Annotated in this window: 402 protein-coding genes, 5 tRNA genes and 3 pseudogenes (1 of these 410 only partly in view); 235 read left to right on the top strand and 175 right to left on the bottom strand. The window is 62.7% G+C overall.

What is annotated here, in order from left to right; translation table 11 throughout:
• The 7 genes from FJW05_RS02190 to FJW05_RS02220 all read left to right on the top strand — a co-directional run.
• A protein-coding gene (locus FJW05_RS02190) for a cytochrome c biogenesis CcdA family protein (protein WP_140627420.1) crosses the window boundary here: on the top strand, positions 1 to 401 show its 3' portion. 346 nt of this gene lie to the left of the window's left edge; the window shows 401 of its 747 coding nt (coding positions 347–747); its start codon lies off the left edge, out of view; the stop codon is at positions 399 to 401.
• A gap of 77 nt (positions 402 to 478) precedes the next feature.
• Positions 479 to 916 carry a nuclear transport factor 2 family protein gene (locus FJW05_RS02195; RefSeq protein ID WP_140627422.1) on the top strand — a complete coding sequence of 146 codons (438 nt, stop codon included), beginning with the start codon at positions 479 to 481 and terminating at the stop codon, positions 914 to 916.
• A 148-nt stretch (positions 917 to 1,064) separates the two neighbouring features.
• A complete protein-coding gene (gene glmU / locus FJW05_RS02200; RefSeq protein ID WP_140627424.1) occupies positions 1,065 to 2,435 on the top strand; it encodes a bifunctional UDP-N-acetylglucosamine diphosphorylase/glucosamine-1-phosphate N-acetyltransferase GlmU in 1,371 nt (456 codons plus the stop codon).
• A 357-nt stretch (positions 2,436 to 2,792) separates the two neighbouring features.
• A complete protein-coding gene (gene glmS / locus FJW05_RS02205) occupies positions 2,793 to 4,616 on the top strand; it encodes a glutamine--fructose-6-phosphate transaminase (isomerizing) (protein ID WP_140627426.1) in 1,824 nt (607 codons plus the stop codon).
• Positions 4,617 to 4,710: 94 nt separating this feature from the next.
• Positions 4,711 to 4,992: a type II toxin-antitoxin system RelE/ParE family toxin gene (locus FJW05_RS02210; RefSeq protein WP_140627428.1), complete on the top strand. Its 282-nt coding sequence runs from the start codon at positions 4,711 to 4,713 to the stop codon at positions 4,990 to 4,992.
• 36 nt (positions 4,993 to 5,028) lie between these two features.
• Entirely contained in the window at positions 5,029 to 5,328 is a 300-nt protein-coding gene (locus FJW05_RS02215; protein WP_140627430.1) for a HigA family addiction module antitoxin, read from the top strand.
• Positions 5,329 to 5,412: 84 nt separating this feature from the next.
• Positions 5,413 to 6,168 (top strand): DUF502 domain-containing protein, encoded by a 756-nt coding sequence (locus FJW05_RS02220; protein WP_140542227.1) that lies wholly within the window; start codon positions 5,413 to 5,415, stop codon positions 6,166 to 6,168.
• Here the strand turns inward: FJW05_RS02220 and recG are convergent.
• On the bottom strand, positions 6,120 to 8,228 hold the full coding sequence (recG, locus tag FJW05_RS02225) for an ATP-dependent DNA helicase RecG (protein ID WP_140627432.1): 2,109 nt from the start codon (positions 8,226 to 8,228) through the stop codon (positions 6,120 to 6,122). The genes FJW05_RS02220 and recG overlap by 49 nt on opposite strands.
• Positions 8,229 to 8,321: 93 nt before the next feature.
• On the opposite strand from recG, the gene FJW05_RS02230 reads away from it, so the two are divergent.
• Both FJW05_RS02230 and mfd read left to right on the top strand, forming a co-directional pair.
• Complete coding sequence (locus FJW05_RS02230) at positions 8,322 to 8,609, top strand: succinate dehydrogenase assembly factor 2 (protein WP_140627434.1); 288 nt, start codon at positions 8,322 to 8,324, stop codon at positions 8,607 to 8,609.
• A gap of 13 nt (positions 8,610 to 8,622) precedes the next feature.
• Positions 8,623 to 12,120: a transcription-repair coupling factor gene (gene mfd / locus FJW05_RS02235; RefSeq protein ID WP_140627436.1), complete on the top strand. Its 3,498-nt coding sequence runs from the start codon at positions 8,623 to 8,625 to the stop codon at positions 12,118 to 12,120.
• 322 nt (positions 12,121 to 12,442) lie between these two features.
• On the opposite strand, the gene FJW05_RS02245 is transcribed toward mfd, so the two are convergent.
• Both FJW05_RS02245 and FJW05_RS02250 read right to left on the bottom strand, forming a co-directional pair.
• A complete protein-coding gene (locus FJW05_RS02245; RefSeq protein WP_246673175.1) occupies positions 12,443 to 12,973 on the bottom strand; it encodes a hypothetical protein in 531 nt (176 codons plus the stop codon).
• Positions 12,960 to 13,280, bottom strand: a complete 321-nt coding sequence (locus FJW05_RS02250) for a nucleotidyltransferase domain-containing protein (protein WP_140627440.1) — start codon at positions 13,278 to 13,280, stop codon at positions 12,960 to 12,962. The genes FJW05_RS02245 and FJW05_RS02250 overlap by 14 nt, the downstream gene beginning before the upstream one ends.
• A 99-nt stretch (positions 13,281 to 13,379) precedes the next feature.
• On the opposite strand from FJW05_RS02250, the gene FJW05_RS02255 reads away from it, so the two are divergent.
• A complete protein-coding gene (locus FJW05_RS02255; protein WP_181164826.1) occupies positions 13,380 to 13,565 on the top strand; it encodes a DUF3995 domain-containing protein in 186 nt (61 codons plus the stop codon).
• Between the two features lie 191 nt (positions 13,566 to 13,756).
• Entirely contained in the window at positions 13,757 to 15,130 is a 1,374-nt protein-coding gene (locus FJW05_RS02260) for a 3-deoxy-7-phosphoheptulonate synthase class II (protein ID WP_140542234.1), read from the top strand.
• A 90-nt stretch (positions 15,131 to 15,220) separates the two neighbouring features.
• On the opposite strand, the gene FJW05_RS02265 is transcribed toward FJW05_RS02260, so the two are convergent.
• The gene (locus tag FJW05_RS02265) at positions 15,221 to 16,654 is read right to left on the bottom strand and encodes a glycosyltransferase family 39 protein (protein WP_246673177.1); all 1,434 of its coding nucleotides are present in this window, start codon (positions 16,652 to 16,654) and stop codon (positions 15,221 to 15,223) included.
• 339 nt (positions 16,655 to 16,993) lie between these two features.
• Between FJW05_RS02265 and FJW05_RS02270 the strand changes: the two genes are divergently transcribed.
• Positions 16,994 to 17,698 (top strand): hypothetical protein, encoded by a 705-nt coding sequence (locus FJW05_RS02270; protein ID WP_140542236.1) that lies wholly within the window; start codon positions 16,994 to 16,996, stop codon positions 17,696 to 17,698.
• Between the two features lie 87 nt (positions 17,699 to 17,785).
• On the opposite strand, the gene FJW05_RS02275 is transcribed toward FJW05_RS02270, so the two are convergent.
• The 3 genes from FJW05_RS02275 to FJW05_RS02285 form a co-directional block, all read right to left on the bottom strand.
• The gene (locus FJW05_RS02275) at positions 17,786 to 18,553 is read right to left on the bottom strand and encodes an RES family NAD+ phosphorylase (RefSeq protein WP_140627446.1); all 768 of its coding nucleotides are present in this window, start codon (positions 18,551 to 18,553) and stop codon (positions 17,786 to 17,788) included.
• Positions 18,513 to 18,890, bottom strand: coding sequence for an antitoxin Xre/MbcA/ParS toxin-binding domain-containing protein (locus FJW05_RS02280; RefSeq protein ID WP_027166494.1), 378 nt, complete (start codon positions 18,888 to 18,890; stop codon positions 18,513 to 18,515). Before FJW05_RS02280 ends, FJW05_RS02275 begins: the two co-directional genes overlap by 41 nt.
• Positions 18,891 to 18,953: 63 nt before the next feature.
• Positions 18,954 to 20,024, bottom strand: coding sequence for a diguanylate cyclase (locus FJW05_RS02285; RefSeq protein WP_140627448.1), 1,071 nt, complete (start codon positions 20,022 to 20,024; stop codon positions 18,954 to 18,956).
• Positions 20,025 to 20,344: 320 nt separating this feature from the next.
• On the opposite strand from FJW05_RS02285, the gene FJW05_RS02290 reads away from it, so the two are divergent.
• Both FJW05_RS02290 and FJW05_RS02295 read left to right on the top strand, forming a co-directional pair.
• Entirely contained in the window at positions 20,345 to 20,764 is a 420-nt protein-coding gene (locus FJW05_RS02290; RefSeq protein ID WP_140628183.1) for a GFA family protein, read from the top strand.
• Between the two features lie 78 nt (positions 20,765 to 20,842).
• Complete coding sequence (locus tag FJW05_RS02295) at positions 20,843 to 21,202, top strand: diacylglycerol kinase (protein WP_140627450.1); 360 nt, start codon at positions 20,843 to 20,845, stop codon at positions 21,200 to 21,202.
• Positions 21,203 to 21,216: 14 nt separating this feature from the next.
• On the opposite strand, the gene FJW05_RS02300 is transcribed toward FJW05_RS02295, so the two are convergent.
• Positions 21,217 to 21,816 carry a DedA family protein gene (locus FJW05_RS02300; RefSeq protein WP_140627452.1) on the bottom strand — a complete coding sequence of 200 codons (600 nt, stop codon included), beginning with the start codon at positions 21,814 to 21,816 and terminating at the stop codon, positions 21,217 to 21,219.
• Positions 21,813 to 22,376, bottom strand: a complete 564-nt coding sequence (locus FJW05_RS02305; protein WP_140627454.1) for a DUF1003 domain-containing protein — start codon at positions 22,374 to 22,376, stop codon at positions 21,813 to 21,815. The genes FJW05_RS02300 and FJW05_RS02305 overlap by 4 nt, the downstream gene beginning before the upstream one ends.
• 91 nt (positions 22,377 to 22,467) lie before the next feature.
• Between FJW05_RS02305 and FJW05_RS02310 the strand changes: the two genes are divergently transcribed.
• The 5 genes from FJW05_RS02310 to FJW05_RS02330 all read left to right on the top strand — a co-directional run bounded on the left by FJW05_RS02310 (position 22,468) and on the right by FJW05_RS02330 (position 29,531).
• Complete coding sequence (locus tag FJW05_RS02310) at positions 22,468 to 23,181, top strand: DNA-3-methyladenine glycosylase I (protein ID WP_140628186.1); 714 nt, start codon at positions 22,468 to 22,470, stop codon at positions 23,179 to 23,181.
• Between the two features lie 578 nt (positions 23,182 to 23,759).
• On the top strand, positions 23,760 to 25,439 hold the full coding sequence (locus FJW05_RS02315) for an NAD+ synthase (RefSeq protein ID WP_140627456.1): 1,680 nt from the start codon (positions 23,760 to 23,762) through the stop codon (positions 25,437 to 25,439).
• Positions 25,440 to 25,458: 19 nt separating this feature from the next.
• Positions 25,459 to 25,872: a GNAT family N-acetyltransferase gene (locus FJW05_RS02320; protein ID WP_140627457.1), complete on the top strand. Its 414-nt coding sequence runs from the start codon at positions 25,459 to 25,461 to the stop codon at positions 25,870 to 25,872.
• 377 nt (positions 25,873 to 26,249) lie between these two features.
• Positions 26,250 to 28,055: an ABC transporter ATP-binding protein gene (locus FJW05_RS02325; protein WP_140627459.1), complete on the top strand. Its 1,806-nt coding sequence runs from the start codon at positions 26,250 to 26,252 to the stop codon at positions 28,053 to 28,055.
• 312 nt (positions 28,056 to 28,367) lie between these two features.
• On the top strand, positions 28,368 to 29,531 hold the full coding sequence (locus tag FJW05_RS02330; protein WP_140627461.1) for a hypothetical protein: 1,164 nt from the start codon (positions 28,368 to 28,370) through the stop codon (positions 29,529 to 29,531).
• A gap of 5 nt (positions 29,532 to 29,536) precedes the next feature.
• Here the strand turns inward: FJW05_RS02330 and FJW05_RS02335 are convergent, their stop codons facing one another.
• The 4 genes from FJW05_RS02335 to FJW05_RS02350 form a co-directional block, all read right to left on the bottom strand.
• Positions 29,537 to 30,025, bottom strand: coding sequence for an NUDIX hydrolase (locus FJW05_RS02335; protein WP_140627463.1), 489 nt, complete (start codon positions 30,023 to 30,025; stop codon positions 29,537 to 29,539).
• A 199-nt stretch (positions 30,026 to 30,224) separates the two neighbouring features.
• The gene (gene gpt, locus FJW05_RS02340; protein WP_095765134.1) at positions 30,225 to 30,725 is read right to left on the bottom strand and encodes a xanthine phosphoribosyltransferase; all 501 of its coding nucleotides are present in this window, start codon (positions 30,723 to 30,725) and stop codon (positions 30,225 to 30,227) included.
• 134 nt (positions 30,726 to 30,859) lie between these two features.
• Positions 30,860 to 31,693 (bottom strand): universal stress protein, encoded by an 834-nt coding sequence (locus tag FJW05_RS02345; RefSeq protein WP_140546235.1) that lies wholly within the window; start codon positions 31,691 to 31,693, stop codon positions 30,860 to 30,862.
• Between the two features lie 80 nt (positions 31,694 to 31,773).
• Complete coding sequence (locus FJW05_RS02350; RefSeq protein ID WP_140627465.1) at positions 31,774 to 32,514, bottom strand: competence/damage-inducible protein A; 741 nt, start codon at positions 32,512 to 32,514, stop codon at positions 31,774 to 31,776.
• A gap of 130 nt (positions 32,515 to 32,644) precedes the next feature.
• Between FJW05_RS02350 and FJW05_RS02355 the strand changes: the two genes are divergently transcribed.
• Entirely contained in the window at positions 32,645 to 33,613 is a 969-nt protein-coding gene (locus FJW05_RS02355; protein ID WP_140627468.1) for an alpha/beta fold hydrolase, read from the top strand.
• 176 nt (positions 33,614 to 33,789) lie between these two features.
• Positions 33,790 to 34,062: a hypothetical protein gene (locus tag FJW05_RS02360; protein WP_140546237.1), complete on the top strand. Its 273-nt coding sequence runs from the start codon at positions 33,790 to 33,792 to the stop codon at positions 34,060 to 34,062.
• 70 nt (positions 34,063 to 34,132) lie between these two features.
• Here FJW05_RS02360 and FJW05_RS02365 read toward each other — a convergent pair whose 3' ends face one another.
• The 3 genes from FJW05_RS02365 to FJW05_RS02375 form a co-directional block, all read right to left on the bottom strand.
• Positions 34,133 to 34,372, bottom strand: coding sequence for a DUF2188 domain-containing protein (locus FJW05_RS02365; protein ID WP_095765137.1), 240 nt, complete (start codon positions 34,370 to 34,372; stop codon positions 34,133 to 34,135).
• Positions 34,373 to 34,397: 25 nt separating this feature from the next.
• Positions 34,398 to 34,676, bottom strand: coding sequence for a DUF982 domain-containing protein (locus FJW05_RS02370; RefSeq protein ID WP_095765138.1), 279 nt, complete (start codon positions 34,674 to 34,676; stop codon positions 34,398 to 34,400).
• A 159-nt stretch (positions 34,677 to 34,835) separates the two neighbouring features.
• Positions 34,836 to 35,939 (bottom strand): NADH:flavin oxidoreductase/NADH oxidase, encoded by a 1,104-nt coding sequence (locus FJW05_RS02375; RefSeq protein ID WP_140627470.1) that lies wholly within the window; start codon positions 35,937 to 35,939, stop codon positions 34,836 to 34,838.
• Positions 35,940 to 36,127: 188 nt separating this feature from the next.
• Between FJW05_RS02375 and FJW05_RS02380 the strand changes: the two genes are divergently transcribed.
• Together FJW05_RS02380 and FJW05_RS27875 are read left to right on the top strand one after the other, a co-directional pair.
• On the top strand, positions 36,128 to 36,706 hold the full coding sequence (locus tag FJW05_RS02380) for an NUDIX domain-containing protein (RefSeq protein WP_140627472.1): 579 nt from the start codon (positions 36,128 to 36,130) through the stop codon (positions 36,704 to 36,706).
• On the top strand, positions 36,707 to 36,829 hold the full coding sequence (locus FJW05_RS27875) for a hypothetical protein (protein ID WP_281405762.1): 123 nt from the start codon (positions 36,707 to 36,709) through the stop codon (positions 36,827 to 36,829).
• 187 nt (positions 36,830 to 37,016) lie between these two features.
• On the opposite strand, the gene FJW05_RS02385 is transcribed toward FJW05_RS27875, so the two are convergent.
• The 4 genes from FJW05_RS02385 to FJW05_RS02400 all read right to left on the bottom strand — a co-directional run bounded on the left by FJW05_RS02385 (position 37,017) and on the right by FJW05_RS02400 (position 39,739).
• Positions 37,017 to 37,985 carry a hypothetical protein gene (locus FJW05_RS02385; protein ID WP_140627474.1) on the bottom strand — a complete coding sequence of 323 codons (969 nt, stop codon included), beginning with the start codon at positions 37,983 to 37,985 and terminating at the stop codon, positions 37,017 to 37,019.
• A gap of 657 nt (positions 37,986 to 38,642) precedes the next feature.
• The gene (locus FJW05_RS02390) at positions 38,643 to 39,059 is read right to left on the bottom strand and encodes a hypothetical protein (protein WP_140627475.1); all 417 of its coding nucleotides are present in this window, start codon (positions 39,057 to 39,059) and stop codon (positions 38,643 to 38,645) included.
• A gap of 136 nt (positions 39,060 to 39,195) precedes the next feature.
• The gene (locus tag FJW05_RS02395) at positions 39,196 to 39,543 is read right to left on the bottom strand and encodes a hypothetical protein (protein ID WP_140627477.1); all 348 of its coding nucleotides are present in this window, start codon (positions 39,541 to 39,543) and stop codon (positions 39,196 to 39,198) included.
• 110 nt (positions 39,544 to 39,653) lie between these two features.
• Positions 39,654 to 39,739: transfer RNA gene (locus FJW05_RS02400), tRNA-Leu, on the bottom strand.
• Between the two features lie 164 nt (positions 39,740 to 39,903).
• Here FJW05_RS02400 and FJW05_RS02405 point away from each other — a divergent pair.
• Positions 39,904 to 40,155 carry a hypothetical protein gene (locus FJW05_RS02405; RefSeq protein WP_246673181.1) on the top strand — a complete coding sequence of 84 codons (252 nt, stop codon included), beginning with the start codon at positions 39,904 to 39,906 and terminating at the stop codon, positions 40,153 to 40,155.
• Positions 40,156 to 40,385: 230 nt separating this feature from the next.
• On the opposite strand, the gene FJW05_RS02410 is transcribed toward FJW05_RS02405, so the two are convergent.
• Positions 40,386 to 41,051: an outer membrane protein gene (locus FJW05_RS02410; RefSeq protein ID WP_140627479.1), complete on the bottom strand. Its 666-nt coding sequence runs from the start codon at positions 41,049 to 41,051 to the stop codon at positions 40,386 to 40,388.
• Positions 41,052 to 41,212: 161 nt separating this feature from the next.
• On the opposite strand from FJW05_RS02410, the gene ade reads away from it, so the two are divergent.
• Positions 41,213 to 43,030 carry an adenine deaminase gene (gene ade, locus FJW05_RS02415; RefSeq protein WP_140627481.1) on the top strand — a complete coding sequence of 606 codons (1,818 nt, stop codon included), beginning with the start codon at positions 41,213 to 41,215 and terminating at the stop codon, positions 43,028 to 43,030.
• 7 nt (positions 43,031 to 43,037) lie between these two features.
• Here the strand turns inward: ade and FJW05_RS02420 are convergent, their stop codons facing one another.
• Together FJW05_RS02420 and FJW05_RS02425 are read right to left on the bottom strand one after the other, a co-directional pair.
• On the bottom strand, positions 43,038 to 44,201 hold the full coding sequence (locus tag FJW05_RS02420; RefSeq protein ID WP_140627483.1) for an alpha/beta hydrolase: 1,164 nt from the start codon (positions 44,199 to 44,201) through the stop codon (positions 43,038 to 43,040).
• A 104-nt stretch (positions 44,202 to 44,305) separates the two neighbouring features.
• On the bottom strand, positions 44,306 to 45,382 hold the full coding sequence (locus FJW05_RS02425) for an alpha/beta hydrolase (protein WP_140627485.1): 1,077 nt from the start codon (positions 45,380 to 45,382) through the stop codon (positions 44,306 to 44,308).
• 233 nt (positions 45,383 to 45,615) lie between these two features.
• Here FJW05_RS02425 and ilvA point away from each other — a divergent pair, with 233 nt between their 5' ends.
• A complete protein-coding gene (gene ilvA, locus FJW05_RS02430) occupies positions 45,616 to 46,872 on the top strand; it encodes a threonine ammonia-lyase IlvA (protein WP_140627487.1) in 1,257 nt (418 codons plus the stop codon).
• Positions 46,869 to 47,420 (top strand): DUF1697 domain-containing protein, encoded by a 552-nt coding sequence (locus tag FJW05_RS02435; protein ID WP_140627489.1) that lies wholly within the window; start codon positions 46,869 to 46,871, stop codon positions 47,418 to 47,420. The genes ilvA and FJW05_RS02435 overlap by 4 nt, the downstream gene beginning before the upstream one ends.
• Positions 47,421 to 47,454: 34 nt before the next feature.
• Here the strand turns inward: FJW05_RS02435 and FJW05_RS02440 are convergent, their stop codons facing one another.
• Both FJW05_RS02440 and gloA read right to left on the bottom strand, forming a co-directional pair.
• On the bottom strand, positions 47,455 to 47,742 hold the full coding sequence (locus FJW05_RS02440) for a DUF2218 domain-containing protein (protein ID WP_140546663.1): 288 nt from the start codon (positions 47,740 to 47,742) through the stop codon (positions 47,455 to 47,457).
• Between the two features lie 224 nt (positions 47,743 to 47,966).
• Positions 47,967 to 48,407 (bottom strand): lactoylglutathione lyase, encoded by a 441-nt coding sequence (gloA, locus tag FJW05_RS02445; protein WP_140627491.1) that lies wholly within the window; start codon positions 48,405 to 48,407, stop codon positions 47,967 to 47,969.
• Positions 48,408 to 48,667: 260 nt separating this feature from the next.
• Here gloA and FJW05_RS02450 point away from each other — a divergent pair, with 260 nt between their 5' ends.
• The 4 genes from FJW05_RS02450 (at position 48,668) to FJW05_RS02465 (ending at position 51,177) form a co-directional block, all read left to right on the top strand.
• A complete protein-coding gene (locus tag FJW05_RS02450) occupies positions 48,668 to 49,261 on the top strand; it encodes a cold-shock protein (RefSeq protein WP_095765583.1) in 594 nt (197 codons plus the stop codon).
• Between the two features lie 113 nt (positions 49,262 to 49,374).
• A complete protein-coding gene (locus FJW05_RS02455; protein ID WP_140546665.1) occupies positions 49,375 to 49,869 on the top strand; it encodes a DUF192 domain-containing protein in 495 nt (164 codons plus the stop codon).
• A gap of 15 nt (positions 49,870 to 49,884) precedes the next feature.
• On the top strand, positions 49,885 to 50,652 hold the full coding sequence (locus FJW05_RS02460; RefSeq protein WP_140627493.1) for an alpha/beta hydrolase: 768 nt from the start codon (positions 49,885 to 49,887) through the stop codon (positions 50,650 to 50,652).
• 24 nt (positions 50,653 to 50,676) lie between these two features.
• Positions 50,677 to 51,177, top strand: a complete 501-nt coding sequence (locus FJW05_RS02465) for a GNAT family N-acetyltransferase (RefSeq protein WP_140546667.1) — start codon at positions 50,677 to 50,679, stop codon at positions 51,175 to 51,177.
• A 5-nt stretch (positions 51,178 to 51,182) separates the two neighbouring features.
• On the opposite strand, the gene FJW05_RS02470 is transcribed toward FJW05_RS02465, so the two are convergent.
• Entirely contained in the window at positions 51,183 to 51,782 is a 600-nt protein-coding gene (locus tag FJW05_RS02470; protein WP_140627495.1) for a hypothetical protein, read from the bottom strand.
• Positions 51,783 to 51,903: 121 nt separating this feature from the next.
• Between FJW05_RS02470 and cysE the strand changes: the two genes are divergently transcribed.
• Together cysE and FJW05_RS02480 are read left to right on the top strand one after the other, a co-directional pair.
• Positions 51,904 to 52,752 (top strand): serine O-acetyltransferase, encoded by an 849-nt coding sequence (gene cysE, locus FJW05_RS02475; RefSeq protein WP_140546669.1) that lies wholly within the window; start codon positions 51,904 to 51,906, stop codon positions 52,750 to 52,752.
• A 150-nt stretch (positions 52,753 to 52,902) separates the two neighbouring features.
• Positions 52,903 to 53,106 carry a DUF3126 family protein gene (locus FJW05_RS02480; RefSeq protein ID WP_027166457.1) on the top strand — a complete coding sequence of 68 codons (204 nt, stop codon included), beginning with the start codon at positions 52,903 to 52,905 and terminating at the stop codon, positions 53,104 to 53,106.
• Positions 53,107 to 53,181: 75 nt separating this feature from the next.
• Here FJW05_RS02480 and FJW05_RS02485 read toward each other — a convergent pair whose 3' ends face one another.
• The gene (locus tag FJW05_RS02485; protein ID WP_140627497.1) at positions 53,182 to 53,769 is read right to left on the bottom strand and encodes a hypothetical protein; all 588 of its coding nucleotides are present in this window, start codon (positions 53,767 to 53,769) and stop codon (positions 53,182 to 53,184) included.
• 343 nt (positions 53,770 to 54,112) lie between these two features.
• On the opposite strand from FJW05_RS02485, the gene FJW05_RS02490 reads away from it, so the two are divergent.
• The 4 genes from FJW05_RS02490 to hupB all read left to right on the top strand — a co-directional run bounded on the left by FJW05_RS02490 (position 54,113) and on the right by hupB (position 59,468).
• A complete protein-coding gene (locus FJW05_RS02490) occupies positions 54,113 to 54,748 on the top strand; it encodes an ATP-dependent Clp protease proteolytic subunit (protein ID WP_095765152.1) in 636 nt (211 codons plus the stop codon).
• Between the two features lie 291 nt (positions 54,749 to 55,039).
• Positions 55,040 to 56,314 carry an ATP-dependent Clp protease ATP-binding subunit ClpX gene (gene clpX, locus FJW05_RS02495; protein WP_040981372.1) on the top strand — a complete coding sequence of 425 codons (1,275 nt, stop codon included), beginning with the start codon at positions 55,040 to 55,042 and terminating at the stop codon, positions 56,312 to 56,314.
• Between the two features lie 274 nt (positions 56,315 to 56,588).
• Positions 56,589 to 59,000: an endopeptidase La gene (gene lon / locus FJW05_RS02500; protein ID WP_140542609.1), complete on the top strand. Its 2,412-nt coding sequence runs from the start codon at positions 56,589 to 56,591 to the stop codon at positions 58,998 to 59,000.
• Positions 59,001 to 59,195: 195 nt separating this feature from the next.
• On the top strand, positions 59,196 to 59,468 hold the full coding sequence (gene hupB / locus FJW05_RS02505; protein WP_140532907.1) for a DNA-binding protein HupB: 273 nt from the start codon (positions 59,196 to 59,198) through the stop codon (positions 59,466 to 59,468).
• A 71-nt stretch (positions 59,469 to 59,539) separates the two neighbouring features.
• Here the strand turns inward: hupB and FJW05_RS02510 are convergent, their stop codons facing one another.
• Positions 59,540 to 60,562 (bottom strand): aldo/keto reductase, encoded by a 1,023-nt coding sequence (locus FJW05_RS02510; RefSeq protein ID WP_140627499.1) that lies wholly within the window; start codon positions 60,560 to 60,562, stop codon positions 59,540 to 59,542.
• A 185-nt stretch (positions 60,563 to 60,747) separates the two neighbouring features.
• Between FJW05_RS02510 and hxlB the strand changes: the two genes are divergently transcribed.
• Together hxlB and FJW05_RS02520 are read left to right on the top strand one after the other, a co-directional pair.
• A complete protein-coding gene (gene hxlB, locus FJW05_RS02515; RefSeq protein WP_140627501.1) occupies positions 60,748 to 61,314 on the top strand; it encodes a 6-phospho-3-hexuloisomerase in 567 nt (188 codons plus the stop codon).
• Positions 61,315 to 61,317: 3 nt separating this feature from the next.
• Positions 61,318 to 62,061, top strand: coding sequence for a creatininase family protein (locus tag FJW05_RS02520; RefSeq protein ID WP_140627502.1), 744 nt, complete (start codon positions 61,318 to 61,320; stop codon positions 62,059 to 62,061).
• A gap of 162 nt (positions 62,062 to 62,223) precedes the next feature.
• On the opposite strand, the gene FJW05_RS02525 is transcribed toward FJW05_RS02520, so the two are convergent.
• From FJW05_RS02525 to FJW05_RS02535, 3 genes are all read right to left on the bottom strand, one after another.
• Positions 62,224 to 63,141, bottom strand: coding sequence for a carbohydrate ABC transporter permease (locus FJW05_RS02525; protein WP_140627504.1), 918 nt, complete (start codon positions 63,139 to 63,141; stop codon positions 62,224 to 62,226).
• 8 nt (positions 63,142 to 63,149) lie between these two features.
• The gene (locus tag FJW05_RS02530; RefSeq protein WP_140627506.1) at positions 63,150 to 64,265 is read right to left on the bottom strand and encodes a sugar ABC transporter permease; all 1,116 of its coding nucleotides are present in this window, start codon (positions 64,263 to 64,265) and stop codon (positions 63,150 to 63,152) included.
• A 195-nt stretch (positions 64,266 to 64,460) separates the two neighbouring features.
• Positions 64,461 to 66,137, bottom strand: a complete 1,677-nt coding sequence (locus FJW05_RS02535; protein WP_140627507.1) for a sugar ABC transporter substrate-binding protein — start codon at positions 66,135 to 66,137, stop codon at positions 64,461 to 64,463.
• 280 nt (positions 66,138 to 66,417) lie between these two features.
• Between FJW05_RS02535 and ugpC the strand changes: the two genes are divergently transcribed.
• From ugpC to FJW05_RS27590, 4 genes are all read left to right on the top strand, one after another.
• The gene (gene ugpC, locus FJW05_RS02540) at positions 66,418 to 67,476 is read left to right on the top strand and encodes a sn-glycerol-3-phosphate ABC transporter ATP-binding protein UgpC (RefSeq protein WP_140627509.1); all 1,059 of its coding nucleotides are present in this window, start codon (positions 66,418 to 66,420) and stop codon (positions 67,474 to 67,476) included.
• 27 nt (positions 67,477 to 67,503) lie between these two features.
• Positions 67,504 to 67,956, top strand: a complete 453-nt coding sequence (locus FJW05_RS02545; RefSeq protein WP_140627511.1) for an RbsD/FucU family protein — start codon at positions 67,504 to 67,506, stop codon at positions 67,954 to 67,956.
• Positions 67,957 to 67,960: 4 nt separating this feature from the next.
• Positions 67,961 to 68,905, top strand: coding sequence for a ribokinase (rbsK, locus tag FJW05_RS02550; RefSeq protein ID WP_181164827.1), 945 nt, complete (start codon positions 67,961 to 67,963; stop codon positions 68,903 to 68,905).
• A gap of 109 nt (positions 68,906 to 69,014) precedes the next feature.
• On the top strand, positions 69,015 to 69,113 hold the full coding sequence (locus FJW05_RS27590) for a putative RiPP precursor (RefSeq protein WP_208648418.1): 99 nt from the start codon (positions 69,015 to 69,017) through the stop codon (positions 69,111 to 69,113).
• 16 nt (positions 69,114 to 69,129) lie between these two features.
• On the opposite strand, the gene FJW05_RS02555 is transcribed toward FJW05_RS27590, so the two are convergent.
• Both FJW05_RS02555 and FJW05_RS02560 read right to left on the bottom strand, forming a co-directional pair.
• Positions 69,130 to 69,333, bottom strand: coding sequence for a hypothetical protein (locus FJW05_RS02555; RefSeq protein ID WP_140542619.1), 204 nt, complete (start codon positions 69,331 to 69,333; stop codon positions 69,130 to 69,132).
• Positions 69,334 to 69,646: 313 nt separating this feature from the next.
• A tRNA-Asp gene (locus tag FJW05_RS02560) sits at positions 69,647 to 69,723 on the bottom strand.
• A gap of 218 nt (positions 69,724 to 69,941) precedes the next feature.
• Here FJW05_RS02560 and FJW05_RS02565 point away from each other — a divergent pair.
• A tRNA-Val gene (locus FJW05_RS02565) sits at positions 69,942 to 70,017 on the top strand.
• Between the two features lie 80 nt (positions 70,018 to 70,097).
• Here FJW05_RS02565 and FJW05_RS02570 read toward each other — a convergent pair.
• Complete coding sequence (locus FJW05_RS02570) at positions 70,098 to 70,637, bottom strand: hypothetical protein (protein WP_246673184.1); 540 nt, start codon at positions 70,635 to 70,637, stop codon at positions 70,098 to 70,100.
• Between the two features lie 277 nt (positions 70,638 to 70,914).
• On the opposite strand from FJW05_RS02570, the gene FJW05_RS02575 reads away from it, so the two are divergent.
• Positions 70,915 to 72,093: a M24 family metallopeptidase gene (locus FJW05_RS02575; protein ID WP_140627513.1), complete on the top strand. Its 1,179-nt coding sequence runs from the start codon at positions 70,915 to 70,917 to the stop codon at positions 72,091 to 72,093.
• 93 nt (positions 72,094 to 72,186) lie between these two features.
• Here the strand turns inward: FJW05_RS02575 and FJW05_RS02580 are convergent, their stop codons facing one another.
• On the bottom strand, positions 72,187 to 73,467 hold the full coding sequence (locus FJW05_RS02580) for a M23 family metallopeptidase (protein WP_140627515.1): 1,281 nt from the start codon (positions 73,465 to 73,467) through the stop codon (positions 72,187 to 72,189).
• 313 nt (positions 73,468 to 73,780) lie between these two features.
• Positions 73,781 to 74,248, bottom strand: coding sequence for a peroxiredoxin (locus FJW05_RS02585; RefSeq protein ID WP_140627517.1), 468 nt, complete (start codon positions 74,246 to 74,248; stop codon positions 73,781 to 73,783).
• 95 nt (positions 74,249 to 74,343) lie between these two features.
• Here FJW05_RS02585 and FJW05_RS02590 point away from each other — a divergent pair, with 95 nt between their 5' ends.
• On the top strand, positions 74,344 to 77,769 hold the full coding sequence (locus FJW05_RS02590; RefSeq protein ID WP_140627519.1) for a DUF3971 domain-containing protein: 3,426 nt from the start codon (positions 74,344 to 74,346) through the stop codon (positions 77,767 to 77,769).
• 12 nt (positions 77,770 to 77,781) lie between these two features.
• Here the strand turns inward: FJW05_RS02590 and tyrS are convergent, their stop codons facing one another.
• The gene (gene tyrS / locus FJW05_RS02595) at positions 77,782 to 79,035 is read right to left on the bottom strand and encodes a tyrosine--tRNA ligase (RefSeq protein ID WP_140627521.1); all 1,254 of its coding nucleotides are present in this window, start codon (positions 79,033 to 79,035) and stop codon (positions 77,782 to 77,784) included.
• Between the two features lie 347 nt (positions 79,036 to 79,382).
• Here tyrS and FJW05_RS02600 point away from each other — a divergent pair, with 347 nt between their 5' ends.
• Together FJW05_RS02600 and FJW05_RS02605 are read left to right on the top strand one after the other, a co-directional pair.
• Positions 79,383 to 81,026: a glycosyltransferase family 39 protein gene (locus FJW05_RS02600; protein WP_140627523.1), complete on the top strand. Its 1,644-nt coding sequence runs from the start codon at positions 79,383 to 79,385 to the stop codon at positions 81,024 to 81,026.
• Between the two features lie 42 nt (positions 81,027 to 81,068).
• The gene (locus FJW05_RS02605) at positions 81,069 to 81,932 is read left to right on the top strand and encodes a phosphatase PAP2 family protein (protein ID WP_181164829.1); all 864 of its coding nucleotides are present in this window, start codon (positions 81,069 to 81,071) and stop codon (positions 81,930 to 81,932) included.
• A 25-nt stretch (positions 81,933 to 81,957) separates the two neighbouring features.
• Here FJW05_RS02605 and FJW05_RS02610 read toward each other — a convergent pair whose 3' ends face one another.
• Positions 81,958 to 82,632: an alpha/beta hydrolase gene (locus tag FJW05_RS02610; protein ID WP_095765174.1), complete on the bottom strand. Its 675-nt coding sequence runs from the start codon at positions 82,630 to 82,632 to the stop codon at positions 81,958 to 81,960.
• 267 nt (positions 82,633 to 82,899) lie between these two features.
• Here FJW05_RS02610 and FJW05_RS02615 point away from each other — a divergent pair, with 267 nt between their 5' ends.
• The 7 genes from FJW05_RS02615 (at position 82,900) to sufA (ending at position 90,107) form a co-directional block, all read left to right on the top strand.
• Complete coding sequence (locus FJW05_RS02615; RefSeq protein ID WP_140627525.1) at positions 82,900 to 84,060, top strand: cysteine desulfurase family protein; 1,161 nt, start codon at positions 82,900 to 82,902, stop codon at positions 84,058 to 84,060.
• 237 nt (positions 84,061 to 84,297) lie between these two features.
• Positions 84,298 to 85,815, top strand: a complete 1,518-nt coding sequence (gene sufB / locus FJW05_RS02620; protein WP_140542626.1) for a Fe-S cluster assembly protein SufB — start codon at positions 84,298 to 84,300, stop codon at positions 85,813 to 85,815.
• 26 nt (positions 85,816 to 85,841) lie between these two features.
• Positions 85,842 to 86,597: a Fe-S cluster assembly ATPase SufC gene (gene sufC / locus FJW05_RS02625; protein ID WP_140627527.1), complete on the top strand. Its 756-nt coding sequence runs from the start codon at positions 85,842 to 85,844 to the stop codon at positions 86,595 to 86,597.
• Between the two features lie 25 nt (positions 86,598 to 86,622).
• The gene (gene sufD / locus FJW05_RS02630; RefSeq protein WP_140627528.1) at positions 86,623 to 87,894 is read left to right on the top strand and encodes a Fe-S cluster assembly protein SufD; all 1,272 of its coding nucleotides are present in this window, start codon (positions 86,623 to 86,625) and stop codon (positions 87,892 to 87,894) included.
• A gap of 60 nt (positions 87,895 to 87,954) precedes the next feature.
• Positions 87,955 to 89,235, top strand: coding sequence for a cysteine desulfurase (locus FJW05_RS02635; protein WP_246673187.1), 1,281 nt, complete (start codon positions 87,955 to 87,957; stop codon positions 89,233 to 89,235).
• Positions 89,236 to 89,240: 5 nt separating this feature from the next.
• Positions 89,241 to 89,633 (top strand): SUF system Fe-S cluster assembly protein, encoded by a 393-nt coding sequence (locus FJW05_RS02640; RefSeq protein WP_095765178.1) that lies wholly within the window; start codon positions 89,241 to 89,243, stop codon positions 89,631 to 89,633.
• A gap of 93 nt (positions 89,634 to 89,726) precedes the next feature.
• Complete coding sequence (gene sufA, locus FJW05_RS02645) at positions 89,727 to 90,107, top strand: Fe-S cluster assembly scaffold SufA (RefSeq protein ID WP_140627530.1); 381 nt, start codon at positions 89,727 to 89,729, stop codon at positions 90,105 to 90,107.
• A gap of 22 nt (positions 90,108 to 90,129) precedes the next feature.
• Here sufA and FJW05_RS02650 read toward each other — a convergent pair whose 3' ends face one another.
• Positions 90,130 to 90,588: a RidA family protein gene (locus FJW05_RS02650; RefSeq protein WP_140627532.1), complete on the bottom strand. Its 459-nt coding sequence runs from the start codon at positions 90,586 to 90,588 to the stop codon at positions 90,130 to 90,132.
• A 79-nt stretch (positions 90,589 to 90,667) separates the two neighbouring features.
• Positions 90,668 to 91,165 (bottom strand): GFA family protein, encoded by a 498-nt coding sequence (locus FJW05_RS02655; protein ID WP_140627534.1) that lies wholly within the window; start codon positions 91,163 to 91,165, stop codon positions 90,668 to 90,670.
• 89 nt (positions 91,166 to 91,254) lie between these two features.
• Here FJW05_RS02655 and FJW05_RS02660 point away from each other — a divergent pair, with 89 nt between their 5' ends.
• Both FJW05_RS02660 and FJW05_RS02665 read left to right on the top strand, forming a co-directional pair.
• On the top strand, positions 91,255 to 91,578 hold the full coding sequence (locus tag FJW05_RS02660; RefSeq protein ID WP_140627536.1) for a TfoX/Sxy family protein: 324 nt from the start codon (positions 91,255 to 91,257) through the stop codon (positions 91,576 to 91,578).
• Positions 91,579 to 91,743: 165 nt separating this feature from the next.
• Positions 91,744 to 92,244, top strand: a complete 501-nt coding sequence (locus tag FJW05_RS02665; protein ID WP_140627538.1) for an N-acetyltransferase — start codon at positions 91,744 to 91,746, stop codon at positions 92,242 to 92,244.
• Positions 92,245 to 92,277: 33 nt separating this feature from the next.
• On the opposite strand, the gene FJW05_RS02670 is transcribed toward FJW05_RS02665, so the two are convergent.
• Both FJW05_RS02670 and FJW05_RS02675 read right to left on the bottom strand, forming a co-directional pair.
• Positions 92,278 to 93,195: a pseudouridine-5'-phosphate glycosidase gene (locus FJW05_RS02670; RefSeq protein WP_140627539.1), complete on the bottom strand. Its 918-nt coding sequence runs from the start codon at positions 93,193 to 93,195 to the stop codon at positions 92,278 to 92,280.
• Between the two features lie 41 nt (positions 93,196 to 93,236).
• The gene (locus FJW05_RS02675; RefSeq protein ID WP_140627541.1) at positions 93,237 to 94,175 is read right to left on the bottom strand and encodes a carbohydrate kinase family protein; all 939 of its coding nucleotides are present in this window, start codon (positions 94,173 to 94,175) and stop codon (positions 93,237 to 93,239) included.
• Between the two features lie 373 nt (positions 94,176 to 94,548).
• Here FJW05_RS02675 and recA point away from each other — a divergent pair, with 373 nt between their 5' ends.
• The 4 genes from recA to FJW05_RS02695 all read left to right on the top strand — a co-directional run bounded on the left by recA (position 94,549) and on the right by FJW05_RS02695 (position 100,821).
• Positions 94,549 to 95,646: a recombinase RecA gene (recA, locus tag FJW05_RS02680; RefSeq protein WP_095765184.1), complete on the top strand. Its 1,098-nt coding sequence runs from the start codon at positions 94,549 to 94,551 to the stop codon at positions 95,644 to 95,646.
• Positions 95,647 to 96,084: 438 nt separating this feature from the next.
• The gene (alaS, locus tag FJW05_RS02685) at positions 96,085 to 98,754 is read left to right on the top strand and encodes an alanine--tRNA ligase (RefSeq protein ID WP_140627543.1); all 2,670 of its coding nucleotides are present in this window, start codon (positions 96,085 to 96,087) and stop codon (positions 98,752 to 98,754) included.
• Between the two features lie 238 nt (positions 98,755 to 98,992).
• Complete coding sequence (locus tag FJW05_RS02690) at positions 98,993 to 99,886, top strand: macro domain-containing protein (RefSeq protein WP_140627545.1); 894 nt, start codon at positions 98,993 to 98,995, stop codon at positions 99,884 to 99,886.
• A complete protein-coding gene (locus tag FJW05_RS02695) occupies positions 99,871 to 100,821 on the top strand; it encodes a DarT ssDNA thymidine ADP-ribosyltransferase family protein (protein WP_140627547.1) in 951 nt (316 codons plus the stop codon). The genes FJW05_RS02690 and FJW05_RS02695 overlap by 16 nt, the downstream gene beginning before the upstream one ends.
• Before the next feature lie 34 nt (positions 100,822 to 100,855).
• Here the strand turns inward: FJW05_RS02695 and FJW05_RS02700 are convergent, their stop codons facing one another.
• The gene (locus FJW05_RS02700; protein ID WP_140627549.1) at positions 100,856 to 101,482 is read right to left on the bottom strand and encodes a glutathione S-transferase family protein; all 627 of its coding nucleotides are present in this window, start codon (positions 101,480 to 101,482) and stop codon (positions 100,856 to 100,858) included.
• Positions 101,483 to 101,560: 78 nt separating this feature from the next.
• Entirely contained in the window at positions 101,561 to 102,772 is a 1,212-nt protein-coding gene (locus tag FJW05_RS02705) for an NADP-dependent isocitrate dehydrogenase (protein WP_140542637.1), read from the bottom strand.
• 208 nt (positions 102,773 to 102,980) lie between these two features.
• Here FJW05_RS02705 and FJW05_RS02710 point away from each other — a divergent pair, with 208 nt between their 5' ends.
• From FJW05_RS02710 to murI, 3 genes are all read left to right on the top strand, one after another.
• Positions 102,981 to 103,829, top strand: a complete 849-nt coding sequence (locus tag FJW05_RS02710; RefSeq protein ID WP_140627551.1) for an RNA methyltransferase — start codon at positions 102,981 to 102,983, stop codon at positions 103,827 to 103,829.
• A gap of 81 nt (positions 103,830 to 103,910) precedes the next feature.
• Positions 103,911 to 104,519: a hypothetical protein gene (locus tag FJW05_RS02715; protein ID WP_140627553.1), complete on the top strand. Its 609-nt coding sequence runs from the start codon at positions 103,911 to 103,913 to the stop codon at positions 104,517 to 104,519.
• 118 nt (positions 104,520 to 104,637) lie between these two features.
• Positions 104,638 to 105,438: a glutamate racemase gene (gene murI / locus FJW05_RS02720; RefSeq protein ID WP_140627556.1), complete on the top strand. Its 801-nt coding sequence runs from the start codon at positions 104,638 to 104,640 to the stop codon at positions 105,436 to 105,438.
• A gap of 3 nt (positions 105,439 to 105,441) precedes the next feature.
• On the opposite strand, the gene FJW05_RS02725 is transcribed toward murI, so the two are convergent.
• A complete protein-coding gene (locus FJW05_RS02725; protein WP_140627558.1) occupies positions 105,442 to 106,833 on the bottom strand; it encodes an RNB domain-containing ribonuclease in 1,392 nt (463 codons plus the stop codon).
• Between the two features lie 163 nt (positions 106,834 to 106,996).
• Here FJW05_RS02725 and FJW05_RS02730 point away from each other — a divergent pair, with 163 nt between their 5' ends.
• Positions 106,997 to 107,179 (top strand): DUF3008 family protein, encoded by a 183-nt coding sequence (locus tag FJW05_RS02730; RefSeq protein WP_095765193.1) that lies wholly within the window; start codon positions 106,997 to 106,999, stop codon positions 107,177 to 107,179.
• Positions 107,180 to 107,243: 64 nt separating this feature from the next.
• On the opposite strand, the gene FJW05_RS02735 is transcribed toward FJW05_RS02730, so the two are convergent.
• Positions 107,244 to 107,447 carry a hypothetical protein gene (locus FJW05_RS02735; protein WP_140542642.1) on the bottom strand — a complete coding sequence of 68 codons (204 nt, stop codon included), beginning with the start codon at positions 107,445 to 107,447 and terminating at the stop codon, positions 107,244 to 107,246.
• 364 nt (positions 107,448 to 107,811) lie between these two features.
• Here FJW05_RS02735 and rpsD point away from each other — a divergent pair, with 364 nt between their 5' ends.
• From rpsD to FJW05_RS02750, 3 genes are all read left to right on the top strand, one after another.
• Positions 107,812 to 108,429 carry a 30S ribosomal protein S4 gene (rpsD, locus tag FJW05_RS02740; protein WP_140627561.1) on the top strand — a complete coding sequence of 206 codons (618 nt, stop codon included), beginning with the start codon at positions 107,812 to 107,814 and terminating at the stop codon, positions 108,427 to 108,429.
• Between the two features lie 166 nt (positions 108,430 to 108,595).
• Positions 108,596 to 109,480: a tRNA 2-thiocytidine(32) synthetase TtcA gene (gene ttcA / locus FJW05_RS02745; protein ID WP_181164845.1), complete on the top strand. Its 885-nt coding sequence runs from the start codon at positions 108,596 to 108,598 to the stop codon at positions 109,478 to 109,480.
• Entirely contained in the window at positions 109,470 to 110,297 is an 828-nt protein-coding gene (locus tag FJW05_RS02750; RefSeq protein ID WP_140627565.1) for an inositol monophosphatase family protein, read from the top strand. The genes ttcA and FJW05_RS02750 overlap by 11 nt, the downstream gene beginning before the upstream one ends.
• Before the next feature lie 45 nt (positions 110,298 to 110,342).
• Here the strand turns inward: FJW05_RS02750 and FJW05_RS02755 are convergent, their stop codons facing one another.
• The 6 genes from FJW05_RS02755 to FJW05_RS02780 form a co-directional block, all read right to left on the bottom strand.
• Entirely contained in the window at positions 110,343 to 111,611 is a 1,269-nt protein-coding gene (locus FJW05_RS02755; protein ID WP_140627566.1) for a multidrug effflux MFS transporter, read from the bottom strand.
• A 142-nt stretch (positions 111,612 to 111,753) separates the two neighbouring features.
• The gene (grxD, locus tag FJW05_RS02760) at positions 111,754 to 112,089 is read right to left on the bottom strand and encodes a Grx4 family monothiol glutaredoxin (RefSeq protein ID WP_059185116.1); all 336 of its coding nucleotides are present in this window, start codon (positions 112,087 to 112,089) and stop codon (positions 111,754 to 111,756) included.
• Positions 112,090 to 112,264: 175 nt separating this feature from the next.
• Positions 112,265 to 112,498 carry a BolA family transcriptional regulator gene (locus FJW05_RS02765; RefSeq protein ID WP_140542647.1) on the bottom strand — a complete coding sequence of 78 codons (234 nt, stop codon included), beginning with the start codon at positions 112,496 to 112,498 and terminating at the stop codon, positions 112,265 to 112,267.
• 101 nt (positions 112,499 to 112,599) lie between these two features.
• Positions 112,600 to 113,127 carry a hypothetical protein gene (locus FJW05_RS02770; RefSeq protein WP_140627568.1) on the bottom strand — a complete coding sequence of 176 codons (528 nt, stop codon included), beginning with the start codon at positions 113,125 to 113,127 and terminating at the stop codon, positions 112,600 to 112,602.
• A gap of 93 nt (positions 113,128 to 113,220) precedes the next feature.
• On the bottom strand, positions 113,221 to 115,452 hold the full coding sequence (gene purL, locus FJW05_RS02775) for a phosphoribosylformylglycinamidine synthase subunit PurL (RefSeq protein ID WP_140627570.1): 2,232 nt from the start codon (positions 115,450 to 115,452) through the stop codon (positions 113,221 to 113,223).
• 149 nt (positions 115,453 to 115,601) lie between these two features.
• Positions 115,602 to 117,011, bottom strand: a complete 1,410-nt coding sequence (locus FJW05_RS02780; protein WP_140627573.1) for a PLP-dependent aminotransferase family protein — start codon at positions 117,009 to 117,011, stop codon at positions 115,602 to 115,604.
• Positions 117,012 to 117,102: 91 nt separating this feature from the next.
• Here FJW05_RS02780 and FJW05_RS02785 point away from each other — a divergent pair, with 91 nt between their 5' ends.
• Positions 117,103 to 117,351 carry a DUF1127 domain-containing protein gene (locus FJW05_RS02785; RefSeq protein WP_140628201.1) on the top strand — a complete coding sequence of 83 codons (249 nt, stop codon included), beginning with the start codon at positions 117,103 to 117,105 and terminating at the stop codon, positions 117,349 to 117,351.
• Positions 117,352 to 117,354: 3 nt separating this feature from the next.
• Here the strand turns inward: FJW05_RS02785 and FJW05_RS02790 are convergent, their stop codons facing one another.
• The 5 genes from FJW05_RS02790 to purC form a co-directional block, all read right to left on the bottom strand.
• Positions 117,355 to 118,020, bottom strand: coding sequence for a Pr6Pr family membrane protein (locus FJW05_RS02790; protein ID WP_140627575.1), 666 nt, complete (start codon positions 118,018 to 118,020; stop codon positions 117,355 to 117,357).
• Positions 118,021 to 118,027: 7 nt separating this feature from the next.
• Positions 118,028 to 118,438: a hypothetical protein gene (locus FJW05_RS02795; RefSeq protein WP_140627577.1), complete on the bottom strand. Its 411-nt coding sequence runs from the start codon at positions 118,436 to 118,438 to the stop codon at positions 118,028 to 118,030.
• A gap of 37 nt (positions 118,439 to 118,475) precedes the next feature.
• Positions 118,476 to 119,144, bottom strand: coding sequence for a phosphoribosylformylglycinamidine synthase subunit PurQ (gene purQ, locus FJW05_RS02800; RefSeq protein WP_140627579.1), 669 nt, complete (start codon positions 119,142 to 119,144; stop codon positions 118,476 to 118,478).
• Positions 119,145 to 119,146: 2 nt separating this feature from the next.
• Positions 119,147 to 119,386 (bottom strand): phosphoribosylformylglycinamidine synthase subunit PurS, encoded by a 240-nt coding sequence (gene purS, locus FJW05_RS02805; RefSeq protein ID WP_140627581.1) that lies wholly within the window; start codon positions 119,384 to 119,386, stop codon positions 119,147 to 119,149.
• A gap of 64 nt (positions 119,387 to 119,450) precedes the next feature.
• On the bottom strand, positions 119,451 to 120,245 hold the full coding sequence (gene purC, locus FJW05_RS02810) for a phosphoribosylaminoimidazolesuccinocarboxamide synthase (protein WP_040995384.1): 795 nt from the start codon (positions 120,243 to 120,245) through the stop codon (positions 119,451 to 119,453).
• A 274-nt stretch (positions 120,246 to 120,519) separates the two neighbouring features.
• Between purC and FJW05_RS02815 the strand changes: the two genes are divergently transcribed.
• Together FJW05_RS02815 and FJW05_RS02820 are read left to right on the top strand one after the other, a co-directional pair.
• Positions 120,520 to 120,840: a DUF1476 domain-containing protein gene (locus FJW05_RS02815; RefSeq protein ID WP_095765208.1), complete on the top strand. Its 321-nt coding sequence runs from the start codon at positions 120,520 to 120,522 to the stop codon at positions 120,838 to 120,840.
• A 207-nt stretch (positions 120,841 to 121,047) separates the two neighbouring features.
• Positions 121,048 to 121,821 (top strand): HpcH/HpaI aldolase/citrate lyase family protein, encoded by a 774-nt coding sequence (locus FJW05_RS02820; RefSeq protein ID WP_095765209.1) that lies wholly within the window; start codon positions 121,048 to 121,050, stop codon positions 121,819 to 121,821.
• 7 nt (positions 121,822 to 121,828) lie between these two features.
• Here FJW05_RS02820 and FJW05_RS02825 read toward each other — a convergent pair whose 3' ends face one another.
• Entirely contained in the window at positions 121,829 to 122,386 is a 558-nt protein-coding gene (locus tag FJW05_RS02825; RefSeq protein ID WP_140542656.1) for an alpha/beta hydrolase, read from the bottom strand.
• A 199-nt stretch (positions 122,387 to 122,585) separates the two neighbouring features.
• Here FJW05_RS02825 and FJW05_RS02830 point away from each other — a divergent pair, with 199 nt between their 5' ends.
• Complete coding sequence (locus FJW05_RS02830) at positions 122,586 to 123,398, top strand: VOC family protein (protein ID WP_140627583.1); 813 nt, start codon at positions 122,586 to 122,588, stop codon at positions 123,396 to 123,398.
• 245 nt (positions 123,399 to 123,643) lie between these two features.
• Here the strand turns inward: FJW05_RS02830 and purB are convergent, their stop codons facing one another.
• The gene (gene purB / locus FJW05_RS02835; protein WP_140627585.1) at positions 123,644 to 124,951 is read right to left on the bottom strand and encodes an adenylosuccinate lyase; all 1,308 of its coding nucleotides are present in this window, start codon (positions 124,949 to 124,951) and stop codon (positions 123,644 to 123,646) included.
• 275 nt (positions 124,952 to 125,226) lie between these two features.
• Here purB and FJW05_RS02840 point away from each other — a divergent pair, with 275 nt between their 5' ends.
• Positions 125,227 to 125,484, top strand: a complete 258-nt coding sequence (locus FJW05_RS02840; RefSeq protein WP_140546895.1) for a DUF2171 domain-containing protein — start codon at positions 125,227 to 125,229, stop codon at positions 125,482 to 125,484.
• A gap of 7 nt (positions 125,485 to 125,491) precedes the next feature.
• Here FJW05_RS02840 and FJW05_RS02845 read toward each other — a convergent pair whose 3' ends face one another.
• Together FJW05_RS02845 and FJW05_RS02850 are read right to left on the bottom strand one after the other, a co-directional pair.
• Positions 125,492 to 126,508, bottom strand: coding sequence for a P1 family peptidase (locus FJW05_RS02845; protein ID WP_140627587.1), 1,017 nt, complete (start codon positions 126,506 to 126,508; stop codon positions 125,492 to 125,494).
• Positions 126,508 to 127,578: a branched-chain amino acid ABC transporter substrate-binding protein gene (locus FJW05_RS02850; RefSeq protein ID WP_140627589.1), complete on the bottom strand. Its 1,071-nt coding sequence runs from the start codon at positions 127,576 to 127,578 to the stop codon at positions 126,508 to 126,510. Before FJW05_RS02850 ends, FJW05_RS02845 begins: the two co-directional genes overlap by 1 nt.
• A gap of 191 nt (positions 127,579 to 127,769) precedes the next feature.
• Here FJW05_RS02850 and FJW05_RS02855 point away from each other — a divergent pair, with 191 nt between their 5' ends.
• The 7 genes from FJW05_RS02855 (at position 127,770) to FJW05_RS02885 (ending at position 134,142) form a co-directional block, all read left to right on the top strand.
• Complete coding sequence (locus tag FJW05_RS02855; RefSeq protein ID WP_140546892.1) at positions 127,770 to 128,264, top strand: flavin reductase; 495 nt, start codon at positions 127,770 to 127,772, stop codon at positions 128,262 to 128,264.
• 28 nt (positions 128,265 to 128,292) lie between these two features.
• Entirely contained in the window at positions 128,293 to 129,216 is a 924-nt protein-coding gene (locus FJW05_RS02860) for a MoxR family ATPase (RefSeq protein ID WP_140627591.1), read from the top strand.
• A gap of 5 nt (positions 129,217 to 129,221) precedes the next feature.
• Positions 129,222 to 130,472, top strand: coding sequence for a VWA domain-containing protein (locus FJW05_RS02865; RefSeq protein WP_181164830.1), 1,251 nt, complete (start codon positions 129,222 to 129,224; stop codon positions 130,470 to 130,472).
• Between the two features lie 86 nt (positions 130,473 to 130,558).
• Complete coding sequence (locus FJW05_RS02870) at positions 130,559 to 130,897, top strand: XdhC family protein (RefSeq protein ID WP_140627593.1); 339 nt, start codon at positions 130,559 to 130,561, stop codon at positions 130,895 to 130,897.
• 6 nt (positions 130,898 to 130,903) lie between these two features.
• Positions 130,904 to 131,608 (top strand): XdhC family protein, encoded by a 705-nt coding sequence (locus FJW05_RS02875; RefSeq protein WP_140627595.1) that lies wholly within the window; start codon positions 130,904 to 130,906, stop codon positions 131,606 to 131,608.
• A complete protein-coding gene (locus FJW05_RS02880) occupies positions 131,605 to 133,221 on the top strand; it encodes a molybdopterin-binding/glycosyltransferase family 2 protein (RefSeq protein ID WP_140627596.1) in 1,617 nt (538 codons plus the stop codon). The genes FJW05_RS02875 and FJW05_RS02880 overlap by 4 nt, the downstream gene beginning before the upstream one ends.
• 33 nt (positions 133,222 to 133,254) lie before the next feature.
• Positions 133,255 to 134,142, top strand: coding sequence for an alpha/beta fold hydrolase (locus FJW05_RS02885; protein ID WP_140628207.1), 888 nt, complete (start codon positions 133,255 to 133,257; stop codon positions 134,140 to 134,142).
• Positions 134,143 to 134,158: 16 nt separating this feature from the next.
• Here the strand turns inward: FJW05_RS02885 and FJW05_RS02890 are convergent, their stop codons facing one another.
• Positions 134,159 to 135,208, bottom strand: coding sequence for a DUF1176 domain-containing protein (locus FJW05_RS02890; RefSeq protein ID WP_140627598.1), 1,050 nt, complete (start codon positions 135,206 to 135,208; stop codon positions 134,159 to 134,161).
• Between the two features lie 139 nt (positions 135,209 to 135,347).
• On the opposite strand from FJW05_RS02890, the gene FJW05_RS02895 reads away from it, so the two are divergent.
• Positions 135,348 to 135,854, top strand: coding sequence for a DUF1993 family protein (locus FJW05_RS02895; RefSeq protein ID WP_140627600.1), 507 nt, complete (start codon positions 135,348 to 135,350; stop codon positions 135,852 to 135,854).
• A 53-nt stretch (positions 135,855 to 135,907) separates the two neighbouring features.
• Here FJW05_RS02895 and FJW05_RS02900 read toward each other — a convergent pair whose 3' ends face one another.
• Together FJW05_RS02900 and FJW05_RS02905 are read right to left on the bottom strand one after the other, a co-directional pair.
• Positions 135,908 to 136,072 carry a DUF1127 domain-containing protein gene (locus FJW05_RS02900; protein WP_140546832.1) on the bottom strand — a complete coding sequence of 55 codons (165 nt, stop codon included), beginning with the start codon at positions 136,070 to 136,072 and terminating at the stop codon, positions 135,908 to 135,910.
• A 51-nt stretch (positions 136,073 to 136,123) separates the two neighbouring features.
• On the bottom strand, positions 136,124 to 136,357 hold the full coding sequence (locus FJW05_RS02905; RefSeq protein WP_140627602.1) for a hypothetical protein: 234 nt from the start codon (positions 136,355 to 136,357) through the stop codon (positions 136,124 to 136,126).
• Between the two features lie 109 nt (positions 136,358 to 136,466).
• On the opposite strand from FJW05_RS02905, the gene FJW05_RS02910 reads away from it, so the two are divergent.
• The 3 genes from FJW05_RS02910 to FJW05_RS02920 all read left to right on the top strand — a co-directional run bounded on the left by FJW05_RS02910 (position 136,467) and on the right by FJW05_RS02920 (position 139,674).
• Complete coding sequence (locus tag FJW05_RS02910) at positions 136,467 to 136,925, top strand: hypothetical protein (protein WP_140627604.1); 459 nt, start codon at positions 136,467 to 136,469, stop codon at positions 136,923 to 136,925.
• Positions 136,926 to 137,302: 377 nt separating this feature from the next.
• Positions 137,303 to 138,370: an aldo/keto reductase gene (locus FJW05_RS02915; RefSeq protein ID WP_140627606.1), complete on the top strand. Its 1,068-nt coding sequence runs from the start codon at positions 137,303 to 137,305 to the stop codon at positions 138,368 to 138,370.
• A gap of 35 nt (positions 138,371 to 138,405) precedes the next feature.
• Positions 138,406 to 139,674 carry a cysteine desulfurase-like protein gene (locus FJW05_RS02920; RefSeq protein WP_140627607.1) on the top strand — a complete coding sequence of 423 codons (1,269 nt, stop codon included), beginning with the start codon at positions 138,406 to 138,408 and terminating at the stop codon, positions 139,672 to 139,674.
• 59 nt (positions 139,675 to 139,733) lie between these two features.
• Here the strand turns inward: FJW05_RS02920 and FJW05_RS02925 are convergent, their stop codons facing one another.
• The 4 genes from FJW05_RS02925 to FJW05_RS02945 form a co-directional block, all read right to left on the bottom strand.
• Entirely contained in the window at positions 139,734 to 140,762 is a 1,029-nt protein-coding gene (locus FJW05_RS02925) for a histone deacetylase family protein (protein WP_140627610.1), read from the bottom strand.
• A 2-nt stretch (positions 140,763 to 140,764) separates the two neighbouring features.
• Positions 140,765 to 141,268 (bottom strand): GNAT family N-acetyltransferase, encoded by a 504-nt coding sequence (locus FJW05_RS02930; RefSeq protein WP_140627612.1) that lies wholly within the window; start codon positions 141,266 to 141,268, stop codon positions 140,765 to 140,767.
• A gap of 222 nt (positions 141,269 to 141,490) precedes the next feature.
• Positions 141,491 to 142,873, bottom strand: coding sequence for an aspartate aminotransferase family protein (locus FJW05_RS02940; RefSeq protein ID WP_140627615.1), 1,383 nt, complete (start codon positions 142,871 to 142,873; stop codon positions 141,491 to 141,493).
• 1 nt (position 142,874) lies between these two features.
• Entirely contained in the window at positions 142,875 to 144,515 is a 1,641-nt protein-coding gene (locus tag FJW05_RS02945) for a N,N-dimethylformamidase beta subunit family domain-containing protein (RefSeq protein WP_140627617.1), read from the bottom strand.
• 141 nt (positions 144,516 to 144,656) lie between these two features.
• On the opposite strand from FJW05_RS02945, the gene FJW05_RS02950 reads away from it, so the two are divergent.
• The 3 genes from FJW05_RS02950 (at position 144,657) to FJW05_RS02965 (ending at position 145,903) form a co-directional block, all read left to right on the top strand.
• Complete coding sequence (locus FJW05_RS02950; RefSeq protein ID WP_140627619.1) at positions 144,657 to 144,905, top strand: ParB N-terminal domain-containing protein; 249 nt, start codon at positions 144,657 to 144,659, stop codon at positions 144,903 to 144,905.
• 119 nt (positions 144,906 to 145,024) lie between these two features.
• On the top strand, positions 145,025 to 145,420 hold the full coding sequence (locus tag FJW05_RS02955) for a GFA family protein (protein WP_140627621.1): 396 nt from the start codon (positions 145,025 to 145,027) through the stop codon (positions 145,418 to 145,420).
• Positions 145,421 to 145,690: 270 nt separating this feature from the next.
• Positions 145,691 to 145,903 (top strand): hypothetical protein, encoded by a 213-nt coding sequence (locus tag FJW05_RS02965; protein WP_140542814.1) that lies wholly within the window; start codon positions 145,691 to 145,693, stop codon positions 145,901 to 145,903.
• A gap of 20 nt (positions 145,904 to 145,923) precedes the next feature.
• On the opposite strand, the gene FJW05_RS02970 is transcribed toward FJW05_RS02965, so the two are convergent.
• Entirely contained in the window at positions 145,924 to 146,853 is a 930-nt protein-coding gene (locus tag FJW05_RS02970; RefSeq protein ID WP_140627625.1) for a hypothetical protein, read from the bottom strand.
• 205 nt (positions 146,854 to 147,058) lie between these two features.
• On the opposite strand from FJW05_RS02970, the gene FJW05_RS02975 reads away from it, so the two are divergent.
• The 3 genes from FJW05_RS02975 (at position 147,059) to FJW05_RS02985 (ending at position 150,036) form a co-directional block, all read left to right on the top strand.
• Positions 147,059 to 147,931: an undecaprenyl-diphosphate phosphatase gene (locus tag FJW05_RS02975; RefSeq protein ID WP_140627627.1), complete on the top strand. Its 873-nt coding sequence runs from the start codon at positions 147,059 to 147,061 to the stop codon at positions 147,929 to 147,931.
• 48 nt (positions 147,932 to 147,979) lie between these two features.
• Positions 147,980 to 148,765 (top strand): phosphodiester glycosidase family protein, encoded by a 786-nt coding sequence (locus FJW05_RS02980; RefSeq protein ID WP_140627629.1) that lies wholly within the window; start codon positions 147,980 to 147,982, stop codon positions 148,763 to 148,765.
• Between the two features lie 152 nt (positions 148,766 to 148,917).
• The gene (locus FJW05_RS02985) at positions 148,918 to 150,036 is read left to right on the top strand and encodes a GH25 family lysozyme (RefSeq protein ID WP_140627631.1); all 1,119 of its coding nucleotides are present in this window, start codon (positions 148,918 to 148,920) and stop codon (positions 150,034 to 150,036) included.
• 404 nt (positions 150,037 to 150,440) lie between these two features.
• On the opposite strand, the pseudogene FJW05_RS02990 reads toward FJW05_RS02985, so the two are convergent.
• Both FJW05_RS02990 and FJW05_RS02995 read right to left on the bottom strand, forming a co-directional pair.
• Positions 150,441 to 150,803: pseudogene (locus FJW05_RS02990) on the bottom strand (VOC family protein); the annotation flags it as partial.
• A 62-nt stretch (positions 150,804 to 150,865) separates the two neighbouring features.
• Entirely contained in the window at positions 150,866 to 151,072 is a 207-nt protein-coding gene (locus FJW05_RS02995; protein WP_140542809.1) for a type II toxin-antitoxin system HicB family antitoxin, read from the bottom strand.
• A gap of 112 nt (positions 151,073 to 151,184) precedes the next feature.
• On the opposite strand from FJW05_RS02995, the gene FJW05_RS03000 reads away from it, so the two are divergent.
• Positions 151,185 to 152,300 (top strand): Ldh family oxidoreductase, encoded by a 1,116-nt coding sequence (locus FJW05_RS03000; RefSeq protein ID WP_140627641.1) that lies wholly within the window; start codon positions 151,185 to 151,187, stop codon positions 152,298 to 152,300.
• A 278-nt stretch (positions 152,301 to 152,578) separates the two neighbouring features.
• Here FJW05_RS03000 and FJW05_RS03005 read toward each other — a convergent pair whose 3' ends face one another.
• Entirely contained in the window at positions 152,579 to 156,355 is a 3,777-nt protein-coding gene (locus FJW05_RS03005) for a vitamin B12-dependent ribonucleotide reductase (RefSeq protein WP_140627643.1), read from the bottom strand.
• A gap of 711 nt (positions 156,356 to 157,066) precedes the next feature.
• Between FJW05_RS03005 and FJW05_RS03010 the strand changes: the two genes are divergently transcribed.
• Positions 157,067 to 158,440 (top strand): glutamate--tRNA ligase, encoded by a 1,374-nt coding sequence (locus tag FJW05_RS03010; protein WP_140627645.1) that lies wholly within the window; start codon positions 157,067 to 157,069, stop codon positions 158,438 to 158,440.
• Here the strand turns inward: FJW05_RS03010 and FJW05_RS03015 are convergent.
• From FJW05_RS03015 to FJW05_RS03025, 3 genes are all read right to left on the bottom strand, one after another.
• The gene (locus tag FJW05_RS03015) at positions 158,358 to 159,563 is read right to left on the bottom strand and encodes a DUF2865 domain-containing protein (RefSeq protein ID WP_246673199.1); all 1,206 of its coding nucleotides are present in this window, start codon (positions 159,561 to 159,563) and stop codon (positions 158,358 to 158,360) included. The two genes, FJW05_RS03010 and FJW05_RS03015, sit on opposite strands and share 83 nt — an antisense overlap.
• 119 nt (positions 159,564 to 159,682) lie before the next feature.
• On the bottom strand, positions 159,683 to 162,007 hold the full coding sequence (locus tag FJW05_RS03020) for an NADP-dependent malic enzyme (protein ID WP_140627651.1): 2,325 nt from the start codon (positions 162,005 to 162,007) through the stop codon (positions 159,683 to 159,685).
• A 162-nt stretch (positions 162,008 to 162,169) separates the two neighbouring features.
• A complete protein-coding gene (locus FJW05_RS03025; RefSeq protein ID WP_140627653.1) occupies positions 162,170 to 162,949 on the bottom strand; it encodes an SDR family oxidoreductase in 780 nt (259 codons plus the stop codon).
• Positions 162,950 to 163,070: 121 nt separating this feature from the next.
• Between FJW05_RS03025 and FJW05_RS03030 the strand changes: the two genes are divergently transcribed.
• Both FJW05_RS03030 and FJW05_RS03035 read left to right on the top strand, forming a co-directional pair.
• Positions 163,071 to 163,901: a UDP-2,3-diacylglucosamine diphosphatase gene (locus tag FJW05_RS03030; protein ID WP_140627656.1), complete on the top strand. Its 831-nt coding sequence runs from the start codon at positions 163,071 to 163,073 to the stop codon at positions 163,899 to 163,901.
• Positions 163,902 to 164,091: 190 nt separating this feature from the next.
• On the top strand, positions 164,092 to 165,306 hold the full coding sequence (locus FJW05_RS03035) for an MFS transporter (protein WP_140627659.1): 1,215 nt from the start codon (positions 164,092 to 164,094) through the stop codon (positions 165,304 to 165,306).
• Here the strand turns inward: FJW05_RS03035 and dgcA are convergent.
• The gene (gene dgcA, locus FJW05_RS03040) at positions 165,277 to 166,260 is read right to left on the bottom strand and encodes an N-acetyl-D-Glu racemase DgcA (protein ID WP_140627661.1); all 984 of its coding nucleotides are present in this window, start codon (positions 166,258 to 166,260) and stop codon (positions 165,277 to 165,279) included. The genes FJW05_RS03035 and dgcA overlap by 30 nt on opposite strands.
• A 77-nt stretch (positions 166,261 to 166,337) precedes the next feature.
• Between dgcA and FJW05_RS03045 the strand changes: the two genes are divergently transcribed.
• The 5 genes from FJW05_RS03045 to FJW05_RS03065 are packed head-to-tail and all read left to right on the top strand — an operon-like array spanning position 166,338 to position 170,737.
• Positions 166,338 to 167,522 carry an ABC transporter permease gene (locus FJW05_RS03045; RefSeq protein ID WP_140542799.1) on the top strand — a complete coding sequence of 395 codons (1,185 nt, stop codon included), beginning with the start codon at positions 166,338 to 166,340 and terminating at the stop codon, positions 167,520 to 167,522.
• A 1-nt stretch (position 167,523) separates the two neighbouring features.
• On the top strand, positions 167,524 to 168,336 hold the full coding sequence (locus tag FJW05_RS03050; protein ID WP_140627664.1) for an ABC transporter ATP-binding protein: 813 nt from the start codon (positions 167,524 to 167,526) through the stop codon (positions 168,334 to 168,336).
• A gap of 14 nt (positions 168,337 to 168,350) precedes the next feature.
• On the top strand, positions 168,351 to 169,724 hold the full coding sequence (locus tag FJW05_RS03055) for an MlaD family protein (protein WP_140542797.1): 1,374 nt from the start codon (positions 168,351 to 168,353) through the stop codon (positions 169,722 to 169,724).
• A gap of 36 nt (positions 169,725 to 169,760) precedes the next feature.
• Positions 169,761 to 170,414, top strand: a complete 654-nt coding sequence (locus FJW05_RS03060) for an ABC-type transport auxiliary lipoprotein family protein (protein WP_140627666.1) — start codon at positions 169,761 to 169,763, stop codon at positions 170,412 to 170,414.
• A gap of 5 nt (positions 170,415 to 170,419) precedes the next feature.
• Positions 170,420 to 170,737: a hypothetical protein gene (locus FJW05_RS03065; protein ID WP_140627668.1), complete on the top strand. Its 318-nt coding sequence runs from the start codon at positions 170,420 to 170,422 to the stop codon at positions 170,735 to 170,737.
• A 68-nt stretch (positions 170,738 to 170,805) separates the two neighbouring features.
• Here FJW05_RS03065 and FJW05_RS03070 read toward each other — a convergent pair whose 3' ends face one another.
• Positions 170,806 to 176,919 (bottom strand): kinesin, encoded by a 6,114-nt coding sequence (locus FJW05_RS03070; protein WP_140627670.1) that lies wholly within the window; start codon positions 176,917 to 176,919, stop codon positions 170,806 to 170,808.
• A 301-nt stretch (positions 176,920 to 177,220) separates the two neighbouring features.
• Here FJW05_RS03070 and FJW05_RS03075 point away from each other — a divergent pair, with 301 nt between their 5' ends.
• The 3 genes from FJW05_RS03075 to FJW05_RS03085 all read left to right on the top strand — a co-directional run bounded on the left by FJW05_RS03075 (position 177,221) and on the right by FJW05_RS03085 (position 179,134).
• Entirely contained in the window at positions 177,221 to 177,589 is a 369-nt protein-coding gene (locus FJW05_RS03075; RefSeq protein ID WP_140542794.1) for an Hpt domain-containing protein, read from the top strand.
• 101 nt (positions 177,590 to 177,690) lie between these two features.
• Positions 177,691 to 178,011: a 2Fe-2S iron-sulfur cluster-binding protein gene (locus FJW05_RS03080; RefSeq protein WP_095765250.1), complete on the top strand. Its 321-nt coding sequence runs from the start codon at positions 177,691 to 177,693 to the stop codon at positions 178,009 to 178,011.
• 91 nt (positions 178,012 to 178,102) lie between these two features.
• Positions 178,103 to 179,134 (top strand): NAD(P)/FAD-dependent oxidoreductase, encoded by a 1,032-nt coding sequence (locus FJW05_RS03085; RefSeq protein ID WP_140542793.1) that lies wholly within the window; start codon positions 178,103 to 178,105, stop codon positions 179,132 to 179,134.
• Positions 179,135 to 179,320: 186 nt separating this feature from the next.
• Here the strand turns inward: FJW05_RS03085 and FJW05_RS03090 are convergent, their stop codons facing one another.
• A complete protein-coding gene (locus FJW05_RS03090) occupies positions 179,321 to 180,805 on the bottom strand; it encodes an MDR family MFS transporter (RefSeq protein ID WP_140627672.1) in 1,485 nt (494 codons plus the stop codon).
• Between the two features lie 210 nt (positions 180,806 to 181,015).
• On the bottom strand, positions 181,016 to 181,636 hold the full coding sequence (locus FJW05_RS03095) for a DUF922 domain-containing protein (protein ID WP_140627674.1): 621 nt from the start codon (positions 181,634 to 181,636) through the stop codon (positions 181,016 to 181,018).
• Between the two features lie 84 nt (positions 181,637 to 181,720).
• Between FJW05_RS03095 and folP the strand changes: the two genes are divergently transcribed.
• From folP to folK, 3 genes are read left to right on the top strand one after another with little or no spacing between them, the layout of a single operon-like run.
• Positions 181,721 to 182,575: a dihydropteroate synthase gene (gene folP / locus FJW05_RS03100; protein WP_140627677.1), complete on the top strand. Its 855-nt coding sequence runs from the start codon at positions 181,721 to 181,723 to the stop codon at positions 182,573 to 182,575.
• Positions 182,576 to 182,577: 2 nt separating this feature from the next.
• Positions 182,578 to 182,937 carry a dihydroneopterin aldolase gene (folB, locus tag FJW05_RS03105; RefSeq protein ID WP_095765255.1) on the top strand — a complete coding sequence of 120 codons (360 nt, stop codon included), beginning with the start codon at positions 182,578 to 182,580 and terminating at the stop codon, positions 182,935 to 182,937.
• Positions 182,921 to 183,433 (top strand): 2-amino-4-hydroxy-6-hydroxymethyldihydropteridine diphosphokinase, encoded by a 513-nt coding sequence (gene folK / locus FJW05_RS03110; protein ID WP_140627679.1) that lies wholly within the window; start codon positions 182,921 to 182,923, stop codon positions 183,431 to 183,433. Before folB ends, folK begins: the two co-directional genes overlap by 17 nt.
• A gap of 70 nt (positions 183,434 to 183,503) precedes the next feature.
• Here the strand turns inward: folK and FJW05_RS03115 are convergent, their stop codons facing one another.
• The gene (locus tag FJW05_RS03115) at positions 183,504 to 184,052 is read right to left on the bottom strand and encodes a DUF924 family protein (RefSeq protein WP_140627681.1); all 549 of its coding nucleotides are present in this window, start codon (positions 184,050 to 184,052) and stop codon (positions 183,504 to 183,506) included.
• A gap of 9 nt (positions 184,053 to 184,061) precedes the next feature.
• Positions 184,062 to 185,897 (bottom strand): monovalent cation:proton antiporter-2 (CPA2) family protein, encoded by a 1,836-nt coding sequence (locus FJW05_RS03120; RefSeq protein ID WP_140627683.1) that lies wholly within the window; start codon positions 185,895 to 185,897, stop codon positions 184,062 to 184,064.
• 126 nt (positions 185,898 to 186,023) lie between these two features.
• Between FJW05_RS03120 and FJW05_RS03125 the strand changes: the two genes are divergently transcribed.
• Both FJW05_RS03125 and FJW05_RS03130 read left to right on the top strand, forming a co-directional pair.
• Positions 186,024 to 187,007, top strand: a complete 984-nt coding sequence (locus FJW05_RS03125; RefSeq protein WP_140627685.1) for an AraC family transcriptional regulator — start codon at positions 186,024 to 186,026, stop codon at positions 187,005 to 187,007.
• A gap of 60 nt (positions 187,008 to 187,067) precedes the next feature.
• The gene (locus FJW05_RS03130; RefSeq protein ID WP_140627687.1) at positions 187,068 to 188,279 is read left to right on the top strand and encodes an MFS transporter; all 1,212 of its coding nucleotides are present in this window, start codon (positions 187,068 to 187,070) and stop codon (positions 188,277 to 188,279) included.
• A gap of 84 nt (positions 188,280 to 188,363) precedes the next feature.
• On the opposite strand, the gene FJW05_RS03135 is transcribed toward FJW05_RS03130, so the two are convergent.
• Positions 188,364 to 189,260, bottom strand: a complete 897-nt coding sequence (locus FJW05_RS03135; RefSeq protein WP_140627688.1) for a LysR substrate-binding domain-containing protein — start codon at positions 189,258 to 189,260, stop codon at positions 188,364 to 188,366.
• A gap of 257 nt (positions 189,261 to 189,517) precedes the next feature.
• Here FJW05_RS03135 and FJW05_RS03140 point away from each other — a divergent pair, with 257 nt between their 5' ends.
• Genes FJW05_RS03140 through FJW05_RS03170 form a run of 7 tightly spaced genes read left to right on the top strand, consistent with a single transcriptional unit; the run spans position 189,518 to position 197,635 of the window.
• Positions 189,518 to 191,032, top strand: coding sequence for a leucyl aminopeptidase (locus FJW05_RS03140; RefSeq protein WP_140627690.1), 1,515 nt, complete (start codon positions 189,518 to 189,520; stop codon positions 191,030 to 191,032).
• Positions 191,033 to 191,070: 38 nt separating this feature from the next.
• Positions 191,071 to 191,988, top strand: a complete 918-nt coding sequence (locus tag FJW05_RS03145) for a proline iminopeptidase-family hydrolase (protein WP_140628209.1) — start codon at positions 191,071 to 191,073, stop codon at positions 191,986 to 191,988.
• 4 nt (positions 191,989 to 191,992) lie between these two features.
• A complete protein-coding gene (locus FJW05_RS03150) occupies positions 191,993 to 193,654 on the top strand; it encodes an ABC transporter substrate-binding protein (protein WP_140627692.1) in 1,662 nt (553 codons plus the stop codon).
• A gap of 39 nt (positions 193,655 to 193,693) precedes the next feature.
• A complete protein-coding gene (locus tag FJW05_RS03155) occupies positions 193,694 to 194,710 on the top strand; it encodes an ABC transporter permease (RefSeq protein ID WP_095765265.1) in 1,017 nt (338 codons plus the stop codon).
• The gene (locus FJW05_RS03160) at positions 194,710 to 195,681 is read left to right on the top strand and encodes an ABC transporter permease (protein WP_140627694.1); all 972 of its coding nucleotides are present in this window, start codon (positions 194,710 to 194,712) and stop codon (positions 195,679 to 195,681) included. The genes FJW05_RS03155 and FJW05_RS03160 overlap by 1 nt, the downstream gene beginning before the upstream one ends.
• On the top strand, positions 195,678 to 196,637 hold the full coding sequence (locus FJW05_RS03165; RefSeq protein WP_140627695.1) for an ABC transporter ATP-binding protein: 960 nt from the start codon (positions 195,678 to 195,680) through the stop codon (positions 196,635 to 196,637). The genes FJW05_RS03160 and FJW05_RS03165 overlap by 4 nt, the downstream gene beginning before the upstream one ends.
• An 8-nt stretch (positions 196,638 to 196,645) precedes the next feature.
• Positions 196,646 to 197,635: a dipeptide ABC transporter ATP-binding protein gene (locus FJW05_RS03170; RefSeq protein ID WP_140627697.1), complete on the top strand. Its 990-nt coding sequence runs from the start codon at positions 196,646 to 196,648 to the stop codon at positions 197,633 to 197,635.
• A 47-nt stretch (positions 197,636 to 197,682) separates the two neighbouring features.
• Here the strand turns inward: FJW05_RS03170 and FJW05_RS03175 are convergent, their stop codons facing one another.
• From FJW05_RS03175 to FJW05_RS03190, 4 genes are all read right to left on the bottom strand, one after another.
• Positions 197,683 to 198,237 (bottom strand): hypothetical protein, encoded by a 555-nt coding sequence (locus FJW05_RS03175; protein WP_181164831.1) that lies wholly within the window; start codon positions 198,235 to 198,237, stop codon positions 197,683 to 197,685.
• 99 nt (positions 198,238 to 198,336) lie between these two features.
• On the bottom strand, positions 198,337 to 199,419 hold the full coding sequence (locus tag FJW05_RS03180; protein WP_140627701.1) for a TIGR01620 family protein: 1,083 nt from the start codon (positions 199,417 to 199,419) through the stop codon (positions 198,337 to 198,339).
• Positions 199,416 to 200,888, bottom strand: a complete 1,473-nt coding sequence (locus FJW05_RS03185; protein WP_140627703.1) for a YcjX family protein — start codon at positions 200,886 to 200,888, stop codon at positions 199,416 to 199,418. Before FJW05_RS03185 ends, FJW05_RS03180 begins: the two co-directional genes overlap by 4 nt.
• A 63-nt stretch (positions 200,889 to 200,951) precedes the next feature.
• Positions 200,952 to 201,455 carry a histidine phosphatase family protein gene (locus FJW05_RS03190; RefSeq protein WP_140542774.1) on the bottom strand — a complete coding sequence of 168 codons (504 nt, stop codon included), beginning with the start codon at positions 201,453 to 201,455 and terminating at the stop codon, positions 200,952 to 200,954.
• A 246-nt stretch (positions 201,456 to 201,701) separates the two neighbouring features.
• Between FJW05_RS03190 and dksA the strand changes: the two genes are divergently transcribed.
• Positions 201,702 to 202,118 (top strand): RNA polymerase-binding protein DksA, encoded by a 417-nt coding sequence (gene dksA, locus FJW05_RS03195; RefSeq protein ID WP_095765270.1) that lies wholly within the window; start codon positions 201,702 to 201,704, stop codon positions 202,116 to 202,118.
• A gap of 614 nt (positions 202,119 to 202,732) precedes the next feature.
• Here dksA and FJW05_RS03200 read toward each other — a convergent pair.
• Complete coding sequence (locus FJW05_RS03200; RefSeq protein ID WP_140627705.1) at positions 202,733 to 203,374, bottom strand: flagellar biosynthetic protein FliO; 642 nt, start codon at positions 203,372 to 203,374, stop codon at positions 202,733 to 202,735.
• A 211-nt stretch (positions 203,375 to 203,585) separates the two neighbouring features.
• On the opposite strand from FJW05_RS03200, the gene FJW05_RS03205 reads away from it, so the two are divergent.
• Entirely contained in the window at positions 203,586 to 206,171 is a 2,586-nt protein-coding gene (locus FJW05_RS03205; RefSeq protein ID WP_140627707.1) for an ATP-binding protein, read from the top strand.
• Positions 206,172 to 206,275: 104 nt separating this feature from the next.
• Positions 206,276 to 206,983 (top strand): DeoD-type purine-nucleoside phosphorylase, encoded by a 708-nt coding sequence (locus tag FJW05_RS03210; protein WP_140627709.1) that lies wholly within the window; start codon positions 206,276 to 206,278, stop codon positions 206,981 to 206,983.
• A 9-nt stretch (positions 206,984 to 206,992) separates the two neighbouring features.
• On the opposite strand, the gene FJW05_RS03215 is transcribed toward FJW05_RS03210, so the two are convergent.
• Positions 206,993 to 207,382, bottom strand: a complete 390-nt coding sequence (locus FJW05_RS03215; protein ID WP_140547026.1) for a hypothetical protein — start codon at positions 207,380 to 207,382, stop codon at positions 206,993 to 206,995.
• 305 nt (positions 207,383 to 207,687) lie between these two features.
• On the opposite strand from FJW05_RS03215, the gene urtA reads away from it, so the two are divergent.
• From urtA to FJW05_RS03245, 6 genes are all read left to right on the top strand, one after another.
• On the top strand, positions 207,688 to 208,998 hold the full coding sequence (urtA, locus tag FJW05_RS03220) for an urea ABC transporter substrate-binding protein (protein ID WP_140627711.1): 1,311 nt from the start codon (positions 207,688 to 207,690) through the stop codon (positions 208,996 to 208,998).
• 182 nt (positions 208,999 to 209,180) lie between these two features.
• Positions 209,181 to 210,797 carry an urea ABC transporter permease subunit UrtB gene (gene urtB, locus FJW05_RS03225; RefSeq protein WP_140627713.1) on the top strand — a complete coding sequence of 539 codons (1,617 nt, stop codon included), beginning with the start codon at positions 209,181 to 209,183 and terminating at the stop codon, positions 210,795 to 210,797.
• Positions 210,794 to 212,017 (top strand): urea ABC transporter permease subunit UrtC, encoded by a 1,224-nt coding sequence (gene urtC, locus FJW05_RS03230; protein ID WP_140627715.1) that lies wholly within the window; start codon positions 210,794 to 210,796, stop codon positions 212,015 to 212,017. Before urtB ends, urtC begins: the two co-directional genes overlap by 4 nt.
• A gap of 6 nt (positions 212,018 to 212,023) precedes the next feature.
• Complete coding sequence (gene urtD, locus FJW05_RS03235; RefSeq protein WP_140627717.1) at positions 212,024 to 212,770, top strand: urea ABC transporter ATP-binding protein UrtD; 747 nt, start codon at positions 212,024 to 212,026, stop codon at positions 212,768 to 212,770.
• A 70-nt stretch (positions 212,771 to 212,840) separates the two neighbouring features.
• The gene (gene urtE / locus FJW05_RS03240) at positions 212,841 to 213,536 is read left to right on the top strand and encodes an urea ABC transporter ATP-binding subunit UrtE (RefSeq protein WP_140546957.1); all 696 of its coding nucleotides are present in this window, start codon (positions 212,841 to 212,843) and stop codon (positions 213,534 to 213,536) included.
• Positions 213,537 to 213,801: 265 nt separating this feature from the next.
• On the top strand, positions 213,802 to 213,978 hold the full coding sequence (locus tag FJW05_RS03245) for a hypothetical protein (RefSeq protein ID WP_095765283.1): 177 nt from the start codon (positions 213,802 to 213,804) through the stop codon (positions 213,976 to 213,978).
• Between the two features lie 23 nt (positions 213,979 to 214,001).
• On the opposite strand, the gene FJW05_RS03250 is transcribed toward FJW05_RS03245, so the two are convergent.
• The 10 genes and pseudogenes from FJW05_RS03250 to FJW05_RS03295 form a co-directional block, all read right to left on the bottom strand.
• Positions 214,002 to 215,147 (bottom strand): GGDEF domain-containing protein, encoded by a 1,146-nt coding sequence (locus FJW05_RS03250; protein ID WP_140627719.1) that lies wholly within the window; start codon positions 215,145 to 215,147, stop codon positions 214,002 to 214,004.
• A gap of 112 nt (positions 215,148 to 215,259) precedes the next feature.
• A complete protein-coding gene (locus FJW05_RS03255; RefSeq protein ID WP_140546959.1) occupies positions 215,260 to 215,517 on the bottom strand; it encodes a hypothetical protein in 258 nt (85 codons plus the stop codon).
• A 142-nt stretch (positions 215,518 to 215,659) separates the two neighbouring features.
• The gene (locus FJW05_RS03260) at positions 215,660 to 216,466 is read right to left on the bottom strand and encodes a DUF72 domain-containing protein (protein WP_140627721.1); all 807 of its coding nucleotides are present in this window, start codon (positions 216,464 to 216,466) and stop codon (positions 215,660 to 215,662) included.
• 26 nt (positions 216,467 to 216,492) lie between these two features.
• On the bottom strand, positions 216,493 to 216,951 hold the full coding sequence (locus FJW05_RS03265) for a GNAT family N-acetyltransferase (RefSeq protein ID WP_140627724.1): 459 nt from the start codon (positions 216,949 to 216,951) through the stop codon (positions 216,493 to 216,495).
• Positions 216,948 to 217,358, bottom strand: a complete 411-nt coding sequence (locus tag FJW05_RS03270) for a DUF302 domain-containing protein (RefSeq protein WP_181164832.1) — start codon at positions 217,356 to 217,358, stop codon at positions 216,948 to 216,950. Before FJW05_RS03270 ends, FJW05_RS03265 begins: the two co-directional genes overlap by 4 nt.
• Entirely contained in the window at positions 217,358 to 220,279 is a 2,922-nt protein-coding gene (gene uvrA / locus FJW05_RS03275; RefSeq protein ID WP_140627729.1) for an excinuclease ABC subunit UvrA, read from the bottom strand. The genes FJW05_RS03270 and uvrA overlap by 1 nt, the downstream gene beginning before the upstream one ends.
• Before the next feature lie 794 nt (positions 220,280 to 221,073).
• On the bottom strand, positions 221,074 to 221,355 hold the full coding sequence (locus FJW05_RS03280) for a hypothetical protein (RefSeq protein ID WP_140627739.1): 282 nt from the start codon (positions 221,353 to 221,355) through the stop codon (positions 221,074 to 221,076).
• Positions 221,356 to 221,430: 75 nt separating this feature from the next.
• Positions 221,431 to 222,039, bottom strand: a pseudogene (locus tag FJW05_RS03285) (ATP-dependent Clp protease proteolytic subunit); the annotation flags it as partial.
• Positions 222,040 to 222,061: 22 nt separating this feature from the next.
• On the bottom strand, positions 222,062 to 222,538 hold the full coding sequence (locus tag FJW05_RS03290) for an SRPBCC domain-containing protein (protein WP_140627743.1): 477 nt from the start codon (positions 222,536 to 222,538) through the stop codon (positions 222,062 to 222,064).
• Positions 222,535 to 222,849: a metalloregulator ArsR/SmtB family transcription factor gene (locus FJW05_RS03295; RefSeq protein ID WP_042642786.1), complete on the bottom strand. Its 315-nt coding sequence runs from the start codon at positions 222,847 to 222,849 to the stop codon at positions 222,535 to 222,537. The genes FJW05_RS03290 and FJW05_RS03295 overlap by 4 nt, the downstream gene beginning before the upstream one ends.
• A gap of 236 nt (positions 222,850 to 223,085) precedes the next feature.
• On the opposite strand from FJW05_RS03295, the gene FJW05_RS03300 reads away from it, so the two are divergent.
• From FJW05_RS03300 to FJW05_RS03310, 3 genes are read left to right on the top strand one after another with little or no spacing between them, the layout of a single operon-like run.
• Positions 223,086 to 223,610 (top strand): single-stranded DNA-binding protein, encoded by a 525-nt coding sequence (locus tag FJW05_RS03300; RefSeq protein WP_140546761.1) that lies wholly within the window; start codon positions 223,086 to 223,088, stop codon positions 223,608 to 223,610.
• A gap of 34 nt (positions 223,611 to 223,644) precedes the next feature.
• Positions 223,645 to 224,043: a DUF2306 domain-containing protein gene (locus FJW05_RS03305; RefSeq protein ID WP_140627745.1), complete on the top strand. Its 399-nt coding sequence runs from the start codon at positions 223,645 to 223,647 to the stop codon at positions 224,041 to 224,043.
• 30 nt (positions 224,044 to 224,073) lie between these two features.
• Positions 224,074 to 224,499: an OsmC family protein gene (locus tag FJW05_RS03310; protein WP_140627747.1), complete on the top strand. Its 426-nt coding sequence runs from the start codon at positions 224,074 to 224,076 to the stop codon at positions 224,497 to 224,499.
• Between the two features lie 72 nt (positions 224,500 to 224,571).
• Here the strand turns inward: FJW05_RS03310 and FJW05_RS03315 are convergent, their stop codons facing one another.
• Positions 224,572 to 225,201 carry a MarC family protein gene (locus tag FJW05_RS03315; protein WP_140546758.1) on the bottom strand — a complete coding sequence of 210 codons (630 nt, stop codon included), beginning with the start codon at positions 225,199 to 225,201 and terminating at the stop codon, positions 224,572 to 224,574.
• Between the two features lie 166 nt (positions 225,202 to 225,367).
• A pseudogene (locus FJW05_RS03320) lies at positions 225,368 to 225,883 on the bottom strand (hypothetical protein); the annotation flags it as partial.
• Positions 225,884 to 225,968: 85 nt separating this feature from the next.
• Between FJW05_RS03320 and FJW05_RS03325 the strand changes: the two are divergent.
• A complete protein-coding gene (locus tag FJW05_RS03325; protein ID WP_140627749.1) occupies positions 225,969 to 226,799 on the top strand; it encodes an AraC family transcriptional regulator in 831 nt (276 codons plus the stop codon).
• 163 nt (positions 226,800 to 226,962) lie between these two features.
• Positions 226,963 to 229,749, top strand: a complete 2,787-nt coding sequence (gene gyrA / locus FJW05_RS03330; protein WP_140627751.1) for a DNA gyrase subunit A — start codon at positions 226,963 to 226,965, stop codon at positions 229,747 to 229,749.
• A 40-nt stretch (positions 229,750 to 229,789) separates the two neighbouring features.
• On the opposite strand, the gene FJW05_RS03335 is transcribed toward gyrA, so the two are convergent.
• Positions 229,790 to 229,942 (bottom strand): hypothetical protein, encoded by a 153-nt coding sequence (locus tag FJW05_RS03335; RefSeq protein WP_095765297.1) that lies wholly within the window; start codon positions 229,940 to 229,942, stop codon positions 229,790 to 229,792.
• A 292-nt stretch (positions 229,943 to 230,234) separates the two neighbouring features.
• Here FJW05_RS03335 and coaD point away from each other — a divergent pair, with 292 nt between their 5' ends.
• The 4 genes from coaD (at position 230,235) to FJW05_RS03355 (ending at position 232,346) form a co-directional block, all read left to right on the top strand.
• Positions 230,235 to 230,735: a pantetheine-phosphate adenylyltransferase gene (gene coaD / locus FJW05_RS03340; protein ID WP_140627753.1), complete on the top strand. Its 501-nt coding sequence runs from the start codon at positions 230,235 to 230,237 to the stop codon at positions 230,733 to 230,735.
• A 111-nt stretch (positions 230,736 to 230,846) separates the two neighbouring features.
• Positions 230,847 to 231,344, top strand: a complete 498-nt coding sequence (locus tag FJW05_RS03345) for a peptidylprolyl isomerase (protein WP_245340386.1) — start codon at positions 230,847 to 230,849, stop codon at positions 231,342 to 231,344.
• A gap of 29 nt (positions 231,345 to 231,373) precedes the next feature.
• Entirely contained in the window at positions 231,374 to 231,886 is a 513-nt protein-coding gene (locus tag FJW05_RS03350; RefSeq protein ID WP_140627757.1) for a peptidylprolyl isomerase, read from the top strand.
• 13 nt (positions 231,887 to 231,899) lie between these two features.
• Positions 231,900 to 232,346 (top strand): DMT family transporter, encoded by a 447-nt coding sequence (locus FJW05_RS03355; protein ID WP_140627758.1) that lies wholly within the window; start codon positions 231,900 to 231,902, stop codon positions 232,344 to 232,346.
• 21 nt (positions 232,347 to 232,367) lie between these two features.
• On the opposite strand, the gene FJW05_RS03360 is transcribed toward FJW05_RS03355, so the two are convergent.
• A complete protein-coding gene (locus FJW05_RS03360) occupies positions 232,368 to 233,012 on the bottom strand; it encodes a dihydrofolate reductase family protein (RefSeq protein WP_140628214.1) in 645 nt (214 codons plus the stop codon).
• 174 nt (positions 233,013 to 233,186) lie between these two features.
• Here FJW05_RS03360 and queA point away from each other — a divergent pair, with 174 nt between their 5' ends.
• The 4 genes from queA to FJW05_RS03380 all read left to right on the top strand — a co-directional run bounded on the left by queA (position 233,187) and on the right by FJW05_RS03380 (position 237,203).
• The gene (gene queA / locus FJW05_RS03365; protein WP_140627760.1) at positions 233,187 to 234,275 is read left to right on the top strand and encodes a tRNA preQ1(34) S-adenosylmethionine ribosyltransferase-isomerase QueA; all 1,089 of its coding nucleotides are present in this window, start codon (positions 233,187 to 233,189) and stop codon (positions 234,273 to 234,275) included.
• Complete coding sequence (locus FJW05_RS03370) at positions 234,265 to 234,534, top strand: hypothetical protein (protein WP_140627762.1); 270 nt, start codon at positions 234,265 to 234,267, stop codon at positions 234,532 to 234,534. The genes queA and FJW05_RS03370 overlap by 11 nt, the downstream gene beginning before the upstream one ends.
• Positions 234,527 to 235,657, top strand: a complete 1,131-nt coding sequence (tgt, locus tag FJW05_RS03375) for a tRNA guanosine(34) transglycosylase Tgt (RefSeq protein ID WP_140627764.1) — start codon at positions 234,527 to 234,529, stop codon at positions 235,655 to 235,657. Before FJW05_RS03370 ends, tgt begins: the two co-directional genes overlap by 8 nt.
• An 88-nt stretch (positions 235,658 to 235,745) precedes the next feature.
• Positions 235,746 to 237,203: a hypothetical protein gene (locus FJW05_RS03380; protein WP_140627765.1), complete on the top strand. Its 1,458-nt coding sequence runs from the start codon at positions 235,746 to 235,748 to the stop codon at positions 237,201 to 237,203.
• A gap of 20 nt (positions 237,204 to 237,223) precedes the next feature.
• On the opposite strand, the gene FJW05_RS03385 is transcribed toward FJW05_RS03380, so the two are convergent.
• The gene (locus FJW05_RS03385; RefSeq protein ID WP_140627767.1) at positions 237,224 to 237,643 is read right to left on the bottom strand and encodes a DUF4864 domain-containing protein; all 420 of its coding nucleotides are present in this window, start codon (positions 237,641 to 237,643) and stop codon (positions 237,224 to 237,226) included.
• Between the two features lie 211 nt (positions 237,644 to 237,854).
• On the opposite strand from FJW05_RS03385, the gene FJW05_RS03390 reads away from it, so the two are divergent.
• From FJW05_RS03390 to glpK, 17 genes are all read left to right on the top strand, one after another.
• On the top strand, positions 237,855 to 238,091 hold the full coding sequence (locus tag FJW05_RS03390; RefSeq protein ID WP_027166286.1) for an Lrp/AsnC family transcriptional regulator: 237 nt from the start codon (positions 237,855 to 237,857) through the stop codon (positions 238,089 to 238,091).
• Between the two features lie 169 nt (positions 238,092 to 238,260).
• Positions 238,261 to 239,673, top strand: coding sequence for a circularly permuted type 2 ATP-grasp protein (locus FJW05_RS03395; RefSeq protein WP_181164833.1), 1,413 nt, complete (start codon positions 238,261 to 238,263; stop codon positions 239,671 to 239,673).
• Positions 239,674 to 239,728: 55 nt separating this feature from the next.
• Positions 239,729 to 240,088, top strand: a complete 360-nt coding sequence (locus FJW05_RS03400) for a four helix bundle protein (RefSeq protein WP_140545852.1) — start codon at positions 239,729 to 239,731, stop codon at positions 240,086 to 240,088.
• Positions 240,089 to 240,151: 63 nt separating this feature from the next.
• The gene (locus FJW05_RS03405) at positions 240,152 to 241,093 is read left to right on the top strand and encodes an alpha-E domain-containing protein (RefSeq protein WP_095765309.1); all 942 of its coding nucleotides are present in this window, start codon (positions 240,152 to 240,154) and stop codon (positions 241,091 to 241,093) included.
• Between the two features lie 20 nt (positions 241,094 to 241,113).
• Positions 241,114 to 241,908: a transglutaminase family protein gene (locus tag FJW05_RS03410; protein ID WP_140627771.1), complete on the top strand. Its 795-nt coding sequence runs from the start codon at positions 241,114 to 241,116 to the stop codon at positions 241,906 to 241,908.
• Positions 241,909 to 241,940: 32 nt separating this feature from the next.
• Positions 241,941 to 242,672 (top strand): peptidase, encoded by a 732-nt coding sequence (locus FJW05_RS03415; protein ID WP_140627773.1) that lies wholly within the window; start codon positions 241,941 to 241,943, stop codon positions 242,670 to 242,672.
• A gap of 57 nt (positions 242,673 to 242,729) precedes the next feature.
• Positions 242,730 to 242,852 (top strand): hypothetical protein, encoded by a 123-nt coding sequence (locus FJW05_RS27880; protein ID WP_281405763.1) that lies wholly within the window; start codon positions 242,730 to 242,732, stop codon positions 242,850 to 242,852.
• A gap of 125 nt (positions 242,853 to 242,977) precedes the next feature.
• Positions 242,978 to 243,745: a DeoR/GlpR family DNA-binding transcription regulator gene (locus FJW05_RS03420; RefSeq protein WP_140545843.1), complete on the top strand. Its 768-nt coding sequence runs from the start codon at positions 242,978 to 242,980 to the stop codon at positions 243,743 to 243,745.
• 127 nt (positions 243,746 to 243,872) lie between these two features.
• Positions 243,873 to 245,399, top strand: a complete 1,527-nt coding sequence (gene glpD, locus FJW05_RS03425) for a glycerol-3-phosphate dehydrogenase (RefSeq protein WP_140627775.1) — start codon at positions 243,873 to 243,875, stop codon at positions 245,397 to 245,399.
• A gap of 39 nt (positions 245,400 to 245,438) precedes the next feature.
• The gene (locus tag FJW05_RS03430) at positions 245,439 to 246,518 is read left to right on the top strand and encodes an ABC transporter ATP-binding protein (RefSeq protein WP_140627777.1); all 1,080 of its coding nucleotides are present in this window, start codon (positions 245,439 to 245,441) and stop codon (positions 246,516 to 246,518) included.
• Between the two features lie 10 nt (positions 246,519 to 246,528).
• Positions 246,529 to 247,596, top strand: a complete 1,068-nt coding sequence (locus FJW05_RS03435) for an ABC transporter ATP-binding protein (protein ID WP_140627778.1) — start codon at positions 246,529 to 246,531, stop codon at positions 247,594 to 247,596.
• Positions 247,597 to 248,463 (top strand): sugar ABC transporter permease, encoded by an 867-nt coding sequence (locus FJW05_RS03440; protein ID WP_140627780.1) that lies wholly within the window; start codon positions 247,597 to 247,599, stop codon positions 248,461 to 248,463.
• Between the two features lies 1 nt (position 248,464).
• Positions 248,465 to 249,373 carry a carbohydrate ABC transporter permease gene (locus FJW05_RS03445; protein ID WP_140627782.1) on the top strand — a complete coding sequence of 303 codons (909 nt, stop codon included), beginning with the start codon at positions 248,465 to 248,467 and terminating at the stop codon, positions 249,371 to 249,373.
• Between the two features lie 3 nt (positions 249,374 to 249,376).
• A complete protein-coding gene (locus FJW05_RS03450) occupies positions 249,377 to 249,664 on the top strand; it encodes a DUF2160 domain-containing protein (protein ID WP_140545837.1) in 288 nt (95 codons plus the stop codon).
• Positions 249,665 to 249,740: 76 nt separating this feature from the next.
• Entirely contained in the window at positions 249,741 to 251,465 is a 1,725-nt protein-coding gene (locus tag FJW05_RS03455) for an ABC transporter substrate-binding protein (protein ID WP_140627784.1), read from the top strand.
• Positions 251,466 to 251,530: 65 nt separating this feature from the next.
• Positions 251,531 to 251,935 (top strand): hypothetical protein, encoded by a 405-nt coding sequence (locus FJW05_RS03460; RefSeq protein ID WP_140627786.1) that lies wholly within the window; start codon positions 251,531 to 251,533, stop codon positions 251,933 to 251,935.
• Between the two features lie 7 nt (positions 251,936 to 251,942).
• Positions 251,943 to 253,436, top strand: a complete 1,494-nt coding sequence (gene glpK / locus FJW05_RS03465; protein WP_140627788.1) for a glycerol kinase GlpK — start codon at positions 251,943 to 251,945, stop codon at positions 253,434 to 253,436.
• 73 nt (positions 253,437 to 253,509) lie between these two features.
• On the opposite strand, the gene FJW05_RS03470 is transcribed toward glpK, so the two are convergent.
• Positions 253,510 to 253,965 (bottom strand): BA14K family protein, encoded by a 456-nt coding sequence (locus FJW05_RS03470; RefSeq protein WP_140627790.1) that lies wholly within the window; start codon positions 253,963 to 253,965, stop codon positions 253,510 to 253,512.
• 291 nt (positions 253,966 to 254,256) lie between these two features.
• Between FJW05_RS03470 and FJW05_RS03475 the strand changes: the two genes are divergently transcribed.
• From FJW05_RS03475 to FJW05_RS03485, 3 genes are all read left to right on the top strand, one after another.
• A tRNA-Lys gene (locus FJW05_RS03475) sits at positions 254,257 to 254,332 on the top strand.
• A gap of 162 nt (positions 254,333 to 254,494) precedes the next feature.
• Positions 254,495 to 254,701, top strand: coding sequence for a hypothetical protein (locus FJW05_RS03480; protein WP_140627792.1), 207 nt, complete (start codon positions 254,495 to 254,497; stop codon positions 254,699 to 254,701).
• A gap of 99 nt (positions 254,702 to 254,800) precedes the next feature.
• Positions 254,801 to 255,946: a hypothetical protein gene (locus tag FJW05_RS03485; protein WP_140627794.1), complete on the top strand. Its 1,146-nt coding sequence runs from the start codon at positions 254,801 to 254,803 to the stop codon at positions 255,944 to 255,946.
• Between the two features lie 31 nt (positions 255,947 to 255,977).
• Here the strand turns inward: FJW05_RS03485 and dprA are convergent, their stop codons facing one another.
• The 4 genes from dprA to FJW05_RS03505 all read right to left on the bottom strand — a co-directional run bounded on the left by dprA (position 255,978) and on the right by FJW05_RS03505 (position 260,117).
• Entirely contained in the window at positions 255,978 to 257,105 is a 1,128-nt protein-coding gene (dprA, locus tag FJW05_RS03490; RefSeq protein ID WP_140627796.1) for a DNA-processing protein DprA, read from the bottom strand.
• Positions 257,102 to 257,683, bottom strand: a complete 582-nt coding sequence (plsY, locus tag FJW05_RS03495) for a glycerol-3-phosphate 1-O-acyltransferase PlsY (protein WP_140627798.1) — start codon at positions 257,681 to 257,683, stop codon at positions 257,102 to 257,104. Before plsY ends, dprA begins: the two co-directional genes overlap by 4 nt.
• Before the next feature lie 185 nt (positions 257,684 to 257,868).
• Positions 257,869 to 259,155 (bottom strand): dihydroorotase, encoded by a 1,287-nt coding sequence (locus tag FJW05_RS03500; RefSeq protein WP_140627799.1) that lies wholly within the window; start codon positions 259,153 to 259,155, stop codon positions 257,869 to 257,871.
• On the bottom strand, positions 259,152 to 260,117 hold the full coding sequence (locus FJW05_RS03505) for an aspartate carbamoyltransferase catalytic subunit (protein ID WP_140627801.1): 966 nt from the start codon (positions 260,115 to 260,117) through the stop codon (positions 259,152 to 259,154). Before FJW05_RS03505 ends, FJW05_RS03500 begins: the two co-directional genes overlap by 4 nt.
• A 201-nt stretch (positions 260,118 to 260,318) precedes the next feature.
• On the opposite strand from FJW05_RS03505, the gene FJW05_RS03510 reads away from it, so the two are divergent.
• From FJW05_RS03510 to FJW05_RS03520, 3 genes are all read left to right on the top strand, one after another.
• Positions 260,319 to 261,947 (top strand): DNA alkylation response protein, encoded by a 1,629-nt coding sequence (locus FJW05_RS03510; RefSeq protein WP_140627803.1) that lies wholly within the window; start codon positions 260,319 to 260,321, stop codon positions 261,945 to 261,947.
• Positions 261,948 to 262,163: 216 nt separating this feature from the next.
• Entirely contained in the window at positions 262,164 to 262,721 is a 558-nt protein-coding gene (locus FJW05_RS03515) for a hypothetical protein (RefSeq protein ID WP_140628217.1), read from the top strand.
• The gene (locus tag FJW05_RS03520; RefSeq protein ID WP_140627805.1) at positions 262,721 to 263,062 is read left to right on the top strand and encodes a DUF6105 family protein; all 342 of its coding nucleotides are present in this window, start codon (positions 262,721 to 262,723) and stop codon (positions 263,060 to 263,062) included. The genes FJW05_RS03515 and FJW05_RS03520 overlap by 1 nt, the downstream gene beginning before the upstream one ends.
• Here FJW05_RS03520 and ruvX read toward each other — a convergent pair.
• On the bottom strand, positions 263,004 to 263,486 hold the full coding sequence (gene ruvX / locus FJW05_RS03525; protein WP_140627807.1) for a Holliday junction resolvase RuvX: 483 nt from the start codon (positions 263,484 to 263,486) through the stop codon (positions 263,004 to 263,006). The two genes, FJW05_RS03520 and ruvX, sit on opposite strands and share 59 nt — an antisense overlap.
• Positions 263,487 to 263,602: 116 nt before the next feature.
• Between ruvX and FJW05_RS03530 the strand changes: the two genes are divergently transcribed.
• From FJW05_RS03530 to FJW05_RS03555, 6 genes are all read left to right on the top strand, one after another.
• Complete coding sequence (locus tag FJW05_RS03530) at positions 263,603 to 264,310, top strand: metal-dependent hydrolase (protein WP_140627809.1); 708 nt, start codon at positions 263,603 to 263,605, stop codon at positions 264,308 to 264,310.
• A 216-nt stretch (positions 264,311 to 264,526) separates the two neighbouring features.
• The gene (gatC, locus tag FJW05_RS03535; RefSeq protein WP_140627811.1) at positions 264,527 to 264,814 is read left to right on the top strand and encodes an Asp-tRNA(Asn)/Glu-tRNA(Gln) amidotransferase subunit GatC; all 288 of its coding nucleotides are present in this window, start codon (positions 264,527 to 264,529) and stop codon (positions 264,812 to 264,814) included.
• 3 nt (positions 264,815 to 264,817) lie between these two features.
• Positions 264,818 to 265,276 carry a GNAT family N-acetyltransferase gene (locus FJW05_RS03540; protein WP_140627813.1) on the top strand — a complete coding sequence of 153 codons (459 nt, stop codon included), beginning with the start codon at positions 264,818 to 264,820 and terminating at the stop codon, positions 265,274 to 265,276.
• Complete coding sequence (locus FJW05_RS03545; protein ID WP_140627815.1) at positions 265,276 to 266,841, top strand: amidase family protein; 1,566 nt, start codon at positions 265,276 to 265,278, stop codon at positions 266,839 to 266,841. Before FJW05_RS03540 ends, FJW05_RS03545 begins: the two co-directional genes overlap by 1 nt.
• Before the next feature lies 1 nt (position 266,842).
• Positions 266,843 to 267,376: a hypothetical protein gene (locus FJW05_RS03550; RefSeq protein ID WP_140627817.1), complete on the top strand. Its 534-nt coding sequence runs from the start codon at positions 266,843 to 266,845 to the stop codon at positions 267,374 to 267,376.
• Positions 267,377 to 267,385: 9 nt separating this feature from the next.
• A complete protein-coding gene (locus FJW05_RS03555; RefSeq protein ID WP_140627819.1) occupies positions 267,386 to 268,183 on the top strand; it encodes a YdcF family protein in 798 nt (265 codons plus the stop codon).
• Here FJW05_RS03555 and FJW05_RS03560 read toward each other — a convergent pair.
• A complete protein-coding gene (locus tag FJW05_RS03560) occupies positions 268,156 to 268,875 on the bottom strand; it encodes a DUF599 domain-containing protein (protein WP_140627821.1) in 720 nt (239 codons plus the stop codon). The two genes, FJW05_RS03555 and FJW05_RS03560, sit on opposite strands and share 28 nt — an antisense overlap.
• 168 nt (positions 268,876 to 269,043) lie before the next feature.
• On the opposite strand from FJW05_RS03560, the gene FJW05_RS03565 reads away from it, so the two are divergent.
• From FJW05_RS03565 to FJW05_RS03580, 4 genes are all read left to right on the top strand, one after another.
• A complete protein-coding gene (locus tag FJW05_RS03565) occupies positions 269,044 to 270,447 on the top strand; it encodes an L-serine ammonia-lyase (protein WP_140627823.1) in 1,404 nt (467 codons plus the stop codon).
• A 246-nt stretch (positions 270,448 to 270,693) separates the two neighbouring features.
• Positions 270,694 to 270,909 carry a type II toxin-antitoxin system HicB family antitoxin gene (locus FJW05_RS27630; RefSeq protein WP_140545758.1) on the top strand — a complete coding sequence of 72 codons (216 nt, stop codon included), beginning with the start codon at positions 270,694 to 270,696 and terminating at the stop codon, positions 270,907 to 270,909.
• Between the two features lie 75 nt (positions 270,910 to 270,984).
• Positions 270,985 to 271,419, top strand: coding sequence for a DUF1489 family protein (locus FJW05_RS03575; protein WP_140545757.1), 435 nt, complete (start codon positions 270,985 to 270,987; stop codon positions 271,417 to 271,419).
• A gap of 123 nt (positions 271,420 to 271,542) precedes the next feature.
• Complete coding sequence (locus tag FJW05_RS03580; RefSeq protein WP_095765344.1) at positions 271,543 to 272,241, top strand: molecular chaperone DnaJ; 699 nt, start codon at positions 271,543 to 271,545, stop codon at positions 272,239 to 272,241.
• Between the two features lie 43 nt (positions 272,242 to 272,284).
• Here the strand turns inward: FJW05_RS03580 and FJW05_RS03585 are convergent, their stop codons facing one another.
• Positions 272,285 to 273,709: a D-alanyl-D-alanine carboxypeptidase gene (locus tag FJW05_RS03585; protein WP_140627825.1), complete on the bottom strand. Its 1,425-nt coding sequence runs from the start codon at positions 273,707 to 273,709 to the stop codon at positions 272,285 to 272,287.
• A 288-nt stretch (positions 273,710 to 273,997) separates the two neighbouring features.
• Here FJW05_RS03585 and FJW05_RS03590 point away from each other — a divergent pair, with 288 nt between their 5' ends.
• The 3 genes from FJW05_RS03590 to clpA all read left to right on the top strand — a co-directional run bounded on the left by FJW05_RS03590 (position 273,998) and on the right by clpA (position 277,403).
• The gene (locus tag FJW05_RS03590; RefSeq protein ID WP_140627827.1) at positions 273,998 to 274,327 is read left to right on the top strand and encodes a phasin family protein; all 330 of its coding nucleotides are present in this window, start codon (positions 273,998 to 274,000) and stop codon (positions 274,325 to 274,327) included.
• 277 nt (positions 274,328 to 274,604) lie between these two features.
• On the top strand, positions 274,605 to 274,931 hold the full coding sequence (gene clpS, locus FJW05_RS03595) for an ATP-dependent Clp protease adapter ClpS (protein ID WP_036258315.1): 327 nt from the start codon (positions 274,605 to 274,607) through the stop codon (positions 274,929 to 274,931).
• 6 nt (positions 274,932 to 274,937) lie between these two features.
• Positions 274,938 to 277,403: an ATP-dependent Clp protease ATP-binding subunit ClpA gene (gene clpA / locus FJW05_RS03600; RefSeq protein ID WP_095765347.1), complete on the top strand. Its 2,466-nt coding sequence runs from the start codon at positions 274,938 to 274,940 to the stop codon at positions 277,401 to 277,403.
• 90 nt (positions 277,404 to 277,493) lie between these two features.
• Here the strand turns inward: clpA and FJW05_RS03605 are convergent, their stop codons facing one another.
• The 4 genes from FJW05_RS03605 to FJW05_RS03620 all read right to left on the bottom strand — a co-directional run bounded on the left by FJW05_RS03605 (position 277,494) and on the right by FJW05_RS03620 (position 280,652).
• Positions 277,494 to 277,922, bottom strand: a complete 429-nt coding sequence (locus FJW05_RS03605; protein WP_140627829.1) for an HIT domain-containing protein — start codon at positions 277,920 to 277,922, stop codon at positions 277,494 to 277,496.
• Positions 277,923 to 278,180: 258 nt separating this feature from the next.
• Complete coding sequence (locus FJW05_RS03610) at positions 278,181 to 279,395, bottom strand: GNAT family N-acetyltransferase (protein ID WP_140627831.1); 1,215 nt, start codon at positions 279,393 to 279,395, stop codon at positions 278,181 to 278,183.
• Positions 279,396 to 279,450: 55 nt separating this feature from the next.
• Positions 279,451 to 280,179 (bottom strand): glycerophosphodiester phosphodiesterase, encoded by a 729-nt coding sequence (locus FJW05_RS03615; protein WP_140627832.1) that lies wholly within the window; start codon positions 280,177 to 280,179, stop codon positions 279,451 to 279,453.
• A gap of 8 nt (positions 280,180 to 280,187) precedes the next feature.
• Positions 280,188 to 280,652, bottom strand: coding sequence for a RidA family protein (locus FJW05_RS03620; RefSeq protein ID WP_140627834.1), 465 nt, complete (start codon positions 280,650 to 280,652; stop codon positions 280,188 to 280,190).
• Positions 280,653 to 280,791: 139 nt separating this feature from the next.
• On the opposite strand from FJW05_RS03620, the gene FJW05_RS03625 reads away from it, so the two are divergent.
• From FJW05_RS03625 to tsf, 4 genes are all read left to right on the top strand, one after another.
• Complete coding sequence (locus tag FJW05_RS03625) at positions 280,792 to 281,622, top strand: cell envelope integrity EipB family protein (protein WP_140627836.1); 831 nt, start codon at positions 280,792 to 280,794, stop codon at positions 281,620 to 281,622.
• A gap of 82 nt (positions 281,623 to 281,704) precedes the next feature.
• Complete coding sequence (locus FJW05_RS03630) at positions 281,705 to 281,983, top strand: DUF4031 domain-containing protein (protein ID WP_140627838.1); 279 nt, start codon at positions 281,705 to 281,707, stop codon at positions 281,981 to 281,983.
• Between the two features lie 201 nt (positions 281,984 to 282,184).
• Positions 282,185 to 282,964, top strand: coding sequence for a 30S ribosomal protein S2 (rpsB, locus tag FJW05_RS03635; protein WP_140545916.1), 780 nt, complete (start codon positions 282,185 to 282,187; stop codon positions 282,962 to 282,964).
• Between the two features lie 121 nt (positions 282,965 to 283,085).
• Positions 283,086 to 284,006, top strand: coding sequence for a translation elongation factor Ts (tsf, locus tag FJW05_RS03640; protein WP_140627840.1), 921 nt, complete (start codon positions 283,086 to 283,088; stop codon positions 284,004 to 284,006).
• A gap of 54 nt (positions 284,007 to 284,060) precedes the next feature.
• Here tsf and FJW05_RS03645 read toward each other — a convergent pair whose 3' ends face one another.
• On the bottom strand, positions 284,061 to 284,987 hold the full coding sequence (locus FJW05_RS03645) for a LysR family transcriptional regulator (RefSeq protein WP_140627842.1): 927 nt from the start codon (positions 284,985 to 284,987) through the stop codon (positions 284,061 to 284,063).
• Between the two features lie 114 nt (positions 284,988 to 285,101).
• On the opposite strand from FJW05_RS03645, the gene FJW05_RS03650 reads away from it, so the two are divergent.
• The 13 genes from FJW05_RS03650 (at position 285,102) to lpxB (ending at position 298,232) form a co-directional block, all read left to right on the top strand.
• Entirely contained in the window at positions 285,102 to 285,629 is a 528-nt protein-coding gene (locus FJW05_RS03650) for a nuclear transport factor 2 family protein (protein ID WP_140627843.1), read from the top strand.
• 35 nt (positions 285,630 to 285,664) lie between these two features.
• Complete coding sequence (locus FJW05_RS03655) at positions 285,665 to 286,774, top strand: aldo/keto reductase (protein ID WP_140627845.1); 1,110 nt, start codon at positions 285,665 to 285,667, stop codon at positions 286,772 to 286,774.
• Between the two features lie 168 nt (positions 286,775 to 286,942).
• Positions 286,943 to 287,665, top strand: a complete 723-nt coding sequence (pyrH, locus tag FJW05_RS03660) for a UMP kinase (protein ID WP_095765617.1) — start codon at positions 286,943 to 286,945, stop codon at positions 287,663 to 287,665.
• A gap of 84 nt (positions 287,666 to 287,749) precedes the next feature.
• Positions 287,750 to 288,304 (top strand): ribosome recycling factor, encoded by a 555-nt coding sequence (gene frr / locus FJW05_RS03665; RefSeq protein WP_140545921.1) that lies wholly within the window; start codon positions 287,750 to 287,752, stop codon positions 288,302 to 288,304.
• 31 nt (positions 288,305 to 288,335) lie between these two features.
• Positions 288,336 to 289,055 carry an isoprenyl transferase gene (locus FJW05_RS03670; RefSeq protein ID WP_140627848.1) on the top strand — a complete coding sequence of 240 codons (720 nt, stop codon included), beginning with the start codon at positions 288,336 to 288,338 and terminating at the stop codon, positions 289,053 to 289,055.
• A gap of 11 nt (positions 289,056 to 289,066) precedes the next feature.
• Positions 289,067 to 289,882 (top strand): phosphatidate cytidylyltransferase, encoded by an 816-nt coding sequence (locus tag FJW05_RS03675; RefSeq protein ID WP_140627849.1) that lies wholly within the window; start codon positions 289,067 to 289,069, stop codon positions 289,880 to 289,882.
• Between the two features lie 104 nt (positions 289,883 to 289,986).
• Positions 289,987 to 291,129 (top strand): RIP metalloprotease RseP, encoded by a 1,143-nt coding sequence (rseP, locus tag FJW05_RS03680; protein WP_140627851.1) that lies wholly within the window; start codon positions 289,987 to 289,989, stop codon positions 291,127 to 291,129.
• Between the two features lie 218 nt (positions 291,130 to 291,347).
• Positions 291,348 to 293,717, top strand: a complete 2,370-nt coding sequence (gene bamA, locus FJW05_RS03685; protein WP_140627853.1) for an outer membrane protein assembly factor BamA — start codon at positions 291,348 to 291,350, stop codon at positions 293,715 to 293,717.
• Positions 293,718 to 293,795: 78 nt separating this feature from the next.
• Entirely contained in the window at positions 293,796 to 294,851 is a 1,056-nt protein-coding gene (lpxD, locus tag FJW05_RS03690) for a UDP-3-O-(3-hydroxymyristoyl)glucosamine N-acyltransferase (RefSeq protein WP_140545926.1), read from the top strand.
• On the top strand, positions 294,844 to 295,305 hold the full coding sequence (gene fabZ / locus FJW05_RS03695) for a 3-hydroxyacyl-ACP dehydratase FabZ (RefSeq protein WP_140627854.1): 462 nt from the start codon (positions 294,844 to 294,846) through the stop codon (positions 295,303 to 295,305). Before lpxD ends, fabZ begins: the two co-directional genes overlap by 8 nt.
• 15 nt (positions 295,306 to 295,320) lie before the next feature.
• Positions 295,321 to 296,157, top strand: a complete 837-nt coding sequence (gene lpxA, locus FJW05_RS03700) for an acyl-ACP--UDP-N-acetylglucosamine O-acyltransferase (RefSeq protein ID WP_140627856.1) — start codon at positions 295,321 to 295,323, stop codon at positions 296,155 to 296,157.
• A complete protein-coding gene (gene lpxI / locus FJW05_RS03705; protein ID WP_140627858.1) occupies positions 296,144 to 297,061 on the top strand; it encodes a UDP-2,3-diacylglucosamine diphosphatase LpxI in 918 nt (305 codons plus the stop codon). The genes lpxA and lpxI overlap by 14 nt, the downstream gene beginning before the upstream one ends.
• Positions 297,051 to 298,232 carry a lipid-A-disaccharide synthase gene (gene lpxB / locus FJW05_RS03710; protein ID WP_140627859.1) on the top strand — a complete coding sequence of 394 codons (1,182 nt, stop codon included), beginning with the start codon at positions 297,051 to 297,053 and terminating at the stop codon, positions 298,230 to 298,232. Before lpxI ends, lpxB begins: the two co-directional genes overlap by 11 nt.
• Before the next feature lie 66 nt (positions 298,233 to 298,298).
• Here the strand turns inward: lpxB and gltA are convergent, their stop codons facing one another.
• Complete coding sequence (gene gltA, locus FJW05_RS03715; RefSeq protein ID WP_140546402.1) at positions 298,299 to 299,627, bottom strand: citrate synthase; 1,329 nt, start codon at positions 299,625 to 299,627, stop codon at positions 298,299 to 298,301.
• Positions 299,628 to 299,805: 178 nt separating this feature from the next.
• Positions 299,806 to 301,230 carry a glutamate--tRNA ligase gene (gltX, locus tag FJW05_RS03720; protein ID WP_140627862.1) on the bottom strand — a complete coding sequence of 475 codons (1,425 nt, stop codon included), beginning with the start codon at positions 301,228 to 301,230 and terminating at the stop codon, positions 299,806 to 299,808.
• A 102-nt stretch (positions 301,231 to 301,332) separates the two neighbouring features.
• Here gltX and FJW05_RS03725 point away from each other — a divergent pair, with 102 nt between their 5' ends.
• Positions 301,333 to 303,798 carry a ComEC/Rec2 family competence protein gene (locus FJW05_RS03725; protein ID WP_140627865.1) on the top strand — a complete coding sequence of 822 codons (2,466 nt, stop codon included), beginning with the start codon at positions 301,333 to 301,335 and terminating at the stop codon, positions 303,796 to 303,798.
• 35 nt (positions 303,799 to 303,833) lie between these two features.
• On the opposite strand, the gene lexA is transcribed toward FJW05_RS03725, so the two are convergent.
• A complete protein-coding gene (gene lexA, locus FJW05_RS03730) occupies positions 303,834 to 304,568 on the bottom strand; it encodes a transcriptional repressor LexA (RefSeq protein WP_140546405.1) in 735 nt (244 codons plus the stop codon).
• Positions 304,569 to 305,001: 433 nt separating this feature from the next.
• On the opposite strand from lexA, the gene kynU reads away from it, so the two are divergent.
• Positions 305,002 to 306,249: a kynureninase gene (gene kynU, locus FJW05_RS03735; protein WP_140627868.1), complete on the top strand. Its 1,248-nt coding sequence runs from the start codon at positions 305,002 to 305,004 to the stop codon at positions 306,247 to 306,249.
• 47 nt (positions 306,250 to 306,296) lie between these two features.
• Entirely contained in the window at positions 306,297 to 307,127 is an 831-nt protein-coding gene (locus tag FJW05_RS03740) for an alpha/beta hydrolase (protein WP_140628220.1), read from the top strand.
• A gap of 48 nt (positions 307,128 to 307,175) precedes the next feature.
• Here FJW05_RS03740 and glp read toward each other — a convergent pair whose 3' ends face one another.
• The 5 genes from glp to FJW05_RS03765 are packed head-to-tail and all read right to left on the bottom strand — an operon-like array spanning position 307,176 to position 312,583.
• Positions 307,176 to 308,381, bottom strand: coding sequence for a gephyrin-like molybdotransferase Glp (gene glp, locus FJW05_RS03745; RefSeq protein ID WP_140627871.1), 1,206 nt, complete (start codon positions 308,379 to 308,381; stop codon positions 307,176 to 307,178).
• The gene (gene moaC / locus FJW05_RS03750) at positions 308,381 to 308,860 is read right to left on the bottom strand and encodes a cyclic pyranopterin monophosphate synthase MoaC (RefSeq protein ID WP_140627874.1); all 480 of its coding nucleotides are present in this window, start codon (positions 308,858 to 308,860) and stop codon (positions 308,381 to 308,383) included. The genes glp and moaC overlap by 1 nt, the downstream gene beginning before the upstream one ends.
• A 2-nt stretch (positions 308,861 to 308,862) precedes the next feature.
• Entirely contained in the window at positions 308,863 to 309,675 is an 813-nt protein-coding gene (trpC, locus tag FJW05_RS03755; protein ID WP_140627877.1) for an indole-3-glycerol phosphate synthase TrpC, read from the bottom strand.
• 5 nt (positions 309,676 to 309,680) lie between these two features.
• Positions 309,681 to 310,691 (bottom strand): anthranilate phosphoribosyltransferase, encoded by a 1,011-nt coding sequence (trpD, locus tag FJW05_RS03760; protein ID WP_140627880.1) that lies wholly within the window; start codon positions 310,689 to 310,691, stop codon positions 309,681 to 309,683.
• Entirely contained in the window at positions 310,688 to 312,583 is a 1,896-nt protein-coding gene (locus FJW05_RS03765) for a peptidylprolyl isomerase (RefSeq protein ID WP_140627883.1), read from the bottom strand. Before FJW05_RS03765 ends, trpD begins: the two co-directional genes overlap by 4 nt.
• A 143-nt stretch (positions 312,584 to 312,726) precedes the next feature.
• Between FJW05_RS03765 and tpiA the strand changes: the two genes are divergently transcribed.
• From tpiA to FJW05_RS03790, 5 genes are all read left to right on the top strand, one after another.
• Positions 312,727 to 313,494, top strand: a complete 768-nt coding sequence (tpiA, locus tag FJW05_RS03770) for a triose-phosphate isomerase (RefSeq protein WP_140627886.1) — start codon at positions 312,727 to 312,729, stop codon at positions 313,492 to 313,494.
• Positions 313,495 to 313,830: 336 nt separating this feature from the next.
• Positions 313,831 to 314,331 carry a preprotein translocase subunit SecG gene (gene secG / locus FJW05_RS03775; RefSeq protein ID WP_140627890.1) on the top strand — a complete coding sequence of 167 codons (501 nt, stop codon included), beginning with the start codon at positions 313,831 to 313,833 and terminating at the stop codon, positions 314,329 to 314,331.
• A 210-nt stretch (positions 314,332 to 314,541) separates the two neighbouring features.
• Complete coding sequence (locus FJW05_RS03780; RefSeq protein WP_140542387.1) at positions 314,542 to 315,669, top strand: L,D-transpeptidase; 1,128 nt, start codon at positions 314,542 to 314,544, stop codon at positions 315,667 to 315,669.
• Between the two features lie 148 nt (positions 315,670 to 315,817).
• A complete protein-coding gene (locus tag FJW05_RS03785; protein WP_140542386.1) occupies positions 315,818 to 317,455 on the top strand; it encodes a CTP synthase in 1,638 nt (545 codons plus the stop codon).
• A gap of 18 nt (positions 317,456 to 317,473) precedes the next feature.
• Positions 317,474 to 318,019, top strand: coding sequence for a DUF1697 domain-containing protein (locus tag FJW05_RS03790; RefSeq protein ID WP_140627893.1), 546 nt, complete (start codon positions 317,474 to 317,476; stop codon positions 318,017 to 318,019).
• A 147-nt stretch (positions 318,020 to 318,166) separates the two neighbouring features.
• On the opposite strand, the gene FJW05_RS27635 is transcribed toward FJW05_RS03790, so the two are convergent.
• The 10 genes from FJW05_RS27635 to FJW05_RS03840 all read right to left on the bottom strand — a co-directional run bounded on the left by FJW05_RS27635 (position 318,167) and on the right by FJW05_RS03840 (position 324,729).
• Positions 318,167 to 318,394 (bottom strand): GDCCVxC domain-containing (seleno)protein, encoded by a 228-nt coding sequence (locus FJW05_RS27635; protein WP_140627896.1) that lies wholly within the window; start codon positions 318,392 to 318,394, stop codon positions 318,167 to 318,169.
• A complete protein-coding gene (locus FJW05_RS03800; RefSeq protein ID WP_140627899.1) occupies positions 318,391 to 318,672 on the bottom strand; it encodes a cation transporter in 282 nt (93 codons plus the stop codon). Before FJW05_RS03800 ends, FJW05_RS27635 begins: the two co-directional genes overlap by 4 nt.
• A gap of 11 nt (positions 318,673 to 318,683) precedes the next feature.
• Positions 318,684 to 319,061, bottom strand: a complete 378-nt coding sequence (locus FJW05_RS03805; protein ID WP_140627902.1) for a mercuric transporter MerT family protein — start codon at positions 319,059 to 319,061, stop codon at positions 318,684 to 318,686.
• Positions 319,058 to 319,711, bottom strand: coding sequence for an NrsF family protein (locus tag FJW05_RS03810; protein WP_140627906.1), 654 nt, complete (start codon positions 319,709 to 319,711; stop codon positions 319,058 to 319,060). The genes FJW05_RS03805 and FJW05_RS03810 overlap by 4 nt, the downstream gene beginning before the upstream one ends.
• Positions 319,708 to 320,313 (bottom strand): sigma-70 family RNA polymerase sigma factor, encoded by a 606-nt coding sequence (locus tag FJW05_RS03815; RefSeq protein ID WP_140627909.1) that lies wholly within the window; start codon positions 320,311 to 320,313, stop codon positions 319,708 to 319,710. Before FJW05_RS03815 ends, FJW05_RS03810 begins: the two co-directional genes overlap by 4 nt.
• Positions 320,310 to 320,792, bottom strand: a complete 483-nt coding sequence (locus FJW05_RS03820; protein ID WP_140627912.1) for a DoxX family protein — start codon at positions 320,790 to 320,792, stop codon at positions 320,310 to 320,312. The genes FJW05_RS03815 and FJW05_RS03820 overlap by 4 nt, the downstream gene beginning before the upstream one ends.
• Positions 320,789 to 321,583: a DNA-binding domain-containing protein gene (locus FJW05_RS03825; RefSeq protein WP_140627915.1), complete on the bottom strand. Its 795-nt coding sequence runs from the start codon at positions 321,581 to 321,583 to the stop codon at positions 320,789 to 320,791. Before FJW05_RS03825 ends, FJW05_RS03820 begins: the two co-directional genes overlap by 4 nt.
• Entirely contained in the window at positions 321,567 to 322,430 is an 864-nt protein-coding gene (locus FJW05_RS03830) for a DUF692 domain-containing protein (protein WP_140627918.1), read from the bottom strand. Before FJW05_RS03830 ends, FJW05_RS03825 begins: the two co-directional genes overlap by 17 nt.
• A 66-nt stretch (positions 322,431 to 322,496) precedes the next feature.
• Positions 322,497 to 322,829: a DUF2282 domain-containing protein gene (locus FJW05_RS03835; RefSeq protein WP_140542394.1), complete on the bottom strand. Its 333-nt coding sequence runs from the start codon at positions 322,827 to 322,829 to the stop codon at positions 322,497 to 322,499.
• 442 nt (positions 322,830 to 323,271) lie between these two features.
• The gene (locus tag FJW05_RS03840; RefSeq protein ID WP_140627922.1) at positions 323,272 to 324,729 is read right to left on the bottom strand and encodes an NCS1 family nucleobase:cation symporter-1; all 1,458 of its coding nucleotides are present in this window, start codon (positions 324,727 to 324,729) and stop codon (positions 323,272 to 323,274) included.
• 303 nt (positions 324,730 to 325,032) lie between these two features.
• Here FJW05_RS03840 and FJW05_RS03845 point away from each other — a divergent pair, with 303 nt between their 5' ends.
• Positions 325,033 to 325,335 carry a DUF982 domain-containing protein gene (locus tag FJW05_RS03845; protein ID WP_095765383.1) on the top strand — a complete coding sequence of 101 codons (303 nt, stop codon included), beginning with the start codon at positions 325,033 to 325,035 and terminating at the stop codon, positions 325,333 to 325,335.
• An 83-nt stretch (positions 325,336 to 325,418) separates the two neighbouring features.
• On the opposite strand, the gene FJW05_RS03850 is transcribed toward FJW05_RS03845, so the two are convergent.
• From FJW05_RS03850 to FJW05_RS03870, 5 genes are all read right to left on the bottom strand, one after another.
• Positions 325,419 to 325,721 carry an HlyD family secretion protein gene (locus tag FJW05_RS03850; protein ID WP_140627926.1) on the bottom strand — a complete coding sequence of 101 codons (303 nt, stop codon included), beginning with the start codon at positions 325,719 to 325,721 and terminating at the stop codon, positions 325,419 to 325,421.
• 661 nt (positions 325,722 to 326,382) lie between these two features.
• Positions 326,383 to 327,420: a hypothetical protein gene (locus tag FJW05_RS03855; protein WP_140627929.1), complete on the bottom strand. Its 1,038-nt coding sequence runs from the start codon at positions 327,418 to 327,420 to the stop codon at positions 326,383 to 326,385.
• Positions 327,421 to 327,705: 285 nt separating this feature from the next.
• The gene (locus tag FJW05_RS03860; RefSeq protein WP_140627932.1) at positions 327,706 to 328,365 is read right to left on the bottom strand and encodes a PIG-L deacetylase family protein; all 660 of its coding nucleotides are present in this window, start codon (positions 328,363 to 328,365) and stop codon (positions 327,706 to 327,708) included.
• Complete coding sequence (locus tag FJW05_RS03865) at positions 328,362 to 329,177, bottom strand: sugar phosphate nucleotidyltransferase (RefSeq protein WP_140627935.1); 816 nt, start codon at positions 329,175 to 329,177, stop codon at positions 328,362 to 328,364. The genes FJW05_RS03860 and FJW05_RS03865 overlap by 4 nt, the downstream gene beginning before the upstream one ends.
• Complete coding sequence (locus FJW05_RS03870) at positions 329,174 to 330,469, bottom strand: class I SAM-dependent methyltransferase (RefSeq protein WP_140542371.1); 1,296 nt, start codon at positions 330,467 to 330,469, stop codon at positions 329,174 to 329,176. The genes FJW05_RS03865 and FJW05_RS03870 overlap by 4 nt, the downstream gene beginning before the upstream one ends.
• Positions 330,470 to 330,723: 254 nt before the next feature.
• Between FJW05_RS03870 and rfbC the strand changes: the two genes are divergently transcribed.
• On the top strand, positions 330,724 to 331,281 hold the full coding sequence (gene rfbC, locus FJW05_RS03875; RefSeq protein WP_140627938.1) for a dTDP-4-dehydrorhamnose 3,5-epimerase: 558 nt from the start codon (positions 330,724 to 330,726) through the stop codon (positions 331,279 to 331,281).
• On the opposite strand, the gene FJW05_RS03880 is transcribed toward rfbC, so the two are convergent.
• Together FJW05_RS03880 and FJW05_RS03885 are read right to left on the bottom strand one after the other, a co-directional pair.
• On the bottom strand, positions 331,270 to 332,583 hold the full coding sequence (locus FJW05_RS03880; protein ID WP_140627941.1) for a DUF4910 domain-containing protein: 1,314 nt from the start codon (positions 332,581 to 332,583) through the stop codon (positions 331,270 to 331,272). The two genes, rfbC and FJW05_RS03880, sit on opposite strands and share 12 nt — an antisense overlap.
• Positions 332,584 to 332,593: 10 nt before the next feature.
• Entirely contained in the window at positions 332,594 to 333,661 is a 1,068-nt protein-coding gene (locus FJW05_RS03885; RefSeq protein WP_140627944.1) for an SDR family oxidoreductase, read from the bottom strand.
• A gap of 485 nt (positions 333,662 to 334,146) precedes the next feature.
• Here FJW05_RS03885 and FJW05_RS03890 point away from each other — a divergent pair, with 485 nt between their 5' ends.
• From FJW05_RS03890 to FJW05_RS03905, 4 genes are all read left to right on the top strand, one after another.
• The gene (locus FJW05_RS03890) at positions 334,147 to 335,616 is read left to right on the top strand and encodes a lipopolysaccharide biosynthesis protein (protein WP_246673201.1); all 1,470 of its coding nucleotides are present in this window, start codon (positions 334,147 to 334,149) and stop codon (positions 335,614 to 335,616) included.
• Positions 335,613 to 336,557, top strand: coding sequence for a glycosyltransferase family A protein (locus FJW05_RS03895; RefSeq protein WP_140627950.1), 945 nt, complete (start codon positions 335,613 to 335,615; stop codon positions 336,555 to 336,557). Before FJW05_RS03890 ends, FJW05_RS03895 begins: the two co-directional genes overlap by 4 nt.
• Positions 336,558 to 336,600: 43 nt before the next feature.
• Complete coding sequence (locus FJW05_RS03900) at positions 336,601 to 337,566, top strand: NAD-dependent epimerase/dehydratase family protein (RefSeq protein WP_140542365.1); 966 nt, start codon at positions 336,601 to 336,603, stop codon at positions 337,564 to 337,566.
• A gap of 121 nt (positions 337,567 to 337,687) precedes the next feature.
• Entirely contained in the window at positions 337,688 to 339,121 is a 1,434-nt protein-coding gene (locus FJW05_RS03905; protein WP_140627953.1) for an exopolysaccharide biosynthesis polyprenyl glycosylphosphotransferase, read from the top strand.
• A gap of 25 nt (positions 339,122 to 339,146) precedes the next feature.
• Here the strand turns inward: FJW05_RS03905 and FJW05_RS03910 are convergent, their stop codons facing one another.
• A complete protein-coding gene (locus FJW05_RS03910; protein WP_140542363.1) occupies positions 339,147 to 339,824 on the bottom strand; it encodes a polysaccharide deacetylase family protein in 678 nt (225 codons plus the stop codon).
• Positions 339,825 to 340,211: 387 nt separating this feature from the next.
• On the opposite strand from FJW05_RS03910, the gene FJW05_RS03915 reads away from it, so the two are divergent.
• Both FJW05_RS03915 and FJW05_RS03920 read left to right on the top strand, forming a co-directional pair.
• On the top strand, positions 340,212 to 341,576 hold the full coding sequence (locus tag FJW05_RS03915; protein ID WP_140627956.1) for a nucleotide sugar dehydrogenase: 1,365 nt from the start codon (positions 340,212 to 340,214) through the stop codon (positions 341,574 to 341,576).
• 9 nt (positions 341,577 to 341,585) lie between these two features.
• A complete protein-coding gene (locus FJW05_RS03920) occupies positions 341,586 to 342,836 on the top strand; it encodes a glycosyltransferase family 4 protein (RefSeq protein ID WP_246673188.1) in 1,251 nt (416 codons plus the stop codon).
• A gap of 18 nt (positions 342,837 to 342,854) precedes the next feature.
• On the opposite strand, the gene FJW05_RS03925 is transcribed toward FJW05_RS03920, so the two are convergent.
• Entirely contained in the window at positions 342,855 to 343,757 is a 903-nt protein-coding gene (locus tag FJW05_RS03925; protein WP_140627959.1) for a glycosyltransferase family A protein, read from the bottom strand.
• A gap of 379 nt (positions 343,758 to 344,136) precedes the next feature.
• On the opposite strand from FJW05_RS03925, the gene FJW05_RS03930 reads away from it, so the two are divergent.
• Positions 344,137 to 345,297: a GNAT family N-acetyltransferase gene (locus FJW05_RS03930; protein ID WP_140627962.1), complete on the top strand. Its 1,161-nt coding sequence runs from the start codon at positions 344,137 to 344,139 to the stop codon at positions 345,295 to 345,297.
• 211 nt (positions 345,298 to 345,508) lie between these two features.
• Here the strand turns inward: FJW05_RS03930 and FJW05_RS03935 are convergent, their stop codons facing one another.
• Positions 345,509 to 346,162, bottom strand: a complete 654-nt coding sequence (locus tag FJW05_RS03935) for a class I SAM-dependent methyltransferase (protein WP_210239085.1) — start codon at positions 346,160 to 346,162, stop codon at positions 345,509 to 345,511.
• 574 nt (positions 346,163 to 346,736) lie between these two features.
• On the opposite strand from FJW05_RS03935, the gene FJW05_RS03940 reads away from it, so the two are divergent.
• The 4 genes from FJW05_RS03940 to FJW05_RS03955 all read left to right on the top strand — a co-directional run bounded on the left by FJW05_RS03940 (position 346,737) and on the right by FJW05_RS03955 (position 351,614).
• Positions 346,737 to 347,753 (top strand): hypothetical protein, encoded by a 1,017-nt coding sequence (locus FJW05_RS03940; RefSeq protein ID WP_140627965.1) that lies wholly within the window; start codon positions 346,737 to 346,739, stop codon positions 347,751 to 347,753.
• Positions 347,754 to 348,025: 272 nt separating this feature from the next.
• Positions 348,026 to 349,171, top strand: coding sequence for an acyltransferase (locus FJW05_RS03945; protein WP_140627968.1), 1,146 nt, complete (start codon positions 348,026 to 348,028; stop codon positions 349,169 to 349,171).
• 11 nt (positions 349,172 to 349,182) lie between these two features.
• Entirely contained in the window at positions 349,183 to 350,679 is a 1,497-nt protein-coding gene (locus FJW05_RS03950; protein ID WP_140627971.1) for a hypothetical protein, read from the top strand.
• Complete coding sequence (locus FJW05_RS03955; RefSeq protein ID WP_348639801.1) at positions 350,676 to 351,614, top strand: glycosyltransferase family 2 protein; 939 nt, start codon at positions 350,676 to 350,678, stop codon at positions 351,612 to 351,614. The genes FJW05_RS03950 and FJW05_RS03955 overlap by 4 nt, the downstream gene beginning before the upstream one ends.
• 29 nt (positions 351,615 to 351,643) lie before the next feature.
• Here the strand turns inward: FJW05_RS03955 and FJW05_RS03960 are convergent, their stop codons facing one another.
• Positions 351,644 to 352,957 (bottom strand): polysaccharide biosynthesis/export family protein, encoded by a 1,314-nt coding sequence (locus tag FJW05_RS03960; protein ID WP_181164835.1) that lies wholly within the window; start codon positions 352,955 to 352,957, stop codon positions 351,644 to 351,646.
• A gap of 289 nt (positions 352,958 to 353,246) precedes the next feature.
• Here FJW05_RS03960 and FJW05_RS03965 point away from each other — a divergent pair, with 289 nt between their 5' ends.
• The 4 genes from FJW05_RS03965 to FJW05_RS03980 all read left to right on the top strand — a co-directional run bounded on the left by FJW05_RS03965 (position 353,247) and on the right by FJW05_RS03980 (position 357,316).
• Positions 353,247 to 354,770 (top strand): hypothetical protein, encoded by a 1,524-nt coding sequence (locus tag FJW05_RS03965; RefSeq protein WP_140627979.1) that lies wholly within the window; start codon positions 353,247 to 353,249, stop codon positions 354,768 to 354,770.
• Positions 354,771 to 354,819: 49 nt separating this feature from the next.
• Positions 354,820 to 355,599 carry a CpsD/CapB family tyrosine-protein kinase gene (locus FJW05_RS03970; protein WP_140627982.1) on the top strand — a complete coding sequence of 260 codons (780 nt, stop codon included), beginning with the start codon at positions 354,820 to 354,822 and terminating at the stop codon, positions 355,597 to 355,599.
• Between the two features lie 453 nt (positions 355,600 to 356,052).
• Positions 356,053 to 356,856, top strand: coding sequence for a hypothetical protein (locus tag FJW05_RS03975; protein ID WP_140627985.1), 804 nt, complete (start codon positions 356,053 to 356,055; stop codon positions 356,854 to 356,856).
• Positions 356,837 to 357,316 (top strand): hypothetical protein, encoded by a 480-nt coding sequence (locus tag FJW05_RS03980; protein WP_140627988.1) that lies wholly within the window; start codon positions 356,837 to 356,839, stop codon positions 357,314 to 357,316. Before FJW05_RS03975 ends, FJW05_RS03980 begins: the two co-directional genes overlap by 20 nt.
• A gap of 533 nt (positions 357,317 to 357,849) precedes the next feature.
• On the opposite strand, the gene FJW05_RS03985 is transcribed toward FJW05_RS03980, so the two are convergent.
• From FJW05_RS03985 to FJW05_RS04000, 4 genes are all read right to left on the bottom strand, one after another.
• Positions 357,850 to 358,599 (bottom strand): response regulator transcription factor, encoded by a 750-nt coding sequence (locus FJW05_RS03985; RefSeq protein WP_140542350.1) that lies wholly within the window; start codon positions 358,597 to 358,599, stop codon positions 357,850 to 357,852.
• 784 nt (positions 358,600 to 359,383) lie between these two features.
• A complete protein-coding gene (locus tag FJW05_RS03990) occupies positions 359,384 to 360,319 on the bottom strand; it encodes a division plane positioning ATPase MipZ (protein WP_140542349.1) in 936 nt (311 codons plus the stop codon).
• Between the two features lie 108 nt (positions 360,320 to 360,427).
• On the bottom strand, positions 360,428 to 362,722 hold the full coding sequence (locus FJW05_RS03995; protein ID WP_140627991.1) for an AGE family epimerase/isomerase: 2,295 nt from the start codon (positions 362,720 to 362,722) through the stop codon (positions 360,428 to 360,430).
• 554 nt (positions 362,723 to 363,276) lie between these two features.
• Complete coding sequence (locus tag FJW05_RS04000; protein ID WP_181164836.1) at positions 363,277 to 363,954, bottom strand: right-handed parallel beta-helix repeat-containing protein; 678 nt, start codon at positions 363,952 to 363,954, stop codon at positions 363,277 to 363,279.
• A gap of 565 nt (positions 363,955 to 364,519) precedes the next feature.
• Between FJW05_RS04000 and FJW05_RS27335 the strand changes: the two genes are divergently transcribed.
• From FJW05_RS27335 to dusA, 6 genes are all read left to right on the top strand, one after another.
• Complete coding sequence (locus FJW05_RS27335; protein WP_181164837.1) at positions 364,520 to 364,861, top strand: hypothetical protein; 342 nt, start codon at positions 364,520 to 364,522, stop codon at positions 364,859 to 364,861.
• A gap of 1,160 nt (positions 364,862 to 366,021) precedes the next feature.
• Positions 366,022 to 366,288, top strand: coding sequence for a helix-turn-helix domain-containing protein (locus FJW05_RS04010; RefSeq protein ID WP_140627999.1), 267 nt, complete (start codon positions 366,022 to 366,024; stop codon positions 366,286 to 366,288).
• Between the two features lie 372 nt (positions 366,289 to 366,660).
• Entirely contained in the window at positions 366,661 to 367,461 is an 801-nt protein-coding gene (locus tag FJW05_RS04015; protein WP_140628001.1) for a DUF4145 domain-containing protein, read from the top strand.
• Between the two features lie 619 nt (positions 367,462 to 368,080).
• Entirely contained in the window at positions 368,081 to 368,881 is an 801-nt protein-coding gene (locus FJW05_RS04020; protein WP_181164838.1) for an ATP-binding protein, read from the top strand.
• Positions 368,881 to 371,136: a S8 family peptidase gene (locus FJW05_RS04025; RefSeq protein ID WP_140628007.1), complete on the top strand. Its 2,256-nt coding sequence runs from the start codon at positions 368,881 to 368,883 to the stop codon at positions 371,134 to 371,136. Before FJW05_RS04020 ends, FJW05_RS04025 begins: the two co-directional genes overlap by 1 nt.
• 792 nt (positions 371,137 to 371,928) lie before the next feature.
• Positions 371,929 to 372,924, top strand: a complete 996-nt coding sequence (gene dusA, locus FJW05_RS04030) for a tRNA dihydrouridine(20/20a) synthase DusA (RefSeq protein ID WP_140628010.1) — start codon at positions 371,929 to 371,931, stop codon at positions 372,922 to 372,924.
• 46 nt (positions 372,925 to 372,970) lie between these two features.
• Here the strand turns inward: dusA and FJW05_RS04035 are convergent, their stop codons facing one another.
• Both FJW05_RS04035 and FJW05_RS04040 read right to left on the bottom strand, forming a co-directional pair.
• Positions 372,971 to 373,675: a TIGR02281 family clan AA aspartic protease gene (locus FJW05_RS04035; RefSeq protein ID WP_140628013.1), complete on the bottom strand. Its 705-nt coding sequence runs from the start codon at positions 373,673 to 373,675 to the stop codon at positions 372,971 to 372,973.
• A 10-nt stretch (positions 373,676 to 373,685) separates the two neighbouring features.
• Positions 373,686 to 373,919 carry a DUF1289 domain-containing protein gene (locus FJW05_RS04040; protein WP_140628016.1) on the bottom strand — a complete coding sequence of 78 codons (234 nt, stop codon included), beginning with the start codon at positions 373,917 to 373,919 and terminating at the stop codon, positions 373,686 to 373,688.
• A 162-nt stretch (positions 373,920 to 374,081) separates the two neighbouring features.
• On the opposite strand from FJW05_RS04040, the gene FJW05_RS04045 reads away from it, so the two are divergent.
• Complete coding sequence (locus FJW05_RS04045) at positions 374,082 to 375,080, top strand: nicotinate-nucleotide--dimethylbenzimidazole phosphoribosyltransferase (RefSeq protein ID WP_140628229.1); 999 nt, start codon at positions 374,082 to 374,084, stop codon at positions 375,078 to 375,080.
• Positions 375,081 to 375,091: 11 nt separating this feature from the next.
• On the opposite strand, the gene FJW05_RS04050 is transcribed toward FJW05_RS04045, so the two are convergent.
• On the bottom strand, positions 375,092 to 376,615 hold the full coding sequence (locus FJW05_RS04050) for a HAMP domain-containing sensor histidine kinase (protein WP_140542429.1): 1,524 nt from the start codon (positions 376,613 to 376,615) through the stop codon (positions 375,092 to 375,094).
• Between the two features lie 76 nt (positions 376,616 to 376,691).
• Between FJW05_RS04050 and FJW05_RS04055 the strand changes: the two genes are divergently transcribed.
• The 4 genes from FJW05_RS04055 (at position 376,692) to FJW05_RS04070 (ending at position 379,219) form a co-directional block, all read left to right on the top strand.
• Complete coding sequence (locus tag FJW05_RS04055; RefSeq protein WP_140628019.1) at positions 376,692 to 377,315, top strand: thermonuclease family protein; 624 nt, start codon at positions 376,692 to 376,694, stop codon at positions 377,313 to 377,315.
• Positions 377,316 to 377,362: 47 nt separating this feature from the next.
• On the top strand, positions 377,363 to 377,974 hold the full coding sequence (locus FJW05_RS04060) for a glutathione S-transferase (RefSeq protein ID WP_140628022.1): 612 nt from the start codon (positions 377,363 to 377,365) through the stop codon (positions 377,972 to 377,974).
• A gap of 10 nt (positions 377,975 to 377,984) precedes the next feature.
• Complete coding sequence (locus FJW05_RS04065; protein WP_246673190.1) at positions 377,985 to 378,620, top strand: uracil-DNA glycosylase family protein; 636 nt, start codon at positions 377,985 to 377,987, stop codon at positions 378,618 to 378,620.
• 107 nt (positions 378,621 to 378,727) lie between these two features.
• Positions 378,728 to 379,219: an Lrp/AsnC family transcriptional regulator gene (locus FJW05_RS04070; protein WP_006205209.1), complete on the top strand. Its 492-nt coding sequence runs from the start codon at positions 378,728 to 378,730 to the stop codon at positions 379,217 to 379,219.
• A 21-nt stretch (positions 379,220 to 379,240) separates the two neighbouring features.
• On the opposite strand, the gene FJW05_RS04075 is transcribed toward FJW05_RS04070, so the two are convergent.
• The 13 genes from FJW05_RS04075 to moaA all read right to left on the bottom strand — a co-directional run bounded on the left by FJW05_RS04075 (position 379,241) and on the right by moaA (position 388,940).
• Positions 379,241 to 379,813 carry a DUF3299 domain-containing protein gene (locus FJW05_RS04075; RefSeq protein WP_140628030.1) on the bottom strand — a complete coding sequence of 191 codons (573 nt, stop codon included), beginning with the start codon at positions 379,811 to 379,813 and terminating at the stop codon, positions 379,241 to 379,243.
• 65 nt (positions 379,814 to 379,878) lie between these two features.
• Positions 379,879 to 380,457, bottom strand: a complete 579-nt coding sequence (locus tag FJW05_RS04080; RefSeq protein ID WP_140628034.1) for a GNAT family N-acetyltransferase — start codon at positions 380,455 to 380,457, stop codon at positions 379,879 to 379,881.
• Positions 380,417 to 381,121: a DNA alkylation repair protein gene (locus FJW05_RS04085; RefSeq protein WP_140628232.1), complete on the bottom strand. Its 705-nt coding sequence runs from the start codon at positions 381,119 to 381,121 to the stop codon at positions 380,417 to 380,419. The genes FJW05_RS04080 and FJW05_RS04085 overlap by 41 nt, the downstream gene beginning before the upstream one ends.
• A gap of 6 nt (positions 381,122 to 381,127) precedes the next feature.
• Positions 381,128 to 381,997: an NAD(P)-dependent oxidoreductase gene (locus FJW05_RS04090; protein WP_140628037.1), complete on the bottom strand. Its 870-nt coding sequence runs from the start codon at positions 381,995 to 381,997 to the stop codon at positions 381,128 to 381,130.
• Between the two features lie 178 nt (positions 381,998 to 382,175).
• Complete coding sequence (locus tag FJW05_RS04095) at positions 382,176 to 383,000, bottom strand: ABC transporter permease (RefSeq protein WP_140628041.1); 825 nt, start codon at positions 382,998 to 383,000, stop codon at positions 382,176 to 382,178.
• Positions 382,997 to 383,713 (bottom strand): ABC transporter permease, encoded by a 717-nt coding sequence (locus FJW05_RS04100; RefSeq protein ID WP_140628043.1) that lies wholly within the window; start codon positions 383,711 to 383,713, stop codon positions 382,997 to 382,999. The genes FJW05_RS04095 and FJW05_RS04100 overlap by 4 nt, the downstream gene beginning before the upstream one ends.
• A gap of 78 nt (positions 383,714 to 383,791) precedes the next feature.
• On the bottom strand, positions 383,792 to 384,577 hold the full coding sequence (locus FJW05_RS04105) for an ABC transporter substrate-binding protein (protein WP_140542438.1): 786 nt from the start codon (positions 384,575 to 384,577) through the stop codon (positions 383,792 to 383,794).
• A gap of 151 nt (positions 384,578 to 384,728) precedes the next feature.
• Positions 384,729 to 385,244, bottom strand: a complete 516-nt coding sequence (gene mobB / locus FJW05_RS04110; protein ID WP_140628047.1) for a molybdopterin-guanine dinucleotide biosynthesis protein B — start codon at positions 385,242 to 385,244, stop codon at positions 384,729 to 384,731.
• A complete protein-coding gene (gene mobA / locus FJW05_RS04115) occupies positions 385,241 to 385,873 on the bottom strand; it encodes a molybdenum cofactor guanylyltransferase MobA (protein WP_140628050.1) in 633 nt (210 codons plus the stop codon). The genes mobB and mobA overlap by 4 nt, the downstream gene beginning before the upstream one ends.
• Positions 385,874 to 385,878: 5 nt before the next feature.
• A complete protein-coding gene (locus FJW05_RS04120; RefSeq protein WP_140628059.1) occupies positions 385,879 to 386,799 on the bottom strand; it encodes a DMT family transporter in 921 nt (306 codons plus the stop codon).
• Between the two features lie 125 nt (positions 386,800 to 386,924).
• Entirely contained in the window at positions 386,925 to 387,281 is a 357-nt protein-coding gene (locus FJW05_RS04125; RefSeq protein ID WP_140628062.1) for a hypothetical protein, read from the bottom strand.
• Positions 387,282 to 387,394: 113 nt separating this feature from the next.
• Complete coding sequence (locus FJW05_RS04130) at positions 387,395 to 387,889, bottom strand: hypothetical protein (protein WP_140628065.1); 495 nt, start codon at positions 387,887 to 387,889, stop codon at positions 387,395 to 387,397.
• Positions 387,890 to 387,944: 55 nt separating this feature from the next.
• Positions 387,945 to 388,940 (bottom strand): GTP 3',8-cyclase MoaA, encoded by a 996-nt coding sequence (gene moaA, locus FJW05_RS04135; protein ID WP_140628068.1) that lies wholly within the window; start codon positions 388,938 to 388,940, stop codon positions 387,945 to 387,947.
• Positions 388,941 to 389,138: 198 nt separating this feature from the next.
• Here moaA and FJW05_RS04140 point away from each other — a divergent pair, with 198 nt between their 5' ends.
• Entirely contained in the window at positions 389,139 to 389,492 is a 354-nt protein-coding gene (locus FJW05_RS04140) for a DUF971 domain-containing protein (protein ID WP_140628071.1), read from the top strand.
• Here the strand turns inward: FJW05_RS04140 and FJW05_RS04145 are convergent.
• Positions 389,489 to 389,944, bottom strand: coding sequence for a nuclear transport factor 2 family protein (locus tag FJW05_RS04145; protein WP_140542445.1), 456 nt, complete (start codon positions 389,942 to 389,944; stop codon positions 389,489 to 389,491). The two genes, FJW05_RS04140 and FJW05_RS04145, sit on opposite strands and share 4 nt — an antisense overlap.
• A gap of 147 nt (positions 389,945 to 390,091) precedes the next feature.
• Here FJW05_RS04145 and FJW05_RS04150 point away from each other — a divergent pair, with 147 nt between their 5' ends.
• Entirely contained in the window at positions 390,092 to 390,703 is a 612-nt protein-coding gene (locus FJW05_RS04150; RefSeq protein WP_140628074.1) for a pyridoxamine 5'-phosphate oxidase family protein, read from the top strand.
• A gap of 233 nt (positions 390,704 to 390,936) precedes the next feature.
• Here FJW05_RS04150 and FJW05_RS04155 read toward each other — a convergent pair whose 3' ends face one another.
• A complete protein-coding gene (locus FJW05_RS04155; protein WP_140628079.1) occupies positions 390,937 to 391,389 on the bottom strand; it encodes a MarR family transcriptional regulator in 453 nt (150 codons plus the stop codon).
• A 47-nt stretch (positions 391,390 to 391,436) separates the two neighbouring features.
• On the opposite strand from FJW05_RS04155, the gene FJW05_RS04160 reads away from it, so the two are divergent.
• On the top strand, positions 391,437 to 392,345 hold the full coding sequence (locus tag FJW05_RS04160; RefSeq protein WP_140628082.1) for an alpha/beta hydrolase: 909 nt from the start codon (positions 391,437 to 391,439) through the stop codon (positions 392,343 to 392,345).
• Between the two features lie 8 nt (positions 392,346 to 392,353).
• On the opposite strand, the gene FJW05_RS04165 is transcribed toward FJW05_RS04160, so the two are convergent.
• Both FJW05_RS04165 and FJW05_RS04170 read right to left on the bottom strand, forming a co-directional pair.
• Positions 392,354 to 392,755, bottom strand: a complete 402-nt coding sequence (locus FJW05_RS04165) for a rhodanese-like domain-containing protein (RefSeq protein ID WP_095765408.1) — start codon at positions 392,753 to 392,755, stop codon at positions 392,354 to 392,356.
• Between the two features lie 174 nt (positions 392,756 to 392,929).
• A complete protein-coding gene (locus FJW05_RS04170) occupies positions 392,930 to 393,541 on the bottom strand; it encodes a TetR/AcrR family transcriptional regulator (RefSeq protein ID WP_140628085.1) in 612 nt (203 codons plus the stop codon).
• A gap of 99 nt (positions 393,542 to 393,640) precedes the next feature.
• On the opposite strand from FJW05_RS04170, the gene FJW05_RS04175 reads away from it, so the two are divergent.
• Positions 393,641 to 394,387, top strand: coding sequence for a 3-oxoacyl-ACP reductase family protein (locus FJW05_RS04175; RefSeq protein ID WP_140628088.1), 747 nt, complete (start codon positions 393,641 to 393,643; stop codon positions 394,385 to 394,387).
• Between the two features lie 223 nt (positions 394,388 to 394,610).
• The gene (locus FJW05_RS04180; protein WP_140628093.1) at positions 394,611 to 396,491 is read left to right on the top strand and encodes a murein L,D-transpeptidase; all 1,881 of its coding nucleotides are present in this window, start codon (positions 394,611 to 394,613) and stop codon (positions 396,489 to 396,491) included.
• 63 nt (positions 396,492 to 396,554) lie between these two features.
• Here the strand turns inward: FJW05_RS04180 and FJW05_RS04185 are convergent, their stop codons facing one another.
• The 3 genes from FJW05_RS04185 to FJW05_RS04195 form a co-directional block, all read right to left on the bottom strand.
• Positions 396,555 to 397,040: a hypothetical protein gene (locus FJW05_RS04185; RefSeq protein WP_140628096.1), complete on the bottom strand. Its 486-nt coding sequence runs from the start codon at positions 397,038 to 397,040 to the stop codon at positions 396,555 to 396,557.
• A 98-nt stretch (positions 397,041 to 397,138) separates the two neighbouring features.
• On the bottom strand, positions 397,139 to 397,867 hold the full coding sequence (locus tag FJW05_RS04190) for a lysozyme inhibitor LprI family protein (protein WP_246673192.1): 729 nt from the start codon (positions 397,865 to 397,867) through the stop codon (positions 397,139 to 397,141).
• Between the two features lie 84 nt (positions 397,868 to 397,951).
• The gene (locus FJW05_RS04195; protein WP_140628100.1) at positions 397,952 to 398,209 is read right to left on the bottom strand and encodes a PepSY domain-containing protein; all 258 of its coding nucleotides are present in this window, start codon (positions 398,207 to 398,209) and stop codon (positions 397,952 to 397,954) included.
• Positions 398,210 to 398,623: 414 nt separating this feature from the next.
• On the opposite strand from FJW05_RS04195, the gene FJW05_RS04200 reads away from it, so the two are divergent.
• Both FJW05_RS04200 and FJW05_RS04205 read left to right on the top strand, forming a co-directional pair.
• Positions 398,624 to 400,405: an adenylate/guanylate cyclase domain-containing protein gene (locus FJW05_RS04200; RefSeq protein ID WP_140542454.1), complete on the top strand. Its 1,782-nt coding sequence runs from the start codon at positions 398,624 to 398,626 to the stop codon at positions 400,403 to 400,405.
• Between the two features lie 116 nt (positions 400,406 to 400,521).
• Positions 400,522 to 404,748, top strand: coding sequence for a cytochrome P450 (locus FJW05_RS04205; RefSeq protein WP_140628103.1), 4,227 nt, complete (start codon positions 400,522 to 400,524; stop codon positions 404,746 to 404,748).
• Between the two features lie 102 nt (positions 404,749 to 404,850).
• Here FJW05_RS04205 and FJW05_RS04210 read toward each other — a convergent pair whose 3' ends face one another.
• Positions 404,851 to 405,534 (bottom strand): Crp/Fnr family transcriptional regulator, encoded by a 684-nt coding sequence (locus FJW05_RS04210; protein WP_140628245.1) that lies wholly within the window; start codon positions 405,532 to 405,534, stop codon positions 404,851 to 404,853.
• A 572-nt stretch (positions 405,535 to 406,106) separates the two neighbouring features.
• Between FJW05_RS04210 and FJW05_RS04215 the strand changes: the two genes are divergently transcribed.
• The 3 genes from FJW05_RS04215 to FJW05_RS27340 all read left to right on the top strand — a co-directional run bounded on the left by FJW05_RS04215 (position 406,107) and on the right by FJW05_RS27340 (position 411,601).
• A complete protein-coding gene (locus tag FJW05_RS04215; protein ID WP_140628106.1) occupies positions 406,107 to 409,781 on the top strand; it encodes a S8 family serine peptidase in 3,675 nt (1,224 codons plus the stop codon).
• Positions 409,774 to 411,297, top strand: a complete 1,524-nt coding sequence (locus FJW05_RS04220) for an MBL fold metallo-hydrolase (RefSeq protein WP_181164839.1) — start codon at positions 409,774 to 409,776, stop codon at positions 411,295 to 411,297. Before FJW05_RS04215 ends, FJW05_RS04220 begins: the two co-directional genes overlap by 8 nt.
• Before the next feature lie 133 nt (positions 411,298 to 411,430).
• A complete protein-coding gene (locus FJW05_RS27340) occupies positions 411,431 to 411,601 on the top strand; it encodes a hypothetical protein (RefSeq protein ID WP_181164840.1) in 171 nt (56 codons plus the stop codon).
• 85 nt (positions 411,602 to 411,686) lie between these two features.
• On the opposite strand, the gene FJW05_RS04225 is transcribed toward FJW05_RS27340, so the two are convergent.
• Positions 411,687 to 411,761 (bottom strand) — tRNA-Val (locus FJW05_RS04225).
• Between the two features lie 127 nt (positions 411,762 to 411,888).
• Positions 411,889 to 412,545 (bottom strand): phosphoglycolate phosphatase (locus tag FJW05_RS04230; RefSeq protein ID WP_140628112.1); only part of this gene is annotated, 657 nt, incomplete at its 5' end.

Below are 412,545 nucleotides of genomic sequence, written 5' to 3' on the forward strand. Positions count from 1 at the left end.
CGCTTTTGTCACGCGAGGCGCGCTTCCAGTCGCAGGGCAAGCCGGCCAGCATGATCGCGGCCTATGTCATGGGGCTGGCCTTCGCCTTCGGCTGGACACCTTGCATCGGCCCGGTGCTGGGGCCGATCCTGACTTTGGCCGGCGGGCGCGAGACCGTGGGCGAGGGCGCGCTGCTGCTTGCCGCCTATTCCCTCGGCCTCGGCATCCCGTTCCTGATCGCGGCGCTGTTTTCCGGCGCCTTCATGCGCTTTCTCGGCAAATTCCGCGTCCATCTCGGCCGCGTCGAGAAGACGATCGGCGCGCTGCTGGTCGTCGCCGGCGTGTTTTTCCTCACTGGCGGCGTGCAGAGCGCGTCCTACTGGCTCTTGGAGAATTTCCCGGTTCTGGGAAGGCTGGGATAGGCGCCACCGCCGACCCGGAACGATGGCTGAGAGCCGATGTTACAAGCTTGTACGCAAGCAGTTGCAACGAGGCGGGAATGATAGCCAAGGCGGATGTGCAGACGTTCTTCAAGAGCTATGAGAAGTTCTACAACGATGCGATCGCCGGCAATGTCGATAGGGGCGATGTCGGCGCACTGTATTCGACCGGCTTCGTCTCGGTGACGCCGGCCGGTGTCATGGCGGGCGAGAACGGCCAGCAGCTGAAAGACACGATGAAGAAGGGTTTTGAGGCCTATCGCGCGCTGGGCAGCAAGAGGATGACCTGCAAGGATGTCTCGGTGACCCCAATCGATCAGGACCATTGCGTGGCCAAGGTGCAATGGTCGGGCGAATATGAGCGCAAGGACAAAAGTTCGGTCACCATCGATTTCGAAGTCGACTATCTCGTCGAACGGCGCGATGGCAGCTTAAAGGTGTTCGGCTGGATTTCGGGCGATGAACAGGCGGAGCTCAAGAGGCACGGGCTGCTGTAGCGGCGATTGCGGGATTTTTCCTTGGTAGAGCTACTGATTGAAAGTCAGTTGCTGAACCTATCTCACCGGAATTTAACCGCATTGGTGCAGCATGGCCTGCGCTGCTAGCATGCATTGATTCAAACCTTTTTCATACGGTTGCCCATCCATGAGCCAGAGAACCTGCCTGTCCGTTATCCTCGCCGCCGGCGAAGGCACGCGCATGAAAAGCGCGATGCCCAAGGTGCTGCATGCCATTGCCGGCCTGCCGATGGTGGCGCACGTCGTGAAAGCCGCTGAGGCTGCCGGCGCGACCGGTGTGGCGCTGGTGATCGGCCACGGCACAGACGAGATGCGCAAGGCGGTGCAGAAATTCGCGCCAAAGGCGGAGACCTTCGTGCAGGAGAAGCGGCTCGGCACCGGGCATGCGGTCCTTGCCGCGCGTGAAGCGATATCAAAGGGTTATGACGACATTCTCGTGATGTTCGGCGACACGCCGCTAATCGATGCGCAGGCGCTGGCCGCAGCGCGGCAGAAGCTGGCGGAGGGTGCCGCCGTCGCGGTCATCGGCTTCCGTCCGCCAAGCCCGACCGGCTACGGCCGGTTGATCGAAAAGGGCGGCCGTCTCATCGCCATCCGCGAGGAGAAAGACTGCTCGGAGGAAGAGAAAAAGATCGGCTTCTGCAATGCCGGCATGATGGCGGTTGCGGCCAAGCATGCGCTGCGGCTGCTCGACAAGGTCGGCAACAAGAACGCGAAGGGCGAATTCTACCTCACCGACATCGTTGAGATCGCCGGCGCGGAAGGGCTCGACGTGGTAGCGACGGAAGCGAGTTTCGAAAGCGCGCTCGGCATCAACAACCGGGCCGAGCTCGCCGAGGCGGAAGCCATCTGGCAGACGCGCCGGCGGCGCGAGGCGATGCTGTCTGGGGTCACGCTGATCGCGCCCGAAACCGTCTATTTCTCGCACGATACCGAGATCGGCACCGATACGATCGTCGAGCCGAATGTCTGGTTCGGGCCGGGCGTCAAGATCGCATCGGGCGCCAAGATCCATGCTTTCAGCCATATCGAGGGCGCAACGATCGCCTCAAACTGTGATGTCGGGCCGTTCGCGCGGCTGCGGCCCGGCGCGGACCTTCGAAACAAGGCAAAGGTCGGCAATTTCTGCGAGGTCAAGCAGGCGACGATCGAGGAGGGCGCCAAGGTCAACCACCTGACCTATATCGGCGATGCGCGCGTGGGTGCGGCAGCCAATATCGGCGCCGGCGCCATCACCTGCAATTATGACGGCTACTCGAAATTCTTCACCGACATCGGCGAGGGGGCCTTTGTCGGTTCGAATTCCTCGCTGGTGGCGCCGGTTTCGATCGGCAAAGGCGGCTATATCGCTTCCGGCAGCGTGATCACCGAGAGTGTGCCCGATGATGCGCTCGCCTTCGGCCGCGCCCGCCAGAAGACGATTCCCGGCAAGGGCAAGGAGTTGCGCGAGCGCTTCGCCTCGGCCGCCGCGGCGAAGAAGAAGGCTGCGGCGGAATAGCGAGCAGGGATTGGGGATCAGGAAGAACAGCGGCAGCGCGAGCCGCGTCTCAAAGCCGGCTTGCGCGATCCAGCGTGGATCGTCATTTGGAGGATGACGCACCGCCGCGGCAAATGATACTCGACACCCCAGCAGCACCTCACAGCGGAGACGAACGGCAATGCGTGTGCACGCTTCGGCGCTGAAGCGGCTGAAAAACCGAGCAATTGCGGTAACTGGATCGCAATGGCCCTCTGCCATGGTGGTCTTCAAACAGGGTTCCGGTTGACACGGAACGAAACGCAAAGTGACTTTTACGGCAGCCCGGCAATCCATAGATAGCGCTGGGTTTTCTGCTGGGAATCGGGGGCAATCGCCATGTGCGGTATCGTTGGAATCGTTGGCCGAAGCCAAGTCGCGCCGCTCATCGTCGATGCGCTGAAGCGGCTTGAATATCGCGGCTACGACTCGGCTGGCGTCGCCACCATCGAAAAGGGCGAGCTCGGCCGCCGCCGCGCCGAGGGCAAGCTGGTCAATCTCGAACGCCGGCTGAAGGACGAGCCGCTCGACGGCACGATCGGCATCGGCCACACCCGCTGGGCGACGCATGGCGTGCCCAACGAGACCAATGCGCATCCGCATTTTTCCGAGGGCGTCGCCATCGTCCACAACGGCATCATCGAGAATTTCGCCGAGCTGCGCGACGAGCTCACCCGCGACGGCTACTCATTCTCTTCGCAGACCGACACCGAGGTCGTCGCGCATCTGGTGGCGCGCGAGCTCGCCAAGGGGCTGAAGCCGGTGGAAGCCGCGCATGCGGCGCTGAAGCGGCTTTCCGGCGCCTTTGCCCTGGCGATCATGTTCAAGGGCGACGAGGACCTGATCGTCGGCGCCCGCAACGGCCCGCCTCTGGCCGTCGGCCATGGCGAGGGCGAGATGTTTTTGGGCTCGGACGCCATCGCGCTGGCGCCTTTCACCAATGCGGTCACATATCTGGAAGACGGCGACTGGGCGGTCGTGCGTCGCGAAAGCGTGACCATCTACGACATCGACGGTAGACAAGTCGACCGCAAGCGCCAGCAGTCACTGTCGACCAGCTTCATGGTCGACAAGGGAAACCGCCGCCATTTCATGGAAAAGGAAATCCATGAGCAGCCCGAGGTGATCTCGCACACGCTGGCGCATTACGTGGATTTCGCATCGGGGGTGTCGAAGCCGCTCGACCTGCCGTTCGACTTCGCCAAGATCGGCCGCCTTGCGCTTTCGGCCTGCGGCACCGCCTATCTCGCCGGGCTTATCTCGAAATACTGGTTCGAGCGCTATGCGCGGCTGCCGATCGACATCGATGTCGCCTCCGAGTTCCGCTATCGCGAGATGCCGCTTTCGGCCAATGATGCGGCGTTCTTCATCTCGCAGTCGGGCGAGACCGCCGACACGCTTGCTTCGCTGCGCTATTGCCGCAAGGCCGGCATGAAAATCGGTGCTGTCGTCAATGTGCGGGAATCGACCATGGCGCGCGAATCAGACGTCGTGCTGCCGACGCTTGCCGGGCCGGAGATCGGCGTCGCCTCGACCAAGGCTTTCACCTGTCAGCTATCCGTCTTGGCTGCGCTCGCGGTCCGCGCGGGCGTGGCGCGCGGCACGATCTCGCCCGATCAGGAAAAGCAGCTGGTGCGCGAGCTTTCCGAGGCGCCGCGCTACGCCACCCAGGTGCTGAAGCTCGACGAGCAGATCGAGCGCATCTCGCGCGAGCTGTCGCGCTACAAGGACGTGCTCTATCTCGGCCGCGACACCAATTTCCCGCTGGCCATGGAAGGCGCGCTGAAGCTCAAGGAAATCTCCTATATCCACGCCGAAGGCTATGCCGGCGGCGAGCTGAAGCATGGTCCGATCGCGCTGATCGACGAGAACATGCCGGTGATCGTGATCGCGCCGCATGACCGTATCTTCGAAAAGACCGTGTCGAACATGCAGGAAGTGGCGGCGCGCGGCGGCAAGATCATCCTGATCACCGACAAAAAGGGCGCCGCGCAGGCCGGCATCAAGACGATGGAGACGATTATCCTGCCCGAAGTGCCGGAGATCATCTCGCCGATCATCTACGCGCTGCCGATCCAGATGCTGGCCTATTTCACCGCCGTCTTCATGGGCACCGACGTCGACCAGCCGCGCAATCTGGCGAAATCGGTGACGGTGGAGTAGGTTTCGTTTCCACGATTGATCTGTATCAATTAATGATACATGATCTTGCTGCCGGCTACGTATCAGAGTATGATACGGCACGTGGGGATGGCTGTTGATCGTTTCATTCAAAGGCAAGACGGTCGAAGAGGTAGCGGCTGGCAGGGCACCTAAGGGATTTCCGCCGGATCTGGTCGCCCGGGCTGAAAGGCGGCTCCGGGCGATTGATAATGCCGTCCAACTGAATGACCTTCGGTCGCCACCTGGAAACCATCTGGAGGCTCTGAAGCGGGATCGTGTCGGGCAACATTCCATACGCATCAACGGCCAATGGCGCATCTGTTTCAGATGGACAGCCGCCGGAGCCGAAGATGTGGAAATTGTCGACTACCATTGAACGGCACTCGCCCTAACCCTTTGAGGATACGGAGTTATGCTCAAGTTCGCACGCCCCATCCACCCGGGAGAATTCCTGCGCGAGGAGTATCTGGTGCCGCTCGGCATGAGTGCCGGCGTGCTTGCAAAGAAGCTTAATCTTCCGCGCACCCGGATCGAGCGCATCGTCAAGGAGGAAGTCGGTCTTACTCCGGATACGGCGCTTCGCCTCGCCAGGTTCTTCAACACCACGCCCGAGTTCTGGATGAACTTCCAGAAGGCCTACGAGTTGGAGATCGAAGCGAGCAAAATAGCGTCGGAACTCGAGAAGATCGTGCCGCTGGATACAGCGGCCTGACAATCGCTCTTTAAAAACTTCGCAGTTCCAAACCGGCTCGCGGTTCACTAATCTCAGCGTTGCAACCTGCGCCGCGGTGAACTCATGTCCGACGCCCTGAAGACCTCTGGCATGACCCGGCTAAGGAACTATTTCCTGACCGGCTTCATCGTCTGCGCGCCGCTGGCAATCACGGTCTATATCGCCTGGTCGCTGATCGGCTGGGTCGATTCCTGGGTAAAACCCTATATTCCAGCCCGCTACAATCCCGATACCTATCTGCCGTTCCCGGTTCCGGGCTTCGGGCTGATCGTGGCGCTGGTGCTGATCACGCTGATCGGCTTCCTGACGGCGAACATCGTCGGCCGCGCCATCGTCAATTTCGGCGAGCGGCTGCTTGGCCGCATGCCGCTGGTGCGCGGCATCTATGGCTCGCTGAAGCAGATTTTTGAGACGGTGCTATCGAACAAGGGTGACATGTTCCGCCAGGTGGGGCTGGTGGAATATCCGCGCAAAGGCGTCTGGTCGCTGGTCTTCGTCGCCAACGACAAGGAAACGGAGATCAACCAGAAGCTTGATCAGGAAGGCGATCCGCTGATTGCGGTGTTCATGCCCTGCACGCCCAATCCGACCACCGGTTTCCTGATGTATGTGCACAAATCCGAGATCGTGCCGCTCGACATGTCGATCGAGGACGGCGCCAAGCTGATCGTTTCGGCCGGCATGGTGGCGCCGGAGGTCAAGGCCAAGCTGGTGACGTTGAACGGCGAGCCCGTCGAAGGCGGCCTCGCCAACCCGGCGATTGGCGCCGCTCAACCGGCGCGCAGCAACCGCACCGCCTCGTCGCGGCCGAACAGGTAAAGCAACAGCCGCAGCGCCTCACCGCGTTCGGATTGCAATTCCGGGTCGCGCGACAGGATCAGGCGCGCGTCGTCACGCGCGGCTTCGAGCAGATCGGCATGGAACTCGAGGCGCGCCACCTGGAAGCCGGGCGTGCCTGATTGGCGGGTGCCCAGCAACTCGCCTTCGCCGCGCAGTTTCAGGTCCTCCTCGGCGATCTTGAAGCCGTCCTCGGTCTCGCGCATCACCGAGAGCCGGCGTTTGGCCGTCTCGCCGAGCGGCTCCTTGTAGAGCAGGACGCAGGAGGAGGGCTTGTCGCCGCGCCCGACCCGGCCGCGCAACTGGTGCAACTGGGCAAGGCCGAAGCGTTCGGCATGCTCGATCACCATGATCGTGGCGTCGGGCACGTCGACGCCGACCTCGATCACGGTGGTGGCGATGAGGATGCGCGTTTCGCCCTGCTTGAAGGCGCGCATCGCCTCGTCTTTCTCCGCACCCTTCATGCGACCGTGCACCAGGCCGATCCGGTCGCCGAAGAGCGGTTTCAGCGAGGCGAAACGATCTTCCGCCGACATCAGCTTGATCTCTTCGGATTCCTCGACCAGCGGGCAGATCCAGTAGATCTTTTGGCCATCGGCGACGGCGTCAAGCATGCGGCCGACCAGCTCATCCAGCCGTTCCATCGGCAAGGTGACGGTGCGGATCGGCTGCCGGCCGGCCGGTTTTTCGGTGAGCTTCGAGACATCCATGTCGCCGAAGGCGGTCAGCACCAGCGTGCGCGGGATGGGGGTCGCCGTCATCACCAGCATGTCCGGCGCGTCACCCTTGGCGGTGATGGCGAGGCGCTGGTGGACGCCGAAGCGATGCTGCTCGTCGACGACGGCCAGCACCAGGTCGTGAAACGCCACGCTTTCCTGGAACAGCGCATGGGTGCCGACGACGATGTCGATTTCGCCGCCGGCAAGACCTGCAAGCGTCTCGGCACGCTCGCGGCCCTTCTCGCGCCCGGTCAGGATAGCGAGGCGCAGGCCGGCTTTTTCCGCCAGCGGCGCGATCGTCGCCAGATGCTGGCGCGCCAGGATCTCGGTCGGCGCCATCAGCGCCGCCTGGCCGCCGGCCTCGACCGCGCGCGCCATGGCGAGCAGCGCCACCACCGTCTTGCCGGAGCCGACATCGCCCTGCAGCAGGCGCAGCATGCGTTCGGGATCGGCGAGGTCGGCGTTGATCTCGCCGAGCGCGAATTCCTGGCTGGCAGTGAGCTTGTAGGGCAGGGCGGCGCGCAGCTTCTCGACGATGCTGCCGTCGCCGGTAAGCGGCCGGCCCGAGAGACGGCGGATTCTGGAACGGACCAGCGCCAGCGAAACCTGCCCGGCCAGCAATTCGTCATAGGCGAGGCGTCGCCAGGCAGAGCCTTCGACGGCAACGTCGATCGGGTCCTTCGGATAATGGATGCGCGCAAGCGCATCGCCGAAGGACGGGAAGGTGTGGCGGCGCATGAAGGCGTCGTCCTGCCACTCAGGCAGCTCCGGCAGGCGTCCAAGTGCCTGGCCGATGGCGCGGCGCAGCACCTTGGACGACAGGCCGGCGGTGAGCGGATAGACCGGTTCGACCAACGGTAGGCCCTCGGCCTCGTCGATCGGTGCGATATGGTCGGGATGGACCATCGTCGGGCGGCCGTTGAACCATTCCATGCGACCCGAGATCACCACACGCTCGCCTTCGGGAAGCATCTTCTGCAGATAGGCGGCATGGGCATGGAAGAAGGTCAGCGCGACCTCGCCGGTGTCGTCATGGGCGTAAATCCTGTACGGCACCGACCTGTTGCCGCGCGGCGGCGGCTGATGGCGGTCGACGCGCACCTCGAGCGTGACGATCTGGCCCTCGGCCGACAGCGCGATGCCGGGCCGGTTGCGGCGGTCGATGACGGTGTTGGGCAGCACGAACAGAAGGTCGGCCGCGCGCGCGGCGCGATCGCCGAGGTCGGCCGGCACGACACGCTCGATCAGCAACCCGACCTTCGGGCCGACGCCGGCAAGCGAAGTGATCGGAACGAACAAGGGATCGAGGACGGTGGGACGCATCGTGTCAGCTTATGTCGCGACGAGGGCAGCGCAAAGGCTGACACCGCTCTCTATCCACGCTATATGCGCCGCTTTGGACAGGGATGCGGCGCCATGACCGGAACACAGCGATCAAGCGAGGGGTTGGACGCGCGCCGCCGCAAGCTCCTGTTCCGCTCCTGGCATCGCGGCATGCGCGAGATGGACCTGATCCTCGGTTCCTTCGCCGACGCCGAGATCGGCGCCTTGACCGGCGATGAAATCGACCAATATGAGAGACTTCTCGAAATTCCCGACACTGAATTTTTCCCGATGGTCACCGGCGAGCGCCCGGTTTCGCCCGATATCGATTGCGCGGTGCTGCAAAAGATCCTGGCATCGCGCCGGACCACGACATTTTGAAAAACGCATATCCATGACCCTCATTCCTTCCATCGGCCTGCCCATGGGCCGCGCCGGCCAGTTCATCGTCGACGGCGTCGCCGACGGCTACGAAGCCTTCGCCCTGGTGCGGACGGCGCAGGAGATCGCGCCCGACAAGCCGGTGCTGTTCGTCGCGCGCGACGGCCAGCGGCTGCCGGCGATCATCGAAGCGCTCGCCTTTGCCGCGCCCGGCCTGCCGGTGCTGGAGCTGCCGGCCTGGGACTGCCTGCCTTACGACCGCGTCTCGCCCGGCGCCGATGCGGCGGCGCGGCGGCTCGACGCGCTTTCGGCCATGATCGCGCTGGCGAAGAAACCGCATCGCGCGGTGATCCTCACCACCGCCAATGCGTTGCTGCAGCGCATTCCGCCGGCCGAATTGATCGAAGCGCAGACGTTTCATGCCAGGCCCGGCAACCAGATCGATATGAACGCGCTGATCGCGCGGCTGGAGGTCTCCGGCTTCGAGCGCGTACCGACCGTGCGCGGCCTCGGCGAATTCGCGGTGCGCGGCGGCATTCTCGACCTCTTCGCCCCCGGCTGGAGCGAGGCGCTCAGGCTCGACTTCTTCGGAGACACGCTGGAATCGATCCGCGTCTTCGACGTCGCGACGCAGCGCACCACCGGGCAGCGCAAGTCCATGTCGCTGCAAGCGATGAGCGAGGTGGCGCTGATACCGGAAACGATCAGCCGCTTTCGCCGCTCCTATATCGAGGCCTTCGGCGCGCCGTCGCGCGACGACGCGCTCTACGCGGCGGTCAGCGAAGGCCGCCGCTTCGCCGGCATGGAGCACTGGCTGCCGTTCTTCTATGAGCGGCTGGCGACCGTGTTCGACTATCTGCCGGACGCACCTGTCGTGTTCGACCATCTGGCACATGAGGCGTTGGCCGAGCGCCACACGCTGATCCTCGACCACTACGAGGCGCGCCGCAAGCAGGCCGACAGCGCGCTCAAGGATGCCGTCCCTTACAAGCCGGTGGCGCCGGATCTGCTGTATCTCTCGCCCGAAAACCTCAAGGCGTCGCTCGGACCGCGCGAGGACATAGACTTCACCGTCTTCGACGCCCCTGATGTCGGCGGCAAAAAGGTCTTCCATGGCGGCTCGCGGCAAGGCCGCAGCTTTGCCGAGGAGCGCGCCGATCCCAACATCAACGTCTTCGACGTGGTCGTGAAGCATATTGCCGACGAGCGCGCCGCGCGCCGCCGCGTCGTCGTCGCCGGCTGGACTGAAGGCTCGCTCGACCGGCTCGGGCAAATTCTCGCGGAGCACCACCTCGGTAATCTGAAACCTGTCGCGACGCTGGCCGAGGTCGAAAAGCTCGAGTCGGGGCAGGCGGGCCTTGCCGTGCTGCCGCTCGAATCCGGCTTTGAGACCGACGATCTGGTCGTCGTCGCCGAGCAGGACATCCTCGGCGACAGGCTCATTCGGCGTTCCAAGCGCAAGAAGAAGGCCTCCGATTTCATAGCCGAAGCCTCGTCGCTGTCGGCAGGCGACATCGTCGTCCATGCCGACCATGGCATCGGCCGCTTCATCGGCTTGCGCACCATCGAAGCGCTCGGCGCGCCGCATGACTGTCTCGAAATCCACTATGCCGGCGACGATCGCCTGTTCCTGCCGGTGGAAAACATCGAGCTTCTGTCGCGCTATGGCTCGGATTCGGCCGAAGCGACGCTCGACAAGCTGGGCGGTGGCGCCTGGCAGGCGCGCAAGGCACGGCTGAAGCGGCGCCTGCTCGATATGGCCGGGCAATTGATCCGCATCGCCGCCGAGCGGCAGATGCGTGCAGCGCCCTCCATGATCCCGGCGGAAGGGCTTTATGGCGAGTTCGCCGCACGTTTCCCCTATGAGGAGACCGACGACCAGCAGACGGCGATCGATTCCGTCCTGGATGATCTCGGCGCCGGCAAACCGATGGACCGGCTGATCTGCGGCGACGTCGGCTTCGGCAAGACGGAAGTTGCGTTGCGCGCCGCCTTCATCGCGGCCATGGAAGGGTTCCAGGTCGCGGTCGTGGTGCCGACGACATTGTTGTCGCGGCAGCACTTCAAAACCTTCTCGCAGCGCTTTTCGGGCCTTCCGATCCGCATTGCGCAGGCGTCGCGCCTGGTTGGTTCAAAAGAATTGGCAGAGACCAAGAAGGGCATCGCCGAAGGCACGGTCGACATCGTCGTCGGCACGCACGCGCTGCTCGGCAGCTCGATCTCGTTCAAGCGCCTCGGCCTTCTGATCATCGACGAGGAGCAACATTTCGGCGTCAAGCACAAGGAGCGGCTGAAGGATCTCAAGTCCGACGTGCATGTGCTGACGCTGTCGGCGACGCCAATCCCGCGCACGCTGCAACTGGCGCTGACCGGCGTTCGCGAGCTCTCGCTGATCGCCACGCCGCCGGTCGACCGCATGGCGGTGCGCACTTTCATCTCACCGTTCGATCCGCTGGTCATCCGCGAGACGCTGCTGCGCGAGCGCTATCGCGGCGGCCATTCCTTCTATGTCGTGCCGCGTATCAGCGACCTGGCCGAAATCCATGATTTCCTGAGGGAATCCGTGCCGGAGCTGAAAGTGGCGGTGGCGCATGGCCAGATGCCGCCGGGCGAGCTCGACGACATCATGAACGCTTTCTACGACGGTCAGTACGACGTGCTCCTGTCGACGACCATCGTCGAATCCGGGCTCGATATCCCGACCGCAAACACGCTGATCATCCACCGCGCCGACATGTTCGGCCTGGCGCAGCTTTATCAGTTGCGCGGCCGCGTCGGCCGTTCGAAGGTGCGCGCCTATGCGCTGTTCACGCTGCCGGCGAACCGCAAGCTCACCGATACGGCCGAGCGCAGGCTGAAGGTGCTGCAGTCGCTCGACACGCTCGGCGCCGGGTTCCAGCTCGCCAGCCACGACCTCGACATCCGTGGCGCCGGCAATCTTCTGGGCGAAGAGCAGTCCGGCCATATCAAGGAGGTCGGCTTCGAGCTCTACCAGCAGATGCTGGAAGAGGCGGTGGCCGAGGTGAAGGATACCGGCGAGGCGCAGGACGGCGGCTGGTCGCCGCAGATCGCAGTCGGCACCGCGGTTATGATCCCGGAAAGCTATGTGCCCGACCTGCAGCTCCGCATGGCGCTCTACCGACGCCTGGGCGATCTCGAGACCACCGAGGAGATCGACGGCTTCGGCGCCGAGCTGATCGACCGCTTCGGGCCTTTGCCGGAAGAGGTGACGCACCTGTTGAAGATCGTCTTCATCAAGGCGCTCTGCCGCAGGGCCAATGTCGAGAAGCTCGATGCCGGGCCCAAGGGCGTCGTCATTCATTTCCGCAAGCGCGAGTTCCCCAATCCGGTCGGGCTGGTCAAGTTCATCGGCGAGCAGGGATCGCTGGCCAAGATCAGGGCCGACCATAGCGTCGTTTTCACCCGCGACTGGCCGAACGCGGAGAAGCGGCTCGCCGGATCGGCCGTGGTGATGACGCAACTGGCGCGGCTCGTCGACAAGGCCGCGTAGGCCTGGGATGATGAGGGGACCGCCAAACGCGACGACCAGTCGACTAATTCAATGTCAGGCGTTTTGGAGATCGACGAGTTCAATAGTTACCCGCTGCACGGCCAGTTCTGGCCTCTTGGGTCGAGAACCCGTCATTGAGATAATCCCGGCTCGCTCAAGAATCGCCAATGAGCGTGAAACGTTCGGTTGCGGCCGCGCTGCCAAATTGCACAATTCCGTGACGCTTTGCGGCCGATGCCGATGGATCAGCGCCACCAGCCGACAGTTCTCAGGTGTCAGCGCTCGCAAGATCTGTTCCGGCGTACGTGACGGGGTCATCTACTCAACGGCCGCCGGAGGCCCCGTCTCCCGAGCCGTCACCATTATCGTCCGTGTTTTCCTCGGTGAGGGCTCTCTCCAGGGAAACAATGGCTTCCACGAAAGCCGGGAATGCCTTTCTTGCTCGGTCGAGATTTTCTTGAGCCTTGTCCGTTTTCAGGTCAAAGCCGTACCGATGCCTAACCAGATGACGAAATCCTTTCAACTCACCGAAAGCCTCGTAAAGCGCAGGGTCGAGGACAGCAGGGCGGATGCCAGCAATTTGCACTGACATTTGATCGAGCACGTCCTGGTGCATCGAAGGCCCTTTGGGGACGAGATCGTCCACATCGTTGGCCAGACTGAGCAGAATATCTTCGATGCCATTGTAGATATTGTGGATTCCAAGCGAAACAGCTGCAACCGCTCCCCATTCGCCAAGTGCCATCTCGCTGCCGTGCTCTGACAAATACTCATCAATCTGCTGCAGCTCCTTTGCCGCGCGGTCGATTTTTGGCGACAGCTTTGCGAATGCCGGATGCTTAAACGCAGTCATTGAGCAATTCCTGAACCCGTTCGGGCGAAATATCTGACGCAAAAATGAGATCGTAAGGAATATCCATTCCCCGGAGATGGTCGGCGACCAGATGTTCGACCATAGCCCGCCGCGCGGGATCGGTTCTCCCGTGAACCAGCAAGTCGATATCCGAATGAACACGGAAACGACCTTTCGCGAGGGAACCGACAACGGAGATGTCGATCCCGCGGCCTTTTGCGCTCTGAAGAATGCGCGACACGCAAGCCTGCGCGGCCCTCCTGCGTTCATCGGCTCGTCGATGGATCAAAGTCTGGATCTTGTTCATCTTTCACCGTCGCTTTGACCAACAATGCCCTTTGGGCTCGACAACCACAACAGCAGCCCCACCTGCAACGGAACCGCTGCAGGACATATATATCATAAAATGATATTTATCATCCTGTGGGCGGCGATATTCACACTGCGGGCGTTGAGCTGGTCGCGATATTTCGGTCTGTTCAAGCGGGTCAGGACCACGCGTTTCGCCAGATATGACAGCCTGCTTTACAGCCCATCTTGTCTGTTGTTGAGGCTGGGCTTGTTCCTGCTCTCGCTGGCGGACGCGGCATAGCGAGCGGCGGACCATTCGCCACCGCTGAAAAACCCGGCTAGAATAGATAATCGGCTTCGTGTAAGGAGCCGCGACCTCGTATCGAGGCTGGAATGGCGGGCAAGCGCGCTCGCCGGTTTGTTTGACGCAATTCCGGACGGAAAGCCGTTTCACTTTCCTGGAGTTGCTCTGGAAGGGCGTTGGGTGCAGCGATGACGAAATGGTCGCCGAATTCGTGGAGAGCAAAGCCGATCAAGCAGGTCCCGGCCTACCCGGACCTTGGGGCTTTGCAAGCCACGGAAGCGCGGCTTGCGACCTATCCGCCGCTGGTCTTTGCCGGCGAGGCGCGCAAGCTGAAGAAGCAGCTGGCGGCCGTAGCCGCCGGCGAAGCCTTCCTGCTCCAGGGCGGTGACTGCGCCGAGAGCTTTGCCGAGCATGGCGCCGACAACATCCGCGACTTCTTCCGCGTCTTCCTGCAGATGTCGGTGGTGCTTACCTTCGCCGGCGCGCAGCCGGTGGTGAAGGTCGGCCGCGTCGCCGGCCAGTTCGCCAAGCCGCGCTCGTCCGACAACGAGACCAAGGCCGGCGTGACCCTGCCGAGCTACCGCGGCGACATCATCAACGGCATCGAATTTGACGCCTCCTCGCGCATTCCGGATCCGGCGCGCCAGGAGATGGCGTATCGCCAGTCCGCTGCGACGCTCAACCTTCTGCGCGCCTTCGCGCAGGGTGGCTATGCCAGCCTTGAGAACGTGCATCGCTGGATGCTGGGCTTCGTCGCCGACAGCCCGCAGGGAGAAAAATACGAATCGCTCGCCAACCGCATCACCGAGACGATGGATTTCATGCGCGCGGTGGGCATCACGTCCGAAACCAATTTCGCGCTGCGCGAGACCGATTTCTATACGAGCCACGAGGCGCTGCTGCTCGGCTATGAGGAAGCGCTGACGCGCGTTGATTCGACTTCCGGCGACTGGTACGCGACCTCCGGCCACATGATCTGGATTGGCGATCGCACCCGCCAGCCCGATCACGCGCATATCGAATATTGCCGCGGCATCAAGAATCCGCTCGGCCTGAAATGCGGGCCGTCGCTGACGCCGGACGGCCTGATGGAATTGATCGACCTGCTCAATCCCGAAAACGAGCCGGGCCGTCTGACGCTGATCGCGCGCTTCGGCTCCGACAAGGTCGCCGAGCATCTGCCGAAGCTGGTGCGGGCAGTTAAGAAGGAAGGCCGCAACGTTGTCTGGTCGTCGGATCCGATGCATGGCAACACGATCGAGGCGGCCGGCTACAAGACGCGGCCGTTCGACCGCATCCTCAAGGAAGTGCAGACCTTTTTCGAAGTTCATCGCGCGGAAGGCACGCATCCGGGCGGCATCCATGTGGAAATGACCGGCAAGAACGTCACCGAATGCACGGGCGGCGCCCGCGCCATCACGGCGGAAGACTTGCAGGACCGCTATCACACCCATTGCGACCCGCGCCTCAATGCCGACCAGGCGATCGAGCTCGCCTTCCTGGTCTCGGACCTGCTCAAGAAGAGCCATCCGGTCCAGCACAAGCAGGCCGCCAACGCCTGAACAGAGGCTTGACTCCTAACGTCGGGAGGCGCTGGCGGCGACGCTGGCGCCTTTTGACGTCGGCTGATGAACTTCAAGTCGGATCGCGGGTCATTCCGGATCGGGCGGTCCGGGCGGATCGCCCGGGAAACTGGTTCTGCCGGGCGGAATGATGGCAAAGCTGATCTCCAGCGGCGGTGCCTTAAGCGACCAGTCGAATGGCACGGTCTTGACCGGCAGGCCGGCGATCCAGGCCTGCTGTTGCGGGGAGAGCCTCCAACCGGTCGGCCACACCAGCAGCATGCCCTGATCCCGCAGGCGCTGGTCCGTGATCCAGGGGGCAAGCCGCCTGTCGAGTGTCGTGAAAATCGACGGCTGGTCCGCCGCTTCCAGCCCGGCAAGCTGAGCCACGCCGTCCTCCCCGCCGACGATGCCCAGTGGTCCTGGTACCGTCTCATGCCAGATTGCTTCGGCCGTCTGCGAGATCGATCGTGCCGGCCAGCACATCGGCTGCAGGCGACCGAGGACGTTGCAACTGGTCCAGCGTGTAATCGCATAGGCGCTCGATACGCCGACCACGCAGAGCAGTGCCAGCAGCGTCAGCCGGCGCAACTCGGCCGCCCCCACGCGCTGGCCCAAGAGCGCAACCGCGAGGGTGCCGACCAAATTGTACATCGTCGCGCCCCAGGACTCGCCGGTGCCGGTAAACAGCGAGGCGGCCATGATCAGGAGCGCCGGCCCCAGGCCCATCCATGCCAGGTAGACAATCGCGCGCCGCTCGGGGGCAGGGCGGGCCGGTAAGGGATCTCGTGCCGGGTCGGCCCGCCGTCGCAGCAGGCCTGAAATAGCAAGAACGGCGGGAAGAGCGGCAAGCCCTGCAAGCTGAACGCCGATATAGTAAAGCCGTGCGCGGTTGGCGAGCACCCAGGCGTTGCGATGCTCGGCATAGGTCAGCGGCAGGAAATCGAGGCGGAAAAGCGCAATTGCCAGCGGCGCCGCGAGGCCCAGAAAAACCGCAAGACCGAGCCATGGCCATGGCGTGGCAAGCCGGCTTCGAGCGCGGGCGTCGTACAAAATCCAGATACCACCGAAGACCAGTAGCAGAGCTGTCGAGAACTTGGCGTAGACCCCGATGCCGGAGACGAGGCCGAGGGCGAGCCACCAGCCTGGACGGCCGTCGCGCGCCGAGCGCCACAGCAACCATGAGATTGCGGCCCAGAACGGCATCTGCGCATAGTCATGGTTGAATTGCGGGGTCGGCCAGCCGAAGAAATAGATCGACGGCATCAAGAGCACGGCGGCGATCGCCCGGGTCGGGCCCATGATGTCGCGCGCTAGAAAGTAGACCAGGACGAAAGTCGTCGAGATCATCAACTGCGACAGCATGTATTGCGGCCAGCGGAATGAGCCGGTGATCAGGTGGCTGATCTCGAGCAGCCAGCAGGGGAGTTGCGGGTGCTTGTAGGTCAGCAGCACCCATTCGCGGCCCCACATGAAGCCCTCGACGACGTCGCGCGGCGGCCCAACGTTGACGAGCGCGGGCATGACCGTCCAGCAGGCGACCTGGATCGTGCACAAAAGCGCCAGCAACCGCCATGGATGCCGGACCAGACCGTTCCAGATGGAAGACAGATCGTCTTCCGCCGCAGCCGCGGCGGGCCAGACATGCACGGTTTCACTGGTTCTCGACATACGGGCCTAAAATCATACCGATGGATTGCTGAACAGTCCGATAGCAAAAGCTTACGAAAAAGTATTCTTCCGCAACATTGTAAAACCAAGATTGCGATGGAACCCGTCGCCGGCGCTTCGGTCAGGACCGGCCGGCTGATCGTTGCCGGAGCCCGTCCGTGGCACCGCGGTTTTAGCAATACAGGTTCCTCCATGCGCCATCAGCATGCCGTCATCCATCACCGTGGGCTCGATTTCTGGTCGGCGCGCGCCGCGGTTCTCGTCGTCATCTGCCTGCAGCTTCTGGTCATCAACAACCTGTCCTTCGGTCCGCGCTGGCTGGCCCCTACGGTGGAGGCGGCACTGCTCGTGCCCCTGTCGATTGCGACGGCCTGGACGCAAATGGCGACGCGCAACGCCGTCGACCATGAACATTGGTACGCGATCGGCCAACTTCGCCTTTACATCCGCCGCGCGGCACTGGTGATGACGGGGGTCATCAGCATCATGAATTGCGGATCGCTGGTCTTCCTGGTGCGGGCATTGCTGGAAGGGCATGCCGGGGCCGGCACGACGCTGCTCGTCGACGCGCTCAACATCTGGGTCACCAACGTGATTGTCTTTGCGCTGTGGTTCTGGAGCACCGATCGGGGCGGTCCGCCGACCTGCGGGCTGGTCAAGCGGGCGCAGGCGGACTTCCTGTTTCCGCAAATGACGCTGCCCGATCGCGAGATACAGGGCTGGCTGCCGGGTTTCGTCGACTATGTCTTCCTCGCCTTCACCAATGCCACGGCGTTCTCGCCGACCGACACCTTGCCGCTCACGCAGCGCGCGAAGCTCCTGATGATGGCCGAAGCAATGATCTCGCTCCTGACGATCGCGCTAGTGGCGGCGCGGGCCGTCAACATCCTGGCCTAAACTGTATCGACCTTCAGGTGGGGCCGCCTGCGAATGACGGTTTTCTGCCCGGCCTGACCTGAATCTCAACGCAGCTCATCGCCGATATCAGGTGGCCCGCTCCCAGCGCATGCCGGCCAATCGCGGATCGGCAAAGGCAGTGCGTGAGAATTCCAGCCGCTTGTCCGGGAATTCGCAGATCGCCTGAAGGCCGAAAGAGCCGATCCGGATGCGCCAGGTCTGCGGCTCCAGCGGTTTTGCCTTGGCAAAGCCCTTGCACGTCAACAGCGCGATATTGACGCCCTTGGGATCGCGCACCGAGCGATAGCGGATCGCCTGCAGCTCGGCCTCACGCGCGACATCGGCGATCGCCTGGCAGGCGGTGTAGTCGGTGGCGTGCGTCCAGGCTTTCTCGTCGCGATCGAGCGGCGGCCGTGTCAGATCGATTGCGCGGTCGCATTTTATCGCGGCGGCGAAGGCGGTGTATTCCGCCGCGTCGCTCGGCCATTGCGTCGCCGGCGATTCCGCAAAAAACAGCAAGCGGTAGAAGGCCATCTCCGCCACCGCAGTCAGCACCGTCTCGGCGGCGTAATAGACGCCTTTGGTCTTGCCGGCGCGGCGGAAGCGGGAGCCGTATGGATAGACGGAGCCATAGCGAAAAGGCGTCGCCAACAGGTAGTGGAGATGGCGGCACTCAAGCGGGATCCGCGGCTTGGTGTCCTCGATGAGGTCCTCAAGCACCGCCTGCTCATCGAGCGTGTCGATGAGCTTAAGGGTCGAGACGCGGTGCTGCGCCTCGACCATCCGCCAATACTTGCCTTCGAGCCGGACGGCCTCAGACGAGAGCGCGCCGGGAGTCCAGGTAGGCAATGACATCGACAAGTCCGGCAATCGTCAGGATTTTTTCGAGCGGCGTGCCGTCGAGCGTGGTGTTGGGATTCTTCAGCCACGCCCGGGCGACGGTCTCGTCGCCGCCGACGATGGCGTCGAGCGAGCGGAACAGGCGCACGAACAGCACGGCCAACTCGAACGGCTTGGTGCCGCGTTCAAGCAGGAATTCCTGCCGGCGCATGCGCGAGACCGTTGCTTCCGACACGCCGATGACCAAAGCAAGCGTCCTGGCGGTGATGTCGAGCAGGTCGGCCGCACGCAGCGTGGCCTTGGTGATGACGGCATTTTCGGCCGCCGTCGCGGCCGCGACTGGACGTTGCATAAGCGCACCCTTTCATTTCTGTGGAAAATATAGTCCACAAAAATTCGTCTGGAAAGGGGTGTGTCAGTCTTTCTTGTAAAGCAGCCAGCCTTTGCCGGCCCGGCTGACCATGGCCGAATGCTTTGTCACACGGTTGCGGCCGCCGACCTTAGAGCGGTAAAGCGCCTGGTCGGCCTTGGTATAGAGATCCTCGGGGTTTTCCGCCTCCGAGGCCATGCAGATGCCCAGCGACACGGTAACGGTGCCGTAGTTCATACCGGTCTGGCTGCCGGTGAACGGGGTCTGCTCGACGAGCGCGCGGATGCGCTCGGCGATTTCGTATGTGGCTTCCTCGCTGGCGCCTTCGACGATAAGCGCGAACTCCTCGCCGCCGGTGCGCGCGACAAATATGTCGGCACGCACGCTGGACTGGAAGATCTCGGCGATGATCTGCAGGATCCTATCGCCGACCGGGTGGCCATAGCGATCGTTTATGTCCTTGAAATGATCGATATCGGCAAGGATCAAGGCGTTGAACAGGATGCCGCGGTTGCTGTTGTAGATCCGGGTGATCTCCTTGTCGAAGGCGCGGCGGTTCCACAGCTGCGTAAGCGGGTCGGTGTCGGCGAGCCGCTTGTATTCCTCGAGCTTCGACTTGACGCTTTCAAGCTCGGCTGTCTTCTCGCTGAGCGTGCTGGCAATCTGACGGCCGTGGTCGATCGTCGAGCTGGTGGCGGCCGACATCGCGCCTGCGATCTTCTGCAGGAGTTCTTGCGAAAGCAGGCTGCGATTGCTCAGGCCGCTCGATGTCTCGTCGAGGATGCGGCCATACTTCTCGATATGCGAGCGCTCGCTGCGCAACAGCGCGGCGATGTCCTCGAGCTCCTTGGCCACCACCTCACGGGCGTGCTCGACAATGGCGGGGCCGTGGTGCTGCGGGAAGAAGTTCCGTCCGATGCGGTCGAGATCTTCCTGGGTCGGACGGTTGCTCAACGAGACGACGGCAAGGCTGAGCTCGCGATTGCTGCTGCTGAGCGCCTCGTAGAAGATTTCATAGTTACGCGGTAGGCCAAGCACGCCGAGCTGTCGCATCGTCGCAACGACGGTGCTGGCGATGTCGGTGTTCCTATCGGTCGGAATGGCTGCCGGCTTCATGTTCTGTTCACTGCCCCTTCAGTGCGACCGGAGACATGCCACCGCCGGGAGTCGCTCACGCGGGGATTTGAATCAGAATTGTGGTGCGACGGCGCGTCCCCAACACGACCATCGCTTGTGGGAACCATAGATGCAGTTTCGCTAAAGTTTCCTTAATAGCCTGGATTTCCTCATTGTCCCTGCTACCACAGGGTGCAAAGCGGTGCAGGCGCAGGTTTTGAAGCACGTCCTTGCGATGTCGCTTTTGCCGATGCCAGACGTCGATGAAACTGGAATCCTGTGCGCTGATTGGATTGAGGCGGAAGCAACAGGAGGGTGAAATGGACGACAACCATAGCGGATCGTGCCTGTGTGGGGCGGTGCGTTTCAGAACGAAGGGCCCACTACGCGGCGTGATTTATTGCCATTGTTCACAATGCCGCAAGCAGAGCGGCCATTTCTACGCCGCAACCAACGTTGCGGACGCCGACATCGTTATCGAAGGCATGGAAAATCTCACCTGGTATGAGGCATCCGACTTCGCCAAGCGTGGCTTCTGCAAGACATGCGGCTCGGTGCTGTTCTGGAAGCCGAAAGGCGATGCCTATGTTTCGGTTATGGCGGGTTCATTCGAGGAACCGAGCGGGCTCCAGGGCGAATGCCACATCTTCGTCGGCGACAAGGGCGATTACTATTCGATCGAGGACGAGTTGCCGCAGTTCGAGAAATCGGCGCCCTCGATAAAGGTCGCGGGCGGATGAATTTTGCGGCGGCTGCCTTATTCCCTTGATCCCACCATTGCGATATCCCCTGCCGGTGACTCGCAACGGGGCAGAGGCATGCAGCGGCTGATCGATGCTTTTATCAATTCAGTGCGGGCTTTCCGCAAGTTGGCCGCCCACGAAAAGGCGTTCCAGCAGGAATTGCTGTTGCTGGCGCTCGCCTTGCCGGCCGGCTGGTTCATCTCGGTTTCATGGCGCGGCTATGCCCTGCTGATCGGCGCTGTGCTGCTCCTGATCATGGTCGAAGTGCTCAACACCGGCATCGAAGCGGCCTGCGACGCGATCTCGCGCGAATTCCACATCGACATCCAACTTGCCAAGGACTGCGGTTCGCTGGCCGTGCTGATTTCGATCGTGATCGCCGGCGGCGTATGGGGCGTCGCCCTCATCGAACGCCTTGTCGGCGCGCCGATTTGATCCTCGCGGATTGATCAAGATCCTGCCTGGTCTTCCTTGGCGCGTTCGCGCTTCGCGAAGTGATGGCCTACCAACCAAGCGACCACGGCGATAACGATGCCGACGCCGAGGGCGATGAGCAGGCGCTCATGGCGAGCAAACGCCTGGCCCACGATTTCCTCCGCGCCCAGGCCGAAGACATAGCCGATGCCGCTGAACAGGGCCGACCAGACCGCGGACGAGATGGCGTTCAAGATGACGAAACGCGGCATGGACACGGTCGACAGGCCGGCGGCGACGCCGCCGACCAGGCGCATGCCGTAGATATAGCGGTTGGTCAGCACGAAAATGTTGGGATGGGTGTTGAGCAGGCGATAGGCGCGGCTGAAGCCCGGACGCCTGCGCAACAGTCTCACATAGCGATGTTCGGCGAAGCTGCGCCCCATGGTGAAGAAGAAGGTGTCGCCGGCGAAGGCGCCGAGGAAGGCGGCAAAGAAAGTCTGCCACAGCACGAAAACATGCTGATGAGCGAAGAAGCCGCCCAGGATCGCCGCGCTTTCGCCTTCGGCCACGCAACCCAGGAAGACCGCGATCAGCCCATATTGCTCGATGAGGCGGTGGATGGTGTCGCTCATTCCGTTGCGGGCCGCGCGGACAGTTTTTCGTCGATGCGCCTGATCTGCTCGGCCATGCGCTGGATTTCGTCACGCATGCCGATGATCTCGCTATGGCGAAGCTCGTCGAGCTTTTCATGCAGGGCCATGATCTCGATCTCGGCCTTCAGATTGACCTCATAGTCATGGGCGGCGTCGATGCGGTCGCGCTCGGTCTGGCGGTTCTGCGACATCATGATCACCGGCGCCTGGATCGCCGCCAGCATCGACAGAACAAGGTTTAGGAAGATGAAAGGGTAGGGGTCGAAGGCGTCGCGGGTGAGCAGCCAGGCGTTGCCGGCAGTCCAGACAACAAGAAAGGCCAGGAAGCTCAGGATGAAAGACCAGGAGCCGCCGATCCTGGCAATGGTGTCGGCAACACGGTCTCCATAGGTCTCGTGGAAGGCGACGGCCTTGTTGGTGTCGCGCGCGATGGTGGTGCGCTCGAGCGTCGACTGGAGCACGCGGCTCTCGAGCGGACCGAAACCGTCCGGCTTTCGCTTGAGCAAACGGTTGGCCATGTCTTCGACGATCTTGTTCATTTGTCCCCTCCTTCGGCCGGGCGTCGATAGAGGTAGAGGCTGCCGGGCCGGACGTGAAGTGATAGATTGCGGCGAACAAGCGAGGACAATGATGCTCGATTTCCAGAAAATCCACGCGCGGGCGGCAAAGCGCAAGGGCGGGGAGGCCGTGCTGGCACCACTGCTTGGTCCCGCGCCCGACAACAAGGCGGTGGCAAAGATCCCCGACGACCGCATCCTCTCCACCATGGCCGAACGCATTTTCGCCGCCGGCTTCGTGTGGCGGGTGATCGAGCAGAAATGGCCGGGTTTCGAGGAAGCGTTCCTAGGCTTCGAGCCGAAGCGGCTTCTGTTCCAGCCGGACGACTTCTGGCACGAGCTTGCATCCGACAGCCGCATCGTGCGCAATCCGCAGAAGATCAAGTCGGTGCGCGACAATGCCGCCTTCGTCGATCGCGTCTCGAAGGAACATGGCAGCTTCGGCAAATTCATCGCCTCCTGGCCCGCGGACGATCAGGTCGGCCTGACCGCTTATCTCGCCAAGCATGGCAGCCGGCTCGGCGGCAACACCGGCCAGTATCTCCTGCGCTGGCTCGAATGGGACACGTTTGTCGTCTCCACTGACATGGCGGCGGCATTGCGCGATGCCGGCCTCGATATCGCCGAAAACCCGACCTCGAAGCGGGACCTCGACAAGATCCAGGCGCAGATCAACCAATGGTCGGCCGAGACCGGCCTGCCGCGCCGCCACATCTCGCGCATCCTGGCGATGTCGATCGGCGAGAACCGCTCGGCAGAGGCATTGCGCGAGTATATGGGCGACTAGTTCCCACCGATACAGGGATTTTGAAAGGCTGCCATATGTCTTGGTGCAAGATTTTCCGTTCATTTGCGTGAAATCAGCGCAAACGCCGGAGATTGGTTGAAGCCACCCCAACCTCGTCATTCTATGGCGGAGCAAGGAGCGAAGCGACGCGGCGCAGACCATAGAATACCGTGACTTGGAAGCGCCGCCACGGTGCAGAATTCTGCTCCGATGCACGCCTTGGCGAAGGTAACGGCATGGATTCCAGGGTCTTCGCGACGGAGCTTCGCTCCTGCTCCGCCCTGGAATGACGATCGCGATGGGCGTTTCGGCCAATCTCCAACGCATGCCACCTGCCAACGCAAACAGAGCCGACCGGTCAAAATCCCTGTGCAGTGCCGTCAGGCGAGCCGGATACGATCGACATCGGTCGATCGATCAGGGACATAATCGGCTCCGCCGATTAATCAGGATACGATCTTCGATCGATGAGGACATAATCGGCTCCGCCGATTAGTCTGGATACGATCTTCGATCGATCCTAAGTGGCACAACCAAACGTCATTGCGGGGCGATTTCAGTCACGCTAAATCCGTTCCATGACCAAGACCGCTCCCGATATCCTGCGCATCGCCGTCGCCCAGCTCAACCCGACCGTCGGCGACGTCGCCGGCAATCTGGCAAAAGCGCGCGAGGCGAGGGCGGACGCGGCGCGCCAGGGCGCCGATCTGGTGCTCTACACCGAGCTCTTCCTCGCCGGCTATCCGCCGGAAGACCTGGTGCTGAAGCCTTCCTTCCTGAAGGCTTGCGAGAAGGCGGCGCAGGACCTCGCCGAGGACACCGCCGATGGCGGGCCGGGCGTCATCGTCGGCACGCCGCTGAAGCGCCGGACCGGCACGCATAACTCGATCGTCTTCGCCGACGGCGGCAAGATCATCGCCGAGCGCTACAAGCTCGACCTGCCGAATTATGGCGAGTTCGACGAGAAGCGCGTCTTCCAGGCCGGACCGGAGCTGCAGGGTCCGGTCAACTTCCGCGGCGTGCGCATCGGCATTCCGATTTGCGAGGACATCTGGGGCGACATCGCCGTGTGCGAGACGCTGGCCGAAAGCGGCGCCGAGATCCTGCTGGTGCCGAACGGCTCTCCCTACTATCGCGCCAAGATCGACGTTCGCCACCAGGTCGTCATCCGCCAGGTCATCGAGACCGGCCTGCCGATGATCTATGCCAATCAGCTCGGCGGCCAGGACGAGCTGATCTTCGACGGCGCTTCGTTCGCCATCGGGGCCGACAAGACGCTGGCCTTCCAGATGAGCCAGTTCGAGGAGGCGGTCGCCGTCACCACCTGGAAACGGAAAGGCGATCATTGGGTCTGCTCGGAAGGCCCGATGTCGAAGATCCCCGAGCGTGAAGAGGCCGACTACCGTGCCTGCATGCTGGGTCTGCGCGACTACGTCAACAAGAACGGTTTCAAGAACGTCGTGCTCGGCCTCTCCGGCGGCATCGACTCGGCGATCTGCGCGGCTTTGGCCGTCGATGCGCTGGGCGAAGAGCGGCTGCGCACCGTCATGATGCCTTACCGCTACACGTCGAAGGATTCGCTGAAGGACGCCGAGGACTGCGCGCGCGCGCTTGGCTGCCGCTATGACATCGTGCCGATCTCCGAGCCGGTCGAAGGCTTCAGGCACGCGCTGACGCAGCTCTTCGAAGGCACCCAGGAAGGCATCACCGAGGAAAACCTGCAGAGCCGCGCCCGCGGCACGATCCTGATGGCGATCTCCAACAAGTTCGGCTCGATGGTGGTCACCACCGGCAACAAGAGCGAGATGTCGGTCGGCTACGCCACGCTCTACGGCGACATGAATGGCGGCTTCAACCCGATCAAGGATCTCTACAAGATGCAGGTCTACGCGCTGTCGCGCTGGCGCAACAACCATGTGCCGCCGGGTGCGCTCGGACCGTCGGGCGAAGTGATCCCCAACAACATCATCGACAAGGCGCCGTCGGCGGAGCTGCGCGAGAACCAGACCGACCAGGATTCGCTGCCGCCCTATCCGGTGCTGGACGACATTCTGGAATGCCTGGTGGAGAACGAGATGGGCGTCGACGAAATCGTCGCGCGCGGCCACGACCGGGCGACGGTGACGCGCGTCGAGCACCTGCTCTACATCGCCGAATACAAGCGCCGCCAGGCGGCGCCCGGCGTCAAGATCACACGGAAGAATTTCGGCCGCGACCGCCGTTATCCGATCACCAACCGGTTCCGGGACCGCGGCTAGTCCGCGAGATTGCGCGCGCATGCAGGATGTTGAAATCAGTTTCGACCTGTCGCGGATCGATTTCCGGGCAACCTCCGACCAGCTCATGCAAAGCTATTGGGGCGCATCCAGAACCGACGAGGCCCACCGTCGCGCCTTCGACAACTCGCTTTGCGTCGGCGCCTATCTTGACGGCAGGCAAGTCGGCTTTGCCCGCGCGATCACCGACTACACGGTCTTTGCCTATGTTGCCGACGTCATCATCTGGCCGGAACATCGCGGACGGGGGATCGGCAAGCGGCTCGTCCAGGCGCTGATCGATCACCCGGAGGTCGGGATGGTGACGCATTGGAGCCTTTCGACCAACGACGCCCAGAGCCTCTACGAGAAGTTTGGCTTCAAGGCGTCGACCGACGGGCGCTACATGCGGTTGGATCGCAAGCCGACAGCCTGACTGTCTAATGGCTGCACAACCCGCCGTTGTTGCAAATTCGTCGCACTGCTTGGACCAGATGTCGTTTGGCGACGGGCCGACTTGGCGATCGGCTGATGCCTGCCTATAACAACCCTTCCGCGATTCCCTTCCGGGAGGACCGTATGGCAGGATTTGACATCGTTATGCGAGGCCGCGAGGCCTAGGTCGGCGCCGGCGCTCCGAGGGTTTCTCGGAGAGCCGGACGCGGAACAGGCATTTGCCGCTGCCGGTCGCCGCCACAGGGCAGGCGACCTACCATACTGAACCTCCCGCTTTCAGGGTCGCCGCAAGGCGCGGACGCGGGTTTTCCAATTCGATTTTTCCGGGACCGGGCTCGTTTGCGCCCGTATGACATCATGGCTCGTTTCAAGATCGACCTGCGCGCAAGCGCCTTTCGCAGCGTGCTTGGCTTTACGTTCAGCCACTGGCGCCACCAGCCTTGGCGGCTTTCGCTCATCATGGGCGCCTTCCTGCTCTCGACGCTCGCCGACGTGCTGACACCCTTCTATTCCGGCCGCCTGGTCGATGCCGTCGCCAGCGGCGCCGGAACCGAGGCAGTCGCCTGGAATTCGGCGATGACGGCGCTCTCGACCCTGATGGCGCTGGCGCTGGCCGGCGTCGTGCTGCGCAATGTCGCGTTCCTGTGTATCGTCGAGTTGACGCTGAAGATGATGTCGGACATCGCCGCCGATGCCTTCCATCGGGTGCAGCGCTTCTCGACGGATTGGCACGCCAACAGCTTTGCCGGATCGACGGTGCGCAAGATAACGCGCGGCATGTGGGCGCTGGACCTGCTCAACGACACGATCCTGATCGCGCTGCTGCCGTCGGTCGTCATGCTCGTCGGTTCGACACTGCTGCTTGGCTGGTTCTGGCCGTTGATGGGGGCCGTGGTGGCCGCCGGTTCGGTGCTGTTCATCACCGTCACGGCGACGCTGTCGCTCGGCTATGTCGCGCCTGCCGCACGGCTCGCCAACAGCTGGGACACGCGGCTGGGCGGCTCGCTGGCGGACGCGGTGAGCTGCAACGCCGTCGTCAAGGGATTCGGCGCGGAGGCTCGCGAGGAAGCGCGGCTGGCGCGCGTCGTCGCCAAATGGCGCCTGCGCACCGGCCGCACCTGGATGCGCGGCACCGCCAACGGCACCACGCAAGGAGCGCTGCTGCTGCTGATGCGGGCGGCGGTGATCGGTCTTGCCCTCATGTTGTGGGCCTGGGGCCAGGCGAGCGCCGGCGACGTCGCCTTCGTGCTGACCTCGTTCTTCGTGCTGCAGGGCTATCTGCGCGACATCGGCACGCATATCCGCAACCTGCAGCGCTCGATCAACGACATGGAGGAACTGGTCGACTTCCAGTCCGAGCCGCTCGGCATCGAGGACCGGCCCGGCGCCCGGCCGATCCGGATCAGCGACGGGCACATCGCCTTCGACAAGGTGACGTTCCACTACGGCACCCACCTTCTGCCGCTTTACCGCGATTTCTCGGTCGACATCGCGGCCGGCGAGCGCATCGGACTGGTCGGGCATTCGGGCTCGGGCAAGACGACCTTCGTCAAGCTGATCCAGCGGCTCTATGATGTGAATGCCGGGCGGATCCTGATCGACGGGCAGGACATCTCGCAGGTCGAGCAGGCTTCATTGCGCAGCCAGATCGCCATCGTCCAGCAGGAGCCGATCCTGTTCCACCGGTCGCTTGCCGAGAACATCGCCTATGCCAGGCCCGGCGCCAGCCAGGCCGAGATCGAGCATGCGGCCAAACTCGCGAGCGCGCATGATTTCATCACTAGCCTGCCCAAGGGTTATGGAACCCTGGTCGGTGAGCGTGGCGTGAAACTGTCGGGCGGCGAGCGTCAACGTGTGGCGATCGCCCGCGCCTTCCTGGCCGACGCGCGCATCCTGATCCTGGACGAGGCGACATCGAGCCTCGATTCGGAATCGGAAGTGCTGATCCAGAAGGCGATGGAGCGGTTGATGGTCGGGCGCACGACCCTGGTGATCGCGCACCGGCTCTCGACAGTGCGCGCGCTCGACCGGCTGCTGGTCTTCGATCGCGGGCGTATCGCCGAGGAAGGTTCGCACGACGACCTGATCCGGCTGAGCGGCGGCATCTATCGGCGGCTGTTCGAGCGTCAGGCGCTCGAGCTGACCAAGGGCCTCGTCGCCTGAGGAAAGGGATGGCGCCCGGCCTCCGCCGGGCGCCATCAGCCGCAACACGGTTGCAACCGCCCTCCCGTCATGCGGTTAGAGCGGCTCAATATGTTTTTCAAATTACTTTATATATATTGAAGTTTTAGAAGGTTCTATTTTAGTTTTTAGCTATTAACTCGCTTTGAAACGGTGATTTTTAATGTATTTACAGAAAAGAAAATCAGATATGGCAGAAGAAGTCCTCTTGGAGATTTTTTGCAGGAAGCCGACCGGATGGAGATTTCCTTTGGGAAGCACGGCCGCCTTTAGCGCTTTCGTATAGGCAATCAAATGAATCTTGTCTCCGCAAAAGCGGGTCCGGGACAGGTGGTTGCGCCACTGGAATCCCAGCATGGTTCGGTTCGGCCCTTAGCCGCCGAGGATCTCGAGCAGGTCGCCGCGCTGTTCCTGATGAAGTTTCGTCATCGTCGCGGTCAGCGCGATCGCGCGATTGCGCAGACGGCGGACTATATGAGGGGGCTTTACCTGGACGGGGATGAGAGCAAGGCTCTTGTCCAGATCAATCCGCAGGGCCGCTTGGGTGGCTTCATGGGCGTTCTGAAAGCCCGCTATGAGCTCAATGGAAGGGCACTGAGCGCGGCCATCATCGGTCCCTTCATGACCGACTCCCGCACCGATCACGGTTGGGCCGGGCCGCAATTGCTGCGTGCCCTGCATCAGAGCGAATTCGACATGTACCTGACCGATTCCGCCAACCGGACATCCTTGGCGTTCGCGCGCCCGATGAAGTATCAGCTGCTGCCGGTGCATTGCCTGGAGTGGACCTGTATTTTCCGGCCGGGCGCCATGGCCGCAGCCGTGCTGCGCCGTAAATGGCCCGGGCTGCCTCGCCTGGCGCTCGATCCTTGCGCGAGAGCGTTCGACGCTCTTGCAAGAAGAAGGTTCGAGCCATCGGCCCAGCATTCGTCATCCCAACGGATCCACCGGAAGCCGATCGATGCTGCCCAATTTGCGGAGCAACTGCCTGCCCTCATGACCGATTACTCCCTTCGACCGAGTTGGACGGACGGGGAGTTGCCGCGGCTGCTCGCGCTGGCGGCCGAGAAACGAGCCGACGGGCCACTTCATTTCGGCGGGACCTACGACGAAACGGGCAGGATGCTGGGCTGCTACGCCTTCTACGGCCAGGCCGGCGGCATCGCGAACCTGTTGCAAATCCAGGCGTCCGGATCCCATTGGGGCGTGACGCTGGACGGCCTCATCGCGGCTGCGCGGGAGATGGGTTGCGTCGGCATCACCGGGCAGACGCAGAGCCGGTTCATGCCGCAACTCTTCGGCCACAAGGACGTCTTCTTCCGCTATGCCGGCGGCACGATGGTCCGCTCGCGCATCGCCGAGGTCACCGAAGCGGTCCGCTCCGGCGACATTTTCATCGGCGGGTTGATGGGCGATCGCTGGACCCGGCTCAGTTCCGACGATTTTGGCCGTGCCTGAGCGGGTCAGGCGAACTTGCGCGGCGCGGCGCAGAAGCCGGCAATGATCTGGCAAAGGTCGGGTTCGTTGACCATCTGGACGGCTTCGTTCGGGCCAACCCATTTGCGCGTTCGCGCGCGCTTCTCTTTCCAGCGATCCGCGACGCGGTCGACATGCAGCGGAAAGACCAGTACCTCGCAAGGCACTTCCTCGCCGGAAGCAAGGACCTTGGCGTAGAAATAGCGGCCGGCTTCAACGTGCGATATGGAGCCGCGCAGTCCGGCTTCCTCGCCTGCTTCGCGAGCGGCGGCTTCGCAAAGCGGTTCCCTGGCTTCGGGCCAACCCTTGGGCAGCACCCAACGACCGGTGTCGCGGCTGGTGATCAGCATGATCTCGACGCCGTTCTCGCTCTCGCGCCAAGGCAAGGCGGCAACCTGAAGGCGACAAGGCGCAACGCCGAAGAGCCGCCGGACTCTTTCGGCCATCTGGTTGTGCGTCGTCGGCCTCGTCAACATGGTAAGAAGCTGCCCCAGCCTCCAGAATCGTTTTGCCACCTTACGAATCTTACGGCGAATTGTGGGCTTTAAAAGTAAAAAACTTCACTCTGCCGGAAAACTCCACCAGAAAAAGTCAATCCTGCAAAGTAGTCGTGCTCGTTGGCACGACTACACGACCCAGGTTTAAGGCAGATTCTCTGGAGAATAAGATGGCCGTTCAGCCGGCGTGATCGTCCGCGATCGGCTTCTGGTAAGTGAAGCCCATGTCCCACGGGAAGTAGATCCAGGTGTCCTGACTGACTTCAGTGACGAACGTGTCGACCAGCGGACGGCCCTTCGGCTTGGCATAGACCGTCGCGAAATGCGCCTTCGGCATCATCGCGCGCACTATGCCGGCCGTCTTGCCGGTATCGGTCAGGTCGTCGATGATCAGCACGCCGGCCCCGTCATCGGCGAGCAGCGGAGGCGAAATCTCCTTCAGGACCTGCAATTGACCCTGGCTGGTGTAGTCATGATAGGAGGCGACGCACACCGTCTCGATGACGCGGATGCCGAGCTCGCGCGCGATGATGGCGGCGGGCACCAGGCCGCCGCGCGTGATGCAGACGATCGCCTTCCATTGTCCCTTGTTGGCACCGGACAGCCGCCAGGAAAGCGCGCGGGCGTCGCGGTGGAACTGGTCCCAGGAGACGGGAAAGGCTTTTTCGGGAAGGGACATGTTCGCGCACTCCGCAAGCGCGCGCATCAGCGCGCAGAAACAATCGAATGCAGGCGGAATTAGCTGGAAAGCCTTGCTCTTGGCAAGGGACAGCGGATGGACGCCCCCGGATGATTCCCGAAATTGCTCCGGCGTCACCGAGACAGGAAAGCGGCTACATTCGTGCTGCGCAGTACCGTGCGGGTAACGCCGCCGAACAGGAGCTGGCGCAGCCAGGAGTGGCTGTAGGCGCCGAGCACGAGCAGGTCGGTGCCGGATTCGGCCATCCTCGACTGGATGATGTCGTCGATTGCCGAGCCATCCGACTTCTGCACCGAGACGCTGACATTGGCGCCGTGGCGCGACAGGGCGGCAGCGATCTCGGCTCCGGCCGCCTCGGGGGATTCGTCCAGGCTCTCGGGCGGATCGATGACGAGAATGTCGGTCTTGTCGGCCTCGGCAATGAAGGGCAGGGCGTCGAAGGCCGCGCGGGCCGCTTCCTTGCTGCCGTTCCAGGCCAGCAACACACGCCTGAAGGTTGTCACCAGCGGGCCGTCATGCGGCACGACCAGCACCGGCCGGCCGGCATCATAGACCAGCGTGTCGACATCGGCGCTCGGATCGCCGCCCGTGTCACGCTGAGCGGCGATGATCAGATCGGCGGCGCGCACGCTCGATATGCCGGTCAGCGCGCTGTCGCCGGAAAAGCTCTCCAGGCTTCGCCATTCGAAGGACAGGCCGGATTCCTCGATCCGCTTCAGGAAATAGGCATGTAACTTGTCGGCGCGCTCCTTGTTCATCTCGGCCGAGACCTGCAGGAATTCGGTATCGGGAAAGCCCGTGGCCGATGTGTAGGGCACGGGAAGCGCCTCGGCATGGATGCCGACGAGATGGCTCTCGAATCTTTCGGCAAGCGGAAGGGCGCAATCGAGAACGCGCTCGGCGTCCTGTTCGTTCTGCAAAATGGCCACGATCGTCTTGAAGCGCATGTGTGGTCCCTCGATTGTTTGCCCCGCGCATCCGCGCGGCAAGGGAACGCCTCAGCGCATTGACTGGTTCCAGCCGCGGATCAGCCTGCCTTGGCCAAGCCCGCCACCATCGCCTCGACGTCCTTGCGCGCGGCCTCGAGCGCTTCCTCGCTGCGGGCGCGGACAACGAGCTCGGTCCAGAACTTGCCGTCGCCATATTTGGGATAGGAGCCGATGATGGTGCCTGGATGCGCCTTCTGGATCTCGGCCAGCGGCCCGCCGATCAGGCCCTCGCCGAAGGGGCAGTGCACCGTGGCCGACAGCATTTTGGTGCCGGCCTTCAGCGTCGGCACCACATTGTCGAGCATGGCCTGGAAGATCGACGGCACGCCGGCCATGACATGGACATTGCCGACGCGGAAGCCCGGCGCGACCGAGACGGGATTGTCGATATGGTCGGCGCCGCGCGGCATGCGAGCCATGCGCTTGCGCGCGTCGGTGAACTCGATGCCGCGCGCGGCATAGCTTGCTTCGAGCAGCGCATAGGCCTTGGCGTCGTATTCGCAAGGCACGCCGAAGGCCTTGGCGATGGAGTCGGCGGTGATGTCGTCATGCGTCGGGCCGATGCCGCCGGTGGTAAAGACGTAGGTATAGCGGGCACGCACGGCATTCACCGCCGCAACGATCTCGTCCTCCTCGTCGGGGACGATGCGCACTTCCTTCAGGTCGATGCCGATCGCCGTCATGATATCGGCGAGGTGGCCGATGTTCTTGTCCTTGGTGCGGCCGGAGAGGATTTCGTCGCCGATGACGAGCATGGCGGCGGTGACGATTTCAGGCATGGCGGGCTCCGGCAGCAAAGGTCGCCTGAGATAACGCGGCCCGCGGCCGGCCGCAATGCGAAAGCCGGATCCGTGCTTGTAGCGGTGGCCGTTGCGGATATGGTGCGGTCGGTCGGCTTGGGGTGAAAACATGCTGATGTCGTTTGTCCTGTGGTTGCTCGCCGGCTTGCTTGTCGCGGCGGCGCTTGCCGTGCTCGCCGTGACGGTTGCGACCTGGCGGATCGCGGCAAAGGCCGAAAGACTGGTGCCGGCTTGCGGCAAATTCGTCGAGATCGACGGCAACCGCATCCACTATGTGGAAGAGGGCGACGGCAGGCCGATCGTCTTTGTGCACGGGCTGGGCGCTCAACTCCACCACTTCCGCCAGACGCTGTTCGGCCGCTTCGGTCCTGGCTACCGGCTGATCGCCCTCGACCGGCCGGGCTCGGGCTATTCAGTTCGGGCAAGCGGGGCCACCGGCCGGCTGCCCGAGCAGGCTGACATCGTGCGGCGCTTCATCGACGAATTGCGCCTGGAACGGCCTTTGGTCGTCGGCCATTCGCTCGGCGGGGCCATCGCGCTTGCGCTGGCGATCGGGCATCCGACAGCGATTTCCGGCGTTGCGCTGCTCTCGCCGCTGACGCATCAGGAAGCGAGGGGGCGTCAGGGATTTGACCTGCTCTATGTTCCGTCACGGCTGCTGCGCCGCGTCCTGGCCCACACGGTGGCGATACCGCTCAGCCTCCGTTACGCGCAGCCGACGCTGCGGTTCATTTTCGCGCCGCAAGCGGTTCCGGCCGACTACATGATCGGCGGCGGCGGATGGCTTGGGCTGCGTCCGTCCCACTATTTCGCCACGTCCACCGATGTCGTGGCCGTGGAACGGGATCTTGGCGAAATCGAACGGTCTTACCGCGAAATAGCGATGCCGGCAGGCATTCTGTTCGGCACCGGCGACCGAGTGATCGCCGAGGCCGTGCACGGCGAACCGATGCTGGACAAGATCGAGGGCCTCGACTTTGAGCGGATCGAAGGCCTGGGCCACATGCCGCAATTTTCGGATCCTGAACGGGTCGTCGCCTTCGTCCAGCGTATCGCCGCGCGCGCTTTCGCGCATTGACCGCAATTGACCTTGGCGGGGGCTCGCGGCTCTTCACGCGGCGTCACGCAAATGTGTCGGACATTCTGTCCCACCCGGAATTTCCAGCGGAACCTTCGCACCCAACCCAGGGTTTCGATGGTGTCGCCAGGGCCTTGGTGCCCGATTTTCTGGCGATCAAGAGAATGGAGAATCCAATGATTACAAGACTCATTGCAGCTTCGGCGCTGGTGCTGGCCATGGGTGGCGCAGCCATGGCGCAGTCGTCCGATGACTGGTGGTGGTGGCACCGCGACCATCGTCCCGACACGAGCCAGCAGGTAGATCCCTATACCACAGGCAGCATCAATGGCGGCTCCGGGCTGACCACCTATGGCCATACCGGTGGCATGGGGCCGTGCGCCCACAACACACCCGGTCCGGATGCCAACTCGCAACAGAACGTCAACGATCATTACTGCGGTAAGTAGCGCCGCATAGCCACCGTCGGCCGGTGTGAGGCCTTCCGGCTTCGCCGGTCGCGGGGCGGTTGCAACTCGCTTAGTCGGAGACTTCGGTTTGCGGGCGGTCGCGGCCGTCGGCGAGTTCGTCGTGCCACGTGCCTTCGGCGTCCTCATATTGGATGCCGTCGGTGGTGCCGGCAACCTGCTGCTCGGACGAGGCGATCTCGGCGGCGCGCAGCGCTTCCTGGTGCGTGCGGAAAGTCTCGGAAAATGTCGAGCCGACCTTGTAGGCCCAGCCGCCATCATGCTCGACGATCTTGTAAGTCAGCTTCGCCATGGAATCCTCCGGTTAAGAAGCATGCTCAGTGCAGCTTTCCGTCGGGCAGCCTGTCTTCGGGAACCAGAACTTCCGATTCCCTGGCCGCCTCGACAAGGGCGCGACGCGCGTCCGCTGTCGAACGATAACCTTCCAGCGCTTTGAGGCAAGTGTCGAGAGCATAACGATGGCGATCGCCGCGATTGAGCGGCCAAACGGTCATCAGGCACTCGGCAGCCTCGCGGGTGCTGCTTATCTGGCGGTATTTGCCGACATGACCGAGCTCGACCACCACCGGCTTTTCAAAGGGTTTGTTGTCCATCATGGCCGCCAACGTAAAGCGGCCAAATTGGTTGCAGTTGTGGCGATGATCCTGCGCCCAAACGTCTCAGGACTGTGCCGATTTCCGGTTTCGTTTTGACGCAATTGCGGGCCACGGCGAAGCCGCCGAGCCTGACCGTGTCACACTTTTCTTGGAATTGCCCTAGCCGGCGGCCTTCATCCAATGCCGCATCGTCGTCACCGAACGTGCCAGCTGCGGCGCCGGATGGATTTCCTCGCCGAAGGCGGCGGCCGCGCGCCAGCCCCAGCGTGGGTCGGCGAGGAATGCGCGCGCCAAAGCCACCATGTCGGCACGGCCGTCGGCGACGATAGCCTCGGCCTGGCTCGGATCGTCGATCAGCCCCACGGCGCGCGTCGGAATGCCGGCGCCGTTGCGCACGGCTTCGGCCAGATGCACCTGGTAGCCGGGGCCGGGCGGCACCTGCTGCAGGGGCGAATTGCCGCCGCTGGAGCAGCAGATATAGGCGATGCCCTCGGCCTTCAGCGCCTTGGCCACCTCGATTGCGTCCTCGACGTCGAAACCGCCTTCGACCCATTCCTTCACCGAAAGGCGCGCGCCCAGCATCATGGACGGGGCGGCCTTTCTCACCGCCCTGGCGATTTCGAGAGCGAAGCGCATGCGGTTTTCCAGCGACCCGCCCCAACGGTCGGTACGCTGGTTGGAGAGAGGCGAGAGGAACTGGAAGATCAGATAGCCATGCGCGGCGTGCAGTTCGGCAAAGTCGAAGCCGGCGCGTTCGGCGCGCACGGCCGCCTGCGCAAAACGTGCAATGAGCTCCAGGATTTCGTCCTCCTCCAACGCATGCGGCACGTTCCAGCCGGTGTCGTAAGCGATGGCCGAGGCCGAAACCGTCTGCCAAGGATCTTCGCCCGGCTGCAGCGGACCGCCGCCTTCCCAGGGTTTGCGGTTGGAGGCCTTGCGGCCGGCATGGGCAAGCTGGACACCGAACTTCGTGCCGGGCGCGGCGACGCGCCTGGCGGCGTCGAGCGTGCGCTTGGCGGCTGCCTCGTTGTCGTCCGAATAGAGGCCGAGGCAGCCATGCGAGATGCGCCCGCGCCGCTCGACATCGGTCATCTCGACGGTCACCATGCCGGCGCCCGACATTGCCAGGTTCATCCAGTGATGGAGATGCCAGTCGCTGGCCGAGCCGTCCTCGGCCGAATACTGGCACATGGGGGCAACCGCGATGCGGTTGGGGAAGATGAGGCCGCCGAGGGTGATCGGCTGGAAAAGCGACGACGTCATGTGAAACGGGCTCCTGGAGAGATACCGCTATCTAGGCAGTCGCGGCGCGGCGCGCCAGACACGAGCCGGTGAGACTCCTCGCTGGACCAATCGGTTTCGAGGCCAGTCGGAGTCCAGGCCAGTCGGTTTCCTGGATTGCCTGCGACACCTTTCATCGCTACGCCTTTGCGACCAATACGGAGGTCGTCATGGAAGATCGCATTCGCATCCGTTCGCAGGAGGTCCTTTCGGACGACTGGGCGGTGCTGAAGAAGACGGTGCTCGACTATCGCCGCCGCGATGGGCGATGGGAGACGCAGACCCGCCAGACCTACGACCGCGGCGACGGCGCGGTGATCCTGCCCTTCGATCCGCAGCGCTCGACCGTCCTCTTGGTGCGTCAATTCCGCTTCCCGGCTTACGCCGTAGGCCACCACGAGCCGCTGATCGAGGCTTGCGCCGGCTTGCTCGACGAGAACGATCCCGAAACCGCCATTCGCAAGGAAGCGGAAGAGGAACTGGGTTATCACCTGAAGGATGTCGAGCGGCTGTTTTCGCCGTTCATGAGCCCGGGCAGCGTGACGGAACGGCTCTGGTTCTTCACCGCGCGCTATTCGCCGGCCGACCGCATTTCCGACGGCGGCGGCGCGCCGGAGGAGGGCGAGGACATCGAGGTTCTGGAAATGCCCTTGGACGAGGCGCTGGCCGGCATCGCCGACGGCCGCATCGTCGACGCCAAGACGATCATCCTGATCCAGCATCTGAAGCTCAATCCGATGAGGGGTTGAGTGACCGGCATCACTGCCGGCCGCGACGATCGGAACCTGCAGTTCACAAACTACGCGGTGACGCCGGAGACGTCTTGCCCGTGGAGCGGCCCGACAGTCGCCTTGGGGTTTGCGCTGGGTTGAACCGCCGAGCCTAACCGACTCGGTAGGAGAGAGTCAGCTAAAGCCGGGACTAAATTAGCGTCTCAGCATTGATATAGATTTCTATGCCTTTTCCACTGGTTTCGTTAGCGCCGGCCACGCGGCCCTTGCAGACCGCGCTGGCGAGCAGCGCAAGGCCGATCGCGGCGCATGTAGAGCGGGACGAGGTTCATTTCCGTAGGTCGGGTGAGCGCTGCTTAATGAACCCCCTTCGCTCCAAATCACTTTGATCTTCGATGGAGGATCGATAAGCCTCCCTTCTAATTTCCACGGCATGCTTTGGATTCAACTGCTCTGCAATTTGCATCTGATGCAAGAGCGAATAGTCGGTAAAGGTTGTCGGAAGCCTCGTCAAAAACATGAATAGAAAAGAGAAAATACCGCAGATGGCGACATAAATTACGATAAGCTTGCTGTAAACACCGATCCACGACTGTTGCCATATGCTGAAGATCAAGGCTGCGTTAAATCCGATAATTATGATCGCCACGCCAAAGGCAACGACAATCATAAAGTAGGCGAGAAAATTCCCGAGGCGCCTATGGAAATCGGTAAATAAGAGATGAGGCATATTCAGTGGAAAATATTTCCTAATTGTAGCCTCGGTTAAGAGAGCGGCCCGCATAACGTTGGACATCCCAACTGGGAACACCTTTTCAATTAAGTGGCTAATTGCACCTTCAAGTATGGACACGTTGCCTTGTAGCGACGATATGTACAAGGCCATCGTGGCGTTTGTTGCAAGGAGGAATTCAGGCACTCCGGGGGAATCCTTGATTGATATTCCGAGCACGCTCACATCTGCGCCAACCTTGAAATACGTAGCCAGGAGGAAAACCGATAGGGAAAGGTTGACGACAGAAACCCTGCTGCTGTTGGCCTTTATCTGGTCTCTTCTAGCAACCAAAAGGTCCAGCAGGCCGCGATCCATCTTCGGTTGATCGTCATCGTCGATCAAACCGAGATCAAGACTGACGATCTGTTGCGGACTTAACCACCGCCTCGGATAACGCAGTCGATTGCGCTTACGCTCGCGCAGATAGAATGCAGCCCGAACGAATGGGAAAGCGAACCAGAATTTTATTCGGTCTGTGGCGTTGTCGAGGAGGGGCAGCGTGCTTCGTAGCCAATGGTTCAATCTTGGTGTCTCTAATCGGCGCTCAAATATGACTTACAAAACCGCTTTCCCGGTGTCTTTGTCCATCCCCGGCGGTGTGGTGCTACTTGATTTCCCACAGTCCTGTGTCTTCAAAATGTCCTCCATAACTCGAACCCGATCTTCATCCGTCGGGAGCCGCTTAATAATGGCGTTGACGGCGTTCAATCCCCCGAAGTGGTAAGCCTGCACGTAGACATCGTCCGACATTGGCTTGTCCAGATAGCAGAGGCGCTTTCCAGTAACGCCTCCGAAGGCCGAATGCTGTTCGACTGCCAAGAGGCGCCGGGCTCATCAGACTTGCGCGCTGCGCAGTGTTCCACATGACATCGCTGAAGTTGGTAATGACGGAATCTACGCCAATGGGAACTTTGGTGCCGACGCCCTCAGCGCGTACTTCCACGCTCTCGATCCCGTAGCCGATTTTCAAGTAACCCAGCTCGCTGCAATTCCTCGTCGTTCGCTAATGCCAAAGTCGGCACAAGACACGCGGCAAAGCCCAACGCTGTTCCGGACAACATCCCGATCCCTCCGGATCAACTGGCGAGAACGTATCATCCTTTAGCCGGGGCTGAAAAGCGGGCTTGCACAAGAATAGTTACCAGGAAAGGGGAGCATTCTTAGGTGGCCGAGCTTCTTTCATTGAGCAGCACGGTGAAAACCTGCCAGCGCCCATCCAATTGCGGCGCCTAGCGCTAGAAGTAGCAGCGGGGGCAACATGCCACGATATAGGAAGCCTCTTCGATATTCTGAGACGATGCGATCTCGCTCTACTTCAAGAAAGGAAGCGGCCTTTTGCATCCTCCTAGCGCGCGCGGATTCGTCAAAGTAGACCCATTCGTAGTAGCTGGCGTTCGGATACTTATCGCTCATCGGAATCCGCTGCATAAGCGTAGATTTGCGGGCGATTCTATCAAGGGATTTGCCCTGTTCCGATCCAGGCATCACGCCTTCCAGTTGTTCATCGTGCCCGACCACTTCTACGTAAACCTCCGGAAAGTTTGGCCGGCCGGTGACATTTTCGAAGACTGCCGCACTGACCCAGATCACGGCCACGAGCAGCCATAGCCTGAAAAACCCTCGTCCCCACCGCATCATCGCCTCCCCTCTTTGCGACACGAGATAGTTACAGGAAAGAGTTGGCCCTGCAATTGGCACCGGATACGGGTGCGTGTGTGTCGCTAGGAGTAAGTCATTCGAGATTCCGTATTCTCTCTACCAATTGGAACTTCAGACCCTCCTCCGGGCTGTATGTGACATCATCTACCGCATAGACCGCGATGTAGCCCTTACGTTCGAAGCCAATCAGGTTGCCAGCAGCATCAAATAGCGGCTTGTCATCGGTCAGGATCACGCGCTGTCCGTTTCGAACTGCTTGGACCAATTCCAAAATCTGCAAAGAGTTGGCATATCCATGCCGCTGAAAGCGGTCGTGGTGGAGGAGGCCCTTGACCCAATACTTGTGGACGCACGGGAGATCTTCGCCGTCGACGGTGGCGAACCACGATCCTCGATGGCCCTTAGCTTTGGCAGTTTGCATGCAAATATCTCCTATTCCACCATTCCGGTTACCCTTGCGGCTACCCACGGCAGGCTTTGTCAAGGTAGCCTGCCGCTGCGGTATGAGGCGAATAAGCTAGCAATTCAAAGTGGTGCGGACGACGGGAATCGAACCCGTATGATCAGAGATCGAGGGATTTTAAGTCCCTTGCGTCTACCAATTCCGCCACGTCCGCAGGCGTGCCCTTTTCAGATGCCTGATATGAGCCGTCAAGCCATGTTTCGGATCGGCTGGACTTTGTGCCGCCGTCCTGCCCGTTCTCAGGCGCAGATTTAATATTAGTGATATTTAAATGCCAGTTTCTCCGAACTGATCCCATTAGCGTTTGTGTGCGAGTCTATGGCCGGCTTTGATGGTGGAACCATGCGTGGGCCAGGCTGGATCAGGGGACTGCGGGAGGAGGAGGCGCGGCAGCTGCGCCGCGAGATCGGTCGGCTCGAACGAGGGCTGATCGAGGCCGCCAATTCGAAGGCTAAATGGAACCTGCACGAGGTCGCTCACACGTTGCGCTGGCAAAAGGCCCGGCTGCGGCGGCTGGAGGAGTGCCTCGAGGCCATGCCTGAAGGCAAGAGGGCTTCGGACCGGTCCTGACTGTTCAGCCAAGCATGTCCGCTAGGCGGGGCAGGGCGGTGGGAAAGTGGCGCGATCACGCTATTACGGCCTGCCCTGGGAGCGCTAATGTTTGCGCCGCGGCGGATCGATCCGCCGAGGCCGGCGTCCATCAGGCCCCTACCCATTCCCCCGCCCCCTGCGGGCGCCGGCCACCTGAATTTTCAAGGCATGCCAGAGGGGTGTTGCGCGTCGTCGCGGTGCCGCAAACCCTAGAATTTATAGCTGAAATTCACGCCCAGCGTCTGCAGCTTCACGTCCTGGTCGCGGTCGGCGAAGGTGTCCGGCGCATCGAAATGCTCCTTGCCGAAATCGTAGTAGCGGTATTGCGCGCCGACGACGACATTGTTGGTCAAGGCATAGTCGACGCCGGCGCCGAGCGTCCAGCCGGTGTTGGTGCGGGTTTGGGCAAAGGCCGTGCCTGCCGCCTGTGAGGTCTCAATGCCGGCGAAAGCGACGCCGCCGATGCCGTAGATCAGCACGCGATCCATGGCGTAGCCGGCCTTGGCATCGATCGATCCGAACCATTTGATGTCGGTGCCGAATGTGTTTGCCGGGCCGGCCTCGGCGGTGCCGTCGATCGAGGCGTAGTTCAGATAGGCCTCGGCGCCGATCACAGCCTGGTCGAATTGCCAGAGCCCCGCGACATGGCCGCCGACGAAACCGCCGTCGATGTCGGGCTTGACCGAAAACGGACCGCCACCGTCGCCGCTGATGTCGGAGCGGCCCCAGCCATAGCCGGCCTGCAGGCCGGCGTAATAGCCGGTCCAGTCGAAGCCGGCCGCGGTCATCGGCAGATCGGCACCCAGATCCGCCGCCCGGGCGGATCCGGACAGCAGGACAAGAAAGCCGGCACTGGCAAGCGTCAGTCGACGCATCGATCGCTCCGAAATGGCGGTTTCGAACGACTCCTCGAAACAGACTAGCCCCATTCGCCGCGAAACGGAATTGCATCTCTGCAACAGTGGTTTACGACCTGACGCTCTGGCTCCGGACGCCGAGATTTGCCAAAGTGACCTACGCAGAGGACTCAAAGCTCATGACGAACGCCAAGCCGACCAGCACCGCAAAGCCAAAGCCGTGGACGGAAGTGGCGACACATCTGGTCGACGTCGCGGTGGGCCGGAAGCCGGCCGATCTGGTCATCCGCAACGGTCGCTGGGTGAACGTCCATTCGGGCGAGATCATCCCCGGCACCGATATCGCGATCGCAGCCGGCCGCTTCGCCTATTGCGGGCCGAACGCCGGCCATGCCATCGGGCAGGGGACGAAGGTGGTCGATGCCGGCGGGCGCTATTTGGTCCCCGGCCTTTGCGACGCGCATATGCATGTCGAGAGCGGCATGGTGACGGTGACGGAGTTCTGCCGCGCCGTCATCCCGCACGGCACGACCTCTATGTTCATCGATCCGCACGAGATCGCCAATGTGCTTGGACTGCCGGGTGTGCGCCTGATGCATGACGAGGCGGTCGCGATGCCGATCAACGTGCATGTGCAGATGCCGTCCTGCGTGCCCTCGGCGCCGGGGCTGGAGCATGCCGGCGCCGAATTGACGGTCGCCGACGTGGCCGAGGCCATGACCTGGGAAAACATCATCGGGCTTGGCGAGGTGATGAATTTCCCCGGCGTTGTTGCCAACGATCCGGTGATGTCGGGCGAGATCGCCGAGACGGTCAAGGCCGGCAAGACGGTCGGCGGGCATTATGCGTCGCCCGATCTCGGCCTGCCGTTCCACGGCTATGTCGCCGGCGGGGCGGAGGACGACCATGAAGGCACGCGCGCCGAGGATGCGGTCGCGCGCGTGCGCCAGGGCATGAAGGCAATGCTGAGGCTGGGCTCGGCCTGGTACGACGTCGCTTCGCAGATCAAGGCGGTGACCGAAGGTGGCATCGACCCGCGCAACTTCATCCTGTGCACCGATGACAGCCATTCCGGCACGCTTGTGCATGAAGGCCATATGGACCGGGTGGTGCGGCATGCCATTAGCCAGGGGCTGAAGCCGGTGACGGCGATCCAGATGGCGACGCTCAACACCGCGCAGCATTTCAGGCTGGAGCGCGAGATCGGCTCCATCGCGCCCGGACGGCTCGCCGATCTGCTGATCGTTTCGGACCTTGCCCGGATGACCATCGACGAGGTCTATGCCCGCGGCGTCCGGCTGGCGAAGGGCGGCAAGCTGGAGATCGACATTGCGGCCTACGACTATCCGCAATCCGCGAAGAACACGGTCAAGCTCGGCAAGAAGCTCGCGGCGAAGGATTTTGACATTTCCGCGCCGCAGGGCGCCAACGAGGTGCGGGCGCGGGTGATCGGCGTGATCGAGAACCAGGCGCCGACGCGGGCTTTGGAAGCCGACCTGCCGGTCGAGGACGGGCTGGTCGCCATGGATCGCCGCAACGACATCTGCCAGATCGCCCTGGTCGAGCGGCATCGCGGCACGGGCGGCGTCACCAACGCCTTCGTCTCCGGCTTCGGCTATGTAAAAGACTGCGCAATGGCGTCCAGCGTGGCGCATGACGCGCACCACATCATCGTCGTCGGCACCAACAAGGAGGATATGGCTTTGGCCGTCAACCGGCTGAGCGAGGTGGGCGGCGGCGTCGTGCTTTATTCCGAGGGCAAGGAACTGGCGCTGGTCGAGATGCCGATCGCCGGCCTGATGTCCGACGAACGCGCCGAGATCGTCGCGGCCAAGGCCGATCAACTGACCGAGGCGATGCGCAAGGTCGGCTGCTCGCTCAACAACGCCTATATGCAGCACTCGCTGCTGGCGCTGGTGGTCATTCCGGAACTCAGGATCTCGGACGTCGGCCTGGTCGACGTGACGACGTTCCAGAAGGTCGATCTTTTTATCTGAGCGTCAGCTATCCGCCGGTAGCGATGGTCAACACCCTGAACGGCGTGGTGATGACGACCTCGGCGACCGAGCCGACCGCCTTGCCGAGACCCTGGCCGATATTGTTGAGCTGCGTCGGGTCGGGCTCGTCCGAAGCAAGGCCGGCCGGTGTGCGCAGCCGGTTGCCCAGCAATTGCACCAGGATCGGATTGTCTGCGAATTTGGCATGGTTCAGGCCGCCGTCGCCACCCTTGGCGTGGGTCAGGTCGACCACCGTCACGCCGTAATCAGCGAGGTCGGCCGCGTTGCCGTAGTCGCCGACGCGCGGCTTGTCGCCGGAAATGAAGCTCGACAGCTTCAGCGCCCGGTCGTCGCCGGAAAGCAGGATGGCGAATGGTTTGTCCGGCTTGCCGTAGCGGATCATCTGCTTCTTGAAGACATCGACGTCGATGTCGGGCGAGGCGAGGATGACGTAACCGAGCTTGCCGCCGAGATCGCGGTCGCCAGTGATGGCGAGCTGGCGCAGCGCCTCCATCGTCAGCCAGGTGCCCATCGAATGGGCGATGATGTCGATGCTCTTGACGCGTGTCTTGGCAAGCATCCGCAGCGTCGCCTCGAGATCGTCGCGCGCGGCGGTCGAACTGTCCTTGTCGTAGATGTAGCCGGTCGCCTTGGCACTCGATGCCCATGAGAACAGCACCGGCGTTCCGGGATATTTGGTGTCATGCGCTATCTGGGTGATGCGGTAGACACCGTCGTCGAAACCGTTGTTGAAGCCGTGCACGAACACCAGGGCACGGTCGCCGCGCATGGAAATGTCGGCGCCGACCGCATTGGCGAATTGCCGCGCGTCGCCATAGTGGGCGACATCGGTGGCGGTGAACTGCTTGGCCGGATTGGAGTCTGCCGAACCCTTGGCGCGTTCGATCGCGCCGACCTGGTGGATCTTCGGCACGGTGACGTCGACGCGGGCATAGCTGGTGGTCAGCGAACGGTCGCCGTCGAAGACCTGGCGCGGATCCTTGGTCGCCTGCTGGCGGGTGGTGGCGACGAAGACCTCATGCGTGGCGGCAATGTCGGAGGCAGGCGCTGTAACCGTTTTGCGGTTGAGAAGATCATGCGTGGGACCGGCGCAGCCGGCGAGGGCGAGCGTGAAGGCAAGGCCGACAACGATCTTCACATGCACAGTCACCCGGGGTCCCCCAAGGCGGCAACGTCTCTTGCTACTGCGATAAAGCCAGAGAGCGGCCGGGTCCAGTTCAAAGTCCCTGCGGCGCGGAACCCGCACCGATACGGTTACTGCGCAGCCAGCTGACGGATGCGGTCCGTCACATCACGATCGCTGGCAAAGCCATCGTCCTCACGCAGCCGCTGTCCGATCATCTGCACCATCATCGGATTGTCGGCGAATTTGGTGTGGTTGAAACTGTCGACGCCCTTGATCTTGGAGAGGTCGACCACCGTGACGCCATAGGAGGCGAGATCTGCGGCATCACGATAGTCGCCGACGCGCGGCCGCGCGCCGGCGATCAGGCCGGAGAGCCGCAGCGCCCGGTCGTCGTCCGACAGGAGCAGGATGAAGGGCTTGTCCGGCTTGCCGTAGCGTCGCATCTGGCTCTTGAAGACATCGACATCGATGTCGGGCGAGGCGAGCACCACGTCGCCGAGCTTGCCGCCGAGATCGCGGTCGCCGGTGATGGCAAGCTGGCGCAGCGTTTCCATGGTCACCCAGGTTCCCATCGAATGGGCGACAATGTCGATGCGCCGGGCGCCGGTCTGCGCCAGCATCCGCAACGTTACCTCCAGCTGGTCGCGGGCGGCGGCGGCGCTTTCCTTGTCATAGACATAGTCGGTGGTCTTGGCGCCGGAGGCCCAGGAAAACAGCACCGGCGTGCCCGGATAGCCGGAATCATGGACGATCTGGGTCAGCCGGTAGACGGCGTCGTCGAAGCCGGTGTTGTAGCCGTGGACGAAAACCATGACGCGGCCGCCGCGGGCGTCGATGTCGGCGTTGAGGGCGCTGGCGAATTTCGGCTGCGTGTCGTAGCCGACGACTTCGGAGGCCATGAAATATTTCGTAGGGTCGTTCGACTTGCCGCGCGAACGGCGCTCGATCTGGCCGGTCTGGTGAATGGGGGGAACGGTAACGTTGACACGCGCATAGTTGAGCGTCGCCGAGCGTTCGCCGTCAAAAACCTTGTTCGGGTCGTCGGACCGCTTGCGGGTCGTGGCGATGAAGATCGAGTGGTTGCCGGCGATCTCGGTCGCCGTCGTCGGCACGACGACGCTGCCCAGGATTTCCTGCGTCTGGTGGCCCGCGCAGCCTGCTATCAGCAGGGCAAAGGCAATGATCAGAATTGTCTTCAACCGCACGTCGACACTTTCACTGGCAATTCCACTCCGGCCACGATTGGCCGTCCCACCTCCGCGGAAATCTCCCGGACAGCCGAAGTGCGGCTAAAGTAAGTCGTGTCCAGTGGAAATTGGCTCAGCGTCGGGCGACGGCCATTGCACTGTTGCGCGAAAGCCAAAACGGCGGCAGGAAGGTTGCCGGCACGGGATATGGCTGTCCTGGCGTACCGCCGAGACCAAATGAGGGACTTCTATTGAACAGCTTCTCTTCTCGCGTCGCCGCTGCCGCCGAGGCGATCCGCGAAATCTTTCCGGAAACGCCGCTGCAGGAGAACGATTACCTGTCCAAGAAGACAGGCGCGCGCATCCTTTTGAAGCGTGAGGACCTGACGCCGGTGCGCTCCTACAAGATCAGGGGCGCGTTCAACTTCTTCCGCAAGGCGCTCGCCGCCGGCAACAATGCCGAGCTGTTCGTCTGCGCCTCGGCAGGCAATCACGCCCAGGGCTTTGCCTTCGTCTGCCGCCATTTCGGCAAGAAGGGCGTCGTGTTCATGCCGGTGACGACGCCGCAGCAGAAGATCGACAAGACGCGGCTGTTCGGCGGCGATTTCGTCGAGATCAGGCTGGTCGGCGACTTCTTCGACGATTGCTACCGCGCCGCCTTCGAATTCACCGAGACCGCCGGCGCGCATATGGTGCCGCCCTTCGACCACAAGGACATTATCGAGGGCCAGGCGACGGTTGCCTACGAGATTGCGGCCCAGATGCCGGGCGGGCGCGTGCCCGACATCGTCATGCTGCCGGTGGGCGGCGGCGGTCTTGCCGCCGGTGTGACCCACTATTTCGCCGACCAGCATCGCGACCCGCGTTTCGTGTTCTGCGAGCCGGCGGGCGCGCCGAGCCTGCGCGAGAGCCTTGCCGGCGGCAAGCGGGTCAGGCTCGCCAAGGTCGATAATTTTGTCGACGGTGCCGCGGTGGCCGAGATCGGACGCGAGCCGTTGCGCCATCTCAAGGACTTCACCGCCGATTCCGTGCGGCTGGTTCCGGAGAACCGGCTCTGCGCCACCATGATCGAGATGCTCAATGTCGAGGGCGTCGTGCTGGAGCCGGCCGGCGCGCTGGCGATCGACGCGCTCAAGGATTTTTCGCGCAAGGAGATCAGGGGCAAGACCATCGTCGCCGTCGTCTCCGGCGGCAATTTCGACTTCGAGCGGCTGCCGGACGTGAAGGAGCGGGCGCTGCGCTTCGAGGGACTGAAGAAGTATTTCATCATCCGCTTCCCGCAACGGCCGGGCGCGCTGCGCGATTTCCTCGAGTTGCTCGGTCCCGACGACGACATCGCCCGGTTCGAGTATCTGAAAAAGTCGGCGCGCAACTTCGGCTCGGTGCTGATCGGCATCGAGACCAAGGACCGGCGCAATTTCGACCTGCTGAAAGCCAATTTCGACGCCGAAGGCGTGCAATATCAGGACATCACCGACAACGAGACGCTGGCGGGATTCATCATATGAAGGGCACGGTTTTCGTTGCGCTATTTTCCGGCATCAATGTCGGCGGCAACCGCATCGTCAAAATGGCGGAGCTCAAAGCCTTCTTCGAAAGTCTCGGCTTCAGCGATGTCGCGACCTATGTGCAGAGCGGCAATGTCGTGTTCCGGGCGAAGAAGGGGGACGCGGCGGCGCTGACCAGGGAGATCGAGGCTGCCTTCGAGAACAAGTGGGGTTTTCATTCGCGCATCATGGTGCGCGATGCCGGCTGGTTCGAGCGGCTGGTGAAGGACAACCCCTATCCCGAGGTCGCCGGCGAGCCGACCAAGCTGCACGCTTATGCGCTGGAACGAGAGCCGACCGCCGAGGAGACCAAGCGGCTCGCCGACAAGTGCACCGGCCCCGAGCGCTTCGAGGTCAAGGGCGACGTGCTTTACCTGCATGCGCCGAACGGTCTCGGCAAATCGGTCTTCGCCAATCTCATCCCGCGTACCTTGAAGGTGCCGGGCACGGCGCGCAACTGGCGCAGCGTGTTGGCGCTGCTCGACATGGCCGGCAAGGCCGGCGGCTGACTGTTCGAGGCACTTTTCCCGGAATTGCTCCGGCTCAGGCGGCCTTTTGCCAATCGAAGCTCAATTCCTCGCGAAAGGCGAAGCGCTTGATATGGTCGGCGACCACGCTCTCCAGCCGCTCCAGCGACGCTTCATCGTCGGCGGCCACAGCGATGTGCAGCGCCTGATCGTCGGCGTCCATCACGGTGCGGCCGATCGAGAGTTGGATAGCACCATGCCGCGGGTCGAACTCGACCGGGAATTTATGCGACCAGTGCTTGCAGAGCTGCTGCAGGTAGCGGCTGGCATGTTCGGTGGCGACATCGGCGCGGCTGGTCAGCATGAGATTCTCCTGGCGGATGAAGAAACGCCAGCCTGGACGAGGCTGGCGCCAATTGCGGATAGATAGGCAGCGCCGGGCGAAACGCCAGAGCATTTCACCGTTTCGCCGAAACGGCTAACCGCTCTATCTCTTCGTTTTGACGCAATTCCGAACGGAAAACCGCCCACACTTTTGCTGGAATTGCTCTGGCTGCGGCCGGCCAAATCGGCGTGGTATCGCCGGATTTACCAGGCCCCTGTGTTCGGCATCGAGACCCATGGTTCGGCCTTCGCCTTGGCCGGGCCTTTCTGCAGCAGCTCGATCGAGATGCCGTCCGGCGAGCGGACAAAAGCCATGTTGCCGTCGCGCGGCGGACGATTGATGGTCACGCCATTGTCCATCAGCTTCTGGCAGGTTGCGTAGATGTCGTCGACCTCATAGGCGAGGTGGCCGAAATTGCGGCCGCCCTTATAGTCCTCCGGATCCCAATTGTAGGTCAATTCGACCAGCGGCGCCTTTTCATGGATGCCGCTCTGCTCGTCTTCCGGCGCGGCGAGGAAGATGAGCGTGTAGCGGCCCTGCTCGCTCTCGTAGCGGCGCACCTCCTTGAGGCCGAGCTTGTTGCAGTAGAAATCGAGCGACTGGTCGATATCGGCGACGCGGACCATTGTGTGCAGATAGCGCATGGCGGCTTCCTCAAAGTGTTGGGGTTGCGGGCACCATAGGAGCCGTCCGGTGAAAGGGCAATCGTCCGACAATAGCGGCGGCGCGGTCGATTTCAGGCCTTGCGATTCCGGCTTCCGGAAGCGCCGGCAAAGGACATTTCAGCCTTTCCGGTGCTGAACGGTGAAAAAAGGCACGTCAGCCCTTGCACACCCCGGAAGCCGCAGTGTTAATCTCTTGGCAAGAATCAGTTGCGGTTCAGTTGAAAAAGGGGGGCATTCTTATGGGGGAAAAAGCCTCTTTCACGAGGCGGGACGGAAGCCTTGACGACGCCTTGCAGCGGGACAATGGCGGCGACTCCGCCGAGCTTGTCGAAATCGCCGGCGCTATCAAATGGTTCGACGTGGCTAAGGGCTACGGCTTCATTCTTCCGGACGACGGCGTCTCGGGTGATATTCTCCTCCATGTGACATGTCTTCGAAGGGACGGTTTCCAGACGGCGCTCGAGGGCGCCCGGGTCGTCTGCCTGGTGAAACAGGGCGAGCGCGGCTTGCAGGCTTTCCGCGTCCTTTCCATGGACGCCTCGACGGCCGTCCACCCTGCAGAGCAGGAACAGCGCACCCACGTCACGGTCAATCCGGAGAGCGGCCTCGAGCGAGCCTTGGTCAAGTGGTTCAACCGCACCAAGGGTTTCGGCTTCCTGACGCGGGGCGAGGGGACGGAAGACATCTTCGTCCACATGGAGACGCTGCGGCGCTACGGCATAACCGAGCTCCGGCCCGGCCAAGTCGTGCTAGTTCGCTTCGGACGCGGCGACAAAGGCCTTATGGCCGCCGAAATCCACCCCGATATGGGTACCTTGTCGGTCTCGCACTGAGGGCTTCTCGACGCAGTCGAAAAGTCCCTTTGCCGCGGCGCGACCATCTTGTCCGAAAACCGGTTCCACTTGTCCGAATCATGGTTTAGGACGAGCGTCTGGAAGAGGTACGCATGGTTCATCGCAATTGGCTGACTGCGGGCATATTCTGCGCCGCGATCGTTTTCGCCGCCTGTTTCATCGCTGCGAAGCCAAGTTCGGCGGATGCGATGCTGCTGCCGATCGACCGGACGCCGCTTGTGGTGTCGACCGGCTCCGGCGAGCGTTCCTTCTCGATCGAGATCGCCGATACCTCCGCCGAACGGGAGGCGGGATTGATGTTTCGCCGGACCATGGCAGACGATCACGGCATGTTGTTCGTCTTTGAAAGAACGGACGAGGTGGACTTCTGGATGAAGAACACGCCGATGGCGCTCGACCTCATCTTCATCGGTGAGGATGGCAGGATCAAAGCCATCAAGCGCGGCGAGCCCGAATCCGAAGCGATCATCTCGCCGGGACAGCCCGTGCGCTTCGTGCTTGAACTCAAGGCCGGCACAGCCGCCAGGGACGGCATCAAGGAAGGCGATCTGTTGCGCCACCCGGCTATCGCCTCCAGTTCCAACTGAGAAGCAGTTCCGCCGATGCAGTTCTTTTCCCATGACGGTTTCGAACTTGCCTATCTCGATCGCCAACCGGCCTCGGGGCAGGGCAACCCGGTGCTGATGATCCACGGCTTTGCCTCCAGCCACTACGTCAACTGGGTCTCGCCGGGCTGGTTCAAGACGCTGAACGACGCCGGCTACCGGGCGATTGCCTTCGACCATCGCGGCCATGGCTCGTCGTCGAAGAGCTATGACGAGGCCGATTACACGCCGGCCAAGATGGCGTCCGATGCGGCCGCGCTACTTGATAATCTCGGCATCGAGCGCGCGCATGTCATGGGTTATTCAATGGGCGCGCGCGTCTCGGCTTTCCTGGCGCTCTCCGATCCGCAAAAGGTGGCGACGCTGGTGTTCGGCGGCCTCGGCATCGGCATGGTCGACGGGGTCGGCGACTGGGACCCGATCGCTGCAGCCCTGCTGACGGAGGATCCCGCCGCCACCACGCATCCGCGCGGCCGCTCCTTTCGCGCTTTCGCAGATCAGACGCGCAGCGACCGTCGTGCGCTTGCGGCTTGCATCGCAAAGTCGCGCGAGTTGCTGAGCGAGGATGACATGGCCCGCATCGCCCAGCCGACGCTGATTGCCGTCGGCACGAAGGACGACATCGGCGGTTCGCCGGACGAGCTTGCGGCGCTGATGCCGAATGCCAGTGCCTTTCATATCGAGGGCCGCGACCACATGCTCGCCGTCGGCGACAAGAGCTTCAAGCAACGCGTGCTCGAGTTCTACGCCGAGAACCCGCTCTAAGCGCGCGGCGCTGCTGGGCTGACAATGGTCGATCTGCTGGTCACCTATATGGAGATGCTGGCGCCGCCTCAGGGCGTGCCGCTTGCGTCACCGTCGCCCGTCGCGGTCGTGGCGCGCGAAAGGCCCGATCTTTCGGGCTATCTCGATCTCTATCGTGCCGTCGGCGGACCGGTGCAATGGGACCAGCGACTGCGCATGTCAGAGGCGGACCTCGAAAAGCTGCTCGCCGATGACGCCACGCACATCCATGTGCTGCGTGTCGCCGGCGAGGCCGCCGGCTTCTGCGAGTTCAACAATGTCGGCGAAGAGGCTGTCGAGCTCGTTCACTTCGGACTGGTCCCGGCTTTTCAAGGAAAGCGGCTGGGGCCGTTCCTGCTCGACCAGGCGTTACGCGCGGCGTGGTCGCATCGGCCGCGAAGGCTTTGGCTCCACACCGACACTTATGACCATCCGGCCGCCCAGTCGGTCTATGGAGGCGCGGGATTCAAGCCTTATGCGCAACGGATGGAGACTTTTCCGGATTAGGCTTTTCAGCCCTCCAACGCTGCGAGCGAGCGCTGGAGGTTCGTCCTTGCCCGGGTCTCGAAACGCTGCCGGAATCCGGATGTGTAGAAAATATGCGGACGGGCGAGGAAACTCTTCAGGACCGCCGCGCGGCCGGCGCGCCACATCGGCTCCTCCACCCAGCCATATTCCAGCCGGACCGCCTTCTCATAAGCATCGAAGACCGCGGGTTCGGCGCCGAGGATCGCCAGATCCATGTCGAGCAAAAGCGCCGCATCGTTGAGCGCATTCTCGTCGCGTAAAGGCGGCAATTGATGGGTGGCGGTGGCGTTGATCATCGCCGCTATGCGGGCGAGGCGAGGCGGATCGACGCGCCCAGCGAGCTTTTTCTCGGCCAGGTCTGCGCTTTTTGCCTCATTGTCCTTGGCGCGGCTGTCATAGATCGCGTCATGAAACCAGATCGCCGCTTCGACAGCCTCGGGGTCATGCAGAAGCCGTCGGTATTCGGCCGCCAGCGCCAGCATAGCCTCGATGTGGGCCAAGCCATGGTAGTGGCGATCGGCAGCCCGGTAGAGCGCCGCAAGCTCGCTTTTCAGCGCGTCGTCGATCAAGGGTTCGTTTTCCATCGTCGCTTGAATTTGCGTGAACCAGGTCCATTTGACAAAGCACTAAGGAAAATTGAGTTCAACCGTGCTATGATCTGGCCTATATGTGCCGCCGGAGAATGAGCAAGGCCGGAGAGCGTCGATGAACAGCGTTACGATTGCCCGCCCCAGCAGGGTGCAGCCGGTCGATCCGATCTGGCGGTCGATCCGCGACGAAGCGATGGAGGCGGTGAACCGCGATCCATTGCTAGCTGCGTTCCTCTATTCGACGATCCTCAACCAGGAGAGCCTGGAAGAAGCGGTGATCCACCGGCTTGCCGAGCGCCTCGACCACCAGGATATCGGCTCCGATCTCATCCGCCAGACCTTCAAAGCCATGCTGGACGACGATCCCGACTGGAGCACGACGGTGCGGGTCGACATCCAGGCCTATTACGACCGAGACCCGGCCTGCGACCGTTTCATCATGCCGGTGCTCTATTTCAAGGGTTTTCACGCCATCCAGACGCATCGTCTGGCGCACTGGCTGTGGAACCATGGCCGCCGGGACTTCGCGCTCTACCTGCAGAGCAGGTCGTCATCGGTGTTCCAGACCGATATTAACCCGGCCGCTCGCATCGGCAAGGGTATCTTTATCGATCACGCCACCGGGCTGGTCGTCGGCGAGACGGCGGTCATCGAGGATGACGTGTCGATCTTGCACGGCGTGACGCTGGGCGGCACCGGCAAGGCCAATGGCGACCGTCATCCGAAGATCCGCCGTGGCGTGCTGATCGGCGCCGGCGCCAAGATTCTCGGCAATATCGAGGTCGGTCATTGCTCGAAGATTGCCGCCGGTTCGGTGGTGCTGTCGCCCGTGCCGCACAACAAGACGGTCGCCGGCGTGCCGGCGCGGGTCGTGGGGGAAACCGGCTGCGACCAGCCTTCGCGGCAGATGGACCAGCTCCTGCCGTCGCAGAGCATGGACCACGTGGTCAGCTTCGACATCTGAGACTATCAGCCCGCCTGGTGACCGGAATCCGGCCACGGTTTTCAGGTGCCGGTTGTCACGTGTTATCCTGTCAGCTTGCCTTTACATCGCCATCGTCGGCGTGTCAGAAGCGCGTTCCCATGAATTAAGCCGACATTTCGGAGAAGTCTTTTGAAGCCTGACGAAATCAGAAAGCTGGACGCCTATTTCAAGCGCGTCTTCCAAAATCCCAAGCTGCAGGTGAAGGCGCGTCCGCGCAAGGAAGACTCGGCCGAAGTCTATGTCGGCGACGAATTCCTCGGCATCGTCTTCAAGGACGAGGACGACGGCGACTACAATTTCTCGATGGCGATCCTCGACATCGACCTCGCCTAACTAAGCCGGCGACAGCTCCGGCCGGCCGGGCGACACCGTCGCCCGGCCGGCTGCAATCCTCAGGCGAAGTACCGCCTAATCCTGGCAGTGCCGCGGAATGTGCACGCGCCGCCAACTGGTCGAACCTTCCCGCACCGCCACTCTACGCGCTACCGTCCCGTAAGACGGCGGGATTTCCCGGATGCGGACCTGTTGCGGCCGCACCAGCACTTCATGGGCAACCGCTTCAAATTCCGCCGGCTGAACCACGCGCCGGACGCGCTCCGGCTGGACCACGACCGTTTCGGCGACACGGGCATAGCGAGCCTTGCGCCATACTTTGCACAGCACCTTGCGGCCATGGATGACGCGCCACTCCCAGGCATAGCCGGCATCGTCGACCTTGACCGTGTGGTAGACCGTGCGCGTCACCGCAGGCACCCTCTCATAGGTGACGCGCGACGGCGCGATCTGCTCCAGGCCCTGGTAGGTGCCGTAAATCGGCGCGTCGTAGTCGACCACCTGTCCGCCGGGGCTCAGCATCACGTCCTCGTAGACGGTATCGTAAAGCGCCGCCCTGTGGACCGGCTCGTAGCATTCGAGCGCGCGGCTGCCTGCGGCGGTTTCACAGACGCTGGCAAGCATCGCGACTGCCGCCAGCGATGCGGAGCTTTTGCGGATCATGACATTCCCCCGTTGAAAAGGACGCCTTCACAACGCAGGACTGTAACGGAAGCTCCTGGGGCGGACAGCGATTTCAAGGCTTTTCGTTAAGCGTCGCGGTTAAGGAATTGCTACCTTGCGAGCGGCTTACGGGGCCAGCCGAGACCGGGCCTGTCCCATTAGGCCAGGGCGCCCGTGCTCCGCGGGCTTGCCGCGCTTGATTCGACTTAACCAGGTGGCTAGGAGAGGCGGCCTTGCGCTAGGGTGAGCCGGCATCCTATTTAGGTCGTAACCAATCCAGAACGATTCCGCGCGATTGCTGATATACCAAGGTGCCGGAATCCATCTCCAACAAGGGTAGTCCATGAAGAACCCCGTTGAAACCTACATGAACCTCGTTCCGATGGTGGTCGAGCAGACCAACCGCGGCGAGCGTGCCTATGACATTTTCTCGCGCCTCTTGAAGGAACGCATCATCTTCATCACCGGTCCGGTCGAGGACGGGATGGCGACGCTGGTTTGTGCACAGCTTTTGTTCCTCGAGGCGGAGAACCCCAAGAAGGAAATCAACCTCTATATCAATTCGCCGGGCGGCGTCGTCACCTCGGGCATGGCGATCTACGACACGATGCAGTTCATCAAGCCGGCGGTGTCGACGCTCTGCATCGGCCAGGCTGCCTCGATGGGTTCGCTGCTTCTGACCGCCGGCCACAAGGACATGCGTTTTGCCACGCCGAACGCCCGCATCATGGTCCATCAGCCGTCCGGCGGCTTCCAGGGCCAGGCTTCGGACATCGAACGTCATGCGCAAGACATCATCAAGCTGAAGCGCCGCTTGAACGAGGTCTATGTCAAGCATACCGGCAAGAGCTATGACGAGATCGAGAAGACGCTCGACCGCGACCATTTCATGACCGCGGATGAGGCCAGGGACTTCGGTCTGATCGACAAGGTCATTTCCAGCCGCGAGGCGGTCGAGACAGCCACCGCTTCAGCCTGACCTCGACGGCAAATGGCAGCATAACGCGGTTTTGGCGCGTCTTGCGGCATTTCGGCCACATTTGGCTGTTCCCTCAGGCGTTGGGATTGCCTACGTTAAGGCTATGTTGATTTTCGACGGCTTAGCTTTGCGTGGGGTTGCTGCGAATCATTGCCGCGTTTTCTGATTTGTGTTTCGTACGGAATGCGCTGTGTGAGCCGGGACACTGGCGGTGGCGGATTCCCGCGATAGATTGGTGAAGACGTCACTCAAAGCCAGACGGTCGGCGGGCGTCGGTGAAAGGACAGAAAAATGAGCAAGGTCAGCAACGGCGGCGGTGATTCAAAGAACACCCTCTACTGCTCGTTTTGCGGCAAGAGCCAGCACGAGGTCCGCAAGCTGATCGCGGGGCCGACGGTCTTCATCTGCGACGAATGCGTCGAGCTGTGCATGGACATCATCCGCGAGGAGAACAAGACCTCGATGGTGAAGTCGCGCGAAGGCGTGCCGACACCGCAGGAGATCCTCAAGGTCCTCGACGACTATGTCATCGGCCAGCCCTATGCCAAGCGCGTGCTGTCGGTGGCGGTTCACAACCACTACAAGCGCCTGGCGCATGCCGGCAAGAACAACGACGTCGAGCTGGCCAAGTCGAACATCCTTCTGATCGGCCCGACCGGCTGCGGCAAGACGCTTCTTGCGCAGACGCTGGCCCGCATCATCGACGTGCCGTTCACCATGGCCGACGCCACGACGCTGACCGAGGCCGGCTACGTCGGCGAGGACGTCGAGAACATCATCCTGAAGCTGTTGCAGTCGGCCGACTACAATGTCGAGCGGGCGCAGCGCGGCATCGTCTATATCGACGAAATCGACAAGATCTCGCGCAAGTCGGACAATCCCTCGATCACCCGCGACGTGTCGGGCGAGGGCGTGCAGCAGGCGCTCCTGAAGATCATGGAAGGCACCGTCGCCTCCGTGCCGCCGCAGGGCGGCCGCAAGCATCCGCAGCAGGAATTCCTGCAGGTCGACACCGCCAACATCCTGTTCATCTGCGGCGGCGCCTTCGCGGGGTTGGACAAGATCATCTCGGATCGCGGCCGCAAGACCTCGATCGGCTTCGGCGCCACCGTGGCTTCGCCCGAGGATCGGCGCACGGGCGACCTGTTCCGCCAGGTCGAGCCGGAGGATCTCCTGAAATTCGGCCTGATCCCGGAATTCGTCGGCCGTCTGCCGGTCCTGGCGACGCTGGAAGACCTCGACGAGCCGGCGCTGATCCAGATCCTGACCGAACCGAAGAACGCGCTGGTCAAGCAATATCAGCGGCTGTTCGAGATGGAGAATGTCGACCTGACGTTCCACGAGAACGCGCTGTCGGCGATCGCCAAGCGCGCCATCGAGCGCAAGACAGGCGCGCGCGGCCTGCGCTCCATCATGGAAGCGATCCTGCTCGACACCATGTTCGAGCTGCCGGCGCTGGAAGGCGTGCGCGAGGTGGTGATTTCGGAAGAAGTGGTGTCCGGCAACGCCCGGCCGCTCTACATCTACTCCGAGCAGAAGGAAAAGAAGGGCAATGTCAGCGCCTGAAATGGCACTGCGCCCGACAATTTTCATGGAACGGCGCCCGCGTGGCGCCGTTTTGCTGTCAAGGGCGGGGAGGCGGGCAGTGGAAGGGCTCGAACGACCGTGTTAACCCTTGATCTTTGCCTCGGTTACATCCACCTAACAGCAGAAGGCCGAGGCGCCGAATTCTGTGCTGTAAAATTCCCGTCACAAACGGTGGTAGGCGGAACGACGCTCGGTCGTTAATATGAGATTCGCGGTTGGCTAAATAAGCGGCCGCGACATGAAAGGTTGGACAATGGCCAAGATATCCAAGGCTTCCGGCGACGGCGTTTTCGCAGTCCTCCCACTGCGCGATATCGTCGTGTTCCCGCATATGATCGTTCCGCTCTTCGTGGGCCGTGAAAAGTCGATCAAGGCGCTGGAAGAGGTGATGGGTCAGGAAAAACAGATCCTGCTTGCCACCCAGATGAATGCAGCCGACGACGATCCTGAGCCCGGTGCGATTTTCGACATCGGCACGCTCGCCAATGTGCTGCAGCTTTTGAAGCTTCCCGACGGCACCGTGAAGGTGCTGGTCGAGGGCGCCTCGCGCGCCAAGATCGTCTCGTTCACCGACCGTGCCGATTTCCATGAGGCCCGCGCCACGGCGCTCGCCGAGCCGGAAGAGGAAGAGGTCGAAATCGAGGCGCTTGCCCGCTCGGTCGTCACCGACTTCGAGAATTACGTCAAGCTGAACAAGAAGATCTCGCCCGAAGTGGTGGGTGCCGCCAGCCAGATCGACGACTATTCCAAGCTCGCCGATACGGTTGCATCGCATCTCGCCATCAAGATCCCCGAGAAGCAGGAGATGCTTGCGACGCTTTCCGTCAAGGAGCGTCTGGAGAAGGCGATGGGCTTCATGGAAGCCGAAATCTCCGTGCTCCAGGTGGAAAAGCGCATCCGTTCGCGCGTCAAGCGCCAGATGGAGAAGACGCAGCGCGAGTACTACCTCAACGAGCAGATGAAGGCGATCCAGAAGGAGCTCGGCGAGGGCGAGGACGGCCGCGACGAGGCCGCCGAGATCGAGGCGCGCATCAAGAAGACCAAGCTCTCCAAGGAGGCCCGCGAAAAGGCGGAGGCCGAGTTGAAGAAGCTGCGCTCGATGTCGCCGATGTCGGCTGAATCGACGGTCGTGCGCAACTATCTCGATTGGCTCTTGTCGATCCCGTGGGGCAAGAACTCCAAGGTCAAGCAGGACCTCGCCTTTGCGCAGGACGTGCTCGATGCCGATCACTTCGGCCTCGACAAGGTCAAGGAACGCATCGTCGAGTATCTCGCCGTGCAGAGCCGCCAGAAGAAGCTGAAAGGGCCGATCCTGTGCCTCGTCGGCCCGCCCGGCGTCGGCAAGACCTCGCTCGGCAAGTCGATCGCCAAGGCCACCGGCCGCGAGTTCATCCGCATGGCGCTCGGCGGCGTGCGCGACGAGGCCGAGATCCGTGGCCACAGGCGGACCTATATCGGCTCGATGCCCGGCAAGGTCATCCAGTCGATGAAGAAGGCCAAGAAGTCCAACCCGCTCTTCCTGCTCGACGAGATCGACAAGATGGGCCAGGACTTCCGCGGCGATCCGTCCTCGGCACTGCTCGAAGTGCTCGATCCGGAACAGAACTCGACGTTCATGGATCATTACCTCGAGGTCGAATACGACCTGTCGAGCGTGATGTTCGTGACGACGGCGAACACGCTGAACATCCCTGCGCCTCTGATGGACCGTATGGAGATCATCCGTATCGCCGGTTACACCGAGGACGAGAAGATCGAGATCGCCAAGCGTCACCTGATGCCCAAGGTGATCCGCGACCATGCCCTGCAGCCGAACGAATTCTCGGTCGGCGAGGACGCGATCCGCGGCATCATCCAGACCTACACGCGGGAAGCCGGCGTGCGCAGCCTGGAGCGCGAGCTGATGAAGCTCGGCCGTAAGGCGGTGACCGAGATCCTGCGGACCAAGAAGAAGACGGTGAAGATCACGGCGGACAACCTCGCCGATTATCTCGGCGTGCCGCGCTTCCGCTTCGGCCAGATTGAGGCTGACGATCAGGTCGGCGTGGTCACGGGTCTTGCCTGGACGGAAGTCGGCGGCGAGCTGCTGACGGTCGAAGGCGTCATGATGCCCGGCAAGGGTCGCATGACGGTGACCGGCAATTTGCGCGACGTGATGAAGGAATCGATCTCGGCGGCGGCGTCCTACGTTCGCTCGCGCGCCATCGATTTCGGCATCGAGCCGCCGCTGTTCGACAAGCGCGACATCCACGTGCATTTGCCGGAGGGTGCCACGCCGAAGGACGGCCCGTCCGCCGGTGCGGCCATGGCCACGGCCATCGTGTCGGTGCTGACGGGTATTCCGGTCCGCGCCGATGTGGCGATGACCGGCGAGATCACGCTGCGCGGCCGTATTCTGCCGATTGGCGGCCTGAAGGAGAAGCTGCTCGCGGCGTTGCGCGGCGGCATCAAGAAGGTCCTGATCCCGGAAGAAAACGTCAAGGATTTGGCGGAGATTCCGGACAATGTGAAGAACGGCATGGAGATCGTCCCGGTCTCGCGGGTCGGCGAGGTGCTCGCGCACGCGCTGACCAGGATGCCGGAGCCGATCGAGTGGGTCGAGCCGGTCAATGCGCCGGCTCCGGTCGACAGCGGCGACGAAGCCGGAAAGTCGCTTGCTCATTAGTTCTTGCTAATATTGCAGCGCACAAAGAGAGAGCCGGGCTTCAAGCCCGGCTTTTTCATGTGAAAAGCCACGAAAAAGTGGAAAAAAGCCCGGAATTCCGCGGTTTTCGGGCTTGGGTTCCGGAGCGCTTCTTTCTAAAGTCCGTTTCCTGCCGGATGAGTCGTGGTTCCGGTTTTCTCATGGAAGGGAATTTTTATGAACAAGAACGAACTGGTGTCCGCCGTCGCCGACTCCGCAAGCATTTCGAAGGCTGATGCGCAGTCCGCCGTCGACGCGGTGTTCTCCGTGATCACTGGCGAACTGAAGAAGGGCGGCGATGTCCGGCTTGTCGGCTTCGGAAATTTCACCGTGTCAAAACGCGCTGCTTCGACCGGCCGCAACCCGCAGACCGGCGCGGAAGTGCAGATTCCGGCGCGCACCGTGCCGAAGTTCTCGGCCGGCAAGGGCCTCAAGGACGCGGTCAACTAAGATCTTTTCTTTTAAGAGCAGAAAAGCCGGGCAAGCCCGGCTTTTCTTTTTTTGCGGCTGTTCGCGGCCGCTCAGGCCGTCGGCGCGTCGGCGCGCATCAGGCCTTCCTGTTTCAAATCCGCCCACAGCGCCGCAGGTATCTTGGTGTCGAGCAGGGCGCGGTTGCTTTCGACCTCGGCCGGCCGCTGGCCGCCAGGGATTACCGACACCACCGAAGGATGCTGCAGAGGGAATTGGAGCGCCGCCTCGATCAGGCGCACATTGTGGCGCTTGCAGACAGCTTCGATACGCGCAACGCGATCCAGGATCTCCTTCGGCGCCTCGCTGTAATTGTAGAAGGCTCCTGGCTTCGGGCCGGTCGCCAGCACGCCGGAATTGTAGGGGCCGCCCAGCACGATGCCGATGCCGCGCTTCTGGCAGAGCGGCAGGAACGACTGCAGCGCCTCCTGTTCGAGCAGCGTGTAGCGGCCGGCGAGCAGGAACAGGTCGAAATCGCCGCGTTCGGCGAGTGTCTGTGCCACCTGCCACTCGTTGATGCCGCCGCCAAAGGCCTTGATGACGCCCTGGTCGCGCAGCGAAAGCAGACCGTAATAACCGGACGACATGAACTCCTCGATGCGGGCATCGGAGGCTTCCTTGCTGCCATGGGTAAAGATGTCGACGTCGTGGACGAAGAGGATGTCGATGCGGTCGACACCTAGACGTTCAAGCGAGGCCTCGAAGGAGCGCATGACGCCGTCATAGGAGTAGTCGTAGACCTCCCGGCGCGACGGCGTCTCGAAGAACTTGCCGATGCCGGTGCGCTGGTCCGGCGGGGCGACGCGCATGATGCGCCCGACCTTGCTCGACAGCACGTAATCGTCGCGCTTCCTGCCGCGCAGGAACGGGTTGAGGCGGGTTTCCGACAGGCCGAGGCCGTAGAGCGGTGCCGTATCATAGTAGCGGCAGCCGGTCGCCCATGCCGCTTCCAGGGTGGCATTGGCGTCCTCGTCGGAGATGGCGCGATAGAGATTGCCGAGCGGCGCGGTGCCGAAGCCGAGCTCGGTGAAGGTGATGCCGCCATTGCCGATGCGGTCGAAGTGCCGTGTCTTCATGTCTGACGATGTCCCGGAGTGATTTGTCTGACATGACACTATCACGCTCGTGGCCCAGCAAAAGTGCCGAGGCTCGTTGGACAGTGATTTTCGCAGTGGTAGCATGAACAAAAACAAGCCTTTCGTGGTCGCGAGCCGCAATTCCATGGAGGCAAGCGACGCCCCGGCAGGCAAGGTGAGCCGTCATGACCAAAGCTGGATCAGGCATGTTCGCGACTGCGCTGGACGAGCTTGGCGCGGTGCTGGCGCGGACGGATGAAGCTCGCATCGACGCCGCCTGCGAAATGCTTGTCGATGCCGGCAGGATCGCTGCCTATGGCTGCGGCCGCGAGGCGCTGCAGGTCAAGGGCTTCGCCATGCGGCTCTACCATCTCGGCCTGCCGGTCTCGGTCGTCGGCGACATGACCACGCCGCCGCTGGGGCGAGGGGATGTGTTCCTGGCGAGCTCAGGTCCCGGCGAGACCGCCACGGTGCTGACCTTGATGCGGATTGCCCGCGAGGCCGGCGCGAAGGTGCTGCTCTTGACGGCAGAACCGGCAAGCAGCGCCGCCAAGCTCGCCGACTTCACGCTCGTCATCCCGGCGCAGACGATGGCCAGCGACCAGGGCGAGGCAAGAAGCTCGGTGCTGCCGATGGGCTCGCTGTTCGAAGGCGCGCTGTTTCTTTTGTTCGAGATCATGGTGCTGAAGCTCCAGGCGCTGACCAATGCCACGCCGGACGCGATGCGCGCCAGGCATACCAATATGGAGTAGGGGATGCGCTACGAGCTGATGCTGCCACACCAGATCCGCCAGGCGATCGAGGAGAACTGGCCGGTCGTGCTGCCGCTCGGCGTGCTCGAATATCACGGCGAGCACATGGCGGTCGGCATGGACACGCTGGCGGTGATCAAGACGGTGGAGCTGATCGAGAAGGAGAGGGACCTCGTCATCCTGCCGCCCTTCTATTACGGCGCGGCAAGCTATGCGGTGGCGGCGCCGGAAGGCAGCGGCTCGGTGCAGGTCGGCGGCCCGGCGCTTTCGCCTTTCGCGGAGGAGTTGTTCTACGGCCTGCTGCGCATCGGCTTCCGCAACATCCACGCCATCATCCATCATCAGACCGAGAATTTCGCGGCCGGCATGCCGACCGATCTCGCCTTCAAGACCGCCGGCCGGCAAGCGATCTTCCGCTTCCTCGAAAAGGAGCGCGGCGAAGGCTGGTGGGGCTCGAACGCGATGGCCGATTACTATGCCGGCCATGCGCAGGGTGAGAATGTCTTCAACTGGGTGCAGGTGCACCCGCTGATGCCGGCCGCGATGAACGGAAAATATCCGTTCGACCATGCCGGCATCGGCGAAACCTCGCTGATGTTGGCGCTTTGCCCCGAAGCCGTGGACGAGAAGCATTTCGCCGACAACACCGGCTGGTACACGAAAAGTGCCGCGGAAGCCTCGGCGGGCCTCGGCAAGATCGGGGTTGCGATGATCCTCGACCATTTGCGTTCGATCCTGGTGCGATAGGCGCGGTTCTTCCTTCTCCCCTTGTGGGAGAAGGTGGATCGGCGCGCAGCGCCGAGACGGATGAGGGGTGTTCCAGCGGAGCGAGACGCCGGCGTTCCCTGGAACACCCCTCATCCGTCGCCTTCGGCGACACCTTGCACAAGGGGAGAAGGGAAGCGCCGCCTACTTCACCGAGCCGGCCGTCATGCCCATGATCAGATAGCGCTCGAGCGCGATGCCGATGATCGCCAGCGGCGCGATCGCGGCGGTGGCCAAGGCCGCCATCGACCACCAGTTGATACCTTGCGAGCCGGTCTGGCTCGCCACCATGACGGGGATGGTCTTGGCATCGGTCGACGTCAGCAGGGCGGCGAAGAAATACTCGTTCCAGCACAGCACCATCGCCAGGATGAAGGCGGCGACCATGCCGGGCAGCGCGATCGGCATGACGATGCGGAAGAAGGCGCCCCAGATCGACAGCCCGTCGACAAGGGCTGCTTCCTCCAATTCAACGGGTATCGAATTGAACTGATCGCGCATGATCCAGATGACGATCGGCAGCACCATCAACGTATAGAGGAGCACGAGCCCGATGCGCGTGTCGAGGAGGGCCACTTCGCGGTAGAGCACCAGGAAAGGCAGCGCCAGCACGACCGGCGGCAGGATCAGCTGCGACAGGAAGAAGAAGGAGATGTCCTCGTTCTTGAACCAGGCGAATTTGTAACGATAGCGGACAAGGCCGTAGGCGGCGAGGCTGCCGATGATGATGGCGAGGCTCGATGCGCCGACAGAGGTGATGACCGAGTTCATGAAACGTTTGAGGAATTCGTCGCGCACGGTCGAGGTCTGGGAGATCGAATCCGGCGACAGGCCGAGCGAGCGCCAGCCCTTCCAGTCAGGCGTGAAGTCGACGAAGGGAATGAGATGACCTTGGGTGACGTCGACCGCCGATTTGAACGAGGTGGTGATCGTCCAATAGATCGGGAACAGGCAGACGAAAGCCCAGAAGATAAGCGCGCCATAGATGAAGACGCGGCTGGCGACGAAGGCCGCCGGCGAGCGGATTTCGGAGACGGTGTAGTCGGTGGTCTGGACGCTCATGATGCCGCTCAGTTGACGTTGCGCACGAAGCGACTGGCGAATTTCAGCAGCCAGGTCACGAACACGACGATGATGACCAGATAGGCCATGGCCAGCATGGTGCCGTAGCCGACATTCGAGCGGTCGCGGTATTCGCGGTAGATGAAGCTCGAAACGGAATCGGTGGCGCCGCCGGGGCCGCCGGAGGTCACCGTGATAATGATGTCGGCGAGCTTCAGCTTGAAGATAACGCGCAGGATTAACGCCGTCACCGACACCGGCAGCATCAGCGGAAAGGTAACCTGCCAGAAACTCTGCCACGCATTCGCGCCATCGACGCGCGCCGCCTCGATCACCTCCCGCGACATCGCCTGCAGTCCGGCGAGCAGCATGATCATCATGAACGGAATGAAGGTCCAGGCGTCGAGCACCATGATCGAGATGCGGGCAGTGATCGGATCGGAGAAGAAGGCGGGATTGTTCCAGCCGAGATGACGCGCCAGCGTCGCCGCCGGTCCGAACCGGTACTCCATCAGCGATTTGCCGATCATCCAGGAGACTGCGACCGGCGACAGCATCAGCGGCAGCAGGAAAACGACGCGGAAGAATTTGCGGGCGCGGATCTGCGCATTGAGCAGCAGCGCCAAGCCGAAGGCGATGACATATTCGACCAGCACCGCAAGCACATAGAGCACCATGTTGAACAGAGCGTTGCGGTAGTAAGGGTCGGCCAGCATCTGCCAGAAATTGTCGAGGCCGTTGAACCTGCGCCCGCTGAAGGAACTGAGGTTCCAGTCGGTGAGCGCGATGTAGAAGCCGAACAGCGTCGGGAAAATCACCATGGCGATGGTGAAAAGCAGGGCCGGCAACAGGAACAGCGCGCGCTGGCCGTCCTCGCCGCGCGTCAGCACCTGCCAGGCGCCGAGCGCCACACCCCACAGCACATAAGCGTAGACCACGGGGCGCCAGGTGTCGAAGCCGACCGTGGACATCTCGGTCTTGTAGAGGATCTGCACGACGATGATCGCCAGCAGGCCAAGGGTTGCAATGGCCAGCACGCCCCAGCCGAGGCGCTTGCGGCCCGCCGGGATCAGGTCGGCCGGATCTGCCGGCCACGCATTCACGGTCGAAGTCTGCTCAGCCACGCCTCTCGCCTTCTAGAGCGCTTCACCGTTTCACGGAAACGGCGAACCGCTCTATCTCTTTGTTTTTACGCAATTCCGGACGGAAAACCGCTCACACTTTTCCTGGAATTGCTCTAACGCATCAAACCGGCCGAGCCGGCAAAAATGCGGCCCGGTGACGATGCGCCACCGGGCCGCGACGTCTCATAAGCCAGCCTACATGCCGAGCGAGGCTTTGTAGAGCTTGATCTGGTTTTCGCGGCCGATCTGGTCGGTCAGCTTTTCCCAGGCGGCGGCGATGGCGTCGGCGCCTTCCTGCGCCTTCATCTTGCCGGCAAAGGTGTTGGCCAGGATGTCCTCGGCGGCAGAATAGTACTGGAAGATGCCGGGGATGCGCGGCTCGATCGCCGCGTTTGGATGGTTGTAGCTGTCGGCTTCAGACTTCAGATACGAACTGATGAAAGCCTCGTCATAGCCGGCTGCCACCCATTCCGGGATATTGAAATGGGAGTTGCGGTAGGGCTGGAAGCCCGACGGGTAGGCCGCGCACCACAGCGACAGGTCCTTGCCGCCGAGATGAGCCGCCGCCGACCATGCGGCCTTCTTCTTCTTTTCGTCGGAATCGACGCGGGCCATGACATAGACGCCCCAGCCGAGATAGGCGCAGTTCGGCGCGTAGTTCGGACCGCTGGCGAGCTTTTCCCACTTGCCGGTCTTGGAATTGTAGACGTCGTCAGAGCCCGGCAGGATCGAGAAGCCGGTGACGTCGCCGACGACCGAGGAGTCGTTGGTCTTCGCATTCGACCCAGCATCTCCCCACCAAGCCAGCATCGAACCAGTGCCGCCTAGGAATTGGGAAAAGCAGGTCTGGTTAGGGTCGGCGTTAATTTGATCTTGGGGTTCGAAAGGCAGCGCATCGATGACGTCCTGAATCGCCCGCACCCAAGCCGGGTTGTTGACGCGCGGTTTCATAGTATCCGGATCGAACAGCCATGCCTTGTCATCGGGGTGCTTGGCATAGGCGCTGGCGCGGCTGCCAAGGAAGTAGAAGCCGAAACCGCCCCAGGGCTTGGGCGCGTCGAGATAGCCATAGATGTCTTGGCCCTTCATCTGCTTACCCTTGAGGAATTTGGTCACGGCCTGCACCTGCTGCCAGGTCTTCGGCACGCCCCATTCCGTCAGGCCTGCCTTGTCGCCGCTGTCAGCTTTCCAAGCCGCCGCCAGGTCTGAGTCGGAGAACACGTCGGTGCGGTAGTTGAAGTTGTGCGTGTCGCCATCGACGGTCACCCGATACTGCTTCCCATTCCAGGTGCCGACCGGCGGCTTCAGATAGGCCACCAGATCGTCCATATCGACCTGCTTCTTCACCCAGTCAGGCATTTCGGAGGTAAGGCCCTTGCCGCAGACATCGCCTTCGAAAGGCGCGCCCATCTCGACGATATCAAAATCGACTGTGTTGGTGGCGATGGCCTGCTGTAGACGCGGGTTGTAGTCAGCCTGCGCCAGGTCGATCCAATTGATCTTGGCACCGGTATAAGTTTCCCATGGCTTCAGGAAGCCGCGGAACAGCACGTTGTGGAGGTTCTGGTTGTTGAGGCCCATGAAGGTGAGCTCGACACCGGCGAACTCGCCTTCCTTGACATTGGCCTTAGTCGCTTCGAGGCAGAGCTCGCCGACTTTCTGGAAGTCGGCATCCGTCGGCTGGCCTTTGCCGACGCCCGGGATCTGCAGGATTTTCGCGCGCAGACTGTCGTCGGCGGCCGCAGGCTTCGTCAGTGCTCCAAGCCCGGCGCCCGAGGCGGCGGCGATTGCGGCCATGCTGGCCGCACCCTTCAGCACATCGCGGCGGCTGGCGCCGGCGCGCATCAGTTTTTCATACAGATCGACTCTCATCTACAGGTTCCTCCCAGAACAACAACGCTTGAATTGAAGTGCCAATCTCTCAGACGTCGAAACGCCTCTCGGTTCTCCTCGATCATACCGGACGTGGGACCCCACCCTGCGTCGCCGGAGCTCCGATTTCAGGGTAACAGGCCTGCTCTCGGATTGGCACTCGCCACTATTCGCGTAATCGATTACCTTGTCAACAAGATTGGCTTTTTATCTATAAGATACCGACTTGCCGTTGCCGTTCGCAATGGCTAGCTTCACCGCAAACGATAAAGGGGAGACGATGGCTCAAGTCGCGATCAGCAGTGTGGCCAAGGCGTTCGGAACCGTCAAGGTCCTGCATGAAGTCAGCGTCGACATTGCGGACGGACAGTTCGTCGTGCTGGTCGGTCCGTCGGGATGCGGCAAGTCCACGCTCTTGAGGATGGTGGCCGGGCTGGAGACCGTTTCCGGTGGCACGATCTCGATCGGCGACCGCGTCGTCAACAACCTGCCGCCGGCGAAGCGCGACATTGCCATGGTGTTCCAGAACTATGCGCTCTATCCGCACAAGACGGTGGAGCAGAACATGGCTTTCGCGCTGAAGCTGCGCGGCACCGATCCGGCCGTCGTCGCCGAACGGGTCAAGCGCGCCGCCGATATTCTCGACCTTGCGCCTTATCTCAAGCGCTATCCGCGCCAGCTTTCGGGCGGCCAGCGCCAGCGCGTCGCCATGGGCCGCGCCATCGTGCGCAATCCGCAAGTGTTCCTGTTCGACGAGCCGCTTTCCAACCTCGACGCCAAGCTGCGCGTGCAGATGCGCACCGAAATCAAGGAGCTGCACCAGCGGCTGAAGACGACCACCATCTACGTCACCCACGACCAGATCGAGGCCATGACCATGGCCGACAAGATCGTCGTGATGCGCGACGGCCGCATCGAGCAGGTCGGTGCGCCGCTGGAGCTGTTCGACCGGCCGGCCAATCTGTTCGTCGCCGGCTTCATCGGCTCGCCGGCGATGAACCTGCTCAAGGGCACCGTGAAAAAGGGCGAGAAGCCCGTGGTCGACATTGCAAGCTCGGCGTTTCCAATGCCGACCAGTATCGCCGCGGCGGACGGCCAGGCCGTCGTCTATGGCATGCGCCCCGAGCACCTGGAAATCCATCCCGATGGCGTCGCATCGACGATTTCGGTGGTCGAACCGACAGGCTCGGAGACGTTGGTGTTCCTACGGTTCGGCGAGGGGGAGATGGTGGCGCTATTCCGGGAGCGTCACGACTTCAAGCCGGGCGACACGCTCAAGTTCAAGCCGCGTCTCGACCAGGTCCACCTCTTCGACGCCGCAACCGGCAAGCGTCTCTAACCGCACACAACCCTTCAAGAGGAAACCATGCTCAAAGGGATTAACCCGCTGCTCAATGCCGATGTGCTCCAGGCGCTGCGGGCGATGGGCCATGGCGACGACCTGATTATCGCCGACACCAATTTCCCGTCCGATTCCGTGGCCAGGCAGACAGTGCTCGGCAAGCTCCTGCGCATCGACGCGACGGCGGCGGAGGTGGTGAAGGCGGTGCTGTCGCTCTATCCGCTGGATACTTTCGTCGACGATGCGGCAGCGCGCATGGAGATCGTCGGCAAGCCGAACGAAATCCCGCCGGTGCAGAGGGAGGTGCAGAAGGAGATCGACGCCGCCGAGGGCAAGCCTTGGCCGATGATCTCGATCGAGCGCTACGCCTTCTACGAGCGCTCCAAGAAAGCCTATTGCGTGATCCAGACCGGCGAGCGCCGCTTCTATGGCTGCTTTGCCTTCCGCAAGGGCGTCGTGCCGCCGGATGCGGAGTAAGGACATGGCCAAAGGCGAGCCCGTCATCATGAAGCCTGTTGTGATCCTGGGCGTGTTCGTCGCCGACACCGCCTATCGCGCCGACCGCCAGCCGCGCCTGGGCGAAACGATCCTCGGCAATTCCTTCAAGCTCGGCCCGGGCGGCAAGGGCTCGAACCAGGCCGTGGCGGCAGGCAAGCTCGGCGCCGACATCACCTTCCTGACCAGGCTCGGCGTCGATGCCTTCGCCGACATGGCGAAGCAGACCTGGAAGGACGCAGGCGTGAAAAGCGCCGTCATCGACACGCCGGACAGCTATACGGGCGCGGCCTATATCTTTGTCGAAGAAGGCAGCGGCAACAACGCCATCATCGTCAGCCCGGGCGCGGCAATGCTGATCTCGCCCGAAGACATTGAGGCGCATGCCGACCTGATCCGGTCCGCCGGCGTCTTCGTCACCCAGCTCGAACAGCCGATCGACGCAGCATTGAAGGCGCTCGAGATCGCGCGCGGGGCAGGGGTGACGACCATCCTCAACCCCGCCCCCGCCGCCAGCCTGCCTGACCGCGTCTACGCGCTCTGCGACTATGTCACGCCAAACGAGACAGAGGCCGAAGGGCTGACCGGCATCAAGGTTTCGTCGATCGACGATCCCCGCCGCGCCGCCGACGCGCTGCTGGCCAAGGGTGTCGGCGCCGTCATCGTGACGCTCGGCGAGAAGGGCGCTTTGCTACACACCAAGACCCGTTCGGAGCATGTCGGCGCGGTCAATGCCGGCCCGGTGATCGAGACGACGGGAGCGGGCGATGCGTTCAACGGCGGTCTCGCAGCCGCCCTGGCAAAAGGCGTCGAGCCGCTGGAGGCCGTACGCTTTGCCTGCGCGGTCGCCGGCATCTCGGTGACCCGCCCCGGCACCGCGCCGTCGATGCCGACATCGCAGGAGGTCGAGGCGCTGCTCGCCGGGGCCTGAGACCTCCGCCTTCGATTTTTTGCGGCTTTTTTAGCGGTCCCTTATTGCGGAACGCAACCGAGGCGAGCGCGTTCATCGTGCTGTCGGCGCGCCGATTTGGAACGGTAGGATGAAAAAGCCTTACGAAAAGCCCACGCTGGTAAAGCGCCAGAAGCTCACCGAACGGACGGCCCAGATCGTCGCTTCCGGGGTTGTACTGGGCGAATGATTTTCAACAGGCAGCGCTAAAGAATCCTGCTGGTCAGCTCCAGCATCGTCGTTGCGCCTTGCTCGCTGCCGGGCATATGCACGACACGAAGCACACGAAGGTCCCTGCTCGACCCTTCGACCGGCATCGACACGCTTTCGCCGACCCGTGGCAATTCCTGGAAGGCGAGCTCGTCGACATCCCTCTCATCGTCGATGGAAATCCGACATCTCACAGCCATCTTATCTCTCCCGTCTTTTCGCCCGTTGGCTGAACGGGACAAGATTGGAATGGTTCCGGGATCAAGGCCGAGAGCCGGATGATTTCAGGTCGAGTCGACCTGAAATCCGAATCCGGCTCTAAATCAAAGAGATAGCATGATGTCGTCCGAAAACCGCTCCACACTTCTCGAGATCATGCTCCGGAGCCGACTTACGGTCTACTTGGCGCGGTAAGAGCCGCCGACGCTTGCGGCGCAAAGGCCGCAAATTGCGCGGCCAAGAACGCAAAGTTGAAATTTTCTTGGAGGGAAAGGGCCTAAGCCCTTGAAAAGATGGCGCGAGTGACGGGGCTCGAACCCGCGACCTCCGGCGTGACAGGCCGGCACTCTAACCGACTGAGCTACACCCGCGCACTTGACGAGCACGTGTCAGGCGTGTTCGTCGTTGGGCGGTGGATAAGGGGTTCGCCTGCGGGTGTCAAGCGCGGCATTCAAGCATTACAGCAATCAGGAGAAGGTTTTTTGACAGCGGCGCCGAGGCTGGGGAAATCCGCGCCCCGACGGGTGCGCGGTCCGTTCATTTAGCCTTGCGAACGCGGCCCTAACTGCTTAAAGGTCCGCGCTCAAGCGGGCGATTAGCTCAGTTGGTAGAGCGCTTCGTTTACACCGAAGATGTCGGCGGTTCGAGCCCGTCATCGCCCACCAGCCTGCCGGACAAGCCGAAGCAGAATGCGGCGACGGCCCTCGCGTGGGCCGCCACCTTATTGCGCCGGGTTCAGGCGCGGCTACTGCCTGACGTAGCAGCGCTTGTGAGCGCCAGGAGCGGGATCATCGCCAAAGGCGTCGTTGCCGCATCTGACACCGTTCCTGAAAACATCCTGCGTGTACTGGCCACGTGCGCCGTATCTGACCATCGCGCGGCCGCGGAAATCGCAGAACTCACCCTCCCTGGCGCAGGCGGCCCATCCGCCGCGGTCCGGGCGAGAACCGTAATCGTCGTCCCCGTAGTCGTTGTCGCCATAGTCGCTGCCGCCGCGCGCCACGAAATAACAGGCCTTTTCGCGGCCGGGGGCGGGGTCGCCAAACAGGCGATTCGAGCAGGGCACAGCCTGACGGTCGAAAAACCGTGCAGTGGTTCGGCCCCGGGCGCCGTAGATAACTTGGGTGGGGTAGGGCAAGCGGCATATGCCGCCCTCATTCGCGCATCGCCGCAGTTGCTGCGCCGAGGCGGTGGTGGGGAAAAGGGCGGACGCCATGGCGACCAGCCCGGCCAGACATATGAAGGCCAGCGTCGTTCGGATCGAGACGTGAAAAGTTTTTGACACGAATTGTCTCCCGGTTCGGTTGCACGCCGGCATCCTACCGCAGGCCGAATAAATGCGCGATGAATGCCTGGTTGTCTCGGGAGCCTGACATCCATTTCGAAGTGGGCGCAGCGCGCCGCGGTCCGACCGACTGGCTCAGCATTGATCCAGTTCAGTACAGGCCCTGCCTATGCGTCGGCCTGGCCGATTGCCGGCCGCCAAACGCATCGCGATGGTGGGCGGCAGGAGAAAGCCCGCGGCTCATCCCCGACCAGATCGATCCCGATGAGGAGAAAAGATGATTGAGCTGCCTTTTGCCCGCGAAGAGTACCAGCGGCGGCTCGCAAGAATCCGCGCCGAGATGGCAAAGCGCGGTATCGAGCTCCTGATCGTCAACGACGTCGCCAACCAGCACTACATCACCGGTTATGACGGCTGGTCGTTCTACACGCCCCAGCTGGTGCTTGTGCCGATCGAGGACGCCGAGCCGGTCTGGATCGGCCGCGCCATGGATGCGGCCGGCGGGTTGCTGACGGCCTGGATGAAGCCGGAAAACGTGGTCGGATTTCCGGAAGACCATGTTCAGCGCGCCGATCGGCATCCCATGGACTGGATCGCGGCGTGGATCGTCGCCAAAGGCTGGGGCAGCCGCCATATCGGCGTCGAGCTCGAAGCCTATTATTTTTCGCCGAAGGCACATGCGCGGCTCGTCGCCGGATTGCCCAATGCGAAATGGCACGACGCCGACCTGCTCGTGAACTGGATCCGCGCGGTGAAATCGGCGCCGGAAATCGCCTATCTGCGCAAGGCCTCGATGCTGGCCGAAGCAGCCGTCGCGCGCGCATTCGAAGTTATCGCGCCGGGCGTGCGCGAATGCGATGCGATCGCCGCCATCCAGGCCGCGCAGATTGCCGGCAGTCCGGATTTCGCCGGCGACATCACGGCGCTGCCGCCGACGATCCTCGGCGGCGAAAACGCTTCCGCGCCGCACATCATGTGGAGCGACAGGCGGTTCGGAAAGGACGAAACGATCGCGCTCGAACTGGCCGGCGTCTGCCGCCGCTACGCCGCCGGGCTCGCCAGGACCATGCAGCTCGGCAAGATGCCAACCCGCGTCGCGGACACGGCAAAGGCGGTGATCGAGGGAATGGATGCGGTTCTCGACACCGCACGGCCGGGAACGACCGCGGAGGCGGTCGAAGCTGCTTGGCGCAAGATCATAGAGCGCCACGGGCTGAAGAAGGAATCGCGCATCGGCTATTCCATCGGCGTCGCCTATCCGCCGGATTGGGGCGAGCATACGATCAGCCTGAGGCCCGGCGACAAGACGGTGCTCCAGCCCGGCAATGTCGTTCATTCCATCCTGGGCATGTGGATGGATGGCTGGGGCATCGAGATCAGCGAAACCATTCTGGTAACCGATACCGGCAACGAGACGCTGACGAAGTTCCCGCGGGATATCTATGTCAAAGCGTGACTGGCCGGCGCGAGCGGTTCCGCGGCGATATTGATGCCGGGATTCTTGATCGGATGATCGAGATCGGGCACGGCGCCGGTTTGGATCAGCCGGTCAAAGGTACTGCGCAACCTTCTTGCCGACGGTGAGGAAGCGCAGCGGGTCGACCGCCTCGCCATCGTGGCGCACTTCGTAGTGCAGGTGCGGACCCGTCGAGCGGCCGCTGCTGCCGGTCTTGCCGATGACGTCGCCGGCGGCGAGCTTCTGGCCGACACTCACATCGATCTCGCTCAGATGTCCGTAGCGTGTGGCAAAGCCGTTGCCGTGGTCGACCTCGACCATGCGGCCGTAGCCGCCGGCCCAGCCGGCTCTTGTGACGACGCCGGCGGCGGTGACCTTGGCCGGCATGCCGATCGGCGCCCTGAAATCCATTCCCGTATGCAGGGCGGCGCTGCCCAGGATCGGATCGGTGCGCACGCCGAAGGGGCTGGTCACCGTGTGACCCGGGGCGGGATTGGCGAGCGGCAGCTTGCGCGCCTCTTTCTTGACCTGATCGAGCGCATCGAGCGCCTCGTCCAACTCCTTGACCTTGCTGTCGAAACCCATGGAGGGATCAAGCGGAACCAGCGGGCCGCCGACATCGCTCTTGTTCAGTTCACCGTCGACCGGCAGGCCGGCCGCTTCCAGTGCCTGCGCTATGGCATCGGCATTCTTGTAGGCGTTGTCGGCAAGCGTGGCGATGCGCGAAAGCTGCTGGCCCTCGATGGCCTTCAGTGACGCACTGATCGAGACGAACAGCTTGTCGGCGCGATCGGCCGCCGTTTCGCTGTCCAGCGGATCGGACCGTGTCGACCAGAGCGAGAAGGGCCTTGTGTCGCCGGCGCTCAAGGATGCGACGGAATAGGTGGGCGCCTGCGAAAGGCTGCCTGTGACCTCGGCGTGCTCGTCGGGCTTGGGCGTCACCGCGTTCGTCGCGGGCGCGTCGCCGACCTCGTTCTCCGCGCGCTCGAGGATCGGCCCAAGCCGTCCGTGCCGTTCACTGAGCTGGGTCTGCCTGGCCAGCAGCTCGCTGACCTTGGTCTCCATCAGCTGCTGATCAAGAAGCTGGCGGCTGGTGATGCGGTCGACCTGGGCACGAAGTGCCGAGATACGGTCCTCATAGGCCTGCTGCATGCGCGCCTGCCGTGCCGTCGTGGCGCCGATCAGGTCGTCGCGCAGCACCAGATAGGATGTCGCGAGCAGATAGCCGATGGCGATCGCCGCCAGCGCCGAGCCGATGAGGGCGGCGAGCCAAGGGCGGATGGTGAAATGCCTTATCTCATTGCCCCTGGCGATGATGACCGTGTGCGGTTCCTTACGCCTGCCGAAGACAGCTGACTGACCGGTTGGTTTCACGGGGACCAAGCTTTCGTTACGGGACCAACGACAAGCCTGATTACACATTATTAGGGTTAACAAAGTTTTGCCGGCCGCAGCGTCTGAAACAACCATCTCGCGCATTGCGCGTGGGAGGTTGCAATGGCCGGGCTGACGGCCGACGATACCGCGAAAGCGTGCGCCTGCTTCTAAGGTATGTTGATATTCAGGTGATGCCGGCCTGCAAACGCCGGTTTACTGCGCTTCCGGTGCTCACGTACTTAAGTACGCTCCGCTCCGGTTCTCGAAAACCGCCGTTTTCGGCGCGGCCTGACCTGAATCTCAACACACCTTAGAGCGTGCGCACGGCCTCAAGCACCTCTTCGGCGTGGCCCTTGACGCGAACCTTGCGCCAGATACGGGCGATCCGCCCGTCCTTGCCGATCAGGAAGGTGGCGCGCTCGACACCCATATGTTTGCGCCCATACATCGTCTTTTCGACCCACAAATGGTAGGCGTCGATCACTTTGCGCTCCTCGTCAGCGATGAGATCGACGGTGAGATCGTGCTTCGCCTTGAATTTGTCGTGTTTCTTCACGCTATCAGGCGACAGCCCGATCACCACGGCACCGGCCTTCTCGAACTCCGGCTTCAACTGCGAGAAGCTGATGGCCTCGGCGGTGCAACTTGTGGTGTCGTCCTGCGGATAGAAGTAGAGTACAACTGGCTTGCCCAGGAACGCCGCGAGGCTGAGGGAGCCGCCGCCGTCACGCGGAAGATCGAATTGCGGCGCTGCGTCGCCCACGTCGAGGTCAGCCATATCGATGCCCTTGTTTGCGGTTACGCGCGGGAAATCATCGATATAACGTGAGGCGGGGATTCGTCCACGACGAGTTCGTCACAACGGAATATTGCTTGGATCAGGAAGCACCGCAGCACGAGAAGATCAGGTTCAGGCGTGACGAGATCACCGACCTGGCGAGGCTTCCGTCCGCGTGCAGCGTGCCGCCGCTCGGCCGGGCAGCCGTGCGGCGGCGTTTCCGGATCCTCGGCCGGGTGTTTGCCGGGTTTTGCGCGCTCATGCTTCTGGCGGCGGCAGGTGTCTATGTCCTCGGCGCCTCCGGCATCGGCACGGAGCGCCTGCGGACGGAGGCGGAGACAGCCATCGAGAAGCTGGCCGGCGTCGATGTCAATGTCGCCGTCGGTGCGGCTCGGCTGACGCTGGACGGGTCGAGCTTCGTCGCCCTGCAGGTGAACGATGTCAGCCTGAAGACGGCCGACGGCAAGCCGATGGCCGATATCGGACGCGTGCGTTTCGGCATGCGCCTGCTGCCGCTGCTTTCGGGCGACGTCCGGCTGACGAGCGCCAGATTTTCCGATGCCCATATCGTGGTGGCCGCCATGCCCTCCGGCGGCAGCGACTGGACGGCGGCGCTGCGCAACGCGGATGGCCTTGTCGACCCGGAGAAAGTGTCGGCGGCGGTGTTTTCAGGCGTCAACGATGCGCTTGATGCCGTGCGCGAGGATTCGATGCGACAGATCGATCTGCGCAATGTCGAGTTCAAGCTGCCGGACACCGGACTGGTCAAGCGCGTGACCGTCGCCTCGGCGACCGTCGCGCAGACAGGCGCGGGACGTATGCAGGTCTCCTACGATGCCGATGTCGATGGCCGGCACGCGACTTTGACCGCCTCGGCGACGCGCGATGCGACGGCAAGGCGCATTTCGTCGCTGGACGCCAATCTCAAGATAGAAGGCGCCCCCGGCGAGGGCAGTTCGACCGAGGTCGCCCGGGCGACCGATGGCGCCAAGCTGGGTTCGATCGCATTGAAGCTTTCCGGCTCGGAAGCGTCGGGCGACAACCCATCGCGCCTGGCGGCTTCGCTCTCGCTCAACGGTTCGGTGCTCGACCTGGACGAGCGCGGGCTGCTGCCTACCGATGTCGATGCCGATGCCACTCTGGTGGCCGGTTCGAACAAGATCTCGGTCGATCGGCTGCTGATCAGGAGCAGCCGCTCCAGCTTCGACTTTGCCGGATCGATCGGGCCGAAGCCGGCAGTGGCGGGGGAGGAGCCCGCCTACCGCTATGATCTCACCAGCGACGGCTCGACGCTGGCGCCTTCCGAATCGCCGGAACCGGCGCTTCAGTTCCTGGCCCGTATCGCCGGGGTCTACCAGCCGAAGAGCCGCAAGCTCGTTGCCGAGCAGATCGGCGTGCGCTCTGGCGGACCGGGCGAGGTGCTGGGCGCGGCCACCGTCGCCTTCGTCGACAACGGCCCGCCAGGGGTATCGCTGTCGCTCAACGTGCACGACATGCCGGTCTCGCATGTCAAGCAATTGTGGCCGTGGTTCTCGGCCCGCAACGCGCGGCTTTGGGTGCTGGGCAACCTGTTCGGCGGCACGGTGACCGACGCCAAGCTGCAGTTCCAGGTCGCGCCGGGGCGCCTCGGCAACGGCGTGCCGCTTACCGGCGACGAAGTGTTCGGCCGTTTCCAGATCGAAGGATCGCGCTTCGATACCGCCGGGCGCATCCCGCCGGTCCGCGACGCCGTCGGCGTGGTTGCGTTCCATGGCAATGATGTCGATATCGCGCTCTCCTCGGGCAGCGTCTATATGCCGAGCGGCCGCACCGTGGCGGCAAGCGGCGGCACGCTGACGGTCAAGAATGCAAACCGACCGATTGTGATCGGGGGGCTCGACATCGACGTGGCGGGCGAGGCGCCGGCGATCGCCGAGCTGGCCTCCTATGAGCCGATCAATGCCATGCGCCATGTCGGACTGGCACCGGAAGACCTGTCCGGCACCGTCACCGGCCATGTCAGGGCGGACATTCCGCTGACCAAGGGCATGGACACCTCGAAGCTCGATTGGCTGGTTTCGCTCAACTACCAGGACCTGTCGCTGGCGAAGCCTTTCGAGGACCAGACCGTGACCGAGGCCGATGGCTCGATCACCGTCGGGCCAAAGCAGGCGGTGATTTCCGCAGAGGCCAAGCTCAACGGCATTCCGGCCGAGCTCGACCTCGTCGAGCCGCTCGCCGATGACGGGCCGGCGCGAAGCCGCAAGGTTACGCTAGTCCTCGACGACAAGACGCGCAACGCCAGCATGCCTGGACTGTCGGCCCTGCTTTCGGGAACCATCAAGGTGGCGATCGACAAGAGCGGCGAGGGCGCCCAGCAGGTTTCGGCGGACCTGACCAATGCCAGGCTCGACATTCCCTGGGCAGGCTGGAGCAAGGGCGCCGGCATTCCCGCCAAGGTCGCTTTCGACATGGCGAAGTCCGGCAGCACCACCACATTGACCGATTTCGCTCTCGACGGAAAAAGCTTCTCGATCGACGGCAATGTGACACTGGTCAACGGCTCGCTGTCAGCGGCCCGCTTCAGCAAAGTCGCGTTGAACAGGGGCGACGACATTGCCGTTTCGGTCAAGCGTTCCGGCAAGAGCTACGCTGTCGATGTCAGCGGCGCGTCGCTCGACGCCCGCTCGCTGATCAAGCAGTTCACCTCGGACGTCGATACAGCCACGAAGGGCGCCGGCAGCGACGCGATCTCGGTGAGCGCCGATGTGGCATCGCTGACCGGTTTTCATGACGAGGTGCTTTCCAACCTCAAGCTCGAATACAGCGCCGCCGGATCGCGGGTGAATGGGCTAAACGTCACCGCCGCGGCAAGCTCGGGCGCCGCGATCGCGATCAACAACACCACCAGCGAAGGCGGCCGCGTGCTCAGCGTCAAGTCTGCCGACGCCGGCGCGATCCTGCGTTTCCTCAATGTCTACGAGCATATGGAAGGCGGCGCGATTACGCTCTCGCTCTCCGGCGCCGGCGACGGGCCGATGAAGGGTCAGGTGGATGCCCGCAATTTCTATGTGGTCAACGAGCCCAAGCTGGCCTCGATCGTGTCGACGACGCCGGCCGGCGACACGCGCAGCCTGAACGAGGCGGTCAAAAGCAAGATCGACACGTCCAGGGTGCAGTTCGAGCGCGGCTTCGCCGAGATCGACAAGGGCTCCGGCTATCTGAAACTGGCGAACGGCCTGCTGCGCGGCCCGCGCATCGGCACGACCTTCCAGGGAACGCTCTACGACCCGAACAACAACATGGACATGACCGGCACCTTCATGCCGGTCTATGGTCTCAACCGCATCTTCGGCGAGCTGCCTTTGTTCGGGCCGTTGCTGGGCAACGGGCGCGACCGCGGCCTGATCGGCGTCACCTACCGGCTGCGCGGCAACGCCAACAAGCCGACGCTCAACATCAATCCGCTATCTGTGGTGGCGCCGGGCATATTCCGCTCGATCTTCGAGTACCGGCAACAACCGTCCCAAACTGCGCAGTAAGGTTTCGGCCGATCAGCTCGCCCGCACCAGCACGTGCTTTTTCTTGCCGAGCGAAAGCTTCACGACACCTTCGACACCGACGTCCTGAAGCGTGACGACGCGGCGGTCGTCGGTCAGGGGCTGGTCGTTGATGCGCACGGCGCCGCCTTGGACATGCCGGCGCGCTTCGCCGTTCGAGCCGGCCAGACCGGCGCTTACGAACAGCGCCAGGATGCCGATGCCTGACTCAAGGTCCGATTTGGCTACCTCGACGCTGGGCAGCGTGTCGGCGAGCGCGCCTTCCTCGAAAGTCTTGCGCGCCGTCTCGCTTGCGGTCTCGGCCGCCTCGCGGCCGTGCAGCATGGCGGTGATCTCGGTGGCGAGGATCTTCTTTGCCTCGTTGATCTCCGAGCCGTCGAGCTTTTCAAGGCGCGCCACCTCGTCGAGCGGCAGGGTCGTGTAGAGCTTCAGGAAGCGCCCGACATCGGCGTCCTCGGTGTTGCGCCAGTACTGCCAGAATTCGTAAGGCGAGAGCATGTCGCCGTCGAGCCAGACCGCGCCGGAAGCCGACTTGCCCATCTTGGCGCCGGACGAGGTGGTGAGCAGCGGCGTGGTCATGGCGAAGAGCTGCACGCCCTCCATGCGGTGGCCGAGGTCGATGCCGTTGACGATGTTGCCCCACTGGTCGGAGCCGCCCATCTGCAGCCGGCAGCCGACGCGCTTGTAGAGCTCGACGAAGTCGTAGGCCTGCAGGATCATGTAATTGAATTCGAGGAAGGACAGCGACTGCTCGCGGTCGAGCCTCAACTTCACGCTATCGAAAGCCAGCATGCGGTTGACGGAGAAATGCCGGCCGACATCGCGCAGGAAGTTGACGTAGTTGATCTGCATCAGCCAGTCGGCATTGTTGACCACGACCGCGTCGCCCGGACCGCTGCCGAACTTCAGGTAAGGCGCGAAATTGCGGCGGATGCCGACGAGGTTGGCGTCGATGTCCTTGGGAGTGAGCAGCTTGCGCGCCTCGTCCTTGAAGGACGGGTCGCCGATCATCGAGGTGCCGCCGCCCATCAGCGCGATCGGCCGGTGACCGGTCTGCTGCAGCCAATGCAGCATCATGATCTGGATCAGCGACCCGGCGTGCAGGCTCTTGGCGGTGGCGTCGAAGCCGATATAGGCGCTCACCGTTTCCTTGGCGAAGAGCTGGTCGAGGGCGGATTCATCCGAAATCTGATGGATGAAGCCGCGCTCGCTCATGATGCGCAGGAAATCGGATTTGAAGGCGGACATTTTTTCTTCCTGGAGGTCGCCGGGCGCTTGGCCATGCTTGATATGAAGGCGCGCGTTTAGCATCCAAGCGCGATCAGCAAAAGTGGTTTCCGGTTTTGCGTCCGATCGCGCTTCAACCAACAAACACGCGATCAGCAAAAGTGGTTTCCGGTTTTGTGTCCGATCGCGCTTCAACCAACAAACACGCGATCAGCAAAAGTGGTTTCCGGTTTTGCGTCCGATCGCGTGCGGCGCGGCGCGTCCTTGCTTCGCCCTTTTTGCTGGCGTAATGAGGCGCCGCGCAAAGACATGGCGCCATGCACCGCGACGGGGCCATCCCGCAGTTTCAGATCGGAAAAGCTCCCGCGATGAACAGGAACACCCTCTTCCTCTTTCTGTTCAGCATCGTGATGACCGTCAGCGGGCTTGCCAGCCTGCCGCCGGTGGACCGCGATGAATCCCGCTTCGTCCAGTCGACCAAGCAGATGGTCGAGACCGGCGATTATGTGGATATCCGCCTGCAGGATGTCACGCGCTACAAGAAGCCGATCGGCATCTACTGGCTGCAGTCGGCTGCCGTGGCGTTGAGCGGCGAGGGGGCCGCGGCGCCGATCTGGGTCTACCGCCTGGTCTCGATGCTTGGCATCGCGCTCGCGGTCGTCGGCATCGGCTGGACCGGGACAAAACTCTTCGGCGCCAGTGCCGGGCTGGCCGCCGGACTGATGATGGCGGCGATCTTTGCCACCGCCTTCGAGGGGCGCGACGCCAAGACCGATGCCATGCTTCTCGCCTGCTGCGTGATTGCGCAAGGCGCGCTGGCGCAGGTCTATTGGGCTTCGAAGCGCAACGATCCGGTTCCCGGGCATCTGCCGTGGATCTTCTGGATCGCGCAAGGCTTCGGCATCCTCATCAAGGGCCCGGTTTCACCGCTTTTGTCGCTGCTGACCGCCGCTGCCCTCTTTGCCTTTGACCGCGATTGGCGCTGGCTCTTCAAGATGAAGCTGGTGCGCGGCGTCGGCATCGTGCTGGTCATTGTTCTGCCGTGGCTGATCCTCATCACCTGGAAGAGCGGCGGCGCCTTCTTCCAGGAAGCGGTCGGCAAGGACATGCTGAACAAGGTGGCGCAGGGCGAGGAATCGCACGGCCTGCCGCCCGGCTTCTATATGCTGACTTATTCGCTGTTCATGTGGCCCTTCGGGCTGATCGCGGTCGGCGCCGGGCTCCAGGCTATCAACCGGTTCTGGGACGATCCGCGGCTGCGCTTCTGCCTGGCCTGGTACATCCCGTTCTGGCTGGTGTTCGAGGCGATCCCGACCAAGCTGCCGCATTATGTCATGCCGGCCTATCCGGGCATGGCGCTTCTGGTCGGCTGGCTGCTCACCTTGCCGGCGGACAAGGCCAACGCGCCGCTGAAGCGCTGGCAGACATGGCTGTGGTGGGCGACGGCTTTCGGCCTTGCCGTGGTGGCGATCGGCCTTGCCGTGGTCTGCGTCGGCGCGCCGCTTTACCTCGCCAAGACCTTCTCCTGGTGGAGCATACCGGCAGCGATCGCCGCTCTGGTCACCGGCTATCTTGCCTTCCCCAGACAGCTTCAGGTGCCGCTGCCGCGCATCGCGGCGATCGCCGTCGGCGCCGGCATTACCTTCAGCCTGCTGTTTGGCGTCATTGCGCCGTCGCTGAAACCGATCTGGCTCAGCCCCGCCGTCAAGGCCGCCGTCGACGCCAACCGTCCTTGCGACACCACGGTGCTTGCCTCGGCGAAATTCCAGGAGCCGAGCCTCGTCTTCCTGGTCGGCACCAAGACCGTGCTGACCGACGTCGAGGGCGTGGGGCAACATCTGCTCGCCGATCCATCCTGCGCGCTTGGGCTGGCGCCGATCAAGGACGAGCAGAAGCTTACCGATGTGCTGACCGCTCAGGGCAAGTCGGCAAAGCGACTGACCGAGATCGACGGCATCAACTATTCGTCGGGAGACAAGCTGTCGCTCGGGCTTTACCGGGTGGCGCCGTGATGAATAGCGTCGGGCATCGAATGTCCCTATAAGCGCCAAGCCATGTCCGCCGCGCCGCCCCTTGCCCTCTATCGCCGCTCGCTCGGCAATTTCCGCGACACGATGTCGATCGTGAGGCGACGCTTTGCCGTGCGGCCGGCGCGCTATCCGAGAATTTTGTGGAACGTCTGGCTCATAGCCTGGGCGCTGCTCACCATGGCGATCTTCCTGCGCCTCGACGCCGGTGCGGGCGAGATGCGCGGCGAATGGTCCCCCGGCTTCGTGCGCTTCACCGATTTCTTCACGCAATTCGGCCTCGGCGGCTGGTACCTCATTCCGGCCGCGCTCTGCCTTGTTGCCGCCAATCTGATGGATTGGCGCGGCCTGTCCCGGCATGGCCGGGTGATCGTCTACAACTGGACGTGTTTCGCGTTCCTGGTGCTTTGCGCCGTCGGCCTGTCCGGTCTTGCGGTCAACGTGCTGAAATACGGAATCGGCCGCGCTCGGCCGCTTTATTTTGACAGTTTCGGCGTCCTGTCGCTGCACCCTTTCGCCATGGACGCGCGCTTTGCCGGTTTCCCGTCCGGCCATGCCACGACGATGGGCGCGGTCTTCGGCATCCTGCTGCTGTTGTTCCCGCGGCGCTGGACCATCGCGCTGGCGGTCACGGCCTGCATCGCCTCCACACGCATCTTCGTCGGCGCGCACTATCCAAGCGACACGGTCGCGGGCTTCGGGCTCGGCCTGGCGTTCGCGGTGCTATCGGGACTGGTGTTTGCCCGGCTCGGCTTTATCTTCAGCCAGACAGGCTCGAAGCTGCCGGTGCGCAAGCGGACATTCCGGTTGGTACCGTCCCGCGCGCCAAGAGGCAGGGCTTCGACGGCCAATTCGGTCGAGGCCGGCGTCGATCAAACCCAGATTCCTTAAGGCGCCTTGACTGGCGCCTCCGCGCTTAGCGCAGCCGCTTCGGCCTCGGATCGGCCAGCTCGCCGGCGAGGCGACGGTCGAGATAGTCGGCGCACTCCTGGATCAGCAGCTCGGAATCGTTGGCGAAGAAATGATTGGCGCCTGGGATCGTCTTCTGCGTGATGGTGATGCCCTTTTGCGTGTGCAGCTTGTCGACCAGGCCCTGCACATCCTTCGGCGGCGCCACCTTGTCGGCATCGCCATGGATGATGAGGCCGGACGACGGACAGGGCGCCAGGAACGAGAAGTCGTAGGTGTTGGGCTGCGGCGCGACCGAAATAAAACCCTCGATCTCGGGCCGGCGCATCAGGAGCTGCATGCCGATCCATGCGCCGAAGGAATAGCCGGCGACCCAGCAGCTCTTCGAATCCGGATGCAGCGACTGCACCCAGTCAAGCGCGGCGGCCGCGTCCGACAATTCGCCGGTGCCATGGTCGAACTCGCCCTGGCTGCGGCCGATGCCGCGGAAATTGAAACGCAGCGTGGTGAAATCGCGCTTCTGGAACATGTAGAAGAGGTCGTAAACGATCTTGTTGTTCATCGTGCCGCCGAACTGCGGGTGCGGATGCAGCACGATAGCGATCGGGGCGCTCTTTTCCTTCGAGGGCTGATAACGTCCCTCCAGGCGACCAGCCGGACCGGCGAAAATGACCTCAGGCATAAAATACTCCACATGGCATATGAATGCGCTAGCCCGGGACTTTCCTGATCCCGACTCACCCGCGGCCCCACATCTTCTGTGGCCTTGACGCCGGGCGAGCGTGTTCCTAGAAGCTAGTTTAGAATTGTTCAAAACTGGGAGGCCGAAACCCGATGGTCCGGCCACCCGCGCCGCAAGCCGGGTAAATAGGACGGCTTGCCTTGCAATTTCAAGGAAATAACGCGCTATCCTGGCGGGATAGTCGGCGGAAGGACGAACTGAGCGAAAATGGCCGCAACCCGCGCCTATCTCGACTACAACGCCAGCACGCCGCTCATTGCGGAAGCGCGGGCAACGATGGTCGCCGCGCTCGATGCCGCCAACCCGTCATCGGTCCACGCGGAAGGGCGCGCCTCGCGCCGGCTGGTCGAGAACGCGCGCCGCGACGTGGCGCGGCTGGTCAACGCCAGGCCTGAACATGTCGTCTTCACGTCCGGCGCCACCGAAGCCGCCTCGACGCTGCTCACGCCCGACTGGCAGATGGGGCGCGGGGCTATCCGCATGAGCCATCTCTATGTCTCAGCGGCCGACCATCCCTGCATCCTGAATGGCGGCCGGTTTGCCGCGGCGCAGGTGACGAAGATCGGCGTCGACCGGAACGGCATTGCAGATATCGAGGCGCTGGCCGCCGCGCTTGCCGCGCATGATAAGGCCGCTGGCCTGCCGCTGGTGGCGATCCACGCCGCCAACAACGAGACCGGCGTTATCCAGCCGATCGCGCGCATCGGCGAGGTCGTCAAGGCCGCCGGCGGGGTGCTGGTCGTCGACGCCGTGCAGGCTGCGGGGCGGATTCCGCTCGATATGTCAATTCCTTATGCCGATTATCTGATCCTGTCCTCGCACAAGATCGGCGGCCCGAAGGGCGTCGGCGCGATCGTGGGGGCATCCGACCTGATGATGCCGCGCCCGCTGATCAATGGCGGCGGCCAGGAGAAGAGCCACCGCGCCGGCACGGAAAACGTCGCCGGGATCGCCGGTTTCGGCGCCGCGGCGCGTGCCGCGCTTGCCGCTCTCGCCGACATGGACGCCATCGCGAGCCGGCGCGACGAGGTCGAGGCGATTGTGCGCGACCTCGCGCCGGACGCGGAAATCTTCGGAAATGACGCTGCCAGGCTTGCCAACACGACATTCTTCGCTATTCCCGGCGTCAAGGCCGAAACGGCGCAGATCGCTTTCGATCTTGCCGGCGTCGCGCTGTCTGCGGGTTCGGCCTGCTCGTCGGGAAAAGTCGGGCCAAGCCATGTGCTGAAGGCGATGGGGCATGGCGACAGCCTGGGCGCGCTGCGCGTCTCGATCGGCCGTGCGACCGGCGCCGAGGATATCGCGGCGTTCCGGGCGGCACTGGCCGGCATCGTCGCCCGCCGCGCGGGCAAGGAAGAAGCCGCCTGACGGCGGAGCATTGGAGCGGGAAACGCCTTGCGGTTCTCGGATTTCCGCTGCTCGAACAAGAATTCGGGCTTTAGGGCCTGGTAGAGCCGTGCGTTTTGTCCTGGCCGGGTGAATTTCCGGCGGACACGCACTATATGGAGCTTACTCCGCCGCGAGTCCCTCCCTGGGACGCGATTTCGGCGGTGCCATAGTTTGAAAACTGCCGGGCCTTGACCCCGGCGTGGATGGAGAACGCTTATGCCTGCAGTGCAGGAGACGATCGATCGGGTTCGAAAGATCGACGTCGACCAGTATAAATATGGATTCCAGACAGAGATCGAGATGGACAAGGCCCCCAAGGGCCTGAGCGAAGACATCATTCGCTTCATCTCGGCCAAGAAGGATGAGCCGGACTGGATGCTGGAATGGCGTCTGGGGGCCTATCGCCGCTGGCTGACGCTGGAAGAGCCGACCTGGGCGCGCGTCCACTATCCGAAGATCGATTTCCAGGACATCCACTACTACGCCGCGCCGAAGAGCACGCCGGGGCCGAAGTCGCTGAGCGAAGTCGACCCTGAACTGCTCAAGGTCTATGAAAAACTCGGCATTCCGCTCAAGGAGCAGGAAATCCTGGCCGGCGTGCAGAAGACCGATGCCTCGGAGCTCGAGGAAGCCAGCGACAACGTCTACAAATCGGGCCGCGTCGCGGTCGACGCGGTGTTCGATTCCGTTTCGGTGGTCACCACCTTCAAGAAGGAGCTGGCTCAGGCCGGCGTCATCTTCTGCTCGATCTCGGAAGCGATCCGCGAGCATCCGGAGCTGGTGAAGAAATATCTCGGCTCCGTCGTGCCGACCTCGGACAATTTCTACGCGACGCTGAATTCGGCGGTGTTCACCGACGGTTCGTTCGTCTTCGTGCCGAAGGGCGTTCGCTGCCCGATGGAGCTGTCGACCTATTTCCGCATCAACGAGAAGAACACCGGCCAGTTCGAGCGCACGCTGATCATCGCCGAGGAGGGGGCCTATGTCTCCTATCTCGAAGGCTGCACGGCGCCGCAGCGCGACGAGAACCAGCTGCATGCCGCGGTGGTCGAGCTGATCGCGCTCGACGATGCCGAGATCAAATATTCGACGGTGCAGAACTGGTACCCCGGCGACGCCGAGGGCAAGGGCGGCATCTACAATTTCGTCACCAAGCGCGGCGATTGCCGCGGCGATCGCTCGAAAATCTCGTGGACACAGGTCGAAACCGGTTCGGCCATCACCTGGAAATATCCGAGCTGCATCCTGCGCGGCGACGATTCCAGCGGTGAGTTCTATTCGATCGCGGTGTCGAACGGCTACCAGCAGGTCGACAGCGGCACCAAGATGATCCATCTCGGCAAGAACACGTCGAGCCGCATCATTTCCAAGGGCATCGCCGCCGGTTTCTCGCAGAACACCTATCGCGGCCAGGTCTCGGCGCATCGCAAGGCGACCAACGCGCGCAACTTCACCAATTGCGATTCGCTTCTGATCGGCGACCAGTGCGGCGCGCATACCGTGCCTTATATGGAAGCCAAGAATTCGACGGCGCAGTTCGAGCACGAGGCGACGACCTCGAAGATCTCCGAGGACCAGAAGTTCTACGTCATGCAGCGCGGCATCCCCGAGGAAGAGGCGATCGCGCTGATCGTCAACGGCTTCGTCAAGGACGTCATCCAGCAGCTGCCGATGGAGTTCGCCGTCGAGGCGCAGAAGCTGATCGGCATCAGCCTCGAGGGTTCGGTCGGCTGACCGCAAAAGACATTCAGGAAGAAATCATGCTTGAAATCAAGAACCTGCACGCCCGCATCATCGACGATGGCACCGAGATCATCCGTGGGCTGAATCTCTCGGTGAAAGCCGGCGAGGTCGCCGCCATCATGGGTCCGAACGGTTCGGGCAAGTCGACGCTGTCATATATCCTCGCCGGCCGCGAGGACTATGAGGTGACGGAGGGCGACATCCTCTATAACGGCCAGTCGATCCTCGAGATGGATCCGGCCGAGCGCGCCACCGCCGGCATCTTCCTCGCCTTCCAGTATCCGATGGAGATACCGGGCGTCGCGACCATGGAATTCCTGAAGGTCGCGATGAACGAGCAGCGCAAGGCGCGCGGCGAGGAGCCGCTGAAGATCCCGGAATTCCTGAAGCGCGTGAAGGAGGCGGCAGCCTCGCTCAGCATGGACATGAACATGCTGAAGCGGCCGCTCAATGTCGGCTTCTCGGGCGGCGAGAAGAAGCGCGCCGAGATCCTGCAGATGAAGCTCTTGGAGCCAAAACTCTGCGTGCTCGACGAGACCGATTCCGGCCTCGACATCGACGCGCTGAAGATCGTCTCGGACGGCGTCAATGCGTTGCGTTCGCCCGACCGCGCCATCGTCGTCATCACCCACTACCAGCGCCTGCTCGAGCACATCGTGCCTGATACGGTGCACGTGCTCTACAGGGGCCAGGTCATCAAGTCGGGCGACAAGTCGCTGGCGCTCGATCTCGAGGCCAATGGCTATGCCGGCGTGATCGGGCAAGCCGCGTGACATGGGAGCGGTCGAGGCGAAAGTCATGAACATGCATGCACAGCCCCAGCGGACCTTGGCCGAGACGGCGCTGATCGATGCCTTCGGCGAACGGCTGTCGCTGCTGCCCGGCGACGGCGCGGTGATGGTCAAGCGCGACGACGCGATCGAGGCGATCAAGCACGGCCTGCCGACACGCCGCGTCGAATCCTGGCATTATACGGACCTGCGCCGGCTGCTGACGTCGGTGCCGGCTTTCGAGGCCGGCGCCGTCGTCAAAGCGCTTGCGCCGGTTCTTGAAGGGTCGGCGGTCCTACCGGTGCTGAACGGCGTCTCGCAGACGAAGCTGCCGGAGATCGACGGCGTGACAGTGCAGCGCCTGTCGGAGAAGCTGACCGACGGCAGCGCCGCGCCCGGGCTCGATTCCTATGGCAGCGATGACGCGATCGGCGCGCTGAACACGGCTTTCGTCGCCGACGGCTATTTCGTCGACATCGCCGACGGCGCCGAGTTGGAAGAGCCGGTCGAATTGCAGAACCTGCAGGCCGGCGGCCAGTCGCATGTGCGGCTCTTGGCGCGTGTCGGGGCCGGCGCCAAGGCAGTCGTCGTCGAGCGCCAGACGGGCGAAGGCGACGAGGCGCTCGTCTCTTCGGTCAGCCAGCTCGTGATCGGCGACGGCGCCGAGGTGACCTGGCTGATCGTGCAGGAGCAGCCGGACACGGCCACGCATCTCGCACAGTTCAAGGCGCATATCGGCAAGGACGCCAAGCTGACGCTGTTCGTCATGAACGCCGGCGGCAGGCTCGTTCGCCAGGAGGTCGTCGTCAGGACGACAGGCGAGGGCGCCGACTTCAAATTGCGCGGCATCAATCTTCTCGCCGGCGACACCCACACCGACGTGACCATGGTGCTCGACCATGCCGTGCCGCACACGACGTCGACCGAAGTGATCCGCAACGTGGTGACCGGCAAGGCGCGCGGCGTCTTCCAGGGCCGCATCAACGTGCATCAATACGCGCAGAAGACCAACGCCAAGATGGCCTGCAACACGCTGCTTCTGTCTGACGACGGCGAGTTCTCGACCAAGCCGGAGCTGGAGATCTTCGCCGACGACGTCGTCTGCGGCCATGGCGCAACCGTCACCGAGATCGACCACGACCATCTGTTCTACCTGATGGCGCGCGGCATCGACGAGAAGTCGGCGCGGGGTCTTCTGGTCAAGGCGTTCGTCGCCGAAGTGATCGAGGAACTGGACGACGAGGCGCTGGTCGAAGCGTTGGAAGCCCGGCTCGACGGCTGGTTTTCGACGCACGGGTAATTGGTACTGACGTCATCCTCGGGCTTGTCCCGAGGATCTGCGGCGTTTCGGAGTAAAGTGATGGTCGATTCCGTCGATGAGAAGGCAATAGATCCTCGGGACAAGCCCGAGGATGACGGCCGCCCATACGACGTCGAGGCGATCCGCCGCGACTTCCCGATCCTGTCGCGCCAGGTCTATGGCAAGCCGCTGGTCTATCTCGACAACGGCGCCTCGGCGCAGAAGCCGCAGGTGGTGCTCGACACCATCCAGCACGCCTATTCCCAGGAATACGCCAACGTGCATCGCGGCCTGCATTTCCTGTCGAACGCCGCGACGGACGCCTATGAGAATGCGCGCAAGTCGGTGCAGCGGTTTCTCAATGCGCCGAGCACCGACAACATCGTCTTCACCTCCAACACCACATCGGCGATCAACACGGTCGCCTATGGCTGGGGCATGCCGCGGATCGGCGAGGGCGACGAGATCGTGCTGTCGATCATGGAGCATCACTCCAACATCGTGCCGTGGCATTTCATCCGCGAGCGGCAGGGCGCCAAGCTCGTCTGGGTGCCGGTCGACGATCTCGGCGCCTTCCACATCGAGGAATTCGAAAAACGCCTGACCGACCGCACCAAGCTGGTTGCCATCACCCAGATGTCCAATGCGCTGGGCACGGTGACGCCGATCAAGGAGATCGTGCGCATCGCGCATTCGCGCGGAATTCCCGTGCTCGTCGACGGCAGCCAGAGCGCCGTGCACATGCCGATCGACGTGCAGGATCTCGACTGCGATTTCTTCGTCTTCACTGGCCACAAGGTCTATGGCCCGTCGGGCATCGGCGTGCTCTACGGCAAAAAGGACAGGCTGGAACAGATGCGGCCCTTCATGGGTGGCGGCGAGATGATCGAGGAGGTGACGGAGGACATCGTCACCTACAACGAGCCGCCGCACCGCTTCGAGGCCGGCACGCCGCCGATCGTGCAGGCGATCGGCCTGGGCGCCGCGCTCGACTACATGGAGAAGGTCGGCCGCGAGCGCATCGCCGCGCATGAGGCGGACCTCAAGACTTACGCGCATGAGCGGCTGCGCGCCATCAACTCGCTGCGCATCTTCGGCGACGCGCCCGGCAAGGGCGCCATCATCTCGTTCGAATTGCAAGGTATCCATGCGCATGACGTGTCGATGGTGATCGATCGGCAAGGTATCGCGGTCCGGGCCGGAACGCATTGCGCCCAGCCGCTGTTGAAACGCTTCGGCGTCACCTCCACATGCAGGGCATCGTTCGGCATGTATAATACCAGGGCCGAAGTCGACGCTTTGGCCGAGGCGCTGGAAAAGGCGCGAAAGTTCTTCGGGTGACGATGATGGACGACGTGAGCACCACCGCGGAAAAAGCGCCGGAAACGGCCGCGAACGGCATCGTTTCGGCCTCGGCGATCCCCGCCGACGAGCTGGCGCGGCTGACCGACGACATCGTTTCGGCGCTGAAGACCGTCTACGACCCGGAAATCCCGGCCGACATCTACGAGCTCGGCCTCGTCTACAAGATCGACATCGAGGACGACCGCTCAGTCAAGATCGACATGACGCTGACCGCGCCGGGCTGCCCGGTGGCGGGCGAGATGCCGGGCTGGGTCGAGAACGCCGTCGGCGCCGTGGAAGGCGTGTCCGGTGTCGAGGTCGCTATGGTGTTCGATCCGCCATGGACGCCCGACCGGATGTCGGAAGAGGCGCAGGTCGCGGTCGGATGGTATTGAGGCCTGTACCTTGCGCCAGTTGTAAAACTTCACCATTTTAGGTGAGAATCATTCGGCAGGCGTTGAACCTGCATGGAATGGAGTAGGAAAGATATGGGACGCTTCGCCGTCATCACGATGACCGAAAAGGCCGCCGACCGGGTGCGCGAGATCGTCGCCACGCGGGAAGGTGCGCATGGCATCCGGCTCGGCATCAAGAAGGGCGGCTGCGCCGGCATGGAGTACACGGTTGACCTTGTGACCGAGCCGAATCCCAAGGACGACCATATCGAGCGCGACGGCGCGCATGTCTATGTCGCGCCGGAGGCGGCACTTTTCCTGTTCGGCACCGAGATGGATTTCGAGCAGACGACGCTGCGCACCGGCTTCACCTTCAAGAATCCGAACCAGAGCTCGGCCTGCGGCTGCGGCGAATCCGTCGAGCTGAAGCCGGCCGACCTCAAGGCGCTTGCCGAGGCACGCGCCTCGGCTTGACCAGGCCCGCCAGCGCTTCCACTCAGTCCGGCAGCGCGGCGATGACGACAAGCTCGACGACGAGGTCAGGTTGCGCCAGGGCGGCGACACCGATCACCTCCGATGGCGGCGGGTTGTTGTAGCTGCAATGCTTCGGGCAATGTTCGGCAAAGAATTCGTCCAGCACGTCCAGACGAAAGTTGGGTGAGCTGAGAACGCCGCCGGACGGAAAAGGCCCTTTGACGTAGAACGTCACCTTGACCAGGTGGTCGAGCGAGCTGCCGAGTTCCTCCAGATCCGACTTGACGTTGGCCAGGATTTCGCGCCACTGCGTTGCCGCGTCGCCGACAGCGCCGCCCTGGTGTTTCGACGGATCGTAGTCGTCGACGGTGGCGGTGTTGCCGGACAGAAAAACATATCCCTTGGCGTCCGAGACGACCGTGCCCTTGCCCCAAGGCATCAAACGATCGCCTTTGAATTTCTTGTGCGTCGTGAGGTTCATTTCTGCCTCCTGTCGCCAGACAGCTGGCTTGATATTATTCCCGGGCGGAAAACCGCTGCGCAGCTTTGCTGGAATTGCCCTAATCAACCCACATGCCGGTTCTCTTGTGCCAGTCGGCGATCGATTCCTCCGGATAGACGTCGAATACCTTGTCGTTCTTGCCGACGACCGGCTCGACCCAGTTCGCCTTGTATTTCAGCATCAGATGCACCTTTTCCGGCGGTTTCGGCAGGTCGGTGTCGATCGCCGAAGCGAAGGGGTGAACGAGGTCCGGCCACGTCGGGTCGTAGAGCCAGAGTGCTGCGCCGCATTTCCTGCAGAAATTGCGCTCGCCGGTCGAGACCTCGCAATGCGGATGCTCGTCATCCTCGATCTCGGCCCGGTAGACGCCGAGATTGCGCTTGCCCCTGGTATCAAGCGTCTCGTAGTCGGCGCCGAGATTGATGGCGAAACCGCCGCCGCCTTGCTGCTTGCGGCAGATCGAGCAGTAGCAGAGCATGAACGGCACGGGCGTGTGGCTTTCCACCTCGAAGCGGACGGCGCCGCAGCGGCAGGAGCCTTTGAGCAGGACGGGCATGACGGGAACTCCGTTTCCAGGTTTCAACCTGTCAGCATGCTTTTGGTTGCGGCGATGACAAGGCCGGTGACGGATGAGATGATCGCGGCATGGACAATGCGCGTCTTGAAGAACTGTTCGAAAGCCTGGGACCGATCGCCATCCGAAAACTGTTCGACGGCAAGGGCATCTATTGCGACGGCGTCATCGTCGCGGTCGTCGTGCGTGGCGAGTTGATGCTGAAGGCGGACGAGGAGAGCATCCCAGACTTCGAAGCCGCCGGCTGCCGCCAGTGGACCTATACCGGCTCGCGTCGCGGCAAGGAGGTGGCGATGCCATATTGGAGCGTTCCCGACGAGGCCTTCGACGATCCGGACGAGATGGCGGTGTGGGCGCAGCGGGCTTATGAAGCGGGACGAAGGGCGGGGAAGTAATAACCCCGGCGTTAAATTCAGCCAGCAGCTGGCACGCCAATGCCGGCGGAAGCGGTCATTGGCGACCTTGCTGAGAGAACGGTAGTTTGCAAGGCTGTATCGTCGCGGCGAGACTTTCCGCAGCGCTCAAGAACCTAAGTTAACCGTACTTGAAGCCCAATTTTCATGGCAGTAATCATTAGACCGGAGCAACTTGGCGACGTGCGGGTCATTCACGACCTGACTATTGCCGCTTTCGAACCCATGTCGTTTAGCGATGGTTCGGAGGCCCCGATCATTACCGCGTTGCGGAATGATGGCGACCTGACGGTTTCACTTGTTGCCGTCAGCGGCGGAGACATTGTGGGACACGTGGCCTTCTCACCAGTGACAATTGGAGCTGAAAGCCATGGATGGTACGGGCTTGGTCCGGTATCTGTATGGCCGGATAAGCAGCGGCAAGGCATCGGAAGTGCATTGATTTACGAAGGGCTTGCAATCCTCAGGGCGAACGGAGCAAAAGGCTGCGTGTTAATCGGTGATCCGGCCTATTACGGGCGCTTCGGCTTCAGAAGCGACGGCAACTTGAGCTATCAAGATCTGCCCGCGCAATATGTGCAATCACTGCCTTTCCAGAGCGAACCCGCCAACGGACAGCTGAAATTCAGCCCTGCATTCAACCGGTAGAACGGATTCAAAGCTGAGGGATTAGATTCTGCCCTATAAAGCTTTGGCGATCTCCGCCGCCAGCCGCGCATTGTTCTCGACCAGCGCGATGTTGGTCTTCAGGCTGCGGCCACCGGTCAGCTCCAGAATTTTCGACAGCAAAAACGGTGTCACCGCCTTGCCGGTGACGTTGAGCGCCTCGGCCGCCTTTTGCGCGGCCTGGATATAGCCGTCCATCTCGGCGGCCGGGATTTCGTCGCTCTGCGGCACCGGATTGGCGACGAGGATGCCGCCGCCCAAGCCCAGCGCCTGACGCGTGCGGTAAAAATGCGCGATGTCTTCCGGCGCATGAAGGGTCAGCGGCGCGCGGAAGGGCGACTGCCTCGACCAGAAGGCGGGCATCGTCTCGCAGCCACGGCCGATAACCGGCACGCCGCGCGTTTCCAGGACTTCCAGCGTCTTTTCGATGTCTAGGATCGCCTTGGCGCCGGCCGAGACGACGATGACCGGCGTGCGCGCCAGCTCGTCGAGGTCGGCCGAGATATCGAAGCTTTTCTCAGCGCCCTTGTGGACGCCGCCGATGCCGCCGGTGGCGAACACTTTTATGCCGGCCATATGCGCGGCGATCATGGTCGCCGCAACCGTGGTGCCGCCGGTACGCGTTTGAGCGACCGCGAAACCGAGATCGGCGCGCGACAGCTTCATGGCATCGCCCGTCATGGCAAGCGATTCGCGCTCGCCGTCGGAGAGGCCGATCTTGATGCGGCCCTCGACCACGGCGATCGTCGCCGGCACCGCGCCGCCATCGATGATGATCTGCTCGACCTTGGCGGCCATGGCGCCGTTGTCGGGGTAGGGCATGCCGTGGGTGATGATGGTGCTTTCCAGCGCCACCACGGGCCGGCCGGCGGCAAGCGCCTCCGCCACGGGCGGATGGATATCGACGAAGGGGCGGGCGGTGTCAGGCGTCATGGCTGTCTCCGATCCGAGGGATTGCTCCGGCAGTGGTGGCCCTATGCCACTTCCCGCGGCTCCGGCACAAGGGCAAGCGCCTGCGTGAAGGTGGTGATCGTGAAGGACGGCACGGCCTGCGGGCTCTCTATGGCGAGCATTGCCGCGGCAAGGCCTTCGCGTAGTGCTGCGCGCAGTGACAGGCCGCGCAGCAAGGCGGCGACGGTTGCGCCGGTCAAGGCGTCGCCGGCGCCGGTCACGTCGGCCACCTTGCGCGGCGCGGGCGGGTCGATCTCGAAGATGCCGGTGTCGTCGAAGCCTAGCACCGGAGCGCTGCCGGACGTGACCACGCCGGCATTCAGGCCAGCGCGCCTGAGCGCGTCGACAAGGGTCTTGCCGGATGGCTCGGCGCCGACCAGCGCGGCGGCCTCGCGACGGTTCATGAAGAGCAGCGACAGACGGTCGAGCAGCGGCGCCAGGCGGACGACCTTGGCCGGCGAGACGGCTATGGCGAAGACCGGCCGGCCGCAGGCAAGCGCCAGCAGGCGCTCCAGCGCCGCCGTCGGCAGGTTGGCGTCGCACATGATGGCGTCGGCGGCGGCGATCGCCTCGCGCACCTTGGCGCGCCTTATTTGCTTGGGGAAGGCAAGGTCGTAGAGCGCCATGTCGGCAAGCCCGACGATCAACTCGCCTTCGGCATCGATCAGCGCCGTGTAGCTCGGCGTCGTGCGGTCGAGGAACACCACCGAAAAGTCGGTTATCCCGGCGTTGTCGATCGCCGAGGCGACCGTGTCCGCCGCAGCGTCGCCGCCACGCACCGAGATCAGCGAGGCCGACACGCCGCGCTTCACCACGCTGCGCAGCGCGTTGAAAACCACGCCGCCGACGTCCTCGCGCATGATGCCGGGATTCGAAGCCGCGGGCACATAGATGCCCGAGACCTGGCCGCGCCGGTCGATATGGGCGCCGCCAAGCGCCAGGATTGTTGGGGATGTCGGCATTTCGGGTCGGTGACTTTCGTTGGTCGCGCGGCTGCGCACACTAGAGCGGTTCAGCGTTTCACGGAATCGCCGAACTGCCCTAAGTCTTTATCCCGGACGGAAAACCGCTACGCACTTTTCCTGCAATTGGTCTAGGTTTCCTCAGGTCGCCCTGCAATCGGGGTCGCGATTCGGACGGCCGGATATCGAAATCTCTTCTGGACCGGTGGCTGCACCCTGTACCAGCCTTGGTGAGACAAAAATAGAACAAATCCAGATATTGATTATTTTTCAGATATTTGTTGCCCCTTGCCAAATGAGAACAAAAAAGGTACAAAACAAGCAGGGATCACGGATTGTCCGGCCTTCATTGACGACCAAGGGGTGATGTATCATGGCTCAGAATTCTTTGCGGCTTGTAGAGGATAAGGCAGTGGACAAATCAAAGGCTCTGGACGCGGCGCTGTCGCAAATCGAGCGCGCGTTCGGCAAGGGCTCGATCATGCGGCTCGGCGCCAACGAGCAGGTGGTCGAGATCGAAACCGTGCCGACCGGCTCGCTCGGCCTCGACATCGCGCTCGGCGTCGGCGGCCTGCCGCGCGGCCGCATCATCGAGATTTACGGGCCGGAAAGCTCGGGCAAGACGACGCTGGCGCTGCACACGGTTGCGGAAGCCCAGAAGAAGGGCGGCATCTGCGCCTTCGTCGATGCCGAGCACGCGCTCGATCCGGTCTATGCCCGCAAGCTTGGCGTCGACCTCGAGAACCTTTTGATCTCGCAGCCCGACACCGGCGAGCAGGCGCTGGAGATCTGCGACACGCTGGTGCGTTCGGGCGCCATCGACGTGCTGGTCGTCGACTCGGTGGCGGCACTGACGCCGCGCGCTGAAATCGAAGGCGAGATGGGCGATTCGCTGCCCGGTCTTCAGGCTCGCCTGATGAGCCAGGCGCTGCGCAAGCTGACCGCCTCGATCTCGCGTTCCAACACCATGGTCATCTTCATCAACCAGATCCGCATGAAGATCGGCGTCATGTTCGGCTCGCCCGAGACGACCACCGGCGGCAACGCGCTGAAATTCTACGCCTCGGTGCGCCTCGACATCCGCCGCATCGGCTCGGTCAAGGACCGCGACGAGGTCGTCGGCAACCAGACCCGCGTCAAGGTGGTGAAGAACAAGCTGGCCCCGCCCTTCAAGGTGGTCGAGTTCGACATCATGTATGGCGAGGGCGTGTCGAAGACCGGCGAGCTGATCGATCTCGGCGTCAAGGCCGGCGTCATCGAGAAGTCGGGCGCCTGGTTCTCCTACAATTCCCAGCGCCTCGGCCAGGGTCGCGAGAACGCAAAACTGTTCCTGCGCGACAATCCCGACACGGCGCGTGAGGTCGAGCTTGCATTGCGCCAGAATGCCGGGCTGATCGCCGAGAAATTCCTCGAGAATGGCGGCTCGGAAGGCGGCGACGACGGTTTCGAGGACGAAGCCGGCGCCCTGTAAAGTGCGTTTACGCCTGGGATTTTGGGCTCTGCGCGACCCGAGGGCGGCCGAGGATAGTTGGTTGGCTTAGCCGGAGTTCGGCCACAATCCTGGTTTATCGTCTTATGCTTATGTAATCGAGTTCTTGTATTGCGTAACCCGAACCGCCGGCCTTCGTGCCGGCGGTTTTGCGTTTCGCGGGCAGCGCTGAGCCGCCGCTCGTCGGCCGATGGCCCAAAGCGCGTCGCGCTGCAATGAACTCACGCGGTGTGCCTTGATCTTTGTTTATGCATGTCGTTTTCCCAAAAACCGCTTGCGCAGTTTTGAGCGACACGCCTGTTTTCCGTGTTTCTGGACAGGCACAAGAGCTATCGCTAAAAGGCCAATCTATCTTCTGAAACACCAAAGCCCATTTGCCGCCGGCCGGGCCGGCGGTTCTTGCGAAAAAGGCAGTATGCAATGAGTGGCGTGAACGACATCCGGTCGACATTCCTCGACTACTTCCGCAAGGAGGGCCACGAGATCGTCGCCTCCAGCCCGCTGGTGCCGCGCAACGATCCGACGCTGATGTTCACCAACGCCGGCATGGTGCAGTTCAAGAACGTCTTCACCGGCCTGGAGAAGCGTCCCTATTCGCGGGCCTCTACCGCGCAAAAGAGCGTGCGCGCTGGCGGCAAGCACAACGACCTCGACAATGTCGGCTACACCGCGCGCCATCTGACCTTCTTCGAGATGCTCGGCAATTTCTCGTTCGGCGACTATTTCAAGGAGCGCGCGATCGAGCTTGCGTGGAACCTGATCACCAAGGGTTTCGGCCTCAAGAAGGACAAGCTGCTCGTCACCGTCTACCACACCGACGACGAGGCGGCGGCTTACTGGAAGAAGATCGCGGGCTTCTCGGATGATCGCATCATCCGGATTCCTACCTCGGACAATTTCTGGGCGATGGGCGACACCGGCCCCTGCGGCCCGTGCTCGGAAATCTTCATCGATCGCGGCGAGCATATCTGGGGCGGACCGCCCGGCAGCCCGGAAGAGGATGGCGACCGGTTCCTGGAATTCTGGAACCTGGTGTTCATGCAATACGAGCAGGTGACCAAGGATGAGCGCGTCGACCTGCCGCGTCCCTCGATCGACACCGGCATGGGCCTGGAGCGCATGGCCTCTATCCTGCAGGGAGTCGAAAGCGTCTTCGAGACCGACCTGTTCAAGCATCTGATCGACGCCGCGTCCTCGGCGCTCGGTCAGGGGCCAAGCCAGGAGAACGTCGGGTCGTACCGCGTCATCGCGGATCATCTGCGCTCAACCTCGTTCCTGGTGGCCGACGGCGTGCTGCCGTCGAATGAGGGGCGCGGCTATGTGCTGCGCCGCATCATGCGCCGTGCCATGCGCCACGCGCAGCTGCTGGGCGCCAAGGAGCCGCTGATGTGGCAGCTGGTGCCGTCGCTGGTGCGCGAGATGGGCCAGGCCTATCCCGAGCTCGTGCGCGGCGAGGCGCTGATCACCGAAACGCTGAAGCTTGAGGAAACACGCTTCCGCAAGACACTGGTGCGCGGCCTCGGCCTGCTTTCGGACGCGACCGAGACGCTCAAAGCCGGCGACATGCTGGACGGCGAGACGGCCTTCAAGCTCTACGACACCTATGGCTTCCCGCTCGATCTGACCCAGGATGCGCTGCGCCAGCGCAGCATCTCGGTCGATATCGCCGGCTTCACCGACGCGATGGAGCGGCAAAAGACCGAGGCGCGCGCGCATTGGGCGGGCTCGGGCGAAGCCGCGACCGAGACGGTATGGTTCTCGGTACGCGAAAAGACCGGCGCGACCGAATTCCTCGGCTATGAGACTGAAGCTGCGGAAGGCATCGTCCAGGCCCTGGTCAAGGACGGCAAGACCATCGACAGCGCGAGGCAGGGCGATGCGGTCGCCGTGGTGGTCAACCAGACGCCGTTCTACGGCGAATCCGGCGGCCAGATGGGCGACACCGGCGTGATTTCCGGCGAGGGTTTTTCAATCGAGATCTCGGACACGCAGAAGAAGGCCGATGGTTTGTTCGTGCATCTCGGCAAGGTGGCCAAAGGCACGGTCAAGACGGGTGATGCCGTCGAGCTGAAGGTCGATCATGCCCGCCGCTCGAGGCTGCGCGCCAACCACTCCGCGACGCATCTCATTCACGAGGCGCTACGCGAGGTGCTGGGCACCCATGTCGCGCAGAAGGGCTCGCTGGTTGCGCCCGAAAGGCTGCGCTTCGATATCTCGCACAACAAGCCGATCTCGGCCGACGAGCTCGAGGAAGTCGAGCGCATGGCCAACGAGATCGTCGTGCAGAACAGCCCGGTGACGACGCGGCTGATGTCGGTCGACGACGCGATCGCCGAGGGCGCCATGGCGCTGTTCGGCGAGAAATACGGCGACGAGGTGCGTGTCGTGTCGATGGGCACCGGCCTGCATGGCGCCAAGGCCAATCGGCCTTATTCCGTCGAGCTTTGCGGCGGCACGCATGTGAGATCGACCGGCGATATCGGCCTGGTGCGCATCCTGTCGGACAGCGCGGTGGCGGCCGGCGTGCGCCGCATCGAGGCGCTGACCGGCGAGGCAGCGCGCAAGCATCTGGACGAGCAGGACAGGCGGCTGAAGGCCGCGGCGGCGACCTTGAAGATCGCGCCGGCCGATGTGCCGGCTCGCGTCGAAACATTGCTTGAGGAACGCAAGAAGCTCGAAAAGGAGCTTACGGAAGCGCGCAAGAAACTGGCCCTTGGCGCCGGCCCAGCCGTATCCGATGCTCCGCCCACCAACGAGACCGTCGCAGGCGTCGGCTTCCTCGGCAAAGCAGTCAGCGGTGTCGCGCCGAAGGACCTGAAGCCGCTGGCGGACGCCGGGAAGAAGACGCTCGGCTCCGGCGTGGTCGTCTTTGTCGGCGCCGGCGAGGACAACAAGGCAAGCGTGGTCGTCGGCGTCACCGACGATTTGACCGGCCGCTTCAGCGCCGTCGATCTCGTACGCGTCGCGTCCGCCGCGCTTGGCGGTCAGGGCGGCGGCGGCCGGCCCGACATGGCGCAGGCCGGCGGCCCCGACGCGTCGAAGGCGAACGACGCGATCGCGGCGGTGAAGGCGGCGCTGGAGGCGGCGTGACAGTCTAACAACTCGTCTGGGTGGCTACGTGCCGATATTTCTTCGGAGCGCCACCTGCGGGCCTTGGTGCCGCCGAATTCACCAACCTAGTTTGGTTTGGCCAAACATGTTGTTTTGATCCGTATTCGCCGGCACAATCTTACGATAGCGCGGCGACACCAGCGCTGGAATCGTGCTACGAAGTGCGCTATGTTCTCTATATGTTCCCATTCTCGGGGTTGGAAATGGAACGCAAGCGATGATCACATATTTGGAGAGCAGCGTTTTTGAGTCCCCGGCCCAGACGCTCGTTAATACCGTTAACACTGTCGGGGTGATGGGAAAGGGTATCGCCAAGGAATTTAAGAGCCGGTATCCAGCAATGTTTGCTGAGTATCGGAAGCTCTGCGAGCAACGAGCGCTAGGCGTCGGCAAAATTCATCTGTGGCGTTCCGACACCCGGTGGGTCCTCAATTTTCCGACCAAGACCACATGGAAACTTCCATCTAAGCTGGAATACATTCACTCTGGTTTGGCCAAATTTGTAGAGTCATATAAGGCGCTCAGCATCAGTTCGGCATCGTTCCCGCCGCTCGGTTGCGGCAATGGGAATCTCAATTGGGCCGATGTCAAACCGGTGATGGAGGAGTATCTATCGAAGGTTGATATTCCAATCTACATACACGATATTCAAGTCGCAGCGGATTTTGTGCCAGAACACAAAGAACCTGCAACTGTGCCAAGGGATTTTGCTGAATTTTCTAGGGACATCGATCGACTCTCAAGGGGGCGCAAATTCTCCACGTCTAGAGATAGCTTCTTTAGTGCGGAAATGCAGCCGGACAACTCAGTCGTTGTCCAGCACGAGACCGGGAAAAGAGAGCGGATTGATCCCGATTTGATGGAAGCGGCTTGGATTAGGCTCCGTGAACGGCTGCTCTCCTTTGAGAATTTCTCCGACGAGAAATCCCGTAGGTTGAAGGGTTATCTCTTCCCAATCCTCGCGGAACTGCCCTATGTCCGGAGTGTCAAGATCAAGGCCGGTAACACTGGATCCACTCGGGCCGAAGCGCTCTTTATCGATCGCGATCAAAAGACGCCATACTCCAGTGTCTCGACTTCGAGGGATAGCCAAGAATGGCTATTTCAATAGCACGTGCTCAGCGGCATATCAGGGAATGGAACGAAAAGCTTGCGCGGTATCCATCTCGCAACGGATGGGTGAATTCTCTTTTCCACGCATGCCAGATCGAGACTGCCGCTGAGATAGTGCGTCAACGCAAAGTTGTCTGCAGGCAGCATGTGCCCATCGTTTTGTGCGATGTCGCGAACCAGGGCGCCCTTTGGAACAATCCCGCTGCGCATGAGTATGTGAGGCTCTACTTCCGACCGAAGAACAGCTTTCATTTCAAGACGGAAGGGATAAAGTCGAATTCTGATCCCTATCGGGTCAATCCACATATGGCTATACCGGTCATGTTGGTTTTTGACTTCACATCTGTAATAACTCTCGCAGACAGCTTTTTTGTCTCGGGAAACTTTGCATCCCAAGCATTGGCGCCGCTACAAGGTGATAAGAATTTTGATGGTCTAAATTTTAACTATATTTATCACGATTCAGCAGTTTCGCAGGACATGATGCAAACTATTCATGATGCTCGGATGGCCGAGGTTGTAGTCAGGAATGAGTTGCCCCTGGCCCACCACCTTAGAGTGGTCGTTTGCCGTACCATTCACGAAGAGAGGATGCTTAGATATCTGCTTCGCAACGTTGACGTCTCTGATGTGCGTTTTGCGGTCGAAAAAGGTGGCTCATTGTTTCTATGCCGCGGGAGTTACATCACTGAGCTATACACGCGGGGCGGCGAGCTTCATTTCGATTTCACTGCACCGTCAACCGCGAGGAAAGATAAGTACTCGGTCGCTGTGTCATGCGGGAATAGCCGGTTTGCTTTCTCGCTCGAGCCAAGCAGTTGGCGTGTACCTCAAATAGTTAACCCAGATCCGTCAGCAGAATGGAAGATCGAGATTGAAGGCTGTACCGCATATCTAGGACCTGTGCCAGCTACTGTACCAGTGGTGCGATAGCGGGATATTTGTCGCTTCTGTTTGTGTGCAGACTTCAGCCGACCCTCTCCGCACGTGCAAAACTCTGCCTTTCGGCAACGCGCGCATACCAATCCCGGATATCCGCAAAGCGCGCCAGCAGATCGCGCCCTTCCTCGACCTTGAGGAAATAGGCGATGATCGGCGCCGCGTGCAGGTCGGCCAGTGTCAGTTGCTCCCCTAGCAGCCACGGGCCCTTAGCCTTCAGCGAGGTCAGAACCTTGAGCACCGTCTCAGCCTGGCTCAGCCCGCTGGCAATCAGCGCCTCATCCGGCGGCACCTTCTCCAGCCGCTCGACCGCCACGTCCCAGACCATGGCACGATAACCATAGGCGTCGAGCATGCCGGTGATCTGGGCCATCCTGGCGCGGCCACGCGCGTCGGCCGGCTGCAAGGCCGGGCCGTCGAAGGCTTCGTCGACATAGCGCGTGATCGCACCGGTCTCGAACAGACGAAAACCGTCGTGCTCGAAGGCCGGTATGCGGCCGAACGGATGATGCTCCAGATACCAGGCGGGAATGCCCTCGGCGGCGAAGATGTCGAGGGGAACGAGCTCGTAGCCGACGCCTTTCTCCTCCAGCGCCATCCGCGCGATGCGCACATAAACGCTGTAGTCGGCGCCGTAGAGAGTTGGCTTGGCCATCGATCAGCTCTCCCTGCGCTCGTCGGAGTATCGAAAAAGAAGGCTCCTTTCGGAGCCTTCTGTATGCCGAATGTGGGTTTACCCCATCGCCTTCTGCAAATTCTCGTCGATCTTGTCGAGGAAGCCGGTGGTCGAGAGCCAGGGCTGGTCGGGACCGATCAGCAGCGACAGGTCCTTGGTCATGAAACCGCTCTCGACGGTCTGTATGCAGACCTTCTCCAGCGTCTCGGCGAAGCGCTTGAGCTCGGCATTGTCGTCGAGCTTGGCGCGGTGGGCGAGGCCGCGCGTCCAGGCGAAGATCGAGGCGATCGAATTGGTCGAGGTTTCCTCGCCCTTCTGGTGCTGGCGGTAGTGGCGCGTCACGGTGCCGTGTGCGGCTTCCGCCTCCACCGTCTTGCCGTCCGGCGTCATCAGCACCGAGGTCATCAGGCCGAGCGAACCGAAGCCTTGCGCCACGGTGTCGGACTGCACATCGCCGTCATAGTTCTTGCAGGCCCAGACATAACCGCCCGACCATTTCAGGCTGGAAGCGACCATGTCGTCGATCAGGCGGTGCTCGTACCAGAGTTTCCTTGCCTTGAACTCGGCCTCGAACTCCTTCTCGTAGACCTCCTGGAAGATGTCCTTGAAGCGACCGTCATAGGCTTTGAGGATGGTGTTCTTGGTGGACAGGTAGACCGGGAAGTTGCGCAACAGGCCGTAGTTCAGCGAGGCGCGGGCAAACTCGCGGATCGACTCGTCGAGATTGTACATGGCCATGGCCACGCCGGCGCCCGGCGCATCATAGACGTCGTGCTCGATCACCTGGCCGTCCTCGCCGACGAACTTGATCGTCAGCTTGCCCTTGCCGGGGAAGCGGAAGTCGGTGGCGCGGTACTGGTCGCCGAAGGCATGACGGCCGACGACGATCGGCTTGGTCCAGCCCGGCACCAGGCGCGGCACGTTCTTCATGATGATCGGCTCGCGGAAGATGGTGCCGCCGAGGATGTTGCGGATGGTGCCGTTGGGCGACTTCCACATCTTCTTCAGCTTGAATTCCTCGACGCGTGCCTCGTCGGGGGTGATCGTCGCGCATTTCACGCCGGCGCCCCATTTCTTGATGGCATTGGCCGAATCGATCGTCACCTGATCGTTGGTGGCGTCGCGGTGCTCGATGCCGAGGTCGTAATATTCCAGCTTCAGGTCGAGATAGGGGTGGATCAGCTTGTCCTTGATGAACTGCCAGATGATGCGGGTCATCTCGTCGCCGTCGAGCTCGACGACCGGGTTCGCCACCTTGATCTTCGCCATGGAAAGAATGCCTCGTTGCTGGGGGATCTGAACGGCCTTGCCCGCATGGCTTCGGCCGGGGATGCGGAGCGTATATCAAAGGCTTTTTCAGCGCGCAAACCGCGATCCGCGCCGGGGCAGACGGGTGCCGCTGTTGTGAATGCTTCATTTTCCGGTCCGGATGTGGCAGGGGACGCCGAAACGCCGCAAACCCCGGTTACCCAAAGCCATGCCAGCCTTCGAAGACACAACCAAGATCGCTTCCGCCGGACCGGCGATCATCCTGGTCGAGCCGCAGCTCGGCGAGAATATCGGCATGGTCGCGCGGGCCATGGCGAATTTCGGCTTGTCCGAGCTCAGGCTGGTCAACCCGCGCGACGGCTGGCCGAGCGAGAAGGCGCGCGCGGCCGCCAGCCGCGCCGACCACGTCATCGACGCTACCCGGGTCTTCGACGATCTGCCCTCGGCGGTCGCCGACCTGAACTTCGTCTTCGCCACGACAGCGCGCGAGCGCGACGGCTTCAAGCCGGTGCGCGGTCCGGTGGAAGCGGGCAGGGCGCTCAGGGCGCGCAGCGAGGCGGGGCTGCGCACCGGTATCCTGTTCGGCCGCGAGCGCTTCGGCCTCTATAATGACGAGGTCGGGCTCGCCGACGAGATCGTCACCTTTCCGGTCGATCCCGGCTTTTCCTCCCTCAACATCGCCCAGGCGGTGCTTTTGATGTCCTATGAATGGATGAAGTCCGGCCTCGCCGACGAGACCCAGACCAGCTTCTCCGGGCCGGAGCTGGCGCCCGCGCCCAAGGAGCAGCTGCACAGCCTGTTCGCCTACCTGGAAAACGCGCTGGAAGCGCGCGGCTATTTTCGCCCCGAAGAAAAGAAGCCGAAGATGGTCGACAATCTGCGCGCGGTGCTGACGCGCGCGGGCTTCGCCGAACCCGAGATCAAGGTTCTGCGCGGCATCATCTCCTCGCTCGACCGGTTCTCGCCGGCCATGCCGCGGGGCGATGGCTCGCCCGGGGACGATCCGAGACGGTTGCCGGCCGGCGCGCGCAGTCGCGCCAAAGACGAAGAAAGTTAAGATCGGTAAGCTGCGAGCATTTGAAGTAACCGAATTTTATTCGGTTGCGCCTCATCCTTGCTGCAATAGTGGGGGTGGCACATGTTTACGTCCAATATTGGTCGACTGCGCTTTTTCCTTTACTCTCTCGGTCTCGCCGTAGCCGAAACCGTGGTGATCGTCATCTGCATTGTCAGCACGATCGGCTTCGAAGGGCTGATCAATTCAGGACCCGGCCCGGCGCGCCAGGGCATGGCAGGCGCGGTGCTCATCGCCTCCCTCATCTTCGTCGCGCTTCGCGGCAACATCGCCTCGTGCCGCTCCCGCGACGCCAACGGACGCCGCTGGATCCTGTGGGCCTACATCGCCCTTTCGGCCGTCTATGCCCTTCTGCAGGCAGGCGTGCTGCTGGTCGTCAAATTCGACGATCCCGAGAGCATTCCCGGCGGGCTGAACCTGCTTGGGCTTTCGGTATTCGGCCTCTGGTGCACGATTTGGTGGGCGAAGCCCGTCGCGGGCAGCAATATCGATGAATTGACCGATGTCTTCGACTTCGATGGCCCGCTACCGACACCGGCGCGCGCCGGCCGCAGCGTGACGACCAGCGTGCCGGCCGCCCCACGTGCCGCCGCTTCCGCCGCGCGCGTCCCGCCGGCGCCGCAGCCTTTCGGCAGGCCGCGTCCAGCCGGCTTTGGCAAGCGTGGGATTTGAACAGTCTCGGCGACTGTGCAAAAGCTGCTCGCATTCGCCTCTTCAAGACCACGATCATTCGCGATAGAAGCGCCGACGGTTCAATCACGGATCGGATGCTTCTCACGGCCGGATGACAATGAGCGATCGATCAAGCCAGCGCCCGATCCTGATGTTCGATTCAGGCGTCGGCGGGCTGACCGTGCTGCGCGAGGCGCGCGTGCTGATGCCCGACCGCCGCTTCGTCTATGTCGCCGACGACGCGGCTTTTCCTTACGGCGCCTGGGATGAACCGGCGCTCAAGGAACACATCCTTGCACTGTTCGGCAAACTGCTCGACCGGCTTCAGCCGGCGATTTCGGTCATTGCCTGCAACACCGCCTCGACCCTGGTGATCGATGCGCTGCGCGACAAATTCCCCGGCCATCCCTTTGTCGGCACCGTTCCGGCGATTAAGCCGGCCGCCGAACGCACCCGCTCCGGCCTGGTGTCGGTGCTGGCGACGCCCGGCACGGTGAAGCGCCAATACACGCGCGACCTGATCAGCAAATGGGCGCAGAGATGCCATGTGCGCCTAGTCGGCAGCGACCGGCTGGCGGGGCTGGCCGAGATCTATATGCGCCAGGGTTTCGTCGACGAAGAAGCCGTGCGCGCCGAAATTGCGCCCTGCTTCATCGAGCGCGACGGCAACCGCACCGACATCGTCGTGCTTGCCTGCACGCATTACCCGTTTCTCGCCAACCGCATGCGCAAGACCGCGCCCTGGCCGGTCGACTGGATAGATCCCGCCGAAGCGATCGCGCGGCGCGCCATGTCGCTGCTTGAACCCGTTGGGGAGACATCCGGCGAAAGCGAGCCCGATCTTGCCGTTTTCACCTCGGGCGAGGTGGATTTCGCCACGAGGCGGCTCATCCAGGGCTTTGGACTGACCGCGCCTTAGTGCTTAAGCCGGGGTGGCGGGCTCGAAGACGATGCTGCGCTGATCCGGATCGGCCGAGACCAGCTTTAGCGTTAGGCTGTCTCCCTGCCGGAGCCCTGAGGCCCTTACATTGGCAACGACAGGCATATCGGCAAGCTGCACGCGCACGCCATGGTCGACGAAGTCGGTGACGACGGCCTTGAACGTCTCGCCCTCATGTCCCTTGAGCATTACGGCCTCGGCAAGGTCGATGGCAGCATGATTGATCTGCGAGGCGCGGGCATCCGCACGCCCCATCACCTTCGGCAATCTGGCGAAGGCGTCGGTGACGGCCTGCGGCATGGGCTGGCCGTTGGCGATCGCCAGCGCGCAGCGCACGACGTAGCGGTCGGCCAGCCGCCTGAGCGGCGCAGTGGCATGCGCGTAGGTCGCGGCCATCGCCTCATGCCAGGGGACGACGCCCTCCTGATAGGGTTGGTAGGACGCGCCATTGCCCGCGCGGCGGATTTCCAGCATTAGCGCCGCCTGTTTCGGGTCGGCCGGATCGAGTGTGCGTTGATAGTCGCGCAAGCTGGTGGAGGCTGGCCAGGACAGGCCGAGCGCCTGTGCCGCGTTGCGCAGCCTTTGCACGTTGGAGGCGTCCGGCCCCGACATCACCCGGAACAACCCGGTCTTGTGCGCCAGCATGGCGTCGGCAATCGCCATATTGGCGGCCAGCGAAAGTGCTGCATTGTCCTGCTCGGATTGCAGCAGCGGCCTGAACGAAAGCCGGAACGTGTCGTCGGCTTGTCTTTCCACCTCCTGCTCGGGTGGATCGACGCGCGAAGCGCCGCGGCGCTGTTCGTTTGCCGCCATGCGCCGCGCCAGTTCCGCGAAGCCGGCCGGAACGTCGGCGGCCTTGACGCTGTCATAGGCGAGCTTGGCGCGGCTTTGAATGATTGCCCGCTCCGCGCCGTCCAGCTTCACCGCACCGTCTCCAGCAACCCGAACCGTGAAGACGACCGCCGGACGCGGTCCATCGGGCAACAGGCTCGCCGCGGCCTCGGCAAGCAGTGGCGGGTAGAGCCCGGCCTTGCCGTCCGGCAGATAAAACGTCTCGCCCCGGCCCCAGGCTTCGCCATCAATCGTATCGCCGTCCTCGACGAACCAGGCCACGTCGGCAATGGCATAGTGCAAGAGAAGATCGCCGCCGCTGGCCTCTATCGAGAAGGCCTGGTCGAGATCGGTGGAACTCGCCGGATCGAGCGTGACGAAGGGCATTGCCGTCCGGTCGGCATGCTGCCCGGGCACACGCTTTGCCGCCGCCTCCGCCACGGCCATCACCGCAGGCGGAAATCCACCCGGCACATGGAATTCTGCGCGGATTTTCGCAAGGCCGGAGGAAAGCGCCTGTGAGGGATCGTTCAGGGATTTCATGCGACCGTCCTACACTGGCATTCCGGGCGCGGGAAGGCTTGCCAGGATACCGCCAAGGTCGGCCGCCTAATGGCCAACTCAAGCAGACCGGCGGGCCGAGCCGCTGCTGCTGGAACTGCCGGTTCAGCCCGGCGTTTCTTCTCACAGCAAAGGAGAAATCGCCATGCCCGCCAAATCGCAAGCCCAGCAAAAGGCTGCCGGCGCAGCGCTGTCCGCCAAGCGCGGCGAGACGAAGAAGAGCGAGCTCAAGGGCGCTTCGCGCGAAATGTATGAATCGATGAGCGAAAAGCAGCTCGAAGAGTTCGCCGAGACCAAGCGCAAAAGTCTGCCCAGCAAGAAGTCGTAGGTCGAATGAAAGGCCCGCGGCGTCGGCCGCGGGCCTCCGTCAACCCCTTTTGGCGCAAGATGAGCTAGCGGCGCCACCAGCAGCGTTTGGTCTTGTAGCGGATGACGTGGCGATGGCCGTGGCGCCAGACCACTCTTTTCGTCACCACGACGCGGCATATCTGCCTGTGGCCGCTCCAATGCCTGGCCATGGCAGGTTCCGGCGTCATGACCGCCATAGATCCCGCCAATACAGCGGCCCCGGTCAGGGTAAGGAAGAACTTCTTCATGGGAATTCGGACTCCTCTGCTCCAGTCCCTTCATTAATTGGCAGAGCAGTGCGGCTCCTTGAAAGCACAAGCCGCTCTGCTGCCGACGGCCTTCGCCACAACCGGCACCGCACGCCACGCGGGAAATGTATCGGGTTGCGACCCGCGCTGCCAGCCGTAAGCTTGACACCGGTTAAATCTCTGTTTAACAGGCCACCAACACCGGGTGGCGACGCCCGGTGGTTTCTTTTGACGTGTCCCGTGGGTTTTCCGTCGCTTTGCGTGGAAAACCCTGTCAGGTCTCGAAAACGGAGGCCAGAGGAGGGCGCGTTTCCTTCGCCCGGAGCCATGGGGTTCCGGGTATATTGTTTTGAAAGGGAATGCGATGAGCAAGCGCGAATCCGCGAAATACAAGATCGACCGCCGTCTCGGCGAAAATATCTGGGGTCGTCCGAAGTCCCCGGTCAACAAGCGTGAATACGGCCCCGGCCAGCACGGCCAGCGCCGCAAGGGCAAGCTTTCCGACTTCGGCCTGCAGCTGCGCGCCAAGCAGAAGCTGAAGGGTCATTATGGCGACGTTTCGGAAAAGCAGTTCCGCAAGGTTTATGAAGAGGCCAACCGCCGCAAGGGTGACACCTCCGAGAACCTGATCGGCCTGCTCGAGTCGCGTCTCGACGCTGTGGTCTACCGCGCCAAGTTCGTACCGACCATCTTCGCCGCCCGTCAGTTCGTCAACCACGGCCATGTCAACGTCAACGGCAAGCGCACGAACATCGGCTCGTATCGCTGCAAGCCGGGCGACGTTATCGAGGTGCGCGAGAAGTCGAAGCAGCTCGTCATTGTGCTGGAATCGGTCGGCCTCGCCGAGCGCGACGTGCCGGACTACATCGAAGCCGACCACAACAAGATGACCGCGACTTTCGCTCGCGTTCCCGGCCTTTCGGACGTTCCGTTCGCCGTGCAGATGGAACCGAACCTGGTCGTCGAATTCTACTCGCGCTGATCGGTATCAATCAGCCGCAGCATTCAAGGCCGCCTCTCGAGGCGGCCTTTTCTTTGGCGGTCAGGGCTATTCACTTCGGCCGCATTTATGCGACGCCATGTGATTTCACTCGGCTGCAAAATGCTCTAAAGCCGAGCGCTGACAACGCGGAGCCGGCGCCATGAATATGCTGCCAGATGTCAAAACGCTCGACCCGATCGGCGACGAGACCGACGGCGGTTTCCACCCGCTGTTTCGCGACGTGCCGTCCTCGGTCGAGTTCAACAAGCTGCGCAAGCGGCTCTTGAGGCTCACCCGCCAGGCGATCGAGGATTTCGCCATGGTGAAGCCGGGCGAACGCTGGCTGGTGGCGCTGTCGGGCGGCAAGGATTCCTACGGCCTGCTGGCGCTTTTGCTCGACCTCAAATGGCGCGGCCTGCTGCCGGTCGAACTGCTTGCCTGCAATCTCGACCAGGGCCAGCCGAATTTCCCGAAGCACATCCTGCCCGACTATCTCAACGGCAACGGCATCGCCCACCGCATCGAATACCAGGACACCTATTCGGTGGTGACCGAAAAGCTGCCGCAGGGCAGCACCTATTGCTCGCTCTGCTCGCGGCTGCGGCGCGGCCATCTCTACCGCATCGCGCGCGAGGAAGGGTGCTCGGCGCTGGTGCTTGGCCATCACCGCGAGGATATTCTCGAGACCTTCTTCATGAACCTGTTCCATGGCGGGCGTCTTGCCGCCATGCCGCCCAAGCTTCTCAATGACGAGGGCGACGTCATGGTGCTGCGGCCGCTCGCCTATAGCGCTGAGGCCGATCTCGAAAGATTCGCCATCGCGATGAAATTTCCGATCATCCCGTGCGATCTGTGCGGCAGCCAGGAAGGGCTGCAGCGCAACGCCATGAAGGCGATGCTCGACGACATCGAGAAGCGCATGCCGGGCCGCAAGGACACGATGATCCGCGCCATGGCCAATGTAAGGCCCTCGCATCTCCTGGACAGGAAGCTGTTCGACTTCGCGGGGCTCGACTCAAACCCAGGACAAGACATACCCGATGCGATTTGACGATAACGCGATCGACTGGCTGGCCGAGCTTCTCGCCGATGCCGCAAACGCCGAAATCATGCCGCGCTTCCGCCGGCTGGGCGAGGGTGACGTGCGCCAGAAGACATCCGCCGCCGACCTCGTCACCGAGGCGGACGTCAACGCCGAGAGGCTGATCACCGCCAGGCTGCGCGAGCGCTATCCCGACGCCATGGTGGTCGGCGAGGAAGCCTGCTCCGACAATCCGGCGCTGCTGTCGGGGCTTGGCGATGCCGCGCTTGCCTTCGTCATCGATCCGGTCGACGGCACCTTCAACTTCGCGTCCGGCGTGCCGCTGTTCGGCGTCATGGCCGGCGTGGTCGTCAACGGCGAGACCGTCGCCGGCATCATCCATGATCCGGTGGGCAAGGACTGGCTGATCGGGTCCAAGGGCGCCGGCAGCCATATCCGCCACGCGCATGGCGCGCTGGAGAAGGTTCGCGTCGCGGCACCGGTGCCGATGTCGCAGATGACCGGTTCCGTTTCCTGGCAGTTTCTCCAAGAGCCTGAACGCTCGCGGCTTGCCCGCAACCAGACCAAGACGCTGTCGCAATTCGCCTATCGCTGCGCGGCGCATGAATACCGGCTTCTGGCCAGCGGCCATGCCCATTTCGTGCTCTACAACAAGCTGATGCCCTGGGATCATCTGGCGGGCGCGCTGATCCATCAGGAAGCCGGCGGCCATGTCGCGCGCGTCGACGGCAGCGCCTACCTGCCCTCGCATGTCGATGGCGGCCTGCTGGTGGCACCGGACAAGCAAAGCTGGGACGAGTTGCGTCGCGAGCTCTGGGCGGAATAGGGCAATCCTGCTGCGCTAAGGCCGGCGCCGTCTGCCAGATAACAGCTAATGCAGATCGGTGACGTGCCCTGAAACGGGGGGATTTTGAGGCTGGAACATCTTGCCCCGCTCGGCAATCAGGATCATCAGCAGAGCCGCGACCGAGACACTGCAGAAGCCGGCGGCCAGAGGCGTCACCGTGCCGTTATAGGCCTGGCCGATCAGCGCGCCGATGATGGCTCCGAGGAAGGTCTGCATGAAGCCCAGGATGGACGCGGCGGTGCCGGCAAGTTCGCCGAGCGGCTCCATGGCCAAAGCGTTGAAATTCGCACCAAGTCCGCCGAACGGCAGCATCGCGCCGGCAAAAAACGCGATGAAGAGCCAGAGCGGCATCCGCATCTCCAGCGAGACGACGAGCCAGGCAAGGCTGATGCACAGGAAGACAAGCAGCGCGCCTTGCGACAGGCGGCGCATGCCGATCTGTCCGACCAGCCGCGAATTCAGATAGTTCGAGAAAGCCAGCACGCCGGCGACGCCGGCAAAGATCAGCGGGAATAATTCGCCGACATGGAAGACGTCGATATAGATCTGCTGTGCCGAGCTGATGAAGCCGAACATGGCCGCGAAGATGAAGGTGCTGGCAAAGGCGTAGCAAAGCGTGAGGCGGTTGGTGAGCACGATGCGGAAGCCGCCGGCGACGGAGCTTACCGTCAGCGGACGGCGATATTCCGGATGCAGCGTCTCGGGCAGGCGCAACAGAGCCCACGCCGACACGACCAGCGCGCCGACGGCCATGGTCACGAAAATCCAGTGCCAACTGGCAAACAGCATGACGAACTGGCCGATGCCGGGCGCGATCACCGGAATTGCCATGAACACCATGAAGATCAGCGACATCACCTCTGCCATGCGACGACCTTCGAACGTGTCGCGCACGATCGAAACGGCGATGACGCGGGTCGCCGCCGCGCCGAAGCCTTGTATCAGGCGGCAGGTGAGCAACAGGGCGAAACTCGGCGCGATGGCGGCGGCAGCCGCGGCGGCAACATAGACGACCAGGCCGAAGACCAACGGCGCACGGCGCCCGAAGCGATCCGAAATGGGTCCGAAGAAAAGCTGTCCGCCGCCGAAGCCAAGCATATAGGCGGTGATGACATATTGGCGGTGGTTCTCGCTCTCCACGCCGAGCGAGGCGCCGATCTGCTGAAGCGCCGGCAGCATGATGTCGATGGCCAGGGAATTGAGCGCCATGAGTGCCGCGCAGAGCGCGATGAATTCCCAGCGCGGAATGGGCAAGCTTGTTGCCGATTGCTGCGCTGCTGCCTGCTTGTCCACCGCGAAATCCGATTCTTCAAACGAACATGCGCCGGATTACCGGCGCATCCATTCGTCTCGTTCTCAAATCCGAGAACTACAATGCCGAGGTGGGGCGGCCCCGGAAGTTAGTGTCCGCCGGCCGATCGCCGACGCAGTCCGATCAGGCGGCGCCTTTGACGCTGACGCCCTTTTCGACCAGGAAATCCTGCAATTCACCGGCCTGGAACATCTCGCGCACGATGTCGCAACCGCCGACGAATTCGCCCTTCACATAGAGCTGCGGGATGGTCGGCCAGTTGGAATAATCCTTGATGCCCTGGCGCAGTTCGGCCGAGTCGAGCACGTTCACGCCTTTGTAGTCGGCCCCGATATAGTCGAGGATCTGCACCACCTGGCCGGAGAACCCGCATTGCGGGAAACCGGGCGTGCCCTTCATGAAGAGCACGACGTCGTTGCTCTTCACTTCATTGTCGATGTAGTCGTTGATGCCGGTCATGGACAATCCTTTCATGCCTGTGGGAGTCAGGCTCGAAGCATGTCCTTCAAATAAACCCATAGGTTGGCTGAAACAAGACGTTAGCCGTGACGCTGGCCCAATGGCGCAAGGGATAACGCGATTTTGGGCCAAGCCGCCACTTGCGGGCACGCCGGTAGCGGAAGCGAAGCAACCTTCAGTCCGGAACGCCGGTCTGCAGCGCCAGAGCATGCAGCACGCCGCCCATCTTGCCCTTCAGCGCGTCATAGACCATCTGGTGCTGCTGGACGCGGCTCTTGCCGCGGAAACTCTCGGCCACCACTTCGGCCGCGTAGTGGTCGCCGTCGCCGGCCAGATCGCGGATCGTCACCCTGGCGTCCGGAATGCCTTCCTTGATCAGTTTTTCGATGTCGTGGGCATCCATTGCCATGGCAAAATCCTGTTTCAAGCGGGCAGGCTGTGTGGTGTGACTCGGGGTGAGCCTAGAACCTTTCCAGCCCGGATTGAAGCCGTTCCGTCGCAGGAGGAAGCCTAAGAATTCTCCTGGCTCGGATGAACCACGCCGTCTTCGGTGATGTCATCGCGCGTCGAATACGCGCGGCCGAGGCTGAAGACCAGCACGTAGAGCGGGATGTTGATCAGCAGGCTGACGATCGGAAGATAGCTCGTCATCCGCCATGCGGCTGAGAAGAAAGCCTGACCGTAGCCGTCGCAGATCAAAGACGAGCCATAGTCCCAAACCGCCCCGACCACCGCGGCGACGGCAAAGAGTTTCATGCAGGTTGCGATGTGCCTTGCCCGCGCCGGCTCCGGAGAAAGCCTGTTCCACAGCACGAGGCAGGCGATTGGAACTGCGTAGACCAGAGTCTGCAAGATGAGCATCGGCAGCGTGCCGTTTGCCGCCGCCAGGAACTCGGCGCGGGTTTCCAGCCGCGGGCAGACCTCGCTCGAGGTCGTCGACAATAGGAACAGGACGAACGGGCCGAGAAACCAGAAGAAGAACAGGGACGGCCAGAAGACGACTGCAATCAGCGCCCTGGCGGTTAAATCATGTCGCATAAAAAAGGATTTATGCGACATGATTTAAGTCGCTTGTTGTAAGCATGTCTTTTTCCCGAAACCGCTGCACACTTTCGGGAGACATGCTTCTGGTCAACTGGCCTGGTCCATGAAGCGTGGGAACCAGCCCTCATGAGCGGCGGTCAATTCACTGACCGGGATCGGCCGCGCGTCACCCAGCTTCAATTCAAGTCCGCCGGTGGTGCCGATCCACGGCGCGAAGATGCCGAGCTTGCCCTGCGCATCGCGGATCCTGTCCCATTCGCCGCTTTGCGGATCGATCGAAAGCGTCAGCAGATAGCGGCCCTGGTCCTCGCCGAACCAGACCGGAATCGGGTCGGTGCCGGTGAGGCCGGGGATGGTGGCGCCGATGCCGGAGGCCATCGCCATTTCGGCGAGCGCGATCGCCAGGCCGCCGTCGGAGACATCGTGGGCCGATGTCACGACGCCGGAAGCGATCAGCGAGCGCACATGGTCGCCGACGCGCTTCTCATGCGCGAGGTCGACGGGCGGCGGCGGACCGTCGGCGCGGCCATGGATGTCACGCATATAGGCGGACTGGCCGAGATGGCTGCCCCATGTTGGCGGCGCGCCGACCAGCACGATCATCTGGCCCTCGGCGGCAAAGCCGATGCGCGCCATCTTCGACCAGTCGGCGATGAGGCCGACGCCGCCGATCGTCGGCGTCGGCAGGATGCCGCGGCCGTTCGTCTCGTTGTAGAGCGAGACATTGCCGGACACGATCGGGAAGCCGAGAGCGCGGCAGGCATCACCGATCCCTTTGATGGCGCCCACCAACTGGCCCATGATCTCGGGCCGCTCCGGATTGCCGAAATTGAGGTTGTCGGTGGCGGCAAGCGGCAAGGCGCCGGTCGCCGTCAGGTTGCGCCAGCATTCGGCCACGGCCTGCTTGCCGCCTTCGTAAGGGTCGGCCTCGCAGTAGCGCGGAGTGACGTCGGAGGAGAAGGCCAGCGCCTTGGTCGGGTGACCTTCGACGCGCACGACGCCGGCATCGCCGCCGGGCAGCTGTAGCGAATTGCCCTGGATCAGCGTGTCATACTGCTCCCACACCCAGCGGCGCGAGGAGAGATCCGGTCCCCCCAGCATCTTGAGCAACGCGTCGGCGACATCGGCCTTCGGCGCGTCGTTCGCGGCAAGCGGCGTTGGTTTCTTCGCCTCGACCCAGGGGCGGTCATATTCCGGCGCCTCGTCGCCCAGTTCCTTGATCGGCAGGTTGGCGACCTCGTCGCCCTGATGGATGACGCGGAAGCGCAGGTCATCGGTGGTCTTGCCGACAATGGCGAAGTCGAGACCCCATTTGCGGAAGATCGCCTCGGCTTCCTCTTCCTTCTCGGGGCGCAGCACCATCAGCATGCGCTCCTGGCTTTCCGACAGCATCATCTCATAGGCGCTCATGCGCTCCTCGCGCACCGGCACCTTGTCGAGGTCGAGCTCGATGCCGAGATCGCCCTTGGCGCCCATCTCGACGGCCGAGCAGGTGAGGCCGGCCGCACCCATGTCCTGGATGGCGATGACGGCGCCCGACGCCATCAGCTCGAGACAGGCCTCCAGCAGGCATTTTTCGGTGAAGGGATCGCCGACCTGCACGGTCGGGCGCTTCTCCTCGATCTTATCGTCGAATTCGGCCGAGGCCATGGTGGCGCCGCCGACACCGTCGCGCCCGGTCTTGGCGCCGAGATAGACGACCGGCAGGCCGACGCCCTTGGCCTGGGACAGGAAGATGGCGTTGGTCTTGGCAAGACCCGCCGCGAAGGCGTTGACCAGAATGTTGCCGTTGTAGCGGGCATCGAAATTGACCTCGCCGCCGACGGTCGGCACGCCGAAGGAATTGCCGTAGCCGCCGACGCCCGAAACCACGCCCGCGACAAGGTGCCGGGTCTTGGGGTGATCCGGCGCGCCGAAGCGCAGCGCGTTCATTGCCGCCACCGGCCGCGCGCCCATGGTGAAGACGTCGCGCAGGATGCCGCCGACGCCGGTCGCGGCACCCTGATAAGGTTCGATGTAGGAGGGGTGGTTATGGCTCTCCATCTTGAAGACGACGCAGTCGCCGTCGCCGATGTCGACCACGCCGGCATTTTCGCCCGGACCCTGGATGACCTGCGGGCCGCTGGTCGGCAGCGTGCGCAGCCATTTCTTGGAGGACTTGTAGGAGCAGTGCTCGTTCCACATCGCCGAGAAGATGCCGAGCTCGGTGAAGCTTGGCTCGCGGCCGACCAGATCGAGAATGCGCTGGTATTCGTCCGGCTTCAGCCCATGCGCGGCGACGAGCTCGGGAGTGATCGGCACGGAATTCGAAATGGTCATGAGCGGCGATTTTTGTCCGTGGGAGAGGGGAGTTGCTTTGAGTCTCCTCTTATCGCAAGCTTTCGCGCGATACACCCCACCGGATGACGAAAAAAGCCGGAAAACTGCCCCTGCCGGCGGAGGTCAGGGCCTAGAGCTCGCCAGCTTGATCAGGAAAAACTGTCGTAGCCGGCGCGGCCTTCGTCGAGCAGGCGGCGGATGACGGCGACGCCGCCGGCGACATCCTTGCTTTGCCGCGGCTGCGACACGCCAAAGCGCACGCCGTGAAAAACCTGCTCGGAGCGGCCGGCCTTGAACTCGTCCTCGTCGTCGATGAGCACGCCTTGCGCCAGGCAGGCGTTCTTGAAAGTGCCGGACAGCCACGGGTCCGGCAAGGTCAGCCAGACGAAGGGCACGTTGTCGCGCGCCTTGAAATCAAAACCCGCCAGCACTTCGCGCACGATGGCGAGGCGCGCCTGGATTTCGCCAATGCAGCGCTTGCGGATCTCGCCCGCCTGCCCCGACATCACCAGCCGCGTGCCGACCTCGGCCAGCAGGAAAGGCAGGCCGCCGGTCATCATCTTGTGGGCGACACGGATGCGGTGGCGGTAGGCCGGCGGGCAGGAAAGCCAGCCGCCGCGCACGCCCGCCGCGACCGACTTCGACAGGCCGCCGGCGACGATCGTGCGCTCGGGCGCGTATTCGGTCAGCAGCGGCGTCGGGTCGTCGGTGAGCTCGCCGTAAAGATCGTCCTCGATCAGCGCGACATTGTATTCGCGCGCGATCTTTGCGATCGCCTGCCGCCGCTCCGCCGACAGCGTCACCAGCGTCGGGTTCTTCGCGGTCGGCATCAGGAACATCAGCTTTGGATGTTTTTGCGCGCAGACACGCTCGAAATCGTCAGGGTCGATGCCATCGTCGTCGGTCGAAACCAACGCCGTGCGGCGGCCGATCAGCCCGGCGCTGCGCGCGATCTGCGAATAGGTGAGATGCTCGAAGACCACGTAGTCGCCGGGCATGGTCAGCGCCGCGATCGCCGCCATGACCGCGGCATGCGTGCCCAGCGTCGGCACGATCGAATCGAGCGAGGGGTGGAAGGCATTGCGCGTGAGCCAGCGGCTTCCGGCTTCGTACCAGCGTTCGGGAAAATCCCGCGTGTAGCTCGAAATGTCGTGCGGATGCTCCTGCGCCGTGCGTGCCAGCATGTCGGCAATCACCGCGCCCTGGCCGACATCGGGCGCGGCGGTGCTGTCGAAGCGCAGCTTGCCGCTCGGCGCATCGATGGGGCGCGTGCCCTGGATGGCAGGTTCCAAATCCGGCTTCGGGTCTGCGGCGCGCTGGCCGAGCACATAGGTGCCGCGGCCGACCTCGCCACTCACCAGACCGCGCTCGCGCAGCAGCTGATAGGCCCTGCCGATGGTGCCGACGGTCGTGCCGATGTCATAGGCGAGGTCGCGCTGCGGCGGCAGTTTTGCACCGGCATCGATGACGCCCTTGTCGATATCTGACTCAATGCTGTCAGCAAGGCGCTGATAGAGCGGACCGGAGCCGGAGGAAAGATCGGGGAGCCAATTTGTCATGGTGACAATTTTCTATATTGCACCGTGCGACGAGTCAATTCATATCAACCTCGCGATTGATAAGGTACAATCGAGACAAGGCAGAACGGCAATGGATACAATCGACACAATTCGACACGATAGCCCAGCTTTTCGCGCGCAGGTCGAGCTCTTGGCCCGTCGCGGTTTCGCCGGTCGTATGGCGGTTGTGCTCCGTTCCATCGTAAGGCAGATCGACCGCATGCTGGAGCGCAGGCGCGGCCGCCTCGCGCTCATGGAGATGACGGACGATCAGTTGAAGGATATCGGCATCTCGCGCTGCGATGCCCATCGCGAAGGCATCAGGGCGTTCTGGGAGTGATGCCTACCAGCGGCGGCTCGATTGGACGCGGGTTGCGGGCTTTCTCCGCAGCCGGCCGATGCCGTGATCGACATGCACGGCGAGCACGCTCAATGCGATGAACAGGGCCGTGACGCCGAGCGCCGAAACGGCAACGCTGGCCGCGCCGTTCTTGGCGACGTCGAGGAATGGGTAGGGTACTTCGCCAGTGAAGGATGCGCGTATCAGCGCGTAGGCGAGATAGGCGACCGGGTAGATCATCCACCAGGCGATGTCGCTCCACTGCCGCCTGCCATCGGCGCCCGCCACCAGCCACCACAGCACGAACAGCGCCGGCGTCACATAGTGCAAGAGGACGTCGCAGAGCAGGAACAAACCCTGCGGCTGCCAGAGCCTCGCCAGAACCGTGGTGTAGACGATGAAAACCAGAGTCATGGCCACGGCTACGCCAGTCCGCGTCCGCGGTCCGGCAAAGGCCGGGAACCACGCATAGCCGGCGGGTGACAGCAGCGAGGCGTGCACCATTACAGCGGCGATGTTGGTCAGGATGGTGAAGAAGCTGAAATAGAAGACGATCGAGCCGGGCAGGCTGCGTCCGGCCGCCATTGACGCCGGGATGGTAATGGCGAATTGCAGGACAAGCGCAATCAGCCCGATAACCAGTCCCGCGGCCTGCAGGAACCGGGCCATGGCAACCTCAGGCGGCAGCCGCGCAGGACGGGTTGCCGGCCTGCCAGCGGGCGAGATCGGAACCGATGCGCGCGCCGAGCGGCTCGTTCATCAGCGGCCCGAAGGCATCGACGCGGCTGGAATTGCCCTGCGCCTGCACGACCAGCAGCGGCTTGCCGCCATAATGCTTGGCGGGTACCAGCAGGAAGCGCGGCGTGCCGCTGTAGGAATTGAGCTCGTTGGCCATCTGGTAGGATTTGAAGGCCGGATCCTTGCTGGCGATCCAGCATTTGTGCGCAGCGATCGCGACCTGTTCCATGGCGAGCAGCGAGGCGCTCTTGCCTGAGGGAACCGGCGTCGTCTTGGGGCTGGACTGGCAGGAAGCCAAGGCGAACCCGGCGGCGGCCAGGAGAGCAAGGCGAGCAATCGTCAGTCTCATGGTCAGTCCGCCCCCGAGTTCTAGAAATTTTGAAGGATCAGGCAGCGATGCCGAGCGCGCTTTGGAAAAGCGCCCGTCCGTCCTCGCCGCCGTGCGCCGCCTCGATCAGGTTTTCCGGATGCGGCATCAGGCCGAGCACGTTGCCCTTGTCGTTGACGATGCCGGCAATGTCGTTGATCGAGCCGTTGGGATTGGTGTTTTCCGCATAGCGGAACACCACCTGGCCTTCGCCTTCTATCCGGGCAAGCGTCTCGGCATCGGCGAAATAGTTGCCGTCATGATGCGCCACCGGCGAGCGGATGATCTGTCCCGGCTGGTAGCGGCGGGTGAACATGGTGTTGGCGTTGGCGATCTCGAGCTTCACCTGCCGGCAGACGAATTTCAGCGAGGCGTTGCGCATCAGGGCGCCGGGCAGCAATCCCGCCTCGACCAGAATCTGGAAGCCGTTGCAGACGCCGATGACGGTCACGCCCTTGGCCGCCTTTTCAGCAACCGCCCGCATCACCGGCATGCGTGCCGCGATCGCGCCGCAGCGCAGATAGTCGCCGAAGGAGAAGCCGCCCGGGATAGCGATCAGATCGACATCGGGGATTTCAGTGTCGGTCTGCCAGACGGTCGCCGGCGCCTGGCCGGAAATCTTGGTCAGCGCCGCGATCATGTCGCGGTCGCGGTTGAGGCCTGGCAGGAGGACGACGGCTGATTTCATTGTCAGGCGATCTCCACCGCGTAGTTCTCGATCACCGTGTTCGCCAGAAGCTTGTCGCACATGGCCTTTAGGTCGGCTTCGGCCTTGGCCTTGTCGGTTCCGGTGAGCTCGACGTCGAACACCTTGCCCTGGCGCACCTGGCCGACGCCGTCGAAGCCAAGCCCGGAGAGCGCGTGCTCGATCGCCTTGCCCTGCGGGTCAAGGACGCCGTTCTTGAGGGTCACGGTGATACGGGCTTTCATCGATGCTCCTGGGCAGATCGTCGTTTAGGAAAGGCCTGCCATTGTCCGGCAGGCCCGTCAGTATTCAGTGCTTCAGGCCCTTGGGCGCCTCGGAAGAGGCGACGAGCACGGGGCCCGTCGGGCGCGGCGGCTCGTTTTCGTTGATGATGCCGAGACGGCGGGCAACTTCCTGATAGGCTTCGACCAGACCGCCCATGTCGCGGCGGAAACGGTCCTTGTCGAGCTTGTCCTGGGTGGCGACGTCCCACAGCCGGCAGGAATCCGGCGAGATCTCGTCGGCGACGACGATGCGCATCATGTCACCCTCGAACAGGCGGCCGCATTCGATCTTAAAGTCGACCAGCTGGATGCCGACGCCCAGAAACAGGCCGGACAGGAAGTCGTTGACGCGGATGGCCAAGGCCATGATGTCGTCGATTTCCTGGGGGCTTGCCCAGCCGAAGGCGGTGATGTGCTCTTCCGACACCATCGGGTCGTCGAGCGCGTCGGCCTTGTAGTAGAATTCGATGATCGAGCGCGGCAGCACCGTGCCTTCCTCGATGCCAAGGCGCTTGGACAGCGAGCCGGCGGCAACGTTGCGCACCACCACCTCGAGCGGGATGATCTCGACTTCCTTGATCAGCTGCTCGCGCATGTTGAGCCGGCGGATGAAATGGGTCGGGATGCCCATGCGGTTCAAATGGTTGAAGATGTGCTCGGAAATGCGGTTGTTGAGCACGCCCTTGCCATCGACCACTTCATGCTTCTTCTTGTTGAAAGCGGTGGCATCGTCCTTGAAAAACTGGATCAGCGTCCCCGGCTCAGGGCCCTCATAGAGGATCTTGGCCTTGCCTTCGTAAATGCGGCGGCGATTTTTCATCTGATTTTTTCTCTGGATCTGCGGGCAGGCGGCAATCGACCGATTCCTGCCCGTCTGCCTAAATTAGTATGGCGAAGGCGGCGTTCAATGCCGGTGTTATCGCAATCGCCTTGTTTGCTCAATCGGCAAATCCCGCGAATCAACTGCTTTCGGGACTGAAATGCCGCAGCGCAGCATGCGACGAAGCATATTGACCCGCTCGCGACCTTTTGGTTTGTGCTTGCCCATCACACATATTCACCGCCAAGCGAATCGGATTGATCGGAGGGACGTCATGAGCAGCATGAAAGACCGCGAAGAGGGCTTCGAGCGCAAATTCGCCTTCGACGAGGAGCTTCGCTTCAAGGCTGCGGCGCGCCGCAACAAGGCGCTTGGCCTGTGGGCCGCCGAGAAACTGGGCAAATCCGGCGCCGATGCCGAAGCCTATGCCAAGGAAGTGGTGGTCTCCGATATCGAGGAAGCGGGCGACCACGATGTTTTCCGCAAGATCCGCACGGATTTTGACGCGGCCGGTGTCGCCCAGTCCGACCATCAGATCCGCCGCACCATGGACGAGCTGATGGCGCAGGCGATCGAGGAGATCAAGAACAGCTGAGGCTGTGTCGTCCGAAAACCGCCTCGCGCTTTTCGGCGTCATGCGCCATCTCTTTGTTTTTACGCAATTCCGGACGGAAAACCGTTGCGCATTCTCCTGAAATTGCTCTGACTGGACCAATCGACCGCTCGGCCAAGCCGGGCGGTTTTTCTTTGCCTTCACATCATTTCCGGCCAAAACTGCGGATTGTTTACAAGGAAACTTCCGATGTCGCTCAAGTCCCGCCTGGCCGCCGACGAAACGCTGTTCACCGCCTGGTCGGGCGTGCCGGACGCGCTGACGGTCGAAATCATCGCCAAGCAGGGTTTTGACGCCGTCACACTCGACATGCAGCATGGCGGACATCATGAGGACAGCGTGCTGCGCGGCCTGGTGCCGGTGCTCGCCGCCAACAAGCCGGCGCTGGTGCGCATTCCGGTCGGACGCTTCGATATGGCGAGCCGCGCGCTCGATTTCGGCGCAGAGGCGGTGATCGCGCCGATGGTGAACTCCGTGGCCGATGCAAGGCAATTCGCCGCCGCGATGAAATATCCGCCGCTGGGCGAACGCTCCTGGGGCCCGACCTATGCTTTCCCGCGCCATGGCAAGGGCGACCATGCCGAATGGCTGCGCGACACGAACCAGCGCACCATGGCTTTCGCCATGGTCGAGACGCGGGCCGCCCTCGAGGCGCTGGACGGTATTTTGGATACGCCCGGCATCGACGGCATCTTCGTCGGTCCGTCGGATTTCTCGATCGCCTGGTCGAACGGCACCACCATCAACTCGACGCTGGAAAGCATGATGGAGACGGTCGCGTCGATCGCCGAGCGGACGCGCAAGGCCGGCAAGCATGCCGCGATCTATGTCATCGAACCGGCGATTGCCGGGCGCGTCGTGTCGATGGGCTTCCGGCTGCTCGCCATGGGCTCGGACCACACGCTGATCTCGCTCGGCGCGAAAACGCTGTTGAAGAGCATGCGGGATTCGATCGGCTCCTAGACGCCGATCAGGGTTCTTTCAGTTCCGTCAGGAATTTGGCGAAAGTCATCGAACCCTCGGGCCACGGGCCGAAGCCGGCGTCGTGGTTGAGATGGCCTGCCTCGCCGGCGTCGATGAAGAGCGATCCCCAGGCGGCGGCAATGTCCTCGGCGACCTCGAAGGCGCAGAACGGATCGTTGCGGCTGGCGATCACGATGGACGGAAAGGGCAGGGGATCGCGCGAATAGGGGCCGAAGGTCATCAGATGCCTTGGCCTGATTTCCGGATTGGAGACGTCGGGCGGCGCGACGAAGAAGGCGCCGGCGACCGGCTTCTTGAATTGCGGGATGGCCTGCACCGCCGCAGTCACGCCCAGCGAGTGCGCAACGAGCACTACCGGCCGCTCGGCCTCGTTGACGGCGTTCGCCACGCTCGCCGTCCAGTCCTCGCGCACAGGCTTCGTCCATTCCGCCTGCTCGACCCGGCGCGCCGTCGACAGTTTCGACTGCCAGCGGGTCTGCCAGTGCTCGGGGCCGGAATTGGTGTAGCCCGGCACGATCAGGATATCTGCGTCTTTGACTTTCATGGCGCCGATGTAGCGAGCGGCCTTCTTGGCTGCAACCCTGTCGGAAAATTCGGAGCGATCACAATTGTGAACAACTTGTTCGATTCTTGCTCTCTTGTGTGAACGAGCGCAATCGACGATTTGGAGGGGAACAAGGAACAATGGCTGGCGGCCACGACAATCCCATGCTGGGATAAGCGCTGCCCGAACGGAGAGTTTGATGAGCGAACTGCCTTTTGCCGCGACCACCCCGGTCAGCGTGTCGCGTGTCGGGCTAAAGGCGCGCGATGCCGAAAGCCTGGCGGCCTATTACCGCGCCGTCGTCGGCCTGCAGGAATTGAGCCGCACCGACGGCGCGATCACGCTCGGCGCAGCCAATCGGCCGCTGCTGGTGCTCGAACAGGCTTCGTCGGCCAAGCCCGACGATCCGCGAAGCGCCGGCCTTTTCCACACAGCTTTCCTTTTGCCGTCGCGCGCGGACCTTGGCCGCTGGATCAGCCACGCCGCCGCCAACCACATCGGGATCGAGGGCGCCTCCGACCATCTGGTCAGCGAGGCGCTCTATCTCACTGACCCAGAGGGCAACGGCATCGAGATCTATGCCGATCGCCGCCCGCAGGACTGGAAATGGAACGGCGACCGTATTGCTATGGCGACCGAGCGGCTGAATCTGCCGGCGGTGGTGGGTAGCGTGCCGGCGGGCGATGCCGGCTGGCAGGGCGCGCCGGATAACACCATTGTCGGCCATGTGCATCTGCGCGTCGGCCGGCCGGAGGACGCCGAGGCTTGGTGGCATGACCAGTTCGGCTTCGACACCGTCGCCAAATATGGCGGTCAGGCGGTGTTCCTGTCGTCCGGCCATTACCACCACCATATCGGCGCCAATGCCTGGCAGAGCGCCGGCGCCGGCCGCCGCGATCCGTCGCGCTCGGGCCTCGCCTGGGTCGAGATGCGCTCGGACAATGTCAAGGATGAGACGAGCCGTGAGGACCCGTGGGGCACGGTGATCAGGACCGTGCCTGGGAAGGCTTGAGCGACGGCTGCGTCAAGCTGGAGTACCCCTCATCCGTCTCGGCGCTAGCGCGCCGATCCACCTTCTCCCACAAGGGGAGAAGGGAAGACCGCGCCGGCGCCACTGCCAATCGCGGCATCGGTGATTAGCTGAGGCGCGGGCGCCAAATTCCCCCTTCTCCCCTTGTGTGAGAAGGTGGCTTGTCGCGAAGCGACAAGACGGATGAGGGGTGTTCCAGCCGGGCGCCAGCGCGCCTTTGTTCGGCCTCAAGCTTCCCCGAACACCCGCCTGAAGATCGTGTCAACATGCTTGGTGTGATAGCCGAGGTCGAATTTCTCGCGGATTTCGGCTTCGGGCAGCGCCGCCGTGACGTCCTTGTCGGCAAGCAGTTCCTCCAGGAAATCGGCGCCGTGTTCCCAGACTTTCATAGCGTTGCGCTGCACCAGCCGATAGGCGTCCTCGCGTGACAAGCCGGCCTGAGTGAGCGCCAGAAGCACGCGCTGCGAATGCACCAGGCCGCGGAACTTGTTGAGGTTCTTTTCCATGTTCTCGGGGTAGACGAGCAGCTTGTCGACGACGCCGGTCAGGCGCGACAGCGCGAAATCCAGCGTCACAGTCGCATCCGGCCCGATCATGCGCTCGACCGAGGAATGCGAAATGTCGCGCTCGTGCCAGAGCGCCACGTCTTCCATCGCGGGCATGGCGTAGGCGCGCACCATGCGGGCAAGGCCGGTGAGATTTTCGGTCAGCACCGGGTTGCGCTTGTGCGGCATAGCCGACGAGCCCTTCTGGCCCGGCGAGAAATACTCTTCCGCTTCCAGCACCTCGGTGCGCTGCAGATGGCGGATCTCTATGGCGAGGCGTTCGACCGACGAGGCGATGACGCCAAGCGTGGCAAAGAACATGGCATGGCGGTCGCGCGGGATGACCTGCGTGGACACCGGCTCCGGCTTCAGGCCAAGCTTTGCCGCCACATGCTCTTCGACATAAGGCTCGATGTTGGCGAAGGTGCCGACGGCGCCGGAAATGGCGCAGGTGGCGATGTCTTCGCGCGCGTGCACCAGCCGTTCGCGGCAGCGCGAGAACTCGGCAAAGGCCTGCGCCAGCTTGACGCCGAATGTGGTCGGCTCGGCATGGATGCCATGGCTGCGGCCGATGGTGACGGTGTCCTTGTGCTCGAAGGCGCGGCGCTTCAGCGCCGCAAGCAAGGCGTCGATATCGGCAAGCAGGATGTCGCTGGCCCGGGTCAACTGCACGGCAAGGCAAGTGTCGAGCACGTCCGACGAGGTCATGCCCTGGTGGATGAAGCGGGCATCCGGTCCGACGAATTCGGCGAGATGGGTCAGGAAAGCGATGACGTCATGCTTGGTGACGCGTTCGATCTCGTCGATCTTGGCGACGTCGAATTTGGCGGCGCCGCCCTTTTCCCAGATCGTCTTCGCCGCTTCCTTCGGAATGACGCCGAGCTCGGCCAGCGCGTCGCAGGCATGCGCCTCGATCTCGAACCAGATGCGGAAGCGGGTTTCGGGCGACCAGATGGCGACCATTTCCGGCCGGGAATAGCGAGGGATCATCCGTTTTCTAAGTCCTGCCTGGGAGAAAGCGTCGGCCGCGTCCTAACAGAGCCAGGCCCAATGCTCAACGCCGCTGCCGCGCAAACCAGATGCTGACCCCGACAAGTGTTGCAAACCGAGAGCGTCGTCGGTTTGTCATCTGTCTCATCAGCGTCATGCTAATCACGCCACGATGGACGAGACGCGCCGTGCGATGCATCCAATCCGGCGTTCATTGGTTATTGTCGGCCGTCTCGCATCCGAAAGGGCAAATCGCCATCCAGCGGAGAACCAGCATGAGCACCGACATCAGCAAGATACGCGGACACATGGAAGTGATCGGCGCCGACGGCGTCCATATCGGCACAGTCGACAAAGTCGAGGGTGACCGGATCAAGCTGACCAAGGCCGACAGCGGCATGGGCTCGCACAAGAACCATCATCACTACATTTCGCTTGCCCTGGTCGCGGAAATCGACGGCCAGAAGGTGTGGCTCTCCGCGAATTCGGATGTCGCGGTTACCTTCGAGGAAGAAAAATCCGATCCGACTTGATTAGCCGTCAACGCGACGACCAAACAGGAAACAGGTCGCCCTCGGCCGGTGTCGCGGCATGGACGCCGCGGCTGATCGCGCGCGCCATGGTGGCGCCTGCCGCGGCGAACAGGTCGATCGCGGCATCGGCGCCGAGTTCGATGCCGCTCCTGCCGGTCGCCAGGGCAAACACGAGATCGCCGTCCGCCGGCGTGTGCGTCGGCCAGATGGCGCGTGCGAAGCCGTCATGCGCCGAAATCGCCAGCCGCTTGGCCGCGGCCTTGGTCAGGACAGCATCCGTGGCGATGACGGCGATGGTGGTGCTGCCGCCTTCGACCTCGCCGCCCATTTGCCTGTCGCGGTATTTCAGCAGGATCTTCCTGGCATCTTCAGGCAGCGGGGCCGGGTAGCCGAGGCCGCCGAACTCGTCGCCGATCTCGAAGGGCGCCGCCCAGAAATGGGGGCTGCGGCCGACCGTCACCGAGCCGGTCGGATTGACGGCGGCGAGCGCACCGATGGTGACGCCGCTGTCGAGCACGGTCGAGGCGGAGCCCAGCCCGCCTTTCAGGCCGGAGGTCAGGGCGCCGGTGCCGGCGCCCGCCGTGCCGATGGCGAAGTCGACGGTTGCCGCCTGCACGGCCTCATAGCCGAGCTCGCGATAGGGTGGATAGCGGCCCCAATCCTTGTCGCCGCCATTGCGCAGGTCGAACAGGATCGCGGCCGGCACGATCGGCACGCGGAAGCCGCCGACCTCGACGCCGATGTCCTTTTCGCGCAGCGCCGCCTGCACGCCCGAGGCTGCGTCGAGGCCGAAGGCGGAGCCGCCGGACAGAACGACGGCATGGATCGTCGCGATCGAGTTCTGCGGCTCGAGCAGGTCGGTCTCGCGCGTGCCCGGCGCGCCGCCCAGTACCTGGACGCCGGCAACCGCGGGCTCGTCGCACAGCACCACCGTCACGCCGGATTTGAGACTGGCGTCGGCGGTATTGCCGACGCGAAGGCCGGCGACGTCGGTGATCAGATTGCGCGGACCAGTGCGGAACATCACTTGTCCTCCAGCGGCTCAAAATGCGTGCCGTCGAAGCGGAAGAGGCGGAACGGGTTCTGGCTGAGATCGCCCTTGTCGTCGAAGCGGACGGTGCCGATCGCGGTCGCAAAATCACGGCCGGTCAGGGCTTCGCCGAGCGGCTGCCCAGCGCTTTCCGCACCGGCCAGCGCGGCCTTGGCGACCTCGACCGCGGCATAGGCCGGAAGCGTGTAGCCGTCCGGCACGATGTTCTTCGCTGCGAATGCCTGCACCACCTTGGGATCGGCGATCTCCGACCATTCCGGCGGGGCGATCATCAGCGTGCCGACGGCATAGGGCACATCGCCCGGCGGCGTGCGCAGGTTTTCGCCGCCGGCAAAGGTGATGCCGGCATCGAGACGGGCGGCGTCGCGGCCCATGATGGCGATGTCGTCGCCGTCGCCGCCGGCGAACACCTTGGTCGCGCCGGCCTTCTTCAACCGGCCGATCAGCCCGATCTGGTTGTCGAGCTGCGGCCGGAACGTGTCGGTGAAGACCGGCTTCAAGGCAGCCTGCTCGGCTGCGGCGCGAAAGGTCTCGGCCATCTCGCGGCCATAGATGGTGCCGTCATCGACGATGGCGAACAGGTCGTCGCGCCAGAGCTGGATTAGCTTGGCGGCGACCGCATTGCGCTCATCGTCGCCGCGCGGGCCGAGCCGGTAGACCGGCCAGCCGGTCTTGGCGCGCCGGTCGGTCAGGCTTTCGGTACGCACGCCGACGGTGATGACCGGGATGTTGGCATCCTTGAGGATCGGCAGCGCCGCCTCGATCGCGTCGGTGCAGAGAAAGCCCACCACGACATTGACCTTGGCGTCGACGAATTCCTTCGCCGCCGCGGCGCCGCCATCGGCGGTGCAGGCATCGTCCACGGCCTTGATCGCGATGCCGTTCGCTTCGGCCGCCAGGCCGGCGCCGGCCGCGATCTGCTTGCCGAGGATCGCCGATGGGCCGGAAAGCGGCGCGGCAACGCCGACCAGCGTCTCGGCGTCGGCGCTCGCGGCCAGCGACAACCAGAGCAGCGCGGCTGATGTCGTCGTGAGAAGACGCATTCGGGCTAAGAGATCCTCCATGCCGGGAATACAGTCCCGACACTATTCCAGGAAATGCCTAAAGGCTGGCTAAGCGCCGCGCAACACGCGAATTTGCGGATTGCGGTCAAGCACTTCGCCCATGCTATGCAACTTGTGGCGTGCAATATGCCGCCATATATAACGGACTGGTTTCGACAGGTGGACATCGGGTGCTGAAGATCAATGACATCGGGCCGCAGCATTATCGCGATGCGATGGCCCATTTTGCCGGCCATGTGCATGTGGTGACGACCGACGGGCCTGGCGGCAAAAGGGGCGCGACGGTGATCGCCGCCTGTTCGGTTTCGGACACCCCGCCGACGGTGCTGGTCTGCCTCAACCGCGAGAACGCCAAGAACGAGGCTTTCGTCAAGAACGGCAAGTTCGCGCTCAACACACTCGCATCGGACCAGGAAGCCGTATCGGTCGCCTTTTCAGGCGTCACCGGCCTGCCGGTGGAGGAGCGCTTCGCGCTTGCCGAATGGGATGTGATCTCGACCGGCGCCCCGACGCTGAAAGGCGCGCTGGCCGTGTTCGACTGCGAGATCATCGATAGCAAGGACCTTGCCACCCACCGTGTGCTTTTTGGCAAGGTGACAGGCCTGCGCATCGGCGATAATTTGCGACCGCTGATCTACCACAACCGCGGCTATCATTTTCTTTGAACGTGCAAGCGGGATCCACGGAGACAAGATGACCGCGCCGCGCCCCGCGCCAAAGACGATCGACGAAACGCTCGATCTTTTGACAGGCGCGGATTATGTCGCGGACCGTTCGCTGGCGACGGTGCTGTTTCTTTCACTGCGCATGAAGCGGCCCTTGTTCCTCGAAGGCGAGGCGGGCGTCGGCAAGACCGAGATCGCCAAAGTGCTGGCCGACACGCTCGGCCGCCGGCTCATCCGGCTGCAGTGCTATGAAGGGCTCGACGTCTCCTCGGCCGTCTATGAATGGAACTATGCCGCGCAGATGATCGAGATCCGCATGGAGGAAGCGGCGGGCACGGTCGTGCGCTCCGACATGGAGCGTAACGTCTTTTCCGAGAAATACCTGATCCGCCGTCCGGTGCTCGACGCGCTGACCGGCAAGGCTGGCGCGGCGCCGGTGTTCCTGATCGACGAGCTCGATCGCACCGACGAAGCTTTCGAGGCGTTCCTGCTCGAGATCCTGTCGGACTTCCAGGTCACGGTTCCTGAACTTGGCACGATCAAGGCGGAAGAGCCGCCGATCGTCATCATCACCACCAACCGGACGCGCGAAATCCACGACGCGCTGAAGCGTCGCTGCCTCTACCACTGGGTCGACTATCCGAACGCCGAGCGCGAGCTGGAGATCGTGCGGCGCAAGGTGCCGCAGGCGAACCGCCGGCTGTCGGCGGAGGTCGTGTCCTTCATCCAGAAGCTGCGCCAGGTCGAGCTGTTCAAGGCGCCCGGCGTCGCCGAAACCATCGACTGGGCTGGCGCGCTGACCGAGCTCGACAAGGTGGCGCTCGATCCGGAGACCGTGTCGGACACAATCGGCGTGCTTCTAAAATACCAGGACGATATCGCCCGTATCGGCGAGGGCGAGGGCCGGCGCATCCTCAATGAGGTGAAGGCCGAGCTGTCGGCGGCGGAGTAGGCGCGATGCCTGTGCCGCGTCCGGAACCCAAGGAGGCGCTCGCCGATGGGCGCATCGCCGACAACATCGTCTATTTCGCGCGGGCGCTGCGCAAGGCCGGCATGCGCGTCGGCCCGGCCTCGGTGAAGGACGCTATCGAGGCAGTGCTTGCCGCCGGCATCGGCTCGCGCGACGATTTCTACTGGACGCTGCATGCGGTGCTCGTCTCGCGGCACGAGGATCATCCTGTCTTCGACGAGGCCTTCCGCCTGTTCTGGAAATCGCGCGAACTGATCGAGAAACTGCTGGCGATGTTCTCGCCGGTCGCACCGGACGATCGCGAAAAGCAGAAGCCGCGGGCGGCCGAGAACCGCGTCAGCCAGGCGATGTTCGAGGGCCATCGGAAAAACCAGCCGGTCCGGGAAGTGCCGGAAATCGAAGTCGATGCACGGATAACTTTTTCCGGCAATGAGGTGCTGCGCGGCAAGGATTTTGCCCAGATGGATGCGGCGGAGATGGCCGAAGCCAAAAAGGCGATCGCGGCCTTGCGCCTGTCCTTCGATCTGATCCGCACGCGGCGCTTCAAGGCGGATACGCAAGGGGGCCGCATCGATCCGCGCGCCATGATGCGCTCGGCCGCGCGCACCGGCGGCGAACTTATCCTGCCAAAATTCCGGTCTCCGCGCGAAGCGCATCCGCCGCTGGTCGTGCTGGCCGACATTTCCGGCTCGATGAGCCAGTATACGCGCATCTTCCTGCATTTCCTGCATGCGCTGACGGAGAAGCGCCGGCGCGTGCATGCCTTCGTCTTCGGCACGCGGCTGACCAACCTGACCCGCCAGATGCGCCATCGCGATCCCGACGAGGCTCTGGCCGAATGCTCGGCGGCGGTGAAGGACTGGTCGGGCGGCACCCGCATCGGCGACACGCTTGCCGAGTTCAACCGGCTGTGGTCGCGGCGCGTGCTGGGACAGGGCGCCGTGGTGCTTCTCATCACCGACGGGCTGGAGCGCGACGACGTCGCCGGCCTCTCGCAGGAGATGGAGCGGTTGCATAAATCCTGCCGGCGGCTGATCTGGCTCAATCCGCTGTTGCGCTTCGACGGTTTTGAGGCCCGTGCCCGTGGCGTGAAAGCGATGCTGCCCTATGTCGACGAGTTCCGGGCAGTGCACAATCTCGACGCGCTGGCCGATCTTTGCGCCTCGCTCGACCAGCGGCCGGCGGCTTCGGTCGATCCGCGCCGCTGGCAGCAAGCTGGCGGGAGGCAGGCCGCGTAGCCATATGTTTCCTTGGCGGGAAACCAACGTTTACCGTAGGGACGACCAAGGTTTTCCTTGAAAAACAGACTTTGCGAGAAGCGACGATGGATGAGAGCATTTATCTCGACGAGGCCCGCGATCCCCTGATCATCGCGGAAGGCTGGATGAAGGACGGCAAGGATGTCGCCATCGCGACCGTGGTCGAGACCTGGGGTTCGGCGCCTCGCCCGGTCGGCAGCCATCTGGTCATCGACGCCGAAGGGAATTTCCAGGGCTCGGTCTCCGGCGGCTGCGTCGAGGGTGCCGTGGTGACGGAGGCTATGGACGTCATCGGCTCGGGCAAGGCCAGGATGCTGGAATTCGGCGTCGCCGACGAGACCGCCTGGCAGGTGGGCCTGTCCTGCGGCGGCCGCATCAAAGTCTATGTCGAGCGGCTGGGCTGATCACAGATGGATCCCTACGTCCTGAAGACACTGAACGAAGAACGCCACGCCCGCCGCGCCGCGGTGCTTGTCACCGACCTGGGCGACGGCCGCGACCGCATCGTGCGCGAGGGCGACCATGTCGCAGGCGATCTCGGGACGGCGATCGCTGACGCGTTCCGCACCGGCAATTCGAGGTCGGTGGAGGCGGAAGGGCGGACGTTCTTTCTCAACGCCCATCTGCCGCGCCCGCGCCTCGTGGTGATCGGCGCCGTGCATATCAGCCAGGCGCTGGCGCCGATGGCCAGGATTGCCGGCTATCCGGTCGAGATCATCGATCCGCGCACTGCCTTCGCTACCCCGGAACGCTTCCCCGACGTCGCGCTGCATGCCGAATGGCCGCAGGATGTGCTGAAGCGCGCGCCGCTCGACAGCTATACCGCCCTTGCCGCCGTCACCCACGATCCGAAGATCGACGATTTCGCGCTGAAGGCGGCGCTCGACGCCCGATGCTTCTATGTCGGGGCGCTGGGCAGCCGCAAGACCCACGCCAAGCGTGTCGAACGCCTGCTGGCGCTCGGCGCCGGTGCCGACCAGATCGCGCGCATCCACGCGCCGATCGGCCTCGATATCGGTGCTGCCAGTCCGGCCGAGATCGCCGTCGCCGTCCTTGCGCAGACAATCCACGCCTTCCGCTCGCGCGGTCTCGAAGCGAAAGGCGCCGTGGCGTGAAATTCGGGCTGGTGCCGATCGACGAGGCGGAAGGGGCGGTGCTGGCGCATGCGACCACCGCCGGCGAAAAACGCTTCCGCAAAGCGCACCGATTGAGCCGCGAGGATATCGCGGTGCTCAAGGCGGCGGGCGTCGGCGAAGTCGTCGCCGCGGTTCTTGCCGCGGACGATTTGGGCGAAGATGCCGCTGCCGCCGGGATTGCCGCCGCCATGCGTCACCGCAACATCGAGGTCAAGCCGGCTGCGACCGGGCGGGTGAATTTGTATGCGGAAGCCTCAGGCGTCTTTACCGTCGACGCCGATATGATCGACGCCATCAATGCCGTCGATCCAGCCATCACCATCGCGACGCTGGCGCAGCATGCGCCGGCCGAGAAGGGCCAGATGGTGGCAACGGTCAAGATCATCCCCTTTGCCGTCGCCGCAAGCCTGGTGGACAGCGTGGTGAGAATTTGCGCCGGTCGCGAGATATTTGCGGTCAATGCCTATCGTCCTATAACAGTCGGCGTCATCCAGACGATGCTTCCCGGCGTCAAGCCGAGTGTGCTCGACAAGACGCTGCGCGTCACCGAGGCGCGGCTGGCGCGTTTCGGCGGTCGACTGACGGCTGAACGGCGCACGCCGCACGACGTGGCGCCGGTCGCCGCGGCCGCAACCGCGCTGGCGCGCGACAACGACATGGTGGTGATCTTCGGCGCGTCGGCGATGAGCGACTTCGCCGATGTCGTGCCGGCCGCGATCGAGCAGGCCGGGGGTACCGTCGTCCGCGCGGGCATGCCGGTCGATCCCGGCAATCTGCTGGTGCTCGGAACGCTCGACGGCAAGCGCATCGTCGGCGCGCCTGGATGCGCGCGCAGCCCGAAGGAGAATGGCTTCGATTGGGTGCTCGATCGCCTGGTTGCCGGGCTTGAAGTGACGGCTGGCGACATTGCCGGCATGGGCGTCGGCGGGCTTTTGATGGAAATCCCGACCAGGCCGCAGCCACGCGAGCCGGCGCCGCAGCCGGCAAGGTCGGCGCTGAAAGTCGATATCGTGCTTCTGGCCGCCGGCCGCTCAAGCCGCATGGGCGGCCCGAACAAGCTTTTGGCGCTGTTCGACGGCGAGCCGCTTGTTCGCCGCACCGCCTCCCGCGCGCTGGGCTCGAAGGCCGCGGCCACCATCGTCGTCACTGGTCATCAGCGCGAGCGCGTGCGTTCGGCGCTTTCCGGTCTCGGTGTGACGGTCGTCGACAATCCGGATTTCGCCGATGGCCTTGCGTCGTCGTTGAAGGCGGGTATCGCGAAGCTCGCGCCCGATGCGGCCGGCGCCATGATCGTGCTCGGCGACATGCCGGGCGTTTCGTCGAAGGATCTCGACAGCCTGATCGATGCGTTCCGCAGCTCCGGCGGCCGCTCCGTGGTGCGCGCCTCGCACCAGGGCAAGCGCGGCAATCCGGTGCTTTTGCCGCGCTCGCTTTTCGCGGCCGTCGCGCAGCTCGAGGGCGATACCGGCGCGCGCCATCTGGTCGAAGCCGAGGGTCTCGACGTCATCGATGTCGAGATCGGGCAGGGCGCCTCGATCGATGTCGACACGCGCGAGGCGCTGGAAAGGGCGGGCGGCGTTCTGCAGGATTGACAAAGCGGAGCCGAATTTCGCATGCCTCTCGGCATGGCTTTGCGTTTCCGACTTTTCTTCGCCCTGATCGCCGCGACAGCGCTTTCCCTCTCGACGGCCGAGGGGCAAACGCTTTCGCTAAAATCGTTCAAGGACGATCTCTTCGCCTATCCGGCGACACTGTCGACCGGCGACAACGGCGCTTACACCGTCCTCGACTATCGCGAGATGCGCGACATAAACCAACGCGACGAGGTGCCGGAAAGGCGCGTGCATGCGCAATACACCGATCCCGGTGTGCGCAAGGTGCAGCAGGACCTGATGCTGAAGACCGATGCCGGCGATATCAGGCATGTCGCAGTCGGCAGGACGGAAAGCGCGTCCATCATCGTGCTCTACCTGCACGGGCAAGGCGGCAGCCGCAAGCAAGGCGTCGACGACTTCACCTTCGGCGGCAATTTCAACCGCATCAAGAACCTGATGGCCGCCAACAACGGTCTCTATCTTTCGCCCGATTTTCCCGATTTCGGCGACAAGGGCGCAGCGCAGGTCGCGGCGCTCATCGACCACTATGCCGAGACATCGCCGGGCGCGAAGATCTTCGTCGCCTGCGGCTCGATGGGCGGGTTGATCTGCTGGAAACTCGCCGCGCGCAAGGACACGGGCGGCCGCATCAACGGCCTGCTGCTGCTCGGTTCGCTGTGGGACGACAGCTTTCTCACCAGCCCCGCCTTCAAGCGCCGCGTGCCGGTGTTCTTCGGCCAGGGAAGCCACGACGTGGTCTTCCCGGTGGAGAAGCAGGAAGCCTTCTTCCGTTCGATCCTCGCCAGGAAGGCTTATCCGACCCGCTTCGTGCGCTTCGAGACCGGCACGCACGGCACACCGATCCGCATGGTCGACTGGCGCGGCACGCTAAACTGGATGCTGACGAGGGCTCCCTGATTTCCTCTGCCGAGGCTCAAGGCGCCGTGTTGTAGTCGATGACCGTCTGCGGATTTTGCTCGCCGTCGTAGGATGCATCGACGTCATACTGGACAAGCGAGAAATCGCCGTTGCGGAAAAGGTAGGTTCCCGATGACGATGCATCCCCCACACCACGCCATTTGTTGGATGTGGTGATGGTTTTCGTGTTGTCGTCATAGTCCGAGTTGGTCGCCCAGCCGCTGGTCTTGAAACCAATGATGTGGATCGATTCGACCTTGCCTTCGCTGTTGTTGTTCTCGTAGCGGATGTCGAGGTCCGGCTCGGTGAACTGCAACTGTGAGACGCCGTTGACGTCGTCGGCGATGTAGTAGACCGCCGTCTCGTTGTAGGCGGCCATCGAGCAGAAGAAGCGGAACAGCCGCGTCTCGCGTTCCGGGTCGCTGGGCTGGGAGTCCTTGTCCTTATAGTGGATGGAATGAGCCTCGGGCTCGCCGATCGGCTTGCCGTCTGGATCCTGCTTGTCGCATTGACCGGCATAGGTGGCGAGGAAGGCCTTCTTGGCCTGTTCCAGGGCCTCGTCCTTCTTCGGCGGCGGCGGACCCTCGCCGCAGCTTGCCGGCACGGCGCTGTCGAAATCCTCGGTCGACGGCTTCAACGCGCCCTTGTCGATGAAGATCGGCTGAAAGGGCGGCTCCTGGATCTGCGCATTGACCTGGCGGACCGTGTAGCAGCCGGCGAAAACCTTGGCGTCGCCTTTCTTGTCGGTCGCCTGGATGGCAACCGGGACGCTGTAGTAGATGCTGCCGGCAGCACCGTCCTCCGAGACAGCGCCAGTCTTGACTTCGACGCTGTCGGTGCCGTCGTAACCCTTGACGAAGGCGTTGAAATCCTTTGCCGGCTTCGTATCGCCGAAATAGCCCCAGGCACGGGCGAATTCGTGACGGTTGATGGCGCTGTAAAGCGAGCGGACGACCGCATCGGCGCTTGATCGATCATCGACATAGGGCGCATCCGCCGCGAGCGCGGAATGCGTGACGCCGGCCAATGAGAAAAAGACAGTCGCTGCGAAAGTAGCTCTTTTCATCGAATCCTCCGCGGTAACGAAAATACTACCACGGCGATTGCGGCGGCGCGGTGACGCCGTGGCCATAGCCGCTTGAAGAATCGTGGCGGGAGGCGCTAGTTCACGGCCCGCGGCGCTGGGCCGCGTGGGGAGATTGCCCGTGACCATTTCCATGTACGACATATCGGTGGGCGTTTTTTCCGCCAGGCTGAAGGCGCTGGCCAGCGTATTGACGGCGGCGGAGCAGAATGCCGGCGAACGCAAGATCGATCCGCAGGTGTTCCTCACGGCGCGGCTGGCGCCCGACATGTTCGCGCTGGCCAGGCAGGTCCAGATCGCCACCGACCATGCCAAGGGCGCGCCGTCGCGGCTCGCCGGGCGCGAGGTGCCGAAATATGAGGACAATGAAGCGAGCTTTGCCGAGTTGCAGGCCCGGATCGCCAAGACGCTCGATCATCTGGCGACGTTTGCGGCGGGCGATCTGGATGGATCTGAGGACAGGACGGTCGAAGTGCGGCTCGGCGGCCGCGAAACCACGCTGCCCGGCCTGCAATATCTGCTGCACCTGGCGATGCCGAATTTCTATTTCCACGTCACCACGGCCTACGACATCCTGCGCCACAATGGCGTGCCGCTCAGCAAGCAGACTTTCCTCGGAAATCGTTGATTTTGAATGGCTTGGAGGTTTCCCGGGATTCCGGGAAACCTCTTTGGCTCAGCTCAGCGGATCGACATTTCGCGCGCGATGCGCGGAAAATCCGCCGGCTTGACGCCGATATCGGCGCGGTCGGCATTGCTCATCGCGTTTAGAAGCGCAAGCGCCGAGCGGTAACGCTGGTGTTCCTGCGGCCTCGGCCGAGCGAACATTTCAGTGAAGAACCCCATGACTCAGTTGCCCCCAGTTGGTCCTCCCGACGCCAGCATATAGGCGATTTGTTAAAATTGTGCAGTGCAGCATTTGCATGGCTGCCATGCCGCGACAATTTTTCCCGCCACAATCGTTTTTCCGTGAAACTTTTCGGCAGGCTCGACCGTAGGCACCCGTGCCGGCACATGGCTGGCTTTTTCCTCGCCACTCCTGGCGACCTTGCCGGACTGCACGAAAGAGCAGTCCGGCTTTTTATTTCCGATGCCGTCTTGCCGGACGGAAAAGCCGCCAATTGTTAACATCGCCAGAATTCATTCTTAACGAGAGCACCCTATCTTTGGCGGCATCACTGCATGCCGTTAAGACAGGGAGGTTGAGATCGGCACCGGGAACAAGCTCGATTTCGCTTCGTTGCTCGACGACCTGATCGTCGCCTCCGAGAAAGGCGAGGACGAGGGCGCCCGGCCGTCTATCCCGTTCGATTATCTGTCTGTGGCCGATGAATTGCATTCCGGCCGCATCAAGGTCGCCGGCGAGAGCGTCGCCGCCGAATATCGCGAGCAAGGCGCCGACCTTGCTGCCGAGTTCGCTGCACTTCTCGACCAGGCGAAACTGGCGCTTGCCGGCGAAGAGCACTGGCCGGAGGAGAAGCTGCCGCCGATCGATCCCGAAGCGATCGCCGGCGAGCTCGGCCTCGACCGTCCCGCCAAGAACGCCGATTTCGGTCGCATCCGCCGCAACTTCGCCTTCGCCAACCATCCGGACCGGGTCGCGCCGCATCTGCGCCAGCGCGCCATGATCCGCATGCAGGTTGCCAACATGCTGATCGACGAGGCGAAGCGGCGGGCTTTGGCCGGGGCCAGGCGGTAGTTCCCTCCATCAGAGACTTCAACTGTTCGCTTCGGCGACCCGTCGCAAGCCATCGAAATTGGCTGGAGCTCTCCAATATTCGTCATCCTTGGGCGTAGCGACGCGAAGCGGAGCGCAGACCCAAGGATCCATTCCGTGACCTTCAACGTAGAGTGCAACGGTGCAGAATTCTGTAATCGCTGCAACGCCTTAAGGTAACGGAATGGATTCTAGGGTCTGCGCGCGTCGCTTCGCTCCTTGCTCCGCCCTAGAATGACGAACTGACTGACGCTTCGGCCAATCTCGAAACTGGGCGACTTTGCAAAACGCAAGCGTTTTGCTTTATACTTGGACTTCCTCCCCGCGCTGTCCGCGCAACCTCCCGCCGGAGACATTTCATGCACAAACGCCGCCTCGGTCGGACCGATCTCCTTGTTTCGCAAATCTGTCTCGGTTCGATGACGTGGGGTCAGCAGAACACCGAGGCCGAAGGCCACGCGCAGATGGATCTGGCGTTCTCGCGCGGGGTGAATTTCATCGACACGGCCGAGCTTTACCCGATCCCGCCCAAGGCGGAGACGCAAGGGCGAACCGAGAGGATCATCGGCAGCTGGATGAAGGCCAACCGCAACCGCGACAAGATCATCCTTGCCTCGAAGGTGGTCGGCCGCACGGCCAATACGTGGTTCCGCGGCGATCGTCCGTCGAAGCTGGTCCGCGCCGACATCTTCGACGCGGTCGAGAAATCGCTGGCCAAGCTCGGCACCGACTATATCGACCTCTACCAGATCCACTGGCCGGACCGGGACATTCCGTGGGGTTCGAATCCGACGCGGATCGGAGCGGTGGCGCGCCGGGCCGATGCCGCAGCCGCGCCCGCAGACGAGACACCGGTTGCCGAGACGCTCGCCGTCTTCGATGAGCTGGTGAAAGCCGGCAAGATCCGCCATCTCGGCCTCTCGAACGAAAGCTCCTGGGGCGTCATGCGTTTCGTCTTCGAAGCAGAGAAGGGCGCCGGTCCGCGCGTTGCCTCGTTGCAGAACGCCTATAATCTCGTCAACCGCACCTTCGAGGTGAACCTTGCCGAAGTCTGCGAGCCCGAGGAGATCGCGTTTCTTCCCTATTCGCCGCTGGCGCAGGGTTATCTCACCGGAAAATACGATCATGGGGCGCGACCGCTGGGCTCGCGCTCGCAGCTCTTCAACCGAGGCCAGCGCTACGAGACGCCGAACGCGGCGGAGGTGCTGCTTCAATACAATGAGCTGGCGCGTTCCTTCGGCATGGAGCCGGCGCTTTTCGCCAACGCCTATGTGGCGAGCCGGCCGTTTGTGACGGCGAACATCGTCGGTGCCACCAGCGTTGCGCAGCTCGAGACGGCGCTGTCCTCGGTCGACGTCACCTGGACGGAAGAGATGCAGAAGGCGGTCGACGGCATCCACCAGCGTGTCGGCAATCCGTGTCCTTGAGCGGGAATCGTTTAGAAAACAAAGAGGTGGAGACGATGGCAGACTTTCCGATCGAGGCCGTGCGCCGCAGATTTCCGGCGCTTTCTCTGACTGACGAAGGCCATCGCCGCATCTATCTGGACAATCCCGCCGGCACGCAGGTGCCGCGAGCGGTGGCCGACGCAGTGTCCCGCTGCCTGCTGACGACCAATGCCAATCTGGGCGGTTTTTTTGAGACTACGGTCGCCGCACAAAAAGTGGTCGACGCTGCGCATGCCGCGATGGCCGATTTCCTGAACGCCGGAAGCGTCGAGGAGACCGTCATCGGCGCCAACATGACGACGCTGACCTACCACATGTCGCGCACGCTTGGCCGCACGATGAAGCCTGGCGACGAGATCATCGTCACGCGCATGGATCACGAGGGCAATGTCTCGCCCTGGCTGCAGCTTGCCGAGGATATCGGCCTGGTCGTGCGCTTCCTGCCGTTCGACGAGCGGAGCTGGCAGATTGAGGAAGCTGCGCTCAAGGCGCTGCTTTCGGAAAAGACGCGGATTGTCGCGCTGAACTATGCCTCCAATCTTACCGGCTCGATCAACCGGGTGAAGGCGCTGACGGCGATCGCCAGGCAGGCCGGCGCGCTGGTCTATGTCGATGCCGTGCAATTCGCGCCGCACGGGCTGATCGACGTGCAGGCGCTCGGCTGCGATTTCCTGATCTGCTCGGCCTATAAATTCTTCGGGCCGCATATGGGCATCTTATGGGGCCGCCGCGACGTCATCGACGCGCTCCAGCCTTACAAATGCCGCTGCTCGTCGAACGTCCTGCCCGAGCGGTTCGAGCTTGGCACGCCGCAGATCGAGCTGATGGCCGGGTTGACGGCGGCAATCGACTATTTCGCCGATCTCGGCGCTGCCGCCGGCGAGAGCGGGTCGCGCCGGCAGCGGATCGCCAAGGCGTTCGAGGTCTCGATCGCTTACGAGAACGCGCTGGCCCGAGAATTGATCGAGGGCCTGTCCGACATCGAGGGCCTGGTGATCCACGGCATCACCGATCCGGAACGCCTCGCCGAGCGGGTGCCGACCGTTTCCTTCACCGTCGAAGGCATCGCGCCGGAAACGATCGTGCGGCAGATGAATGCCGAGAACATCTTCGTCTGGTCAGGCCACAATTATGCGTGGGAGGTCGTCCACCAGCTCGGATTACCCGCCGAGCAGGGCGTCGTGCGCATCGGCATCGCGCATTACAACACGGCCGCCGAGATCGACGAGACGCTGGAGAGCGTGCATCGCGTGATCGCGATGCTGCGGCAGCAGCGTTCGTAGTCCTTTAGTTTTACGCAATTCCGGACGGAAAACCGCTACACACTTTCCTGGAATTGCTTCTAACCCTGCTTGCCGCCGAAGCCGGTGAGGAATGCGGTGAGGTTGTCGCCGAGCGCATCGCAGAGATAGCCGCCTTCCTGGACAATGACCGTCGGCAGGCCGAGCCCGGCTATCGCTTCGCCGATGCGCGAGAAGCCAGGCGTCGTCACCGACAGGCCGCCGAACGGATCGCCCTCGAAAGCGTCGAGGCCGAGCGCCACGACCAGCGCTTCCGGCGCGAAGGCGCGGATGCGCTGGAAGGCCGTCGCCAACGCTCCGAGAAAGGCCGCGTCGCCGGACTTGCGCGGCAGCGGCAAGTTGAGATTGTAGCCGAGGCCGGGACCTTCGCCGCGCTCGTCTGCATATCCCCAAAAGAACGGGTAGAAGCGCACCGGATCGGCGTGCAGCGAGACGGTCAGCACGTCGGGGCGGGCATAGAAGATCCCTTGCGTGCCGTTGCCGTGGTGGAGGTCGACATCGAGGATGGCGACGCGGGCGGCGTTCTTGCGCAGCACCTGCGCTGCGACGGCAGAATTGTTGATGAAGCAGAAGCCGCCGGCGACATCGGCGAAGGCATGATGGCCGGGCGGGCGGCAGAGCGCATAGGCTGAAGGCGCGCCGGCCATCACCGCTTCGGCAGCTTCCACCGCGCTCCAGGCGCTCCACAGCGCGCTGTTCCAGGTCTCGGCCGAAATAGGGCAGGCGGTGTCGGCCATGTGGTAGCCGGCCTGGCCGACAGCAGAGGCTGGATAAGAGCCGTTGCGGGCGATCGGGTGGATGTTCGGGATGACTTCCGCCGAGGCGCCTTCGATGCGCTGCCAGCGCGCAAAAATGTGCTCGAGGAAGTCGAGATATTCAGGCGTGTGCACCGCGGCGATCGGGCCAAGCCCATGATTGCCTGGACGTTCGATCGTCAAGCCGGTTGATCTTGCGCCGGCTAACAACCGTTCGATCCGCTCCGGCTTTTCCGGGTTGGGCTGCGGTGCCCCGCTGGAGAGGAAAGCCTTGGGATGATGGCGTTTCTGCTCCTCGGCATAGAAGGCTTTCATCGTCATTCCTCCCGCGTATCGGCAAAGGCGAAAAAGGCATCGCCGACGATTTTCTGCACCTGCTCGTAGCTCGACCGGCCGATGCCCAGTCTTTCGTAGAAAGCCTTGGCCGTCTCATTGTCGGTGTCGACGGACAGCCTCAGATAGCCACCGCCCGCCGCGCGGCACTCCTTCGCCACGCGTCTAAGCAGTTTTTCGCCGATGCGGCGGCCGCGGAAGCGATCCTCGACATAAAGGTCCTGCACATAGACGCCGGGACGGCCCATCCAGGTCGAGAAGATCGGAAAATGCAGGCAAAGCCCGGCGAACTCGCCGTCGATCTCGGCGATCAGGGTCGAGAAAGCGGGATTGGCGCCGAAGCCGTAGCGGCGCAGATCCTCGGGCGTCGAGGTGATTTCCTGATGCGCGCCGATATGGGTGCCGAGGCGCAGCAGGGCGGCATGGATGATTTCGACATCGTTGATGGTGCCAGGGCGGAGGGTGACGGCTTGCGAGGGATTGCTCACTGTGAGCGTGGCGCCCAGGCGCCCCCCTCTGGCCTGCCGGCCATCTCCCCCTCAAGGGGGGAGATCAGCAGCTTCGGCGCTGCCGCCGATTCTGCAACGCTGAAAATTGGCGAAATCGAAAAACACAGCTGATCTCCCCCCTTGAGGGGGAGATGGCCGGCAGGCCAGAGGGGGGTGCGAAGGATCGCAAGCATCTCAGATTGGCTTTGCCTCAAAACGCCACTATCCCTCCACCGGCAGATCGAGTTCCTCCGCCAGAGCCGCCAGCGAATCTCCGATGATGGAAATCATCTCGCCGATCTGGTTTCTGGTGATGATCATCGGCGGCGCCACCATGAAATTGTCGCCGTCGACGCCGCCCTTGACCTTGCGGCCGTAGATGATCAGGCCGCGCGCATAGGCGTGGTCGAGCAGGCGCTGCGTCGCCTTGCTGGCCGGGTCGATGGGCTTCAAAGTCTCGGGATCGGCGACCATTTCGGCGCCGGTGAGCAGACCCTTGCCGCGCACGTCGGCGATGAATGGGAAGCGCTTTTGCAAGCCTTTCAACTCTGCCATCAGCACGTCACCCATGGCAGCGGCGTTGGCGATGAGATCGAGCCGGTCCATCTCGCCGAGCACGGCGAGGCCGGCGGCGCAGGCGAGCGGATTGCCGGCATAGGTGTGGCCATGCTGGAAACCGCCGGAGGCCAGCAGCGGCTCGACCAGGCGCATCGGCGCGGCGAGGGCGCCGAGTGGCGCGTAACCCGAGCCCAGCCCCTTCGAGAGGGCGACGATGTCGGGCCTGCAGTTCCAGTGATCGCCGCCGAGGAACTTGCCTGTCCTGCCGGCGCCGCTCATCACTTCGTCATGAATCAGAAGAATGCCGTAGCGGTCGCAGATTTCGCGGATGCGCGGATAGTAGCTGTCGGGCGCGACAAGGGCTGCGGTCGCAGCACCGCCGACCGGCTCCATGATGAAGGCCAAAACGCTTTCAGGGCCTTCTGCGACAATCTTTTCCTCCAGCATGTCGGCATAGCGGATGCCGCGCTGTTCCATCGAAAGGTTGTCGCGGTCGCGCCAGGCGGTCGGCGCGGGCACCGTCGGCATCACCCGCATCATCGGCGTGAAGGTCTCGGCGAGCGCATCGTCGCCGGTGACGGAAAGCGAGCCCAGCGTGCCGCCATGATAGGAGGGGAAGCGGGCGATCACCTTCCAGCGCTTCGGCTGGCCGGTGGCGACCGCCCATTGGCGGGCAAGCTTGATGCAGGATTCGGTCGCTTCGGAGCCACCCGAAACGAAGAAGATGCGATCCATGCCTTCGGGCAGCTTGCCGGCCAGCGCGCGCGCCAGCTCTTCGGCGGGCTCGTTCTCGAAATGCAGCCGGTAGGCGAAGGTGGTCTTGTCCATCTGCCGCTTCATGGCGTCGAGCACGTTGCGGTTGGAATGGCCGATATTGGCGACCATCGGCCCGCTCGAGCCGTCGATGAAGCGGCGGCCGTCCTTCGTCCAGAAATAGATGCCCTCGGCGCGATCGACGACCGGCCGGCGCAGGCTGGAGAGGTAGAACAGATGCGACGGCGGCCGCGCTTCGGCCTCTGCTATGGGCTGGACTTCCGGTTTCGACATGTCAGGACTTTCCGAGGTAACGGTCGAGAATATTTTTGGTCACGCGTTCGACCATCGCGTCCTGCCTTAGCAGGCCGGCGACCCATTCGCAGCTTCCGGCATGGAACACCTCGCCTTTGCCGCGCGGGAAATTGACGATCATGCCGTTGCCGCGCTTGACCTTGTCGAGATTGGCGTCGCTCGCCTCGCCGAACAACGTCTCGGCGGTGAAGCGTCCGTCCTCGTCGGTGAGGAACTGGTCCTCGATCGGGATGTCGGCGCTTTCCTCGACCTGGCTCGCCATGCCGACCGCCAGCACCTGCAAGCCGTCCGGCGCGCCGCTGGTCGCGGTCGGGTAGGGCAGGCCGCCGCGGATCTCGAAGTCGAGCCCGTCGACCTCATAGCCATAGACATGGCTGTCGGCGCCGAGCAGGTCGCCATAATAGATGCCGGTGCCAGCGAAGGCCCAGTGCTCGGGACGGTAGACCGGGAAGCCGCGCACGCCGCGCGGCGCGCAGCCGCCCCAGCCGGCATAGACGCCTCGCGTCGCATTGAGGCCGAAGGTGGCGCTGCCTGGACGGCCGATCTCAGGCGCTTCCCAGGAATTGGTGGCGCGGGTGACGTCGCCGCCGCGATAGGCGGGGTCTTCCGCGCGTGCCTTGTATTTGTAGCAGACCTGGCGGCGGCCTTCGTCCTCCAGCCTCGTCTGCCACATGAAATTGCCGGCGAAGCGCGCCGCATGCCCGCCGCGCTCGACATAATTGTCGACGGCGTCGCGCATCTCCCAGGTCCAGTATTCGTCGTGGCCGACGAAGACGACACAGTCATAGCCGTCGAGGATTTCGGGCGAGAAATGCAATTCGTGCTGGCTGGCGAGATCGACCTGATAGCCGGCGCGTTCGGCGAAGCGGAAGAAATGGCTGTCAAAGCTCGCCCAGCCTGAAGAGGCGTATTTCTTCGAATGTCCCGTGGCGAAGGCCCATTCCATATGCGGATAGCGTGGCACGGTCTTCGGCGGCACCGCCACTTCCAGCGGCACGCGCGGCGCGTCCTTGGGCAGCACCACGAAGCCGCGGCACCAGGGGCGCTGCGTCGATACCGTGGTGGCGTATTGATCGCGATTGGGGCCGGTGATGCCCTGGTAGTGGTTCGAGCCGCCCCAGGTGTTGTAAGCGAGCCAGGTGCCGGTAGCGGCGACCTGCAGCAGGCGGCTCGCTTTTCGGCCAGGCAGGGGTGTGACGATGAAGAGATGGTGGCTATGGGTCGGCGTGCCGTCGCGGCCTTCGGCCGAGAGGGTCGCGCGGTAGGCGCCGGACGGCCAGTCGTCGCCGACGCGGAATTCGAACGAGGCCTCCCAGCCGCAGCCTTCGACCGAGCATTGGTCGGGCGTATCCTGCCAGCGCGCCGACAGGCCCGCGCCCTCGAAGACTTTTATTTCGCCGTCGCCGTCGCGGATGACGGCAAGGCTGAATTGCGGCACCGACGCGCTGACGAAGAGCGTTACCGTCTCGCCCGGACGATAGGAAAACCGGTCGCTGTAGCCCCAGATCTCGCCGCTGGAACCATCCATGCCCGGCCATTCAAAGTAATGGCCGCGCACCGCCTCGCGGCGCTGCTCGGGCGTCAGCCCGAAATCGGGGAATTCGGTGGGCAGTTGCGTCAAGGAACACCTGAGATCACGACGCCGTCATTGAGACCATTGGCCGGCCAAGCGTCAAATGGAAAGCATCGGGCCAGGGGCGCTTGGCCGCCGCCGGCAAACCAACTATTCATGCTGAGGCGACATTCTCGCCGAGGAGCCGACATGCTGCGTGTGCAAAAGGTCAAAATCGACGACATCTATGTGCCGACGGCACGGCGTAAGACGCTGCATCCCGAAACCGTGCGCCATCTTGCCGAGGATATTCTCGAAAACGGCATGAAGACGCCGATCCAGGTGCGGCACGACGGAAAGCGCCACGTTCTGGTCGAAGGGTTGCACCGGCTCGAAGCCGCGAAATGGCTCGGTGAGACCATGATCGACGCCTATCTCGTGCAGGCCAAGCGCCACTGATTTCTCGTTCGCGTCGGGCCCATCAGCGTTAGCGATCGCCTTCCATCAATGCTTTTTGATTGACGCTGCCGTACGGGCGGTTAGAGCGTCCCGACATTCCGCGAACGGGATCCTTTACCATGACCAAGTATGAGGGCGGATGCCTTTGCGGCGCGGTGCGCTACAGGGCCGAGGCCGAGCCGATCAACGAACGCGTCTGCCATTGCCGCATCTGCCAGAGAGCGATCGGCGCCGCCTTCAATGCGCGCGTTCTGTTTCGCATCGACGACGTGACCATCGAAGGACCGGTGGCGACGATCAATTCCACGCCAGACCTCAAGCGCGGCTTCTGTCCGGTTTGCGGCACGACTTTGTTCTCACGCCGCGATTCCAGGGGCATTCTCGGCGTCACCTCCGGCTCGCTCGACGACCCGTCGCTGTTCAAGCCGGACATGCATTTCTGGACCGCCTCGAAGCAGCCCTGGGTGATGCTCGACGATGGCCTGCCGCAATATGAAGGCGCGCCGCCGGCGTAGCTTCTTCCTTCTCCCCTTGTGGGAGAAGGTGGATCGGCGCGTAGCGCCGAGACGGAAGAGGGGTGTTCCAGCGGAGTGAGACGTTGGCTTTCCCTGGAGCACCCCTCATCCGGCCGCTTCGCGGCCACCTTCTCCCACAACAAGGGGAGAAGGAAAAACTGCACAAAAATTTCATCTTCGATTCACGAGATAGCCGGCAAAGCGTCATTGGCGGGCCATCATTGGCTGCCTATCTAAGCGCCTTGCGGGAAGGCATCGAGGAGGCGACGGATGAGCGAGAGCATCAACACCCTGGACGAGCTTTTGAACGACCCGATGGTCCAACTCGTGATGGCGCGCGACCGCGTGCGCCCGGCCGAGCTTCGCCTGCTTCTGGAAAAGGCTCGCGAGAGGGCGAGCGAGGATTCCCGCATCGATCAGGCTTCGGTGCCGCCAGCGCATGTGGTGGCAAGAGGCTGCCTGAAGCAGTGGTTGTACCGCTGAGGCAATTCGAGGGAAATTGGTCAGCTCGAATTCGCGGGCAAGTAACTGTAATGGCTACGCAAATAGGCGAGCTTGAAGCCGAGCCGGTCGTAGTTGCGATAGGCCGGCCCGTCGCGGTCGGGGCGCGGCGCCTCGATATCGGCGACAAACAGTTTCGCGCCGGCGGCTATGCCGTCGCGGACCAGCCTTTCGCCAAGCATGGCGTCAAGATCGAAGCTCGGCGCCATGATGCCCGGCACCGGCGCGTCGATGCCGCTCCAGGCGGCCCCGTCTGAGATGAAGAGCGAGCGCACGGCGGCGACCGCGCCCCTGCGTTTCAGCATGTAATGATGCCAGCCCTTGCGGCCGACAAGCGCCATCAGCCAGGGCGAGGTAGGGAGCCTGTATTTGGCATCGATGAAAGATGCCCACTCCGAAGCTGTCCTGGGCGTGACCTCCTCGATCATCAGATCGTCAACCGGGATCAGCGGGTCGCCCGTGAAAAGCGGTTCGTCCGGCAGCGACGTCGCGTCGCGATAGATGCGCTCCCAGCCGCCTTGCTGCTGCATCCCGCGCGCTTCCAGCCAGCATCTCAGCCGCGACGGCTCGGTATGCGGGTTGGTATAGAACCAAGGCCGCATGACGCCGGCCGCGCGGTAGTGCGCGAGCAGCGCGTCGACCTGTTCTTCCGTCGCCGACCCATCGACGCCGATATTCTTCACGCAGTTGAAATGGATAAACGGGATCGTCGTGCAGGTGGTCCACACAAGGTCGCCGTCTCTTGCGATCGAAAGCCCGTGCCGCGCCGCGAAGTCCGCCGGCGCCGCTTCGTAGAGGTCGAGCCAGGCGGCGACGTCGGCGCGTTCGATGGCGCGGCTGAAATCGCGCGACACCGCCTCGATCGCGATGTCCGGGACGTGCGTTTGCGGCGGCACCGCTGGTTGCAGTTCCGAGAGGGCGGCTGTCGACATCGTGATGCTCCTCCAAATTTGCCTTACAGTGTAAGATTAGCGGATGATAATGTGGAGGCGGCCATTGTCAAGCAAGATTAGCGGCACCTTACAAATCCGTGAGTTGGAATCACGCTATCGTGAGGCTAAGCCTGTCCTCCAGGCTTTTCGAATGACGATTCACTTTTTGCCCCCAAAATGATTGGGGCACGGGGAAAGGACCGGGATGACCGACGTCTGCACTCAAGGACTGGATACCGGCTTTGTCGGCCTGGGTTATGCCAAGGTGGCATTTCTCGGCATCGTGCAAGGCATCACCGAATTGCTGCCGATTTCGTCCACGGCGCATATGCGCATCGTGCCGGCCGTTCTCGGCTGGCAGGACCCCGGTTCGGCTTTCTCCGCCGCCATGCAACTGGCGGCGCTGGCGGCGGTGGTCAGCTATTTCTGGAGCGATGTCAGGGACGTGCTGTTCGGTTCGGTTGCGGCGATCTCGCGCCGCGATTTCGGCGACCGCCATTTCCGCCTGGCGATCAGCATCGTGCTTGCCACCGTCCCGATCGTCATTGTGGGCCTCGCGCTTTCGGGCGTGCTCAACGCCTGCAATTCGCCGCTGCGGGGGCTGGCCGTCATCGGCTGGGCCTGTATCGCCATGGCGATCCTTTTGGCGCTCGCCGAGATCTTCGCCAGTCATAAGCTCGTGCTGCGCCAGGCATCGATCCTCGACGCGCTGCTGGTGGGCGTCGCTCAGGTCGGCGCGCTTATTCCCGGCGTCTCGCGCTCTGGCTCGACGCTGACGGCGGCGATGGGACTGGGCTTCGCCCGGCCAGAGGCGGCGCGTCTCTCTTTCCTGCTCGGCCTGCCGGCCATCGCGCTGGCCGGCCTCAAGGAACTCTATGAACTGCACAAGGTGCATCTCGACGCGCATGGCTGGTCGATCCTGGCCGTCGGCCTTGTCGTCGCCTCGATCTCGGCTTTCTTCGCGATTTGGGGGCTGATGCGCGTGCTCGAGCGCTTCTCCGCCTGGCCGTTCGTCATCTATCGCGGCCTGCTCGGCGTGGTGCTGCTGATCGGCGTCGCGACCGGCTGGCTTGTGTAGAGGTCTCGGCCCACTCCGCTATATCGACGCCGACGCCCGGGTGCGCTGATGGATCTGGTGACTCTGCTGCAATCCGTGCCGTTGCTGGCGACGCTGGTGAAATCGGCGGCGCCGGCGGCAATTGGCGCCGGCATGGGCCTCGGCCAATGGCTGGCGGTGCTGCCGCCGTGCCGCAATCAGGTTTTTGAGAACGCGACCTATCTGGTCTGCGAGGCCGATCCCAAGCATTTTTCCATCGAGCTGTTCTGGAAGAACAAGGACGGCGATCTCTACCGATCGCTGCACAATCTGCGCAGCGCGCAGCAGGCGACGGGGCGCACCATGCTCTTCGGCATCAATGCCGGCATGTATCATCCGAACCTCGCGCCGGTCGGGCTCTATGTCGAGCGCGGCGAGCAGGTCACGCCCGCGAAGACGGGATCGGGCACCGGCAATTTCTCCATGCAGCCCAACGGCATCTTCTATCTCAGCGCCGGCAGTGCCGGCGTTCGCGCGACCAAGGATTACCTGAAGCGCCCGCCGCGTGTCGACTATGCCACGCAGTCCGGGCCGATGCTGGTCATCGACGGCAAGCTGCATCCGAAATTCCGTTACGACGGCACCTCGCGCAAGATCCGCGATGGCGTCGGCGTGCGCGCCGACGGGGTCGCGGTCTTCGCGATCTCGAACGATGTCGTTACTTTCCACGAATTCGCGCGGCTGTTCCGCGACCGGCTCGGCTGCCCGAACGCGCTCTTCCTCGATGGCTCGATCTCGAGCCTCTATGCGCCCGGCATCGGCCGCAACGACGATTTCTGGAATCTGGGGCCGATGATCGGCGTGTTCAGGCGCTAGCCAAGAAGCTCGCCTCGGCACCATCCCGAATCATCCGCTCGCGCCAAAAGTAAATTTTGATTCAAACTTTGTTGGTAATTTCTCATTAGGAATGGCGTTTCCGGCGGCGCTGTCCCTGCCTTCGGTCTGTTTTGTTTTGCGTACAGGTCAAGATGCGGATTTTTGGCGTCGTCAGTTTCGTGCTCGCATCGCTTTGCCTTGCCGGCTGCTCGTCCACGTCGGGCGTCGATGCCTTGCAGATGCCGTCCAACGAGACGACGAGCTCGGTCGTGCGGCCGAGCTCGCCGGTGTCGAAGGGCGCGAGGACAGCCGTCACCGAAAGAACCGTCGAGACCGCATCGATGTCGGGCGCCGCGCGCATCAAGCCGCCGGCGCCGTTGCTCGACGAAAACAATGCCATCCCCGACGACGAGAATTCGCGCCCCTTCGGCCTTGCCGAGGAGGAGACGGTGAACTTCCCGGCGGCCGATCTGCCGGACAGCGTCGAGCCGCCGGTGCAGGAGGCAGCGCTAGTCTCGCCGCCGAAGCGACTGTCGCGCGCTGCGCCCGCCATGCTCGCCGGTCCGGTCACCCGCTATGCGTTCCGCGACGCCAAGCCGATCAATTTCGGCCGTTCCTCGCCGCGCCACCTTGCCGTTCACGGCGTCGACGTCTCGCGCTGGCAGGGCAACATCAACTGGCAGAAGCTACGCGCCCAGGGCGCCAATTTCGCCTATATCAAGGCGACCGACGGCGGCGACCATCTCGACCCGATGTTCATGAAGAACTGGCGCAACGCCGATGCCGCCGGGCTGAAGCGCGGCGCCTATCATTTCTTCTACTGGTGCCGCACCGCCGGCGAGCAGGCCGACTGGTTCATCCGCAACGTGCCGAAGGTCGACGGCGCGCTGCCGCCGGTCATCGACGTCGAGTGGAACGGCGAGTCCTCCTGCAAGCGGCGGCCTTCGCGTGAAAAGGTGCTGGAAAAAATGCAGGTGTTCATGGACAGGCTGGAGCGCCACTACGGTCAGCGGCCCATCATCTACACCAGCCCCGACTTCTATCGCGACAACCTGCGCGGCGCCTTCCAGGACTACCCATTCTGGCTGCGCGCGGTGGCGGCGCACCCGTCAAAGGTTTATCCGGGCCGCAGATGGCTGTTCTGGCAGTATTCCGGCTCCGGCCTGTCGCATGGCGTCAGCGGCCGCATCGACCTCAACGTCTTCCATGGCGACGAGCGCCAATGGCGCGCCTGGCTGGGCGGCGGGCAGATGATAGCCGACGCGGATTGAGGGCTCTTTCCCTTCTCCCCTTGTGGGAGAAGGTGTCGCCGAAGGCGACGGATGAGGGGTGCTCCAGCTTGACGGAAACCTTTGCCGGCTTGGGGCGCTGCAGCATGATCGCCAGCGTCTCACTCCGCTGGAACACCCCTCATCCGTCTCGGCGCTGTCGCGCCGATCCACCTTCTCCCACAAGGGGAGAAGGAGAGGGCGCGCGTCCTCCGCGTTCGTCATTCTCGGGCTTGACCCGAGAATCCATGCCGTGACCCTTATCGCAGCGCGCAACGGTGCAGAATTCTGAACCCGCTGCAACGCTTCAGAGTCACGGAATGGATTCCAGGGTCTGCGCGCGTCGCTTCGCTCCTTGCTCCGCCCTGGAATGACGAAGCGGAGGTTTTGCCGCCACCTACCCCCCCGTTGATCATCGCCTCGATATTATAACCATCGGGGTCGAGCACGAAGCAGGCGTAGTAATGCTCCGCATAATCCGGACGCGGCCCGGGCGCGCCATTGTCCGCCGCGCCCGCTTCGAGCGCCGAGCGGTAGAACGCATCCACCTCCGTCTTGCTCTTCACCCGGAAGGCGACATGCAGATGGGTGAGCGGCGGCTTCTCGCCCGTGCTCTGGATCTCGAACAGGCAGCCATTGCCGACATCGAAGGCCCAGAACACGCCTTCCTTGCCGAAGGACAGGCGATATCCCAACGGCGAAAAGGCCTTTTCGTAGAAGAGCTTGCTCTTCTCGAGGTCGTTCACTTCGATGGTGATGTGGTCGATCATTGTCGGTCAATGGGTGCGTTTGGCAGCGAGGCCTTACCCAGGGTCGGCGTGGCTGGCGGCAGCTATGCCTCTACATACTCGGCCAGGCTGACGCCTTTCGGCACACCCAGTCCGTCGGCACGCAGACTTTCGATGTGGAAGCGGATCGCATCACGGATTTCGGTTTCCACTTCAGCTACCGTCGCTCCGGTAGCGATGCAGCCTGGCAGGTCGGGCACATATGCGGAAAAGTTATTTCCGGCTTTTTCGATGATCACAGCATAAAGCATTGCGCTATTTCCGTTCACATATAGTAGGCTCCGTTGGTGGGCCGACGGTTTCATCCGTGCGATCGGCGACGGCGCCGTCCGTTGTTCGCCGCTTATCTTTGCTGAAATCTGTTTGATCGCCGACGATGACTGGAACAAAGACTGGGTTTGTAATATGGAAACCTTCGAAAATGTCCAAATTCGTCACGCAGCCTTAGAGGCATTCTGCAGCCTTGTTTTGCAAAGCCATGGTGCTTCGGAGTCCGCTGCCGCGGCCTGTGCCCGGGCACTGTCGGAAGCATCGCTTCGCGGTGTTGATACCCACGGTGTGCGTCTCCTCCCGCTTTATGTTCAGTGGATCAAGGGTGGGCGACTGAATACGTCCGCCAATATCAAATACTCGAAAGTCGCGCCAGGCTTGGGCGTTGTGGATGCAGACGGTGGGTTCGGTCATGTCGCTAGCTACCGCGCGGTTAATGAAGCGATCGTGCTCGCGAAAGAGACCGGTATTGGAGCCGTTGCCGTCCACCGCACGTCACACCATGGCGCCACAGGGACATACGCTCTCCATGGTGCGTCCCAGGGTTTCGTAACCTTCGGTTTCACGCAATCCGGTCCAGGTGTTGTCGCGCATTCCGGACGAGAGCCTTTCCATGGAACGAATCCGATTGCCTTCGCGGTTCCGCTTGAACGCGAAGAACCCGTGCTGCTGGACATGGCGACAAGCTCTATCCCTCTCAACCGGATATACCTCAGGCGCGATACCGGCACTCAATTGCCAGAGGACGTCGCGGTTGATCAAGAGGGGCGGATGACGACCGATCCGCATCGTGCGGTATCCCTACTACCGCTGGGAGGGGTCGAATATGGATACAAAGGCGCCGGACTGGCAACAATGGTTGAGTTGCTATGCACGATGTTCACGGGCAGCGCTGCAGCCGTTACCTTGCCGGCTTTAAATGATGTCAGCAGGGGCCAGCCCAGCCCATTAGGTCACTTTTTCTTGGTGCTGGACGGAGCACGCTTTCGCGGTATGGCACCGCTGCTGGAAGTCGCTTCAAGTCTCGTCACTAAGCTTCGTGCTTGTGAGAGCGTCGCCGGCGGCCAAGTTATGGCGCCGGGCGATCCCGAAAAACTTGAAAAAATGCGACGGTCCGAAACTGGCGTGCTGGTCGACCGTGCGACTTGGCTGCGGCTCAGTGAACTGGCGAACGAAAAGGCTTTGCCAGTTCCGGCAACGCTTGCGTAGCAAGGCCGGTTAATCAGGAACCAAGCACCGGCTTACCCGTCGCGACCGTCGATAACAGTGTGATAGATTCAAAAGTGTCTTCGTCCGAAGCAGAACTCCATACTGGATGGAATGCAATCCAACTCCAGCAAAGTCTGCATAACCATTCGTCGCTCGTTCTCCAATCTGAAGCCTTGAGCTTGAAAAAGATCTGATATCGCGTCGAGTCCATTTCCAATGAAAGTCCTGCGCCCTGAGCGCGGGACTAATTAGCCGTAGAAGGAATTTCGCGAAGCTTTTCAGCTGCACCCGCTCGTGCTTCCACAAGTGTCGCACTTCTCGCAGGTGCCGTTCCGCACCATGGTGAAGTTGTGGCACTCCGAGCATTCGTTGCCGGTGTAGCCCTGGAGAAGCGATTGCTGGCGCCTTGTCGCGGCGAGCTTCTTCGCCTCGGCCGCCTCATTGGCGGCAGCGTCGGTGAACAGGGCCTCGGCGCCGCCGGCGGCCTCGGCTTCTTCTTCCACCATATCCTCGGCCAGTTCCCTGGCGCGCTCCTCATAGTCGCGCTTGTAGGCGATGGCCTCGTCGCTCGCCGGCTTCAGCGCCAGCACGTTCGAGCCTGAGAAGGCGGTGGGTGCCGCGCGGGCAGGGGCGGTCGACGGCCCAGAGCCGCCGAAACCCTTCGGGTCAGAACCCGCAGCGGACACCAGCTTCACCGGCGAGGCGCCGCGATAGAGGCCCTTGGAGAAGGGCGTCGCCTTGCCTTCGGTGATGCCGCGGCCGAGCGCGGTCTTGTCGAAGTCCGACTGGTCGACATGGGCGAGGTCGTGGCGGCCGAGATAGGAGACGGCGAGCTCACGGAACACATAGTCGAGGATCGACGTCGCGTTCTTGATCGCGTCGTTGCCCTGCACCATGCCGGCCGGCTCGAACTTGGTGAAGGTGAAGGCCTCGACATATTCATCGAGCGGCACGCCGTATTGCAGGCCGAGCGAGATGGCGATGGCGAAGTTGTTCATCATCGCGCGGAATGCGGCGCCCTCCTTGTGCATGTCGATGAAGATCTCGCCCAGGCGGCCGTCGTCGAATTCGCCCGTCCGGAGATACACCTTGTGGCCGCCGACGACGGCCTTCTGGGTGTAGCCCTTGCGGCGGTTCGGCAGTTTCTCGCGGTCGCGGTAGAGCCGCTCGATGACGCGCTCGACGATCTTTTCCGTCACCTGCACGGCGCGCTGCGCGGCGGGCGCCGCGATCAGCTGCTCGACCGCCTCGTCCTCGTCCTCGTCGTCATCGACGAGCAGCGAGGCATTGAGCGGCTGCGACAGTTTCGAGCCGTCGCGATAAAGCGCGTTGGCCTTCAGCGCCAGCTTCCAGGACAGCATGTAGGCGTTCTTGGCGTCCTCGACTGTCGCCTCGTTCGGCATGTTGATGGTCTTGGAGATGGCGCCCGAGATGAAGGGCTGCGCTGCCGCCATCATCAGGATGTGGCTGTTGATCGAGAGCGAGCGCTTGCCGATCTTGCCGCAGGGGCTGGCGCAGTCGAACACCGGCAGGTGCTCGGCCTTGAGGAAGGGCGCGCCTTCCAAGGTCATCGCACCGCAGACATGGATGTTGGCTGCGTCGATGTCCTTCTTCGAGAAGCCGAGAGCCGGCAGCATCTCGAAGGAGATGTCGCCGAGCTGCTCGTCGGTGAAGCCGAGCGTCTCCTTCACCCAGTCGGCGCCGAGCGTCCACTGATTGAACACGAACTTGATGTCGAAGGCCGATTTCAGCGCCGCATTCAGCGCCGCGATCTTCTCGTCGCTAAAACCCTTGGCCTTCAGCGAGGAGGGGTTGATACCGGGCGCCTGGTTGAGATTGCCGTGGCCGACCGCATAGGCCTCTATCTCGGCGATCTGGCTTTCGGAATAGCCCAGCGTGCGCAGCGCTTCCGGCACGGCGCGGTTGATGATCTTGAAATAGCCGCCGCCGGCGAGCTTCTTGAACTTCACCAGCGCGAAGTCGGGCTCGATACCGGTTGTGTCGCAATCCATGACGAGGCCGATCGTGCCGGTCGGCGCGATGACGGTTGCCTGCGCATTGCGGTAGCCATGTTCCTCGCCGAGCTCGATGGCGCGGTCCCAGGCGGCGCGGGCATGCTCGGCCAGCGCCTGCTGCTTCAGGTCGGAGACGACCAGCGGCACCGGGTTGACGGCGAGCTTCTCGTAGCCGTCCTTGTCGCCGTAAGCGGCGCGGCGGTGATTGCGCATGACGCGCAGCATGTTCTGGGCGTTGCGGTCATAGTCCGGGAAGGCGCCGAGCTCGGCGGCCATTTCGGCCGAGGTCGAGTAGGCGACGCCGGTCATGATGGCGGTGAGCGCGGCGCAGATGGCGCGGCCCTCGTCGGAGTCGTAAGGAATGCCCGAGGTCATCAGCAGGCCGCCGATATTGGCGTAGCCGAGGCCGAGCGTGCGGTAGTCGTAGGAGAGCTTGGCGATCTCCTTGGACGGGAACTGCGCCATCATCACCGAGATTTCGAGCACGACGGTCCACAGCCGAACGGTATGCTCGTAAGCGGCGATGTCGATCGTGCCGTCTTCGCGGCGGTAGGGCAAAAGGTTGATCGAGGCGAGGTTGCAGGCCGTGTCGTCGAGGAACATGTATTCCGAGCACGGGTTGGAAGCCCGGATCGCACCGGCGGAGGCGCAGGTGTGCCAGTCGTTCATCGTCGTGTTGAAGTGCAGGCCCGGATCGGCGGAAGCCCAGGCGGCATAGCCGATCTTTTCCCAAAGGTCGCGCGCCTTCAGCGTCTTCAGCACCTTGCCGTCCTTGCGGGCGGTGAGCTGCCAGTCGCCATCGGCCTCGACGGCGCGCAGGAAGTTGTCCTTCAGCGACACCGAATTGTTGGAGTTCTGGCCGGAGACGGTGAGATAGGCGTCCGAATCCCAGTCGGTGTCGTAGGTCTTGAACGACATCGAGGTGTAGCCCTGGCGGGCGAACTGGATGACGCGGTAGATGTAGTTCTCCGGCACGGAGTCCTTCTTGGCCGCCTTGATCTCGCGCTTCAGCGCGGTATTCAGCGCCGGGTCGAAGCAGGCGTCGTCATGGCCTTCGCAATTGACGCAAGCCTTCATGATGGCTTCGAGATGCTTCTTGACGATCTTGGAGCCGGTCACCAGCGAGGCGACCTTCTGCTCCTCATTGACCTTCCAGTCGATGAAGTCCTCGATGTCCGGGTGGTCGGCGTCGACGATGACCATTTTCGCCGCGCGGCGCGTCGTGCCGCCCGACTTGATGGCGCCCGCCGCGCGGTCGCCGATCTTGAGGAAGCTCATCAGGCCGGACGAGCGGCCGCCGCCGGAAAGTTTTTCGCCCTCACCGCGCAGCATCGAGAAGTTCGAGCCGGTGCCGGAGCCGTATTTGAACAGGCGCGCTTCACGCACCCACAGGTCCATGATGCCGCCCTCGTTGACGAGGTCGTCCTGCACGCCCTGAATGAAGCAGGCATGCGGCTGCGGATGCTCGTAGGAGGACTTCGACTTGGTCAGCTTGCCGGTAAAGGGGTCGACATAGAAGTGGCCCTGGCTCGGGCCGTCAATGCCATAGGCCCAGTGCAGGCCGGTGTTGAACCATTGCGGCGAGTTCGGCGCGACGCGCTGGGTGGCGAGCATATAGGCGAGCTCGTCGCGGAAGGCGCGCGCGTCATCCTCGGACTTGAAGTAGCCGCCCTTGTATCCCCAGTAGGTCCATGTGCCGGCGAGGCGATCGAAAACCTGGCGGGCATCGGTTTCCGAACCATAGCGCTCGGCCTCGGGCAGCTTGGCGAGCTCGGCCTCGTCGGCGACCGAACGCCACAGGAAGGAGGGAACGTCGTTCTCCTCGACCTTCTTCAGGCGCGCCGGCACGCCGGCCTTGCGGAAATACTTTTGGGCCAGGATATCAGCCGCAACCTGGCTGAACTGCGCCGGCACATCGATATTGTCCAGGCGGAACACCACCGAGCCGTCGGGATTCTTGATCTCCGACAAAGCCTTGCGGAATTCGATCTCCGCATAGGCGGACTGATCTGGCTTGGTGAAACGACGCTCGATGCGCATTGGTCCCGTTCCTTTGTGTCTATATATAGCGCCTTTCCCAAGGGATTGCTGCCCCACATGGCGAAAAGCGCAGTCCGCCGTTTGCCGGCATCGCGGGCGACGCCGACACTCTCCTGGTCGCGGGCGCCACCATGCAGACAAGCAAACGCCTTTCCAGGCGCTTACCCAGGTTGCCGGCCGACCCGCGGGTCCCTCGAACTGAAACTTTTGTCGATTCCCTCCGTAGAGGGAGGTTCACACTATCTAGCGTCGAGCCTGCCTGCAAACACTAAATATAGTGTTAACAGATCATTTTTTCCAGGCCGACAATTCTCCCTTTCGCCCACCCAAGCCCTAACGATCCCAACGCTTCCGCCGGCCTCGTGAACAGGCGGAAATCCGGGCAAAACGCACAAAATCCGGGAAAAAAGACCGGCCTCAGAACTCTCCGGTCGCGCCCGCTACAGGAGCGCATGGCCTATAAAAAGCGACTCGTTCCGACCCGTCAAGGATTCGTTTGCGTAGCTTTTATGACCCCAACATCTTGTGTGTCACATATGTGGATAACGGGGACATAAGAAGCCCGGCTTTGCAGGCACTTGACGCGGTGACCGGCCAGGCGGGCAGCCGTGTCGGGCCGATGGCTTTTCATTTTAGCTGGCTTGCACTATCTGTTGCGTTCGCGCGGGGGCGCGCCTTGTCAACACCAAAAGCATCCGCTACGCCCCGCTCATGACAGTTACCGTACGTTTTGCCCCATCGCCGACCGGCCGCATCCATATCGGCAATGCGCGCACCGCGCTGTTCAACTGGCTTTTCGCCTTGAACAACAAGGGCCGTTTCATCCAGCGCTTCGACGACACCGACATTGCCCGCTCGACGCAGGAATATGCCGATTCCATTCTTTACGACCTGCATTGGCTGGGCATCTTCCCGGATGTCACCGAATACCAGTCGCGCCGCTTCGAGATTTATGACGCGGCGGTCGAGCGGCTGAAGGCGGCGCGGGTGCTTTATGCCTGCTACGAGACGCCGGAGGAGCTTGACCTGCGCCGCAAGGTGCGCCGCACGCGCGGCCTGCCGCCGGTCTATGGCCGCGAGGCGCTGATGCTGACGCCGGAGCAGGTGGCCGAATACCAGTCGGATGGCCGCCGGCCGCATTGGCGCTTCCTGCTGCCCAACTACACCAACGACCCGCTGCAGCCCGAGCGCACCGAGGTGCGCTGGAACGACCTGGTCCGCGGCGAGGAGACGGTCGACCTCGCCTCGCTGTCGGATCCTGTCCTGGTGCGCGAGGACGGCACCTATCTCTACACGCTGCCCTCGGTGGTCGACGACATCGAGATGGGTGTCAGCCATGTCATCCGCGGCGACGACCATGTCACCAACACCGGCGTGCAGATCGCCATCTTCAAGGCGCTGGGCGCCGAGCCGCCGGTCTTCGGCCACCACAACTTGCTCACCACCGTGTCGGGCGAGGGGCTGTCGAAGCGCACCGGCGCGCTGTCGATCGAAAGCCTGCGCGAGGACGGCATCGAGCCGATGGCCGTCGCTTCGCTGGCGGTGCTCGTCGGCACGTCGGAAAATGTCACCGCCGCGCATGATCTCAGCGAGCTTGCCGGCCATTTCGATCCGGCGGCGACGTCCAGGTCCGCCTCCAAATTCGACCCGGACGAGCTCTTCGTGCTCAACCGCACGCTGATGCATCGCATGTCGTTCGAGGAAGCGCGCGACCGGCTGATGGTGCTGGGGATTTCCGGCGACAAGGCCGAGCCGTTCTGGATTGCGGTGCGCGGCAATCTCGACCGCCTGTCGGACGCCGTCGCGTGGTGGCGTATCCTGAGCGAGGGTCCGCAGGAACCGGCGGAATTTTCCGGCGAGGACCGTGACTTCCTCAATCAGGCGTTCGACGTTCTCCCCGATGAGCCGTGGAACGGCACGGTGTGGAAGGACTGGACCGGCAAGATCAAGGAAGCCACCGGCCGCAAGGGCAAGCCGTTGTTCATGCCGCTGAGGTTGGCCCTTACCGGGCGGACTTCGGGGCCGGAGCTTTCAGATCTATTGCCGCTGATGGGTCGGGAAGGAACGCTGGCCCGACGACCCTGACTTTGCGCTGATCGGGCGGCAGCGCCGAGACCGGCGACACCGGCACCTTGGTGATCAGCCGCCTGATCGCGTCCTGGTCAAGCCTGCCTTCGGCATTGGCGAGTGTTTCCGGATCGGCGCCCGGATCGGGTTTGACCGCCGGCTTCGGAATGAAAGGCGCTGCCCCGCCGTTCGGCTGCGACTGTTCGGGATCGGGCGGGTTGCCGCCGATGATCGTGAAATTGCCGGCCTGCGCGTTGCAGCCGCAGGTGGGCGGGCGCGAATAATTGGCCTGTTTGTAGAGATAGGCGGTCGGCAGCTCGCTATAGGGTTGACCTGTCGCCGACGAGGTCATCGAGCCAGAGTCGTCGTCCATTCCGCGCGAATAGAAGACCTGCATCTCGGTACCTGGGCAGCTCGACTCGCAATTCTTCTGGTCGCGCTCGAAGTCGCCGATGGAAGCGGCATTCGACATCGGGAAGAAATAGCCGTCGCAGGTGCGCACGCACATCGTATGGAACTCGCCGCCCAGCCGGGGCAGGTCCATGCCGTCCGGCTGGTTGATGACGCGGCGGATGTTGCGCACGCTCGGATCATCGGGCGGCACGTCCGCCGAGCCCGGCATATCGGGGGTGTCGGGTGTTTCGAGCTGCTGGTCCTGGCGGCCGAAAAGCTGCTCGAACAGCTTGCCGCCGCCATTGTCGCGGGCCGCCTCCCGAAGCGGCGCGCGGCGCGGCGCGATCTCGTCGTCGCGGCAGCCATTGGCATCGAGCGCCGCCAGGATGCGGCTGCGGTCGCGCCGCGTGCCGCCGGCGGCCAGCCGCTCGCGCTTGGCCTGCAAGGTGTCCAGATTGGCGTTCATGCGCTCAATCGAGGCGTTGATCGCCGCGCATTGGCTGACATTGCGCGAAAACAGCGTGAAGCCGCAACCGGCGTCGCTTGCCCGGCCGCGGGCCTTGGCAAGCTGCTCGCGCTGCCTGGCGATCGCGTCGTCATATCTGCGCACGATGCCGGGGCCTCCGCCACCACCGCGGGCGGTGGCGAGTTCAGCTTCGAGCTGCCGGCATATGCGAGAGGCGGCCTGGGACTCAGCGACGGCGACAGCGGAACCTGCAAGCGCTGCAAGCAGCGTCGCAAGATGCATCAGCTTCAGCCCCTTCATCCGCCTGGAATCCCGATTGCCCGTGGCCGGAAGACTATCGCGTTCGTGGTTAACTGTTCCCTAGTGTGCAACCCGACACAATTGCGCTTTGGCGCGCCGCCTCAATTCAGGTCGACCAGCGCCTGCGCCTTGTGCGCCGCCTCGACCACCGCAAGCGCGGTCATGTTGACGACGCCGCGCGAGGTTACAGACGGCGTCAATATATGCGCGGGCTTGTCGGTGCCGAGCAGGATCGGCCCGACATGCAGCGCGTCCATCATGGCGCGCAAAGCCGTCAGCGTGATGTTGGCCGAATCGAGGTTCGGGAAGACCAGAAGATTGGCTTCGCCCTTCAGCCGCGAATGCGGATAGACGCGCTGGCGCAGATGCTCCGACAGCGCGGTATCGGCATGCATCTCGCCGTCGCACTGCAAGCCGGGCGCGATGCGGCCGAGGATTTCCGCCGCGCGGCGCATCTTCAGCGCGCTCGGGGAATCGCGCGAGCCGAAATCCGAATGCGACAGAAGCGCTGCCTTCGGCTCGATGCCGAAGCGCTGGATTTCCTCCGCCGCCAGCACCGTCATTTCGGCGATCTCCTCCGCCGTTGGATCGACCGAGACATGCGTGTCGGTGAGGAAGATGATGCCGCGCTGGGAGATCAGCATCGACAGCGTCGACAGGTCCCGATCCTTGATGCCGGCGCGAGGCCCGATGATCAGCGCGACATTGCGCAGATGCCGTTCGAAGCGGCCTTCGAGGCCGCAGACCATGGCGTCCGCGTCGCCGCGCTTCAGCGCCAGGGCCGCAATCACCGTGTTGTCGGTGCGCACCATGGTGCGGGCGGCCTCCGTCGTTATGCCGCGCCGGCCGGCCAATTCGATCAAGAGGTCGACATAATGGCGGTAACGCGGATCGTCCTCCGGATTGATCAGGGCGAAATCGACACCCGGACGGATGCGCAGGCCGTAACGCTTCAGCCTGACCTCGACCACATGCGGGCGGCCGATCAGGGTCGGTTCGGCGATGCCTTCCTCCAGCACCACTTGCGCGGCGCGCAGCACGCGCTCGTCCTCGCCGTCGGCATAGATGACGCGCTTGGCGCTCGAGGTTTTGGCGGAGGAGAACACCGGCTTCATCACCAAGCCGGAGCGGAAGACGAAGCGGTTGAGCTTGTCGATATAGGCGGTGAAGTCGGCGATCGGCCGCGTCGCGACGCCGGTGTCGCAGGCAGCCTTCGCCACCGCCGGCGCGATGCGCAGGATAAGGCGCGGATCGAAGGGCGAGGGGATCAGGAAATCGGGGCCGAAAATCGGCGTCTCGCTGGAATAGGCGCGCGCCGCGACATCCGAAGGCTCCTCGCGGGCAAGAGCGGCGATCGCCCGCACGGCCGCCATCTTCATCTCCTCGTTGATGGCGCTGGCGCCGCAATCGAGCGCGCCGCGGAAGATGTAAGGAAAGCACAGCACGTTGTTGACTTGATTGGGAAAATCCGAGCGCCCGGTGCAGATCATGGCGTCCGGCCGCGCGGCGCGCGCCACTTCCGGCATGATCTCGGGATTGGGATTGGCCAAAGCCAGGATCAGCGGTTTCGGCGCCATGTGCTGCAGCAGCTCCGGCTTCAGCACCCCGGCGGCGGAAAGGCCGAGAAAGACGTCGGCGCCGGAGATGACGTCGGCCAGCGTGCGCGCCTCGGTATCCTTCACATAGGGGTCTTTCCAGCGATCCATCTCCTCGACGCGACCCTTATGGGCGACGCCGAACCGGTCGGTGACCCAGATGTTTTCCACCTTGGCGCCGAGCGAGACCAAAAGGTTGAGGCAGGCGAGCGCCGCCGCACCCGCGCCGGACGTGACGATCTTGATGTCGGAAATCGTCTTGCCGGCCAATTCCAGCCCGTTGAGCACCGCGGCTGCGACGATGATCGCGGTGCCGTGCTGGTCGTCGTGGAAGACCGGAATGCCCATGCGGGCTTTCAGCCGCTCCTCGACCTCGAAACATTCAGGCGCCTTGATGTCCTCGAGGTTGATGCCGCCGAAGGTCGGCTCGAGCGCTGCCACCGTCTCGACCATCCGCTCGATCTCCGGCGCGTCGATCTCGATGTCGAAGACGTCGATGCCGGCGAACTTCTTGAACAGCACCGCCTTGCCTTCCATGACCGGCTTGGAGGCGAGCGGGCCGATATTGCCGAGCCCAAGCACGGCGGAGCCGTTGGAGACGACGCCGACGAGATTGGCGCGGGCGGTGTAGTCGGCGGCGGTGGCGGGATCGTCGCGGATCTCAAGGCAGGGCGCTGCCACGCCCGGCGAATAGGCAAGCGCCAGGTCGCGCTGGTTGCCGAGCGGCTTCGTCGCCTGGATCTCGAGCTTTCCCGGCGTCGGGTGCTTGTGAAAGAAGAGGGCGGCCTCGTCGAGGTCCGACCGGGCCGTTTTCTTGTTCTCGCCGTCCATCCGGCCCTCCCTCTGTTCCTGATTTGGGAGCCTTTTAGCATGTGCCGGAGAGTTTTCGCGACGGCAAATAGCGGACTGCGGCCTTCACAATGCCGGAGCGAAAATAATCAATCGATTCCAGATGGTTGGGCTGTGAGCCTCAAGCCTTTGGATCGTCGGCGGTCAGAATGCGCTGACGTAGAGGCCGCCGTCGACCGGGATGTTCTGGCCGGTGAGGTAGCCGGCATGGACCGAGCATAGGAAGGCGCATATCTGGCCGAATTCCTCCGGCGTGCCGAGACGTTTTGCCGGCACGTCGGCACTGATGCGGGCCTTGCGCGCGGCGGCCGCGGCCGGGTCTTCCGGAGTGCCGGCCTCGTGAGGGCCGCGCAGCCGGTCGGTATCGAGCTTGCCGGGCAGCAGGCTGTTGATGGTGACGTTGCGGTCCATGACCGTCCGCGCCACGCCGGCGAGGAACGAGGTCAGGCCGGCGCGCGCGCCGGACGACAGGTCGAGACCGGGGATCGGCACATAGACCGACAGCGACGTGATGTTGACGATGCGGCCGAAGCCGCGCTTGGCCATGCCGTCGATAACCGCCTGGATGAGCTCGATCGGCGTGACCATGTTCTGCGTCACGCCCTCAAGGATCTTGGTGCGGTCGAGCTCGCGAAAGTCGCGCAGCGGCGGGCCGCCATTGTTGTTGACCAGAATGTCGAGGTCGGGGCAGGCGGCAAGCATCGCTTTCTGCACCTCGGGCTTCGACACGTCGCCGGCAACTTCGATGACATCCACGCCGAATAGATCGCGGATCTCCTTGGCGGTCTTGGCCAAGAGTTCGGCGTTGCGGCCGTTGACGACGAGGTCGACGCCGGCTTCGGCAAGCGCCATGGCGCAGCCTCGCCCCAGTCCCTTGCTCGAGGCGCAGACGATGGCTTTCTTGCCGCGAATGCCGAGATCCATGACGGTTTTCTCCTGATTGTGTTGCGCGCAAGCTAGCGCCTGGGCTGGACCAACCGCAACCGTCATACGGTTGTTGCATGAATCGGGGCATAGGCACGCGAAAGCAAAGGGTAAAATCGTGATGTCCGACCCAGAGCCCCGCACTTTCCGCGCCCTGTTCATTTCCGACGTGCATCTCGGCTCGAAAGCGGCCAAGGCCGATTTCCTGATCGACTTCCTGCGTCATCACGACGCCGAGATCATCTATCTGGTCGGCGATATCGTCGACGGCTGGCGGCTGCGGCGCAACTGGCACTGGCCGCAGAGCCACAATGACGTTGTGCAGAAGCTGCTGCGCAAGGCGCGCAAGGGCGCCTCGATCACCTATATCGCCGGCAATCACGACGAATTCGCCCGCCAGTTCCAGGGCGTGCATTTCGGCGGCATCGTCGTCGCCGACCGCGCCATCCACGAGACCGCCGACGGCCGGCGCCTGCTGGTCATCCATGGCGACCAGTTCGACACGGTGGTGCACAACCAGCGCTGGCTGGCCTATCTCGGCGACTATGCCTATGACGCGGCGATGCTGATCAACCGCGCGGTGACCAAGCTGCGCCACCTGCTCGGCCTGCCTTACTGGTCGTTCTCGTCATGGGCGAAGGTCAAGGTGAAGAAGGCGGTGAACTTCATCGGCTCGTTCCAGACCGTGCTTTCGGAAGAGGCGCGGCGCTCGCATGTCGACGGCGTGATCTGCGGCCACATCCATCACGCCGCGATCGAGAATTACGGCGATGTGCAGTACATCAACACCGGCGACTGGGTGGAAAGCTGCACGGCGGTGGTCGAGCATTTCGACGGCCGCATGGAAATCCTGACCTGGGCGCATGTGCTGCCCGAGGCGTCAGCCGGCAGTGAAGCGCTGGTGCCGGTCGATATCATCGACCTCAAGGGCAGGGCGGCTCAGGCGGCTTGAGCGCAGCTGCCTTTTCCCGGTCCAGCCTGTTGTCTTCGCACTCAAGCTGGCCGCGCTCGCTTCCACAGGCCCTTCCGTCAACAGCTTAGCCCTCGATCGATTGGTCCAGCCGGTTCCGTCGCGCTTTGCTGCATGTTAGGGATCGAGACACGTTGCATGGGAGTCGAATGCAGCCAAATTGGATCGATTCATGTCGCTGCCGCCGCTATCGCCCGAACAGCTTGTTAAGCCAAGCCATTTCGAACTGCGCATGAGCCTGATCTTCGCGACCTTGTTCGTCTCGCAAGGCACGCATCTGCCTTACTTTCCGCTCTGGCTGCAGGCGAAAGGTTTTCATGCCGAGCAGATTGCGGTCATCTTGGCCGCGCCGATGTTCCTGCGCGTGTTGACGACGCCGATGCTGACCGCGCTTGCCGACCGGGCCCGGGATCGCGCCGATGTCTATATCGCGGTGGTTGCAGCCTCCATGGTCATCTCGGCCGGCTATTTCCTGCCGGCCACCTATGCCGTCGTGCTCGCCGTGTCGCTGCTTTTGACGATCGTCTGGACGCCGCATTCGCCGATGGCCGATTCGCTGGCGCTTTCGGGCGTGCGCCGTTTCGGCTCGAACTACACGGCAATGCGCAAATGGGGCTCGATCTCGTATCTGTGCGCCAATGTCGTGGGCGGGTTCATCCTGGCGGCCACGGGTCCGCAGGCGGTCCCGGTGATCATCTTCATTGCGCTTGGCGCGGCCTTGGTCGCGGCGCTGCTGTCGCCGCGCATGGGACGGCCGCGCAAGGCCTCGCCGCTGTCGGCGACCGAGATCCAGCATAAGGCGCCGAGCCTGTTCAATGCCTATTTCCTCTATTTCACGCTCGGCGTCGGCATCATCACCGCCAGCCATGCCTTCCTCTACGGCTTCGTCTCGATCTACTGGAAATCGATCGGAATCGGCGATTCCGTCGTTGGCCTGCTATGGGCCTGGGGCGTGGTGTCGGAAGTCTGCATGTTTCTGTTTTTCAATCGTATTTTTGCTTCCATCTCGGTGGCCAGGGTGATGGTGATCGCCGGCATCGGTTCGATCGTGCGCTGGATCGCCTTTCCGCTGGTCTGGCCGCTCGGTCTGGGCGTCGCCGGCTTCTTCGGCGTCCAGACGCTGCATTCGGTATCGGTGGCGATGGTGTTGATCGGCCTGCAGAAGATGATCGGCGAAACGGTTTCCGAAGAGCGCACGGGCGCCGCGCAAGGCATCGCCTATTTCTTCAACGGCTTCTTCATGGCGGCGGTGACGCTCGCTTCAGGCCCGCTCTATGACCGTTTGGGCGTCGACGGTTTCTGGGCGATGATCCCGATCGCGGTCGTCGGCATGGTGCTGATAGGCCTAGCTTCCCGTTCAGCCCCAAAGCACCCCGTCGGGAGGTGAAACCAGCGATCCCCGGTAGACGAGACCGGGCTCGCGATCTCGTGCCAGCAGCAGCGGACCGTCGAGGTCGACGAAGTCGGCGTCCTGCGCGAGCAGCACCGCCGGGGCCATGGCGAGCGAAGTGCCGACCATGCAGCCCACCATGATGTCGAAGCCGAGCTCGCGCGCGCGGTCGCGCAAGTTCAACGCCTCGGTCAGGCCGCCGGATTTGTCGAGCTTGATGTTGACGGCGTCATAGAGCCCGACCAGCGCATCGAGGTCCCTTGCCGCATGCACGCTTTCGTCGGCGCATATCGGCACCGGATGCCCGATCCGGCGCAGGATGCCGTCCTTGCCCGCCGGCAGCGGCTGCTCGACGAGCGCGACGCCATGCCGCGCGGCGAAGGCAAGGTTCGCCTCGACATTTTCGTCGGTCCAGCCCTCGTTGGCATCCAGGATGATGCGGCTTTCGGGAGCGGCTTCCGTCACCGCGCGAATCCTCGCCATGTCGCCGTCGCCGCCGATCTTGACTTTGAGCAGTGGTCGCCCGGCATTGGCGCGCGCTTGCGCCGCCATGGCGTCCGGTTCGGCGAGCGACAGCGTGTAGGCGGTTTCCAGCGGCCTCATCGGAAGGGCCCCGATTGCCGCTGCCACAGGTGTGCCGGTCAGCTTGGCCTCCAGGTCCCAAAGGGCGCAGTCGATGGCGTTTCGCGCGGCGCCCGCGGGCATGGCCGCGAGCAAGGCGGTCCGGTCGATGCCGGCGACGATCGGATCGCGCATGGCCTCGATGGTCGCGCGCACCCCCTCCATGGTCTCGCCGTAGCGCCTGTACGGCACGCACTCGCCGCGCCCGGAACGTCCCCCGTCAGCGATCGTTACGGTGATGACTTCGGCCTCGGTTTTGGATCCGCGCGAGATGGTGAAGGTGCCGGCGATCGGGAATCGCTCCATTTCGACCGAAATGACACGCGCCATAATTTTCTTCTCCGGCTGTGCGACACCGGTCTGCCGGCAAATCGACACGCCAGTCCGGTCACGCTAAACAGGACGCCATGTTGACCATCCGCAAACGCGACGCAAGCGGCGAGCCCAAGGACGCCGAGCACCGGCCTCGCATCGCCGTGGGCGAGGAAGGGGGCGTGCTGGGCTGCGCCTTTTCCGGCGTGTGGACGACGCGCACCGTGGCGCTGGTCGATGCCGACATGCGCAAGATCGAGCAGAGAAGCGGCGCAAAACAGCTGATGCTCGACCTTTCCCACATCGAAAAGATGGACACCGCCGGCGCATGGCTTATCGACCGGTTGGCCAGCGCCTTCGAGAAGAAAGGCGTCGAGGTCCATTTGCAGGGGCAGAGCGAGATCGCTTCGATCCTGCTCGGCGCGGTCGGCGATGCGGTTCGACGGGAGCCCGAATCGGGTCCGGCCGGGCCGCCCAACATCATCCTGCGCGCGCTGGAGCTGGTTGGCCGGCGCGTCTACGAGATGCGCGACGATTTCTTCGCCTCCATGAACATCCTCGGCGCCACGATCCGCGGCGCGCAGATGAAGCTCGGTCGCGGCCACGCGGTCAACCCGGCCGCGATCTTCAACCAGATCGATCGCATGGGCGTCGGCGCGATACCGGTAGTGGTGCTGATGTCGGCCATTGTCGGCGCCATCGTCGCCCAGCAGGGCGCCTACCAGCTCAGCTATTTCGGCGCCAACATCTTCGTCGTCGACCTCGTCGGCGTGCTGATCCTGCGCGAGCTCGGCGTGCTGATGACGGCGATCATGCTCGCCGGCCGTTCGGGCAGCGCGATCACCGCCGAGATCGGCTCGATGAAGATGCGCGAGGAGGTCGACGCGCTGAAGGTGATCGGCCTCAATCCGATCGGCGTGCTGGTCTTTCCGCGTCTCGTCGCGCTGGTGATCGGGCTGCCATGCCTCACGATCATCGCCAATTTCGCCGCGCTTGGCGGCGGCATCGTCGCCGCCTGGCTCTATTCCGATATCCCACCGGCCGCGTTCATCGACAGGCTGCGCGTCGCCATCGACCTCAGCACCATCTTTGCCGGCCTGATCAAGGCGCCGTTCATGGCCCTGATCATCGGCATCATCGCGTCGGTCGAGGGCATGAAGGTCGGCGGCAGCGCCGAATCGCTGGGCCTGCACGTGACCGCGTCGGTAGTGAAGTCGATCTTCGTCGTCATCATACTCGACGGGCTTTTCGCCATGTTCTACGCAGCGATCGGGTTCTGAGATGGCGAACGGCAACGGCGCCACGGCAGCGCAGGACACGAATGACGACGAAGTCGTGCTTTCGGTTCGCGATGTCACCGTCGCCATCGGCGACAAGGTGATCCTCGACAAACTCTCGCTCGATATCAAGCGCGGGGAAATCCTCGGCTTCGTCGGCGCTTCGGGCGCCGGCAAATCGGTGCTGTTACGCACCATATTGGGACTGATGCCGAAGCAATCGGGGACGATCAGCCTGTTCGGCGTCGACGTCGACAAGGCAAGCGACGCGGATCGTTTGCGCATCGACATGCGGCTCGGCGTCCTTTTCCAGCATGGCGCGCTATTTTCGGCGCTGACGGTGCTGGAAAACGTGCAGGTCCCGATGCGTGAATATCTCGACCTGCCCAGGGCGCTGATGGACGAGCTTGCCATGCTCAAGATCGAGCTGGTCGGGTTGCCGGCCGATGCGGCGCAGAAATTTCCCTCCGAGCTGTCCGGCGGCATGATCAAGCGCGCGGCGCTGGCGCGCGCCCTGGCGCTCGATCCGGACATCGTCTTTCTCGACGAGCCGACCTCCGGGCTCGACCCGATCAGCGCCGCCGAGTTCGACGAGCTCGTCGTCAAGCTGCGCGACACCATGGATCTGACCGTCTACATGGTCACGCACGACCTCGACACGCTGTTCACCGCTTGCGACCACGTGGCGGTGCTCGGCAAGAAGAGGGTGCTGGTCGAGGGCACGATCGACGACATGCTGAAGAGCGAGGAGCCTTGGGTGAAATCCTATTTCCGCGGAAAACGCGCCCGGCAACTTGATCTTGCGGCGCGCGCATAGCCATAAGTGGGGCGATGGAAACAAGAGCCAACTACATTATTGTCGGCATCTTCACGCTGGGTGCGATCCTGGCGGCCTTCGCTTTCGTCTATTGGACAGCGGCGATCGGCGAAAGGGGTGAAACGGCAATGCTGCGCGTGCGCATCCCAGGCTCGGCTTCCGGCCTCAGCCGCGGCAGCCTTGTGCTGTTCAACGGCGTCAGGGTGGGTGACGTGAAGAACGTCTATATCGACGGCGACGATCCGACCGTCGCCATCGCCGACACCGAAATTGCCCGTTGGACGCCGATCACCAAATCGACGCAGGCCGATATCGGACTGACCGGCCTCAGCGGCCAGGCCAATATCGAGCTCAAGGGCGCCGATCCGAAAGAGACCAGGCTGCTCGACGAAGCGGAGAAGGAAGGCAAGGTCGCCGAAATCGTCGCCAATCCGTCCGCGGTCACCAACCTTTTGCAGACGGCGCAGAACATCTTCACCCGCGCCGACAAGGTGCTTGGCGAGCTCGAAGGCTTCACCAAGGACGTTCGCGGTCCGCTGACGCAGACGGTCAAGAACGTCGAGACCTTCTCGGACGCGCTGGCCAAGAATTCCGACGGCATCGACAAGTTCCTGTCGGCGGTGAGCTCGCTTTCGGATCAGCTGAAGAATGTCTCGGGCCGGCTCGACAGCACGCTGAAGGCAGCCGAAGGCCTGCTTAATTCCGTCGACAAGGACCAGATCAAGAGCATCGTGGCCAATATCGACACGGTGACGACGAACCTGAAAGAGACCTCGAAGCAGTTCGACACCGTCATCGATAACGTCAACACGGCGGTCGGCTCGATCAACGATTTCGCCAAGCAGACGCAAGGCACATTGGCCAAGGTCAACGGCGTGCTCGACGGCATCGATCCGGCCGACGTCAAGGCCGCTTTGGCCAACATCCAGAAGGCCAGCGCCAACGCCGACAAGGCGGCGTCCGACATCGCCAAGGTCACCGACAAGATCGCCAACCGTTCCGACGACATCAACGAGACCATCAAGGACGCCCGCCAGCTCGCGCAACGGCTCAACGATGCCTCGGTGCGCGTCGACGGCATCCTGGTCAAGGTCGACAATCTCCTCGGCTCCGGCGAGGCCAACGGTGTCATGGCCGATGCCAGGGCGACATTGAAATCCTTCAAGCAGGTGGCCGACACGCTGAACTCCCGCCTCGGCACAATCGTCGACAACCTGTCGCGCTTCTCCGGCCAGGGCCTGCAGAACGTCGAGGGGCTGGTGCAGGACAGCCGGCGCTCGATCAATCGCATCGAGGAAGCGGTGACCGATCTGAGCCGCAACCCGCAGCGCATTCTGTCCGGCGGCGCCGGCGAGGTCCGGCAGTTCGATGGAAGGGCACGGCGTTGACTTCGGCCGCCGCGACCGTCAAGAAATGAACCGCAAATGCGGGTTGATCGTAAGATCCGGGGACAGCGGGGATCACGCGTGAAGTCGATCGGGGTGGTTGCGGGTAGTTTGAGATCGTCCGCCGCAGCGTTGCTGGTGCTTGCGGTCGCCGGCTGCGCGGCCCTGGGCGGCAAGCCGGCGCCGCTTGACACGTTCGAATTGTCCGCGCCGTCGCTCGACGTGCGTGCCCACAGCCGGCGCCAGATCCTGATCGCCCAGCCGTCGGCGCTCAAGGCGCTGGACAGCCAGAACATCGTCATCAGGCCTTCCGACCGGTCGATCCAGTTCCTCAAGGGCGCGCAATGGGCGGACCGGCTGCCGCTGATCGTGCAGGCGAGGCTGGCCGAAACCTTCCAGCGCTCCGGCAGCTTTGCCGGCGTCGGAAAGCCAGGCGAGGGGCTGGCGATCGACTACCAGATCATAGTCGAGGTGCGCTCCTTCGAGGTGCGCGTCAATGGCGGCGAGCATGCCGATGTCGATCTGTTCGTGCGCATCCTGAACGACCGCAACGGCGAGGTGCGTGCCTCGAAGAGCTTCACCGCGAGCGCCCCGGTCTCTGGCAGCGGCAATGCGGCTTACGTCAGCGCGCTGGACGGCGCCTTCGGTCAGGCGGCGAAGGATATCGTCCGCTGGACGGATACGGTGATCTGAGGGAAATGGCCGTCAGTTTTGTTCAAAGGACGCTTTCGGTCGACGGTAAGGAGGTGACCTGCCGTTTCTTTTTGCCCGAGTTCGAGCAGGGGCGAGATTTCCAGTGCCGATATGAAATAGCGTGGCCCGAAGGTTCACGTTCTCGAAAAGCTTACGGGATCGACCAAGTGCAGGCGCTATTGCTCGCGATGCAAATGGCACATACTGACCTTCTATCAGAACGCGAAAATAGTGGACGCAAAGTACTATGGCTTGATCAGCGAAGCCTTGGATTGCCTATCGCGAACTCAATTCGTGATTTGGACCCCGACGGCGGTTTCTGACCGTGAGTCAGATAGAAAAAGGCGGGCTTTCGGCCCGCCTTTTTCGTTTCTTTTGATCAAGCACTGGCTTAGTGCAGCCGGCCGCTGGCATGGGCCAGCATGGTGTAGACCTTGCCGGTGTCGGACGTCAGGTAGGTCTGCGCCATGATGTTGTCGCGGTCGTTGCGCGAGACATCCTTGAGCAGCTTCTCGAAATCCTCGCAGTAACGGTCGACCGCGGCGCGGAATTCCGCCTCGGCCTGATACTTGCGGCGGATCTCGTCGAAGGTCTGCTGGCCCTTCAGCGTGTAGAGGCGACGGGTGAAGACGTCGCGCTCGCCCCGCCGGTAGCGGTTCCAGAGCTCGATCGAGGCGTCATGGTCGATGGCGCGGGCGATGTCGACGGAGAGCGAGTTGAGCGACTCCATGACATGCAGCGGCGAGCGCTGGGCAGGCGTCGCGCGCGGCGCTTCCGCCGGCGCTGCCGGCCGCAGCTCTTCCTCACGCGAGGCATTGGTGAGGAGGTCGCGCACCCAGCCGCCCTGCTGGGGCTTGCCGTTCGGATCGCGGCGCGGCGCCTCGGCGGGGCGTTCAAGGTCGAGCGTGCCGCGCAGCGTTGTCTCGGCGACCGGCGCCTGCGGAGCGCGGGCCGTCGGTTGCGGTTGCTGCTGTGGCTGCGGCGCCGTGGGACGGCGCAGCGGCGGTTCGGCGGCTCGGGCCGGCGCCTGCGGAGCCGGGCGCAGACCGCGTGGCTCGCCCTGTTCGCTGCTGCCGCTGCGGCCGGATTTCGCAACGATATCCGACAGTTCCTTGAGCGCATTGATCTGCTCTGCGACAGCGCGACGAATGGCCGAGGTCGATTCCTTGGCTTCCTCCGGCATCTCGATCACGCCCTTCTTCAGCTCGGCGCGGGTAAGGTCGAGCTCGCTCTTGATCGAGCCTGCGGTGCGACGCATCTCTTCGGTCGCGTCGGCAAAGCGGCGTGTGGCCGAATCGACGACGTCGGCGATGGCGGTGCGGATCTTTTCCGCCGATTCCATCGTGCGGCCCTCCGCGGTCTGCATCGTCTGGCCGACGAGGTTTTCGAAGGAGCGCATCACCTTCTCGAGGTCTTCCGACTTCTTGACCAGGCCGACGGCGAGGTCTTCCAGCGAGGACTGACGCTCCAGCGTGTGCTCGAGATTGCTTTGCGCGGAGCTGAGCAAATTCGAGGCGCTGGAGAGCAACCGGCTGTGTTCGTCGAACTTGGTCGCGATCGAGGCCACCTCGCGCAGCGTCGCCGAGGACAGGTCGGTGAGCCGCGTCGTGTTGGAATCGACCAGACGCGCCGAACTGGCGAAAGTCTGGGCGGCCTTCTCCGTGGTCGTGGCGAAGCTCTGCGTGCTGCCGGAGAGCCGCTCCTCGACCTGGCCGAGATTGACGGCAGCCTGGTCGATCAATTGGCCGAGCTGCGCGCTGGAGGTGGTCATGCGGCCGATAAGATCGGCCACGCTGTCGGCAAGCGACGAGCGGGCGCCTTCGACGGCCGACAGCGTCTCGGCCGTGCGGCTGGCGAGAGCATTGACGAGGTTCGTGTTCTCGCTGCGCAGCTTCTCGGCCGCCCGTTCGGTGACCTCTTCCATGCTGCGCTGCAGCTCGGAGCCGCCCTGGGCGAAGCGCTCGACCAGCGGTTTGGCCGTCTCGTCGAGGATTTTCGCCATCTCTGCCGAACGCGCCGCGAGCATGGTGTTGAGCTCGCGGGTGTTGGCGCCGATCGTGCGGGCGGCCTCGTTGGTGCTCTGGCCGATATGCTGGCCGACCGCCGTGAAGGTCTCGGCGATGACATTGGCGCGCGAGATGAGCTGGGCCTCGGCGCTGGAGACCTGCTCGTTGAGCTTCTGGCCCATGGTCTCGGCGGTGTAGGCGAAGCGGTTTTCCACGCTCGCCACCTGGTCCTCGACACGGGCGGCCGCGGCCGAGGCGCTTGCGGCCAGCCGCTCGTCGGCTCCGGCCAGCGCCTGCTCGATCTCGCGGGCATGCACGGCAAGCTCCTGCCCGGTCTGGCGGGCACGGTCGGCGACGCGTTGTTCGGTCGCCGCGAAGGCGCCGACGATCGTGTCGGCATGCTCGCCGATGGTCGAGGTGCTCGAGGCGATACGCGACACCAGACGGCTGTCGGCGTCGTCGAAGATACGGGCAATTTCGGACGCCCGCGACGACAGTGCTTCCGAGCCCTCGGCGATACGCGAGATCAGATGCTGGTCGGCGCTGTCGAAGATGCGGCCGAGGTCCGAGGCGCGGGCGGCCAGCGCTTCGGCCGATTCGCTGATGCGCATCGAAAGCCGCTCGTCGGCGCCCTCGAAGTTGCGCAGGATGTCGCCGGCACGGGCGGCCAGCGACTGCGCCGTCTCGACGGCGCGGGCAACCAGCTTCTGGTCGGCTGCGTCGAAGGTGTTGGCGATGTCGCCGGCGCGTGCGGCCAGCTTGTCGGCGGTTTCCTCGGCGCGGGCCATGAGCGAGTTGGAGGCATCGTCGGCGCGCGCCATCAGCATGTTGGACGTATCCTGGGCGCGCTCGTGCAGGCGGCGGTCCGCCGCCTCGAAAGCCTGCGCGATGTCCTCGGCCCTGGCAAGCAGCGCGGCGGAAGTCTGCTCGGCGCGTTCGGCGATCTTGCGGTCGGCGTCGCTGAAAGCCGCACCGGCCTGCTCGTGCAGGGTGCTGGTGATTTCCATGACCTTGTCGCGCAGCGCGCCCGCCACGAAGACCGCGGTCTTTTCCAGCACGCCGCGGACATTGTCGACGCCGGTCGACAGCGCACGCTCCATGGTGCCGGCGCGCTCCTCGATGACACCGGTCTGCCGGCTGAAGGCCTGCTCGATCTTCTCGACATCGGCGGCAATCGCCGCCGAGATATCGCTGCTTCGGGCAGCGATCTGATCAATATGGCCGGAAACCGAACGGTCGACGTCCTTGCGCGCATCGGCAAGCTTGACGAGATCGTCCTCGAGGGCCTTGGCCAGCATGTTGCGGCCCTCGGACAGCTTGCCGACATGACCGGCGATGACATCGTCGATCTCCGAGCGGCTTTCCGTCAGCTTCTGAAGGTCCGCTTCGAGGGCGCGCTTGAGGATATCGCGGCCTTCGGCGAGCTTTTCGACCTGGCCGGCGACCAGGCCGTCGATCGAGGAACGGCTTTCGGCGAGCTTGGCGAGGTCGGCTTCCAACGCACGCTTGAGGATGTCGCGGCCTTCCGCGAGCTTCTCGACCTGGCCGGATACCAGGCCGTCGATGCCGGCGCGGCTCTCGGCGAGCTTGGCAAGATCGTCCTCGAGCGCCTTGGACAGCGTCGCACGGTTCTGCGACAGTTGGTCGGCATGGGTCTGCATGAGGCCGCTGGCATTAGCCATATCGGTCTCCAGCGCACGCGAAAGCTCGGCGCGGTGGCCGGTGATCTTCTGTGAATGATCGACGATCGCGCCCTGGATGGTGTTGAGGTCGGCTTCCAGCGCGCGCTTGAGGATGTCGCGGCCTTCGGCAAGCTTCTCGACCTGGCCGGCGACCAGCCCGTCGATGCTGGAGCGGCTCTCCGCCAGCTTGGCGAGATCGTCCTCCAGCGATTTCGACAGCACGGAACGGTCCTGAACGAGCCGGTTTTGATGGTCGGCGATGGCGCCGCTGACGGCCTGCAGGTCGGTCTCAAGCGCTTTCGAAAGCTGTGAGCGATCTTCCAGCACCCTGTCCGAATGTCCCGCTATGGCACCCTTGATGGCGTTGAGGTCGGCTTCCAAGGCACGCTTGAGGATGTCGCGGCCTTCGGCGAGCTTCTCGACCTGGCCGGCGACAAGGCCGTCGATCGAGGCGCGGCTTTCGGCGAGCTTGGCGAGGTCGGCTTCCAGCGTCTGCGACAGCAGGCTGCGGTCGTCGGCGAGCTTGCCGGCGTGGCTGTCGATCAGGCCGCGGATGCCGCTCAGATCGCTTTCAAGGGCGCGGCTGAGCTCGCCGCGGTCCTCGGCGAGCTTGGTCGAGTGGGTCTCGATCAGGCCGCGGATGCCGATGATGTCGGTCTCGAGCGCCTTGGCGAGCACGGCGCGGCCCTCGGCGATCTTCTCGACCTGACCGGCGACAAGGCCGTCGATGGAGGCCCGGCTGTCCTGCAGCTTGTTGAGATCGGCCTCCAGCGCGCGCGCCAGGATGTTGCGGCCCTCGGCCAGCTTCCCGACATGGCCGGCGACCATTTCGTCAATCATCGTACGAGCTTGGACGAGCCTGCCGGAGTCTTCGTTCAAGACCTGGGACAGGCGGTTGCGGCCTTCTTCGAGCTGCTCCAGATGGCTGCCCAGCGACGCATCGATGGCGGCGCGGGACTCGTTGACCTTGCGCAGGTCTTCTTCCAGCGCCCGCGAGATCAGGCCGCGGCCTTCGGCCAGCTTCTGCACCTGGTTGGTCACGGCGGCATCGATTGCCACGCGGCCTTCGGCGAATTTCGCCAGATCCTCCTGCATGGCGGCCGCCATGCGCTCGCGGCTCTCCGAAAGCGCACGGCTGTGGTTCTCGACGGCTTCCTCAATACCGACACGGGCATCGGCCAGCCGCTGGATGTCGGAATCGAATGAGCGCGACACGACATGCCGGGCCGCTTCCATGCGCCCGGCGAAGTCGGTGGCGCGGGCTTCGAGCATGGAGGAGGTCGACGAGATGATATCCGCCATGTCGGCGCCGATCTGCGTCTTGCCCTGATCGATCATCGACGTCAGCTGGTCCTTGCTGTCGGCGAAGGTGTGCGCGATCTCGCGGGCGCGCTCGACCAGCGTCTCGTTGATCTGGCGGGCGCGGGCTTCGAGGGCGGCGTTGAGTTTCTGCGTTCCGGTGTCGAGCGCCTCGGCGCGGGTTTGGAATTCGCTGATCAGCGCCTGACCGCGTTCGGCCAGCGTCCGCTCGATGCCGCTGAGGCTCGTCTCGAACTCCGAACTCAAGGTGCGCGCCGCGCCGCCGAGCAGCGAGACCATGCCGTTGGTGCGGTCGTCGAGCAGGTCGGTCAGCGAGCGTGTCAGGCCGTCCGTGGTGTCGGTCAGCTTGGCGATACGGGTATCGAGCAGGCTCGCGAAAGCCTCGCCGGAGGTCGAAAGACGGTCCGTGATGTTGTCAAGGCGCGATTCCACGGAATCGAAGATCGATGTCGAGCTTTCATTGATGCGGTCGATCAGCGTGTCGCCGGAATTGTTGATCGTCATCGACAGCTTGGTCGACGCGTTGAGGATCGAGTCGCGGATGATGTCGCTGGCCGAGCCGATCTCGTCGCGCAGCGTCTCGTGAGCGCTGGCGATGGAGGCGCGCACGCGCTCGGCATGGGTGACGACCGCCTCGCGCTCGCTGCCGAGGCCGTCGACCAGCGAACGTATGCGGGCCTCGTTCTCGGAATAGGAGCGTTCGAGCTGGCTGACTTCGCCGTGGACGAGCGTTTCGAGCTCAACCGCGCGGGCCAGGGTGCGCTCGATGCCTTCGCCCATGGCCGCCACCTCTCGGCGAACGGCCTGGCCGATCATCATGACACGGTCCTGGGCGAGGTTTTCGGGCTCCGCCAGGCGGAAGGCGACCTCGGTCATCGATTGCGCGGCGAGGCGCATTTCCTGCGCGCGCCGGATCATGGCGGCGAACGCCCAGAACAGGATGACCGGAACGATCGCGGCAACCGCCAGGCCGATCAGCTCGGGACGGGCGAAGAACTGGTCGAAGGTACGGATGTTCCAGATGCCGGGGCCGAACAACAGGTTGGCCAGGCCGCCGGCGCCGGCGATCCAGGCCAGCGAGATAAAGGCGATCACCCAGTAGACGGTGCTGGACGCACGGCGATTGAGGCTGTGCAGCAGCGTCTTGTAGTCCTTCTGGCGGTCGTCGTTGGCGGGCGTGAAGCCGGCTGGAGGCGTAAAGCCGGACGGCTGCCCGTTGCGCGGCTCGACCGGGCGCAACTCGGCCGGCTTGGCTGCGGGCGCCCTGGGGGGCTGGGGGCTGGCAGGCTGGGGATTGTTTGCCGGCTCCGTCCTCTGGCTGCGCCCTTCGCGCGCCAGCTCGTCGGCCGCCGCCGAAATCTGCGCTTCGAGATCCTCCATCGACGCCGCCATGTCGAGGCCGCCTTCGTCGCCGTTAAGGTCAAGGTCAAGCGCCTTTTCCAGTTCCGCGGCCACGTCATTCTCGAGAGACTTCGTCGTCGTTGGTTTCTTAGCCATGCCTTCGCTACCCTGTACTAGCTGCCGCGGGACTTATGATTTTGGCCTGATTCTGGCCCGATTCTGGCTTGTCTATCCCGCGCAGGAGGCTGAAAAATGGACCTTCGTATCGTAATGACACACTGGGGTAAAGAAAACATGCATTCCGGGCGATACGTAAAACTTTAAATATAAGGTTAACGGAGACGTGATCCGGCTGCCTCCGTGACAACATTTTTCCTCTGCAGTCGTTAACCCGTTGGCGACCGGGAGCGCCTATTTTCGCGGGCCCGTCTGCCCGCTTGATGGAGTTGCAGTGCGTATGCGTGGCGAAAGTGGTATTGCGTTTTCCATGCCGGGGGGCGACGCCTCCGGAACGGCTGGAGCCCGACCGGTGGATCTCGGCCATCTGGCACGCCAGACAATGGGCGACCGCGACCTCGAACGCGAGGTGCTGGCGCTGTTCGTGCACCAGTCGCTGTCGGTCCGTGACCAGATCGCGGATGCCGACGCCAGGCAAAGGGTGCTTCTGGCACATGGCCTGAAAGGCTCGGCGCGCGGCATCGGCGCCTTTGCGGTGGCCGACTGCGCCGCGATCATCGAAACCCAGCCGGAAGACGTCCGGGCGCTCAAGCGGCTCAGCACGCTGATCGAGGAAGTGCGCGACTTCATCGCAGGCATCAGCCGCTAGTATCCCACCTTTCTGAAAAACGTCATTTCGTGGCGCTTTCGCGCCGCAGTTGACTTGTCCGGCAGAGTGATTATCTCGGCTGCGACTCCTCAGGTGACTTAATGACCAAGCTGACTTACATCGCCCATGACGGGACCCGGTTTGACGTGGAAGCCGAAAACGGCTCGACGGTGATGGAAAACGCGATCCGCAATGCGGTTCCGGGCATCGAAGCCGAATGCGGCGGCGCCTGTGCCTGCGCGACCTGCCATGTCTATGTCGACGAAGCCTGGACGGCGGAGGTCGGCGAGCCGGAGGCGATGGAGGAGGACATGCTGGATTTCGCCTACGAGGTCCAGCCGAACTCACGCCTCTCCTGCCAGATCAAGGTGCGCGACGCGCTGGACGGGCTGGTGGTTCGGGTCCCCGCGCGCCAGGGTTAGAGCCGACTTTCCAATTTTCTTTTGCGCCGGCAGCTTGGCAGCGGCCGACAGCTCATGCAGTCTCGCCGCTTTCCCAATCGGGGCGCAGCGCATGACCGATACCATCAAAACGGACGTTCTCATTGTCGGGGCAGGGCCGATCGGCCTGTTCGCCGTGTTCGAGCTCGGTCTGCTCGATATGAAATGCCATCTGATCGACATTCTCGATCGTCCCGGCGGCCAATGCGCCGAGCTCTATCCTGAAAAGCCGATCTACGACATTCCCGGCTGGCCGACGATCTCCGCGCAAGGCCTGGTCGACAAGCTCATGGAGCAGATCCATCCGTTCAAGCCGGACTTCACCTTCAACCGCATGGTGTCGAGCCTTGAAAAGCTGGAGGACGGCAGTTTCCGCGTCGCCACCGACGAAGGTGAATTGTTCGAGGCCAAGGTGGTGGTGATCGCCGCCGGCGGCGGCTCGTTCCAGCCCAAGCGTCCGCCCATTCCGGGCATCGAGGAGTACGAAGGCAAGAGCGTGTTCTATTCGGTCCGGCGCATGGAGGAATTTCGCGGCCACGATCTCGTCATCGTCGGCGGCGGCGATTCCGCACTCGACTGGACGCTCAACCTGCAGCCGATCGCCAAAAGCGTGACGCTGGTGCATCGCCGCCCGGAATTCCGGGCCGCGCCCGACAGCGTCAACAAGATGTATGCCATGCATGAGATGAAGCAGCTCGAATTCCTGGTCGGCCAGGTCAGCGGCCTTGCCGGCGGCGGCGGTCAGCTGTCGTCGGCGACCATCAAGGGCGGCCCGGATGGCGACGTCGAGGTGCCGTGCACCCGCATGCTGCCATTCTTCGGCCTCACCATGAAGCTCGGGCCGATCGCCGAATGGGGCCTTAACCTGCACGAGAACCTGATCCCGGTGGACACCGAGAAGTTCCAGACGTCGATCCCGGGCATCTTTGCCGTCGGCGACATCAACTGGTATCCGGGCAAGCTCAAGCTGATCCTGTCAGGCTTCCATGAAGTGGCGCTGATGGCGCAGGCCGCCAAGCGGATCGTCAGCCCGGGCGAGCGCATCGTCTTTCAGTACACGACCTCGTCGACCAGCCTGCAAAAGAAGCTCGGCGTGCATGATTAAGGCGTATTGATATTCAGGTGATGCCGGACTGCGAACGGCAGCTTCCTGCGCTTCCGGCCTTCGCCGGCCGAAGCCCTCACGAATGGCGGGGCGGCTAAAATAAGGCTACGGCCGGCGTAGGCCGGTTCTCGGAAACTGCCCTTCTCGACTCGGCCTGACCTGAATCTCAACACACCTTCAAACGATCTACTCCGCAAGCGCGGGCGCGGTTTGCTCGTCGTGGCCGCGCAGTTCCTTTTCGGGCATCAGGGCCAGCGTGATCAGCGCCAGGACGAGCGTTGCTCCGGCGGCGACGAATATCATCACGAACGGCAACGCCGATGCCGGATGGATATGCGTCTGCGAGCCTTCTGAGGACAATGGCAGGCCGTAGCCGAGCGCGACGGCGCCGAGCATGGCCACGCCGAGCGCGCCGCCCAGCGTGCGCAGGAAGGTCAGAACGCCCGTCGCGACTCCGAGATGCGCGCGATCGACGGCATTCTGGACCGAGACGGTGGCAACCGGGAATGTCGTTCCGCTGCCCAGGCCGATCAGAGTGGTCAGGATTTCCACTTCGAGCAGCGAGGCGTGTTCCGCAATGGCACTGAGCACGCCAATGCAGACGATGGCCAGGCCGACGCCGATCATGGCGATGCGCTTGTAATGGACAAAGCGCGGGATCGTGCGGCCGCTGAAGGTCGCGCCGGCGACCGTGCCGAGCAGGAGGCCGAGCATCGCGGTGCCGGATTCGCTGACCGAAAGCCCGACGACCGATTGCAGATAGACCGGCAGGTATACCGACGCGCCGATGTTCGCGGCCTGCAGCAGGAACATCGATAGTGTGCCGGCGAGCACGATCGGGTTGCCCAAGACTTCGAGCGAGATCAAAGGCTCGGCCGCCTTGAGCAGCCTGAGCGCGAAGAAGGCCCAGAACACCGCCGAACAGGCAACCAGCCCAAGGATTTCGCGGGAGAACCAGGGATAGGCGCTGCCGCCCCAGCTGAGCGCCAGGAGCAGAAGCGTCGTGGCGATAACCAGCAGCACGGCGCCCAAGCCGTCGATGCGATGGTTCTTGGCCGCGACCGGCAGCTTCTTCAACGGGTTGTTGATGATGGCCATGGCCAAGAAGCCGATCGGCAGGTTGATCCAGAAGATCAGCGACCAGTGCAGATGCTCGGCAAACACGCCGCCGAGCAGCGGGCCGGCGACGCTGGCGACCGCCCAAGTGCCTGCGATCCAGGCCGCATAGCGGGCGCGCTCGCGCGGCGGCACGAGGTCGCCGATGACCGTCTGGGCCAGCGCGAAGAGACCGCCGCCGCCGGCGCCCTGGATGGCGCGGCCGATGACCAGCACCAGCATGTTGGGAGCAAGCGCGCTGACCAGCGACCCGAGCAGGAAGACGAGGATGGCGGCGTAGATGACGGGGCGACGTCCGTAGACATCGGAAATCTTGCCGTAGAGCGGCGCCATCGCGGTTGCGGTCAGAAGATAGCCGGTGACGATCCACGGCAGATACTCGGCATGGCCGAGCGCGCCGGCGATCGTCGGCAGGGCAGGGGCTACGATGGTCTGATCAAGGGCCGCCAGCAGCATCGACAACAGCACGCCGCCGATGATGGCATTCTTCTCGCTCTCGCTCATGATCGGCGCGGCTTCCGGCGCCATCGTCTGGTTCTCGACGGTCTGGTCCATGCATCATTCTTTCAAAGGCTGGTACTTGGTGCGCCAAGGCGGCTTTGGCCGGTCGCACCTGTCATTTCTCATCGTGGACCCGAGGCTTTGGCGCTTCGAACCCGCATTATGTCGTTCGATATAGGCCGATTTCGACCATCACTCGAAAGTTTTTCCGGTCTGGCACCATGCTTGGATGAAATTGGCCCCGGATAGGGCTCGGCGCTCAAGTCAAGGCGGCGGCAACTGGCCGGCTTCGACACGCTCCATCCGGTAGCGCATCAGCCGAAGGATACGGCTTTCGAAATTGACGCTCTCGACGCGGTCGAAGCGGACCTGGTCCTGATCATGCATGGCGAGCTCGGCTGCCTGGACCGCGGCGGCGTTGACCTTCGCCTGCTCGCAGGTCTTTTGCGGGGGGAGTGCCTTCAGTGCATCCTCGAGCAGGCGCGCATGGTTCTTGGCGATCTCGACATGGCGCTCCTCATGCCGCTTGATGTCGGCCGAGAGCGTGTCCCAGACCAGCCTGACGCCGGGATCGGATTTGCGCGGGCGCCGCCATTCGGGGAGGATCACCTTGACCTTCACGGTGACGGCCGCGTCGGCGACACGGCAGGACCCGGCGCTCTGCGCGTAGCTGATGCGGGTGGTGAAGGCCATTTGCGTGGCGCCGGGATGCCGCGACCCGGTGCTCTTCACCTCGGGGCCGTTTTTCGAGAGCTGGTTCTGGATATCGTCGAGCGTGCGGCCGCCGACGCTGAAATAGCTGTAGGTCTTGACCAGACTGGCCGCGCCTGCCGGCATGGCGGTGATCGAGAGCATCAGGGCGCAGAGCAGGGAAGGGTTCATCATATTGCCTCTTCACGCACCTTGCTTTAGGGCCGTCGCCAGCGCAACGGAATTGATTTCGCGCGGATCACGCATGGTTGATGGACAATGACGACAAGGCGGTGGCAGCTGGCTCATGGGCGCTATCTGGACCTCGGTCCGAAGGCGGTCGTCGTTGGCATCCTCAACGTGACGCCCGACAGTTTTTCGGATGGCGGCCTGTTCGCCGCGCCCGAGAAGGCGCTGGAGCAGGCGCGCCGCATGGTCAAGGAAGGCGCGGCGATCATCGACGTCGGCGGGGAATCGACGCGGCCCGGTTTCGCCCCGATCTCCGCCGAGGAAGAGCAGGGGCGCGTGCTGCCGGTCATCGCGGCGCTCGCCGCTTCCGGCGAGGCACTGATCTCGGTCGACACCTATCGCGAGGACACCGCGCGGCTTGGCGTCGCCGCCGGCGCCCATATCGTCAACGACGTCTGGGGGCTGCAGCGTGAGCCGGGCATCGCGCGCGTCGCCGCAGAGACAGGCGCCGGGCTCGTCATCATGCATACCGGGCGCGAACGGCAGAAGCTGCCCGACGTGATCGAGGACCAGTTCCTGTTCCTGCGCAAATCGCTGGAGATCGCGCGCGCCGGCAATGTCGCCGACAGCCAGATCGTGCTCGATGCCGGCTTCGGCTTCGCCAAGGAAACGGCGGAGGAAAACCTCGACCTGATGGCGCGGTTTTCCGAGCTCCAGGCGCTCGGCTACCCGTTGATGGCCGGAACCTCGCGCAAGCGCTTCATCGGCACCGTCACCGGGCGCGATCCGGCGGAACGGGCTGCCGGCACGTCGGCCACCAGCGTCATCCTGCGCTTGAAGGGAGCCGACCTGTTTCGCGTCCACGATGTCGCAATCAACGTGGATGCGCTGGCGGTGACCGATGCTATGCTTCAACGCGAAACCGAGCTTCCTCCCGGACACTGATCATGTACCTCATCCGCATGAAGAACTGCGCCTTCTTCGCCCGCCACGGCGTGCTGGACGAGGAGGAGACGCTTGGCCAGCGTTTCTACGTCGATGCCGAGCTGACGGTCGAGCCGAGCCGGCCGCTGACGGAGGATTCCATCGAGGACACCGTCAATTACGGTGTCGCCTTCTCGGTCATCGAAAAGATCGTGACCGGACATCGCCGCTTCCTGATCGAGGCTCTGGCGCTGGAGGTGGCGAAGGCGCTGACGGCGCGGTTCTCCCAGATCAGGAAAGCCGCGATCACCGTGCGCAAGCCGAACGCCCCGGTGCCGGGCGTGCTCGATCATGTCGAGGTGACCGTTGTCTGGCCAGAATAGCGCCGTCTACCTCAGTCTCGGCGGCAATCTCGGCGACCCGGCGAAGTCCATGGGCGCGGCATTGCGCATGCTGGACGGCGACGACGCGACGCGCGTCACCGCCGTGTCCTCGATTTACCGCACGCCGCCCTGGGGCAAGCTCGACCAGCCCGATTTCCTCAACGCCGCCGCCGCGATCGAGACGGCGCTTTCGCCACGCGCGCTGCTCGAGCTTTGCCTCGATGTCGAGCGGCGGTTGAAGCGCGTGCGCGAGGAGCGCTGGGGGCCGCGCCTCATCGATATCGACATCCTGGTGTTCGGCGACCGGGTGATCCACGAGACCGGGCTCGAAGTGCCGCATCCGCGCATGCTGGAACGCGCCTTCGTGCTGGCGCCGCTGGCCGAGATCGCGCCAGGGCTTTCGGTCGGCGGCAGGAGCGTGTCGGAACGGCTCAAAGCCGTCGATACGTCCGGCATCGAGCGGCTGCCTTCGGGCCGCGAATGGTGGCTCGGCTGATTTTGCATTGTCGCAATTCCGGACGGAAAACCGCTCACACTTTTCCTGGAATTGCTCCAAAGCCGGCCGGTCAGCCGGAAAACCCGCCGCCGTCCAAGAATGCCTGCTCCTCGGCCGTCGTCGCGCGGCCAAGCATCCGGTTCCGGTGCGGAAAACGTCCGAACTGCCGGATGATCGCCAGATGCTCCTCGGCATATTTCAGATAGTCGGGCGCCCTGGCGATTGTGAGCTCGACCGACCTTTCCTGGTCCGCCAGCACTTCGGAATGCTCGAAGGGCAGATAGAGGAAGACGCGCAGCAATTCTTCCAGCTCGAGGTCCTGACCGGCGGCGATCGCCCTGTCGGCGAAGTATCTCGCGAGCGGATCGGTCGCGTACATGTGGCCGGTACCGCGGAAGCAGTTGCGCGGGAACTGATCGAGCAGGATCATCAACGCCAGCGATCCTTCGGCATGCGCATTCCAATCGTCGCATTCGCGCCGCGCCGCGGCGTAATGCAGCTCGAGAAAGCGGCTGCGGAAATCGGCGTCGAAGGCGTCGCTCTTTTCGAACCAGGCGTCCTCGCCGGCGTCGCGCCAGAATGTGATGACCGAAAGCGCTCGCGGATCAAGCTCTGCCATATTTGCCCCTCAGTTCTTGGTCTCTGCCTGGTTCAGCACGACGGCGGTTTCCTGGTTCAGCGCGCGGCCGGCGCGGCGTGGCTGCGTGAGCGGCGTCGGGATCGGCGTGCCGATATTGCCCTTCAGGAAACGCTGGCCGGCGCGCACGCCCTCGGCCAATTGCGTCTCGAAGCGCGCTTCGTCGCGGCGTCGCACATCCTCCATGACTTCGGCGACCTCCTCGGGATCGACGCCAAGCGCCTCCAGCGCGGAGCCGCCGAAGACCAGCGCCGATTCGAAGGTCTCGCGCAGCTGATAGTCGACGCCGGCGCGCACGAGTTGCAGCGCGGTGCCGCGGTCGAAGGCGCGCGCCAGGATGGTGACCAGCGGGAATTCGGCCTTGATAAGCTGGGCGATGCGCACGGCGGCGTCCGGCTTGTCGACGCAGATCAGCACCGCGCGGGCGCGCCCGGCGCCGGCCGCATGCAGGATGTCCAGCCTTGTGCCGTCGCCGTAATAGACCTTGAAGCCGAAATCGGCCGCCGCCTGGATCATCTCCACCTCGTTATCGATGATCGAGACGTCCATCCCGCGCAGCAAAAGCGGCTGGCTGGCGATCTGGCCGAAGCGGCCGAAGCCGATGATCAGCACGCTGCCTGTAAGGCCGTCGGCAATGTCGACGCCGTCGAGGGACTGCTCGTCGCGCGGGGTGAGGTAACGGAGCGCTAGGATCGCCAGCGGCGTCAGCACCATGGAGATGATGACGATGGCAGTCAGCGTGGCGTTGGCCTGGCCGTCGATGATGCCGACTGCGGCAGCGGACGAATAGAGCACGAAGGCGAACTCGCCGCCCTGCGCCATGAAGACGGCGCGTTCGAGCGCCTCGCGATGGCCGCTTTTCAGAATGCGCGCGACGACGTAGATGCCGAATGCCTTCATGACCATGTAGGCGACGACATAGATGGCGATGAGCCGCCAGTTCTGGGCTACGACGCCAAGGTCGAGCGACATGCCGACGGCGAGGAAGAACAGGCCGAGCAGGATGCCGCGGAACGGCTCGATATCGGCCTCGAGCTGGTGGCGGAAGGTCGATTCCGACAATAGCACGCCGGCGAGAAAGGCGCCCATTGCCATCGACAGGCCGGAGAGCTGCATGGCCAGGGCCGAACCCAGCACCACCAGCAGCGCCGCGGCGGTCATGACTTCGCGGGCGCGGGCGTCGGCCAGGATGCGGAAGAGCGGATTGAGCAGGTAACGGCCGGCCACGACCAGTCCCACGATCGCGGCGATGCCGACCCCGACTTCGGTCAGCCGCTCCGAAAGGCTGGTTTCGGCGCCGCCGGGCGCGAGGAATGCGATAAGTGCGAGGAGCGGCACGATCATCAGGTCTTCGAGCAGCAGTATGGAGACGATGCGCTGGCCTTTCGGCGTGGCGATCTCGCCGCGCTCTTCGAGCAGCTGCATGACGATCGCCGTCGAGGTCAGGACGAAGCCGGCGCCGGCGACGAAGGACTGTGCGATGGGGAAGCCTCCGGCTAGTCCGACCAGTGTCAAAAGCACCGCGCAGACGCCGACCTGCAAGGCACCCAGGCCGAAAATCTCGCGCCGCAGGCCCCAGAGCCGCGACGGCTGCATCTCCAGCCCGATGATGAACAGGAACATGACGACGCCGAGCTCGGCGACGTGGAGGATGGCTTCCGATTCGGAAAAGATGCGTAGGCCGAACGGACCGATGACCACGCCGGCGGCGAGGTAGCCGAGGATCGAGCCCAGCCCCATGCGCTTGAAGATCGGCACGGCGACGACGCCCGCGGCGAGCAGCGCCACAACCTGCACCAGATCGCTGCTCGACGCTTCAACTGCCATGCCTGTCGTCCCGTTGCTCGAAGCACTCCTTGCATGCACAGGGAGGGAGAGGCAAGGGCGGGCGGACTGCCTCCGTTGAAGCGGCCTCCGCTTGCCTGCCGGACGTTCGGCATATACAGTACCCGAATGCCTGACTATTCGTCCCGCCCGCCTCTGCATATCCCGATGGATGCGCTCAGCGAAGTCCTACAGGACTTTCGCTTGAGTGGGGTCAACTATGGCCGCTGCGAGCTCCGGCATCCATGGAGCATCGCCTTTCCGCAACAGAAGCTGCTTCGCTTTCACTTTGTCGGCCAGGGTCCATGCTGGATTTATACCGAAGCGGAAGGCTGGCAGGAGTTGCGCGACGGCGATCTGGTGCTGCTGCCGCAAGGCATCGCCCATCGGCTGGCCAGTGCGCCGGACGTTGTCGGCGACTCGCTCGAGAGTTGCCATGTGACCAAGTTGGGGAGCAATGTCTGTGAGGTGGTGCGGGAAGGGACGGGCGCGACAAGCACCCTTTTCTGCGGCTCCATGGCCCTGGGCGCCTGTGCGCTCAATCCACTGATCACGTTGATGCCATCAATTATCAAAGGGTGCGATGTGGCCGGCAACGATCCGGTCGTCGGTCCTTTGCTGGCGGCTATGACGGCTGAAGCCGCGCAACCGCAGATGGGCAGCGCCACGATTCTGTCGCGCATGGCCGACTTGCTGACCGCCCGGCTCATCCGCTGCTGGGTCAATTGCACTGGCGCCTCGACCACCGGTTGGCTCGCCGCTATCCGCGACCCTCATATCGGCCGCGCGCTGGCAGCCATGCACCGAGACCCCGGCCATAACTGGACCCTGGAAAGCCTTGCCGGCCTAGCAGGCCAATCGCGCTCGATTTTCGCCGAGCGCTTCAGCGCTGTGTTAGGGGAGGGCGCTGCCCACTATCTCGCCCGTCTGCGGATGCAACTTGCCCGCGAGTTGCTCGGGCAAAATGGCCTGTCGGTTGCCGAGGTCGCTACCCGTTTGGGCTATGATTCCGAGGCATCCTTTGCGCGCGCGTTCAAGCGCATCACCAATGTTTCTCCTGGCGTGGTGCGCCGCACAATTTCCGGACGAACGGACATGAATTTCGGATTATAAGGTACATATCATCCAAGAGGACTCGTCTATTGAAGACCTCCAGACTTTGGAGATCTTTCAGTGACAGACACAACATTACAGCTTGAAGACGCGGCGATAGACCTCGATGCCGCCGCACCGGCCGCGTGGAGCGCAGCCACATGGTTTGCGGTCATTTCATTGGCGGCCACCAGCTTTGCCCTGGTATCAGCCGAATTCCTGCCGGCAGGCCTGCTGACGCCGATGGCGCGGGACCTCGGCATCAGCGAAGGAACCGCCGGACAGGTCGTCACCGCCACGGCTTCGGTCGGCGCATTGACGGCCATGTTGAGCAATGTCCTCATCGGCCGATTGAACCGCAAGACGGTGCTGGTTGGCCTCAGCGCCCTGGCGGTCGGTTCCAACCTCCTTGCCGCGCTGGCGCCCAATTTCTGGCTGTTGCTGCTGGGCAGGGCCGGACTCGGAATTGCTCTCAGCGCATTCTGGGCACTCTCGGTTGCCGTCGTGGCTAGGCTGGTTGGCGCCAATGCGACAGGTCGGGGCATGGCTATCGTCACCCTCGGCGTCTCGCTCGCCACCATTGCCGCGCCATCGGTCGGCGCGTTGATCAGCGACTGGCTGGGATGGCGCAGCGCCATGGCCTTGACAGCGGGGCTGGCCGTAGTTGCCATGCTGCTGCAGTTGGTAAGCCTGCCGACCCTGCCTGCCACGGCCAGCAATAGTCTTGCGGATGTATTTCGGCTGACACGGCGGCGTGGCATTCAACTCGGCATGCTGGCCATTCTTTTGCTGATGACAGGGCATTTTGCCGGCTCTGTTTATGTGCGCCCCTTCCTCGAACACGTGACGCTCCTCGCCACCGGGCCAATTGCCCTGGCCCTGCTCGGATTTGGCATCGCGGCTGTGATCGGCAACGTCGCCGGCGGCCGTATGGCCGACGCCAATATCCGCATGGCTCTCGTGGGCACCGCCGTGTTGATGGCGTTTTCGGCGCTGGCACTGGTGCTTTGGGGCGTGCACATTGGCGTCGCCTTCGGATTCGTCGCGCTTTGGGGATTGGCCTTCGGCATGGCGCCGGTCGTGCTGCCGACCAACCTGTCCCGCGCGGCACCTGATGCGCTGGAAGCTGCGGGTAGCCTGATGGTCGTCTCCTTCCAGGTTGCCATCACCATCGGCGCGGTTGTCGGCGGCTATGTCGTGGATACCCATGGCGCCACGGGACCTTTGACCCTTACCGTCGTTCTTGCCATGGCGACAGCCGCGCTGGCACTCCTACAGCCTCGCGGCGACTGAACCTTGCTCCGGCTGACCTGGGCAGCCTATATCCGGCCAGTCGGCCGCCGCCTTTTTCTTGCGCGGCGCTTCGGAGGAGACGCGCTACGCGATATCCATCGCGCGCTTATGCTCGGCGATCTCGGCGAGCAGCCAGTCCTGGAACAGGCCGGTGCCTGGCTTGTTTCCGATGCTGCGGCGCTGGTGCAGGTAGATTCCGGCGGGATAGGTATGGCGGGCGCTGAACGGGGCGACAAGCTTGCCTTGCTGCAAAAGGTCCTGCGCCATCATGGTGTCGGCCAAAGCGATCCCCGCGCCGTTTATCACCTCGCGCATGATCAAGGTGCAGTCATCGAGCGTCGTGCTGGATTTGGGCGTGGCGTCCAGAACGCCTTCCTGCTCCAGCCAGCGCCGCCAGCGCATGCTCTCGCATTCGTGGATCAGGTGATGATTGACCAGATCGGCGGGCGTTCTGAGCGGCACCGGTCCCTCAAGCAGCGACGGCGCGCAGACCGGCGTCAGGACCAGCGGGATCAGCAGCGTCAGGGCCGGGCCGGCCTTGTAGACGAACTCGTCGACAATGGCCAAATCGAAGTTGGCGCGCTTGCCCGACGTCGAGATCTCCAGGTCAACGGACGGATGCAGCTTGCGGAAATTAGGCAGCCGGTCCGCCAGCCAAAGGTTCAGGACCGCCGGCACGCAGAGAACCCTGACCCGCTGGGTCCTGCCATGACCATGGACGAAGCTGACATCGTCGGTGGCGCGCCAGATAGCCTCGAATGCTTCGGAGAGGCCGCGCGCATAATATGAGCCCCTGATGGTCGGTGTGATCTGGCGAAAGCCGCGCTCGAACAGCTCTTGGCCAAGGTTCTTCTCGAGCGCGCGGATGTGGCGGCTGACGGCTGAAGGCGTCAAATGCAGCTCCTCGGCTGCATCCTTGATGCTGCCGAGGCGCGCGGCGGCCTCGAAAGCGCGCATGCCATTGAGTGAGGGCAGGGCCATTGGCCGATCATGAAATGTCAGTTGAGTTTTTGTCAATCGACTTGGGCAAAATTGGCGTTTGATCGCCCGGCCGGTTCGGGGATACCCAAAAGGCAAGAGCGACTAAGTCGCCGTCAGAAAACAATTATTTGGGTACTCCGATACCATTCGCCAACGGCGGGAACCGGCCTGACCGGTTTCCACCGGTGGCAGGAGAGGCTTTGTGTGACGCAGCCGACTTGGCCGGAGCCGCCCCCGCAAATGGGAGAACGAGTTTTATGCCTCAGTCGCCGGTGCCGGTCTTTGAAGCGGCTGACGAGATTTCCGGGCAAGCCTCGGTCGTCGTGATCCTGCAAACCGCTCAAGCCGGTTTTGGGCCGCGGGCAGGGGCACTCGACGCTGAAATGGACGGGATCTTGTCCCGCGCGTGTTCCGAGCAGGCCGCGCTTGAGGAGTCCGGCACCTGTATCGATGTCATCGCTCCCAAGGCCATGTCGGCCCGGCGCGTGGTGGTGCTGGCTTTGGGCAATGCCGAGGCTGTAACCACGCTTTCCCTGGCGCGGGCCGGCGGTTTGCTTGCGGCGCATCTGGAAGGCAAGGGCGAATGCGCGGCCACCCTGATGCTGGACCCGCTCGCCGGTGTCGACCTGCCCGCAGCGGAAATACTGGCGCGAGTCGCGCTCGGCATGCGGCTGCGGCGCTATCGTTTCGACCTGCGCAACCGGCGTCAGGGAGCCGGCGCCGACCGCACTTTGCGGGTGCAATTGATCGGCGCGGCCGGCCCGGAGCTGAAGGCGGTGCTGGCGCGGGTCAATGCCATCGCCGACGGCGTCGAATATGCGCGCACGCTGGTCAACCTGCCGCCGAACCATCTCCATCCCGACAATTTCCACGATCATCTGGAGCCGCTGCGCGAGGCCGGCATCGATGTCGAGATCCTCGATGCGGCGCGGCTGAAGGAGCTCGGCATGAATGCGATCCTGGCCGTCGGCTCCGGCTCGGCGCGACCGCCGCGTGTCGCGGTCCTGCGCTATCGCGGCAAGGGCGCTCCCGCGCAGCCGCTGGCTTTCGTCGGCAAGGGCGTCTGCTTCGATTCCGGCGGTCTGTGCATAAAGCGCGGCGAGCAGATGTTCGACATGAAGGCCGATATGGGCGGCGCGGCCGCCGTTGTCGGGCTGTTGATAGCGCTCGCCCGGCAAGGCAGTCCGGTGCATGCCGTCGGCGTGCTCGGCATTGCCGAGAACATGCCGTCCGGCACCGCGCTCAAGCCGCGCGATATCGTCACGACGGCGTCGGGGCAGACCGTTGAAGTGTTCGACACGGATGCGGAAGGCCGACTGATCCTGGCCGACTGCCTCTATTATGCCGCTTCGCGCTTCAACCCCTCGGTGATCGTCGACCTTGCCACGCTGACCTATTCGGTGATGCGCGGCCTCGGCTCGGTCTTCGCCGGCCTTTTCAGCACCGACGACACCATCGCCTCGCGCATGATCGCGGCGGGGGAAAAGGTCGGCGAGCGGTTCTGGCAGCTGCCGCTCGACCGGGCCTATGACGAGGGGCTGCAATCGCCCTTCGCCGATATCCGGCATCACGCCAAGGACATGGAAGACGGCGACGCGCCCTATGCCGCGGCCTTCCTGCGCAATTTCACCGAAGACCGCCCCTGGGTGCATCTCGACATAGCCGGCAAGGAAATGGCCGACAAGGACCGGCCGCTGGGCCGGGAGGGCGCCACGGCCTTCGGCGTGCAGATGCTGGAAGAATGGGTGCAGTCCGGCCGGGCGGCGAACTAGGCGGCAACGAAATGTCTTCAACCACTGAGGGAGCCGGGATGCCGTCCGAGATCGTCAGCAAGGAAGGGCGGGCCGGCTTCGGCGCCTACGAAACCTGGTACCGGATCAGCGGCGCGCTCGATGCCGGCAAGGCCCCGGTCGTGATCCTGCATGGTGGGCCGGGCGCCGCCCATAATTACGTCGACGCCTATAAGCTTCTTGCCAGGGACGGCCGCGCCGTCATCCACTACGACCAGTTGGGCTGCGGCAATTCCACCTTGCTGCCGGAAAAGGGCGCCGATTTCTGGACGCCCCAACTCTTCATCGATGAGCTGGAAAATCTCGTCGACCATCTCGGCATCCGCGGCGGCTTCCATGTGCTGGGTCAAAGCTGGGGCGGCATGCTGGGTGCCGAATATGGCGTGACCCGGCCGAAGGGCCTGAAGTCGCTGACCATCGCCAATTCGCCGGCGTCCATGAAGCTCTGGGTCGAGGAAGCCAACCGGCTGCGCGCCGATCTGCCCCAGGACGTGCAGGACACGTTGACCCGTCACGAACAGGCCGGCACGACGGACGATCCGGCCTACCAGGAAGCGACGATGCGGTTCTACGAACAGCATGTCTGCCGGGTCGTGCCGTTCCCGCCCGAGGTGACGGAAACCTTCGCCCAGATCGTACGCAATCCGACCGTCTACAATGTGATGAACGGGCCGAACGAATTCCACGTCATCGGCACGCTGAAGAGCTGGAGCGTCATCGACCGACTGTCGGCCATTGAGGTTCCGACACTTCTCATCTCCGGCCGTTACGACGAAGCCACGCCCGCGACCGTGCAGCCCTTCAAGGACGGCATCAAGGGATCGCTCTGGCAGATATTCGAGCATTCCAGCCACATGCCGCATGTCGAGGAGCAGGAGCTCTGCATGCGTGTGGTGGGAGACTTCCTGGACGACAACGACAACAGAAAAGGGGAATGACGACATGAAGAAACTGCTTTTGGCGGCGTCGGCCGCGGCATTGCTGGCCGGCTCGTGGCTCGCTCCGGCGCATGCCGAATATCTCAAGGAACACCGGGGCGGCACCATTCGCCTTCTCGCCCGGTCGGCGGCCGGAACGCTCGATCCGCACATCAACTACACGGACCAGGGCTGGCAGATGTACCAGCCGATCTATGACGGCCTGGTCGCCTTCCGCAAGGCCGAGGGCGTCGAGGGTTTTTCGATCGTTCCCGACTTGGCCGAGGCGCTGCCTGAGGTCAGCAATGACGGCAAGACCTTCACCTTCAAGCTGCGCAAGGGCATCAAGTTCTCCAACGGCCAGGACCTCGGCGTGAAGGACGTCGTCGCCTCCTTCCAGCGCATCTTCAAGATTTCCGGGCCGACCTCGGGCACCTTCTATGCCGGCATTGTCGGCGCCGACAAATGCCTGGCCGACACCAAGAGCTGCACGTTGGAAGGCGGCGTCGTCGCCGACGAGGCGGCCGGCACGATCACTCTCAATCTCATCAAGCCGGACGCCGAGATCCTCTACAAGCTTGCCTTGCCGCATGCCGTGATCTTGCCGTCGGACACGCCGGCCGAGGACATGGGCTCCAAGCCGATCCCCAGCACCGGCGCCTACATGATCTCGGCCTTCGATCCCAACAAGGGCATGACGGTTTCCCGCAACCCCAATTTCAAGCAGTGGAGCGAGGAAGCCCAGCCGGACGGCTATCCCGATGTCGTGCAGTATGATTTCGGCCTCTCGGAAGAGGCAGCCGTGACGGCGATCCAGAACGGCGAAGCGGACTGGATGTTCGACGCGCTGCCCAGCGACCGCCTCGGTGAGCTCGGCAGCAAGTCCATGGACCAGCTGCATATCTCGCCGCTTTCAGCTTGGTGGTACGCGCCGCTGAACACGCGCATGGCTCCGTTCGACAATGAAAAGGCGCGCCAGGCCGTCGCCTATGCCGTCGACCGCAACACGCTGGTCAAGCTGTTCGGCGGCAAGGTGCTGGCTTCGCCGGTCTGCCAGGTCCTGCCGCCGGACTTCCCCGGACATGAGGACTATTGCCCCTTCACCAAGAACCCGGGCGCCAAATGGTCGGCTCCGGATGTCGAGAAGGCCAAGCAGCTCGTCGAGGAATCGGGCACCAAGGGCCAGAAGGTGACCATCATCGTCGAGGATACCGCCATCTCGCGGTCGATCGGCGTCTATCTGCAGAGCGTTCTGACCAACATCGGCTATGTCGCCGACGTCAAGCCGATCTCGTCCAACCTGCAGTTCACCTATATCCAGAACACCAACAACAAAGTGCAGATGTCCGTCACCCAGTGGTACAAGGATTACCCGGCGGCGTCGGACTTCCTGAACATCCTGTTCAGCTGCGCTTCCTATCGCGAAGGCTCGGACGCCTCGATCAACATTTCCGGCTTCTGCGACAAGGACATCGACGCCCAGATGCAGAAGGCGCTGGACCTCGGCGTGACCGACCAGAAGGCGGCCGACAAATTGTGGGCGGCAATCGACAAGCAGGTCACCGACAAGGCGCCGGCGGTCGGGCTGTTCACGCCGAAGCGGCTTGATTTCGTCAGCAAGCGCATCGGCAATTTCAAATTCAACCCGCAGTTCAACTGGATTATCACCCAATCCTGGGTGCAGTAAGGGGCCTGGGTCCAGTAACGAACCGCGGAAACACATATCGTGTCCAGCCAAGTCGCCGCCATGCCGCGCAAGACGCGAGGGCCCTGGGCCGTCGCGTTTGCGAAGCTGGCAACGGACAGGGCCGCCATGGCGTCCCTGGCCGTGTTCCTCATCATCGTTCTCGCCTGTTTCAGCGCGCCGCTTTACGCAAAATGGGCGGGCACGGACCCGTTCGCCTCGACGCTCGACGCCGTCATCCAGATCGACGGCGCCGACGTTCCGGTGATGGAACAGTCGACCGAGGGGCTGGGGCTTGGCTACACGCCGATCGGTCCGACATGGCGGCTCGGCAATTATTTCCTCGGCGCCGACAGCCAGGGCCGCGACGTCATGGCAAGGTTGCTCTATGGCGGCCTGAACTCGCTTTTGATCTCGGGCGCAGCCACCATCTTCACGCTGATCGTCGGCACGATGGCGGGACTGATCGCGGGTTATTTCGGCGGCATCACCGATACGGTGCTGTCGCGCTTGCTCGACGTGCTCTGGGCGTTCCCGATCTATCTGCTAGCGATTTCGCTTTCCATCGTCACCATCGCGCAAGGCATCGCGATCGGACCGATCGAGATCCAATCGGGTAGCCTATGGTTGCCGATCATCATCATAGGTATCGTCTATATACCCTATGTCGCGCGCCCGATACGCGGCCAGGTCCTGGCGCTGCGCCACAGCGAGTTCGTGTTCGCCGCGATCAATCTCGGCGTGCCGGGCTGGCGCATCCTGTGGCGCGACATCCTGCCCAACATCACCACCACGCTCATCGTCTTCGTGCCGCTGATGATGGCGCTGAACATGCTGACGGAATCGGCGCTGTCGTTCCTGTCGATCGGCGTGCAGCCGCCGGCCGCGAGCTGGGGCACCATCATCCAGGACGGGCAGGCGCTGCTCTATACGCGACCGCTGGTGGCGCTGGTGCCTGGCCTGGCGATCGCCGTTTCCGTCATGGCTCTCAACGTCTTCGGCGACGGCCTGCGCGATGCGCTCGACCCGCGCTCCAAGGTCCGGTTGGGGCGCGACTGATGTTTTATGCCATCCTTCGCCGCTTCGGCCAGATGCTGTTCGTGATGTTCGGCATCTCGGTCATCGTCTTCCTGATCTTCTTCGCCACGCCCGGCGCCGATCCCGCCGCGCGCATCGCCGGCCGCAACGCTTCTCCCGAAGTGCTGGCCGCGGTTCGCCACAGCTTCGGCTTCGACCAGCCGCTCTACGTGCAATACACGCGCATGATGGAGAAGATATTCGTCACCGGCGACCTGACCTCCTTCGTCAATCGCGGCTGGAAGGTGGTGCCGGCCGTGCTGGATTCGATCCCGGTGACGCTTTCGCTGGTGTTCGGCGCCGCGGTCCTGTGGGTGGTCGTCTCCATCATCATCGGCATCGTCGCCGCGGCCACCCGCGACAGCTGGCTGGACAAGCTTCTGATGGCGCTGGGCCTGCTCGGCATTTCCATGCCGGTCTACTGGCTGGGCGAGGTGATGAACCTGATCACCCAAAGCCGCTATCACGACAGCTGGGCGTTCTCCTGGGTGCCGCCGCTCGGCTACAAGAATTTTTCCGACGATCCCAAGGGCTGGTTCCTGACGTTGGTCATCCCATGGATCACGCTCGCCATCCTCTATATCGGCATTTACGGGCGCGTGCTGCGCGCGGCCATCATCGAATCCATGCAGGAAGATTATATCCGCACCGCCCGCGCCAAGGGCCTGTCGGAGACCCGCATCCTGTTTCGCCATGCGCTGCGCACCTCGCTGATCGCCTTCGTCACCCTTTTCGGTCTCGACTTCGGCGCGCTGGTGGGCGGCTCGGCCTTGCTGACCGAGGTCGTGTTCGGCCTGCACGGCATCGGCAAGCTCACCTATGACGCGCTGCAGAATCTCGATTTGCCGATGATCATGGCGACGGTCATGTATGCTTCGATGTTCGTGGTGATCGCCAACGCGGTCGTCGATTTCGTCTACATCCTTCTCGATCCGCGCCTGAGGGCATCATGATATTGTCGGTGCGCGATCTCAAAGTCTCCTTCCGCACCCATGACGGGCCGGTGCGCGCCATCGACGGCGTTTCCTTCGACCTCGAGGAAAGCGAGATCCTCGGCGTCGTCGGCGAATCCGGCTCCGGCAAGACGGTGTCGCTGCTCGCTGTGATGGGGCTTATCACCGACCCGAACGCCACCATCGAAGGCTCGATCCGCTACAAGGGCCGCGAACTGGTGGGACTGCCGACGCGCGAGCTGAGGCGCCTGCGCGGCAACGAGATCGCGATGATCTTCCAGGACCCGATGACGGCGCTGACGCCGGTCTACACGATCGGCTGGCAGATCGCCGAGCAGATTCGGGCGCATCGTGGGTTAAGCAAGTCCAAGGCGATGGAGCGCGTCGAGCAGTTGCTGGCGGAGGTGAATTTTCCCAACCCGCACGAGGCGATGTCGCGCTATCCGCACCAGCTTTCCGGCGGCATGCGGCAGCGGGCGGTGATCGCGATGGCCTTGTCCTGCGATCCGGCGCTGCTGGTGGCCGACGAGCCGACCACCGCGCTCGATGTCACCGTGCAGGCCGGCATTCTCGACCTCGTGCGCAAATTGCGGGCGAAGCACAAGTCGGCGGTGGTCTTCATCACGCATGACATGGGTGTGGTCTCCGAGCTCGCCGACCGCGTCATGGTCATGTATGCCGGCCGCGTGGTGGAGCGCGGCACCCGCACGGAGCTGTTTTCCGATCCGCGGCACCCTTATACGCGCGCCCTACTTGGCTCGATCCCGCCGCTGACCGGCGAGAAACCGCGCCGCCTGCCGGCCATCCCTGGCTCGCCGCCGTCCTTACTGCGGCTGCCGCAAGGCTGCGCCTTCGGTCCGCGCTGCCCGGTCCGCTACGAGCCTTGCGAGGCTGGCAAGCCGGGTCTCGGCGCGAGCGCGCATGCCGCCGCGTGCTTTCGGGTGGCGCAGGCATGAGCGAGTTGATGACAGACACAGATCGCCCGATCCTAGAGACGCGCTCGCTGGCAAAACGCTTTTCGATCGGCACCCGCTTTTCCGCCGAAGGCAGGCGGACCGTCCACGCGGTGGACAACGTCTCGCTGACCGTGCGGCGCGGCGAGACTGTCGGGCTGGTCGGCGAGTCCGGATGCGGCAAGTCCACGCTGGCGCGCTGCCTGGTTCGGCTCTACGACATCACCGACGGCAAGCTTTTGTTCGAAGGCGACGACATCACCTCGAAGTCGCTGTCCGAGCTCAGGCCGCTTAGGCGCCGCTTGCAAATGGTCTTCCAGGATCCCTCGGCCTCGCTCAATCCGCGCCGGCGCGTCGGCGATCTCGTCGCCGAGCCGCTGCGTATCCACGGCACGGTTTCGGCGCGTAAGATCACCGCGCGCGTGGCGGAGCTGTTCGAGCTGGTCGGATTGTCGCCGGACCATATGATGCGCTATCCGCACGAATTCTCCGGCGGGCAGCGCCAGCGCGTCGGCATCGCGCGGGCGATCGCCTTGAACCCCGACATTGTCGTGCTGGACGAGCCGGTCTCCGCGCTCGACGTGTCGGTGCAGGCCCAGATCGTCAACCTGCTCGCCGATTTGCAGGAGAAGCTGAAGCTCACCTATATCTTCATCGCCCACGATCTCTCGGTAGTGCGCCAGGTCTCGACCCGCATCGCGGTCATGTATCTCGGCTCGATCGTCGAGGAGGGCCCGGCGGAAGAGGTCTTTGCGACACCCGCCCATCCCTACAGCCAGGCGCTGATCTCGGCGGTTCCCATCGTCGAGACGACGCCTGCGGGCGCGCGCAAGCGCATCATCCTCACCGGCGACGTGCCGAGCCCGCTGAAGCCTCCGTCCGGATGCCGCTTCCATCCGCGATGCCCGATCGCGGCGGACCGGTGCCGTTCTGAGCGGCCGGAACTGAAGGAATATCGTCCGGGCCGCAAAGTGGCCTGCCACTTCCCGACTTTGACCTGAACCGTCTTGTAGCGGGTGCCGGACGCGGGCTGCCGGAACGCGCCGGATCAGTTCTTGGCGATGGCGCCGACTTCGACCGAATCAACCCGCTTCAGGCTCATGCCGATCACCGGCACCAGCTGATTGTCGACGCGCACGGCCACCGTCACGGTCATCGAATTGCCGTCGGGGACACGCGCCTGCATGACGCCGTTCAACTGCTTGCGATTGATGGTGAAGACGACCTTCTGGGCGTCGACGACATTGCCGCCGACAATGTCCATGCCGCTTTCAGTCGAGCCGCCCATGAAGGTGCCCCTGTAGCCATCGCGGCCCTTGCGCTCGACGCTGGCCGACATCTTTTGCGTGAACACGCCGACCCTGCAGCCGCCGTCAAGCGTCATGCCGAGCTTGCTGGCGGGCGTCGAGCCATTGAAATCGCAGGTGAATTTGGTGCCTTTGTACTTGCCGGCGATGATCTCGCCAGGGCCGACCCATCTGCCTTCGACGGAGCGGAAAAACTGCTTGTCCGGCTCTGCGCCAACGGCCTTTTCGACGAGGCCGAGCGGCGCGGCAATCGTAATGGCGGCAGGCAGGACGCAGGACAGGATTACGCTTCTCATCGACGACACCCGGCACGAAAGAGTCTATTCTTGGGACCGGACCGACCATGCAGAAGATTGGTTAATGCTTCGTCACCCGCGGTGGGTCGCGCGTTTACCTTATCGGTCGTCCTGGCCGTTCTTTCGTGCCGCGAACGACGTCAGCGCCGAGAGGAAATCGCCGAGGCCCGGGCGCTTCACGGCGATGAACGGCAAGGGGCGTGCCGTTTCCATCGCCGCGATGCCGATGCGCGCCGTCATCATGCCGTTGACGACGCCTTCGCCGAGTTTTGCCGAGAGTTTTGCGGCAAGCCCATGGCCGACGATCTGCTGCACGAAACTGTCGCCCACCGCGATCGAGCCGGTCACCGCCAGATGCGCGAGCACGCCGCGCGCCAGCCGGAAGAAGCCGAGCGTGCCTGGGCGGCCGCCATAGAGCTCGGAGAGACGCCGGATCAGCCGCCCGGCCTCGAACACGACATAGGCGATGTCGACCAGCGCGCGCGGGCTGACCGCCGTTATGAGCGACACGCGCTTCGCCGCCTCCAGAATCATGACTTTGGCGCGGGCATCGAGAGGCGACAGGATTTCGGTCTCGGCCAGCCGTACCAGATTGGCGCCGTCGATGATCTCGCCGCGCAATTCGGCGAGCGAACGGCGGCCGGCGGCGGTCTCGGGTTTTGCGGCGACGAAAGTCGAGAGCTCGTCGACCAAGGCGCGCGCCGCCTTGGGGTCGTCGCGCGCCACGGCATCCAGGGCCCGTTTCTGCATCTTTTCGACTTCGGCAAGGCGGGCGATGGCGAGGAATTCGCGGACGAGGATGACGAGCAGCGAGAGCAGCGCGATCGCCGCCATGCCGGCCGCCAGCCAGCCGAGCCATTCGGCGCGCGCGAACAGGTCGCGGATCAACTGGTCGGCCCAAAGGCCGACCGCCAGCGAGACGAGCACGCCGAGAGCGCCGAAGAACAGCCGGGAAAGCAGCGAACGCTTTCTCGGCGCTGTCGCCGGCGGCGGGAGCGCGGCCTCGACATCCGGCTCGTCGAAGACGTCGACTTCCGAGGGGATCACGACCGCTAAATCGCCCCTCGCGGCACGTGGCCTGCGCGCCGGCGGCTCCTCTGCGGCGCTATTTCGCTGTGGTTGCGGCGGCGCTTCGGTCTCAGGCTCGATGCGGAAGGCCGCCGGTTTGCGGGACGCGGTCATGCCAGATGATCTCCGATAAGGAACTGTAGCGCGCGGTCGAGCCGGATATGCGGCAAGGACAGCGTGACGCCTTCGGCGGTGCGTTCAAGCTTCGGCGGGCGGAAACGCACGAAGCGGATCGCCGATTCGGCGCTGTCCGCCGGCGATCCGGAAACGTCGAACACCGCGTCGACCTTTTCCGGCAAATCGCCCGGGAAGATGGCGGTTTCGGTCTTTCCGTCGAATGTCTCGCCGTTGATCGTCTCGCTTTTCAGCGGCATGCCGATGATGACGGGGAGTGTCTCTCGCCCCTGCTTCACCGTGCCTTCGCGGGTCGAGCGAACGGCGGCCATGGCGACGACATCGACGGCTGCGCCGCTGAAATTCGCCCGCGCGACGGCGCGGTCGGTCAGCCGGCGCACGATCGCCTGCAGCCGGTCATGGCTTTCGTGGTGCAGATGGTCCGCCTTGGTCGCGGCCACCAGGATGCGGTCGATGCGGCGCGAGAAGAAGTCGGTCAGGAAATTGCCCCGTCCGGGCCGGAAGCAGGACAGGATCTCGGTGACCGCGCGCTCCAGATCGGCCATCGCGGCCGGGCCGGCATTGAGCGCCTGCATGGCGTCGATCAGCACGATCTGCCGGTCGAGGCGGGCGATGTGCTCGCGAAAGAACGGTTTGACGACATGCGTCTTATAGGCCTCGTAGCGGCGCTCCATCATCGCCCGCAGGGATCCGGAGCGCGGCCGGCCTTGCGACAGCGTCAGCAGCGGCGCGAAGGTGAGCGCCGGCGAGCCTTCGAGATCGCCCGGCATCAGAAAACGGCCTGGCGGCAGCGTCGACAGCGCGCGGTCGTCGAGCTTGCACGCCTTGAGATAGGCGGCAAAGCTTTCGGCCAATCGCCGGGCGGTCATCTCGTCGGCGTCGGCATCGGGATCGATGGTGGAGGCCAACTCACGCCAGGCCTGCGACAGGTCGCAGCGGACGGGCAGGGCGGCCAACTCGACCGCCTCGCGCGAAAAATCGGCGAAGGATTTGCCGAGCAGCGGCAGGTCGAGCAGCCATTCGCCGGGATAATCGACGATGTCGACCGACAGTTTTCCAGCGGAAAACAGACGATTCCAGCCGGAAGCCGACTCATATTCGATGGTGAGCCGGAGCTCGGAGATGGCGCGCGTAGAGTCCGGCCAGACGCGCTCGTTCACCAAAGCCGCGACATGATCTTCATATTGGAAACGCGGAACGGCATCGTCCGGCTGCTCCTCGAGGAAGGCGCGGGCGATGCGGCCGGATTTCTGCGCCTCGAACAGCGGCAGGCGACCGCCATGGATGAGATTGTGGACGAGGGCGGAGATGAACACCGTCTTGCCGGCGCGCGACAGGCCGGTGACGCCAAGGCGCATTGACGGAGAGAAGAGCTCGGCGGCGCGGCCCGACAACGTGTCGAGCGCAATCCTCGCCTCGTCGGTAAAACTGGTCAGCGATGATGCCAAATCAGGCCTCTGGTTGCGCGTCAGCGCCCGATATAGGCCCTGGGCCGTGCGTTTGAAATGGCCTCAGAGGTCGGCCGGCGTGAGAAAAGCTTCGAGATAGCCATTGCCCTGCGCCGCTTCGGCAAGGTTGCCGGGAAAGCGCACCACGGCAAGGCCGGAGGTCGGAAAACCATGATTCATCATGCCGCGCGCCGCCTGCTCGCCATTTCCGGACACCGCCATGGCCAGATCTTCGGTCATGGGGTTGTGGCCGATCACCAGAAGCTGGCCGGCGTCCCGATTTTTGCGGATGATCTCCAGATAGCCGGCCGCATCCTCGCTGTAGAGCGTATCGAAGAACAGCACCCGGCCGGTGTCGGTGCGCCCCGCCAGGCCTTCCAGCGTCTGCCTGGCCCGCTTGGCGCTGGAGCAAAGGGTGACGTCCGGCACATAGTTGCGGGCCCGCATGGCCTCTCCGATCGCTTCGGCATCGGCCATGCCCGATTCGTCGAGCGGGCGATCGAAATCGCGCATGCCGGGCAGCGCCCAGCCGGCTTTGGCATGCCGCAACAGATAAAGTCTGCTCAACCGGACCCCCATGGCGCTACCTTCCCGGCAAAGCGCGATTAGTCACCAGAACGATGTCATGCACAATGGTCGGCCGGCAACTGCAACGAATCATGTGCGAATTCGTTTTCTGCCGTTGAACAACGTCGCCGCCGGAGTTGCCGATGCAAGACTAACAATTGCGTGAAACTGTCGCCGATAGCGCTTGTGCAGGCTCTTTTCCCCGAATATATAGGCGCCAAATTTTGGGGTTGTTGGGTGAGTCGAATGAACGATATCGTTACCGCCAATTACGTACCCTCCGAAGACGAGCCGTTCATGAACGAACGGCAAAAATCGTACTTCCGTCAAAAGCTTATCACCTGGAAGAACGACATTCTGCGCGAAGCGCGCGAAACCCTAGAAATCCTGCAGCAGGAAAACGCCAATCATCCCGACCTAGCCGATCGCGCCTCCTCCGAAACCGACCGTGCCATCGAATTGCGCGCCCGCGATCGCCAACGCAAGCTCATCTCGAAAATCGACTCCGCGCTCCAGCGCATCGACGAAGGCACCTATGGCTATTGCGAGGAGACCGGGGAGCCGATCGCGCTGAAGCGGCTCGATGCGCGTCCGATCGCGACGTTGTCGATCGAGGCGCAAGAGCGCCATGAACGCCGCGAGAAGGTCTATCGCGACGACTGACGCGATCCAACAGGCAGGAACATCGAAAATGGCCGGAATTCCGGCCATTTTTTGTTTTCAGCGCTCAGGGCGCGGAAGGCTCGCCTCCGCCGGCAAGCTGCCGTTAAAGCGCTTCACGGTTTTCACCATTCCACGGAAATGGCGAACCGCTCTATCTCTTTGTTTTTACGCAATTCCAGACGGAAGCTACGGCGAAGCCGCCAAGCCTAACCGCGCACACTTTCCCTAGTTCCCCGACACAGGGATTTTGAAGGGCTGCCGTTTTGTCTTGGTGCAGGATTTTCCGTTCATTTCGTGAAACCAGCGCAAACGCTGGAGATTGGCGGAAGCCGCCCCAACCTCGTCATTCTATGGCGGAGCAAGGAGCGAAGCGACGCGCGCAGACCATAGAATCCATTCCGTGACGTGGACGCGCTGCGACGGTGCAGAATCTTGCTCCGTTGCATTCCTTGGCGAAGGTAACGGCATGGATTCCAGGGTCTTCGCGACGCCGCTTCGCGGCTGCTCCGCCCTGGAATGACGACAGGGTGAGCGTTTCGGCCAATCTCCAACGCATGCACCTGCCAACGCAAACAGAGCCGACCCGGTCAAAATCCCTGTGCAGTGCCGTTGGGTCAGCGCTTGTGGCTGCCCAACTCGCCAAGCAGCTTGGTCATCTCGTCATCGAGCGAAGGCTTGGCCGCGGGCTTGCTGGGTGCCGGCTGGGAATGCGTCTCGTCGAGAGAGGTCTCGAGCTCGTGCATCAGCGTGTCGTCGACGGAATCGTTTGGGGGCGGCGGCGCATATCGGGTGCTGCCGTTCGTCGTTCCGTAGCCCGGCAGCGGCATAACCTTCGCCGTCGGCTGGCTCGGCGCCGCCGGCTTGGGTGCAGGTGCGGGCGCCGGTTGCGGCGCGCGCGGGCGTTGCGCAACTCCTATCTGCTGCTGACCGGCATCGCCCGTCAATGCCGGGCGGCGCAGCGCCGCCAGCCTGATGTCGCGCTCGACCACGACATCGGTCGGCCCGCCGATCAGGATCAGATGCTCGATGTCGTCGCGGCGCACCAGGACAAGCCGGCGATGGCTGTCGACAGCGGTGGCATCCATCACGGCAAGCCGCGTCTTGCGGTTCCTGCCGCCGGCGACGAAGGTGCCGAACGTCAGGTTGCGGACCACCTTGATGGCGAGCAGGACGACAACCAGCATGATGAGAGCCGCTACCGTCCACAGGATTGCAGCGACATAACCCGGGCCCGCTACATTATCCAGCCACTGCATCAGTGCACCCCAATCGCCATCTTTGAAGTCAGGGGACACTAGACCGTTGGGACCAGCGACCGCAAGTTCACATCACCCATCGTGAACAGTTTGAAACATGAATCGTTGATTTTATCGGACATTTGCCGCCGAGGCCTTTTCCGCTACAGGAGAATGTGATTCAACCGGCCGTCCGTGCCCGTCGGACACCGGAATCACGAGCAGGGGGACCATGGCCAAGGAAGCGCGCGGCGATTTCTATCCGGTGCCGATCGTCGACCAGAACACGCGTCCGGGCGCCGTCACGAGGCTCATCGTCTTCATCGTCGTCTTGACCGGCGCCGCGATCGTCTTCGGACTTTTCCGCGAGCGCCTCGGCGATCCTTTCCTGCTCGGCATGCTCGGCGTGCTCGCCATGATCGGCGTCGGCTTCCTGTTCGCGACCGCGATCGGCTTCGTGCAGATCGCACCGCGTTCAACCGGCGACGAATTGTCGAAAGCCTTCGTCGACTCCATGTCGCAGGGCCTGCTGGTCACCGACACCAAGGGCCGCGTCGTCTACGCCAACCGCGCCTATGCCGACATGACGGGCGCTGCCTCGGCCGCCGATCTCAAGACCGTCGAAGGGCTGTTGTCGGATGTTCCCGAGGCCTCGATGACGATCTACCGGCTGGCGTCGGGCCTGCGCGACGGCCAGGCCGGCGACGGCGAGTTCCGGCTGGCGCAATCGATCAAACCAGGCGCCGAACCGGGCGCGCGCTGGTACCGCGCCCGCGCCCGCGCCTTCAGCATGCCCGGGCAAAGATTGCCGATGCTGGCCTGGCAGCTCGCCGACATTTCGCAGGAACGGGCGGAGCAGGAGCGTTTCTTCCTCGACCTGCAGAAAGCCATCGACCATCTAGACCATGCGCCGGCCGGATTCTTCTCTGCCGACCAGGAAGGCCGCGTCACCTATATCAACGCCACGCTCGCCGAGTGGCTGGGCATCGACCTTGCCTCCTTCACGCCGGGCGCCATCACGCTGCCGGAAATCATCGCCGGCGACGGCATGGCGCTGGTCCGCTCGGTCAAGGCCGACCCCGGTACCACCCGCAACGCCGTCATCGATCTCGATCTCACCACGATGAGCGGCCAGGCGCTGCCGGTGCGCTTCATGCACCGGGTTTCGGCAAGCCGCGAAGGCGTGAACGGCCCGACCCGCACGATCGTGCTCAACCGCACCCAGGGCGAGGACGCTTCCGCGGAGCTGCGGGCCTCCGAGGTTCGCTTCACCCGCTTCTTCAACTCGACGCCGATGGCCATTGCCGGCGTCGATGCGAGCGGACGCATCCTGCGCACCAACGCGCCATTCCTGCAGCTGTTTTCGTCCGTGGTCGACCGCGACGCCGTCGACCGGCGGGTGCGGTTCGAGACTATCGTCCACGAGCGCGACCGGCCGGCATTCGCCGCCGCCTTCGAGAAGGCGCGGCAGCGGCAGGCCAATATCGAGCCGATCGATTCCGTCCTGCCCGGCAATGAGGAGCGCCACATCCGCTTCTACGTCAATGCCGTCGCCGACAGCGCGGGCAGCGAAGGCGCCGAGGAGGCGGCGATCGTCTATGCGGTAGAAACCACCGAGCAGAAGGCGCTTGAGGGCCAGATGGCGCAGAGCCAGAAGATGCAGGCTGTCGGCCAGCTCGCCGGCGGTATCGCGCACGATTTCAACAACGTGCTGACCGCCATCATCATGGCGTCCGACCTTCTCTTGACCAACCACCGGCCGTCGGACCCGTCCTTCCCCGACATCATGAATATCAAGCAGAACGCCAACCGGGCGGCCTCGCTCGTGCGGCAATTGCTCGCCTTCTCGCGCAAGCAGACGCTGCGGCCGGAAGTGCTCAACCTGACCGATGTTCTGGCCGATCTCAGGATGCTGCTCGCACGCCTCGTCGGCAACGACATCAAGCTGAAGATCGACCACGGCCGCGACCTGTGGCCGGTCAAAGTCGATATCGGCCAGTTCGAGCAGGTGGTGGTCAATCTCGCCGTCAATGCGCGCGACGCCATGCCGAGCGGCGGCGATCTCACCGTGCGCACCCGCAACGTCACCGCCGACGAGTGCAAATCCTTCGCCTACCGCGAATTGACGCCGGCCGACTACGTGCTCGTCGACGTCGAGGACACCGGCAGCGGCATTGAGCCCGACGTGCTGAAGAAGATCTTCGAGCCGTTCTTCACGACCAAAGAAGTGGGCAAGGGCACCGGCCTCGGCCTGTCGATGGTCTACGGCATCATCAAGCAGACCGGCGGCTTCATCTTCTGCGATTCCGAAGTCGGCAAGGGCACGGTGTTCCGTATCTTCCTGCCGCGCCACATCGCCGAGGTGAAGAAGCAGGCCGAGCCTGGCGAGGCGCCGTCGACAGCGGCGACTGCTCCGGCCAAGACCGCCGACACCGCGAAAGATCTTTCCGGCTCGGCCACGGTGCTTCTAGTCGAGGACGAAGACGCCGTGCGCATGGGCGGCGTGCGGGCGCTGACCTCGCGCGGCTATACCGTGCACGAGGCGTCGTCCGGCGTCGAGGCGCTTGAAGTGTTCGAGGCGCTCGGCGGCAAGGTCGATATCGTGGTGTCCGACGTGGTGATGCCGGAGATGGACGGGCCGACATTGCTCGTCGAGCTGCGCAAACGCCAGCCTGACATCAAGTTCGTGTTCGTTTCGGGCTATGCCGAGGACGCGTTTGCGAAGAACCTGCCGGCCGAGGCGCATTTCGGCTTCCTGCCGAAACCGTTCTCGCTCAAGCAACTGGCGACGATCGTCAAGGACGTGCTGGAATCCTAGGGCGTTCAGCGCTTCCCTGGATTGCCCTAAATAAGCCAGAGCTTGCGCATTGCGGCAGTCCTGCCATGATGGTCGCCGGATGGGTCTATCAGGGGTGATAGCGCGTGACGCCGCATATCGAGGCGGAGAGGGGGGACTATGCCGAAACGGCGCTCTTGCCGGGCGATCCCGAGCGCGCCCGATGGATGGCGGAAACCTTTCTCGAGGCGCCGCGCTGTGTGAACCGCCGAAGGGGCGCGCTGGGCTTCACCGGCCGGTTCCGCGGCAAGCCGGTCAGCATCCAGGCGACCGGGATAGGGGCGCCGTCTTTCCTGATTTATGCCTTTGAGCTGATGGAGCATTACGGCGTCAAAACGCTGATCCGCACCGGCACATGCGGCGGCTTGTCGGAAGACGTGCCTTTGCGCGGCGTCGTCATCTCCAGCGAGGTGCGGGCCGAGAGTGCAATCAGCGGACAGGTCTTCGGCCTTTACCAGCCGGCGGGACCGGACCAGACGCTGCATGCGCTGGCGCTGCAACGCGCGGCCGATCTCGGCATAGCCTGCAGCGCGGGTCTGACGATCTGCAGCGACGTGTTTCATCATCCCGACGGCCGCGCCCGGTTTGACGAGCCGATGGCGCTGCGGGCGTTGGCCGTAGATATGGAAACCAGCGCGCTCTATCGGATTGTGGCGCAGTTCGGCGCGCGAGCGCTGTCGCTGCTGACCGTTGTCGATCATGTCGCCACCGGTGAATTGACCGACTATTCGGAGCGCCAGGCGCTTTTCACCGACATGACCCGGCTGGCGCTCGAAGTCGCAGCCGAGAGCTAGATTTTAGGGCTATCTTTTGGTGCAGGTCGAGGCTGTGAAGGCGCCGTCCTGCTGTTTCATGATGATGTCGAATGAAGGACCGCTCGGGTCATCCAAGGTCGCCTGGGTCATCGAGATCGAATTGCCGCCGCTGGTGTAGCCGCCGAGCGGACCGAGCCAGGTGATCTCGCCATTGGGATTCATCTGGTAATTGTAAGGTGGCGGCGCGACGCCGAAGGTTACCGGGCCGCTGTAGAGGCTGCCCTTGATGGTGATGTCGCCGAGGTTGAGGAACAGGCCGAGCAGGTAGACCTCGCAGTGATAGACGCCATCAGGAAGCTTGCCGTCGGCGAAATCGGCGCGGGCGCCGCCGGCGGCGGACATAAGAAGCAGGAAACTCAGGATTGTTCGCAGGGCCATGACGTCGCTCGTTTGCACGGCGACCTTGCCCCATTTCGCCATGAGCCCGCAACAGGGCCGACGAAGCTATCCTTGCCCATGTGGTGAAATCATAGGCATTTTTACAATTTGGGCAAAATCTAGGCAGCGATGCGTAAACTTTTCTCAATCCTGCCGCGTTGCAGTAGAGGCGACAGTTGCGCGGCTATCGATAACCGACTGTAATCACTGCATTATCGCGAAATCAGTTCAGCGCATTCCTATCTGGCACGTCGCTTGCACCGCTAATATTGCGATGCAAAACAACCAGCTTGGGAGTGTGTCATATGAGGGGTAACTTCGCGAAAATAACAAAAATCCTGTCCGCCGGCGTCGTCGCGGCCGGTCTGCTGGCTTCAGCTTCCGCCAAGGCGGCTGAAGACACGATCAAGGTCGGTATCCTCCATTCGCTGTCGGGGACCATGGCGATTTCGGAGACGACGCTGAAAGACGTCATGCTGATGCTGATAGACGAGCAAAACGCCAAGGGCGGCCTGCTCGGCAAGAAACTGGAGGCCGTGGTCGTCGATCCGGCGTCCAACTGGCCGCTCTTCGCCGAAAAGGCGCGCGAGCTGATTTCCAAGGACAAGGTCGCGGCCGTGTTCGGCTGCTGGACCTCGGTGTCGCGCAAATCGGTGCTGCCGGTGTTTTCGGAACTCGACAATATCCTGTTCTATCCCGTCCAGTATGAGGGCGAGGAGAGCGAGCGCAACGTCTTCTACACCGGTGCGGCGCCGAACCAGCAGGCCATTCCGGCCGTCGACTATCTGATGAGCGCCGATGGCGGCTCGGTGAGACGCTGGGTGCTTGAAGGCACCGACTATGTCTACCCGCGCACCACCAACAAGATCCTCGAAGCCTATCTCAAGTCAAAGGGCGTGCCGGCCGAGGACATCATGGTCAACTACACGCCGTTCGGCTTCTCCGACTGGCAGACCGAGGTCTCGGCGATCAAGAAATTCGGCTCGGCCGGCAAGAAGACGGCCGTGGTGTCGACAGTCAACGGCGACGCCAACGTGCCGTTCTACAAAGAGCTCGGCAACCAGGGCGTCAAGGCCGAGGACATTCCGGTCATGGCCTTCTCGGTCGGCGAGGAAGAATTGGCCGGTCTCGACACCGGGCCGCTGGTCGGCCATCTCGCCGCCTGGAACTACTTCGAAAGCATCGACACGCCGGCGAACAAGAAGTTCATCGACGAGTGGCACAAGTTCATCAAGAACGACAAGCGCACCACCAACGATCCGATGGAAGCCCACTATATCGGCTTCAACATGTGGGTGAAGGCGGTCGAGAAGGCCGGCACCACCGATCCGGACAAGGTCATCGATGCCATGGTCGGCGTTTCGGTGCCGAACCTGACCGGCGGCTACTCGACGATGATGCCGAACCACCACATCACCAAGCCGGTGCTGATCGGCGAGATCCAGGCCGACGGCCAGTTCGAGACCGTTTCGCAAACGCCCGGCCTCGTCATGGGCGACGAATGGTCCGACTACCTGCCGGATTCCAAGGACCTGATCTCGGATTGGCGCGCGCCTCTGTCCTGCGGCAACTTCAACGTCGCCACCGGAAAGTGCGGCGGCAAGGGCACCAACTGATCCCGGTCCGTGATCACAGGTCTGTCGGATCGCGGAGTGGCCCCGCGATCCGAGACCGCAGCCCGGGCAGGTTCCTGACCCGCCCGGGCAAGATACCCGAAACCTAGTTTTGCGCAATTCCGGACGGAAAACCGCTTCACACTTTTCCTGGAATTGCTTGAGAAAGCTGCTTGAAGACGACAATGCTGCTGCTGCGCGCAATTGGTCTGATGTTGCTGCTGACGATGGCTGGACTGATGCCGTCGAAGGCGGCTGAGGCCGACCTTCGCGCATCGATCGGCAAATTCGCGGCTGCAACCGGCTTCTCGGCTACCGAGGCCGTCGTGCGCGAGCTTGCGGCGAGCGGCGATCCGGCGGTAGAGCGGCCGCTTTCGGCGCTGGCCGACGGCAATCTCTACATCCGCAAGGCCGATTCCCAGGTTTTTGTCGGCAAGGAGAGCGGCGACAACATCGAGCTGCTCGATCCGCTGAGCGGCGAGAACGCCGCCGAAGCGGCCAAGGCCGACCTCACCAAGATCAAGGTCAATAACGGGCTGCGCCGTGTCATCCGCGACGCGCTGGGCACGCTGACCTTACGCGCCAGGGACGCGAGCGTGCGTCTTGCCGCGGCAATGACGATGTTCAAGACTCCCGACGCGGCGAACATCGAGCCGCTGGATGCCGCAATCGCCGCCGAAATCGATCCCGGCGTCAGGGCCCTGTTCGAGCAGGCGCGCGCGGCGTCGGTTCTGGTTTCCGACAAGCCCGAAGCCGACAAGCTCGCAGCGATCTCGGTCGTCGCCGCCCGCGGCGACCGCGACGCGCTCTCGCTGCTCACCTCAGTTGAGGCGAACGCCCAGGGCGCGGTCAAGGAGGCGGCAATCGCCGCGATCGGCAAGATCGACGCGACGCTGGCCGTGTGGGATGCCGGCCAGAACATCTGGTACGGTATTTCGCTGGGATCGGTGCTGCTGCTTGCGGCGATCGGGCTTGCCATCACCTTCGGCGTCATGGGCGTCATCAACATGGCGCATGGCGAGATGGTGATGCTCGGCGCCTACACCACCTTCGTCGTCCAGCAAGTCATCCGCACCTCGTTTCCGGGCCTGTTCGACTGGTCGCTGGTGATCGCGCTGCCGCTCGCCTTCCTTGTCGCGGGGCTGGTCGGCCTTGCAATCGAACGCGGCATCATCCGCTTCCTCTATGGCCGCCCGCTGGAAACGCTTCTGGCCACCTGGGGCGTCTCGCTGGTCCTGCAGCAGGCGGTGCGCACCATCTTCGGGCCGACCAACCAGGAGGTCGGCAATCCGTCCTGGATGTCGGGTTCGTTCGATGTCGGCCAGCTGGCCATAACCTGGAACCGGCTGTGGATCCTGGTGTTCGCGCTCGCCGTGTTCGGTGTGCTGCTCTACGTCATGAAGCGCACGGCCTGGGGGCTGCAGATGCGCGCCGTCACCGCCAACCGGCGCATGGCTGCCTCGATGGGCATCAGGACGCCCTGGGTCGACGCGCTGACCTTTGCGTTGGGCTCGGGCATCGCCGGGATCGCGGGCGTGGCGCTCAGCCAGATCGACAACGTCTCGCCCAATCTCGGCCGCGGCTACATCATCGACAGCTTCATGGTCGTGGTCTTCGGCGGCGTCGGCAATCTGTGGGGGACGCTGGTCGGCGCCTTCTCGCTCGGCATCGTCAACAAATTCCTCGAGCCCTATGCCGGCGCGGTGCTCGGCAAGATCGTCGTCCTGGTGCTGATCATCCTGTTCATCCAGAAGCGCCCGCGCGGCCTGTTCGCGCTGAAGGGCAGGGCGGTGGAAGCATGATCGCGCAGCGCTTCCTTTCCGCCGATCGCCGCATCGGCATCGCCATCTTCGTCCTGCTGGCTGCCGCCATCATCGTGCCCCTGCTCAACCTGGCGGTCTCGCCGCAAAGCGCCTTCTACATCCCGCCTTACATCGTGGCGTTGGTCGGCAAATATCTCTGCTACGCGTTGCTGGCGCTCGCGCTCGACCTGGTCTGGGGTTATTGCGGCATCCTCTCGCTCGGCCACGGCGCCTTTTTCGCGCTCGGCGGCTATGCGATGGGCATGTATCTGATGCGCCAGATCGGCTCGCGCGGCGTCTACGGCAATCCGATCCTGCCGGACTTCATGGTGTTCCTGAACTACAAGCAGCTGCCCTGGTTCTGGTACGGCTTCGATCATTTCTGGTTCGCGGCGCTCATGGTGCTGGCCGTGCCCGGCCTGCTCGCCTTCGTCTTCGGCTGGTTCGCCTTCCGCAGCCGCGTCACCGGCGTCTATCTTTCGATCATCACCCAGGCGATGACTTATGCGCTGCTGCTCGCCTTCTTCCGCAACGACATGGGCTTCGGCGGCAACAACGGCCTGACCGATTTCAAGGATATACTCGGCTTCAGCGTGCAGGCCGACGCCACGCGCTCGGCCCTGTTTGCGGCCAGCGCCGTGACGCTGGCGCTTGCCGTCTTCGTCACCGCTGCAATCGTGCGCTCCAAATACGGCAAGCTCCTGATGGCGGTGCGCGACGCCGAAAGCCGCACCCGTTTCCTCGGCTGGCGGGCCGAGAACGTCAAGCTGTTCGCCTTCACGGTTTCGGCCATCATGGCCGGCATCGCCGGCGCGCTCTACGTGCCGCAGGTCGGCATCATCAATCCCGGCGAATTCGAGCCGTCCAACTCGATCGAAGTGGTGATCTGGACCGCTGTCGGCGGGCGCGGCACCATTATCGGCCCGATCCTCGGCGCGCTCCTCGTCAACGCCGGCAAATCCTGGTTCACGGGCGTGCTGCCGGAATTCTGGCTGTTCGCGCTTGGCGGGCTGTTCGTCGCCGTCACCCTGCTTTTGCCCAAGGGCATCGTCGGCATGTGGGACGGCTGGCGCGGCAGGGCGACGGCGCTGCGAGCGGCCTCGCTTGCGGCGGAGGCCGGCGCCGATCCGCAGGCGCCGGAGCCGAAGATCGTGGGCTCGGCGGCGACGACGCCCGGCGCCTGGTCTGCCACAGGCGCCGAGCCGCAGCCGGCGGAGTGAACGATCATGAGCAAGTCCAACACCATCCTTTATCTCGACGGCGTCTCGGTTTCCTTCGATGGCTTTCGCGCCATCAACAAGCTGTCGCTGGTGCTCGACAGGGGCGAAATGCGCGCCATCATCGGACCCAACGGCGCCGGCAAGACGACGATGATGGATATCGTCACCGGCAAGACGCGGCCGGACGATGGCGAAGTGTTCTTCGACGGCGAGGTCGATCTCACCCGTCACGACGAAGCCGAGATCGCCATGATGGGCATCGGGCGCAAGTTCCAGAAGCCGACGGTCTTCGAGAGCCACAGCGTCGAGGACAATCTCATGCTGGCGCTAAAAGGGCCGCGCTCGATCTTCCCGGCGCTGTTCCATCGCCGTTCGGCGGCCGAGACGCGGCGCATCGACGATATCCTTGGCATCATCCGTCTCGGCGACAAGCGCGGCGAGCTCGCCGCCAACCTCAGCCATGGCCAGAAGCAATGGCTGGAGATCGGCATGCTCCTGGCGCAGGACCCAAAGCTTTTGCTCGTCGATGAGCCGGTCGCCGGCATGACCGATGCCGAGACCGAGGAGACCGCGCGGCTGCTCAAGGACATTGCCCGCGACCATTCGGTGATCGTCGTCGAGCACGACATGCATTTCGTGCGCGAGCTCGGCGTCAAGGTCACCTGCCTGCACGAGGGCTCGGTGCTGTCGGAAGGCACGCTCGATTTCGTTTCGGCCGACGAGCGCGTCGTCGAAGTCTATCTGGGGCGGTGAGCATGGTCTGGCGGGTTCCCTTCCACCGTTTCGATTTCGCTTTCCTGAAGCGCTGGAGAAGGGGCTGATCATGCTCGAGGTCTCCAATGCCACGCTGCATTACGGCGCCGCCCAAGCGCTGCGCGGCGTTTCGCTGAAAGCCGGCGCCGGCAAGATCACCTGCGTGCTCGGCCGCAACGGCGTCGGCAAGACCAGTTTGATGAGATCGATCGTCGGCCATCACCGGCTGACGAGCGGAAGCGTTGCCTTCGAGGGGAAGGCGCTCGACCGGAGCGCGGCGTATGACCGCGCCCGGTCGGGCATCGCATTCGTGCCGCAGGGCAGGGAAGTCTTTCCGCTGCTGACGGTGCGCGAAAATCTGGAGTCCGGCTTCGCGCCGCTGCCGCGCGCCGACCGCAACATTCCGGCCTATGTCTTCGAGCTGTTTCCGGTGCTGAAGCAGATGCTGTCGCGGCGCGGCGGCGACCTGTCCGGCGGCCAGCAGCAGCAGCTCGCCATCGGGCGCGCGCTGGTGATGCGGCCCAAGCTCCTGGTGCTCGACGAGCCGACCGAAGGCATCCAGCCTTCGATCATCAAGGATATCGGCCGCGCCATCCGGTATCTGCGCGACCAGGCGGGGATTGCCGTGCTTCTGGTCGAGCAATATCTCGACTTCTGCCGGGAACTTGCCGACGAGGTCAACATCATGGATCGGGGCCAGATCGTGCATACCGGTCCCGCGGAAGACCTCGACCGGGCGGATGTGCGGAAGTTTCTGACAGTCTAGAATCGTTTGCTCGACTTCGGTCGACATCGCGAGGCGGCAGCAACCCCAGTATCTCTCTCCGCCGGCCAGCCCCAGCTCTGGCGCGTTGAATACCGCATGCTAGTCTTTTCTTGGCCTTGGTGAGTCGGCCGCTTTCCGTATCAGTCGCGAATGAGGGGGAAGGCGCGGACTCCGCCCGCAAGTTCCACGCAAGCCAATCCACCTAGCTTTCTCCGCAGTGATTGTCGGTCAATGCGTCCAAAAAGAATTTTGCCAGGGGACGGCGATGGAACGTTTTGTCGAGGACTACCAAAAGCGGCGCCTCACCGAGCGCGTCGACATCATGACCGCGATCAACATCCTGATGTCGCAAGGCTATGACGAAGATCATCTCCTGGATGAGATCACCAAGGTTTTCTATGTCGATCTCGACGCCTTCAACGAAGTGATCTCACATCATTGAGAGTTTGCACGCGGCGGTAAAACTCAACCGGCGCGGCGAAAATCCAGGACGCGGTTGCGGCCGCCGCGCTTGGCGGCATAGAGCGCCTTGTCGGCGGCGCTGAGCACTTTGTCGAAGCTCATGCCATCCGTGCTGCCAAATGCGAAGCCGGCGCTGACCGTGCAGCGCAGCGGTCCGGTCTCGGTCTCGACCGTGCGCGCGGCGAACGCGGCCCGGACGCGTTCGGCCGTCGCCTCGGCCGACTCGGGCAAGGTGCGCCTCAAGACCATGGCGAATTCCTCGCCACCCATGCGGGCAACGGAGTCGCTCGGGCGCAGGTCGGCGGAGAGCACTTCGGCAAAGACCTTCAACACTTCGTCTCCTGCGGCGTGACCGAACTGGTCGTTGATCGCCTTGAAGCCGTCGAGGTCGAAAACCACGACAGCCGTGAAGGCGCCGACCGGTATCTTGCCGTGCAGGTCGAACAGGGCGCGGCGGTTGAGAAGGCCGGTCAAGGCATCGGTGTACGCTTCGCGCTGATGGTGGCGCGCGAGCCGCCCCTGGTTGAGCGCCAGCGACAATGCGCCGATACCGGTCATGGAGGCGATGACGATGACGAGGCTCAGATCCTCAGCCCAATTGCTCGGCGCGTGGCCGAGAACCAGCCTGCCGTCCCATGCCAGCACGGCGGCGCACAGCACGAAGGACACAGCGGTCAGCGAATAGAGCAGCGCTACGCCGATGAGATGGACGGGCGCCTCCGCGCGACCGCGCCAATATTGATATGCGGTGCCGAACAGCAACAGCGCGGCCAGAGCGTTTTCCAGCATGAAGCCCAGCCCGTCATAGCCGAGCGCCATGGGCGGCAGCGCGAGAGCATAGGACATGCCGACGCCAAGCGCGATGAGCGGCAAGGGCGAGCGGCTGGTCCTGAACTGGTGGGCAGCGCCCAGCATGACCGAGAAGCCGAGCAAGAGCAGCGCCAGCGTCAGCACGCCAAGGGCCGTTCCGGGTCTCTCGATGTATGCCTCGTAGACAAAGACTTCGGCCACTACGACCAGCACGCTAATCGCCCAGGTCAGCAGGAACTTGTCGGAACGGGCGGTCAGCCATGTCCCGAACAGTGTGAGGCCGAGGCAAGCGGCCGAAAAGCCGACGGCAAGCAGCAATGAATTGTAGTCGAGCAGCATTCACGCGTCCTTGCCGGCGCCGGGCTTCTGCAACCTGACGTAGATGCATTAGTGCAGCAAGGAAGTATCGATTACGTTACGATAGCGGTGAAGATGCCATCATTCCGCGGCGTCAGAGGACCGCCACCAACAACAGCAGGATGATGCCGACCCCCATCATCAGCAGACCCGGCCAGTTCTGTGAAAGGCCGAGGAAACCGAGGCCGCGCCGGCGTGGCTCAAGCGTCGGGCCAGGCGTTGTAAGGTTTGGCATCGGGCGATCCGAGGCTGCAGGTGCCGGATCGCTAAGTTTCCCGCGCCTGAGGACCGCGCCGGCCATGTACACGATGCCGGCGACAATGAGCAATGCCCCGATGAGGATGACAGCCATATCACCTCGCTTTCTTCGGGCTCCCCCGATACCGGAGCCTGGGCCATTGTTCCGCGAAAGCTCAACCGCTGTGAAAACCGGCTCCCGGCGAGAAAGACAAAACGGTCAAGATGCCTCGTAAGTTCCGACGGAGCTCGCCCCTTCAATCGTTCACCCGCTTCATCAGCGCCATGGCGCCGAAGGGAGCGCGCACCTTGCCCTCGGTGATGAAGTAGGCGAACACGTCGCGGGGCTTGACCGGCGCATCGGTCTTGGGATCGGCGCGCGGCAGGTCGGCGGGTTGCTTGCCTTGCGCCCATGTCTTCACGCGTCCCGCCCATTCGTCCAGGCCTTTCGGCGTGTAGCAGTCGGGATTGTCGTCGCTGCCGGTCTGCAGCCGCGCATAGACGAAGTCGCCGGTTACATCGGCGATCGCCGGATATTTTGCGTGGTCGGCATAGACGATCGCGGCGTTGTATTTTCGGGCGAGCGCCGGGAATTCGGGCACAACAAAACTGTCGTGCCGCACTTCGACCGCGTGACGCAGAGGCACGCCGTCCTGCTTTTCAGGCAGCAGTTTCAGGAAAGTTTCGAAATCGTCCGCGTCGAATTTCTTGGTCGGCGCGAACTGCCACAGAATCGGGCCGAGCTTCTCGCCGAGCGCGGCGACGCCGGAGCCGAGGAAGCGCATCATCGATTCGCCCGCTTCGCCGAGCACGCGGCGGTTGGTGACGAAGCGGTTGCCCTTCAGCGAATAGACGAAGCCGTCAGGGGCCTCTTTCGCCCACTTGACGAAAGTCGGTTCCTTGAAGCTGGAATAATAGGTGCCGTTGACCTCGATGCTCGGCACCTGCCGGGTGGCGTAGTGCAGCTGCTTGGCCTTGGCGAGCTTCTCCGGATAGAAGGAAGTATCCCAAGGCTCGAAAGTCCAGCCGCCCATGCCGGCGCGGATTGTTCCTTGGGCAGTCATCGTCTTCCTCCTCGTTCAAAATGCGGTTAGGCCGCCTGGTCGACCGGCTTCACCATATCGACCAGGGTCCATCCTGGCCGGTATGGATTGGCGCGGCGACCCGTTTCGCGATAGCCGTAGGCCGTATAAAGCGCGATATTCCGCTCCATGCGCGAATTGGTGTAGAGCCGCACCTCCGGCACGCCCCATGACCGCGCCTGCTGATCGGCGAAGTTCAGCAATCCGATCCCGAGCTTCCTGCCTTGGAAAGCCGGCGCGACGGCGACGCTGAAGATCATGGCGTGGTCGGGATGACGTTCGAGGACAATCAGTCCTCCAAGGTCGGCGCCTTCTTCCCGCAGCCAGACCTCGCCGCGCTCGATCCGCGGTATGTAATCTTCGGTGACCGGGACCGGCGGCCCGCCGAAGATGGGCGTATAAGGCGCATAGGCATCCGCAGTCAGCGCGACGACGGCGGCGAGATCGTCGAGGCGGGCCAGTCTCATGATTGGTCTACTCCGGCAGCGGCCGCGACAACCTTCTGCATCCCGGCAGCTATGGCTGCGACGGCATCGCGGCTTGCATCGCCGAGGCCGTGGCGCTCCGCCAGCCAGTGTGGGCTGTTGTAGGACAGCCAGACCTTGCCTTGCTCGTCTTCCCAGGCCAGCGCCTTGATCGGCAGGTCGATGCCCGCAAGCTGCCGGTCCTGCATCAAGGGTGTGCCACCCTTCGGATGGCCGAAGATCAGCAATTCGGTTGGACGAAGCACGGCACCGATCTCGCGCGCGCCGGCGGCATGGTCGATGCGGGCGAAGACGCGCAGTCCGGCGCCGGTGACGGTTTCAACGAGCCGATCGACCGTCTCCGCGACTCCAAAGCGGCTTTCGACGGAGACGAGACCGTTTTCAGTCATCACTCCGCCGCTTCGCGTTTGCCCCCGGGGCGCCGCTCCAGCAGCTCCTTGAGGAACTGGCCAGTGTAGCTGCGCTTCTCGCGCACGATCGCTTCCGGCGTGCCCGACGCCACCAGCTCACCGCCGCCGTCGCCGCCTTCGGGGCCGAGGTCCAGCACCCAGTCGGCGGTCTTGATCACTTCGAGATTGTGCTCGATCACCACCACCGTGTTGCCCTGCTCGACCAACTCGTGCAGCACTTCGAGCAGCTTGGCGACGTCATGGAAGTGCAGACCGGTGGTCGGCTCGTCGAGGATGTAGAGCGTCTTGCCGGTCGCCTTGCGCGACAGTTCCTTGGCGAGCTTGATCCGCTGCGCCTCGCCGCCCGACAAAGTCGTCGCCTGCTGGCCGATATGGATGTAGCCGAGGCCGACCTGCTTCAGCGTCTCCAGCTTGTCGCGCACGCCCGGCACCGCCGAGAAGAAGTCGACGCCTTCCTCGACCGTCATGTCGAGCACGTCGGCGATCGACTTGCCCTTGAACAGCACGTCGAGCGTCTCGCGATTGTAGCGCTTGCCGTGGCAGACGTCGCAGGTGACGTAGACATCGGGCAGGAAGTGCATCTCGATCTTGATGACCCCGTCGCCCTGGCAGGCCTCGCAGCGGCCGCCCTTGACGTTGAAGGAGAAGCGGCCCGGCTGATAGCCGCGCGCTTTGGCTTCGGGCAACCCTGCGAACCAATCGCGGATCGGCGTGAAGGCGCCGGTATAGGTCGCGGGGTTGGAGCGCGGCGTGCGTCCGATCGGCGACTGGTCGATGTCGATCACCTTGTCGAGGAATTCCAGGCCCTCGATGCGGTCGTGCTCGGCCGGATGCTCGCGCGAGCCCATGATGCGGCGCGAGGCCGCCTTGAACAGCGTCTCGATCAGGAAGGTCGATTTGCCGCCGCCGGACACGCCGGTGACCGCAGTGAAGGTGCCAAGCGGGATCTCCGCCGTCACGTTCTTGAGATTGTTGCCGCGCGCGCCGACCACCTTGATGCGCCGGTTCTTCTTCGCCTCGCGCCGCACTGAGGGCGTTGCCACTTCGAGCTCGCCCGACAGGTATTTGCCGGTGATCGAAGCAGGTGTGGCCATGATCTGCTGCGGCGTGCCTTGCGCGATGATCTGGCCGCCATGGATGCCGGCCGCGGGGCCGATGTCGACGACATAGTCGGCATGCAGGATGGCGTCCTCGTCATGCTCGACGACGATCACCGTGTTGCCGATGTCGCGCAGGTGCTTCAGCGTATCGAGCAGGCGCGCATTGTCGCGCTGATGCAGGCCGATCGACGGCTCGTCCAGCACATAGAGCACGCCGGTGAGGCCGGAGCCGATCTGCGAAGCGAGCCGGATGCGCTGGCTCTCGCCGCCCGACAGCGTGCCGGAATTGCGCGACAAGGTCAGATAGTCGAGGCCGACATCGTTGAGGAAGCGCAGCCGCTCGCGGATTTCCTTCAGCACGCGGACCGCGATCTCGTTTTGCTTGTCATTCAACTGCGCCGGCAAATCCGTGAACCATTGGTCGGCCTTGCGGATCGACATCTCGGTGACTTCGCCGATATGCTTGCCGCCGATCTTCACCGCCAGCGCTTCCGGCTTCAGGCGGTAGCCGTTGCAGGCGGGGCAGGGGGTGGCCGACATGAAGCGCTCGATCTCCTCGCGCATCCAAGCCGATTCAGTTTCCTTCCAGCGCCGGTCGAGATTGGGGACGACGCCCTCGAAGGTCTTGGTCGTCTTGTAGGAGCGCAGGCCGTCATCATACTGGAAGGTGATCTCGCGCTCGCCGGTGCCGCGCAACACGGCTTCTTTGGCCTCGACGCTCAGATCCTTGAACTTGTCGCCGAGCTTGAAGCCATAGACCTTGCCCAGCGCTTCCAGCGTCTGCGCGTAATAGGGCGAGGTCGATTTCGCCCACGGGCTGATGGCGCCGTCGCGCAAAGAGACGTTCTCGTCCGGCACGACCAGGTTGGGATCGATGGCGCGCTGGCTGCCAAGGCCGTCGCAGGTAGGGCAGGCGCCGAACGGGTTGTTGAAGGAGAACAGCCTGGGCTCGATCTCCGGAATGGTGAAGCCGGACACCGGGCAGGCGAATTTTTCCGAGAACAGGATGCGCTCATGCGTCTCGTTCTTCGACTTGTTGACCGAATCCTCGCCGGTCTGGCTGGCGTCGAGCGGCTTGTCGGCGAATTCGGCCACGGCAAGACCTTCGGCAAGCTTCAGCGCCGTCTCGATCGAGTCCGCGAGCCGCGTGCCCAGGTCGCCGCGCACGACGACGCGGTCGACGACGACGTCGATGTCGTGCTTGTATTTCTTGTCCAGCGCCGGCACGTCGGCGATCTGGTAGAAGACGCCGTCGACCTTGACGCGCTGGAAGCCCTTCTTCTGCAGTTCCAGGAGTTCCTTGCGGTACTCGCCCTTGCGGCCGCGCACAATGGGCGCCAAGAGGAACAGGCGCGTGCCCTCGTCCAGCGCCAGCACGCGGTCGACCATCTGGCTGACCGTCTGGCTTTCGATCGGCAGGCCGGTGGCCGGCGAATAGGGGATGCCGACGCGCGCGAACAGCAGGCGCATATAGTCGTAGATTTCGGTGACGGTGCCGACGGTCGAGCGCGGGTTGCGCGAGGTGGTCTTCTGCTCGATCGAGATGGCGGGCGACAGGCCGTCGATCTGGTCGACGTCCGGCTTCTGCATCATCTCGAGGAACTGGCGGGCATAGGCCGACAGGCTTTCGACATAGCGGCGCTGGCCCTCGGCATAGATGGTGTCGAAGGCAAGCGACGATTTGCCGGATCCCGACAGTCCGGTCATGACGATCAGGCTGTCGCGCGGCAGGTCGAGATCGACGTTCTTGAGATTGTGTTCGCGCGCCCCGCGAATGGAAAGGTATTTATGGTCGGCCATCGCCGGTCGCCGCCTCAGATCTGGAATTTGCTGGATTGGCGGGATTGTCCCGGCCATCCCCTATGTAGGTATTTTCACCGCCACGTCGAGAGACGCCACAATCTCGACGGGACAAGCCGATCATGGGTTTAACCGTCTTTCGCGCGAGCGGGCAAGCGGAAAGAACAAAGGTCGAACACGCTCCTGACAAAGCGTTGTGGAAACAATCGCTCAAGCGTTGTGGAAACAATCGCCTGAGCGTTGTCGAAACAATCGCGGCCGAGATACGCGCAGTCGGCGTTTCGAAGCACTCGACTTACCTGCACGTAACCTCCAGGCGATCACATTTTTCGGTAACCGACTATTCAACGGTTGACGTCCCGGGCCCAGGGGAGCAGTCTCAAACGCGTCAACGAAGCCGGCCGTCTTCCGATGGCCTCGCCGCTCAGCAGGCGGCCTGCGAGACGCCGCAGGCGACAGCGATTTGCGCTTCGAACGACATTGTCGCAACGGACCCAGGAGCGGAGCATGACGCCACCGGACAGTCCCTTGAGGCTCCACACTGAGATGGAGCCGCGGCGGGCATAAGTGCCAGGGCAGACTTGAAACGCCGGCCCGACAAACCGTGACTTGCCGATTCCCTACAATTAGAGACGATAGTCGGATCGTCGGCTGAACGCCGCGTTGCATCCGAAACAGAACGCCGGCAGTACACTCCCGGCTAAAATTGGATTTCAGATCCATGAGGCCCCATCCGTCTGCACAGCAGGGATGGGGCTTACATTTTGTGGTGTTCGCGTGTGACTCGCTCGCGATCAGTGGTTCGGGATCCGGGCGCCGCCCGTGGCCATGTCAATTGTTATGCTGCCGCCGATCCTGACATCGGTGTTGCCGATCTTGAAGGAGACGCCTTTGCCGGTGGGCTGCGCGTCGTCCGGTTCCGGCTGCGGCGCCGGCTTGGCGATGCGGTAGTCGCCGCTGACGCCGGGCAGCTTCTGCGCCGAGCTGTCGTCGGCAAGCGCGGCGCCGGCAACCAGCACGCCGGCAAGCGCGGCGAGGGCAACGCACAAATGCCTGGATTGGAATGGATCGATCATGCGCGGACTATAGAGACGCGGCTCGAGCGATGCCAGTCGCGCGGCGATAACTTGCCGCGCGTCCGGCTCGAGGCGTCAGGCCGCTTTCTTGCGGGTGTCGTAGACGTGGTCGACAAGGCCCCAGGTCTTGGCTTCCGCGGCGCTCATGAAGTAATCGCGATCGAGCGTGCGCTCGACCTCCTCGTAGGTCCGGCCGCAATGCTTGGCGTAGAGCTCGGTCATATGCTGCTTGGTGCGCACGATGTCCTCGGCATGGCGCTGGATGTCTGAGGCTTGGCCCTGGAAGCCGCCCAGCGGCTGATGCAGCACGATCCTCGTGTTGGGCAGCGCGATCCGCCGCCCCGGCGCGCCGGCCATCAGCAGGAAGGAGCCCATCGAGGCGGCAAAGCCCATGCAGACCGTCGACACCGGGCAGGAGATGTACTGCATCGTGTCGTAGATGGCGAAGCCGCTGGTCACCATGCCGCCCGGCGAGTTGATGTAGATCGAGATTTCCTTGTCGGGGTGGTCCGATTCCAGCGACAGAAGCTGTGCGCAGACCAGCGCCGAGACGCTGTCGTTGATCTCGCCGTTGATGAAGACGATGCGCTCGCGCAGCAGCCGCGAGAAGATGTCGAAGGCGCGTTCGCCGCGGCTCGACTGTTCGATGACCATCGGCACCAGATTGGCCAGGGCGCTCATGTCGGTCTCCTCGGTTTTTCGTTGATCAGGCCGCGCGCAGCATCATGCAGGGGGCGTTGGCGGCGATCGGGTTCTTGCGCGCGTGAAGCGAGAGCCCGCAGCCGGCGCCGGCAATGGCGAGGACAGGTTCCGCCACCGGCACGAAGCCGTCATGAAAGATGCTCAGATGCGTGCCGCCTGAGGCGGTGCGCGCCAGCGTGAAGGTGACGATGCTGTCGAAGGCGGGAAACCGGTCGCGGTCGTTCGTGTCGGGCCGCTGATGCCAGGAATAGCGCAGCAGCTTGCCGGGCTCGGCCTCGAGCACCTCGCATTCGATCGGTTCATCCGGTCCGGCAAAGGCAAAGCGGGCGCCGGCTTCCGCCTTCATGTCGTTCGGCATCATCCAGGCCGCCACCAGTTCCGGCTCGGTCAATGCCCGCCAGACCTTTTCCGGCGACTCGGCAAGCTCGCATTCGAAGTTGAGCGTTGCGTCGGTCGCCGTCGGGTTCCCTGCTTTGGTCATTGGTCCATTCCCTTCAGAACCGTCTTCAATTTCTCGATGCGTTCCGGCCAGAAGGCGCGGTAGCGTTCGATCCAGCCGAGCAGCGGGTCGAGCCCTTGCGGATCGGCGCGGTAATAGGCGTTGCGGCCGGCGCGCCGCTCGACCACCAGGCCGGCGCCTCGCAGCACGGCAAGGTGCTGCGAGACCGCCGGCTGGGACACGCTCATGCCAGCGCGTAGCTCGCTCACGCTCATCTCGCTGGCGGTCAGCCGCTCGTAAACCGCGCGTCTCGTCGGGTCGGCCAGAGCGCGGAAAATCTCTGCTTCGATCATGGCAGAAGCATAAGTCGATACTTATCGATTTGGCAAGCGTCTATTTGATCGCCATATCAGAATGCACGTTCAAGCCTGCCTTTGCTGACATTCCTTGACAGAAAGTGCAGCTATGACTAGAACGAAAAGAGAACAAAAACCTTGTGGGAAAAGCCAGCCTTTTGCGGGCGGCGACGACCTGCAGGCTGTAAGGTGAGCGACTTGAAATTTGTTTCGGATGAGCGCGGAGAAGTAAGATGGCGGGTAGCGTCAACAAGGTCATTCTGGTCGGCAATCTCGGAGCGGATCCTGAAATCCGCCGCCTGAATTCCGGCGATCCGGTCGTCAACATTCGCATCGCCACGTCGGAAAGCTGGCGCGACAAGAACTCGGGCGAGCGTAAGGAAAAGACCGAGTGGCATAACGTCGTCATTTTCAACGACCAGCTCGCCAAGGTGGCCGAGCAGTATTTGAAGAAGGGCATGAAGGTCTATGTCGAGGGTCAGCTGCAGACCCGCAAATGGCAAGACCAGACCGGTGCCGACAAATACACCACTGAGGTCGTGCTGCAGAAATTCCGAGGCGAGCTGCAGATGCTCGACGCGCGCGGCGAGGGGGGCGGCGGCCAGGTCGGCAATTATTCCGGCGGCGGCAACAGCCGTGGCTCGGATTTCGGCCAGTCCAGCCCGAATGAAAGCTTCAACCGCGGCGGCAGTGGCGGCTCCAGGGGCGGCGGTGGCGGCGGCTCGTCACGCGAGCTGGACGACGAGATCCCGTTCTAAGCGTCTCGAAACGGCCGTCTAAGGGGAAGGCGCGATGTCGCTCGGACCGCTTCTGTCGGCGTCGCCTCCCATTCCGTGGCATGCATTCGCGGCCTTCGCTGCTTTAGCCATCGGCGGCGCCCAGCTGGCGCTGTCGAAAGGTACTGTGCGTCATCGTGTGCTGGGCTACACTTGGGTGGCGTTGATGCTGGTCATCACCATATCGAGCTTCTGGATCCAGCAGATCCGGCTCGTCGGTCCGTTCAGCCCGATCCATCTGTTGTCGATCCTGGTGCTGGTCACCGTGCCGCTGGCGACCTGGTATGCGCACACGCATAAGGTAACCGCGCATCGCGGCGCCATGATCAAGCTCTATCTGTTCGCGCTGGTCGGCGCCGGCATCTTCACGCTGCTGCCTGGCCGGATCATGCACGCCGTTGTGTTCGGCCAGTAACGAGGCCGGAATTTTTCTAGGAAGATCAACGTGAAAGCACGCGTCAAATGGGTCGAGGAACGCACCTTCGTTGGCGAGTCCGGCAGCGGCCATAAGGTCGTGCTGGGCACGGCGCATGGGCCGGAAGGCAAGACGCCTGGACCGAGCCCGATGGAACTGGTGCTGATCGGTACCGGCGGCTGCTCGGCCTTTGACGTCGTGCACATCCTCGAAAAGGGCCGCGAGGCGGTTGAGGATTGCGTGGTCGAGCTCGACGCCGACCGGGCCGAGGCCGATCCAAAAGTGTTCACGCGCATCCACATGCATTTCATCATCAAGGGCCGCGCGCTTTCGCATGACAAGGTGAAACGCGCGATCGATCTGTCGATCGAGAAATACTGCTCGGCAAGTGCCATGATGGCGAAGACAGCGACGATTACGCATGATTTCGAGGTGGTCGAGACGGCGGCGAAGTAGGGCAGTAGGCAGTAGGCAGTAGGCAGTAGGCAGTAGGCAGTAGGCAGTAGGCAGTAGGCAGTAGGATACTGTTCAAGCGGCCATCAGCGCTTTGATGCCGTCCGCCACGAACTGCACGGCAAGCGCCGCGAGGATGACGCCGAGCAGACGGGTCAGGATCGATCGGCCGGTCTGGCCGAGGATGCGGTCGATGCGCTCGGACAGCACGAAAACCAGAAAGGTGATCACCAGGCAGATCGCTATGATGCCGACCAGCGCCGCCTGTGCGCCAAAACCCTGGAAGGAGCCCGACAGCAGCACGGTTGCCGAGATGGCGCCCGGACCGGCGATCAGCGGGATTGCCAGCGGGAAGGCGGCGATGTTGTGAATCATGTCCTTGGTGATGGCGACGTCGCCGATCTTCTCCTTGCGGTCCTGTCGGCGTTCGAACACCATTTCGAAGGCGATGAAGAACAAGAGGAAGCCGCCGGCGACGCGGAAGGCCGGCAGCGTTATGCCGAACACCGACAGGATCGAGGCGCCGGCAATCGCAAACAACGCCATGACCAGGAAACCGATCACCGAGGCGCGGACCGAAACCTGCTGGCGCTCGTCACGGTTCATGCCGCGCGTCACGGCAAGGAACAGCGGCGCCAGTCCCGGCGGGTCGATGGTCACCAGGATGGTGACGAAGGCGTTGAACAGGCTGTCGAAACTCGGCATCGCTGGTCCCCTCCCGCCGGGCGAAGCCCAGGTTCTGCAATTGGTAGAGCAAAGCCGCGGCGCTGGAAAGCGCATGGAAATGGTGTGCGAAGCCGCGAAAGCAGGCGCGAAGGATCGCTACTTTGGATTCCTTGCGGCTTTTCGATCGCAATCGAGGTTCATTTAGGCGGCGAGCCAGAAACTCGACCTCCATGCGCCAGGTCGCGCCGCCATCATGCGAGCGCTCGCCGAGCCAGCGAAACGATGTTTCGGTAATGCGTGAAAAGCTCCAGCGCACAGACGCGCCGGTGCCGTCGGTACCGACCTGGACGATCGTGCCGTCCTCGGCGCGGCCGAGTTGGCGGCTGTAACACTGGTTGCGCGGGTCGCTCCAGAAGATGTGCCAGGCGTCGGCGCCCGGATCGTAGACACGCAATGTGGTGCCGTAGAAGGTCCATGCTCCGAGCGAAGTCTGGGCCCCGGTGTTCCGCGCGGGCAAGATCCAGACGTCCTGCACGGCGCGGCCTTCGAGAACCCAGCCGAAATGCACTTCGCCGCGACCCGTGAGCCTTGTGCCATCCTCGAGAATGCGTGTGGCATCGAACGTCCATGCGCCGATGAAGCGGCCATAGAGTTTCAGCTTCTCGGCAAGGTCCGGTTTTGGACCGTCGCTGTGCAGGGCTTCGGCAAAGGGATCGGTCATTGTTGCTGCCTCGTTTGTCAGGAGAGGGCCAGTAGTAGCGGTATGGCAGGGTTCTGCGCTTGGGAAAAATTGCTATCTTTCAGCCATGGCGACCGCGCAGAAAACTCTGGCTTCCGGACATGGCTGGCAGGTGTCCGACGTCGTGTGCACGGCCATCGCCGGCGACAAGCCATTCGAGGAAGAGCATTGCAGCTTTTGCGTCGCCGCCGTGACCAGGGGCGCGTTCCGCTATTGCACGCGCCAAGGCACGGCGATGCTGGCGCCGGGCGCCATCCTGCTCGGCAATCCCGGCGCCTGCTATGAATGCGGGCATGAGCACGGCGCCGGCGACCGCTGCCTCTCCTTCCATTTTTCGCCGGCCTATCTGGAACGCGTCCTGGCCGACCTGCCGGATGTGAAACGGCTCGGCTTTACGCATCCGCGCCTGCCGCCCTTGCCGGCGCTGGCGCCTCTGCTGGCCGAGGCGGAAGCGGCACGGGAAGCGGGCGACGGCGAGGCATTCGAGGAACTCGGCCTGCGCATGGCCGGGGCGGTCGCTACGGCTGCGGCCGACACTTCCACACCTAGCCGGGCGCCCAGCCGCCGCGACCAGAAACGCGTTGCCGAGGCGGTGCGGCTGATCGAGCTCAACGCCGATCGACCATTGTCGCTGACCAAGCTCGCCGCCGGCACGGCGACAAGCCCGTTTCACTTCCTGCGCACGTTCCGGCAGGTTGCCGGCATGACGCCCTATCAGTTCCTGCTGAGGACGAGGCTGCACCGCGCCGCGGTGCGTCTGCGCAGCTCGGGCGCGGCGATCTCGACGATCGCCTTCGATGCCGGCTTTAACGATCTGTCGACCTTCAACCGCCGGTTCCGGCGCGAGATGGGACAAGCTCCCGGCGCCTATCGCGCCAGACGGACCAGAGGGCGCTGACGCCGGCCGCAGCGAAATCGACCTTGGCCATATCGTCGCAATCAGCGATATCCATTTGAAATTGCCATCAAAATTGTCTCTGGAAAAGTCCGTCCGACATTGGAGTTTCGGCGAGGCTTCCTATATAAGCGGTGAGTGATTCCCGACTGGATTGTGACCTGATTTGACCGACCAGAAGACACCGCGCGGGCCGGACGGCGGCCCCACCGGCATCGAGCCGATTTCGATCATCGAGGAGATGCAGCGCTCCTATCTCGATTACGCCATGAGCGTGATCGTCAGCCGTGCGCTGCCCGACGTGCGCGACGGCCTGAAGCCGGTGCATCGCCGCATCCTCTATGCCTCGCATGAGAGCGGCTACCACTGGAACCGCAAATATGTGAAATCGGCCCGCCCGGTCGCCGACGTGATGGGTAAATACCATCCGCATGGCGATGCCTCGATCTATGACGCGCTGGTGCGCATGGCGCAGGATTGGTCGCTGCGCGTGCCGCTGATCGACGGTCAGGGCAATTTCGGCTCGATCGACGGCGATCCGCCGGCGGCGATGCGCTACACCGAATCCAGGCTCACCAAGGTCGCGCATGAGCTCTTGGAGGACATCGACAAGGAAACCGTCGATTTCCAGGATACTTACGATGCGTCCGGCAGCGAGCCCAAGGTACTGCCGGCCCGTTTCCCGAACCTTCTGGTCAACGGCTCCGGCGGCATCGCCGTCGGCATGGCCACCAACATTCCACCGCACAATCTCGTCGAGGTCTGCAACGGCGCCATCGCTCTCATCGACAATCCGGCGATCGACCTGACAGCGCTGATGGAGATCGTGCCCGGTCCGGATTTCCCGACCGGCGGCATCGTGCTTGGCCGTTCGGGCATCTACAATGCCTATTCGACGGGCCGCGGCTCGATCGTCATGCGCGGCCGCGTCGAGATCGAGCAGCGCGGCAATGACCGCGAATCCATCATCGTCACCGAGATTCCCTATCAGGTGAACAAGGCCTCGATGATCGAGAAGATGGCCGAGCTGGTGCGCGACAAGCGCATCGAGGGCATTTCCGACATCCGCGACGAGAGCGACCGCCAGGGCTACCGCGTCGTCGTGGAGTTGAAGCGCGACGCCGTAGCCGACGTTGTCCTCAACCAGCTCTACCGTTTCACGCCGCTGCAAACCTCGTTCGGCGCCAATATGGTGGCGCTCAACGGCGGCAAGCCGGAAGTGCTGACACTGACCGACATGCTGAAGGCCTTTGTCGGCTTCCGCGAGGAAGTCGTCAGCCGTCGCACGAAGTATCTGCTGCGCAAGGCGCGCGAGCGGGCGCATGTGTTGGTCGGTCTGGCGATTGCGGTCGCCAATATCGATGAGGTGATCAAGCTGATCCGCACCGCGCCGGATCCGCAGACGGCGCGCGAGCAGTTGATGGAGCGGCGCTGGCCGTCGCACGATGTCGCTCCGCTGATCCAGCTGATCGACGATCCGCGCCATCGCATCAACGAGGACGGCACCTATAATCTGTCCGAGGAACAGGCGCGCGCCATTCTTGACCTGCGCCTGCAGCGCCTGACCGCCCTCGGCCGCGACGAGATCGCCGACGAATTGAACCAGATCGGCGCTGAAATCGTCGATTTCCTTGATATCTTGTCATCGCGCGCGCGCATCCAGCAGATCGTCAAGGACGAGCTGGTCGCGGTCCGCGACGAGTTCGGCACACCGCGCCGCACCGAGCTGACCGACGGCGGTTCGGATATGGAAGACGAGGACCTGATCCAGCGCGAGGACATGGTCGTGACCGTCAGCCATTCCGGCTACATCAAGCGCGTGCCGCTTTCACTCTATCGGGCGCAGCGCCGCGGCGGCAAGGGCCGCTCCGGCATGTCGACCAAGGAGGAGGATTTCGTCACCCGCCTGTTCGTCGCCAATACGCACACGCCGGTGCTGTTCTTCTCATCGCGCGGCATCGTCTACAAGGAAAAGGTCTGGCGGCTGCCGATCGGCAACCCGCAATCGCGCGGCAAGGCGCTGATCAACATGCTGCCGCTCGAGCAGGGCGAGCGCATCACGACGATCATGCCGCTGCCGGAGGACGAAACCAGCTGGGGCGAGCTCGATGTGATGTTCGCGACCACGCGCGGCACCGTGCGCCGCAACAAGCTGTCCGACTTCGTCCAGGTCAACCGCAACGGCAAGATCGCCATGAAGCTGGAGGAAGAGGGCGACGAGATCCTCGGCGTCGAGACCTGCACCGACAATGACGATGTGCTTCTGACCGCGAATTCCGGCCAGTGCATCCGTTTCCGGGTCTCCGATGTGCGTGTGTTCCAGAGCCGCAATTCCGTCGGCGTGCGCGGCATAACCATGGCCGAGACCGACCGCATCATCTCTATGTCCATCATCGAGAACGTCGATGCGTCGCCCGCAGAGCGCGCGGCCTATCTGAAGCGCGCCGCGGCGGAGCGCAGGTTTGCCGCCGGCGGAGCCGGCGAGGAAGAGGAGATCGCGCTCACCAATGAGGAAATCGGCGAGGAAGCCGAGCTTTCCGAGGAGCGCTACGAGTTCCTCAAGGCGCATGAGAGGCTTGTGCTGACGGTGACCGAATATGGCTACGGCAAGCGCTCGTCGTCCTACGATTTCCGGCTGACGGGCCGCGGCGGCAAAGGTATCCGCGCCACCGATGTGTCGAAGGTGGCCGAGATCGGCCGGCTGGTCGCGACTTTCCCGGTCGGCAACGACGATCAGATCATGCTGGTTTCGGACGGCGGCACGGTCATCCGTGTGCCGGTCAACGGCATACGCTTCGCCAGCCGGGCCACGAAGGGCGTGACGATCTTCAACACGGCCGAAGGCGAGAAGGTTGTATCGGTGGAGCGGATTTCGGAACCGCAGTCGGATGAAGAGGCCGAAGGCGTGGCTTCAAGCGAGACCGGCACCGACGACATGGGCGAAGGCGAATAGGTCAGGCTTCACCGGCCTCCCGGGGCCGGTGCGGTCATGGTCAGTGGCGACGGTAGACGTTGCGATGGGCGAAACCATCGAGCCGCTTGGTATTAGCCTTGACGCGCACCCGCGCTGCTTCCTGATGCAACCCGAATGCAGTCGCGATCAGCATCACAATGGTCATTGCAGTGGCAAGCATATAGATCAGCATTTGCGTGTTCTCCTGGGCTTACAACGATGACATGGGGATTTGGTTTCATCCCTTGAAGCGGCAACCTAGTGAACGCTGAGTGAAACATTCGTGATTGCCGCGTTCATCTGTCGTTCATCGGCGCGAAAAGGTTCACGGGCAGAGCGTTTCACCGTTTCACGGAAACGGCAAACCGCTCTGCCTCCTCGTTTTGGCGCAATTCCGAACGGAAAACCGCTCACACTTTTCCTGGAATTGCCCTAGGCAATTAATGAGATTTGCCTTTGTTCGAGAGGCTCGCTAGAAGCCTGCCATGACCGAACGCACCGCCCTTTACGCCGGCTCTTTCGACCCGCTGACCAATGGCCATCTCGATGTGCTGAAAGCGTCGCTGGCGGTGGCCGACACGGTCTACGCGGCGATCGGCATTCATCCGGGCAAGAAGCCGTTGTTTTCCTTCGAGGAACGCGTTGAGTTGATCGAGGCCGCAACCAAGGCCGAATTCGGTCGCGACAGCGGTCGTATCAAGGTCGTGTCCTTCGATGGGCTGGTCATCGACGCGGCCCGCAAGCACGGCGCCTCGATCATGATCCGGGGGCTGCGCGACGGCACCGACCTCGATTACGAAATGCAGATGGCCGGCATGAACGAGACGATGGCGCCGGAATTGCAGACGGTTTTTCTGCCCGCCAGCCCTTCGGTGCGCACCATTACCGCCACACTTGTGCGCCAGATTGCGTCGATGGGCGGCGATATCCGCCCGTTCGTGCCTGCGGCCGTTGCCGGCGCGCTCGCCGCCAAGTTCACCAAATAGGCTTTCCCGGAGATACCCATGCAGCTGCAGAAGCTCGCTTCGTTCCTTGTCGTGCTTGCCGGCCTTTTCGCGGCGTCCTTGCCCGCCGTCGCCGCCGACAAGGAAAACACCATGATCATCACCCTCAAGGACGGCGACGTGACCATCGCGTTGCGTCCCGATCTGGCGCCCAAGCATGTCGCGCAGATCAAGAAGCTGGTGCGCGACGGCGCCTACGACAACGTCGCCTTCCACCGCGTCATCGACGGCTTCATGGCGCAGACCGGCGACGTCAAATTCGGCAACATGAAGAAGGGGTTCAACCCCGAAGCCGTCGGTACCGGCGGCTCCGATCTTCCCGACCTGCCGGCCGAGTTTTCGCAGAGCGAGCAGTTCGCGCGCGGCGTGGTCGGCATGGCCCGTTCGCAGGACCCGAACTCGGCCAACTCGCAATTCTTCATCATGTTCGCGCCGGCGCCGAACCTCGATGGCCAGTACACCATCGTCGGCAAGGTGGTCGGCGGCATGGATATCGTCGACAAGATCAAGAAGGGCGACGAGGCGGACAACGGCACGGTCACCGACCCCGACCGCATGATCAAGGTTCGCATCGCTGCCGACAGTAAGTAACTCCCTCAATTTTCAAAGGATTTTCCGACATGGCTGAGATCAAGGACCGCGAGAACGCGCTCATCATGGAAACCACCAAGGGCCCGGTCGTCATCGAAATGTATCCTGAATTGGCGCCCGGGCACGTCGCCCGCATCAAGGAGCTGGCGCGCGAAGGCGCCTATGACGGCGTGGTGTTCCACCGCGTCATCGACGGCTTCATGGCCCAGACCGGCGACGTCAAGTTCGGCAATTCGAACAAGCCCACCTATGCGCCGTCGCGCGCGGGCATGGGCGGCTCCGACAAGCCGGACCTCAAGGCCGAGTTCTCCAATGCCAATCACGGCCGCGGCGCCTGCTCGATGGCTAGGGCCCAGAACCCGAACTCGGCGAACTCGCAGTTCTTCATCTGCTTCGACGACGCGGCCTTCCTCAACCGCCAGTACACGGTTTGGGGACAGGTCATCGAAGGCATGGAGAATGTCGACAAGATCAAGCGCGGCGAGCCGGTGCAGGATCCCGACAAGATCGTGTCGCTGAAAGTCGCGGCAGACGTCAAGTAAAGGCGGAACGACGATGGGCGCTGTCTGGTCTCTGCTCGGCATCCTGTCCGGCGCCTTCATCGCCATCCAGGCGCCGATCAATTCGCAATTGGCTAAGGGCCTCGGCCTTCCGGTCGCGGCCGCCGCCTTTTCCTTCCTGTCCGGTGCCATCGTGCTCGGCATCATCTCGATCTCGGTGGTGAAGCTGCAGGGCATCTCGCTCGACTGGAAAGCGCCGGCGCCCTGGCTGTTCATCGCCGGCGGCATGCTCGGCGGCTTCTATGTAACGCTGTCGACGATCCTCACGCCCCGCATCGGCGCTGCGGCGCTGATGGCCTTCCTGGTCGCCGGCCAGCTGATAGCCGGCATGCTGATCGACCGCGCCGGCTTCCTCGGCGTGGCGGTACGCGAGATTTCGCTTGGCCGCATCGCCGGCGCGGTGCTGCTGTTGGCCGGAGCGCTGCTGGTGCGGCTGACCTGAGTGTCAGCCGTTTCGTTCGGATTACTGTTTCGTCACCAGGACATGCATGGCGTGCTCGGACTGTTCCATTGACGCGACGGCATAGCCGAGCGCGCTAAGGTCGAGGCCCGCGAACAGGTTTTCGCCTTGGCCCAGCAGAACCGGCCCGGCCGCCAGATGCATCTCGTCGACGAGACGGGCGCGCAGATACTGCCGCACGGTCGAAACGCCGCCTCCGATCTTCACATCGAGGTCTCCCGCCGCCGTTTTGGCCTGTTCGAGCGCCGATTCGATGCCGTCGGTGACGAAGAAGAAGGTAGTGCCGCCCTCCATGACGATCGGATCGCGCGGGTGGTTGGTTAGGATGAAGGTCGGCGCATGATAGGGCGGGTTGTCGCCCCACCAGCCCTTCCATTGATCGTCCGGCCACTCGCCGCGGATCGGCCCGAACATGTTGCGGCCGAGGATGAAGGCGCCGAAGCCATCCATCGCGCGGAAGGCATATTCCTCATCAATGCCTTCGGACCCGCCCGGTTGGCCATGCATGGCACGGAACGTTTTGGTGCCGAAGAACCACTGGAATATCTCAGGTCCGCGTTTGCCAAGCGGGTATTCCAGACTCTGGTCCGTCCCGGCGGAAAAGCCATCGAGCGAAACGCCAAACCCGGCAACACGCACCTTGCCCATACTCATCTCCTGAATTGGTTTGTTTTCGGAAACAGCAGTGCGAATATCATACCGATTGCATTTTGCAAGCGGTTTGTTGAGATTGAGCAGCGAAGGGCAATCGACGGCAATTGCTCGCAAGGCGCGGCAACAAGACGGTGGCGAGAGCGCGGCGATCGGGTTATTGGCGCGGACATGAAAGTGGACCTCTTCGATTTCGATCTTCCCGAAGACCGCATCGCGCTCAGGCCGGCCGAGCCGCGCGACAGCGCCCGGCTGCTGATGGTGAGGCCGGGTGCCGGTTTCGAGGACCGGACGGTCCGGGACCTGCCGTCGCTGCTCAAGGCCGGCGACGTGCTGGTGTTCAACGACACCAAGGTCATCCCGGCGCAATTGAAGGGCATCAGGCTGCGCGGCGAAGCGGCGGCGCAGGTCGAGGCGACGCTGCACATGCGCACCGGCCCCGACCGCTGGCTGGCCTTCATGCGGCCGGGCAAGCGCATCGCCGCCGGCGACCGCATCCAGTTCGGCCATGACGGCAATTCCTGCTTTCTGGGCCGGCTCGACGCCACCGTGCTTGAAAAAGGCGAGGGCGGCGAAGCGCTGCTCGGCTTCGATCTGTCGGGCGCCTTTCTCGACGAGGCGCTGCATGCCGTCGGGCATATCCCGCTGCCGCCCTACATTGCGTCGAAGCGCGAGGACGACGAGCGCGACCGCGCCGACTATCAGACGATCTATGCGCGCGAGGAAGGCGCGGTGGCCGCGCCTACCGCCGGCCTGCATTTCACCCCGGAGCTGTTCGCGGCGCTCGACGCCAAGGGCATCGAGCGCCGCTTCGTCACGCTGCATGTCGGCGCCGGCACTTTTTTGCCGGTGAAGGCCGACGACACGACCGACCACAAGATGCATGCCGAGACCGGCTCTGTAAGCCCGGAGACGGCGGCGGCGCTCAACGCGGCCAAGGCGCGGGGAGGGCGGATCATCTGCGTCGGCACGACATCGCTGCGGCTCTTGGAGAGCGCGGCGCGCGACGACGGCAGCATCGAACCCTGGTCCGGACCCACCGACATCTTCATCACGCCCGGCTATCGCTTCCGTACGGCCGACATGCTGATGACCAATTTCCATCTGCCGCGCTCGACGCTGTTCATGCTGGTCTCGGCCTTCAGCGGGCTGGAGGCGATGCGCTCGGCCTATGCGCATGCCATCGAGAACCGCTACAGGTTCTACTCCTATGGAGACGCAAGCCTGCTTTTTCGATCGGAGACAAGCGATGGACGATGATCTCGAGGGCATGGACCGCGATACGCTGATCGCGGAGGTGAAGAAGCTGCGCGCCGGCATCCGCGCGCATCGCGACGCGACCGGGCATGATCTGTGCTGGCATCACCCCGATCTCTGGGACCTTTTGCCGGAAGGGACCGAGCCGTCGATCGCCGTGCCGCCATGGCCGAAATTCATGCGCGGCTGCATCCGCTACCGGCAGTCGCTCGACGAGCAGGCGCCCGGCGCGCCGGAGCACGACAAGGAATTCAATGGCTGAGACCTTTTCATTCGAGGTGCTTGCCACCGACGGCAAGGCGCGGCGCGGCCTGGTCACGATGCCGCGCGGCGAGATCCGCACGCCGGCCTTCATGCCGGTCGGCACCGGCGGCACCGTCAAGACCATGTATATGGACCAGGTGCGCGGGGTCGGCGCCGATATCATCCTCGGCAATACCTACCATCTGATGCTGCGACCAGGCGCCGAGCGCGTGGCCCGGCTTGGCGGGCTGCACGAGTTCGCGCGCTGGCCGCATCCGATCCTGACCGACAGCGGCGGCTTCCAGGTCATGTCGCTGTCGAAGCTCAGGAAGCTGACCGAACAGGGCGTCACCTTCCGCTCGCATATCGACGGCGCGGCCTACGAGATGTCGCCGGAGCGATCGATCGAAATCCAGGGACTGCTGGATTCCGACATCCAGATGCAGCTCGACGAATGCACGGCGCTGCCGGCCAAGCCCGAGGAGATCGAGCGCGCCATGGAATTGTCGCTGCGCTGGGCAGAGCGCTGCAAGGCGGCGTTCGGCGACCAGCCGGGCAAGGCGATGTTCGGCATCGTCCAGGGCGGCGACAGCGCGGCCTTGCGCGTGCGCTCCGCCCAGGCGCTGAAAGCGATGGATCTGAAAGGCTACGCGGTCGGCGGGCTGGCGGTCGGCGAGCCGCAGCCGGTGATGCTGGAGATGCTCGACATCACCTGCCCGGAGCTGCCGGCCGACAGACCGCGCTACCTGATGGGCGTCGGCACGCCGGACGATATCCTGAAATCGGTGGCGCGCGGCATCGACATGTTCGACTGCGTGATGCCGACCCGCGCCGGCCGCCATGGCCTTGCCTACACGCGCCGCGGCAAGGTCAATCTCAGGAACGCCCGCCATGCCGACGATCCGCGCCCGCTCGACGAGGAAAGCGACTGCCCGGCCGCGCGCGATTATTCGCGCGCCTACCTGCATCACCTGGTGCGCTCGCAGGAAGCGCTCGGCGCCATGCTGCTCACCTGGAACAACCTGTCTTATTATCAGAGGCTGATGCAGGACGTCCGAGCAGCCATCGAGGCGCAGGCTTTCGAAGCGCGCGCCGCCGAGATTACTGAAGGCTGGGCGCGGGGCGATATCCCGGTCCTTTGAGATGCCGTCGGAAAACCTTTCATAAATCAGATCAAGAGTAAGTATGCCTTGCCATATCGAGGCAAGGGGCGGCACGACTTTGGTAAAGATGGACGCGTCGATCGTCGACCATAAAGCAGCAAGCGCTAATGTTTGCCGGCCAGGTTCGGCGGCGACCCGGCAATGGAATTACAGTCTATTACTTGTAATTTCAGGGGCCGTGCTTGTCGGCCTTATCTTGCGCCTGCTCGGCGCGCGCGGGGATCTCTGGCACGACGAGATCTGGAGCATCACGCTGCTGAGGCCCCTGACGTCGATCGACCAGATATTCTGGCGTGTGAACCACGACAACAAGCACTTTCTCAACTCGATATACCAGTATGTCGTCGGGCCCGATGCCGCGCCGCTGGTCCAGCGCGGCTTGTCGATAACGCTCAGCGGATGCACCGTCATTGCAGCCGCGGCGATATCGCGCGGACGTTGGGCAATGATTGGGTCGGCGCTGCTGTTTGCGTTGAGCTATCCGATGGTTCACTACGGCTCGGAGGCGCGTGGCTATGCCGGCCTGGCGCTGTTCACACTCGTTGCGGTGGCTCTTCTGGAGCGCTGGTTCGACAAGCGGGGTGCGTATGGCGTCGCTCTTGCTGTCGCAATTCTGCTTGGCTTCCTTTCCCACCTGACAATGGCCGAAACGGTGGTGGTGCTCACGGCGTGGACGGCGTGGCTGAGCTGGCGAGGCAGCCGCAGTCTGATTGTCGTCAACAAGGAGGTCGTCCAGGCCTTTCTGCCTGCTTTCCTTGCCGTGCTTCCGCTTGCCGCGGCAATGCTTGTAGGCGCGCGATTGTTCAGCTTCAATGTCGGCGGTTTGTCCTCTTTCTCGCTCGAGAAATTCGCCGCCGGTTATGGCGGAATGATCCGCTATCTTTTCGGTCTGCCGGACTGGATCGGCGACTGGACGTGCGTCGCGGTTACCTGCATCCTGGTCTTGGCACATGCAGGCGTCTCGCGCGATCGCCGGGCCAGCCTTTATGCCATCGGCATCGTCGGGCTGCCCGCCCTAATGGCGGCGGCACATCTGCCGAATGTTGAATTCCCGCGCTATTTCATTGTCAGCGGAACCTTGTTGCTGCTTTGGGCCGGAGACTTGATCGGACGCGGCTTCGACGCCGGCGGTAAGAGAAGGCTTGTTGCCGCCGGGATGCTCGTTCTTGTGGCGGGCGGCAACGCGGCGTTGCTGGCCCATTTCTATGAGCATGGGCGCGGTTCCTATTCCGAGATGGTGGACGAGATGACAAAGAGCGGCGCCGCCACATATGCCACCAACGCCGATTTCCGCACCGGCATGGTGGTCGATTATTTCGCTGCGCGCATCGGCCGCCAGGCTTCGCTCGTCACCCAGGACAAGATTTGCGCCGGACGTGCGGACTGGCTGATTCTCGAAGGCGATACCCAAAAACAGCCGGAGCGCGTGGACTTCGATTGCGCACTTGCCTACGAACGAGCCGGAGCCTCGACCTTCTGGGGCCTCTCCGGTCTTGGCTGGACACTGTATAGCCGCCGAGATTGAGCGGTCATGCGGGGGCGGGTTCAGGTACTGACCGAAGTCGAGGCGCGCAGGCTGCAACCGGTGATCTTGAAGCTGCCGTCCGCCTGCTGCTGCAGCGTATAGACCGCCTCATAATCCTTGCCGTCGGGCCCGAGGATCAGCACCTGCTGGACGATTGAGCCGGGTCCGGTCTGCTCGACCTCGCCGAAGGAATAGGACCGGGGCTTGCGCACCGGTGCGTAGCCGTTCGTCACCATGTTCATGAAGGTGTCGACGGTCGGAAAGATCTGCTTCACGTTCGGCGCGGCGAAGCTGTAGGCGGTGGCGCCGTCATCGGCGACGAAGGCCTTCAACTGGCTGTCGATGACCGTCTGCGCGGCCTTGATCTCGGCGTCGCCGGCGAAAGCAAGCGAGGCCATCAACATCGGAACAAGAGCAAGTGCGAACAAAGCGCGGCGCATGGCGTGCCTCCAGGAATTCGCTTGGCGAACGAATCTAACATACGCGTCGCGGCATGGCGTGGTTTCACCGGGTTGCGAAGATTTCGCCATTTCAGCGTCGGGAAGCGGGATCAGGTACTCTTCGAGGTGCGCGGCGCGTGAAGCTTGAAAGCCGGGCAGCAGTCTGCCACAAGGGCCGCTTATTCATGAAGCAGGCTGGCAGGACCGGGCAATGAAGGCATTTTTCGTGCAGATCAAGTGCGACCTGGGCAAGGCCTATGAGGTCGCCAGCGCGCTAGCCGATGCCGAAATCGCTTCGGAAATCTATTCGACTGCCGGCAATTACGACCTGCTCGCCAAATTCTATGTCGACGACGAGGAAGATGTCGGCCACTTCGTCAACGAGCGGGTGCAGATTCTGCCTGGAATCAAGGACACCTTCACCATAGTCACCTTCCGGGCGTTCTGACCGGGGCTGTCTGTGCCCCGCCGGGAAGCAGGAGCTGACCTGGCCTTGCTGTCCGTGCCTTGATTTTAGGCAATTTGCATAGAGTGGCCGCCACGGCTTCCTAAATCACCGATTGCGCTTGATTTTCTCCGGCGGGGCCAGTGAAATGGTCTCAGAGGGGAGTACGCGATTGGCAGCGTTCGACGAAATGCTTCCGGAAGTTTCCGGATTGAGAAGACCTTATGAGGCTTACGATCGCTGGCTGAAGGAGCAGGACCCAGCCAGGCTTACCCAGAAGATGCAGGACGCCGAGCGCGTCTTCCGCAAGACCGGCATTACCTTTGCCGTCTATGGCGAGCAGGAAGCTTCCGAGCGGCTGATCCCTTTCGACATCGTCCCGCGCATCCTCTCCGGCCAGGAATGGCGCCGTCTGACGCAAGGCATCGAGCAGCGCGTGCAAGCGCTGAACGCCTTTCTCGACGATATCTACCACCGCCAGGAGATCCTGCGCGCCGGGCGCGTGCCGAGGGAGCTTGTCGCGAAGAACGAGGCCTTCCTGCCCGAGATGATAGGGGTCAGGCCGCCGGCCGGCGTCTACACCCACATTATCGGCGTCGACATCGTCCGCATCTCTGAGAACGAGTTCTACGTGCTGGAGGACAATGCCCGCACGCCGTCCGGCGTCTCCTACATGCTGGAGAATCGCGAGACGATGATGCAGCTCTTTCCGGAGCTGTTCCAGAAGATCAAGGTGCGGCCGGTCGAGAACTATCCGCAACTCCTGCGCCAGTCGCTGGCCGCGGTGCGGCCGCAAAGCAGCAAGGGCGCGCCGACAATCGCGGTGCTGACGCCGGGTTCGTACAACTCGGCCTATTTCGAGCATGCGTTCCTTGCCGACCAAATGGGCGTGCAACTCGTCGAAGGGCAGGACCTGCGCGTCGTCGACGGCCATGTGGCGATGCGCACGACCGAAGGCTACAAGCAGATCGACGTGCTCTACCGGCGCGTCGACGACAACTTCCTCGATCCGCTGACCTTCAGGCCGGATTCCGCGCTCGGCGTGCCCGGCATCATGGATGTCTACCGCGCCGGCAACATCACCATCGCCAACGCGCCGGGAACCGGCATCGCCGACGACAAGGCGATCTATTCCTACATGCCGGAGATCGTCGAGTTCTACACCGGCCGCAAGGCGATCCTCGGCAACATCCCGACCTGGCGCTGTTCGGAGCCGGACAGCCTGAAATATGTGCTGGAGCACATCCACGAGCTCGTCATCAAGGAAGTGCACGGCTCCGGCGGCTACGGCATGCTGGTCGGCCCGGCGGCGACCAAGAGGGAATGCCAGGAGTTTGCCAAGAAGCTGCAGGCGAAGCCCTCGAACTACATCGCTCAGCCGACCCTGGCGCTGTCGACCTGCCCGATCCTGACCGAGAAGGGCCTGTCGCCGCGCCATGTCGATCTCAGGCCTTACGTGCTCGTATCCGACCGCATCCAGATCGTGCCGGGTGGCTTGACGCGCGTCGCGCTCAAAGAGGGGTCCTTGGTGGTCAATTCCTCACAGGGAGGCGGGACGAAGGATACGTGGGTGTTGGATGATTGAAAGAGCGAATAGAGAGTAGCGAATAGCGAGTAGGGAAAAGGGGGATACGACGGCAATCAATTCCTACAGAGATCTGATTGTTTGGAAGGCGGCTTTGAGGTTGGCCGTGGATTGCTATTCGGCCACGAAAGGTTTTCCGAACAGCGAAGCATACGGAATGACCTCTCAGATACGACGTTCGGCGGCTTCCATCGCCGCGAATGTTGCGGAAGGTCACGGAAGAGAAAATACGGGAGCTTTCATCCAATTTCTTCGGGTAGCGCAGGGCTCTCTGAAAGAGTTGGAGACACATCTCATCCTGTGTGGAGAGGTTGGGCTGATGGTCGAAGCGAAGGTCGCCAGCTTGCTTGGCCAAACTGACGAAATAGGAAAGATGCTACGTTCGATGATCCGGAGCCTGCAGCAAAAGTCATGAAGTCTTTTTCTCCCTATTCGCTACTCGCTATTCGCTATTCGCTCGACACCGGAGCAAGCTGATATGCTTTTGGGCCGCACCGCAAACGGTCTCTATTGGATGAACCGCTATATCGAGCGGGCCGAAAACATGGCGCGCCTGGTCGATGCGGGATTGCGCATGGCGCTGACGCGCACGCAGAGCGCTTCGGAGGAATGGAACTCGGTGCTGCTCAGCGCCGGCTCGGACATCGCCTTCAGCCAGAAGTACCAGGACTATACCGCCGCCAACGTCTCGGACTTCCTGCTGCGCGACACCTCGAACCCGTCGAGCACGATGTCGTCGATCGAGACGGCGCGCAACAATGCCCGCATGGTGCGCACGGCGCTGACCCGCGAGACCTGGGAAAGCATCAACGAAGCCTGGATGTCGCTGAAGCGCATGCTGGCAAGGCCGATCGACGAACGCGACCTGCCGACGGTGCTCGATGCAATCAAGCGCGAGACGGCGCTGATCCGCGGTTCGTTCTACGGCACCATGCTGCGCAACGAGATTTTCGATTTCTCGCAGCTCGGCACCTATGTCGAACGCGCCGACAACACGGCGCGCATTCTCGACGTGAAATATTATGTGCTGCTGCCGTCGCTGTCCTGGGTCGGCTCGACGCTCGACAACTACCAGTGGGAATCGATCCTGCGCTCGGTGTCGGCGCACCGTTCCTATCGCTGGGTTTATGAAGCCGACTACAAGCCGACGAATATCGCCGACTATCTGATCCTCAACGTGCGCATGCCGCGCTCGCTGACTTTCTGCTACCGCTTCCTCGGCGAGCATCTGAAATTCCTCGCCGACGATTACGGTGAACGCCATGCCTGCCATGGCACGGCCGAGAAGATCCAGGCGCTGCTCAAAAGGGGTTCCATCAAGGACATATTCGATCATGGCCTGCACGAGTTCCTGGCCGAGTTCATTCGCGACAACACCAGGCTGGGCGACGAGATCGCCCAGGACTACCGATTCTATTGAGCACAGCCGAGGCGAGCGTTATGCGGCTCAAGATCACCCACCGCACCGAGTACCGCTACGATCAGCCGGTGCAGTATCTGCTGCAGCGGCTGCGCCTTTGGCCTTCCAGCGGGCGCACGCAGACCGTCGGCTCCTGGGCGGTCAAGGTCGAAGGCGCGCGCGAGGAGGTGCGCTTCACCGACCATTTCGGCAACGAGACGCGGCTGGTGAGCGCCGAGAGCGGCCAGAATTCGATCACTGTCGAGGCAGCCGGAGACGTGACCACGCATGACACGGCGGGCGTGACGGGTCCGCATCAGGGTTTTGCGCCGCTCTGGCTGTTCGCACAGCAGACGCCACTCACCGCCGCCGGCGAGGGCATACGCGAACTGGCCGGCACGCTGGGCCAGGGCACCGAGATCGAGCGACTGCACCGGCTGATGGGCGCTATCGGCGAACGCGTCGCCTACAGGCCGGGCACGACCAGCGTCGTGACGCTGGCGGAGGAGGCGCTCGCATTGAAGTCCGGTGTCTGCCAGGACCACTCCCACATCTTCATCGCCACCGCCGTCGCCCTAGGCTTTCCCGCCCGCTATGTCAGCGGCTACCTGATGATGGATGCGGCCGTCGAGCAGGCGGCAAGCCATGCCTGGGCCGAGGCCTATGTCGTGGGGCTCGGATGGGTTGCCTTCGACCCGGCGAACTGTATCTCTCCCGACGAACGCTATGTTCGGGTGGCGACGGGGCGTGACTATCGCGATGCCTCGCCGGTGTCGGGGATACTGCTGGGGCAGGCGCAAGAGAAGCTTGCCGTCACCGTCACGGTAGAGCAGTAATCTGCGCCGGAATCGCTAGCAGAAGAGCAATCATGACCTATTGCGTCGGCCTCAAGATCGATAGCGGGCTCGTGTTCATGTCGGACACGCGCACCAATGCCGGCATGGATTCGATCTCGACCTTCAAGAAGATGCATGTGTGGGAACAGCCCGGCGAGCGCGTCATCGTGCTGATGTCGGCGGGCAACCTTGCCACGACGCAGGCCGTTGTCAGCCTGCTCGACGAGCGTAACAAGGCGGTCGGCGACCGTCATCCGAAGCTGCTCGAAACTCCCTCCATGTACCAGACGGTGCGGCTGGTCGGCGATACAGTGAAGGAAGTCATCGAGCATGCCTCGCCGAATGGCGACAAGGCGGATTCCTACTTCAACGCCTCCTTCATCCTCGGCGGCCAGATCAAGGGCAGTCCGCCCAGACTGTTCATGATCTATCCGGAAGGCAATTTCATCGAGTCGACCGACGACACGCCTTTCTTCCAGATCGGCGAGACGAAATACGGCAAGCCGATCATCATCCGTGCCTATGATCGGGCAATGAGCCTGGCCGAAACGGTGAAGCTGCTTCTGGTGTCGTTCGACTCGACGCTGAAATCCAACCTCTCGGTCGGGCTGCCGCTCGATCTGCTGTTCATGGAACAGGATGCGCTCAGGGTGGGGCTGAACCGACGGATCGGCCATGATGATCCTTACTACCGCACCATATCGGACGGCTGGTCCAACGCGCTGAAAATCGCTTTTTCAAATCTGCCGGATTTTCCGGGATAGGGCTTTCCGAGAGCGGTTCGACCGGCCGGTATCTTCGACGGCCGCTGGGAGGGAAATATGGACAGCGATGAATTCCGCGATTGGTCGAGGCGCGCCGCCGACTGGGGCGCCGACTATCGCGCCGCAGATGTCGACGCGGCGTTCGACGTCGTAATAGAGATTGCGCGGCGCTCATCCTGAGGCGGCAGACCTGTTCCGCACTGGTTTGCCTTTTGCAATCAGGTGATTTTCGTTAGCCGGCTTATACCTTTTCTTCGCTTTCGTTTTCCGATATAGACGGAAAAAACGAAAATGGAGGACGCGCAATGTTTCTTTCGCCACGCCATGCAGAGATCATCCAGAGGGCGAAAGACCATGGCCGGGTGCTGGTCGATGACCTGGCGACGCATTTCAACGTGACGCCGCAGACCATCCGCAAGGACCTCAACGATCTGTGCGATCAGCGCCTGCTGACCCGTATCCATGGCGGTGCGCTGTTCCCGTCCGGCATCGAGAACATGGAGTACGAGGCACGGCGCAAGATTGCCGCCGACGAGAAGGAGGCGATCGGCAGCGCGGCGGCGCGGCTGATTCCTGACAATGCCTCGCTGTTCATCAATATCGGCACCACCACCGAAGCCGTCAGCAAGGCGCTGCTCGACCATAACGGGCTTATGGTCATCACCAATAATATCAACGTTGCCAATAGGATGCGCATCTACCCCACGATCGAGGTGGTGATTGCCGGCGGCGTCGTGCGCGGTTCTGACGGCGGCATTGTCGGCGAGGCGGCCGTCGATTTCATCCGCCAGTTCAAGGTCGATTACGCCGTCATCGGCGCCTCGGCGATCGATCATGACGGCGCGCTGCTCGACTTCGATTTCCGCGAGGTGAAGGTTGCGCAGGCCATCATCGCAAATGCCCGCCACGTCATTCTGGTCTCCGACCGGACGAAATTCGAACGCACGGCGCCGGTCCGGATTGGACATCTTTCGCAGGTGAATACCTTCATCACCGATCGTTGCGAGATCCCGTCGATTCGCAGGATTTGCGAGGAAACCGAAGTCCGGCTGATCGAGACAGCGTTCGAATAGGCACGCCTCGACGGCTTGCTCAGCCGACTGCGATATTTCGTTTGACATTCGCTTTGAGTTCGAAATAATTCCGTCACGGTTTCGTAAATCACAAAAATGGTGCAATGCGAAATCGTTGGAGGAATCTTTGGACGCATCTCCGATCCATGACATTTTCGTCATCGGCGGCGGCATCAACGGCTGCGGCATAGCCCGCGATGCCGTCGGCCGCGGATTTTCAGTTTACCTTGCCGAAATGAACGATCTCGCCAGCGGGACTTCCTCCGGCTCGACCAAGCTCATACATGGCGGCCTTCGCTATCTCGAATTCTACGAGTTCCGGCTGGTGCGCGAAGCGCTGATGGAACGCGAGGTTCTGTGGAAGAACGCGCCGCACATCATCTGGCCGATGCGCTTCGTGCTGCCTTATGCCAAGGGGCTCAGGCCCGCCTGGCTGATCCGGCTGGGACTGTTCCTTTACGATCATATCGGCGGGCGCAAGCTGCTGCCGGCGACGAAGACGCTGGATATGGCCCGCGATCCGGCAGGCAAGCCGCTCAAGCCATTGTTCCGCAAGGCTTTCGAATATTCGGATGGTTGGGTCAACGACGCGCGCCTGGTGGCGCTGAACGCGCGTGACGCCGCCGACCGGGGCGCCGCTATCCGCACCCGCACCAAGGTCGTCAGCGCGCGTCGCGACGGCGCGCTTTGGACCGTGAAAGTGCAGAATGTGCTTACCGGGGAGACCGAAGAGGTTCGCGCGCGGCTTCTCGTCAATGCCGCCGGCCCTTGGGTCGATCACGTGCTCTCGACAGCGGTCGGCCAGAACGACGTCCACAATGTTCGCCTCGTGCAGGGCAGCCACATCGTCATCAACAAGAAGTTCGACGACCCGCGCGCCTATTTCTTCCAGAACAAGGACGGCCGCATCATCTTCGCCATTCCTTACGAGGAAGAATTCACGCTGATCGGCACCACCGATCGCGACTATCCGGGCGATCCACATGAGGTGAAGATCTCCGACACCGAGATCGACTATCTGTGCGCCGCGGCAAGCGAATATTTCGCGCAGCCGGTGAAGCGCTCCGATATCGTCTGGACCTATTCGGCGGTGCGCCCGCTCTATGACGACGGCGCCTCGAAGGCGCAGGAAGCAACGCGCGACTATGTGCTGAAGGCCGATGGCGGGGAGGGGGCTGCCCCTTTGCTCAACGCGTTCGGCGGCAAGATCACCACCTTCCGCCGGCTGGCGGAATCGATGTTGGAGAAGATCGAGGGTTTTCTCGGCAAGCGCGGCAGTCCGTGGACGCATGATGCGCCGCTGCCCGGCGGCGATTTCGCCGCGACCGGCTTCGATGCCCAGGTTGCCAGGCTGAAGAGCGCCTATCCGTTCCTCGACCAGCGGCTGGCGCGCCGCTTCACCCGGCTTTACGGCACGCGGGCGGAAAGGCTGCTCGGGCTCGCCAAGTCGAATGCCGATCTCGGCCGCAATTTCGGCGCCGACCTTTTCGAGGCGGAAGTTCGCTATCTGGCCGAAAACGAATGGGCGGTCACCGCCGAGGACGTGTTGTGGCGCCGCACCAAGCGCGGTTTGCATTTCAGCCGCGAGCAGACGGCGGCATTGGAAGAATTCATGCGCGGACTGAGCAGCCGCCATGTCGCGGCGGCGGAATGAGGATCGGCTGCTGATGCGCAAGGCCTGGGAGGAGGCGTGATGCTGGAATTGAGGAACGTGACGAAGACCGTCGGCGCGCAGGAGCATATCCGCGACGTGTCGCTGACGCTTCAGCACGGCTCGCTGAACGTCCTGCTTGGGCCGACGCTCTCCGGCAAGACCAGCCTGATGCGGCTGATGGCTGGCCTCGACGCGCCGACTTCCGGCTCGGTCTGGTTCGACGGCAAGGACGTCACCGGACAGAAGGTGCAGAAGCGCAACGTCGCCATGGTCTACCAGCAGTTCATCAACTACCCGGCGATGACCGTCTACGAGAACATCGCCTCGCCGCTGCGCGTAGCCGGTGTCGAGCAGGCGAAGATCGACAAGGAGGTGCGCAACGCGGCGGCGCTCTTGAAGCTCACGCCCTATCTCGACCGCACGCCGCTCAGCCTGTCCGGCGGCCAGCAGCAACGCACCGCGCTTGCCCGTGCGATCGTCAAGAATGCCAGCCTGGTGTTGCTCGACGAGCCTTTGGCCAATCTCGACTACAAGCTGCGCGAGGAATTGCGCGCCGAATTGCCGAAGATCTTCGCCGCGGCCGGCACGATCTTCGTCTATGCGACGACCGAGCCGCACGAGGCCCTTTTGCTCGGCGGCAACACAGCAACGCTTTCGGAAGGCCGCGTCACGCAATTTGGCCCGACGGTCGAAGTGTTCCGCAAGCCCGTCGACCTGGTGACGGCGCGGACCTTCGCCGATCCGCCGCTCAACACCATCGTGCTCTCCAAGAAGGGGTCGGATTTCCTGCTCGAAGGCGGCGTCAAGCTGCCGGTGCCGACGGAACTCGCCGGCATTGCGGACGCCAGCTACACGATCGGCTTCCAGCCGCATCATTTGTCGTTGGAGCGGCCGAACGCCGGCGCCGTGCCGGTGCGGGCCAAGGTCACCATCACGGAGATCACCGGCTCGGAGAGCTTCGTCCATCTCGATTTCGCCGATGCGCGCTGGGTGATGCTTGCGCATGGCATTCTCGATTTCGAGACGGACGACGAGGTCGAGGTGTTCATCGATCCGCGCCACATCATGGTATTCGACCATAACGGCCGCGCCGTGACGGCGTCGAAGCTGGCGGCCTGAGGAGAAAACGATGGCGCGCATCGAGGTCAATCACATCCGCCATTCCTACCTGCCCAACCCGCAGAAGGATTCCGACTTCGCTCTGAAGGAAGTGCACCACACTTTCGAGGATGGCGGCGCCTACGCGCTGCTCGGGCCTTCGGGCTGCGGCAAAACCACCTTGCTCAACATCATTTCGGGACTGCTGCACCCCTCGCACGGCAAGTTGCTGTTCAATGGCCGGGACGTGACCAGGCTGTCGACGCAGGAGCGCAATATCGCCCAGGTGTTCCAATTCCCGGTCATTTACGACACCATGACCGTCTACGACAATCTGGCCTTCCCGCTGCGCAACCGGCGCGTGCCGGAAGCCGATGTCGACCGCAAGGTGCGCGAGACGCTCGACATGATCGATCTCGCTTCGATGGCGAACAGGAAGGCGCGCCGGCTCACCGCAGACCAGAAGCAGAAGATCTCGCTTGGACGCGGCCTGGTGCGCTCCGACGTCAACGCCATTCTGTTCGACGAACCGCTGACGGTCATCGACCCGCATATGAAGTGGGTGCTGCGCTCGCAGTTGAAGCAACTGCACCGCCGCTTCGGCTACACCATGGTCTATGTCACGCATGACCAGACCGAAGCGCTGACTTTCGCAGACCGCGTCGTGGTCATGTATGACGGCGAGATCGTGCAGATCGGCACGCCTGCCGAACTTTTCGAGCGTCCGCGCCACACCTTCGTCGGTTATTTCATCGGCTCGCCGGGCATGAACGTGCTGCCGGTTGCGCTGGAAGGCAGGACGGCGAAGCTCGGCGCGCAGCGCATCGAATTACCCGGCGTGCCCAAGGCCGAAGCCGGCGCCGTCGAGCTCGGCATCCGTCCCGAATATGTGCGGCTCGGCCGCGAGGGCATGGCGGTGCAGGTCAGCAAGGTCGAGGACGTCGGCCGCCACAAGGTCGTGCGCGCCAACCTGGAAGGCAGGGAGATCGCCGCGGTGATCGGCGAGGACGACGAGGTGCCGGCCGAACCCAAAGTCCGCTTCGATCCGGCCGGCATCAACATTTATGCCGATTCCTGGCGCGTCGAGATGGGGGCATAGATGGACAAGATCTGGAACAACAAGGCCTGGTTCCTTGTCCTGCCGATGCTGGTGCTGGTGGCGTTCTCGGCCGTCATCCCGCTGATGACCGTCGTCAATTATTCGGTGCAAGACACGTTCGGCAACAACGTCTTCTTCTGGGCCGGCACCGAATGGTTCGAGGAATTGCTGCACTCCGACCGCTTCTGGGAAGCGATGGTGCGCAATCTGATCTTCTCCTTCATCATCCTGGCGATCGAAGTGCCGCTCGGCATCTTCATCGCGCTCAACATGCCGAAGAAGGGCTGGGGTGTGCCGGTCTGCCTGGTGCTGATGGCGCTGCCGCTGCTCATTCCGTGGAACGTCGTCGGCACGATCTGGCAGGTGTTCGGCCGCAACGACATCGGGCTGCTCGGCTATTATGTCAATGCGCTGGGCTTCAACTACAATTATGTCCAGGATCCGTTCGACGCCTGGGTCACCGTCATCGTCATGGATGTCTGGCATTGGACAAGCCTGGTCGTGCTGCTGTGCTATGCCGGCCTGGTCTCGATCCCGGATGCCTTCTACCAGGCGGCCAAGATCGACGGCGCCTCGCGCTGGGCGGTGTTCCGCTACATCCAACTGCCCAAGATGCAGCGCGTGCTTTTGATCGCAGTGCTGCTGCGCTTCATGGACAGTTTCATGATCTACACGGAGCCTTTCGTGGTCACCGGCGGCGGCCCCGGCAATTCGACGACCTTCCTGTCGATCGACCTCGTCAAGACGGCGCTGGGCCAGTTCGACCTCGGTCCGGCGGCGGCGATGTCGCTGGTCTACTTCCTGATCATCCTGTTGTTGTCATGGGTGTTCTACACCGTGATGACCAACTACGACGCGGAGCGCTGAGATGGCGGGCGCCAACGAGACGACGCGCGTGAGCGAAGCGGCGGTGACCGAGGTGGGCAGCACGCTGTCGCAGGACGAGGTGGCGAAGCTGATGCGCCGCCGCGGCGAGGAATCGCGCTGGTGGTGGATCGTGCCGACGGTCTACATCATCGTGCTATTGTTGCCGATCTACTGGCTCATCAATATGAGCTTCAAGACCAACCAGGAGATCGTGTCCTCGCTGACGCTCTTTCCGCATCAGCCGACGCTGCGCAACTACAAGATCATCTTCACCGACGCCTCCTGGTATTCCGGCTACATCAATTCGATCACCTATGTGGTGATGAACATGGTGATCTCGGTGGCGGTGGCACTGCCGGCGGCCTACGCGTTCTCGCGCTACCGCTTCCTCGGCGACAAGCATTTGTTCTTCTGGCTTTTGACCAACCGCATGGCGCCGCCGGCGGTGTTCGCGCTGCCGTTCTTCCAGCTTTATTCAGCCTTCGGTCTGATCGACACGCATATCGCGGTGGCGCTCGCCCACTGCCTGTTCAACGTGCCGCTGGCGGTGTGGATCCTCGAAGGCTTCATGTCCGGCGTGCCGAAGGAGATTGACGAGACCGCCTATATCGACGGCTATTCCTTCCCGCGCTTCTTCGTGAAGATCTTCATGCCGCTGATCGCGAGCGGCATCGGTGTCGCCTGCTTCTTCTGCTTCATGTTCTCATGGGTGGAACTCCTGATCGCGCGCACGCTGACCACGACCGACGCCAAGCCGATCGCCGCCACCATGACCCGCACCGTCTCGGCCGCCGGCATGGATTGGGGCCTGCTCGCCGCCGCCGGCGTGCTGACGCTGATCCCCGGTGCGTTGGTCATCTGGTTCGTGCGAAATTATATCGCCAAGGGCTTTGCCCTGGGGAGGGTCTAAGCCATGAACCTCGACTTCTCCTGGATGGCGTGGACGTGGCCGACGGCCGCCTTCTTCATCGTTATTGCGCTGATGCTCTTCGGCATGGGCGTCTGGGAATATGTCTCGCCCGGCGGCAATCCGCGCGTCGGCATGCTGCGCTTCGAGACGACGCGCGGCGACCGCCTTTTCGTTTCGCTGCTCGGCAGCGCCTTCATCCATCTCGCTTGGCTGGGCCTTGTTGGGCCCAACCTGTGGTGGGCTCTCGCTCTCTCCGTGGTCTACGCCGTTGGCGTGTTCCGATACGTATAGAGGGGGAATAGCCGGAGCGGCCGCGTGCTGGCGGCCGCTCCGGATCGCACTTGCAACTTAAGACTGGAGGAGACACATGCGACGGCAATTTCTAACATCGACGACCGCCCTTGTTCTATTGCTTGGAGCGGGCCATGCCTATGCCGGGATGGATGAAGCAAAAGCCTTTCTCGACAAGGAGATAGGCGACCTGTCGACGCTCTCGCGCGCCGATCAGGAAAAGCAAATGCAGTGGTTCATCGACGCCGCCAAGCCGTTCGCCGGCATGGAAATCAAGGTGGTGTCGGAAACCTTGACGACGCACCAGTATGAGTCACAAACGCTGGCCCCGGCTTTTACCGCCATCACCGGCATCAAGGTCACGCATGACGTCATCCAGGAAGGCGACGTCGTCGAGAAGATCCAGACCCAGATGCAGACCGGCCAGAACCTCTATGACGGCTGGGTCAACGACTCCGACCTCATCGGCACGCACTGGCGCTATCAGCAGGCACGCAACCTGACCGACTGGATGGCCGGCGAGGGCAAGGACGTCACCGATCCGATGCTCGACGTCGACGACTTCATCGGCAAGTCGTTCACCACCGCGCCCGACGGAAAACTCTACCAACTGCCCGACCAGCAGTTCGCCAACCTCTACTGGTTCCGTTACGACTGGTTCAACGACGAGAAGAACAAGGCGGACTTCAAGGCGAAGTACGGCTACGACCTCGGCGTGCCGGTCAACTGGTCGGCCTATGAGGACATTGCCCAATTCTTCACCGGCCGTGAGATCGACGGCAAGAAGGTCTTTGGCCACATGGACTACGGCAAGAAGGACCCGTCGCTCGGCTGGCGCTTCACCGATGCCTGGCTCTCGATGGCCGGCAATGGCGACAAGGGCATCCCGAACGGAAAGCCGGTCGACGAATGGGGCATCAAGGTCGACGAGAATTCGCGTCCGGTCGGCTCCTGCGTCGCCCGCGGCGGCGACACCAACGGCCCGGCCTCGGTCTATGCCATCCAGAAGTATCTCGATTGGCTGAAGGCCTATGCGCCGCCGGAGGCCCAGGGCATGACCTTCTCCGAGTCCGGCCCGGTACCCTCGCAGGGCAACATCGCCCAGCAGATATTCTGGTACACGGCCTTCACCGCCGACATGGCCAAGCCCGGCCTGCCGGTGGTGAACGATGACGGCACGCCGAAGTGGCGCGTCGCGCCGTCGCCGCACGGCGTCTACTGGAAGGACGGCATGAAGCTCGGCTACCAGGACGCAGGTTCCTGGACGCTCTTGAAGTCGACGCCGACCGATCGCGCCAAGGCCGCCTGGCTCTATGCGCAATTCGTCACCTCGAAGACCGTCGACGTGAAGAAGAGCCAGGTCGGTCTCACCTTCATCCGCGACTCCACCATCCACGACAAGAGCTTCACCGAACGTGCGCCGAAACTCGGCGGCCTGATCGAGTTCTACCGTTCGCCGGCGCGCGTGCAGTGGACCCCGACCGGCACCAATGTTCCGGATTATCCGAAGCTGGCGCAGCTCTGGTGGCAGAATATCGGCGATGCCTCGTCGGGTGCCAAGAGCCCGCAGGAAGCGATGGACTCGCTCTGCGCCGACCAGGAGAAGGTGCTCTCCCGCCTCGAGAAGTCAGGCGTGCAGGGCGACATCGGCCCGAAAATGGCCGAAGAGCACGACCTCGACTACTGGAACAAGGACGCCAGCTCGAAGGGCAATCTTGCGCCGCAGCTCAAGGTCGAGAACGAGAAGGACAAGCCGATCACCGTCAACTACGACGAGCTGGTCAAGAGCTGGCAGAAGTAAGGCCGGCAACTAGCTTTTGGGCCGGAGCTACGCACTCCGGCCCATTTGCGTTCGAGGGGGAAGCGATGCACTCGCGAAACATTGACGAAATTGTTCGGTCTTTTGGGCGTCTGTTGAATCCCAATAGCCGCGCTCGTGACCGCGCATCGGCCTGCACTATTGAAGATCGGCCCTTCGATCGATCGGCAGTACTGGAAAAATGGCAAAATGGGCCCAGGGATACGCAGGCCGAATATCCTCGATCTGTCGCCTACCTCGCCGCCTATGCAATGATCTTCGGTGAAGGGATCAACCCAGAGGGCGTGCTAACCGACGATGGCCGTTGGTTTCGGCCTGATCACTCAGTCATCCGGGCTTTAATTCGCAGCCGAGATTTGATTTTGAACGTTGATGCCGAGCCCATGCTTCGGCTCGCCGACGCCGCTTATGGAAGGATTGCAGCTGCATTAAACACGGCTGCCCAGGAGTGAATGATTTATGTCCGGCTTCGTCCTAGCCATCGACCAAGGCACGACTTCGACTCGCGCCATCCTGTTCGACGACAAGATGAAAGTCGCCGGCACCGGCCAGCAGGAATTCATGCAGCATTATCCGGCTTCCGGCTGGGTCGAACACGACCCGGAAGACATCTGGGCAAGCGTGCTCGCCACGGTGAAAGCGGCGTTGAAGGCCGCCGGCCGCACGGCTTCGGATGTGGCCGCGATCGGCATCACCAATCAGCGCGAGACGGTCGTCATCTGGGACAAGGCGACCGGCAAGCCTATCCATAACGCGATCGTGTGGCAGGACAGGCGCACCGCGCCGCTCTGCCAGAAGCTGAAGAAGCTGGGGCTGGAGAAGACATTCACGAAGAAGACCGGCCTGCTGCTCGACCCCTATTTCTCCGGCACCAAGATCGCCTGGATGCTGGACAAGGTGAAGGGTGCCAGGAAGCGCGCCGAGAAGGGCGAACTGCTTGCCGGCACCATCGACAGCTTTCTCATCTGGCGGCTGACCGGCGGCCAAATGCATGCTACCGACGCGACAAATGCCTCGCGCACGCTGGTCTACAACATCGAGAAGAATGTCTGGGACGACGAGCTGCTCTCGATCCTGAAGATCCCGGCCGCGATCCTGCCTGAGGTGAAGGACTGCGCCGACGATTTCGGCGTCACCGAGAAGAGCCTTTTCGGAGCCGAGATGCGGATCCTGGGCGTCGCCGGCGACCAGCATGCGGCGACCATCGGCCAAGCCTGCTTCGAGCCCGGCATGATGAAATCCACCTACGGCACCGGTTGCTTCGCGCTGCTCAACACCGGCGCCGATCTGGTGCGTTCGAAGAACCGGCTTTTGACTACCATCGCTTATCGGCTCAACGGCAAGACAACCTACGCGCTGGAAGGCTCGATCTTCATCGCGGGCGCCGCCGTGCAGTGGCTGCGCGACGGCATCAAGGTGATCGGCAAGGCCGAGCAGAGCGGAGTATTGGCTGCGACCGCTGACCCTGCGCAGCAGGTCTATCTGGTGCCGGCCTTCGTCGGCCTGGGTGCGCCGCACTGGGACGCGGAAGCGCGCGGCGCGATCTTCGGCTTGACGCGCAATTCGGGCCCGGCCGAGTTCGCGCGCGCGGCACTTGAATCGGTCGCCTTCCAGACGCGCGACCTGCTCGACGCCATGCGCAAGGACTGGAAAGGCGCTTCGGCCAAGACGGTGCTTCGCGTCGACGGCGGCATGGTGGCGTCCGACTGGACCATGCAGAGGCTCGCCGACATTCTCGACGCGCCGGTCGACCGTCCGACGATCCTGGAGACGACGGCGCTGGGCGCGGCCTGGCTTGCCGGGTCAAAGGCCGGCGTCTGGCCGAAAGCGAAAGAATTCGCAAAGAGCTGGGCGCTGGAGCGGCGCTTCAAGCCGCAGATGGACGCCGCAACGCGCGGGGCGAAACTGGCCGGATGGCGCGATGCGGTGCGCAGGACGCTGAGCTCTCGCTAACGTCGGAACGAGAGAGCCCGTGCCTCTCGAGGCACGGGCTCAGTCAACGACCCTGGGTACTGACTGGAGGCCGTCAGTAGGGCGAAACGCACTGCTGACGCGGGCCGTTGTTAGGCTGGAAGGTGTTGTCCGAGGCGCGATAGGAGCGGTAGCGGTCGTAGCACCACTGCACGTGCGAGTTGCCGCGATAGACGCGGTTGTTCTCGCTGTTGACGATGGCGCCGGTGATCAGCGCGCCGGTGGCGAAAGCGGCCAGCGGGAACCAATAGTCGCCATGCCGGCGATAGCCGCGGCGATACTCACGATAGCCGCGATGGCCGTTCCAGTAGACGGCGTCGCCACGACGCGAGAAATCCCGGTTAAAGGCACGGTGCCTTCTCCAATCCCGATACTGCACGGTCTGGAGATCTGACGACAGGCCTTGGGGTTGCGGTACATAAGCTGGCTGAGCGTTGACCGGCACCATCTCCGCCGCGACGAACGACGCCGAGAGAGCGGTTGCCAACAGGCCCGATGCGATCTTGTTCATTGATCTTCTCCTCGATGGTTGATGGGACGTCCTGTTTTGCGAAACGGGCCCGGATTGCAATGGTTCCCGTTCCACCATCAGCCCATTGTTTCAGCCCATTGTTATTGTAGGGCTTTCTAAAGCAGCCCCAAGCCGGGCCATTGGCGCAGGCATCGAAAGCCGTCCACCCTCGGCGCCCCTTCGAATCCGTTCAAGAAACCCGCCTTGGAAGCCCGTCTTTTTCCGGTTGACCGGCCGCGGCACTCTCCCTATGTTCCGCCCAATTTCGAGGGCGGCGTTCCGAGCCCACGGGAGCGCGTAGCTCAGCCGGTAGAGCAACTGACTTTTAATCAGTAGGTCATGGGTTCGAATCCCATCGCGCTCACCAAAATTTTTAACACCCAAATAGATGCGAGATCCGACCCCACGGGCGCTTCCATGTCCGGGGCGATCGAAGCAGCACATTTGTCTGCGTCTCCGGCAATCGGAACAAAAACTTGCGCGCGGCTGTTTCTCTGTTGAAGGGACCGCAATCTGGGATGCGGATACAGTGGACGTACTGAACTTGGAACTGGCCAGGGCCAGGCAGAGCGTGAAGCGCGCGGAGACTTCTCTCAATCACGCAAAGGAAATGCTGGACGAGGACTGCGGTGTGGGGATCAATCTTGTCCTGTGCGACCGCATACGGTCGGAACAGAAGCGCGTGGCAGAAGCCAGAAAGCGGCTGATGAAGATCGCTCGGGCTGCCTTGCCGTGAGGGGGTGACTTTCCCCAAGACAATGCGTGTCGGTCACGGGCAAACTTGTCCCTGGATGGGGTCGTGGTTAAACTCGGCGCCTCCGAGGGAGGCTCCAGGATGGCACTTGACCTTTCGGTAGATGCGCAGGCGCCCAAGGCGGCGACGCCGCCGGGCAGATATCTTTTCGGCCCGGTCGCCGATTTCCTGATGCTCGGCGGCAGCGCGTTTCTGATCCTGCCACTGCTGTTCCTGGTGCCGCGCGAGTATGAAGGCTCATTGGCCGCGACGATGGTCGTCGTGGCCTATGTGGTGAACTATCCGCACTTCGCCCACTCCTACCAGATTTTCTACCGCAATTTCGGCCGCAAGGCGCGGGGCGAGGGCTACGACAGAAGCCTGCAGCTTCGCTACATTTTTGCCGGCGTCATCGTTCCGGTGGTCATGGCCCTGTTCTTTGCCTATGGCGCGGCGACGTCGAACACGCGGCTGCTCGGCTTCGCGGCCAACGCGATGTTCTTCTTCGTCGGCTGGCACTACGTCAAGCAAGGCTACGGCATGCTGATGGTCGACGCCGTCTTGAAGCGCAAATTCTTCGACGATCGGGACAAGAAGGTGCTGCTCGTCAACAGCTATGCGGTGTGGATCCTGGCCTGGCTGCAGACGAATACGGCCGTGACGCAAGGGCAGTATTACGGTCTTCAATATTACACCTTCGCGGCGCCGTCCTGGGTAACCGACATTGCGGTGCTGGCGGCCGTCGGATCGACGGCGGCCACGCTTTTCATGCTGGTCAACCGCTGGCGAAGGAATGGCGGCGGACTGCCTTACAACGGCATCGTGGCCTATGTCGCCTCGCTCTATCTCTGGATCCTGATCGCCAGGATAAACCCGCTCTGGCTGCTCGTGGTGCCGGCGCTGCACTCGCTGCAATATCTGGCCGTGGTGTGGCGCTATCAGACCAATGTCGAGCGTGACGTTTTGGATGCTGCGCGGGATCCGAAACCGAAGATACTATCCGTGCTCGGGCCCCACTATCGGTTGCGGGTGCTGGGATTCATCATCGGGGGTGGGGCGCTTGGCTATCTCGGCTTCTGGCTGATACCGTTCGTGCTGACCGCCTTGGTTCCCTACGACAAGCAGGTGCTCGGTTCGTCGCTGTTCTTCTTCATCGTGCTGATCTTCATCAATGTGCACCACTATTTCCTCGACAACGTGATGTGGCGTCGCGGCAATCCGGAAGTGTCCAAATATCTGTTCCGGTAAGGAAATCAGCGTTGCAGGTAAACGGGCCAGGTCACGCGATCAGCGACACGTTTCCGCCGGCGTGGCGCTCGAGCCGTCCGGCGAGATCGAGTTCCAGGAGCACCATCGCAATCTGCGCAGCGCTCAGTCCCGTGTGGCGGATGATCTCGTCTATGCCTGTCGGCGTGGGCCCGAGCGCTTCCAGCACATCGGCGCGGTCGTTTTCGCCTGGCGGCGGCATGGCTGATATGTCGGGCGCCTCGGCAAGTGGGGCGGTTCTTGGAAGCCGGGTGCCGGCAAGCGGCGCCAGCGCGCCGAGCACGTCGGCGGCTTCGGTGACGAGCGTGACGCCGTCCTTGAGCAGCGCGTTGCAGCCGGCAGCGCGCGGATCGAGCGGCGAGCCCGGCACGGCGAAGACCAGCCGGCCCATTTCGTTGGCGAGGCGCGCGCTGATCAGGGAGCCGGAGCGCTGCGCCGCCTCGACCACCACCAGTCCAAGCGCCATCCCTGCGACCAGGCGGTTGCGGCGCGGGAAATCCTGGGCCCGCGGCTGCCAGCCGAAGGGCATCTCGGAAACGATGGCGCCGCCACGATCGGCGATCTCATCGCAAAGGCCGGCATTTTCAGGCGGGTAGGGCACATCGAGCCCGCCGGCCAGCACACCGACTGTGCCGGTCGAAACGCTGCCTTTGTGCGCGGCCGTGTCGATGCCGCGCGCCAGGCCGGAAACGATGGCGTAGCCGTCGCGGCCGAGATCGGCCGCCAGCATGCGCGCCATCTTGATGCCGGCCAGAGAGGCGTTGCGAGCGCCGACGATCGCCACCGCCGGCAGGCGGAAGACCGCGCCTTCGCCTTTTACCGCCAACAACGGCGGCGGGTTGTCCAGCGTCCTCAGCAAGGGCGGATAATCGGCCTCGCCGATGCCGACGAAGCGGGCGCCGGCGCGCCGGGCGGCGTCCACCTCGGCTTCGGCCTCGGCGATGGAGGGGATGCGGACGATGCGATTGGCGCCGCCGGAGATCATCAGCTCCGGCAGCATTTCAAGCGCGGCTTCGGCCGAGCCGAAGCGGTTGATCAGCTCGCGAAACGAGGCCGGGCCGACATTGGGCGTGCGGATCAGGCGAAGCCAGGCAAGCCGCTGCCGATCGCTGAGATGGGGGCCGGCAGCCAGGGCGCTCATCCCTTCGCCCCGATCTTGTCCTCGGTGCCGGCCAGCAGCCGCGAGATGTTGGCGCGGTGCTTGATGAAGACGATCAGGCTCATCAGCGCGAACAGGCCGGCGATCTGCGGTGTGCTGATGAAATAGAGCGCGATCGGCACGACCACCGCGGCCGCCAGCGCCGCCAGCGAGGAATAGCGGAACAGGAAGGCCATCGCGAGCCAGACAACGGCGAAGACAAGCATGCCTTGCCAGGCAAGGCCAAGCAGCACGCCGAGATAGGTGGCGACACCCTTGCCGCCCTTGAAGCCGAGCCAGACCGGGAAGAGGTGGCCGAGAAAGGCACCGAAACCGGCCAACAGTCCGAAGTCCGGCGAAAAATGTCCGGCGATCAGCACCGCGGCAGTGCCTTTCAGCGCATCGAGCAGCAGCGTGGCGGCAGCAAGGCCCTTGTTACCCGTCCTCAGCACATTGGTCGCGCCGATGTTGCCGGAGCCGATCTGGCGGACGTCGCCGAGCCCGGCCGCGCGGGTGATCAGGAGCCCGAACGGGATCGAGCCGAGCAGATAGCCGAAGACGAGCGCGATCGCGTAACCCATTGTTTCCCCATCTTTCCTGTCGCTTTGGTAGTTCGCCCTATGATTGATACACTGTGCGCGATGCAACCATGGTTTGCAAGTGCTGGCCTTCTTGGGCGTGAATTTATCATAATGGTAGAGTCGGGAGGGTTCGCCAAGCAAGTCAATGCCGGGCAGACTCACCAGGACTCAAGCGATGCGGTGGCTTATGCGGAAAACACCGTGCGGCCCGCGACCATCGTCTGCAGGACCTTGCCCTGCAGGCGCGCGCCCTCGAAACAGGTGTTCTTCGAGCGTGAGCGCAGACCGCTCTCGCTGACGATCCACGGCGCGTCGAGATCGACGACCGCGACGTCGGCCGGTGCGCCCGGCTTCAGCGTGCCGCCCGGCAGGCCGAACAGTCTGGCCGGCGCCGTGGACAGCGTCTCGATCAGCCTGAGCAACGGCACGTCGCCATTGTGGTAGAGCCGAAGCGCAGCGCCAAGCAGCGTCTCCAGCCCGATGGCGCCGGCGGCGGCGTCGGCGAAGGGCAGGCGCTTGGTGTCGACGTCCTGCGGGTCATGCGAGGAGACGATGATGTCGATCGTGCCGTCCTTGATCGCCTCGATCATCGCCAGCCGGTCGTCCTCGGCGCGCAGGGGCGGGGTCAGCCGGAAGAAGGTGCGGTATTCGCCGACGTCGTTCTCGTTGAGCGACAGATTGTGGATGGCGACCCCGGCCGTGACATTGGCGCCGTCCGTCTTTGCCCGGTCCACCGCGCCGGCTGCCATCGCCGACGAGATTTTTGCCGCGTGATAGGCGCCGCCGGTCAGCCGGGCCAGCGCCAGGTCGCGTTCGAGCGGGATCAGCTCCGCCTCGCGCGGAATGCCCGACAGGCCGAGCCAGCTCGCATAGAGCCCTTCGTTCATCACGCCGGACGAGGCGAGGTTGGCATCTTGCGTTTCGTGCGCGATGACACCGCCGAAATCGCGCGCGTAGGTCAGCGCCCGGCGCATTACCAGCGCATTGGCGATCGTGTGGCGGCCGTCGGTGTAGGCGACGGCGCCGGCCTCGCGCAGCAGGCCGAACTCGGTCATCTCGCGGCCTTCGAGGCCCTTGGTGATCGCTGCCGCCGGGAAGATGTTGACGCTAGCGGTGTCGCGCGCCGTGCGCAGCACGAATTCGACCAGCGCGACATTGTCGATCACGGGATCGGTATCCGGCATCATGACGATGGAGGTGACGCCGCCCGCCGCCGCGGCGACGCTCGCCGAGGCGATGGTCTCGCGATGCTCGCCGCCTGGTTCGCCGATGAAGACGCGCGCGTCGACTAGGCCCGGAATGATCGTCTTGCCGGCGCAGTCGACGACGGTGGCGCCTTCCGGCACGCCCTGGTTCAATGCGGCTTTTCCGGCCGCGACGATCTTGCGGCCGTCGACGATGACGCTGCCGATCTCGTCGACGCCGCGCGAGGGGTCGACAACGTGCGCCTTGCTGAAGACGGTCACGCTCATGCGCCGCGCCCTTCATGGTTGCGGCGCGGATCAAGCAGCGCTTCCATGACCGCCATGCGCACGGCGACCCCCATCTCGACCTGTTCCTGGATAACGCTTTGCGGTCCGTCTGCGATCTCGGAGGCGATCTCGACGCCGCGGTTCATCGGGCCGGGATGCATGACCAGCGCATCGTCCTTGGCGGCTTTCAGCTTCTCGGCATCAAGGCCGAAATAGCGGAAATATTCGCGGATCGAGGGCACGAAAGCGCCTTCCATGCGCTCGCGCTGCAGGCGAAGCATCATCACCACGTCGGCATCCTTCAGGCCGTCGGCCATCGAGCGCGACACGATGACGCCCATCCTGTCGATGCCGGAGGGCAGCAATGTCGAGGGCGCGACGACGCGCACCTGCGCGCCGAGCGCGTTCAGAAGTATGATGTTGGAGCGGGCGACGCGCGAATGCAGGATGTCGCCGCAGATCGCCACGATCAGCTTCGACAGCGGCCCCTTGGCGCGGCGGATGGTCAGCGCATCGAGCAGCGCCTGCGTCGGGTGCTCATGCGCGCCGTCGCCGGCATTGACCACCGAGCAGCCGACCTTCTGGGCCAGCAGCGCAGCCGCGCCCGCCGATTGGTGGCGGATGATCAGGATGTCGGGCCGCATGGCGTTGAGGGTCATCGCCGTATCGATCAGCGTCTCGCCCTTCTTCACCGAGGAGCTCGCCACCGACATGTTCATGACGTCGGCGCCGAGACGCTTGCCGGCGAGCTCGAAGGACGATTGCGTGCGGGTCGATGCCTCGTAGAACAGGTTGATCTGGGTGCGGCCGCGCAGCGTCGTGGTCTTCTTTTCCGATTGCCGCGAGATTGCCACGGCCTGGTCGGCCCGATCGAGCAACAGCTCGATATCGGCGGGGGAAAGATCGCGGATGCCCAGAAGATGGCGGTGAGGGAAGAGCGGCAGGGACGAAGCGTCGGTCATCTCAAGGCGCTGCTATAGGGTGCGGTCCGGCCTGCCGCAAGCGCCAGCTTTGGATTGCGGGCGTTCTCCCCGGTATTTTCGTCGCGCGCCTTCCGTGGCTTGGGCTATAAGGCCCCAGTGGCTTCGGATTCGCGACCGCGGGCTTGGAAATGGTAAGAACCTCTCGGCCAACTGAAGGATTGGGCAACTGAAGGATTGGGCGTGACCGACGAGGTGATCAACCAGCCGCCGCCGTTGGCAGGCGGCAATGCATGGCGGGGCGATCCGTTGCTCATCCAGCTAGCCGAGCGTTTTTCCGACCCCGTGCGCAAGGATCTCGACGGGCTTGGCCGGTTCGTGATGACGCAGGAAGCGCAGGAGCTTGCCCGCCTCGCCAACACCGACACGCCGAAATTGCGCACCCATGACCGCCAGGGCCGGCGACTCGATCTTGTCGAATATCATCCGGCCTATCACGCCTTGATGCGCCGCTCGATCGCCGGCGGCCTGCATTCTTCGGTATGGGAAAACGGCGATGCCGAGATCGGCCGCCGCCATCAGGTGAGGGCGGCACGCTTCTACCTGACCGCCGAGCTCGAGACGGGGCATCTTTGCCCCATCACCATGACCAGCGCCTCGCTGGCGGCCTTGATGGCGAGCCCGAAACTTTTCCGCGAATGGGCGCCGCGCGTGACGACGCGCAAATACGACCAGGCGCAGAAGCCGCCGGTGCAGAAGACCGGGCTGACGCTCGGCATGGGCATGACCGAGAAGCAGGGCGGCACCGATGTGCGCGCCAACACCACCAAGGCGGAGCGTACCGGTAGTGGTTTTTATCGGTTGACCGGTCACAAATGGTTCATGTCGGCGCCGATGTCGGATGCCTTCCTGGTGCTCGGGCAGGTTCCGGAGGGGCTGTCCTGCTTCCTCGTGCCGCGCATCCTGGGCGACGGTTCCGGCAACGGGTTCCGCTTCCAGCGGCTGAAGGACAAGCTCGGCAACCGCTCGAACGCCTCGTCGGAGGTGGAGTTCGTCAACGCGATCGGCGAGATGGTCGGCGACCCGGGCGCAGGCGTCAAGACGATCATGGACATGGTGACGCTGACCAGGCTCGACTGCGCGGTCGCTTCGTCGGCGCTGATGCGGGCCGGCCTCGCCGAGGCTGTCCATCACACGCGTCATCGGCAGGTGTTCGGCTCCAATCTGATCGACCAGCCGCTGATGCAGCGGGTTCTGGCCGACATGGCGCTCGACGTCGCCGCGGCCACGGCGCTGTCGTTCCGGCTGGCGCGCTCTTTCGACGAGGCGGCAAGCGATCGCGGCGAGGCGGCCTTTGCCCGCGCCATGACGCCTGTCGTCAAATACTGGGTCTGCAAGATCGCGCCGCAGCTGCTTTACGAGGCGATGGAGTGCCTTGGCGGCAACGGCTATGTCGAGGAAGCGCCGCTTGCCCGCTACTACCGGGAGGCGCCGGTCAATGCGATCTGGGAGGGCTCTGGCAATGTCATGGCGCTCGACGTGCTGCGCGTGCTTGGCCGCGCGCCCGGCCTGTTCGAGGAGGTGCTGACCGGCATCGACCGCGATCTCGGCACCGGCGGGCGCGGCACCATCGGCGTGCTGAAGGCCGCCATGCAGGTCGCCGCGACCGACCAGGGTTCGGCGCGCTTGCTCACCGAACAGCTGGCGCTTTCGGCCGCGGCGGCGGAGCTGCGCAGGCTGGGGGCAGGGCGGATCGCCGACGCTTTCGTCGAAACGCGGCTCGGCGGCCAGTGGCGCACCACCTACGGCATGCTCGATTCGCGCCATGACGCGCGCATGATCATCGACACGCTCTATCCGCCGGTGACCTGATCCTGCTCTATATCAAGGAGATAGAGCAGGATGTCATCCGAAGCCGCTTCACACTTTTCGGCATCATGCTCCGAGGCATTTTGCCGATCTGTGGATAGCTGTTAACCTTAACAAATGGTTTCCGTTGCGGCGAGCCGATGCAAAGCCCACTCTCCACTTTGCTGGAGTAGGGAAGGGTTAACCATGACCTCCCCGAACTCCGCCAGCGGGAAACGTATGCGGCACGTGTTGAGCTCAGTTCTGGCCTTGCATTGGGCGGTGGTTTTCGCCCTGCTTGCCTATGTCTGCATGGACGGCAGCCGCGGCATAGCGACGGCTCTCGGCGTGCTTGGCCTCTCCGTCCGGGGCAACCGGTTTCCGCAGTTTGAAAATGCGGCAGTGGTCGCGCCGCTTTCGATCGCGTTGTTGATCGTCGCGGTGTTGTTCTGCTGGGCCTTCGTCGAAACGCTGCTGAACGCGGCGGCAAGGCCGGACGCGGGCGAGAGCGTGGCGCGGATAGCCTTCATCTCGGCATCTTTCCTGCTTTCGCTGATCCTCATCGGCGGCGTGGCGCAAGGCATAGACGGCCTGTTCATGATCGTCGCCATCCAGATGACGGCGCTGCTTGCCTCCTACATCGCCGTGCTGGCTGAACGCCGCTCCACCTTCGCCGCAATGCACTTGCCCGAGGGTGATATCCGCGCCGCCTCGCGCATGGCGATGGGCGCCGCGCACAGCTCGCTCCTTTCCCGCATATCCGGCCGCCCGGAAAACAAGCCCGGAGGCAGGCGCTGATGCGCACGATATTCACGCTCTGGGCTGCTCCGATGGCCATCTTCTGGGGATGGTTCTTCCTGTCGGCCAACGACATGAATTTCGGCTATGCGATGCTGAGCCGACAGGTGCACGATTTCGCTTTCCAGCTCTACGGCCAGATGCTTGGCATCGATCCGGCTATCATCCCGGGCATGGTGGCGCGGACCTGCGTTTTCGACTTTTTCCTGCTCATGGGGCTTTGGGCCTTCCGGCGCCGGCGCAACATCGCCGAATGGATCAGACAGCGCCGACATGGCGATATCAGCTCCGATCGGCTCGGCCCAGCGACTGAAGCCGGTCCAACGCTCCCTGCAGAATAAAGGCGGCGGCCGCCGAATCGATCTTGCCGGCGCGCTTCTTGCGCGAGAAATCCATCTCGATCAGTGTCCGCTCGGCCGCAACCGTCGACAGCCGCTCGTCCCACAGCACGAAGGGCAGGTCGGAAAGCGGCGCCATGTTGCGGACGAAGGCGCGGGATTTTTGCGCTCGGGGCCCTTCCGAGCCGTCCATGTTGACCGGAAGGCCGAGCACGACGGCGCCGACATTGTCCTTGTCGAGCTGAGCGAGAAGTTGGGCGGCGTCCAGCGAAAATTTCTTACGCAGGATGACCGGACGCGGATGGGCGAAGGACAGCCCGCGATCGGAAACCGCCACGCCGATCGTCTTGTCGCCGAGATCGAGCCCGGCGAGCGTCTTGCCGCCGGCAAGCCGCGCCGGCAGTTCCTCGATTGAAATAATGCCCAACGGCTTCCTCTGACATCCAGGCGTCACATCCTTTTGACGTTTAGGAGGAGGGCGCCACTTTCAATTTGCGACTAGCGTTCTATCTTCCGGCAACGGAGAAATCGAGGAAAGCGTTCATGAAACTGACTTGGTACGGACATTCGGCATTCCGCGTCGAGACCAAGGACGCCACCATTCTCATCGACCCCTATCTGGTCGGCAATCCGTCCTGGACGGGCGGCTGGGAAGGGCCGGCGGAAGGCGTGACCCATGTTCTCCTGACTCATGGCCACAACGACCATGTCAGCGGCGCGGTCGAAGTGCTGAAGAAAAGCGGCGCCATGCTGGTCGCCAATTTCGAGATCTGCATGTACCTCGTCGGCCAGGGCGTCAGCGGCGACAAGATCAATCCGGGCAATATCGGCGGCACCGTCGATTGCGGCCCTTTCACCACGACCTTCGTCCAGGCGCTGCACTCGTCCTCCTTCGGCGGCGAAGGCGGCACGAACACCTATCTCGGCAATCCGGGCGGGCTTGTCCTGCACTTTCCCGAGGACAAGACGCTTTACCACATGGGCGACACCGACATCTTCTCCGACATGGGGCTGATCAACGAGTTGCACGAACCGAAGATCGGCATCGTGCCGATCGGCGACCGCTTCACCATGGGCGGCGCCGTGGCGGCCCTTGCCTGCCGCCGCTTCTTCGGCTTCGATACGGTCGTTCCCTGCCATTTCGGCACCTTCTCGATGATCGACCAGACCGCCGACAAGTTCGTCGCCGGCATGGAAGGCTCGGGCGTAAACGTGGCGCTGCCGGACATCGGCAAGGCGATCACGATCTAGGTTCTTTGCGTCGGAAGAGCTCTGCTCCCAAGCCAGGAAAAGATACGCTGCAGACAGGCCGGCAAACCGTGGCAGCCATTATCACTGCGAGGGCGTGGCATTGCCGCGTAAGCTCCCCGGGGAGCAACCGCGTGGCGATCGAACCGGCATGATCCGTGTTGCGCGCTGGGCGCCGCGCCGCTATAGCCCGAACTGGTTTTCCCGAGGCGATAGAACATGTCCGTTGATCTTCAGACCGTGAAGCGCGTCGCGCACCTTGCCCGTATCGCGGTGAGCGAGGAGGACGCCGAGCGCATGACCGGCGAATTGAACGCCATTCTCGGCTTCGTCGAGCAATTGAACGAGGTCGATGTTTCTGGCGTCGAGCCGATGACCTCGGTCACGCCGATGGAGATGAAGAAGCGCCAGGATACCGTCACCGACGGCAACAAGGCCGCCGACATCGTCGCCAACGCGCCGGCGACGGAAGAGAATTTCTTCCTCGTTCCGAAGGTGGTGGAGTAGAGCGTGGCTGTCGAGATCGCCGTCGAGACGCCTTTGCAGGACGACGTGCGCGCGCTGGTCGCCGAACTCAACGCCGCGCTGCTCGAACTGACGCCGCCCGAGCACTGCTACCATCTCACCGTCGAGCAGATGGCCGACGAGGCTACGACGGTGTTCATCGCCCGCGACAACGGCCTTGCCGTCGGCTGCGGCGCGCTCAAGCGCCATGACGATGCGGTCGGCGAGATCAAGCGTATGTACACGCGGCCTTCGCATCGCGGCCGCAAGATCGGCGCCGAGATCGTCGCACGTGTCGAGGCGCTTGCCCGGCAGGAAGGGCTGAAGCGCCTGGTCCTTGAAACCGGCGATCGGCACCCCGCCGCCTGGACCGTCTATGAGCGCGCCGGATTCTCGCGTTGCGGACCGGTGCTGGATTATCCCGATTCCGAGTGGTCGGTGTTTTACGAAAAGAGCCTTGCCTGATGAGCGATCTTACCCATCTCACCATTTCCGAGGCCCGCGCCAAGCTGCGCGGCAAGGAGATCACCGCGGCCGAGATCACCGAGGCCTATCTCGCGGCGATCGATCGCGCCAATCCGGTGCTCAATGCCTATGTGACTGTGACCGCCGACAAGGCGCGCGACATGGCCAAGGCTTCCGATGCCAGATTGGCCACGGGCGAGGGCGGCGCGCTGGAAGGCATTCCGCTCGGCATCAAGGACCTGTTCGCCACCGAAGGCATCCACACCCAGGCCTGCAGCCACGTGCTGGACGGCTTCAAGCCGCACTACGAGTCGACCGTGACCAGCAATCTGTGGGCCGACGGCGCCGTCATGCTCGGCAAGCTCAACATGGACGAGTTCGCCATGGGCTCGTCCAACGAGACCTCCTATTACGGCCCGGTGATCAATCCGTGGCGGCGCTCGCGTGTCGATACGGTCGTCATGCCGACGACGCATCAGGGCGATGGCGGCTTTGTGTCCGCCGGCGGCACGAAGACGGCGCGGACCTTGGACAACGCCCAGCTGGTGCCGGGCGGCTCGTCGGGCGGGTCGGCTTCGTCGGTGGCCGCCTTCCTTTGCGCCGGCGCCACCGCCACCGATACCGGCGGCTCGATCCGACAGCCAGCCGCCTTGACAGGCACGGTCGGCATCAAACCGACTTACGGGCGCTGCTCGCGCTGGGGCATCGTCGCCTTCGCTTCCTCGCTCGACCAGGCCGGGCCCATCGCACGCGATGTGCGCGACGCCGCCATCCTGCTGAAGTCGATGGCCTCCGTCGATCCGAAGGACACGACTTCGGTCGACCGTCCGGTGCCGGACTATGAGGCGGCGATCGGCAAGCCGATCAAGGGCATGAAGGTCGGCATTCCGAAGGAGTATCGTGTCGACGGCATGCCGGAAGACATCGAGGCGCTCTGGCAGAAAGGCATCGCCTGGCTGAAGGACGCCGGCGCGGAAATCGTCGACATCTCCCTGCCGCACACCAAATATGCCTTGCCGGCCTACTATATCGTGGCGCCCGCCGAGGCTTCGTCGAACCTCGCCCGCTATGATGGCGTGCGCTACGGCCTGCGCGTGCCCGGCAAGGACATCGTCGACATGTATGAGAAGACCCGCGCCGCCGGTTTCGGCCGCGAGGTCAAGCGGCGCATCATGATCGGCACCTATGTGCTGTCGGCGGGCTATTACGACGCTTACTATCTGCAGGCGCAGAAGGTGCGCACGCTGATCAAGCGCGACTTCGAGAACGTCTTTGCCGCCGGCGTCGACGTCATCCTGACGCCCGCGACGCCGTCGGCCGCCTTCGGCATCGCCGACGAGGACATGGCCTCCGATCCAGTCAAGATGTATCTCAACGACATCTTCACCGTGACGGTGAACATGGCCGGCCTTCCCGGCATTTCGGTGCCGGCCGGCCTCGACGGCAAAGGCCTGCCGCTCGGCCTGCAGCTGATCGGCCGCCCGTTCGACGAGGAAACGCTGTTCCAGACGGCGCACGTGATCGAGCAGGCGGCGGGCAGGTTCCAACCGGAAAAGTGGTGGTAGGATGTCGGCCCCGTCTCGCATATCCATTGTCGAGACGGGAGGCGAACTGATCATCGGCAATCCGCCGCGGCGTTCGGCTGTAAGGATCGGCTTTGTCCTGCTCTCGCTTGGGATCGTCGCCGTCACCGCGCATTGGGGCTTCCTTGACAGGTCGCCCGAAACGATCGCCATGGGCCTGGTCGGCCTAGTCTCATTCCTGGCAGTTGTCGGGCTGTTCGCATATTTCCTTGGCAAGGAATTGCTTTGGCTAGCGTCCGCCGGGGAAGAGCTACGCGCCACCAGAGCTGTCGTGCTGCGCGAAACCAGGGGCACCCTGCTTCCCAACCGCGCGTCCCTGGCCTTCAGCGGACAGCTTTCGGTCGAAATCCTGGACCATCTCTATCCGACCGACGAGGCCGGCTTGAAAGAAGTTGTCCGCTTCACCAGCGCAACGGGTTCGATCTCCTTTGGTCGGGAGCTGAGCCGGCCTGAGGCTGAGGCGGTGGCGGAAGCCGTCAGGCGATTTACCGCCCCCAACCATTCTTATGCGCGGTAGGTGCCAAGCGTGTTCTACTATCTTTCGAAGATTCTTTGGTTCTTCATCCAGCCGATCAACCTGGCGATCTTCCTGTTGCTCGCCGGCCTGCTGGCAGCGCTGCTCGGGCGGCGCCGGCTGGCGGCGACGGGCAGCGTGCTCGGCGTCGCGATCCTGGTCCTTTCGGCGTGGACGTCGGTCGGCGCGATGATGCTCACTCCGCTCGAACAACGCTTTCCCAAGCCGCCTCTACCGGAAAAAGTCGATGGCATCGTCGTGCTTGGCGGCGGCTTCGAGGGCGCCATCAACCTGGCGCGCGGCGGTTACGAGTTGAACAGCAGCGGCGACCGCATGGTGGAGACAGCGATCCTTGCGAGGCGCTTTCCGCAAGCGAAGATCGTCGTATCGGGCGGCAATGGCTCGCTTTTTCTCGACGGCGAGGGCGACGCCGACACGGCGCCGCGGTTGCTCGGCGCTTTAGGCGTTGCCGCCGATCGCCTGATCCTCGAGGACAAATCCCGCAACACTTACGAGAATGCGATGTTCTCGCGAGAACTGGTCGAGCCGAAGCCGGGTGAGACCTGGCTGTTGGTAACCTCGGCTTTCCACATGCCGCGCGCCAAGGCGCTGTTCGACAAGGCGGGTTTTGCGACCATTCCGTGGCCGGTCGACTATCGCACCTCGAGCAGGGAAGGCGTCGGCCTCTACCGCGACAATCCGGTCGATTCGGTGCAGGCGACCACCATCGCAGTGCGCGAGTGGATCGGGCTTTTCGCCTATAGGCTATCCGGCAAGATCGATCAGTTCTTTCCCGGACCGAGCGGCTGACCGAGCACGGCTTGCCGCGCCGCCGAGAAGAACTGGCGGCGCACCAGCACAGCGACAAGCACCAGCGTCGATATCACGAAGACGACCGGATCGACGAACCAGCCGAGATAGCCGATCGAGAAGAAGACGGCGCGCAGTCCGGAGTTGAAGTGCTTGCCGGCAAGCACGTTCATGCGCGTCGCCCGCCACGCCGCCGTTTCGCTGACCGGGTTGCGCGAAGCCGGGCCATGCGGGGTCGGCACCGCGCCGATCAGGATCGAGCAATAGTTGAACAGGCGGTAGGCCCAGCCGAATTTGAAGAAGGCGAAGGCCAGGACAAGCACCAGGCCGAACACCTTGGTCTGGAAGGCTTCGCGCGACGGAGCCGCGCCGAAGGGCAGGCCGGCCAGAACCTCAAGCACGCGGTCTGAGGCGCCGAGCAGGGCAAAGCAGCCGCCGAGCGCGATCAGTGAAGAGGAAGCGAAGAAGGCGGTGCCTTGCTGCAGGCCGCCCATGATGGCGGTATCGACGATGCGGATCTCGCGCTCGGCCATGTTGCGCATCCAGGCTTCGCGTTGGGCGTTCATCGCCGTGGTCAGCGACATGCGACGGACCAGCTTGCCGTCCGAGGCGAGCGTGTGCGCAACCCAGACGACCAGGAAGAAAGCCAGTGCCGCCAGATCGGCCGCCGAAAGATGGAGTGAGTCGCCCATCCATTGCTTTTAACACAAGGGGTGCCGGCACTTCGACAGGCGGCAAGCGATGTCGCTGGCGGAGCAAACAAGGTCGGCAGTCGCCGGGCCGCGCCATGCAAAACAGCGGAAACATCCCGGGAATTCCTATATGTATGCTTTGAGCGGTCCTCAGGAGACAACGCCCCAGTGTTCCTTTCGGTTTTCGACCTGTTCAAGATCGGCATCGGCCCATCGAGCTCGCACACGATGGGGCCGATGACGGCCGCGCGCCGCTTCCTCGACGAGATCCTGGCCGGCGACTGGCCCCGGCCCGCCGGCGTCAAGGTCGACCGCATCGGCGCCAGCCTGCACGGCTCGCTTGCCTATACCGGCATCGGCCACGGCTCGGACCGCGCCGTAATCCTCGGCCTGGCAGGCCAGACGCCGCAAACAGTCGATCCGGACGAAGCCGACGGCATCGTCGCCCGCATCGGCGCGGAGAAGCGCATTTCGCCGCCAGGGCACCCGGCATATCGCTTCGATCCCGCCAGGGACCTCGTGCTCGACCGCAAGACGCCGCTGGCCGGCCATGCCAACGGTATGGCCTTCTATGCCTATGACGCGTCCGACCGGCTGCTGCTCAAGCGCATCTATTATTCGATCGGGGGCGGTTTCGTCGTGTCCGAGGAAGAGCTGCAGCGCATGAAGGCAAAGGGCTCGGTGACGACCGAGGGCAAGAAAGTACCGTACCCCTTCAAGAACGCCGCCGAAATGCTGGCGATGGCGGCCAAGAGCGGGCTTTCGATCGCCGAGATGAAGCGCGCCAACGAGGAAATGCATATGTCGCGCGAGGAGCTCGACGAAGGCCTCGACGCGATCTGGGGCGCGATGAAGGGCTGCATCGATCGCGGCTTGTCGCAGGACGGCATCATGCCGGGTGGGTTGAAGGTGCGCCGTCGCGCGCGGCAGCTGCACGACAAACTGCAGGAACAGTGGCAGCAGAACAGGCCAAATCCCTTGCTCGCCAATGACTGGCTTTCGATCTACGCCATGGCTGTCAACGAGGAGAATGCCGCCGGCGGTCGCGTGGTGACGGCGCCTACCAATGGCGCCGCCGGCACGCTGCCGGCAGTGCTGCGCTACTGGCTGCATTTCCATCCCGAAGCCGACCAGCCGAGCATCCGCGACTTCCTGCTGACGGCCGCCGCCGTCGGCGGCATCATCAAGTCCAACGCCTCGATCTCGGGCGCCGAGGTTGGTTGCCAGGGCGAGGTGGGTTCCGCTTCGGCGATGGCCGCCGCTGGGCTGTGCGCCGTCATGGGCGGCACGCCCGAGCAGGTGGAGAACGCCGCCGAGATCGCGCTCGAGCATCATCTCGGCATGACATGCGATCCGGTCGGCGGCCTTGTGCAGGTGCCCTGCATCGAGCGAAATGCGCTGGGGGCGGTGAAGGCTGTAACGGCGGCTTCCTTGGCCATCAAGGGCGACGGCACGCATTTCGTGCCGCTCGACGCCGCGATCGAGACCATGCGCCAGACCGGCCTCGACATGAACGAGAAATACAAGGAAACCAGCCTCGGCGGCCTGGCGGTCAATGTGGTGGAGTGCTGAACAGGGCTTCGCAGCCAAGATCTCCTTCCCCGCGTCTCGAAGCTCGAGATTGGTCAAGGCGCTCCGAATGTCGTCATCCTCGGATCTGCGCGCGTCGCTTCGCTCCTTGCTCCGCCCGTGGATGACAGGCGATGGATGTTTCGGCTGACCTCGAAGGCCGAACTACCAGCGCAGCCATCATCCGGTCCGTCACCTTCTATGCTAAGAAACCATCAGAAAATGGCTGGAGAGTCACGGAGTTAGAACATGAAGAACATCATCGAGATCGACGGCCATAAGGCTACGATGGCATTCGATCCTGAAATCGGGATGTTGAGAGGCGAGTTTCTCGGACTTGCTGGCGGCGCCGACTTCTATGCGCAGGATGTCGAGCAGCTCTATGTCGAAGGGGCGAAATCTTTGGCGATCTTCCATGAAATTTGCAGGGAGAAAGGCCTCGAGACGGCGATGCAAGCCTCTTGAGCCGACAGCCTTTCTTGCCTGTGCAAAACCGCTCGAGGCGTTGAACCCCCGCTACGCCGTCGCTAGATTGCGACCATGCTCAATCTGCTAAAACTGTGCGTCGGTTGCGACAGCGTCGAGGATCTCGAAGAGTGGATCGCCTTCCGCCTCGACGAGCGGCGCCGTGCCGGCGAGCCGGCCGAGCACTGGCACACCACCCGCATGGTGCCGACGCGCGGCGATGAGATCACCGATGGCGGCTCGCTCTATTGGGTAATCAAGGGCAGCGTGCAGTGCCGGCAACTGATCACCGAGATCCGGCCCTTCGTCGACGGCGAGGGCATCGGCCGTTGTCATCTCATGCTCGATCCTGAGGTGGTGCGCACCGACTGGCAGCCGCGCCGCGCCTTCCAGGGCTGGCGCTATCTGAAGCCCGCCGACGCACCGGCCGATCTCGGCAAGGGCAGGGCGGCACTCGCCGAAATGCCGCCCAAGCTGAGGCTCGAACTCGCCGAACTCGGCCTGCTGTAGCGCCGCGCCGGCCGGCAAGCCCGCCGCTGGCCCTTCGGCTCGTTCGATGTGGGACTTGCAAGCGCCGGACCTTGGTCCCATCCTATTTGTTATGCTCGGTCATCCGTATGGCGGTGCTACCCGATGGGTGTGATCCTCGCTTTGGCAGCGGTGCTTGTGGTGCTTTTCGGTGCCGCCATGCTCTTTGTGCGTGCTGATCCCGCAAGGATGGCCGACAGTCTGAGATCGCTTGGACCGGCTTTTCTGGGCCTTGTCGGGGCGCCGATGCTGATCTTTGGCCGCAGCCTTATCGGTGGACTGCTTTTGCTCGCGGCGCTGGCCTGGGTCGGCTGGATACGCACGAGACGGCCTCCGGCGCGCGCCGCCGCGTCCAAACATTCGACGGTGCGCACCGCCGCGCTCGAAATGGACCTCGACCACGACAGCGGCAAGCTTGAGGGGCTTGTCCTGGCCGGGCGTTATGAAGGCAAGATGCTGGGAGCAATGGGGCTGACGGACCTGCGCCAGCTTCATGGCGAGCTCAGCCCGGATATGGAGAGCCGCCAGCTCCTAGAGACGTATCTTGACGGCCGTTTTCCCGTCTGGCGCAAGGACGCGCAGCCGCACGGTGGCGAAGGGCTGGGTGTTGCGCCAGGTGCGGGCTCCATGACTAAGGAGGAGGCCTACAAGGTCCTTGGTCTTGAAGCGGGGGCTGCCGCGGCGGATATCCGCAAGGCGCACCGCCGCCTGATGCAGCGCCTGAACGCCGATGTCGGCGGCACGTCTGTCCTGGCGGCGCGGATCAATGAAGCCAAGGACGTCCTGCTCTCCAATCACGATTAGTCTCCTTCGACGCGGGTACTTTCCCGGAGATTTCAACAGCCGCCTATTGCTCGACGGCGTAGCACGAGATTTTCTTGCGCTTCAGGGCGTCGCAGGCCTTCCAGGCTGCGTCCTTCGAGCCGAAGCCGCCGAAACGGGCGCGGTAGTAGGTGGTGCCGTCCTTGTCGAAAGCGACCGTGAAGCCCGATGCGTCCGCCAGGACCCTCGGCGCCTGCTTGCTCGTCTTTTCGAGCAGCGCCTGGGCTCCGGTTTTCGTCGGCGACGATGCAACCTGAACGACCCAGCCGGAGGGCACCGACGATGTCTTGACCGGATCGATCGCCGGTGCTGCGGGCGCTGGGTCGGCATAGGCGGTGACGACCTGGGCCGAGGCTTCCTCGGTTTTGGCGGGCGGCGCCATCGCGGCCACGGCAACCGTCTTCACCTTCTTGATCTGGATCACCGGTCTCGTCTCTTCGGCGACCTGTTGGCTGTCGTCCTGGACGTCATCGTCGGCTGAGGCGACGACAGCGTCATCCGTAGCCGGCTTGGCGTCCGGAGTCGGCGCGTCATGCTTGGGCAAAAGGACCTTGGCCAAGGTCTTGATCGGATTGTCGTTGCCCTTGGCGATGAGATCGCCGCCGCCGCGCGTCGAGGCGCGCGGCAGATAGGTGTTGATCAGCGCGGCCATCTGGTTGTCGCGGCTGCGGCCGGAAGCGCCGCCCATCACCACCGCGACGAGGCGGCGGTCGCCATCGGCAACGGAGGAGACGAGGTTGTAGCCTGAAGCGCGGGTGTACCCGGTCTTGATGCCGTCGACGCCCCTGATGCGGCCGAGCAGACGGTTGTGGCCGTTGATGCGCTGACGCCCGTAGAGAAACGAGCGCTGCGAGAAATAGCCGTAATATTGCGGATAATGCTCGCGCAGCGCGATGCCCAGCATCGCCATGTCGTGAGCGGTGGTGAACTGGCCCGGGTCGGGCAGGCCGTTGGCGTTGCGGAAGACGGTGCCGTTCATGCCGAGCTGGCGCGCCTTGGCCGTCATCATGCGGGCGAAATTGTCCTCGCTGCCGCCAAGCATCTCGCCGAGCGCGGTCGCCGAGTCATTGGCGGATTTCGTCACGATCGACAGAATCGCGGTCTCGACCGGAACCGAGCCGCCGGCGCGCACGCCGAGCTTGGTCGGCGCCTCGGCGGCGGCATGAGCGGAAAACGGAACCGGGGTGTTCTTGCTGATCCTGCCCTTCGCCAGTGCTTCGAAGGTGAGGTAGAGGGTCATCATCTTGGTAAGCGAGGCGGGATAGCGCCGGCCATTGGCGTCAGCGGAGTAGAGCACCTTGCCGGTCTTGGCGTCCACGACGATGGCCGAGGATCTCGCTGCCATTGCCGACGCCACGTCGGCGACGACAACCGTCATCGCGAGCGCGGCGATCATGATTGCCTTGAGGGAGAAAGATTTGGAGACCAGCCCCGACAACGCCTGACGCACCGTTACTTACCCTGAATTTTCGTTGCCCCGGAGGCGGCAAAGGGAGTGCCGGCCTCACTTCCGGCCAAGCTATCGCGCCCAGCGTTACCAATCCGTTTATGGTAACCGCCGCGTTCACCATTTTTCGGCAAATCGAGCTTCTCTTTAATCGAATTTTACCGGCCGCCGGCGCTGGACCCCCTGCATGCCAAGGGATTCTTGACTTTTGTGCATCGCACAATATATTGAGGTGCATTGCACAAGGGCGCCCGGGGCAAAAAGGGCGTTTCAACCAAAGGGAAGTATGAAATGACCCAGACCTATGAGGACTTCACGAAATACGGCAAGGAATTTGCCGACACCGGGCTGAAGAGCTTCGCCTCGCTCACCAAGGGCGCGCAGGCGATCGCCACCGAAGCCGGCGAATACACCAAGAAGAGCTTCGAAGCCGGCACCGCCGCCTTCGAGAAGCTGTTCGCGGCCAAGTCCGTCGAGAAGGCCGTCGAGATCCAGGCCGATTACGCCAAGCAGAGCTATGAGAGCTTCGTGGCCGAGGCCAGCAAGATCGGCAATCTCTATGCCGAGCTCGCCAAGGAAGCGTACAAGCCCTTCGAATCGGTGGTCGCCAAGGCGAAGTAATTTCGCCCGATCACACCGGACACGGCCAGCGGGCCAATCAAAAGCACCCGGTCGCGGAAACGCGGCCGGGTTTTTTCATGCGCGATCGCAACCTGACGCACCTTGCCGCATTCACGATTGAGAAATTCGCTGAGGTTTGCCCACCTAGCCATATTGTCAGCTAAACAGAAGGGCTTAAAATCGTCCATCGAGAACCTACATGTTGAACTCGCATGAGGATTCGAAAAGGCTGGACTACGTGACGATCGGTTTGACTGCCACGGCAGGCGTGGTGCGAATGCAAAGTGACGGAGACCGCAACGATCCCGGTCGCGGCACCGCTGTCATCACGCGCACCAAAACCAAGACCAAGAAGCCCAGTCTCTACCGGGTCCTCATTCTGAACGACGACTACACCCCGATGGAGTTCGTCGTTCACGTCCTGGAGCGTTTTTTCCAAAAGGACCGCGAAGCCGCCACACGCATCATGCTTCATGTTCACAATCATGGAGTGGGCGAGTGCGGCATCTACACATTCGAGGTGGCCGAGACCAAAGTGTCCCAGGTCATGGATTTCGCCCGACAGAATCAGCATCCGCTGCAATGCGTGATGGAGAAGAAGTGAGGTAACATGCCGGCTTTCTCCCAAGGCCTGGAAAAGGCGCTACATCAGGCGCTGACATTCGCCAACGAGCGGCATCATGAGTATGCGACGCTCGAACATTTGCTGCTTGCCCTGATCGACGACACCGAGGCGGCCGCCGTCATGCGCGCCTGCAACGTCGATCTCGACGAGCTCAAGCATACGGTTCTCACCTATATCGACACCGAGCTCGACAACCTCGTCACCGGTTACGATGAGGATTCGAAACCGACGGCAGGTTTCCAGCGCGTCATCCAGCGCGCCGTGATCCATGTGCAATCGTCCGGCCGCGAGGAAGTGTCCGGCGCCAATGTGCTCGTCGCCATCTTCGCCGAGCGCGAGAGCCACGCCGCCTATTTCCTGCAGGAACAGCAGATGACCCGCTATGATGCGGTCAATTACATCTCGCATGGCATTGCCAAGCGCCCGGGCGCTTCGGAATCGCGCACGCCGCGCGGCGCCGAGGACGAGCAGGGCGGCCAGAACGGCGCCGAGCCGCAGGAAGAGGGCGGCAAGAAGAAGCAGCAGGACGCGCTGACGGCCTACTGCGTCAACCTCAACAACAAGGCCCGGGCCGGCAAGATCGATCCGCTGATCGGTCGCGACAGCGAGATCAACCGCACCATCCAGGTGCTGTGCCGCCGTTCCAAGAACAACCCGCTCTATGTCGGCGACCCGGGGGTCGGCAAGACGGCGATCGCCGAAGGCCTCGCCAAGCGCATCGTCGAAGGCGATGTGCCGGAAGTGCTGCAGGACGCCACCATCTTCGCGCTCGACATGGGCACGCTGTTGGCCGGCACCCGCTATCGCGGCGACTTCGAGGAGCGGCTGAAGCAGGTCGTCAAGGAGCTCGAGGACTATCCGGGCGCGGTGCTGTTCATCGACGAGATCCACACGGTGATCGGGGCCGGCGCCACCTCGGGCGGCGCCATGGATGCATCGAACCTTCTGAAGCCGGCGCTGTCGTCCGGCGCCATCCGCTGCATCGGCTCGACCACCTACAAGGAGTTCCGCCAGTTCTTCGAGAAGGACCGCGCGCTGGTGCGGCGCTTCCAGAAGATCGACGTCAACGAGCCGACCATCGAGGACGCCATCGAGATCATGAAGGGCCTGAAGCCCTATTTCGAGGAGTTCCACAAGGTCCGCTACACGAGCGAGGCAATCAAGGCCTCGGTCGAGCTGTCGGCGCGCTACATCAACGACCGCAAGCTGCCGGACAAGGCGATCGACGTGATCGACGAAACCGGCGCCTCGCAGATGCTGGTGCCGGAAGCCAAGCGCAAGAAGACGATCGGCATCAAGGAGATCGAGGCGACGATCGCCACCATGGCGCGCATCCCGCCGAAGACGGTCTCGGCGGATGATGAGAAGGTGCTGCAGGGGCTCGATATCGAGCTGAAGCGCGTGGTCTACGGCCAGGATACGGCCATCACCGCGCTGACCTCGGCGATCAAGCTGGCGCGCGCCGGCCTGCGCGAACCGGAGAAGCCTATCGGCTCCTACCTGTTCTCAGGGCCAACCGGCGTCGGCAAGACCGAAGTGGCGAAGCAGCTTGCCGCCTCGCTCGGCGTCGAACTGATCCGCTTCGACATGTCGGAATACATGGAACGCCACACCGTCTCGCGGCTGATCGGCGCGCCTCCCGGCTATGTCGGCTTCGACCAGGGCGGCCTGCTCACCGACGGCGTCGATCAGCATCCGCATTGCGTGCTGTTGCTCGATGAGGTCGAGAAGGCGCATCCGGACCTGTTCAACATCCTGTTGCAGGTGATGGACCATGGCAAGCTGACGGACCACAACGGCAAGCAGATCGATTTCCGCAACGTGATCCTGATCATGACCACCAATGCTGGCGCCTCGGACGCGCAGCGCGCGGCAATCGGCTTCGGCTCGACCAAGCGCGAGGGCGACGACGTCGAGGCGATCAACCGGCTGTTCACGCCGGAGTTCCGCAACCGCCTGGACGCGATCATCCCGTTCGGTTCGCTGCCGGTGCCGGTCATCCATCAGGTGGTGCAGAAGTTCGTCATGCAGCTCGAGGCCCAGCTCTCCGAGCGGGGCGTCACCTTCGACCTGTCGCCGGACGCGATCGCCTGGCTGGCCGACAAGGGCTATGACGAGCGCATGGGCGCGCGTCCGCTCGGCCGCGTCATCCAGGAGCACATCAAGAAGCCCCTGGCCGACGAGGTGCTGTTCGGCAAGCTCAAGAAGGGCGGCACGGTGCGCGTCACCGTCGAGAAGAAGGAAACCGGCGAGTCCGGCCTGAAGCTCGAATCGCTCGCCGACGAGTCGCCCGTGCAGCCGAAGAAGGAAGAGCCGGAAGACTCGCCGAAGCCGAAGAAGGCGGTGGCCAAGAAGCCGGCGCCCAAGAAGGCCGTGGCGCAGAAGCCGGAGCCGAAGGGCAAGGACGGCAACAAACGCAGCCTTGTGCCGCAACTGCCGCGCAAGGGCTGATCGGCCTTCATGTGAAATGCAAAAGAGCCCCGGCAATGGGGCTCTTTTCTTTTGAGCGGTCAGCGCGCAGTCACCGGGTCGAAGGCTGGGTCAGCTTCCCAGCGCCGCGCGGATCTTGCCGGCGTTCTCGGCCAGCACTTCCGGCTTCTCCATCTGGCCGGAATGCGGCTTCAACGGCACGCCTTCGAAGCGAGGCACGACGTGGACATGGAGATGGTAGACGGTCTGCCCGGAGGCCGATTCGTTGAACTGCATGAGGGTGACGCCGTCGGCGTCGAAGGCCTTTTTCACTGCCACCGCCACCTTCTGGACGACCGCGAACAGCGGACCGAGCGTTGCCGGATCGGCGTCGAGCATGTTGCGCGACGGCGCCTTGGGCATCACCAGCGTGTGGCCCATGCCTTGCGGCATCACATCCATGAAGGCGACGACCGCATCGTCCTCGTAGACGCGGTGCGACGGAATCTCGCCGCGCAGGATTTTCGCGAAGATATTGCCGGGATCATAGGCTTCGGCCATGGGTGACACTCCCAATTGCATTCACCGTCCGGTGTAGCGAAGCCGCCGATGGGCGGCAAGGCGCTCAGGCGAGATCGACAAAGCGCCTCGTAAGGAAGGGATTCAGCCGAGGCGCCTTAAGTCTCTGTTTTCATGCAGGTCGTTCTCGCCGCTGCGAAGTTTTGATCGGCTTGCATCAAGCCGGCGTCATTCGCTCAGGACTATCGGCTGTTGTTGACGGCACGCCGTGCTGCCGGAAAGCCGCACCGACCGCGAGACCTATTCCCCAAGGTCCTTGCGGAAGGGCGTGTGCTCTTCGAGATATTCGCCCATGCGCTCGACCTCGCGTCGCTCGCGCCTGAGGTAGTCGGCGACGGCGTTGCGCAAACCGGGATGCGAGAAGTAGTGCGCCGAATGCATGGTCACCGGCCGGTAGCCGCGCGCCAGCTTGTGCTCGCCCTGCGCGCCTGCCTCCACCACTTTGAGCTTGCGCTCGATGGCGAAATCGATCGCCTGATGGTAGCAGACCTCGAAATGCAGGAAGGGGTGATCCTCGATGCAACCCCAGTTGCGTCCGTAGAGCGCGTCGGAACCGATGAAGTTGATGGCGCCGGCAATGTAGCGGCCGTTCCGCTTTGCCATCACCAGCAGGATGTCGTCGGCCATGCGCTCGCCGATCAGCGAGAAGAACTGTCGGTTGAGATAGGGCCGCCCCCATTTCCTCCCGCCGGTATCCATGTAGAAGGCGAAGAAATCGTCCCAGGCGCTTTCGGTGATGTCCTTGCCGGTCAGCCAGTCGATCGAGATGCCGTCGGCAAGCGCTTCGCGGCGCTCCTTCTTCATTGCCTTGCGCTTGCGCGAGGCCAGCGTGGCGAGGAAGTCGTCATAGGTCGAAAAGCCTTCGTTGAAGAAATGGAACTGCTGGTCGGTGCGATGCAGGAAGCCCGCCGCTTCCAGTGTCGCCACATCGGGCTCGGTTGCGAAGGTGACATGCGCGGACGAGACGCCGAGCTTGTCGGTCACGAGCTTCAGGCCTTCCGCCAGTCCTGCCTTCACCGCACTTTCATTCTCGCCTTTGCCGACCAGCAGGCGAGGGCCGGTGACTGGTGAAAACGGCACCGAGCATTGCAACTTGGGATAATAGCGGCCGCCGGCGCGTTCGAAAGCATCCGACCAGCCGTGGTCGAAGACATATTCGCCCTGGCTGTGCGATTTGAGGTAACAAGGGACGGCGCCGAGAAGCCTGCCTTGCGCGGTTTCCAGCCGCAGGTGATGACCCTGCCAGCCGGTGCGCCGGACAGCGCAGCCGGAATCTTCCAGTGCGCTTAGAAAAGCAAATGAAACCAGCGGGTTGTAGCCGTTTTCTTGGTCGCCACGCGTGGTTCCGGCAAAGCCGTTCCATTCCTCGCAGGTGAAGGCGCCGATACCCGCCGCGATGCGGATCGCATAATCCGCGTTCGCTGCCTGTCCATCGTCTTCGTCGCCCTGATCCATGGGGCTTATTTAAGCTTCGCAGGGGCAGCTACAAGTCACGTTTGAGGCACCCGGCTCAGCCAACTCTCACCACGCCGGGCTCGAAACCCTCGAAGGTCATCTGGTCGGCATATTTGAAGGTGAGGTCGACCGCCGGCTGGTCATGCACGGTCCAGGTGATGACCGGCATTTTCAGCTTTTCGCGCACGAAGCTGACGAAGGGGTTGGGCAGGTCGCCGGCAGCGTAGGAAGTGAAGGCGAGATCGTGCGCGAGCATGGAGAAATGCGCCTCGATCAACTGGTTGTCCCTGCCATAGGCGGTCAGCCCGCCGGGGATGCCGGGGGCCTCCTTGGCGAAGTCGCGGATCAGCCAGTGATCGAACGACATGATCGCTACCTTGCCGTCATAGCGCTCGAGCAGCCGGCCGACGCTGGCCACCAGCCCGGCATCATGGCCGGGAACGCCTTTCAACTCGACCACCAGCGGCACACGGCCGTCGATCAGGTCGAGCGCCTCCTCGAGCGTCGGCACGTGGTCCTTGGTGCCGCCGATCTTGAGCGTCGCCAGTTCGGCCGCGGTGCGTTGCCAGACGAAGCCATCCTGGCCGGTGAGGCGTTTCGGCTCGCCGTCATGGATGATGACCGGGACGCCGTCGGACGAGATATGTACGTCGCATTCGATGGCATAGCCGCGCTCGGCGGCCGCGGCGAAAGCCGACAGCGTGTTTTCCCAGCGCGTCTTGTTCATGTCGTGGAAGCCGCGATGCGCGACGGGCTGCGCAATCAGCCAGGACAGATCGGTCATGTTGAGCCTCACTCGACTTCGAAGATCGCTTCGATCTCAACCGCGGCGTTGAGCGGTAGCGAGGCGGTGCCGACGGCGGAGCGGGCATGCTTGCCGCGCTCGCCGAGTGCGGCGACCAGGAAGTCGGAGGCGCCGTTGGCGACAAGATGCTGCTCGACGAAATCCGGCGCGGAGGCGACGAAGACGGTGATCTTGACCAGGCGCCGGATCTTTTCGAGATCGCCAAGTGCGGCCTTGGCCTGCGCCAGGAGGTTGATGGCGCAGAATTTCGCGCCTTCCTTGCCTGCAGCGGTGTCGATGTCGCGGCCGAGCAACCCGCTTGCCTGCAGCTTGCCGTCCTTCAGCGGCAACTGGCCGGCGGTGAACAGCGTGTTGCCGGTGCGGCAATAGGGCACGTAATTGGCGGCGGGAGCGGCGGCGGCCGGGAGGGTGACGCCAAGATCGCTTAGCCGCTTTTCGATTGTTTCGCTCATTGGTTTTCCCTATTGCTGGAAGACGCCGCGTTGGCCGGGCCGAAATTGCTATTTTTGCCTCGCTTCCGCCACGACTTTTTTTAAGCTGGACCATCTTTCCCTGCGGTCTGCCTCGCGGCCGCGACGATCGGAGCAACGCATGCGCGCAACGCGCCTTTTTCTCGCCGCCGCCTGTTTCTCGGCGATGCTCCCGATGGCGCCGGCGCTTGCAGTGCCCGCGCTGCAGGCGCATCGCGCCGTCTACGATCTCACGCTCAACAAGGCCTCCGACCGCTCAGGCATTACCGGCATCACCGGCCGCATGGTCTATGAGTTCAATGGTTCCGCCTGCGAAGGCTATACGGTGAAATTCCGCTTCGTCACCCAGATTGCCACCGCCGAAGGTACAAAGCTGACGGACCAGCAGACGACCACGTTCGAGGATGCCGAAGGCAAAACTTTTTCGTTCGTGACGAAATCCTTCACCGACCAGAACCTCGACAAGGAAGTGAAAGGCACCGCGACCCGGGAGCAGAAGGGCCTCAAAGTCGAGATCGACAAGCCTGAGAAGAACAGCCTCGAGCTTGCAGCGACGCAGTTCCCGACCCAGCATCTGGTCGAGCTGATCGGCAAGGCCGAAAAGGGCGAGAATTTCTACCAGACCAACCTGTTCGACGGCTCCGAGGACGCCAACAAGGTGATGACCACCACCGTCATCGTCGGCAAGAAGACCGACGTCCAGAAATCCGACCCGGAGGCGCCGGCGCTGGCCAAGCTCGCCACCGACAAATACTGGCCGGTTGACATCGCCTATTTCGACGATACCGACAAAAAAGGCGAAGAGGTGCCGGAATACCGGATCAGCTTCAAGCTGCACGAGAACGGCATCACCCGCGACCTCGTCATGGACTATGGCGAATTCTCGATGACCGGCAAGCTGGTGAACCTGTCGCTGTTCGATCAGACCAAGCCTTGCCCGGCGTCGAAATAGCAATTGCTGACGGCAGCCGGCCCGGCTTGCAGGCTTGGCCTCCGAATACCATGCGTGAGGCTCACCGAATGCGGTGGGCCTGATGGCAATCTATGTCGATGCGGCGATCTGGAAATGGGCCGGCCACCGCTGGTGCCATCTGCTCGCCGACAATACCGACGAACTCCATCGCTTTGCAGCCGAGCTGGGCCTTAAGCGCTCGTCCTATCAGGGGCCGCCCAAGACATCGGCGCCGCATTACGATATCACTGGCTTCGAGCGTGATCGCGCGGTCAGGCTTGGGGCGATCGAATGCAGCCGCGAGGAGATCGTCGCGATCTTTCGCCGCGTCAGGGTGCCGAACGGCAAGATAAAACGCTGAGATTTGGGCGGATCGCCGCAGGCGGGGACGTTTTCGGGCGCGCGGCTTGCGTTAATCGGACTTCCCCTCTATATGCGCGCTCATTCCACACACGGACTTTGGTGTCTGCCCGGGAGAAATCCGGCTGAGACCTCCGGTGGCATCAGGACATAAGTCCGAAATGCCTGTGTCCGTGGAGGCCAACCGGAAAGGAACTAAAGAATGGCTCTGCCAGATTTCAGCATGCGCCAGCTTTTGGAAGCTGGTGTCCACTTCGGCCACCAGACCCACCGCTGGAACCCGAAGATGGCGCCTTACATCTATGGCGCCCGCAACAACATCCACATCATCGATCTGTCGCAGACGGTGCCGCTGCTGCACCAGGCCCTGAAGCAGGTGTCCGACACCGTCGCCAAGGGCGGCCGCGTGCTGTTCGTCGGCACCAAGCGCCAGGCGTCCGACATCGTCGCCGACGCTGCGCAGCGTTCGGCCCAGTATTATGTCAACTCGCGTTGGCTGGGCGGCATGCTCACCAACTGGAAGACGATCTCGAACTCGATCCAGCGCCTGCGCAAGCTCGACGAGACGCTCTCCGGCGAGGCCCAGGGCCTCACCAAGAAGGAGCGCCTGAACCTCGACCGCGAGCGCGAGAAGCTCAACAAGGCTCTCGGCGGCATCAAGGACATGGGCTCGACGCCGGACCTGATGTTCGTCATCGACACCAACAAGGAAGCGATCGCCATCCTCGAGGCCAAGCGCCTCGGCATCCCGGTCGTGGCCATCATCGATTCGAACTGCGACCCGGACAAGATCGACTTCCCGATCCCCGGCAATGACGACGCGGCCCGCGCCATCCAGCTCTATTGCGACCTGATCGCCAAGGCCGCCATCGACGGCATCGCCCGTCAGCAGGGCGCGCTCGGCGTCGACATCGGCGCTTCGGCCGAGGCTCCGGTCGAGCCAGCGCTCGGCGCTCCGGCTGCCGAAGCTCCGGAAGCTTGATAAGGAAGGCCGGATCCCGGCCTTCATCTTTCCAATAAGTTGGCGCGCTAAAGCGCTTTTGCCGAGCGCATCACCCGAGTCCCGGTTGGTGCGTCGGCGCATTTGAGACAAAGAGGCGACAATGAGCATTTCGGCTGCACAGGTCAAAGAACTCCGCGACTTGACCGGCGCGGGCATGATGGACTGCAAGGCGGCGTTGAACGAGACCAACGGCGACATGGAAGCGGCCGTCGACTGGCTGCGCAAGAAGGGTATCTCCAAGGCCGACAAGAAGGCCGGGCGCACTGCCGCCGAGGGCCTGATCGGCGTCGACGCCGGCGTGCGTGAAGCGGCCATCGTCGAGGTCAATTCCGAAACCGACTTCGTCGCCCGCAACGAGCAGTTCCAGGAACTGGTCCGCAATGTCGCGAAGGTCGCGCTCGCCTATGGCGCAACCGAAGCGGTTGCCGCCGCCAAATATCCGGGTTCCGACAAGACGGTCACCGAGACCGTCAAGGATGCGGTCGGCACCATCGGCGAGAACATCAATTTCCGCCGCTCGGCCAAGCTCACCGTGCCGCATGGCGTGGTGGCGACCTATGTCCACAATGCGGTTGCCGATGGGCTGGGCAAGCTCGGCGTGCTGGTCGCGATCGAGACCACCGGCAACGAGCATGCCGCGAACGCCTTTGCCCGCCAGGTTGCCATGCACGTCGCCGCCACCAACCCGGTGGCGCTGACGGCCGAAGAGGTCGACCCGGCGCTGATCGAGCGCGAGAAGGCGATCTTCTCCGACCAGGCGCGCCAGTCGGGCAAGCCGGAAGCGATCATCGAGAAGATGGTCGAGGGCCGCCTGCGCAAGTTTTACGAAGAGGTGGTGCTTTTGAAGCAGGCGTTCGTGCTCAATCCCGACATCACCGTCGAGAAGGCGCTGAAGGATGCCGAGAAGGAGATCGGCGCTCCGGCGAAGATCACCGCTTATCTCCGCTTCGCTCTGGGCGAAGGCATAGAGAAGGAAACGACCGATTTCGCGGCGGAAGTCGCGGCCGCGGTCAAGAAATAGCTCCGATCCGAGGGGGAGCGCGCAGCGTTTCCTTAAGGTGACGAGCTTACGAGCTCAGGCGACTCGGCCGGGTGTCCGCATGGATGCCCGGCCGATTTCTTGCGCGGTGTCGATAAAGGCCCTCAGCTTCGGCGCCATCGATGCGCGCCGCGGAAAATAAAGGAAGAGCCCGGGCTCTTCGATCGCTGTCTGCGGCAGGATCTGGACGAGGCGGCCGGCTGCCAGGTCGGCGCGCACCAGCGGCTCGAAGACGTAGGCGAGCCCGACGCCGGCCAGCGCCAGATCGATGGCGCCAAGCGAATCTGTAACGACGGCCGTGCCGCGCGTTTCGACAACGACATCCTTGCCGTTGTCGTTCAGCTCCCAGCGATAAAGCGCACCCGATCGGACCAGCCGGTAGCCGATGCAGTTGTGATCGGCGAGATCGGCCACGTCGCGCGGACGGCCGCGCTTTGCGACATAGGCGGGAGAAGCAACGATCACGGCTCTGAACGGCGGCGTCATCCTGACGGTGACCATGTCCTGCGCGATCATTTCACCCAGCCGGATGCCGGCGTCAAACCCTTCCCCGACGATATCGATAAGGCCCTGATCGGCAACGATCTCGACCGTCACGTCGGGGTAGCGTTCGGCCATCGCCGCGACCACCGGCATCACCGCCAGGGGGATCGCTATGGTGGAGGCGTTGATCCTGAGCAGGCCGGCGGGCCTTCCCTTCACACCGCGGATGCGGTCCATCCGCTCGGCGATGTCCTGCAGGGCAGGGCCCGCCGTCTCCACCAGCGCTTTGCCTGCCTCGGTCAGCGAGACGCTGCGCGTCGTGCGCGCAAAGAGCGGCTGGCCGATGCGCTCCTCCACCAGCCGCACCGCATGGCTGACGGCAGACGGGCTCATGCCGAGTTCAGCCGCGGCAAGCGCGAAGCCTCCGCGCCGCGCCACGGCGACGATGACCGGAAGGTGTGTGAGCAGATCGCGATCCATTCATGAATGATATCGCACAGTTTTTGCGAACAATGCAATCTTATCGATGCCCCTGAGCTGGCTCATATTGGCGTCAACACATCGGCGGTGGGCTGATGGCCAAGGAGAGACGAAATGAACGCGTTGAGACATGTAACTTTTGCCGCAGGAATAGTGCTGGCGCCGGTCGATGCCGGCGGTGCCGAACCGGCCGGCTGGCAGGCCCTTGCCGACGAGCGCGCCGTCATCCGCATCGCCGACGCCATCGACCGCGCGGTGGATGCGCAGGACTGGAAGCTGGCGCGCAGCTATTTCGCCGAGCGTGTCACCGCCGATTTCAGCAGCCTGTCCGGCCAGCCCGCGGCCAACATCGCGTCCGACGACCTGATCGGCGCCTGGGCGGGCAACCTCAAGGGCAGCAAGACCAGCCTGCATCTGCGCACCAACCATCAGGTCGTGCTCGAAGCCGATGCCGCAACTGTCCGCTCCAACGGCTATGCCTGGAACCGGATGGAAGGCAATGGCGATCCGCTCTGGGAAGTCTGGGGCACCTATGAGCACCACCTGACGCGCTCGGCTTCCGGCTGGAAGGTCGACGGCTTCACCTTCCGCATGACGCATGAGCGCGGCAATCCCTGGGTCAAGGCGACCCCCGGCCAGTGACCGGCAGGAAATCAGTTAAGAATCGGGAGACCACCATGACCATGACCTATTACACGCTTGGCAACAGCGGCCTGCGCGTCAGCCGGCTGGCGCTCGGCACCATGACCTTCGGCACCGAATGGGGCTGGGGCGCGGACAGGGACACAGCCCACGCGATGTTCGACGCCTATGTCGAAGCGGGCGGCAACTTCTTCGACACGGCCGACCTCTATACCGGCGGTACCGCCGAGACCTGGCTCGGCGAGTTCGTCGCCGAGCGCGGCCTGCGCGACAAGGCGGTGATCGCCACAAAATTCACCATGAATTCCGAGGCCGGCAATCCGAACGCCGGCGGCAACGGCCGCAAGAACATCATGCGGGCGGTGGACGCCTCGCTGAAACGGCTCGGCACCGACTATATCGACCTTTATCTTCTGCATGTATGGGACAGGATTACCCCGGCCGAGGAGGTGCTGCGCACGCTGGACGACCTCGTTCGCGCCGGCAAGGTGCGCCATATCGGCCTCTCCGACGTGCCGGCTTGGTATGCCGGCCGCGCCCAGGCGATCGCCGAACTGCGCGGCTACGAGCCGGTCTCGGCGCTGCAGCTCGAATATTCGCTCGCCGAGCGCGCCATCGAACATGAGTATGTGCCTTTCGGCACACGTCACGGCGCCGGCATTATGGTGTGGAGCCCTTTGGCCAGCGGGCTGCTCAGCGGCAAATACAAGCCGACGCAAGCCGGAAGGGCCGGGCGGCTCGACGGTTTCCGCAACACCACGCATCCCGGCTTCCAGAAGTTCAGCGACCGCAACTGGGCGATCGTGGCGGAGCTCGAGAAGGTGGCAGCCGAGCTCGGCCGCAGCATGGCCCAGGTTGCGCTCAACTGGGCGGCGACGCAGCCAGGCATCGCTTCCGTCATCCTTGGAGCGACGAAGCTCACTCAGCTGCAGGACAATCTCGGCGCGCTCGATTTTTCGATTCCCGCCGAGCTTCGCGCGCGGCTGGAAAAGGTCAGCGCCATGCCGGCGCCGTTCCCGCATTCCTATTTCGGCTCCGAGATCCAGGTCCGGGTGACTGGCGGCGCCGTGACCGGCGACAAGCCGGCCGGTTATTCGCCCGCGGTCATGATCGAAGGCGAAGCGGTCAGCGTCTCCAGCCGTTGATCAAAGAGGCGGCAACTGACCGAAAAAGCCTGGAATTTTGCACGAGGGCGCGGCGTGACATCGCCGCGCCCTTCGTGTATCGGGTCAACCCGTCATGACAGCATCGCCGGATGAAGCGGGGGCGGTTTTGCCTCCAAAATTGCCGCGCCGAGATATTCGAGGAATGAGATGACGGTGAAGCCCCTCTATCGACGTGTCGTGCTGAAGGCTTCCGGCGAAGCGTTGATGGGCGAGCAGCATTTCGGCATCGATGTCTCCGTTGTCGACCGCATCGCCGCCGACATTGCCGAGGCGCGGGCGCTGGGCGTCGAAGTGGGTGTCGTCATCGGCGGCGGCAACATTTTTCGCGGCGTGGCTGTGGCCTCGAAAGGCGGCGACCGGGTCACCGGCGATCACATGGGCATGCTCGCCACCGTCATCAACTCGCTGGCGCTGCGCACCTCGCTCAACAAGATCGGCGTCGATGCCGTCGTGCTTTCGGCGATCGCCATGCCGGAACTTTGCGAGAGTTTTTCCCAACGCCAGGCGACAGCCTATATGAACCAGGGCAAGGTGGTCATATTCGCCGGCGGAACCGGCAATCCGTTCTTCACCACCGATTCGGCCGCGGCCCTGCGCGCCGCCGAGATCGGCGCCGATGCGCTGTTCAAGGGCACGCAGGTCGACGGGGTCTATTCGGCCGACCCCAAGAAGGACCCGAACGCGGTCCGTTTCGACCGCATCAGCCACGCCGAAGTCATCAAACGCGGGCTTGCGATCATGGACACCGCCGCGATTGCACTTGCGCGTGAAAACAACATTCCGATAATCGTCTATTCGATCCACGAAAAAGGTGGTTTCGGCGATATTCTAAGGGGCGGCGGCCATTGCACGGTCGTCGCTGACAAATAACCGAGGCCGGGATCCGTTGAACGGTACCGCGGACGGGACGACGGCATAAGCAGTGAACCCGGCGAACGGGTCGAGGAGATGATCATGAGTGGCGAGTTCGAAGACCTGAAGCGACGCATGGACGGGGCGATCGCCGCCTTCAAGCACGACCTGGCGTCGCTGCGCACCGGCCGAGCCTCCAGCAACCTGCTCGACGCCGTCCAGGTCCAGGCCTACGGCACGACGATGCCGATCAACCAGGTGGCCAACGTGACGGTGCCGGAGCCGCGCATGATTTCGGTCTCGGTCTGGGACAAGTCGATGGTCAGCGCGGTCGACCGCGCTATCCGCGAAGCCAATCTGGGCTTCAATCCGATCGTCGACGGCACCAATCTCAGGATCCCGCTGCCGGAGCTCAATGAGCAGCGCCGCAAGGAACTGGTCAAGATCTCGCATGGCTATGCCGAGAACGCACGCGTCGCGGTGCGCCATGTCCGCCGCGACGGCATGGATTTCCTCAAGAAGGCTGAGAAGGACGGCACCATCAGCGAGGACGATCACCGCAAGCGGTCCGACCAGGTCCAGAAGCTGACCGACGAGATGATCAGCACCATCGATCACCTGCTTTCCGATAAGGAAGCTGAAATCATGCAGGTTTAGGGTCGGGGTTTTCCGGCTCGAAAGCGAGACCATGGCAACGCCCGCGCATGTCGCGATCATCATGGATGGAAACGGACGCTGGGCCAAGGCGCGCGGCCTGCCGCGCCTTGCCGGGCATCGCGCCGGCGTCGAGGCTCTGCGCAAGACGGTGCGCGCCGCACCCGAGCTCGGCATCTCCTATCTGACGGTCTACGCATTTTCCTCGGAGAACTGGTCGCGGCCGAAATCCGAGGTCAGCGACCTCATGGGGCTTTTGAAGCTGTTCATCCGCCGCGATCTCGCCGAACTGCATCAGAACGGCGTGCGGGTGAGAGTGATCGGCGACAAAGAGGGGCTGCAGCCCGATATCCGGGGGCTGCTGCAGGAGGCCGAATCGCTGACCGCCGGCAACGAGGCGCTGACACTGGTCATCGCCTTCAATTACGGCGGCCGCGACGAGATCGTGCGCACAGCGCGCAAGCTGGCGGAGGCAGTCGCGCGCGGCGACATGGCGAGCGATGCGATCACGGCGGAAAGTTTCGCCGCTTCGCTCGACACAAAGGGCATTCCCGATCCCGAGTTGGTGATCCGAACCAGCGGCGAGCTCAGGCTGTCGAATTTCCTTCTCTGGCAGGCTGCCTATAGCGAGCTCGTCTTCCTGCCTTGCTATTGGCCTGACTTCAGCCGCGAGCATCTGGCCGACGCCTTGCGCGACTTTGCCGGCCGCGAACGACGCTTTGGCGGGCTCGCCGCCCGCGACGTCGCGCTTTAGGCGCTGCACGCATGAGCAACCTCCAGCAGCGCGTCATCTCGGCAATCGTGATGGCGGCTCTGACGCTCGCGCTCACCTGGCTCGGCGGATTGCCGTTCCGGCTGTTCTGCGCGGGAATAGCGGCGCTGATCTTCTATGAATGGACGCGCATGGCGCGCGCCGGGAACGGCGCGGCGCTCTGCTTCCTGCCCGAAGTGCTGATTCTGATCTTCGTCGGCGCGCTGATCGCCGGTCTGCCGGCCTTGTGGCTGCTGCTCCTCGTCGCGATCCTGGTGGCGGTCGCGGCCATTGTCGCTCGGACCAAGGGGGCCGCGCCGTGGGAAGCCTCGGGAGTGGCCTATGCGGCACTATCCGGCTTTTCGCTCGCCTATCTCCGTGACGACAATCATTCCGGGCTGATTGCGATTCTCTTCCTGTTTGCCGTGGTCTGGGCAACCGACATAGCGGCCTATTTCGTCGGCCGCGCGGTCGGCGGCCCGAAGCTCGCGCCGTCGATCTCGCCCGGCAAGACGCAGAGCGGCGCGCTTGGCGGCGCCGTCGGCGGCGTTATCGCCGGAGTTTTGCTTGCAATCGCAGCCGGCGCCGGCAATATCGTTCAGCTTGGCCTTGTGGCGCTTGCTCTGTCGATCGTTTCGCAAGCCGGCGATCTGTTCGAATCATGGGTCAAGCGCCGGCACGGCGCCAAGGATTCGAGCAACCTCATTCCCGGCCATGGCGGTGTCATGGACAGGGTGGACGGGCTTGTCGCGGCCGCGTTCGCACTGTACGTCATGGGTTGGATCGCGGCGGGCGCCGAGCATCCGGCACTGGGGCTGTTTCCGAACTGAACGACGCGGCAGCAAGGCGAAAAAGGGGCGTGGGCCGCGGATTCGCCCGGATTGATGCCACAGTCGCGGTGGAATGTCGCTCGCGGGCGAATTGAGGGCATGACTTGAACGACATCTTTCACGCGGTTTTCAGCACACAAGGCTTCGTCCTTGGCACGCTCGTGCCGTTTCTGTTTGTGCTGACCGTCGTCGTGTTCGTCCACGAGATGGGTCATTATCTGATCGGCCGCTGGTGCGGCATCGGCGTGAAGGCTTTTTCCATCGGCTTCGGCCCCGAGCTCTTCGGTTTTTACGACCGCCGCGGCACGCGCTGGAAGCTTTGCGCCATTCCGCTTGGCGGCTACGTCAAATTCGTCGGCGACATGAATGCGACGTCGAGCCAGCCGAGCACGGAAGAGATCGAATCGCTCACAGAGGCTGAGCGCGAGGTCGCCTTCCACACACAACCGATCTGGAAGCGCGCCGCTACCGTCGTTGCCGGGCCGCTGTTCAATTTCCTGCTGACGATCGCCGTGTTTGCGGTGCTGTTTTCCCTCTATGGCCGTCCGGTCCTGGAGCCGATGGTGGCCGAGGTCACCGCGGGCAGCCCGGCGGAAAAAGCCGGAATCCAGCCAGGCGACCGATTCGTCAAAGTCGACGGCAGCAAGGTGGAGACTTTCGCAGACGTGCAGCGGCTGGTTTCAGGCCGGGCTGGCGACGCCATCACCTTCACCATGCTGCGCGACGGCAAGGAAATCGAGGTTACGGCCGCGCCGGAGCCCATGGAGCAGCAGGATGCGCTGGGCAACAAGGTCAAGGTCGCGGTCATCGGCGTCGTCAACAATGCCGAGCTCGGTCAGCCGCGCCTGATCTCCTACACGCCGGCCGGCGCCGTGGTGGCGGCGGTCGAGGAAACCGGGCACGTGATCGAGCGCACCGGCCAATTCCTGCAGCGCTTTGCGCTTGGACGCGAGGACAAATGCCAGTTGGGCGGTCCGATCAAGATCGCGAAGATGTCGGGCCAGGCAGCCAAGCTCGGCTTCGAGTGGCTGGTGCAGCTTGTTGCATTTCTGTCAGTCGGAATAGGATTTCTCAATCTCCTGCCGATTCCCCCCCTCGACGGCGGCCACCTGTTGTTCTACGGCGTGGAGGCCGTCATAAGGCGGCCCGTTTCGGAGCGAACGATGGAGATGGCCTACCGGACCGGGTTGTTCCTGGTGCTCGGCTTCATGGGCTTCGTGTTTTGGAACGATCTGTTTGGATGCTGAAATCATGAAGAAATTTGGCTTCAGCGCCGGTCATATTGAGATGCCGTTTACCATGCGTGGGGATATGCGTGACGCGAAAGCCACGCGGTACGGTTAAGTAAATACAAATTAACCGGGAGCCTTGCGTGTAGGGAAAATCCGGTTAATACGGTAAGGGAAAATACCGCACGTCCGGTTTTCTCGCCGTGGGGACTACGAGAAAAAGGTACAAAAGCCCGATGAAGGCAGCATCCAAGTTTCTGAGCGCCGCTTCCGCGGCGGCTTTGTCCGCCGCTCTGGTCGTGCCAGGCGCGCTCGCAGTGCAGTTCGCCGCCACGTCGGTGGCCGAGGCCGCGGTCATCTCGCGTGTCGAGGTCAGCGGCAACCAGCGCGTCGATGCGGAAACCATCCGCAATTACATTTCGATCAAGCCGGGCAAGCCTTTTTCCAGCTCCGATATCGACGACGCCGTCAAGGCGCTGTTCGGCACGGGTCTGTTCTCGGACGTTCAGATCAACCAGGTCGGTTCGAGCCTTGTCGTCAAGGTTTCCGAATACAAGGTCGTCAACCAGGTCCTGTTCCAGGGCAACAAGAAGATCAAGGACAACGCGCTTCAGATGGGTATCCAGCTGAAGCCGCGTGCAACCTTCTCGCAGCAGGCGCTGGACGCCGATGTCGAGGCGATCAAGACGGCCTACAAGCGCATCGGCCGCGACGACGCCGCTGTGACCACGCAGGTCATGGATCTCGGCGACAACCGCGTGAACGTGGTCTTCAACATCAACGAAGGCGGCCGCACCCAGATCGCGGCGATCAACTTCGTCGGCAACCACGCTTATTCCAGCCGCCGCCTGTCGGACGTCATCAACACCAAGCGCTCGTCCTGGCTGTCCTTCGTGCTGCGCGACGACGTCTATGACGAGGACAAGCTGCGTGCCGACCAGGAACTGCTGCGCCGCTTCTACTACAATCACGGCTATGCCGACTTCCAGGTCGTCTCGGCTGTCGGCGAGCTTGACGACGCCACCAACAAATACACGGTCACCATCACCGTGCAGGAAGGCGATCGCTATACGTTCGGCGACGTCAGCGTGGAAAGCACCATTCCTGAAGTCGATTCGAAGTCGCTGGAATCGGCGGTCGAAACCCACAAGGGCGACGTCTACAACGCCAAGGACGTCGAGGATTCGATCGTCGCGTTGACCGAGAAGGTCGCGGGTTCGGGTTATGCCTTCGCTCAGGTGACGCCGCGCGGCGACCGCAATTTCGAGAACCACACCATTTCCGTCGTCTACACCATCGACCAGGGCACCAAGGCCTATGTCGAGCGCATCGAGATCCGCGGCAACGACCGCACGCGCGACTATGTCATCCGTCGCGAATTCGATGTCAGCGAAGGCGATGCCTTCAACCAGGTTCTCATCCAGCGCGCGAAGAAGCGGCTGGAAGCCCTTGATTATTTCCAGTCCGTCGATATCTCGACCGTCCCCGGCTCGGCGCCGGACCAGGTCGTGCTGGTGGTCACCGTGGTCGAGAAGTCGACCGGCGAGTTTTCGGTCGGTGCCGGTTATTCGACCGGCGGCGACACGCCTGGCCCGTCCGTCGAAGGATCGATCACGGAGCGCAACTTCCTCGGTCGCGGCCAGTACATCAAGCTGTCGGCCGGCGGCGGCAGGCATTCGCGCGACTATGCTATTTCGTTCACCGAGCCTTACTTCCTCGGCCGGCGTATCGCGGCGGGCTTCGACATTTACAAGTCGACTAGAGAATATAACAATCACTACGACAGCGACACGACTGGCGCGACCATCCGTTTCGGGTTGCCAATCACCGATAATATTTCAACGCAGCTGGCGTATAATATCTCGCAAGAGAAATATAAGGTCGATAGCAGCTGTAACCCCACCGACGTGGACCCCGATGGCACATGCAACATTTCGCCTGCTATCTTGGAAGGCGTAGAGCAAAGTCCTTGGATCAAGTCGTCAGTTAGTCTTGGGCTGGTGTACAACACCATCGACGACATGAAGAACCCACATGAGGGACTCTACATTACTGGCACGACAGAGGTTGCTGGTCTCGGTGGTGACGCCAAGTGGGTGAAGCTAACCGGGCGAGCCAGTGTTTACCAGACTTTGTCGGAGCAACTCGACCTGGTTGGCCTGGTTTCCGGTGGCGCTGGCTATATCGCTGGCTATGGAAACGATGGCCTGCGCATCTTCGATCAATTCCAAAGCAATGATCGTATGATCCGCGGTTTTGAATATGGCGGTATCGGCCCTGTGGACTCCAACACAGGGGACCACCTCGGCGGCACGACCTATTTTAATGCGTCGGCTGAAGCTCAGTTCCCGCTGCCGGTCATCCCTGAAAGTTTTGGCTTGCGAGGCGCCGTATTTGCCGACGCGGCGACGCTGTATGGTAGCGCAATCGATACTGCAGGTGTCACCCAATCCTCGACGGACATGAAACTCCGTGCTTCGGTCGGTGTCGGCCTGATGTGGGCCTCGCCGTTCGGTCCGATCCGCATCGACTACGCGATCCCGGTCAAGAAAGAGTCGACTGACAACGTTCAGGAATTCAACTTCGGTATCGCGACCCGCTTCTAATTTCGTGGTTGCGATGGTTCCGGGCCGGATGACGGCCCGGAGTGGACCGATCCAACCCAGCTGGATATTACTTCTGGAATGACCGATCCGGTGTTCTTCGCGCCTTCACGCCGGTACACGGCTGGCGAGGTCGCGAATCTGACCGGCGCCAGCCTGTTCGATTCCGATCAGGCCGAAATTGCCATCGAGGCGCTGGCTCCCGCCAACGAGGGTGGCAACGGCGCGCTCGTCTTTGTCGACGGCAAGCGCAATTTCGCCTTGATGCCGTCGCTCAGGGCGGCCGCGGTGCTATGCCCCGCCGATTTTGCCAGCAAGGCGCCGCCGGGCATCGCAGTGCTCATGCATCCGCGCCCGCAGCAAGCTTTCGCGATGGTCGGGCGCCTGTTGTTTCCGCAGGCTGCGACCCCGGGGCCATTGACCGGAGAGACCGGCATATCGCCCCACGCGTTTATCGATCCATCCGCGCATATCGAGGACGGGGCGATCGTAGAGGCGGGCGCCGTGATCGGTCCCGGCGTATCCATCGGCAGCGGCACGGTCGTTGCGCCCCACGCTGTTGTCGGCCGTTCCTGCCAGATCGGCCGCGACGGCTTCATCGGCCCCGGCGTCAGCATTCAATATGCGCTGATCGGCAACCGCGTCATCATCCATGGCGGCGCCAGGATCGGCCAGGACGGTTTCGGCTTCGTTGGCGGCGCCAAAGGGCCTGAACGCGTGCCGCAGATCGGCCGCGTCATCATCCAGGACGATGTCGAGGTGGGCTCCAATTCGACCGTCGACCGCGGCGCCATGTCCGACACCGTCATCGGCCAAGGCACCAAGATCGACAATCTGGTGCAGATCGCCCACAATGTTCGCATCGGCCGCAATTGCATTATAGCCGGGCTTTCGGGTATCTCCGGTTCCGTCGTCGTCGGTGACAACGTCACCATGGGCGGCGGTGTCGGCCTTGCCGATCATCTGACCATCGGGCCAGGAGCCAAGCTTGCTGCGAGAAGTGGATTCATGAACAACGTGCCGGCAGGCGAGGTCTGGGGAGGTTATCCGGCGCAACCCATGGCGGAAGCCATGCGTGAGATAGCAATGCTGCGCAGGATGGCCAGGACGCGCAAGCAAGGCGACGGAAATGGCTGATACAGTGGCAACATCACTCGATGCGCTCGACATCATGGGGCTTATGAAGCTCCTGCCGCATCGCTATCCGTTCCTGCTGATCGATCGCATCGTCGACATAGACGGCGACGAGTCCGCTGTCGGCATCAAGAACGTGACCATCAACGAGCCGCATTTCCAGGGCCATTTTCCCCAGCAGCCAGTCATGCCCGGCGTGCTCATCATCGAGGCGATGGCCCAGACCGCGGGCGCGATCTGCATTCGCAGCCTCAACACCGAGAAGCCGTCGCTGGTTTATTTCATGACCATCGACAACGCGAAATTCCGCAAGCCGGTCGTTCCGGGCGATCAGCTCAGGATCCACGTCAAAAAGATCAAGAAACGCGGCAACCTGCTGAAATTCGCCTGCGAGGCGATGGTCGACGGCGCAAAAGCCGCCGAAGCCGAGGTTTCGGCCATGATGGTTACCGGCTGACGGTTCGAAATGCTCATGAAAGTCGCGACATCCATCCATCCTTCCTCGGTCGTCGAAGAAGGAGCCAGGCTCGGAGAAGGCGTCCGTATCGGACCCTTCTGCCATGTCAGCGCCGATTCGATCATCGGCGACCGCGTCGAACTGGTAAGCCATGTGTCGGTGATGGGCGCCACGACCATCGGGGCCGGGACAAAGGTCTATCCGATGGCGACGCTCGGCGCGCCGCCGCAAAACACCAAGCACAAGGGCGGTCGCACCACTCTGGTCATCGGAGCGAACTGCACCATTCGTGAAGGCGTCACAATGCATGTCGGCACCGACACCAGCCGTGGCGAGACGACTGTCGGCGACAACGGCAACTTCCTAGCCTACGCCCACATCGCCCACGATTGCGTCGTCGGCAAGAACGCCACCTTCGCCAATGGCGCGACGCTGGGCGGACATTGCGAGATCGGCGACAACGTCTATATCGGCGGCCTGACCGCCGTTCATCAATTTGTGCGCCTCGGCGACAATGTGTTCATCGGCGGCTGCTCGGCGGTCGTTGGCGACGTCATTCCTTATGCCATCGCCGCCGGCAACCGGGCCAAGCTGCGTGGCCTGAACATCATAGGCCTCAAGCGCTCCGGCTTGCCGCGTTCCGAAATCTACCTGCTGCGCAAGGCTTATAGGACGATCTTCGATCGTTCCCGCACCGTCGGCGAGAATGTTGAGCTCGCCAAGGCCGAGTTCGCCGGGTCGCCAACGGCCATGAAGATCATCGATTTCATCACAAGTCGCGGCAAACGGCACTTTGCCGTCCCATCGCTCAAGGGCGACGGCGACGACGACAGCGGCGATGACGAGGGCTGAGCCGGCCAAGGCAGGGCTCGTACTCGCGCCGGGCTCCAGGGTCGGCATCATCGCCGGTGGGGGCAGCCTGCCCGTCGAAGTTGCCGATGGCTTGGTCAAGCAAGGTTTTGTGCCCTTCGTGATCATCGCCGAGGGTGAGGTCGACCGCGAGGCGGATTTTTCCGCCTACGAGCGGCAGACGCTGGCACTGGAAGATATCGGCCTGCTGCTTCCCTTGTTGAAGCGCAATGGGATCACGCATCTCGTTCTTGCCGGCGAAATCAAGCGCAGGCCGCGTTTGAGCAAGGTTCGACCGACACTTGGCTTGCTGGCCATAATACCTTCCGTGATCAGAGCGCTGAGACGTGGCGACGACGGCTTGCTGAAGGTGTTGACCCGAGGCCTTGAAGATCGGGGCATTGCGGTGGTCGGCGCGCATGAGGTCGTTCCCGAACTGACCGCCGGCGAAGGCACATTGACGGCGGCTCATCCAAATCAATCGGACTGGCGCGACATCAAAGCCGGGCGCGCCGCCGCCAAAGCCATTGGCGCGCTCGATATCGGCCAGGCGGCGATTGCGATCGGAGGTCGAGCCATCGCGCTGGAAGGCATTGAGGGCACTGCCGGCCTGCTCGACAGAACGCGGGAATTGCGCGGCCACGGCAGGCTGGCCGGCAAGGCGCGCGGCGTGCTGGTCAAATGCGCCAAGCCTGGGCAGGAGCTGCGCGCCGACTTGCCCTCCATCGGCCCGCAGACGATCGAAGCCGCACACGCCGCCGGGCTAGCCGGCATTGCGCTGGAAGCCGGCCACTCGCTAATTCTCGAAGGTCCGGAAACGCTGGCGCGCGCCAATGCTCTCGGCCTGTTCATCGTCGGCCTGCCCGCCATGGAGGCGGCCAATGGGGAGCCGGCTAATGGTCGCTGACAAGCCGCTCAAGATCGCGATCGTCGCCGGCGAGGAATCCGGCGATCTGCTCGGCGCCGACATCGTGCGGGCGCTCGAGCGCGCGACGGGCCGCGAGGTGCAGCTCGTCGGCATTGGCGGCCGCCACCTGCAGCAACTGGGGCTGACCCCACTCTTCGACGGCGGCGAGATCGCGCTGATGGGCTTCAGCGCGGTGCTGCGCGACCTGCCGCGGCTGATGCGCCGCATCAGCCAGACGGCGGCGACCATCGCGGCCGAGCGGCCCGATTGCCTGATCACCATCGACAGCCCGGACTTTTCGCTGCGCGTGGCGAAGAAGGTGCGCGCGGCAGCACCCGCCATTCCGATCGTCCATTATGTCTGCCCGAGCGTATGGGCTTGGCGGCCGGGCAGGGCGGCGGCGATGAAGCCCTATGTCGATCACATCCTATGCATCCTGCCGTTCGAGGTGAAGGCGCTCGCTCGTCTTGGCGGACCGCCGGGCACTTATGTCGGCCACCGGTTGACGCAGGATCCGGGCGTGCTTGGCGCCGCCAAGGCGCAGAGCCAGCCGCGCGACCTCTCCGACGACCGCGTCAAGACGGTGCTGGTGCTGCCCGGCTCGCGCCGCGGCGAGGTGCGGCGGCTGATCGAACCCTTCGGCAAGGCGATGTCGGCGCTGCGCCAGCGCGGCCACCGCCTGCGCTTGCTGTTGCCGACGGTGCCGCATGTCGCCGAGCTGGTGAAGGCGTCGGTCGCGAGTTGGGACGACAAGCCGGAAATCATCACCGAGCCGGAGCGCAAATGGCAGGCCTTCGGCAAGGCCGACGCGGCGTTGATCGCGTCTGGAACGGTTTCGCTGGAACTGGCGCTCGCGGGCGTTCCGATGGTTTCCTGCTACAAGCTCGACCCGATCGCGCGCCAGCTTCTGCAGCATATGGTGACGACGTGGTCGGCGCTACTGCCCAATTTGATATCCGACCGCGCGCTGGTGCCGGAATTCTACGATCAATATGTCCGGCCGGAAAACCTGGCGCGGCAGCTGGAAGCCCTGTTTGCCGACACCGGCATGCGCGCCTGGCAAAAGGCGGGCTTTGCCGAGATTGCCCGGCGCATGGCGACCCAGCGGCCCTCGGGCGAGATCGCCGCCGAGGCGGTGATGGGGTGCATAAAGAGAGCGAATAGGGAGTAGCGAATAGGGCTGTGTCGGCTTCGCCCGTTTCCCCTATTCGCTACTCCCTATTCGCTATTCGCTCAATTACCTTTTCGCAATCGGCACGTAATCGCGTTCCGTGGCGCCGGTGTAGAGCTGGCGCGGGCGGCCGATCTTCTGGTGCGGATCCTCGATCATTTCCTTCCACTGCGCGATCCAGCCGACGGTGCGGGCGACCGCGAACAGCACGGTGAACATGGTGGTGGGGAAGCCCAGCGCCTTCAGCGTGATGCCGGAATAGAAGTCGACATTCGGATAGAGCTTCTTTTCGATGAAGTACTCGTCGGTCAGCGCGATCTTTTCCAGCTCCATCGCGATGTCGAGCAGAGGATCGTCCTTGATGCCGAGCTCGCCCAGCACCTCATGCGCGGTCTTCTGCATGATCTTGGCGCGCGGATCGTAGTTTTTGTAGACGCGGTGGCCGAAGCCCATCAGCCGGAACGGGTCGTTCTTGTCCTTGGCGCGGGCGATGAACTCGGGGATGTGGTCGACATGGCCGATCTCGCCCAGCATGTTGAGGGCCGCTTCGTTGGCGCCGCCATGCGCCGGCCCCCACAGACAGGCGATGCCGGCGGCGATGCAGGCGAACGGGTTGGCGCCCGACGAGCCGGCCAGGCGCACGGTCGAGGTCGAGGCGTTCTGCTCGTGGTCGGCGTGCAGGATGAAGATGCGGTCCATGGCGCGCGCCAGCACCGGATTGATCTTGTATTCCTCGCACGGCACGGCAAAGCACATGTGCAGGAAGTTGGCCGCGAAGCCGAGATCGTTCTTCGGGTAAATGAAGGGTTGGCCGATATGGTACTTGTAGGCCATCGCCGCGATCGTCGGCATCTTGGCGATCAGGCGCATCGAGGCGACCATGCGTTGATACGGGTCCGAGATGTCAGTCGAGTCGTGATAGAAGGCCGACAGCGCGCCGACCACGCCGCACATCACCGCCATCGGATGCGCGTCGCGGCGGAAGCCGGTGAAGAAGCGCGACATCTGCTCATGCACCATCGTGTGGCGCGTCACGCGATAATCGAAGTCGTCCTTCTGCGCCTTGGTCGGCAACTCGCCGTAGAGCAGCAAATAGCAGACCTCGAGGAAGTCGCCATGCTCGGCGAGCTGATCGATCGGGAAGCCGCGATGCAGCAGGATGCCGGCATCGCCGTCGATGAAGGTGATCCCCGATTCGCAGCTCGCGGTCGAGGTGAAGCCGGGATCGTAAGTGAAGGCGCCGGTGGTGCTGTAGAGCGAACCGATATCGATGACGTCCGGCCCGACCGTCCCGCTTCGCACCTTCAATTCGTGCGTCTTGCCGGCGAGCTCGAGCCTGGCGGCCGACTCGCGCGTTTTGCTGCCCGGTTCCGGTTTTGTCGCAGCTTCGCTCATTCTCAACTCCTTTTGTTCCTCATGCCGGCAAGGCAATTCCTGCAAACGACACGTCGAAGTCACCGGAATGCGCGAACTCGCCACCGCATTTTAGGAGGTGCGTGCCAGATTGGGCCAAGCCCAATGTTGCACTGCGAAACACACCTTTCAATGCCAATCTTCTTGGGCCAGCTCGCTCCTAATCGATTTGATCTCCGATGCGCGCCAGGCTTTCCTGGCGGCCCAGCACGGCAAGGACGTCGAACACGCCGGGCGAGGTGCTGCGGCCGGTCAGCGCGGCCCTCAGGGGCTGCGCCACGGCGCCCAGCTTGTGCCCGCCGGCCTGCGCGAAGTCGCGGATCGAAGCCTCGGCCGAGGCGGCGTTCCAGTCGCCCTGAACAGAAGACAATGCGCCATGCGCGCCGCGCAGAATCGCGCGCGCATCCGCGTTGAGCAAGCCCGCCGCCTTCTCGTCCAGCGGCAACGGCCGCTCGACGAACAGGAACGCCGCGCCGTCGACCAGTTCGACAAGAGTTTTTGCTCGCTCCTTGAGGCCGGGCATGGCGGCAAGCAGTTGCGCCGTGCGCCTGTCATCGAGCTTTGCCGCGAGCGCCGGGCCGCCTTCGAGATAAGGCAAGGTGGCGACGAAGATGTCGAACAGCGCCCGGTCGTCCATCTTGCGCATATGGACGCCGTTCAGCGCCTCGAGCTTGGCGAAGTCGAAGCGTGCCGCGCCCTTGTTGACGTCGCCGATGTCGAACCAGGCGATCATGTCCTCGATCGACATCACCTCGTCGTCGCCATGGCTCCAGCCGAGCCTGGCCAGATAGTTGAGCAGGGCCTCGGGCAGGTAGCCCATGGCGCGATATGCCTCGACGCCGAGCGCGCCGTGCCGCTTCGACAGTTTGGCGCCGTCGGCGCCGTGGATCAGCGGGATGTGCGACATCGACGGCACCTCCCAGCCCATGGCGTTGTAGATCACCGTCTGGCGCGCGGCATTGGTTAGGTGATCGTCGCCGCGGATGATGTGGGTGACGCCCATGTCGTGATCGTCGACGACGACGGCATGCATGTAGGTCGGGACGCCATCGGAGCGCAGGATGATGAAGTCGTCGAGATCCTTGTTGGGGAAGCGCACCTCGCCCTGCACGCGGTCGTTGACGATCGTCACGCCCTCGGTCGGCGCCTTGATGCGGATCGCGCCCTTGACGCCTGCCGGCGCTTCGGATGGGCCGCGGTCGCGCCAATGGCCGTTGTAACGCGGCGGCAGGCCCTTGGCACGTGCGGCCTCGCGCATCGCCTCCAGCTCCGCCGGCGTCTCGTAGCTGTAATAGGCCTTGCCCATGCGCACGAGTTGCTCCGCCACCTCGCGGTGACGCGGCGCACGCTCGAACTGCGAGACGGCGTCGCCATCCCAGGAGAGGCCAAGCCAGGTCAGCCCGTCGAGAATGGCAGCCGTGGCGGCTTCGGTGGAGCGCTCGCGATCGGTGTCCTCGATGCGCAGCAGCATCGTGCCGCCGGTGTGCCTGGCATAGAGCCAGTTGAACAGCGCCGTGCGCGCCCCGCCGATATGCAGATAGCCTGTAGGCGAGGGGGCAAAACGGGTAACGACCTTGTCGGACATGGAACTCTCGAGGAAGCGCTGAAAAATGCATGTTTCGCGCAGACTTCCACGCGACCGGCGTTCATGTAGCATAGGCGGTCTGGGGCGCAAGGGGCAGACCCGATGGCTGGACGTGGCCGGGGCGCGGAGGAGGGCGAGGGAACGACAGCGGGCGTCAGCGAACGCCTGATGTTTGCTCATGCCGTGCCCGAAGAGGGAACGCCGGTTTCGCTTCGGGCGCCGCGTCCGCCAGCTGAGCTTCTGCCGCCTGGCGGCGGCACGTTACCGCCAGCATCGCCGACAGCCAATGTCGGCCGGATCCGCAGACAGCTTGGCCGCGTTTCGCTTCCTGCTCTGCGCCGAAGCGTTGCGGTCGCCGCCACCACCGAGCTCGACCGTGGCGTCGGCTTTCTGCTGGTGCCGGTGTTCCTGGCAGCCGGCGTGATCTGTTACTTCTCGCTGAGCGCCGAGCCGGACCTCTACAGGCCGCTTGCGGCAGTCGCCCTGATGGCGGTCTGCGCGGCGGTCTCGCGTTCCCGGCACAGAACGCACCTTGCCTTCATGGCGGTGTTTTTCTGCGCCTTGGGCTTTCTCGCGGCCAAGGTGGAGACCTGGCGGATGGCGACCCCAGTGCTGGGTTCCGAAATCCAGACACGGCTGACGGGCCGCCTCGTCACCGCCGAGGCGATGGCCAACGGCCGTGTCCGGCTCACCATAGATCTCATATCCACGGAGCATCCGAAGCTGCGCTACGCGCCGGACCGCATCAGGCTGTCGGCGCGCAGGATCCCTTCCGGCATGACGGCCGGGTCGATGCTGACCGGCTATGCCAAGCTGCTGCCGCCGACAGGTCCGGTTCGGCCGGACAGCTACGACTATTCCTTCGACAGCTATTTTGCCGGCATCGGCGCCAGTGGCTTTTTCCTGGGCGATCCGAAACTTGTCGCGTCGACCCAGACAGTTCCAACGGAGGTGCCTTTCGGCGCGCGCGTGGCATCGGCCATAGAAAACGCTCGCGAGGGGATTGCCGACCACATCAGGAGCAGCATCGGTGGTTCCGAGGGTGAGATCGCAGCGGCGCTGATCGTCGGCGTTCGTGCCGGCATTCCGGACGAAATCAACGAGTCGATGCGACGGACCGGCATCTACCACATCATTTCGATCTCCGGCCTGCATATGGCGCTGGTTGCCGGCACGATCATGGTGCTTTTGCGCGGCGCTTTCGCGCTGTTTCCGGATTTCTCGTCGCGGCGGCCGGTGAAGAAATACGCCGCCGGGATCGCACTCATCTCGATCGCCGCCTACCTCATCATCTCCGGCATCGTGGTGGCGGCCGAGCGAAGCTTCATCATGCTGGCCGTGATGCTCGCCGCCGTGCTCTTCGACCGCGCGGCGCTGACAATGCGCAACCTGGCGATCTCTGCCATCGCCGTCATCCTGGTCTCGCCGCATGAAGTGGTCGGCCCGAGCTTCCAGATGTCCTTCGCCGCCACCGCCGCCCTGGTCGGCGCCTATGCCGGCTTTGCCGATTATCGCGCCGGCAAAACGACCGCGCCGCCGGCAAAGCGTTCATTCCTCGGGTTCCTGTCGCGAAAACTGGTGGTTGGCGTGGGCGGCGCCGCCGTGACGTCGCTCATCGCGGGCAGCGCGACATTGCTGTTTGCGATCTGGCACTTCCAGCGGGTGTCGCCGCTCAGCCTGCTTGCCAATCTGGCGGTCATGCCGATCGTCTCGCTGATCGTCATGCCGTTCGCCGTGCTGAGCGCGCTGGCCATGCCCTTCGGCTTCGACGGTCCGCTCCTCTATGTGATGGGCAAGGGGCTGACGGCGATGATCGCCATCTCGGCATGGATTTCCGAGCGCTCGCCTGTCGATGCCGTCGGGCTGATCTCGATCCAGTCGGTGCTGCTGGCGACGGTCGCGCTGGTCATCGCGACCATGGCCACCACCTGGCTGAGGCTTGCCGCCGTACCCTTCGCGCTCGCCGCGCTGCTGGCCATTCCGCACGTCCGCACACCGGATGTGCTCATTTCCGAGGACGCGCATCTGGTGGCGATGCCGATCGGCGGCGGCGAGCTTGCCGTCAATCGCGAACGCTCCAACGAGTTCACTACCGACAACTGGAAACGGGCGCTGAAAGCCGAGGATATCGTGCCGCCGGAAAGGTTCGCCAAAGATACGCTGGACATTGCCGATCCCGTCGACCTGCCACCCGGCTCGCCCTTCTATTGCACCGGCGATCTCTGCATCGGCCGGCATCCTTCCGGCGCGATCGTCGCGCTCGCCGAGACCCGCGACGCCGCCCGGCCGGCCTGCGGTTTCGCCGACCTCATCGTCATCAACGACGCCACGGCCTATAACCCATGCCGCGATCCGCGTGTGCTCGTCGTCACCAAGCGGCAGCTGGCGCGCGACGGCAGCGCCGCCGTCTTCTTCGATCCGCAATCGGCAACCGCGCGGCCAACCGTCCGCTACGCGGTCGTAGAACCATACCGACCCTGGCACGAGCAGCGGAAATACACGCGCGAGGCGAGGGGACTGGCGCCCTATAAGCAGCCGGAAAAACCAGCCGCCGCACCGGCCCAATAGATTGTCGTCCGGGCGAAGACGGCGAGCAGTTCTGCTCAATAGCGGCGAATAAGTCCCACGAGCTTGCCCTGAACCTTGACCCGGTCCGGTCCAAAGATCCGGGTCTCATAGGCCGGGTTGGCGGCTTCGAGCGCGATCGAGGCACCCTTGCGGCGGAAACGCTTCAAGGTTGCCTCCTCATCGTCGACGAGCGCCACCACGATCTCGCCCGGGCTTGCCGTGTTGGCATTGCGGATGATGACGGTATCGCCGTCGAAGATCCCGGCCTCGATCATCGAGTCGCCCTTGACCTCCAACGCATAATGCTCGCCGCCCATGATCATGTCCGGCGGCACCGAGATCGAATGCGTCTGGTGCTGGATGGCGTCAATCGGCACGCCGGCGGCGATGCGGCCCATCACCGGAATGGATACGGCCGCCGCGGCCTCGTCGTCATTGCTTGGCGTCGGGGTGCGCGATGGCGTCGCCGGCTTGACCTGGCGATTGAGATTGCCTTGGCCGCCCTGGATGACGCTCGGCGAAAACTTCTTCGCGGCATTAAGGCCTGGCGCGATCGAGTCGGGCAGGCGCAGCACTTCCAGCGCGCGCGCCCGGTTTGGCAGCCGGCGAATGAAGCCGCGTTCTTCCAGCGCCGTGATCAGCCGGTGGATGCCGGACTTGGAGGCAAGGTCGAGCGCCTCCTTCATCTCATCGAATGATGGAGGAATCCCGCTCTCCTTCAGGCGTTCATGGATGAACATCAGGAGTTCATGTTGTTTGCGCGTCAGCATCGGCGGCCCCCACGGGTTCTGAAACCAGAATCAGAAAAACAAACCCAGAACAAACACTATCTGTTCCAGTTGTGTTCCGCAACCGTTTAAAGTTTAGTGAATTTGTTAAGGCGGCCGAAACGATGTCGCATCCGGTGATGCCTTGGCCGTCCCGGCTGGGGTAGGGGCGTTGATTCCGCTCGGATTTGGAGCCTCCTTAAGCTGAATCAAGAGCCGACACCATCACGAAGCCGTGGATGGGATCACGTCGGTTTCTGCGCAAGCGTGCCGCACCGTGAACGAAACGGACCCAAAATGCCAACCTTAGCAATGGTTCCGATCCAGGGTCTTCGCCGTCTATGGACCAGCTAACATAGGACCAAAGGTTCTTGCCCTGTCGCCGACGGTGGTGAGACAACCCCCTTGGCCAGATCGAAATGGAGGCGGCAGCACAATGAGGGGAATTCCTGATTTCGCCGAAGTCGAGGCGATGGATGCCGCGGATCCGCTGCGCGCCATGCGCGATCGCTTCGTCTTGCCGGAAGGCGTCATATACCTCGACGGCAATTCGCTGGGCGCTGCTTCGATCGACGCCTTCAACGAGATCGAGACTGCCGCGAGGCAGGAATGGGCGCGGGATCTCATCCGCGCCTGGAACACCGCCGACTGGTTCGATATGCCCATCGAGCTGGGCGACCAGCTCGGGCGCCTGATCGGCGCGAAACCCGGCCAGACGGTCGTTTGCGACACGACTTCGATCAACATCTACAAGGTCCTGCATGCGGCACTTGCGATGCGGCCCGAGCGTTCGGTGATCGTTGCCGAGACCGACAGCTTTCCGACCGACCTCTACATGGCGGAAGGGGTCGCATCGACGCGGCCCGGCACGGTGCTGCGGCTCGAAGGCGCCGATGCCCCGACGATTGAGGAACTGGTCGACGATCGCGTCGCGGTCATCCTGGTCAACCACGTCAACTATAAATCCGGCCGGCTGCGCGACATGGCGGCGCTCACCCGCAAGGCCCGTGAAGCCGGCGCGTTAATCGTGTGGGACCTCTGCCACACAGCGGGTGCGCTGCCGGTGGATCTCGACGGCTCGAATGCCGATTTCGCCATCGGCTGCACCTACAAGTATCTCAATGGCGGGCCGGGCTCGCCGGCCTTCATCTACGCCGCGAGCCGCCACCACGGCGACATTCGCCAGCCGCTCAGCGGCTGGTGGGGCCATGCCCGGCCTTTCGCGTTCGAGCAGGGCTATGCCGCGGGCACTGGCATCCGGCGGTTCCTGTGCGGAACGCAGCCGGTGCTGTCGATGCGCGCGCTGAAAGGCGCGCTGGATCTCTGGAACGACGTCGACATGAGGGCCGTGCGGAGAAAAAGCGTCGCGCTGACGGACCTGTTCATCCGGCTTGTCGAGGCCAGATGCGGCGGCATCGGTCTTGAGTTGGAGAGCCCGCGCTCAGGCGCAGAACGCGGCAGCCAGGTATCGTTCGCCCATCCAAATGGCTACCAGGTGATGCGCGCCCTGATCGAGCGCGGCGTGATCGGCGATTTCCGCGCGCCATCCACCATTCGTTTCGGCTTCACGCCGCTTTATGTCGGTTACCGCGATGTCTGGAATGCGGTCGAGGTGCTGGAGGACATCCTGCGCACTGGCATCTGGCAAGACGCGCGCTTTGCCGTCAAAACAACTGTTACCTGACTTTGAATCGGCGATGCCGAACAAATGACCTGATCGCGGAGACACCGTTGCTGGGACATCGTGTTGTCGACTGGGATGACGCCTACGCAAATGGCGCCAACATCGCGGGCGGCGACCGCTGGCCCGCGGCGTGGGATGGTCCGGCGCGGGCATTCCGCGAAAGGCTGCTGTCAGAGGGCAGGGCGCGGCTCGATATCGTGTATGGCGACGCGCCGCGCAATCGCTTCGACCTGTTTCTCCCGTCTGCGGCGCCAAAGGGGCTCGTCGTATTCATCCACGGCGGCTACTGGATGGAGTCGGACAAGGGCTCCTGGTCGCATCTGGCTGGAGGCGCGCTCGGGCGCGGCTTTGCCGTCGCCATGCCCTCCTACACGCTGTGCCCGCAGACCAGGATCAGCGGCATAGTCGGCGAGGTCGCTGCAGCGATCGAGAAGGCGGCAGCCATGGTCGATGGTCCGCTGATGCTGACCGGGCACTCGGCCGGCGGGCATCTGGCCAGCCGAATGGTGACCACGGCCTCACCGCTATCATCCGATGTGACATGGCGCATACGACAGGTGGTTTCGATTTCAGGCCTGCACGACCTTCGGCCGCTGATGTTCACCGCGCTGAACGAAACATTGAACATCGACGAGCCGGAAGCGCGGAGCGAAAGCCCGGCATTACTGCGGCCTCGACAGGGAGCCTGCATCACCTGCTGGGCCGGCGGCGGCGAGCGTGCGGAATTCCTGCGCCACAGCGCGTTGCTCGCCAACATCTGGACCGGGCTCGGCGCTGCCACCTGTTCAGTGGTCGAGCCGGACCGACATCATTTCAATATTGTCGATGGTCTCGCCGACCCGGATCATCCCCTGACCCGTACGTTGGTCGGCGAATAAGGGTTACGATCGACCTCGTCGACCTATCAGGATCGACTTCGTCGACGTCTAGCGCAGCATGAGCACGCTGCATTCAGCGCCGGCTTCCGCGGCCGGCGCAAAGGGCTCGCGCACGATCAGGCCGTTGGCGTCGGCGAGCATCCGCAGCATAGAGGAGTCCTGGATGCCGAAAGGCGTCGCGATCAAGGTGCCGGCGTCCTCGCGCACGACGGCGCGCACATAGTCCTGCCTGACGTCGTTGGCCCGCATCGCGGTGCCAAGCCGGGCCATTCGCATATCCTGCCGATGATCGCGGCCGCCGAGCCGGGCAAGCAGCGGCTTCAGGAAGAGTTGCGAGCAGACAATGCTTGCCACCGGATTGCCGGGCAGGCCGATGCAGCGGACATTGCCAAGCCGGCCAAACATCAGCGGTTTGCCGGGGCGCATGGCGATCTTCCAGAAATCGAGCTGCATGCCTTCGCCGGTCAGCACGCCATGGACGAGGTCGTGGTCGCCGACCGAGGCGCCGCCGAGCGTGACGATGATATCGGCGCCGGCCTCGACCGCTTTCCGGACCAGCGCGGCAATCGCCTCCTGGCGGTCGGCGGCGATGCCGAGATCGAGCGCGCGCGCGCCGACCGACTGGGCGGCGGCGGCAACGCCGTAAGCATTCGACGAAATGATCTGGTCGGGGCCGAGCGCGCTGCCTGGCGGCAGCAATTCGTCCCCGGTGGCGATGATCGCGACCAGCGGCCGGCGCACGACGCACAAGGCTGGGTGGTTGGCCGAGGCCGCCAGCGAAAGGGCCGCCGCATCGAGAACTCGGCCCTTTTCGAGCAGCACGTCGCCCTGACCGAAGTCGAGCCCGCGGCGGCGGACATTGCGTGCTTCTGCGGTTGGCTCCGTCAGCTCGATCCTGCCATTGCCGAGATCGCGGACGTTTTCCTGGATGACGACGGTGTCGGCGCCCTCCGGCAACGGCGCCCCGGTGAAGATGCGCACGGCCTGGCCTTCGCCGACGGTTCCGGAGAAACCGCGTCCGGCAGGCGCCATGCCGATGACCTCGAGTAGCGCCGGCGCCGAGGCGACATCGGAGAAGCGCGCGGCATAGCCGTCCATCGCGGAGGCATCGAAAGGTGGTTGCGTGCGCAACGCGACCACCGGCTCGGCCAGCACGCGGCCCGCCGCGTCAGCCAGCGGAACGCGCTCGCCCGGCAGAGCCGTCACGCCGTCCAGCAGGCGTTCGAGCGCCTCGGTGACCGGAAGCAAGGCCATTATGAACCCGCCTTGTAGTCGCCAGATTTGCCGCCGGTCTTCTCGACCAGCCGGACGCCGGAAATCACCATCCCGCGGTCCGCTGCCTTGGCCATGTCGTAGATGGTGAGGCAGGCGACTGAAGCGGCGGTCAGCGCCTCCATCTCCACACCCGTCTTGCCGGTGACGCGGGCGAGCGCGGTAACCTTGAGACCTGGCAAGGAACGGTCCGGCTCGATCTCGACGGCAACTTTGGTCAGAAGCAGCGGGTGGCAGAGCGGGATCAGCTCGTGCGTCTTCTTCGCGGCCATGATGCCGGCGATACGGGCAGTCCCCAATACGTCGCCTTTCTTGGCGTCGCCGGCCAAGATCATCTCCAGCGTTTGCGGCTGCATGGAGACAAACCCTTCGGCGACTGCCGTGCGCGTCGTCTCCGCCTTGTCGCCGACGTCGACCATGTTGGCTTCGCCCTTGGCACCAAGATGGGTAAGGGAGGCCATCCTCAAACGGCCTCGGCACGGGCCTTGCCGGTGAGCAGCCGTTGCGTGGCGGCGGCCACGTCGGCCTGCCGCATCAGGCTCTCGCCGACCAGGAACGTGCCGATCTTGCTCTTCTCCAGCCGGCGGCAATCCTGATGCGTGAAGATGCCGCTTTCGCTGACCAGCAGCCGATCCGCCGGCACCATGGCCGCCAGCCGCTCCGAAACGTCGAGGCTGGTTTCAAAGGTTCTGAGATCGCGGTTGTTGATGCCGATCAGCCGCGACGAGAGGCGGAGCGCGCGTTGCATTTCGTTTTCGTCGTGCACCTCGACCAGAGCGTCCATGCCGAGCTCGAAGGCGGTCGCCTCAAGGTCCTTGGCAAGCGCGTCGTCGACGCTTGCCATGATGATCAGGATGGCGTCGGCGCCCCAGGCGCGTGCTTCGTAGACCTGGTAGGGATCGAACAGAAAATCCTTGCGCAGAGCCGGCAGGCGCACCGCTGCCCGAGCGGCCGTCAGGAATTCGGGAGCGCCGTGGAAAGACGGGGCGTCCGTAAGCACCGAAAGGCAGGCGGCGCCGCCTTTCCGATAGGCGTCGGCGAGCGCCGGTGGATCGAAATCCGCGCGGATCAGGCCCCTGGAAGGGCTGGCCTTCTTGATTTCGGCGATCAAAGCGAAGCCGCCGTCTCGGCGCTTGGCCTCCAGCGCGGCAAGGAAGCCGCGCGGCGGCTCGGCGTCCCTGGCCTTCGTCCTGATCTCGGCGAACGACACGGCGAGCTTCGCCGCGGCGATCTCTTCACGCTTGTAGGCTTCGATCTTGCGCAGGATATCGGACAAGGGGTCTAACCGTTCGAAATCTCGATGAGCTTGTCGAGCACCGCAAGCGCGCGGCCGCTGTCGATCGCTTGCGCCGCCGCCGCGATGCCGTCGGCCAGCGTCGTCACCTTGCCGGCCACAACCAGCCCGGCGCCGGCATTCATCAGCACCGTATCGCGATATGCGCCGGCGGCTCCGCCAAGCATATCGCGCAATTCCTTGGCGTTGTAGGCCGCGTCGCCGCCGCGCAGCTCTTCCTTTGTGTGCCGCTTCAAGCCAACGGCTTCCGGCGTCAAGGTGAAGCTGCGAATCTCGCCGCCGGCGAGCTCCGCCACCTGGGTCTCGCCGGTGGTGGTGATCTCGTCATAGCCGTCGCCATGGACGACCCAGGCGTGATCAGCGCCCAGCGCCTTGAGCGTCTCGGCCACGGGCATGATCCACTCCGGCAGGAACACGCCAACCATCTGGCGGCTGACGCCGGCGGGGTTCGACAGCGGTCCGAGCAGGTTGAAGATGGTGCGCGTGCCGAGCTCGACGCGGGTCGGCCCGACATGCTTCATCGCCGGATGATGCGCCGGCGCGAACATGAAGCCGACACCCGCCTCATGGATGCAGCGGCCGATCGTCTCCGGCGGGATGTCTATTCTGACGCCCAGCGCCGTCAGCACATCGGCGGAGCCGGTCAGCGAGGACAGGCCGCGATTGCCATGCTTGGCCACCGGCACGCCGGCCGCGGCGATGACGAAGGCCGAAGCGGTCGAGATGTTGACCGAATGCGAATTGTCGCCGCCGGTGCCGACGATGTCGATGGCGCCTTGCGGCGCCTCGACGCGCAGCATCTTGGCGCGCATCGTAGCGACCGCGCCGGAAATCTCGCCCACCGTCTCGCCGCGCACGCGCAGCGCCATCAGGAAGCCGCCGATCTGGCCGGGTGTCGCGTCGCCCGACATGATGATGTCGAACGCCTCGCGCGCTTCCTCGAAGGAAAGCGCGGTGCCCGTGGCGACCTTGGCTATGTGTGTCTTGAGAGCGCTCATCGTGTCTGTGCTTGCGAAACCGCGTTCGGATCGATGCGAATGTCATATTGCGACTGCAACTGCGCCACCAGCTGGTCGAGCAGATCGTCGGACATGCCGGCGCCGAAGGATTTCTGCGCGTCGTCCGGCACCGCGCTGCCATCGGCGCCCGCCGGCTCGAAGACCTCGGCGACCTTGAACAGGATCTGGCCGTCGCCGGTGGGCGAGGGGATCAAACCAGTACCGCCTTCGCCGACGCCGAACATGGCCGCGGCGCCTTCCTTGCCGAAATCGGCATCGTCGGCTTCGCGCTTCAGGCCGCGTTTGGTCTGCTTGTCGAGCTTGAGCTCGCCGGCGATGACGTCGAGCGCGGTGCCTGCCTTGAGGCGCTTCTCCAGTTCCTGAGCCTTGGCGTCGAGACGCTTGTCGGTCTCGGCCTCTGTCCAGTCGGCGACGACCTTCTTGCGGACTTCATCCAACGTGCGGTCGCGCGCCGGCGTGACCGACTGCACTTCGTAGAAGACGAAACCGTTGCCGGCAGTCGTCAGGCCTTCGTTCTCGGTATTGGGCTCCGCCGCGAACACCGATTTGATCAGCTCGGCCGATTCCGGCAGGTCGTTGACGATCGTGCCGTCCGGCCGCTGGCCGGTACGGTCGATGGCGTCGATGGTGACGACCTTGAGCTTCAACTTCTCGGCGGCCTGGGCCAGCGAGGCGCCCGAGGCGCGGGTGTCCTCGTAGCTGTCATGCACATCGAGCAGGATGCGGCTTGCCTCGCCAAGCGCCAGGTCCTTGCGGATCTGGCCGGACACTTCCGACAGCGGCTTCACCACCTGCGGCTTGATCTCGGTGACGCGCAACAGCACGGGACCGAAGGCGCCCTGGACGACCTGGCTCACCTCGTTGGCATTGAGCGAGAAGGCGGCATCGGCCACCGCCTTGTCGGCGATCTTGTCCTTGGCAAGCGTGCCGAGCAGCGTGTCGGCCTGCGTCTTGCCTTCGGCGGTGACGAGCTTGTCGAAGGTAGCGCCAGCCTTCAGCGAATCCAAAGCGGCCTTGGCCGCATCCGGCGTCTTGAACACCAGCTGCTCGATGGTACGCATCTCGGGCGTCGTGTAGCGCGCGATGTTCTTGTTGTAGTCCTCGCTGATCTGCTGGTCTGTCACCGCGGACGGATCCATGATGTCCTGCGGCTCCAGCCGGACATAGGAGAACTTGCGGTATTCCGGCGCGGCATAGTTCTTCTTGTTGGCGTCGAAATAAGTTTTGAGGGCGCTGTCGGACGGCGCCTCGATCGGCTGCACCAGCGTCTTCGGCAGCACGACATAGTCGATCGTGCGATCCTCGCCGCGATAGAGAGAGACCGCTTTCAGGAAGGTCTGCGGAACCTTGAGGCCGTCGGAGATCGCCTCGACGATCTGCTGGCGCACGGCCACCTGCGAGCGGTTCCTGAGATAGTCCTCGGGCCGCATGCCGAGCTGGCGCAGCAGATACTCGAAGGTGCGGCGATCGAACTGGCCGCCGGGGCCCTTGAAGGCCGGATCCTCGCGCGTCAGTTCGGCCAGCCGATCCTTGGAGAGGCCGAGCCCGAGCTTGCGCGCCTGTTCGTCCAGCACGGCGCCCGAAACGAGCTGCGCCAGCACCTGATTGTCGACGCCCAGCAGCTTGGCCTGTTCGTGGGTGACGCGCTGGCCATATTGCTGCGACAGAAGGTTGAGCTGGCGGTCGTAAGCGAGGCGGTACTCGTTGATCGAGACCTCCGTGCCGCCGGCCGTGATCACCGCGTGATGGCCGCCCAGCACGCCACCCACCATGCGCGTGGTCGCGCCCCAGGCGAGGAAACTCACCACCAGCAAGGACAGCAACGCCTTCGCGACCCAGGTGCCTGCCGCGCTTCTCAATATACTAAGCATGCATACTTCCGATTTTTGCGCATTTTCGCGTGCGCCGAGTCTGAAACAAGCGCAATAGCGCCCTTCCGGCCCACTGTCGATTGCTTTGTGACCTGATTTTGGTAGTGAGGGCGCTGCTTAATGTCGCTCGGAGAACGCGCCCCATGACCCCTGGAATCCGCCCGCTTGTCGCCGGCAACTGGAAAATGAACGGCACCAGCGCCTCGCTCAACGAGCTGCGGTCGATAGGCAACGGGTTCATGAGCGGGCTCGACGCGGAGACCGAAGCGCTGGTGTGCGTGCCGGCGACCTTGCTGCAGCGCGCCGCCGAGATCCTGTCGCGCACGCCGGTGCGTGCCGGTGGAGAGGATTGCCATCCCAAGGAGAGCGGCGCCTTCACGGGCGAGATTTCGGCCGAGATGCTCAAGGATGCTGGCGCGAGCCACGTCATCGTCGGCCATTCCGAGCGCCGCGAGCTGTTCGGCGACGACGATGCAATAGTCCATGCCAAGGCGTCGGCGGCCTGGCGGGCGGGGCTGGTGGCCATCATCTGCATCGGCGAGACGCGCGCCGAGCGGGAGGCGGGCGCCACGCTTGATGTCCTGTCGCGCCAGCTTGACGGTTCCGTGCCGGCGAGCGCCACCGCCGCCAACACCATCATCGCCTACGAGCCGGTCTGGGCGATCGGCACCGGCCTGACGCCGACCGCGGCCGATGTCGCCGAGGCGCATGCGCATATCCGGGGCAAGCTGACCGCGCTGTTCGGCGATACCGCGGCCAGGACGCGCATTCTTTATGGCGGCTCGGTCAAGCCTTCCAACGCGGTGGAACTGCTCAGCGTCGACAATGTCGACGGCGCGCTGGTCGGCGGCGCCAGCCTGAAGGCAGCCGATTTCCTGGCCATAGCGGAAGCTTATATGAACATGGCTTAGCCTGCGTTGATATTCAGGTGATGCCGGCCTGCGAACGATGATTTCCTGCGCTTCCGGCCTCCGCCGGCCGAAGCCCTCATAGGTGTCTCAGCCCTATAAGGGCTACGGCCGGCGTAGGCCGGTTCTCGAAAACCAACGTTTCCGGCTCGGCCTGACCTGAATCTCAACACACCCCAGCCCGTCTCCCAGGCTCGCGCGGGCTAAATCGTTGTAAAGGCCGCATTGCTTCCCATATTCCCGGCCACGGGCTTGGAAATGCCGCCAAAGCATTGTAAGGAGCCGCCTCCAAATCATCGGTCGCATGCGCGCTCGCGCAAGGCCTCGCCAGGATAAATTATGGAAACCGTACTGATCGTCGTCCACCTCATGGTCGTGCTCGCCCTCGTCGGCGTGGTGCTGCTGCAGCGCTCCGAAGGCGGCGGCTTGGGCATCGGCGGCGGCTCCGGTTTCATGACCGCTCGTGGCGCCGCCAACGCGTTGACCCGCGCCACCGCGATCCTGGCGGCAGCCTTCTTCGTGACGTCGCTGGCGCTGTCGATCCTTGCCCGCTACGGCGAAAAGCCGATCGACATCCTCGACCGTCCGGCAACGTCCAGCCAGGGCAACGGCGTGCTCAACCAGCTGCCGGGTTCCAATGGGCCGGTGGGCACTTCCAAGCCCGCCGCTCCGGCTGGCGGCTCTGCTCCCGCGGCCCCGGCTGGCGGTGCGACGACCACCACGCCGCTTGCCAACGGCACCACCGCGCCGGCTCCGGCCACAACGCCCGCGAATCCGACCACCGCGCCGGCGACCAACGGCGTCACCTTGCCGGTCACCCCTCAGGTTCCGAACCAGTAGCCGGACAAGCACCGCCGCGATCTGTTGTTCTTTGAACACAGTCGCGGCAAATGCGCCCCCGATCACGAAGATTCAACCGGGCGTGTCGCCTGCCTCAGCTTGAGGCGATGACGGCTAATCGATTATAGATTGCGCGCGGCACTTTTGGCGTCCTTGGGGGACGCCGGGCGACGCCGTGGGCAACACGCATCGAACGATCGGATCTTCGCCATGCAGCTTCGCAGCTTCATCATTTTGGGAGTCTGTGCCGTCCTCGGCATGGGTTCCGCGGCCCTTGCCGGACCGGCAACCATGGTCTCCTCCCCGTCGGTAGAGAAAACCGACGCCATTCCCGCTGCCGCCGCCAAGAGCGACGCATCGCAGCTGAGGCTTCTCAAGAAGAAGAAAAATCCGACCTCGGACGATCTCGCGCAGATCGGCAGGCTCGAGGCCAAGATCGACGCCGACAAGCAGGCGGCAAAGGATAAGGCGCTCGAGGCTCGCAAGATGGCCATGCGCGAGGCCGCCAAGGCCAAGGCTGACGCGGCGCGCCAGGAATGGTTCGCCAAGAAGGGCACTGCCGCGCCGGCTGAGGTCGCCGACGCCAAGCCGGCCAAGAAGACCACCAAGATCATCGCGCCGCTGGATCCGGTCGCGCAGATCATTCCGGTCAAGGCCGAGGAGCCTATCCCGGCCGAGGCCATGAACATCACCGCTACCGGCAACAATGGCGAGTTGCGCAGTGAGCAGCCCGGCCAGAAGCAGACGAGCAGCGGCGGGCTATTTGCCGGCCTCTTCGGCGGCTCGTCGGTGAGCTCGATCAGTTACCTGCCCGAGACCCGCGCGCTTGATTCGGCGCTGGCCAAGAAGGCCGCCAAGCGGCCGTTCAAGGTGAAGCCGGAATTCGTGCCGCAGGACGTCACTTTCACCGGTTATGAGCCGGGCACCATCGTCATCGACACCAGTGCGCGCCGCCTCTATCTCGTCGAGTCGTTTTCCACGGCACGCCGCTATGCCATCGCGGTCGGCCGCGAAGGCCTGCAGTTCAAGGGCACGGTAGCCGTCGGCGACAAGCAGGAATGGCCGCGCTGGATACCGACGCTCGACATGCAGAAGCGCGAGCCGAAGCATTACGGCCAGTACAAGGACGGCATGCCCGGCGGCGGCGAGAACCCGCTCGGCGCGCGCGCCATCTATCTCTATGACGGCAAGAAGGACACGCATCTGCGCATCCACGGCACAATCGCGCCGCAGTCGATCGGAACCAGCGCCTCCAATGGCTGCTTCCGCATGATCAACGAGCACGTCATGGATCTCTACAGCCGCGTCAAGATCGGCACGAAGGTCGTTATTATCTAAGGCTTTCCATCAAACTGCCGAAAGGGCCGGCATCGCCGGCCCTTTTGTTTTGACTGAATCCAAGCCCGTGCGGGCCCCGGCGCCATTTTGGGAAAAAGCCTTCGCGGCGGTTTTTTCTCTGGCGGAATCAATCAGGCCGCGTTAAGCGATGACTCCCATGGCGCGATATGTATTCATCACAGGCGGCGTGGTTTCCTCACTCGGAAAAGGCATCGCCGCAGCAGCTCTTGGGGCTCTTCTGCAAGCGCGGGGCTATCGCGCGCGGATCAAAAAGCTCGATCCTTATCTCAATGTCGATCCCGGGACGATGTCGCCGTATCAGCACGGCGAAGTGTTCGTGACCGATGACGGCGCCGAGACCGACCTCGATCTCGGCCATTACGAGCGCTTCACCGGGCGCTCGGCGAACCAGCAGGACAACATCACCACCGGCCGTATCTACAAGAACATCATCGAGCGCGAGCGGCGCGGCGACTATCTCGGCGCAACCGTGCAGGTGATCCCGCACGTCACCGACGAGATCAAGCATTTCGTGCTGGACGGCAATGACGACTACGACTTCGTGCTGTGCGAAATCGGCGGCACGGTCGGCGACATCGAGGCGATGCCGTTCCTGGAAGCGATCCGACAGCTCGGCAACGACCTGCCGCGCAACAACGCCGTCTATGTGCATCTGACGCTGATGCCCTACATCCCGACGGCCGGCGAACTTAAGACCAAGCCGACGCAGCATTCGGTCAAGGAACTGCGCGGCATCGGCATCGCGCCCGACATTCTTTTGGTGCGCGCCGACAGGCCGATACCGAAGGAGGAGCGCCGAAAGCTTTCGCTGTTCTGCAACGTGCGCGAAAGCGCCGTTATCCAGGCGCTGGACGTGCCGCATATCTATGACGTGCCTCTGGCCTATCACCAGGAGGGCCTCGATTCGGAAGTGCTGGCGGCCTTCGGCATCGACCCGGCGCCGAAGCCGCGCATGGAGCCGTGGCAGAAGCTTTCCAACCACATCCACAATCCGGAAGGCGAGGTGACGATCGCCATCGTCGGCAAATACACCGGGCTCAAGGACGCCTATAAATCGCTGATCGAGGCGCTGTCGCATGGCGGCCTTGCCAATCGTGTCAAGGTCAAGCTCGACTGGATCGAAAGCGAGATCTTCGAGAAGGAAGACCCGGCGCCGTGGCTGGAGAAGGTGCACGGCATCCTCGTTCCCGGCGGCTTCGGCGAACGTGGCTCGGAAGGCAAGATCCTGGCGGCCAAGTTCGCCCGCGAGCGCAAGGTGCCTTACTTCGGCATCTGCTTCGGCATGCAGATGGCCTGCATCGAGGCGGCCCGCTCGCTGGCGGGTGTCGACCATGCGTCGTCGACCGAGTTCGGCCCGACCGACGAGCCCGTCGTCGGCCTTATGACCGAGTGGCTGAAGGGCAATATGCTTGAGAAGCGCAGGGCCGCAGGCGATCTTGGCGGCACGATGCGGCTTGGCGCCTATCAGGCCGAGCTCGCCAAGGGCTCGAAGATAGCGGATATCTACGGCGACACGCAGATTTCCGAGCGCCACCGGCATCGCTACGAAGTCAACATCGACTACAAGCAGCGGCTCGAGGATTGCGGCCTGGTGTTTGCCGGCATGTCGCCCGACGGCGTGCTGCCCGAGACGGTCGAATATCCCGACCATCCATGGTTCATCGGCGTGCAGTATCACCCCGAACTGAAGAGCCGGCCGCTCGACCCGCATCCGCTGTTCGCGAGCTTTATCTCGGCTGCGGTGGATCAGTCGCGGCTGGTTTGAACCGACAGCGAACAAGCCGTGCGGACCTATGTCGCGCTGCTCTACAGCATCATCCTGGGCGAGGGGCGGCGGGTGGTCATGTCCGACCTGAAGGCCATGGCGGAAAATCTCGGGCTGAAAAACGTCCGCACCCTGGTGGCGACGGGCAATCTGGTGTTCGAGACGCGCACAGGCGAGCTTTCAAAGCTCGAGCGGCGGCTGGAAAAGGCGTTCGAGAAAAGCTTCGGCCGGCATGTCGACATCATCGTGCGCGGTGCCGATGACTGGCTGAAGCTTGCCGCCGCCAATCCGTTTCCGGACGAATCAGCGGACACGGCCGATCAGGTTGCGGTGCGCGTGATGCGCGAGCCGCTGCCCGCGGACACCGTCGAAGCACTCCAGGCCTATGCCGCCGCCGATGAGAAAGTATTCCTGGTGGACGGCGATATCTGGCTTGTCTTCTCGCGTGAGCGGCCGAGCTCGCGGCTGCTTGCCGCGGCCAATCACAAGCGCCTCGGCATCGGCACGTCGCGCAACTGGAACACGGTGCGCCGTCTGGCGGAGATGGTAGGCAGTAGGCAGTAGGCAGTAGGCAGTAGGCAGTAGGCAGTAGGCAGTAGGCAGTAGGCAGTAGGCAGTAGGCAGTAGGGTGGCGTCTTCTATTGCCTAATCCCTACTGCCTACTGCCCTGTTTCAGGCCTTGGCGATCCTTGCCCCGGCACCGCCGATGCCTCAGCAGCAATGATGGTGGCCGGCAGCATCGGACTGTCGCTCTTCCTGTTTCGGCGGACAGGGGTGATCGCCGAATGAGCAGAATACGCAGCAATCGCCCGGTAGGGGCTTGAGGATGATCTTGCAGCTTTCGCATTCGTAGAAGTGCAGGCAGGCATTGGCAGGCATTGTCTCGCTTCTACGGTGGCCGCAGCCGGGACAGGTGATGGTGCTTGTAACCTCGATCATTGCTCGTTCACCAATGCTGCTGGATAGCCCGCATTGGCGGAAGCATCGGCGATCGACGCGGTGCTCGTCTTGCGGTCGTCGAAGACGACAGTTGCAGTCTTGGCGCCGACATTGGTCGAAACCGAGACAATGCCGTCGAGGTGCCTGATTGCGGTCGTAACGGTGATCGGGCAGAGCGGACAGGTCATGTCGGGCACCGAGAATGTGGCGGTGTGTTGTGCTGCGACGGCGGGCACCGTGGCTAGGAGCGGGACAACAATTGCAATGGCGACGCGCATGGCGGGATCTCCTACAAATTAAGCCGTCCGAAGACGTCGACTGCCGCCGCCGCCACTGCAATGAGGCTCGCGGCCAACAGGACGAATTGGGTGGAACGGCGATAGACCGGACTGGCGCAAAGTGAACCGGCAAGGCAGGCCGCCTCATTGCGGCGATAGCGCCAGAATCCAACACCGATCGAGACGGCCGCGAGGGTGAGGAAGTATGGCTGGTAAGGCGCCAGCGCGGTGAGGCGCGCGATCCAGGCGCCACTGATTCCCACGAGAGCGAAGGCGAGAGGGAGCACGCAGCAGGCGGAGGCGAGGAGACCTGCCGAGAGGCCGCCAAGAGCGAGCGACAGGGCAGCCCGCGATTTCGCCAGGTTGCTGACGGGCAATGGTCCGCTCATTGTGGCTTCTCCGAGGCGTTCGATACAAACAGGCTGATGGCGCCGCCCGACAACACGATCAACGATCCGGTGCCGAGATTGAACATCAGAATCTCGATGCTGGCGTCGAGCGGATGGAAAAGGGTCAGCGCAGCCGCGGTGATCCCAGCAACGGAAAGACTTGCAGCCAAGATCACTGGCGCCGGGTCGAAAAGAGCGGCATGGCGAAGCATGAGCGCCAAGGCGAGCGATAAAGGCAGGCTGGTCAGCACCAACGTCGCAATGCAAGAAGCCATCTCACCGGGAGGTGCGCCGGGAACCAGCGGTGTCCAGAAGTTCAGACATTGATAGCCGATCGAGAAAAGCCACAGGGCAAGTGACGGAAGGGGCAGCCACAGCCAGTGACGTGAACGCCCAGGAAGGCTGACGAGGAATGCCGCGAATGCGGCAAGGATGCCGGTGAAGACGGCCCCCGTGAGGCTTAAAGCGAAGCGGATCTCGGCCAGACGAACGAGCAGGCCTGGCCGCCAGCCGTGGGCTGTGGCGATCATGGTGAGGATCAATGCGGCGAGAACCAAGAAACCGGTGGCCCGCAACAGCGGCGGACGGAGCCGCCTCACCGGCCTCAGATTGGCGGCAAGCGCGGAGATGAGATCATCCGTGGGAATCATGTTTCACTCCCGCCAGAGAAGAAGCTCCGAAGACGCCGGATGGCGCGGTGGGTGGCGACTTTGAGCGCCGCCACGCTCATACCGCTCGCCGCCGAGGCCTCCTTCAGCGATAGTCCCTCGATCTTGGTAAGCCGCAAGGCTTCACGCTGACCGGGGGGAAGGCGTTCGAGGGCCGCGGCAATCTCATGGATATGTGTCATGTGCTCAAGGTTCGCGGACCGATCGGCAAAGGTTTCGTGGATGGGGTCCGATTCCGTTTCCAACGCCCTGCGGCGACCCTGGCGGCGCAGACGGTCGATCAGCCTGCGTTTGGCAATGGCCGTGAGCCAGGGACCGAACGGTCGCGCCGGATCATAGGTCGCACGCACAGCGTGCAGCGTCAGCAGTATATCCTGCACCGCATCCTCGACATCGCTGGGATTGCGGTGACAGCGCACCGCGTGAGCGCGCAGGTATGGCGCAATGCTCTCGAGGAGCCGCCGATAGGCATTGGCATCGCCGTCCTGGGCCCTCGCCATGAGGATCGACCAATCCAGCTCCTGCACCTGCGGCGGAAGAGCGGCTTCGCCCCGCACAAGTTTCAGTGCAGGAGGGGTGGTCATTGCCGATACGCCTCCGAAGCAAATCGTCGCGCGATCAGCCAGTCAACGGAAATGGGCCCTGCGCCAAGGGCAATGATGGAGATCGCCATAGCGGCCCAGGGCAGATGGAAGTTGGCCCAACCGTCGGGCACGACAAGTTGGATGATACCGGTCATGACAAGCATCGCCAGCGCGGCAAAGCGGGTGGCGAGGCCCAGAACCAGCAGCACCGGCAAACTGATTTCGGCGGTCGCGACCAGATAGGCCACGGCATCGGGCACGGGGAAACCATACTCGGCGCCGAAGATGTGCAACTTGAACTCCTCTTCGAACAGATAAATGGTGCTGTCCGAGAGCTGCAGGAAGCCGTCCCAGCGGGTGAGGCCGGAGCGGAAAAACGGCACCGCGAGTGCTGCTCGCAGAAATAGGGGCGCTACGGCCATGGCTACCGAGGAAAGCCACGCCGTCAGCGTACGGATCAGGTTCGGAGCTGACATCATGACGGCTCGTCTCCGGTATCCGGTTCAAGGCTCCAACCGATGAAAGCGCCGGCTTCAATCAGTCCGGCCAACATCGTCCTGAGATCGAAGTGCTGGGTGGCTTCGAGCACGGCTATCGTCGCGGCCACCACTGGCTTGCCGGCGCCTAAGGTCCTGATGAGGGCCGCAGCTCCCACCGGCAGCTGGCGCACGACGACTTCTGCTCCCGGGCGGATGATGAGAGCATCCTCACCACCTGCCTGGAGATCGACAGCAGCGGGCTCGCCGCCGGCAATGTTCATGCGCCAGATGGTGAGGGCGGGAAACTGCGATTGCGTCACCCGGAGCGAAGGGTGGAGCGCCAGCCGGATCTCGCCCAGGCGGCCCTGATCGACGGCGAGGAGATCATTCGCCGAAAGCGGCTCCGCATCGGCCGCGTGATAGGCCTCGATCCAGGCGCGCTCGATCCTCGCCACGTCAGCGAGATAGGGAAGTGTCGCTGCGGGCTCGAACCCAGCGATGAATTCGGGGAGGCCTGCACCATAGTCCAGCATGACAGGGCGCTGCGGTGGATGGGCGGTTGCGAATTGCCCCGTCATGGCGCGGAAGAATTCATCCCCGATGATGCGATGAACGGCCGGGTAATTTTCCTTCAGTGTCTCGATGAGGCCGGCCACGACATTGTTGCGATAGACCGCGAAGCGGCGCGGACTTGGCAAGCCGTCGGGTCCCACGAGGCCTTGCGGCGTGGCACGAGCAGCGTCAAGCAAGGCCAGCGCGAAGTCCCGTTGCTGCTCAGCCAGCCCTTGCAAGGCGCACCTCCTGTCCCGGCGCGTGAGACTTCATGGACGCTTCGGCCCGCATGGCCTCGGCATGCAGCTCACTCCATGATGGTAAATCGGCGTCCCATTCGATCAGCGTCGGCGTGGGACCAAGCTTGCCGATCGCGTAGGCGTAGAGTTCCCAAACCGACGGGTCGACCGGCCGGCTGTGGGTATCGATGAGCAGCGGCCTCTGTTTCTCGTCGGTTTCCGGCGTGAAGCCGGCAAGATGTATCTCCTGCACGGCGCCGAGCGGATAGGCGTCGATATAGGCGAAGGAGTCCCACTGCTGATTGGTCGAAGCGACGTGGACGTTGCTCACATCGAGCAGCAGTCCGCAGCCGGTGCGCCGTTGCACCTCGGCGATGAAATCAGGCTCGGCATAGGTGCTTTCTGCAAAGGCGATGTAGGTGGAAGGATTTTCCAGCAGCATCTGACGGCCAAGTGTTTCCTGCACTTCGTCGATGTGTGAGGCGATGCGCTGGAGCGTTTCCATCGTGTAGGGCATCGGCAGGAGATCGTTCAGAAACGCATCGTCGTGGCTCGACCATGCAAGGTGCTCGGAGAAAAGGCCCGGCTGATAGCGGGCGATCAGGTCTTTCAGGCGCCTCAAATGGTCTTGGTCGAGGGGCCCTGCCGCGCCGATCGACAGACCGACACCGTGCAACGAAAGAGGATATTGCTCGCGCACCGCAGCAAGGTACCGGTGCGGTGGTCCGCCCGCTCCCATGTAGTTTTCGGCATGGACCTCGAAAAAGCCGATGTCCGGCCCGGTTTCCAGGATCTCGCGGTAGTGCTGCGGCTTAAGTCCTACTCCGGCACGCGGAGGAATGTTCATGGTCGATCTCCCGGAAGGCAGTGGAAAGGGCGGATGGCGATGCCACCCGCCGCGGTCTGCTCGGAATCAGCCGATCGGCTTTAGCGAGCCGTGGCCATTTGGCGTGGTCATGGCAGTACAGGTTCCCTTCGCCACCAGCTTGAAGGCATTGCCCTGGTAGTCCTTGGTGGCCGTGCCCGCACATGTGGTTCCAGCACCCGCGTAGCAGTCGTTGTGGCCCTTCAGCGCTACGCCGAAACACTTCTCCATCTTGCCGGAAGCGACCTCTTTCTTGGTCTTCTCCTGCATCTTCATCATTTCCGCCTCGCTCATCGCGGCTGATGCGGAACCAATGGCGGCGGCGCCAATGGCTGCGGCGAAGGCACTGGCGACGGCGGCGGATATGAGGCGGTTTGACATGCTTTCCTCCAATGGGTGTTGTTGCGCGAACCCTTCTCCCCCGGCGATGCCGGAAGCCGCAGGTTCTACTGAAAGTTCGCGGCAGCGCTGGCGGAGGTTACGGCGGTTCAGATCATCACCGTTCACGAATCTGTGTAGTGCCGCAGTCGGGCTCGTTATGTGGGATGGTTCGAGGTGGCGGCGGGGGTGATGCGCGAGCCAGTGCCGGGAGGCCGTTGCGGCGCTCCAGGCCTATGCGGCCGACGACGAGTTGGTGCAGTTGGTAGACAGGATGTCTGGCTTGTCTTTTCGCGTGAGCGGCCAGCTCGCGGCTGCTTGCGGCGGCCAATCACAAGTGTCTCGGCATCGGCACGTCGCGCAGTAGGCAGTAGGCAGTAGGCAGTAGGCAGTACAGTAGGGTGGCGTCTTCTATTGCCCGATCCCTACTGCCCACTGCCTTGTTTCAGGCCTTCGCCACCTTAGCGCCTGCACCAAGCGCCATGGTACGCAGCACGTAATAGACGACGCCGGCGATCGCCACGCCGAAGAACCAGCCATAGACGCCCCACCAGGACGGCAGCCAGTTGGTGAAGTTGGGCAGGATCGAGGAGAAGATGGCGCCGATGCCGGCAGCGATGAAGGCATTGACATGCCACCCGCTCTGGAAACGGAACTCGCCGTCTTCGCGATAGAGCGCTTCGACGTCGACCTCGCTTTTGCGGATCAGGTAGTAGTCGACCATCATCACGCCGAAGATCGGTCCCATCGTAGCGCCGATGATGTTGACGAAGGAAGCCGCACTGCCTTCCCATGGCGCGAAGGGATAAAGCACCAGGGCGATCAGCGCCGCGATGTAGCCGCCCTTCTTGAAGTCGATCTGGCGCGGGAAGACGTTGGAGAAGTCGAAAGCCGGCGAGACGAAATTCGCCACGACGTTGATGCCCAGCGTCGCCACCGCGAAGGTCAGCGCGGCAAGCGCGGCCAGGAACCAGCTGTCGAACTTGGCCGAGATCTGGTCTGGATGCAGCAGCACCTCATGGTAGACGTCATAGGCGGCGATCGTCGTGACGCCGGCCACCAGCGAGAACAGGATGAGGTTGACCGGCAGGCCCCAGATGTTGCCCTTGCGCAGCGCCGCCTTGTCCGGCGCATAGCGGGCGAAATCGCAGAAGTTGAGGTAGAGCGCCGAGAAATAGGTCACCCAGATCGCCGCCACCGCGAACAGCGCGGTCCAGGATCCAGGCTCGCCCGGAACGCCTGCGTCCTTGGTCTTGTCCAGCAGCACATCCATCGGGATGTCGCTGGTGAAGGCGAAAGTGTCCGACTTCACACAGAGATAGATCGCCAGGATCAGCATCATGACCCACACGGCCGGGCCGGCCCAATCCTGGAAGCGACGGACGGTCTCCATACCCTTCTGGATGATCAGCAACTGCAGCGCCCAGATGATGACGAAGCAGATCACCTCGAGGGTCGAGTGTCCCAGAAGGTGCGAGCTCTTGTTGAACTCGTCGAACCATTGCAGGCGTGTCAGCAGCGCCACGATCGCGCCCGAAGCCGCGGCCGTCTGGGCGCCGTACCAGAAGCAGGCGACGATCGCCCGCACCAGCGCCGGGACGTTGGCGCCCCAGATGCCGAAGGAGGCGCGGGCAAGCACGGGGTAGGGCACGCCGGTCTTCACGCCGGCATAGCCGACCATATTCATCAGCGCATAGATGATCAGCGAGCCGATGCCGATGGCGATGATGAAGTTGACGAAGCCGCCGCAGAACAGAAACAGGCTTGCCGCCAGGTAGTAGCCCCAGAGGCTGTGGACGTCGGAGGTCCAGACATTGAAGATCGAAAACGGTCCCCAGTTCCTGACCGTTGCGGGAGCCAGATCCTCATTGTAGAGGTCAGGCGATGCGCCTTGAATGGTCATTGCAAGTGTTCCCCTTTTTGCAAAACGCGCCCTCACGCGTTGACGGGGAGGTTAAGCCTGACGCAGGGTAACCGGCAAGCAACCCATTTGCCGGCTTTCGCCTTAAAGATATTCAATGAGAATCGCCGTTATCCGACGGCTCCAGGCCTGCATTGGCTGAGTCGCCAAGTGATTTTCGCGCATGTCAGCGCAGGCCCGCGGTTTCGAACTTTTTCCATCGGCAACCAAATTTGTTTGGAACCAATTCGCGGGACGTGCGTTTAGTGCGGTTCGACTGCGCTGCGGTCGACCGGGAGGATAATTATGGATCGCTTGCATTTCTTTACCCCAGTGCGAATTGCGCGTGGGCAGGGATACCCTGTGGAGGAAGTCGATAGCGTCTCCGAGGCGATGGTGTTCCTGCGGAAGTGGCCAACGGGAAGACGCGGCCCGGTTTATCAATGCGCCCTGAATTGCTGCGCGGCGGCACTGTCGGGCAAGATGTCGGCCGAGGAAGCGCGCAAAGCCTTTGTCGGCTTTGCCCGTATCACCCGGCTGCTCGACGACGACATGGCGCTGCCGCTGGGTGGCGCGTCGATGGACAATGTCCACGCCCTGAGGCGCTAGCGCCGTCACGCCCCCGCGGCTGCGCTGACAGATACGACGATGAGGCGTCGGCTTATGGCCGGCGGCGGTGTGCTGTCGTCGGTTCAGTTTTCCTTGAAAGAGCGTGTTAGCGAAGCCTGCACCGGGGCCAGCATATAGTCGAGCAAAGTGTGCTCTCCCGTCAGGATCATGACCTCCGCCGGCATGCCGGGCGACAAGTGCACGTCATGCAGCTCTGCGAGATCGGCTGTGTCGACTTTGACCTTGGCGAGGAAATAAGGCTCGCCGGTCTTTTCGTCCGTCAGCCGGTCGGCCGACATCGATGTGAGCAAGCCATGGATTTGCGGCAGATGCCGGCTCGGATAGGCCGACAACACCACGCGAGCCGGCATGTCAGGATGTACCACATCGATATCCGCCGGCTTGATGCGTGAATCTATGACCAGATTGGCAGTTTGAGTCGGAAAGAGGCCGCGCGCTTCACCCGATCGGTGAGGGACGCAATCACTGCGAGGTCGGCGTTCGGGTTAAGGCGATTTGCCTTCTCTATCGAGGCGGCTCGACATGTAAGGGGCCGGTTTTGAGCCGGAAGGATCGGGGTGGCGTGCCGGCTGGTCCGTCACTGCAAAATTGATAATATTAAATATTCCGAATATTCAGCCCACCATCCGGTTTGCTACCGCTATCCTAGAAGTGCTTCCCGCGACGGGTCTCGCCGCGAAAAGCTCGGGATTCCCGGATTTCGCTATTTCTCGTGAGCGTATTTTAGCTATCATTAATGTACGGTGGACTGAGTCCGCCGGGCCGGCGTTCTGAAGCCACTTACCCCAAGAAGGACGCCGGCCGCCTTGCGTCTTTTGAAGCTAGACCCGTTGTCGCACTGGTGCGGCGGCGACAACGGGGCTGCTCTGTTACTTCGCTTGGCCAAGTTGGTGGCACATAGCCTTGCAGTGGGGCATTCTGCGACATTGGCGCCGATGGCGCCGTAACAAAAAGGTCGGTGTCTCAAGCGCATTGGTCTGAACGCGGGCCAGGAGCGCGAGAAGCGCGGCGCTTGCTGACCTCGAGTCAGTTGGGCGGGGGGCCGACTATTGAACCGATGCCGTCGCGACGGAGATCTGCTCCACGCCGCGCCATCTCGGCTGCCTTGAGACCGCCGACTAGCCTGCGAATCGTGGGATGCCAACCGAGAATCTCAGACGATACGCCGAGCTGGCCGCGCGCCGGCTTTCGCGGCGGCCAGACGCGAAGACCAAAGTACCGAGCAGCCAGGCGGTCGATCTCGCCGCTGAATTGAATGAGCAGGCTCCCATGAGCAGCTTCGAATACCCGGGCAAGGCCATTGATATCCATCGACGGTTTTTCCGCCGGCCGCAATGCCACCACGACAGCGTCCCACATTTCCGGCAGCAGCATCTGCGGGTGAGCAAACACTGTCACTCTCGCGCCTTGCTCGATCAGGGCATCTTCTATGTAGCGCCTGCAGGGGGTGTCGCACAGGAGAGCGATTCTCGTATCGCGGGCGTTTATGCCTGCATCGTGCAACAGTCGACAGCACAGCCGGGCTAAATCGGGATGCAGGTTTATGCTGGGATGCTCTAGATTTGGAGCGGCGACTTTGACCTGCATCTCGCTGCAGGCGTTTAGGTCCACCATCTCGGGAGAGAGTTCCCATGGCTCGGCCATTAGAGCTACGACTGAATTTGGTCGGAGGTACTCGACGGTCGACCGTGATATCGGCAGTGTCCGGGGACAACTCACAAGAATGTCGACGTCATTCCAGTGATGAGGATGCATTCGTCGCAATATCTCCAGCCTGGCCGAATGTCCGGCATCGGTGGCCAGGTCCAAGGCGTCCCAGGAGGTGGCTGGACTTCTGGCATGCTTTTTTCGCTCGGCTGTAAGCGCAAATACGCGTCGGGCGCCGGCGAGCGCTGCCGCGGTTGCCGTGATCGCCTCCGAGCCAAACCCAGCTCCAGTAACCACAACCTGTCCGTCGAGATCAAGTTGCAACGTTCCAATGCACTCGCGGATGGCATCGATGACCGACGCGACCTCGGTACCATGACCAGGATCTTCGCCCTCCGACTGCGAAGTGCTGTTCACAGAGTCCCCCCACGTGTCGTCATGGGGGTGGGTTCGCTCGCAGCGTGCATTCTCCATGCGGTTTGACCGATGATGTAGAGGCAACGTGCCGACTAGGGGTTGTTTGTAATTGTTTGCGCAACCGTCGTTCTATTGTAATCTTAGCAGTTGTTGCGACGGGTTTGCTGTAGGCAAAATCGCCTGATTTTGGCGAAAACGTGCACCACATTCTCGACCGACCTACCTCGTTTGGAGAGGGTCTGGCGCTCCTGCCTATCGCAATCCGTCGCATACGATCGTCCCGCTTCAGCCGAGGGACCAGGCGGCCTTTCGAACCACGAACCCCTCCGCAAATCCGTCCTTAGCGCGGCACTCCATGCCGCGCAGCCGTGCCAGACCACGAAACGTTTCGGCGTCAAACCAATCTTTGGACCGCTGACTGCCGAAGTGGGCAAGAAGCAATTCGATTTTGCGCTGCATTTGGGCTTCGGTCAGCGGCGTGTAGAAGTTTGGCTGACCCAGGTCGCCGTCCCATTTCGGGATCTCATATTCAAGAATAAGGTGATCCCGAAAAAGGTTCCAGGTGATCCTGTTGACCTCGCGATGATCCTGATGCGCATCATCCCGGCGGTGGGTGAAGATCAGGTCAGGCTTGGCTTTTTTGGCCTGGGACGCAAGCCATTCCTTGATCTCCCGCCCTTGGGTCGGAAAGTAGCTATCATCGAAGTCTGCAATCATCACGGTGGGATCTGTGACCCCTTCGAGGAAGCTATGCGCCGACGCGCGAGCCTCCTCGCCCCGGGCTCCGCGCCCGCTTAACACAATCCAGTGCACGTCAAGCTTCGCGCCGCTGGCAACAAGGGACAGAAGGGTCCCTCCCGCGCCGATCTCGATATCGTCGGAATGGGCGCCAAGACAAAGCACGCACAGACTCTCCTGCATGCCTGCGAGCGACAGGGCCCTCATGATCTGGCGACTGCGAGTCCAGTATGACCGGACCGCTCGCGCATCTGCCGGTTCCAGGGCATGTTGCCTTTTTCGACCATGTCCTCGAGCACCTGCCAGTCGCGCAATGTGTCCATGGCGCGCCAGAAGCCATTGTGTTTGTAGGCCATCAGCATATTGGCCTCAATCAGCCTCCGGAAAGGCTCAAGCACGAGTTCTTCGCCTTCGCGCATGAAATCGAAGATTTCTGGCCTGAACATAAAATACCCGCCATTGATCCAGATATCTGAGCTCGTGGAACTGCGGAACTCACGGACGTGGCCGTCCTCGGCGATATCCGCAAAATGATAGGTGACCGGCGGGGGCACCGCGAGGAAGCAGGCGACCTTTCCGCTCGCGCGGAACTTGCGCTCCATGTCGTCGAGGTCGACGTCCGTGAGCCCGTCGCTGTAGTTGGCAAGGAACATGTCCTCGTCCCGAACCAAATCACGAGCGGCCCAGAGCCGTTCGCCGATGTTGCGCCAGATGCCAGTGTCAATGAGAGTGACTTGCCAACCCTTGTGACTGTCATCCAAGAGCCTGACATCTCGACCGTCGCCGGTTACCACGCAATCAGCGAACATCTGCGGCCGGCTGTTGAGAAAGAAATCCTTGACGACGTTTGCCTTGTAGCCAAGGCAAAGGATGAAGTCTTCATGCCCGTAGTCGCTATAGTATTGCATCACATGGCGCATGATTGGCTGCGGGCCGAGCGGGATCATCGGCTTGGGCACCGCTTCGGAATAATCGCGAATGCGGGTACCAAGCCCGCCGCAGAAAAGAACTACTTTCATGGCCGGTACTCCGCGGGATCGATCACCTTGACGAAGGGGATTGGCACGACGAATTTCGCGCCCCATGCCGCCACGTGCGACATCTGTCTCACGATCTCGTCCTTCAGGTTCCATGGCAGGATCAGGATGTAGTCCGGCTTAGCCTCCTGGATGGCTTCGACGGGCTTGATCGGAATGTGCATGCCGGGCGTGAAGCGTCCGTGCTTGTAGGGATTCCGGTCGACCGTGAAATCCAAAAAGTCGGTGCCGATCGCGCAATAGTTAAGAAGGGTGTTGCCCTTGCCGGGCGCTCCATAGCCGCAGATCGTCTTGCCTTCGTTCTTCGCCGAGATCAGGAAGCTGAGTAGGGCGCGCTTGGCGCCATAGGCGCGATCGGCGAATGACGTGTAGGTCTGCATCTGCCTGAGGCCGGCGGTTGCCTCTCGCTCGATCAGTCCAGCCACCGCCGGCGACGGGCGATAGACGCTATCTGCCCGCGCCAAATAGACTCGCAGCGAGCCTCCATGCGTGGGCAGTTCCTCTACGTCGAAGATCTTGAGGCCGTGCCTTGCGGCCACCACGTCGATCGTCGTGAGCGAGAAATAGGAGAAATGCTCGTGATAGATCGTGTCGAATTGGTTTTCGTCGATGAGCCGCTCAATGTGCGGGAATTCAAGGGTGACCACACCCTGCGGCTTGAGCAGTAGCACGATGCCTGCCACGAAGTCGTTGAGGTCTGGAACTTGCGCGAGAACATTGTTGCCGATGATGAGATCGGCCTGCTTGCCTTCGTTGATGAGTTCGCGCGCCAGGCGTACACCGAAGAAGGCGACACGCGTCGGCACGCCCTTGGCGATTGCAGCTTGCGCGACGTTCGCCGCAGGCTCGATGCCAAGTGTCGGAACCCCCAGCGGCTGAAAATGCTGCAGCAGATAACCGTCATTGCTGGCCAGTTCGACTACCAGGCTGTCTTGTCGGAGCCCGAAGCGCGCCGCAGCGTAATCGCAATAGCGTTTCGCATGCGCGACCCAACTTGCGGAATAAGATGAAAAATATGCGTACTCGGTGAATATCTCTTGCGGAGTAATATGCTCCGGCAGTTGCACTAGGAAGCATCCCTCGCAAGCCATCACGTGAAGCGGATAGTAGGCCTCGACGTTGCCCAGGCGGTCCGGCGATATGAAGCTTTCGCAGGGCGGCGACATTCCCAGATCGACAAATGTATGACGAAGAGGCGCTGCACAGAGCCGGCAACGTCGCTCGTGTTCGACGTCCACCTGTTGGCCGCGCGCGTCGGCTGAATGAAAATTCATCAGACCCAACCCCGGATTTATCTGCAGTGACCTTGAACCAGTCGGCGAGAGCCGCTGACTTGGTATTCTGAGAGATAGGTTAGTCAAATCGAATGAGGCTCAGCCTAGGTTGATCCAGAAGAGGTACGCGGACGCCCTTTTTTTGATCATGTATTCTTGAGTGGACAGCAGTTTGTGTATGACAACAGCAAGATAGCTTTGCTGCGATGCATCGCCGGCAGTTTAGGCTGAGGCTCGTCAAAAGGAGCTTTCGAGTGCGTTTTCATCCGTCTTCGCTCAGCGGACCAATGTTGGTCGAGCCGGAACCCATCTGGGATCAACGCGGGTTTTTTACCCGTACCTTCTGCGTTTCCGAGTTTGCCGGCCACGGTCTGACGACCAGCTTCGTCCAGCACAGCATGTCATATTCGCAGCATACGCACACGTTGCGCGGTATGCACTTTCAGAATTCGCCTCATGCGGAGGTAAAACTGGTAAGTTGTATTGCGGGCTCTATTTATGACGTCATTGTCGACCTGCGCCCACAATCGCCAAGCTACCTGAAATGGGAGGGATTTGAGCTGACGGCCAGCAACCGCCGCATGCTCTACATCCCCAGTGGCTTTGCCCATGGCTTCCAGACACTCAAGCCCGACTCGACGGTGAGTTACATGATTTCCGAGTTTTATACGCCGGGGGCGGCGAGCGGCTTACGATTCGACGATCCATGCCTGGCGATCGACTGGCCTGCTCCACCCAGCATATTGTCGGATCGCGACAGGCATTGGCCGCTGCTCACGGCCGAAGCGCGTCGCACGGAGCTACTGAGCTGACAACAGCCCATGTTCGCGTAAAAGTCGGGCGGCGGCAGCGATCTCGGCGAACGGAAGTCCGGATCGCTCGGCTATCGCGAGCAACGAATTGCTGCCGTCCGCTAGGTTGAGAACCCATAGGATTGGCATCGCCCCATGGCTGGAAGCGTGAAGGCCTCCAAGCGCTGCGTATAAGCCGCGCCTGCCAAGCTGAGGTTCGCCCTTGGGGCTGAGGTTGAGAGGAACCCAGTCTTCCTCGACGACGTCGATTACGCCCGCAAGCATGTCGTATGAATGGGCCAGATGCTCCGGACGAATGAAATCGAGATCGTCGGCGGAGGTGTGGTATTGCGGAAAGGTGCCGTGGGCACCGCGTTGGAATAGGCCGACTGGCATGTTGAAGCCGGGCGAGCAGAACTGGCGCTCGTCGTAGCCGTACGGACTAAAGTCGATCACCTTTGCGGATTGGCCCGGGAGATGGGAAAGGACATGTTCCATGGCTCGGTCGATGAAGGCATCACCGCGCCGGCTGCGTTTGTAGGTAGGGCCCTGGCCATCGCCGACGCACGAGACCACAAGGCCGTGGTCGATCCGGGGGATTCTGTCCTCATTGGCCGCGAGCCATGCCAGGGAACCGATAGTTCCGGGAATGAAAAGGAAGCGATAGCTATAGCGTGTCTGACGCGCGCGGAGCTTTCCTGCCAATACCGTCAGCAAAGCCAGGCCCGAGCAATTGTCGTTCGCCATTGAGGGATGGCAGATGTGGGTGGTCAGCAGGAACTCCCGGTCGCTCGTTCCGCCATGGACATATTCACCATATGTCAGCGCGCCTTGCCTGAGTTCGCTGTCGATATGAACGCGATAGCGACCCTCCGGAAGGGACGTCAGGAGATTGTGCGACATGCAGAATCCCCACCGTTCCGCATAGTATGAGGTACGGTAGGGGATAAGGTCGGGTTGCTCCGGTATCGTGAAAACATGCTCCTTCAGCTCGGCGAGGCTCACCACCTTGTCGACCGGAACGCTGTAATTCAGGACATGGAGATTGGAGTGCCGGAAATCGACTATCCGGTTACCTTTTTCGTCGTCGATATAGGCCTCACGGATGATCCATTCTTTTGGTATCACCCAATCGAAGACGGGCGTTCCCGTTGCAACCTCGTGCACCTCGATCGGCAGGTGCCGTGACAAAACGCGCAGCGTCTCGCGAACACCGGGACCAGTGATGCTGCGGGCGATCGGGAAAAGTTCTCTGGCAAGTTCGTAAATCTTCTCGCCTAGTCGGGCAGAAGTATTCACCAGTTGTTGAGCGCCATCATCCATATCGCCGTCGTTATTGTAGCATCGCTGCCGGAATTTTTGCCTGGCTGTGCGTCAGGCGACGAAGATCATGAGCGATCACGCCAGTCGCCATCAGGTGCTTGATATGGGCGATCCGCTGATAGCGCGGACCTTCGAATTCACCGGGCGTCAGTCGCGATGACTTGAGAACGCTGAGAAGTTGCTCAGCCCCGCTTCGAGCGTTGTGGCGCGGCAAAGCGTCAGGCAGGACGCGGGCAAGCTTGCTGAAATTGACACGATACGAGCGCTTGTCCGGTCCCGCGTCGCTGGCGAAGGTGAGTTGGCAGCCGGGGACGACTTCGGTGACGATCTCCGCGATGTCGCGGATCCGGTAGTTGTGCTCCGTTGACCCGACGTTGAACGCCTGGTTCCAGACCGCTTCGGTCGGTGCGGCAAGACCTGCGACGAAGGCTCGGGATATGTCCTCGACATGCACGAGCGGTCGCCAGGGCGTTCCGTCCGATTTGAGATAGAGCAGCTTTTCCGAAACGGCCCATGCCATCAGGTTGTTGAGCACGACGTCGAAGCGCAGGCGAGGCGAGACGCCATAGGCAGTCGCCGGCCGGAAATAGACGGGGCAGAAATCACCGTCTGCCAGTGCTGATATGTCCCGTTCCGCCAGAACTTTGGATTTTCCATATGCCGTGACGGGATTGAGGTCACCGGTCTCATCGATCAGGTCGCTCTCGGATACCCCGTAGTTGCTGCAGGAGGAGGCGAACAGGAAACGTCGCACGCCGGCTTCCTTGGCAACCTGGGCTATCCGGACGCTTCCGCGGTGATTGATCGCGAAGGTGATGTCGGGGTTCAGGTTGCCGAGCGGGTCGTTGGAAAGCGCTGCAAGGTGGATGACGGCCTCGACGTTGACGAAGTCGTCGTGGCTCGCATCGCGCACGTCCTTGCAAATGCTTGGAATGTTGGTGAGCTTGCCTGCGGGGGCAAAGGTGCACCGCTCGTACAGATTGGCATCGTAACCTATGACGTCGTGCCCCGCAGCGATCAGCATGGGCACCATCACAGAGCCGATATAGCCTTGATGGCCCGTGACCAGAACTCGCATTGTTCCTCCTGCGGAATGCATGGCGCTGTTCGACCTTCGCACGATTTTGTCCCGAGGCTACTGACCCAATCGGATGAGGGGTTTAGGTCTGTCGGCCATGCGCGCAAATTTCCGGGCTTGATAGCGTCTCTACGTCCTGTGCTCGCCGTTCTGGCCAGCTGCGGGATTTTACGGGCAAAGAAGCCGGACGCGCCCCGCACTTCACCGGGCCGGAGAAGCGCCCGGATACATCGCCCACCCCGGGCCGCATTGCTGGCTCTTCGGAACTAATTCAAACGGGCATCGACTAATCACAATTGATATCGGCACACGCGCTGTGGAGGGGTGCCCGGCACGAAGCGCGAGCCATAAGCTGGCGTCGTCGTCTTGGTGGGCTATCTCACGCCCTCCTGTGATTTGGCTATGGCACCGTTACGAGTCTCGGACCGTACGGCATCTTCTTTCTGGCGGGGAGTTCGAAGCTGGACGAACTGAAAGGAAAATCGCTGCGGGGTGCGTTTGCGAAGCTTTGCGGACAAGGGATTTCCTTTGTTCTGCGGCTCGGCTTTGTCGCCGCAATCGCACGCCTCCTGGAACCGGCGGATTTCGGGCTGGTCGCCATGGTAACGGTGGTTACCAGCTTCTTCGACCTGTTCTCCACCGCCGGACTCTCGGCAGCGACGGTTCAAAAGGCCGACATCAGCGATCAATATGTATCGACCCTTTTTTGGGTCAATGTGGCCGTCGGCAGCATCCTTGGCGTGCTCTGCCTCATCGCCGCGCCTTTCCTCGTCGCTTTCTACCAGGAGCCTCGCCTGCTTCCGGTGACCGCCGCGCTGGCGGCCGGCTTCCTGTTCAATGCCGCCGGGGTGCAGCACCTTGCGCTTCTGCAACGCTCGCTGCGCTATGGGGCCCTGGCTGTCATAGAGACAATTGCCCAACTGGCCAGCATTGCGACCGGGCTTGGAATGGCGTTCTATAGCTTTGGCTATTGGGCGCTGGTTGGCGCTGCACTCGTTCAGCCTGCGACGACGACCCTTCTTATGTGGCTTTCGATTTCCTGGCGTCCGGGAAAGCCCGGTAGGCTCTCCGATGTTCGGTCCATGCTAAGGTTCGGGGCCACGATCACGTTCAACAATCTGGTCGTCCATCTGGCCTATAATTTCGACAAGCTGATGATCGGGCGCTATCTGGGGGCAGACGCCCTGGGCATTTATGGGCGAGGCTATCAGCTCATCAATATACCGAACACGACCTTGCTGTCAGCGGTCGGTGGAGTGGCCTTTTCCGGCTTGTCCAGGCTGCAGGGTGATGCGGTTCGCTGCAGAGCGTATTTCCTCAAGGGATATACGCTCGTCAACAGTCTTACACTCCCAACGACAATGTTCTGTGCAATCTTCGCGGACGAGATCATCACCGTCGTCCTTGGGCACAAGTGGCATGCTGTAGCGCCGATCTTCCGTTTGCTCGCCCCCACGATCCTGGTTTTCGGGATCATCAACCCAACCGGATGGTTCCTCCAGTCGACGGGTCTCCAGGGACGCAGTCTCAAGATGGCATACGCCATCGCTGTGCTGGTCTGCCTGGCCATCATCATAGGTCTACCTTACGGAGCCAACGGCGTGGCTCTGGGCGTTTCTGCGGCCATGACCGTGTGGGTGGTGCCGCATATTGTCTGGTGCGCGAAGGGCACGCTTCTGTCGCCTTTCGATCTCTTTGCCGCGATCTGGCGGCCATTGCTGGCCAGTATCGTCGCAAGCGGTGCGGGACTGGAGGCAGCGTTCTACCTGGGGCCGTCGTCCACGCCGCTCCTTCGGCTTCTGATGGGCGGGATGGTCATGGGCGCGGTCTACGCCTGTCTGCTCCTGTTCGTCCTCGGCCAAAGGAAATTTTATGTGGATGTCCTGGCGGCGTTGAGACCCGCTTCGCCGGCTCGAATTGCCGACACATCCGCCAATCTCGGAGCAAGCAGATGAGCGAAAATGTTCCACGGCTGAGTATCGGCCTTGCCGTCCGCAACGGAAAAGGGTGGGTGGAAAATTGCATAGATTCCATCCTCGGCCAGGACTTCGAGGGCCTCGAGCTGGTTGTTTCCGACAATGCATCTGACGACGGAGTGACAGAAACACTTGCAAACTACGCGCGGGCCGATGGGCGCATCCGATTGAATGTCAATCCTTCGAATATTGGGATCCATCAAAACATGAACCGTGTGCTGCGCCTGGCGCGTGGCACATTCTTCCGCTGGATCAGCGCCGATGATTGGCTCGAGCCGGGCTATCTCTCGAAATGCGTGAAGATGCTTGAAGACCGGACTGACGCAATTGGCCTGACCACCGGCTTCACCGTTTACTCGCCCGAGGGGGCGGCGAGATGGGAGGACTACCGGGGGGAATTTCCAAGCTCCGGCGACGCAGCCCAGCGGTTTGAAAGGATGTTGTGGTTCTACCATGCCGGCGACGCCAAGTATGACCCGATCTACGGCATGTACCGACGCTCCCGGCTCTTGGAAACGCGCATGCTTCGCCGCTCCGAGCAGGCGGACTGGCTCATATGCGCCGAACTGGCGCTGACAGGGCCAATCATTCACATCCCCGATCGGCTCGCCAACCGTACGCAGAAGCCGCGTCGCGGCCTCGACCGCGTTGCATTCCGCCGACGTCTTGATCCCATCAGCAGCGAAGAACTCAGAACCTGGCCGTCCCGCACCTATCGCGACCTCCGCGATATCGTTCTGGAAGCAAAGCTTACCGAGGATCAGTTGCGTCGATGCGAAATGGCGCTTCGCCGCTTCTGGGCGAAGGAAACAATCAGGGCCGGACGGGCGCAATTCTCAGATTCAAGGCTTTTGCTGCTCAGGCGCTTGCGTGGAAATCAGGGACGCTTCCTGTCATCGACACCTGTGAGTCAAGACTAGGAATGGGCGATGGTGCAGTCCGCGGACATGGAGGCCGGCCGAGATGGTCCACCAAAATTCCGAGATCACTGACCTCAAGGTTCTGATCACGGGCGGGGGTGGCTTCCTTGGTTCCCATCTTTGCCAACGGCTGCTCGGACTTGGCTGCGAGGTCCACGCGACGTCACGTTTCGAACGAGAGAGAGACGATCGCGGACCGATCTGGTGGCAAGCCGACATGGCCGATCTCTCGACGGTTCGTAGCGTTGTCGCCACGGTGAAGCCCGACATCGTCTATCATCTGTCCGGCTCGGTTGGCGCGAGCCCAGACCTTGAATTGGTGGTGCCGACTTACCAAAGCCTGTTGACCAGCACACTCAACGTTCTGCTGGCCGGAACGGAGGCCGGCAGCAGCCGCATTATCCTGAGCGGCTCGTTTACCGAGCCCCAGCCGGGTCTTGCGCGTCCCACTCCACATTCGCCGTATGCAGCGGCGAAATGGGCGGCGTCCGGCTACGGACGCATGTTTAACACTCTCTTCCAGGCGCCGGTGGTCATTCTGCAGCCATTCATGGTCTACGGACCGCGTCAGGCGCCCGCCAAGCTCATACCGACAGTAATCGAGTCGCTGCTTGTCGAGACCCCACCCAAAGTGACCAGCGGCAAGCGACGGGCTGACTGGATTTATGTGAACGATGTGATCGACGGGTTTGTTTTGGCGGCGACGACAAAGGGGATCGAGGGGGCCACGATCGATCTCGGATCTGGCCGCCTCGTCTCTATTCGCGAAATCGTCGAGAGGATTGTTGCAATCGTCGGCTCCGCACCCCCTCCCATCTTCGGCGCGGTGCCCGACCGGCCGGCTGAAAACGAAGTGATCGCCGATACCGGGTATGCGTGCGCGCGGCTCGGCTGGATAGCGAAAACCTCCCTCGACGAGGGTCTCCGGCGAACGGTGCGCTGGTACCGCAAAAGGCGCAATAACGGCCGTGATCGCGCAAGCCCTCAACCAACTACTCCTTCTGAATAACTGGGATGAGCTCAGCGCACTTTTGTAGGCGTTTTGCGCGGCGTCGGACCGGCCAAATAATGTGTGCAAGCGGGCGTTACGGCCTGCCTGTCTATCGTCAACACGGTCCGGTGTATTTGCAATGGATATGTCGCCGATCGCCAGTTTGGAGACAGCAAGGGAGTTTGCAGCCAGTCCTTCCGGACGTTCCCTCGTTTCGTACCGGTCAGTAGCCCCGCTGGCCATCACGGCGGATACATTGACCATTACCGCGGCGTGCGCCATCTGGAGCGTGCAATCGGGCGCAGATGGAGGCGGGGTGGCGATGCTAACATTGGCCATTGCACCCATCGCCTGCGCGCTGTTCGTGTGCTCGGCGAAGCTGGCCGGCCTCTACCAGCCTTCGACAATTCTTTCCGAAAACATGCGCCTCCATGTCGTTACGTCGCTATGGCTATGCACGGTGGCGCTCCTTGGCGTAAGCACCTTTGCTCTGGGCAAGCAGGTTGATCCGGAAACCGGCGTTGCCTTGGCGCTCGATGGACTGATCTCGCTTTTCGCTCATCGAGTTTGCTGGCGGCTGTTTGTCCGCAGAGATTCAGCAAAAGGAACCACGGCAGGACGCAAAGCGGTTTTGATCCACCAGGGAGCCTCACTCGATGCCAACGCAGCCCCTGAGCTGCAGCAGCATGGAATTCACATCGAGTATCGATTGAACCTTGGGACGCCGGATAACGAAGTGCTGATACGGCAGCGGATCGAACTTGCAGTCGCGATCGCGCAGAACTCAGATGTCGATGAGATACTCATAGCGGCCGATGTTCGGGATTGGCAGCGGCTCAAACCTCATCTAGCGCTTCTGCGCCAACTTCCGTTGCCAGTCTCGCTCATTGCCCGCGACTGGCTGGTCGATTTTGTAAGGCAGCCGGCTCAGATAGTGGGATCGTCGGCTCTCGTCGAACTGCAGCATCCGCCGCTCTCTATTATGCAGCGGGCAGCGAAGAGGCTCATGGACGTCGCCATCTCAATGGCCGCTTTGGCGCTGCTTTGGCCGTTCATGACACTTATTGCCGTGATGATCCAGCTCGACTCGCGCGGACCGGTCCTGTTCAGGCAAACCCGCATAGGTTTCAACGGTAAAGCCTTCAAGATATACAAATTCAGGACCATGAACGTCCTGGAGGACGGCCCAGGAATCCAGCAAGCCACTTCCGAGGACAAACGCACCACAACGTTTGGCCGTTGGCTTCGTCGAACCAGCATAGACGAACTGCCGCAATTGCTGAACGTCCTCATGGGTGACATGTCGGTCGTTGGACCGAGGCCGCATGCCGCTTCGCATGACAGCGAATTCGGTCGAGCGATCGCCAACTACGCTTTTCGCCGTCAAATGAAGCCGGGCATCACAGGCTGGGCCCAGGTAAGCGGACTTCGCGGCGCAACGCCGGGGGTCGACCTGATGACGAACCGGATCCAGATGGACATGCTCTACATAGAGAGGTGGAGTATCTGGCTGGACATCCGCATAATCCTGCAAACACCGTTTGCCGTCTTACGCGGGCTAAACGCGTACTAGACGCGACGATGGCAGGGCACAGCAGTTACCAAACAGACTTGCGAGCGTGCGAGAGACTGGAGCGCAGCCGCTTGAGATAAGAGTCCTGGAGGACTAGATCCTTTGGGATGTCTTTCCATTGCCATGAGCGGTCCAGCGTGTTGCGCGGTTTCAACCATGCTTCCTTGGTGGCGATGCCGCGACCCGACGTGTAGACACGGCTGTAGCCTTCAGTTTTCAGTTTTCTCAAAACGCGGCGATCATAACGGCCGAAAGGAATACTGGCCTCATCGATCTCGCAACCGCAGATGTCTTCCAGCTTGTGCTTGGCATCCACTGTTTCGGTCTGCAGACCGGCATCATCGAGCTTGCTCCAGTCAAGGTGGTGCATGCCGTGGCTCCCGATCCGCATACCCTTCTGAAGAAGTTGCCTGATCCCCGATGCACTCAGATATCCGCGGCTTCCCACTCTCCCTGCGCAAACAAAAAAAGACGCACTGAGATTTCTTTCCAGAAGTGCGGGCAACGCAATGTCGAGATCGCTTTCATTGCCGTCGTCAAAGGTGATGAGGAGGGGGTAATTGCTCGCAGCTGCAGATACTTTGTCTAGGGCGGCGAGAAATGGATCCGCATCCCACCAGAAATCCAGTTCGGCTTTGTCGATACCGGGTGGGGCTATGCCTATGCCGTGGAAGTTGATGAAGCGCTCTTTCGATCCAACCACACCTAATTTCCTATGGTCGCTTTATTCCTTATGATCCTTTGCGCGCAGGAACCGATATCCGGCGCAAGGGAAGTACAAATCGACGTCTGCGAAAAACCCTCCCACCATGAGCTTGTGGTGTTCATTCTTCAACCCGGCCTATCGCCTTTCTCGCATCGCATGATCCGTCCAAGCTCATCAGCGCGGCGGGCTTCGCAGAGTTGGGTGCGATCTGAATGCAGAGAACATCCCCCTTTTTGACCATGCCTAAGGGGCATTCTACCCATAAGTGTGCGGTCGCTTCGCTCAACGGACAGCTCCTCAATTCGCCCGGAGTTGGAACAATGCCATTGTTTGTCTGAGGCGATCTCTGCCCGGCTCAAACATGATGCGGAGTTAGGGGCGTCCATGAAAATAGCTGTATTCGGGCTGGGCTATGTCGGATTTACCACCCTGTGCTGCCTTGCACACCAAGGCCATGAAGTGGTTGGGTTTGACGTCAACGGCCGCAAGGTCGCGGGCGTCAACTCCGGAATTGCACCGATCATCGAGCCGGGACTTGGCGAAATGCTGCTCCATGGGCTGGCGGAGCATCGCATCTCGGCGTTCGTGGAAGTCGAAGACAAGCTCGAAGACTGTGACGCCGCAATAGTATGCGTCGGCACGCCAAGCGGAGCGGACGGCGCCCACGACATGAGATTCGTGACTGAAGTCTCAAAGGAAATAGCGCTGCACGTGGGGCACAGCCTCGCGAAGCCGTTGACCGTCATCTACCGCTCGACCGTAAGGCCCGGAACAATGGAGGGTCTGATCGCACCGATCTTCGCAGGGTTGCTGGGAGACGCGGCGGACCGCGTTGAACTCGCCTACTGCCCCGAATTTCTGAGGGAATCTTCGGCCGTCAATGACTACTTCCTGCCTCCGAAGGTGATCATAGGAACGCAGGACGGCGAGCCAAAGACAGCGTTAGACGAGCTTTTTGCCGGCTTCGAAGCGCCGCGCTTCGTGACGCGATTTGCGGAAGCCGAGATGACAAAATTTGTCGACAACAGCTGGCATGCGATGAAGGTGGCGTTCGCCAACGAAATCGGCCGGATCGGCCTTCAACTCGGTGTCGATCCGGCGAAAGTGCACGAGATCTTTGTTTCCGACACAAAACTCAACATTTCTCCATACTACCTGCGCCCCGGCGGAGCATTCGGTGGCTCGTGTCTGCCAAAGGACGTCCGTGCATTGCAGAACATCGTGGCGGACTGCGGGATAAATGCGCCTTTGATCGACTCGCTCCTGCGCTCCAATGACGCCCATAAATACTGCCTGTTCCAACTCGCCACAAAGGGTCTGAAGCCGGGAGCATCAGTGCTTCTCGCGGGCCTGGCTTTCAAGGCCGGAACGGACGACCTGAGAGAGAGCCCCAATATCGACCTTGCGCGCAGCCTGCTGAGGGAACGCTACAGGCTCTCGATTTTTGATCCGGCCATCGACGCCGGCAAGTTGGTCGGCGCCAATCTGGGCTATGCGTGGTCGTGGCTTCCGCAGTTTGCCACCCTGCTGGTGAGCAAGAAGCAGGCCGAAGCTCGACGTTATGATCGGGTGATATTCGCAAACCGCACTGCGGGCATGCTTTCCTTCTCGAGGGCGCAGAGCGTGATCGACCTCAACGCGCTGTCGGACAGCGCAAACTGGCTGCCAGCCCCTCCCGCATCCCTGGAAGAGTCTGCTCAGCCTGGTGATGCCGCCCTGCCGTTCGATGTCAGGCGCGCTGTGGCTTAGGGGAGAGACATGTCCGCCATCTCAATGTTTGGGGCCGAACAAACTCAATCCGGCAGCCTTTCTGCCCGCAAGGTCCTGATGATTGTCGAAAACCTGCCCGTGCCGTTCGACCGGCGCGTTTGGCAGGAGGCGCGTGCATTGCGTGACGCTGGCGCGGAGGTTTCCATCATTTGCCCTGTCGGAGTAGGGGCGGAAGAGCATGAAGAGACGTTGGAGGGCATTCACGTATACAGGCATGACTTGCCGGTCGAAGCCAAAGGCGCATCGGAGTTCCTCCTCGAATACGGCGCGGCGCTCTGGCACGAGACCCGGCTGGCATGGAAAATCCTGTTTAGGCATGGGTTCGAGACCATCCATGCTTGCAACCCGCCGGATCTGATCTTTCTCGTCGCTCTGCCGTTCAAGTTGCTCGGCAAGCGTTTCATTTTCGACCACCACGACATCAATCCCGAGCTTTACGAGGCGAAGTTCGGCAAGCGTGGGCGGCTGTGGCGGCTTTTGTGCCTATTCGAATGGATAACATTCAAATGCGCCGACGTCGTCATTTCGACCAATGAGAGCTACCGAAGGATCGCGCTCACCCGTGGCAGGAAGCGCGAGAGCGATGTCTTCGTGGTGCGGTCCGGTCCGGACCTGACACGCTTGAGGATCGACTGCCCCGACCCCGGCCTGAAGAAAGGACGCAAGTTTCTCGTGGGCTATGTCGGCGTGATGGGGGAACAGGAGGGAATCGACCTACTTTTGCGTAGCGTCAAACATCTCGTTCATGAGCGCGGTCGGCAGGACATTCAGTTCGTTCTTGTCGGCAGTGGCCCGCAAGTTGGAAATCTCAAGGAACACTGCCAAAGTTTGGGGCTGAACGACTATGTCACGTTCACCGGTCGGGTTCCCGACGAAATGCTCTTCACCGTGCTTTCAACAGCCGACGTGTGTGTCAATCCGGATCGCGTCAATCCGATGAACGACAAGTCCACCATGAACAAGATTCTCGAGTACATGGCTTTCGGCAAACCAATTGTGCAATTCGACGTCACCGAGGGGCGTTTCTCGGCGGATACAGCCTCTCTCTACGCCCGCCCGGATGATCCGATCGACTTTGCTGACAAGGTTGAATGGCTGCTTGGCAACCCCGAACAGCGCAAGGTTATGGGTGATTACGGCCGCGATCGTTTGCAGCGGGAACTTGCCTGGAGCTATCAAGTGCCGAACCTTATCGCCGCCTATCAACGAGCCAGGGCCACCGCTCCGAGGAAGCCGTGAGCCGGGTCTTCCCTGCGCTCAGACGCGGTTCCATTTGTCGAGGATGCGCGAGGCGTCTGCTCCGAATCCAAGAGCCAGCATCACCTTGCATCGGTAAAGGCGAACCAGGACGACGCCGTACATGGCAAGCATGCGCGCCCTTGGGCCTTCGATGCGATCGGAAAAGCCCACCCGGAGCAACTCTGCCGCGGGCGAGAGCGCGACCGCGAAACTGCGCAAGATCCAGCGCGGCCGCCACCCTCGCTCAGAGCGTGCCCGATTGAAATCGTGAGCAACATGCCGTTCCCATTTTGCAGCGATCTCAGTGAGATTCCGGCGGGCGGGATGAAACACTATCATCCCCTTGCGGTAGTGGGTGCGGAAGCCCTTGCGGAGCGCCCGCTGTCCCCAGTCCCTATCTTCCGCAATTTCAATCCCACCGAACGGTCCAACCGCAGACAGAATTTGTTTGCGCATCGCCAGATTGCCGGTCCCGGTATATCCCTGCTTGGTGATGTATTCGCGCATTCGGTAGGCAAAGACGCTTTCGTAAGCTTCAAGTAGGGTAAGTCGGTGTGCGTCCTGACGCGCAATCCTGACGTCGCCGCCTATGATGCCGATATCTTCTCTTTCTGCAAAGCAGCTTTCTATTTCGTAAAGCCAATCGGGATGGGCGATGCAGTCGGCGTCGATGAAAGCTAGCGTTTCGCCGCTCGCGTGGGCTGCGCCGCGGTTGCGCGCTGGCCCGGGGCCGGGTGTGCGCTCGAGAAGGAGCGTGACAGTGGGAAAGGAGGCGCAAAGGTCGCTCGGTATCTGTCTCGATCCGTTGTCGACGACAATGATCTCGACTTTTTGCTGCGGCGGCCGCTGCGCCTGCAAGGATGCGAGACAGCGCCTGAGCATTTCTTGCTGGTCGAGATGTGGGATGATGACAGTGATCATTTCGCGGTCCTCGTGGACTGCCCCAGGTCTGCTGCGGTAATTCATTCCTCGAGCACTTGAGGTGAACACTCGACCAGCGCGATGCAGAAGAGCCATGAAGATCATAAATCGCGGGACGTATGCATCCAGTCGGCCAACGGGTTAGCAATGTGCGTCTTTTGTTCAGATATGCTCCGAACCGGTCTGGACAGATGATGACCCATTGGTGAGACGGAGCCCGAAGCGGGTTGCGGGTGGTTACTGGGGTCCAAAACGTGTTGGCGAGCTGTTCAGGGGCGGAAAATCTTTCATGGGAATGGAGGTTTGGCGTCTCCACCAGCGGCATTTTCGTCGCGCCCAATGCTGGCGCAGTCCATCTCTTGATCAATGATTGCCTCAAATGATCCGCAGCACCCCGATCGAGGGGTCTTCCCTGGTTGTCTCGGCAAGTGATTCATGGCGGGATTTTGCGGCCATGTGGCCGACCATGGCCAATCGGGGCTCGGCTCGCGCCTTCGTTTTCCAGACGGCCGATTTCTTAAACGTTTGGTGCGACACAATCGGGCCGGCGCGCGGCACTCGGCCATTGTTTATTGCGGTGGTAGACGAGCGCGGTGCTCCTCACGCGCTTTTGCCGCTTGGCATCGAGAAGCGCAAATTCGGCTTGAAGGTCTTGTCGTTCTTGGACGGTGGCGTCAGCGACTACAATGCGCCAGTCCTGTTTCCGCACGTCAAAGACTGGCGCCCTTCATTCGTAGGCAAGTTGTGGGATGCAATAGCAAGGATTGCACCCCCTTTCGACATCGCAGTTGTCGAAAAGATGCCCGAGCGCGTGTTCGACATCGACAATCCGCTGACGCCCTTGATCACGGCTCGTTATCCCCACAGCGGGTATGTCATGCGCCTGCCCAGCAGCGTGGACGAGTTTGTCTCCGAGCGCCTCCCGCGAGCCCAGGACACGCGGCGCAAGCTTCGCAAGCTTGGTGAGCGCGGCACAGTCGCCTTCAGGATCGCGAGCACGTCCGCCGAACGCGACGAGATGCTCGAAGCGATGATGAGACAGAAGTCGCGACGCTATATCGAAACGACTGGGGTCGATGGAATGGAGCGACCCGGCTATCGTGCCTTTCTTCGGCAGGCCGCGCTCGAGCTTGCCCCACGAGGCTACGTCCATATTTCGTCGCTAAATTTGGACGGCACGGTCCTGGCGGTGCACTGGGGATACAAGGACGATAGCAGATTTTACTACATGATGCCGAGTTTCGAAGCGGGCGAATGGGTTCGTTTCTCGCCCGGTCGCCACTTGCTCAACCATCTGATTGAGTGGGCGATAGACGCTGGCATGAAGGAGTTCGATCAAGGTCTTGGCAACGAGGATTACAAGACGGAGTATTGCGACGCTGCGATACCACTCCACCAGATCGAGATCCCGAGAACGATGCGGGGTCAGGCCGATCTGCTGGTGCGCAGGTTGAAGATGTCCCTCCGCGACACTCTCGTGTGGCATTCGCTCAAGGGCCTGCGAACCGCGTGGCGGATGCGCAAAATTCCGAGAAGGTAAGGACTGCGCACAGTGACGAACCATCTGCAATTGTTGGGGCTTTGCTGCCAGTCGTTAGACTATGATATCCGATCGCTGGCGTGCTGGAGGCAGACGGCCGCCGCGCGCCTGTTTGTGCCAGCTTGGCCTGTTAGCACTAACGCGACTACCCCACCGCGAGCGCTATCGCAATCGCTATGGTTGTCATTCCAGCGTGAATGCAGCTGCCTCATTAATTGACGGCGACAATCGATTTGGTCATCCCCAGCACCCGCTCCTTGAAGAGGTCAGAGCGAGGAAAGTGATACCTCATCTCGGTCTGTGACAGGAGCTCAATCTCCAGCACATCCTTGACGGCCTGTCCCTGGTCTGGCCGCGACGGTGACAACGGCCAGCGTCGGATCAACTTGGCGCGGGCTGCCTGGGGCAGGAATTGCAGGCCCGGGAAGAGGTAATGCGGCTCAATCGGGAAATACCGATAAGGGGTTTGCACCCAATGATGCGGCGCCAAACCGTGGATGATCGAAGCGAGGTCGGCACGGCGCGCGTGCCCACCCACATGTTCAATCAAGGAATTCGAATACACAATGTCGAATTCCATGGCTCGGATTTCTGCGGGCGGATCGCAGGCGTCGCCCTGCACGACTCTGATCCAGGCAGCCCTGCTCGTCTGGGGTAGGAGATTGACTACCGTCACCCATTTGGGGCGAACCGGACTTCTCTCCCAATGAACCACCGTTCCGCCGAGATCGACCACGCGCATTCGTCCGATGTCGGGGAAGCGCCGCTGGAATTCCGCCCACCGTCTTCTTCGCAAGGTCGTCGCTATCGATCGCTGCTCTCGCGGATCGGTGATGAATTGGCGCAGCTGCAGCATTTCACTCATCAGACTGCCTACCCTCTATAGCGCCCCCTTTTCCACCCGCGGGAAGGGAGGGCGCCCGGTCGAAATCGACACCATCTTAGCTGACGTGGCGATGAGTGGAGCAACTTCGGAAGTCGCTCTCATTATTCATTGTGCTGAACTAGCCATCCACGAAAGAATAAGCCGGCGCTCCGGCCACCTGAATGCGACCGGATGCCCTTCGCGCCCCACATCAGCCAAGGAAGGTGATTTCAGTCCTTGGCGAGCTGCGACCCGGACGCCGCAAAAGCTATTGATCCGTTGCCAGGCATTCGTCGCAGCGAGCCAGATTCCAGACCTGGCATCCACGCGTCCCTGCCCACGGGCGGCTGGCAACGGCATCACCGGGTAGGTTCCTCATCAGTGACGAGCGCCTCGCGGCTATGGCTTTACCACTATCGGCGCTCCGGCTCTCTCGCTTTTGGGTAGCAATCGCCCACCGTCTCTTTGTGTACGATGCTCTCTCGGCGCCTTTGGACCGGCAAGTTGGAACTGGCTCCAAGCGGCTGCGGCTTCGAATCGATGGCGACGCCACTAAACTTGAGGAGCAAAAACCATGGAAAAACCAGCGAACGGAGGTCCCTTACGCCCTGGCGATGTCGTCGAGGTGCGCTCCGCGGCTGAGATTGTCGCGACACTCGACAGGGATAGCGCCCTGCACGGGACAGTGTTCATGCCGGAGATGATAGCATATGTCGGCCAACGCTTTACGGTGTCGCGGCGCGTCGACAAAGTCTGCAACATGGTTGACGAAAGTGGCTCTCGTCGAATGCGCGGGACGGTCTATCTTGAGGATCTGCGCTGCGACGGGTCGAGCCACGGCGGATGTCAGGCAGGTTGCCGTATTTACTGGAAAGAGGAATGGCTGAGCAAAGTCGGTGACAACCACGCCGCGCGTTCTGGGGTCGCCAGCATGGCAGCTTCCGCAGAGCTCGAGCGGACTGCCGGCGCCGCTACGCACCCGGCCACCCCGGTGGATGAAAGCGGGGCGCAGGTCTGGCGATGTCAATCGACTGACGCTCTCAAGGCATCCGAGCCCGTGAGGCGACGGGATTTTGGGCAATATTGGCGCGAATTGACGAACGGCAACTTCAAGCCGATCCCGTTCGTAGCCCTTCTGGTCCGGGCCATAATAATGGACGCGCTCCATCATTTCGGGCTGATAAGGACGCTCCCCCTGCAAGGTCCGAGTAAGGTTGGCTCCAAGCGCGAGATGCTCGGCCTGCAGCCTGGCGAGCTGGTCCGGGTACGGTCCGCGGAGGAAATCGCAGCCACGCTCGACCATCGCGGCGAAAGTAGCGGCCTCTCCTTCGACCGCGAGATGCTTCCCCATTGCGGCGGCACGTTCCGTGTAAAGACTGCCGTGCGGCGGATCGTGGATGAGAAAACGGGCCGCATGCTGAAGATCCCCAAAGACTGCATAATCTTGGACGGTGTCGCCTGCTCAGGCGAACTCAGCGTCAACGGTCGATGGTTTTGTCCCCGCGCGATTTATCCGTTCTGGCGGGAGTCCTGGCTCACCAGGGTCGGCGACGCCGGCGATCAGCCTACCGAACAGTCGTGCCACCGTTAGAATAGCGTGGGGTCTTTTCGAAACAGACTCAAAAAGCACTGGTGGACCTCTCTTCAAGGAGGAGGGGATATGGGTGAGTTCCGGGATAAAATGTCTCACCACTCGCGGGGGAATTGCGACGTCACACCGACAGTCGCCCGTTCCCGCTACGTTCGTACTCCTTTCGTTTCTGGCTGCCATCACAGGCCGCTCTGTTGGCTCGATTAGGTAGTTGCGCGCGCCATGTGTCCCACCCAAACTTCTGCTGCGACCGATCTCACCGGGCCGTCCAAATGATGCCAAATGTTGTCGATTGGAACATGTGCGGCCGAACCCTAGAAAGTCGCCTGGCCGAAACGGGCTTGGTGGGACCGAGCTTCGATGAAGTGAGATTGGCCGCGGCAATCACAGTCCTTCTGCATCATGCCCACGGTTCGATTCACGATGCGAAGGCAGATCTCCTCTTCGCGTTCAGCGGGGGATTTCTGCATTTCGGTCTTCTCGCGGTTCTTGTTTTCTTTGCAATCAGCGGCTTTCTGGTGGCCCCAGGCTTGGTCCGGTCGGGCAAGGTAATCGATTATGCGACAAGCCGGGTGCTCAGGATTTTTCCAGCCCTCATTGTCGTAGTGATCTTATCCATGATCGTGCTTGGTCCGATCCTGACAATGCTGCCGCTGCAGCGGTATTTCTCTGACGATTTCGGCTTGCCACTCTATGCGAAGAACATTCTCACGCTCACTTATGATTTCCTCCCCGGGGTGCAGTTACCGGACGGCCATCCCGCAATTGTCAATGGCGCGCTCTGGACGCTGCATTTCGAAGTTTTGTCCTATATTGCGCTAGCAGTGATGAGTATGGTCGGTATCCTAGGTCGACCACGGCTTCTATTGGCCGTGTTGTTTGTAGCCTATGTCCTTTATGTAGCGAACGGAATCTTTCCTGCCGTCGCCGAACGGCTGCCTGGTCGTTTTGTTACCTTCATCAGCCTCTTCGTCTATTTTGCTTTTGGCGTCGCTCTATCCACTTTCCGTCGGACAATACCCTACTCGGCTGCTTTGGCGGGTCTAGCGTTCCTCATCTTGATAGTTTCGCTTGCGTATGGAGCAGGTATCGTCGCGGCGCCGCTCTGCCTGCCATATCTCGTTGTCTTCGCAGGGCTGTCGAACCTGCCAGGGCGCTCGTTCGTCAGGCGCGATCTGTCTTACGGAGTCTATCTCATCCACGCGCCGGTTCTTTGCTGCTTCAGCATCATGTATCCTGGGATACATTCGTGGCAATTTGTGGCGCTGGTGGCGATGATGGTGACGCTGCCCTTGTCGTATCTCTCTTCCATCCTTGTCGAACAGCCAGCTCTGACCAGGAAAAAGATCATTGCCGGGTGGATTGGCGGCCGGCTTCACTTAATCCAGTCGACCATGGTTCGACTGGTTCGCGTGTAGGAAATCGGCACGTGAGCAGTGTTGCTGGCCAACCGGGGTATTGGAGCCCCAAAGTTAAAAGTCCCGACCGCCGCGCCGGCTTTGGCGAGCGCTTCCAATCCACCAACCAGTTCGCGCGAAGCGGTCCGGCCGCGCTGTCCGGGAAGAGAACCTCCTGGCCGGTATGGGTGTTTCTTATCTCGCTTGAAATACCTTGGGTTTTCTACATCGGGCCGCTTCGGCTCTCGATCTATCGCCTTGTGCTTTTAGCATTGATAGTGCCCTGCGCCGTCCGATTATTCTCAGGCAAGGCCGGCCGGATAAGGCTTGCGGATATCTCGATCCTGATGCTTGCCGTCTGGTCGCTGATCGGTCTCATTGCAAATCACGGGTTGGTCGCCGGGGCCCAATCTGCTGGGATCCTCTTTATAGAAACTGTAGGGCCATACATGCTTGCGCGGTGTTGGATCCGTGACGCGGCCGACTTTCACAACGCCGTTCGCCTGTTTTTTTGGATCATCGTGATTTTGATGCCGTTTGCCGTAGTCGAGTGCCTTGGCGGTGGCAACATCCTGCTCAAGGTGTTCAGTGTCGTCTTGCCTGTCAATGATTATCCGGTCGTTCAACGACTAGGTCGCACGAGAGTTATTTCAATATTCGACCATCCAATTCTATTCGGATTGAACGTAGGAAGCGCTGTGGCCCTCACTTACCTTGTTCTTGGCTACAAGAAAACTGCAGCTCACCGGAATTTCAAGGTCGCACTGGTCGTTGTGACAGCGGCAACCTCTCTATCGAGCGGGCCAATCGCAGGCATGGCCGTGCAAATCTTTCTGATTTTTTGGAACACTTTGCTCCGAGGAAATAGACATCGTTGGAAATTGCTTATCGGAGCGGCGCTCTTGCTGATCGTCGCGGCTGAGATTGTCTCCAATCGATCGGCAATCACGATCGTGACACAAATGATTGTGCTCGACTCCCAAACATATTGGTATCGACGTTTGATCTGGGAGTATGGGTCCGCGACCGCGCTGAGCCACCCCATTTTCGGGATCGGAATGAACGATTGGGATCGCCCAGGATGGATGCCGAACGGCACCATAGACAATTTCTGGCTTCTTGAGGCAATGCGTTTTGGCTTCGCTGCCCCGATCTTCTTGCTGCTGGCAGGATTCTCGACCGCCATCGCCACGGCTCTCAGAAGAAATATTGACGAGAGGCTCGATCGTTTTCGAACAGCCTACCTCATCACACTGGGGTTCCTGTTCCTCATCGGATGGACGGTTCATTTCTGGAACAGCACTTATGTTCTAGCTCTATTTCTTCTGGGAAGTGGCGTTTGGATCCTTGATGCGAAACCCGCCCAAAGCGAGTCGGCGGAGACGGATGCCTATTCCGCGGTATCGTCCCCGGCGTGGCTCGAGATGGGCTCCAGGAGACGTGACATATTCGCCACGTTTCCACCGGGCGGGACGGATGAACAATCATTGCGTCAAGCGACGCGATTTTTGATGGAATCGAAGACGTGAAAGAGATCGGGAACGAAGCCGTGGCGGGAACCGGTCGCGACGAAGAAATGTCGCAGCCAGGAGGTGCGCGCGTGTCCGTGGTAACGGTGACGTACAACAGTCGCCGGCATCTGAAAGCATTCCTCGATTCGCTTCAGACAGGACTCGACGGAATCCAGGATTTTGAAGTCGTCATTGCGGACAATGCGTCCAGCGACGATAGCGTTGCCATAGCACTCTCTCATCCCGTCCGACCGAGAGTTATAAACGTTGGGTGGAATTCGGGTTACGCCGGCGGCATCAACGCGGCTGTCGCGACGGTTGGAAAAGACTCAACCCTGCTCGTGTTGAACCCTGATGTGCGGCTGCTGCCCGGTGCGGCCCGATTGCTTATGAATCGGCTGCTGGATCCCACCGTAGGCGTGGCCGTGCCAAAGATCCTTGATGAGGACGGCAGGCTCACGCTTTCTCTTCGACGCGAGCCGTCACTGAAGACGGCATGGACGGATGCGGTTGTGGGAGGGAAACTTGGGACTTGGATCGGAACAGGCGAGAAGATCAGCGATCCAACGCGATACACGGCCGATGGATTCGCTGATTGGGCTGAAGGCTCGGCAATGGCAATCTCGGCGCGCGTGCGCAAGCTCGTGGGAGACTGGGACGAGTCATTCTTTCTTTACAGCGAGGAAGTCGACTATATGCGAAGAGTCCGCGCCGTTGGGTTGTCAATCGCATATGTCTCGGGAGCAGAAGTGATCCACATCGGTGGAGAATCTGGAACCAACCCATCCCTGTCTGCGCTGTTGACGCGCAACCGAGTCCAGTACTACCGGCGCCATCACGGCTTTCTCTTGTCAGCGATGTTCCAAACGGCTGTGGTTTTGGGGGAGGGAGTCCGCGTGGGCACGGGGCCGACACATCGGGCAGCTCTTTGGGCGGCGCTAACCGCCCAGTAGTCTCGCAGCCAATCTACCGATTCATACTGCTATTGTGTTTCTCCGCCAGGCCGCGTGGTGGTTCTCTGCTGGGACGTAGCCGGGTCGACGATGTCCTGCATCGAGGTGGCCACATACACCTTGACCACGTCGCCGGGCACAAGCGACGTGGTTTCTGACGCGTTCATCTCTTTTGGCCCCTGCCGATCTTGCCGGATGATGACCAGTTTCAGGTCGGAACTGCCCTCGGACGTGGCCCCCGGTACGACGGTGCTGGCTGCCAACAGGAGTTGGCGAATCGTATATTCCCGCGATCTCACTTCCGCGAGCTCGCTCAGCGCGTCTCGCAATTGTGTCGCAACCTCCGTCTGGCGTTGGTCGCTAACGCTGAATTCCTGGCGCGTCGTCTCGCTCAGACCTTGCCGCGCGCGCATCGCGTCGATGTCTCCTTGTGCATGATCGGCCCGCATCTGTCCGAGCACACGCCTCAGTTCTGACCATCGAGATGACAGTACTATGCCCTGCTCGACAAGCTTGGTGATCTTGGCGACCTCTGTCTCGGTCTGGGTGATTTCCTCACCGGTGTCCTTGCTCTTGGTCGCCAACATATCCAGTTCGCGCGTATACATGTCACGTAGGTCGGAGAGTTTGTCCACCTGCCGCGTCTTCTCATTGGCACGTGCCGTGAAGAGGGTACCTTCCAGTGCCATTATCTGGTCGACAAGGTCGCGAGCACCGGCGCCCGTCAATTCGGCCGGAAAGTGGATTTCGGCGTCTCCGCCCAGTTCGGCTTGCAGCCTGGCGATACGGCCGAGCAGCCGCAACTGTTTGGTGTGGATCGTGGTCAGTTCGCCAAGCAGGCTGATATCGCTCTGTCCTGCCTTTTCCGGCGGAGGTCGATAGCGCCCGCCGGCCAAGGCCACTGCCTGCAATACGGTCAAATCCGGCCTGAATTGATACGCGCCAGGCGTGGTGACCGCTCCGACGACGTAGATCGATGGATACTGGGCTATTTCGATCGATACATCTGGGGGGGAGATCAGGCCCATCTTGTCGTGGAGCGCCGCCGATATCTGGGCGGCAACCTCGGCGCTCGTTTTGCCGCTCACATCGAGCGAACCGACGACGGGTACCCCTATCGTGCCCTGGCTGGACACAAGAAAATCGCCGCTGAGAGCTTCCCAGCGCTGGTACTCACCCTTCGAGGGGTTCCACTGGATGATCGAGATGTGGATCTTCGTTTGCGCGGCGAGCCGATAGTCGTCGGCCTGAGCGCCAGCAGCAAAGAACATGGGCGCGGCGCCGGCGAGCAGGGCCGCCGCAAACCTTCCATGGCGAAGGCGGGCAATTGGGTTTGAAGACACTCTTCCTCCTCGACGCGTGCGCTCTCGAGCGGATCGTTGCACTGGCATTCCTAGCAGCCAAGAATAGGTCCCGAGCGAAACCGAGTGAACGCAAGAATAGGACCGAGGCGACGGCCAAAAGGAGAAGGTCCATCGTCGAAAGAAGGATACTTCATAGCTTAACTCGACCTTAGGAAGTGCTTCCACCGATGGGATCGCTACGCGAATCTGGCTGGCACGCAACGAGTGTGCCGGCGCTGTTGTTTCGCCGTCGACATATGCAAAGGATCTTTGACGGCGAGTCGATTTGATGAACAGCCAAGATTTCCGTTTTTACGCCTCGCTCTATGTCCAGCGGCTGCGCTACCTGATCATCCCGATCGTGATGGCGACGGTTGCCGGATTCGCGGCCGCGCTCTTGCTTCAACCGATATACCGGTCGGTGGCCAAAATTCTGGTCGACTCGCCTCGTATATCAACAGAACTTGCCCGTTCATCGGTCACAGCGGATCCCATTCAGCGGCTGCAAGTTCTTGAGCAGCAACTCACGACAAGGGCCAGTTTGCTCGGTCTGGCCGAGAAGTTTGCGATCTTTCCCAAGGCTGATGTCTCCGACGACGATGTCGTTGCACAAATGCTTGCAAGAACCAAGATCGAGCCGGTTGTCCTGAATAATCTGGGTAGCGGCAGCGGCGGGGCTATTGCCTTTACGATTTCATTCGACGCAGCCGACCCCATTCTCGCCGCTGATGTCGCCAATGCTTACGCAAACGCCATGCTCGAAGCGAACGGGCGCGAGCGCAAGGCTGTGGCCGACGACACGCACGAATTCTTCAAGCGCGAGGTGGAACGCCTGGACGCCGCGCTGAAGGACGCCCAAGAAGCGATCCTGAGCTTCAAACTGGAGCATAGGGAGGCTCTGCCTGACAGCCTCGAGTTTCGCCGCATGCAGCAGAGAGCCTACGAAGAGAGGCTGGGTCAAATTCAACGCGAGATCATATCCCTTCAGCAAAAGCGTTCGATGATTCAACAGATATCGGCTTCGGGGGGGCAGGGAGCAGCGGCTGACGATCAGCAACTGACCGAGTTGCGGCGTTCGCTTGCGGAGCAGGAGACGATCTTCAAGGATGGCAGTGCGAACCTTGTGGCGTTGCGGACACGGGTCGCCGATCTCGAGAAACGCATCTCCGAAAAGGGCAAGACCGCAATGGATGCCCCACGCGCCGCCGGGATGTCCCCCGAGCTTCGCCTGCAGTTGGCCGACACTGAGGGTCAGCTCTCCTTGATTGCGCAGGAGAAGGAATCCATTGGACCGCTGCTTGACGACCTGACGCGATCGATCGCTGACACAGAAATGAACACTACCAAACTGCGCGCGCTCGAGCAGAATTACGAGGCCGTGCAGACGCACTACAACGAGGCAGTCGCCAGGTTGGCGGACGCATCGACCGGACAGCGTATCGAAAAGGAAGCAGTTGGCCAAAAGCTGTCGCTTATCGAGCCGGCGACCCCACCGGACAAACGTGTCTGGCCCAAACGGCAGGCGATCGTCCTTGGAAGTTTCGGGGCAGGCATCGGATTGAGCTTCGGCATCTTCGCGCTCACGGAAATCTTCTTCCCAACCATTCGCCGTCCTGCCGATCTTGCAGCCGTGTTCCGGGGGCAGCCTTTTGTCACCATCCCCTATATTGCGGCCGATAGCCTGAAACCTGCGCGTAGGATGCGTCTGGGCGTAGCCGCCCTTATACTGCTTGTGGGCAGTAGTCCGATCTTCCTGCTTGTAGATTTTCACCCGCCCGCAAGTTTCGGGGCAAACAGTGCGACCTCGAAGTAGCCAACGGCCCCACATCAAGGAACGGATACGTGCCGCAGGAGACCAGAACATGCCGGCAAAGGTGAAACTCCAGCCCGCGGCGCATGCGGCCTTGGAAGTCGTCGCACGGCAATCCATGGTATCGGTTGACGAGCATTGGGCGGGACTGGAACGTGTGGAACTCGATGGCGATAGGGCCCGCGAGGCCCGGCTCGTCACATTCGCGCCCGGGGAACCTGCTCAAGCCAGCTTTGATGTATTGCGTACCAAGGTCCTCAGGTGTCTCAATGTCAACAACTGGACCACTGTAGCGATAACCTCACCGGAGCCCGAAACCGGAAAGTCAATCGTGGCCGCCAACTTGGCGTTCAGCCTCGCGAATCTGCAGAGTTGCAGGGTCGTTCTTCTAGATCTGAATCTTCGGCAGCCTCAGATCAGTTCGATATTGGGTCTCGGCATGGCCCGAGCTACTGAGAGTTTTTTGCAAGGGCGATCTTCGATCAAAAGCACCTTCGTGCGCTATGGTGAAAATCTTGCCGTGAGCGCCAGTTCGCACGGGGTGACCCGTTCGGCCGAGCTACTTCAAAGCCAATCCGCTCGCACGGCAATGATACAACTCCATGACAAGCTTTGCCCCGCGGTGGTTATCGTCGACCTGCCTGCAGTTCTTGGCAGCGACGACGTTCTGGCGTTCCTGCCCAACATTGACTGTACGTTGCTTGTAGTAGGCGCCGGAACGACCACTATGGCAAAGATCCGCTGTTGTGAACAGGAACTGGTAGGCGAGACAAACCTCCTGGGGATTGTCCTGAACAAATGCCGATATGGACACGATGGCGGCTATTACTGAGCGATTGGCGGGTTCGTATTTCTCGAGCACGTTCACGGCAGGGCCATTTTGCGCCCTCTCGCGGTCGCTGACGCGATGAGCGTGCGAAATCAAATTTATTACGTCGCTCTACCTCTTTCGTTCGGGAGCCTACGAGTTTTCTCGGATGACAATGATCCTTGTTAAAATATGCTTGCGATTACGGGAATGGGGGAAAGCAATGACAAGGTTTATCGCACCTGCCGCAATAGCATTATTTTTTACGTTCTGGGACACGCTTCCAGGTCATGCGCTGGCATCATGGTACCCGTCAGGCGATCGGGGTGGAGATACGAGCCGATCCGCTCCCGGTCCTGTGATCGGCATTGGCTTTCCGGCGCTGGCTGCCTTTGGCGGCTATGTGTGGTATCGCCGTTGGCAGCGTGGCAAATGATCGGCACGGCCCCGACTGATGGCCGCTGAGCCACAGCCCACATGAATGTCTTACGCAGGCAAATCTACTGCGGGGTGGTTGCCACGGGATTTGCAAACGGAGCAAGCGATCGCGTCGCGGAGGCGCTTGCCCGTGACGGTCCGATTTCGGCGCTGCTGGAAATGTTCGGCGTCAGCCTCGTGGTTTGGCTGGCGCTGGTCGTAACCTTCTGGCTATTTTTGGATTCCGAGCCTGAGCGTGCTCACCGATCGGATTTCTACATCGCCGGCTTGGCGGGCTTTGCATTCCTGGTTCCCTTGCCTCAACTGAGCTGGTTGGCACTGGCTGGCGTGGCCGCCTATCTGGCGCTGACGTCGCGCGAGGGGCCGATGCGCAGGGCCGCGGTCGTGTTGGGAGCCATAACGGTTCCGATGTTTTGGGCCCGGATGGCCTTTGCGGTATTCGGAGGCCCCATCCTTGCAATCGATGCAAGAATGGTGGGCTGGATCGTTGGCACGGGCGCAGCGGGCAATACAGTGCCGTTCGCGGACGGTTCCGGCGTAGTTTTCCTCCTGCCGGCCTGCTCGTCGCTCACGAACCTCTCGCTGGCTCTTCTTTGCGGCGTGATGATTGTGAAGTTTTATGGTCTGAATTGGTCGAGGCCGGTCGTTCGCGCCGTAGTCGCCGCGTGTCTTACGACAGTGGCTATCAACCTGGCCCGGATTAGCCTCATAGGTCTTATGCCGGCTTACTATGACATCATCCACGGAAGGGTAGGCATCTTGCTGGCGGAATGGACGACGAACCTCGCGGTGATGGCGATCTATGCCGGAGCTTTGCGGCCCGATGAACAGATTCACGCTTAGCTTTGCCTTCGGCCTTTTGCTGGCCCTGAGCGTCAGCCTCAAGGTGCTTGGCGGTGGTATTGGTCAAAGCGTCACAGCGGACCATCCGGCGAACGAAGACATCGCTGCGCTGCTCCGCGCCAACGGATTTGCCTTCACTTTATCGGAGCCGAACACCGACCCTCAATGGTTCTACGCGACTAAGGAGACATGTCAGCTGAAGATCGCCGACGTCTCACTTCAGGGTTGGCACCGATCGATGCTGGATCGGCAGGCGAAGAATCGAGTGCTGCTTTATTCAGTCGAAGGGAAACTCTACGAGCATCAGCCGATTCTGATGCCGATGGTTCATCACTACATCGGGAGAGCCCTACGGTATGCTGGCATTAAAACACGCCCAGTGGTGGCAAGGGCTATTATCATCGGCCCCCGATGTTCACTCCCACCAATCGCCATAGCTGATCTCGAGCGGCTTTCATAGATCGGCCAAAGTCAGTCTCGGGCTGAGTTTGACCCATCCAACCAACTTTTGAGGTAAGACAGTTCCCAATCCCATACAATGGACAGGTTCCTAACTGCGAACCAAATTGCGAGAATGACATTCGTCTCAGCTTCATGGCTCATGGCTCAGGACAGATGCAATGCAGGTCATGTTGTATATCTTGGCTGTATGGTTCGGACTTGGAGCGTTAGCGGGATTGACCCTGCTTGGAACATCCATCGTCTTTCGGCGGTCTGAATTGCCACTCGCGATGCAGATCGCCGATACGCAGCACCGCCAGCTTCCAGTTAGCGCCTTGCCGCAAACCGTCCGCCCGGCGATAACAGGGCAAACGCAGCTTTAGGCACGATAGCGATTTCCGAAACGTCAGATGAATTTCGGCCGATCGCGTATTGCGCGGGGTCCGCATCGGGGCACGTGATCTGGCGGTATCTTTGAGCGCTGAGCTGACCAGCCGATATTGCTCGGCTGGGTCAGCGTTCAGGCACTTGACGCAGATTTGCGGAAAACTGCTACATCAGATCTCTGAGTTTGTAAGCGACCTCGGTTCGGTTCGTCGCCTTGAGTTTCTTCATGATATTACGGATATGAACCTTGACGGTGCTCTCGCAGAGATTGAGCTCGTACGCGATGATCTTGTTCGCCTTGCCTTTGCGCAAAGCTTCGACGACCGCAGCTTCTTTGCTCGTAAACACGCCAGTTAGTGGTTTAGGCGAACTCTCTGTTGCACGGATTGTTTCTCGAAGAGCAAGTACGGCGTTGGCCGGCACGAAGATACCGCCCGCCCGAGCGAGGCTGATCGCCTCTGCCGCCACCTTCACCGAAACGTTAGTCGGAATGTAACCGCGGGCGCCGCTTTCCAGCGCCGTCAAAATGTCGGCCGGAGCCTCTGAATCCGCCACGATAATGACTGGGACGCCGCCGACCAATGCTATGAACTCTTGCAGTTCGGATCGCACGATCGGGTCGGTTATTTTTTTACCGTTAAGGATGGCTAGGATCGCCGAGGCCTCGACCTGCAAGTCCTGCAATTCCAAGAAAGACCCAACCGCTCTCACCTGTACGACCGGATCAAGAGAGAGAAGGCTACTGGCCAGACACTCCCGTTCGAGGATTCGCTGATCAACGATGACGACCAGGCTGTCGCCGCGATGATCTTCTTCAGTTTCTGCCCGACTAGTCCCGCCAAGACACAGCGCGGGATCGTTCTGGTCCACCTCTATAGACTTACCCCAATGCCCGCCAGGTAGAGGTCGATTCATCGTACCTACTCCATTTTACTTGTTCGGCTGTTGTTGTCTCCATACGTTATCCGGGCCCTACGACCCACCGCACCAACTGCTCGGCTAGAAGTGCCAGGAAGACAGATCTTTAATCCATATCATCCCGCAGGATGATCCCCACCACGGCTTCCGTCCACAAACCCCAACCTGCAGCTGTATCTTACGAAGTTGTGGATAACTCCGCATTAAGAATCTGCACCATTAGAGTTAGTTAAAAAGCGGTAGAGTTAGCCGACCCCGGGGCTACCAAATTGCCCCGCCTCTGGCTTTAGCGCGCCGATAATTCAATGACTTCATGAATGGCGGCACCGATGCTTAACTCGTGTCGGCGTGCCGGAAAGCCGACCGCTTGGTCAATTGGACCGGAAGCCCGGCGGTTGCAATTGGTCGATGCGACCGATGCAGGGCGGTCCGTCTCCGCCGCGACGTGCCTCCGTAGAACAGGCGCTCGGGGCGCGAAATTTCATTCCACTGTATTTGCTCACAACATTGCAGACCCGTAGCGATAATGACTGAAGATTCCTTTGGTCAGCAAATCGGTTTCAAGGCTGACCCTTTGTTGAAGGTCTGCTTTCGAAGGTGATAGCCGACGCGACGATCAGCCGGAGCGGGCAAGGGACGTTTGTGCCGGGTGGCGCAAGGCAAGCGGCGCTCGTAGGATGGCGGGAGCTTGCTCGCCTAGCGCAGGGCTGGCGCGACCTGCTGGAGTGATCTGACCGGCATAAATGGGCAAAGCGACGTTATCATGGCTGGATCGCGCAGCCTAACACTTGGCAAAGACATCGGGCAGTGCGATCGGGCGGCTCACGCTCGCGGCTTGCCTGCGCCGAGCATCTGCCTTCATCCGATTCGACTCGTCCAGTGGGAAGTGGAGGGCCTTGAGGAGTCCCCGGATTTCCTGCCGTGCCATCAGGTGCGACATCGTCGGCTCGGTTCGAAGCACCTGGTTCTCGAAATCGTCCAGCGCGGTAACCCCGATGGTAAAGAACTCGCGAAAGGCGACGCGCTCGGAAATGCCGGCAGTGACCCGAAAGCCTAGATCTACTGCAAGTTGGCGCAGGGAACTGTCAATTTTGCGCTCGTTGCGAGACGCAAGCATGGACATACGGTTGCGGACCACGACCCAATCAAGGCTTGCGTCCTCTGAATGCAGGCGGCTCCTCCGGGCATCTAGCACCACCAAGGCGTACTGCGAGTATCCCAGGATCTCATGGGAGAGCGGGTCAACCCTGGCGAGCACGTCGAAATCGACGAACGAATCGTTCATCGGTGAAATCAGCGTGTCTGCCATACGGTGGGCCAGTCGACTGAGGAACGTGTTCGCGCCGGGCGTGTCGATGACAACGAAATCGTGGCTGGCCGCAATTGAGGCGATACCTTCCTTGAGCTCTCTCACCAGAACGCTGTTGACATCTGCGGCTGCTGCCCGTGCGGCAGGCGACACATGAAAATGATGTGGCACAGGCAGGGTGATTCCCTTAAACCGGGCCCAGCGACGACGGTTGTCGACGTAGCGTGTTAGCGAAAGCTGGCGTTCGTCAAGATCAACCGTCGCAACGCTGTGACCTGAATCGATCAAGGCGATTGCAATGTGCATCGCGGTCGTGGTCTTGCCGGAGCCGCCCTTTTCATTCCCGCAGACGATAACACGCCCATTAGCGCGCCGCCGACCGTTCGATGTCCAGGCACCCGCGCTCATCTCACATCCCTCAGTGCCAACTTATCACACCAACGATGCCGCTTCTGACGGACGGCATCCGAATTTGCGCAGCGTCGACCGGCGCATCGCTATGACGATCACGTAAGGTCAGGCGTAAACCCGTGCGAGACCGGTGTTGTCGGTTTCCGGCTTCGCGAATGCCTCGACTAGCCCCTCCGTCTTGTCGAGATACTGGATCAACGCAGTTACCAGGTGGTAGAAGATACTTGCCGGGACCTCGGTCGCAGCCGCTCGCCCCCTTTCATCAATCCTGTCGATCCACAGGCCTACTGGCGCGGGATCGATATGCCACCTGAACAGGCGGGCAACGCGGGCTTCTATCTCAGGCTTTAAGTCTGGTCCGCCGACGCCGTCGAGCGCGCAGGCCGCTTTCACCGCCTCGCATTGTGGCCAACTGCGCGAAATGCGATCAAGAGGATTTCCATTTCGCGACACAGCCGCATAAGCCAGACCAGTAGCCCGGTTCAATCCACTTGATATTGCCGAGGAGTAGAGTTTTCTCGCGAGCGGCACTAAGTCTTTCTGACCGCTTAACAGCGAAAACTCCACCAGCAGGGATGCCCATTCGAAATGATGTCCGGGCTCCGTCCACTGGCCGTCGTTGCCCGGTAAAGGTTGCCAGTCGAGGTCGAAACGCTCCCCGAGAGTCCAACTCTCCGCGTCGAAGAAATGACAGCGGCAGAGATCGATGATGCGTGCGGCTCTGCGCAAATGCGACCGCTCTCCCGTGACGTTGTACCAAGCGAGAAAAGCTTCCAGCATGTGCATATGAGGATTCGAGTACCGCACAGTTTTCGAGCCCGGGGTCTCGAGGAAGCCGTTTAAGCTGGCGTCTTCCAGGTGAGTGTCAACGAAATGAAGTGTCTCTTCGGCGAGCCGCAAGGCCTCCGGGTGGCTGCATCGATGCGCGTGGGCAAGCGCTAGCAACACGCACGAATGGTCGTAGGTGTCCTCTTCCGGGTCGCTCACACTTCCGTCGGGCTGAAGGGCGCGAACCCATCCACCGCGGTTGGTGCGACCGTGTCTGGCTATGAAGTTGATGCCGTGATCAATAAGTTTGTCGGCAGGTCCCATCCAACCGCGTTCCTTGGCCACTGCGAAAGCGTAGATTTGGCGCGCCATGGTCCGCATTCGCTTAGGCTTACCAAGCGGCCTGCCATCGAAACTCAGTGCCTCATGGAAGCCGCCGTGCACATAGTCGACCCCCGTCGTGGACCACAGCGGGAGGGTTTCATCAAATAGCCAGTGCTTGACGCGCTTGCGCCATGATCCGCTGATGATGACGCGATCTTCCGAGGGTGTGAGCTTCGTCTCGAGGCGTCCGCTCTTCTCCAACTGCTCGACAACCTTCCTGACGTTCTGGCTATGACTGACGGGGGCAACAAACACTGCGTCGGCAGTTGCCACCACCGCCGCATCTTTCATCCCGATGACAGTCAGCAGCCTGCCTTGGCTTCTCAGATAACAACTGTCGCAATCCATCGCGACGACATCGCCCACCATGACATTGCCATCGCGGTCGGTTGGGCTCGCATCGAGCAGTGATTGCCATGACCCAAGATCGCTCCAGCCGAAAGTAGCCGCGACCATGGTGATCTCGCGCGTCTTCTCCACCACTGCGTAGTCGATCGAGACAGAAGGAATGGCTTCATACAAGCTCCGGGGCATATAGGTTCCCGACACATCGGTCCGCGCGCCTCGAAAAGCTCTCTCGGCCGTCTCCCAGATATCCGGCCGAAATTCGAGGAGCGCCCGCCGCATGGTTTCGGCACGAAAAAGGAAAATACCGGCATTCCAATAAAATCGCCCCGACGACAGGTAATGTTGAGCCGTTTCGGCGTCAGGCTTTTCCACGAAACGCGACGCCGCAGCCACTACGCCACCTTCTGCCGCCACCTCGATGTACCCGTATCCGGTTTCGGGGTGTGTCGGCTTGATCCCGAATACGACGATGTCGCCGCGCTCGGCAGCGAATCTGCCTGACTCGACAGTTTCCCAGAATTTGAGTTCGGTCGATATCTCGTGATCCGAGGGGACCACAAGCAGAAGCGTGTCGTGGTCGTAGTCGAAAATAGTTATCAGCGTGGCCAGGGCAACCGCCGCAGCGGTGTTGCGGCCGACGGGCTCGAAAACCGGTCTGCCGCCATTCAAACCCAGTGGAACAATGTCGGAAAGAATTCGATCGGCGTGTCTCTCCGATGCGATCAGATGGATCGGAGTATCGCCACTCGGTCGCGCCTTCAGGCGTCGCACAGTTTTCACAAGCATCGACCCGTCGCCGGAAAGATCATGAAATTGCTTGGGGTTATCCTCCCGCGAAAGAGGCCACAGCCTGGAACCCACGCCTCCGCTCATGACGAAACTTACGATCCGGTCCGGCATGACGCAGCCCTCTCCATAATTCGGTCGCAAGCTCCACGGTGGGCACTGATCTCGAAAATAATGGATGCCCGCGGCAAAGATGTCTCGCCGGCCCGCATGACGCGTATTCTAGTAGCCTGTCGGCACCGAGCCCTTAGTGAATTCGGATAATTGTGTTGCCTGCTTCAGAGGCGATCACCGGATAAGACAGCCAAAAGGATGTGTTAGCCTTCAGCCTAGGCTGTCATACCCTCCCATTCGTCGACCTTAACTCAGGAGCAAATGGGCTTGGCCATTGGCCGAACGGCGACGACCCCTCAGAGCTTGCAAGCCTTGCGCACCAAAGCCAGCCACTGTCATGTCACTAGGCGCCCTGGACGATCATTGGGATTGGGCAAGAGATTTCCTGGCCCCCCGCGATCCTTGTGCTGGATGTCGCAAATCGGCCTCACGATTATTTGCGGCGCTGGGTGGAACGCTCACCGAAACCGTCGGCCGGCGAGGTGCGGGGTTTCGCAACCGAAACAATCGGCGAAACACCGTCAAGAAGATTGTGGTCGCGCAGTCAGATGCAATCAGATAGGGCTGTCAAACGGGTCTACGTTACCGGATCCTGTGACATTGCTGGCGCTGTCAATGTCAATAAAGCCATAAACGCCGCGCTGGATAACGTTGTTTGTGATTGTTATCCCAGATATTGTGCCGTTTGGCTTCGCCCCGTCGACATAAACCGTGAACACGGGCAGCGAGACGTTGGGGCCAGTTCCCGACGCTTTGCCTAATAGTTGATTGTGGTTGACCTTGATTCCATTTATCGAGCCGAAGTCGTTGGTGATCCACACGTCGGCATTGTCACGTCCGATGATCGTGTTGTTCTCAATCAGAACATTGGCTTGCACCTTTGGATGCCCGCCCAGTTGGATGCCGTCATAGTGCGGGTCAGCGCCGCCTGCTTGCAGGTCATGGATATAATTACCCTTTATGACCGCATTTGATCCCGGCGTGATACCGTTCTCGTAGCCAGCGATGTTGTTCCCGATCAGCGTCGAGCCAGATATGTCACTGGTGTCGATGCCGTAGGAGCCGCCGGTCTTACCCTGACCTGTAATCGTGCAGCGTTCGACCGTTAGGCCATCGGCACCCTCGTAGGCATAGATCGGATGCCACCCGTCGAAATCTATTCGGCTGTTACGGATCGTGACGCTCTTGGCCCTCACCTCAATGTAGGTATTGATGATCTTGTTCTCGATCACTGTCCCGGCGACGGTAATGACGTTCGGTCCTGTGTAGATAGTCGGGACAGTTCCTGCGGGCATACCCGTGTTTGTGGCGTCGGGCCAATCATTCCCGTCTGACACGGGGAGAAGGGTCCGCGCCGATACGATCCCCGTTCCTCTCCAATGCGAAGCGACGCCAGCTTGGAAGACAATGACTGCCGATAAGGCGACAACCGGAACGAATCTCGAGAAGTGCATTCGGCTTCGATTCCTTTTTTAGACGTCCCATCGGCCGAACGTAAGGATACGACGGCAGCGGCGGCGGCCCGGCCGGCGGGGGGTACACCCAGGCCGGGCCTAACCGGCGGAGGCGTGGGTGGCATAAAAGACGCCGGCTACGGGCATCATACGCCCGTCCGAAATCCAATGCGCCCGCAGAAGGAGGTATGCCGGACATATCATGCGTGTATCAGTACACCCAAAAAGGTACGCTGGGATGAACTGAGCACCGTTGGCCCGTCTTGCATGTCTCGTTTCGGATCAGCAGTGCCGGCACCGGTTTTGCAGGGAAGGTTTGGCCGCTCGATAGTCGGAGCGCAAGTTGAACAGGGCAGCCGGGATGATAAAAAAAGGGGCGGCGGACTGCACTCATGTCACCTTTTTGACAAATGTTGTGATCGATTTCTGCGCGAAGCATGAGATCGTTCGCATCGATCATCGCGAACAAGTGGCGGGTAGAGTGATGAGCCTTTTCGATCGGGGCGTCACCGACCCCGATCAGATTTCAATTGCCCTCGAAAAGGATAGGGCTATGTCTCGCCTTCGCCGGTTGGCGTATCGGTTACCGCACTCTGACGATCGGCAGGATTCGCAACTCAGTCGCCAGGAACATAGCACCGCGGCGCAAGTTCGGTCGGCAGGAGCGGCGCATCGCGATGAATGAACGTCATTCGTCAATCTCTCCTTTGATCGAATTCGAAAGACGTTGGGCAGCCGGTTCCGCGCGTCGGTGTCCCGAGGCCGGCAACCGCCTGCGATTGGACAAACAGGCGGGAAGATAGCCCAAGAGGGGCCGCTGCAACGTGGATGAAGACGGCAACTGAAAGGCGGCTTCGAAAGATTTGTCTGGAAGCCGCCGATCCGGTCACGCCCAAGACGAATGAGTCGTTCGCGATCGAGAGCCGCGATGTTGCACTTCCCCAGGTGTCGTTGGAGCATAGCAAGGGCCGCGGCCTTAGAGCGGCGAGGAGACTTGCCTACATCGCACATGTGGTCGATATGGAGGTCGTCAATGAGCTCGCCGAAGGTCTTAAGCCGCGCAATGCGGGACTTGGTCGGCGTCTCTCCGCGATCTATTTGGCGTTCGGTTTCGGTCGCCCAGCGGCATGCGTCGTCACGGCGCAGGAAGGTCTCGCTGACATAGCTGCGGCGGACCTGCACGCGCCAGGAACCGGACGAGAGCTTGGTGTAGGTGGCCATTTTTTCGTGTGCGCTCCGTGTGCACTGAGAGATCGAAACGTGGCGAAAAGGGTCGTATCCTGGCGTAAATTCGGGTGGGTCCGCTACGAGCTAAGAATTTGATGTGTTAAAGAAAAAAATGCTGAAAAATCAAGAGCATAGAGTTGCCATAGCACCAATGATGGACTGTGCAGATAGATTATAGGAAACAAGTAGTTGTGAGGATCCGTGCACACGACGTGCACAGAGATACTTACCTTTTATTTTATTGCTATTCGCCCGAAATATCGCGCTATAGCGTGTGGTTTCTCGATGATTGATGCCATGGTGCCCGGGAACTCGCGCATGGCCGATGTGGCTCGCGGCACTACGTCACGCTGCGATGATGGATGGCAGGCATGTTTGTGGCTGCTTTAGGCAGGGCACGATCCTTCGTAGGGGTATCCGAAGGCTCCCAACGCAGCACAATGGTCTCTATCAAGGTTGGGATTGGCGGGGTGATCTAGTGAGACCGTCTGCTCTGCCATCGAAAAATGGGGAATGCGCCGACGGACAGGATGTAGGCGCTTGGCGCGCATCCCGAGAATTGTATGCCTTTCCTCACCGCCCCCCAAGGTCTAGGGCGCGAACAGTGAGGAGAAAAACATGCTACCATCCGACACCTTCCCCCTCCGCCTGCTCAAGACGGAGGAGACCGCCGATTTTGTCGGTCTTTCCCGCAGAACGCTTGAAAAACATCGCACTTATGGCACCGGCCCGGTCTACCGAAAATTGGGTGGTCGCGTGGTCTATGCCGTTGCAGATCTGCAGGAATGGGCAGACAGGGGCTTGAAGTCATCAACGTCCGATCCCGGTGCGGATCGCGTTTTTCCGGCCCGGCCCATGGGTCAAATGAAGTCCATTTGTCGATAACAGGCTGAGCGTCATCTGACGTACCGATATGCCCTGGCGGTATAGCTTGCCGCCAGAGCATTCCATACGACGCATCAGCCTTCCGCACAAATGTTGGATGCCGGCTACCTCCTTTCGCACGCCAAAAGCTGACGGTGTCGGACCGTGTGCTGCCGGACGGTATGCGCCCCATTCCGGCCGTTCAGAAGCGAGCAGCTATTCCCTAAAAGCCGCCGATAGCCGCTGCAGAGAGTCCCTTGAGGGCTTAATCCATTCGGCGGCTGCCGTTAAATTGGCGGATGCGAATTGATGACCCTTCATATTTCCTGGTCTATGCTTCATGTCGCAGCTTGAAGTCATACCTAGCGATGAAGAAAGCGGAATCCTGATCCGATGAGCGATGAGGCCCCAAAAACTCGAAAGGCCCACTGCAGCAACTGTGGCGGTCAGCGCAACTGTGATGTTCGGGGTCACTGGTCCCAGAACGGCGGCGATCAAGATGTTCAATGGTGCACAGAGTGGTACATTCTTGAGTGTCGAGGGTGCGAACATGTGTTTGTGCAAACGGTCAGCACAAACTCGGAAGATGTCAGCTACTTCACCAATGAGATAGGTGAGGAAGACTACGAGCACACTGAAACAGTGAACTATTGGCCAGCACTTGCAAAACGCGAACGTCCCAGTTGGCTGCACCGAGGCGGCATTGAAGCTCCAGATGTTGAGCGGTTGGATGATGCATTGCTGGAACTTTACACTGCCTTGGAGAACGATCTGAACATCCTCGCAGGTATTGGTATTCGGACCAGTTTTGACGTTGCGTCAGAACTGCTGGAAATCGACACTGAGTTACGGTTCAATCAGAAGCTGGACGGGTTGGTCGCTCAGGGTCACATCGGCGCTGTTGACCGCGAGCGCTTAGCCAAGCTTGTTGATGCGGGAAGTGCCTCTGCACATCGAGGCTGGAAGCCCACAAGGGCCGAATTGAGCACGATGATGGATCTGCTCGAACACTTCATCCAGCAGGCGTTTATTGAGCCCCATCGACGCAAGCAGTTGGATGAAAAGGTGGGTAAGCTGAAGGTTCCACCTCGTAAGCCTCTTGGTCCCAAGGCGACCAAGAAAAAGGCTCCGCAAGCAGCGCCTGATACGACCCAAGCAGATCCTGCACCACGTGATGCAGAGCCGAGCAGATAAGGGCTCAGATTTAGGCTCTGAAAAGGGTCGCACACACAGCCGTAAACATTGCTGACACCATCTGACCAAGCCCGTCACTAGCCGGGGTTGTGCGACCAAGATCGTGCTCATTGTTCAATAGCCCTTCTTTTCAGCCCAGCAAGCCGATCTCAGCCTCACCATCCAGAGCCAAAAAGCCAGCGCTGAGGATCGGTGAATGGACTAGGGGGATTGTAAATCCGAAAAATGTAGTCCATCTTAGGACGTATCGATTTGCCGACATTGCCGGCATTTTCGTAGTTTGGTGGACTAGGTGTTGGAAAATAGAGAAATTATCGTCCAGCTTGCGCGTCTCGGCCTTTCCGGTCGAGTTCAGGATGTTCATGCATGGCTGCGAAGGACGACTAAGAAAGTCGAAAAGAGCGACCCTGAGCTTGCTGGTCAGATAAAGGACCTGCTGTCGAGCAACTCAACCTCGCCCGCCGCACTCCGAGAAGCGAGCCCTGTCCGAATGCCGGTGGACGCCGACTCTCGCTTGTCATTGGTCCGGTTTGAGCATCCGGTTGTGTTGGAGACTAATCCAGTTCACGCCGGAGACGTGGCGCTTAGGCTCATGCAAGTCTTGGCGGAGCGAAGGCACTTGGATGAGCTTGCCAGCCAGGATCTTTTGCCCTCAAGAACGTTGCTTTTTTCCGGCCCGCCTGGTGTTGGAAAAACCCTGTCAGCGAGATGGATCGCAGCTTCATTAGACATGCCGTTGGTCACCCTTGACCTTGCTACCGTTATGAGCAGTTTTCTCGGTAAAACTGGGTCGAACATACGTTCAGTACTGGATTTTGCGAAGAGCATGGAGTGCGTGCTCCTGCTTGATGAGTTTGATGCGATCGCAAAGCGTCGAGACGATGAAGGCGATGTCGGAGAACTCAAGCGACTTGTCACTGTTCTCTTGCAGGAAATCGATACCTGGCCTGCCACAAGCCTTCTCATTGCAGCCACCAATCACGCTGAATTGCTAGACCCAGCCATCTGGAGGCGGTTTGACGAAGTTGTGCAGTTCGATCTGCCTACTCGGGAGCAGCGCGGGATGGTCATTAGAAAGAATTTCGGTGAGGTCGACGGCGACTTCGCCAGTCTCATCCCCTCACTAGAGCAGCTATGGGAAGGCCGTTCCAACAGTGACATAGCGAGGGCCGTGAAGTGGCTTCGCAGGCGGTCCACTGTCACGGGAGCTACATTGGATGAAGCCTTGCTTGAGCTGATCGGGCGAGAGGTGCATGCGGCGCCGGCAAGCGACAGAAAGCGTATGATTGCGCTGCTTGCCCAGTTGAATATCCCTCAGCGCAAGATCAGCGCCCTTACCGGAATATCGCGCGACACGTTACGCAAGCACCGCGCCACAGACCAAGCAGACGAACCCATCTTGGGTCAGGAGGATGACTGATGCCTGAGTTACGCTATCTGATCGGCGGTGGTGAGAAGCTCAGCGAAGAGGTGGGCAGGCCCTCTCGTGGTGGGGGTGAGAAGTCACATCCATATACGTTCAGCGAAGCCTTCCAGCGATTGGCTCCGCAACTGAACAGAGTTACAACAGAGCTGGAAAGTCTACCGGCGCTAGCTTGCCCAGGCGGTGACACTGTTGTCGCTCTTACACTTCATCCCACCTATTTGGCCAAAAGCTACTATCCAGCCAGTTTGATTCAAGAACTCAAGCTCTCCCACCTTGGTAGCCGTGCTGTTCACATAGTTCCGGATAAAGCGGCAAACGGTCGCGCAACTGAAGATCCTCGCCCTCAACCCGCGCCTTTGCTCTACCTGTCCGGCCGCAGAGATCGCCTTCGACGCTTTGCTCAAATTGCTGAACAATGGCGGCCAGCCGAAGCCAGTCTTCGCAGTGAATTCCGGCAACTAGAAAGGGTCGAGCTTCCCGGCGATGATCGTGCCAAAGCTTTGCCGGATAAAAAAGGGGAACAGCCACTTGAGGTCGTTCTCCACGCCGATCCTGAGTATGGTGACTATGTCATCGAGGGCTTCGAGGAATACTCGCGATCACTGGGGCTTGATGTTTGGGCAGAAAGACGCCGGCAGAACGGCGGTCTCTGCTTCATCCCAATGTACGCTCCGGCTGAAGCCGTGCCCGAGCTGCTGAAATTTTCTTTCTTGAGAGCGGTCAGGAGCATGCCACGGATCGTTGCGATGGACCCAATGATCCGAGGCATGGTCCCTGGTTTTTCCGTGAGCTTGCCGGATGAGGATGCCATTGCGCCCGACTTAGCAGTTGCGATCTTCGATGGTGGGCTGCCAAATAATCACGGCTTGGACCGCTGGGTGAATCTTCAAGACGCACCTGGTGTAGGAGCACCCTTGCCAGCCGCTCAAAATCATGGGCTTGCGGTAACATCAGCTTTTCTCTTTGGTCCACTCGAACCGGGAGTGCCACCGGCTCAGCCCAGGGCCAATGTCGATCATTGGCGTGTTCTTGGAACAGACACAGCTGCCGACGACTTCGAGTTGTACTCAATTCTTGATCGGATAGAGGACGTACTCAGCAGCCGGCGCTACGACTTCGTGAACTTGAGCCTTGGTCCCGACAGCGCCATGGAGGACGACGACGTTAACTCGTGGACCTCAACACTGGACATGCTCCTGGCTGAGGGGGAGACCGTTGCCACCGTCGCTTGTGGGAACAACGGCGAACGAGATCACGCTACCAAGCTGAACAGGGTGCAGCCGCCCTCTGATGGCGTGAACATGATTGCGGTTGGCGCTGCAGATAAAATGGATGCCAGCTGGCGGAGAGCTACTTACAGCGCGATTGGTCCAGGCCGCAGCCCAGGATATGTGAAGCCTGACTTCATAACCTTTGGCGGGTCGTACTCAGCACCATTCCTGACACTCGACAGTGTCGCGCCTCATATGGGCAGCGGCACGCAAGGAACTAGCTTTGCAGCGCCGCTGGCGATGCGGAGTGGCGTCGGTGTTCGAGCACAATTCAGCGATCCATTGTGGGCACCAACAATGAAGGCGCTTTTAGTACATCAGGCAAATTCCGGAGACCACCTAAGGGGCGAAGTCGGCTGGGGCAGGGTCTCTCATGAGCTGAATGACTTAATCACCTGCGGTGACGGAGAGGCTCACATTGTCTACCAGCGCCAAATGCCTATCACCGGAGCAGTGCGATTGTATTTGCCAGTCCCGCCCGGGCTGACCGGCAACGTCGAGATCAAGGCTACTTTCTGCTTGTTTTGCGACGTAGATCCTGAGGATTCGATCAACTACACCCGAGGCGGTCTTGAGGTACAATTTAGGCCGGATTCGATCACTCTGCCTCCCCCGTACCACAACAAGGAAGGCAAGCTTATCACCCCCAAATGGCCAGCATCTGACACGTTTTTCGGCGCAGATGACTTTTACGCTCCCGAATACATGCGGCGTGACGATGCTCAAAAGTGGGAAACGACTATAACGAGATCAAAGCGAAAGCGCGCCAGTTCCCTAAATGCGCCTGCGTTTGACGTGAGCCACATCTCAAGAGCTCACGGCCATTCAGGGGGAGGGCGTGCTCAGATGAAGTTTGCCCTTATCCTCACACTTCGGAACTCAGCCGTAGACCTTTATGACAGGGTGGTTACTGCTCACCAAGCGCGACTACAGCCGATGCGTTCACGAACCGACATCCGCATCACCACGCGAGCATAGAAGATCGCTCAAGTTCGGGTGTGATGGCGACAGGTATTGCTTTATGGTAAGAACCAAGCAGAAAAGCTCGAACGGCACGGAAGCTGCTGGTGAACGAAGCCGCTGCGGAACTCCCACCCACTTTGATTCTCGGGCGGTAGGGCAGCGGTCAGGATGGAACTCTCCAGATACAGCATGATCGACCGTTGGCTTTGACGACAGAGGCTGGGGACCTGCTGAGCGCGTCCGCCCTTGATGCTTAAACCCCGAGAGCGCATGGAACTCCTGCGCAAAACGAATGCAACAGGTCGCACTCGGCAGAAGGCGCCGAAGCGGCCGCTAAGCCACTTAAGATGTGAGAAAAGCTGTTGGTTAGGGGGAATCTGGATAAGAACCAAGAACGCCGGAGTTAGAGTCCGCTGTCCATGCTTCTGAGCTATTAGCCGTCGTTCCACTTACGGCCCCATTTCGGCTGTTGCCGACTGCTGTGCGGAATGACCGGCATTGGCTCGTTCCGAAGGTCATGTATCGGTGATCGCGACCTGCAGCGGATCCCGATCCCCGCGGCACATGGCGAAGCCTGATAGCGGGCATGGTTACGCTGCTTGTATCCACGGAAACCACCTGGATCCCGCGAAGTAGGGACTTTCTGTAGTGTGCCGTGTGCACGCTCAAGTAGCCAATCGGGCCTGATCACTACCGTCCGAGGCACATCTGTCGGCGTGCAGCGCACCTTCGGATATGATATGGGACTACTTTACCAGTCGGTCCTGCGGGGCATTGGACCGATTTGGATCTAAAAAGTATAATGAAATGAATGACTTAGACAGGCGATTTGCTATCGCGCCGATGATGGATTGGACGGATCGGCATTGCCGGTTCTTCCATCGTCAGCTGACGCGCCGCGCGCTGCTTTACACCGAGATGGTGGTGGCGGATGCGGTCATCCATGGCGCACGCGAGCGACTGCTCGGCTTCGACGCTGTCGAGCACCCGGTTGCGCTGCAACTTGGCGGATCGGATACCGCAAAGCTCGCCGAGGCAGCGCGGATCGGCGAAGCCTTCGGCTATGATGAGATCAATCTCAATGTCGGCTGCCCATCCGACCGCGTCCAGTCGGGGACGTTCGGCGCCTGCCTGATGAAGACGCCGGTTCTGGTCGCCGAGTGCGTCGCGGCGATGAAGGCCGCGGTGAAAATCCCCGTCACGGTCAAATGCCGTATCGGCGTCGACGATCAAGACCCGGGGCCCGCGCTCGACACGCTCGCTGACGGCGTGCTCGCCGCCGGCGCCGACGCGCTCTGGGTGCACGCCCGCAAGGCTTGGCTGGAAGGGCTGAGCCCCAAGGAAAACCGCGAGATCCCGCCGCTCGACTATTCGCGCGTCTACCGGCTGAAGGCCAGAAAGCCGGACGAATTCATCGGCATCAACGGCGGCATCCAGTCGCTCGCCGAGGCGTCGGCGCATCTTTCCCATGTCGACGGCGTGATGCTCGGCCGCGCGGCCTATCATACGCCGGGGATCCTGACCGGCGTGGATGCCGTCTTCTATGGCGAGGCGCCTGCCGCTTTCGATTATTCGGCCCTGGTCGACGCTATGGCCGGCTATGCCGAGCGCCACATCGAGCGGGGCGGGCGGCTCGGCCACATTACCCGCCATATGGTCGGACTGTTCCACGGCTTGCCCGGCGCGCGCCGCTTCCGGCAGATCCTCTCCACCGACGCGAACAAACCCGGCGCCGGGCCGGAGGTGCTGAAGACCGCGTTTTTGGCAATCGATTTCGCGGCGGCGGAAGCCGAGGCGGCCTGACTGTCGGTTAATGCGTGTCGCGCCGCATACTGCTGCGCGACACGCATCAGTCCCGCAGGATCATACGGTCGCCGCGCACGTCGAAGCCCGACAATGAGCCGATGAAGTTCATGCCGAGCAGGCTTTGGTCCAGCATGCCGGGCGCGGCGACCATCACCGACATGTCCTTGCGCACGATTCCGCCGATCGCCACCTCGTCGGTCCTGACCGTCGCAGCGCGCGCCATGCCGTTGGCCGTGGCGACGTCTACGCTGTAGCTGAGCGCCGCCGGGTTGAAACCCGCGGCTTGAGCATCTTCGGATGTCAGCACCGTGCTGGTAGCGCCGGTGTCCACCACCGCCCGCACCGGCGTGCCGTTGATCAGGATCCGGGCTTCGAAATGGCCGTTGTCGGCTTTGTCGAGCGTGACGGTCGGGCGGCCATTCTCCACGCCGAGCGCCAGCGGGCTGCCTGGGACAAAGCCGGCGGTGACGCGGCTCGCCACATCCTGCAACTCGTAGCGATACTGATAGCCAGCGATCAGCACGAGCACGAATGCCGCCCAGACGCCGAGATTGCGCGCCATGTCGCCCAGCGGCCTGCCGGAGCGGAGCAGGCTCGCACCGATCACCATCACCAGCACGCCAACCCAGATCAGCCGGCCGAAATCATTGTTGTTCATGCCGAAAGTGTGGCCGGCTGAATTGTTGAGCATCAGCAGCACGACCCCGACGCCGATCACCGCCATGACGATCCAGAACAGCCGGTTCATCGGTTTCTTCTCACAAAACGCCGCCGCGCTCGCGCGCCATGCGGGTACGCCGGGTTTCGCGGCGCGGCCGCCGCTCGACCGTTTCGAGCCGCGCCGGCAGTTCGGCCATCACTGATCGTCGCGTTTCAGGGGTCATGGCGAGCCAGGCGGAAATCTCGTCGCGCGTGCGGCCGCAACCAAAGCAGAAGCCGGTTTTCATATCGATCGAACAGACCAGGATGCAGGGAGATTCGATGGCGGTCATGCTGTTCTCTTGCCTTTATTCCACATGGTGCAACCGCCGGAGCAATGCAAGCCCTCCGCATTGCGCCGCAAGGCAACGCGTTCGCGGCATCGTCCAGGCGGTTGTGCCGGGTGGAGAAGGCGGCTATGCCGCTTGCGACTTCCGCAACGAACCGTGACCGACATAATGCCTGCTAAGCCTTTCGACGATTTCCGAAACCTTCTGGCGGCATTACCGCCAGCCGACGATGCGGCGAGCGCCCGTGTCCGGGCGCTTTTCGCCAAAGCGGAAAAGCCGAAGGAATCGCTCGGCCGCGTTGAGGACGTCGCGGCCTGGATTGCTGCCTGGAGCGGGCGCGCGCCGCCCGCGATCAATCGGCCTCTGGTGGCGATCTTCGCCGGCAATCACGGCGCCGTCAGGCACGGCATCTCGCCGCGGCCGGTGGCGGCGACCGCAAATGAAGTCGAGCTCTGCGCCGCCGGCGGGGCCGCGATCAACCAGGTCTGCATCGCCAACGATCTCGGCCTGAAAGTCTTCGATCTCGCCTTGGATATCCCCACGGGCGACATCACCGAGGAGGCCGCGCTCGATGAACGCGGCTGCGCCGCGACCATGGCCTTCGGCATGGAAGCGGTCGCCGGTGGCGCCGATCTCCTGTGCCTGGGCGATCTCGGGGTCGGCAATTCGACGATCGCTGCCGCCCTTTGCGCCGCCCTGTTCGGCGGCGAGGGAGCCGACTGGGTCGGGTCGGGTTCGGGCGCCGATGCGGCGATGATGGCACACAAAGCCGAGGTCGTGGATCGGGCTCTGGCATTCCATGGCCCGGGTCTGGGAGACCCGCTCGAGGTTTTGCGCAGGGTCGGCGGGCGCGAATTCGCGGCCATCTGCGGCGCCATTCTCGCGGCGCGCATGGAGAAGATTCCCGTCCTCCTCGACGGGTTCGCGGCGACAGCGGCGGCCGCCGTCCTATATGCGGCTAATCCCGGCGCGCTAGATCACTGCCTGCTTGCCGGCCTGTCGCCGGAACCCGGCCACGCCAAGGCGGCCGAAAGGCTCGGATTGCGGCCGCTGCTTGATTTCGGGATCAGCCATGGCGAAGGGGTAGGGGCTGCTCTCGCCGCCGGTATCGTCAAGGCCGCGGCACTGACCAGCTCGGGCATGGCGCTGGCTGTGCGGCTTTAGCGCCCGGCGAGTCAGCGGCGTCCGCGCGCGGCGACCGTCTTGGTCGGCAAGGCCGGCAATTCCTCCATAACCCGGCTCAACGGGAAGATGGCGATCGCCTCGGTGCCTTCGCGCAGCTTGGAATGAAGCTCGAACTCGCCGCCATGCATGGCGAGCAAGCCCTGCACGATCGGCAGACCGAGGCCGGTTCCCTGCTCGGCGCTCTTGATGGCGATCGAGCCCTGGCCGAAGGCGGAAAGCACCACCGGGATTTCCTCTTCCGGTATGCCCGGGCCGTTGTCCTTGACCGAGATGTACTGGCCGCCGCCGGCGGTCCAGCCGACACGCACGCGCACCTCGCCGCCGGACGGGGTGAACTTGATCGAATTGGACAGGAGGTTGAGCGTGATCTGCCTGACGGCACGCTCGTCGGCGAAGAGGCGCGGCAGGGTCTCCTCGAACTCCTGGATGATACGGATGTCCTTGTTGCGGGCGCGCAGCTCCATCATATGGCAGCAGTCCTCGACGATGGTCACCAGCACGACCGGCTCCTCGTTGAGCTGGTAGCGGCCGGCCTCGATGCGCGACAGGTCAAGGATCTCGTTGATCAGGTCGAGCAGGTGCTGTCCGGACTCATGCACGTCATGGGCATAGTCGCGGTAGGTCGGATTGCTCATCGGCCCCAGCACTTCATTGGCCATCACTTCGGAGAAGCCAAGGATGGCGTTGAGCGGCGTCCGGAGCTCGTGGCTCATCGAGGCGAGAAAACGCGATTTCGCCAGATTGGCGTCCTCGGCGCGCCGCCTTGCTTCATCCGACATCGATTTCGCGGTCTCCAGCTCGGCGATCAGCGCGTCCTTCTCCGAGCGGAAGGAGAGCAGCATCAGCGAAGCCTGATTGAGATGGCGCGCGACGTAACCGAAGAAGGGAAGCGCCGCGATGAGCAAGGCCGCCATCGTGGCTTCGATCGGCGTCCACAGGCGCATGACGGTGTAGACATAGACGGCAACGGGAATGGCAAAGGTCGCGAACAGCGCGCCGCCAAGCGAGGAGGCCATCACGGCCGTCGTCGCCATGGCGATCAGCAGCACCATGGCCTTGGCAACATGGAACTGGTCGATCTGGCATGTGGCGCAGCCGACCCAGGCGAACCACGCCCAGCCGAGGCCGCAGAGGAAATGGCCGATCAGGAAGTCGCGACGCGTCTGCGCCGGGTCGAGTTCGGCCGCCTCGGTCCGCTCCACGCGACGCGCCATGAACGCGACGATCGTGTAGCAAAGCAGCGTCGACAGGGCCCAGATGGTGATCTGGCTGTCCAGACCCGCCAGCCGGCCGATGGCCGCCACGGCGAGCACGAGCAAGGGGATCGCAAGCGCGCTGACCGACATGGCGCGCGCATGCAGCTTCAGCAGTTCACGGTCGAAATCGAGGCTGCCCGCCTGCTGCGAGAGGCGGTCGCGCGTCTTGCGCACCGCGCGCGCCACATCGCTGTTGCGGTGCGGTTTACGGCGGTCCACAATAAATTTATCCGCTGTGTTCGAGCGTTGCAAAGGCATACAGACTTCAATTTCTGCGCGCAGCGACTGTCAGTTCGTTAAGCTACGTTCGAATGATTAAGAGACTGTTTGCCATATGAGCCGTTTCGGGCCGCGAGGACCGCGCCGCCGCTACGCGGCGAGTTCGCCGCAAAGCCTCTGGCGCAAGCTGCTGGACTACGGACTTGCCATCCTTCTGCTTGGGTTGCTCATCCTGGTGGCGGCACGCCTCGACCGCTTCGAGAGGCGCCAGGAGCAAGGCACGGCGATCGTCAATGACGGCGATTCGATCACGCTCGGGGCCGAGCGCATCCGCATGCGCGGCATCGATGCTCCGGAGTATCAGCAGACCTGCCAAAAGGCCGGCGCCGACTATCCCTGCGGCAAGCTGGCGCGGCAGTCGCTGGTACGCCTGATCGCCGGCAGGCCTGTTGTCTGCAGCGGCTGGCAGCGCGACCGCTACGGCCGCCTGCTCGGCGATTGCAAGGCAGGCGACACCGACCTAAACCAGGCCCAGGTGCAGGCCGGATGGGCGGTTGCCTTCGGCGGTTTTGAGACCGAGGAAGCAGCGGCGAGAGCGGCCAAGGCCGGCATCTGGGCAGGCACTTTCGCGGAGCCGCAGGACTGGCGCGACAGCCATCACGGCGCGCCGGTCGAGAGAAAGCACGGCGTGCTGGCCTCGTTCGGCGATGCGTTGCGCGAATTTGTTCGCTTCTGGTGATGGGCTGACCCGCGCCCTATGATCCGGTGGAGAAGCTGGAGGATGAAATGAAGCTGTTCGATGGCGGCCGCGCGCCCAATCCCCGGCGCGTGCGCGTCTTCCTTGCCGAGAAGGGGCTGACGGTGCCGCTGGTGCCTGTCGACATGGGCGCGCTGGAGCATCGCGGCGAGCAGGTTGCTAAGCGCAATCCGCTGCGGCGCCTGCCGGTGCTCGAGCTCGACGACGGCACCATCATCACCGAATCGATCGCCATCTGCCGCTATTTCGAGGAATTGCATCCCGAGCCCGCGCTGTTCGGCACGGGCGCGCTCGGCAAGGCAAAAGTCGAGATGTGGCAACGACGCTTGGAATTGAACCTGATGAGCAGCGTCGCCGCCGCTTTCCGGCACATCCATCCGGCGATGAAGGAATGGGAAGTGCCGCAAATTCCGGAATGGGGCGAGGCCAACAAGCCGAAGGCGATCGAATTCCTGCACCTGCTCGACCATGAACTGGCGGAGCGCGAATTCGCCGCCGGCGATGCCTATTCGGTCGCCGACATCACCGGCATGGTCGCCATCGACTTCATGAAACCAGCCCGTATCAAGGTGCCGGACGAATGCACGAACGTGCTGCGCTGGTATGCGGCACTTGCAAGCCGGCCAAGCGCGGCAGCCTGAGCGACAGAAATTGGATAATCTGCCCGATACGAGACAAGCGCTGCAGCGCCTCGCCGAAAGGGTGCGGGCCTGCCGCATCTGCGTCGAGGAGCCACACGGCCGACCCCTGCCGCATGAGCCGCGGCCGGTGCTGCAGCCGTCTTCCACCGCGCGCATTCTGCTTGCCGGCCAGGCGCCGGGCACCAAGGTGCATGTGTCGGGCATGCCGTTCACCGACGCTTCGGGAGACCGGCTGAGAGATTGGCTCGGCGTCAGCAGCAAGGAGTTCTACGACTCCGAAAAATTCGCCATCGTGCCGATGGGCTTTTGCTTTCCCGGACAGGATGCCAAGGGCGGCGACCTGCCGCCGCGTCGCGAATGCGCGCCGGCCTGGCGCCCGGACCTGATGGAGCTGATGCCGCAGATCGACCTGGTGCTGACCATCGGCGGTTATGCGCAGGCATGGCATATGGGCACGACACGGCTGCCGTCACTGACCGAGACGGTCAGGAACTGGCGCGCCATATGGAATCGACCGTCCCTGCCGAAAGTGCTGCCGCTGCCGCATCCATCGTGGCGGAACACCGGCTGGCTGAAGAAGAATCCCTGGTTTGAAATGGATTTGCTGCCCTTCCTGAGGGCGGAAATCCGCTATCGCATCGATTAGGCATTCTGCAAGAAATCACTCGCATTTACCGCCATCGGCAGAATTTCTTTCTTGTGAAAGGCTCTGATAAAAGGGATTATAGCCAAACTATTCCCCTGGAGCCTCCCATGGATCGCCTCGATAGAAAAATTCTCCGCCTTTTGCAGGAGGACGCGACGCTCGCGGTCGCCGATGTCGCCAAGAAAGTCGGCTTGTCGACGACGCCATGCTGGCGGCGCATCCAGAAACTTGAGGAAGAAGGCGTCATCAAGCGTCGCGTCGCCATCCTCGATCATGAGAAGGTAAATGTGCGCGTCACCGTCTTCGTGTCGATCCGCACCAATTCGCACAGCCATGAATGGCTGCGGCGCTTCTCCGAGGTCATCCAGGAATTCCCGGAAGTGGTCGAGTTCTACCGCATGAGCGGCGACGTCGATTACTTGCTGCGCGTGGTGGTGCCCGACATCGCCGCCTACGATGCCTTCTACAAGCGGCTGATCGCCAAGATCGAGATCCGCGACGTCTCGTCGTCCTTCGCCATGGAGCAGATCAAGTACACGACGGAAATTCCGCTCGATTACATGGTGCTGGACAAGGAATCGGGCGCGAACGCGGCGTGAGCCCATGCCAAATCGCGGGCCTTAGTTCTTCTTCTTGTTGAGAAAATTCCACGGCGAGTTGACCGGCAGCGTGACAGTGTCCGGAACGCTGTCGACGCTCGTCACCTCGGCCTTGCGCACCGTGTAGCCAGACTGGACGATCGAGACGCCGTCGAGGATGAAAAGCTGGCTTTTCTCCATGCCGGGCTTCAGCACGCCGGTGACGGCGACCGGTTCGTAAGCCTCTTTCATCCTGTAGGGATGCGCCGGGCTCACCAGCACGATCTGGTTCGGTGGCGGCGTCGGCATGTGGCTGCAGGCGCCCGTCCACGGCACCAGCAGGAACTGGTAGATAAGATCGCCGTCACGATCGACCGGCAATGCATAGCCGGCTAATTGTATCGTCTTATCCTGCAGATTGAGCGACAAGGTCTCGCCATGGTCGGGCAGTTTTGCCGCGATCATCGGCAGGTTCGCGTCTGCGGCTATCGCTTGCGTCGCGGGGCGCAGATCCTTCCAGAAGATATGCGCGACATCGGCCGCGGCATCGGCTCCCGTGGCTGCGAGGAGGAGCGCAGCCGCCAGCGCCGCGCATGACTTGAAACGCTTGCTCATGATCGCTCCATCCTCCGCCAGTCCATGTGCTGAATCGAGTAAAAGCGTCGTGACCGGCTCCATGCTCAACGGTTCAGCCGCATCACATGCCGGCGCGCGCCGGCGGCTCCGGTCTCATGGAAGCCACGCGCGGCAAACATGTCGCGAAATCCCATGAAGCGGTAGCTGGGTGCTGCCCCGTCGACGGGATAGGCCTCGATTATATGTGCGCCTTTGCTGAACGCATGGTCGATTGCCGCATCGAGCAAGGCGGAGGCCAGTCCGCCGCCGCGCAATGCCCTCGGCACATAGAAGCAGACGATCGACCAGATGCCGGTCTCGCTGTCGTCCTGCTGCTTTGAAAGTTTCCGGTAGGTCTCGCGCGGCGCGACCGAGCACCAGCCGACCGGCCTGCCGTCCATCTCGGCGATGATGCCGACCGGGGTGCCTTTGTCGATGAGCGCCATCATCATGCGCTTCTTCTCGTCGTTCTGAATGTGTTCGCGGGTGGAATGGCGCCAGGCCATGCACCAGCAATATTTCGGTGCGCCGGGTTGCTCGAACAGGTTTTCGAAGTCGGCGCGTGTCTCTGGCGTCACCCCGACGAACCGAATCCCGGCAAGGTCAGGCTTTTGCGACTGCGAGCCTTTCGAGCTGTCTGGCATCCGTCAATTCCTTCACTGCATCCTTGCCGATCCAGCGCGCCGTCTTGTCGGACGATGCCGCCAATCTTTCCGCCAGCGCAAGGGCAGGGGCGTGCAGGCTCATCGACCGCTTGCCGATTTGCCGCAGCGCCCAATTGACCGCCTTGCGGACGAAATTGCGCGGATCGCCGGCATGTTTCTCGATCAGCGGCAGATAGGCCAGGAAGGTCGCGTCCGGCTCCTTCTTGAGATGCACCGCGCTCCAGGCCAGCATGGCAAAGGCGGTGCGGCGAACGAATTCGCGTTCGTCTTCGGCAAACTCGTCGATCAATTCACGCCAGAATGGTGTTTCGGCGAACAGGTCGGCAACGGTGTCGACGATCTCCCAGCTGTCGAAATCCGCGGCCCAGCGCCGGCATTGATCGATATCGACCTTCTTCGGCTCGCCGGTGAAGGCGGCCATCAGCCGCGCTTCGCGGATGCCGCTGTTCCAGAGCTGCAGCGACCGCTCGTGGTTCTTCTTCAGCTTGCGCGCCAGCGGCCGCAATTGTGAATTGCCGACGCCGAGCGCGCTGGCGGTGTTGATGCCGAAGCGCGCCATGCCCGCCCGGTTGTCCTCGGTGCCGACCGAACGCAAATGAGCGACGATGTCGTCGGCGCTCCAGCTCGGATCGGGCAGTGGCATCGTCACCTATCTTTCCAGGCGCGCCAGCAGCGAGGACGTGTCCCAGCGCTTGCCGCCCATGTCCTGCACATCCTTGTAGAACTGGTCGACCAATGCCGTCACCGGCAACTTGGCGCCGTTGCGATTGGCCTCCGCCAGGCAGATGCCGAGATCCTTGCGCATCCAATCGACGGCGAAGCCGAAATCGTATTTGCCGGCGTTCATCGTCTTGTGGCGGTTCTCCATCTGCCAGGAACCGGCCGCGCCCTTGGAGATCACCTCGATGACCTTCTCGATGTCGAGGCCAGCCTTCTTGCCGAAATGGATGCCCTCGGCCAGGCCCTGGACGAGGCCGGCGATGGCGATCTGGTTGATCATCTTGGTCAACTGGCCTGCGCCAGCCGATCCCATCAGGCCGACCATGCGAGCGTAGGCGTCGATGACGGGCCTGGCCTTGTCGAAGGCGGCCTCATCGCCGCCGACCATAACGGTCAGCACGCCGTTCTCGGCCCCGGCCTGTCCGCCTGACACCGGCGCGTCGAGGAAGGAGAAGCCCGCCTTGCGCGCGGCGTCGTCAAGCTCGCGCGCGACCTCGGCCGACGCTGTGGTGTTGTCGATGAAGACGGCACCCTTCTTCATCGCGGTGAAGGCGCCGCTCGCACCTGTGGTGACCGAGCGCAGATCATCGTCATTGCCGACGCAGGAGAAGACGAAGTCCTTGCCCTCGGCTGCTTCGGCCGGCGTCAGCGCCAGTTTGCCGCCATGCTGGGCCACCCACTGCTCGGCCCTTGCCTTGGTGCGGTTGTAGACGGTGACGTCATGGCCGCCCTTGTTCCTGAGGTGCCCGGCCATCGGATAGCCCATGACGCCAAGACCGAGAAATGCAACCGATGCCATAAGCCTGCCTTCCAACAAAACACAGTTTCCAGTGGCGGAAGGTCTAGGCCAAGCGAAAAATTCGTCAAGGCACGCAGAGCCGCTTCGGCTGGTGCAGGCGGCCGGGGTGGCGATCTAAGTCTTTGTTTTATGCATGTCGTTTCCCCTAAAACCGCTGCGCACTTTTAGGCGACATGTATTAGCGATGCAGATGGACGGTGATGCGGCGCTCGATCCACTCGACGCCATGGCGCAGGATCTCGACCATCACCAGATAGACGATCGCCACCCAGATATAGGCCTGGATGTCGAAGGATTTCGCGTAGGCGAGCTTGGCGTTGCCCATCAAGTCGTAGACGGTGATGATGGCGACGATCGCGGAAGCCTTGATCATCAGGATGAGCTCGTTGCCGTAGGGTCTCAGCGCGACGATGATCGCCTGGGGCATGATCACCTTGCGCAGCGTCTGCAACCTGTGCAATCCGAGCGAGGCCGCACCTTCCCATTGGCCGCGCGTCACGCTTTCGATGGCGCCGCGCAGGATTTCGGCCTGATAGGCGGCGGTGTTGAGCGAGAAGGCAAAGACGCCGCAATAGAAGGCCTCGCGGAAGAACCACCACAGCCCGACCGTCTCAAGCTCAGGCCGGAACGAGCCGATGCCGTAATAGACCAGGTAGGTCTGCACGAGCAGCGGCGTGCCGCGGAAGAAATAGACGTAGCAATAGGCAAGCGCAGATAGGATCGGGTTCTTCGACATGCGGCCATAGGCGACCGGCAGCGACAGGAGCGCGCCAACGACCATCGAAATGCTCACCAGCGATAGGGTGGTCCCCAGGCCTTGCAGATAGGCGGGAGCATATCTGGCGAAGAATTCGGCGTTCCAGGCATAGACCAGATAGGCGATGATGCCGGCGCCGAACAGCACCCAGATGCCGACCAGCGCGTAGCCGAGGATACGGGCTCGCGACCACCCGCGCGCTTGCGGAGGCGGCTTGTCGATGGCGATGGCCTGGCTGACGCTCACCGCGCCTCCCTCCGTCCGAGGTAGCGCAGGATGTAGCTCGTGGCGATCGACGACAGGACGGCCAGCGCCAGAAAGATCAGCGCCGCAACGCTGTAGAACAGGAAGGCATGCCTGGTGACGCGCGCGGCGACACCGGATTGGCGCAGGGTCTCGGCGAGATTGACCACCGACACCAGGGATGTGTCCTTGAGCAGGCTTAGCCAGCAATTTTCGAGGCCCGGAAAAGCGATGCGTATCAGCTGCGGCAGGACGATGAGCCGCATCGTTTGCCATTTTGACAGGCCAATGGCGTAACCGCCCTCATACTGGCCTTTCGGAATGGCGCGGAACGCGGAGAGGAAGACCTCGCTGGCATAAGAGGAAAAGATCAGCGACAGCACGATCATGCCGGCGATGAAGCTGTTGACGTTGATCGTCGCGTCGGGATTGAACAGCCGCACGACATATTGCAGGAGAAGCGGCATGCCGAAGAAGAACAGGAACAGCGTCACCAGTTCGGGCAGACCGCGAAAGACCGTGGTGTAGATGTTGCCGGCCAGGCGCAGCGAGGATTCTTCATGCTGCTTGGCGAAGGCGACGAAAAAGCCGGTCACCAGGCCAATCGGCAGTGTAGCGAGCGCCAGCGCGATGGTGACCAGAACGCCAGACGCAATATCGTCACTCCAGCCCTCCGGTCCCCAGCTGAGAAGTGTCCAAATGCTTTGGGCCGGCATTGACGGGTCGTGTCTCCGTGGCGATCCCGGAAGGATTTAAGGGCGGTGAGGGATGCCTCACCGCCCTTGGCGTATCGATCAGGATTCGGCGCCGTAGACGTCGAACTTGAAGTACTTGTCGTTGATTTCCTTGTACTTTCCGTTCTTGCGGATGGCGTCGATCGCGTTGTTCAGCTTGTTGACCAGATCGGTCTCGCCCTTGCGCACGGCGATGCCGGCGCCCGGTCCGAAGATTTCCACCGGCTGCGGCGACGGCTGGCCGAGGATCTTGCAGCAGGCGCCGTCCGGCGAATCCAGCCACTGCTGCAGCACGACGATGTCGTCCTCGATCGCATCGAGACGGCCATTGGCGAGGTCTGCCTGTTCCTCGGGGCTGCTCGGATAGCCCTTGATGGTGCTGTCCGTGAAGGTCTTCGACGCGTAGTTGTAGTGCGTGGTCGTGGTGGCGACGCCGATGTTCTTGCCGGCGAGATCTTCCTTGGTCACGCCCTTGAGCGGCGAATCCTTCGGCACCGCAATGGCCGACGGGGTGTTGTAGTATTTGTGGGTGAAGTCGACCTTTTCCTGGCGCTCGGGCGTGATCGACATCGAGGCGACGATGGCGTCGAACTTGCCGGCCTGGAGCGCCGGGATGATGCCGTCCCAATCCTGCGCGACGAAGGTGCATTTCACCTTCATCTCGTCACAGAGAGCCTTGGCGATATCGATGTCGAAGCCGACCAGCTGGCCGTCCGAGGTCAGGTTGTTGAAGGGCGGGTACGCGCCTTCGGTGCCGATCCTCAGGGTCTTTTCCTGAGCCTGGGCGACGCCGAGTGTCAGCAGCGCGGCCGAAGCGGCAAGCGCGATACGCAGTGCAATACGCATGATAATCCTCTCATATGTCATGGCCGCTGTCCCGTGCGGCTCTTGTGGGCGGCCGTTTCTTGACCACCCGCTGAGGCGGATACTCCCACTCTTTGCGAGAAAAAAGCAACTGCAATTCAACGGCAAACGACAATCGGGATGTGCCGCTGCGTTACTTGGTTTGAGCCACGAGACCTGTGCTGCGCTCCACAAAGTCGGCTATCGATTTCGTGTCGTCGAGGTGGAAAACCGGCAGCTTTTCGCCTTCGACCATGAAGTCGGCGGCAACCGCGACAATGTTGGGATCGTTGGCCGAAAGCGGCGTCCGATCCTTGGCATCGAGCCGCCTTGCCTCGATCTTCTTATGTGGTTCGCGCTTGTAGCCTTCGACCAGCACGATGTCCGAGGGCGACAGCCGCGCCAGAATGTCGTCCAGCGCCGGCTCGTTCTCGTCGCGCAACTCGTGCATCAGGGCCCAGCGCCGGCCGGAGACGATGGCGACCTCCGTCGCGCCCGCCTGGCGGTGGCGGAAGGAGTCGGCGCCCGGCTTGTCGATGTCGAAATCATGATGGGCGTGCTTCACCGTCGAAACCGTCCAGCCGCGCGCCACCAGTTCGGCGACCAGCTTTTCCGTCAGGGTCGTCTTGCCGGAGTTCTTCCAGCCGGTGATGCCGAATATGCGTCTCATGGCCCGAGGCTTTGCAACAGACGCTCCGCCGCCGCAAGGTCGTCCGGTGTGTTGATGTTGAAGAAAGGATCGATCTTTTGGCCGCGAGCCTCGATCATGGCGAACTCGACCTCGACATGGCCGTGCCGCTCCATGAAGGCGGAAACCCGTCGGTCGTCCTCGTCGACCAGGAAACGGCGCAAGGCGTCGCGCAGGCCGAGCGGCCAGAGCGCGAAGGTCGGGTGCCATCTGCCGTCCGAGCTGGCGACGGCGATCGTGCCGGGCCGATCGAGCGCTGCCGCCACCAGGCGCTCGACGAGATTGTCGGGAAAGAACGGCGTGTCACCGGCGGCGCTCACCAGCCATCGGCAGCTTGTTTGCGTTGCCGCCCAGTCGAGGCCGGTGAGAATGCCTGCGAGCGGGCCGGCATGGCCCGGCATCGTATCTTGGATCACCGGCAGGTCCATGCCGGCAAATCGCGCCGGATCGCCGTTCGCGTTGAGCCCCAGTGTGGCGACCTGCGGCCTCAGTCGCGTGGCGACATGGTCGATCAGCCTGGCTTTGCCCAATGAAAGGAGCGGCTTGTCGCCGCCGCCCATCCGGCGCGACTGGCCGCCGGCCAGAATGATCCCCGCAACAGTTCGGTCCATCGCGCCTATATGCCGTCCGGTGCCATGTCGGGTCCAGCGCTTTCGGCGGCAGGTTGCTGCCGTCCGACGACGCGCTCGCGGTAGAGCGCATAGAGGCCCGAGCCGATGATGATGGCGGCGCCGACGGTCATCGGCGTATCGGGGATATCGCCGAAAACGACGAGGCCGAGCAGGATCGACCACAATAACGCGGTGTAGCGGAATGGGGCGATGAAGGAGATGTCGCCCGAGCGCATTGCCATGATGATGAACTGATAGCCGATGAGCACCAGCACCGCTGCCAGCGCCAGAAGCGTGGTCGCCCGGCCGCTCATCGGCATCCAGCCGCCCATCGGCGACAAAAGCAGCGCGCCCAGCACCGTCATGGCAAGCGCGGTCGCCGTCGACACCAGTATGGTCGGGATGGCCTGCGGGATGCGCTTGGTGGCGAGGTCTCGCACCGCGCAGCAGGCGACGCTGGTCAATGCCAGCAGCGAATAGACGCTGAAGCCCTCGAAGCCCGGCCGCACGATGATCATCACGCCGGCGAAGCCGACGGCGATGGCAAGCCAGCGCCGCCAGCCGACGCCTTCGCCGAAGAACAGCGCCGCGCCCATGGTCACCGCTAGCGGCAGTGCCTGCAGCACGGCCGAGACGTTGGCGATCGGCAAATGCGCAAGCGCGATCAGAAACGATACCGTGGCGCCGGCTTCGCCGGCAACGCGCGTCGCCACCATCGGCTGCAGCACGGCCGCCGGATTGGCAAGCGCGCCGCGCCGCCAGGCGAGCAGGCCGACGAACAGGGACGCGAAGGCGCCGCGCACAAGCATGACCTGCGCCATGTTCATCGATTCCGACGAGAATTTGGTGATCGCGTCGTTCAAGGTGAAGCCGACCATGGCCACGATCATGAACAGCGCGCCGCGCAGATTTGGCGAGAGAGGCAAAGGGGTTTTCCGGATTCAATTTTAATTCAGCCGTCTAGCAGGCAGCCGGAAAACAGCAACGGCAAAGAAATGGGCCACGAATTTCTGCGTGGCCCATGAGATCGATTTGCCGAGCTTTGGAAGGCTTACTTCGGCGTCAGCACCTCGGTGCCGTTGCCGTTCTGGCCGGCGATGGTCCACAGCCCGTGCAGGGAGCCGTCCTTCTCGATCTTGTAGACGACGAGACCTATCTCCTTGCCCATCGCGTAGCCGGCGGAAAATGCATTGTCGTTACGCATGCAGATGCCGTCCGAGGTCGAGCCGCCGGTTTCCCAGTGGATGGTGCAGGTCGTGTCGCTGGTCAGCGTGATGGTTGCCTCGCCGTCATATTTCGAGCCGTCGAAATTGGTGCCGGCGACGGTGTAGGTGCCGCCGATCGATTGAGCCGCGGCCGATACGGAAGCAACCCCAAGCATTGCGAGTGAAAGCATGAATGTGCGCATGTGCACTCCCCCTAGAGCGAAAATTGCGCGCGAAGGCTAGGCTGTAAAAGGCCGGCGGTAAATCGGCCGGAAGGCGACGCCAACGCTTTATTTTCAGTGCGGCCAGGCTGACCTCAAGGGCCGCGCAGGGTCTTGGCGATGGAGCCGGCCAAAGGGTCGTATTTTGCCTTGAGCGCGGCAGGGTATTCGATCCAGACGGTGCGAATGACGTCGTCCTTTCCGAACAGGCGCCGTTCGTAAAAAATGTTGCCGTCCTTGGTGCCGGAGAGCACCGCCCAATTCTTGCCGGTCTTGCTGTAGGTGACCTTGTAACCCGGTTCGGTGCTGGCTTTCTCCTGGACGACGAAACCTTGCGGCGTGTCGTTGTCAACGTTGTAGATGCCGGAACAGGCCAGGCTGGCGCCGTCGGCGCTAAGCCATTGCTGTCCGTCGCCATTTTCCGGCTCGGGCATCGGCTTGTTGAAGATGTCGTCGGGAAAAGTGCAGGACTGGCCGAACCGCGCATTCACGTAGGTGAAGGGCTTGGCCATCGCGGCCGCCGCCATGATTGTCGACAGGGACAAGATGGCCGCTACCGACGACCAACCGATGCGCTGCGGACGTTTCATGATCCCCCCTTTGGTCGATGACCGAAGGTGATCCTGCACCAAATCGTAGAAAAAATCAGCCGCCGGTGACGCTCATATGCCGAGATACCGAAGGACGGCTGGTGCGGCGGTCGATGACGAAATCATGGCCCTTGGGCTTGCGGCCGATGGCCTCGTCGATCGCCTCGCCGAGCAGCTCGTTGCCTTCGGTGGCGCGCAACGGCGCCCTGAGGTCGGCGGCGTCCTCCTGGCCAAGGCACATATAGAGCGTGCCGGTGCAGGTCAGCCGTACGCGGTTGCAGCTTTCGCAGAAATTATGCGTCATCGGCGTGATGAAGCCGAGCCGGCCGCCGGTCTCCGTGACATGAACATAGCGGGCTGGGCCGCCGGTCTTGTAAGGAATATCGGAGAGCGTGAACTGGCGCTCCAGCGAGGCGCGCAGCAGCGACAGCGGCAGATACTGGTCGGTGCGGTCGGTCTCGATCTCGCCCATCGGCATCGTCTCGATGAGGGTGAGGTCCATGCCGCGGCCATGCGCCCAGCGCATCAGCTCGGGGATTTCGGCATCGTTGAAGTCGCGCAGCGCAACCGCGTTGAGCTTGATCTTCAGCCCGGCCTTCTGCGCGGCATCGATGCCTTCCACGACCTTGCCGAGATTGCCCCAGCGCGTGATCTGGTGGAATTTCTCGGCATCGAGTGTGTCGAGCGAGACGTTGATGCGCTTGACGCCGCAATCGGCGAGCTCGGCCGCGAAGCGCGACAGCTGCGAGCCGTTGGTGGTCAGCGTCAGCTCTTCCAGGGCGCCGCTCTCCAGATGCCGCGACAGCTGGCGCACCAGATGCATGATGTTCTTGCGAACCAGCGGCTCGCCGCCCGTCAGCCTGAGCTTCTTCACGCCTTTCTCGATGAAAACGGTGCAGAGCCGGTCGAGCTCCTCGAGCGACAACAGATCCTTCTTCGGCAAGAAAGTCATGTCCTCGGCCATGCAATAGGTACAGCGAAAATCGCAGCGGTCGGTGACCGACACGCGCAGATAGCTGATGGTGCGACCGAAGGGGTCGATCATGTCCATTTGCAAACGTTTCCCATGGCCTGAGCGGCACCGTTATATACAGCTATGTGATACGATCCAATGCCGCATTCAAGATAGACGGTCTTGATCTTTGGTAACATTCCCCGGCCGACATCCGATGTCGGCAAGGTCCAAATGACCTTTTCCAGCTGAGCGAAGCAGCGTAGGGAAGGGCGGATTGATGCAGGATGGACGACAATGACGGCGCCGAAGGAACTCAGAGTCTCGAAGGACAGAAAACTGCTGTCCGTCACCTTTCCCGGTCATCACCCATTCGAACTGCCGGCCGAACTTTTGCGCGTTGCTTCGCCCTCGGCCGAGGTGCAGGGCCATTCGCCGGAGCAACGGGTGACGGTGCCCGGCAAGCGCAATGTCACCATCCTGAAGATCGAGCCGGTCGGCAATTATGCCGTGCGCATCACCTTCGACGATTTTCACGACACCGGCATCTTCACCTGGAACTATCTGCACACCCTCGGCCACGAAAAGGACGAGCGCTGGAATGCCTATCTCGCCGAACTCCAGGAGAAGGGGCTGAGCCGCGACCGCTAGGCCATCCTGTCCGCGTCTTTCGGCTTGGCCAGAGCCGCCAGGATCTCGCTGGTGTCGTAGTAGAAGGGTGTGCCTTCAATCAGCCGACCATCCCTGAAGCGCAGGACTTCGGCAAACGGCTGCCTGATCGTCACGCCGTTGGCTCGCGCCGTCAGCGAAAGCGTGCAGCTCATAAAGACGACGTCATCTTTTTGCGCCGCCTGAAGGTTCTCCACCGCAACACCGCTCCAGCTTTCGTGCATCGTCTGGAAAAGAGAGGCGATGCCTTCAAGGCCGTTCCAGTCGCCGGCATAGGGCAGTGAGTGCGGTTCATGCACGACGACATCCCTGTGGAAGGCGCTGGTCAGCATCTCGATGTTGCCCGACCCTGATTGCAGGAATCGCATTTCAACGTCGAACATGTTTTCGAGAAGTTCCATGGCGGTGCTTTGCCGCTCAACTGCTTTGTCCATGTCGATCTCCGTGTCCGTTTTGTACGGTGAACACGGTTTGCGCCGGAAATCATTGTGTCGACACCCGTTTCCTGATTGTCAGCTTTGGCACGTCGCGAGGACGTCATAGAGTTGGGGTAACGCCGGCAAAGGTTCGGAGGCGGAAAAATGTCTGAGATTACCACGGTCGAACAGCTCGAAGCGCTCTATGGCCTGCCGGGCGAAGCTTCGGTCGTTAAGGAACTCGACCATGTGATTCCCGAATATGCCGCCTTCATCGCGGCCTCGCCCTTCGTGGCGCTGGCGACGAGCGGGCCCGAGGGCCTCGACTGCTCGCCGCGCGGCGATCTCGCCGGCTTCGTGCGCATTGTCGATGACAAGACGCTGATGATGCCCGACAGGCGCGGCAACAACCGCGCCGATTCGCTGAAGAACATCATTCGCGATCCGCGCGTCGGGCTGCTCTTTCTGGTGCCGGGCTCGGGCACCACGCTGCGGATCAACGGCCGCGCTCACATCACGACCGATGCCGAGCTTTGCGCGTCTTTCACGGTCGACGGCAAGCCGGCCCGCTCGGTCACCGTCATCGATGTCGACACGGTCTATTTCCAATGCGCCCGCGCCATCGTGCGCTCCGAGCTCTGGAACCCGGCCATGCATGTCGACCCGAAGTCGCTGCCGACACCCGGCCGGATTCTCGAGATCACCAGCCGCAAGAACATCGACGGCCAGAAGTACGACGAGGAATGGCCGGAAAGAGCGAAGAAGACGATGTGGTAACAGGTGCGCCGATATTTCGGTGAGGCCGGCCTGCAAATGGCGAGTTCCTGCGCTTCCGGTGCTCACGTACTTTAGGTACGCTCCGCTCCGGCCTTCGCCGGCCGAAGCCCTCATAAGTGTCTTCGCTCTATGAAGGCTACGGCCGGCGTAGGCCGGTTCTCGGAATCCCGCCATTTTCGACTCGGCCTGACCGAACTCTCAGCACACCTGAGGTAGTCGCATCAAACCCGCGCTCAGGCTTCCTTCAGCACGTCGGCGATCTTGCGCATCTGCTCGCCGATCATGTCGCATTGTTCCGGCGTCGACTGGCTCATCGCCTTCTCGATCAGCGCCATGTGCACCTTCAGGGCCTTCATCAGCAGGGCCTCGCCCGCCTCGGTGAGGTTCAGCCGCAGCACCCGCTTGTCCTTCTCGTCGGCTTCGCGACGCAGCAACCCGCGGGCCTCGAGCTGCGGCAGCAGCATGGTGATGTTGGAGCGGCCGACGAGCAGCTTGCGGGCAAGGTCGTGCTGCGACATGCCGGGGTGGCGGTAGAGGTTCATCAGCACGTCGAGCTGCGCCGGCTTGAGGTCGAGCGGGCCGAGCTTAACCGCCAGCGTGCGCTCCAGCACATGGCAGGCGCGCGCCACCGCAACCCAGTTGCGAAAGCGAGGGTTGTCCCAGGGTAGCTCTTGCTTAATGTTCATGTTTGAACTATTATGTTCATGCTTGAACGAATGGATGGACTGCCAATATGGCATCATTTGGAATGAAGGTCATCCGGGGCGTTTTCGGCGCGGCCGAGCATGTTGCGCCGCGTCTTAGCGGCCGTGCCGCCTTCGAATTGTTTTGCCGCACACCCAACGTCAAATCCCTGAGCGAGGGCGAACGGCGCGCTGTGGAGCGTGCCTCTGCCTTCATGGCCGAGGCGCGCCATCACAGGCTGAAAACCAAGACCGATTGCGTCGCGGTGCATGAATTCCGGCCGGAGCCAGACAGGGAGTCGCGCGGCACGGTGCTCGTCATTCATGGCTGGCGCTCGCGTACCGAATATATGCGCGCTTTGATCGAAGGGTTTCGCGGCGCCGGCTACAAGGTTGTTTCGCTCGACCTGCCCGGACATGGCCATTCGTTCGGCCGCCATCTCAACATGGTGACTGCCGTGGACGCGGCGCGGGTCGCCGGCGAATGGTTCGGCCCCTTTGCCGCCGCCGTCGGCCATTCCTTCGGCGGCGCGATTGCCGCCAATGCCGTCGCCGCATCGGTCAAGGGCATGCCGCCGCTTGCGGCGCAAAAGCTGGTGCTGATTGCGGCGCCGAGCTCGCTGCCTGCAATCTTCGACGACTTCAGCGATATGATGAATGTCGGGCCGCGCTCGCGCGTCGCCATGGCGGACAGGGTGAGATACCTTTCGGGGCGTCCGCTCAGCGAATTCACCGGCGACCGCCAACTGGCCGCAGCGTCGGTGCCGACACTGGTCATCCACGCGCCGGACGATCGCGAGGTCCATGCCGACCACGCGAAGCGTTATGCGGGCGCCGGCGAGCATGTCCACCTGCATTGGGCCGAGGGGCTTGGCCACCGGCGTATCCTCGCCGACAGGGACGTCGTCGCGCGCGCGGTCGGCTTTGTGACTGGCCAGCGCGAAGCGGCGCTGCACTAATCGACCTATCAGTCCGCCTTCTTTTTCTGCCCCGGCTCTACGGGCAGGCCCGCTGCTTTCCAGGCGGTATAGCCGCCGAGGATATGCTTGACCGGCGTCAGGCCCATGTCCTGCGCCGTCTTGGTGGCTAAAGCCGAGCGCCAGCCTCCGGCGCAGAAGAAGACGAAGGTCTTGCCGCTGGCGAAGAACGGCTTGTGGTACGGGCTTTCGGGATCGATCCAGAATTCCAGCATGCCGCGCGTCACATGCTTGGCGCCGGGGATCTTGCCGTCACGTTCGACCTCGCGCGGGTCGCGCAGATCGACGAAGATTGTGTCCTCATCCTCCAGCAGCCCCGCTGCCTCCTCAGGCGACACGACCTCGATCTCGGCATTCGCCTCGTCGAGAAGCTGGCGATAACCTTTCTTCACGGCAAATCCTCCCGGCCACGCTTGCTGCGGCCGCCGAAATTTCGATCACAAAGACTGACGTTTGTCACGAGGTCAGGCGTTAGATCGGGATGGCGTTTCGTTGAATCGCCGTCACGATCTAACTGTTTGTTGGAGCATGATCTTCTCCAAAAACCCAGTTCCCACTTTTCGGGATCATGCTCTAGTGCCGGCCATCGTCGTCCACGCCGCCATGGCGCCGGCAACGGTCGCCATAAGAGCGGCATGGGTTGCGCCGTCGCGCGCCTGGATCGACATGCCGTGCTGAACCGTAGCATAGAAGGTCGCCGCGGTGCCGCTGTCGAAGCTTGCCGGCAATTCGCCCTCCGCCACGGCGCGCTCGAGCCGTCGCAGCAAGGCGGTCCGGTTTTCCGCCCGGCGGCGGCGCAGATCATCGCAGATCGCGCCACTGCTTGAGTCCTGATGCAGCGCGCCGAGCGCGATAAGGCAGCCCTGCGGGCGATCGCCCTGCGAGTAGGCCTTGGCTGTCTGTCGCAGGAAGTTCTCCACCGCCTGGCATGCCGTCGGCGCCTTGTCGAGCGCCGCCCAGATCTCGGTACCTTCGGCGTGCGTGTAATATTCGGTCGCTTCAAGGAAGAGCGCCTCCTTGCTGCCGAATGCGGCATAGAGGCTGGGAGACCCGATCCTCATTGCCGCGGTCAGGTCTGCGATCGAGGTACCCTCATAGCCTTTGGCCCAGAACAGCTCCATCGCGCGCCGCAACGCGGCGGTTCGATCGAAACTTCGGGGACGGCCTCTTTCCGACATGGCGCTCTTTTCTGTGTTGATCGTTACATAATTCACTTGACGATTACGGGCAAGGCTGACAGGTATTTATGTATCGATCGTTACACAAAGGAGAGATCAATGACTTCCAATCAGCTGCGCGGCAGGGCCGCTTTTGTGACCGGCGGCAGCCGCGGCATCGGCGCGGCAATCGCAAAAAGACTGGCGCGTGAGGGTGCCAGCGTCGCGCTGACCTATGTGAATGGGGAAGCGCAGGCGCAGGCTGTCGTTGACGAGATCGAGGCGGCGGGCGGGCGTGCCGTCGCCATTAGGGCTGATGGTCGCGATGCCGAAGCGATCGAGCATGCCGTCGATCAGGCGATGGACACGTTCGGGCGGCTCGACATACTGGTCAACAGTGCCGGCATATGGCGCGCCGCGCCGATCGATTCCCTCTCGCTCGCCGATTTCGACGAGAGCATGGAGGTCAATCTCCGAGCGCCTTTCGTCGCTTCCAAGGCCGCAGCCCGACACATGGCGGATGGGGGTAGGATCATCTCGATCGGCAGCAATCTGGCCGAGCGGGTGACCGATCCTGGGCTCAGCGCCTATTCGACCAGCAAGGCGGCGCTGATCGGCTTGACAAAGGCCCTGGCGCGCGACCTGGGCCCACGCGGCATCACCGCCAACATTGTTCATCCGGGCTCCACAGACACCGACATGAATCCCGCCAGCGGGCCACATGCGGAGCACCAGCGCCGCAAGATGGCAACGCCGCGCTTCGGTGAGGCCGAGGAGATCGCGGGAATGGTGGCCTGGCTGGCAAGTCCTGAGGGCCGCTTCGTCACGGGAGCCTCGTTGACCATAGATGGCGGCGCCAACGCCTGATTGTTTTTTTCGACACCGCCACATGCGTGTGAGGCCCGAGGACAGCCACTGCCTCGGGCCTCACAAGGATGTGAAACTGTTCTGCAACACGGCCGCGAAAATTTATGGAAGCTTAACGAAATCGGTATGAATCGGTATAGTCACGTCATACATCCGCCATGCGGAGGGCGGGACCGTCCAGCGGCGCGGAACGGGAACCGGCCACAACCGGTGCGGGTGAAGCATGAAAATCCTCGGGAACAAAAGAACCGTCCTGCCGGTCGCCATCGTCGCGACACTGGCCTTCGGGCAGCAGCCGGCAAGCGCGCAAGGGCTGTTCGACATGCTGTTCGGCGGCGGCATCCGGCATAACCCGCAAGGCGAGTTCCCGCCGCCGCCGAAACCGCGCAAGATGCGGCCGGCCGGAGAGGATGGTGGCAGCGTCAGGATCAGCGGTCCGACCTACAACACCTACAGGGCCGACAAGCTTGTGCGGGTCGATTTCAAATCGCTGCTGCCGGCACCGCAGGCCACGGCCGCTCAGGACGCCGCGTTTGTGCCGTCTGTGACGAGCAACAGCTTCCGCGATGCCGTCGCTGGCTTGAGCGACTACGAGCTGTTTGCCGAGCCGGATATCGCCAAGGCGCTGATCGCCTATTATTCGGCCAATCCGGATTTCATCTGGGTGAGCGACAATATCCCCAACAGCCGGGCGCAGGATGCAGTGCGCGTCCTGGGGGAGGCGGCGAGCTATGGCCTGACGCCGGCCGACTACTCCGTCGATGTCCCGGCAGCCGCTCATTCCGCCGCCACACCGGAAGAGCAGACCAAGGAACTGGTCCGTTTCGAGATGGCGCTGTCGGCGCGCGTGCTGCGCTATGCCCATGATGCCCAGAGCGGCCGCGTCGATCCCAACCGGATGACCGGCTATTACGATTTCCCGGCCAAGCCGCTCGATCTCGAAGGCGTGCTGAAGACGCTGGCGCATACCCAGGAGGTCCGCACCTATCTCGAATCGCGGCATCCGCAGAATGCCGAATACCAGGCGCTGCGCGTCGAACTGGAAGCGCTCGAGGCGAGCGAGGAAAACGAGATCGTCGTCGATCCCAAGCTCCTGCTCAAGCCCGGCGAGAGCAGCCCGGAACTGCCGAAATTGCTGACGCTTATTTCCCGTAATCTCGATGACGAGATGGGTGGCAGCTATGGCGAAGTGCTCGCGAGGCTCGGCAAGAGCGAGCTCTACGATCCAGAGCTGGTGCCGGTGATCAAGGCGGTGCAGCAGCGCGCCGGCATGAAGGGCGACGGCGTCATCGGCCCGCGCACGGTGGCTTCATTGGCCGGCGCCTCAAAGGCCGACAAGGTCGAGAAGGTCAAGGTCGCGCTCGAGGAACTGCGCTGGATGCCGTCTGATCTCGGCAGTCCGCGCGTCTTCATCAACCAGCCCGCCTTCACCGCCAGCTATATCGACAATGGCGAGGAGAAGCTGAAGACCCGCGCGGTCATCGGTCGGGTCACCAACCAGACCGCCTTCTTCTACAACCAGATCAAGCAGGTCGACTTCCATCCTTATTGGGGCGTGCCGCAGTCGATCATCGTCAACGAGATGCTGCCAAGACTGCGCGGCGATCCGGGCTATCTCGACCGCGCCGGCTATGAGGTGACGGATTCGCGCGGCAAGCGCATCCCATCGGCGGCGGTCGATTGGGGTGCTTATGGCGCCAACATTCCGTTCAATGTGCGGCAGCAGCCGAGCGAGGCCAATGCGCTGGGCGAGTTGAAGATCCTCTTCCCCAACAAGCATGCCATCTACATGCACGACACGCCGCAGAAGTCGTTCTTCGAGCGCGACATGCGCGCGCTCAGCCATGGCTGCGTGCGGCTGCAGGATCCGCGCGGCATGGCCGCCGCCGTGCTGGGCACCACGGTCGACGATATCGCCGAAAAGCTGAAGCACGGCCATTCGACCGAGAATGTCACGCGCGTCATTCCGGTCTATGTCGCCTATTTCACCGCATGGCCGGACATGTCCGGCAAGGTCGAGTATTTCGACGACGTCTATGGCCGCGATTCCAAGCTGATGCAGGCGCTCGACGCGACCGAAGCGGTGCGCACGCCGTCAAGCTGAGCGCTCTTACTCTCAAGCAATTTCGGACGGAAGGCTACGGCGAAGCCGCCCAGCCTGACCGCTTCACACTTTTCCTGGAATTGCTTTGATCAACGGCCGGCGCAATCCGGCGTCGCGCCCGGCGATCAGCCAATAGATCAGGCCGGCCACGAGGCCGCCGCCGGCGATGATGCCCATGTCGGCCCAGCGTTCCGGATCATCGGCGGCGCCCGGCCAGATCAGCATGAAACCGGCTGCCGCAGCTGCGGCGCCGAACAGCATATGCAGCCAGAAGCTTCGCAGCGAAAAGAACTCGGCGACCATTGCAAAGACCAGCGTCTGCATCGCCGTCAGGACGATCGTCAGAAAGTAGATGAACATGCCGAGCGGCGGCACCACCAGCGCGGCGACCGGCGTGAACGCCATAAGCTCGAAGTACCCCGGAGCATTGGGCAGCGAACTCAATATCGCGTAGATCACCACCACGGCGATCAACCCGACCAGCACCGCGACCAGATAGCCGACAAGCACCATCAGGATGCGCTTCAGGACGTAGCCGATCATTGCCATGCACCCCCGTGCCCGCAATCATGGCGGGCAGTCAGCCACCAAAGTTGTGACGATGCAAGGATGGTCCGTCGCGCTGGCTCCGCGCGGCGCCAAGGTCTTCAGGCGCCACCACATAGATGCTGGGAGTCGGGCAGGGCCCATGTGCCTTTAGCCGCGAGGTCGACGGCGTAGTAGACCATGCCGCGCAGATCGTCTTTCGGACAGTCGCGCGGGATCGCGATCAGGCACATGACGATCGGATCGCCGACCTTGGAACTCGCCAGCCCCGGTTCGCGGCCATAGGAGACCGCCGTGCCGCCGTTGGTAAATCGCGCCGCGCTGCCGGCTTCCGGGCTGGCGGTTTCCAGCGGGTCGTCGCCCAGCCTTGTCGTCAGCGCCGTGATATGGGTGAAGCCGCATTTTCCGATCGACACGGGCAGGGGCTGATCGACTGGTTTCGGCGTCCTTGCCGCAAAGTCGAGCGCCTTCTTGCCGATGAGCGCGATATTGTAGTCCTGCACCCATTGCGGCGCATTGCCGTAAGTCTGCAACGCATTGTTCTGGGCGCTGACGATGCAGGCTGCGTCCATCTTGCAGGCATTCCGGTCGGCGGCCAATCCCCTGGCGATCCTGCGTTTGTCGCCGCCGAAGGCGGGTTCGAAACCGGCATAGGCCTTGGTAACCAAAGCATCGATGGCCGACATTTGCGGGTCGGCGCAGATCGCCTTTTCGGCGGGCAACTGCGCCTTTCGGCAATCGAAGGACGGGCCGTCCGCGCGCGCCGGGATCGATGTCCCAAGCGCCGATGCGGCCACAAGCAAGGCGATTGCGCTGATGTGAAGCCGCATGTCTGTCGTCCGTCCGGCCTGTTTCGATGATCAAGTCTATGCCGAACGCAGGTCCTTCGGAATGGCGGAGGCAGGCAACAAGGCCTATTTGGGTTCACCGGTTACGGGATCGTAGGTGATTTGGACCTTGGCTTTGTCCGTCGTGTAGTAGGTGATGGTGTAGCCGTCACTATCCCATTCGACCTCCTTCACATAGCGGAAGTCGGTGCGGTGCTCGACCTTGGCGACGACCTCCGAGAGCTTCTTGGCATTTTGCGGCGGCACTGGCTGGTCGTCCGCCGCAAAGGCTTGTCCACTGATAAGCAGGAAAGCGATACCGGTTGCTGAAACAACAGTGCGCATGAGAGCCCTCAAATCTCGTCGGCGTCAGTGCCGTCAGAAACTCGCACGCAGGCGGGTTGGTTCCGCAGCGCTGCAATAACGGACTTTTGCAGCGCATGCCTCGATGAAGCCGGTTCTTGCCGGCAGGAGCCGGCCAATGTTGGCTGGCGGAGAAAACATAATAATTTCAACTGGTAAAGTCGCGCTTCGGATGTGCCTCCTGATGTAACGAACGACTAACCATGCGCCGGAGGGTGAATTCGCCATATTAGCTGTTCGTGGTAGAGCTTTCGCCAAGACCCTGATAGAATTCTGGTCATAACAGGGTGGCAACAGTGCGCCGGGCCTGCCGAGGATTTCCGTCGGCAGCCGGCGACGCGTTTCTTTGAGCGCAGGTCGCCTGTTCTGGACTGCAGTGGGACTGGGGGCTCAATCATGGCTGAACGGAACTATACCCGTCAGCTTGCGACAATCATTTCAATCGACGCCGTTGGATTCTCGAGGCTTATGGGCATCGACGACGAGTTGGCTGTTGCCGCCTTCGAGGAACGGCGCGACATCATCGCCGACAGTTGCGGCGCATTTGGCGGACGCACGTTCGGCGATGCCGGCGACAGCATCATGGCCGAATTCGGCAATCCAATCGAAGCCTTGCGGGCAGCCTTCGATTTCCAGGCCCGGGTCGTGGCGCTGAATGCCGCCGTCGCCGAGGACATGCGCATGCCTTTTCGCGCCGGGATCAACACCGGCGACGTCATCGTCCGGGAGGGCCGTCTCTATGGTGACGACGTGAATATCGCGGCCAGGCTTCAGGAATTCGCGCCGCATGACGGCGTCGCCATCTCGGCGACGACGTGGCATCACGTGAGGGACAAGACGGCGGCCGTCTTCACCGATCTCGGCGAGTTCAGCCTGAAGAACATCGCCCTGCCGGTGCGGGTCCTGATCGCCGGTCGCGGCGGCAACGGCCCTGCCGCGACGGCTTCCTTTGCTTCCATTCCCGCCACGCCCGGTCATTCCAGGCCGATCGCCAAGGGCCCCCCGGCAATCGCCGTGCTGCCGTTCCAGGGCAACGGCAGCGAACCCGATGTCGGCTACATGGCCGACGGTATCGCCGAGGACATCATCTACGGTCTTTCCAACACGCGCTGGCTTTCGGTCATCGCCAAGGGCTCGAGCTTCCAGTTTCGCGACGACAGCCTCGGCACAAGGCTCATCGGCAACGCGCTGGGCGCCCGTTACATCGTCAGCGGCACGTTGGCGCGCTCCAACAGGCAGATCCGCCTCAATACGTCGCTCACCGATACCTCGAACGGGCGCCTGGTCTGGTCGCAACGCTTCGACCGCGACCTCGTCGACATCTTCAGCCTGCGCGACCAGATCGGCAGCGAGATCGTTTCCATCCTCGACAAGGAGGTCGACCGCGCCGAACAGGCGCGCACGTTTCAGGTGCCGTGGGAAAGCCTCGAGACCTGGCAACTGGTCAGGCGCGGCCGCTGGCACATGAACAGGCGGACACGTCGCGATACCGAAATCGCGCTCGACTTCTTCGACAAGGCCTACCAGGAAGATCCGAATTCGAGCGCCGTGCTCAACGAGCTCGCATGGTGGTATTTCTGGCGGGCCTGGCTGCGCTTCGGCGACAGCGACGATCTGGAGAAAGTCGAGACGCTTGCGCGCAAGGCGCTGCTGATGGACAGCCTCGATGCGCGTCCGCATGCCTATCTCGGCGCCGCCGACATCATGCGCGGCTTGCCGGCATTGGCAGCCGAGCATCTTGCCGAAGCGATCCACATCAATCCGAGCTTCGCCTTCGCCCGCTCGGCCATGGGCAGCGCGTATCTTTTGCTTGGCGATGCGACCGGCGCGATACCGTTCTTCCTCGACACCGAGCGGTTGAGCCCGTTCGACCTCTATCGCTTCCACAATCTGGGGGAACTGGCCGCGGCCTATTGCTTCGTCGAGGACTGGCAGGCCGCGATCGCCACCGCCGAGCGCTCGCTCAACCTGTCGCCGGGCTACTTTTACGCAAGATTCCTGAAGATAGGCGCCCTGATGAGAAGCGGTCGGCGCGACGAGGCGGCGCATGAACTCGCGATTTTCATGACCAGGCACCCCGATTTTTCCGAGCAGAGGATACGCTGGATACCGTTCGTGGACCCGGCCAAGAACAATTTCCTGATCGGCAATTTCGATCGGGCCAAGTCTGCCGCATGATCGCCGGGGCCGACAACAAATGACTGTGAACGAATTCACATACGCCGGACCGATGCAAACCTAGGCCAGACAATGCCGGCATCGCATTGACGTGGATAGCCGGGGGCTTGAACGCGATGATCACTTTGAAGTACTTCGCCGCCGTCCGCGCCGCTCAGAAGAGCCAGCGTCCGCTCGCCGAAATGCCACCGTTCGACATCAACCGGCTGCGTTCCAAGAGCGGCTTTGCTTCCCGCATCGCCGGCTTTCTTCTGGGCGATCCGCGCTGGCTGCTGGCGCTGCTGCGCCGTTTCTGGCCGAATCTCGGCTTCGGCAATTTCCTGCTCGTCACCAAAGGCGCGGATGTTCGCGACATATTGGAGCGGGGCGACGAGTTCGAAACGCCTTACGGGCCGGAGATGGCCGAACTCGCCCGGGGTTCGAATTTCATTCTCGGCATGCAGGACGGCGCCGCGTACCGGCAGATGAAATCGGCGGTGCTGAGCGCGTTCCCGCCGGCGGAGGTCGAAGCCGCCGTCAGGCCGATCGCCGAGCGCCATTCGCACGATATCATGACCCGCGCCAGCCCCGGCTTCGATGCCATCGCCGGATTGATGAAGATCGTGCCGGTGCGCATCTGCCGCGATTATTTCGGCCTCGAGATCGACGACGAAACCGAGTTCGCCGACTGGTCGATCGCGCTCAGCGCGTTGTTCTTTTCCGATCCGACGGCAAGTCCCACCACGCGCCAGCTTGCCGTGGTCGGCGGCGATCGGCTGATCAAGGTCATAAACCGATCGATCGCCGCGGTCAGGGAGAGAGCGGGCAAAGACGACCGGCCGCTTGCCCGCCTCGTCGCGCTGATGGACCAAGGGCGCCTGTCGTTGCCCGACATTCATTCCATCATGCTCGGCATGGTCGCAGGCTTTGTGCCGACGAACGTGCTTGCCGGCAGCAATTGCCTGGATGTGATCCTGTCGCGATCCGATGCGCGGCAGGCCGTGGATGAGGCCATCGCGGCCGGCGACACCGGCAAGCTCGACCGGGCGATCATGGAAGCCATGCGGTTCAAGCCGATCTGGATCGGGCCCTGGCGCTATACCAGGCGTGACGCGGTCATCGGCAAGGGCACGCGCCGCGAGCGCCTGGTCAAGGCCGGAACGGTGGTCATGCCGGCGACGCTTTCAGCGATGTTCGATCCGGAGATCGTGCAGCGGCCGAACGAGTTCGACACGTCGCGCCCGCATCGCGACTACATGGTTTTCGGTTACGGCATCCATCTGTGCATCGGCGCCGAGATCGCCCGCATCCAGATCGGCGAATGCATCCGCGCGCTGTTCGGCAAACCGAAGCTCGCCCGCGCGCGGGGCAGGGCCGGCAAGATGGTCAATGTCGGCGCCTACCCGGCAAGCCTCAAGGTCGATTTCGAGCGCCCGCCGCTTTGCCGCACCGCCGACCAGTCGATGGTGACGGTTGTCTGCCCGATCACCCGCGCCATGCCGCTCGATGCGGTGCGCGACAAGGTCGCCGACCTCGGCAATCCCGCGATCGGCGAGATCAGCGCCGCACTCGACAAGGTCGCCACCATACATTTCACCAGCCTGGCCGTCGCGCCTACCGGCAGGGACGAAAAAAACGGGACCGAGACCGGCGCGCTGGTGTTCGAGATCTCCGGCGACGGCAGCACCGACGACGTCATTGCCGCTATTGCGCAATCGATCGGGCATCGGCTGCGGCCGATCTTCAGGGATGTCTGCGGCCTGCCGGACGGCGGCTCGCTGGAGGACTTCCTGAAGAAGAACCACATAGAAATTTCGCCGTCCTTCGGCAGCGCCGCGGGGCTGGTTTTTTCCGGCACGCCGGGACATTCCGTGCGGCGGATCCTGGCCGAGGCCAAGCTCGCCGACAGCGTGCGCGAGATCGCCGAAAAGCCGTGCGCGGGCGCCGGCAACGCGATGGATGTGCTGGCCGAAGCGCGCCGGCATGTCCGTTGCCTCGGGCAATTCGGCTGGGCGTTCGAGCCCGCCGAAAGCCTGCTGGAAAGGCCGCCCGGCCACTGGTCGCGTGCGCTGACGACGACGCTGCTGACGCCGGCGATGTTCGCCACGGTCGCGATTGTCGTTCTCGCCTTTTGGCGCATGACTTATGTGCTCGTGTTCGGGAACCCGCATGGCGTCACTATTGCCAACATCGCGATCGCCGGCGCCGCGCTTCTGCTTACGGTACTCGGTCTGCTGGCTATTCTGGCTCTGTTCGTGGGCCTTTGCTTCCTGGCGTTGCGGCGGCTCGAAGACAAGGACCGGCCGGCGAACACGCCGGTCGATATCGGCGCGCTGGAAAGGATCCTCGCCAATGAGGACCACTGCGCGCAGAACAACCTGACGGCGATCTCGACGATGAAGCCGGGGATCTTGCGGCGGCTGGCGCTAAGGCTCGCCTTCTACCTGATCTCGATATCGGCGCAGAAAGTGTTCAGGCCGGGCTTCCTCGCCACCATCAACACCATTCATTTCGCCCGCTGGGTGCTGCTGCCCGGCACCGACAGGCTGGTGTTCTTCTCCAATTACGGTGGCAGCTGGGAAAGTTATCTGGAGGATTTCATCGCCAAGGCCTCGGCCGGCCTGACCGGCGTGTGGAGCAACACCGAAGGCTATCCGCGCACGCGCTGGCTGTTCCTGGACGGCGCGCGCGACGGCGATCGTTTCAAGCGCTGGGCGCGGCGCCAGCAGGTGCCGACGCTGTTCTGGTACAGCGCCTATCCGCATCTCAACACACCGCGCATCCGCATCAACTCCAGGATCAGGCGCGGCATCGCATCCGCCACCGGAAACGAGGCGCGCGACTGGCTGAGCTTGTTCGGTTCGCTGCCGCGCCCGCAAGCACAGCCGGCGGACGCGACCAGCCTGCCTGAACTGCCGTCCGCGCCGCTCGAAGAGCTGGAATCGGGTGAAATCCAATCCATCTTCTTCGGACCGTTCGGCGCGCTCGGCCATGCGCACATGCTTGCGATCCAGGTGCCGGAAGGATTGCCGGCAACGAAGCGCAAGGCGTGGCTCGACTTCGTGACCGAAAAAACCAGCTTCGGCGACGGCGTACCTGCCGGCCGCGCCATGACCGTGGCGTTCGGCCCCAACGGACTGCGCCGGCTGGGGCTCGAGGGCGGCGTCGACGACGAGCCGTTGGACACGTTTCCTGTCGCCTTTCGGCAAGGCATGGGAACGCCCGAGCGCAGCCGCATCCTCAACGACACGGGTCCCGACGCCCCCGACAAATGGCAGTGGGGGTCGCCCGCCAATCCCGTCGACGTCGTCATCGTCTGCTATGCCGGGACGCCGGCCGCGTTGAAGGCGGAGATCGCGGCCATGAAGCGACAGACGACAGGCGCGGGGATGGCCGTGGCCGCCGAACTGCCGCTTATGGTGCGGCGCGACGGCAAACGGGCCGTCGAGCATTTCGGCTTCGTCGACGGCATCTCGCAACCGATCGTTCGGGGCACGTCGCGCGCCGCCAAGGGAGCCGCGCCGATGCATTTGCTGGCACCGGGCGAGTTCCTGTTCGGCTACCGCGACGAGCACGGCTTCTACCCGGCTTCGCCGTCGGTGGACGCGGCGCTGGACCGAACCGGCATCCTGTCGCAGGTGCGGCGCAACCGTCAGATACTGGGGCAGCCGCCTCCGCCGCGCGATTTCGGCCGCAACGGCACCTTCCTCGTCCTGCGCCAGTTCGAGCAGCATGTCGAACTGTTCGACGATTATTGCAGGAAGGCCGCGACACAGGCAGCAAATGAGACTGGCGACGCCGCCATCACACCGCATTGGGTGGCGGCAAAGATGCTCGGTCGCTGGCAGGACGGAAGCTCTCTGGTGCGCAATCCGAACGGACGTCCGGGCCGCGGCATCGACAATGATTTCGCGCTCGGCGCCGAGGATCCGCAGGGGCATGCCTGTCCGCTCGGCTCCCACATACGCCGTTCCAATCCGCGCGATTCGCTCGGCGAGGACCGCGAGACGCAGATCAGAATCGGCAAGCGCCATCGCATCCTGCGCGTCGGCCGCACCTACGAGAAGAAGGACAGGGGCGGGAAGACGGAGAAGGGCCTGCTCTTCATGTGCCTCAACGCCGATATCGAACGCCAATATGAATTCATCCAGCAGACCTGGGTCTCGTCCAATTCGTTCCAGGGCCTGGTCGGCGAGACGGATCCGACGATTGGCGCGCGGGGCGGCGGCGGCCGGTTCTCGATCCCATCCTGGGAAAAGGTCACGGTGCTCAAGGATGTGCCGCAGTTCGTCACCACGAAAGGCGGCGGCTATTTCTTCATGCCGAGCCGGTCGGCGCTGCGCTATCTGATCTCGCGGCTCTGACCGGGTGCGCTGAAAGCAGTTCGGAGCAATGGCGAAGCTGCCGAGCGGACTATGGCGAAGGCGCTGAGCTCGCTACGGCGACGGCGAAGTCGCCGAGCCTGCTCAGTCGTCGTCCTGCGATTCGGCGATCTGGTTCAGCGCGGCGGCGTTGGTGATGCGCAGGCCGCCGCGCTTGATGGCGATCATCTGCCGGCTGCGCCAGTCGTTCAGCGTCTTGTTGACGGATTCGCGCGTCGCCCCGAGGAATTCGCCGAGCTCCGACTGCGAAATCGGAATCCAGCCGGCAGCGTCTGCCATCACCCCACTCAGGAACACGAGCCGCTTTGCCAGCCTGGCCTCGATACCGAAAAAGGCCTGGTCGCCCAGCTCGCCGCTGACCCAGCGCAGCCGCGTGCAAAGCAATTCGATCATCGCGCGGGCCAGGGGCGGGTTTTTCTCAATGCGGTCAAAGAGTTGTGTCCGGCTTAGAGAAACCAGCTCGCATGCCGTAAGGCAGATGGCGGTCGCCGTGCGCGGGCGCCCATCCAGGGCTCCGATCTCGCCCACGAGGCTGCGCGACAGCTCGATATTGGCCACCAGCTTTTGCCCACCGGGCGAATAGAGCGAAATCTCGACGGTGCCGCTCATCACGCCGTAGATGCGGTCGGAAGCGTCCTCCTGGACGAATAAATGCTGGCCGGCGGCATAGCGCTCAAGCTTGCAGCCGCCGAACAACAGGTCGAAGTGGCGCGGGTCGATGCGCGCCAGGCGCGGCAGGTTCCTGTCGTCCGCGCCGTTTGTAGCCATGATACGATTCCGCCTCTCGTTAGACGGAAATTGTAGGATAAGTGCGTGCTCGATCAAAGCGTCGTCTCCTTCTGTGGTGGCTGACCGAAATCGGCAGTGGCGGACAGACGTTTCATGTCACGCGTCACACGCCGAAATTGGATAAGCCGGCAAACTGTAAGGAGACCGGGCGCACTGGCGGTTGCGGGCCGATCTTGGAAACGCCATCCGCGCGCTTGGGTGGGAGGTGCCCATGCGCGCAGACGGCAAACCTGAAAATGGCTAGGTGATCGAAATTTCTCCTCGAGAACCGCATCCATATCGCAGTCCGGCAGCAGCTTCGGACGCCGTAGTCAGCTCGGGCCGTCGATGCCGCCGTTACAACATCTGAGCGCAAGCCCTGTTCGGCGTATGTGAAGGCGCTCACAGATATACGCATCGGGCGGACTGATGGTTATTTTAGAAGTGTATGGTCTTTGCTTTGCAATCGGCATGATTGCCTAGTCGGCAAAGAGATCAACCGAAGTATGGCTGGAACCTTGTCTTGACTACAGGTGACGGTCGGCGTCATGGTTCACTTTGGGGGGCAGGCCATGACAGCCGCGAAGGGATTCCTTGTAAAGGTTCGCGGCGACGGCGCGGGGCTCTCGGTCCAAGGCGGGCCGCCCCGGATTGGCGGCATCGAAGCCGAGCCGATCCTCTCTCTGCCTGCCGACGTGAGCGCCGGCACGGCCGCGGCCGGGGATCGCGGCGCCACCTGGTTTCGGTTGGCCACGGACGCCGCCGATACACATAACCCCTGGGATCATGCCCACGATCTTGTCGCCCGGAACCCGGCGCTGGCGGCCGCGGGCGCCGAGGTGCTCGCAATCGAGCCCGATATCGTGCAGCAGTGGGATTATAAGGACAGCGGCGGCGATCGCGGCATGGCGGCAAGCGCAGCTCCGGTCTGTGCATTCGACGATCAGGACCCGCAGGGCGGACAGGCGGTGGTCGCGGGGCGCGTCGCCTGGAATGCCGCGCCGGACTTCAGCCAGTTCGCGGCGGCGCGCGAGAAGGTAGGCGCCAAGCAGGCCAACATCACCATCGCCCATCTCGATACCGGTTTCGATCCACGCCATCAGACCATTCCGGCCGCGCTTCTTGCAGCGCAGCAGCGCAATTTCGTCGATGATGGGACGGGTCCGAACAACGCGGCCGATCACGCTCCGGCCGGCACGCTGACCAGCAATCGCGGCCATGGAACCGGCACGCTCAGCCTGCTTGCCGGCAACAAGCTCGACGGCTCCTCGCCGCACTGGCCAGGCTTCAACGATTTCATCGGCGGCGCGCCACTGGCGAAAATCCTGCCGGTGCGCATCGCCGACTGGGTGGTGCGGCTGACCACCGGCACCATGGTGCAAGGCATCGACTTTGCGCGCAAGCAGGGAGCGCAGGTGTTGTCGATGAGCATGGGCGGCCTCGCCTCGCAGGCGCTGGTCGACGCCGTCAATCTTGCCTACGATCACGGTGTGGTCATGGTCACGGCGGCCGGCAACAATTTCACCATCACGCCGCGCAGCATCGTCTATCCGGCACGCTACAACCGGGTGCTTGCGGCCTGCGGCGTGATGGGCGACGGGCGCGCCTATGCCGGGCTCTCGTTCGGCACCATGCAAGGCAATTACGGGCCGCCGTCGAAGATGGATACGGCGCTCGGCGCCTACACGCCGAATGTGCCCTGGGCCGAGATCGATTGTCGCAAGGTGGTCGACATGGATGGCAGCGGCACCTCCGCCGCCACCCCGCAGGTCGCGGCCGCGGCCGCTCTCTGGTTAGCCGAGCACTGGGACGTGGTGAAGAATTATCCTCAGCCCTGGATGCGTGTCGAAGCCGTACGCAAGGCGTTGTTCGCGAAAGCCCTGAAATCGACGGCCAAGATGAACGCGGCGGAGACGAAGGAGAAGATCGGGCAGGGCGTCTTGCGGGCCTTCGATGCGCTGGGCTTCCCGCCGCCGGCGGCGAACAGCCTGACCAAGCTCGCTCGAGCCACCTACACGTGGAGCTGGCTGGACCTTTTGACCGGAGGGAATTCGTTGGCGGCGCAACCGCCGGCGACGCTGCGGCAGCGGAGGATGTTTGCGCTGGAACTGACGCAGATGGCGCAAGCCACGGCGGCAATCGACCAGGCGATCGCCGACCCGGATGGCGATCCGGACGAGGTTTCGGCGGCGGCCCGCAACCGCTACCTGGAGGCGGCGCTCGACCAGGGCAACCCATCGAAGCCGTTGAAGGCCTTTCTGGAAGGATGGCTGGGCCGGCCAAGCGCCAGCGTCGCGGCTCCGGCGCCGGTCGTGGGCCCGGCACCGGCCATCAGGCGCAAGCCGCGGCCGCTGCCGCCGCCGCAACGGCGGCTGCGCATCTACGCGCTCGACCCGTCGGTCGCCAAGCGACTGGATTCGGTTTCGGTCTACCAGGCGACGCTTTCGGTGCCGTGGGACGACGAGCCTGCGACTGACAGGCCGCTGCTGCCCGGTCCGATCGGCGAATATCTCGAGGTGGTCGATGTCGACCCCGCGTCCGACCGCGTCTACGACCCGGTCGACCTCAACGACAAGGTCCTTCTGGCGCAGGACGGCCTGCCGCCTTCGGAGGGCAATCCGAAATTCCACCAGCAGATGGTCTATGCGGTGGCCATGACCACGATCGGGCATTTCGAGCGCGCTCTTGGCCGGCGGGCGTTGTGGGCGCCGCACTACGCCGAGGCTCCCGGCCGCACCGGTGACATGACTGTGAAGGCGCATTACGTGCCGCGCCTGCGCATCTATCCGCATGCGTTGCGTGCCGAGAATGCCTATTACAGCCCGGAAAAGAAGGCGCTGCTGTTCGGCTATTTCCCGGCGACCAGCAATCAGGGCGACGTCACCACGCCCGGAACGACGGTGTTCTCGTGCCTGTCCAGCGACATCGTCGCGCATGAGATGTCGCACGCATTGCTCGACGGGCTGCACCGCCGCTTCCAGGAAGCATCCAACCCGGACGTGCCGGCCTTCCATGAGGCCTTTGCCGATATCGTCGCGCTGTTCCAGCATTTCACGCTGAAGGAACTGGTCGGCTTCGAGATCGGCAAGGCGAGGGGCGAATTGTCGGCCGCCTCGCTGCTTTCCGGTATTGCCAAGCAGTTCGGCGAAGGCAGCGGCCGGGCCGGGCCGTTGCGCGAATATGGCGGCGCCGGCATGGCCGACCTCGACTACGACAAGACTTTCGAGGCGCATGACCGGGGCTCGATCCTGGTTTTCGCTGTCTACCAGGCCTTTCTTGCCATCGCCGACCGGCGGACCGACGACCTGATCCAGCTTGCCACCGGCGGGTCCGGCATCCTGCCGGCGGGCACCTTGCATCCGAGCCTGGTCGAGCGCCTCACCGACGAGGTTGCCAAGACCGCCACGCAGATGCTGACCATGTGCATCCGCGCGCTCGACTATTGCCCTTCCGTCGACATCAGCTTCGGCGAATATCTGCGCGCCCTGATCACCGCCGACCGCGACGCCTACCCTGACGATCCGCTGCACTATCGCCTGGCCTTCCTGGAATCCTTCCGCAAGTGGAAGCTGTTGCCGCGCGACGTTCGCACCATCTCGGAGGAGACGCTCGCCTGGAGCGCGCCGGAGGATCCGTCGCCGGTCTGGCTGAAGGGCCTACTCGGCAAGATCGACCTCGGCTGGAACCAGAAATTGAAGCGGGCCGATATCTTCGCGCTCAACGACAAGAACCGCTATGCGCTGTGGAAGGCGATGCACAAGGCCTTCGCCTCCGATCCGGACCTCTACAAGCAGTTCGGCCTGCTGCCCGACCTGCCGCGCTACAATGACGACGGCACGGTCATGCACCCGCCGAAGAAAGGTGAGACGACGTTCGACATCTACAGTGTGCGCCCGACGCGCCGCGTCGAGCCGGACGGCTCGTTCCGCGTCGAGGTGGTGGCGGTCATCCAGCAGCGCATTCCGGTTGCGCTGGACGGCACGGCGATGCCGCAAGGCATGGCCAAGGGCGAAGGCTTCTTCTGGTTCCGCGGCGGCGCCACGATCATCATCGATCCGCGCGAGGGTTTCGAGGAAATCCGCTACTCGATCATCAAGAACACCGGCAGCGCGGACCGGCAGAAGCGTCAGGCCGGGACGATGGCGGCCAATTATCTGTCGCCGCTGCGAGCGCTCTATTTTGGCGGCGAAGTGTCGGAGCCCTTTGCCTTGCTGCATGCCAGCGACGGAGACGACGACCATGTCTAGAAAGCCGGCGGCAAGAACTAGGCCGGCAAAAGCGGCTCCCGCGGCGACGCCGGCATCGGGCATCACCGTCAGGCATTACTGCCAGGGCATCGGCGACTGCCACTTGCTGACGTTCAAGAAGCCTGACGGTAAGCCGTTCCGCATTCTCATCGATTGCGGCATTCATGTTTCGATCAAGGGTGGCCCGGCGCTGGTCGCCGACATCGTCGCCGACCTCAAGAAGGAGACCGGCGGCAAGATCGACATCCTCGTCGTCACGCACGAACACTGGGACCATGTCTCCGGCTTCCTGACCGCGAAGGACCTCTTCAAGGATTTAGTCGTCGGCGATGTCTGGATGGCTTGGACCGAAAATCCCGCGGACGGCGAGGCCGCGGAACTCGACAAGTTCAAGGGCCAGGCGCTGGCGGCCCTGCAAGGCGTGGGCCAGAAGCTCGACGGAATGCAGGGGCTCAGTTCTTACATGGCCGGCGTGCGCGACGGCTTGCAATCCGTGCTCGGCTTCCAGTTCGGCGCCGCCGGCGAGCGGGTGCGCTCGGCCCGCGACGCAGCGGCAAAGCTGTCGCAAAAACCGTCGCCGACCTATTTCGAGCCCGGCGGACCGCCGGTGACGATCGACGCATTGCCCAACCTGCGCGTTTATGTGCTCGGCCCGCCGCGCGACAAGGCGGCGCTTCGCCTGGATGAAAAGGCGAGCGAGATGTTCCCGCTGGCCAGCGGTGGCCCGTACGCGCGGGCGCTGGCGAGCGGTCTCAAGATGAACGAGGCGGCCGATGCCGGTTACGTCGACGAGCTCAGTCCGTTCGAGCGCAATGTCGGCACGCCGCTTTCCGCGGCGCTCGCCGGCGACAAGGGCAGCGACCCGGCCATCGACATCGCCGCCTTTGTCCGCAAGCATTACTCCGGACCAGTCTCGGCCGCGGCATCCATGGAAGACCGCGACCAGTCCTGGCGGCGCATCGACGCCGACTGGATGGGGATCGCCGCCGACCTGGCCTTGCAGCTCGACCGCGGCGTCAACAACACCAGCCTGGTGCTGGCCTTCGAGTTCATCGACAGCGGCCGGGTGTTGCTGTTCCCCGGCGACGCCCAGATCGGCAACTGGCTAAGCTGGAAGGACCTGAAATGGCCGGTGGGGCAGAGCACCGTCACATCGGCCGATCTTCTGGCGCGCACCGTCTATCTCAAGGTCGCCCATCACGGCAGCCAGAACGCCACGCCGCAGAAACAGGGCTTCGATCTGCTGACGAGCTCGGACCTGTCGGCCTTCATCCCGACCAACAAGGTCGACGCGCTGAACGTGCACTGGGGCGAGATGCCCTATAACGGCATCCTGACCGCGCTCGAGACAAAGACAAAGGGCCGCGTCATCCGTGCCGATGATCCATGGCTGGCGGACAAGAATGGAAAGCCGGTCTTTGCCGCGCCGTCCGGTTCGATCCAGGCGGTGCGCAGCGCGCCGCGCGATGCCGCGCGGGGACCGGGCGGACTGTGGGTGGAAGTGGATCTGGTCTAGGACCACCGGAGCGCCGCCGCGGCAGGCGCTGATCAGTCCGGCCTCAAGGCCGATTGCGAAAAATCGAAAACCGATTTATGGAACACTCGGCTGAGTGAGGGCGGCCACTCAACACATTGCACAAGGTCGCCCCATGCCCGATGCATTCTCCCGCGTCATCGCCTTCCTTGCCGTGGTCACGGCCCTGCTGTTTGCCGGGCTGCATTTTCACCAGGGCCACATCATCGCCACGCTTTACTTCATGACCGGCGCCATTCTGGTGACCGCCGTGACGCGCATGAATGTGAGGAGAGGGCTGATTTAGGCGCCAGCGCCGTCCAGGCCAGCTGCGCACGTAGCGATGACTGTGAATTGGTGGGCTGGATCATCCAACTCATTCAGCAAGTTGATGGTGGGCGATGCAGGGATTGAACCTGCGACCCCACCCGTGTGAAGGGTGTGCTCTCCCGCTGAGCTAATCGCCCGCCTTGGGCCCGAAGGCCGAAGCGAGCCGCGATATAAGGGAGGCGGGTGCGCGAAGTCAAGGCGATGTGCCAAGCTTATCGCGCGGACCGGTTTCCGGTTTCTCAACCGTCCCGGTCCGAGTTCCGCTCAGCGTGCCGCCGCGATCAACCGCTCGGCCAGTTGCGGCGTCAGCGTGTCGAAATGCGAGATCACCAGAGTTGGCTCGAATTCGCGCACATGGCGGTCGGTGTAGCCGAAATCGACCGCGACCACAGGAATGCCGGCTGCCTTGGCGGTGTCGATGTCGGTCTGCGAATCGCCGATCATCAAGGCGTTCTCCGCATCGCCGCCGGCCAGCCTGATCGTCTCGGTGAGATGGCGCGGGTCGGGCTTGCGGAAGGCGAAGGTGTCCTGGCCGCAGATCGCGGCAAAGTAGTTTGACAGGCCAAGCGCGCCGATCAGCGTAGCGGAATTCGCTTCATATTTGTTGGTGCAGACCGCCATCAAATAGCCGGCTGCCTGGAAACGGTCGAGCGCGGCGATGACGCCCGGATAGGGGCGGGACTTGCCGGGAATGTTCAGCGTGTAATGGTCGAGGAACAGCTTCAGCAGCCGGTCGTGCTCTTCCGCCATCAGCGCCTTGTTCTGCGCGGCATGCGCGCGTTCGATCATGACGCGGCCGCCATGGCCGACGAAGCGTCGGAAGCCGGCTTCGTCGACAGCGGCGAGATCGCTTGCCGCCAGGCTGTGGTTGAGGCTGTCGAGCAGGTCCGGTGCCGTGTCGACCAGCGTTCCGTCGAGATC

Origin of the sequence: Mesorhizobium sp. B2-9-1, assembly GCF_006439455.1 — a bacterium.
Classification (GTDB): domain Bacteria; phylum Pseudomonadota; class Alphaproteobacteria; order Rhizobiales; family Rhizobiaceae; genus Mesorhizobium.

Bases quoted from the DNA above. Each gene is read 5' to 3' on its own strand.
- FJW05_RS02195 (WP_140627422.1), top strand. From the start codon at position 479: ATGATAGCCAAGGCGGATGTGCAGACGTTCTTCAAGAGCTATGAGAAG.
- glmU (WP_140627424.1), top strand. From the start codon at position 1,065: ATGAGCCAGAGAACCTGCCTGTCCGTTATCCTCGCCGCCGGCGAAGGC.
- glmS (WP_140627426.1), top strand. From the start codon at position 2,793: ATGTGCGGTATCGTTGGAATCGTTGGCCGAAGCCAAGTCGCGCCGCTC.
- FJW05_RS02215 (WP_140627430.1), top strand. From the start codon at position 5,029: ATGCTCAAGTTCGCACGCCCCATCCACCCGGGAGAATTCCTGCGCGAG.
- FJW05_RS02220 (WP_140542227.1), top strand. From the start codon at position 5,413: ATGTCCGACGCCCTGAAGACCTCTGGCATGACCCGGCTAAGGAACTAT.
- recG (WP_140627432.1), bottom strand. From the start codon at position 8,228: ATGCGTCCCACCGTCCTCGATCCCTTGTTCGTTCCGATCACTTCGCTT.
- FJW05_RS02230 (WP_140627434.1), top strand. From the start codon at position 8,322: ATGACCGGAACACAGCGATCAAGCGAGGGGTTGGACGCGCGCCGCCGC.
- mfd (WP_140627436.1), top strand. From the start codon at position 8,623: ATGACCCTCATTCCTTCCATCGGCCTGCCCATGGGCCGCGCCGGCCAG.
- FJW05_RS02245 (WP_246673175.1), bottom strand. From the start codon at position 12,973: ATGACTGCGTTTAAGCATCCGGCATTCGCAAAGCTGTCGCCAAAAATC.
- FJW05_RS02250 (WP_140627440.1), bottom strand. From the start codon at position 13,280: ATGAACAAGATCCAGACTTTGATCCATCGACGAGCCGATGAACGCAGG.
- FJW05_RS02255 (WP_181164826.1), top strand. From the start codon at position 13,380: ATGATATTTATCATCCTGTGGGCGGCGATATTCACACTGCGGGCGTTG.
- FJW05_RS02260 (WP_140542234.1), top strand. From the start codon at position 13,757: ATGACGAAATGGTCGCCGAATTCGTGGAGAGCAAAGCCGATCAAGCAG.
- FJW05_RS02265 (WP_246673177.1), bottom strand. From the start codon at position 16,654: ATGCCCGCGCTCGTCAACGTTGGGCCGCCGCGCGACGTCGTCGAGGGC.
- FJW05_RS02270 (WP_140542236.1), top strand. From the start codon at position 16,994: ATGCGCCATCAGCATGCCGTCATCCATCACCGTGGGCTCGATTTCTGG.
- FJW05_RS02275 (WP_140627446.1), bottom strand. From the start codon at position 18,553: ATGTCATTGCCTACCTGGACTCCCGGCGCGCTCTCGTCTGAGGCCGTC.
- FJW05_RS02280 (WP_027166494.1), bottom strand. From the start codon at position 18,890: ATGCAACGTCCAGTCGCGGCCGCGACGGCGGCCGAAAATGCCGTCATC.
- FJW05_RS02285 (WP_140627448.1), bottom strand. From the start codon at position 20,024: ATGAAGCCGGCAGCCATTCCGACCGATAGGAACACCGACATCGCCAGC.
- FJW05_RS02290 (WP_140628183.1), top strand. From the start codon at position 20,345: ATGGACGACAACCATAGCGGATCGTGCCTGTGTGGGGCGGTGCGTTTC.
- FJW05_RS02295 (WP_140627450.1), top strand. From the start codon at position 20,843: ATGCAGCGGCTGATCGATGCTTTTATCAATTCAGTGCGGGCTTTCCGC.
- FJW05_RS02300 (WP_140627452.1), bottom strand. From the start codon at position 21,816: ATGAGCGACACCATCCACCGCCTCATCGAGCAATATGGGCTGATCGCG.
- FJW05_RS02305 (WP_140627454.1), bottom strand. From the start codon at position 22,376: ATGAACAAGATCGTCGAAGACATGGCCAACCGTTTGCTCAAGCGAAAG.
- FJW05_RS02310 (WP_140628186.1), top strand. From the start codon at position 22,468: ATGCTCGATTTCCAGAAAATCCACGCGCGGGCGGCAAAGCGCAAGGGC.
- FJW05_RS02315 (WP_140627456.1), top strand. From the start codon at position 23,760: ATGACCAAGACCGCTCCCGATATCCTGCGCATCGCCGTCGCCCAGCTC.
- FJW05_RS02320 (WP_140627457.1), top strand. From the start codon at position 25,459: ATGCAGGATGTTGAAATCAGTTTCGACCTGTCGCGGATCGATTTCCGG.
- FJW05_RS02325 (WP_140627459.1), top strand. From the start codon at position 26,250: ATGGCTCGTTTCAAGATCGACCTGCGCGCAAGCGCCTTTCGCAGCGTG.
- FJW05_RS02330 (WP_140627461.1), top strand. From the start codon at position 28,368: ATGAATCTTGTCTCCGCAAAAGCGGGTCCGGGACAGGTGGTTGCGCCA.
- FJW05_RS02335 (WP_140627463.1), bottom strand. From the start codon at position 30,025: ATGTTGACGAGGCCGACGACGCACAACCAGATGGCCGAAAGAGTCCGG.
- gpt (WP_095765134.1), bottom strand. From the start codon at position 30,725: ATGTCCCTTCCCGAAAAAGCCTTTCCCGTCTCCTGGGACCAGTTCCAC.
- FJW05_RS02345 (WP_140546235.1), bottom strand. From the start codon at position 31,693: ATGCGCTTCAAGACGATCGTGGCCATTTTGCAGAACGAACAGGACGCC.
- FJW05_RS02350 (WP_140627465.1), bottom strand. From the start codon at position 32,514: ATGCCTGAAATCGTCACCGCCGCCATGCTCGTCATCGGCGACGAAATC.
- FJW05_RS02355 (WP_140627468.1), top strand. From the start codon at position 32,645: ATGCTGATGTCGTTTGTCCTGTGGTTGCTCGCCGGCTTGCTTGTCGCG.
- FJW05_RS02360 (WP_140546237.1), top strand. From the start codon at position 33,790: ATGATTACAAGACTCATTGCAGCTTCGGCGCTGGTGCTGGCCATGGGT.
- FJW05_RS02365 (WP_095765137.1), bottom strand. From the start codon at position 34,372: ATGGCGAAGCTGACTTACAAGATCGTCGAGCATGATGGCGGCTGGGCC.
- FJW05_RS02370 (WP_095765138.1), bottom strand. From the start codon at position 34,676: ATGATGGACAACAAACCCTTTGAAAAGCCGGTGGTGGTCGAGCTCGGT.
- FJW05_RS02375 (WP_140627470.1), bottom strand. From the start codon at position 35,939: ATGACGTCGTCGCTTTTCCAGCCGATCACCCTCGGCGGCCTCATCTTC.
- FJW05_RS02380 (WP_140627472.1), top strand. From the start codon at position 36,128: ATGGAAGATCGCATTCGCATCCGTTCGCAGGAGGTCCTTTCGGACGAC.
- FJW05_RS02395 (WP_140627477.1), bottom strand. From the start codon at position 39,543: ATGCAAACTGCCAAAGCTAAGGGCCATCGAGGATCGTGGTTCGCCACC.
- FJW05_RS02405 (WP_246673181.1), top strand. From the start codon at position 39,904: ATGGCCGGCTTTGATGGTGGAACCATGCGTGGGCCAGGCTGGATCAGG.
- FJW05_RS02410 (WP_140627479.1), bottom strand. From the start codon at position 41,051: ATGCGTCGACTGACGCTTGCCAGTGCCGGCTTTCTTGTCCTGCTGTCC.
- ade (WP_140627481.1), top strand. From the start codon at position 41,213: ATGACGAACGCCAAGCCGACCAGCACCGCAAAGCCAAAGCCGTGGACG.
- FJW05_RS02435 (WP_140627489.1), top strand. From the start codon at position 46,869: ATGAAGGGCACGGTTTTCGTTGCGCTATTTTCCGGCATCAATGTCGGC.
- FJW05_RS02440 (WP_140546663.1), bottom strand. From the start codon at position 47,742: ATGCTGACCAGCCGCGCCGATGTCGCCACCGAACATGCCAGCCGCTAC.
- gloA (WP_140627491.1), bottom strand. From the start codon at position 48,407: ATGCGCTATCTGCACACAATGGTCCGCGTCGCCGATATCGACCAGTCG.
- FJW05_RS02450 (WP_095765583.1), top strand. From the start codon at position 48,668: ATGGGGGAAAAAGCCTCTTTCACGAGGCGGGACGGAAGCCTTGACGAC.
- FJW05_RS02455 (WP_140546665.1), top strand. From the start codon at position 49,375: ATGGTTCATCGCAATTGGCTGACTGCGGGCATATTCTGCGCCGCGATC.
- FJW05_RS02460 (WP_140627493.1), top strand. From the start codon at position 49,885: ATGCAGTTCTTTTCCCATGACGGTTTCGAACTTGCCTATCTCGATCGC.
- FJW05_RS02465 (WP_140546667.1), top strand. From the start codon at position 50,677: ATGGTCGATCTGCTGGTCACCTATATGGAGATGCTGGCGCCGCCTCAG.
- FJW05_RS02470 (WP_140627495.1), bottom strand. From the start codon at position 51,782: ATGGAAAACGAACCCTTGATCGACGACGCGCTGAAAAGCGAGCTTGCG.
- cysE (WP_140546669.1), top strand. From the start codon at position 51,904: ATGAACAGCGTTACGATTGCCCGCCCCAGCAGGGTGCAGCCGGTCGAT.
- FJW05_RS02485 (WP_140627497.1), bottom strand. From the start codon at position 53,769: ATGATCCGCAAAAGCTCCGCATCGCTGGCGGCAGTCGCGATGCTTGCC.
- FJW05_RS02490 (WP_095765152.1), top strand. From the start codon at position 54,113: ATGAAGAACCCCGTTGAAACCTACATGAACCTCGTTCCGATGGTGGTC.
- clpX (WP_040981372.1), top strand. From the start codon at position 55,040: ATGAGCAAGGTCAGCAACGGCGGCGGTGATTCAAAGAACACCCTCTAC.
- lon (WP_140542609.1), top strand. From the start codon at position 56,589: ATGGCCAAGATATCCAAGGCTTCCGGCGACGGCGTTTTCGCAGTCCTC.
- hupB (WP_140532907.1), top strand. From the start codon at position 59,196: ATGAACAAGAACGAACTGGTGTCCGCCGTCGCCGACTCCGCAAGCATT.
- FJW05_RS02510 (WP_140627499.1), bottom strand. From the start codon at position 60,562: ATGAAGACACGGCACTTCGACCGCATCGGCAATGGCGGCATCACCTTC.
- hxlB (WP_140627501.1), top strand. From the start codon at position 60,748: ATGACCAAAGCTGGATCAGGCATGTTCGCGACTGCGCTGGACGAGCTT.
- FJW05_RS02520 (WP_140627502.1), top strand. From the start codon at position 61,318: ATGCGCTACGAGCTGATGCTGCCACACCAGATCCGCCAGGCGATCGAG.
- FJW05_RS02525 (WP_140627504.1), bottom strand. From the start codon at position 63,141: ATGAGCGTCCAGACCACCGACTACACCGTCTCCGAAATCCGCTCGCCG.
- FJW05_RS02535 (WP_140627507.1), bottom strand. From the start codon at position 66,137: ATGAGAGTCGATCTGTATGAAAAACTGATGCGCGCCGGCGCCAGCCGC.
- ugpC (WP_140627509.1), top strand. From the start codon at position 66,418: ATGGCTCAAGTCGCGATCAGCAGTGTGGCCAAGGCGTTCGGAACCGTC.
- FJW05_RS02545 (WP_140627511.1), top strand. From the start codon at position 67,504: ATGCTCAAAGGGATTAACCCGCTGCTCAATGCCGATGTGCTCCAGGCG.
- rbsK (WP_181164827.1), top strand. From the start codon at position 67,961: ATGGCCAAAGGCGAGCCCGTCATCATGAAGCCTGTTGTGATCCTGGGC.
- FJW05_RS27590 (WP_208648418.1), top strand. From the start codon at position 69,015: ATGAAAAAGCCTTACGAAAAGCCCACGCTGGTAAAGCGCCAGAAGCTC.
- FJW05_RS02555 (WP_140542619.1), bottom strand. From the start codon at position 69,333: ATGGCTGTGAGATGTCGGATTTCCATCGACGATGAGAGGGATGTCGAC.
- FJW05_RS02575 (WP_140627513.1), top strand. From the start codon at position 70,915: ATGATTGAGCTGCCTTTTGCCCGCGAAGAGTACCAGCGGCGGCTCGCA.
- FJW05_RS02585 (WP_140627517.1), bottom strand. From the start codon at position 74,248: ATGGCTGACCTCGACGTGGGCGACGCAGCGCCGCAATTCGATCTTCCG.
- tyrS (WP_140627521.1), bottom strand. From the start codon at position 79,035: ATGTCCGCCTTCAAATCCGATTTCCTGCGCATCATGAGCGAGCGCGGC.
- FJW05_RS02600 (WP_140627523.1), top strand. From the start codon at position 79,383: ATGAACAGGAACACCCTCTTCCTCTTTCTGTTCAGCATCGTGATGACC.
- FJW05_RS02605 (WP_181164829.1), top strand. From the start codon at position 81,069: ATGTCCGCCGCGCCGCCCCTTGCCCTCTATCGCCGCTCGCTCGGCAAT.
- FJW05_RS02610 (WP_095765174.1), bottom strand. From the start codon at position 82,632: ATGCCTGAGGTCATTTTCGCCGGTCCGGCTGGTCGCCTGGAGGGACGT.
- FJW05_RS02615 (WP_140627525.1), top strand. From the start codon at position 82,900: ATGGCCGCAACCCGCGCCTATCTCGACTACAACGCCAGCACGCCGCTC.
- sufB (WP_140542626.1), top strand. From the start codon at position 84,298: ATGCCTGCAGTGCAGGAGACGATCGATCGGGTTCGAAAGATCGACGTC.
- sufC (WP_140627527.1), top strand. From the start codon at position 85,842: ATGCTTGAAATCAAGAACCTGCACGCCCGCATCATCGACGATGGCACC.
- sufD (WP_140627528.1), top strand. From the start codon at position 86,623: ATGAACATGCATGCACAGCCCCAGCGGACCTTGGCCGAGACGGCGCTG.
- FJW05_RS02635 (WP_246673187.1), top strand. From the start codon at position 87,955: ATGGTCGATTCCGTCGATGAGAAGGCAATAGATCCTCGGGACAAGCCC.
- FJW05_RS02640 (WP_095765178.1), top strand. From the start codon at position 89,241: ATGGACGACGTGAGCACCACCGCGGAAAAAGCGCCGGAAACGGCCGCG.
- sufA (WP_140627530.1), top strand. From the start codon at position 89,727: ATGGGACGCTTCGCCGTCATCACGATGACCGAAAAGGCCGCCGACCGG.
- FJW05_RS02650 (WP_140627532.1), bottom strand. From the start codon at position 90,588: ATGAACCTCACGACGCACAAGAAATTCAAAGGCGATCGTTTGATGCCT.
- FJW05_RS02655 (WP_140627534.1), bottom strand. From the start codon at position 91,165: ATGCCCGTCCTGCTCAAAGGCTCCTGCCGCTGCGGCGCCGTCCGCTTC.
- FJW05_RS02660 (WP_140627536.1), top strand. From the start codon at position 91,255: ATGGACAATGCGCGTCTTGAAGAACTGTTCGAAAGCCTGGGACCGATC.
- FJW05_RS02665 (WP_140627538.1), top strand. From the start codon at position 91,744: ATGGCAGTAATCATTAGACCGGAGCAACTTGGCGACGTGCGGGTCATT.
- FJW05_RS02670 (WP_140627539.1), bottom strand. From the start codon at position 93,195: ATGACGCCTGACACCGCCCGCCCCTTCGTCGATATCCATCCGCCCGTG.
- FJW05_RS02675 (WP_140627541.1), bottom strand. From the start codon at position 94,175: ATGCCGACATCCCCAACAATCCTGGCGCTTGGCGGCGCCCATATCGAC.
- recA (WP_095765184.1), top strand. From the start codon at position 94,549: ATGGCTCAGAATTCTTTGCGGCTTGTAGAGGATAAGGCAGTGGACAAA.
- alaS (WP_140627543.1), top strand. From the start codon at position 96,085: ATGAGTGGCGTGAACGACATCCGGTCGACATTCCTCGACTACTTCCGC.
- FJW05_RS02690 (WP_140627545.1), top strand. From the start codon at position 98,993: ATGATCACATATTTGGAGAGCAGCGTTTTTGAGTCCCCGGCCCAGACG.
- FJW05_RS02695 (WP_140627547.1), top strand. From the start codon at position 99,871: ATGGCTATTTCAATAGCACGTGCTCAGCGGCATATCAGGGAATGGAAC.
- FJW05_RS02700 (WP_140627549.1), bottom strand. From the start codon at position 101,482: ATGGCCAAGCCAACTCTCTACGGCGCCGACTACAGCGTTTATGTGCGC.
- FJW05_RS02705 (WP_140542637.1), bottom strand. From the start codon at position 102,772: ATGGCGAAGATCAAGGTGGCGAACCCGGTCGTCGAGCTCGACGGCGAC.
- FJW05_RS02710 (WP_140627551.1), top strand. From the start codon at position 102,981: ATGCCAGCCTTCGAAGACACAACCAAGATCGCTTCCGCCGGACCGGCG.
- FJW05_RS02715 (WP_140627553.1), top strand. From the start codon at position 103,911: ATGTTTACGTCCAATATTGGTCGACTGCGCTTTTTCCTTTACTCTCTC.
- murI (WP_140627556.1), top strand. From the start codon at position 104,638: ATGAGCGATCGATCAAGCCAGCGCCCGATCCTGATGTTCGATTCAGGC.
- FJW05_RS02725 (WP_140627558.1), bottom strand. From the start codon at position 106,833: ATGAAATCCCTGAACGATCCCTCACAGGCGCTTTCCTCCGGCCTTGCG.
- FJW05_RS02730 (WP_095765193.1), top strand. From the start codon at position 106,997: ATGCCCGCCAAATCGCAAGCCCAGCAAAAGGCTGCCGGCGCAGCGCTG.
- FJW05_RS02735 (WP_140542642.1), bottom strand. From the start codon at position 107,447: ATGAAGAAGTTCTTCCTTACCCTGACCGGGGCCGCTGTATTGGCGGGA.
- rpsD (WP_140627561.1), top strand. From the start codon at position 107,812: ATGAGCAAGCGCGAATCCGCGAAATACAAGATCGACCGCCGTCTCGGC.
- ttcA (WP_181164845.1), top strand. From the start codon at position 108,596: ATGCTGCCAGATGTCAAAACGCTCGACCCGATCGGCGACGAGACCGAC.
- FJW05_RS02750 (WP_140627565.1), top strand. From the start codon at position 109,470: ATGCGATTTGACGATAACGCGATCGACTGGCTGGCCGAGCTTCTCGCC.
- grxD (WP_059185116.1), bottom strand. From the start codon at position 112,089: ATGACCGGCATCAACGACTACATCGACAATGAAGTGAAGAGCAACGAC.
- FJW05_RS02765 (WP_140542647.1), bottom strand. From the start codon at position 112,498: ATGGCAATGGATGCCCACGACATCGAAAAACTGATCAAGGAAGGCATT.
- FJW05_RS02770 (WP_140627568.1), bottom strand. From the start codon at position 113,127: ATGCGACATGATTTAACCGCCAGGGCGCTGATTGCAGTCGTCTTCTGG.
- purL (WP_140627570.1), bottom strand. From the start codon at position 115,452: ATGACCATTTCGAATTCCGTGCCGATCACTCCCGAGCTCGTCGCCGCG.
- FJW05_RS02780 (WP_140627573.1), bottom strand. From the start codon at position 117,011: ATGACAAATTGGCTCCCCGATCTTTCCTCCGGCTCCGGTCCGCTCTAT.
- FJW05_RS02785 (WP_140628201.1), top strand. From the start codon at position 117,103: ATGGATACAATCGACACAATTCGACACGATAGCCCAGCTTTTCGCGCG.
- FJW05_RS02790 (WP_140627575.1), bottom strand. From the start codon at position 118,020: ATGGCCCGGTTCCTGCAGGCCGCGGGACTGGTTATCGGGCTGATTGCG.
- FJW05_RS02795 (WP_140627577.1), bottom strand. From the start codon at position 118,438: ATGAGACTGACGATTGCTCGCCTTGCTCTCCTGGCCGCCGCCGGGTTC.
- purQ (WP_140627579.1), bottom strand. From the start codon at position 119,144: ATGAAATCAGCCGTCGTCCTCCTGCCAGGCCTCAACCGCGACCGCGAC.
- purS (WP_140627581.1), bottom strand. From the start codon at position 119,386: ATGAAAGCCCGTATCACCGTGACCCTCAAGAACGGCGTCCTTGACCCG.
- purC (WP_040995384.1), bottom strand. From the start codon at position 120,245: ATGAAAAATCGCCGCCGCATTTACGAAGGCAAGGCCAAGATCCTCTAT.
- FJW05_RS02815 (WP_095765208.1), top strand. From the start codon at position 120,520: ATGAGCAGCATGAAAGACCGCGAAGAGGGCTTCGAGCGCAAATTCGCC.
- FJW05_RS02820 (WP_095765209.1), top strand. From the start codon at position 121,048: ATGTCGCTCAAGTCCCGCCTGGCCGCCGACGAAACGCTGTTCACCGCC.
- FJW05_RS02825 (WP_140542656.1), bottom strand. From the start codon at position 122,386: ATGAAAGTCAAAGACGCAGATATCCTGATCGTGCCGGGCTACACCAAT.
- FJW05_RS02830 (WP_140627583.1), top strand. From the start codon at position 122,586: ATGAGCGAACTGCCTTTTGCCGCGACCACCCCGGTCAGCGTGTCGCGT.
- purB (WP_140627585.1), bottom strand. From the start codon at position 124,951: ATGATCCCTCGCTATTCCCGGCCGGAAATGGTCGCCATCTGGTCGCCC.
- FJW05_RS02840 (WP_140546895.1), top strand. From the start codon at position 125,227: ATGAGCACCGACATCAGCAAGATACGCGGACACATGGAAGTGATCGGC.
- FJW05_RS02845 (WP_140627587.1), bottom strand. From the start codon at position 126,508: ATGTTCCGCACTGGTCCGCGCAATCTGATCACCGACGTCGCCGGCCTT.
- FJW05_RS02850 (WP_140627589.1), bottom strand. From the start codon at position 127,578: ATGCGTCTTCTCACGACGACATCAGCCGCGCTGCTCTGGTTGTCGCTG.
- FJW05_RS02860 (WP_140627591.1), top strand. From the start codon at position 128,293: ATGACCGCGCCGCGCCCCGCGCCAAAGACGATCGACGAAACGCTCGAT.
- FJW05_RS02865 (WP_181164830.1), top strand. From the start codon at position 129,222: ATGCCTGTGCCGCGTCCGGAACCCAAGGAGGCGCTCGCCGATGGGCGC.
- FJW05_RS02870 (WP_140627593.1), top strand. From the start codon at position 130,559: ATGGATGAGAGCATTTATCTCGACGAGGCCCGCGATCCCCTGATCATC.
- FJW05_RS02875 (WP_140627595.1), top strand. From the start codon at position 130,904: ATGGATCCCTACGTCCTGAAGACACTGAACGAAGAACGCCACGCCCGC.
- FJW05_RS02885 (WP_140628207.1), top strand. From the start codon at position 133,255: ATGGCTTTGCGTTTCCGACTTTTCTTCGCCCTGATCGCCGCGACAGCG.
- FJW05_RS02890 (WP_140627598.1), bottom strand. From the start codon at position 135,208: ATGAAAAGAGCTACTTTCGCAGCGACTGTCTTTTTCTCATTGGCCGGC.
- FJW05_RS02900 (WP_140546832.1), bottom strand. From the start codon at position 136,072: ATGGGGTTCTTCACTGAAATGTTCGCTCGGCCGAGGCCGCAGGAACAC.
- FJW05_RS02905 (WP_140627602.1), bottom strand. From the start codon at position 136,357: ATGTTAACAATTGGCGGCTTTTCCGTCCGGCAAGACGGCATCGGAAAT.
- FJW05_RS02915 (WP_140627606.1), top strand. From the start codon at position 137,303: ATGCACAAACGCCGCCTCGGTCGGACCGATCTCCTTGTTTCGCAAATC.
- FJW05_RS02920 (WP_140627607.1), top strand. From the start codon at position 138,406: ATGGCAGACTTTCCGATCGAGGCCGTGCGCCGCAGATTTCCGGCGCTT.
- FJW05_RS02925 (WP_140627610.1), bottom strand. From the start codon at position 140,762: ATGAAAGCCTTCTATGCCGAGGAGCAGAAACGCCATCATCCCAAGGCT.
- FJW05_RS02940 (WP_140627615.1), bottom strand. From the start codon at position 142,873: ATGTCGAAACCGGAAGTCCAGCCCATAGCAGAGGCCGAAGCGCGGCCG.
- FJW05_RS02950 (WP_140627619.1), top strand. From the start codon at position 144,657: ATGCTGCGTGTGCAAAAGGTCAAAATCGACGACATCTATGTGCCGACG.
- FJW05_RS02955 (WP_140627621.1), top strand. From the start codon at position 145,025: ATGACCAAGTATGAGGGCGGATGCCTTTGCGGCGCGGTGCGCTACAGG.
- FJW05_RS02965 (WP_140542814.1), top strand. From the start codon at position 145,691: ATGAGCGAGAGCATCAACACCCTGGACGAGCTTTTGAACGACCCGATG.
- FJW05_RS02970 (WP_140627625.1), bottom strand. From the start codon at position 146,853: ATGTCGACAGCCGCCCTCTCGGAACTGCAACCAGCGGTGCCGCCGCAA.
- FJW05_RS02975 (WP_140627627.1), top strand. From the start codon at position 147,059: ATGACCGACGTCTGCACTCAAGGACTGGATACCGGCTTTGTCGGCCTG.
- FJW05_RS02980 (WP_140627629.1), top strand. From the start codon at position 147,980: ATGGATCTGGTGACTCTGCTGCAATCCGTGCCGTTGCTGGCGACGCTG.
- FJW05_RS02985 (WP_140627631.1), top strand. From the start codon at position 148,918: ATGCGGATTTTTGGCGTCGTCAGTTTCGTGCTCGCATCGCTTTGCCTT.
- FJW05_RS02995 (WP_140542809.1), bottom strand. From the start codon at position 151,072: ATGCTTTATGCTGTGATCATCGAAAAAGCCGGAAATAACTTTTCCGCA.
- FJW05_RS03005 (WP_140627643.1), bottom strand. From the start codon at position 156,355: ATGCGCATCGAGCGTCGTTTCACCAAGCCAGATCAGTCCGCCTATGCG.
- FJW05_RS03010 (WP_140627645.1), top strand. From the start codon at position 157,067: ATGACAGTTACCGTACGTTTTGCCCCATCGCCGACCGGCCGCATCCAT.
- FJW05_RS03015 (WP_246673199.1), bottom strand. From the start codon at position 159,563: ATGCATCTTGCGACGCTGCTTGCAGCGCTTGCAGGTTCCGCTGTCGCC.
- FJW05_RS03020 (WP_140627651.1), bottom strand. From the start codon at position 162,007: ATGGACGGCGAGAACAAGAAAACGGCCCGGTCGGACCTCGACGAGGCC.
- FJW05_RS03025 (WP_140627653.1), bottom strand. From the start codon at position 162,949: ATGGATCTCGGCATTCGCGGCAAGAAAGCCATCGTCTGCGCCTCGAGC.
- FJW05_RS03030 (WP_140627656.1), top strand. From the start codon at position 163,071: ATGTCCGACCCAGAGCCCCGCACTTTCCGCGCCCTGTTCATTTCCGAC.
- FJW05_RS03035 (WP_140627659.1), top strand. From the start codon at position 164,092: ATGTCGCTGCCGCCGCTATCGCCCGAACAGCTTGTTAAGCCAAGCCAT.
- dgcA (WP_140627661.1), bottom strand. From the start codon at position 166,260: ATGGCGCGTGTCATTTCGGTCGAAATGGAGCGATTCCCGATCGCCGGC.
- FJW05_RS03045 (WP_140542799.1), top strand. From the start codon at position 166,338: ATGTTGACCATCCGCAAACGCGACGCAAGCGGCGAGCCCAAGGACGCC.
- FJW05_RS03050 (WP_140627664.1), top strand. From the start codon at position 167,524: ATGGCGAACGGCAACGGCGCCACGGCAGCGCAGGACACGAATGACGAC.
- FJW05_RS03055 (WP_140542797.1), top strand. From the start codon at position 168,351: ATGGAAACAAGAGCCAACTACATTATTGTCGGCATCTTCACGCTGGGT.
- FJW05_RS03060 (WP_140627666.1), top strand. From the start codon at position 169,761: ATGCGGGTTGATCGTAAGATCCGGGGACAGCGGGGATCACGCGTGAAG.
- FJW05_RS03065 (WP_140627668.1), top strand. From the start codon at position 170,420: ATGGCCGTCAGTTTTGTTCAAAGGACGCTTTCGGTCGACGGTAAGGAG.
- FJW05_RS03070 (WP_140627670.1), bottom strand. From the start codon at position 176,919: ATGGCTAAGAAACCAACGACGACGAAGTCTCTCGAGAATGACGTGGCC.
- FJW05_RS03075 (WP_140542794.1), top strand. From the start codon at position 177,221: ATGCGTGGCGAAAGTGGTATTGCGTTTTCCATGCCGGGGGGCGACGCC.
- FJW05_RS03080 (WP_095765250.1), top strand. From the start codon at position 177,691: ATGACCAAGCTGACTTACATCGCCCATGACGGGACCCGGTTTGACGTG.
- FJW05_RS03085 (WP_140542793.1), top strand. From the start codon at position 178,103: ATGACCGATACCATCAAAACGGACGTTCTCATTGTCGGGGCAGGGCCG.
- FJW05_RS03090 (WP_140627672.1), bottom strand. From the start codon at position 180,805: ATGGACCAGACCGTCGAGAACCAGACGATGGCGCCGGAAGCCGCGCCG.
- FJW05_RS03095 (WP_140627674.1), bottom strand. From the start codon at position 181,636: ATGATGAACCCTTCCCTGCTCTGCGCCCTGATGCTCTCGATCACCGCC.
- folP (WP_140627677.1), top strand. From the start codon at position 181,721: ATGACGACAAGGCGGTGGCAGCTGGCTCATGGGCGCTATCTGGACCTC.
- folB (WP_095765255.1), top strand. From the start codon at position 182,578: ATGTACCTCATCCGCATGAAGAACTGCGCCTTCTTCGCCCGCCACGGC.
- FJW05_RS03115 (WP_140627681.1), bottom strand. From the start codon at position 184,052: ATGGCAGAGCTTGATCCGCGAGCGCTTTCGGTCATCACATTCTGGCGC.
- FJW05_RS03120 (WP_140627683.1), bottom strand. From the start codon at position 185,897: ATGGCAGTTGAAGCGTCGAGCAGCGATCTGGTGCAGGTTGTGGCGCTG.
- FJW05_RS03125 (WP_140627685.1), top strand. From the start codon at position 186,024: ATGCCTGACTATTCGTCCCGCCCGCCTCTGCATATCCCGATGGATGCG.
- FJW05_RS03135 (WP_140627688.1), bottom strand. From the start codon at position 189,260: ATGGCCCTGCCCTCACTCAATGGCATGCGCGCTTTCGAGGCCGCCGCG.
- FJW05_RS03140 (WP_140627690.1), top strand. From the start codon at position 189,518: ATGCCTCAGTCGCCGGTGCCGGTCTTTGAAGCGGCTGACGAGATTTCC.
- FJW05_RS03145 (WP_140628209.1), top strand. From the start codon at position 191,071: ATGCCGTCCGAGATCGTCAGCAAGGAAGGGCGGGCCGGCTTCGGCGCC.
- FJW05_RS03150 (WP_140627692.1), top strand. From the start codon at position 191,993: ATGAAGAAACTGCTTTTGGCGGCGTCGGCCGCGGCATTGCTGGCCGGC.
- FJW05_RS03160 (WP_140627694.1), top strand. From the start codon at position 194,710: ATGTTTTATGCCATCCTTCGCCGCTTCGGCCAGATGCTGTTCGTGATG.
- FJW05_RS03165 (WP_140627695.1), top strand. From the start codon at position 195,678: ATGATATTGTCGGTGCGCGATCTCAAAGTCTCCTTCCGCACCCATGAC.
- FJW05_RS03170 (WP_140627697.1), top strand. From the start codon at position 196,646: ATGACAGACACAGATCGCCCGATCCTAGAGACGCGCTCGCTGGCAAAA.
- FJW05_RS03175 (WP_181164831.1), bottom strand. From the start codon at position 198,237: ATGAGAAGCGTAATCCTGTCCTGCGTCCTGCCTGCCGCCATTACGATT.
- FJW05_RS03180 (WP_140627701.1), bottom strand. From the start codon at position 199,419: ATGACCGCGTCCCGCAAACCGGCGGCCTTCCGCATCGAGCCTGAGACC.
- dksA (WP_095765270.1), top strand. From the start codon at position 201,702: ATGAACGATATCGTTACCGCCAATTACGTACCCTCCGAAGACGAGCCG.
- FJW05_RS03200 (WP_140627705.1), bottom strand. From the start codon at position 203,374: ATGCAGTGGCTGGATAATGTAGCGGGCCCGGGTTATGTCGCTGCAATC.
- FJW05_RS03205 (WP_140627707.1), top strand. From the start codon at position 203,586: ATGGCCAAGGAAGCGCGCGGCGATTTCTATCCGGTGCCGATCGTCGAC.
- FJW05_RS03215 (WP_140547026.1), bottom strand. From the start codon at position 207,382: ATGGCCCTGCGAACAATCCTGAGTTTCCTGCTTCTTATGTCCGCCGCC.
- urtA (WP_140627711.1), top strand. From the start codon at position 207,688: ATGAGGGGTAACTTCGCGAAAATAACAAAAATCCTGTCCGCCGGCGTC.
- urtB (WP_140627713.1), top strand. From the start codon at position 209,181: ATGCTGCTGCTGCGCGCAATTGGTCTGATGTTGCTGCTGACGATGGCT.
- urtC (WP_140627715.1), top strand. From the start codon at position 210,794: ATGATCGCGCAGCGCTTCCTTTCCGCCGATCGCCGCATCGGCATCGCC.
- urtD (WP_140627717.1), top strand. From the start codon at position 212,024: ATGAGCAAGTCCAACACCATCCTTTATCTCGACGGCGTCTCGGTTTCC.
- urtE (WP_140546957.1), top strand. From the start codon at position 212,841: ATGCTCGAGGTCTCCAATGCCACGCTGCATTACGGCGCCGCCCAAGCG.
- FJW05_RS03245 (WP_095765283.1), top strand. From the start codon at position 213,802: ATGGAACGTTTTGTCGAGGACTACCAAAAGCGGCGCCTCACCGAGCGC.
- FJW05_RS03250 (WP_140627719.1), bottom strand. From the start codon at position 215,147: ATGCTGCTCGACTACAATTCATTGCTGCTTGCCGTCGGCTTTTCGGCC.
- FJW05_RS03255 (WP_140546959.1), bottom strand. From the start codon at position 215,517: ATGGCTGTCATCCTCATCGGGGCATTGCTCATTGTCGCCGGCATCGTG.
- FJW05_RS03260 (WP_140627721.1), bottom strand. From the start codon at position 216,466: ATGACTGCCCAAGGAACAATCCGCGCCGGCATGGGCGGCTGGACTTTC.
- FJW05_RS03265 (WP_140627724.1), bottom strand. From the start codon at position 216,951: ATGAGACTGGCCCGCCTCGACGATCTCGCCGCCGTCGTCGCGCTGACT.
- FJW05_RS03270 (WP_181164832.1), bottom strand. From the start codon at position 217,358: ATGACTGAAAACGGTCTCGTCTCCGTCGAAAGCCGCTTTGGAGTCGCG.
- uvrA (WP_140627729.1), bottom strand. From the start codon at position 220,279: ATGGCCGACCATAAATACCTTTCCATTCGCGGGGCGCGCGAACACAAT.
- FJW05_RS03280 (WP_140627739.1), bottom strand. From the start codon at position 221,355: ATGATCGATCCATTCCAATCCAGGCATTTGTGCGTTGCCCTCGCCGCG.
- FJW05_RS03290 (WP_140627743.1), bottom strand. From the start codon at position 222,538: ATGACCAAAGCAGGGAACCCGACGGCGACCGACGCAACGCTCAACTTC.
- FJW05_RS03295 (WP_042642786.1), bottom strand. From the start codon at position 222,849: ATGATCGAAGCAGAGATTTTCCGCGCTCTGGCCGACCCGACGAGACGC.
- FJW05_RS03300 (WP_140546761.1), top strand. From the start codon at position 223,086: ATGGCGGGTAGCGTCAACAAGGTCATTCTGGTCGGCAATCTCGGAGCG.
- FJW05_RS03305 (WP_140627745.1), top strand. From the start codon at position 223,645: ATGTCGCTCGGACCGCTTCTGTCGGCGTCGCCTCCCATTCCGTGGCAT.
- FJW05_RS03315 (WP_140546758.1), bottom strand. From the start codon at position 225,201: ATGCCGAGTTTCGACAGCCTGTTCAACGCCTTCGTCACCATCCTGGTG.
- FJW05_RS03325 (WP_140627749.1), top strand. From the start codon at position 225,969: ATGGCGACCGCGCAGAAAACTCTGGCTTCCGGACATGGCTGGCAGGTG.
- FJW05_RS03335 (WP_095765297.1), bottom strand. From the start codon at position 229,942: ATGCTGATCTATATGCTTGCCACTGCAATGACCATTGTGATGCTGATC.
- coaD (WP_140627753.1), top strand. From the start codon at position 230,235: ATGACCGAACGCACCGCCCTTTACGCCGGCTCTTTCGACCCGCTGACC.
- FJW05_RS03345 (WP_245340386.1), top strand. From the start codon at position 230,847: ATGATCATCACCCTCAAGGACGGCGACGTGACCATCGCGTTGCGTCCC.
- FJW05_RS03350 (WP_140627757.1), top strand. From the start codon at position 231,374: ATGGCTGAGATCAAGGACCGCGAGAACGCGCTCATCATGGAAACCACC.
- FJW05_RS03355 (WP_140627758.1), top strand. From the start codon at position 231,900: ATGGGCGCTGTCTGGTCTCTGCTCGGCATCCTGTCCGGCGCCTTCATC.
- FJW05_RS03360 (WP_140628214.1), bottom strand. From the start codon at position 233,012: ATGGGCAAGGTGCGTGTTGCCGGGTTTGGCGTTTCGCTCGATGGCTTT.
- queA (WP_140627760.1), top strand. From the start codon at position 233,187: ATGAAAGTGGACCTCTTCGATTTCGATCTTCCCGAAGACCGCATCGCG.
- FJW05_RS03370 (WP_140627762.1), top strand. From the start codon at position 234,265: ATGGACGATGATCTCGAGGGCATGGACCGCGATACGCTGATCGCGGAG.
- tgt (WP_140627764.1), top strand. From the start codon at position 234,527: ATGGCTGAGACCTTTTCATTCGAGGTGCTTGCCACCGACGGCAAGGCG.
- FJW05_RS03380 (WP_140627765.1), top strand. From the start codon at position 235,746: ATGGACGCGTCGATCGTCGACCATAAAGCAGCAAGCGCTAATGTTTGC.
- FJW05_RS03385 (WP_140627767.1), bottom strand. From the start codon at position 237,643: ATGCGCCGCGCTTTGTTCGCACTTGCTCTTGTTCCGATGTTGATGGCC.
- FJW05_RS03390 (WP_027166286.1), top strand. From the start codon at position 237,855: ATGAAGGCATTTTTCGTGCAGATCAAGTGCGACCTGGGCAAGGCCTAT.
- FJW05_RS03405 (WP_095765309.1), top strand. From the start codon at position 240,152: ATGCTTTTGGGCCGCACCGCAAACGGTCTCTATTGGATGAACCGCTAT.
- FJW05_RS03410 (WP_140627771.1), top strand. From the start codon at position 241,114: ATGCGGCTCAAGATCACCCACCGCACCGAGTACCGCTACGATCAGCCG.
- FJW05_RS03415 (WP_140627773.1), top strand. From the start codon at position 241,941: ATGACCTATTGCGTCGGCCTCAAGATCGATAGCGGGCTCGTGTTCATG.
- FJW05_RS27880 (WP_281405763.1), top strand. From the start codon at position 242,730: ATGGACAGCGATGAATTCCGCGATTGGTCGAGGCGCGCCGCCGACTGG.
- FJW05_RS03420 (WP_140545843.1), top strand. From the start codon at position 242,978: ATGTTTCTTTCGCCACGCCATGCAGAGATCATCCAGAGGGCGAAAGAC.
- FJW05_RS03430 (WP_140627777.1), top strand. From the start codon at position 245,439: ATGCTGGAATTGAGGAACGTGACGAAGACCGTCGGCGCGCAGGAGCAT.
- FJW05_RS03435 (WP_140627778.1), top strand. From the start codon at position 246,529: ATGGCGCGCATCGAGGTCAATCACATCCGCCATTCCTACCTGCCCAAC.
- FJW05_RS03440 (WP_140627780.1), top strand. From the start codon at position 247,597: ATGGACAAGATCTGGAACAACAAGGCCTGGTTCCTTGTCCTGCCGATG.
- FJW05_RS03445 (WP_140627782.1), top strand. From the start codon at position 248,465: ATGGCGGGCGCCAACGAGACGACGCGCGTGAGCGAAGCGGCGGTGACC.
- FJW05_RS03450 (WP_140545837.1), top strand. From the start codon at position 249,377: ATGAACCTCGACTTCTCCTGGATGGCGTGGACGTGGCCGACGGCCGCC.
- FJW05_RS03455 (WP_140627784.1), top strand. From the start codon at position 249,741: ATGCGACGGCAATTTCTAACATCGACGACCGCCCTTGTTCTATTGCTT.
- FJW05_RS03460 (WP_140627786.1), top strand. From the start codon at position 251,531: ATGCACTCGCGAAACATTGACGAAATTGTTCGGTCTTTTGGGCGTCTG.
- glpK (WP_140627788.1), top strand. From the start codon at position 251,943: ATGTCCGGCTTCGTCCTAGCCATCGACCAAGGCACGACTTCGACTCGC.
- FJW05_RS03470 (WP_140627790.1), bottom strand. From the start codon at position 253,965: ATGAACAAGATCGCATCGGGCCTGTTGGCAACCGCTCTCTCGGCGTCG.
- FJW05_RS03485 (WP_140627794.1), top strand. From the start codon at position 254,801: ATGGCACTTGACCTTTCGGTAGATGCGCAGGCGCCCAAGGCGGCGACG.
- dprA (WP_140627796.1), bottom strand. From the start codon at position 257,105: ATGAGCGCCCTGGCTGCCGGCCCCCATCTCAGCGATCGGCAGCGGCTT.
- plsY (WP_140627798.1), bottom strand. From the start codon at position 257,683: ATGGGTTACGCGATCGCGCTCGTCTTCGGCTATCTGCTCGGCTCGATC.
- FJW05_RS03500 (WP_140627799.1), bottom strand. From the start codon at position 259,155: ATGAGCGTGACCGTCTTCAGCAAGGCGCACGTTGTCGACCCCTCGCGC.
- FJW05_RS03505 (WP_140627801.1), bottom strand. From the start codon at position 260,117: ATGACCGACGCTTCGTCCCTGCCGCTCTTCCCTCACCGCCATCTTCTG.
- FJW05_RS03515 (WP_140628217.1), top strand. From the start codon at position 262,164: ATGCGGCACGTGTTGAGCTCAGTTCTGGCCTTGCATTGGGCGGTGGTT.
- FJW05_RS03520 (WP_140627805.1), top strand. From the start codon at position 262,721: ATGCGCACGATATTCACGCTCTGGGCTGCTCCGATGGCCATCTTCTGG.
- FJW05_RS03530 (WP_140627809.1), top strand. From the start codon at position 263,603: ATGAAACTGACTTGGTACGGACATTCGGCATTCCGCGTCGAGACCAAG.
- gatC (WP_140627811.1), top strand. From the start codon at position 264,527: ATGTCCGTTGATCTTCAGACCGTGAAGCGCGTCGCGCACCTTGCCCGT.
- FJW05_RS03545 (WP_140627815.1), top strand. From the start codon at position 265,276: ATGAGCGATCTTACCCATCTCACCATTTCCGAGGCCCGCGCCAAGCTG.
- FJW05_RS03550 (WP_140627817.1), top strand. From the start codon at position 266,843: ATGTCGGCCCCGTCTCGCATATCCATTGTCGAGACGGGAGGCGAACTG.
- FJW05_RS03560 (WP_140627821.1), bottom strand. From the start codon at position 268,875: ATGGGCGACTCACTCCATCTTTCGGCGGCCGATCTGGCGGCACTGGCT.
- FJW05_RS27630 (WP_140545758.1), top strand. From the start codon at position 270,694: ATGAAGAACATCATCGAGATCGACGGCCATAAGGCTACGATGGCATTC.
- FJW05_RS03575 (WP_140545757.1), top strand. From the start codon at position 270,985: ATGCTCAATCTGCTAAAACTGTGCGTCGGTTGCGACAGCGTCGAGGAT.
- FJW05_RS03580 (WP_095765344.1), top strand. From the start codon at position 271,543: ATGGGTGTGATCCTCGCTTTGGCAGCGGTGCTTGTGGTGCTTTTCGGT.
- FJW05_RS03590 (WP_140627827.1), top strand. From the start codon at position 273,998: ATGACCCAGACCTATGAGGACTTCACGAAATACGGCAAGGAATTTGCC.
- clpS (WP_036258315.1), top strand. From the start codon at position 274,605: ATGCAAAGTGACGGAGACCGCAACGATCCCGGTCGCGGCACCGCTGTC.
- clpA (WP_095765347.1), top strand. From the start codon at position 274,938: ATGCCGGCTTTCTCCCAAGGCCTGGAAAAGGCGCTACATCAGGCGCTG.
- FJW05_RS03605 (WP_140627829.1), bottom strand. From the start codon at position 277,922: ATGGCCGAAGCCTATGATCCCGGCAATATCTTCGCGAAAATCCTGCGC.
- FJW05_RS03610 (WP_140627831.1), bottom strand. From the start codon at position 279,395: ATGGATCAGGGCGACGAAGACGATGGACAGGCAGCGAACGCGGATTAT.
- FJW05_RS03615 (WP_140627832.1), bottom strand. From the start codon at position 280,179: ATGACCGATCTGTCCTGGCTGATTGCGCAGCCCGTCGCGCATCGCGGC.
- FJW05_RS03620 (WP_140627834.1), bottom strand. From the start codon at position 280,652: ATGAGCGAAACAATCGAAAAGCGGCTAAGCGATCTTGGCGTCACCCTC.
- FJW05_RS03625 (WP_140627836.1), top strand. From the start codon at position 280,792: ATGCGCGCAACGCGCCTTTTTCTCGCCGCCGCCTGTTTCTCGGCGATG.
- FJW05_RS03630 (WP_140627838.1), top strand. From the start codon at position 281,705: ATGGCAATCTATGTCGATGCGGCGATCTGGAAATGGGCCGGCCACCGC.
- rpsB (WP_140545916.1), top strand. From the start codon at position 282,185: ATGGCTCTGCCAGATTTCAGCATGCGCCAGCTTTTGGAAGCTGGTGTC.
- tsf (WP_140627840.1), top strand. From the start codon at position 283,086: ATGAGCATTTCGGCTGCACAGGTCAAAGAACTCCGCGACTTGACCGGC.
- FJW05_RS03645 (WP_140627842.1), bottom strand. From the start codon at position 284,987: ATGGATCGCGATCTGCTCACACACCTTCCGGTCATCGTCGCCGTGGCG.
- FJW05_RS03650 (WP_140627843.1), top strand. From the start codon at position 285,102: ATGAACGCGTTGAGACATGTAACTTTTGCCGCAGGAATAGTGCTGGCG.
- FJW05_RS03655 (WP_140627845.1), top strand. From the start codon at position 285,665: ATGACCATGACCTATTACACGCTTGGCAACAGCGGCCTGCGCGTCAGC.
- pyrH (WP_095765617.1), top strand. From the start codon at position 286,943: ATGACGGTGAAGCCCCTCTATCGACGTGTCGTGCTGAAGGCTTCCGGC.
- frr (WP_140545921.1), top strand. From the start codon at position 287,750: ATGAGTGGCGAGTTCGAAGACCTGAAGCGACGCATGGACGGGGCGATC.
- FJW05_RS03670 (WP_140627848.1), top strand. From the start codon at position 288,336: ATGGCAACGCCCGCGCATGTCGCGATCATCATGGATGGAAACGGACGC.
- FJW05_RS03675 (WP_140627849.1), top strand. From the start codon at position 289,067: ATGAGCAACCTCCAGCAGCGCGTCATCTCGGCAATCGTGATGGCGGCT.
- bamA (WP_140627853.1), top strand. From the start codon at position 291,348: ATGAAGGCAGCATCCAAGTTTCTGAGCGCCGCTTCCGCGGCGGCTTTG.
- lpxD (WP_140545926.1), top strand. From the start codon at position 293,796: ATGACCGATCCGGTGTTCTTCGCGCCTTCACGCCGGTACACGGCTGGC.
- fabZ (WP_140627854.1), top strand. From the start codon at position 294,844: ATGGCTGATACAGTGGCAACATCACTCGATGCGCTCGACATCATGGGG.
- lpxA (WP_140627856.1), top strand. From the start codon at position 295,321: ATGAAAGTCGCGACATCCATCCATCCTTCCTCGGTCGTCGAAGAAGGA.
- lpxI (WP_140627858.1), top strand. From the start codon at position 296,144: ATGACGAGGGCTGAGCCGGCCAAGGCAGGGCTCGTACTCGCGCCGGGC.
- lpxB (WP_140627859.1), top strand. From the start codon at position 297,051: ATGGTCGCTGACAAGCCGCTCAAGATCGCGATCGTCGCCGGCGAGGAA.
- gltA (WP_140546402.1), bottom strand. From the start codon at position 299,627: ATGAGCGAAGCTGCGACAAAACCGGAACCGGGCAGCAAAACGCGCGAG.
- gltX (WP_140627862.1), bottom strand. From the start codon at position 301,230: ATGTCCGACAAGGTCGTTACCCGTTTTGCCCCCTCGCCTACAGGCTAT.
- FJW05_RS03725 (WP_140627865.1), top strand. From the start codon at position 301,333: ATGGCTGGACGTGGCCGGGGCGCGGAGGAGGGCGAGGGAACGACAGCG.
- lexA (WP_140546405.1), bottom strand. From the start codon at position 304,568: ATGCTGACGCGCAAACAACATGAACTCCTGATGTTCATCCATGAACGC.
- kynU (WP_140627868.1), top strand. From the start codon at position 305,002: ATGAGGGGAATTCCTGATTTCGCCGAAGTCGAGGCGATGGATGCCGCG.
- glp (WP_140627871.1), bottom strand. From the start codon at position 308,381: ATGGCCTTGCTTCCGGTCACCGAGGCGCTCGAACGCCTGCTGGACGGC.
- moaC (WP_140627874.1), bottom strand. From the start codon at position 308,860: ATGGCCTCCCTTACCCATCTTGGTGCCAAGGGCGAAGCCAACATGGTC.
- trpD (WP_140627880.1), bottom strand. From the start codon at position 310,691: ATGAGCGCTCTCAAGACACACATAGCCAAGGTCGCCACGGGCACCGCG.
- FJW05_RS03765 (WP_140627883.1), bottom strand. From the start codon at position 312,583: ATGCTTAGTATATTGAGAAGCGCGGCAGGCACCTGGGTCGCGAAGGCG.
- tpiA (WP_140627886.1), top strand. From the start codon at position 312,727: ATGACCCCTGGAATCCGCCCGCTTGTCGCCGGCAACTGGAAAATGAAC.
- secG (WP_140627890.1), top strand. From the start codon at position 313,831: ATGGAAACCGTACTGATCGTCGTCCACCTCATGGTCGTGCTCGCCCTC.
- FJW05_RS03780 (WP_140542387.1), top strand. From the start codon at position 314,542: ATGCAGCTTCGCAGCTTCATCATTTTGGGAGTCTGTGCCGTCCTCGGC.
- FJW05_RS03785 (WP_140542386.1), top strand. From the start codon at position 315,818: ATGACTCCCATGGCGCGATATGTATTCATCACAGGCGGCGTGGTTTCC.
- FJW05_RS27635 (WP_140627896.1), bottom strand. From the start codon at position 318,394: ATGATCGAGGTTACAAGCACCATCACCTGTCCCGGCTGCGGCCACCGT.
- FJW05_RS03800 (WP_140627899.1), bottom strand. From the start codon at position 318,672: ATGCGCGTCGCCATTGCAATTGTTGTCCCGCTCCTAGCCACGGTGCCC.
- FJW05_RS03805 (WP_140627902.1), bottom strand. From the start codon at position 319,061: ATGAGCGGACCATTGCCCGTCAGCAACCTGGCGAAATCGCGGGCTGCC.
- FJW05_RS03810 (WP_140627906.1), bottom strand. From the start codon at position 319,711: ATGATTCCCACGGATGATCTCATCTCCGCGCTTGCCGCCAATCTGAGG.
- FJW05_RS03815 (WP_140627909.1), bottom strand. From the start codon at position 320,313: ATGACCACCCCTCCTGCACTGAAACTTGTGCGGGGCGAAGCCGCTCTT.
- FJW05_RS03820 (WP_140627912.1), bottom strand. From the start codon at position 320,792: ATGATGTCAGCTCCGAACCTGATCCGTACGCTGACGGCGTGGCTTTCC.
- FJW05_RS03830 (WP_140627918.1), bottom strand. From the start codon at position 322,430: ATGAACATTCCTCCGCGTGCCGGAGTAGGACTTAAGCCGCAGCACTAC.
- FJW05_RS03835 (WP_140542394.1), bottom strand. From the start codon at position 322,829: ATGTCAAACCGCCTCATATCCGCCGCCGTCGCCAGTGCCTTCGCCGCA.
- FJW05_RS03840 (WP_140627922.1), bottom strand. From the start codon at position 324,729: ATGACCATTCAAGGCGCATCGCCTGACCTCTACAATGAGGATCTGGCT.
- FJW05_RS03845 (WP_095765383.1), top strand. From the start codon at position 325,033: ATGGATCGCTTGCATTTCTTTACCCCAGTGCGAATTGCGCGTGGGCAG.
- FJW05_RS03860 (WP_140627932.1), bottom strand. From the start codon at position 328,365: ATGAGGGCCCTGTCGCTCGCAGGCATGCAGGAGAGTCTGTGCGTGCTT.
- FJW05_RS03865 (WP_140627935.1), bottom strand. From the start codon at position 329,177: ATGAAAGTAGTTCTTTTCTGCGGCGGGCTTGGTACCCGCATTCGCGAT.
- FJW05_RS03870 (WP_140542371.1), bottom strand. From the start codon at position 330,469: ATGAATTTTCATTCAGCCGACGCGCGCGGCCAACAGGTGGACGTCGAA.
- FJW05_RS03880 (WP_140627941.1), bottom strand. From the start codon at position 332,583: ATGGATGATGGCGCTCAACAACTGGTGAATACTTCTGCCCGACTAGGC.
- FJW05_RS03885 (WP_140627944.1), bottom strand. From the start codon at position 333,661: ATGCGAGTTCTGGTCACGGGCCATCAAGGCTATATCGGCTCTGTGATG.
- FJW05_RS03895 (WP_140627950.1), top strand. From the start codon at position 335,613: ATGAGCGAAAATGTTCCACGGCTGAGTATCGGCCTTGCCGTCCGCAAC.
- FJW05_RS03900 (WP_140542365.1), top strand. From the start codon at position 336,601: ATGGTCCACCAAAATTCCGAGATCACTGACCTCAAGGTTCTGATCACG.
- FJW05_RS03905 (WP_140627953.1), top strand. From the start codon at position 337,688: ATGGATATGTCGCCGATCGCCAGTTTGGAGACAGCAAGGGAGTTTGCA.
- FJW05_RS03915 (WP_140627956.1), top strand. From the start codon at position 340,212: ATGAAAATAGCTGTATTCGGGCTGGGCTATGTCGGATTTACCACCCTG.
- FJW05_RS03920 (WP_246673188.1), top strand. From the start codon at position 341,586: ATGTCCGCCATCTCAATGTTTGGGGCCGAACAAACTCAATCCGGCAGC.
- FJW05_RS03925 (WP_140627959.1), bottom strand. From the start codon at position 343,757: ATGATCACTGTCATCATCCCACATCTCGACCAGCAAGAAATGCTCAGG.
- FJW05_RS03930 (WP_140627962.1), top strand. From the start codon at position 344,137: ATGATCCGCAGCACCCCGATCGAGGGGTCTTCCCTGGTTGTCTCGGCA.
- FJW05_RS03935 (WP_210239085.1), bottom strand. From the start codon at position 346,162: ATGAGTGAAATGCTGCAGCTGCGCCAATTCATCACCGATCCGCGAGAG.
- FJW05_RS03940 (WP_140627965.1), top strand. From the start codon at position 346,737: ATGGAAAAACCAGCGAACGGAGGTCCCTTACGCCCTGGCGATGTCGTC.
- FJW05_RS03945 (WP_140627968.1), top strand. From the start codon at position 348,026: ATGATGCCAAATGTTGTCGATTGGAACATGTGCGGCCGAACCCTAGAA.
- FJW05_RS03965 (WP_140627979.1), top strand. From the start codon at position 353,247: ATGAACAGCCAAGATTTCCGTTTTTACGCCTCGCTCTATGTCCAGCGG.
- FJW05_RS03970 (WP_140627982.1), top strand. From the start codon at position 354,820: ATGCCGGCAAAGGTGAAACTCCAGCCCGCGGCGCATGCGGCCTTGGAA.
- FJW05_RS03975 (WP_140627985.1), top strand. From the start codon at position 356,053: ATGAATGTCTTACGCAGGCAAATCTACTGCGGGGTGGTTGCCACGGGA.
- FJW05_RS03980 (WP_140627988.1), top strand. From the start codon at position 356,837: ATGAACAGATTCACGCTTAGCTTTGCCTTCGGCCTTTTGCTGGCCCTG.
- FJW05_RS03985 (WP_140542350.1), bottom strand. From the start codon at position 358,599: ATGAATCGACCTCTACCTGGCGGGCATTGGGGTAAGTCTATAGAGGTG.
- FJW05_RS03990 (WP_140542349.1), bottom strand. From the start codon at position 360,319: ATGAGCGCGGGTGCCTGGACATCGAACGGTCGGCGGCGCGCTAATGGG.
- FJW05_RS03995 (WP_140627991.1), bottom strand. From the start codon at position 362,722: ATGCCGGACCGGATCGTAAGTTTCGTCATGAGCGGAGGCGTGGGTTCC.
- FJW05_RS04010 (WP_140627999.1), top strand. From the start codon at position 366,022: ATGCTACCATCCGACACCTTCCCCCTCCGCCTGCTCAAGACGGAGGAG.
- FJW05_RS04015 (WP_140628001.1), top strand. From the start codon at position 366,661: ATGAGCGATGAGGCCCCAAAAACTCGAAAGGCCCACTGCAGCAACTGT.
- FJW05_RS04025 (WP_140628007.1), top strand. From the start codon at position 368,881: ATGCCTGAGTTACGCTATCTGATCGGCGGTGGTGAGAAGCTCAGCGAA.
- dusA (WP_140628010.1), top strand. From the start codon at position 371,929: ATGAATGACTTAGACAGGCGATTTGCTATCGCGCCGATGATGGATTGG.
- FJW05_RS04035 (WP_140628013.1), bottom strand. From the start codon at position 373,675: ATGAACCGGCTGTTCTGGATCGTCATGGCGGTGATCGGCGTCGGGGTC.
- FJW05_RS04040 (WP_140628016.1), bottom strand. From the start codon at position 373,919: ATGACCGCCATCGAATCTCCCTGCATCCTGGTCTGTTCGATCGATATG.
- FJW05_RS04050 (WP_140542429.1), bottom strand. From the start codon at position 376,615: ATGCCTTTGCAACGCTCGAACACAGCGGATAAATTTATTGTGGACCGC.
- FJW05_RS04055 (WP_140628019.1), top strand. From the start codon at position 376,692: ATGAGCCGTTTCGGGCCGCGAGGACCGCGCCGCCGCTACGCGGCGAGT.
- FJW05_RS04060 (WP_140628022.1), top strand. From the start codon at position 377,363: ATGAAGCTGTTCGATGGCGGCCGCGCGCCCAATCCCCGGCGCGTGCGC.
- FJW05_RS04070 (WP_006205209.1), top strand. From the start codon at position 378,728: ATGGATCGCCTCGATAGAAAAATTCTCCGCCTTTTGCAGGAGGACGCG.
- FJW05_RS04075 (WP_140628030.1), bottom strand. From the start codon at position 379,813: ATGAGCAAGCGTTTCAAGTCATGCGCGGCGCTGGCGGCTGCGCTCCTC.
- FJW05_RS04080 (WP_140628034.1), bottom strand. From the start codon at position 380,457: ATGCCAGACAGCTCGAAAGGCTCGCAGTCGCAAAAGCCTGACCTTGCC.
- FJW05_RS04085 (WP_140628232.1), bottom strand. From the start codon at position 381,121: ATGCCACTGCCCGATCCGAGCTGGAGCGCCGACGACATCGTCGCTCAT.
- FJW05_RS04090 (WP_140628037.1), bottom strand. From the start codon at position 381,997: ATGGCATCGGTTGCATTTCTCGGTCTTGGCGTCATGGGCTATCCGATG.
- FJW05_RS04100 (WP_140628043.1), bottom strand. From the start codon at position 383,713: ATGCCGGCCCAAAGCATTTGGACACTTCTCAGCTGGGGACCGGAGGGC.
- FJW05_RS04105 (WP_140542438.1), bottom strand. From the start codon at position 384,577: ATGCGTATTGCACTGCGTATCGCGCTTGCCGCTTCGGCCGCGCTGCTG.
- mobB (WP_140628047.1), bottom strand. From the start codon at position 385,244: ATGAGACGCATATTCGGCATCACCGGCTGGAAGAACTCCGGCAAGACG.
- mobA (WP_140628050.1), bottom strand. From the start codon at position 385,873: ATGGACCGAACTGTTGCGGGGATCATTCTGGCCGGCGGCCAGTCGCGC.
- FJW05_RS04125 (WP_140628062.1), bottom strand. From the start codon at position 387,281: ATGCGCACATTCATGCTTTCACTCGCAATGCTTGGGGTTGCTTCCGTA.
- FJW05_RS04130 (WP_140628065.1), bottom strand. From the start codon at position 387,889: ATGAAACGTCCGCAGCGCATCGGTTGGTCGTCGGTAGCGGCCATCTTG.
- moaA (WP_140628068.1), bottom strand. From the start codon at position 388,940: ATGGACATGATCGACCCCTTCGGTCGCACCATCAGCTATCTGCGCGTG.
- FJW05_RS04140 (WP_140628071.1), top strand. From the start codon at position 389,139: ATGACGGCGCCGAAGGAACTCAGAGTCTCGAAGGACAGAAAACTGCTG.
- FJW05_RS04145 (WP_140542445.1), bottom strand. From the start codon at position 389,944: ATGGACAAAGCAGTTGAGCGGCAAAGCACCGCCATGGAACTTCTCGAA.
- FJW05_RS04150 (WP_140628074.1), top strand. From the start codon at position 390,092: ATGTCTGAGATTACCACGGTCGAACAGCTCGAAGCGCTCTATGGCCTG.
- FJW05_RS04155 (WP_140628079.1), bottom strand. From the start codon at position 391,389: ATGAACATTAAGCAAGAGCTACCCTGGGACAACCCTCGCTTTCGCAAC.
- FJW05_RS04160 (WP_140628082.1), top strand. From the start codon at position 391,437: ATGGCATCATTTGGAATGAAGGTCATCCGGGGCGTTTTCGGCGCGGCC.
- FJW05_RS04170 (WP_140628085.1), bottom strand. From the start codon at position 393,541: ATGTCGGAAAGAGGCCGTCCCCGAAGTTTCGATCGAACCGCCGCGTTG.
- FJW05_RS04175 (WP_140628088.1), top strand. From the start codon at position 393,641: ATGACTTCCAATCAGCTGCGCGGCAGGGCCGCTTTTGTGACCGGCGGC.
- FJW05_RS04180 (WP_140628093.1), top strand. From the start codon at position 394,611: ATGAAAATCCTCGGGAACAAAAGAACCGTCCTGCCGGTCGCCATCGTC.
- FJW05_RS04185 (WP_140628096.1), bottom strand. From the start codon at position 397,040: ATGGCAATGATCGGCTACGTCCTGAAGCGCATCCTGATGGTGCTTGTC.
- FJW05_RS04190 (WP_246673192.1), bottom strand. From the start codon at position 397,867: ATGCGGCTTCACATCAGCGCAATCGCCTTGCTTGTGGCCGCATCGGCG.
- FJW05_RS04195 (WP_140628100.1), bottom strand. From the start codon at position 398,209: ATGCGCACTGTTGTTTCAGCAACCGGTATCGCTTTCCTGCTTATCAGT.
- FJW05_RS04200 (WP_140542454.1), top strand. From the start codon at position 398,624: ATGGCTGAACGGAACTATACCCGTCAGCTTGCGACAATCATTTCAATC.
- FJW05_RS04205 (WP_140628103.1), top strand. From the start codon at position 400,522: ATGATCACTTTGAAGTACTTCGCCGCCGTCCGCGCCGCTCAGAAGAGC.
- FJW05_RS04210 (WP_140628245.1), bottom strand. From the start codon at position 405,534: ATGGCTACAAACGGCGCGGACGACAGGAACCTGCCGCGCCTGGCGCGC.
- FJW05_RS04215 (WP_140628106.1), top strand. From the start codon at position 406,107: ATGACAGCCGCGAAGGGATTCCTTGTAAAGGTTCGCGGCGACGGCGCG.
- FJW05_RS04220 (WP_181164839.1), top strand. From the start codon at position 409,774: ATGTCTAGAAAGCCGGCGGCAAGAACTAGGCCGGCAAAAGCGGCTCCC.
- FJW05_RS27340 (WP_181164840.1), top strand. From the start codon at position 411,431: ATGCCCGATGCATTCTCCCGCGTCATCGCCTTCCTTGCCGTGGTCACG.